The organism is Verminephrobacter aporrectodeae subsp. tuberculatae, from assembly GCF_026127385.1.
GTDB lineage: Bacteria > Pseudomonadota > Gammaproteobacteria > Burkholderiales > Burkholderiaceae_C > Acidovorax > Acidovorax aporrectodeae.
Genome location: NZ_QZCX01000001.1, coordinates 845063 through 1306435, shown reverse-complemented (window position 1 = coordinate 1306435; position 461373 = coordinate 845063). Strand labels below are relative to the sequence as shown.

At 65.2% G+C, this 461373-nt stretch carries 398 protein-coding genes, 4 tRNA genes, 1 other RNA gene, 14 pseudogenes and 2 riboswitches (2 of these 419 only partly in view); of the genes and pseudogenes, 218 read left to right on the top strand and 199 right to left on the bottom strand.

Annotated elements, in window-relative coordinates; all coding sequences use genetic code 11:
* The 7 genes from D5041_RS05655 to D5041_RS05625 all read right to left on the bottom strand — a co-directional run.
* On the bottom strand, window positions 1-5 hold the 5' portion of the coding sequence (locus D5041_RS05655; RefSeq protein ID WP_265284070.1) for a GMC family oxidoreductase. It extends 1609 nt beyond the left edge of the window; the window shows 5 of its 1614 coding nt (coding positions 1-5); the start codon lies at window positions 3-5; its stop codon lies off the left edge, out of view.
* Entirely contained in the window at window positions 2-1249 is a 1248-nt protein-coding gene (locus D5041_RS05650; protein ID WP_265284069.1) for a mandelate racemase/muconate lactonizing enzyme family protein, read from the bottom strand. The genes D5041_RS05655 and D5041_RS05650 overlap by 4 nt, the downstream gene beginning before the upstream one ends.
* The gene (locus D5041_RS05645) at window positions 1246-2472 is read right to left on the bottom strand and encodes an MFS transporter (RefSeq protein WP_265284068.1); all 1227 of its coding nucleotides are present in this window, start codon (window positions 2470-2472) and stop codon (window positions 1246-1248) included. Before D5041_RS05645 ends, D5041_RS05650 begins: the two co-directional genes overlap by 4 nt.
* Before the next feature lie 162 nt (window positions 2473-2634).
* The gene (locus D5041_RS05640) at window positions 2635-4059 is read right to left on the bottom strand and encodes an aldehyde dehydrogenase family protein (RefSeq protein ID WP_265284066.1); all 1425 of its coding nucleotides are present in this window, start codon (window positions 4057-4059) and stop codon (window positions 2635-2637) included.
* Between the two features lie 352 nt (window positions 4060-4411).
* Window positions 4412-7123 (bottom strand): Ig-like domain-containing protein, encoded by a 2712-nt coding sequence (locus tag D5041_RS05635; protein WP_265284065.1) that lies wholly within the window; start codon window positions 7121-7123, stop codon window positions 4412-4414.
* Window positions 7124-7593: 470 nt separating this feature from the next.
* The gene (locus tag D5041_RS05630; RefSeq protein ID WP_010104456.1) at window positions 7594-8052 is read right to left on the bottom strand and encodes an Lrp/AsnC family transcriptional regulator; all 459 of its coding nucleotides are present in this window, start codon (window positions 8050-8052) and stop codon (window positions 7594-7596) included.
* Between the two features lie 53 nt (window positions 8053-8105).
* Entirely contained in the window at window positions 8106-10439 is a 2334-nt protein-coding gene (locus D5041_RS05625) for a molybdopterin guanine dinucleotide-containing S/N-oxide reductase (RefSeq protein WP_265284064.1), read from the bottom strand.
* 271 nt (window positions 10440-10710) lie between these two features.
* On the opposite strand from D5041_RS05625, the gene metC reads away from it, so the two are divergent.
* Genes metC through D5041_RS05595 form a run of 6 tightly spaced genes read left to right on the top strand, consistent with a single transcriptional unit; the run spans window position 10711 to window position 16939 of the window.
* Window positions 10711-11916: a cystathionine beta-lyase gene (metC, locus tag D5041_RS05620; protein WP_201766131.1), complete on the top strand. Its 1206-nt coding sequence runs from the start codon at window positions 10711-10713 to the stop codon at window positions 11914-11916.
* 44 nt (window positions 11917-11960) lie between these two features.
* Window positions 11961-12896 (top strand): 4-hydroxy-tetrahydrodipicolinate synthase family protein, encoded by a 936-nt coding sequence (locus tag D5041_RS05615; RefSeq protein WP_265284063.1) that lies wholly within the window; start codon window positions 11961-11963, stop codon window positions 12894-12896.
* Window positions 12897-12913: 17 nt separating this feature from the next.
* Entirely contained in the window at window positions 12914-13693 is a 780-nt protein-coding gene (locus D5041_RS05610; RefSeq protein ID WP_265284062.1) for an SDR family oxidoreductase, read from the top strand.
* Between the two features lie 53 nt (window positions 13694-13746).
* A complete protein-coding gene (locus D5041_RS05605) occupies window positions 13747-14739 on the top strand; it encodes a Bug family tripartite tricarboxylate transporter substrate binding protein (protein ID WP_265258045.1) in 993 nt (330 codons plus the stop codon).
* A gap of 12 nt (window positions 14740-14751) precedes the next feature.
* Entirely contained in the window at window positions 14752-16011 is a 1260-nt protein-coding gene (locus tag D5041_RS05600; protein ID WP_265258046.1) for a D-amino acid dehydrogenase, read from the top strand.
* Window positions 16012-16060: 49 nt separating this feature from the next.
* A complete protein-coding gene (locus D5041_RS05595) occupies window positions 16061-16939 on the top strand; it encodes an MBL fold metallo-hydrolase (protein WP_265284061.1) in 879 nt (292 codons plus the stop codon).
* A gap of 97 nt (window positions 16940-17036) precedes the next feature.
* Here the strand turns inward: D5041_RS05595 and D5041_RS05590 are convergent, their stop codons facing one another.
* From D5041_RS05590 to D5041_RS05580, 3 genes are read right to left on the bottom strand one after another with little or no spacing between them, the layout of a single operon-like run.
* Window positions 17037-17960, bottom strand: coding sequence for a dimethyl sulfoxide reductase anchor subunit family protein (locus D5041_RS05590; protein WP_265284060.1), 924 nt, complete (start codon window positions 17958-17960; stop codon window positions 17037-17039).
* Window positions 17957-18757 (bottom strand): 4Fe-4S dicluster domain-containing protein, encoded by an 801-nt coding sequence (locus tag D5041_RS05585; RefSeq protein ID WP_265284059.1) that lies wholly within the window; start codon window positions 18755-18757, stop codon window positions 17957-17959. Before D5041_RS05585 ends, D5041_RS05590 begins: the two co-directional genes overlap by 4 nt.
* A complete protein-coding gene (locus tag D5041_RS05580) occupies window positions 18754-21702 on the bottom strand; it encodes a molybdopterin oxidoreductase family protein (RefSeq protein ID WP_321162196.1) in 2949 nt (982 codons plus the stop codon). Before D5041_RS05580 ends, D5041_RS05585 begins: the two co-directional genes overlap by 4 nt.
* An 83-nt stretch (window positions 21703-21785) precedes the next feature.
* Between D5041_RS05580 and D5041_RS05575 the strand changes: the two genes are divergently transcribed.
* Entirely contained in the window at window positions 21786-22709 is a 924-nt protein-coding gene (locus D5041_RS05575; protein ID WP_265284058.1) for a LysR family transcriptional regulator, read from the top strand.
* A gap of 26 nt (window positions 22710-22735) precedes the next feature.
* Here D5041_RS05575 and D5041_RS05570 read toward each other — a convergent pair whose 3' ends face one another.
* From D5041_RS05570 to xsc, 3 genes are read right to left on the bottom strand one after another with little or no spacing between them, the layout of a single operon-like run.
* Window positions 22736-23140 carry a phosphate acyltransferase gene (locus D5041_RS05570; protein WP_265284384.1) on the bottom strand — a complete coding sequence of 135 codons (405 nt, stop codon included), beginning with the start codon at window positions 23138-23140 and terminating at the stop codon, window positions 22736-22738.
* Between the two features lie 53 nt (window positions 23141-23193).
* Window positions 23194-23733: a phosphate acyltransferase gene (locus tag D5041_RS05565; protein WP_265284057.1), complete on the bottom strand. Its 540-nt coding sequence runs from the start codon at window positions 23731-23733 to the stop codon at window positions 23194-23196.
* A gap of 22 nt (window positions 23734-23755) precedes the next feature.
* Window positions 23756-25576, bottom strand: coding sequence for a sulfoacetaldehyde acetyltransferase (xsc, locus tag D5041_RS05560; RefSeq protein WP_265258052.1), 1821 nt, complete (start codon window positions 25574-25576; stop codon window positions 23756-23758).
* Window positions 25577-25746: 170 nt separating this feature from the next.
* Between xsc and D5041_RS05555 the strand changes: the two genes are divergently transcribed.
* The 12 genes from D5041_RS05555 (at window position 25747) to D5041_RS05500 (ending at window position 38504) form a co-directional block, all read left to right on the top strand.
* A complete protein-coding gene (locus tag D5041_RS05555; protein WP_265284056.1) occupies window positions 25747-26577 on the top strand; it encodes an IclR family transcriptional regulator in 831 nt (276 codons plus the stop codon).
* 28 nt (window positions 26578-26605) lie between these two features.
* Entirely contained in the window at window positions 26606-27580 is a 975-nt protein-coding gene (locus D5041_RS05550) for an AAA family ATPase (RefSeq protein WP_265284382.1), read from the top strand.
* 11 nt (window positions 27581-27591) lie between these two features.
* Window positions 27592-29310, top strand: a complete 1719-nt coding sequence (locus D5041_RS05545; protein ID WP_265284055.1) for a cobaltochelatase CobT-related protein — start codon at window positions 27592-27594, stop codon at window positions 29308-29310.
* A 119-nt stretch (window positions 29311-29429) separates the two neighbouring features.
* Window positions 29430-29864, top strand: a complete 435-nt coding sequence (locus D5041_RS05540; protein ID WP_321162199.1) for an IS66 family transposase — start codon at window positions 29430-29432, stop codon at window positions 29862-29864.
* Window positions 29865-30206: 342 nt separating this feature from the next.
* Window positions 30207-31745, top strand: a complete 1539-nt coding sequence (locus D5041_RS05535; protein ID WP_265284054.1) for an ABC transporter substrate-binding protein — start codon at window positions 30207-30209, stop codon at window positions 31743-31745.
* 111 nt (window positions 31746-31856) lie between these two features.
* Window positions 31857-32969: a porin gene (locus D5041_RS05530; RefSeq protein WP_265284053.1), complete on the top strand. Its 1113-nt coding sequence runs from the start codon at window positions 31857-31859 to the stop codon at window positions 32967-32969.
* A gap of 25 nt (window positions 32970-32994) precedes the next feature.
* Entirely contained in the window at window positions 32995-33936 is a 942-nt protein-coding gene (locus D5041_RS05525) for an ABC transporter permease (RefSeq protein ID WP_265258060.1), read from the top strand.
* Window positions 33936-34790, top strand: a complete 855-nt coding sequence (locus D5041_RS05520; protein WP_265258061.1) for an ABC transporter permease — start codon at window positions 33936-33938, stop codon at window positions 34788-34790. Before D5041_RS05525 ends, D5041_RS05520 begins: the two co-directional genes overlap by 1 nt.
* Window positions 34791-34823: 33 nt before the next feature.
* Window positions 34824-36014, top strand: coding sequence for an amidohydrolase/deacetylase family metallohydrolase (locus D5041_RS05515; protein ID WP_265284052.1), 1191 nt, complete (start codon window positions 34824-34826; stop codon window positions 36012-36014).
* Entirely contained in the window at window positions 36011-37033 is a 1023-nt protein-coding gene (locus D5041_RS05510; RefSeq protein ID WP_407702227.1) for an ABC transporter ATP-binding protein, read from the top strand. Before D5041_RS05515 ends, D5041_RS05510 begins: the two co-directional genes overlap by 4 nt.
* Window positions 37030-38010, top strand: a complete 981-nt coding sequence (locus tag D5041_RS05505) for an ABC transporter ATP-binding protein (RefSeq protein ID WP_010109713.1) — start codon at window positions 37030-37032, stop codon at window positions 38008-38010. The genes D5041_RS05510 and D5041_RS05505 overlap by 4 nt, the downstream gene beginning before the upstream one ends.
* A 23-nt stretch (window positions 38011-38033) precedes the next feature.
* Window positions 38034-38504, top strand: coding sequence for a RidA family protein (locus D5041_RS05500; RefSeq protein WP_029554677.1), 471 nt, complete (start codon window positions 38034-38036; stop codon window positions 38502-38504).
* Here D5041_RS05500 and D5041_RS05495 read toward each other — a convergent pair.
* On the bottom strand, window positions 38420-39346 hold the full coding sequence (locus tag D5041_RS05495; RefSeq protein ID WP_265284051.1) for an IclR family transcriptional regulator: 927 nt from the start codon (window positions 39344-39346) through the stop codon (window positions 38420-38422). The genes D5041_RS05500 and D5041_RS05495 overlap by 85 nt on opposite strands.
* Window positions 39347-39393: 47 nt before the next feature.
* Here D5041_RS05495 and D5041_RS05490 point away from each other — a divergent pair, with 47 nt between their 5' ends.
* The gene (locus D5041_RS05490) at window positions 39394-40593 is read left to right on the top strand and encodes an aminotransferase class V-fold PLP-dependent enzyme (RefSeq protein ID WP_265284050.1); all 1200 of its coding nucleotides are present in this window, start codon (window positions 39394-39396) and stop codon (window positions 40591-40593) included.
* 265 nt (window positions 40594-40858) lie between these two features.
* On the opposite strand, the gene D5041_RS05485 is transcribed toward D5041_RS05490, so the two are convergent.
* The 7 genes from D5041_RS05485 to pdxR all read right to left on the bottom strand — a co-directional run bounded on the left by D5041_RS05485 (window position 40859) and on the right by pdxR (window position 46328).
* Window positions 40859-41737 carry an ABC transporter permease subunit gene (locus tag D5041_RS05485; protein ID WP_265284049.1) on the bottom strand — a complete coding sequence of 293 codons (879 nt, stop codon included), beginning with the start codon at window positions 41735-41737 and terminating at the stop codon, window positions 40859-40861.
* Window positions 41730-42518 carry a taurine ABC transporter ATP-binding protein gene (locus D5041_RS05480; RefSeq protein ID WP_265284048.1) on the bottom strand — a complete coding sequence of 263 codons (789 nt, stop codon included), beginning with the start codon at window positions 42516-42518 and terminating at the stop codon, window positions 41730-41732. The genes D5041_RS05485 and D5041_RS05480 overlap by 8 nt, the downstream gene beginning before the upstream one ends.
* Window positions 42519-42537: 19 nt before the next feature.
* Window positions 42538-42867, bottom strand: a complete 330-nt coding sequence (locus D5041_RS05475; RefSeq protein WP_265284046.1) for a hypothetical protein — start codon at window positions 42865-42867, stop codon at window positions 42538-42540.
* A gap of 19 nt (window positions 42868-42886) precedes the next feature.
* Window positions 42887-43219, bottom strand: coding sequence for a hypothetical protein (locus D5041_RS05470; RefSeq protein WP_265284045.1), 333 nt, complete (start codon window positions 43217-43219; stop codon window positions 42887-42889).
* Window positions 43220-43238: 19 nt separating this feature from the next.
* Window positions 43239-43571 carry a hypothetical protein gene (locus tag D5041_RS05465; protein ID WP_265284044.1) on the bottom strand — a complete coding sequence of 111 codons (333 nt, stop codon included), beginning with the start codon at window positions 43569-43571 and terminating at the stop codon, window positions 43239-43241.
* 19 nt (window positions 43572-43590) lie between these two features.
* The gene (gene tauA / locus D5041_RS05460; protein ID WP_265284043.1) at window positions 43591-44598 is read right to left on the bottom strand and encodes a taurine ABC transporter substrate-binding protein; all 1008 of its coding nucleotides are present in this window, start codon (window positions 44596-44598) and stop codon (window positions 43591-43593) included.
* Window positions 44599-44792: 194 nt separating this feature from the next.
* Window positions 44793-46328: a MocR-like pyridoxine biosynthesis transcription factor PdxR gene (pdxR, locus tag D5041_RS05455; protein WP_265258068.1), complete on the bottom strand. Its 1536-nt coding sequence runs from the start codon at window positions 46326-46328 to the stop codon at window positions 44793-44795.
* 77 nt (window positions 46329-46405) lie between these two features.
* Between pdxR and D5041_RS05450 the strand changes: the two genes are divergently transcribed.
* From D5041_RS05450 to D5041_RS05325, 24 genes are all read left to right on the top strand, one after another.
* Window positions 46406-47175 (top strand): IS5 family transposase gene (locus tag D5041_RS05450; protein ID WP_407702210.1). Its coding sequence is split into 2 segments (ribosomal slippage): window positions 46406-46756 and window positions 46759-47175, totalling 768 coding nucleotides; the frame shifts between segments, so codons are not numbered across the junction.
* 435 nt (window positions 47176-47610) lie between these two features.
* On the top strand, window positions 47611-47865 hold the full coding sequence (locus D5041_RS05440; protein WP_010103522.1) for a FitA-like ribbon-helix-helix domain-containing protein: 255 nt from the start codon (window positions 47611-47613) through the stop codon (window positions 47863-47865).
* Window positions 47862-48278, top strand: coding sequence for a type II toxin-antitoxin system VapC family toxin (locus tag D5041_RS05435; protein ID WP_265258069.1), 417 nt, complete (start codon window positions 47862-47864; stop codon window positions 48276-48278). The genes D5041_RS05440 and D5041_RS05435 overlap by 4 nt, the downstream gene beginning before the upstream one ends.
* Window positions 48279-48452: 174 nt before the next feature.
* Window positions 48453-48731, top strand: a complete 279-nt coding sequence (locus D5041_RS21995; RefSeq protein ID WP_010103520.1) for a 2OG-Fe dioxygenase family protein — start codon at window positions 48453-48455, stop codon at window positions 48729-48731.
* On the top strand, window positions 48728-49621 hold the full coding sequence (locus D5041_RS05420) for a DMT family transporter (protein ID WP_010103519.1): 894 nt from the start codon (window positions 48728-48730) through the stop codon (window positions 49619-49621). The genes D5041_RS21995 and D5041_RS05420 overlap by 4 nt, the downstream gene beginning before the upstream one ends.
* A 171-nt stretch (window positions 49622-49792) precedes the next feature.
* The gene (locus tag D5041_RS05415; protein WP_265284042.1) at window positions 49793-50194 is read left to right on the top strand and encodes a nuclear transport factor 2 family protein; all 402 of its coding nucleotides are present in this window, start codon (window positions 49793-49795) and stop codon (window positions 50192-50194) included.
* Window positions 50195-50206: 12 nt separating this feature from the next.
* Window positions 50207-51649, top strand: a complete 1443-nt coding sequence (locus D5041_RS05410) for an NAD(P)/FAD-dependent oxidoreductase (protein ID WP_265284041.1) — start codon at window positions 50207-50209, stop codon at window positions 51647-51649.
* Window positions 51650-51821: 172 nt separating this feature from the next.
* Window positions 51822-53456 (top strand): ABC transporter substrate-binding protein, encoded by a 1635-nt coding sequence (locus D5041_RS05405; RefSeq protein ID WP_010103515.1) that lies wholly within the window; start codon window positions 51822-51824, stop codon window positions 53454-53456.
* The gene (locus D5041_RS05400) at window positions 53453-54052 is read left to right on the top strand and encodes an oligopeptide/dipeptide ABC transporter ATP-binding protein (RefSeq protein WP_265284040.1); all 600 of its coding nucleotides are present in this window, start codon (window positions 53453-53455) and stop codon (window positions 54050-54052) included. Before D5041_RS05405 ends, D5041_RS05400 begins: the two co-directional genes overlap by 4 nt.
* A gap of 41 nt (window positions 54053-54093) precedes the next feature.
* Window positions 54094-55764: an amidohydrolase gene (locus tag D5041_RS05395; protein ID WP_265284039.1), complete on the top strand. Its 1671-nt coding sequence runs from the start codon at window positions 54094-54096 to the stop codon at window positions 55762-55764.
* A gap of 7 nt (window positions 55765-55771) precedes the next feature.
* Window positions 55772-56782, top strand: coding sequence for a CobW family GTP-binding protein (locus D5041_RS05390; protein ID WP_265258079.1), 1011 nt, complete (start codon window positions 55772-55774; stop codon window positions 56780-56782).
* A 150-nt stretch (window positions 56783-56932) separates the two neighbouring features.
* The gene (locus tag D5041_RS05385; protein ID WP_265284380.1) at window positions 56933-58309 is read left to right on the top strand and encodes an ABC transporter substrate-binding protein; all 1377 of its coding nucleotides are present in this window, start codon (window positions 56933-56935) and stop codon (window positions 58307-58309) included.
* Between the two features lie 16 nt (window positions 58310-58325).
* The gene (locus D5041_RS05380; protein WP_265284038.1) at window positions 58326-59195 is read left to right on the top strand and encodes a carbohydrate ABC transporter permease; all 870 of its coding nucleotides are present in this window, start codon (window positions 58326-58328) and stop codon (window positions 59193-59195) included.
* Window positions 59192-60067, top strand: coding sequence for a carbohydrate ABC transporter permease (locus tag D5041_RS05375; protein ID WP_010103504.1), 876 nt, complete (start codon window positions 59192-59194; stop codon window positions 60065-60067). The genes D5041_RS05380 and D5041_RS05375 overlap by 4 nt, the downstream gene beginning before the upstream one ends.
* 54 nt (window positions 60068-60121) lie before the next feature.
* Complete coding sequence (locus D5041_RS05370; protein WP_010103503.1) at window positions 60122-60769, top strand: RraA family protein; 648 nt, start codon at window positions 60122-60124, stop codon at window positions 60767-60769.
* Between the two features lie 33 nt (window positions 60770-60802).
* Window positions 60803-61804: a phosphotransferase family protein gene (locus tag D5041_RS05365; RefSeq protein ID WP_265284037.1), complete on the top strand. Its 1002-nt coding sequence runs from the start codon at window positions 60803-60805 to the stop codon at window positions 61802-61804.
* A gap of 61 nt (window positions 61805-61865) precedes the next feature.
* Complete coding sequence (gene eno / locus D5041_RS05360; protein WP_029554239.1) at window positions 61866-63146, top strand: phosphopyruvate hydratase; 1281 nt, start codon at window positions 61866-61868, stop codon at window positions 63144-63146.
* 140 nt (window positions 63147-63286) lie between these two features.
* Complete coding sequence (pilB, locus tag D5041_RS05355; RefSeq protein ID WP_010103501.1) at window positions 63287-65023, top strand: type IV-A pilus assembly ATPase PilB; 1737 nt, start codon at window positions 63287-63289, stop codon at window positions 65021-65023.
* Window positions 65024-65050: 27 nt separating this feature from the next.
* Window positions 65051-66274, top strand: a complete 1224-nt coding sequence (locus D5041_RS05350) for a type II secretion system F family protein (protein WP_265258085.1) — start codon at window positions 65051-65053, stop codon at window positions 66272-66274.
* Entirely contained in the window at window positions 66274-67152 is an 879-nt protein-coding gene (locus D5041_RS05345; protein WP_265258086.1) for a prepilin peptidase, read from the top strand. Before D5041_RS05350 ends, D5041_RS05345 begins: the two co-directional genes overlap by 1 nt.
* A 6-nt stretch (window positions 67153-67158) precedes the next feature.
* Entirely contained in the window at window positions 67159-67776 is a 618-nt protein-coding gene (coaE, locus tag D5041_RS05340; RefSeq protein ID WP_010103495.1) for a dephospho-CoA kinase, read from the top strand.
* Between the two features lie 83 nt (window positions 67777-67859).
* Window positions 67860-68615, top strand: a complete 756-nt coding sequence (gene zapD / locus D5041_RS05335; protein WP_265282485.1) for a cell division protein ZapD — start codon at window positions 67860-67862, stop codon at window positions 68613-68615.
* A gap of 29 nt (window positions 68616-68644) precedes the next feature.
* Window positions 68645-68875, top strand: coding sequence for a DNA gyrase inhibitor YacG (locus tag D5041_RS05330; protein WP_010100293.1), 231 nt, complete (start codon window positions 68645-68647; stop codon window positions 68873-68875).
* Window positions 68876-69395: 520 nt separating this feature from the next.
* On the top strand, window positions 69396-69557 hold the full coding sequence (locus D5041_RS05325) for an NmrA family NAD(P)-binding protein (protein ID WP_265284036.1): 162 nt from the start codon (window positions 69396-69398) through the stop codon (window positions 69555-69557).
* Here the strand turns inward: D5041_RS05325 and D5041_RS05320 are convergent.
* Window positions 69539-70879 (bottom strand): IS4 family transposase, encoded by a 1341-nt coding sequence (locus D5041_RS05320; RefSeq protein ID WP_265258124.1) that lies wholly within the window; start codon window positions 70877-70879, stop codon window positions 69539-69541. The genes D5041_RS05325 and D5041_RS05320 overlap by 19 nt on opposite strands.
* Before the next feature lie 72 nt (window positions 70880-70951).
* Here D5041_RS05320 and D5041_RS05315 point away from each other — a divergent pair.
* Window positions 70952-71689: pseudogene (locus D5041_RS05315) on the top strand (NmrA family NAD(P)-binding protein); the annotation flags it as partial.
* A 42-nt stretch (window positions 71690-71731) separates the two neighbouring features.
* Here the strand turns inward: D5041_RS05315 and D5041_RS05310 are convergent.
* Window positions 71732-72661: a LysR family transcriptional regulator gene (locus tag D5041_RS05310; protein WP_265284035.1), complete on the bottom strand. Its 930-nt coding sequence runs from the start codon at window positions 72659-72661 to the stop codon at window positions 71732-71734.
* 242 nt (window positions 72662-72903) lie between these two features.
* Window positions 72904-74166 (bottom strand): MFS transporter, encoded by a 1263-nt coding sequence (locus tag D5041_RS05305; protein WP_265284034.1) that lies wholly within the window; start codon window positions 74164-74166, stop codon window positions 72904-72906.
* 38 nt (window positions 74167-74204) lie between these two features.
* On the opposite strand from D5041_RS05305, the gene D5041_RS05300 reads away from it, so the two are divergent.
* Window positions 74205-74957, top strand: coding sequence for a dienelactone hydrolase family protein (locus D5041_RS05300; protein WP_265284033.1), 753 nt, complete (start codon window positions 74205-74207; stop codon window positions 74955-74957).
* Window positions 74958-75045: 88 nt separating this feature from the next.
* Window positions 75046-76050, top strand: a complete 1005-nt coding sequence (locus D5041_RS05295; protein WP_236610614.1) for an aldo/keto reductase — start codon at window positions 75046-75048, stop codon at window positions 76048-76050.
* 20 nt (window positions 76051-76070) lie between these two features.
* Here the strand turns inward: D5041_RS05295 and D5041_RS05290 are convergent, their stop codons facing one another.
* From D5041_RS05290 to D5041_RS05270, 5 genes are all read right to left on the bottom strand, one after another.
* Window positions 76071-76991, bottom strand: a complete 921-nt coding sequence (locus D5041_RS05290) for a LysR family transcriptional regulator (RefSeq protein ID WP_265284032.1) — start codon at window positions 76989-76991, stop codon at window positions 76071-76073.
* A gap of 112 nt (window positions 76992-77103) precedes the next feature.
* Window positions 77104-78858 (bottom strand): phosphoenolpyruvate--protein phosphotransferase, encoded by a 1755-nt coding sequence (gene ptsP, locus D5041_RS05285; protein WP_265282481.1) that lies wholly within the window; start codon window positions 78856-78858, stop codon window positions 77104-77106.
* 48 nt (window positions 78859-78906) lie between these two features.
* Window positions 78907-79176 carry an HPr family phosphocarrier protein gene (locus D5041_RS05280; RefSeq protein ID WP_010100308.1) on the bottom strand — a complete coding sequence of 90 codons (270 nt, stop codon included), beginning with the start codon at window positions 79174-79176 and terminating at the stop codon, window positions 78907-78909.
* Window positions 79145-79600 (bottom strand): PTS sugar transporter subunit IIA, encoded by a 456-nt coding sequence (locus D5041_RS05275; protein WP_010100310.1) that lies wholly within the window; start codon window positions 79598-79600, stop codon window positions 79145-79147. The genes D5041_RS05280 and D5041_RS05275 overlap by 32 nt, the downstream gene beginning before the upstream one ends.
* Complete coding sequence (locus tag D5041_RS05270) at window positions 79597-80835, bottom strand: MFS transporter (protein WP_265284031.1); 1239 nt, start codon at window positions 80833-80835, stop codon at window positions 79597-79599. Before D5041_RS05270 ends, D5041_RS05275 begins: the two co-directional genes overlap by 4 nt.
* A gap of 232 nt (window positions 80836-81067) precedes the next feature.
* Between D5041_RS05270 and D5041_RS05265 the strand changes: the two genes are divergently transcribed.
* From D5041_RS05265 to D5041_RS05255, 3 genes are all read left to right on the top strand, one after another.
* Complete coding sequence (locus D5041_RS05265) at window positions 81068-81571, top strand: TlpA family protein disulfide reductase (protein WP_029554030.1); 504 nt, start codon at window positions 81068-81070, stop codon at window positions 81569-81571.
* 98 nt (window positions 81572-81669) lie between these two features.
* The gene (locus D5041_RS05260) at window positions 81670-82746 is read left to right on the top strand and encodes an XRE family transcriptional regulator (RefSeq protein ID WP_010100315.1); all 1077 of its coding nucleotides are present in this window, start codon (window positions 81670-81672) and stop codon (window positions 82744-82746) included.
* Window positions 82730-83245, top strand: coding sequence for a PIN domain-containing protein (locus tag D5041_RS05255; protein ID WP_010100317.1), 516 nt, complete (start codon window positions 82730-82732; stop codon window positions 83243-83245). The genes D5041_RS05260 and D5041_RS05255 overlap by 17 nt, the downstream gene beginning before the upstream one ends.
* 79 nt (window positions 83246-83324) lie before the next feature.
* Here the strand turns inward: D5041_RS05255 and D5041_RS05250 are convergent.
* The 10 genes and pseudogenes from D5041_RS05250 to D5041_RS05205 form a co-directional block, all read right to left on the bottom strand.
* Window positions 83325-83638 (bottom strand): annotated as a pseudogene (locus D5041_RS05250) (F0F1 ATP synthase subunit epsilon); the annotation flags it as partial.
* A 106-nt stretch (window positions 83639-83744) separates the two neighbouring features.
* Window positions 83745-84161 (bottom strand): F0F1 ATP synthase subunit epsilon, encoded by a 417-nt coding sequence (locus D5041_RS05245; protein WP_010100321.1) that lies wholly within the window; start codon window positions 84159-84161, stop codon window positions 83745-83747.
* A 45-nt stretch (window positions 84162-84206) separates the two neighbouring features.
* A complete protein-coding gene (atpD, locus tag D5041_RS05240) occupies window positions 84207-85619 on the bottom strand; it encodes a F0F1 ATP synthase subunit beta (protein ID WP_265258096.1) in 1413 nt (470 codons plus the stop codon).
* Window positions 85620-85652: 33 nt separating this feature from the next.
* On the bottom strand, window positions 85653-86519 hold the full coding sequence (gene atpG, locus D5041_RS05235; protein WP_265258097.1) for a F0F1 ATP synthase subunit gamma: 867 nt from the start codon (window positions 86517-86519) through the stop codon (window positions 85653-85655).
* 24 nt (window positions 86520-86543) lie between these two features.
* A complete protein-coding gene (gene atpA, locus D5041_RS05230; RefSeq protein WP_010099711.1) occupies window positions 86544-88097 on the bottom strand; it encodes a F0F1 ATP synthase subunit alpha in 1554 nt (517 codons plus the stop codon).
* A 44-nt stretch (window positions 88098-88141) separates the two neighbouring features.
* Entirely contained in the window at window positions 88142-88681 is a 540-nt protein-coding gene (locus D5041_RS05225) for a F0F1 ATP synthase subunit delta (protein WP_265284030.1), read from the bottom strand.
* A gap of 8 nt (window positions 88682-88689) precedes the next feature.
* Window positions 88690-89160, bottom strand: a complete 471-nt coding sequence (locus D5041_RS05220) for a F0F1 ATP synthase subunit B (RefSeq protein ID WP_010099713.1) — start codon at window positions 89158-89160, stop codon at window positions 88690-88692.
* A 35-nt stretch (window positions 89161-89195) separates the two neighbouring features.
* Window positions 89196-89450: a F0F1 ATP synthase subunit C gene (gene atpE / locus D5041_RS05215; protein WP_010099715.1), complete on the bottom strand. Its 255-nt coding sequence runs from the start codon at window positions 89448-89450 to the stop codon at window positions 89196-89198.
* Window positions 89451-89509: 59 nt separating this feature from the next.
* Complete coding sequence (gene atpB, locus D5041_RS05210; RefSeq protein ID WP_010099717.1) at window positions 89510-90388, bottom strand: F0F1 ATP synthase subunit A; 879 nt, start codon at window positions 90386-90388, stop codon at window positions 89510-89512.
* Window positions 90389-90407: 19 nt separating this feature from the next.
* Window positions 90408-90872, bottom strand: coding sequence for an ATP synthase subunit I (locus tag D5041_RS05205; RefSeq protein ID WP_265284029.1), 465 nt, complete (start codon window positions 90870-90872; stop codon window positions 90408-90410).
* Window positions 90873-91117: 245 nt separating this feature from the next.
* On the opposite strand from D5041_RS05205, the gene D5041_RS05200 reads away from it, so the two are divergent.
* Genes D5041_RS05200 through lipA form a run of 3 tightly spaced genes read left to right on the top strand, consistent with a single transcriptional unit; the run spans window position 91118 to window position 93140 of the window.
* Window positions 91118-91435: a YbeD family protein gene (locus D5041_RS05200; RefSeq protein WP_265284028.1), complete on the top strand. Its 318-nt coding sequence runs from the start codon at window positions 91118-91120 to the stop codon at window positions 91433-91435.
* 17 nt (window positions 91436-91452) lie between these two features.
* Window positions 91453-92127, top strand: a complete 675-nt coding sequence (lipB, locus tag D5041_RS05195) for a lipoyl(octanoyl) transferase LipB (protein ID WP_265258099.1) — start codon at window positions 91453-91455, stop codon at window positions 92125-92127.
* A 14-nt stretch (window positions 92128-92141) separates the two neighbouring features.
* Window positions 92142-93140 (top strand): lipoyl synthase, encoded by a 999-nt coding sequence (gene lipA, locus D5041_RS05190; RefSeq protein ID WP_265258100.1) that lies wholly within the window; start codon window positions 92142-92144, stop codon window positions 93138-93140.
* 153 nt (window positions 93141-93293) lie between these two features.
* Here the strand turns inward: lipA and D5041_RS05185 are convergent, their stop codons facing one another.
* A complete protein-coding gene (locus tag D5041_RS05185; protein ID WP_265258101.1) occupies window positions 93294-94145 on the bottom strand; it encodes an amidohydrolase family protein in 852 nt (283 codons plus the stop codon).
* An 80-nt stretch (window positions 94146-94225) separates the two neighbouring features.
* On the opposite strand from D5041_RS05185, the gene D5041_RS05180 reads away from it, so the two are divergent.
* Window positions 94226-94555, top strand: a complete 330-nt coding sequence (locus D5041_RS05180) for an L-rhamnose mutarotase (RefSeq protein ID WP_265258102.1) — start codon at window positions 94226-94228, stop codon at window positions 94553-94555.
* A 31-nt stretch (window positions 94556-94586) separates the two neighbouring features.
* Here the strand turns inward: D5041_RS05180 and D5041_RS05175 are convergent, their stop codons facing one another.
* The 4 genes from D5041_RS05175 to D5041_RS05160 form a co-directional block, all read right to left on the bottom strand.
* On the bottom strand, window positions 94587-95378 hold the full coding sequence (locus tag D5041_RS05175; RefSeq protein ID WP_010099733.1) for a ZIP family metal transporter: 792 nt from the start codon (window positions 95376-95378) through the stop codon (window positions 94587-94589).
* Window positions 95379-95382: 4 nt separating this feature from the next.
* On the bottom strand, window positions 95383-96234 hold the full coding sequence (locus D5041_RS05170) for an aspartate/glutamate racemase family protein (RefSeq protein WP_010099734.1): 852 nt from the start codon (window positions 96232-96234) through the stop codon (window positions 95383-95385).
* A gap of 12 nt (window positions 96235-96246) precedes the next feature.
* Window positions 96247-97137 carry an amino acid ABC transporter substrate-binding protein gene (locus D5041_RS05165; RefSeq protein WP_265284027.1) on the bottom strand — a complete coding sequence of 297 codons (891 nt, stop codon included), beginning with the start codon at window positions 97135-97137 and terminating at the stop codon, window positions 96247-96249.
* 61 nt (window positions 97138-97198) lie between these two features.
* Window positions 97199-97645 (bottom strand): hypothetical protein, encoded by a 447-nt coding sequence (locus D5041_RS05160; RefSeq protein WP_265284026.1) that lies wholly within the window; start codon window positions 97643-97645, stop codon window positions 97199-97201.
* Between the two features lie 236 nt (window positions 97646-97881).
* Between D5041_RS05160 and D5041_RS05155 the strand changes: the two genes are divergently transcribed.
* The gene (locus tag D5041_RS05155; RefSeq protein WP_010099738.1) at window positions 97882-98433 is read left to right on the top strand and encodes a c-type cytochrome; all 552 of its coding nucleotides are present in this window, start codon (window positions 97882-97884) and stop codon (window positions 98431-98433) included.
* An 8-nt stretch (window positions 98434-98441) separates the two neighbouring features.
* Here D5041_RS05155 and D5041_RS05150 read toward each other — a convergent pair whose 3' ends face one another.
* A complete protein-coding gene (locus D5041_RS05150; protein ID WP_265258105.1) occupies window positions 98442-99002 on the bottom strand; it encodes a DUF2946 family protein in 561 nt (186 codons plus the stop codon).
* Window positions 99003-99144: 142 nt separating this feature from the next.
* On the opposite strand from D5041_RS05150, the gene D5041_RS05145 reads away from it, so the two are divergent.
* Entirely contained in the window at window positions 99145-100803 is a 1659-nt protein-coding gene (locus D5041_RS05145; protein ID WP_265284025.1) for an NAD+ synthase, read from the top strand.
* A gap of 51 nt (window positions 100804-100854) precedes the next feature.
* Entirely contained in the window at window positions 100855-101193 is a 339-nt protein-coding gene (locus D5041_RS05140) for a P-II family nitrogen regulator (protein WP_010099741.1), read from the top strand.
* Between the two features lie 93 nt (window positions 101194-101286).
* Here the strand turns inward: D5041_RS05140 and D5041_RS05135 are convergent, their stop codons facing one another.
* On the bottom strand, window positions 101287-103614 hold the full coding sequence (locus D5041_RS05135) for a glycosyltransferase (protein ID WP_265284024.1): 2328 nt from the start codon (window positions 103612-103614) through the stop codon (window positions 101287-101289).
* Between the two features lie 169 nt (window positions 103615-103783).
* Here D5041_RS05135 and D5041_RS05130 point away from each other — a divergent pair, with 169 nt between their 5' ends.
* The gene (locus D5041_RS05130; RefSeq protein WP_138927735.1) at window positions 103784-104566 is read left to right on the top strand and encodes a glycosyltransferase; all 783 of its coding nucleotides are present in this window, start codon (window positions 103784-103786) and stop codon (window positions 104564-104566) included.
* Entirely contained in the window at window positions 104563-105663 is a 1101-nt protein-coding gene (locus D5041_RS05125) for a glycosyltransferase family 4 protein (protein WP_010099746.1), read from the top strand. The genes D5041_RS05130 and D5041_RS05125 overlap by 4 nt, the downstream gene beginning before the upstream one ends.
* Before the next feature lie 31 nt (window positions 105664-105694).
* Here the strand turns inward: D5041_RS05125 and D5041_RS05120 are convergent, their stop codons facing one another.
* From D5041_RS05120 to D5041_RS05095, 6 genes are all read right to left on the bottom strand, one after another.
* Complete coding sequence (locus tag D5041_RS05120) at window positions 105695-106288, bottom strand: LOG family protein (RefSeq protein ID WP_029553960.1); 594 nt, start codon at window positions 106286-106288, stop codon at window positions 105695-105697.
* Window positions 106281-106694, bottom strand: a complete 414-nt coding sequence (locus tag D5041_RS05115) for a diacylglycerol kinase (protein WP_010099750.1) — start codon at window positions 106692-106694, stop codon at window positions 106281-106283. The genes D5041_RS05120 and D5041_RS05115 overlap by 8 nt, the downstream gene beginning before the upstream one ends.
* 4 nt (window positions 106695-106698) lie before the next feature.
* On the bottom strand, window positions 106699-107217 hold the full coding sequence (locus tag D5041_RS05110) for an RDD family protein (protein ID WP_010099752.1): 519 nt from the start codon (window positions 107215-107217) through the stop codon (window positions 106699-106701).
* A 27-nt stretch (window positions 107218-107244) separates the two neighbouring features.
* Entirely contained in the window at window positions 107245-108048 is an 804-nt protein-coding gene (locus D5041_RS05105; protein WP_265284379.1) for a DUF3106 domain-containing protein, read from the bottom strand.
* 126 nt (window positions 108049-108174) lie between these two features.
* Window positions 108175-108621: a DUF3619 family protein gene (locus tag D5041_RS05100; RefSeq protein ID WP_010105223.1), complete on the bottom strand. Its 447-nt coding sequence runs from the start codon at window positions 108619-108621 to the stop codon at window positions 108175-108177.
* Window positions 108618-109187, bottom strand: a complete 570-nt coding sequence (locus D5041_RS05095; RefSeq protein WP_010105224.1) for an RNA polymerase sigma factor — start codon at window positions 109185-109187, stop codon at window positions 108618-108620. The genes D5041_RS05100 and D5041_RS05095 overlap by 4 nt, the downstream gene beginning before the upstream one ends.
* A 272-nt stretch (window positions 109188-109459) precedes the next feature.
* Here D5041_RS05095 and D5041_RS05090 point away from each other — a divergent pair, with 272 nt between their 5' ends.
* Window positions 109460-111490 (top strand): transglutaminase TgpA family protein, encoded by a 2031-nt coding sequence (locus D5041_RS05090; protein WP_265284377.1) that lies wholly within the window; start codon window positions 109460-109462, stop codon window positions 111488-111490.
* Window positions 111491-111533: 43 nt separating this feature from the next.
* On the opposite strand, the gene moeA is transcribed toward D5041_RS05090, so the two are convergent.
* From moeA to D5041_RS05070, 4 genes are read right to left on the bottom strand one after another with little or no spacing between them, the layout of a single operon-like run.
* Window positions 111534-112862: a molybdopterin molybdotransferase MoeA gene (gene moeA / locus D5041_RS05085; RefSeq protein WP_265284023.1), complete on the bottom strand. Its 1329-nt coding sequence runs from the start codon at window positions 112860-112862 to the stop codon at window positions 111534-111536.
* Window positions 112859-113533 carry a molybdenum cofactor guanylyltransferase MobA gene (mobA, locus tag D5041_RS05080; RefSeq protein WP_265284022.1) on the bottom strand — a complete coding sequence of 225 codons (675 nt, stop codon included), beginning with the start codon at window positions 113531-113533 and terminating at the stop codon, window positions 112859-112861. Before mobA ends, moeA begins: the two co-directional genes overlap by 4 nt.
* A 23-nt stretch (window positions 113534-113556) precedes the next feature.
* On the bottom strand, window positions 113557-114693 hold the full coding sequence (gene moaA, locus D5041_RS05075; protein WP_010101544.1) for a GTP 3',8-cyclase MoaA: 1137 nt from the start codon (window positions 114691-114693) through the stop codon (window positions 113557-113559).
* A 42-nt stretch (window positions 114694-114735) separates the two neighbouring features.
* A complete protein-coding gene (locus tag D5041_RS05070; RefSeq protein WP_086009995.1) occupies window positions 114736-115179 on the bottom strand; it encodes a MarR family winged helix-turn-helix transcriptional regulator in 444 nt (147 codons plus the stop codon).
* A gap of 164 nt (window positions 115180-115343) precedes the next feature.
* On the opposite strand from D5041_RS05070, the gene recA reads away from it, so the two are divergent.
* Window positions 115344-116438: a recombinase RecA gene (gene recA, locus D5041_RS05065; RefSeq protein WP_265284021.1), complete on the top strand. Its 1095-nt coding sequence runs from the start codon at window positions 115344-115346 to the stop codon at window positions 116436-116438.
* 42 nt (window positions 116439-116480) lie between these two features.
* Window positions 116481-116936 carry a recombination regulator RecX gene (recX, locus tag D5041_RS05060; RefSeq protein ID WP_010101547.1) on the top strand — a complete coding sequence of 152 codons (456 nt, stop codon included), beginning with the start codon at window positions 116481-116483 and terminating at the stop codon, window positions 116934-116936.
* Between the two features lie 23 nt (window positions 116937-116959).
* On the opposite strand, the gene argC is transcribed toward recX, so the two are convergent.
* On the bottom strand, window positions 116960-117916 hold the full coding sequence (gene argC, locus D5041_RS05055; RefSeq protein WP_321162194.1) for an N-acetyl-gamma-glutamyl-phosphate reductase: 957 nt from the start codon (window positions 117914-117916) through the stop codon (window positions 116960-116962).
* Between the two features lie 317 nt (window positions 117917-118233).
* Here argC and D5041_RS05050 point away from each other — a divergent pair, with 317 nt between their 5' ends.
* From D5041_RS05050 to sucD, 3 genes are all read left to right on the top strand, one after another.
* The gene (locus D5041_RS05050; RefSeq protein WP_265258114.1) at window positions 118234-119427 is read left to right on the top strand and encodes an AAA family ATPase; all 1194 of its coding nucleotides are present in this window, start codon (window positions 118234-118236) and stop codon (window positions 119425-119427) included.
* A 207-nt stretch (window positions 119428-119634) separates the two neighbouring features.
* Window positions 119635-120795: an ADP-forming succinate--CoA ligase subunit beta gene (gene sucC, locus D5041_RS05045; protein ID WP_010099867.1), complete on the top strand. Its 1161-nt coding sequence runs from the start codon at window positions 119635-119637 to the stop codon at window positions 120793-120795.
* 14 nt (window positions 120796-120809) lie between these two features.
* Window positions 120810-121706: a succinate--CoA ligase subunit alpha gene (gene sucD, locus D5041_RS05040; protein WP_265258115.1), complete on the top strand. Its 897-nt coding sequence runs from the start codon at window positions 120810-120812 to the stop codon at window positions 121704-121706.
* 23 nt (window positions 121707-121729) lie between these two features.
* On the opposite strand, the gene D5041_RS05035 is transcribed toward sucD, so the two are convergent.
* From D5041_RS05035 to D5041_RS05020, 4 genes are all read right to left on the bottom strand, one after another.
* Window positions 121730-122860: an acyl-CoA dehydrogenase family protein gene (locus D5041_RS05035; RefSeq protein WP_265258116.1), complete on the bottom strand. Its 1131-nt coding sequence runs from the start codon at window positions 122858-122860 to the stop codon at window positions 121730-121732.
* A gap of 2 nt (window positions 122861-122862) precedes the next feature.
* A complete protein-coding gene (locus D5041_RS05030; RefSeq protein ID WP_010099861.1) occupies window positions 122863-124056 on the bottom strand; it encodes an acetyl-CoA C-acyltransferase in 1194 nt (397 codons plus the stop codon).
* A gap of 61 nt (window positions 124057-124117) precedes the next feature.
* Window positions 124118-124774: a carbonate dehydratase gene (can, locus tag D5041_RS05025; protein WP_265284019.1), complete on the bottom strand. Its 657-nt coding sequence runs from the start codon at window positions 124772-124774 to the stop codon at window positions 124118-124120.
* A gap of 31 nt (window positions 124775-124805) precedes the next feature.
* Window positions 124806-125999 (bottom strand): isovaleryl-CoA dehydrogenase, encoded by a 1194-nt coding sequence (locus D5041_RS05020; RefSeq protein ID WP_265284018.1) that lies wholly within the window; start codon window positions 125997-125999, stop codon window positions 124806-124808.
* A gap of 164 nt (window positions 126000-126163) precedes the next feature.
* Between D5041_RS05020 and D5041_RS05015 the strand changes: the two genes are divergently transcribed.
* The 3 genes from D5041_RS05015 (at window position 126164) to rpoD (ending at window position 132018) form a co-directional block, all read left to right on the top strand.
* A complete protein-coding gene (locus D5041_RS05015; protein ID WP_265284017.1) occupies window positions 126164-127249 on the top strand; it encodes an MBL fold metallo-hydrolase in 1086 nt (361 codons plus the stop codon).
* Window positions 127250-127316: 67 nt separating this feature from the next.
* Window positions 127317-129296, top strand: a complete 1980-nt coding sequence (dnaG, locus tag D5041_RS05010; RefSeq protein ID WP_265284016.1) for a DNA primase — start codon at window positions 127317-127319, stop codon at window positions 129294-129296.
* Between the two features lie 277 nt (window positions 129297-129573).
* On the top strand, window positions 129574-132018 hold the full coding sequence (gene rpoD, locus D5041_RS05005) for an RNA polymerase sigma factor RpoD (protein ID WP_265284015.1): 2445 nt from the start codon (window positions 129574-129576) through the stop codon (window positions 132016-132018).
* A 67-nt stretch (window positions 132019-132085) separates the two neighbouring features.
* Here rpoD and D5041_RS05000 read toward each other — a convergent pair whose 3' ends face one another.
* On the bottom strand, window positions 132086-133150 hold the full coding sequence (locus tag D5041_RS05000) for an ABC transporter ATP-binding protein (RefSeq protein WP_265284014.1): 1065 nt from the start codon (window positions 133148-133150) through the stop codon (window positions 132086-132088).
* Between the two features lie 74 nt (window positions 133151-133224).
* On the opposite strand from D5041_RS05000, the gene D5041_RS04995 reads away from it, so the two are divergent.
* The 5 genes and pseudogenes from D5041_RS04995 to D5041_RS04975 all read left to right on the top strand — a co-directional run.
* A complete protein-coding gene (locus D5041_RS04995) occupies window positions 133225-134841 on the top strand; it encodes an ABC transporter permease (protein WP_265284013.1) in 1617 nt (538 codons plus the stop codon).
* Window positions 134842-135009: 168 nt separating this feature from the next.
* Window positions 135010-135555 (top strand): hypothetical protein, encoded by a 546-nt coding sequence (locus D5041_RS04990; RefSeq protein WP_265284012.1) that lies wholly within the window; start codon window positions 135010-135012, stop codon window positions 135553-135555.
* Between the two features lie 86 nt (window positions 135556-135641).
* Window positions 135642-136202 (top strand): annotated as a pseudogene (locus tag D5041_RS04985) (ABC transporter permease); the annotation flags it as partial.
* 252 nt (window positions 136203-136454) lie between these two features.
* Window positions 136455-136997, top strand: a complete 543-nt coding sequence (locus tag D5041_RS04980; RefSeq protein WP_265284011.1) for a hypothetical protein — start codon at window positions 136455-136457, stop codon at window positions 136995-136997.
* Window positions 136998-137068: 71 nt separating this feature from the next.
* Window positions 137069-137284, top strand: a pseudogene (locus D5041_RS04975) (iron ABC transporter permease); the annotation flags it as partial.
* A gap of 3 nt (window positions 137285-137287) precedes the next feature.
* Here the strand turns inward: D5041_RS04975 and D5041_RS04970 are convergent.
* The 25 genes and pseudogenes from D5041_RS04970 to D5041_RS04850 all read right to left on the bottom strand — a co-directional run bounded on the left by D5041_RS04970 (window position 137288) and on the right by D5041_RS04850 (window position 161048).
* Window positions 137288-138703 (bottom strand): IS701 family transposase, encoded by a 1416-nt coding sequence (locus tag D5041_RS04970; protein WP_265284010.1) that lies wholly within the window; start codon window positions 138701-138703, stop codon window positions 137288-137290.
* Between the two features lie 148 nt (window positions 138704-138851).
* Entirely contained in the window at window positions 138852-139769 is a 918-nt protein-coding gene (locus D5041_RS04965; protein ID WP_265284009.1) for a polysaccharide deacetylase family protein, read from the bottom strand.
* A gap of 11 nt (window positions 139770-139780) precedes the next feature.
* On the bottom strand, window positions 139781-140749 hold the full coding sequence (gene speB, locus D5041_RS04960) for an agmatinase (RefSeq protein WP_265258605.1): 969 nt from the start codon (window positions 140747-140749) through the stop codon (window positions 139781-139783).
* Between the two features lie 13 nt (window positions 140750-140762).
* Window positions 140763-141398, bottom strand: a complete 636-nt coding sequence (locus D5041_RS04955; protein ID WP_265284007.1) for a cupin domain-containing protein — start codon at window positions 141396-141398, stop codon at window positions 140763-140765.
* Between the two features lie 3 nt (window positions 141399-141401).
* A complete protein-coding gene (locus D5041_RS04950) occupies window positions 141402-142322 on the bottom strand; it encodes an ABC transporter permease (RefSeq protein WP_265258607.1) in 921 nt (306 codons plus the stop codon).
* Window positions 142319-143365, bottom strand: coding sequence for an ABC transporter permease (locus tag D5041_RS04945; RefSeq protein ID WP_265258608.1), 1047 nt, complete (start codon window positions 143363-143365; stop codon window positions 142319-142321). The genes D5041_RS04950 and D5041_RS04945 overlap by 4 nt, the downstream gene beginning before the upstream one ends.
* Window positions 143362-144906 (bottom strand): ABC transporter ATP-binding protein, encoded by a 1545-nt coding sequence (locus D5041_RS04940; RefSeq protein WP_265258609.1) that lies wholly within the window; start codon window positions 144904-144906, stop codon window positions 143362-143364. Before D5041_RS04940 ends, D5041_RS04945 begins: the two co-directional genes overlap by 4 nt.
* Window positions 144903-145856: a BMP family protein gene (locus D5041_RS04935; protein ID WP_265258610.1), complete on the bottom strand. Its 954-nt coding sequence runs from the start codon at window positions 145854-145856 to the stop codon at window positions 144903-144905. The genes D5041_RS04940 and D5041_RS04935 overlap by 4 nt, the downstream gene beginning before the upstream one ends.
* 65 nt (window positions 145857-145921) lie before the next feature.
* A complete protein-coding gene (locus tag D5041_RS04930; protein WP_265284006.1) occupies window positions 145922-146602 on the bottom strand; it encodes an IS630 family transposase in 681 nt (226 codons plus the stop codon).
* Window positions 146599-147024, bottom strand: a complete 426-nt coding sequence (locus tag D5041_RS04925; RefSeq protein ID WP_265256950.1) for a helix-turn-helix domain-containing protein — start codon at window positions 147022-147024, stop codon at window positions 146599-146601. Before D5041_RS04925 ends, D5041_RS04930 begins: the two co-directional genes overlap by 4 nt.
* A gap of 42 nt (window positions 147025-147066) precedes the next feature.
* Window positions 147067-147300 (bottom strand): ABC transporter permease family protein, encoded by a 234-nt coding sequence (locus tag D5041_RS04920; RefSeq protein ID WP_265284005.1) that lies wholly within the window; start codon window positions 147298-147300, stop codon window positions 147067-147069.
* A gap of 14 nt (window positions 147301-147314) precedes the next feature.
* A complete protein-coding gene (locus tag D5041_RS04915) occupies window positions 147315-148151 on the bottom strand; it encodes a transporter substrate-binding domain-containing protein (RefSeq protein ID WP_265284004.1) in 837 nt (278 codons plus the stop codon).
* Between the two features lie 199 nt (window positions 148152-148350).
* Window positions 148351-148884 carry an IS66 family transposase gene (locus tag D5041_RS04910; RefSeq protein ID WP_265284003.1) on the bottom strand — a complete coding sequence of 178 codons (534 nt, stop codon included), beginning with the start codon at window positions 148882-148884 and terminating at the stop codon, window positions 148351-148353.
* A gap of 163 nt (window positions 148885-149047) precedes the next feature.
* A complete protein-coding gene (locus tag D5041_RS04905; protein ID WP_265284376.1) occupies window positions 149048-150346 on the bottom strand; it encodes an IS256 family transposase in 1299 nt (432 codons plus the stop codon).
* 100 nt (window positions 150347-150446) lie between these two features.
* Window positions 150447-150851 carry an IS66 family transposase gene (locus D5041_RS04900; protein WP_407702225.1) on the bottom strand — a complete coding sequence of 135 codons (405 nt, stop codon included), beginning with the start codon at window positions 150849-150851 and terminating at the stop codon, window positions 150447-150449.
* A 29-nt stretch (window positions 150852-150880) separates the two neighbouring features.
* A complete protein-coding gene (locus tag D5041_RS04895; RefSeq protein WP_265284001.1) occupies window positions 150881-152032 on the bottom strand; it encodes a zeta toxin family protein in 1152 nt (383 codons plus the stop codon).
* Between the two features lie 61 nt (window positions 152033-152093).
* A complete protein-coding gene (locus tag D5041_RS04890) occupies window positions 152094-152369 on the bottom strand; it encodes a hypothetical protein (RefSeq protein ID WP_010099839.1) in 276 nt (91 codons plus the stop codon).
* A 55-nt stretch (window positions 152370-152424) separates the two neighbouring features.
* Entirely contained in the window at window positions 152425-153498 is a 1074-nt protein-coding gene (cobT, locus tag D5041_RS04885; RefSeq protein WP_265283999.1) for a nicotinate-nucleotide--dimethylbenzimidazole phosphoribosyltransferase, read from the bottom strand.
* Window positions 153499-153529: 31 nt separating this feature from the next.
* Window positions 153530-154996, bottom strand: coding sequence for a cobyric acid synthase (locus D5041_RS04880; protein ID WP_265283998.1), 1467 nt, complete (start codon window positions 154994-154996; stop codon window positions 153530-153532).
* A 54-nt stretch (window positions 154997-155050) separates the two neighbouring features.
* The gene (cobO, locus tag D5041_RS04875; protein ID WP_265282448.1) at window positions 155051-155671 is read right to left on the bottom strand and encodes a cob(I)yrinic acid a,c-diamide adenosyltransferase; all 621 of its coding nucleotides are present in this window, start codon (window positions 155669-155671) and stop codon (window positions 155051-155053) included.
* Complete coding sequence (locus D5041_RS04870; protein ID WP_265282447.1) at window positions 155668-156501, bottom strand: ABC transporter ATP-binding protein; 834 nt, start codon at window positions 156499-156501, stop codon at window positions 155668-155670. The genes cobO and D5041_RS04870 overlap by 4 nt, the downstream gene beginning before the upstream one ends.
* Entirely contained in the window at window positions 156498-157535 is a 1038-nt protein-coding gene (locus D5041_RS04865) for a FecCD family ABC transporter permease (protein WP_265283997.1), read from the bottom strand. Before D5041_RS04865 ends, D5041_RS04870 begins: the two co-directional genes overlap by 4 nt.
* Before the next feature lie 149 nt (window positions 157536-157684).
* A pseudogene (locus tag D5041_RS04860) lies at window positions 157685-158578 on the bottom strand (ABC transporter substrate-binding protein); the annotation flags it as partial.
* Window positions 158575-159183, bottom strand: coding sequence for a bifunctional adenosylcobinamide kinase/adenosylcobinamide-phosphate guanylyltransferase (locus D5041_RS04855; protein ID WP_265283996.1), 609 nt, complete (start codon window positions 159181-159183; stop codon window positions 158575-158577). The gene D5041_RS04855 and the pseudogene D5041_RS04860, both read right to left, overlap by 4 nt.
* Complete coding sequence (locus D5041_RS04850; RefSeq protein ID WP_407702224.1) at window positions 159180-161048, bottom strand: TonB-dependent receptor domain-containing protein; 1869 nt, start codon at window positions 161046-161048, stop codon at window positions 159180-159182. Before D5041_RS04850 ends, D5041_RS04855 begins: the two co-directional genes overlap by 4 nt.
* An 80-nt stretch (window positions 161049-161128) precedes the next feature.
* Window positions 161129-161366: riboswitch (cobalamin riboswitch) on the bottom strand.
* Window positions 161367-161510: 144 nt separating this feature from the next.
* On the opposite strand from D5041_RS04850, the gene D5041_RS04845 reads away from it, so the two are divergent.
* The 7 genes and pseudogenes from D5041_RS04845 to D5041_RS22090 all read left to right on the top strand — a co-directional run.
* A complete protein-coding gene (locus D5041_RS04845) occupies window positions 161511-161723 on the top strand; it encodes a cell division protein ZapB (RefSeq protein ID WP_010101119.1) in 213 nt (70 codons plus the stop codon).
* Window positions 161720-162040: a cell division protein ZapA gene (locus D5041_RS04840; protein ID WP_010101122.1), complete on the top strand. Its 321-nt coding sequence runs from the start codon at window positions 161720-161722 to the stop codon at window positions 162038-162040. The genes D5041_RS04845 and D5041_RS04840 overlap by 4 nt, the downstream gene beginning before the upstream one ends.
* 62 nt (window positions 162041-162102) lie before the next feature.
* A non-coding RNA gene (ssrS, locus tag D5041_RS22240) (6S RNA) lies at window positions 162103-162282 on the top strand.
* 62 nt (window positions 162283-162344) lie between these two features.
* The gene (locus tag D5041_RS04835) at window positions 162345-163163 is read left to right on the top strand and encodes a sulfite exporter TauE/SafE family protein (protein ID WP_265283995.1); all 819 of its coding nucleotides are present in this window, start codon (window positions 162345-162347) and stop codon (window positions 163161-163163) included.
* A 62-nt stretch (window positions 163164-163225) separates the two neighbouring features.
* Window positions 163226-164068, top strand: coding sequence for a pyrroline-5-carboxylate reductase (proC, locus tag D5041_RS04830; protein WP_265282444.1), 843 nt, complete (start codon window positions 163226-163228; stop codon window positions 164066-164068).
* Between the two features lie 122 nt (window positions 164069-164190).
* A pseudogene (locus D5041_RS04825) lies at window positions 164191-164459 on the top strand (pyrroline-5-carboxylate reductase family protein); the annotation flags it as partial.
* A gap of 238 nt (window positions 164460-164697) precedes the next feature.
* Window positions 164698-164742: pseudogene (locus D5041_RS22090) on the top strand (hypothetical protein); the annotation flags it as partial.
* 147 nt (window positions 164743-164889) lie between these two features.
* Here the strand turns inward: D5041_RS22090 and ubiA are convergent.
* The 3 genes from ubiA to D5041_RS04810 form a co-directional block, all read right to left on the bottom strand.
* On the bottom strand, window positions 164890-165774 hold the full coding sequence (gene ubiA, locus D5041_RS04820) for a 4-hydroxybenzoate octaprenyltransferase (RefSeq protein WP_265283994.1): 885 nt from the start codon (window positions 165772-165774) through the stop codon (window positions 164890-164892).
* A gap of 68 nt (window positions 165775-165842) precedes the next feature.
* Entirely contained in the window at window positions 165843-167372 is a 1530-nt protein-coding gene (locus D5041_RS04815) for a CYTH and CHAD domain-containing protein (protein WP_265283993.1), read from the bottom strand.
* A 61-nt stretch (window positions 167373-167433) separates the two neighbouring features.
* Window positions 167434-167940: a Dps family protein gene (locus D5041_RS04810; protein WP_029554573.1), complete on the bottom strand. Its 507-nt coding sequence runs from the start codon at window positions 167938-167940 to the stop codon at window positions 167434-167436.
* Between the two features lie 253 nt (window positions 167941-168193).
* Here D5041_RS04810 and D5041_RS04805 point away from each other — a divergent pair, with 253 nt between their 5' ends.
* Both D5041_RS04805 and D5041_RS04800 read left to right on the top strand, forming a co-directional pair.
* Entirely contained in the window at window positions 168194-169027 is an 834-nt protein-coding gene (locus tag D5041_RS04805) for a dienelactone hydrolase family protein (RefSeq protein ID WP_265283992.1), read from the top strand.
* A 133-nt stretch (window positions 169028-169160) separates the two neighbouring features.
* Entirely contained in the window at window positions 169161-170333 is a 1173-nt protein-coding gene (locus D5041_RS04800) for an MFS transporter (RefSeq protein WP_265283991.1), read from the top strand.
* Window positions 170334-170355: 22 nt separating this feature from the next.
* On the opposite strand, the gene D5041_RS04795 is transcribed toward D5041_RS04800, so the two are convergent.
* The 3 genes from D5041_RS04795 to D5041_RS04785 are packed head-to-tail and all read right to left on the bottom strand — an operon-like array spanning window position 170356 to window position 185527.
* Window positions 170356-176181, bottom strand: coding sequence for a non-ribosomal peptide synthetase (locus tag D5041_RS04795; protein ID WP_265283990.1), 5826 nt, complete (start codon window positions 176179-176181; stop codon window positions 170356-170358).
* Between the two features lie 11 nt (window positions 176182-176192).
* Complete coding sequence (locus D5041_RS04790) at window positions 176193-180419, bottom strand: non-ribosomal peptide synthetase (RefSeq protein WP_265283989.1); 4227 nt, start codon at window positions 180417-180419, stop codon at window positions 176193-176195.
* Entirely contained in the window at window positions 180416-185527 is a 5112-nt protein-coding gene (locus D5041_RS04785) for a type I polyketide synthase (RefSeq protein ID WP_265283988.1), read from the bottom strand. Before D5041_RS04785 ends, D5041_RS04790 begins: the two co-directional genes overlap by 4 nt.
* A gap of 556 nt (window positions 185528-186083) precedes the next feature.
* On the opposite strand from D5041_RS04785, the gene D5041_RS04780 reads away from it, so the two are divergent.
* The 10 genes from D5041_RS04780 to D5041_RS04735 all read left to right on the top strand — a co-directional run bounded on the left by D5041_RS04780 (window position 186084) and on the right by D5041_RS04735 (window position 197415).
* Window positions 186084-187955, top strand: a complete 1872-nt coding sequence (locus D5041_RS04780) for a dipeptide ABC transporter ATP-binding protein (protein ID WP_265283987.1) — start codon at window positions 186084-186086, stop codon at window positions 187953-187955.
* A gap of 31 nt (window positions 187956-187986) precedes the next feature.
* Window positions 187987-189546 (top strand): glutathione ABC transporter substrate-binding protein GsiB, encoded by a 1560-nt coding sequence (gsiB, locus tag D5041_RS04775; RefSeq protein ID WP_265283986.1) that lies wholly within the window; start codon window positions 187987-187989, stop codon window positions 189544-189546.
* Between the two features lie 45 nt (window positions 189547-189591).
* Complete coding sequence (gene gsiC, locus D5041_RS04770; protein WP_265283984.1) at window positions 189592-190512, top strand: glutathione ABC transporter permease GsiC; 921 nt, start codon at window positions 189592-189594, stop codon at window positions 190510-190512.
* A gap of 10 nt (window positions 190513-190522) precedes the next feature.
* Complete coding sequence (gene gsiD, locus D5041_RS04765; protein ID WP_265258145.1) at window positions 190523-191449, top strand: glutathione ABC transporter permease GsiD; 927 nt, start codon at window positions 190523-190525, stop codon at window positions 191447-191449.
* A gap of 7 nt (window positions 191450-191456) precedes the next feature.
* The gene (locus tag D5041_RS04760; RefSeq protein ID WP_265283983.1) at window positions 191457-192524 is read left to right on the top strand and encodes a P1 family peptidase; all 1068 of its coding nucleotides are present in this window, start codon (window positions 191457-191459) and stop codon (window positions 192522-192524) included.
* Window positions 192521-193342: a M55 family metallopeptidase gene (locus tag D5041_RS04755; RefSeq protein WP_265283982.1), complete on the top strand. Its 822-nt coding sequence runs from the start codon at window positions 192521-192523 to the stop codon at window positions 193340-193342. The genes D5041_RS04760 and D5041_RS04755 overlap by 4 nt, the downstream gene beginning before the upstream one ends.
* 42 nt (window positions 193343-193384) lie before the next feature.
* Window positions 193385-194233: a formyltetrahydrofolate deformylase gene (gene purU, locus D5041_RS04750; RefSeq protein WP_265283981.1), complete on the top strand. Its 849-nt coding sequence runs from the start codon at window positions 193385-193387 to the stop codon at window positions 194231-194233.
* Window positions 194234-194247: 14 nt separating this feature from the next.
* Window positions 194248-195747 carry an FAD-linked oxidase C-terminal domain-containing protein gene (locus tag D5041_RS04745; RefSeq protein ID WP_265258149.1) on the top strand — a complete coding sequence of 500 codons (1500 nt, stop codon included), beginning with the start codon at window positions 194248-194250 and terminating at the stop codon, window positions 195745-195747.
* Between the two features lie 183 nt (window positions 195748-195930).
* Window positions 195931-196566 carry an FMN-dependent NADH-azoreductase gene (locus D5041_RS04740; RefSeq protein ID WP_029554656.1) on the top strand — a complete coding sequence of 212 codons (636 nt, stop codon included), beginning with the start codon at window positions 195931-195933 and terminating at the stop codon, window positions 196564-196566.
* A gap of 66 nt (window positions 196567-196632) precedes the next feature.
* Entirely contained in the window at window positions 196633-197415 is a 783-nt protein-coding gene (locus D5041_RS04735; protein WP_010109545.1) for a TSUP family transporter, read from the top strand.
* A 39-nt stretch (window positions 197416-197454) separates the two neighbouring features.
* Here the strand turns inward: D5041_RS04735 and D5041_RS04730 are convergent, their stop codons facing one another.
* From D5041_RS04730 to D5041_RS04705, 6 genes are read right to left on the bottom strand one after another with little or no spacing between them, the layout of a single operon-like run.
* Entirely contained in the window at window positions 197455-198729 is a 1275-nt protein-coding gene (locus D5041_RS04730) for an enolase C-terminal domain-like protein (protein ID WP_265283980.1), read from the bottom strand.
* Window positions 198730-198774: 45 nt separating this feature from the next.
* On the bottom strand, window positions 198775-200070 hold the full coding sequence (locus D5041_RS04725) for a TRAP transporter large permease (RefSeq protein ID WP_265258152.1): 1296 nt from the start codon (window positions 200068-200070) through the stop codon (window positions 198775-198777).
* A 4-nt stretch (window positions 200071-200074) separates the two neighbouring features.
* Window positions 200075-200569 carry a TRAP transporter small permease gene (locus D5041_RS04720; RefSeq protein WP_010100912.1) on the bottom strand — a complete coding sequence of 165 codons (495 nt, stop codon included), beginning with the start codon at window positions 200567-200569 and terminating at the stop codon, window positions 200075-200077.
* A 13-nt stretch (window positions 200570-200582) separates the two neighbouring features.
* Window positions 200583-201566 (bottom strand): TRAP transporter substrate-binding protein, encoded by a 984-nt coding sequence (locus D5041_RS04715; RefSeq protein WP_029554074.1) that lies wholly within the window; start codon window positions 201564-201566, stop codon window positions 200583-200585.
* 51 nt (window positions 201567-201617) lie between these two features.
* A complete protein-coding gene (locus D5041_RS04710) occupies window positions 201618-202499 on the bottom strand; it encodes an SMP-30/gluconolactonase/LRE family protein (RefSeq protein ID WP_265283979.1) in 882 nt (293 codons plus the stop codon).
* Between the two features lie 4 nt (window positions 202500-202503).
* Window positions 202504-203322, bottom strand: a complete 819-nt coding sequence (locus D5041_RS04705; RefSeq protein ID WP_029554073.1) for an NAD-dependent epimerase/dehydratase family protein — start codon at window positions 203320-203322, stop codon at window positions 202504-202506.
* A gap of 123 nt (window positions 203323-203445) precedes the next feature.
* Between D5041_RS04705 and D5041_RS04700 the strand changes: the two genes are divergently transcribed.
* Window positions 203446-204174 carry a FadR/GntR family transcriptional regulator gene (locus D5041_RS04700; protein ID WP_010100905.1) on the top strand — a complete coding sequence of 243 codons (729 nt, stop codon included), beginning with the start codon at window positions 203446-203448 and terminating at the stop codon, window positions 204172-204174.
* A gap of 48 nt (window positions 204175-204222) precedes the next feature.
* Here the strand turns inward: D5041_RS04700 and D5041_RS04695 are convergent, their stop codons facing one another.
* Both D5041_RS04695 and D5041_RS04690 read right to left on the bottom strand, forming a co-directional pair.
* Window positions 204223-204996, bottom strand: coding sequence for a PaeR7I family type II restriction endonuclease (locus D5041_RS04695; RefSeq protein WP_265283978.1), 774 nt, complete (start codon window positions 204994-204996; stop codon window positions 204223-204225).
* A complete protein-coding gene (locus D5041_RS04690; RefSeq protein ID WP_265284374.1) occupies window positions 204986-206668 on the bottom strand; it encodes an Eco57I restriction-modification methylase domain-containing protein in 1683 nt (560 codons plus the stop codon). Before D5041_RS04690 ends, D5041_RS04695 begins: the two co-directional genes overlap by 11 nt.
* A 180-nt stretch (window positions 206669-206848) precedes the next feature.
* Between D5041_RS04690 and D5041_RS04685 the strand changes: the two genes are divergently transcribed.
* The 6 genes from D5041_RS04685 to D5041_RS04660 all read left to right on the top strand — a co-directional run bounded on the left by D5041_RS04685 (window position 206849) and on the right by D5041_RS04660 (window position 211740).
* A complete protein-coding gene (locus D5041_RS04685) occupies window positions 206849-207199 on the top strand; it encodes an FCD domain-containing protein (protein ID WP_169315366.1) in 351 nt (116 codons plus the stop codon).
* Between the two features lie 54 nt (window positions 207200-207253).
* Window positions 207254-208165: a 5-dehydro-4-deoxyglucarate dehydratase gene (gene kdgD, locus D5041_RS04680; protein ID WP_265283977.1), complete on the top strand. Its 912-nt coding sequence runs from the start codon at window positions 207254-207256 to the stop codon at window positions 208163-208165.
* Window positions 208166-208406: 241 nt separating this feature from the next.
* Window positions 208407-209543, top strand: a complete 1137-nt coding sequence (locus D5041_RS04675) for an AAA family ATPase (RefSeq protein WP_010100897.1) — start codon at window positions 208407-208409, stop codon at window positions 209541-209543.
* A 142-nt stretch (window positions 209544-209685) separates the two neighbouring features.
* Window positions 209686-210861: an AAA family ATPase gene (locus tag D5041_RS04670; RefSeq protein WP_265283976.1), complete on the top strand. Its 1176-nt coding sequence runs from the start codon at window positions 209686-209688 to the stop codon at window positions 210859-210861.
* The gene (locus tag D5041_RS04665) at window positions 210855-211472 is read left to right on the top strand and encodes a DUF4276 family protein (RefSeq protein WP_265283975.1); all 618 of its coding nucleotides are present in this window, start codon (window positions 210855-210857) and stop codon (window positions 211470-211472) included. Before D5041_RS04670 ends, D5041_RS04665 begins: the two co-directional genes overlap by 7 nt.
* Window positions 211473-211515: 43 nt before the next feature.
* On the top strand, window positions 211516-211740 hold the full coding sequence (locus D5041_RS04660; protein WP_265283974.1) for a hypothetical protein: 225 nt from the start codon (window positions 211516-211518) through the stop codon (window positions 211738-211740).
* Between the two features lie 65 nt (window positions 211741-211805).
* Here the strand turns inward: D5041_RS04660 and garL are convergent, their stop codons facing one another.
* The 10 genes and pseudogenes from garL to D5041_RS04610 all read right to left on the bottom strand — a co-directional run bounded on the left by garL (window position 211806) and on the right by D5041_RS04610 (window position 219322).
* Window positions 211806-212591, bottom strand: a complete 786-nt coding sequence (gene garL / locus D5041_RS04655; RefSeq protein WP_265283973.1) for a 2-dehydro-3-deoxyglucarate aldolase — start codon at window positions 212589-212591, stop codon at window positions 211806-211808.
* A 15-nt stretch (window positions 212592-212606) separates the two neighbouring features.
* Complete coding sequence (locus D5041_RS04650) at window positions 212607-213596, bottom strand: tripartite tricarboxylate transporter substrate binding protein (protein WP_265283972.1); 990 nt, start codon at window positions 213594-213596, stop codon at window positions 212607-212609.
* A 359-nt stretch (window positions 213597-213955) separates the two neighbouring features.
* A complete protein-coding gene (locus D5041_RS04645) occupies window positions 213956-214207 on the bottom strand; it encodes a hypothetical protein (protein ID WP_265283971.1) in 252 nt (83 codons plus the stop codon).
* A pseudogene (locus D5041_RS04640) lies at window positions 214173-214571 on the bottom strand (transposase); the annotation flags it as partial. The pseudogene D5041_RS04640 and the gene D5041_RS04645, both read right to left, overlap by 35 nt.
* Window positions 214572-214729: 158 nt before the next feature.
* Entirely contained in the window at window positions 214730-215941 is a 1212-nt protein-coding gene (locus tag D5041_RS04635; RefSeq protein ID WP_265283970.1) for an EamA family transporter, read from the bottom strand.
* An 82-nt stretch (window positions 215942-216023) separates the two neighbouring features.
* Window positions 216024-216413, bottom strand: a pseudogene (locus tag D5041_RS04630) (aminotransferase class III-fold pyridoxal phosphate-dependent enzyme); the annotation flags it as partial.
* A 594-nt stretch (window positions 216414-217007) separates the two neighbouring features.
* A complete protein-coding gene (locus tag D5041_RS04625; protein WP_265283968.1) occupies window positions 217008-217739 on the bottom strand; it encodes a TraX family protein in 732 nt (243 codons plus the stop codon).
* Window positions 217736-218269, bottom strand: coding sequence for a lysozyme family protein (locus D5041_RS04620; RefSeq protein ID WP_010101406.1), 534 nt, complete (start codon window positions 218267-218269; stop codon window positions 217736-217738). Before D5041_RS04620 ends, D5041_RS04625 begins: the two co-directional genes overlap by 4 nt.
* A gap of 4 nt (window positions 218270-218273) precedes the next feature.
* Complete coding sequence (locus tag D5041_RS04615; RefSeq protein WP_265283967.1) at window positions 218274-218441, bottom strand: hypothetical protein; 168 nt, start codon at window positions 218439-218441, stop codon at window positions 218274-218276.
* Between the two features lie 20 nt (window positions 218442-218461).
* A complete protein-coding gene (locus D5041_RS04610; protein WP_265284373.1) occupies window positions 218462-219322 on the bottom strand; it encodes a TrbI/VirB10 family protein in 861 nt (286 codons plus the stop codon).
* Between the two features lie 92 nt (window positions 219323-219414).
* Here D5041_RS04610 and D5041_RS04605 point away from each other — a divergent pair, with 92 nt between their 5' ends.
* Both D5041_RS04605 and D5041_RS04600 read left to right on the top strand, forming a co-directional pair.
* Window positions 219415-219882 (top strand): hypothetical protein, encoded by a 468-nt coding sequence (locus D5041_RS04605; RefSeq protein ID WP_265284412.1) that lies wholly within the window; start codon window positions 219415-219417, stop codon window positions 219880-219882.
* A gap of 635 nt (window positions 219883-220517) precedes the next feature.
* Window positions 220518-220691: a hypothetical protein gene (locus tag D5041_RS04600; RefSeq protein WP_265284411.1), complete on the top strand. Its 174-nt coding sequence runs from the start codon at window positions 220518-220520 to the stop codon at window positions 220689-220691.
* On the opposite strand, the pseudogene trbL reads toward D5041_RS04600, so the two are convergent.
* From trbL to D5041_RS04530, 14 genes and pseudogenes are all read right to left on the bottom strand, one after another.
* Window positions 220640-221476, bottom strand: a pseudogene (gene trbL, locus D5041_RS04595) (P-type conjugative transfer protein TrbL); the annotation flags it as partial. The gene D5041_RS04600 and the pseudogene trbL sit on opposite strands and share 52 nt — an antisense overlap.
* A gap of 123 nt (window positions 221477-221599) precedes the next feature.
* Entirely contained in the window at window positions 221600-222361 is a 762-nt protein-coding gene (gene trbJ / locus D5041_RS04590) for a P-type conjugative transfer protein TrbJ (RefSeq protein ID WP_265283966.1), read from the bottom strand.
* A 20-nt stretch (window positions 222362-222381) separates the two neighbouring features.
* Window positions 222382-223788 carry a TrbI/VirB10 family protein gene (locus tag D5041_RS04585; protein ID WP_010109824.1) on the bottom strand — a complete coding sequence of 469 codons (1407 nt, stop codon included), beginning with the start codon at window positions 223786-223788 and terminating at the stop codon, window positions 222382-222384.
* A 4-nt stretch (window positions 223789-223792) separates the two neighbouring features.
* On the bottom strand, window positions 223793-224251 hold the full coding sequence (locus D5041_RS04580) for a conjugal transfer lipoprotein TrbH (protein WP_029554686.1): 459 nt from the start codon (window positions 224249-224251) through the stop codon (window positions 223793-223795).
* 2 nt (window positions 224252-224253) lie between these two features.
* Window positions 224254-225150: a P-type conjugative transfer protein TrbG gene (trbG, locus tag D5041_RS04575; protein WP_265282364.1), complete on the bottom strand. Its 897-nt coding sequence runs from the start codon at window positions 225148-225150 to the stop codon at window positions 224254-224256.
* Between the two features lie 17 nt (window positions 225151-225167).
* The gene (locus D5041_RS04570) at window positions 225168-225890 is read right to left on the bottom strand and encodes a conjugal transfer protein TrbF (protein WP_265258171.1); all 723 of its coding nucleotides are present in this window, start codon (window positions 225888-225890) and stop codon (window positions 225168-225170) included.
* Window positions 225860-228454, bottom strand: a complete 2595-nt coding sequence (locus D5041_RS04565) for a VirB4 family type IV secretion/conjugal transfer ATPase (RefSeq protein ID WP_236610850.1) — start codon at window positions 228452-228454, stop codon at window positions 225860-225862. The genes D5041_RS04570 and D5041_RS04565 overlap by 31 nt, the downstream gene beginning before the upstream one ends.
* Window positions 228451-228762, bottom strand: coding sequence for a conjugal transfer protein TrbD (gene trbD, locus D5041_RS04560; protein ID WP_010109817.1), 312 nt, complete (start codon window positions 228760-228762; stop codon window positions 228451-228453). The genes D5041_RS04565 and trbD overlap by 4 nt, the downstream gene beginning before the upstream one ends.
* A gap of 2 nt (window positions 228763-228764) precedes the next feature.
* The gene (gene trbC, locus D5041_RS04555; RefSeq protein ID WP_010109816.1) at window positions 228765-229151 is read right to left on the bottom strand and encodes a conjugal transfer system pilin TrbC; all 387 of its coding nucleotides are present in this window, start codon (window positions 229149-229151) and stop codon (window positions 228765-228767) included.
* Window positions 229152-229164: 13 nt separating this feature from the next.
* Window positions 229165-230130: a P-type conjugative transfer ATPase TrbB gene (gene trbB, locus D5041_RS04550; protein ID WP_010109814.1), complete on the bottom strand. Its 966-nt coding sequence runs from the start codon at window positions 230128-230130 to the stop codon at window positions 229165-229167.
* A gap of 239 nt (window positions 230131-230369) precedes the next feature.
* Window positions 230370-231197 (bottom strand): HDOD domain-containing protein, encoded by an 828-nt coding sequence (locus D5041_RS04545; protein ID WP_010109812.1) that lies wholly within the window; start codon window positions 231195-231197, stop codon window positions 230370-230372.
* Window positions 231198-231268: 71 nt separating this feature from the next.
* The gene (locus tag D5041_RS04540; RefSeq protein WP_265283965.1) at window positions 231269-233626 is read right to left on the bottom strand and encodes a Tex family protein; all 2358 of its coding nucleotides are present in this window, start codon (window positions 233624-233626) and stop codon (window positions 231269-231271) included.
* Between the two features lie 103 nt (window positions 233627-233729).
* Window positions 233730-235361 carry an ABC-F family ATP-binding cassette domain-containing protein gene (locus tag D5041_RS04535; protein ID WP_010109808.1) on the bottom strand — a complete coding sequence of 544 codons (1632 nt, stop codon included), beginning with the start codon at window positions 235359-235361 and terminating at the stop codon, window positions 233730-233732.
* Between the two features lie 224 nt (window positions 235362-235585).
* On the bottom strand, window positions 235586-235933 hold the full coding sequence (locus D5041_RS04530) for a helix-turn-helix transcriptional regulator (protein WP_265284372.1): 348 nt from the start codon (window positions 235931-235933) through the stop codon (window positions 235586-235588).
* 1268 nt (window positions 235934-237201) lie between these two features.
* Here D5041_RS04530 and D5041_RS04525 point away from each other — a divergent pair.
* From D5041_RS04525 to D5041_RS04515, 3 genes are all read left to right on the top strand, one after another.
* Entirely contained in the window at window positions 237202-237495 is a 294-nt protein-coding gene (locus D5041_RS04525; protein WP_010109804.1) for an H-NS histone family protein, read from the top strand.
* A 376-nt stretch (window positions 237496-237871) separates the two neighbouring features.
* Window positions 237872-240670, top strand: a complete 2799-nt coding sequence (gene acnA, locus D5041_RS04520) for an aconitate hydratase AcnA (RefSeq protein ID WP_265283964.1) — start codon at window positions 237872-237874, stop codon at window positions 240668-240670.
* An 85-nt stretch (window positions 240671-240755) separates the two neighbouring features.
* The gene (locus tag D5041_RS04515; RefSeq protein ID WP_265258175.1) at window positions 240756-243281 is read left to right on the top strand and encodes an EAL domain-containing protein; all 2526 of its coding nucleotides are present in this window, start codon (window positions 240756-240758) and stop codon (window positions 243279-243281) included.
* A gap of 45 nt (window positions 243282-243326) precedes the next feature.
* On the opposite strand, the gene D5041_RS04510 is transcribed toward D5041_RS04515, so the two are convergent.
* A complete protein-coding gene (locus D5041_RS04510) occupies window positions 243327-244991 on the bottom strand; it encodes an MBL fold metallo-hydrolase (RefSeq protein ID WP_265258176.1) in 1665 nt (554 codons plus the stop codon).
* 134 nt (window positions 244992-245125) lie between these two features.
* Here D5041_RS04510 and relB point away from each other — a divergent pair, with 134 nt between their 5' ends.
* The 3 genes from relB (at window position 245126) to D5041_RS04495 (ending at window position 246264) form a co-directional block, all read left to right on the top strand.
* A complete protein-coding gene (gene relB, locus D5041_RS04505; protein ID WP_265258177.1) occupies window positions 245126-245314 on the top strand; it encodes a type II toxin-antitoxin system RelB family antitoxin in 189 nt (62 codons plus the stop codon).
* Window positions 245314-245466, top strand: a complete 153-nt coding sequence (locus D5041_RS04500) for a type II toxin-antitoxin system RelE/ParE family toxin (protein ID WP_265258178.1) — start codon at window positions 245314-245316, stop codon at window positions 245464-245466. Before relB ends, D5041_RS04500 begins: the two co-directional genes overlap by 1 nt.
* Before the next feature lie 264 nt (window positions 245467-245730).
* A complete protein-coding gene (locus D5041_RS04495) occupies window positions 245731-246264 on the top strand; it encodes a single-stranded DNA-binding protein (RefSeq protein WP_265258180.1) in 534 nt (177 codons plus the stop codon).
* Window positions 246265-246309: 45 nt separating this feature from the next.
* Here D5041_RS04495 and D5041_RS04490 read toward each other — a convergent pair whose 3' ends face one another.
* Entirely contained in the window at window positions 246310-247338 is a 1029-nt protein-coding gene (locus D5041_RS04490) for a sulfate ABC transporter substrate-binding protein (RefSeq protein WP_010108128.1), read from the bottom strand.
* Between the two features lie 158 nt (window positions 247339-247496).
* Between D5041_RS04490 and D5041_RS04485 the strand changes: the two genes are divergently transcribed.
* The 7 genes from D5041_RS04485 to cysN all read left to right on the top strand — a co-directional run bounded on the left by D5041_RS04485 (window position 247497) and on the right by cysN (window position 255289).
* A complete protein-coding gene (locus D5041_RS04485; RefSeq protein ID WP_010108127.1) occupies window positions 247497-247769 on the top strand; it encodes an oxidative damage protection protein in 273 nt (90 codons plus the stop codon).
* 35 nt (window positions 247770-247804) lie between these two features.
* The gene (mnmC, locus tag D5041_RS04480) at window positions 247805-249835 is read left to right on the top strand and encodes a bifunctional tRNA (5-methylaminomethyl-2-thiouridine)(34)-methyltransferase MnmC2/FAD-dependent 5-carboxymethylaminomethyl-2-thiouridine(34) oxidoreductase MnmC1 (RefSeq protein WP_265283963.1); all 2031 of its coding nucleotides are present in this window, start codon (window positions 247805-247807) and stop codon (window positions 249833-249835) included.
* A 164-nt stretch (window positions 249836-249999) separates the two neighbouring features.
* The gene (locus D5041_RS04475) at window positions 250000-251781 is read left to right on the top strand and encodes a nitrite/sulfite reductase (RefSeq protein ID WP_265258182.1); all 1782 of its coding nucleotides are present in this window, start codon (window positions 250000-250002) and stop codon (window positions 251779-251781) included.
* Window positions 251782-251821: 40 nt separating this feature from the next.
* Window positions 251822-252205 carry a DUF934 domain-containing protein gene (locus D5041_RS04470; protein ID WP_265283962.1) on the top strand — a complete coding sequence of 128 codons (384 nt, stop codon included), beginning with the start codon at window positions 251822-251824 and terminating at the stop codon, window positions 252203-252205.
* Window positions 252205-252975 carry a phosphoadenylyl-sulfate reductase gene (locus D5041_RS04465; protein ID WP_010110346.1) on the top strand — a complete coding sequence of 257 codons (771 nt, stop codon included), beginning with the start codon at window positions 252205-252207 and terminating at the stop codon, window positions 252973-252975. Before D5041_RS04470 ends, D5041_RS04465 begins: the two co-directional genes overlap by 1 nt.
* A gap of 20 nt (window positions 252976-252995) precedes the next feature.
* Entirely contained in the window at window positions 252996-253952 is a 957-nt protein-coding gene (gene cysD / locus D5041_RS04460; protein WP_265283961.1) for a sulfate adenylyltransferase subunit CysD, read from the top strand.
* Window positions 253952-255289 (top strand): sulfate adenylyltransferase subunit CysN, encoded by a 1338-nt coding sequence (gene cysN / locus D5041_RS04455; protein ID WP_265282354.1) that lies wholly within the window; start codon window positions 253952-253954, stop codon window positions 255287-255289. The genes cysD and cysN overlap by 1 nt, the downstream gene beginning before the upstream one ends.
* Window positions 255290-255422: 133 nt before the next feature.
* Here the strand turns inward: cysN and D5041_RS04450 are convergent.
* Window positions 255423-255567: pseudogene (locus D5041_RS04450) on the bottom strand (IS5/IS1182 family transposase); the annotation flags it as partial.
* 204 nt (window positions 255568-255771) lie between these two features.
* Window positions 255772-256153: pseudogene (locus D5041_RS04445) on the bottom strand (transposase); the annotation flags it as partial.
* 99 nt (window positions 256154-256252) lie between these two features.
* Between D5041_RS04445 and D5041_RS04440 the strand changes: the two are divergent.
* The 4 genes from D5041_RS04440 (at window position 256253) to D5041_RS04425 (ending at window position 262687) form a co-directional block, all read left to right on the top strand.
* A complete protein-coding gene (locus D5041_RS04440) occupies window positions 256253-258934 on the top strand; it encodes a hypothetical protein (protein WP_265283960.1) in 2682 nt (893 codons plus the stop codon).
* A gap of 419 nt (window positions 258935-259353) precedes the next feature.
* Window positions 259354-261270, top strand: a complete 1917-nt coding sequence (locus tag D5041_RS04435) for a carboxypeptidase-like regulatory domain-containing protein (protein ID WP_265283959.1) — start codon at window positions 259354-259356, stop codon at window positions 261268-261270.
* Window positions 261267-261596: a ferredoxin FdxA gene (gene fdxA / locus D5041_RS04430; protein WP_265283958.1), complete on the top strand. Its 330-nt coding sequence runs from the start codon at window positions 261267-261269 to the stop codon at window positions 261594-261596. The genes D5041_RS04435 and fdxA overlap by 4 nt, the downstream gene beginning before the upstream one ends.
* Window positions 261554-262687, top strand: a complete 1134-nt coding sequence (locus D5041_RS04425; RefSeq protein WP_407702223.1) for an NAD(P)/FAD-dependent oxidoreductase — start codon at window positions 261554-261556, stop codon at window positions 262685-262687. Before fdxA ends, D5041_RS04425 begins: the two co-directional genes overlap by 43 nt.
* A gap of 46 nt (window positions 262688-262733) precedes the next feature.
* On the opposite strand, the gene metH is transcribed toward D5041_RS04425, so the two are convergent.
* A complete protein-coding gene (gene metH / locus D5041_RS04420; RefSeq protein WP_265258189.1) occupies window positions 262734-265463 on the bottom strand; it encodes a methionine synthase in 2730 nt (909 codons plus the stop codon).
* Between the two features lie 29 nt (window positions 265464-265492).
* Window positions 265493-265604: riboswitch (S-adenosyl-L-homocysteine riboswitch) on the bottom strand.
* A gap of 103 nt (window positions 265605-265707) precedes the next feature.
* On the opposite strand from metH, the gene radC reads away from it, so the two are divergent.
* The 5 genes from radC to proB all read left to right on the top strand — a co-directional run bounded on the left by radC (window position 265708) and on the right by proB (window position 269647).
* Window positions 265708-266421: a RadC family protein gene (gene radC, locus D5041_RS04415; RefSeq protein ID WP_010103822.1), complete on the top strand. Its 714-nt coding sequence runs from the start codon at window positions 265708-265710 to the stop codon at window positions 266419-266421.
* Between the two features lie 194 nt (window positions 266422-266615).
* On the top strand, window positions 266616-266933 hold the full coding sequence (rplU, locus tag D5041_RS04410; protein ID WP_010103824.1) for a 50S ribosomal protein L21: 318 nt from the start codon (window positions 266616-266618) through the stop codon (window positions 266931-266933).
* Window positions 266934-266947: 14 nt separating this feature from the next.
* Window positions 266948-267205 (top strand): 50S ribosomal protein L27, encoded by a 258-nt coding sequence (rpmA, locus tag D5041_RS04405; RefSeq protein WP_010103826.1) that lies wholly within the window; start codon window positions 266948-266950, stop codon window positions 267203-267205.
* A 155-nt stretch (window positions 267206-267360) separates the two neighbouring features.
* On the top strand, window positions 267361-268431 hold the full coding sequence (cgtA, locus tag D5041_RS04400) for an Obg family GTPase CgtA (RefSeq protein ID WP_265283956.1): 1071 nt from the start codon (window positions 267361-267363) through the stop codon (window positions 268429-268431).
* A 67-nt stretch (window positions 268432-268498) separates the two neighbouring features.
* Window positions 268499-269647 (top strand): glutamate 5-kinase, encoded by a 1149-nt coding sequence (gene proB / locus D5041_RS04395; RefSeq protein ID WP_265282349.1) that lies wholly within the window; start codon window positions 268499-268501, stop codon window positions 269645-269647.
* 58 nt (window positions 269648-269705) lie between these two features.
* On the opposite strand, the gene D5041_RS04390 is transcribed toward proB, so the two are convergent.
* The 4 genes from D5041_RS04390 to D5041_RS04375 all read right to left on the bottom strand — a co-directional run bounded on the left by D5041_RS04390 (window position 269706) and on the right by D5041_RS04375 (window position 272986).
* Window positions 269706-270443, bottom strand: coding sequence for an amino acid ABC transporter ATP-binding protein (locus tag D5041_RS04390; RefSeq protein WP_010103830.1), 738 nt, complete (start codon window positions 270441-270443; stop codon window positions 269706-269708).
* A 33-nt stretch (window positions 270444-270476) separates the two neighbouring features.
* Window positions 270477-271142, bottom strand: a complete 666-nt coding sequence (locus D5041_RS04385; RefSeq protein ID WP_010103831.1) for an amino acid ABC transporter permease — start codon at window positions 271140-271142, stop codon at window positions 270477-270479.
* A 59-nt stretch (window positions 271143-271201) separates the two neighbouring features.
* Entirely contained in the window at window positions 271202-271960 is a 759-nt protein-coding gene (locus D5041_RS04380; protein WP_010103832.1) for an amino acid ABC transporter permease, read from the bottom strand.
* A 126-nt stretch (window positions 271961-272086) separates the two neighbouring features.
* Complete coding sequence (locus D5041_RS04375; RefSeq protein ID WP_010103834.1) at window positions 272087-272986, bottom strand: transporter substrate-binding domain-containing protein; 900 nt, start codon at window positions 272984-272986, stop codon at window positions 272087-272089.
* Window positions 272987-273420: 434 nt separating this feature from the next.
* On the opposite strand from D5041_RS04375, the gene D5041_RS04370 reads away from it, so the two are divergent.
* The 13 genes from D5041_RS04370 to rpoC all read left to right on the top strand — a co-directional run bounded on the left by D5041_RS04370 (window position 273421) and on the right by rpoC (window position 287239).
* Window positions 273421-273507 (top strand) — tRNA-Tyr (locus tag D5041_RS04370).
* Between the two features lie 18 nt (window positions 273508-273525).
* Window positions 273526-273599: transfer RNA gene (locus D5041_RS04365), tRNA-Gly, on the top strand.
* Between the two features lie 65 nt (window positions 273600-273664).
* Window positions 273665-273739 (top strand) — tRNA-Thr (locus D5041_RS04360).
* A gap of 71 nt (window positions 273740-273810) precedes the next feature.
* On the top strand, window positions 273811-275001 hold the full coding sequence (tuf, locus tag D5041_RS04355; RefSeq protein WP_265257091.1) for an elongation factor Tu: 1191 nt from the start codon (window positions 273811-273813) through the stop codon (window positions 274999-275001).
* A gap of 16 nt (window positions 275002-275017) precedes the next feature.
* Window positions 275018-275093, top strand: a tRNA-Trp gene (locus D5041_RS04350).
* 95 nt (window positions 275094-275188) lie between these two features.
* Window positions 275189-275575, top strand: a complete 387-nt coding sequence (gene secE, locus D5041_RS04345) for a preprotein translocase subunit SecE (protein WP_010103841.1) — start codon at window positions 275189-275191, stop codon at window positions 275573-275575.
* Window positions 275572-276162 carry a transcription termination/antitermination protein NusG gene (gene nusG / locus D5041_RS04340; RefSeq protein ID WP_010103843.1) on the top strand — a complete coding sequence of 197 codons (591 nt, stop codon included), beginning with the start codon at window positions 275572-275574 and terminating at the stop codon, window positions 276160-276162. Before secE ends, nusG begins: the two co-directional genes overlap by 4 nt.
* A 122-nt stretch (window positions 276163-276284) precedes the next feature.
* Window positions 276285-276716, top strand: a complete 432-nt coding sequence (gene rplK, locus D5041_RS04335; RefSeq protein ID WP_010103844.1) for a 50S ribosomal protein L11 — start codon at window positions 276285-276287, stop codon at window positions 276714-276716.
* Window positions 276716-277411 (top strand): 50S ribosomal protein L1, encoded by a 696-nt coding sequence (rplA, locus tag D5041_RS04330; protein ID WP_010103845.1) that lies wholly within the window; start codon window positions 276716-276718, stop codon window positions 277409-277411. The genes rplK and rplA overlap by 1 nt, the downstream gene beginning before the upstream one ends.
* 251 nt (window positions 277412-277662) lie before the next feature.
* The gene (rplJ, locus tag D5041_RS04325; RefSeq protein WP_010103846.1) at window positions 277663-278175 is read left to right on the top strand and encodes a 50S ribosomal protein L10; all 513 of its coding nucleotides are present in this window, start codon (window positions 277663-277665) and stop codon (window positions 278173-278175) included.
* 64 nt (window positions 278176-278239) lie between these two features.
* The gene (gene rplL, locus D5041_RS04320) at window positions 278240-278617 is read left to right on the top strand and encodes a 50S ribosomal protein L7/L12 (protein ID WP_265258194.1); all 378 of its coding nucleotides are present in this window, start codon (window positions 278240-278242) and stop codon (window positions 278615-278617) included.
* Between the two features lie 252 nt (window positions 278618-278869).
* Window positions 278870-282982, top strand: coding sequence for a DNA-directed RNA polymerase subunit beta (gene rpoB, locus D5041_RS04315; RefSeq protein WP_265282656.1), 4113 nt, complete (start codon window positions 278870-278872; stop codon window positions 282980-282982).
* Window positions 282983-283003: 21 nt separating this feature from the next.
* On the top strand, window positions 283004-287239 hold the full coding sequence (rpoC, locus tag D5041_RS04310) for a DNA-directed RNA polymerase subunit beta' (RefSeq protein ID WP_010103851.1): 4236 nt from the start codon (window positions 283004-283006) through the stop codon (window positions 287237-287239).
* 61 nt (window positions 287240-287300) lie between these two features.
* Here the strand turns inward: rpoC and cphA are convergent, their stop codons facing one another.
* The 4 genes from cphA to D5041_RS04290 all read right to left on the bottom strand — a co-directional run bounded on the left by cphA (window position 287301) and on the right by D5041_RS04290 (window position 293867).
* On the bottom strand, window positions 287301-289880 hold the full coding sequence (gene cphA, locus D5041_RS04305; protein WP_265282346.1) for a cyanophycin synthetase: 2580 nt from the start codon (window positions 289878-289880) through the stop codon (window positions 287301-287303).
* Between the two features lie 33 nt (window positions 289881-289913).
* Entirely contained in the window at window positions 289914-292121 is a 2208-nt protein-coding gene (locus D5041_RS04300; RefSeq protein WP_265258196.1) for a cyanophycin synthetase, read from the bottom strand.
* A 134-nt stretch (window positions 292122-292255) separates the two neighbouring features.
* Window positions 292256-293653 (bottom strand): hypothetical protein, encoded by a 1398-nt coding sequence (locus tag D5041_RS04295; protein ID WP_029554021.1) that lies wholly within the window; start codon window positions 293651-293653, stop codon window positions 292256-292258.
* Entirely contained in the window at window positions 293646-293867 is a 222-nt protein-coding gene (locus D5041_RS04290) for a hypothetical protein (RefSeq protein ID WP_010100241.1), read from the bottom strand. Before D5041_RS04290 ends, D5041_RS04295 begins: the two co-directional genes overlap by 8 nt.
* 215 nt (window positions 293868-294082) lie before the next feature.
* On the opposite strand from D5041_RS04290, the gene D5041_RS04285 reads away from it, so the two are divergent.
* The 3 genes from D5041_RS04285 to D5041_RS04275 all read left to right on the top strand — a co-directional run bounded on the left by D5041_RS04285 (window position 294083) and on the right by D5041_RS04275 (window position 297481).
* A complete protein-coding gene (locus tag D5041_RS04285; protein WP_265283955.1) occupies window positions 294083-296377 on the top strand; it encodes a cyanophycin metabolism-associated ABC transporter in 2295 nt (764 codons plus the stop codon).
* A 17-nt stretch (window positions 296378-296394) separates the two neighbouring features.
* Entirely contained in the window at window positions 296395-296889 is a 495-nt protein-coding gene (locus D5041_RS04280) for a cyanophycin metabolism-associated DUF1854 family protein (protein ID WP_010100244.1), read from the top strand.
* A gap of 169 nt (window positions 296890-297058) precedes the next feature.
* Window positions 297059-297481 carry a hypothetical protein gene (locus tag D5041_RS04275; protein WP_029554022.1) on the top strand — a complete coding sequence of 141 codons (423 nt, stop codon included), beginning with the start codon at window positions 297059-297061 and terminating at the stop codon, window positions 297479-297481.
* A gap of 15 nt (window positions 297482-297496) precedes the next feature.
* On the opposite strand, the gene D5041_RS04270 is transcribed toward D5041_RS04275, so the two are convergent.
* The 8 genes from D5041_RS04270 to pilM form a co-directional block, all read right to left on the bottom strand.
* On the bottom strand, window positions 297497-298114 hold the full coding sequence (locus tag D5041_RS04270; RefSeq protein WP_265283954.1) for a LysE/ArgO family amino acid transporter: 618 nt from the start codon (window positions 298112-298114) through the stop codon (window positions 297497-297499).
* A gap of 66 nt (window positions 298115-298180) precedes the next feature.
* Window positions 298181-299272: a 3-dehydroquinate synthase gene (aroB, locus tag D5041_RS04265; protein WP_265283953.1), complete on the bottom strand. Its 1092-nt coding sequence runs from the start codon at window positions 299270-299272 to the stop codon at window positions 298181-298183.
* A 190-nt stretch (window positions 299273-299462) separates the two neighbouring features.
* Window positions 299463-300647, bottom strand: a complete 1185-nt coding sequence (locus D5041_RS04260) for an Ig-like domain-containing protein (RefSeq protein WP_265283952.1) — start codon at window positions 300645-300647, stop codon at window positions 299463-299465.
* A gap of 22 nt (window positions 300648-300669) precedes the next feature.
* Entirely contained in the window at window positions 300670-302805 is a 2136-nt protein-coding gene (locus D5041_RS04255; RefSeq protein ID WP_265283951.1) for a type IV pilus secretin PilQ, read from the bottom strand.
* On the bottom strand, window positions 302802-303344 hold the full coding sequence (locus D5041_RS04250; RefSeq protein ID WP_265282340.1) for a pilus assembly protein PilP: 543 nt from the start codon (window positions 303342-303344) through the stop codon (window positions 302802-302804). Before D5041_RS04250 ends, D5041_RS04255 begins: the two co-directional genes overlap by 4 nt.
* Window positions 303344-304003: a type IV pilus inner membrane component PilO gene (gene pilO / locus D5041_RS04245; RefSeq protein WP_265282339.1), complete on the bottom strand. Its 660-nt coding sequence runs from the start codon at window positions 304001-304003 to the stop codon at window positions 303344-303346. Before pilO ends, D5041_RS04250 begins: the two co-directional genes overlap by 1 nt.
* A gap of 1 nt (window position 304004) precedes the next feature.
* A complete protein-coding gene (locus D5041_RS04240; protein WP_265282338.1) occupies window positions 304005-304622 on the bottom strand; it encodes a PilN domain-containing protein in 618 nt (205 codons plus the stop codon).
* Window positions 304619-305695 (bottom strand): pilus assembly protein PilM, encoded by a 1077-nt coding sequence (pilM, locus tag D5041_RS04235; protein ID WP_407702222.1) that lies wholly within the window; start codon window positions 305693-305695, stop codon window positions 304619-304621. The genes D5041_RS04240 and pilM overlap by 4 nt, the downstream gene beginning before the upstream one ends.
* A gap of 293 nt (window positions 305696-305988) precedes the next feature.
* Between pilM and D5041_RS04230 the strand changes: the two genes are divergently transcribed.
* The gene (locus D5041_RS04230) at window positions 305989-308367 is read left to right on the top strand and encodes a penicillin-binding protein 1A (RefSeq protein WP_265283950.1); all 2379 of its coding nucleotides are present in this window, start codon (window positions 305989-305991) and stop codon (window positions 308365-308367) included.
* A gap of 45 nt (window positions 308368-308412) precedes the next feature.
* Here the strand turns inward: D5041_RS04230 and cyaY are convergent, their stop codons facing one another.
* Together cyaY and D5041_RS04220 are read right to left on the bottom strand one after the other, a co-directional pair.
* Complete coding sequence (gene cyaY, locus D5041_RS04225; protein ID WP_265258202.1) at window positions 308413-308742, bottom strand: iron donor protein CyaY; 330 nt, start codon at window positions 308740-308742, stop codon at window positions 308413-308415.
* 284 nt (window positions 308743-309026) lie between these two features.
* Window positions 309027-309479: a DUF2726 domain-containing protein gene (locus D5041_RS04220; protein WP_265283949.1), complete on the bottom strand. Its 453-nt coding sequence runs from the start codon at window positions 309477-309479 to the stop codon at window positions 309027-309029.
* A 257-nt stretch (window positions 309480-309736) separates the two neighbouring features.
* Between D5041_RS04220 and D5041_RS04215 the strand changes: the two genes are divergently transcribed.
* The 8 genes from D5041_RS04215 to D5041_RS04180 all read left to right on the top strand — a co-directional run bounded on the left by D5041_RS04215 (window position 309737) and on the right by D5041_RS04180 (window position 315650).
* Entirely contained in the window at window positions 309737-310126 is a 390-nt protein-coding gene (locus D5041_RS04215) for a hypothetical protein (protein WP_265283948.1), read from the top strand.
* A 159-nt stretch (window positions 310127-310285) separates the two neighbouring features.
* Entirely contained in the window at window positions 310286-311365 is a 1080-nt protein-coding gene (locus tag D5041_RS04210) for a replication initiation factor domain-containing protein (RefSeq protein ID WP_265283947.1), read from the top strand.
* A gap of 30 nt (window positions 311366-311395) precedes the next feature.
* Complete coding sequence (locus D5041_RS04205; RefSeq protein WP_265283946.1) at window positions 311396-311704, top strand: hypothetical protein; 309 nt, start codon at window positions 311396-311398, stop codon at window positions 311702-311704.
* Between the two features lie 100 nt (window positions 311705-311804).
* On the top strand, window positions 311805-311963 hold the full coding sequence (locus tag D5041_RS04200) for a hypothetical protein (RefSeq protein ID WP_265283945.1): 159 nt from the start codon (window positions 311805-311807) through the stop codon (window positions 311961-311963).
* 226 nt (window positions 311964-312189) lie between these two features.
* Window positions 312190-312393: a major capsid protein gene (locus D5041_RS04195; RefSeq protein WP_265283944.1), complete on the top strand. Its 204-nt coding sequence runs from the start codon at window positions 312190-312192 to the stop codon at window positions 312391-312393.
* A gap of 827 nt (window positions 312394-313220) precedes the next feature.
* A complete protein-coding gene (locus D5041_RS04190; protein ID WP_265283943.1) occupies window positions 313221-314087 on the top strand; it encodes a hypothetical protein in 867 nt (288 codons plus the stop codon).
* Between the two features lie 130 nt (window positions 314088-314217).
* Window positions 314218-314517 carry a DUF2523 domain-containing protein gene (locus tag D5041_RS04185; protein ID WP_265283942.1) on the top strand — a complete coding sequence of 100 codons (300 nt, stop codon included), beginning with the start codon at window positions 314218-314220 and terminating at the stop codon, window positions 314515-314517.
* Between the two features lie 17 nt (window positions 314518-314534).
* Window positions 314535-315650, top strand: a complete 1116-nt coding sequence (locus D5041_RS04180; protein WP_265283941.1) for a zonular occludens toxin domain-containing protein — start codon at window positions 314535-314537, stop codon at window positions 315648-315650.
* 8 nt (window positions 315651-315658) lie between these two features.
* Here D5041_RS04180 and D5041_RS04175 read toward each other — a convergent pair whose 3' ends face one another.
* Window positions 315659-316279, bottom strand: a complete 621-nt coding sequence (locus D5041_RS04175) for a DNA-binding protein (RefSeq protein ID WP_265283940.1) — start codon at window positions 316277-316279, stop codon at window positions 315659-315661.
* 387 nt (window positions 316280-316666) lie between these two features.
* On the opposite strand from D5041_RS04175, the gene D5041_RS04170 reads away from it, so the two are divergent.
* The 5 genes from D5041_RS04170 (at window position 316667) to ilvC (ending at window position 322274) form a co-directional block, all read left to right on the top strand.
* Entirely contained in the window at window positions 316667-317410 is a 744-nt protein-coding gene (locus D5041_RS04170) for a recombinase family protein (protein WP_321162193.1), read from the top strand.
* Window positions 317411-317434: 24 nt separating this feature from the next.
* Entirely contained in the window at window positions 317435-317614 is a 180-nt protein-coding gene (lptM, locus tag D5041_RS22085; RefSeq protein WP_081479668.1) for an LPS translocon maturation chaperone LptM, read from the top strand.
* Window positions 317615-318804: 1190 nt separating this feature from the next.
* The gene (locus D5041_RS04165) at window positions 318805-320604 is read left to right on the top strand and encodes an acetolactate synthase 3 catalytic subunit (RefSeq protein ID WP_265283939.1); all 1800 of its coding nucleotides are present in this window, start codon (window positions 318805-318807) and stop codon (window positions 320602-320604) included.
* Window positions 320605-320710: 106 nt separating this feature from the next.
* A complete protein-coding gene (ilvN, locus tag D5041_RS04160) occupies window positions 320711-321202 on the top strand; it encodes an acetolactate synthase small subunit (protein ID WP_010099703.1) in 492 nt (163 codons plus the stop codon).
* A gap of 55 nt (window positions 321203-321257) precedes the next feature.
* A complete protein-coding gene (ilvC, locus tag D5041_RS04155; RefSeq protein ID WP_265282336.1) occupies window positions 321258-322274 on the top strand; it encodes a ketol-acid reductoisomerase in 1017 nt (338 codons plus the stop codon).
* A gap of 67 nt (window positions 322275-322341) precedes the next feature.
* On the opposite strand, the gene yidC is transcribed toward ilvC, so the two are convergent.
* From yidC to rpmH, 4 genes are all read right to left on the bottom strand, one after another.
* Window positions 322342-324039 carry a membrane protein insertase YidC gene (gene yidC, locus D5041_RS04150; protein WP_265283938.1) on the bottom strand — a complete coding sequence of 566 codons (1698 nt, stop codon included), beginning with the start codon at window positions 324037-324039 and terminating at the stop codon, window positions 322342-322344.
* On the bottom strand, window positions 324036-324332 hold the full coding sequence (gene yidD, locus D5041_RS04145) for a membrane protein insertion efficiency factor YidD (protein ID WP_029554623.1): 297 nt from the start codon (window positions 324330-324332) through the stop codon (window positions 324036-324038). Before yidD ends, yidC begins: the two co-directional genes overlap by 4 nt.
* Window positions 324329-324859: a ribonuclease P protein component gene (locus D5041_RS04140; RefSeq protein WP_265283937.1), complete on the bottom strand. Its 531-nt coding sequence runs from the start codon at window positions 324857-324859 to the stop codon at window positions 324329-324331. The genes yidD and D5041_RS04140 overlap by 4 nt, the downstream gene beginning before the upstream one ends.
* A 219-nt stretch (window positions 324860-325078) precedes the next feature.
* On the bottom strand, window positions 325079-325213 hold the full coding sequence (rpmH, locus tag D5041_RS04135; protein ID WP_005798102.1) for a 50S ribosomal protein L34: 135 nt from the start codon (window positions 325211-325213) through the stop codon (window positions 325079-325081).
* A gap of 371 nt (window positions 325214-325584) precedes the next feature.
* On the opposite strand from rpmH, the gene dnaA reads away from it, so the two are divergent.
* From dnaA to gyrB, 3 genes are all read left to right on the top strand, one after another.
* A complete protein-coding gene (dnaA, locus tag D5041_RS04130; protein ID WP_050809415.1) occupies window positions 325585-326991 on the top strand; it encodes a chromosomal replication initiator protein DnaA in 1407 nt (468 codons plus the stop codon).
* A 123-nt stretch (window positions 326992-327114) separates the two neighbouring features.
* Window positions 327115-328233, top strand: coding sequence for a DNA polymerase III subunit beta (dnaN, locus tag D5041_RS04125; RefSeq protein WP_010100059.1), 1119 nt, complete (start codon window positions 327115-327117; stop codon window positions 328231-328233).
* A gap of 126 nt (window positions 328234-328359) precedes the next feature.
* On the top strand, window positions 328360-330966 hold the full coding sequence (gyrB, locus tag D5041_RS04120; protein WP_265283936.1) for a DNA topoisomerase (ATP-hydrolyzing) subunit B: 2607 nt from the start codon (window positions 328360-328362) through the stop codon (window positions 330964-330966).
* Window positions 330967-331005: 39 nt separating this feature from the next.
* Here the strand turns inward: gyrB and D5041_RS04115 are convergent, their stop codons facing one another.
* From D5041_RS04115 to D5041_RS04100, 4 genes are all read right to left on the bottom strand, one after another.
* Window positions 331006-332850 (bottom strand): hypothetical protein, encoded by a 1845-nt coding sequence (locus tag D5041_RS04115; RefSeq protein WP_265283935.1) that lies wholly within the window; start codon window positions 332848-332850, stop codon window positions 331006-331008.
* A 25-nt stretch (window positions 332851-332875) separates the two neighbouring features.
* Window positions 332876-333289 (bottom strand): GtrA family protein, encoded by a 414-nt coding sequence (locus D5041_RS04110; RefSeq protein WP_010100062.1) that lies wholly within the window; start codon window positions 333287-333289, stop codon window positions 332876-332878.
* Window positions 333282-334238: a glycosyltransferase family 2 protein gene (locus D5041_RS04105; protein ID WP_010100063.1), complete on the bottom strand. Its 957-nt coding sequence runs from the start codon at window positions 334236-334238 to the stop codon at window positions 333282-333284. Before D5041_RS04105 ends, D5041_RS04110 begins: the two co-directional genes overlap by 8 nt.
* Before the next feature lie 110 nt (window positions 334239-334348).
* Window positions 334349-335266: a tripartite tricarboxylate transporter substrate binding protein gene (locus D5041_RS04100; protein WP_010100064.1), complete on the bottom strand. Its 918-nt coding sequence runs from the start codon at window positions 335264-335266 to the stop codon at window positions 334349-334351.
* Window positions 335267-335556: 290 nt separating this feature from the next.
* Here D5041_RS04100 and D5041_RS04095 point away from each other — a divergent pair, with 290 nt between their 5' ends.
* The 14 genes from D5041_RS04095 (at window position 335557) to D5041_RS04030 (ending at window position 350095) form a co-directional block, all read left to right on the top strand.
* On the top strand, window positions 335557-336690 hold the full coding sequence (locus D5041_RS04095; protein WP_010100065.1) for an acyl-CoA dehydrogenase family protein: 1134 nt from the start codon (window positions 335557-335559) through the stop codon (window positions 336688-336690).
* A gap of 4 nt (window positions 336691-336694) precedes the next feature.
* Window positions 336695-337462, top strand: a complete 768-nt coding sequence (locus D5041_RS04090) for a 3-ketoacyl-ACP reductase (RefSeq protein WP_010100066.1) — start codon at window positions 336695-336697, stop codon at window positions 337460-337462.
* A 45-nt stretch (window positions 337463-337507) separates the two neighbouring features.
* Window positions 337508-338317 carry a sugar phosphate isomerase/epimerase family protein gene (locus D5041_RS04085; protein WP_236610612.1) on the top strand — a complete coding sequence of 270 codons (810 nt, stop codon included), beginning with the start codon at window positions 337508-337510 and terminating at the stop codon, window positions 338315-338317.
* A 106-nt stretch (window positions 338318-338423) separates the two neighbouring features.
* The gene (locus tag D5041_RS04080) at window positions 338424-339179 is read left to right on the top strand and encodes an enoyl-CoA hydratase/isomerase family protein (RefSeq protein ID WP_265258207.1); all 756 of its coding nucleotides are present in this window, start codon (window positions 338424-338426) and stop codon (window positions 339177-339179) included.
* Between the two features lie 21 nt (window positions 339180-339200).
* Complete coding sequence (locus D5041_RS04075; RefSeq protein ID WP_265258208.1) at window positions 339201-340688, top strand: aldehyde dehydrogenase family protein; 1488 nt, start codon at window positions 339201-339203, stop codon at window positions 340686-340688.
* A gap of 17 nt (window positions 340689-340705) precedes the next feature.
* A complete protein-coding gene (locus tag D5041_RS04070) occupies window positions 340706-342346 on the top strand; it encodes a GMC family oxidoreductase (protein ID WP_265282327.1) in 1641 nt (546 codons plus the stop codon).
* Between the two features lie 125 nt (window positions 342347-342471).
* Entirely contained in the window at window positions 342472-343578 is a 1107-nt protein-coding gene (locus D5041_RS04065) for a sugar ABC transporter substrate-binding protein (protein WP_265283934.1), read from the top strand.
* Window positions 343578-344543 (top strand): ABC transporter permease, encoded by a 966-nt coding sequence (locus D5041_RS04060; RefSeq protein ID WP_265258211.1) that lies wholly within the window; start codon window positions 343578-343580, stop codon window positions 344541-344543. The genes D5041_RS04065 and D5041_RS04060 overlap by 1 nt, the downstream gene beginning before the upstream one ends.
* 6 nt (window positions 344544-344549) lie before the next feature.
* On the top strand, window positions 344550-346052 hold the full coding sequence (locus tag D5041_RS04055; RefSeq protein ID WP_265283933.1) for a sugar ABC transporter ATP-binding protein: 1503 nt from the start codon (window positions 344550-344552) through the stop codon (window positions 346050-346052).
* Window positions 346053-346066: 14 nt separating this feature from the next.
* Window positions 346067-347008 carry an ABC transporter permease gene (locus D5041_RS04050; protein WP_265283932.1) on the top strand — a complete coding sequence of 314 codons (942 nt, stop codon included), beginning with the start codon at window positions 346067-346069 and terminating at the stop codon, window positions 347006-347008.
* On the top strand, window positions 347005-347775 hold the full coding sequence (locus D5041_RS04045) for a TetR/AcrR family transcriptional regulator (RefSeq protein ID WP_265282324.1): 771 nt from the start codon (window positions 347005-347007) through the stop codon (window positions 347773-347775). Before D5041_RS04050 ends, D5041_RS04045 begins: the two co-directional genes overlap by 4 nt.
* On the top strand, window positions 347775-348308 hold the full coding sequence (locus D5041_RS04040; protein WP_265283931.1) for a GNAT family N-acetyltransferase: 534 nt from the start codon (window positions 347775-347777) through the stop codon (window positions 348306-348308). Before D5041_RS04045 ends, D5041_RS04040 begins: the two co-directional genes overlap by 1 nt.
* A 369-nt stretch (window positions 348309-348677) precedes the next feature.
* A complete protein-coding gene (locus tag D5041_RS04035) occupies window positions 348678-349364 on the top strand; it encodes an ABC transporter permease (protein ID WP_029554000.1) in 687 nt (228 codons plus the stop codon).
* Window positions 349364-350095: an ABC transporter permease gene (locus tag D5041_RS04030; RefSeq protein WP_407702246.1), complete on the top strand. Its 732-nt coding sequence runs from the start codon at window positions 349364-349366 to the stop codon at window positions 350093-350095. The genes D5041_RS04035 and D5041_RS04030 overlap by 1 nt, the downstream gene beginning before the upstream one ends.
* Window positions 350096-350262: 167 nt before the next feature.
* On the opposite strand, the gene D5041_RS04025 is transcribed toward D5041_RS04030, so the two are convergent.
* The gene (locus D5041_RS04025; protein ID WP_265283929.1) at window positions 350263-351600 is read right to left on the bottom strand and encodes an IS4 family transposase; all 1338 of its coding nucleotides are present in this window, start codon (window positions 351598-351600) and stop codon (window positions 350263-350265) included.
* A 61-nt stretch (window positions 351601-351661) separates the two neighbouring features.
* Between D5041_RS04025 and D5041_RS04020 the strand changes: the two genes are divergently transcribed.
* Genes D5041_RS04020 through D5041_RS04005 form a run of 4 tightly spaced genes read left to right on the top strand, consistent with a single transcriptional unit; the run spans window position 351662 to window position 356072 of the window.
* The gene (locus D5041_RS04020; protein ID WP_265283928.1) at window positions 351662-352363 is read left to right on the top strand and encodes a transporter substrate-binding domain-containing protein; all 702 of its coding nucleotides are present in this window, start codon (window positions 351662-351664) and stop codon (window positions 352361-352363) included.
* Window positions 352364-352399: 36 nt separating this feature from the next.
* On the top strand, window positions 352400-353767 hold the full coding sequence (locus D5041_RS04015; RefSeq protein WP_265283927.1) for an aspartate aminotransferase family protein: 1368 nt from the start codon (window positions 352400-352402) through the stop codon (window positions 353765-353767).
* Entirely contained in the window at window positions 353764-355287 is a 1524-nt protein-coding gene (locus D5041_RS04010; protein WP_265283926.1) for a M81 family metallopeptidase, read from the top strand. Before D5041_RS04015 ends, D5041_RS04010 begins: the two co-directional genes overlap by 4 nt.
* A gap of 20 nt (window positions 355288-355307) precedes the next feature.
* Window positions 355308-356072, top strand: coding sequence for an ABC transporter ATP-binding protein (locus tag D5041_RS04005; RefSeq protein WP_010104363.1), 765 nt, complete (start codon window positions 355308-355310; stop codon window positions 356070-356072).
* Between the two features lie 53 nt (window positions 356073-356125).
* Here D5041_RS04005 and D5041_RS04000 read toward each other — a convergent pair whose 3' ends face one another.
* Window positions 356126-356743 carry a LysE family translocator gene (locus D5041_RS04000; protein WP_265283925.1) on the bottom strand — a complete coding sequence of 206 codons (618 nt, stop codon included), beginning with the start codon at window positions 356741-356743 and terminating at the stop codon, window positions 356126-356128.
* 387 nt (window positions 356744-357130) lie between these two features.
* On the opposite strand from D5041_RS04000, the gene pncA reads away from it, so the two are divergent.
* Window positions 357131-357826: a bifunctional nicotinamidase/pyrazinamidase gene (gene pncA / locus D5041_RS03995; protein WP_265283923.1), complete on the top strand. Its 696-nt coding sequence runs from the start codon at window positions 357131-357133 to the stop codon at window positions 357824-357826.
* Between the two features lie 58 nt (window positions 357827-357884).
* Here pncA and D5041_RS03990 read toward each other — a convergent pair whose 3' ends face one another.
* From D5041_RS03990 to D5041_RS03940, 11 genes are all read right to left on the bottom strand, one after another.
* Entirely contained in the window at window positions 357885-358586 is a 702-nt protein-coding gene (locus D5041_RS03990; RefSeq protein ID WP_010104366.1) for an ABC transporter ATP-binding protein, read from the bottom strand.
* A complete protein-coding gene (livG, locus tag D5041_RS03985) occupies window positions 358586-359365 on the bottom strand; it encodes a high-affinity branched-chain amino acid ABC transporter ATP-binding protein LivG (RefSeq protein WP_010104367.1) in 780 nt (259 codons plus the stop codon). Before livG ends, D5041_RS03990 begins: the two co-directional genes overlap by 1 nt.
* Window positions 359362-360633, bottom strand: coding sequence for a high-affinity branched-chain amino acid ABC transporter permease LivM (locus D5041_RS03980; RefSeq protein ID WP_265283922.1), 1272 nt, complete (start codon window positions 360631-360633; stop codon window positions 359362-359364). The genes livG and D5041_RS03980 overlap by 4 nt, the downstream gene beginning before the upstream one ends.
* Window positions 360634-360640: 7 nt before the next feature.
* Window positions 360641-361567: a high-affinity branched-chain amino acid ABC transporter permease LivH gene (gene livH / locus D5041_RS03975; protein ID WP_010104370.1), complete on the bottom strand. Its 927-nt coding sequence runs from the start codon at window positions 361565-361567 to the stop codon at window positions 360641-360643.
* Between the two features lie 38 nt (window positions 361568-361605).
* On the bottom strand, window positions 361606-362724 hold the full coding sequence (locus D5041_RS03970; RefSeq protein ID WP_010104374.1) for a branched-chain amino acid ABC transporter substrate-binding protein: 1119 nt from the start codon (window positions 362722-362724) through the stop codon (window positions 361606-361608).
* Between the two features lie 175 nt (window positions 362725-362899).
* Window positions 362900-363367 (bottom strand): hypothetical protein, encoded by a 468-nt coding sequence (locus D5041_RS03965; RefSeq protein WP_265282317.1) that lies wholly within the window; start codon window positions 363365-363367, stop codon window positions 362900-362902.
* 146 nt (window positions 363368-363513) lie between these two features.
* A complete protein-coding gene (locus D5041_RS03960) occupies window positions 363514-363819 on the bottom strand; it encodes a hypothetical protein (protein ID WP_138927866.1) in 306 nt (101 codons plus the stop codon).
* A gap of 180 nt (window positions 363820-363999) precedes the next feature.
* On the bottom strand, window positions 364000-365682 hold the full coding sequence (locus tag D5041_RS03955; RefSeq protein WP_265283921.1) for a long-chain-fatty-acid--CoA ligase: 1683 nt from the start codon (window positions 365680-365682) through the stop codon (window positions 364000-364002).
* 126 nt (window positions 365683-365808) lie between these two features.
* On the bottom strand, window positions 365809-367233 hold the full coding sequence (locus D5041_RS03950) for an NAD(P)(+) transhydrogenase (Re/Si-specific) subunit beta (protein WP_010104380.1): 1425 nt from the start codon (window positions 367231-367233) through the stop codon (window positions 365809-365811).
* The gene (locus D5041_RS03945) at window positions 367230-367556 is read right to left on the bottom strand and encodes an NAD(P) transhydrogenase subunit alpha part 2 (RefSeq protein ID WP_010104381.1); all 327 of its coding nucleotides are present in this window, start codon (window positions 367554-367556) and stop codon (window positions 367230-367232) included. Before D5041_RS03945 ends, D5041_RS03950 begins: the two co-directional genes overlap by 4 nt.
* Window positions 367557-367625: 69 nt before the next feature.
* The gene (locus tag D5041_RS03940) at window positions 367626-368741 is read right to left on the bottom strand and encodes a Re/Si-specific NAD(P)(+) transhydrogenase subunit alpha (protein WP_010104383.1); all 1116 of its coding nucleotides are present in this window, start codon (window positions 368739-368741) and stop codon (window positions 367626-367628) included.
* A gap of 157 nt (window positions 368742-368898) precedes the next feature.
* On the opposite strand from D5041_RS03940, the gene D5041_RS03935 reads away from it, so the two are divergent.
* Complete coding sequence (locus tag D5041_RS03935) at window positions 368899-369159, top strand: type II toxin-antitoxin system Phd/YefM family antitoxin (protein WP_010104385.1); 261 nt, start codon at window positions 368899-368901, stop codon at window positions 369157-369159.
* A 6-nt stretch (window positions 369160-369165) separates the two neighbouring features.
* The gene (locus tag D5041_RS03930) at window positions 369166-369591 is read left to right on the top strand and encodes a type II toxin-antitoxin system VapC family toxin (RefSeq protein ID WP_010104387.1); all 426 of its coding nucleotides are present in this window, start codon (window positions 369166-369168) and stop codon (window positions 369589-369591) included.
* A 9-nt stretch (window positions 369592-369600) separates the two neighbouring features.
* Here the strand turns inward: D5041_RS03930 and fba are convergent, their stop codons facing one another.
* On the bottom strand, window positions 369601-370665 hold the full coding sequence (gene fba / locus D5041_RS03925; RefSeq protein ID WP_265258230.1) for a class II fructose-bisphosphate aldolase: 1065 nt from the start codon (window positions 370663-370665) through the stop codon (window positions 369601-369603).
* A 213-nt stretch (window positions 370666-370878) separates the two neighbouring features.
* On the opposite strand from fba, the gene D5041_RS03920 reads away from it, so the two are divergent.
* Together D5041_RS03920 and D5041_RS03915 are read left to right on the top strand one after the other, a co-directional pair.
* Complete coding sequence (locus tag D5041_RS03920) at window positions 370879-372060, top strand: acyl-CoA dehydrogenase family protein (RefSeq protein ID WP_010104388.1); 1182 nt, start codon at window positions 370879-370881, stop codon at window positions 372058-372060.
* A 40-nt stretch (window positions 372061-372100) separates the two neighbouring features.
* Window positions 372101-373216, top strand: coding sequence for an acyl-CoA dehydrogenase family protein (locus tag D5041_RS03915; RefSeq protein WP_265283920.1), 1116 nt, complete (start codon window positions 372101-372103; stop codon window positions 373214-373216).
* A 132-nt stretch (window positions 373217-373348) separates the two neighbouring features.
* Here the strand turns inward: D5041_RS03915 and D5041_RS03910 are convergent, their stop codons facing one another.
* The 5 genes from D5041_RS03910 to hemC form a co-directional block, all read right to left on the bottom strand.
* Window positions 373349-374776 (bottom strand): aldehyde dehydrogenase family protein, encoded by a 1428-nt coding sequence (locus D5041_RS03910; RefSeq protein WP_265283919.1) that lies wholly within the window; start codon window positions 374774-374776, stop codon window positions 373349-373351.
* A 73-nt stretch (window positions 374777-374849) separates the two neighbouring features.
* Window positions 374850-376127, bottom strand: a complete 1278-nt coding sequence (locus D5041_RS03905; protein WP_265258233.1) for a heme biosynthesis protein HemY — start codon at window positions 376125-376127, stop codon at window positions 374850-374852.
* Between the two features lie 13 nt (window positions 376128-376140).
* The gene (locus D5041_RS03900) at window positions 376141-377235 is read right to left on the bottom strand and encodes a uroporphyrinogen-III C-methyltransferase (protein WP_265283918.1); all 1095 of its coding nucleotides are present in this window, start codon (window positions 377233-377235) and stop codon (window positions 376141-376143) included.
* Window positions 377232-378059: a uroporphyrinogen-III synthase gene (locus tag D5041_RS03895; protein ID WP_265283917.1), complete on the bottom strand. Its 828-nt coding sequence runs from the start codon at window positions 378057-378059 to the stop codon at window positions 377232-377234. The genes D5041_RS03900 and D5041_RS03895 overlap by 4 nt, the downstream gene beginning before the upstream one ends.
* A complete protein-coding gene (gene hemC, locus D5041_RS03890; RefSeq protein ID WP_265283916.1) occupies window positions 378044-379009 on the bottom strand; it encodes a hydroxymethylbilane synthase in 966 nt (321 codons plus the stop codon). The genes D5041_RS03895 and hemC overlap by 16 nt, the downstream gene beginning before the upstream one ends.
* Before the next feature lie 187 nt (window positions 379010-379196).
* On the opposite strand from hemC, the gene ppc reads away from it, so the two are divergent.
* From ppc to D5041_RS03855, 7 genes are all read left to right on the top strand, one after another.
* The gene (gene ppc, locus D5041_RS03885; protein WP_265258237.1) at window positions 379197-381986 is read left to right on the top strand and encodes a phosphoenolpyruvate carboxylase; all 2790 of its coding nucleotides are present in this window, start codon (window positions 379197-379199) and stop codon (window positions 381984-381986) included.
* A 305-nt stretch (window positions 381987-382291) separates the two neighbouring features.
* Window positions 382292-382840, top strand: coding sequence for a phasin family protein (phaP, locus tag D5041_RS03880; protein ID WP_010105417.1), 549 nt, complete (start codon window positions 382292-382294; stop codon window positions 382838-382840).
* 238 nt (window positions 382841-383078) lie between these two features.
* Window positions 383079-383729, top strand: a complete 651-nt coding sequence (gene lptA, locus D5041_RS03875; protein ID WP_265258238.1) for a lipopolysaccharide transport periplasmic protein LptA — start codon at window positions 383079-383081, stop codon at window positions 383727-383729.
* A gap of 11 nt (window positions 383730-383740) precedes the next feature.
* Window positions 383741-384508 carry an LPS export ABC transporter ATP-binding protein gene (gene lptB / locus D5041_RS03870; RefSeq protein ID WP_029554422.1) on the top strand — a complete coding sequence of 256 codons (768 nt, stop codon included), beginning with the start codon at window positions 383741-383743 and terminating at the stop codon, window positions 384506-384508.
* On the top strand, window positions 384508-386085 hold the full coding sequence (locus D5041_RS03865) for an RNA polymerase factor sigma-54 (RefSeq protein WP_265283915.1): 1578 nt from the start codon (window positions 384508-384510) through the stop codon (window positions 386083-386085). The genes lptB and D5041_RS03865 overlap by 1 nt, the downstream gene beginning before the upstream one ends.
* Before the next feature lie 20 nt (window positions 386086-386105).
* The gene (locus D5041_RS03860) at window positions 386106-387404 is read left to right on the top strand and encodes a THUMP domain-containing class I SAM-dependent RNA methyltransferase (RefSeq protein WP_265283914.1); all 1299 of its coding nucleotides are present in this window, start codon (window positions 386106-386108) and stop codon (window positions 387402-387404) included.
* A 103-nt stretch (window positions 387405-387507) separates the two neighbouring features.
* Window positions 387508-388251, top strand: coding sequence for a DUF5131 family protein (locus D5041_RS03855; protein ID WP_265283913.1), 744 nt, complete (start codon window positions 387508-387510; stop codon window positions 388249-388251).
* Here D5041_RS03855 and D5041_RS03850 read toward each other — a convergent pair.
* The 5 genes from D5041_RS03850 to D5041_RS03830 form a co-directional block, all read right to left on the bottom strand.
* Window positions 388248-389072: a three-Cys-motif partner protein TcmP gene (locus tag D5041_RS03850; protein WP_265283912.1), complete on the bottom strand. Its 825-nt coding sequence runs from the start codon at window positions 389070-389072 to the stop codon at window positions 388248-388250. The genes D5041_RS03855 and D5041_RS03850 overlap by 4 nt on opposite strands.
* A gap of 27 nt (window positions 389073-389099) precedes the next feature.
* Window positions 389100-392384: a DUF499 family protein gene (locus tag D5041_RS03845; protein WP_265283911.1), complete on the bottom strand. Its 3285-nt coding sequence runs from the start codon at window positions 392382-392384 to the stop codon at window positions 389100-389102.
* Between the two features lie 24 nt (window positions 392385-392408).
* Entirely contained in the window at window positions 392409-395732 is a 3324-nt protein-coding gene (locus tag D5041_RS03840; RefSeq protein WP_265283910.1) for a DUF1156 domain-containing protein, read from the bottom strand.
* 20 nt (window positions 395733-395752) lie between these two features.
* Window positions 395753-396271: an NYN domain-containing protein gene (locus D5041_RS03835; RefSeq protein WP_265283909.1), complete on the bottom strand. Its 519-nt coding sequence runs from the start codon at window positions 396269-396271 to the stop codon at window positions 395753-395755.
* Between the two features lie 137 nt (window positions 396272-396408).
* Entirely contained in the window at window positions 396409-399990 is a 3582-nt protein-coding gene (locus D5041_RS03830) for a helicase-related protein (RefSeq protein ID WP_265283908.1), read from the bottom strand.
* On the opposite strand from D5041_RS03830, the gene D5041_RS03825 reads away from it, so the two are divergent.
* From D5041_RS03825 to D5041_RS03800, 6 genes are all read left to right on the top strand, one after another.
* Window positions 399989-400183 carry a hypothetical protein gene (locus D5041_RS03825; RefSeq protein ID WP_265283907.1) on the top strand — a complete coding sequence of 65 codons (195 nt, stop codon included), beginning with the start codon at window positions 399989-399991 and terminating at the stop codon, window positions 400181-400183. The genes D5041_RS03830 and D5041_RS03825 overlap by 2 nt on opposite strands.
* Before the next feature lie 513 nt (window positions 400184-400696).
* Window positions 400697-403387: a SwmB domain-containing protein gene (locus D5041_RS03820; RefSeq protein ID WP_265283906.1), complete on the top strand. Its 2691-nt coding sequence runs from the start codon at window positions 400697-400699 to the stop codon at window positions 403385-403387.
* A gap of 729 nt (window positions 403388-404116) precedes the next feature.
* Window positions 404117-405577: a hypothetical protein gene (locus tag D5041_RS03815; protein WP_265283905.1), complete on the top strand. Its 1461-nt coding sequence runs from the start codon at window positions 404117-404119 to the stop codon at window positions 405575-405577.
* Window positions 405578-405667: 90 nt separating this feature from the next.
* Window positions 405668-406273 (top strand): hypothetical protein, encoded by a 606-nt coding sequence (locus D5041_RS03810; protein ID WP_265283904.1) that lies wholly within the window; start codon window positions 405668-405670, stop codon window positions 406271-406273.
* A 122-nt stretch (window positions 406274-406395) separates the two neighbouring features.
* Window positions 406396-407448: a hypothetical protein gene (locus tag D5041_RS03805; protein ID WP_265283903.1), complete on the top strand. Its 1053-nt coding sequence runs from the start codon at window positions 406396-406398 to the stop codon at window positions 407446-407448.
* Between the two features lie 117 nt (window positions 407449-407565).
* A complete protein-coding gene (locus tag D5041_RS03800) occupies window positions 407566-408195 on the top strand; it encodes a hypothetical protein (protein WP_265283902.1) in 630 nt (209 codons plus the stop codon).
* A gap of 78 nt (window positions 408196-408273) precedes the next feature.
* Here the strand turns inward: D5041_RS03800 and D5041_RS03795 are convergent, their stop codons facing one another.
* Window positions 408274-409200, bottom strand: a complete 927-nt coding sequence (locus tag D5041_RS03795) for a LysR family transcriptional regulator (RefSeq protein ID WP_010104428.1) — start codon at window positions 409198-409200, stop codon at window positions 408274-408276.
* A gap of 250 nt (window positions 409201-409450) precedes the next feature.
* On the opposite strand from D5041_RS03795, the gene pxpA reads away from it, so the two are divergent.
* The 8 genes from pxpA (at window position 409451) to D5041_RS03755 (ending at window position 417534) form a co-directional block, all read left to right on the top strand.
* Window positions 409451-410230 (top strand): 5-oxoprolinase subunit PxpA, encoded by a 780-nt coding sequence (pxpA, locus tag D5041_RS03790; RefSeq protein WP_010104429.1) that lies wholly within the window; start codon window positions 409451-409453, stop codon window positions 410228-410230.
* 36 nt (window positions 410231-410266) lie between these two features.
* A complete protein-coding gene (locus tag D5041_RS03785) occupies window positions 410267-410515 on the top strand; it encodes an acetyl-CoA carboxylase (RefSeq protein ID WP_010104431.1) in 249 nt (82 codons plus the stop codon).
* Window positions 410516-410529: 14 nt separating this feature from the next.
* Window positions 410530-411924 (top strand): acetyl-CoA carboxylase biotin carboxylase subunit, encoded by a 1395-nt coding sequence (locus D5041_RS03780; RefSeq protein WP_265283901.1) that lies wholly within the window; start codon window positions 410530-410532, stop codon window positions 411922-411924.
* A complete protein-coding gene (locus D5041_RS03775) occupies window positions 411921-412814 on the top strand; it encodes a 5-oxoprolinase subunit B family protein (protein WP_407702218.1) in 894 nt (297 codons plus the stop codon). Before D5041_RS03780 ends, D5041_RS03775 begins: the two co-directional genes overlap by 4 nt.
* Entirely contained in the window at window positions 412804-413781 is a 978-nt protein-coding gene (locus tag D5041_RS03770; protein ID WP_265283900.1) for a 5-oxoprolinase subunit C family protein, read from the top strand. Before D5041_RS03775 ends, D5041_RS03770 begins: the two co-directional genes overlap by 11 nt.
* Window positions 413782-413890: 109 nt before the next feature.
* The gene (gene torT / locus D5041_RS03765) at window positions 413891-414973 is read left to right on the top strand and encodes a TMAO reductase system periplasmic protein TorT (RefSeq protein ID WP_010104437.1); all 1083 of its coding nucleotides are present in this window, start codon (window positions 413891-413893) and stop codon (window positions 414971-414973) included.
* Window positions 414974-414987: 14 nt separating this feature from the next.
* Window positions 414988-416478 carry a sugar ABC transporter ATP-binding protein gene (locus D5041_RS03760; protein WP_265283898.1) on the top strand — a complete coding sequence of 497 codons (1491 nt, stop codon included), beginning with the start codon at window positions 414988-414990 and terminating at the stop codon, window positions 416476-416478.
* A gap of 18 nt (window positions 416479-416496) precedes the next feature.
* Complete coding sequence (locus D5041_RS03755) at window positions 416497-417534, top strand: ABC transporter permease (protein ID WP_265283897.1); 1038 nt, start codon at window positions 416497-416499, stop codon at window positions 417532-417534.
* 30 nt (window positions 417535-417564) lie between these two features.
* Here D5041_RS03755 and D5041_RS03750 read toward each other — a convergent pair whose 3' ends face one another.
* The 8 genes and pseudogenes from D5041_RS03750 to D5041_RS03715 all read right to left on the bottom strand — a co-directional run bounded on the left by D5041_RS03750 (window position 417565) and on the right by D5041_RS03715 (window position 422738).
* On the bottom strand, window positions 417565-418320 hold the full coding sequence (locus D5041_RS03750; RefSeq protein ID WP_010104267.1) for an SDR family oxidoreductase: 756 nt from the start codon (window positions 418318-418320) through the stop codon (window positions 417565-417567).
* A gap of 163 nt (window positions 418321-418483) precedes the next feature.
* Window positions 418484-418759, bottom strand: a complete 276-nt coding sequence (locus D5041_RS03745; RefSeq protein ID WP_438873581.1) for a type II toxin-antitoxin system RelE/ParE family toxin — start codon at window positions 418757-418759, stop codon at window positions 418484-418486.
* A 5-nt stretch (window positions 418760-418764) separates the two neighbouring features.
* A complete protein-coding gene (locus tag D5041_RS03740; RefSeq protein ID WP_010104270.1) occupies window positions 418765-419037 on the bottom strand; it encodes a CopG family ribbon-helix-helix protein in 273 nt (90 codons plus the stop codon).
* A gap of 161 nt (window positions 419038-419198) precedes the next feature.
* Window positions 419199-419543 carry a type 1 glutamine amidotransferase domain-containing protein gene (locus tag D5041_RS03735; protein WP_265258255.1) on the bottom strand — a complete coding sequence of 115 codons (345 nt, stop codon included), beginning with the start codon at window positions 419541-419543 and terminating at the stop codon, window positions 419199-419201.
* Between the two features lie 54 nt (window positions 419544-419597).
* Window positions 419598-420755, bottom strand: a pseudogene (locus D5041_RS03730) (2-isopropylmalate synthase); the annotation flags it as partial.
* A gap of 64 nt (window positions 420756-420819) precedes the next feature.
* Window positions 420820-421155: an AzlD domain-containing protein gene (locus D5041_RS03725; protein ID WP_265258256.1), complete on the bottom strand. Its 336-nt coding sequence runs from the start codon at window positions 421153-421155 to the stop codon at window positions 420820-420822.
* Window positions 421156-421161: 6 nt separating this feature from the next.
* Window positions 421162-421893, bottom strand: a complete 732-nt coding sequence (locus tag D5041_RS03720) for an AzlC family ABC transporter permease (RefSeq protein WP_265258257.1) — start codon at window positions 421891-421893, stop codon at window positions 421162-421164.
* On the bottom strand, window positions 421890-422738 hold the full coding sequence (locus D5041_RS03715; RefSeq protein ID WP_265258258.1) for a sugar phosphate isomerase/epimerase family protein: 849 nt from the start codon (window positions 422736-422738) through the stop codon (window positions 421890-421892). The genes D5041_RS03720 and D5041_RS03715 overlap by 4 nt, the downstream gene beginning before the upstream one ends.
* A 53-nt stretch (window positions 422739-422791) precedes the next feature.
* On the opposite strand from D5041_RS03715, the pseudogene D5041_RS03710 reads away from it, so the two are divergent.
* Window positions 422792-423354 (top strand): annotated as a pseudogene (locus D5041_RS03710) (transposase); the annotation flags it as partial.
* Between the two features lie 679 nt (window positions 423355-424033).
* Here D5041_RS03710 and D5041_RS03705 read toward each other — a convergent pair.
* Together D5041_RS03705 and D5041_RS03700 are read right to left on the bottom strand one after the other, a co-directional pair.
* The gene (locus D5041_RS03705; RefSeq protein ID WP_265283896.1) at window positions 424034-427906 is read right to left on the bottom strand and encodes a DUF3683 domain-containing protein; all 3873 of its coding nucleotides are present in this window, start codon (window positions 427904-427906) and stop codon (window positions 424034-424036) included.
* Between the two features lie 196 nt (window positions 427907-428102).
* Entirely contained in the window at window positions 428103-431678 is a 3576-nt protein-coding gene (locus D5041_RS03700) for an indolepyruvate ferredoxin oxidoreductase family protein (protein ID WP_265283895.1), read from the bottom strand.
* Between the two features lie 353 nt (window positions 431679-432031).
* Here D5041_RS03700 and D5041_RS22275 point away from each other — a divergent pair, with 353 nt between their 5' ends.
* From D5041_RS22275 to D5041_RS03675, 6 genes are all read left to right on the top strand, one after another.
* The gene (locus D5041_RS22275) at window positions 432032-432343 is read left to right on the top strand and encodes a BrxR family helix-turn-helix transcriptional regulator (protein ID WP_498063231.1); all 312 of its coding nucleotides are present in this window, start codon (window positions 432032-432034) and stop codon (window positions 432341-432343) included.
* Between the two features lie 313 nt (window positions 432344-432656).
* The gene (locus D5041_RS03695; RefSeq protein ID WP_265283894.1) at window positions 432657-434552 is read left to right on the top strand and encodes a hypothetical protein; all 1896 of its coding nucleotides are present in this window, start codon (window positions 432657-432659) and stop codon (window positions 434550-434552) included.
* Window positions 434549-436072 carry a hypothetical protein gene (locus D5041_RS03690; protein ID WP_265258261.1) on the top strand — a complete coding sequence of 508 codons (1524 nt, stop codon included), beginning with the start codon at window positions 434549-434551 and terminating at the stop codon, window positions 436070-436072. The genes D5041_RS03695 and D5041_RS03690 overlap by 4 nt, the downstream gene beginning before the upstream one ends.
* Window positions 436066-441480: an FtsK/SpoIIIE domain-containing protein gene (locus tag D5041_RS03685; protein ID WP_265283893.1), complete on the top strand. Its 5415-nt coding sequence runs from the start codon at window positions 436066-436068 to the stop codon at window positions 441478-441480. The genes D5041_RS03690 and D5041_RS03685 overlap by 7 nt, the downstream gene beginning before the upstream one ends.
* Window positions 441477-442811 carry a DUF262 domain-containing protein gene (locus tag D5041_RS03680; RefSeq protein ID WP_265258263.1) on the top strand — a complete coding sequence of 445 codons (1335 nt, stop codon included), beginning with the start codon at window positions 441477-441479 and terminating at the stop codon, window positions 442809-442811. Before D5041_RS03685 ends, D5041_RS03680 begins: the two co-directional genes overlap by 4 nt.
* The gene (locus tag D5041_RS03675) at window positions 442811-443752 is read left to right on the top strand and encodes a protein kinase domain-containing protein (RefSeq protein ID WP_265258264.1); all 942 of its coding nucleotides are present in this window, start codon (window positions 442811-442813) and stop codon (window positions 443750-443752) included. Before D5041_RS03680 ends, D5041_RS03675 begins: the two co-directional genes overlap by 1 nt.
* A 132-nt stretch (window positions 443753-443884) precedes the next feature.
* Here the strand turns inward: D5041_RS03675 and D5041_RS03670 are convergent, their stop codons facing one another.
* The 6 genes from D5041_RS03670 to D5041_RS03650 form a co-directional block, all read right to left on the bottom strand.
* On the bottom strand, window positions 443885-444727 hold the full coding sequence (locus tag D5041_RS03670) for a phosphoadenosine phosphosulfate reductase family protein (RefSeq protein ID WP_265258265.1): 843 nt from the start codon (window positions 444725-444727) through the stop codon (window positions 443885-443887).
* Window positions 444720-448055 (bottom strand): ATP-binding protein, encoded by a 3336-nt coding sequence (locus D5041_RS03665; protein WP_265258266.1) that lies wholly within the window; start codon window positions 448053-448055, stop codon window positions 444720-444722. Before D5041_RS03665 ends, D5041_RS03670 begins: the two co-directional genes overlap by 8 nt.
* Window positions 448048-449100 (bottom strand): DUF4007 family protein, encoded by a 1053-nt coding sequence (locus tag D5041_RS03660; RefSeq protein ID WP_321161935.1) that lies wholly within the window; start codon window positions 449098-449100, stop codon window positions 448048-448050. The genes D5041_RS03665 and D5041_RS03660 overlap by 8 nt, the downstream gene beginning before the upstream one ends.
* A complete protein-coding gene (locus D5041_RS22080) occupies window positions 449016-449312 on the bottom strand; it encodes an IS66 family transposase (RefSeq protein WP_407702215.1) in 297 nt (98 codons plus the stop codon). The genes D5041_RS03660 and D5041_RS22080 overlap by 85 nt, the downstream gene beginning before the upstream one ends.
* A gap of 1 nt (window position 449313) precedes the next feature.
* Window positions 449314-449508 (bottom strand): type 2 periplasmic-binding domain-containing protein, encoded by a 195-nt coding sequence (locus D5041_RS03655; RefSeq protein WP_265258267.1) that lies wholly within the window; start codon window positions 449506-449508, stop codon window positions 449314-449316.
* A gap of 167 nt (window positions 449509-449675) precedes the next feature.
* Window positions 449676-450611 (bottom strand): LysR family transcriptional regulator, encoded by a 936-nt coding sequence (locus D5041_RS03650; RefSeq protein ID WP_265282293.1) that lies wholly within the window; start codon window positions 450609-450611, stop codon window positions 449676-449678.
* Between the two features lie 127 nt (window positions 450612-450738).
* Between D5041_RS03650 and D5041_RS03645 the strand changes: the two genes are divergently transcribed.
* From D5041_RS03645 to D5041_RS03630, 4 genes are read left to right on the top strand one after another with little or no spacing between them, the layout of a single operon-like run.
* Window positions 450739-452106, top strand: a complete 1368-nt coding sequence (locus tag D5041_RS03645; RefSeq protein ID WP_265283892.1) for an MFS transporter — start codon at window positions 450739-450741, stop codon at window positions 452104-452106.
* 10 nt (window positions 452107-452116) lie between these two features.
* On the top strand, window positions 452117-452617 hold the full coding sequence (locus D5041_RS03640; protein ID WP_265258269.1) for a GAF domain-containing protein: 501 nt from the start codon (window positions 452117-452119) through the stop codon (window positions 452615-452617).
* A gap of 32 nt (window positions 452618-452649) precedes the next feature.
* Complete coding sequence (locus tag D5041_RS03635; RefSeq protein ID WP_265258270.1) at window positions 452650-453894, top strand: metal-dependent hydrolase family protein; 1245 nt, start codon at window positions 452650-452652, stop codon at window positions 453892-453894.
* Window positions 453895-453951: 57 nt separating this feature from the next.
* A complete protein-coding gene (locus D5041_RS03630; RefSeq protein ID WP_265283891.1) occupies window positions 453952-454533 on the top strand; it encodes a TetR/AcrR family transcriptional regulator in 582 nt (193 codons plus the stop codon).
* Window positions 454534-454569: 36 nt separating this feature from the next.
* Here D5041_RS03630 and D5041_RS03625 read toward each other — a convergent pair whose 3' ends face one another.
* Complete coding sequence (locus tag D5041_RS03625; RefSeq protein ID WP_265283890.1) at window positions 454570-455694, bottom strand: mandelate racemase/muconate lactonizing enzyme family protein; 1125 nt, start codon at window positions 455692-455694, stop codon at window positions 454570-454572.
* Window positions 455695-455860: 166 nt separating this feature from the next.
* Here D5041_RS03625 and D5041_RS03620 point away from each other — a divergent pair, with 166 nt between their 5' ends.
* The 7 genes from D5041_RS03620 to D5041_RS03590 form a co-directional block, all read left to right on the top strand.
* On the top strand, window positions 455861-456619 hold the full coding sequence (locus tag D5041_RS03620; protein WP_265282288.1) for a FadR/GntR family transcriptional regulator: 759 nt from the start codon (window positions 455861-455863) through the stop codon (window positions 456617-456619).
* The gene (locus D5041_RS03615) at window positions 456616-457392 is read left to right on the top strand and encodes an SDR family oxidoreductase (RefSeq protein ID WP_265283889.1); all 777 of its coding nucleotides are present in this window, start codon (window positions 456616-456618) and stop codon (window positions 457390-457392) included. The genes D5041_RS03620 and D5041_RS03615 overlap by 4 nt, the downstream gene beginning before the upstream one ends.
* 29 nt (window positions 457393-457421) lie before the next feature.
* Window positions 457422-458375: a C-terminal binding protein gene (locus D5041_RS03610; RefSeq protein WP_265283888.1), complete on the top strand. Its 954-nt coding sequence runs from the start codon at window positions 457422-457424 to the stop codon at window positions 458373-458375.
* A 25-nt stretch (window positions 458376-458400) separates the two neighbouring features.
* A complete protein-coding gene (locus D5041_RS03605) occupies window positions 458401-459180 on the top strand; it encodes an acetoacetate decarboxylase family protein (RefSeq protein ID WP_265282285.1) in 780 nt (259 codons plus the stop codon).
* 71 nt (window positions 459181-459251) lie between these two features.
* Window positions 459252-460574 (top strand): MFS transporter, encoded by a 1323-nt coding sequence (locus tag D5041_RS03600; RefSeq protein WP_265258277.1) that lies wholly within the window; start codon window positions 459252-459254, stop codon window positions 460572-460574.
* Window positions 460575-460611: 37 nt separating this feature from the next.
* The gene (locus D5041_RS03595; protein WP_265283887.1) at window positions 460612-461298 is read left to right on the top strand and encodes a PhaM family polyhydroxyalkanoate granule multifunctional regulatory protein; all 687 of its coding nucleotides are present in this window, start codon (window positions 460612-460614) and stop codon (window positions 461296-461298) included.
* A 20-nt stretch (window positions 461299-461318) separates the two neighbouring features.
* Window positions 461319-461373, top strand: the start of a protein-coding gene (locus D5041_RS03590) for a thiamine phosphate synthase (protein WP_265283886.1). 857 nt of this gene lie beyond the right edge of the window; the window shows 55 of its 912 coding nt (coding positions 1-55); it begins with the start codon at window positions 461319-461321; its stop codon lies beyond the right edge, outside the window.

Genomic DNA, 461373 nt, shown 5'->3' with positions numbered 1-461373 from the left:
TTCACTGTGCTTTCTCATTGCGCCAGCGCTTCTTCCAATTGTCGTTGGACGGGCGCTTGACATCGAAGGGCTCGGGGTCCATCGAGATATGCAGCTTGGTGCCGGTATAGGGCGAATGGGCTTCCACCACGTCCATGTTCAGTTCGATGCCAAGGCCCGGCTCGCGTGACGGGATGATGAAACCATCTTCCCACTGGATGGGCTTTTTCAGAAGCTCGGCGTGGAAACCCTGCCAGGTCAGAATGCTTTCCTGGATCAGGAAATTGGGCGTCGCCGTCGCCAGCTGAATGCTGGCGGCAGCACCGACCGGGCCGTTGTACAGATGCGGTGCAATCTGGGCGTAGAAAGCCTCGGCCATGCCGGCGATTTTCTTGGCTTCCAGGATACCGCCCACGCGGCCCAGATTCATTTGCAAAATGGAGGCGGCCCCGCGGTTGAGCAGATCGAAAAACTCGTATTTGGTGCTCAGGCGCTCACCCGCCGCGACCGGGATGCTGGTCTTGCCGGCGACGATCGCCATGGCGTCGGCCTGTCCTGGCGGCACCGGTTCTTCGAACCACAGCGGGTCGTATTTTTCCAGACGATGCGCCAGCCGCACCGCCGACGCCGGTGTCATCTGGCCGTGCGTACCGAACAGCAAATCGCATTTGTTGCCGACGGCAGAACGGATTTTTTTGCAAAACTCTTCTGATTTATCGATCACTTCCAGCGACAGATGGTGGCCTGAGTACACGCTGTACGGACCGGCTGGATCGAATTTGACCGCGGTGAACCCCTGCTTCATCAGATCCATTGCACATTCCACCGCCAGATCGACGTCATCGTAGTCGTATTCGCCTTTGGCGTTTTTCGGATAAAGGTAGGTATAGGAACGCAGGCGCTCGTGCACGCGGCCGCCGATCAGTTCGTACACCGGCTTGCCCGCGGCCTTGCCGATGATGTCCCAGCATGCCATTTCCAGGCCGCTGGCGATTCCCATCATGGTGAGATCGGGCCGCTGGGTGAAACCGCTGGAATACGCTGCGCGGAAGAAGCGCTCGATGTGGTGCGGATCATGATTCAGCAGATACCGCTCAAAGACATCGTCGATGGCCGGCAAAATCACCTTGGGATGGAAAGTGGATGCGTAGACTTCGCCCACCCCCTCAATGCCGCAATCGGTCTTCAAGCGCACGAAGATCCAGTACATGCCACCAAAGTATGGTGGCGGCACGGCGACGGCGTAGGATTTCATCGAAACGACTTTCATGGCTGCACCTTGTCCCTCTTGGCTGAATACTTGAAATGGAACGCGACTGCCGTGCCAAGCAGGCCGCTCGCCGCGATATAGGCAAAATACAGTTTGTAGCCGGGTGCGCCGGGGTAGTGACGGGCAATCGCGCTGTTGATCATGGGCAGGAAGATGTCCGGCGAATAGGCGATCACCGAGACGATGCCGATGGCCAAACCGGTGATTTGCCTGGGCACTTGGCAGGTGTCCAAAATCGCCCAGTACAGACCCCGCACGGCGTAGGTCATGACGCCTATCAGCATCACGATCAACAGCATGAAATACATGCCGCCGCCGACCGGGAACAGCGCCAGCGCGATCAGCCCGATCGAGGCCAGCAGCATGCTCCAGAACAGCATTCCTTCATTGCCGTAGCGGTCGCCCAGAAAACCGGCGCCGATGCCGCCGATGGGACGCATCCACAGCTTGATGACCGTGATGACGCCGGCGGCAAGCGCGCTGATTCCGTAGCCCTCTTGCAGATAGGCGGAAAAAGAATACGTGGCCCAGAACAATTGGTAGCCGCAAAAAATGACCAACGCCACCCCCCACAGGCGCGGAATCGCGGCCAGGACTTTCAAGTCCTGCCATAGCTGGCTGCTGACTTTCCGCGCACCGGCAGCCGCTGCCACGGCAGGCTGCGCTTGTGTTTCCTGTTCGACGAAAATGAAGATCAGCAGCGCAATCCCCAGGCAGGTGAAGGAATACATGCAGATCACCGGCTGCAACGCTTCCTGCGGCGGTGCATCGTCGCCGCCCGCTGCGGCGAACAAGGCCACTGCCACCGTCGCCAGCATGGCCTCGATCAGGCCACGCCCACCATCCAGGATGCCAAAGAAACGCCCTTGTTCCGAGGCCTCTGCCAGCAGTTTCACGCCCTTGATCAGCGAGGCCCAGAACGTCAGCCCTGCCGCCAGTCCCCAGCCGATGAAAATCCATTGCAGCGCGACATGGCCCGGATACGTGGCGAACCAAAAACCCAAGACCCCTACCAGCACCAGCGAGAAGCTGGTCAGTATGCGTGGCGAAAATCGATCGGCGAGCCAGCCGCTGGGCAGATAGGTCACGGCATAAACGATGCCCAGCATGGTGTAACAGCGACCGAGATCCGCGGCAGTGATGCGAAAAGCGGCGAGCACGCTGGCTTCGAAATTCTGGCGCAGGTACAGCAGCGGATAAATCGCCCCCGCAGCCAGCAGCAACAAGAAAAACTGAAAATAGCGCGCCAGATTCCGCGGGGGCGTGGGCATTCCGCGCGCCTGTGGCAGGGTGTCATCAAGCATTGTCTCGTCCTTTTGTTATGCGTCGGCATCGTTGGTATTGCGGTTGCTGCCTTTGTTGCACCCTTGGCTTGGCACCTCCATTCAGTACTTCATGACCACCAGACGTGTCTGGGTAAATTCCAGCATGCCATGCTTGCCGTCGTCTCCACCCAGACCGGAGCGTTTCCAGCCCGCGTGGTAGCCCTGATACGGGTCCGCCGGCGTGCGGTTCACGTACAGTTCCCCGGCCTCGATCCGGTTGGCAAAGCGCATCGCTGTGCGGTAATTCTCCGTGTACAGCACCGAGGACAGACCGAACTGATGGTCGTTGGCCATCTCCAGCGCGTGCTCCATGCCGTCGCATGGCAGCATGCACAACACCGGCCCGAAGACTTCCTCCTGGACGATTTCAGCGTCCTGACGGCAGTTGCTCAGCAAGGTCGGCGGATAAAAATAACCCGGCCCCGGTGGCAGCACGCCGCCGAGTTCCAGCGTGGCACCAGCCGCGACTGCGCGCTCGACCATGCCGTGGACACGGTGGCGCGCTGCATCGCTGATCAGTGGCCCCATGCATTCGGGGTGCATGGCACGATTGCCTGGCTGGTACGCCGCCAACTCCTTTTTCAGCAAAGCCAGCAGCGGCGCGTGGACGCTGCGCTCGGCGTAGACCCGCTCGACGGCGGTACATAGCTGCCCGCAGTGGGTCGTTCCGGATGCGGCGATTTCCCGGGCAGCCTGCTCCAGATTGGCGTCGGACGCGACGATGGCCGGGGTCTTTCCGCCCAGTTCCAGCGAGATTTTGGCGATGTTCGCCTTGGCGTATTCGAGCACCTGGCGGCCGGCGTTGACGCTGCCTGTCAGGGTAATCATGCCGACTGGCGCCTGCGTGCACAGCATGGCTGCCGTGGCATGGCTCATCGCCAGAATGTTCACGACACCGGCCGGGAGACCGGCAATCCCTATCGCCTGCGCAATCTCGAACGCCGAGCACGGTGTGTGATTGCTGGGACGGACCACCACGGTATTTCCGGTAATGAGCGCCGGCGCGATTTTGCGCAGCAAGGTGTAGACCGGAAAATTGAACGGGATCAGGCACGCCACCACGCCGATCGGCGCGCGGTGCAGCAACAGGTTTTCTTCGGGGTTGTCGCCGGGGATGATTTCACCCTCGATGCGCCGGGCCCATTCGGCGTGGTAGCGCGTGATCTCCGCGGCGTACCGCGTTTCGTTGACGGCGTCCTGCAGGCTCTTGCCGGATTCCAGCGCCAATGCCGCGCCTATGCTCGGTGCCTGCGCGATCAGGGCGTCCGCCAGTTTCTGCAGATGAGCGCCTCTTTCGACCGCGCTCAGGTTGCGCCACGCTTGCTGTGCCTTGGCGGCCATGTTGACGGCATCCACCGCGACCTGCGGGCTGGCGCACGCGGCCTGCGCGACCGGCTCCCCGGTGGCCGGGTTGCGGACGATGATGACCTCGCCATCGGTGTTCCCAACAAAACGATTGCCGATGAAATTGCAATAGGTTTGCATGCGGTTCTCTGAAACTGCTCAAGGCCCGGTCAAGTTGGCAGCGGGGAGAATCTGCGTTCCACTGCCCGCGTGTCTTGGTTGACGCACGCTGCCGCAAGTTTTGGCAGAGCATATCCTTGGCGTGATCAGAGCTTGCGTCCAATACAAAAATCAGATGCGCCAATCTGATTTGGGCATGCATGCTCTGCGCGTATTTTTGCTTGGCTGGCCGGACGTGGCCACGCGCGGATATCTACGCGACGGCAAGCACGTGGATTGGCAACGCCGCCATGGCGCAAAAGGCATCGGCTTCGTGTGCCGATATTTTCGGGGCAGGACACCCCGTGTGCCGCCCCGCAAAGAGTTCCACGAGTCAGAACCAGAACCCGTCGTGCGCCACGTCCGACGCCTGCCCCACGATGGACAGCGGCATCTGCGCTGCGGCGCCGGGCGCGGTGATGCTGCCGTCGGCCTGGCCGTCGGCGTCGAACGGCCCGCCATCGGTGATCGAGAAGTCCAGCCGCAGCCGCCCGCCTTCCAGCGCCGTCTTGCCGCCGTAAGGGCTGCTCGCCAGGTTCACCCAGGTGCCGGTGCTGTCTTGCAGCCAGTAGCCGTTGGCGCCGATCTCCGGGTCCACGTACAGGCTGAAGGTCTCGCTGCTGCCAGCGGCGGTCTCCAGCGCGGCCTGGAAACTCGTCAGCGCGATCGGCGTCTCCAGCGCCTGGGGCGTCCGGGCGGGGGCCGCCTCTTGCTCCAGGCTGGTGATGCGGGTGTCGCTGCCAGGGTGGACCTTGCCGTCCTGGCTGTCGGCGACCAGGGTCACCGAGGTGCCGGAACGGCTGCTGGTCGTGGCGCCGAAGGAGCTGACTGCGGCCTGCGCGCTGTCCTGGATGTCGTCCGCGTTGCCGTCGCCGGGGGCCGCCCCCGCGGGGCCGATGGCCTGATTTTCCTGCGCGTCGGGCACACCGTCGCGGTCCGCATTCGGTTCTTCGGAGCTGGGCGCGCGCGTGCGTGCCGGCGTGTCGTTGAGCACCTCCGTGGCGCCAAAGCTGGCTGCGTCGTTGCCTGCGGCGTCCTGTATCGCCTTGGTGTCGTTGTCGGTCGTGGGATCCTTGTAGGCGACGCTCACCGACTGGTCGTGGTAGGTGAGCGCCGTGGTCAGCGTGAGCGTGACGGTCTTCGCCCGGGCATCGACGGCGACGTGGGTGACGGCATTGGCGACGTTATGCACAAGCACCGCAAAGGCCTCGGTGGCCGGCTTGCGCGCCGGGTCCGCGTCCAACGGGCCCATGTCGGTGTAGCTGAGCACCAGTTGATCGCCGTTGACCCTGGGGCGCGCGGCGTCGGTGGTGATCAGCTGCGGGGGCGTGCTGTCCACGATGAAGTTGTCGCTGCTGGCGGTGCCAGTACCGGCGTTGCCTATGGCGTTGGTCACGCCCGCGAGGTTCACGCTGATGGTGTTGCTCGCGTCGTTGGCGTTGGCCGCGGGCGTGAAGGGGGCTGTCCAGGTTTTTCCGTTGTCGCTGGTCGTGAGCGCGCCGAGCGTGCCGATGGCAGGGTCGGGGAGCGCAATGTCCTCGCGCGTGAAGCCGTTGACGGTCTCGCTGAAGGCGATGGTGACGGTCGTTGTTTCGCCCGCAGCGAGGGCCGTATCGGCCAGCATGATGGTGGCGGTGGGCCGCACGGTGTTGACCGTGTAGTTGTCGCTGGTGGCGCTGCCGGTACTGGAGCGGCCTGCCATGTTGGCCACGCCCGCGAGGTTCACGCGGATGGTGTTGCTCGCGTCGCTGACGTCGCCCTTGGGGGTGAGGGTGGCGGTCCAGGTTTTGTTGTTGACGGTCGTGAACGGGCCGAGCGCGCTGGTGTTGGGGTCAAGCACGATGTCATCGATCGTGAAGCCGAGGACCACCTGGTTGAAGGTAAAGGTGACGGTCGTTGTTTCGCCCGCTGTGAGCGCGGTATCGGCCAGCGTGATCGTGGCGGCAGGTGGCGCGGTGTTCACGATGAAGTTGTCGCTGGTGGCGCTGCCGGTACCGGCGGTGCTGGTGGTGCCGGTGACGTAGGTCACGCCCGCGAGGTTCACGCGGATGGTGTTGCTCTCGTCGATGACGTTGTCCGTGGGCGTGAAGGTGGCCGTCCAGGTTCTGCCGTCGGCGCTGAGTATGGGGTCGCTGAGCGTGCCGTTGGCCTGGGTCCGGTCCACGTCATCAATCGTGAAGCCGGTGACGGGTTTGTTGAAGGCAATGATGACGGTCGCCTTTTCTCCCGTCGTAAGGCGGTCAGCGGTCAGCGTGACGCGTGCGCTCAGGTCGGTTGTCTGGTCTGTGCTGCCGGGCCGGGTGTCAATGGTGTAGTTGCTGCTGACGGATTCGGCGCTCGGCTTGTTGCCCGCCAAGTCCGTCACGCCGCGCAAGTTGACGCGGATTTCGTTGACGGCAGCGTTGATATTCGCTGTGGGCGTGAAGGTGGCGGTCCAGGTCCTGCCATCTGCGAGGGCGGTCAGCGGACCCAGCGTGCCGTGGGCCTTTAACAGATTGATGTCGGATTCTTCAAAGTCGGTGACGGGCTCGACGAAGCTGAAGGTGACGGTGGTGGTTTCGCTCGCGGTGAGGGCGCTGTCGCCCAGCGTGATGCTGACGCCGGGCGCCCAGACGTCGATGTCGTAGGTGACCGTGGAGACGGCCTGGCCCACACCGGCTTTGCCTGCGAGGTTGGTCACGCCGGCGAGGTTGATGCTGATCTGGTTGCCCGTTGAGTTGAACCGGGAGGAGTCGCCGCGCAAATCATCCCACCCCGGAGCCGTCAGCGTGACCGTCCAGGTGATGCCGTCGTCGGTGCTTTGCAGCTTGGACAGCTTCGCGTAACCGCCCACGGCCAGATCTTCGATGCTGAAGCTGTTGGCAGCGATGGCTTCGGCGAAGCGGATGGTGACGGTGGTGCTCTCACCCATGCTCAGTTTGTCGTCGCCGATCGTGATCGGGTTGACGGTGGCCAGCATGGGGGGGCGCCGGGCGTCCCCGGTGTTCGTGGTCTCGTCCGCCCGGAGGCTGGAGTCGGCCAATCTGGTGCTCACATCGACGCGCATGGTGCCTGGATGGTGGGGTGGGTGGTGGCGGGGGTTTGGGCGCGTATCCCTGGGGACATGGCCGGTGATTGGCGTTACTTCATGGGGGCGGGGTGCCCGCACCCCCGTATGCCTGCCTCTGGCGCCAAGCGATGGCCTGTCTGCCGTGGTGCATTCGCCGACGCCGCTTTCAGGCGCCCATTGATGACCCTGCACCCCTGCGAGTCGCCTGCGGCCTGGCAAGGCCGGTTGCGCAGCGTCCGCTGGTTCGGGAACCGCGCCCGTTGGCATGGCGCAGGGGATGCCCGGCGCTCAAGCCGTGCCAAGCCCCTGCCACCACGCGGGTATGCGATGCATGCGAAGGAGGGACGACCCGACATGCGATGCATCGTATGGGGCGGATTTCAATTTCATAGCCGGTAAACGGTAAGACATGTGCCTATCCATCGGATCGTCCGGCAACCGCGGGCATGGGCGATTGCGGCATGCGCCTACGCCTTGTCCAGCGGAACGGCGGTGGTGCATTTCAGTTCTTCCATGGCAAAGCTCGAACTGACGTCGAACAACTCGGCGATACGGATGAGTTTTTTGTACACCAGGTCGTAGCCGGAGATATCGGACACAAGAACCTTGAGCAGGTAATCGATATCGCCGCTCATCCGGTAGAACTCGACGACCTCGGGGATCTCCTGCACGCCCTTGGAGAATTTTTGCAGCCATTGCGCGTCGTGGTGGCTGGTCTTGATCGAGACGAAGACGACGATGCCCAGGCCCAGCTTGCGGGGGTCGAGCAGGCAGACCTGTTTGCGGATCACGCCCTCGTCGGTCAGGCGCTGGATACGCTTCCAGCAGGCCGTCATCGACAGGTTCACGCGCTCGGCCACGGCGTTCACGGGCTGCGTCGCGTCTTCCTGAAGGATGGCCAGAATGTCTTTGTCTTTCTTGTCCATATGCGTGCGAGAGCCTGCGCGCCCTGTCCCGGCGCCGTGTTGTTCGGCCCGGTCTACGCTGGCCGGGTTGGCGGCGACGGCGGCGCGCCGGATATTTCCGGCACCTCGAAGGCGCGCACTGCCGGTGCTGCGCCCTGCCATTTTTCGATCTCCACGAGCGCCGACAGCGCGCTGGGTGCTTGCGCGAGGCGCGAGGTGCCGATGTCGATGGTGAGTACGTTCGGATTCCCGTGGCGCTCGAGCGCCGGGCCCGCCGGGTCGAACCAGGCGCCGGTGGACATGATCGCCACGCCCTGCATGGTGTCCGGATCGACCACGGCGGCCGCGATGCAGGCGCCGCGCCGGTTGAATACCTTGACGAGATCGCCGCTGGCGATCGCGCGGCGGGCCGCGTCGGCGGGCGCGATCAGGACCCGTTCACGGCCCTTGATTTTGGCGGCCCTCGACACCGTGCCCGCGTCCATCTGCGAATGCAGTTTGTCCGCCGGCTGCGAGCTCACCAGGTGCAATGGAAAGCGCTGCGCGGCCTCGGCGCCGAGCCATTCCACCGGCGCCATCCACGTCGGGTGGGGCGGGCAGTCCGCGTAACCGAACCCGGCAATCCGTTGGGAGCAGATTTCTATTTTTCCCGATGGAGTCTTCAGCGCAAACACGCGCGGGTCGCGGCGGAACGCTTCGAACAGCACGAAATCGCGATCCGGCCTGGGCAGTTCCCAGTGGCCGGCTTCCCAGAAGGCGTCGAAGCCGGGCGCGTCGATTCCCGCCTTGCGCCAGCTTTGCCGCATGCTGGCGTAGATGTGGCGCAGCCACTGGCCTTCGTCGCGCCCCTCGGTGAAGGCCAGCTCGTGCCCGGCGATCGCGGACAGCTCCCGATAGATGTCGAAATCGTTGCGGCTTTGCGCGTGCGGGGCCAGGGCCTGGTGCATGGCCAGCACGAAGCGGTCGCGCGACGAGCCGCCGATGTCGTTGCGCTCCAGGGTGGTGGTGGCGGGCAGCACGATGTCGGCACGGCGTGCGGTGGGCGTCCACCAGCTCTCGTGCACGACGATGGTTTGCGGCTTTTGCCAGGCCTGCACCAGGCGGTTCAGGTCTTGGTGGTGGTGGAAGGGGTTGCCGCCGGCCCAATAGACCATCCGGATGTCGGGATAGACCTCCGTGCGCCCGTTGAATTCAAACGGTTCGCCCGGGTGCAGCAGCATGTCGGCGAGCCGCGCAACCGGTATCGCGCGACCGGTGGGGTTGCGCCCCGCCGACATCTCCGGACCGGGAACGTCGGGGCGCGGATTGCCCACCCCGTTCATGGAACCGTGACCGAAGGCGAAGCCGCCGCCCGGAAGGCCGATCTGCCCCAGCGCCGCCGCCAGCGCGATGCTCGCCCAGTAGGGCTGCTCGCCGTGGTGCGCGCGTTGCAGCGACCATGCGCAGCTGAGCAGCGTGCGCTTGCCGGCGGCGCGCAGCGCGAGTGCGCGGATTTCGGCGGCGGGCACGCCGCAGATGCCCTGCGCCCATTGCGCGTCCTTGGCTACGCCGTCGGTTTCCCCGAGCAGGTACGCGGAAAATGGCCCGAACCCGACGCAATGGGTCTGGAGAAAATCGCGCGCGTGCAGTCCGCCGACGATCAGCGTGTGCACCATGGCGAGCATCAGGGCGGTGTCGGTATTCGGGCGTATCGGTATCCACCGGGCCCCGGTGCCGGCCGGGACATCGGAGCGCGTGGGGCTGACGACGACGAATTCCACGCCCACCGCCGCGGCGCGCGCCAACCAGTCCGCCGCCGAGTGCTCGCCTGCGCCGCCCGAGGTGATCTGGGTATTGCGCAGCGGCAGGCCGCCGAAGGCGATGAACAGGCCCGTGTGCGCCACCACGTTGTTCCAGTCGGTGACCCGCCCGGTCACGGGCGCATGGGTGCCGATCACGTGCGGCAGCAGGAATTGCGCCGCCCCCCAGCTGTAGTTGCCGGCCTGGTGGACGCAACCGCCGCCGGCATTCAGGAAGCGGTGCGTGAGCGTGCGCGCATGGTGCAGGCGGCCAGCGGAGGACCAGCCGTAGGAGCCGCCAAAGAGGGCCGTGTTGCCGTACTCGCCGCGCACCCGGGCGAGTTCCTCGGCCACCAGTTCGAGGGCCGTGTCCCATGCCACTTCGACAAAGGCCTCGCTGCCGCGCGCGCTGCGGTCGCTGGCCTGCCGCTGCTGCAGCCAGCCCTTGCGGACCGCCGGCCGGCAAATGCGCAGGCTGGAATGCACCATGCCGGGCATCGCTTGCAGAATCGGCGAGGGCGCCGAGTCGAAGGCAAAGGGCTCGCAGGCCAGCAGGCGGCCCGCGCGCACCACGGCGGTGAACGCGCCCCAGTGCGACAGGGAGGGAAAGCGCTGTACGTCCGTGCTCATGCGCTCCACCGCCCGGGTCGTGGTGGTTCAGGCGGCCCCGTCCGGTGTGCGGGGCAGGGCGACGGATGCGCTCCGCGTCGAAACCCGGTGAGAAAGATCATTTCTTGAACTCGTGTTGCCAGGAAACAGGAAACCATCATAGCCACTGGAACAGAAATATTTTTTCTTTTATCGGCGCGATCCGCAGCAAGAAAGAAAAAATATTTGCTCCCCTCCGCCCTACACTTTGCGTATCGAATTGTGCGATCAGAAGGAGCGGGCCATGATGCAGATGCAGGAAGAAAGCAGGCTGGTGCTGGCCGGACGGCACTCCGAACGCTTTGCCGGGCTGGTGAATACGCCGGTGTTCCGCGGCTCGACGGTCCTGCACGCCTCCCTCGCCGCGTGGGAGGACAAGAAAAAGCGCCGCGCCGCGGATGAGCATGGCGCCAGCACCTACGGCCGCTTCGGCACCCCCACGCACCACGCGCTCGAAGAGGCGGTCGCCGAAATCGAGGGCGGCTACCGCGCGCTGCTGTACCCCTCGGGCCTGAGCGCCTGCGCGACCGCCCTGACCTCCCTGCTCGCGGCCGGCGACCACGTGCTGCTGACCGACAGCGCCTACGCGCCCACGCGCGGCTTTCTGACCCGCGTGCTGGGGCGGTTCAACGTCGATGTGAGCGTCTACGACCCGACCATCGGCGCGGGCATCGAGGCCCTGATGCGCCCGAACACCCGCGTGGTGTACGTGGAGTCTCCGGGTTCCGAGACCTTCGAGGTCCAGGACGTTCCCGCCATCGCGGCGGTGGCGCGGCGCCATGGCGCGCGCGTGGTGATGGACAACACCTGGGGCACGCCGCTGTTCTTCAAGCCCTTCGCGCACGGCGTGGACGTGTCGGTGCAGGCGGCGACGAAATACATCGTCGGCCATTCCGACGCCATGCTGGGCGTGCTCACCTGCAACCAGGAGACCTGGCCGCTGATCAAGCGCACCAGCCAGGACATGGGAATGACCGCCGGGCCGGACGACGCCTATCTGGCGCTGCGCGGCCTGCGCACCATGGCGGTGCGTTTGCAGCAGCACTGGAAGGGCGGCGTCGAAGTCGCGCAGTGGCTGCAAGCGCGCCCGGAAGTCGAGGCGGTGCTGCACCCGGCCCTGCCCGGCGACCCCGGCCATGCGCTGTGGAAGCGCGACTTCCGGGGCGCCTGCGGGTTGTTCGCGGTGGTCCTGAACCCGGTGTCTGCGGGCGCGCTGGAGGCCTTCGTGGACAGCCTGCAACTGTTCGGCCTGGGCGTTTCCTGGGGCGGCTACGAGAGCCTGGTGATTCCGTTCAATCCGGTCGGCGAGCGCAGCGCCACCCAGTGGCCGTACCATGGGCAGGCATTGCGCTTGCATGTCGGTCTGGAAGCGCCAGCCGACCTGATCGCCGATCTGGAGCAGGGCTTTGCGGCACTGGCGCGGGCCGAATCCTCCAACCAGCAGCGCCGCAGCGCCTGAGGCGCGCGGCAGGCGAAACAATATCCACCCTTCAAGGAACTGCCATGGCAAAGATGAAAGTTCAGGGGTCCTTCGTGGCCTTGATCACCCCGTTCAACCAGGACGGCAGCGTCGATTTCGAGGGCTTTCGCAGCCTGCTGCGCTTCCAGGAGGAGAACGGCAGCTCGGCCGTCCTGATCATGGGATCGACCGGCGAGGTCTCCATGCTGTCGCAGCAGGAGCGCGAGCAAATCATCGTCGAAACCGCCAAGATGAAGTCCGGCAGGATGCAGCTGTTCTACGGCTGCACCGGCAACAGCACCGCAGCGACCATCGGCTACCTGCGCTTCGCCCGGGCGAACGGCGCCGACGGCGCGATCCTCGCCGCGCCCGCGTACATCTGCGCCGCCGAGTCCGACATCGAGGATTATTTTCTGGAGGTGGCCGACGCCACCGACCTGCCGCTGGGCCTGTACAACAACCCGCCGCGCGTGAAGACCGACCTGCACTGGGAGCACCTGCTGCGCATCTTCAAGCACCCGAACTACGTCGTGCTCAAGGAGTCCACCGCGCGGGTCGGCCAGGTCGCGCAGGTGCTGCGCGCCCGTCCGGATGCCGCCGTGATGTGCTGCGATTCGCCCAACCTCGGCCTGGTCGTGCCGACCATGAGCCTGGGCGGCCACGGCACCGCGAACATGACCGGCAACATCGCCCCGGCGGAGATCGCCGTCCTCTCCAGCCCGTGGACCACGCCCGAGGTGTCGATCAGCTTCCGCGAAACCTATCTGCGCATGCTGCCGATGCTGCATTACGCGTATTCGGCGATCAACCCGGTGGCCATCAAGTCCTTGCTGCGCGCCGTCGGCATGCCCGCGGGCGAGCCGCGCAGGCCGCTCAAGGGCTTGCAGGGCGAGCCGCTGCTCAAGGGTCTGCGCGTGGTGCGCGAACTGGAACTGGACAAGAAGTACGGCTGGAGTTCGGCCGAACTGAAGTCGGTTTAGCTTCGGGGCGGCGATTCATGGATCTCGCCATCGGGGGGCGGAGCGCGCTGGTGTTCGGCGGCAGCCGGGGCATGGGGCGGTCCTGCGCGCAGCAGCTGTCGATGGAAGGCGTGCACGTGACCATCGCCGCGCGCACCCGGGAGACGCTGGCGCAGGCGGCGGCGGAAATCAGCGCGCAGACGCGTGTGCCGGTCCGCTTCGTGGTCGCCGACATCAGCACCCCGGCCGGACGCGACGCCGCCCTGGCCGCCTGCCCGGCGCCGGACCTGCTGATCAACAACGCCGACGGCCCGCAACCCGGCGACTTCCGCGACTGGACGCGCGATGACTGGCAGCAGGCGCTCGACGCCCTGATGCTCGGGCCGATCGAGATGATCCGCCGCACGGTGGACGGCATGGTGGAGCGCCGCTTCGGGCGCATCGTGAACATCGTCTCGCGCAGCGTCAAGTCGCCGCAGGCGGAGCTGGGCCTGTCCAACGGCGCCCGCTCGGGCTTGGTCGGTTTCGTCGCGGGCCTGGCGCGCCAGACGGTGCGCCACAACGTCACCATCAACAACCTGCTGCCGGGCGTGTTCGCCACCGACGCGCAACGCCGCCATATCCGGGGCATGCTCGATCCCGCAGGCAAGTCCTTCGATCAGCTCTGGCAGGAACGCGGCAGCAACAACCCCGCAGGACGCTACGGCCAGCCCGAGGAACTGGGCGCGCTGTGCGCCTTCATCTGCTCGGCGCACGCCGGCTACATCACCGGGCAAAGCCTGATGATCGACGGCGGCGGCTACCCGGGCACTTTCTGATGAGCAGCAAAAAGAGACGAGCCCCCCACGCCCCAACCCATACGAAAGACACCATGAGCCCTTCCATCCGCCGCCGTTTTCTCGGCAACAGCATTGCTTTCATCGGTCTTGCGGGCGCGGCTTGCGCCGGCGCCTGGGCGCAGCCCGCTTATCCGGCGCGCTCCGTGACCATCGTCGTGCCGCACCCGGCGGGAGGGTCGGTGGATTCAGTGGCCCGCCTGTACGCGGACAAGCTCAGGGACACGCTGGGCGTGGCGGTGGTGATCGAGAACCGCGCGGGCGCGTCGGGCATGATCGGCGCGGAATACGTGGCCCGCGCGGCACCCGACGGCTACACCCTGTACCTCAACGCGTCGATCCATTCGATCAACCCGCTGCTGTACCGGAAGATGAAGTTCGACGCCGTCCGGGACTTCACCCCGGTGAGCCTGCTCGCCCAGGGCGCGCTGATTTTCAGCGTCAACCCCCAGGTGCCGGCGAATACCGTCCAGGAACTGGTCGCCAAGGTCCGGGCGGCGCCGGACAAGTACAACTTCGTCACCAGCGGGTACGGCTCCGCGGGCCACCTCGGCATCGCACAGTTTCTTCATGAGAACCAGCTGACGGGCATGCCGCTCGCGCTCTACAAGGGCTCGGCGCCGGCCCTGACGGACCTGGTCGGCGGGCAGGTCTCGGCGATGATGGACCCGTTCCTGTCTTCCCTGCCCTACGTCAAGGCGGGCAAGCTGCGCGCGCTGGCCGTGACGGGGCGCGAGCGCAGCCCCCTGCTGCCGGACGTGCCGACGCTGCGCGAGTCCGGCATGAAGGACTTCGAGCTGTACTCCTGGTACGGATTGTGGGCGCCGGCCAAGCTGCCCGCGCCGATCCTCGATCTGTTGCAGGAGTCCTCGGCCAAGATCATGGCGCTGCCGGAGATCCGGGCCCGCTTGGCGACCTTCGGTTTCGACCCCGCGTACAAGAACTCGGCGGATTTCGCGAAATTCATCGACGCCGAGACGCTGCGCTACAAGGGCGTGATCGAGGCCGCGCACATTGCGATCGAATAGGCCGGCGCGGCGATGAAAGTTCTCGTACTGGGCGCCGGGGTGGTTGGCGTCGCCACGGCCTACTACCTGTGGAAGAACGGCCATGAAGTCACCGTCGTCGATCGGCAGGCCGGGCCCGGCATGGAGACTTCGTTCGGCAACGCCGGCGGCATCTGCCCGAGTTTCGCCGGCCCCTGGGCGGCGCCGGGGATGATTTCCAGGGTGTTGAAACTGTCGCTGCAAAGCGATTCCCCGATCCGCTTCGCGCCGCGTCCGGACCCGCGCCAGATCGCCTGGGTGCTGCAATGGATGCGCAATTGCACTGCGCAGCGGTTTCGCGCGAACAAGCTGTGCATGCAGCGCGTTGCGCACTACAGCTATCGCTGCCTGCGCGAGGTGCTTGCCCAAGCGCCGATCCACGACTTCGATTTCCACGCCGGCGGTGTGTTGCAGCTTTTCCGCACCCGGGCCGAACTGCAACTGGGCCGCCTGTCGGCGCAGGCCGTGGGGGAATCGGGCGTGCCCTGGCGCCTGCTGGACGCGGACCAGCTGGCCGCCGTGGAACCGGCGCTGGTGCATGGCGTGGCGCAGGTCGCCGGCGCCCTGCACATGCCCGCCGACGCGTCCGGCGACAGCCACAAGTTTGCCGGCCAGTTGGCCGCCCATCTCGCGCAGCACGGCGTGTCGTTCCGGTACGCAACGCGCATCGACGCGCTGGAACAGGAGAAGGGGGCGATCAGCCGGGTGCACACTGCGTACGGGGCGATGCAGGCGGACGCCTACGTGGTGGCCCTTGGCAGCTACGCGCCCTTGCTGCTGGCGCCGCTGGGATTGAAGCTGCCGGTCTACCCGCTCAAAGGCTATTCGGTCACCCTTCCCGTGACCGACCCGGGCCAGGTGCCCACCCTGTCCGTGATGGACGAGCACAACAAGGTGATGATCTCGCGCCTGGGCAACCGGCTCCGCGCCGCCGGCATGGCCGAGTTGGCCGGCTACGGCCTCGCGCTCGACCCGGCGCGCAAGGACCTGTTGTTGCGCGTAGTGCGCAGTTGGTTTCCCGAAGGGCTGGACTGGGAGCACGTGTCCTTTTGGGCCGGACTGCGGCCGATGACCCCGGACGGTCCGCCGATCCTCGGCAAGGCCCGCTGGTCAAATCTGTTCCTCAACAGCGGCCACGGCTCGAACGGCTGGACGCAGGCGTGCGGGACGGCCAAGATCGTCTCCGACCTGGTCTGCGGGCGCACGCCGGAGATCGACATGCAGGGATTGACGGTGCAGCGTTTCGGCGGCTGAGCCGGCGCCGCAGTCCTGCGCTTTCACCGGGCATCTTGAAGAAGTCACCATGAGCCTGTCCGTGCATTCCTTTTTCGATGCGACCACGGCGACGTTTTCCCATGTGATCGACGACGGAGCCGGCGCCTGCGCGGTCATCGACCCGGTGCTGGGTTTCGACCCGCAGTCCGGTTGCACCGATGCGCGCCCGGTCGAGCTTGTCGCCGCGCACATTCAGGCACAAGGCCTGCGCGTGCAATGGCTGCTCGAGACGCACGTGCATGCGGACCACCTGTCCGGCGCGCCCTGGCTGCAAGGGCGCTTTGGCGGCACGCTGGCAATCGGCGCACGCGTCACCGAAGTGCAGCGCGCATTCCGCGATGTCTTCAACGCACAGGACATGGCCGTGGACGGATCGCAGTTCGACCGCTTGTTCGCCGACGGCGACGCCTTCGCCATCGGCCGGTTGCAGGCGCAGGCACTGCACGTGCCCGGCCACACGCCGGCTGACATGGCGTATCGCATCGCCGATCCCGCGGGGGGCCCGGATACGGTGTTCGTCGGCGATACCTTGTTCATGCCCGACCTGGGAACTGCGCGCTGCGATTTCCCGGGTGGCGATGCGCCCACCTTGTTTCGCTCGATTCGCCGCCTGCTCGCGCTGCCGCCGCGGACGCTGCTCCACGTCTGCCACGATTACCCGCCCGCAGGGCGCGAGGCCATGGGCAGCACCACGGTCGCGCAGCAGCGCGCGGGCAATATCCATGCGCGCGACGGCGTGTCCGAGGCCGATTTCGTCGCACTGCGCGAGACGCGCGACGCCACGCTGGCGCTGCCGGCGCTGATGCTGCCGTCGGTGCAGGTGAATATGCGCGCCGGCCGTCTGCCGCCGCCCGAGGCGAATGGCATTGCCTATCTGAAGATTCCCGTTGATCGGCCAAGGGATTGACGGAGAAGATCTGCTTTGCAGTGGTCAAGCTTGGCCGCAACGCATGATGGACATGTTGCTGGCAGCGCATCGAGGCTGCGAACGGCCCACTGCCCGCTCAGGAAACCACCTGGTAGTACAGGTTCTGCGGGTGCTTTGCCTGGGCGAAGAAGAACCAGCGGTCCGCCACCAGGCCCGGCACCTGCACCAGAAGCGCCAGCACGAAGGCCAGGCCCGAGGCCGCCATGACACCCCACAGCAGCAAGGCCGTGGGCAGCGCGAAGCCCAGCACGATCAGGGCGAGCTTCACGTTCTTCAGGGCCAGCAGGCCCGCGTGATGGAAGAACTCGCGCGTGTTGAACGAGCCCGCCGACATGCCCATCGACTGCTGCACAAGGTTCGGCGCGCGGATGCCGGTGGCCGTCTGCAGGGTGGATTTGTGTTTCAGCGAGGCGTTGCGGCGCAACGCCAGGGTGCGGGTGATCCATGCGATCACGGTCACGGCCAGCGCCGCCGGGCCAGTCACCCGCAGCAGCTGCGGCTGGCTCCACGGCACGGCCATCGCACTCGCCAGGATCAGCCCCGACGAGAGGCCGATCAGCGTGAAGTTGACCAGCGTCAGCGGCTGCGCCCATTCCTGGATGAAGCGCAGGCAGGCGTAGATCATGGCGGTGCAATACCAGAGCAGCAACGCCACGACGATGGCCGCCAGCGGCAGCAGCGCGCCGTCGATGCCATTGCGCAAGGCCAGCCACCACAGCGCGACGATGGCGATGAAGGTCGGCAGCACGATCACCTCGCGCGACAGCCAGGAGGTGCGCCACATCATCGCGGCGCGCCACGCGCGTTCCGGGCGGCCCAGGTGGCCGAAGGACGCACCCAGGCCAATGAGCAGCATCGCCTCGGCCACGATCAGCGCGATGCTGATGAACGACGGCCCGACGGCCATCCCCGCCAGGCGCGCAAGCGCGAGCACCACGACGAGGCCTTGCGCGGCCCCGGCGATGGTGGTGAAGATGACGACGGAAAACGCCGGGTTCATCGCGCGCCTTCCACGGTTGGCTGCACCTTCGAGCTGCCGCCGGCCACGTCGGTCACGCGGCGCGGCAGGTACTGGTTGGCCGGGCGGGTTTCCCACTCCGGCATCAGCGAATAGCCGCCGCGCTCGCGGATCGCGATGGACGCCTCGGAATTCGGGTCCTTCACGTCGCCGAAGATGCGCGCGCCGGTCGGGCAGGCTTTCACGCAGGCGGGCCTGCGGTCTTCCCGGGGCAGCTTCTCGTCGTAGATGCGGTCGACGCACAGCGTGCACTTGGTCATCACCTGCCGCTCTTCGTCCAGTTCCCGCGCGCCGTACGGGCAGGCCCATGCACAGTACTTGCAGCCGATGCACTTGTCGTAGTCGACCAGCACGATGCCGTCTTCCTTGCGCTTGTAGCTCGCGCCCGTCGGGCACACGGGCACGCAGGGCGGGTCTTCGCAATGCAGGCAGCTTTTGGGGAAGTGGATGGTTTCGGTGAGCGGGTACGCGCCAGCCTCGTAGGTCTGCACGCGATTGAAGAAGGTGCCGGTCGGGTCGGCGCCGTAGGGCTTCTCGTCGGCCAGCGGCCCCGCGCTGCCGGAGGTGTTCCATTGCTTGCACGAGGTGACGCAGGCATGGCAGCCCACGCACACGTTCAGGTCGATCACCAGCGCGAGCTGCTTGGCCAGCGTTTCGCCCGGATCGGTCCGCACGCTGACCTTGCCTTCGCGCGAGACCGACACCGGCCGCACGCCCTCTTCCACCAGCGACAGCTGCGGCGGCGCGCCCGTCAGCAGGTCATTGAGCCACTGCATCATTTGCGGCGTCCTCCGGCGAAGTAGGTCAGCACGCTCGCGGCCTTGCCGATCACGCCCGGCGGGCTGGGCATGCTCGCGATCTGCGGGAAGCTTTCCTTGGGCTCCTGCGGGCCGGCGGGCCGGATGCGCACGCGCACGTCGTACCAGCCGGCCTGGCCGGTGATGGGGTCGGAGTTGCTGATGGTCGTGCCGCCGTGCGCATTCGCGAAAGGCAGTTCCTCGGTGATCAGGTGGTTCAGCAGGAAGCCCTTGCGCGCTTCGTCGGACCCGGGCGCCAGTTGCCAGGCACCGTCGGCCTTGCCGATGGCGTTCCACGTCCAGACCGTGCCAGGCTCGACCGTTTCGCTGTAGCGCAGCATGCAGCGCACCCTGCCCCACTGGCTCTCGACCCAGCACCAACCGCCGTCCTCGATGCCCGCGCCCCGGGCGGTAATGGGGTTCACGTGCAGATAGTTGTGGCTGTGGATCTGGCGCAGCCATGCGTTCTGCGAATCCCACGAGTGGTACATCGCCATCGGCCGCTGCGTCAGCGCGTTGAGCGGATAGGCCTCGCGGTCGGTCACGCCGTCTTCGAGCGACGGATACCAGAAGGGCAGCGGATCAAAGTAGGTGTCGATGCGCTCGCGCAGTGCCTCGGGCGGCTGGCGCCCCTGCGTCTTGCCCTGCGCGGCCAGGCGAAAGCTCTGCAGCGTGTCCGAATACAGCGCCAGCTGCACCGGATCGTTGCGCTGACGCCAGCCCTTGTCCTTGGCGAAGTCCAGGTACTCCCGGTTCCAATTGCGCATGTAGTGCATGGTCTCGGGCATGTGGTGCTGGAACACGCAGTTGTTCTGCGCGTAGGCCTCCCACTGCTTCGGATTCGGCTCGCCCTTCAGATGCTCCGTGCCGTCCTTGCCGCGCCAGCCCATCAGAAAGCCGATGCCCGGCTGCGGCTGGAAGTTGACGACGAAATCCGGGTAGTCGCTGAATTTGCGCCCGCCCTCGGGCGTGGTGAAGGCCGGGAATTTGAGGCGCGACGCCAGCTCGATCAGCACTTCCTGGAAGGGCTTGCACTGGCCGGTGGGCTCGAGCACCGGAATGCGCACCGAATCCACCGGCCCGTCGAACTCGGAGATCGGCCGGTCGAGCATGCCCATCACGTCGTGGCGTTCGAGGTAGGTGGTGTCGGGCAGCACCAGGTCGGCAAAGGCCACCGTCTCGCTCTGGAAGGCGTCGCACACCACAAGAAAGGGAAGCATGTACTCCCCCTTCTCGTCCTTGCGGTTGAGCATCTCGCGCACGCCCATCGTGTTCATGCTCGAGTTCCACGCCATGTTGGCCATGAAGATCAGCAGCGTATCGATGCGGTACGGGTCGCCCCTGACCGCGTTGGTGATCACGTTGTGCATCAGCCCGTGCGCCGACAGCGGGTGCTCCCACGAATAGGCGTGGTCGATGCGGATCGGCGAGCCGTCGGGGTTGATCGCCAGCTCGTCCGGATTCGCCGGAAAGCCCAGCGGCGCGGCGTTGAGCGGCGTGTCCGGCCGGATCATCTCGGGCGAGTTGAAGGCCCGGTAGTTCGGCACGATGTGGCGCGGGTACGGCGCCTTGTGGCGAAAACCACCCGGCGCGTCGATGGTGCCCAGCACGCTCATCAGCACGGCCAACGCGCGGATGGTCTGAAAGCCGTTGGAATGCGCCGCCAGCCCGCGCATCGCGTGGAAGGCCACCGGTCGGCCCTGCGTGCTCGGGTGCACCTTGCCCCAGGCGTCGGTCCAGGGAATCGGCATCTCGAAGGCCTGGTGCAGCGCCGTCTCGCCCATCTCGCAGGCCAGCTTGCGGATGCGCCCGGCGTCGATGCCGGTGATGGCCGCCGCCCACTGCGGCGTGCAGTCGGCCACGCGCTCGCGCAGCAACTGAAAGGATGGCGCGACGCGCGTGCCGTCGGCCAGCGTGTAATGGCCCTCCAGCGCGGGGTCGCAGCCTTCGCCGATGCCTTCGGGGTACGCCGCCTTCACGGTGCCGTCGGCGCGGTCCCAGATCAGCTTGTTGTGCGGATGGCGGCCATCGCCCGGCGGGCCGCGTTCGGGGTCGGGATCGAAGGCGAACAGCCCCTCGCGCGCGCCCTCGTCCAGCACCACGAGTTGCGGCGCGTTGGTGAAGCGCTTGAGAAAGGCGTGGTCGATCAGGTCGCTGCCGATCAACGCGTGCAGCAGCGCCATGAAGAGCGCGCCGTCGGTGCCGGGCTTGATGGGAATCCACTCGTCGGCGATGGCCGAGTAGCCGGTGCGCACCGGGTTGATCGAGATGAAACGCCCGCCATCGCGCTTGAACTTGCTGATGGCGATCTTCATCGGGTTGCTGTGATGGTCCTCGGCCGTGCCGATCATCACGAACAGCTTGGCGCGCTCCAGGTCAGGCCCGCCGAATTCCCAGAAGCTGCCGCCGATGGTGTAGATCATGCCTGCGGCCATGTTCACCGAGCAGAAGCCGCCGTGCGCCGCATAGTTGGGCGTGCCGAACTGGCGCGCGAACAGGCCGGTGAGCGCCTGCATCTGGTCACGCCCCGTGAACAGCGCGAATTTCTTGGGGTCGGTCGAACGGATCCTGCCCAGGCGCTCCGTCAGGATCTCGAAGGTGCGCTCCCAGCTGATCGGCTCGAACCCACCGGCGCCGCGTTCGCTGCCCGGCTTGCGCAGCAGCGGCTGCGTGATGCGTGCCGGCGACACCTGCTTCATGATCCCCGACGAGCCCTTCGCGCAGATCACGCCCTTGTTCAGCGGGTGCTCGGGGTTGCCGTCGATGTAGCGCACCTGCGGGCCGTTCTCGCCCTCGCGCAGATGCACGCGGATGCCGCAGCGGCAGGCGCACATGTAGCAGGTGGTGGTCTTGACCGTTGTCTCGTCGGTCGGCGTCGGGGCCTCGAGTGGGTCGTGAATCGGCTCGCGCGAGAGGAACTTGAACACGGGCGGTCCTTCGGTTCTTTTTTATGGGGCGCGCCCATCCTAGGGATTTCTATCAAACAAAAAAGCGGAGAATATTTCTCATCATGACCCAAAAAATCGATCACCTGCCGGACGCGCGCCTGCGCCTGAATCTGCGCCAGCTCGAAGTCTTCGTAGCCACCGCCCGCGAGGGCTCCACCCGCGCGGCCGCGGCGCGGGTCGCACGGTCGCAGTCCGCCGCCAGCGCCGCGCTGGCCGAGCTGGAGGCCGTGCTGGGCGTAAACCTGTTCGACCGCGTCGGCCGGCGGCTGCTGCTCAACGAGAACGGCCACGCCTTGCGCGCCAAGGCCGGCGCGCTGCTGGAGCACGCCGCAGAGATCGAGTCGCTGTTTGCCAGCGAGCACCCGGCGCCGCTGCGCATGGCGGCCAGCTTCACCATCGGCGAATACCTGCTGCCTGACCTGGTGGCCGGCTGGAAGGACGCGAACCCCGACAGCCAAGTTCGGCTGCAGATCGGCAACACCACGCAGGCCATCGAGGCCGTGGCGGGCTTCGACGTCGACCTGGGTTTCATCGAAGGCTCGCAGACGCGCCCGGACCTGACGACGCAAGGCTGGCTCAGCGACGAGCTGGCGATCGTGTCGTCACCGACGCACCCGCTCGCGGGGCAGGTCGCAGGGCTGCGCCAGCTGCGCGAAGCCGACTGGGTGCTGCGCGAGCGCGGCTCGGGCACGCGCGAGGCCGCCGACCGCTGGCTGCTGGAGCACCTCGGCCGCCTGAACGTCGGCTTCGAGCTGGGCAGCACGGAGGCCATCAAGCAGTTCGTCGCGCGCGGCGTGGGCCTGGGATGCGTGTCACGCTATGTCGTGGCCGAGGCCATCGCGCAAGGCTGGCTGGTCGAGGTGCGCACCCGGCTGCCCAAGGCGCTGCGGCACCTGGCCATCGTCACGCATCGCGACAAGCACCTGGGGCGCAGCGCGCTGGCCTTCATCGACCACTGCATGCAAGCGGCGCGCCAAGCCCACTGAATGCGCTGTCGCGCGGATTCGAAGGGTCAGCGCGCGCGCGGCATCGCCAGCACGGCCAGGGCCACCGACGCGATCCGCGCCAGCAGCGAATCCGAGCGCGACGTCAGCACGATGGGCACGCGCGCGCCCAGCACCAGACCCGCGCACTCGCCGCCGCCGACGTAGTTGAAGCTCTTGTAGAGCATGTTGCCGGCATTCAGATCGGGCACGACCAGCAGGTCCGCATCGCCGCTGACTTGCGATTCCATCTTCTTGATGCGCGCGGCCTTGGCGCAGATGGCGTTGTCGAAACCGCAGGGGCCTTCGACGAGTGCGCCGGGCCATGCGCCCGCCTTCGCCGCATCCACCAGGGCCTGCGCATCCAGCGTTGCCGGAATCGCCGGGTTGACCCACTCCACCGCCGCCAGGATGCCGACCTTGGGCTGCGCGATGCCCAGCCGCTGAAGCAGGACGACCGCATTGCCGAGGATTTCGTGCTTGGTCTTCAGTCCGGCGCAATGTTGACCACGCAGTCCGCCAGGCCCAGCAGCTTGGGATAGCGCGGCAGGTCGAACAGGAAGACGTGGCTGATGCGGCGCGCGCCGCGCAGGCCGGTTTCGCGGTCAACCACGGCGGACATCAGTTCGTCGGTGTGCAGCGCGCCCTTCATGAGCGCGCTCACGCTGCCTTCGCGCGCCAGCGCGACGGCGCGGCGTGCGGCCTCGGCGGGCGCCGCGTCGGCGCGGGGCCCACCCGCAGAACCCGGCTCACCGGCGGTGTCGACGATCTCGAAGCGCGCGATATCGATGCCAGCCGCCAGCGCCGCCTGGGCGATGGCTGCGCGCGGGCCGACGAGCACCGGCAGCGCAAGTTGGGCGTCGATGATGCGCGCCGCCGCGCCGATGGCCGCGCTGTCGCACGGGTAGACCAGCGCGATGCGCTGGGGCGCGTCGGCCGCGCGCTCACGCGCCCGACGAACCAGGTCGTCGAGCCGTGGATGCGTGGCCGGGGCGCTTGTCGTTTCTGCGAGAAGCGCTGAAGTCATGGCAGTGACCGTCAGCGCGGGCTCAGACGTAGTCCTTGTACTTGTCCAGGAAGCGCACGGGCTTGGCCAGCGCGTCGCGGCGGAACGGGTCGCCCAGTTCCCGTGTGCACATGATTTCGATGACGCAGGTCTTGCCTTCGTTCATCTGCATGTCGATGGCTTTTTTGAGCGCCGGGCCCACGTCTTCCAGCTTGTCGACCACGATGCCTTCGGCGCCCATCGACTTGGCGATGCCGGCGAAGCTCTCGCTCTCCAGTTCGCCCGCGACAAAGCGGCGGTTGTAGAAGTCAACCTGGTTCTTCTTCTCGGCGCCCCACTGGCGGTTGTGGAAGACCACGGCCGTCACCGGAATGTCGTGCCGCACGGCCGTCATGATTTCGACCATGCTCATGCCCCAGGCACCGTCGCCGGCGTAGGCCACGGCGGGGCGGTCGGGCGCCGCGCACTTGGCGCCGATCATGGTGGGCAGCGAGTAGCCGCAGTTGCCGAAGCTCATCGGCGCGAAGAAACTGCGCGGCTCCTCGAAGCGCAGGTAGCTGTTGGCCACGGCGTTGATGTTGCCGATGTCGGTGGAGACCATCACGCGCGGCGGCATGGCCGTCTCCAGTTCGCGCAGCACTTGGCGCGGGTGCAGGTAGCTGCCGCCGGTCGGCGTCTTCTCGCCCTTGGCTTCTTCGATGGCGTCCAGGCTGAAGGGATCGCGCTCATGCGTCCACTCGTCCAGTTCCTTCTCCCAGGCGTCCTTCTCGGCCTGGATGGTCGCGGCGCGTTCGGCCTTGGTGGCGTCGCAGGCCAGCGTCCGGCCTTCGAGCCGCTTCAGCAGCGCCTTGGCCGTGGCCTTGGCGTCGCCGTGGATGCCGACGGTGATCTTCTTCACCAGACCCAGGTTGGTGTGATCGGCTTCCACCTGGATGATCTTCGCGTCCTGGGGCCAGTAGTCCATGCCGTGCTGCGGCAGCGTGCCGAAGGGGCCCATGCGCGAGCCCAGGGCGATGACCACGTCGGCCTGCGCGATGAGCTTCATCGCCGCCTTCGAGCCCTGGTAGCCCAGCGGGCCGGCCCACAGCGGATGGCTGGCGGGGAACGAGTCGTTGCGCAGATAGCCGTTGGCCACGGGCGCGCCCAGGCGCTCGGCCAGGGCCTTGCATTCCTCCACCGCGTCGCCCATCACCACGCCGCCGCCAGACAGGATGACCGGGAACTTGGCCGTGGCCAGCAGATCGGCCGCGGCCTGCAGGCTCTGCTCGCCGCCGGCGCTGCGTTCGATGCGCATCGGTTTCGGGATCTCGCACTGGATCTCGCCGTAGAAGTAGTCGCGCGGAATGTTCAGCTGCGTCGGCCCGTTCTCGGAGATGGCGCGGTCGAAGCTGCGCGCCGTGAACTCGGCCATGCGCTTGGGGTTGACGACGTGGCCCTGGTACTTGGTGAACTCCTGGAACATCGGCAGCTGGTTGGCCTCCTGGAAGCCGCCCAGGCCCATGCCCATGGTGCCGGTTTCGGGCGTGATCATCACGACCGGGCTGTGTGCCCAGTAGGCCGCCGCGATGGCCGTGACGCAGTTGCTGATGCCGGGGCCGTTCTGGCCGATCACCACGCCATGGCGGCCCGACACCCGCGCATAGCCGTCGGCCATGTGCGCCCCACCCTGCTCATGCACCACCGGAATCAGGCGGATGCCGGCCGGCGCGAAGATGTCCATCGCGTCCATGAAGGCCGAGCCCATGATGCCGAACATGTCGCTCACGCCCTGGGCCACCAGCGTCTCGACGAAGGCTTCGGAAGGCGTCATCTTCTGCACGCCGCTGACGACGCAACGTTCGATGGCCGTGGGTTGCCGGGTCATGAGAGTGTCTCCTTCGGTCTCTGGTGGCGGGATGGGGTGGAAAAAGGTGGAACTACAGGTTCCGATTTCTTGTTGATCGCGAATATAGGCCGCTCCGGCGTGCGCGTCAAACAAATCTAAAAAATCGGAACGCCATGTACTGTTTTCGCATCTGGCTATGATCGGCAGCCATGAAGATCGTCAAGAGTGCCAAGCCCGAAGCGCGCGCCGAGGGCGTCGAAACCGGCGCCGACACGCCGGCGATGCGGCTGTTCTCGCTGCTGGAAACCATCGCCGCCCGGGACCGGCTCTACGCGCTGCAGGGCCTGGTCGAAGAGACCGGCCTGCCCAAGCCCACGCTCCATCGCATGCTTCAGCAGCTGGAAGCCGGCGGCCTGCTGCAGCGCGAGGTCGATGGCCGGCACTACGGCATGGGCACGCGGCTGCGGCGACTGGCGGAAAACCTGCTGCTCAATGACAGCCTGCATGGCGCGCGGCATGCCGTGCTGCGGCGCCTGGTGGAGGAAGTGGGCGAAAGCTGCAACATCACGGCGCTTTCGGGCAGCGAAGTGGTCTACCTGGACCGCGTCGAGACCGTGGCGCCGCTGCGCTTCCATCTGCATCCGGGCTCGCGCGTGCCGGTGCATTGCTCGGCCAGCGGCAAGATATTTCTGGCGCAGATGGACGCCGCGCAGCGCCGCCGTCTGCTGGCCAACGGTACGCTGGAGGCCTGCACCCCGAAGACGCTGACGAACCTGGCGCAGATCGAGCACGAGATCGCCCGCGTTCGAAAGGACGCCTTCGCCATCGACAACGAGGAGTTCCTGCCCGGCCTGCTGTGCATCGCCATGCTGGTGCCCAGCGCCAGTGGGCCGTCGAACCTGTGCCTGGCCGTGCAGGCGCCGGTGATGCGGCTGAACCTGGCCAAGGCGAAGACGCTGATTCCGGCGCTGCAGCGCGCCGCCCAGGCGCTGAGCCGGATCGCCGTAGACGCCGATCCCGACAGCCGCGTGCAGGCCTGAGCCCGTGCAGACACCCAAAGACGACACCGTGACCGACACCGCCGACCTTCGACCCGACCGCCTGCTGAGCGTGCGCGACACCTTCGGCATCGACAGCGACCTGCAGGTGCCCGCTTTCAGCGAGCGCGATGCGCACGTGCCCGGGATCGACAGCGTCTACCGCTTCCAGCCCGACGTCACGCTGGCCATCCTGGCGGGCTTCATGCGCGACCGGCGCGTGATGGTGCAGGGGCTGCATGGCACCGGCAAGTCCACGCACATCGAGCAGGTCGCGGCGCGCTTGAACTGGCCGTGCGTGCGGCTCAACCTCGACGGCCACATCAGCCGCCCGGACCTGGTGGGCAAGGACGCCGTCGTGCTGCGCGGCGGCCAGCAGGTCACCGAGTTCCAGGAAGGCATCGTGCCCTGGGCGCTGCAACGCCCGGTGGCGCTGATCTTCGACGAGTACGACGCCGGCCGGCCGGACGTGATGTTCGTCATCCAACGCATCCTGGAACGCGACGGACAGTTCACACTGATGGACCAGAACCGCGTGCTGCGCCCGCACCCCTTCTTGCGCTTGTTCGCCACGGCCAACACGGTGGGCCTGGGCAACCTCAACGGCCTGTATCACGGTGCCCAGCGCCTGAACCATGCGCAGATCGACCGCTGGAACATCGTCGCCTCGCTCGACTACCTGCCGCCCGAAGAAGAGCTGGCGATCGTGCAGGCGCGCGTGCCTTCGTTGGCCAACGATGCGGGCACGGTGCTGATCCGCGCGATGGTCGCCGTGGCCGATCTGACCCGCAAGGGCTTTGCCGCGGGCGACCTTTCGACGCTGATGTCGCCGCGCACCGTGATCACCTGGGCCGAGAACGTGGAGATCTTCAAGGACCCGACCCAGGCCTTCCGGCTTTCCTTCGTCAACAAGTGCGACGAGGCGGAACGCCCGCTGGTCGCCGAGTATTTCCAGCGCTGCTTCGACCTTGAGTTGAAGGAATCGCACCAGCTCTGCCCCCCCTGACGCCACGGCCCATGAGCGACGGTCAGCAGCGCATCCGGCAACAACAGCGCGTGGCCGAACTCTGCGCGGGCGTGGTGCGCGCCGTCAGCGGTGAGCGCGACTTGCACTTTCGCGGGCCGCGCCTGCACCGGGGCCGCGAGCCGCTGCCCTGGTTCGCGCCGCACCTGCATCCGTCAGCCGACACCGACGACTTCGGGTCCTTTCGCGGCGTGGCCGACGGCCTGGCGCTGCGCATCGCGGGCTCCGATGCGGCGCTGCACGCGGCGCTCAAGCCCGAGCAAGCCATCGAGCGCTTCATCTTCGAGATGCTCGAGCAGTTCCGCGTCGAAGCGCTGGCACCCGAGGCGATGCCGGGCATGGTGCGCAACCTGCGGCATCGGCACGCGCAGTGGTCACTGGCCTTGCACCACTCGGGCATGACCGGCACGGCGCGCGGCCTGCTGATCTACACCGTCGCGCAGATCTGCCGGGCGCGCGTCACCGGGCAGCAGGTGGTCGAGCAGACCGAAGACATGCTGGAAGCCACCCGATTCTGCCTGTCGCCAGTCATCGGCCATGCGCTGGCGGGCCTGCGCCGCGACCGCGCCGACCAGGCCGCGTACGCGATGCACGCGCGCGACATCGCGCGCACCGTGGCCGGGCTGCTGGCCGACGCAGCCGACGACGGCGAAGACCGGCGCGATGGCGCCGACACCGACACGCGGCGCGGCCTGTTCAGCCTGGTGGCCGACATGGACGCGGAGATCGTCGAGCGCTTCACGGCCGCGCATGCCGGACGCAGCCGCGTGCTGGACGATGCCAGCGGCGTCTACCGCGTATTCACGACTGCCTACGACCGCGAGCAGGACGCCGGCACGCTGGCGCGCAAGGAGGTGCTGGCCGCCCACCGCGAGCGCATCGACCGCCGCATCGCCGCGCAGGGCGTGAACGTGGCGCGGCTGGCGCGACAGCTGCGCGCGCTGCTGACCGACCCCACGCGCGAGGGCTGGGATGGCGGCCAGGAAGAAGGCCACATCGACGGCCGCCGGCTGGCGCAACTGATCGCGTCGCCGACCGAGCGACGGCTGTTCCGCAGGGAGCGGCAAGAACCCGTGGCGGACTGCGCGCTGACCTTCCTCATCGATTGCTCCGGCTCGATGCAGGAGCACGCCGAATCGGTGGCCATGCTGGTCGACGTGCTGTCGCGCGCCCTCGAACAGGCAGGCGTGACGAGCGAGATTCTGGGTTACACCACCGGCGCGTGGAACGGCGGCCGCGCGCGGCGCGACTGGCAGCGCGCCGGCCGCCCGCCGCACCCCGGGCGCCTCAACGAGCGCTGCCACATGGTGTTCAAGGCCGCCGCGACGCCCTGGCGCCGCGCACGGCCGGCCATCGCTGCCCTGCTGAAGGCGGATCTGTTTCGCGAAGGGATCGACGCAGAAGCCGTCCACTGGGCATGCACCCGCCTGCTCGCACGCGGCGAAGAACGCAAGGTGCTGCTGGTCGTCTCAGACGGCTCGCCGATGGACAGCGCCACCGAACTGGCCAACGACGCCCACTACCTGGAGCACCACCTGCGCGATGTCGTCGCGCGCCACGAACAGGCCGGCCGCATCGGGATCGGCGGCCTGGGCGTGGGGCTGGACCTGAGCCCCTACTACCGCCACAGCCAGGTGATCGACGTCGCCGCATCGACCGGCAATGCGGTCTTCGCGGAGATCGTGGCGCTGATCGCGCAGCTGCGGCGCTGAAGACCGACGAAAGACGCGCGGACAGCAAGGCCAGCGCCGTCTGCGCGAGCTGACCTTCTTGGCCCAGAGCAGTGGCCAAGCTTGACCGCAACGCATGATGGACATGCTGCTGGCAGCGCATCGAGGCTGCGAACGGGCTCGCACACAGGGAATCACTGCGCCAACTGCTGCGTTGGATAAGACGCTATCGTGCCCTGTTGGATGAGGGGCAAGCGCTCAACCCGCAACGCGTCAAGGAGCCGGGCAAACGCGGACGGGCCAAGCAGTCGGATGCGTTCAATTTGCTGCGACACCTGCGCGATCATGAGCAAGAGGTGCTGCGCTTTGCGCGTGACCTGTCGGTGCCTTTCACGAACAACTTGGCCGAGCGGGTCATCCGGATGTCCAAGGTCAAGCAAAAAATCTCGGGTTGCTTTCGCACCTTTGCCGGAGCGCAAAGCTTCTGCACGATCCGCTCCTATCTGGACACTGCGCGCAAGCATGGGGTTGGCATGCTTGAGGCATTACGGGCGGCGTTCAATGGCGCTCCTATGGAGTTTGTCGGTAGCGGCTGAATAGTTACGACGATTCCAGGTTCCGACCACCACCACAACATCATGGGGCTGGAAGAGACCTGGCTGCGGCTGATCGATTTCGCGCCGAGTTCGGCGCTGCCGGAGCCGAAGGTGGCGTGAGCAGCGGCCCCGCGGAGACCAGATTGGCGCCGTCTCGCTGCTGACTGGTTGCCGCGGCAGCTCCTGAAATCATCCCTGCAGAGCGGGAATCTCCAACGGGCGGGCCTCGGACTCAGGCCTCGCAGCAATCGGGTATGCCCCTATACACAAGGCACGGCTGCTCGTTAACATACAACTCAATTAAGTATGTAAATACGCAATAACGGAATAAAAGGCTGTCACATGATCTCGAGGAAATCGCTCCTGGGCGTCGCCGCCTTCTGCGCGGCCTGGCTCATTTCACCCCAGGGGGTCGTTGCGCAGCAACGCGGTGGGGTGCTCAGCGTGGCCACGGTCGGCGAACCGCCGACGCTCGACCCGATGGCCTCCACGGCCGACCTGGTGGGCATCGTCACGCAACACATATTCGAGACGCTGTACACCTTCGACAAGACTTGGCATGTCACGCCACTTCTTGCCGAGAGCCTTCCTGAAGTCTCCGCGGACGGCAAGGCCTACAGCATCAAGCTGCGTCAGGGCGTCAAGTTCCACAGCGGGGAAACGATGACGTCGGCCGACGTCGTGGCCTCGCTCAAGCGCTGGAGCGACGTAGCCTCGCGCGGGAAGCAGGCGGCCGCCCGCATCGACAAGATCGAAGCCGCCGGCGCCAATACGGTCCGCATATCGCTGAAGGCCCCTTATGCACCGCTGCTTGCCCTGCTCGCATTCAACAACTCGGCCGCGGTGGTGATGCCTGCCGGCAAGCAGGCCGTCCCACTGGGAGACCCCATCGGTACCGGGCCCTATAGGCTCAAGGAGCGAAAGGCGGACCAATACATCCAACTGGTGCGCTTCGACGGCTATCAATCGCGCACCGGCGACGCGGACGGCTATGGCGGGGCACGCAAACAGTACCTCGACGAGATCCGCTTCGTGCCGGTGCCGGACCCGAACACCCGGATCGAGGCGGCCGTTGCCGGACAGCACGGCTTTGTCGACGCACTGCCCGTCGAAGCGTACGACCGGTTGAAGAATCAGAAGGCGAGCGAACCGGTATTGGTCAAGCCCTTCGGGTATCCGGTGTTCGTGCTGAACACCAGGCAGGGATCGACGAGCAGTGCGGACGTTCGGCGTGCCATTCGCACCGCATTGAACATGGAAGACCTGCTGGCGGCCGCCTTTGGCAGCAAGGAGTTCTACGCGCTCGACGGAGCGATCTATCCCAAGGGCCATGCCTGGCACACGATGGCCGGGGTCGAAGGCGCCTACAACATCGGCGATCCCGAGAAGGCCAAGGCGCTGCTGAAGAAAGCCGGCTACGACGGCAAGCCGATCCGCATCTTGACCAGTCGGCAGTATGAGTTCCACTACAAGATGGCGCAGGTGGCCTCCGAATACCTGAAGCTTGCCGGCTTCGCGATCGATCTGCAGGTGGTCGACTGGGCCACGCTGACACAGCGCCGCAGCAATCCGGCGTTGTGGGACATCTACATCACCCACAGCCCGTTCCTGCCGGAGCCGGCGCTGATCGGAGCGCTGTCGGAAAACGCGCCTGGCTGGTGGGCCACCCCAGCGCGCAAGAGCACGGTTGACGCGTTCGTCGGCGAGATCGACCACCAGAAGCGCGGCGCGCTGTGGGCAGAGGTGCAAAAGACCATCTACGCCGAAACGCCCTTCATCAAGATCGGCGACTTCAATTCTCTTGCGGCCCAGTCGCGAAAACTGGGCGGCGTAGCGGCTGCACCCTGGCCGTACTTCTGGAACGCCTACCTCAAGAACTGAGTTCCTGCGCAGGCAACCCCCAGGGAAGCCCGCATTCCACCGTTCGACCGGACCGACCCGCATGAGGCCGACTGGCGAAGCCTTGTCCAATTTCTCCAAGGAAGAGAGAGCATGAAAAAAGTTGTTGTGATGTTGGGGGCGTACGCCCTGATCGGACTGGCTTGTGCGCAGTCGAAATGGGATCTGTTTGGCGTCATCGACCTGAATTTACGGAAGGTGGAGAACGGCAATCTGAGTGCCGTCAGCATGGGGCAAGGCACCGTCAATGCCAGTCGCCTTGGCTTTCGCGGCGAGGAAGATCTTGGCGGCGGCCTCAAGACTGCCTTCTGGCTCGAGCACGGCTTCAATCCCGACACGGGCTCGGCGCTCAGCGCCACCCAGTTCTGGAACCGCCGCTCGACGCTCAGCCTGCTGAGCAATCTGGGCGAGGTGCGACTCGGCCACGACAACACGCCAGGCTACTGGAACCTGATCGTCTTCGACCCATTCGGCGGAGGCGGTGTCGGATCCGTCATCAACGCATTGAACGCCGGGGCCTTCTCCACGCCGCTGAACTCCGGCGCCACCACCATCTCGCGCTCCGACAACGGCGTCGGGTACTTCCTGCCGTCCGGCCTGGGCGGGGTGTACGGCCACCTGCAGTTGACTGCCGCCGAAGGCGTTGCAGGCGCCAAACACACCGGCGCGCGCCTGGGCTACGCAGCGGGGCCCATCAATATCGCAGCCAGCTACGGCAACACCAAGATCGCCAACAGCAAGGACTTCGACATCTACAGCATGGGAGCCACCTGGAGCTTCAACAGACTTAAGCTGAGCGCGCAGTACATCGACATGAAAACGGGCATGGTCAGCCGCTACCGTGCCGATGGCGGCCAGCACACTGCCCTGGTGGGCGCCACGGTGCAGGTCGGCGCCGGCCAGATCAAAGCCGCCTATACCGAGGGACGCGGCAACGGCTACTACGACACCCTGCGCACCAAGCAATTGGCCCTCGGCTACGTGCACAACCTGTCCAGGCGCACGGCGTTGTACACCTACGCAGCGCGTGTGCAGAATAAAGGTGGCTCCGGCTACATCGTCGGGCCCGTACCGAGGGTCACCGCGGCCAGCGTCGACCCTGCTGGCACAGTGACGACCAGCAGCATGGCCCCCCAGGACGCGTCCGGCCACTACGTTCCCAAGACCTCGCGCGGCATCGAGTTCGGCATCCGCCACAGCTTCTGAGCGCGCGCCTCGCCCTCGCACAAGCATGGTCCGCTACATCCTTCAGCGTTTTCTCGGCATGCTCGCCGTGATGTTCATCGTGGTGACGGTGGTGTTCGTCATCGTGCGCATCGCGCCGGGGGATCCGGCGGCCGTGATGCTGGGCCCCGACGCCACGCCGGAGGACGTCGCCACCCTGCGCGGCCAGCTCGGCCTGGACCGGCCGCTTGCCGTCCAGTACGCCGTGTTCCTGGGCCAGGTGGTGCGCGGCGACCTGGGGCGCTCCATCTTCCTGGGCATCCCGGCCATCACCGCCGTGGCGGAGCGCGCCGAACCGACCTTCCTGCTGACGGTACTTTCCATCCTGGTGGCCTGCGCCATCGCCTTGCCGGTCAGCATCCTTGCAGCCTGCCGGCGAGGGTCGCTGTTCGATCAGGTGGCCACCACCATGGCCATGCTCGCCGCCAGCATCCCGAGCTTCTGGCTGGGCCTGGTGTTGATGCAGATCTTCGCCGTCAAGTTCGGCGTGTTCCCGGTTTCGGGCTATGGCGGGCCGGATGCCTCCTTCCTCACGCGGCTGCAGCACCTCGTGCTGCCCGCGTTGTCGCTGGGCGTGGTCTCGTCCGCGATCATCCTGCGCTTCACGCGCGCCAGCATGCTCGATGTGCTCGGCGAGGACTACATCCGCACCGCCCGCTCCAAAGGCATGTCGGAGTTCCGCATCGTCATGCGGCATGCGTTGAAGAACGCGCTCATTCCCATCATCACGGTGGTCGGCCTGACCTTCGCGCTGCTGATTTCCGGCGCAGTGGTGACCGAGACCGTGTTCGGCCTGCCCGGCGTCGGCAGCCTGGTCGTCTCCGCCGTGCTGCGGCGCGACTATGCGGTCATCCAGGCCGCGCTGCTGGTCGTCGCGGGCCTGTATGTGTTGATCAACTTTGCAATCGACATGCTCTACCTCGCTGTCGATCCCCGAGTGAGGTACTGATGCGTTCGCCGAGCAACGGACAAACGTCCTTCGTCAAGCTGCTGCTGAAGCGCCGCACCATCGTGCTCGGCCTGGCGATCATCTTGGTGATCGCCGTTCTGGCCTTGCTGGCGCCGCTCATCGCGCCCTACGCGCCCAACAAGCTGTCCATCGTCAACCGGCTCAAGCCGATGGACGCGACCTTCTGGTTCGGCACCGACGAGTTCGGCCGCGACGTGTTCTCACGCACGATCTACGCTGGGCGCCTATCGCTGGTGGTGGGCGCCGCGGTGGTCTGCCTGGCCTCGGTCATCGGCGTCACGATGGGCACCCTGGCAGGCTTCTTCCGCCGCATCGATCCCCTGGTGGGCCGCATCATCGATGCGATGATGTCCTTTCCGGACATCCTGCTGGCCATCGCGCTGGTGGCTGCGCTCGGACCCTCGCTCAGCGCCGTCGTCATCGCGCTGGGGATCGTGTATGCGCCCCGCATGGCGCGCATCGTCCGCGCATCGACCCTGGTCATCAGCGAACTGCCCTATGTCGAGGCGGCACGGGCGCTCGGCGTGTCGACGCCGCGCATCATGACCCGCCACATCCTGCGTAACCTGATTTCGCCGATCCTGGTGCAGGCGACCTTCATCTTCGCGCACGCCATGCTGGCCGAGGCGGGCCTGTCCTTCCTGGGCCTGGGCGTCAGCCCCGAAGTGCCCACCTGGGGGACCATGCTCGCGTCCGGCCGGCAGTACGTGGGCCAGGCCGACTGGATGACGCTGTTCCCCGGCGCGGCCATCGTGCTGGCGGTGCTGTCCCTCCAACTGGTCGGCGACGGCATGCGGGACTTGCTCGATCCACGGCTCAGAAAGGACCTTTAAGCGATGACTCACACATCTTCATCCGCGCAGCCCTTGCTCCTGACGAATGTCCGGCCGGTGGCTTTCGCCGCCGCGCCGGCCGGCGGGCCATTGGACATCCTCGTCGGGACCGACGGGTGCATCGCCGCGGTAGGCAGCGGCCTGCCCGTACCCGCCGGCGTGCGGCAGATCAACGGCAAAGGCACGTGGATCTCCCCGGGCTGGATCGACCTGCATGCCCATGTCTGGCGCGGCGGCACCGATGTCTCGATCGACCCCTCGCAGTGCGGCCTCGCGTGCGGCGTCACCACGATCGTCGATGCGGGATCGGCCGGCGAGGCCAGCTTCGCCGGGTTTCGCGAGTTCATCATCGAGAAGTCGCGCGAGCGCGTGCTGGCCTTCCTGAACATCGGCTCGATCGGCCTCGTCGCCTGCTCCCGCGTGAGCGAGCTGATCGACGTGCGTTCCATCGACATCGACCGCACCATCGCCTGCGTCAATGCGCATCGCGACGTCATCGTCGGCATCAAGGTGCGCTCCAGCGGATCGATTTCGGGAACCTGGGGGCTGACGGCGCTCAAGATCGCCAAGAAGGTGGGCAAGCTGACGAACCTGCCGCTGATGGTGCACGTTGGCGAACCGCCGCCGCTGTACGACGAGGTGCTGGACGTGGTGGGCCCGGGCGACGTGATCACGCATTGCTTCAACGGCAAGGCGGGCGGCTCGCTGAACGACGACGAACTGATCGAACTGGCCAAGCGCTGCGCGAACGAAGGCGTGCGGCTCGACATCGGCCATGGCGCCGCTTCCTTCTCGTTCCGAACCGCCGAGCTGGCCATCCAGCGCGGCCTGCTGCCCTTCTCCATCTCCACCGACCTGCATGTGCGCTCGCTGGAGCGCGGGGTGTGGGACCTGGCCACGACCATGTCGAAGCTGCTCGAACTGGGCATGCCTTTCGAAGCGATGGTGAACGCCGTGACCAGCGGTCCGGCCTCGGTCGTCGGGCTGCCGACGCAGGTTCGGCTCGAAGCCGGCACGAAGGCGGAGTTCACCCTGTTCGATCTGGTGGATGGCCGGCTCGACGTGGTGGACGCGATGGGCGCCCGCGCCACCTTGCGCCGGATCGTCGAGCCACGCTGGGCCGTGCTCGGCGCCGAGGCCCTTGCGGCCAGCCGGCTGCAGCCGCCGCCGCACGAAGCGCCCAACTTCACCTGCATCCATTGCGGCGGAGCACAGAAGCCGTGAGCACGGACCTCGAACCAGGCGTCGCCCTGCGGGTCGACACCCTGCGCACGCACTTCGAACTGGGCGCCACGGTCGCCAAGTCGGTGGATGGCGTGAGCTTTTCCGTGCGGCAGGGCGAAACCGTGGCGGTGGTCGGCGAGTCGGGCTCCGGCAAGTCGGTGACCAGCCTGTCGGTGATGCGGCTGCTCGCCCATCCGGGGCGCATCGTGGGCGGCCACATCCTCTATCGCAAGCGCGACGGGGCGGTGGTTGACCTGGCGCAGCTCCAGCAAAAGGAGATGCGCGCCATCCGCGGCCGCGAGATCGCGATGATCTTTCAGGAACCGATGACCAGCCTGAATCCGCTGTTCACGGTGGGCGATCAGATCGGCGAGATGATCAAGGTGCACGAAAGCATCGGACGCAGCGCCTTGCAGGCGCGCGTCAGGCGCATGCTGGAGCTGGTGGAGATACCGTCGGCCGAACGGCGCATGGGCGAGTTCCCGCACCAGATGTCCGGTGGCATGCGCCAGCGCGTGATGATCGCGCTGGCGCTGTCGTGCAATCCGGCCTTGCTGATCGCGGACGAACCCACCACCGCGCTCGACGTCACGATCCAGGCCCAGATCCTCGACCTGATGCGCCGGCTGCAGGCCGAAATGGGCCTGTCGATCCTGTTCGTCACGCACAACCTCGGCGTGGTCGCCGAGATCGCGCACCAGGTGGTGGTGATGTATGCCGGGCGGGTTGTCGAGCAGGCGCCCGTCGACCCGCTCTTCGAGCACCAGCGGCACCCCTACACCCGGGGGCTGTTGTCCTGCATTCCGGATGCGCGGCGCGATCGCAACGCCCACGGCGAGCGCTGCCGGCTGAACCCCATTCCGGGGAGCGTGCCGAGCGTCACCGCGTTGCCGCCCGGTTGCAGCTTCGCATCCCGCTGTCCATTCAAGGTGGACCGCTGCATCAAGGAACCGGCACCCACACTGGTCGAGGCCGGCCCCGATCACCTGTCCCGCTGCTGGAGACACGAGGCACTATGACGGCCCACCAGAACGAACCCGGCCCGGATGCCCTGCTGACGGTCGAGGGATTGTCCAAGCACTTCCCGGTTGCCAACGGCGTGGTCAAGGCAGTCGATGGAGTCAGCTTCAAGGTCCAGCGCGGCAGCATTGTCGGTCTGGTCGGTGAATCAGGCTCCGGCAAGACGACGGTGGGCCGCTCGCTGCTGCGCCTCATCCAGCCCTCGGGCGGGCGCGCGTTGTTCGACGGCGCCGACCTGTTCGCCCTGTCCAACGCCGAAATGAGGGCCTATCGCCGACGCTTGCAGATCGTCTTCCAGGACCCCTACTCCAGCCTCAACCCGCGCCTTCGCGTCGAGGACATCCTGGGCGAGGCCATCGACACGCACGGACTCGCCAAAGGGGCGGCGCGCAAGGAGCGCATCAGCGAGTTGCTGGTGCAGGTCGGCCTCGCCGCCGAACACGGACGCCGCTTCCCGCACGAGTTCTCCGGCGGCCAGCGCCAGCGCATCGGCATTGCGCGCGCGCTGGCGGTGCAGCCGGAGTTCATCGTGGCGGACGAGCCGGTCTCCGCGCTCGATGTCTCAGTGCAGGCCCAGGTGCTCAACCTGCTGCAGGAACTGCAGGCCGCCTACGGGCTCACGATGCTCTTCATCACCCACGACTTGTCGGTGGTCGAGTACCTGTGCGACCAGGTCGTGGTGATGTACCTCGGGCGCGTGATGGAGCAGGGGCCGAGCCGCCAGCTGTTTGCCAACCCGCGCCATCCCTACACGCGGGCGCTGTTGTCGGCCTCGCCGGTGCCCGATCCGAAGGCGCGGCGGCAGCGCATCGTGCTGCAGGGCGACATTCCCAGCCCGTTCAACCCGCCGTCGGGTTGCGTCTTTCGAACACGCTGCCCGCACGCGATCGACGCCTGTGCCCAAGCGGTGCCTGCGGCCCAGACCTTGGGCGCGGACCACGTCGTGTCCTGCATCCGCCAGGCCGAACTGGCCTGATCGAGTCATCAACCCCTGTCTACATGTCCCTTCCAAATCCCTACGAGCGCTTGCAAGCCCTGGGTATCGTGCTGCCCGAGCCGCCATCGCGGATCGCCAATTTCGTCAGCCACGTCCAGATCGACAAGCTGCTATTCCTGTCAGGACAAGGTCCGCTGGAAGCCGATGGCAGCAAGCACACCGGCAAGGTCGGCACGGAAGTCAGCGTGCCCGACGCCTACCTGCATGCGCGGCTGACCGGCGTCAATCTCATTGCCGTGATGCACACCGCACTGGGTGACCTGCGCCGCGTGCGCCGCGTGGTGAAGCTGCTGGGCATGGTCAACGCGGCGCCCGATTTCGACTCGCACCACAAGGTCATCAACGGCTGCTCCGACCTCTTCGTCGAGGTGTTCGGCCTGAGCGGGCGTCACGCGCGGTCGGCAGTCGGCTTCAGTTCCTTGCCCGGGAACATCACCGTCGAGGTCGAAGCCATCGTTGCGGTGGATCCTTGAGCGCCGATCGTGTTTTCCTCGATGCGCTGCGCGGCCGCCCGCACCGCCGCCCCATAGCGCGCGCCGTCGCTGGTCGCCTTGTGCTCGGGCAGCACGATGGAAATCGTCGCCACGCAGACCCCCTCCCGGTCACGGATCGGCGAAGCAATGCAGGCCACCGAGAAATCCGATTCACCCACCTGGATCGACAGCCGTTGCCGATAGGCCTCCCCCGCGGCATGGGCCAGCGCAGCAGCGTCGATTGGCGCGCGTCCCGTCGGCGACGGCTTGGCGCAGCGCTGGAACAGCTTGACGCGTTCGTCGACCGGCAGATGGCCAATCAGCAGGCGCCCGGAGGCGGTCCAATTCAGGGGCATGCGCGTGCCCGCGCTCGAAGTCACACGAAAGTGCCCCGGCCCATCGGCGTTCGCCAGCACGACCATGTCGTCGCCATCGCGGCCGCACAACTGGACGGTCTCGCCGGCCTCGCGGCACAGGATGTGAACCTCGCGCATTGCCACATCCAGGAAGTCGAGCGTGTGGGTATAGGCCAGCCCGTAGAAGTACAAGCGCGACCCCAGCCACACCGTACCATCGGCGTGGCGGGTCAGCAGTTGCTTGTCGACAAGTTCGTCGACGATCGCGTAGGCAGTGGACAAGGGCACGCTGATCGCGCGTGCAATGGCGTAGGCACCGGCCGGCGCCCCGCTGTGCTGCAGATGGTCCAGCACCTGCACCGCGCGCTCGATGGCGCCCACACGCGTCCGACGGGTCGGGCCGCCCGCCGGTGCTTCTTCGTCCCCGAGTCCGGGCTTGGAGGAAGTGGTTCTCAAATGATCCGCATTCATACGCAATTCTGGCATGCAATCTTTTATTCAGTCTGCCATGAGGCCTTTCGTCCCACTTCATCATGAAGAATCTTGACATCCACCGTCAGTTCGGCCTGCGCCGGGTCATCAATGCCAACGGCACCATGACCTACCTGGGTGCCTCCTCGGTCGTGCCGGCAGCCATCGAGGCCATGTGCGCCATCCTTCCCGAGTTCGTGGAAATGGACGCACTGCAAGCCAAGGCCAGCCGGGCCATCGCCACTGCTTGCGGATCGGAGGCAGGCTTCGTCACCTCCTCGTGCGCTTCCGGCATCGTGCTGGCCGTGGCCGCGGCCATGACCGGCCCTGACCTGGCCGCCATCGAAAGGCTGCCGAACGCCGGCGGACTCAAGAACGAGGTGCTCATTCTGGCCGGCCACCAGGTCCATTACGGCGCGCCCATCGAGCAGGCCATTGCCCTGGCCGGCGCCAGGGCAGTGCCGGTCGGACAATCGACCTTCGCGCGGCGCCATCAACTGGAGGGCGCAATCGGCGCGCGCACGGCCTGCGCGCTGTACGTGGTCTCGCATCACGCCGCCCAGTACGGCATGCTGCCGCTGGATGAATTTGCCGCCGTCTGCCACGCGCGCGGCGTACCCGTGATCGTCGATGCAGCCTCGGAGTACGACCTGCGGGGCTTCCTGGCCCAAGGCGCCGACGTTGTCCTGTACTCCGCGCAGAAGTTCCTGGGCGGCCCGACAGCCGGGATCGTCGCCGGCCCCAAGGCCCTCATCCGCAGCGCCTACCTCCAGAACCTCGGCATCGGGCGCTGCATGAAGGTGGGCAAGGAAGGCATCGCCGGCACCATCGCGGCCCTGCAGGCCTGGGCAACGCGTGACCACGCGGCCGTACGCCAGCGCGAAACCGAGCACCTGGCCCTGTGGCAATCCGCCCTGGAGCAACGCCCCGGCGTCAGCACGGCGATCGAGCCAGATCCCACCGGCAATCCGCTGGATCGCCTCAAGCTGACGGTGGATCCCGCCAAGGCGCTCATCACGGCCTGGGATCTGGCCGACGCGCTGGAAAGGGGAGAGCCCGCTGTCAGCGTGCGCGATCACGAGGTGGAGCACGGCTACTTTTTCCTGGACCCCTGCAATCTGCGAGGGGACCAGGCACAGGTCGTGGCCAGGCGCATCAACGAAGAACTCGAACGCGCGCTGCTCGCCCCGGCCATCATTGCAACGTCGCTGGAGCAGCGCCGCCAGCGGCGCTTCGACGCGCTCTCACGCTGGCCCGACTGAGGGGATGCAGGCCCAATCGAAGATCCCCTGTGACTGTTCAGCAGGGCAATCGCGCTATCTCATCCCCCTGAGTCCCCCGCCCCGAAAAGGGCAAATTCGCGACAGGACGGCAGCATCAGCGCACGCCTCTTGCGCCGTCGCATGCTCATGCGCTCAGTGGTTTCGTCACTGGCCTGGCGCAGCAAGTTCAGGGCGCCTCCCGCAGCCGCGGGGGTTTTTTTGTGTGCGCGGCTCGGGCCGCCGCTGCTCGTCTGTCTTCCAAAGGCTACATGCGCCCCTTCCAGGGCACCAGCCGCCGCTCCATCCAGCGCATCAGCAGATCGAACAGGTAGGCCACCACGCCGATGACGATGATCCCCATGATCACGATATCGGTGCGCAGGAAGTTGGATGCGTTCAGCACCATCTGGCCCAGGCCCACGTTGGCGGCCACCATCTCGGCAGCGACCAGCGTGGTCCAGCCGAAGCCGATCGCGATGCGCATGCCCACCAGAATGTCTGGCAGCGCCGACGGCAGGATCACATGGCGGATCACCTGCATGTAGCTCGCGCCCATCGAGTACGCGGCGTTCATCTGTTCCTGCGACGCGCTGCGCATGCCCGAGCGCGCAGCCAGTGCCAGCGGCGCGAAGCAACTCAGAAAGATCAGCAGCACCTTGGGCAGTTCGTCAATGCCGAACCAGATGATGATGAGCGGCAGGTACGCCAGCGGCGGCAGCGGGCGGTAGAACTCGAGCGGCGGGTCGAAGATGCCGCGCGCCCAGCGGCTCATGCCCATGGCGATGCCGACCGGAATGGCCGCGGCGCAGGCCAGCAGGAACGCCGAGAACACGCGCAACATGCTGGCCAGAAAGTGCTGCCACAGTGGCTTGTCGTTGGCCTGGCCAGTCAGGTACTCGTAGAACTGCTGAAACACCGCCCGCGGCGAGGGCAGGAACAGTGGCTTGATCCAGCCGATGTTGGTGACCACGGCCCACAGCACCAGCAGCGCCAGCACCGTGACCACGCTGATGGTGCCGCTGGAGCCTTCGCCCGGCACCTTGAATGAACTGGTCCTGAGCTTGGCCCCCTTGGCAGGTGCGGCCGAAGCGTCGGGTTGCGTCGCGGGTTTCACGGCGACAGGGACGGTGATCGCGTCAGGCATGGGCGGCTTCCCGGTGATGAATGACGGACAGCACTTCTTCGCGCATGCGGATGAATTCGGGCTCGGACTTCACCTTGCGCGAATCGCCGTGCGCCAGAAATTGACGCGAGAACGGAACCTCGTCGCAGACGTGCGAGATGCGCCCGGGGCTGGGGCTCATCACGATCAGGCGCGTGGCCAGGAACAGCGCCTCTTCGACCGAGTGCGTGATGAAGAACACCATCTTGTTCGACTTGGACCAGGCCTTGAGCAGAATTTCCTGCACCTGCTCGCGCGTGAACGCGTCGAGCGCGCCCATGGGCTCGTCCATCAGCAGCACGGCGGGGTCGCTGGCCAGCGCCCGGGCGATGCCCACGCGCTGCTGCATGCCGCCGGACAGTTCGTACACCGCGCGGTCGGCGTACGGGGTCAGCCCGACGAGGCCGAGCTTCTCCTCGGCCACGCGGTCGCGCTCCGCGCGGCCCATCCCGCTGAGCCGCAGGCCCAGCGCCACGTTGTCGCGCACGTTCAGCCACGGCATCAGCGCGTGCTTCTGAAACACCACGCCGCGGTCGACGCCGGGGCCGACCACGGGCTTGCCGTCGAGCAGGATGTCTCCCGAAGACGGCGTCAGGAAGCCGGCGATGCTATTGAGCAGTGTGGTCTTGCCGCAGCCCGAGGCACCGAGCGCAACGACGAAGTCGCCGCCGTGCATCGTCAGATTGACGGGCGCCAGGGCCTGCAGCGTGCCCCCCTTCACCGCGTAGTTGACCGTCAGTTCCCGGATGTCGAGCGTTGGCATGGTCGTCCCGTTCGGCGGCTTACTTGCCCATCGCCTTGTCGACGCAGGTCGTGGTCACGAAGGCGCTGTCGTCGGGCCTGACTTCCTGCACGCGCCCCTGCTCCTTGAGGAAGGCCGCCGTGCCGGCCATCGCCTTGGCCGCGCCACCTCCCAGCCACGTCGGCGACACCTGCTCGGCCATCGTCGGGAAGCGGTACAGGCGCATCACGGGCAGCACATCCTTCGGATCGGCCTTGGTCCATTTCGCCATCGCCTTGAGTGCATCGTCAGATTGGGGCGCCAGGGCCTGCAGCGTGCCCCCCTTCACCGCGTAGTTGACCGTCAGTTCCCGGATGTCGAGCGTTGGCATGGTCGTCCCGTTCGGCGGCTTACTTGCCCATCGCCTTGTCGACGCAGGTCGTGGTCACGAAGGCGCTGTCGTCGGGCCTGACTTCCTGCACGCGCCCCTGCTCCTTGAGGAAGGCCGCCGTGCCGGCCATCGCCTTGGCCGCGCCACCTCCCAGCCACGTCGGCGACACCTGCTCGGCCATCGTCGGGAATCTGTACAGGCGCATCACGGCCAGCACATCCTTCGGATCGGCCTTGGTCCATTTCGCCATCGCCTTGAGTGCATCGTCAGATTGACGGGCGCCAGGGCCTGCAGCATGCCCCCCCTTCACCGCGTAGTTGACCGTCAGTTCCCGGATGTCGAGCGTTGGCATGGTCGTCCCGTTCGGCGGCTTACTTGCCCATCGCCTTGTCGACGCAGGTCGTGGTCACGAAGGCGCTGTCGTCGGACTTGACTTCCTGCACGCGCCCCTGCTCCTTGAGGAAGGCCGCCGTGCCGGCCATCGCCTTGGCCGCGCCACCTCCCAGCCACGTCGGCGACACCTGCTCGGCCATCGTCGGGAATCTGTACAGGCGCATCACGGGCAGCACATCCTTCGGATCGGCCTTGGTCCATTTCGCCATCGCCTTGAGTGCATCGTCAGATTGACGGGCGCCAGGGCCTGCAGCGTGCCCCCCCTGCACCGCGTAGTTGACCGTCAGTTCCCGGATGTCGAGCGTTGGCATGGTCGTCCCGTTCGGCGGCTTACTTGCCCATCGCCTTGTCGACGTAGGTCGTGGTCACGAAGGCCCTGTAGTCGGACTTGACTTCCTGCACGCGCCCCTGCTCCTTGAGGAAGGCCGCCGTGCCGGCCATCGCCTTGGCCGCGCCACCTCCCAGCCACGTCGGCGACACCTGCTCGGCCATCGTCGGGAATCTGTACAGGCTCATCACGGGCAGCACATCCTTCGGATCGGCCTTGGTCCATTTCGCCATCGCCTTGACCTGCGCGCTGTCGGCGGTCCAGTCCTTGGCCGATGCCTTGTACTCGTCGTTGGCGCGGTTGAGCGCCTTGACGAAGGCAATCATGAAGGGCTCGTTGGCCGCTGCCCATTTGGCGTTCACGACGATGCCATCGAAAGTGGGCGCGCCGCGCTTGCCGATGCTGCCGGACGTGGCGATGGGCTTGCCGTTGCCCTTGATCCTGGACAGCACCGGGTCCCAGATGAAGGTGGCGTCGATGTCGCCGCGCTCCCAGGCCGCCGCGATTTCGGGCGGCCGCATGTTCATCACATGGACCTTCCTGGCGTCCACGCCTTCCATCTTCATGACCGATATGAGCTGGTAGTGCGCGGTCGACACGAACGGCGTGGCGACTTTCTTGCCCGCGAGGTCCTTCACGCTGTTGATGTTGCTGCCATTGCGCGCGATGAGTGCCTCGGCGTCCGCGATGTCGGCGGAAATCCAGAAGAGCTGGATGTCCTGACCCTGGCTGGCCGCGGCGGTGAGCGGGCTGGAGCCGGTTTCGCCCATCTGCACGTCACCCGACGCCATGGCGCGGATCACGTCGCCGCCGCCCGAGAACATGCGCCAGTTGATCTTGTAGCCGGTGGCTTTTTCGACCTCGCCCGACTCCATGACCAGCCGCAGCGGCACCAACATGTCCTGGTGCGCGAAGGTCACTTCCCTGGATTCGGCCAGGGCACCGCCGCACAGCACGGCTGCGGCCAGGACGACGGCGCATTGCGGGGTCAAACGCTTGGGACCGTTCATCTGATTTCTCCTCGAAGGTGGGGAAGCAGCGCAAGAATCACGCCAATGCAAGCACGCACGGCTGCGTTGCGGCGCGATCCGACTTTGCCCCCATTACCCCGGGGGCGGAAGTGCCAGCGCCGCCGCGTGCATGGAGCCAGCGGCTACGGACTTACCCTTGTTTGGTGCGCGGCGCGCGAGCCCATCTTGCGCGCTCAGTGCGCGCACGTGCTCGGCATGCGGCGCTCACCGCGCGCCTTGGCCAATTCTTCCACCGCCAGGCCCAGTGCCCGGATGCCGGCCGGAATCTGCGCCGCCGCGATCGACGACAGGCGCAGGCGAAAGAACGTGCAGGGATACGGCGGCTTGACGAAGAAGACGTCGCCCGCTTCGATCAGCACGCCGTGGCTGCGCGCCATCAGTGCAAGCTCCGCCGCATCGACCCAGGCCGGCGCCTGCACCCAGATGGACGCGCCGCCTTGCGGCAGACGAAAGGCGAAGTCCGGCAGATGGCTGCGCAGCGCCTCGGCGGCCAGGGCCAGCCGCTCCTGCATGGCGGCATTCACCCGCCGCGCGTGCGATTCGTGATGGCCCAGCGAGAGGAACAGCGCGTACGCATGCTGCAGAAAGGCACTGGGGTGGCGCACCATGGCGTGGCGGATGGCGCGCAGTTCGGTGATGAGCCCGCGCGGCGCTACGACGTAGCCCAGGCGCAGGGCGGGCGACAGACTCTTGGACACCGCGCCCACGTAGATCACGCGCCCCGTCTTGTCCAGGCTCTTGAGCGCCGGCATCGGCGCGCCCGCGTACAGGTTCTCCGCCTCGTAGTCGTCTTCGATGATGACGAAGTCCTGCAGCTCGGCCTTGCGCAGCAGCCACTGGCGCCGCTCCAGGCTCAGCGTGGCGGTGGTCGGGCTCTGGTGCGAGGGGGTGATGAACAGATAGTCCACGACCGGCAGCGCATCGACCACCAGGCCGTCCCCGTCCACCGCCACCTCGACCCACTTCGGGTTGCGCAGCGAGAAGCTGTTGCGCGCATGGGGATGGCCGGGCTCTTCGAGCCCGACGTACTTGCGCTCGTCGAACAGTGCGTCGGCCAGCAGGTAGTAGGCATGCTGCGTGCCGACGGTGACCAGGATTTCTTCCTTCAGCGCGAACACGCCGCGCTTGGGCAAGAGCCGCGTGCGGATCTGTTCGATCAGATCGGGCACGTCGTCGGTTTCAAAGTCCGGCGTCCAGTGCAGCAGCTGCGAGCGCGCCAGGCTGCGCGCGCAGCACTCGCGGAAGTCCTCGGTGGGGAACAGCTGCGGGTCGTAGGTGCCGTAGACGAAGGGATAGGGATAGCCGCGCCACTGGTCGGGCTTGGCCAGCGTGGGCTGGTCGACGAGCGAGCGCAGCACGCGCACCGACCAGTCCGGCGGCTGGCCTGACTGCCCGTTGCGGTCCACCAGCGGCTCGGCGGCCACGGCCGCCACCGGCTGCGCGTTGTGGGCCACGAACACGCCGCTGCGCGGGCGCGCCTCCAGGAAGCCTTCGTCCATCAACTGCAGGTAGGCCGACGTCACGGTATTGCGGCTCAGGCCCAGCAAGTTGGCCAGTTCGCGCGACGACGGCAAGGGCGCGCCGGGGCTGAGCCGCCCGGCCAGGATGGCCTGCACCACGGCGGCGCGAAGTCGGCCCTGCAGGGGCAAGGCGGGTTGCTCGGGCAGCGAGAAGAGCTGCGCCCATTGGGTTGATCGCGGTGACGGCATGCGGCGCAGTCTAGGGCCTGTCATCAATTGAAGTCACTCCGGCGCTAAACTCGGAACACGATGACAAAGGAAGGCTGATGAACCACAGGTACGCGCTGAGGCAAGACCAATGGGAGCGCATCAAAGACATGCTGCCGGGGCGCGAGGGGCACGTTGGGGCGACGGCACGCGATAACCGCTTGTTCGTTGAGGCGGTGTTGTACCGATACCGTGCGGGCATCCCGTGGCGCGACCTGCCCGAGCGGTTCGGAGATTTTCGGGTAGTACATCTGCGCCATTCGCGATGGAGCAAAACGGATGTCTGGCAGCGCATCTTCAAGACTTTGTCGCAAGACCGGGACAACGAGTACGTGATGATCGATTCGACCATTGTTAGAGCCCATCAGCACAGCGCAGGGGCAAAAAAAAAAGAGGGAGGACGCCAGAAAACCAAGCCATAGGTCGCAGTCGTGGGGGAGCAAGTACCAAGATCCACGCCACGGTCGATGCGCTTGGCAATCCCACAGGCTTTCTCCTGACGCCTGGCCAGGCGCACGACCTCCAAGGAGCTGACGTTTTGCTCAAAGACATACAAGCAGATGCAATCTTGGCCGATAAGGCCTATGACGCCCAGGATCGGGTGATCGAGCCACTGCTCAAGGCAGGCAAGACCGTCGTGATCCCGCCACGCAGTAAGCGCAACGACCAACGTGACTACGACCGGCATTTGTACAAAGCACGCCATCTGATCGAGAACTTCTTTGCCAAGCTCAAGCAATACCGCTGCATCGCCACTCGCTATGACAAAACTGCACGCAATTTCCTCGGCGCTGTTCATCTCGCCGCTTCGGTCGTCTGGCTCAATTGATGACAGGCCCTAGTGTCCTGCCCCGCGAATAGCGGCACATGAAACTGCGCCTTGCGCGCCATGGCGGCGTTGCAAATCCTCGCGATACCTCCGGGTATCGCTGCGGTTTGCGCCTTGCCATGACGCGAAATGCATCCGTTTCATTTTGTGCCGCTATTCGCAGGGCAGAACGCCTGAGCTGGGCCTCGATGAAGGCCCGGTGCGGCTCGCAGAACGAGCCCGCGACCCCTGTAGCCGGGGTGGAGCAGTTTGCGTGGCCAGGTCGGCGACCGGGTCGGTGGCCACCCCGGGGCAGTTTGGTGCTTCCTCCCCGGCGGCAAAGCGCTGGGCCCAGGAACGGATGGTATGGCGGGAGATGCCGGTTGATGCCTCTTGCAGAAATGCATGCGCTTCTCTATGATGACTTCATCGAATGCAATTTGATGGGGTGATGTTATGGCAATGCTTACAGTACGGAACTTGCCCGACGATGTACACCGCGCGCTGCGGGTGCGGGCAGCTCAACACGGACACAGCACCGAGGCCGAAGTCCGTGAGATTCTGGCAATCGCCGTCAAGCCAGAGAACCGCGTTCGCCTGGGGGACGCCCTGGCGGCATTGGGTCGCAAGATCGGCCTGACGAACGAGGATTTCGAGGTCTTCAACCAAGTGCGCGACAGGACGCCAGCCGAGCCACTGAGGTTTGAATGATCGTCCTCGATACCAACGTCGTTTCCGAGGCGATGAAGCCCAAGCCGCACACGGCGGTGCGGACTTGGCTGAACAATCAAGCCGCCGAAACGCTGTACCTGTCCAGCGTGACGCTGGCCGAGCTGCTGTTCGGCATCGTGTCGCTCCCGGCCGGCAAGCGCAAGGACATGCTGACACAGACCCTTGACGCTCTGATGGGGCTGTTCCGGGATCGGGTGCTGCCCTTCGACGCCGATGCAGCACGGCGCTATGCCGAGCTGGCCATGACGGCAAAGACCCGCGGGCGAGGATTCCCGACACCTGACGGCTACATCGCCGCGATTGCGGCCTCGCGGGGTTTCATCGTGGCCTCACGCGACACTGCACCCTATGAGGCGGCCGGCGTATCCGTCATCAATCCGTGGGAAGTGTGAGGGATGCATGAAGCAGGCGCGAACTCGTCGAGTGGCCGGGAGGGCCGTTCGATCCCAAGGCGTTCGACATTCGGTAGGGGCAAGGATTCGTACGTATCAGTTCGTCCTTGTCGCGTCCACTCATCAGTCGCTACGCGGTCAAGTACGCCCGCCAAGCTCGGTTGCGGCGCCATCGTGCACACGGCCAACCAATCGCAGAACAGCCTGCGGCGGCTGAACGGTGCGATCGAGCAACTCGGGTTCGCCGGCTACTACGGCACGCCGTATGAATTCTCGGCCCTGACGGCGGCGGTGACCTTGAAGCAGCCGGGAGATTTCATTTTTCTGGACGACAAGTTGATGAAGCACAGCGTGCTGCCCGTCGTGCGGGCCCGCCCTGAAGAGGTGGGTTACCGCGACGTGCTGATCGCGATGTTCACACGGCGCGACCAGCCCGGCGAAGGCGGGGCATGAGCTCCGGCCAGGCGACCCTGGGATTCAAGACGCCGGCCTGGTGGGCCGAGGCCATGTTGCTGCTGGTGGCAGCGGTCTGGGGAGCCAGCTACGGGCTGGCCAAGACGGCGGTGTTCTTCTACCCGGTGCTTGGTTTCCTGGCCGTCCGCTTTTGCGTGACCGCGCTGCTGCTGCTGCCTACCTGGCGCAGGCTGTCGGCACAGCAGGTGCGCACCACGCTGACGGTCGGCCTGCCGCTGGGGCTGATCCTGCTGTCGATCTTCGTGGCCGAAACCTACGGGCTGTCGCTGACCTCGGCATCGAATGCTGCCTTCCTGATCAGCCTGTGTGTGACCTTCACCCCCTTTGTTGAATGGATCGTCCTGCGGGCCCATCCGGGGTGGGCCGTGTTTGTGGCTACGGGGGTGTCGCTGGTCGGCACTTGGTTGCTGACTTCGACGACGTCGCTGTCGCTCAACCTGGGCGACGGGCTGATGCTGATCGCCGCGCTGCTGCGTGCCGCGATGGTCACCTGCACCACCCGCCTGACCCGCGGCAAGGACATCCCTTCGTTGCCACTGACGGCGGTGCAGACCGGCACGGTCGGGCTCGGTTGCCTGATGCTGGGCTTTCTGGTGCTGCCGGACGGGCTGCCGCCCTTGCCCAACAGCCCGGTGTTCTGGTATGCGACCGGGTTCCTGGTCGTTTTTTGTACCTTGTTTGCCTTTTTTGCCCAGAACTACGCATTGCGCCGCATCTCCCCCACCCGTGTATCGCTATTGATGGGGGCCGAGCCGGTATTCGGCGCGCTGTTCGCCGTCTGGTGGCTCCATGAGTCGCTCGGCATGACGGGCTGGATCGGTGGGTTGTTGATCGTGGGCGCCTCATTGTGGGCAGCGCTGCGCCGCTAGTGTCCTGCCCTGCGAATAGCGGCACATGAAACTGCGCCTTGCGCGCCCCGATATGAACAGGCAGGCCCACGCGCGGCCGCGTTCTGGCTCGGTCGAATCCCCACATCTGGCCCTATCGCCCACGCAGCCGCCTGCCTACGCTTGCGCGCATACACAACCAGGAGTTATCGCGTGAGCGCCTCGTCTTCCCCCGTCACCACCGCCACCCTCGCCGCGTTCAGCGGGGCGTGGAACCAGCACGACATCGATGCGCTCATGCGTTTCATGACGCCCGATTGCATCTTCCAGACCGCCGCCGGCCCGCACGCCTGCGGCACGCGCCACGTCGGCACCGAAGCGGTGCGCAAGGCCTTCGCCGCCGCCTGGCAGGCCGTGCCGGACGCGCAGTGGGAAGTCGGCCGGCACTTCGTGCAGGGCGAATTCGGCACTTCGCAGTGGACCTTCACCGGCACCGCCGCCGATGGCAGCCGCATCGAGACCGACGGCATCGACGTCTTCACCTTCCGGGACGGAAAGATCCACCTCAAGAACGTGTTCCGCAAGGTGCGCCCCAACGTCCCCGCGGCCAAGTAGCCCGAACCCGCCATGACGATCACTGCTTGCGCGCCATTCACCGCTGGCGGCGCCATGCCCGCCAGCAAGCCGTACGACCCGCGCTACGACCCACTGGTCGCCCCCGACCCAGGTGCGGGGCACGCCTATGCGCCCACCTACTGGGTCGCCAGCGCCGGCGCGCCGCCGGACGACGACGGCCCGGTCAGCCAGGACATGGACGTCGACGTGGTGCTCATCGGCTCGGGTGCGACGGGCATGTCGACCGCGCTGTATCTGGCGCAGGAACACGGCATCCAGGCCACGGTGCTGGAAGCCAATCAGGCCGCCTGGGGCTGCTCCAGCCGCAGCGGCGGCCAGGGCCAGAACGCGAGCGGGCGCCTCAAGCGCTCGCAATGGATTCAGCGCTGGGGCGTGGACACGGCCAAGCGCCTCGATGCCGAGATCCGCAGCGGTTTCGAGAACTTCAAGGACCTCACGACGCAGATCGACTGCGATGCCTTCGCCGGCGGCCATCTCCATCTGGCACACCGGCCCGAGAAAGTACCGGTGCTGGCCGTCGAAGCCGAACTGATGCGCAAAACCTTCGGCTACGCCACGCGCATGATGAGCGCCGAGGAGGTGCGGCGCGACTACTGCGATGAGCGCGAAACCGTGGGCGCCCTGTTCGAGCCCGAAGGCGTGGGCATCCACCCGCTCAAGTTCACTTTCGGCCTGATGCGCAAGGCGCGGGCGCTGGGCGCGGTGGTGTACACGTCCAGCCCCGTGCAGGGCTGGGAAACCATCCACGGCGTGCATCAGCTGCGCACGCCGGGCGGCATCGTCCGCGCGAAACGGGTTGCGGTCTGCACCGGCGGCTACACGGGCCAGGCACTCAGCCCACTGCTGAAAAACCGGATCATGCCGATCCTGTCGAACTCGGTGGTCACGCGCGTGCTGACCGACGCCGAACTGGCCGCGACGAATTTCCAGTCGCTCACCTTCCTCACCGACACGCGCACGCTGCGCTTTTACTACCGCCTGCTCAAGGACAACCGTCTGCAGCTGGGCAGCCGCAGTTCGGTCAGCGGTGCCGACGCCGAGGACCCGGTGCACCTCAAGTTGCTCACCGATGCCATCGCGCGCAAGTTCCCGCCCCTGGCCGGCATCCCCATCGACTACTCGTGGTGGGGCTGGGTGGACGTGAGCCACGACATGATGCCGCGCATCACGCAGCCCGACGATCACAAGACCATCTGGTACGCGGTGGGCTACGGCGGCAACGGTGTGTCGTTCTCGACCTGGGCCGGCAAGCGCCTGGCCGAACGCGTGGCCGGCAAGGACAGCGGGCGCAACGTCCTCGAGCTGCCGATCTACGATTCGCCGCTGCCCTTCCCGAACATGCTGGGTCTGGTGGAATCGCCCCTCTTCGCGCCCTTTCGCCGCATGGGCCAGCGCGTTCTGTACCAGTGGTACTGGTTGCGCGACGAGAAGTAGGCACCAAAGAGGGATGCGTCCAGATTGGGGCGCGCGCGCTCTGCTGGTGCGAAAGGGGAAAAACCCTGTCTCTCTGGCCCTATGGATCGGGCCCCTGTGGCTCTTCGTGGGAAGCGGCTTTGCCTCTATCTTCGAGTCTCGTTCTTTCATCGACTCTTGAAGGATGTACCGCATGCCATTTCCACTCGCCCGCCGCACTGCCGTGGTTGCAGCCGCCCTGCTTGCCCCGTGCACGCTGCTCTCGGCCCCTGCGGCCGCACAGGAGATCAGGCGTGGCGGTACGCTGGTCATCGGCAGCACGCAGACGCCGCGCCACCTCAACGGCGCCGTGCAATCCGGCATTGCCACCGCCATGCCGGCCACACAGATCTTCGCGAGCCCGCTGCGCTTCGACGACAAGTGGAATCCGCAACCGTACCTGGCCGAGTCCTGGAAGCTGGCCGACGATGGCCAGTCGCTGACGCTGAACCTGCGCAAGAACGCGGTGTTTCACGACGGCAAACCCATCACCTCGGCGGACGTGGCCTTCTCGATCATGGCGATCAAGGCCAACCACCCGTTCCAGACCATGCTCGGCCCCGTCGAGAAGGTGGACACGCCGGACCCGTACACCGCGATCATCCGCATGAGCACGCCGCACCCGGCCATCGTGCTGGCGATGTCGCCCGCGCTCGCCCCCATCCTGCCCAAGCACATCTACGGCGACGGCCAGGACCTGAAGAACCACCCGCGCAACAGCACCGACGTGGTGGGCTCCGGGCCCTTCCGCATGACTGAATTCAAGCCCTCGCAGCGCATCGTGCTCGAGCGCTTCGACAAGTTCTTCCTCCAGGGCAAGCCTTACCTCGACAAGTTGATCGTCAACATCACGCCCGACGCCGCGTCGCTGATGCTCGGCTTCGAGCGCGGCGACGTGCAGATGGTGCCGTTTGCCAGACCTGAAGCGCGCCTGGCAGCCAACCCGCAGGTCACGCAGACGCCCAAGGGCTATGACGGCATCGGCGCGATCAACTGGCTGGCCTTCAACCTCACCAGGAAGCCGCTGTCCGACGGGGCGGTGCGCAAGGCCATCGCGACGTCCATCGACAAGAACTTCATCACCAAGGCACTGATGAGCGGCTTTGCGACGCCGACCGACGGCCCCATCGTGGCGGCCAGCCCCTTCGCGGTGACCGACCTGGTCCGCTACCCGGTGGACCTGAGGAAGGCCGCCGAGATGCTCGATGCCGCCGGCTACAAGGCGGGCGCCAACGGTGAGCGCTTCAGGATCGCCATCGACTACCTGCCGGGCAGCGACGACCAGCAGAAGAACGTGGCGGAATACATCCGCGGCCAGCTCAAGAAGGTAGGCATCACGGTCGAGGTGCGCGCATCGGCCGACTTCCCATCGTGGGCCAAGCGGCTGGCCACGCACGACTTCGACATGTCGATGGACATCGTCTTCAACTGGGGCGACCCGATCATCGGCGTGCACCGCACCTATCTGTCGACGAACATCAAGCCGATCATCTGGACGAACACGCAGTCGTACGCCAACCCGAAGGTGGACGAGTTGCTGAACGCAGCGGGCAGCATCGTCGACCCCACCAAGCGCAAGGCCTGCTACGCCACCTTCCAGAAGATCGTGACCGACGAACTGCCGCTGGTCTTCATCAACCAGGTGCCCTACCACACGCTCACGAACAAGAAAGTCGGCAATCCGCCGACCACGATCTGGGGCCCGATGTCACCCATGGACGAGGTGTACCTGAAGCAAGCACACGACCCCCATGAAAAACGAATCCGCGCAGGGGTCGATCCACGATGAAAACACTCCGTCCGCTGATCTCTCGCGTGATCCAGGGCCTGGCCCTGGTACTCACGGTGGTCGTCCTCAACTTCGTGCTGGTGCATACGGCGCCTGGCGACCCGGTCGAAACCATCGCCGGCGCCAGCGGCGGCATGAGCCCCGAAATGGTCGCGCAGTTGCGCACGCAATACGGGCTGGACGAACCGCTGTACGTGCAGTTGGGCGTGTACCTGTCCAAGGTCTTGAGCGGCGACCTTGGCTATTCGTACTTCTTCAATCTGCCGGTCACTTCGATGATCTTCGAGCGCGCCCCGCGCCGCGCCTTCTTCGCGCAGCCGCTTCACCCCTACAGCGTGGCGCTGATGTCGGCCGTGCCCACGGTGGGCGGCGGGCGCCGCCGTGCGGCGCAACGCATCAGGCTCAGCGGCGACCCACCGAGCCCGATCAACCCGCCTTCGGGCTGCCGCTTCGCCGGGCGCTGCCCGGTGACGGAGCCAGCCTGCGCCGCCGAGCTGCCGCCGTTGCGCGAAGCGGCGCCCGGCCACTGGGTGCGCTGCCGCCGCGTCGACGTCATCGACGGCCTGCCGCACCCGCCGCTGCAGATGCCGGCCTGATCTCGTCCATCCCCCTCCTTCCAGACAAGCACGACGCCTCCATGAGCACGATCACCGTCTACACCGCCCGCAAGTTCATCACGATGAACCCGATGCAGGAGAGCGCCACGCATGTGGCCGTGCGCGACGGCCGGGTGCTGTCGGTCGGCACGCTGGCCGACGTACAGGCCTGGGGTGCGTTCACGCTCGACGAGCGCTTCGCGGACAAGGTACTGATGCCGGGGCTGGTCGAAGGCCATTGCCACCTGAAGGAAGGCAGCATGTGGGACTGGACGTACCTCGGCTGGTTTGACCGGCGCGATCCGCAGGGCAAGGTGTGGGCCGGCCTGCGGTCGATGGACGCCGTGGTGGGGCGGCTCTCCGAAGTGGCGGCGCAGATGGCGGCCGATGGCGTGCCCGACGATGAGCCGCTCATCGCCTGGGGGTTCGACCCGATCTACTTCGGCGGCGAGCGCATGACGGTGGCCCACGTGGATTGCGCCAGCACGACCCGCCCGATCGTGATCGGCCACGCCAACGGCCATCTGATGAACGTCAACACGCCGATGCTGGCCATCGCCGAGGTCACGCGCGACAACGAGGTCGAGGGCGTGGTGAAGTTTGCCGAAGGCCCGATGGCCGGCGAGCCCACCGGCGAACTGCAGGAGCCGGCCGCCATGTATCTGGTGCTGCGCAAGATCGGCAACGCCGGCCTGCTGGCGCCCATGACGCAAGCCGGCGTGCGCGCGTTCGCGCGGCTGGCCTGCACGCAGGGCGTGACGACCGCGACCGACTTGGTCAACAAGCTGGGCGAAGCCGATTGCGCGGTGCTGGAGAACGTGACGGCCGACGACGATTTTGCGGTGCGCATCCTGCCTGCGTTCCAGGCGTTTCACGGCCCGTACGGTGCGCCCCAAGGCGCGGACCACGTAAAGGCACTGATGACGCGCAACAGCGACCGCCTGCGCTACGGCTTGGTGAAGATGATGCTGGACGGCTCCATCCAGGGTTTCTCTGCGCGCCTGCGTTGGCCCGGCCACTTCAACGGCGCGCCCAATGGCATCTGGGTGACCGCTCCGGCGCAGTACGAGACCGACTTCGAGACCTACCACCGCGCCGGACTGATCGTCCACACGCACACCAACGGCGATGAGGCCAGCGAGGTCGCCATCAACGCCATCGAGCGCGTGCTGACCCAGGCGCCGCGCCCGGATCACCGCCACACGCTGCAGCATGGCCAGATGATCGACGCGCCGCTATTCCAGCGCATGGCGGCGCTCGGGCTGTGTGCCAACCTGTTCGCCAACCACCTCTGGTACTGGGGCGACCAGCACTACGAGACGACGATGGGCCCCGACCGTGCCAACCGGCTCGACGCCTGTGGCAGCGCGTTGGCGGCTGGCGTGCCGCTGGCCATCCATTCCGACGCGCCCGTCACGCCGCTCGGCCCGCTCTTCACCGCCTGGTGCGCGGTCAACCGCATCACGCCCAAGGGCCGCGTGCTGGGCGAGAACGAGAAGATCACCGTGGCCCAGGCACTGAACGCCATCACGCTGGGCGCCGCGTGGACGCTCAAGCTCGACCACGAGATCGGCAGCATCGAATGCGGCAAGCGCGCGGACTTCTGCGTGCTCGAAGACGACCCATTCACCATGGACCCGGCGACGCTCAAGGATGCGCGCGTGTGGGGCACGGTGCTGTCCGGTCGGGTGTTTCCCGCGAACCCTGGCTGATGCGCGCATGACCCTTGGCTCGCGGCGCATCCCGCTCACCGTCATCGGCGGCTTCCTGGGCGCCGGCAAGACGACGCTGCTCAACCACTGGCTGCGCGCCGCGCGGGGCGAGCGCATCGCCGTGCTCGTGAACGATTTCGGCGCGCTGAACATCGACACCGATCTCATCGAATCCCGCAGCGGCGACACCATCGCGCTGAGCAACGGCTGCGTGTGCTGCCAGATCGGCGACGACCTGTCGCGTGCGTTCATCGATGTGCTGGCGTCTCACGCGCCCTTCGATGCCGTGGTGGTCGAGGCCAGCGGTGTATCAGACCCGTGGCGCATCGCGCAGATCGGCCTGGCCGACCCCGGCCTGAGCCTGGGTGGCGTGACCGTGCTGGTGGACGCGGCAGCGCTGCTGGGCCATCTGGCCGATCCGCTGCTCGCCGACACGATGCTGCGCCAGTTGAAATCCGCCGACCTGATCGTGTTGAACAAAGTCGACGCGGTGGATGCCGGCGCACTGGCGCGCGTGCGCGCACGTGTGTCCGCCCTTGCACCCGCCACGCCGCAGTTTGAAACAGTGCAGGCGCAGGTTCCGCCCGTGCTGCTGCGCGGCCCCGCGCTCACGGCCGGGCCGGGTCCCGTCGAGACGCTGGGGAGCGCGCATGCATGCGACCCTGATTGCGCGCATCCGGATCACGGTGATCCCGCGCACGGGTCGATCTTCCAGAACTGGTCGGCACGCCCCTCGCACCTCTTCGATGCGGCTGCCTTGCGCCAGTGGGCCGCTGCGCCGCCTGCCGGCCTGCTGCGGCTCAAGGCCTTGCTGCGCACCGGCGAGTCGGAGTGGTCGGAACTTCAGTTCGCCGGGCGGCATGCGTCGCTGCGCCGCTCGGCAGCGCCTGCGGGCGGGGCGGCGGCGGTGGTGGCGATCGGCTTGCACGGGCGACTGCCGCACGGCGCCTTGATCGCTCAGTTCGGCGAGCAGGCCCGCCGCAGAGCGTGCGCCGCGCCGCACGGCAACGCGGGTTAATCCGTAATCCCGCGCCGCATTGCGCTATTGCATTTCCCGGGAGCGCAAGCCACCATTCGGATCGCTGAAATGGTTTTCGCGCGCTTGGCCGGGCAGGCCGAACGCATCGGCGTCCGGGTGTTTCAAAGCACGTTCTGTGGAGGGAGACAAATGCAGTTCCAGAAGGCCGCAGCGGCCCTGCTTGCGGGTGTGGCATTCCTGTGCGGCGCAGGTGCCGCGCAGGCACAGCAAAAACTCACTGTCTGGTGGGAGCGGGGGTTCTACAAGTCCGAAGACGATGCGCTGTACGACGTGATCCGGAAGTTCGAGGCGAAGACTGGCGCCAAGGTCGAACTCTCGCAGTACCCGATCCAGGACATGATCCCCAAGACCGTTTCCGCGCTCGATTCGGGCAGCCCGCCGGACGTGGCCTACGCCAGCGTCTACGACTTCCAGGTCGCAGGCAAGTGGGCTTTCGAGGGCAAGCTCGAAGACATCAGCGACATCCTCACGCCGATCAAGGAGCGCTTTGCCAAGAACACCCTGGAGACCGCCTACCTCCAGAACGACAAGGCCAGGAAGCGCGCCTACTACGCCTTTCCGCTGAAGCAGCAGACCATGCACATTGAGGTCTGGTCCGACATGCTCGCCAAGGCCGGCTACAAGATCAGCGACCTGCCCACCCGGTGGAACGACTACTGGAGCTTCTGGTGCGAGAAAGTGCAGCCGGCGTACCGCCGGGCCACTGGCGAGCGCGTCTTTGCCATCGGCGTGCCGATGGGCGTCGATTCCAGCGACGCGTTCTACTCCTTCCTCACCTTCATGGACGCCTACAACGTCAAACTGGTCGACGACGACGGCAAGCTGCTGGTGGACGATCCGAAGGTCAGGGCCGGCCTGATCAAGGCGATGAGCGATTACGTCATGCCGTACCAGAAGGCTTGCACCCCGCCTTCCGCGACCAGCTGGAAGGACCCGGAGAACAACGTCTCGTTCCACAACAAGACCATCCTGATGACGCATAACGCGACCATTTCGATCGCTGCCAAGTGGCTCGACGACATGAACAACACGGCGCTCACGGACGCGCAGCGCAGCGTGGCGAGAAAGAACTACGAGGAAAACATCTACACCCTGGGCTTTCCGGACAAGCCGGACGGCTCGAAGATGGTCTACCGCACGGCGGTGAAACTGGGGGTGATCTTCAACGCTTCGAAAAACAAGGCGCTGGCGCGGGATTTCGTGGGCTTCATGCTGCTCGAACAAAACCTCACGCCCTACGTGGAAGGCGCGCTCGGGCGCTGGTTTCCGGTGACCCGGGAGGGGCAGGCCAGGGCGTTCTGGCAGGAGGACCGGCACCGCAAGTCGGTGTTCGAGCAGTTCGCCGCCGGAACGGTCCCGTTCGAATTCACCAAGAACTACCGGTTCACGGTGCTCAACAACGAGAACGTCTGGGCCAAGGCGATGAGCCGGATCGTCAACGACAAGCTGCCGGTGGACAAGGCGGTCGATGAAATGATCGCGCGCATCAAGGCCGTGGCGGGCTGAGGGGCGTATATCCGACATGTCCTCCATTGCCTTGCCTGAGTCGGTCCCCGGGCCGGCGACCCGGCGGCCCCTGAACTCCTGGCAGGTCTGGGGCCTGGTGCTGGTCACGCCTTATCTGCTGGTGTTCCTGGTCTTCGTGCTCTATCCGGTGTGCTACGGCCTGTGGTTGGCGCGCCATCCGGCGAGCTATGTGAAGCTGTTCAACGACCCGGTGTTTTTCGGCTCGCTCGTCAATACCCTGGCCTTTCTGGTGCTCGGCATCAATGCCAAGATGGCGGTCGCGCTGTTTCTCTCGGGCTTCTTCATGCAGGCGCGCGCCTGGATCAAGGGGCTGTCGCTGCTGTTCATCCTGCCCTGGGCGATGCCCTCGATTCCCACCATCCTCTCGCTGCGCTTCATGCTCAACCCGGAGTGGGGGCTGATCAATTCACTGATTTTCCGCCTCACCGCCGAGGACGGACCGAACTGGCTCAACCAACCCACGCTGGCGCTCACGCTGGCGATCCTCGTGCATATCTGGAAGACGCTGCCGTTCTGGACGCTGATCCTGCTTGCCGGGCGCCTGGCAATTCCCGGCGAACTCTATGAGGCGGCGGCCATGGACGGCGCGAGCCGCTGGCAAAAATTCCGTTTCATCACCTGGCCGTCGATGCAGACCCTGTACCTGACTTCGACCATTCTTTCGATGATCTGGACCCTGGGCGACTTCAACAGCGTCTACCTGCTCACCGGCGGCGCGCCCGCCGACCTGACGCACGTGGTGGCCACGCTGGGCATTCGCTACCTGCGCCTGGACGAGGTGGACATGGCCATGGCCTGCATCGTCGTCGTCCTGCCGCTGATGCTGCCCCTGGTGTATTTCATGATGAAGCGATTGTCCAAATGAGCGCCACCACCGCAATGCTTGCAAGGCGCCTGAGTTGGCGCAAGGTCGGCGCCGAGGCCCGGCTCTTGCTGATCGGCATCCCGGTGCTGTTTTGGACCCTGATCCCGATCTACCACCTGGTGCTGTTCACCATCTCGCCCAAGGAATCGGCCCTGTCGGGCAGGCTTTGGCCGGAGCATCCGACGCTGCACAATTTCAGCGTGGTGTTTCGCCAGCAGCATCACTATCTGAACCATTTCTGGTTGCAGATGGGCAATTCGCTGTTCATCGCCGTGGCCGCGGGCGCCATCACGCTGATCGTCGCCACCGGTGCCGCGTTCGCCATCAGCCGCCTGAAGGTCCGGGGCGGGCGCAGCATCATGAACTTGGCGCTGTTCACCTATTTCATCCCGGCCGCGTTTCTCGCCGTGCCGATGTACAAGACCATGGGCAACTATGGCCTGCTCAACAGCCAGTGGTCGCTGATTCTGGCGATGGTCACGATCGCCTCGCCCTACGCGATCTGGGTGCTCAAGCAGGCTTCCGACAAACTGCCTTACGAGCTCGACGAGGCGGCGATCATGGACGGTGCCACGCCGCTGCAGCTGCTGCGCCTGGTCTATCTCCCGCTGATGATGCCCTCGCTGGTGGCGGTGGGAACCTACGCGCTGCTGCTCGCGTGGAATGAGTACCTGTACGCTTTCCTGCTGCTCTCCAAGGACACCAGCGTGACCCTGGGCGTGGCCCTGGGCAACTTTCTCGCGGCGGACGATTCCCCCTGGGAACTGCTGATGACCACCGGCCTGCTCTACGCGCTGCCGCCGGCGGCGATCTACTACGTCTTCAAGCGCTATATGGTGTCCGGCCTCACCGAGGGCGCCGTCAAGAGTTGAGCCCGTCGATCCAGACCTTGCCCCGATGGGCGCTACACACATCCCCCTGCTGCCATGACCAACCTGACCCAGCGTTTATCCGCGTGCTATACCGGCGCGATCCACGACGTATTGCGCGCGATGGGCATGGACAACTGCGTGCTGCCCCCGGGAATCCGCCCGCTCGACCCGGGGATCAAGACCGCCGGCCCGGCGTGGACCGTGAGCGGCCACATCGATCGCACGCAGTCACGCCACGACACCCTGCTCGGCTGGACCCGGCTGCTGTCCAGGGCGCCCACGGGGCACGTCGTCGTCTGCCAGCCGAATAACCACGAAGTCGCGCTCATGGGCGAGCTCTCGAGCGAGACGCTGAAAAACAAGGGCGTTCTGGGCTACATCGTCGATGGCGGCTGCCGCGATACGGACTTCATCCTGGAGCAGAAATTCCCGGTGTTCCATGCCTTCTTCACCCCGTTGGACATCGTCTCGCGCTGGATTCCGGACCGCTACGCCGAGCCCGTGACCATTGGCACCGTGACCATCCGCACCGGCGACTACGTCCTCGGCGACCGCGACGGCGTGGTCGTGATCCCCCAGGAAGTGGCGCAGGAGGCGATCACCCGGACCGAGGAAGTGGCATGCACCGAGAACAAGGTGCGCGACGCGATCCGCGGCGGAATGGACCCTGTCGATGCGTATCTCGCGTATGGGAAATTCTGAGCCGCGTCCCCCCTTCGCGGCTGCGGCGCAGCGATGAGCGCCGAGCAGGAATGGCTCGCCGCTTTTCGCCGGGCGGGGCTGATTGCCGCGGACGAGACGCCGTCGATCGAGCCGCTGACCGGCGGGGTGTCTTCCGACATCGTTCTGGTGCACTGCGGGGAGCGGCGCTTTTGCGTCAAGCGCGCGCTGCCCAGGCTCAAGGTCACGGTCGAATGGCACGCGCCGGTGGAGCGCAACCGCAGCGAGGCGGACTGGTTCGCGGTCGTGGGCCAGTTGCTGCCGCGGGCGGTGCCGAGAATCATTGCCGATCATGCGCACGAAGGCTGGTTCGCCATGGAGTACCTGCCGCCGGCGCAATACCCGCTGTGGAAGACGCAGCTGCGCGACGGACAGGCAGACGCCGCGTTCGCGGCATCGGTCGGGCAGGCGCTGGCGTGCATCCATGCGGCGACCGCAGGGCGCGCCGACATGGCGCAACGCTTTGCCACCGAGCAGATTTTTTTCCCGATCCGCCTCGAAGCCTATTTGCTCGCCACCAGCGAGAAGCACCCCGAATGCGCGGCGCCATTGCGCGCGCTGGCGCAGCGCACGGGCGCCACCCGGTGCGCGCTGGTGCATGGCGACGTGAGCCCGAAAAACATCCTGCGCGGCCCGCAGGGCCCGGTGTTTCTCGACGCCGAATGCGCCTGGTACGGTGACCCGGCCTTCGACCTGGCGTTCTGCCTGAACCACATGCTGCTCAAGTGCCTGTGGCGCCCCGCGCACGCGGCCGCCTTTCTGGCGTGTTTCGACGCGCTCGCGGCAGCCTATCTGGACGGCGTGGACTGGGAGCCGCGCACGTGCATCGAGGAGCGCAGCGCGCGCCTGCTGCCGGGCCTGTTCCTGGCGCGGGTGGACGGCAAGTCGCCGGTGGAATACGTGACGCAGGCCACGCAAAAGCAGCAGGTGCGCGCGCTCGCCGTGCCGCTGCTGCAAGCGCCGCCGCAGCGGCTGGCGCAGGTGCGCGCCGCCTGGGCCAAGGAAATCGGCTTGTGATGGAGGCCCCTTTGGCAAAAGCGGCAACATGCGCAAGCAGAACGAACAAGGAGTGCACACCATGGGCAAGAGCATCATCCGGCAGGTCCGCGGGCGCCGCATCTGGGATTCGCGGGGCCGCCCGACGGTGGAGGCGACGGTCACCCTGGCGGACGGCAGCCTGGGGCGCGGTCTGGCGCCCGCCGGGGCCTCGCGCGGGTCGCGCGAGGCGGTGGACCTGCGCGATGGCGGCCAGAAGCTCGGCGGTTTCGACGTCAGCGCGGCGCTGGCGCATCTGAACGGCGAGATCGCGCAGGCCATGATCGGCATGGACGCGATGCAGCAGGCCGTGCTCGACGCCCGGCTCATCGCGCTCGACGGCACGCCGACCAAGGCGCGCCTGGGCGGCAACGCCACCATCGCCGTGAGCCTGGCCGCGATGCACGCGGCCGCGGCGTCGAACCGGCAGCCGCTGTGGGAATACGCGGCGCAAGGCAGGGCGCTGCGCATGCCCCTGCCGGAGATCCAGATTTTCGGCGGCGGCGCGCATGCGGGGCGGCGCGTGGACATCCAGGACTTCATGGTGATGCCCCTGGGCGCGCAGAGTTTTGACCAGGCGCTGGAGTGGTGCGCCGAGGTGTATCTGGCCGCCGGCAGCCTGATGAAGGCCGCCGGCAAACAGGCCGGGGTGGCGGACGAGGGCGGTTATTGGCCGCTGTTCGACGCCAACGAGCAAGCGCTGGAAATGCTCACCCGCGCCATCGGGGTGGCCGGCCTTGCGCATGCCCAGATGGCCATCTCGCTGGACATCGCGGCCAGCGAATTGCGCAGTGGCGGACGCTACCGGCTCGGCCTGGAAAACCGCGTGCTCGACACCACCGAAATGATCGACATGCTGGGCCAATGGATCGATGCCTACCCCATCGTCTCGATCGAAGACCCATTGGCCGAGGACGACGAGGCCGGCCTGATCGAATGCACCCGCCGCTTTGGCCAGCGGGTGCAGATCATCGGCGACGATTATCTGGTGACCAGCGCGCCGCGCGTGCGCCAGGCAGCCGCCCTGGGGGCGTGCAACTGCGCCCTGATCAAGCCCAACCAGGCCGGTACGGTGACGGAAACCCGCGCCGCGCTGGACGCCGCGCAGGCGGCGGGCTGGAGCACCGTCGTCTCGGCGCGCTCCGGGGAGACCGAGGACACCAGCATCGTCCATCTGGCGGTCGGCTGGAACGCCGGCCAACTCAAGGTGGGCTCTTTTGCGCGTTCCGAGCGCATGGCGAAATGGAACGAGGGCCTGCGCATCGAGGATGCGACCCGGGCGCCGTTTGCCGGGCGTTGTTTCGGTCCGAGCCCGACACCATAAGCCGGCCGCGCGTCCCGCATTGCCCCCCCGTTCTGTGGTGCAATTGCCAATAGTTTCCAATATCGACCCTGTACAGCCAGCGCCCGATCGGTGATGATAGTGGGCGCTTTCTCTTCCACACCTGACACATTATCGGTTGCATGGCTGCTGTTGATACTCCCTCCAAAGAAGCCTCTGCAGTGGCCCTTCCCGGCTTGGGCAGGGCCCTGATGTCCGTTGGCAAGCTGACGCAAAAGCAGGCCGAAGACATTTACAAAAAATCACAAACCAGCCGCACGAGTTTTATTGCCGAATTAACCGGCTCCGGAACGGTATCCTCCGCCGATTTGGCGCATACGGTTTCCAGCGTTTTTGGCGCCCCCCTGCTCGACCTGAACGCGATCGACCCACTGCGCCTGCCCAAGGACCTGCTCGACAGAAAGATCTGCCAGGCGTACCGTGTCATCGTCCTGCGCAAACGCAATAATCGCCTGATTATTGCCACCGCCGATCCGACGGATCAGGAGGCCGCAGAAAAAATCAATTTTGCGACCCAGACGGGCGTTGACTGGATCGTTGCAGAGTACGACAAGCTGTGTCGCCTGGTCGAAGAAACCAGCAAATCGGCCAGCGAATCCATGGAGGATATCGTCAGTTCAGGCGGTGACTTCGAATTCGACGATTTGAAGATCGAGGATGCGCCAGACGAGGCGGAGACGGGCCTCACCGAGGTCGAAGATGCGCCCATCGTCAAGTTTCTTCACAAAATGCTCCTCGACGCTTTCAACATGCGCGCGTCCGATTTGCATTTCGAGCCGTATGAACACCAATACCGCGTGCGCTTCCGCATCGATGGCGAGTTGCGTGAGATCGCCTCGCCACCCGTGGCGATCCGGGACAAGCTGGCGTCGCGCATCAAGGTCATTTCGCGCCTGGACATATCGGAGAAACGGATTCCGCAGGACGGGCGCATGAAGCTGAAAGTGGGCCCGAACCGCGTAATCGACTTCCGGGTCAGCACCCTGCCCACCCTGTTTGGCGAGAAGATCGTCATCCGTATCCTGGACCCGAGCAGTGCCAAACTCGGCATCGATGCGCTGGGCTATGATCCCGCAGAGAAGGGGAAACTCCTGCAGGCCATTGGCCGCCCCTACGGAATGATCTTGGTGACGGGCCCTACCGGTTCCGGGAAAACCGTGTCCCTGTACACCTGCCTGAATCTTCTGAACAAGCCGGGCGTGAACATTGCCACGGCAGAGGACCCGGCTGAAATCAACCTCCCCGGCGTGAACCAGGTGAACGTCAACGACAAGGCCGGTCTGACCTTTGCCGTCGCCCTGAAATCCTTTCTGCGCCAGGATCCCGACATCATCATGGTCGGTGAAATCCGGGATTTGGAGACTGCCGACATCTCGATCAAGGCGGCACAAACCGGGCATTTGGTACTCTCCACCCTGCATACGAATGACGCGCCAACGACCCTGACCCGGATGCGCAACATGGGAATTGCGCCCTTCAATATTGCGTCCAGCGTCATCTTGATCACGGCGCAGCGCTTGGCGCGAAGATTGTGCCCGGCCTGCAAGACCCCTGCGGACATCCCCTACGAAGCCTTGCTGAGTGCCGGCTATGCAGAGGAGGATGTCGATGGATCCTGGGTTACTTATAGCCCCGTCGGTTGTTCTGCCTGCAACAATGGCTACAAGGGCCGGGTCGGAATTTATCAGGTCATGCCCATATCGGAGGACATCCAACGCATCATTCTTCGGGACGGAAGTGCCTTGGAGATCGCAGCGCAGGCACGCGTCGAGGGCGTGCGCTCACTGCGGGAGTCAGGGCTGCACAAAGTCAAACTCGGCCTGACTTCTCTCGAGGAAGTCCTGGCGGTCACCAATTAACGCATAACATCGACTGGTGAGGGCAAAATGGCTACCGCAGTATCCTCCAAAAAAAACATCAAGGATTTTGTCTTCGAATGGGAGGGCAAGGACCGCAACGGGAAAATCGTCAAGGGCGAGTTGCGCGCCATTGGCGAAAATCAGATCCAGGCGAGTCTGCGCCGCCAGGGAATCATTCCCGCGAAGATCAAAAAACGCGCCATGCGCGCCGGCAAAAAGATCAAGAAAAAAGACATCGCACTCTTCACCCGGCAGCTGGCGACGATGATGAAGGCCGGGGTTCCACTGCTTCAGGCTTTCGACATCACGGGCAGAGGAAACGCCAACCCCAGCGTAACCAAGCTGCTCGACGACATCCGGTCCGACATCGAGACCGGTACGGCGCTCAGCGATGCCTTCAGAAAATATCCCCTGTATTTTGACACCCTCTACTGCAACCTGGTTGAAGCAGGGGAAGCAGCGGGTATTTTGGAAACTTTGCTGGATCGACTGGCCGTATACATGGAGAAAGTCGAGGGGATGAAGTCAAAAATCAAATCTGCGCTGATGTACCCCATTTCCGTCGTCATCGTGGCCTTCGCGGTGGTGGTGATCATCATGATTTTCGTGATTCCTGCGTTCAAACAGGTTTTCACCTCTTTCGGCGCCGACCTTCCGGCCCCGACCCTGATTGTGATGGGCATCAGTGATGCTTTCGTCAAATGGTGGTTTCTGGTCTTGGGTGCCCCGATCGGGGGATTTTTCTTTCTCAGGCAACTATGGCGACGCAGTGAGGAGTTTCAAAGATTCATGGATCGCTTCATGCTGCACGTCCCGATTTTCGGGAAGCTCATAGACAAATCGTGCATTGCGCGCTGGACGCGGACGCTGTCGACCATGTTTGCCGCAGGTGTCCCCCTGGTTGAAGCCCTGGACTCCGTGGGAGGGGCGGCAGGTAACTCCGTCTACTCCATCGCGACCGAAAAAATCCAGCAGGCAGTCTCCACCGGAACCAGCCTGACCGCGGCCATGGGGAGCGCGAACCTCTTTCCAAGCATGGTGCTCCAGATGTGCGCCATTGGCGAGGAATCCGGCTCCATCGACCATATGCTCGGAAAGGTGGCCGACTTCTACGAGGCCGAGGTGGACGACATGGTCGCGGGCCTGTCGAGCCTGATGGAGCCCATCATCATCGTTTTTCTCGGTGGACTCATCGGCGGCATCGTCATCTCGATGTACCTGCCGATCTTCAAACTGGGTCAGATCGTGTGATGGCGCTGGATGCCTGGTGGGGCCCGGTCCTCGGGGGGGTGCTCGGTTTGCTTTTTGGCAGTTTCTTGAACGTGGTGATCTACCGTCTGCCAAAGATGATGGAACGGCAATGGGCCGCGGAGCGCGCGGCGTTGGCATGGGACACCCCGAATCACGGGGAAGCCCCCCCCGCCGCTGCGCAGGAGGTTTTCAACCTGATGACCCCGCGCTCGCGCTGCCCTTCCTGTGGGCACGCGGTGCGCTGGTACGAGAACGTCCCGATACTGAGCTACCTGTTTTTGCGCGGCCGGTGCTCGGCCTGCAAGACGCGCATCAGCATTCGCTACCCGCTGGTCGAAGCGGTGACCGGCGCGGTTTTCTTCTTTTGCCTCCAGCGCTGGGGCATTTCGGCCGCAGGAGTGGCCTGGTGCGGCTTCTGCGCGGCGCTTATCGCCCTGACGTGTATTGACTGGGACACGACCCTTCTGCCCGACGACATCACCCTGCCCCTGCTCTGGGCCGGGCTGCTGGCGTCTGCCATGCAGTGGATCGCGGTGCCGTTGTACGCGTCGGTGGTCGGCGCGGCGGCGGGGTATTTGTCGCTGTGGCTCGTCTACTGGGGCTTCAAGTGCGCCACGGGCAAGGAAGGCATGGGGTACGGCGACTTCAAGCTGTTCGCCGCCCTGGGTGCCTGGTTCGGCTGGCAGGCGCTGGTGCCGATCATTTTGCTGTCTTCGGTCATCGGTGCGGTCATTGGCATTGTGCTGAAACTGCTCAGCGCGCTGCGCGAGGGCGGCTATATTCCTTTCGGGCCGTTTCTCGCGGGCGCCGGGTTCACTGCGCTGGTTTTCGGACCGCAGGCCATCCTGGACGCGGTGCTGCAGTTCGTGGGGCTTTGAGCGGCCATGGCGCTTCGTCCGCGACCCCTGCGCCTGGGTTTGACCGGCGGCATCGGCAGCGGCAAGAGCACGGTCGGGGGCATGCTCGCGGCGCTGGGCGCGGCGCTGATCGACGCGGACCAGCTTGCCCGGGAAGTCACCGGACCGCAGGGCGCCGCCATGCAGGCCATCCGCGCCACCTTTGGCGCCGAGTACGTGGACGCCAACGGCGCACTCGATCGCGCGCGCATGCGCCGCCTGGTGTTTTCCCTTCCGCAGGAGCGTGCCCGGCTCGAGGGCATCGTGCACCCGCTGGTCATGTCGCACAGCGATTTGCTGGCACGGCAGGCCGCAGACCAGGGCGCGGCATTGATCGTGTTCGACATTCCCCTGCTCGCGGAATCGGGCCGCTGGGCCCGCCGCCTGGACGCGGTGCTGGTGGTGGACTGCTGCGCCGAGACGCAGATCGCGCGGGTGCTGCGCCGCAGCGGTCTGGCACGGGACGTGGTGCAGGCCATCATCGCGGCGCAGGCCAGCCGCAGCGCGCGCAGGGCTGTGGCCGACGTCGTGATTGCCAACGACGCCGACGGCACGCAGGCGCTGCAGGCCCAGGTGCGCCAAATGGCCACATTGTTCGGGCTATGATGCGGGTGTAACCACTGCCCAAGCTTGGCAGGTAGCACCGCCAGCGCCAGAATACGCCCCGAGTTCCCAGGAAACCCGCCAGCGTGATCCTCTACGAATACCCCTTCAACGAACGCCTCAGAACCTATTTGCGGCTCGAGCAGTTGTTTCGCCGGTTGGGGGAACTGGTTCCCCGTGAGCATGCGCTCGACCACCATTTTGCAATCGCCACGATCTTCGAGATCATGGACGTGGCCGCGCGCGTCGACCTGAAGTCGGACGTTCTCAAGGACCTTGAAAAGCACCGGCACCAGTTCGACAGTTACCGCGGCAACCCGTCGATTTCGGAGGAGGCGCTGGACGCGGTGATTGCCCAACTCCAGCACTGCTTCGCGGCGCTCAATGCCCAGACCGGAAAAGCCGGCCATGCGCTCACGGAAAACGACTGGCTGATGAGCATTCGCAGCCGCATCGGCATCCCGGGTGGCACCTGCGAGTTTGATCTGCCGGCCTACTACGCGTGGCAGCACCAGGCGCCTGCCATGCGCCGGCAGGCGATCGAGGAATGGGCGTCCACGTTGGCGCCACTGGCCGAATCCATCTACGTGCTGCTCAAACTGCTGCGTGATTCCGGCATTCCCCAGAAAGTCGCCGCAGAAAACGGCCAGTTTCAGCAGAACCTGTTACAGGGCCGCGCGTTCCAACTGCTGCGCCTGCGCATCGACCCGACCCTGAACCTGATCCCGGAAATCAGCGGCAACCGCATGATCGTCTCGGTACGGCTCATGCGCCAGCAGGGCGACGGGCGCCTGCACGCCTGCAGCGAGGACGCGGCCTTTGAACTGACCCTGTGCGCCTGAGAACCACCAGCACAAACAGGACGACGAAGATGGCCCAGCGCACCCGCACCCCACATACCGCCACGCCGCCGGCACGCACCGTCACCTGCCCCGGTTGCGGCGCCGACAGCGTCTACAGCGCCGCCAACGCCTACCGCCCCTTTTGCAGCGCGCGCTGCAAGCAGGTCGATCTGGGGGCTTGGGCGAGCGAGGACTTTCGCGTTCCGGCCGAGGCGCCCCCCGCCGACGCGCCGCATGGCGATCCCCGCCTGCAGCACTGAACTGGCGCCCACACTTCGCCGACAGCCACGTTCGCTGCCGGCAGCACCGTTCGCCCGAAGTCGTCCGCGAGGGCAAGCACGCTGACCCAGATGGCGCCGGCGATCCCCGCACGGGATCGACATTTTTTGTCATACCCACGGTGTGTCACGGCCGTGGCGGCTGTCTTTGCAAATCAGCGGACCGGTCCACGGGCAATAGCTATTCGGAATTGCAGAAATTTCCACGTGCGCCAGCGGCGTCGCCAAAATCCGGAAAACAAGCACATGGCGAACTATGCCATGCGCGCATAGTCATTATTGCAAAATCAAGACTTCCTCAGAACCACGGAGCCTCCATACAATCGGCCATCAGCGATACATAACCGAACGAGTGATTCCATTATTCGTACTGAATTTCTTGGCAGAAAATGCTTTTGCTCGAATGGGAACCCGCTGACACTCGCCCTTTTCCCTCGCTCCCCATGGTTTGCGCTTGCATGGAGGGGCTGTTTTTTTATACAAGCGAAAAGGAAATCTGCACATGTCCCAATATCTGATCACCGGAGCGACCGGAAACGTTGGCTCCGAAGTGCTGAGGCAGTTGTGCGCCACCGGTCACAAGCCGCTGGCGATGACGCGCGACGCCAAGTCCGCCGGGGCGAAGCTACCGGCAGGCGCATTTCGTTATACACAAGTCTCCTGAACCTGAAGCTCGCGACAGAACCTGATGCCAGCGGCAAAGTCAAGAATGCGTTGCATTCCCAACCAGATGGTCTTGACTCCGGGCTCACCATCGCACTTTCGCGCAAGAAAGCCCCCCAGTCTGGCAATCAGCCGCACCACCTCGTTGAGCGTGGGCGGTTCCTTGGGCAACTCTTGCTTGTTCAGGATGTACGCCGCTTTCCATTCGTCGGGCTCGAACATCAGCTGCGCATCCAGTTGCGGGCAGCTACGCCCCAGCCGCATCAGCCGGGCAATGCGCCACGCCACCACCATGTACAGCACCACCGCGCGTTCTATCTTGCTGACACTGCCCAACTGCAAGGCTTCGATCCGGCAACCGTTCTTGAGCACATGGAAGAACATTTCGATCTCCCAGCGCGCCCGGTACCAGTCGATCATCCGGGCGGCCTGCTCCAGGGTCTCCACGGGCAAGTTCGTCAGCAATCTCCATTCGATGGGCTTTTCGCCATTCGCCAGCGCCTCTTCCCGGGCAACGATGCATGTGGCCTGCACAAACCCGCCGTGGCCATCGGGCAACTTCAGCGCTTGCGCCCACACTTGCTGTACCACTTCACGAGGGCGCGACCCCTGGCGCGAGGCAAGTGTGAAACGAATCTCTCCCTGCGACTCGCCCGCCGTCACCCGGTTCCACTGTTTGTCGTCTTCTTCTTCGAGAACCCGGTTGTGTTTGCTGCGCAGCAACCAGTCCACTGGATTGCCCAAGTCACGTGCTCGCACCATCAGGGCCATGATGTCAGCCTCGCGGTCGGCCACGTAGACCAGTCGTGTATTGGGCAACTGCGGGGCCATCTCGGCCAGTCGTTCGTAGCCCTCGATCCAGCGCAGGCTTTCGCTGACGCCAGGACGGCTACCATCGCTGTGGCGCGGCTGTCGTGCCCACATCCACGCATCGAGCACACCCAGCGGCTCGCGCGAGGTGGAGATGGCGTACGTGGGGTGCAGGTACATGCCGCGCTGGGCCTCGTAGCTCAGTGGCCCCAACCCCTTGGCCTCTTGCCCATTGAAGTTCAATTCGGTGGTGTCCTGGATGCACAAAACATGCTCGTGCGCCGCCATGCGGGCCACCGAGTTTTCGATGTGCGGCGCCAGGATGTCTTCCCACTGAACCGCCTCATTGCCAAAGAAGCGGTAGGCCCCGATGGTGTCGGCCCAATCGCCGCAGGCTTGGGGAATGCTGGCTGTGGGCTTGGCACTCAAGCTCTCGATCAGGCGGATCGCACGCTCTTTGCGCCTGGGGTCCCCCAGGTTCATGCTCTTGAATTCCGTGACTGTCCAGTTCATTGTATGCTTTCGCTATGAAATGAGTAGCATAGCTCATGCGAGGGGGCTTGTGTATAACGAGATGCGGCAGGCGTCACACCGGTCGAGGCCGACTACAACGACCCGACGAGCCTTGACGCGGCAATGCGCGCTGTGGACGCCGTGGTGCTGATCTCGCCCGCCCATCGCGACATGGTGCAGCACCAGAGGGCCGTCCTTGACGCCAGCAAACGCGCGGGAATCCGCGACGTCGTGAAACTCTCGGGCCTGGGCGCCGATCTCCAGGCCGCGATCCGTTTGCCGCAACACCACGCGCAAATCGAGGCCCATGCGAACACGCTCGGCATTCGGCTCACCCCCGTTCGCCCCAATCTGTTCATGCAGGTTCTGCTGGGCAACGCCGCATCCATCGTTGCGCAAGGCAAAATTTATGCGCCGGCGGCCGATGGAAAAATATCGTTTACCGATGTCGGTGACATCGCCGCGGTCATCGTTGCGATTCTGGCCGACGACACGCTCAAGGGCCGTGCCCACGATATTTCCGGACCACAGGCCCTGAGCTACGCCGACGCGGCCACAAAGATCGGCGATGCAGTCGGCTACCCCGTCATGCATGTCGATGTGCCGGAGGATACTGCGCGCCAGGCAATGCGCGACGCCGGGATGGATCACTGGCTGGTCGAGGCGTTCCTCGAACTCTTCCAGATTTATCGTGCGGGCTACGGCGCGGGCATCTTCAGCGCGAATATCGAAAACATCCTCAAGCGCCCGGCGACGAGCTTCGACGCGTTCGCGCAGACCTGCAAGCAGGCGTTCGTTCGCGCCGCCTGAGACCGCTGCGCCAAGGTTCGTCCCGGTTTGGCATCTTTCCAGCTATTCCCCGTCAGCCTGTGGATCGAGCAAGGATCCCAACAATGTCTCCTTGAACCACCGCTGAGCAGGGGTCAACCGGCGCCGTTTATGTGCAGCCAGATGAAAAGCGTGCTGCACGGACTCGAAGGGTAAGTCCCAATGCGTCAGTCCAAAATGAGAATCAGCATACTGGATGAATCGACGGGGAACCGTTGCAAGCAGACCGGTGCCGGGAAGATTTGCAATCATTGGAGAGAATGCATTGAAGACGGCCCTGACTTGGCGCACCCGATTTTGCCGCACCAACATGTCGTCCACCCATCCCCGAGCCATCCCCGAAAACGAACAAAGCGCATGCGGATGTTTGATATAAATATCGATTGGCATCGTCCCCCGCGGATGCCTTATGATCTCAGGGTCACCAATGACCACATAGGTTTCGAAAAAAAGAAAATCAGAAACCACCTCGGAATGCTCAATCAGCCCGGAGGTGATCGCAAACTCGACCTCCCCGGATTCAATGGCCCTGAATGCTTCCTCAAAACCAACCGGGCGAAAAATAACGGATACGTTTGCTGCCTTTTGGTGGATATGCGCAAAGAGTGGCGGGAAGATCGCATGGATTGCGTAATCAGTCAACCCGAGTGTGAAGGTTGCAGTCGAGCTTGACGAATCGAATGCATGCATGCGCTCCAATGCCTTTCTGGCGTGGGCAAGTGAAGAATCAACATCGCTGAACAGGGCATGTGCGACTGCCGTTGGCAGCATCGTATTATTGCGCCATTCAAACAGTCGATCGTTGAAAGACACCCTGAGCTTTTTCAACGATCTTGAGACGACAGGTTGAGAAATATCCAGAATTTCTGCTGTTTTTGTAGTGCTTTTCGTTTGATATAAAATCTGGAAGACTCTGAGAAGGTTCAGATCAAGAGATGCAAACAGGTCTGCCATATGCACTTTCTGGAGTTTGAAAATGGGCCATATTGTAGGGCACTTGCCCGTTACCGCCCTGCCCATTGGGTCGGAGCCAGTCGGCTTCGCAGTGGCTGCGGGCTGACGCCATCAGGGCATTGCGGTGCTGATCATCGATAAAGCCAGCGACTCCACAGGCGCATGCCTGCGTTGTCGCTGCGCGTAAACGTCAGTGCACCATGCGACCAGGATTCATGCAATAACACCGTGTATTTCATACCTCAGCGTATCGCTGCCTTTGGCGCCGTGCTGCGAATCCATGCCAGCCCAAGCCCCGCAGCACACATGGCCGCCCCAATCAGGGGAAGTTGCATATAGCTCGCCCCCTTGTCCAGCGCCATGGCCCCCAGCCAGGCACCCAGACCATTCCCGAGATTGAATGCCGCAATGTTGAAGGCCGAAGCCAGCACCGGCGCATCCCCGGCGTGCGACATCACCTGTATCTGCAAGGGCGGGATGGTCGAGAACAGCGCCATTCCGAAAAAGAAGACCGCGGCAATCATCCATACCGGATACTGCATGAGCAAAGACACTGACAGCAGCACCACGATCAGAAAGGCAAGGCTGTACTGGACCGCACGGTGGATGTTCCAATCCGCCAACCGCCCACCCAGCGGGTTTCCAAGGAACATGCCAAAGCCAAAGAGCAGCAAAAGCGGCGCCACCCACCCGGAGGAAAGGCCTGTGACGTCGGTCAGCATCGGAGCGATAAAGGTGAAGGTCGTGAAAGTACCGCCGAAACCAAGCGTCGTCGTCATGAGTGCGCGGATCATCTCGGGTCGCGCAAGAACGGAGAATTCAGTCTTCAGATTGGCGATCTTCTGCGAGCTTACGCGCGGCAGGAAGAGGATCAACATCAGGACTGCCACCCCCGCAACCCCGGCAAGAATCAGGAAACTCGTTCGCCAACCCAGTTCCTGCCCGATGGCAGTCCCCGCAGGCGAGCCGATCATATTGGCAATGGTCGAACCAAGGAAGACCGCAGCAATCGCGCGTGCGGCCTTGCCTGGCGCGACCAACTGCGTGGCAACCACCGCACCAAGCCCAAAGAAAGTAGCCTGCGCGAGTGCGGTAATGATCCGGGCCGTGATCATCCATTCATAGCTTGGAGCAAGAGCGCAAGCCAAGTTGCCCAGCGTAAAAACACCCATCAACGCAACCAGAACCGCCTTGCGCGGTGCCTGCACGAGAAACGGCGTCAGCAACGGCGCACCGAGCACGACGCCAAAGGCATACCCGCTGATCAGATATCCGGCGGCCGGAATCGACACCCCCAGATCGGCAGCCACCTCAGGGAGCAGGCCCATGATGACGAATTCACTCGTGTTGATGACGAAAATCCCCAATGCGAGGATGAGAATGGAAAAAGGCATCTGGCACTTCCTTTCAAAAACCAAATGCTCGCAGAAAACAGCCGCATCGGCATCAAAAATTCTTGCAAGTCGCGTTTCATTTTTGGGTGTTGAGTCGCAGCCCTGTGGCATGAGATGATGGGATCAGTCAATCAATTGGGGAAACGATCGTGGGCTCAGACATCATTCTTTTGTCTCCTGAAGCAATGCCCACGCCTCGTAAACTCCGCTTTTCCGACGATCAAGCGGAGTATGCGGGGTTATTTCTGAACTACGACAGAGCACACACGGTTCTGGTATTGCCCGACTGGCGTGGCCATCGAACCGACTATGCCATGCGCCGAGGTGTCGAATTGGGGCGGAAAATCGGCGCCAATGTGGTCGTGAGCGATTTGTTCACAACGAGCTACCGCCCCACCGATTACGCCGGGGATGCCGAACATTGGGTCGCGGCAGCCTTGGCCAATCCACGGGCATTGCGACAGTGCTTGACCGGCTATGTGCAGGCGCTGACGGCACATATCGGAATCGCGCCATCCTCGGTGATTGTCGTCGGTTACTGTCTGGGCGGCGCGCTTGCCTTCGAAATGGGGCGGTCCGACCTTGGACTTCGTGCGGTGGTCTGCATCCATGGCATCCCCGCTTCCACCGCCCCGATACAGACACTGCGCTACAAGACCCGCTTCTTGGCCATTCATGGTGCATCGGATCCAATTATCGAGTTAGAGCATCTGACACGCTTCCAGACCGAAATGACCCGGGCAAAAGTGGATTGGACCAGCCTCGCGCTCGGCCACGTACGCCACGGTTTTACTGACGAAGAAACTGACCCGCACGGTCACTCCCAGCGGTATGACCAGACGGCATCTCGGCGCACACTCGGCATGCTGGCGGCCTTTCTGAGCCTGGAGCTTTCGCCGTGATGTCCGATCCCCGCATTCTGCCGGTTGGACGCCGCTGATTTTTTGACAGCACGACGCAATCCGCGCTTGCCACCCTGGATGTATCCACATGGAATATATGAAACTGCGATCTATCGGAAAAAGCGGGCTTCACTCGTCGTGCATCGGTCTTGGCTGCATGGGCATGTCAGAATTCTATGGCAGTTTCGACGATGCAGAAAATCTTGCCACCCTTGAGCGGGCAATGGATTTGGGTGTGCGGATGCTCGACACCGCCGACCTCTATGGGAACGGGCACAACGAGGAGCTTTTGGGGCGCTTTCTTCAACAGACCCGGCACCGTCCGTTGATTGCGAGCAAATGTGGCATCGTGCGAACCGATGAAATCCTGTCGGACGGCAACTTCCGACGCGACCGCAATGGCCATCCGGATTATATTCGGGCCAGTTGCGACGCCAGCCTGAAACGCCTGAACATCGAGCAGATCGACCTTTATTACCTGCACCGCGTCGATCCCAAAATACCCATTGAGGACAGCATGGGTGCGCTGTCGGACTTGAAGGCCGCCGGGAAGATTCGCGCGATCGGCTTGTCGGAACCGACGCGCGAGGAACTTCAGCGTGCGGCGGCGGTCGTGCCGGTTGCGGCAGTGCAATCGGAATATTCGATCTGGACGCGCTCGATCGAGGCCGACGTGCTGCCCGAGATCCGCAAGATCGGCGCTGCGCTGATCTGCTATTCGCCGCTGGGTCGAGGGCTTCTGCGCCACCGGGGCCAGCTGCCCGTGCTGGAAAACGATGATTTTCGCCGCACGCTGCCGCGCTTTGCCACAGCCCACTTCGATGCGAATGGGTGGCTGTTCGACATACTCGAAACCGTTGCCACGGAGGCCAGCATGACCGTGCCGCAACTCATGCTGTGCTGGCTCTTGGCGCAAGGTGAGGACATCGTGCCCATTCCCGGTGCGCGCAAGATGGCACATCTTGAACAAAACGTGGCAGCCAGCACGCTGCGGCTTACCCGGCAGCAGTTGGATCATCTCTCCCATGCCTTCAGCGAAACGGCTGTTGCCGGGCAACGCTATAGCGAGGGCGTAGCCATCAAAGCCACCTGAGGTCCGCACCGGTTATCCGCTCAATCGCTGGCGTACTGGCTGAGTGCCTTGCTTTCCCTGTCCACGGCTTCCCGCACGAAATCACGAAACTCCAGCACATGGCGATAGCCTGCCAGCCGCTCTGCCATGACGAGCCATAGCGGCATGTCGCCAACCATGCCAGGTGCCATGACCGCCCTCACGCCCGGCAGGTGGCGTCCCACCATGTCGGGCAGGATTCCTGCACCGATGCCGTTGCGGATGCCCTCAACCAATCCTGAAAACTCGGTGATGGCAATCTCTGAACGGTGCGCGCCCAGTACCTCGCGCAGTTTCTGTTGCGGCATGCTGACGCCGGTTCCTGGCGACCAGTTAATCGCCCGCAGCCCTGTTGCCGATAGCGTAGACCAGTCTCTCGCCATCTGAAACCCGTCGGGGAACAAGGCCTCGGCGCCATAGACGTTGAAACTCGCCGTACCGATGCGCTGGCGAATCACCGTGCCACGTTCCGGCTCGACGAACCGCAAGGCCATGTCTGCCTGCCCTGCACCGATATCGAGCAGACGGATCGATGTGTTGATGTCCAGCATCACGCTCGGCCAGCGTGCGATATAGGCGTGGATATTGGGAAAAATCAGCGCCGTTGCCAGAGCGGGCGTCGTCGAGAATCGCAGTTCAATATTCTGTGTGTTGTACATGCGATCGACGAGCTTCGGGGCATTCATCAATAGCCGTTCAGCGTCCTGCCATATTTTGACGAGTTCCTGCGCGCTTTCCGTGAGTTCGAACCCATGCGAAAAACGATGAAGCAGTGGAAACCCCAGCGTTTTCTGCAAGGCATTGATTCGTCGGCTGACAGTCGGTGCGCTGATTCTGAGCGCATCCGCAGCATTTGCAATCGATCCGTTTCGGAGATAGGTCAGGAATATACGGATATCGTCCCAACAAGGGTCTTTGCTCATACGTCGTTCTTATAGGGACGCATTGCCCGCCCGCGGTCCGTGCGCATCGCATGAGGGGGTGTTTTCGGGGAGATTCATCTTCGCGGGTATTCAGGGCGGGGAAGACTTCCGTCTACGACGCCAGCGCCGCCGCAGGCGCATTGCCGTCGAGCATCTGCCCTACCCACGCGGCGAGCTTGCGCGTGTCGGTGCGCAGCACCTCTTGCTTGACGGCCAGGATCTGCGCGGGGTGCATGGAGAAGCTGCGCAGGCCCAGGCCCAGCAGCAGGCGCGTCATGCCCACGTCGCCCGCGGTTTCACCGCACATGCAGACGCTTTTTCCCAGCGCCTGGCCGGCGGCGATCACGTCCGCGACCAGGCGCAGCACCGCCGGGTGCAGGGGATCGTAGAGATGCGCCACGGCTTCGTCGGAGCGGTCGATGGCGAGCGTGTACTGGATCAGGTCGTTGGTGCCGATCGACAGGAAGTCGAAGTACTTGAGAAAGCTGCGCACCATGATGGCCGCTGCGGGCACCTCGATCATGGCGCCCAGTTGCACCGGGCCATGCGGCACGCTGCGCGCATCGAGTTCCGCGCGGGCCAAATCGACCTGCGCCAGCGTCTGCTCGATTTCGTGCGTGTGCGCCAGCATCGGGAACAGCAGGTTCACCTTGCCATGCGCCGCGGCGCGCAGCACGGCGCGCAGCTGGGTGCGAAACATGGCGGGGTCGGCCAGGCTCCAGCGGATCGCACGCAGGCCCAGCGCCGGGTTCAGGTGGCCGTCCTTGTGGCCCTTGTCCAGCGGCTTGTCGGCGCCCACGTCAACGGTGCGGATGGTCACGGGCAGGCCCTGCATGCCGGCGATGGCCTCGCAGTAGGCGCGGTACTGCTCGTCCTCGTCCGGCAGCTTGCCGCTGCGGCCCATGAACAGGAATTCGCTGCGAAACAGCCCCACGCCCACGGCGCCGGCGCGCACGGCGGCGGCGGAATCGCCGGGTTGTTCGATGTTCGCGAGCAGTTCGATGCGCTGGCCGTCGATGGTGATCGCCGGGGTGTGCAGCAGCCGCGCCAGGCGCTCGCGCTCGAGTTCGACTTGGCGCTGGCGAAAGCCGTACTCGGCGAAGATGATCGACGACGGGTCCACGCTGACCACGCCCGTGTCCCCGTCGATGATGACCCAGTCGTCCTGGCGCACCAGCTGGCTCGCGGCGCGCGCGCCCACCACGGCCGGGATTCCCATGCTGCGCGCGACGATGGCGGTGTGCGATGTCTTGCCGCCGACGTCGGTCACGAAGCCCGCGAAAACGCTTTGCTTGAAGTGCAGCATGTCGGCCGGTGAGAGGTCATGCGCGACCAGCACCAGCGGAACGTCCTGCGTATCGCCGAGCAGCAGCTCTTGCTGCGTCTTGCGGCGCGGGCTGCTCGCGGACGGCGTCACCGGGTCCGCGACCCCCTTCATGTGGCGCAGGATGCGCTCGACCACCTGCTCCAGGTCGGCCTTGCGCTCGCGCAGGTACTCGTCCTCCATTTCGTCGAACTGGCGCGCGACGACTTCCAACTGCGTGGTCAGCGCCCATTCGGCGTTGTACAGGCGCTCGGTGATCCAGTGCTTGACGCCGCCCGTGAGGGCCTCGTCCTGCAACAGCATCAGGTGCACGTCGAGCAGCGCGGTGAGTTCGTGCGGCGCGTCTGCGGGCATCTCGACCTGCAGGCGCTGGAGTTCCTCGACCACGGCGTTGCGGCCCTTGCGCACCCGCTCAATCTCGGCCTCGACCTGTTCGGGCTGAATGAAGTAATGCGCCACGTCCACGTGGCTGGACGCGACCAGCACGGCACGGCCGATGGCGATGCCGCCGGCGACTGCGAGGCCGTGGATGGAGAAGGTCATGGGCCACCCCCCGGGGCCGGGGACGAAGCGACCGTGCGGCTCCTCATGTCACTCCCCTTCGCCGAACTTGTCGGCGATCAAGGCCAGAAGCGCGTCCATGGCCTCCTGCTCGCGTTCGCCGTGGGTTTCGATCTGGACCTGGCTCCCCATGCCGGCGGCCAGCATCATCACGCCCATGATGCTTTTGGCGTTGATGCGGCGCTCGCCGCGGCTCATGAAGACCTCGCAGGGAAAGCTGCCGGCCAGCTTGGTGAGCTTGGCCGAAGCGCGGGCGTGCAGGCCCAGTCTATTGCTGATGGTCGTGCGTTTCTTGATCATGTCGGCGCCGGCGGCGGTTCTGGTTCTGTGGTGTGGCGCTGGCCACCTGCATGACCCCTTGCGTTCCGCCCACGACGGCGCGGGCGACGACCGAGTCAAGGGGCTCGCAGCGGTAGCTCACGGCGCGCAGCAGCATGGGCAGGTTGACCCCGGTGACGAGGCGCGAACGCACACCGCCTACCAAGCGCTGCGCGATGTTGCAGGGTGTGGCGCCAAACAGGTCGGACAGCACCAGGGTGCGGTCCACGCCCAGTTGGCCGAGCAGAATGCGCGCCTGCGCCAGCGACTCTTCGGGCGGCTGATTCGGCTGCACGTCCAGTGCGGCCACGCTGCTGCCGCAGTCCGGGAACACGTGCAGGACGCACTCGCGCAGCGCGTGGGCCAGCGGGGCGTGGGCAATGATGAGGATGCTGGTGGTGCTCATGGCGCGGGGCTTGGCAGCGCATTATCGCGTCGGCCCCGAAGCTGGAACCACGCATACGCCATGGCGCTGCACGACAGGTACAGCGCCATGGCCGCCTGAAACGAGGACACGGTCGACAAGCCGAGCGCGGCAAACGCGTCCACCGCGAGGCCGATGCCCCATTGCACGACGAACACGCCCGAAAAAATGACCAGGTTGTAGGCCGACAACGCGCGCCCCGCGAGCGCCGGCGGGAAGGCCATCGCCACGGCGGGCTGCGAGAGCGAGACGCAGGTGCACGAGATGCAAAACAGCGCCCACGCGCCGCTCCCGGCCTGCGGCCCGGCGCCGATGATTCCCAGCAGCACCAGCAGGCAAAGCGGCAGGCCGGCCGCCATCAGCTGGTCAACCCCCACCTTGCGCAGCAGCCAGGGGCTGAGCATGCCCCAGGCCCAGAACACGCCGAGCATGGAGACATTGATCCAGAACAGGCCAGCCGCGGACTCCAGGGGCGTGTAGCCCGCCACGCGCTGCATCCAGGGCCCGGCCCACAGCGTCTGCATGGCCAGCATGCCGCCGTAGAAAAAAAACCCCAGAGGCGCCAGGCGCCGGAAGTACGGGTGGCGCCACACCATGGCGTAGCCTCCGGGCACAGCGCCGTCGGCCCGGGGACCGCTGGCACCCGCCCAGCCCGGAACCCAGAGCGCAATCACCGCCATGGACAGCGCAATCAGCAGCGCCAACCCCCAGAACAGGGGACGCCATCCCGTCAGCGGCAAGATCCATTGCACGGGCAGCGTGGACGCCACCATGCCCAGCGAGCCCGTCATCAGCATCCAGGCATTCGCACGCATCTGCGCCGAGGCCTGGAACCAGCGGCGATAGCCGGTGAGCGGCGCCATCAGGCAGGCGCTGACGCCCACGCCGCACAGCACGCGCCCGGCGAGCAGGCCGGAAAACCCCGTGGCCACCGAGAACCAGAGGCTGCCCGCAACGGCCACGCCGAGCAGGCCCAGCGACACCTTTTTCGGGCCGTGGCGGTCGAGCCAACTGCCCAGCGGCAACTGCATCGCTGCAAAGCCCAGAAAGTACCCGCCCGCGAGCAGACCCAGGTCGCGGGCCTGCAGCGCAAACTCCTGCGCCAGGGAAGGCGCCAGGGTGGCGGTGACGGCGCGCACCAGGGCGGACAGGAAGTACGCGAGGGCAAACGCCAGAAAGACGACGACGGCGCCGCGCCGTGGCAGCGTGTGGGTCATGGCGGCGCCAGGTTGGCAGGGAACGGGACGGCGGCAGCGCAGCGCGCTCCGGGCAGCGGGCGCGCCGGGGGGGTCGGTATCCAGTTCATCGGTCGATTATCGGCAGTGCGGCAGGCAGGCGGGCACTTCCCCGGCACCCTGGCGACACCTGCGCCGGGGGGGGTGGCAAGCGGCGTCCGGCACAATGTCGACCCGGGTCTGGGTCCCCGGTTTCTGGATGGGCGGTGCAGTCATGGCAATCAGGCGTTGGATGGCAGGTGTGGTGGTCGCGGCGTTTGCCGCCGCGGGCGCGTGGGTGTATCTGGACGCGGGCCGCCGTGCAGCGCCCGCATCGACCTTTGTGCTGCTCGATGGCTCCAGCCAATCCAGCGCCGATCTGCGCGGCAAGGTGTTGCTGGTGAATTTCTGGGCCACGAGCTGCGCCACCTGCGTCGCCGAAATGCCCGAGATCGTGGCGCTGTACGAGAAATACCGGCACCAGGGTTTCGACACCCTGGCCGTGGCCATGCACTACGACCCGCCCAGCTACGTGGTGAACTTTGCCCAAACCCGCAAGCTGCCCTTCAAGGTGGCCATCGACAACACCGGCCAGCTCGCCCGGGACTGGGGCGATGTACGCATCACGCCCTCGACCTTTCTGGTGGACAAGCGCGGCGAGATCGTCAAGACCTTTGTCGGCGCCCCCGATTTCCCTGCGTTGCAGCAGCTTGTCGAAAAGCTGCTGGCACAGACCTGATCGGACGGGGGGATAGCGGACGGGGGGATAGTCCGGATGCGCTCGCCTGTGGTTTGAATTAAGATGCAGAACTTACTCAAACCAACCATGGAGGCGTCATGATCGGGACCCGCATTCGGCAAGCCCGTCTGGCCGCAGGACTGAGCTTGGACGCCTTGGTAGAGAAGGGCGGCGGCGCGTATACGGAGCTCCAAGAGTACGAGAAGGCGAGCATGATCCCGCATTCCTCGCAGCTCCTCAAGCTGGCGCGGGCCTGTGGAGTCCGCATCGAATACTTCATGCGGACCCACGCGGTGGAACTGCTGGAGCCGGAATTTCGGCGCCGGGCCGCATTCCGCAAGGATGCCCGGGAGGTGCTGAAGATGAAAGTGGTCGGGGCGGTCGAGCAGCGCGTCGAACTGCTTGGCTTCTTTCCCGAAGCACCCATCGCGCGCTTCAAGGCGCCGCAGGAACTGCCCCAGCAGATCGACGATCTGGACGAACTGGAGGCTTTCGCAGACCGGGTGCGGCAGACCTGGGAGCTGGGCCTCGGTCCGATCGACGACTTGGCGGACACTCTGGAGACCCTGGGCCTGCTGGTGATCGTCGTTGACGAAGCCGATCCCGGGTTCTCCGGTCTGACGGCGACCGCCTGCGTGGCCGATGGACGAACGTACCCCGTCGTCGCGGTTTCGTCCCGATGGCCAGGCGACTGGCAACGCTTCACGCTCGTGCACGGACTCGGTCAGCTGCTGCTTGCGCACATCGTCACCCCGGGTGCCCGCAAGGAGAAGGCATGCGATCGTTTTGCGGGGGCGTTCCTGGCGCCAAAGGCCGCCGTCGTGCGGAGTCTGGGCCCGGTTCGGCGTGGGGTTGAATGGCAAGAGCTCCTCGCCCTGAAGCATGCATTTGGCCTGAGCATGGCCGGCTGGCTGCAACGGGCCAGGCAATGTGGCGTCACCACCGAGGCCGTCCATTCTGCGTTGTCGCAGGACTTTTTCTCGAACGGATGGCGCCAGAGCGAGCCCGGCGAGCCGGTTCCCCGTGAGCATTCGCGGTTGTTTGGGCAGTTGGTCTATCGGGCCTTGGGCGAGGGCTACGTTTCCGAGTCCAAGGCCGCCGAACTGCTCGGCATCCCGAGGATGCTCTTGCACAAGAAACGTCAATTGGAGGCATTGGATGCTGCTCATCAGTGATGCCAACGTCCTGATCGACATGGAGGTCGGCGGACTCATGAAGTGGCTCTTCCGGCTCCCGATGCAGTTCGCGTTGCCCGACATTCTCTACTGGGAAGAGATCGTTCCGGGGACGCTGGAGCTGAAAGACCCGGGACTGCGCATCCTGGAGGTCACGGGCGAGTCCATTCAGTACGCGTCTGCGCTGCGGGGCAGGTACGCAAACGCACCCGGTCTGAACGACTGCCTTGCCTTGGCGCTTGCCAAGCAAGAGGGTTGCCCGCTGCTGACTGGCGATCCGGATTTGAAAGCCGTTGCCCAGGCCGAGCGTGTGCCGGTCAAGGGCAGCGACTGGCTGCTCCTGACAATGGTTGAAAACGAGCTGCTCAACGTGGACGAAGCCTTTGCCGCGCTCGCATCGATGAAGCAGGGCATGCGCCGGCTGCCTTGGGCTGACACCGAGCGCGTCCTGAGTGGTTTGCGCCAGAGTGCAGGGAAACCCCGCACGGCGGCGGACTGAGTCGCGGGCCCATCGATCCCATTGATCGTGCACGCGGCGGGAGCCAGTGGGCCGATGCGCCGCACAGCCCCCCGCCCGATCACTTCTTTTGCCGGAACTTGCGCAGCGCCGCAATCTGCGCGGCCATTACGGCCAACTCGGACTGCGCCTTGGCCAGATCGAGCTCGCTCTTGGCGTTCTTGAGCGCCTCCTCGGCGGCGGCCTTGGCTGCGTTCGCCTCTTCCTCTTTTTCTCGTCCAGATCCTTGCCGCGTATGGCGGTGTCGGAGAGCACCGTGAGGCAGTGCGGCTGGACCTCCAGGATGCCGCCGGCGACAAAGACAAACTCTTCGCCGCCGTCGGGCATTTCGATGCGCACCGAACCCGGCTTGATGCGCGTGATCAGCGGAGGATGGATACGGAAGAAGTAGCAGCCTTCATCCGCTGTTCAAACCTACGGCGTATTGCTATCGGTTACCTTGTACGTGAAAGCCATGTAATACAGCCCACGGCGCGCACCATCACTTCTTTTGCCGAAACTTGCGCAGCGCCGCAATCTGCGCGGCCATTACGGCCAACTCGGACTGCGCCTTGGCCAGATCGAGCTCGCTCTTGGCGTTCTTGAGCGCCTCCTCGGCGGCGGCCTTGGCCGCGTTGGCCTTTTCCTCGTCCAGATCCTTGCCGCGTATGGCGGTGTCGGAGAGCACCGTGACGCAGTGCGGCTGGACCTCCAGGATGCCGCCGGCGACAAAGACGAACTCTTCGCCGCCGTCGGGCATTTCGATGCGCACCGAACCCGGCTTGATGCGCGTGATCAGCGGGGTGTGGCGCGGATAGATGCCCAGTTCGCCGACTTCGCCGGGAAGCGCGACGAAGCGCGCCTCCCCGGTGAAGATGGACTCTTCGGCGCTGACCACGTCAACGTGGATGGTGTTCATCATGGCTCCTGGGATAAGCGGGGGCGCGGGGGCTGCCGGTCCCGGTCAGGACAGCTTCTTGGCCTTTTCAAAGACTTCGTCGATTCCGCCGACCATGTAGAACGCCTGCTCCGGCAGGTGGTCGCACTCGCCGTTGACGATCATCTTGAAGCCGCGGATGGTTTCGGCCAACGCAACGTATTTGCCGGGCGACCCGGTAAACACTTCGGCCACGTGGAAGGGCTGCGACAGGAAGCGCTGGATCTTGCGCGCGCGCGCCACGGCCAGCTTGTCTTCGGGGGCCAGTTCGTCCATTCCCAGAATGGCGATGATGTCGCGCAGTTCCTTGTAGCGTTGCAGCGTGCCCTGCACGGCGCGCGCCGTGGTGTAGTGGTCTTCGCCGACGACGTTCGGGTCGAGCTGGCGGCTGGTCGAGTCCAGCGGATCGACCGCGGGGTAGATGCCCAGCGAGGCGATGTCGCGCGAGAGCACCACGGTCGAGTCCAGATGGGCGAAGGTCGTTGCCGGCGAGGGGTCGGTCAAGTCGTCCGCGGGGACGTAGACGGCCTGTATGGAAGTGATCGACCCCACCTTGGTCGAGGTGATGCGCTCCTGCAGACGGCCCATTTCCTCGGCCAGCGTCGGCTGGTAGCCCACGGCGGAAGGCATGCGGCCGAGCAACGCGGACACCTCGGTGCCGGCCAGCGTGTAGCGGTAGATGTTGTCCACGAAGAACAGCACGTCGCGGCCTTCGTCGCGGAAGGACTCGGCGATCGTCAGACCGGTCAGCGCCACGCGCAGGCGGTTGCCCGGGGGCTCGTTCATCTGGCCGTAGACCATGGCCACTTTGGACTCTTCGAGGTTTTCCAGATTCACCACGCCGGAGTCGGCCATCTCATGGTAGAAGTCGTTGCCTTCGCGGGTGCGCTCGCCGACGCCGGCGAACACCGACAGGCCCGAGTGGGCCTTGGCGATGTTGTTGATGAGCTCCATCATGTTCACGGTCTTGCCCACGCCGGCGCCGCCGAACAGCCCCACCTTGCCGCCCTTGGCGAACGGGCAAACCAGGTCGATCACCTTGATTCCGGTTTCCAGCAGTTCCTGCGAGGGCGACAGCTCGTCGTATGCCGGGGCCTTGCGGTGGATGGCCGCCGTCAGGTCCTGGCTCACCGGGCCGCGTTCGTCGATGGGCGCGCCGAGCACGTCCATGATGCGGCCCAGCGTGGCCTTGCCCACGGGGACGGTGATGGGGCTGCCGGTGTTGCGCACCATGATGCCGCGGCGCAGGCCGTCGGACGAGCCCAGCGCAATCGTGCGCACCACGCCGTCGCCGAGCTGCTGCTGCACTTCCAGCGTCAGCGTCGATGCGTCGAGCTTCAGGGCGTCGTAGATCCTGGGCATCTGGTCGCGGGGGAACTCGACGTCGACCACGGCGCCGATACATTGAACAATCTTGCCTTGCACTTGCACTTGAGCCATTTTTTGCTCCAATAAAGATGTTTCTCGCGCCGCTTACACGGCGGCGGCGCCGGCGACGATTTCCGAAAGTTCCTTCGTGATCGCTGCCTGGCGTGTTTTGTTGTAGACCAGTTTCAACTCGGCGATGACGCTGCCGGCGTTGTCCGTGGCGGCCTTCATGGCCACCATGCGCGCCGACTGCTCGGACGCCATGTTTTCCGCGACCGCTTGGTAGATCAGCGATTCCACATAGCGCACCAGCAGTTCGTCGATCACGCTTTGCGCGTCGGGCTCGTAGAGGTAGTCCCAGTCAGGTCCGGTCCTTGCGCTCTGCATCTGCTCGGAGGACAGGGGGAGCAGCCGCTCGATCACCGACTCCTGCTTCATGGTGTTGATGAACCGGGTGTAGCCCAGGTAGAGCGCGCTGATCCGGCCTTGCGCGTAAGCGTCGAGCAGCGGCTTGACCGGGCCGATCAGCCGGTCCAGATGCGGCGTGTCGCCCAGCCCCGTGAGCTGCGCGACCACTCTTGCGCCCACCCGGTTGAGAAAACCCAGGCCCTTGTTGCCGATCGCCACGGTTTCGGTGGACAGGCCCGCGTTCTGGAATTCACGCAGCCGGGTCGTGACGGCGCGCAGCACGTTGGTGTTCATGCCGCCGCACAGGCCCTTGTCGGTGGTGATGACGATGACGCCGACGGTCTTGGCAGCGTTCAGCTTCATGAACGGATGCAGGTACTCCGGGTTGGCCTTGCCGAGGTTCGCGGCAATGTTGCGGATCTTCTCGCTGTAAGGGCGGGCGGCGCGCATCCGGTCCTGCGCTTTGCGCATTTTGGACGCGGCGACCATTTCCATGGCTTTGGTGATCTTCTTGGTGTTTTCCACCGATTTGATCTTGCCGCGTATTTCCTTGCCTGCTGCCATGAGGTCTCCCCGTGCAGTGGGTGTTCAAGCGAACGACTTCTTGAACGCGCCGATGGCGGCGCCCAAGTCGGCTTGCGCGTCCTTGTCCATGGCCTTGGTCTGCTCGAGCCTGTCGAGCAGCGCGGCGTGGCTGGTCTTGAGGAACTGGTGCAGGCCATGTTCGAAGTCGAGCACCTTCTTCACCTCGACGTCGTCCAGAAAGCCCTGGTTCACGGCGAACAGCGAGGCGGCCATGAGCGCGATCGGCAACGGGCTGTACTGCGCCTGCTTGAGCAGTTCGGTCACGCGCGCACCGCGGTCGAGCTGCCGGCGCGTGGCCGCGTCCAGGTCGGACGCGAACTGCGCGAACGCAGCCAGTTCGCGGTACTGCGCGAGGTCGGTGCGGATGCCGCCGGACAGGCCCTTCACGAGCTTCGTCTGCGCCGCACCGCCCACGCGCGAGACCGAGATGCCGGCGTTGATCGCGGGGCGGATGCCGGCGTTGAACAGGCTGGTTTCGAGGAAGATCTGGCCGTCGGTGATCGAGATCACGTTCGTCGGAACGAAGGCGGACACGTCACCGGCCTGCGTTTCGATGATGGGCAGCGCGGTCAGCGATCCGGTGCGGCCCTTGACCGCGCCCTTGGTAAAGGCTTCGACGTAGTCGGCGTTCACGCGCGCCGCGCGTTCGAGCAGGCGGCTGTGCAGATAGAACACGTCGCCGGGGTAGGCTTCGCGCCCGGGCGGGCGGCGCAGCAGCAGCGAGACCTGGCGGTAGGCCACGGCCTGTTTGGACAGGTCGTCGTAGACGATGAGCGCGTCCTCGCCGCGGTCGCGGAAATACTCGCCCATGGTGCAGCCCGAGTACGCGGACACGTACTGCATGGCGGCCGATTCGGAGGCCGACGCGGCGACCACGATGGTGTATTCCATGGCGCCGACCTGCTCGAGCGAGCGCACGACGTTCTTGATCGACGAAGCCTTCTGACCGATGGCCACGTAGATGCAGGTCACGCCCTGGCCTTTCTGCGCGATGATGGTGTCGATGGCCACTGCCGTCTTGCCCGTCTGGCGGTCGCCGATGATCAGCTCGCGCTGGCCGCGGCCAATGGGAACCATCGAGTCGATCGACTTCAGCCCGGTCTGCAGCGGCTGGTCCACCGACTTGCGCGCAATCACGCCCGGGGCGACCTTTTCGATCACGTCGCTGAGCCGGGCGTTGATCGGGCCCTTGCCGTCGATCGGCTGGCCCAGGGCATTCACCACGCGGCCGACGAGTTCGGGGCCCACGGGCACTTCCAGGATGCGGCCCGTGCATTTCACGGTGTCGCCTTCGCCGATGTGCTCGTACCCGCCCAGAATCACGGCGCCGACGGAGTCGCGTTCGAGGTTCAGCGCCAGGCCGTAGGAGGCCGTGCCGTCCTGGTCCGCGGGGAACTCGAGCATTTCGCCCTGCATCACGTCCGACAGGCCATGCACGCGCACGATGCCGTCGGACACGGACACCACCGTGCCCTGGTTGCGGATATCGCTGCTGGCTGCCAGCCCCTCGATGCGGCTCTTGATGAGTTCGGAAATTTCTGCGGGATTGAGTTGCATGGCTCTTTCCTTCTTTCTTGGGTTCGCTGCGACCGCGCCGCGCGTTAGGCGACGAGGACCGCTTTCATTTGTTCCAAACGGGCCTTGACCGAGGTGTCGAGCACCTCGTCGCCCACCACGACGCGAATTCCGCCGATCAGCGACATGTCCTGCCGAACGACGAGATGGAGCTTGCGGCCGAAGCGCTTTTCCAGCGCCGTGCCGACCCCGGACAATGCGGCGCCGTCCATGGGAAAGGCGCTGTACACCACGGCGTCCGAGAATCCACTGCGGCGGTTCACGAGGACGTGAAACTGCGCCGCCATTTCCGCGAGCGCGTCGGTGCGCCGGTTGGCGATGACCGTGCGCAGGAAATTCTTGGCCGCATCGGACAGCGCCGAGCGGACGACACCGCTGAACACGGCAAACACCTGGTCTGCCGTCACCTTGGGGTCGTTGGCCAACTGGCGCAGTTGGGGGTCGGCGGCAATTGCCGCCAGTTCGTCCAGCCAGGCCGCGGTGCGGCCCGGATCGGCGTCCGAAGCCGTAGTGGCTTGGAACAGGGCCTCGGCGTAAGGGCGGGCAATGGTGGCGAGTTCGGCCATATCTGCCCTTACAGCTCGGTCTTCAGGCGGTCGAGCAGGTCGGCATGGACGCCGGCGTCGACCTCCTTGCGCAGAATCTGCTCGGCGCCCCTGACGGCCAGCGCCGCCACCTGCGCACGCAGGGTTTCGCGGGCCTGCACCATCTGCTGCTCGGCCTCGGCGCGGGCGGCGGCAATGATCTTGTTGCCTTCGTCGGTAGCGCGGGCCTTGGCTTCTTCGACGATGGCCTGGGCACGGCGGTCGGCGTCCGCAAGGCGCGCGGTGGTCTCGGTGCGCGCCTGCGACAGTTCCCGCTCGACGCGCTGGTTGGCCGCGCTGAGCTCGGACTTGGCACGCTCGGCCGCGGCCAGGCCATCGGCGATTTTCTGGGCGCGTTCATCGAGCGCCTTCGCGATCGGGGGCCACACGAAACGCATCGTGAACCCCACGAGAATCAGGAAGACGATGGCCTGAACGAACAGGGTCGCATTGATGCTCACGGCAACACCTTTCTGTCAGTGGCGTGGAACGGGAATCAGGTGATTTGCAGCGTGAAGGGGTTGGCGAACGCGAACAACAGGGCGATGGCCACACCGATCAGAAACGCGGCGTCGATCAGGCCGGCGAGGATGAACATCTTGGTTTGCAGTTCGTTCATCAGCTCGGGCTGGCGCGCCGACGATTCGAGGAACTTGCCGCCCATCAATGCGATGCCGATGGACGCGCCGATGGCGCCGAGACCAACGATCAGACCACAGGCCAAAGCGACATAACCGAGAACGTTTTCCATGATGACTCCTGAGTTGAGAAAGAAAAGGGAAGAAAAAAGGAACGATGAAGGGAATCCACCTAGTGCGCGTTGTGCGCCTGGCCCAGGTAGATCAGCGCCAGCATCATGAAGATGAAGGCTTGCAGCGAGATCACCAGAATGTGGAACAGCGTCCAGATGGTCCCCGCGATGATATGGCCCACGGGCAGCAGCACCCCCGACAGCGACAGCGCCGCCGCGCCGCCCATGAGCGCGATCAGCATGAACACCAGCTCGCCGGCGTACATGTTGCCGAACAGGCGCATGCCGTGCGAGACGGTGTTCGCGACGTATTCGATGATCTGCATCAGCAGGTTGATCAGGCCCAGGATCAGCGCGGGCAACAGGTGCTTGCTGGTGCCAAAGGGGGCCGACACCAGCTCGTGCGCCCAGCCGCCGGCGCCCTTGATCTTCACGCTGTACCAAAAGCGCAGGAGCAGCACGGCAAGCGCGAGGCCGAGGGTGGTGGACAGGTCGGCCGTGGGAACGACACGCAGGTAGGCGTGGCCCGGGTCATGGCCGGCGGCGCCGTAGACCCCGGCCCAGATCGCGGGCAGCAGGTCCACGGGGAGCATGTCCATGAAGTTCATCAGGAAGATCCAGACGAACACCGTCAAGCCCAGGGGGGCGATGAACCTGCGGCTTTCGGCGTTGTGGATGATGGCCTTGGCCTGGTGATCGACCATTTCCACCAGAATTTCCACGGCCGCCTGAAAGCGCCCCGGAACGCCGGAGCTCGCCTTGCGCGCCGCGGACCAGAGGACGAACAGCGCGAGCAAACCCAGCAGCAGGCCCACGGCCACGGAGTCGTAATTGATGACGGAAAAGTCGATGATCCCGGTCTGCTTGGTGTTTTGCAGATGCTGCAGGTGGTGCGTGATGTATTCACTCGCCGTCAGTGCGTGCGTTTCTTCGGCCATCGAACGACTCTTGGTTCTATCAAACAGTTTTTCGGACACCAGGCCGCACCCAGAGTGCTACCCAGTACGTTTTCATTGCGACCAGCATGCCCACCAGCAGAGCCACCCAATGGAGGCCCGCCACCAGCCGGGGCGCCGCTGCGAGCAAGGCCACGGTGAACGCGATCTTGGCGATTTCCCCGCCAAAGAACCCCACCCAGGCAGCGCGCGGATGGACCGACGCCTTGTGGCGCACCATGGCGTGCGCCAACAAAGCGGCCGGAGCCACCACGGCAAATGCGCCGTAGGCCGCAGACCAGCCCAGCGCCGCGTTGCCCGTCAGAACCCAGGCCGCCAGCGCCACCAGCAGAGCGGCCACTGCCTGACCCGCGACGATCTGCCACACGGAGACGGGCGGATTGCGCTTGCGCCACTGCCCGGCTTCCTGGGCATTCAGGGCCTTGCATCCGGATTCTTCTTCCGTCTCAGGCGCGAATGTTTTCATCGTTGAATGGCGCCCGCGTTACCAGAGCTGCAACTTTCACAAAGCCTCGAATTATAGGTACAAAGCCCGTGGCTTCGACAAAGGCCCGGCCAAGCGCTCCGCGCGCATGTCCCGTTGTGGTGATGCGCCAACGGCCCGTGGCCGGTCTGGCGCCCGCCCGGGGATGCCGCGAGGCCGCGCAGCAAGGGCGCGCACAATGGGGGGCCACCATTGAAACCGACGCGCAAACCACAGCCCCCTGCCCCATGAGCGCCCCCACTTCTCCCCCCGCAAACGGCCGCGACGCACAGGCTGCCGATCCACGCAAGGACTCGCTGATCGAGTACCCCTGCCGGTTTCCGATCAAGGTCATGGGCACCAAGGCGGACGGCTTCGTGCATGCCGTCACCGAACTGGCCCGCCGGTTCGACCCGCGCTTCGACGCCGCCACGATGGAACTGCGCGCCAGCCGGGCCGGCAACTACCTCGGAGTGACCATCACCATCACGGCGACCAGCCGCGAGCAGCTCGACGCGTTGTACCGCGCGCTCTCCTCGCTCCCCATGGTGAAGATGGTGCTGTAAGCGCTGCAGGAAACGGCATGACGATCGCCATCCGCATGCTCGGTCGGGCGGACTACGCCGCCACCGTACACGCCATGCAGGAATACACGGCGACCCGCGGACCCGACACCCCCGATGCGCTGTGGTTGTGCGAGCACGCAGCGCTCTATACGCAAGGGCTCGCCGGCAAGGGCGAGCACATGCTCGACCCGGGGGGCATTCCGGTGCTTGCCAGCAACCGCGGCGGACAGATCACTTTTCATGGCCCCGGCCAGGTCGTGGCGTATCCGCTGATGGACCTGCGCCGGGCCGGCTATTTCGTCAAGGAGTACGTGCACCGCGTGGAAGAGGCCGTCATCCGCACGCTGGCGCACTTTGGCGTCACGGGCCACCGCGTGCGCGCAGCGCCGGGCGTCTACGTGCGGCTGGCCGATCCGCGCAGCCACGCCATGCTCCCCCAGGCCCCGGGCCCGGCGCCCGATTTCCATGGTCTGGGCAAGATTGCGGCCCTGGGAATCAAGGTCAGCCGGCACTGCACCTACCACGGCGTCGCGCTGAATGTCGCAATGGACCTGGAGCCCTATGCCCGCATCAATCCATGCGGGTACGCCGGATTGCAGACGGTGGACCTTTCTACAATCGGGGTCCGCACCACTTGGACTGAAGCCGCGCAGTTGCTGGGCCGACAACTCGGCACCTGGCTCGCGCCCTGAACCACCGAAACGCCATGAGCCTCCCCGAAGCCGTCCGCGAAGCGCCGCCCCCCCCAGCCTACGACCCGCTGACCAAGCAAAAGGCCGCGGCCAAGCTGGCGCGCATCCCGATCAAGGTGCAAGCGGGCGAGCGGCTGGAAAAGCCCGACTGGATCCGGGTGCGCGCCGGCAGTCCGACGACGCGCTTCTACGAGATCAAGGAAATCCTGCGCGCGCACAGGCTGCACACCGTGTGCGAGGAAGCGTCGTGCCCGAACATCGGGGAATGCTTCGGCAAGGGAACGGCCACCTTCATGATCATGGGCGACAAATGCACGCGCCGCTGCCCGTTTTGCGACGTGGGCCACGGCCGTCCCGACCCGCTCGACCAGGACGAGCCGCTGAACCTGGCCCGGACCATCGCCGCGCTCAAACTCAGCTATGTGGTCGTGACCAGCGTGGACCGCGACGACCTGCGCGACGGCGGCAGCGGCCACTTCGTGGCCTGCATCCGGAACATCCGCGCGCTCTCGCCGGAAACGCGGATCGAGATCCTGGTTCCCGACTTTCGCGGGCGCGACGACCGCGCGCTTGAAATCCTGCAAGCCGCGCCGCCCGACGTCATGAACCACAACCTCGAAACGGCGCCCCGCCTGTACCCGCAGGCACGCCCGGGCTCCGACTACCAATTCAGCCTGAACCTGCTCAAGAAATTCAAGGCCCTGCACCCCGGGGTGCCGACCAAGAGCGGAATCATGGTCGGCCTGGGCGAAACCGACGAAGAGATACTGCAAGTAATGCGCGACATGCGCGCGCACGGAATCGACATGCTGACCATCGGCCAGTACCTGGCCCCCAGCAGCAGCCACCTGCCCGTGCGCCGCTACGTGCACCCCGACACCTTCAGGATGTTCGGGGAAGAGGCCCGCAAGATGGGCTTTGGCCACGCGGCCGTAGGCGCCATGGTGCGCAGCAGCTACCACGCAGACCAGCAGGCACACGCAGCGGGTGTGCCTGTCGGCCAGGCAAAGTAATTCAGCCGACTGACGGGCACGGCGGGTTCAGCCCTTGACACCGCCAAGAGTCAGTCCCGAAATCAGGTGTTTTTGCACCAAGAACGTCAGCAGCAGCGCGGGAATGATTATCAGCACAGCCATGGCGCACACTGTTGGACATGATGAAACGTCCTAAGCCTGATCAGCGAGCCGGTAAATGCGGCGTGCATTGCCATGCGCGAGCGCATCGACCTGTGCGCCGCTGCATCCGGCGAGCAGCATGTCTGTGGCCGCTTTCCATGTGGCAAGGCCGCGGGTCAGATTGCATACGGGGAAATCACTTCCCCAAACCACTCTGTCCCAACCAAAGCAGTCCAGCACATGGTCAAAATACGGACGCAAATCGCGCGCCACGCTCGCCACATCCCCATCGGGCCAGCGATTTGCATCACCATACGCAATGAGACCTGAAATCTTGCATGCCATATTCGGATTCGATGCGAGCCGTGCAATATCCTCTTTCCAGGGAGTCAACACCTGACGCGCCACCGCGGGCACGCCGCAGTGATCCAGCACGAATTGTGATTCGGGACAGGCCCTTGCCAAGGCGTCAGCCAAGGGGAGTTGCCGCGCCAGAACGCATACGTCGAAAGGATGCCCCTTGCGCGTCAAGGCCCGCACATTGCGGCGAAATATGTCGCCCGTAGACACATGATCCGGAACAACGTGCAGTACGCGCCTGAAACCATGAATCAGCGGGTTGGACAGCGTCCGCTCCAGGAAGTCGCCGATCTCATCCTGTTCGGGTCGGCAGGATGAGATCGCTCCGGCAATCATGCTGCCTGGCTGACGAGCCAAATCGCCAATCAGCTCGGTTTCCGCCTCCATCTGCTGCACCCGAACATCCACCTCCATGTGCAAAGCCTGGCAAATGCCCAGCGGCTGTGCCGTGCAAGCATATTCTTCCAGGGGAAAGGCCCGATCCAGCACGGGCAATGACCTTGTCCAGTCATAGTCCAGGCGCTGCGGATAGAGCAGATGCAAATGGGTGTCAATCCATGGGCGCATGATACTCAGCTGTCACGCGAATTGCTCACCCCGGCCCCTGAAACAGGAGACAACGCATGCAACGCCATGGATCGGTCATCGGCATCAGAGCCGAAATGCTGGAGGAATACAAGGCACTGCACGCAGCCGTGTGGCCCGCAGTGCTGGCGCAGATCCAGCGCTCCCACATCCGCAACTACACCATTTATCTCCGCGAACCGGAGAACCTGTTGTTCAGTCACTTTGAATACCACGGGAGCAATTTTGCACAGGACATGGAGCGCATGGCAGAAGACCCTGAAACGCAGCGCTGGTGGGCCGTATGCAAACCATGTCAGATTCCATTGGGCACCCGGAAAAGTGGCGAGCACTGGGCCGGAATGGAGGAAGTGTTCCATTGCGACTGAGCAGGACTCCGTCAAAACCGCCGCTGTTAGTTCAGTGCGTGTGGTGCGCGGCACCGCTCACCAGCGTGGTCAGCACCATGCCGGCGATGAGCCAGGCAATCTGGATCAGCGTCTCGCGGGCCGGCAGGCGTTTCTGGAGTTGGGGAATCAGATCGGCCAGCGCCACGTACACGAAGCTGCTCGACGCCACCACGAGGAAATACGGCAGAAAATCCTGCAGCCGCTCCACCAGAAAATAGCCCGCCACTCCGCCGAGCACCGTGACTGCCCCGGCGAGCGATACCTTGACCAGCGCCACGCGCCGGCTGGGGCTGTTCTGGCGCAGCACCACCAGATCGCCCATGTGGTGCGGAATCTCGTGCGCCAGCACGGCAACGGCGGCAACCGCGCCCAGGCGGAGGTCCGCCATGAACGCCGACGCGATCAGGATGCCGTCGCCAAAGCAATGCACGCTATCGCCCATGAGCACGGCCCAACCGCCCGGGGGCAGGCCATGATCGTGCCCGCCGTGTGCGTGCGGCTCGGCATGGCCGTGCTCATGCCCGTGGTGCCACAGCTCGGCCTTGTCGAGCAGGAAGAAGAAGACCACGCCCACCAGCAGCGTGGCAAAAAGCGCATGCGCGTCCGCCTGGCTCTCGAAGGCCTCGGGCAGCAGGTGCATGAAGGCGGTGGCCAGCAGGGCCCCCGCGGCCAGGCTCAGCAGGTGCGGAGAGCCCACGCTGTCCGTGCGCCCGCCCAGGCCCAGCCGCATGAGCAGCGCAGCCAGCCACACGCTGCCAATGCCGGCGGCCAGCGTGGCCAGGATGATGGATGTCAGGGTCATGGCTTCATGGAGTTGGTTTCGAGGCGGAGACGGGCGGAACCGATGGAGGGCGCACCGCGGTCCTGGGCAGGGCCGGGGCAGCGTTGGCTGCACCGGGGCCGCAGGCATTGCAGTAGGCATGCCGCGCCAGCGCTGCGGCCAGCACCGCCGAGGGGTTGAGCAGTGCCAGGCCTTCGAGCCGGGGGTGTTCCGACAGCGCCAGGGGAATCTCGGTGCAACCCATGATGAGCGTGGACACTGCGCAGCGCTGCCGCAGCGCGAGCGCGACGGCTTCGAAGCGCTCGCGCGCCAGCGCATGGTTGCCAGCTTTCACCCCGTCGTAGATGCCTTGCATGAGTTGCTCGCGCTCGTGCGCTGCGGGAACGAAGCAGTCGATTCCGCAGCACTCCAGTGCGCGCTGATAGAGCCCTGCGTCGTAGGTCCCCTGGGTGGCGAGCAGGCCCACGCCGCGCACCTTGCGCGCCGCGAGTTCGGCCACGACCTCCTGCACGCCATGCAGGACCAGCAGTTGCGGAAAGCGCTGTTGCAGCAAGCCATGCCAGGCATGGGCGGTGTTGCAGGCGATGGCCAGCACACGCACGCCCAGGGCCACCAGCCGCCCGGTGACCTGGAGCATGGGTTCCGCCGGCTGGTGCGCGCCCGGGCGGCTGTCGCGCAGCGCCGCCGTGCGGTCAGGAATCGGGACCTGCGCCAGCCAGTGCTCGGGGTACGCCTGGTCGTGCACGGGAATTCCGAGCAGGCCCATGCGCTCGGTGCACGCCTGCACGAACAGGCGCACGAAGTCGGCCCCGGCTGCGGGCCCCATGCCGCCCAAAATTCCCACGGCCTGTGTGCCGTGCTGCTCACGCGCGGACATGCGTCCTCCGGCTCACAGGGCCGGCTTGTCGCTTTGGGCGACGAGGTTCTCACGCAGTTCCCGGCCCATGGGCAGGTTCAGATTCTGGTTGCGCGGCGGCACGGGCGACATGAACCACTTGGCGTAGAGCTTTTCGAATTCGCCTGACGCCATCATCCCGCCGATCACGCCGTTGACCAGCGACTGGAACTGCGCGTCGTCCTTGCGCAGCATGCAGGCGTAGGGCTCGACCTGCAGCGCGTCCCCGACCACGACCCAGTCCGCCGGGTTGCGGGCATTGCCGATCAGGCCGAAGAGCAAAATGTCGTCCATGGCAAAGGCCTCTGCACGACCGCTGTCGACCAGCAGCATGGCGTCGTCATGGTCCTTGCCGAGAACGATCTCCATGTCCAGGTTGTTGTCGCGGTTGTATTTGCGGATCACCTGCGCATTCGTGGTTCCCGAGGTGCTGGCCACCTTCTTCCTGGCCAAGTCCGCGTAGTTTCTGATGCCCGAGGTCTTTTTCGTCAGCAGGCGCGTCCCGGTGTAGAAGTGGTTGATGGCGAACTGCACGTCCTTGCCGCGCGCGCTGTTGTTGGTGGTCGATCCGCATTCCAGGTCGATGGTCCCGTTTTGCAGCAGCGGAATGCGGTTCTGCGACGTCACGGCCTGCAGATCGACCTTGATCGCGGGGTTGTTCAGATGCCGCTTCACGGCGTCGGCGACGGCGTTCGCAATGTCCACCGCAAACCCCACCGGCCTCTCCGGCCCGACCAGGTAGCTGAACGGCACCGACGCCTCCCGGTAGGCCAGCGTGATCTTGCCCGTCTCGGCAATCTTCCGGAGGGTGTCGGCGCTGGCCAGGGGGCTGATCAGCAAGCCGGTGGCGAGGAGAGCGGCGGATGCAGCGGCGCGGAACTTCATGGGGATCCCTTTGCAAAAAGCGGCTTGCAGGCTTGGAGGAATGCAGGTCGGGCACCGTAGGTTACGCGGGGTTGACAGCGGGAAGCGGCATGGCGGCGGGTGCGCCGATACGCGCCCACTGGATCGCCGCGGCGGTCACCCAGATACCGAGCAGGTGGTGACTGAAGTCCAGCGCATGGCGAATGCCGAAAGGCAGGTCGCCCGTCAGCAGGTGCTCGATCTCGTGCACGGCGAAGAACAGCGTGGCCATGATCGTCACGCCTGCAATCACGCATCGGAACCCCCGCGCACGCACGACCAAGGCCAGCAGCGGCATGAAGAAGTACAGCGTGAAGATCCCGGTCATCACAAGCAATTCTCCATAACCCATGTCACGGGCCCAATTGCTGAAGTTTTCACCAATGGCGCTGTGCGTCAGGTCTATGACGAACATCGCCATCATGACCATGCCCATTTGCACCCAGCCCAGGACCACCACTGCGCGGAGCGTCTTTTCCCTGTCGTTCATTTGCATTTCTTTCAGAGAGAGCGTTTCATCTATCGGCCCGTCTGCCTGCGCGCTGAAAACGCGCGGCCCCATCGAACAATTCATTTGCACGGATGGACCATGGCCATAATTTATGCCCGCCGTCGTCGCCGGCTACGGCAAGCCATTTGACCACAGAGCCCGGGCGCACCGGCCCCGCAGATATAATTTTCGGCTGCCCGATCACAGCACAGCCCCCCGACACCTCCGAGGACGCCATGAGCGACATCCCCTACGAAGAAGAAGACCATACCGGTCCGATCAAGACCCCCAAGCAGTTGCTGGTCGCGGTGCTTTTCTCGTTTGTGATTCCGATCTTTTCCATCATCGGCTTGGTCCTGTACGTCGCGTCGGCAGACAAACCCGCTGCGGGCGTCGTGAATCCCGAGAAGGCGATCGCAGAGCGCCTCCAGAAGGTCGGCATGGTGGAAGTGCGCGACGCCGATCGCCCGCTCCAGGGGGGCGCCGACGTGTTCAAGACCCAATGCTCCGCCTGCCACGCCACGGGGGTCGCGGGGGCGCCCAAGTTCGGCGACACGGCGGCCTGGTCCGCACGCATAGGGGTCGGGTTTGAAGCGCTGGTGCAGTCTTCCCTGAAGGGCAAGGGGGCGATGGCCCCGCAAGGCGGCGGTGATTTCAGTGACACCGAAATTGCCCGCGCCGTGGCGTACATGGCGAATGCGGGCGGCGCCAAGTTTGCCGAACCTGCAGCGCCAGCGCCTGCCGACGCCGCGTCGGCGGCTGCACCAGAGGCTTCCGCCGCCAAGTAATCCAGCGCTCATGCCCGCGGCCGGGCGGGCGCCTTGGCGCCGGCGTTGGCCGCGGCGCGCGGGCTCAGGACGTAGCCATGGCGCGCGGGCAGATCCTCGGCGCGCACGTCGCGGGGAGTCCAATGCCCGGCGTCCACGGCGTCCGCAGCAAGCGCCACGTCCAGCGTGTGCACCAGGCCGACGCCGATGTCTGAGTCCAGATAGACGCGGCCCTGCGCGTCCACCAGACAATCGTGCACCACGGCCCTGCGGCCGGTATGGCTCACGACGGAAAAGCCATCCGCCTGCAAGCGCCAGATCCAGGGCGTGATCTCGAGCTCCACGTAGACGCGCTGGGGCCCGTTCTGGAAAAACCATTGCCCCTGCGCGTCGGGTTCGTAATTGCGCGCAATGAATCCGATGAGCCCTTCATGCTGCAGCAGCGCGCCCTTGCTGTGCGGAAAAGCGCCGGCCGCCTGCGTTGCGTCGTCGCGCATGTACCAGCGGCCGCGTGCGTCCAGCCCGAGCCAACCGCAGCAGTCGGGCACATTCGGCCATTTGCCCAGGGCCTGTTTGACGATGTCATCCATGCGCCGATTGTGCTTGCAGGCTTGCGGCCTGTTCCAGGCAGTCTGCCCGCACGGTCCGCGCCCCGAGCGCCCAGGCCCGCGGGCGATAATGGCGCCTGCGGTCAGCGCGCGCCCCGTGTCGCGGGCCTGCATTTCCAGTTCCATGACCCTCTCCATTTGCACCGCGCAGCTCAACTTCGTCGTGGGCGACATGCCCGCAAACGCGCAAAAGATCGTTGCGGCGGCGCGCCAAGCGCATGCCCAGGGAGCCCGCTTGCTGCTCACGCCCGAACTGGCCATCTGCGGCTACGCCGCCGAAGACCTGTTCCTGCGTCCCGCGTTCATTGCGGCCTGCGACGCTGCCGTGCGCACCGTGGCCCGCGAGACGGCGGGGCTGGAGGGCCTGGTGATCGTGCTCGGGCATCCGCAGGCGGCCGCGCCCGGTGCGGCGGCTTTCAGCACCTGCTTGAACGCCGCCAGCGTGCTGCGCGCCGGGCGCATCGAGCAGACCTACGCCAAGCGCGAACTGCCCAACTACCAGGTGTTCGACGAGCGCCGCTATTTCACGGCCGGCACCAAGCCCTGCGTGTTCGACGTGCAAGGCCTGCGTGTGGGCGTGCTGATCTGCGAAGACGCCTGGTTCTCCGCGTCGGCGCGCGAGACGGCGGCTGCGGGCGCCGAGTTGCTCGCGGTCATCAATGCATCGCCCTTTCACCTGGGGAAAAGCGCCGAGCGCGAGCAGACCATGCGCGAGCGCGTCGCCGAGACCGGGCTGCCGCTGGTCTATGCCCACCTGGTCGGCGGGCAGGACGAGGTGGTTTTCGAGGGCCGCTCGTTTGCGCTCGGCGCCGATGGCGCGGTGGCCGGGCGGGCACCGGGTTTCCAGGAACAGCTGGTGTCCATGCAAGCCCGCAGAACACCGGAGGCCCTCCGGATCGAAGCGGATATCGCCCCCGAGCGCAGCCTGGATGCGGACCTGTGGGACGCGCTGGTGCTGGGCGTGCGCGACTATGTGGGCAAGAACGGCTTTCCGGGCGTGCTCGTCGGGCTGTCGGGCGGAATCGACTCCGCGCTGGTGCTGGCGCTTGCCGTGGACGCGCTGGGCGCCGGCAAGGTGCGAACGCTGATGATGCCCTCGCCCTACACCGCCGACATCAGCTGGATCGACGCGCGCGACATGGCCTGCCGGCTGGGCGTGCGCCACGAGGAGATCTCGATCAAGGCGCCATTCGAGGCGTTCAAGGCCGCACTGGCCACGGAATTTGCCGGCCTGCCCGAGGACACGACCGAAGAGAACCTGCAGGCACGCATCCGGGGCACGCTGCTGATGGCGCTGTCCAACAAGTTCGGCTCCATTGTGCTGACCACGGGAAACAAGAGCGAGATGTCCACGGGCTACTGCACGCTCTACGGCGACATGGCGGGCGGCTTTGCCGTGATCAAGGACGTGAGCAAGACGCGCGTGTTCGAACTGGCCCGTTGGCGCAACGCGCATGACCCCTACAGCACCGGCGCCAGCCCGATTCCCGAGCGCATCATCACCCGCCCCCCGAGCGCCGAACTGCGCCCCGACCAGAGGGACCAGGACAGCCTGCCGCCGTATGCGGTGCTCGACGCCATCGTGTCGCGCTACATGGAAAACGACGAACCCATCGAATCCATCATCGCCAGCGGCCTGGACCGCGCCGACGTGGAGCGCGTGACGCGCCTCATCAAACTCAATGAATACAAGCGCCGCCAGGCCCCACCAGGGATTCGCGTCACGCGCCGCAGCTTCGGCAAGGACTGGCGCTACCCCATCACGAGCCAGTTCAGGGCCTGACGTTCAGCGCTTCGGCTTCCCGCCCCCTTCACCCCTTCCAGGAAACCCGCCATGAGAATGATCACCGCCGTCATCAAGCCATTCAAGCTCGAAGAAGTCCGCGCAGCCCTGGCCGAATGCGGCGTGACCGGTCTTACCGTGACCGAGGTCAAGGGCTTTGGCCGCCAGAAGGGCCACACCGAGCTGTACCGCGGCGCCGAGTACGTGGTGGACTTTCTGCCCAAGCTGAAGATCGAGGTCGCCGTGAGGGCCGAGGACGTGGAGCGTTGCGTGGACGCCATCGTGCATGTGGCGCGCACGGGCAGGATCGGCGACGGCAAGATTTTCGTGACCCCGGTGGAGCGTGTGCTGCGGATCCGTACCGGTGATCTGGACGAGGCGGCGATCTGAAGTCAACGGCCTGCGGTGAACAGGGGCTGCCGTTTCAGCACCGGACGCAGCGCCTGTCCCTTGGCCGGTACGAGGCCACGGGAGCGCGCGCCATCAGGCCCTGAGCCAGTTTTTCACCCGCGTTTGCCAGTGCTGCGGAATCCGCTGTGCCAGGCCGCGCAGCAGCGGGTGCGAGCGCAGGCGCAGCAATCCCACGAGCAGCAGCGAGCGCAGCGCGCCGGCCCGGGGCCGGTGCGATTGCAGAAAGTCTTGCAGCAGCGGACCGGGCGGCGTCACGTCGGGCAGGCCTTGCAGGTAATCGTGGCGGTAATGCCAGTCCGCGGCGGGCGGCGGCGCTGCCTGCACGATGGGCGCAGGGGCCTGTGCGCAGACGAAGTGGCGCACGCGCAGATCCAGGAAGCACTCCAGCCACTGCGTGGCGGACCTGTCCCAGGGCAGCACCCAGCTCCAGGGCCGGCCGGCGAGCCGTTCGGCGAACGCGCCCAGGTCGGGGGCGACCACGGGCAGGCCGGCGCGTAGCGCGGCGCTCAGCGTGTAGCTATAGGTTTCGGGCCAGAGGGCGGGGAACCACACCAGGTCGGGCCGCAGCCGTTGCAGCAGGTCGGGCAGGTCCTTGTCTTCGTAGGCGCCGTGTACGGTCAGGCACGCGTGCGGCCGGGTTTGCAGGTGGCGATAGCCGTAGCCGAGCAGATGGAACTCGATGGGCGCCTGGCGCTTGGCGGCTTGCTGCGCCACGGCTTCGAGCAGGTCTGCGCCCTTGATGGCGCTCAGGGAGCCGAGGACGGCGATCTTCAGCGGCGCATCGGCCGGGCGGGGAGGAGGCGCGATGACGGTGCTGTTCACCACCGGGTCCGTGACGTCGGTGTGCGGCACCACGCGCAGGCGGGCGCCCGGTGCGAACGCGGCCATGCGCCGGGCGGCGTCATGGCTGGGGACCAGCAGGTAGCGCGCGGCGACCAGGAAACGCCGGTTGCGCTGGCGCCAGTCGGCCACGCTGCCGGGGCCGCTGGGGGCCTGGGCATGCGGGGAGCAGCACGCGCATTCGCCGGGGGAGGGGCCGTCTGCATAGCGGTTCCCGTCGCCGGTCAACGAGATGCGCGTGCAGTAGCTGTAGAAGTCATGCGCCGTGAAGTCGTAGGCCAGTCCCAAGGCCTGGGGCAGGTCGGCAATCAACGGGTCGTGGCCCAGCAGGTGGTGGTAGTGGATATGGCGCACACCGAGTTGGCGCAGCACCTGCACCAGGCTCTGGTACTGGTCGGCGAGCCGGAAGACGAGTTCAAAGCCTTCGTCGGCACTCGCCAGTTGCAGGCACACGCGGCGCCCGGGCGCAGGGGCCAGGGTCAGGAACAGCGCCTGCGCGCTCAGGTGCTGCGCCAGTTCGCGCACGTGGCGCAGCGTGCCTCCGGCGCGATCGTGCAGCACGGCCAACACCACCGGCAGTTTCGACCGGGTGATGCGGGCAACGTCCAGCGCCAGGCGGTAGAGCCGGGCCGGATCGGCCTGCACAAAGGCCATGACGGCGCTTTCATAGTGCGGGTGCAAACGGCGCAGGACGTGCATCGCGGCCTGCTCGCGCGCGTTCTTGCTCTCGCCGAAGCTGACGCCGCCGGTGTGCAGCACAAAGGTGTCGAGCAGGTGCAGGTTGCGCCAGCCGGCCTTCGCTGCACGCTGGCAGAAGTCATTCTCCTCGCCATAGCCCTTGCCGAAGTTGTCGCTGTCGAACAGGCCCAGCTGGCGCAGGCAGTCGCGGCGGATATACATGCAAAAGCCGACCCCGGTGGGCACGTCGACCACGGCGCCGGGGTTGGTCTGCGCGCACAGCGCGTCGAGCGTGGCGCTGTCGTAGCCGGCGGGCAGTTCGTTGGCTGCGCAAAAGCGCGGGTAGCTGCAGATGGTGGCGTTGTTCGACAGCGGCGTGACCGAGGCGATCCGGCGGTCGCCATAGGCGGCGCGGCGCAGGCGGTCGAGCCAGTCCGCGTTGACCTCGGTGTCGTTGTTGAGCAGCAGCACGTCGTGGCTGTCCGACAGGGCCATGCCGCGGTTCACGCTGGCCACAAAGCCCAGGTTCTCAGGGTTTTCCAGCAGCGTGATGCGGCTGTCCTGCGCGGCCCGGGCGCGCAGCCAGGCAGCGAGCTCGGGCTCGGGGCTCGCGTCGTTGATGACGATCAGGCGGTACGCGCTCTGGCAGCGGTTGGAGAGCACCGAATCGACGCAGCGGCGGGTGTCCGCGAGCCCCCGGTACACCGGAACGATGATGTCCACCGGGTGCCCGGACACGGCAATGGGCGCAGGCACTGCCTGGGCGCTGCGCTGGCGTGGTGCCCGGGCCAGCAACCGGTCGATGCGCATCTTGGCATGGACCAGGGGACGGGTGGCGCGGAACACGGCGGAGTTCTCCATGGTCTTCAGAGGTTGCTGCAAACGCGGGGTTTCACATTGCCAGTTGGCTCATTGCTGCACGCGCTGCCTGCTTGCAAGGAACTGGCCCGGAGCGCCGTTGATGCAAGTCAGCCAGGGAATGCGGCATGCCGAAATTATGCGGGCGGGGGCAGCGCATGACGCGCTGAAGACAGGGACAATCGCGGCCCTGATGACTTCTCTTTCTCTCTGCGGTTTGGCCGTCTCGGTGGTCAGCCATGGCCATGGCGCGCTGGTGCAGCGTCTGCTGGACGACTTGGCACAGCTGAGCAGCGCCACGGTGCGGCGCGTCGTGCTCACGCTGAACCGGCCCGAGGCCCCGCCCTTGCCGCCCGCCGGTGGCTGGCCCTTTGCGTTGCAGCTGCGCTGCAATACCCGGCCGCTGGGCTTTGGCACCAACCACAACCGGGCCCTGGCGGGCGCGGCCGAGCCCTTTGTCTGTGTGCTGAACCCGGATATCGCGCTCACCGCTGGCGACCCTTTCGCCGCGCTGGTGCAGGCTGCCGGGGCGCCGGGAATTGGCTGCGCCTACCCGGTGCAAGTCGATGCCCGGGGCCGCGCGCAAGACAGCGAGCGCGCGTTGCCCACGCCCCGGGCCCTGTGCCGCCGCCACATGGGCGGGCGCAAGGAAACCACGGTGGATTGGGTCAACGCCGCCTGCCTGGTGCTGCCGCAGCCGGTGTGGCAGTCGCTCGGCGGGTTTGACGAGGCTTTCTTCATGTACTGCGAAGACGTCGACCTGTGCCTGCGTCTGCGCCTGGCCGGCTTCAGTCTGGCGCGCGCGCCGGCGCAGCTGATGCATGCAGGCCAGCGGGCCAGCGCGCGGCGGCTGAACCATCTGCGCTGGCATCTGCAAAGCCTCTGGCGGCTGTGGCAATCGCCCGTGTACCAGCAGGCACAGCAGTTACCCGCAGCGCAGCGCAGCGCCATCGGCGGTAGTATCGACGCTCCATGATTTGGTTGTCTGTGGTGGGTTTCTTGGTTGCGGCGCTGGCGGCAGCGCTTATCGTGCGCTGGGGTCGCGAGCATGCGATGGCCTATGGCAATGCCATGCCGCAGCGCTTTCACTTGGGCGATATTCCCCGCCTCGGCGGGGCCGCGCTGCTGGCCGGTATGGCCGTGGGTTGGGGGCTGGGGGTCTGGCAGTCCTGCCAGGGTGACCCGGGGTCGCTGCGCCTGGGCCCCTGGGTAGGCAACTGGCTGCTGGTCTTGCTGCCCGCTGCGCTGGGCGGCATTGCCGAGGACATGACGCAGCGCCTGCCGGTGCGCTATCGGCTGGCGCTGACCGGCGCGTCCGGCGCGCTGGCGGTGCTGCTGCTCGACCTCGCCCTGCCCCGCCTGGGTTGGCCCTGGCTCGACACCATGCTGCGCGCAGCCCCCTGGCTCGGCGCTGCCATCGCGATGCTGGCGGTCACCGGCCTGCCGCATGCGTTCAACATCATCGACGGCTACAACGGCCTGGCGGGCATGGTCGCGCTGATCCTCTGTCTGGCCCTGGCCCACGTGGCGTTGCAGGTCGGCGACCGCGCGCTGGCCGCGCTGCTCGTGTCCACCGCCGCAGCCACCGCGGGTTTTCTGATCTGGAACTACCCGCGCGGCATGCTGTTTGCCGGCGACGGCGGGGCCTACGTCTGGGGCGTGGTGATTGCGCTGGCCAGCATTTCGCTGGTGCAGCGCAATCCCGCCGTATCGCCATGGTTCCCGATGCTGCTGTTGATCTATCCGGTCTGGGAGACGGTTTTCTCGATCTATCGCAAGGCCGTGCGCGGCGTCTCGCCCGGCGTGGCCGACGCGCTGCATTTTCACCAGCTCATCTACCGGCGCATCGTGCGCGGCGTGTTTCACGACGACGAATCACGCCGGGTGCTGATGCGCAACAACCGCACCTCGCCTTATCTGTGGGGCTTTACGCTGCTCACCGTCGTGCCCGCCATCCTGTTTTGGAACAACACCCCCCGGCTGATGGGGTTTTGTGGCCTGTTCGTGGTCAGCTATGTGCTCGCCTACCTGGCCATCGTGCGGTTCAAGGTGCCGCAGTGGTTGCGCCGCTGAGCCCTACGGAGCGCGGAGTCCGGCACCGGCGTCAAATCACGCTGCGCAGCGCCACCGGGGCCTGGCCGGGGCCGGCCGACTGCACCAGGCTGCGCAGCAGGGCCTCGGCGTCGGTCGCTGCGTGCAGCAAATCCATCTGCCACTCGCTCATGAAGCCGCTGGCCACGCTGGTGCGCAGAAAGCCCATCAGGCCGTCGTAGTAGCCCGCCACGTTGAGCAGGCCCAGCGGTTTGTCGTGGTAGGCGAGTTGGCGCCAGGTCCAGACCTCGAACAGTTCCTCGAAGGTGCCGATGCCGCCGGGCAGGGCGACGAAGGCGTCGCTGCGCTCGGCCATCATGGCCTTGCGCTCGTGCATGGTCTGCACGATGTGCAATTCGTCGCAGCGGCGGTTGGCGAGTTCCTTGTCCACCAGCGTTTGCGGGATCACGCCCACGACGCGGCCTCCCGCCAGGCGTGCGGCCTCGGCGACCACGCCCATGAGGCCGCTGCTGCCCCCGCCGTACACCAGTTGGCCGCCATGGGCCCCGATCCAGCGCCCCACCGCTTGCGCGGCCTGGGCAAAGGCCGGGTCTGCGCCGGGGCGCGAGCCGCAGTACACACAGAGGGAGAAAGCCGGATCAGCCATGGAAAAACCTCTGGAAAACCGCCGCCCCCCAGATGCTCGTGCACAGGAGCAGCGCCAGCAGCACCGCCGCGCTGCCCATGTCCTTGGCGCGCTTGGACAGGTCGTGCCATTCGGGCCCGATGCGATCGATGGCGGTCTCGATTCCCGTGTTGAGCAGTTCCACGATCATCACGATCACGACCGAACCCGCGAGCAGCGCCGCTTCGACCCAGTTGCGTCCGACCCAGATCGACAAGGGCAGCAGGACCACCGCGGCAATGGCCTCCTGGCGAAAGGCTTTCTCGCCCCAGCCGGCGCGCAGTCCCTCCAGGGAATAACCCGCAGCGTGCCAGATGCGGTTCAGGCCCGAGCGGGCCTTTTGCGGGTTGACCGGGACTGTCGGGGAAGGCGGGGGAGATGCGGACATGCGGCTATTTTTTCGGAATTTCGCAGCGCACCAGCCGGGTGCCGGCGAGCGCGTCGTGCCAGAACTGCCGCTGCGGGTGGAAGCGGCTCAGCACGGCCCACAGCGCCACCCAGCCGAGCACGGCGACCGCGGCCTCTTCCCCCGAGAGCGAGAACGGGGCCGCAACCGCCAGCGGCGGCAGAAACCAGAGCCAGCTGAGCACATAGCGCAGCAGGGCGCGGACCTGAGTGGGGGGGTTGCCGGCCCGGTCGAGCACGCGGATGCGCCAGGTCTTTTGCGCGAGGGTCTGGCCCCGGGCCCAGAACCAGGTGAAATAAATGCCGAACACGACGAACAGGAAAGCCTGCAATGCATGGCGGTTGTCCAGGGCGTTGCGCGTCTGGCTCAGGGCGCCGAACAGGTAGCCCGCAATGAAGACCACCCCGCACAGCAGCAGTCCCTCGTACAACCAGCAGGCCATGCGGCGCCAGAGGCCGGGGGCGGAATCGGCGCGCGGCGTGCGGGCGCAAGGGGAAGCGGGCATGGGGGCGGGACGGGGCAGCTTGCAGAGTTACTGAGGATGCAGGACCGCGTTGTCGGGGAGGGCGGCAGCGGGGGCGCTTTCACCGGCGCCAGCCCCGGCACCCAGTGGCGGCAGGGCGGTCGGAACGGCCACGGACGCGGCCACGGGTGCGGCCTCCACGCCGGTGAACGCGGCCGGCGGGCTTTGCGGGGCGTTGCCCGCTGGCGGCGGGGGCGCCGCCAGAGCCGCCGGAACGACCGGAGCCGCCGCACGGGGGGACTGGGCGACGACCGGCGCGATCTTGGGCGCGTTCGGCCGGCCGGGGTTGGCCTGCGTCGCGGCCGGCACCTGGGCCAGCTTCTTGGGCGACACGGGGTGCAGGGCCGTTGCAGCGCCCACGGGCCTGGGCGCCGCCCGCGCTGCGAGTGCGCGCCGTTCTTCATCGGACAGGGCCTGGTAGGCCTCCCACTGCGCGCGTTTGTCGTCGCGCGCCAGGCGGGTGGTGACGGCGTAATTCAGCCGGGCCTGGTTGCGCTGCTGCGCGCTCAGGTTGGCCCAGTCCGTGATGCGCTCGCGAAACTTCTCCCGCTCCTGCTCCGACAGGGCCGGGTAGCTCGCCGCGAGCGTCAACCAGCGGCGTTTCTGGGCCTCGCTGATGCGTGCCCAACGCTCGGCGAGCGGGTCCAGCGCCAGCTTCTGCTGCGTGCTCAGGGTTTCCCAGCCCGGGCCCGCTTCGGTCTGCGGCTGGGCGTCCGCAGCCGGCACCGCCGGAGCCGGGACGCCATGGCGATCCGGATTCGCCGCTGCGGCTTCGGCCCGCGTCTGCAAGAGGGTGCTCGGCGCCATGCGCATCCGTACCCACACGGGTCCGGCCACGGCGGCAAGCACGCCCAGGAGCGCCAAAGCCAGCACGAAGGCTGGCTGGATGCGGGGGGGGGCGGGGGGGGATCGAGCGCATGCAGTCCCGGGTCAGGCGGCTCAGTCCAACTGCGCAGATGTCTTGAGAAATTGCACGAAGCCCTGGTCGGCGTAAGCGGCCGGAGGCAGGTCGTCGGTCAGCAAAGCGGCGTCCACCTCGGCCACGTCGTGCGCGCTGCACTCGTCCTGCGCCATGTTGATGAACACCAGACCCACCACCAAAGCCAGCAGCGGAACGGCCGAGACCAGCGCACCCCACCAGCCGCCGCGGCCCAGCGTGGCGTAGCCGCCGGCATGGACGATCGTGTCAGCGGGGGCCGTGCGCCAGGCCGGGGCCACCGGCAGGCGCCTGGCCAGCGCCTGCACGCGCGCTGCGCGCAGGCGCTCGGAGATCTCATACGGCAATTCATCGATGCCGCCGGACAGGCGTGCCGTGACGCGCAGCGCAAAGCGCTCCGCCGCCGCAGCCGATGCGGGTACCGAGGGGGTTTGTACCGTGTTCTTCATGGTGCGATTCCTTTTGCCTTCAGTGCCTTGCCAAGGGTTTGGACGGCGCGAAAGCAATGCGTTTTCACACTGCCCTCGGAGCAACCCATGGCGGCCGCCGTTTCTGCAATATCCATTTCTTCCCAGTAACGCAATAGAAATGCCTCCCGTTGACGGGGAGGCAGCTGAGCGATCTCCGCTTCGATCCCGCGCAGGATCTGCGCCCGCCGGGTGGTATCTTCCGCGCTTTCCGTCTTGTTGTCGCCATCTGGTCCGCAATAGGCTTCGAGCAGATCAAAATCTGTTCCATCTTCGCCCGTTCCGACAAAATCGCCCATGCTCGAAAACAGTGCATTGCGGCTTTTCTGGCGGCGAAACCAGTCCAGGGTGCAGTTCGACAGGATGCGCTGATACAGCATGGGCAGTTCGGCTGCCGGCTTGTCTGCGTAATGCTGCACCAGCTTGAGCATGCTGTCTTGCACGATGTCGAGCGCCGCTTCCTCATTGCGTACATGGTAGATCGAGCGCTTGAAGGCGCGCCTTTCCACGCTTTTGAGGAAGTCGGAGAGTTCTTGTTCGGTTGCCAAGACGGGTTAGCCCGGGACGGTGCCAGGAGCCCCCAGAAAATGCGACCATCCGGCACGGTAAATGCCGCCGATTATCGCACCCGGCGGCGTCTCTCGCGGTTCCAAAAAGTCCGCCTGACGTGCGCTCGTGGCGTTTGCGCTGCACATTCCACCGGATCCCCCGGCGGGGTCTGACGGGCGCCTTCCGGGAGGCAGAGAAGCGCGCAAAAGGCGGGAAAATCCGACGACACCCCGCCCCCCATTCGCCGCTGCGCGGCATGAACCGCCTTCCCATGAACCTGCGCCAGACCCTCGACTGCCTGCCCCGCGACGCCCGGGACACGCTCTGGCTGCTGTTCGTCATCGCCTGGGTCATCGCCCCGCAGGCCGGCATCCTGCCGCTGTGGGCCGGCCTGCTCGCCGCGGGCCTGCTGCTGTGGCGCGGCTGGCTGGCCTGGACGGGCCGCCCGCTGCCCGGGCGCTGGACGGTGGGGGCGCTGCTGGTGCTGGCCGCGGTGGGCGCCCTGTTTACCTACCGCACCATCCTCGGTCGCGACGCCGGGGTGACGCTCATCGTGGTGCTGCTGGCGCTGAAGATGCTGGAACTGCGCGCGCGGCGCGATGCCCTGGTGGTGTTTTTCCTGGGCTTTTTCACGATGCTCAGCAATTTCTTCTTCTCGCAATCGCTGAGCACGGCGGCCGCCATGCTCGTGGCCCTGCTCGGATTGTTGACGGCCCTGGTCAACGCGCACATGCCGGTGGGCCGCCCGCCGCTCATGCAGGCGTTTCGCATCGCGGGTGCAATGGCCCTGCTGGGCGCCCCCATCATGGCCGCGCTGTTCATGCTGTTTCCGCGCATGGCGCCGCTGTGGGGCGTTCCCGGCGACACCATGGCGGGGCGCAGCGGCTTGTCCGGGGTGCTGAAGGTGGGCAACATTGCCGAATTGGCGCTCGACGACAGCGTGGCGCTGCGCGTGCGCTTCGACGACCTGGCCGCCCCACCGCAGAGCGAGCTGTACTTTCGCGGCCCCGTGTTCGGCAGCTTTGACGGGGTCGAGTGGCATGCGCTGACGTACCGCGGCGCCCCGCCCTCCGGCGCCGCAGCCAACCTGCGGGTGCACGGCGCGCCCGTGCGCTACGAGGTGACCCTGGAGCCGCATCAGCAGCCGTGGTTGCTGCTGCTCGATGCAGCCGTCGACAAGCCCGTGCTCGCAGGAATGGAGAGCTCCATGACGCAGGACCTGCAGTGGCTCGCGAACCGGCCCATCACCGACATGCTGCGCTACCGGGCCCAGAGCTACACCGGGTTCACGTACGGCCCCGATACGCTGACCGCCAGCCTGCGCGCCTACACCGAACTGCCCGCGGGCTTCAACCCCCGCACGTGGGCGCTCGCCCGGCAGATGCGCAGCGAGTTGCAGACCGCCCCCGGCTCCACGCGGGACAGCGCCTGGGCGCTGGTGCAGACCGCGCTGACCCGCCTGCGCACAGGCGGATACGTCTACACGCTGGAGCCCGGCGTGTACGGACTGCACGGCGCCGACGAGTTCTGGTTCGACCGCAGGCAGGGCTTTTGCGAGCACATTGCCGCGGCCTTCGTGGTGCTCATGCGCGCACTGGAGATTCCGGCGCGCATCGTCACCGGCTACCAGGGCGGCGACCGCAACCCCGTGGACGGCTTCTGGACGGTGCGCCAGAGCGACGCCCACGCCTGGGCCGAGGTCTGGATCGCCGGGCGCGGCTGGGTGCGGGTGGACCCCACCAGCGCGGTATCACCCGGGCGCACCGGCGCCTTCGAGCGCCTGCGCACGCCGCGGGGCGCCTTTGCCACGGCCGTGGACACGGTCATCAGCCCGGGCCTGGTGCACAGCCTGCGCGCCGTCTGGGAGGCAGCGAACAACCGCTGGAACCAGTGGGTGCTCAACTACACGCAGAGCCGCCAGCTCGACCTGCTCAAAGCGCTGGGTTTCGCGTCGCCCGACTGGCAGGATCTGACCATGGTGCTGGGCATTCTGATCGCCGCTGCGGCCCTGGGGGCCATGGCCTGGAGCCTGTGCGAGCGCAACCGGCAGGACCCGTGGCTGCGGCTGCTGGCGCGCACGCGCCAGCGCCTGGCGCACGCCGGCCTGGCGCTGCCCGAGACGCTGCCGCCGCGCGCCATCGCGCAGCAGGTGCGGGACCGATTCGGAGCGCGCAGCGCAGCACTTGCCGATTGGCTGCTGCGCCTGGAGCGCCTGCGCTACGCGCCGCGCGCCGAGACCGGGTTGCACCAACTGCGGCGCGAGTTCCGCAGGCTGCCCTGGCCCGCGGCGCCGAAATCCTGAAAGCCCCCAAGCCCCGCAGCGCGCTCCTCCCGGCAGCCGTCTCTCAGAGCACGCCGTCCAAGAGCATCACATCCACGGGATCGCCCACGGCCACAGGGCCCTGGTCGTGGTGCAGCACGATCAGCCCGTTGGCCTGGACCATGGAACGCAGAACGCCCGAGCCCTGGTTGCCCGTGGTGCGCACGTGCAGCGTTCCGTCCGGTGCCGTGCTGACGCTGCCGCGCTGGTACTCGGTGCGGCCGGCTTTCTTGCGCAGGGCCTCGGTGCTGATGGCGCGCAGCAGGGGCGGGGCGGGGCGTGTGCAAGCCATCATGCGCAGCAGGGCCGGGCGCACGAACGCGAGAAAGGTCACCATCACCGCGACCGGGTTGCCGGGCAGGCCAAACAGCAGCGCGGCGCCGGGATCCGGGGCGGCAGCATCCTCCTGCTGGCCTGCGGGGCGTGATGCCCGCGCGCGCGCGATGCGCCCCACGGCCATGGGGCGGCCGGGCCGCATGGCAATGCGCCAGAAGGCCATGTCGCCGAGCTGCTGCATCATGGCGCGCATGTGGTCGGCCTCTCCCACGCTCACACCGCCGCTGGTGATGATGGCGTCTGCCCGTTGCGCGGCAGCGCGCAATGCGGCTTCGAGCAGGGCGGGATCGTCGCGCACCACGCCCATGTCGATCACCTCCACGCCGAGCCGGCTGAGCATGCCGAACACGGTGTAGCGGTTGCTGTCGTACACCGCCGCCTCGCGCGGGGGATCGCCCGGGCTCAGGATTTCGTCGCCGGTCGAAAAATACGCCACGCGCAGGCGCCGGAACACGGGCACCGTTTCCAGTCCCAGGCTCGCGAGCAGGCCCAGCGCGGCGGGGCCGAGCCATTCGCCCGGCGCCAGCGCGACGCGGCCCTGCATCAGGTCCTCGCCCTTGAAGCGGCGGTTGTCGCCCGGTTTCAGCGTGTCGGCGGCGATGCGGATGCAGCCGTTCCCGGCGTCCGTGGTGAACTCCTGCGGCACGACGGTGTCCAGCCCCGCGGGCAGGACCGCGCCGGTCATGATCCGCACGCACGCACCGCGCGCCACCGCGCCCGCCCAGGGCTTGCCGGCGAACGCGCTGCCCGCCACGCGCAGCGTCAGGGGCTGGCCGGCGACGAGCTCCGCGCCGGCCAACGCGTAGCCGTCCATGGCCGAGTTGTCATGCGACGGCACGCTGATGGGCGAGATCACGTCGCGCGCGAGCACGCGGCCCAGGGCTTGGAAGAGGCCGACTTCCTGCGTCGCGACGACGGGCTCCACCAGGCGCTGCAAGAACGCGTGCACGTCGGCAACGCTCAGGGCCTGCGGGTCGTAGCCTTGCAGTTCGGCGGCAATCTGGGCAATGGTCTTCATGGGGAATCGGCGCGTGGCGGGTGCCCCGCGGGTTCGGACCCGGGGTCGGCGCTGCGCTCGAGCCTATGCAGTTCGGCCAGGGTGTTGGCGTTGAAAAAGGCCTGGGGGTCGTCGCCCGGTTCGTCGAATGGCACGATGGCGCAGGCGTGCCGGCCCGTCCAGGCGTCGATCTTGCGGCCGCCGGCCTGGGTGAAGGCCGCCAGGCTCTCGAGCAGGTCCGCACGCAGCAGGCAGAAGACGGGCTGGGGGCGCACGCTGACGCCGCCCGCGCCATCGTCCTGCGGCGCGGCGGCCATGGCGATGTCCGCGCCCTGCTGCTCGGCGGCCGCCGCCAGGCGCGTCGCCAGGGTCAGCGGGAAGAACGGGGTGTCGCACGGCACCGTCAGCAGCCAGGGCGTTGCGCAATGCTCCAGCCCGGTCAGAAAACCCGCCAGCGGACCCGCGTAGTCGGCCAGCACGTCCGGCCATACCGCGGCGCCAAAGGCCTCGTAAGCCGCCAGATTGCGGTTCGCGTTGATCAGCACGCTACCCGTCTGCAACTGCAGGCGCAACAACGTGTGCAGCGCCAGCGGCAGGCCGCGAAAGGCCTGCAGGCCCTTGTCCACGCCGCCCATGCGCGCGCCCTTGCCGCCCGCGAGGACGAGGCCGGTGATGTCCTGGATATGAATCATTTCCGGGTTCGCTCTGCCGGGGGCTACCCGCCGATGTAACTCATCTCCACCCGCCGGGCACCCTGCGAGGCGTCCGCCGGCAGGCTGCTGCGCAGTTCCGAATAGCGGTCCGTGCGCCCTTGCCAGATCGGTGCGATGGCCGAGGCAATCGCTGCGTCGCTGGCGCCGCCGCGCAGCAGCGCGCGCAGATCGTAGCCCTGGGTGGCGAACAGGCACAGGTACAGCCGGCCCTCGGTGGACAGGCGTGCGCGGTTGCAGGCGTGGCAAAAGGGCCGGGTCACGCTGCTGATCACGCCCACTTCGCCGAGTGCCGGGTCGTGCCGGCCTGCGGCGTCGGCGTAGCCCCAGCGCGCGGCGGTCTCTGCGGGGGCGCCGGGCTCGAGCGCGACCAGCGGCAGTTCGGCGCGCAGGCGCTCGATGAGCTCCGCGGACGGCAGCACCTCGTCCATGCGCCAGCCGTTGGTCGCGCCCACGTCCATGTATTCGATGAAGCGCAGCGTGCTGCCCGTGCCGCGAAAGTGGCGCGCCATGGGCAGAACCTCCTGGTCGTTGCTGCCCCGCTTGACCACCATGTTCACCTTCACCTGCGACAGGCCCGCCGCATGGGCGGCCTCGATTCCGTGCAGCACCTGCGCCACCGGAAAGTCCACGTCGTTCATGCGGCGGAACACCGCGTCGTCGAGCGCGTCCAGGCTCACGGTCACGCGCCCGAGCCCCGCGTCTTTCAGCGCCCGGGCCTTGCGCGCGAGCAGCGCGCCGTTCGTGGTGAGCGTCAGCTCGGGCGCCAGACCATCGACCGTGCGCAGCTGGGCCAACTGGGCCACCAGCTCTTCCAGATTCCGGCGCAGCAGGGGCTCGCCCCCCGTCAGGCGGATCTTGCGCACCCCGTGCGCCAGAAAAAGGCGCGCCAGCCGCGTGATCTCTTCAAAGCGCAGCAGCGCGCCGTGGGGCAGGTAGGGGTAGTCCCGGTGGAACACCTCCTTGGGCATGCAGTAGTTGCAACGGAAGTTGCAGCGGTCCGTGACGCTGATGCGCAGGTCGCGCAGCGGGCGGCCCCGGGCGTCTGCCAGCCGGCCCGTCGGCGCCACGGCGTGCGCGGGCACCCGCGCCGCCAAAGCGGCGCTGCGCTGGTCCACCAGAGGGATGACATGCCCGGTCATGGTGTGATTCTGCCGCATGGCCCCGGATGCAGGGGGCCAGGCTCAACCCGGGACGCTGCCCGCATCCCCTGCGGCGTAGACCTCCAGCCCCAGCGCCACCACGGTCGCCACTTCGGCGCCCACCTCGGCGCGGAATTCGGCCTGCGCCTGCGCCACTGCGTCGTGAAAGGCCTGCAACCAGGCATGCCCCGTGGCAGTGAAGCGCACCTGGCGCGCCCGGGAATCGAGCGGATCGGCCGTGCGCACGACCAGCCCCCAGGCCTCGCACTGGTCCACGAGATTCGCCATGGCCTGCTTGGTCATTCCCGCGCGCCGGGCGAGATCCGTGAGCCGGTCGCCCTGGAATGCGAGGTGGCGGGTGATGTGCACATGGGCCGCGCCCACCTGGTCGCGCGCCGCAAGATTGGACAGCGCGAGCGGCAGTTCCACGTTGCGCGCCATCAGTTGCAGCACCCGGGCGTCGAAGCGGCGCAGGGCATGCCCCATGAGGCGGCCCAGGTGGGTCTGGCGCCAGCGGTCGTCGGGCAGGGCGGAATCGGGCACGGCGTATTGTCATCCAAACTGACTAAAAAATGGCTTAGCCAGAAGCAATCTCCCGCATAAACTGCTGCCCAGCCTATCCCGTTTGTTGTTTTTCAAGGAGTTTTCCCATGGACGTTGCAGTCAAAAGCACCCTTCCCGCGCTGCCCGTGAACACCGAAAAGGCCAAGGCGCTCGCGGCTGCGCTGGCCCAGATCGAGAAGCAGTTCGGCAAGGGAACGATCATGCGCCTGGGCGAGGGCGAGGTGATCGAGGACATACAGGTCGTCTCCACCGGCTCGCTGGGCCTGGACATCGCCCTGGGCGTCGGCGGCCTGCCCCGCGGCCGGGTGATCGAAATCTACGGCCCGGAATCCTCGGGCAAGACCACGCTCACGCTGCAGGTGATTGCCGAAATGCAAAAGCAGGGCGGCACCTGCGCGTTCGTCGACGCAGAGCACGCCCTGGACGTGCAGTACGCCCAGAAGCTGGGCGTACAACTGTCCGACCTGCTGATCAGCCAGCCGGACACCGGCGAGCAGGCGCTGGAGATCGTCGACAGCCTGGTGCGCTCCGGCGCCGTGGACCTGATCGTGGTGGACTCGGTGGCAGCGCTCACGCCCAAGGCCGAAATCGAAGGCGAAATGGGCGAGTCCCTGCCCGGCCTGCAGGCCCGCCTGATGAGCCAGGCGCTGCGCAAGCTCACCGCCACGATCAAGAAGGCGAATTGCATGGTCGTTTTCATCAACCAGATCCGCATGAAGATCGGCGTGATGTACGGCAGCCCCGAAACCACCACCGGCGGCAACGCGCTCAAGTTCTACGCCTCGGTGCGCCTCGACATCCGCCGCACCGGCACGATCAAGCGGGGCGACGAAGCCATCGGCAACGAGACCAAGGTCAAGGTGGTCAAGAACAAGGTGAGCCCCCCGTTCAAAACCGCCGAGTTCGACATTCTGTTCGGCGAAGGCATCAGCCGCGAGGGCGAGATCATCGACATGGGCGTGACCGCCAAGATCGTGGAAAAGTCCGGCGCCTGGTACGCCTACAACGGCGAGAAGATCGGCCAGGGCCGCGACAACGTGCGCGAATTCCTGCGCGAGAACACGGGGCTCGCCCGCGAGATCGAGAACAAGGTGCGCGAGAGCCTGGGCATCGTGCTGCAAGCCGCACCGGCCAGCGCCGCCGCACCGGCCGCCACCGCCCCGGCCCCGGCAAAGAAGTGAGCGCCCGCGCAACCCATTCGTAGCCATTCCGCAGCCAGTTCCATGGGACCGGGACCGCTCTCGCTCAGGGGCCGTGCGCTGCGGCTGCTGAGCCAGCGGGAGCACGCGCGCGCCGAGTTGCAGCGCAAGCTCGCGCCCCATGCGCGCGCGGACGAAGACCTGAACGCCGTGCTCGATGCGCTCGAAGCCCAGGGCTTCATCAGCCAGGAACGGAGCGTCGAATCGGTGCTGCAACGCCGCGCAGGCCGCATGGGGGCTGCACGCATCCGGCAGGAACTCCAGGCCAAGGGGCTGCCCCCCGAAGCCGTGCAGCAGGCCGTGGCCCAGTTGCAGGGCAGCGAACTCGAACGCGCCGGCGCGGTGTGGCGCCGCAAGTTTGGCGCGCCCGCCACCGACGCGCAGTCCCGCGCCAAGCAGATGCGCTTTCTCATGGCGCGGGGATTCTCAGGCGACGTGGCGCGGCGCGTGCTGCGGGACGCGGGCACGCAGGAGGAATGATCCGCCGCGCCCGGGGCGGCGCGTCACGCGGACGAAGGATTGCTGCCCTCCAGACCCAGCATCAGCCGCAGGTTCTGCACGGCAGCGCCGCTCGCGCCCTTGCCCAGATTGTCCAGGCGCGCGAGCAACACGGCGTGGCGCTGTTCCTCGTTGGCGAACACGCGCAACTCCATCTGGTTGCTGTCGTTCAGCGCCGTGGCGTCGAGCTTTCCGTCCGCGCTCGGCGCCAGCACGCGGACCCACTGCGCGGGCGTGTTGCTCCTGGCGTAGTGCGCCGTCAGCGCGTCGTGCAGATCGGCGGCCCGGGGTGCGCCGGGCAGCAGATCGAGGTGCAGCGGCAACTGCACCAGCATGCCCTGGCAGAAGTTGCCCACGCAGGGCACGAAGATGGGACGGCGCGTGAGACCGCTGTAGCGCATGATCTCCGGCAGATGCTTGTGCTGCAGCGTGAGCGCGTAGGCCTCGAACGGCGGCGCTGCGCCCTGCTCGTAGGCTTCGATCATGCTGCGCCCGCCCCCTGAATACCCGCTGACCGAGGACAGCGCGAGCGGGAAGTCCCGGGGCAGCAGCCCGGCGTCGATCAGCGGGCGCAGCAGCGCAATGGCCCCGGTGGCGTGGCAACCGGGGTTGGCCACCCGCCGGGCGGCGGCCACGGCCTCGCGCTGGCCGGCGGCAAGCTCGGGAAAACCAAACACCCAGCCGGGTGCCGTGCGGTGCGCGGTGCTCGCATCGATCACCCGCAGCGTGCGGCCATCGCTGCGCTCGATCGCATCGACCAGGGCCACCGTCTCGCGCGCCGCGTCGTCGTGCAGGCAGAGCACCACCAGATCCACCCCGGCGATCAGGTCGCGCTTGGCGGCGGGGTCCTTGCGCAGTTGCGGTGCAACGCTGACCAGTTCAATCTGCGCCATGGCCTGCAAGCGCTCGCGGATCTGCAGGCCCGTGGTGCCGGCTTCGCCATCGATAAAGACTCTGGGCATCGGATGCTCCTGCAAGAAAAGCCGCAGTGCCCGCCCGAAAGGGGGATGGGCCGGGGCCGGGGCACCAGGACGGCGCGGCGGCGCGTCGATGATGCGTTGCACGCATGATACAGATATCCCATGGCCCCCAAGGCAGAGCCTGGTGACGGCACTTAATTTCGTAACCTCAGAGCAACTTTTTTGACTTATGTCACATTCAATTTGCTTCGCAATTACGGTATGCTCCACATCTTCGTCGATTCCTTTTCTGCACTCTTCCATCTGTTTCGCGCTTGCGCCAGTCTGGGTCGTAGTTGTGCCGAGCCTCCGAGGGCGCCATGAAATCACCGATTTTTCTGAACCGCGTACTTCTGCGCAACTACAAGAGCATCGCCGATTGCGATGTGCGCTTGGGCCCCCTGACCTATTTGGTGGGGGCCAATGGGGCCGGGAAAAGCAACTTTCTGGACGCATTGCAGCTGGTGCGCGACGCATTGTCCATCTCCTTGGACAACGCGCTCAATACGCGGGGCGGGCTGACCGAGGTGCGCAGGCGCTCCAGCGGCCATGGCCGAGGGCGTCCAACGAATGTGGGCATTCGACTCGACTTCACGCTCGATGGCGCAATACCCGGCCACTACGCCTTCGACGTGGCTGCGCTCGCCGGCTATGGCTATGCGGTGCAGACGGAGGAATGCGCGGTCGATGCCGCGTACTTTCGCGTCGAGCGCGGCGTGCTTCGCTCCAGCACGGAGCCCGCATTCCCTGCGGTCACGCCGGACCGGCTGGCCTTGGTGGGCGCTTCCGGCATGGCGGCTTTTCGACCCGTTTTCGATGCGCTGACATCCATGGGTTTTTACAACCTGAATCCCAAATCGATGCGGGAACCGCAAAACCCGCAGGACGGCCGGCTGCTCAAGCCGGGAGGGGAGAACATCGCGAGCGTGTTGGGGCAACTTCAGCGGGAAGCACCAGAGCGCATGGCGGAAATCCGGAATCACCTGAAAACCGTGGCGCCCATGGTGCATGGTGTCGAGCGAAAACAGATCGGTCCGTTTGAAACGCTGGAGTTTCGTCAGGAGATGGCTGGCACCAAGCATCTCTTTCCGGCGCAGAACATGTCTGACGGAACGCTGCGTGCCCTGGGCGTTTTGACGGCCTTGTTCCAGGGCAGCCGGAATGAAACCCCGCTGCTGATCGGCATCGAGGAGCCGGAGACCGCGCTCCACCCCGCGACCAGTGCTGCACTGCGCGAAGCCTTGGCCAAGGCTTCCGAGCAAAGGCAAATCATTGTGACAAGCCATAGCCCCGATTTGCTCGACTCCCCGGACATCACGGCGGATCAATTGCTGACCGTCGTGTCGCAAGACGGAAAGACGCGGATGGCGCCGTTGGACCAGGCATCGCGATCGGCCATGCGCGATCAATTGTTCTCCGCCGGAGAACTGCTGCGCCTGAACCAATTGGATCCCGACATCACGCTCCTGGACACCCAGCGCCATTCCCCCCTGTTCGAAGGTGCGCTGCCATGATCCCGTCATCGGTGGACTGCGGCACGCCGGGCGCCGCAGCACCGCCGGACCCGTCTGCACGGTAAAGCACTCCATTGACCCTTGCGCAACGCCAATGCTGCGTTGCAGCATGGTACAGTCGCCGGCTACCCCTGTTCCAGGCCTGCGGCCCAACCACTGCCGTACATGCCCAACGGGTGGACACCCCCCTTTCCTGCGAGAGACCCCATGAAGATTCACGAATACCAAGGCAAGGAAATCTTGCGTAATTTTGGTGTGCCCGTTCCGCGCGGTATCCCCGCGTTCACGGTGCAGGAAGCCGTGGAAGCGGCCCAGAAGCTCGGCGGCCCGGTGTGGGTCGTGAAAGCGCAGATCCACGCCGGCGGCCGGGGCAAGGGCGGCGGCGTGAAACTGGCAAAGAGCATCGACGAGGTCAGGCGCCTGGCCGGCGAAATCCTGGGCATGCAGCTCAAAACGCACCAGACCGGCCCCGAAGGCCAGAAGGTGCGCCGCCTGTATATCGAGGACGGCGCCGACATCGGCAAGGAATACTACGTTTCGATCGTGACCGACCGCGCCACGCAAGCGCTGGCCTTCATCGCGTCGAGCGAAGGCGGCATGGACATTGAAGAAGTGGCCCACAGCAGCCCCGAAAAGATCATCACGGAATTTGTCGACCCGCTGACGGGCCTCGGTGCCGAGCAGGCGCGCAAAATCGCCGCCGGCATCGGCCTGCCCGCCGAATCCCAGGCCCAGGCCGTGGACATTTTCCAGAAGCTCTACCGGTGCTACATGGACACCGACGCGTCGCTGCTGGAAATCAACCCGCTCAACCGCGACAGCCAGAACCAGTTGACCGCGCTCGACGCGAAGTTCAACTTTGACGCGAACGCGCTGTTTCGCCACCCCGAGATCGTGGCCTACCGCGACCTGGACGAGGAAGACCCGGCCGAGGTGGAAGCCTCGAAGTTCGACCTGGCCTACATCAGCCTGGACGGCAACATCGGCTGCCTGGTCAACGGCGCGGGCCTGGCCATGGCGACCATGGACACCATCAAGCTGTTTGGCGGCGCGCCCGCGAATTTCCTGGACGTGGGCGGCGGCGCAACGGCCGAGAAGGTGACCGAGGCCTTCAAGATCATGCTGCGCAACCCCAAGGTCAAGGGCATTTTGGTGAACATCTTCGGCGGCATCATGAAATGCGACACCATCGCCAGCGGCGTGATCACCGCCTGCCGGGCCGTGAATCTGTCCGTTCCGCTGGTCGTGCGCATGAAGGGCACGAACGAAGCGCTGGGCAAGCAGCTGCTGGCCGAATCGGGCCTGCCCATCATCGCCGCGGACACCATGGCCGAAGCCGCGACCCGCATCGTTGCCGCCGTCAAGTAAGCCCGGAGAACAATATGTCGATCTACATCAACCAGAACACCCGGGTCATCACCCAGGGAATCACGGGCAAGACGGGCCAGTTCCACACCGAAAAATGCCAGGAATACGCGAACGGCCGCAAGGCCTTCGTCGCCGGCGTGCACCCCAGAAAGGCCGGCGAGTCGATCTTCGGCATCCCGATTTACGCCAGCGTCCAGGATGCCGTGGCGCAGACCGGCGCCACCGTGTCGGTGATCTACGTGCCGCCGGCAGGCGCTGCCGCAGCCATCTGGGAGGCCGTCGAGGCGAATCTGGACCTGGTCGTCTGCATCACCGAAGGCATTCCCGTGCGCGACATGCTCGAAGTGCGCAACCGGATGCGGGCCAAGGAAGCCGCAGGCGGCAAGAAGACCCTGTTGCTGGGCCCCAACTGCCCCGGCCTGATCACGCCCGACGAGATCAAGATCGGCATCATGCCCGGCCACATCCACCGCAAGGGCCGCATCGGCGTGGTCAGCCGATCGGGGACGCTGACCTACGAGGCCGTGGCCATGCTGACCGAGGCGGGTCTGGGCCAGTCAAGCGCCGTGGGCATTGGCGGCGATCCGATCAACGGCCTCAAGCACATCGACGTCATGCAGGCCTTCAACGCCGACCCGGACACCGACGCCGTGATCATGATCGGCGAAATCGGCGGCCCGGACGAGGCCGACGCCGCCCGCTGGTGCAAGGCGCACATGCAAAAGCCCGTGGTCGGCTTTATCGCCGGCGTCACGGCCCCGCCCGGCAAGCGCATGGGCCACGCCGGCGCGCTGATCTCCGGCGGCGCCGACACGGCCGACGCCAAGCTCGCGATCATGGAAGAGTCGGGCTTCATCATCACGCGCAACCCCTCGGAACTGGGGCAGTTGCTCAAGGCGCAGCTGAAGTAAGAGCGCTTTGCGGGGACGGTGCGTCAGGCGAGCGCGCGCTGGATGATGATTTTCTGCACGTCGCTCGTGCCTTCGTAGATCTGGCACACGCGCACGTCGCGGTAGATGCGCTCGAGCGGAAAGTCGTTCAGCACGCCGTAGCCGCCCAGCGTCTGTATGGCGGCGCTGCACACGCGCTCGGCCATTTCGCTGGCAAAGAGCTTGGCCATGGCGGCTTCTTTGAGGCAGGGGCGGCCCGCGTCGCGCAGCGCGGCGGCGTGCCAGACGAGTTGGCGCGCCGCTTCGATCTGCGTGGCGCAGTCGGCCAGGCGAAAGCCCACGGCCTGGTGCCTGAGGATGGCGCTGCCGAAGCTCTCGCGCTCCCCGGCGTAGGCCAGCGCCGCGTCGAACGCGCTGCGCGCCATGCCCACACTTTGGGCGGCGATGCCGATGCGCCCGCCCTCGAGCGCGCCCAGGGCGATGCCGTAGCCCTCGCCCTCTGCGCCGATGCGGTTCTCGGCCGGGACGCGGCAGTTGTCGAAATGGATCTGCGCGGTGTCGCTGCTGCGCTGGCCGAGCTTGTCTTCGAGCCGCGCGACCCCGTAGCCGGGGCTGCGGGTGGGCACCAGGAAGGCGCTCATGCCCTTCTTGCCCGCGCCCTTGTCGGTAACGGCAATGACGATGGCCAAGTCGCCGTTCTTGCCGCTGGTGACGAATTGCTTGACGCCGTTGATCACGTAGTCCCCGCCCTGGCGCACGGCCGTGGTGCGCAGGGCCGACGCGTCGGAGCCCGCCTGTGGCTCGGTCAGGCAGAAGGCGCCGAGCATCGCGCCGCACGCCAGCGGGGTGAGCCAGTCGCGCTTTTGCCGGGCGCTGCCGTGGCGCAGCAAGATGGCGTTCACGGGGCAGTTGGTCACGCTGATGGCGGTGCTGGTGCCCCCGTCGCCGGCGGCTATTTCTTCGAGCACCAGCGCCAGCGTGAGGTGGTCCAGTTGGGCGCCGCCGAACTCCTCGGGAACGCAGACGCCGTAGGCGCCCAGTGCGGCCAGGCCCTGGTGCGCTTGCCGGGGGAAATGGTGTTCCCTGTCCCAGCGCGCGGCGTGGGGCCAGAGCTGTTCCCGGGCGAAGTCGCGCACCGCGGCGCGGATCATTTCCTGGTCCTGGCTCAGCAGCATGCTCAGAGCATTTCCAGCGCCACGGCCGTGGCCTCGCCGCCGCCGATGCACAGCGTGGCCAGGCCCCGGCTGAGGCCGCGTGCCGCGAGGGCATGGATCAGCGTGACCAGGATGCGCGCGCCGCTCGCGCCGATGGGGTGACCCAGTGCGCAGGCGCCGCCGTTCACGTTGACCCGGTCGTGCGGCAGATCGAGTTCCTTCATCAGCGCCATGGGAACCACGGCGAAGGCCTCGTTGATTTCCCACAGCTGCACCGCGTGCGCGCTCCAGCCGGCCTTGGCCAGCGCCTTGCGCGTGGCGCCCAGCGGGGCGGTGGTAAACCATTCGGGCGCTTGCGCGTGCGTGGCGTGGCCCGCGATGCGCGCCAGCGGCTTGCAGCCGAACTTTTGCGCGCCGGATGCGCGCATCAGCACCAGCGCCGCAGCGCCGTCGTTGATGCTCGAGCTCGACGCGGCGGTGATGCTGCCGTCCTTTTTGAACGCGGGCTTGAGCGTGGTGATTTTTTCGATCCGGACCTTGCCCGGGCCTTCGTCGATCGATACCAGCGTCTCGCCCGAGCGGCCCTCGACCGCCACGGGGACGATCTCGGCCGCGAACGCACCCGACTCGGTGGCGGCCCTGGCGCGCTGCACGCTGGCCGTGGCAAAGGCGTCCTGCTGCGCGCGGCTGAACTGGTATTTGGCAGCGCAGTCTTCGCCAAAGCTGCCCATGGAGCGGCCCGCCTGGTAAGCGTCTTCCAGGCCGTCGAGCATCAAGTGGTCGAAGACGCGGTCGTGGCCCAGGCGGTAGCCGCCACGGCCCTTTTGCAGCAGGTAGGGCGCGCGGCTCATGCTCTCCATTCCGCCGGCGACCATGACCTCGTGCGTTCCGGCGAGCAGCATGTCGTGCGCGAGCATCGCGGCCTTCATTCCCGAGCCGCACATCTTGCTCAGCGTGACCGCGCCCGTTGCCTGGGGCAGGCCGCCCTTGAACGCCGCCTGGCGCGCGGGCGCCTGGCCCTGGCCCGCCATCAGGCAGTTGCCCAGCAGCACCTCGCCGACAGCGTCGGGCGCAACGCCGGCGCGCGCAACCGCGGCCCGGATGGCCGCGCCCCCGAGGTCATGCGCGGCCAGGCTGGAGAAATCGCCCTGCAACGCCCCCATGGGGGTGCGCGCAGCGCCGACGATGACGATGGGATCGCTATGGGTTGCAGACATGGGTCCCCCTGTGGATGTTCCGATTCTTGCAAGGAGTATGCGCCCGGGGCCGCGCCCGCACTCATCTCTTGGCGGCAGCGACGCCGGCGATGGCCGCCCTGTGGAGCGCGTCCAGCCCTTCGGCGCCGTCCACGGTCATGCGCAGATCGTTGATGAGGCCATCCTTCAAGCCATAGCACCAGCCGTGCAGCCAGACCTTCTGGCCGCGCTCCCAGGCGTCGCGCACCACGGTGGTCTGCGCCAGGTTGAGCACCTGCTCGATGGCGTTGAGTTCGCACAGCACGTCGTAGCGCCACTCGGGGGCGATGGACGCAATCAACCCGCGGTGCCGGTCGCGCACGTCCTGCACGTGGCGGATCCAGTTGTCGGCCAGGCCGACCCGGGCGCCGTCCAGCGCGGCCCGCACGCCGCCGCACCCGTAGTGGCCGACCACCATGATGTGTTCGACGTGCAGTTGGTCGACCGCGTACTGGATGGTCGACAGACAGTTCAGGTCGCTCGGAACCACGACGTTGGCCACGTTGCGGTGCACGAAGACCTCGCCCGGCTCCAGGCCCGTGATCTGGTTCGCCGGAACGCGGCTGTCCGAGCAGCCGATCCACATGTAGCCGGGCTTTTGCTGCGCCAGCAGGCTGGTGAAGAAACCCGGCCGCTCGCGCTCCATCCGGGCCGCCCACGCGCGGTTGTGCACGAACAAGTCTTCGATCGATGCGGGCATGGCGCTGGGGGTATGGGGGCGAGCAAGGAACTCAGCAGGTTTCGGAAAACAGCTCGCGGCCGATCAGCATGCGGCGGATTTCGCTGGTTCCGGCGCCGATCTCGTACAGCTTGGCGTCACGCCACAGACGGCCCAGCGGGTAATCGTTGGTATAGCCATTGCCGCCATGGATCTGCAGGCCCTCGCCGGCCATCCAGGTCGCTCTTTCGGCGCACCACAGGATCACGCTGGCGCAGTCCTTGCGTAGTCGGCGCGCATGCTGCGCGCTGCCGGGCAGGTCCAGATTCTTGGCGACGGTGTAGGCAAACGAGCGCCCCGCCTGCAGCGCGGTATACATGTCTGCGACCTTGCCCTGGATGAGCTGGAATTCGCCGATGCTCTGGCCGAACTGCTTGCGCTCGTGGATGTAGGGAAGCACGTTGTCCATGACGGACTGCATGATTCCCAGCGGGCCGCCCGTGAGCACCGCGCGCTCGTAGTCCAGGCCGCTCATGAGCACCTTGGTGCCCTGGTTCAGGCCGCCGAGCACATTCGCTGCGGGCACTTCGACGGCGTCGAACACCAGTTCGCCCGTGGGGCTGCCGCGCATTCCCAGCTTGTCGAGCCTTTGCGCGACGCGAAAGCCGGGCATTCCCTTTTCGATCAGAAACGCCGTGACGCCGTGGGCGCCCATTCCGGGATCGGTCCTGGCGTACACCACCAGCGTGTCGGCATCCGGGCCGTTGGTGATCCACATCTTGCTGCCATTGAGCAGGTAGTAGCCACCCTTGTCCTCGGCCCTGAGCTGCATGCCGATCACGTCGGAGCCGGCACCGGACTCGCTCATCGCCAACGCCCCCACCTGCTCCCCGCTGATCAGCCCGGGCAGGTACTTGCGCTTTTGCTCCACGCTGCCATTGCGCTGGATCTGGTTCACGCACAGGTTGCTGTGCGCGCCGTAGGACAGGCCCACGGCGGCGCTGGCACGCGAGATTTCCTCCATTGCCACCATGTGCGCCAGATAGCCCATGGCGGCGCCGCCGTATTCCTCGGGCACCGTGATTCCCAGCAGGCCCAGCGCGCCCATCTTGCGCCAGAGGTCCATCGGGAACTGGTCGCTGCGGTCGATGTCCGCCGCACGCGCGGCGATTTCGGCCTGCGCGAAATCGCGCACGGCGTCGCGCAACGCGTCGATGTCTGCGCCCAGTTGGAAGTCCAGGCCGACAAGGCCCGCGGGAATGCCCATGAATATCTCCCAAAAATAAAGCAAGGCGGTGTGTTCCGCCCTGGACATCAGTGTGACAATTTCGTGACCGGGGGACCCCATACAATGCATCAAGCAGCCTGCCGCCCGACTGACTCCTCTCTGTCAACGCCGATGCTAATCCATTGCCCCATCACCCCATTGCCATGAATCCACCCGAACACCCGATCCACTATCCCCTCGGCGACACCCTGCCTGCACAGGGCGCGACCCTGGAGGTCGCATCCGGAATCCGGTGGATCCGCATGGGGATGCCCTTTTTGTTCGACCATATCAACCTGTGGTTGCTGCGCGACCGGCAGCCGGACACCGCGGGCAACATGCGCGACGGCTGGACCGTGATCGACTGCTGCATCGACAACACGGCAAGCCGTGCACAGTGGGAGCAAGTCTTTGCCAACAGCCTGGAGGGGCTGCCCATTCTCCGGGTGATCGTGACCCACATGCATCCGGACCACATCGGTCTGGCGCATTGGCTGTGCACGCGTTGGCAGGCAGACCTCTGGATCAGCACCACCGACTACTGTGCAGCAAAGATTGGCATCCATGAGCGCGACGGATTCGATGGCCCGGCGAGCGCGAATTTCTATGCCCTGCACGGCGCGCAGGACGAGGAATTCCTGGACCATGTACGGGGACACGGTTCCTTCTACCGGAGCCTGGTTCCGGCGCTGCCTGCGCACTTTCACCGGCTCATGGACGCAGACCGTATCGAGATCGGGGGACGGATTTGGCGCTGCATCAGCGGCTACGGGCATGCGCCCGAGCACATCTCGCTGTACAGCGCCGATTTGTCGATTCTCGTCAGCGGGGACATGGTCCTGCCACGCATTTCGACCAACGTCAGCGTGCATGCCCTGGAGCCGCAAGCCGACGCGCTGCGGATCTTCCTGGCATCGCTGCAGCGGTACCTGGAACTGCCCCCCGAGACCCTGGTGCTGCCCGCGCACGGCAAACCCTTTACCGGCCTGCACGCGCGCATCGGGCAGCTCCAAGAGCTCCATCGCGACCGCTTGCGCGAAATCATCGACGCGTCCTCCGCAGGACGCCCACTGTCCGCCGCCGACGTCATGCCCATTTTGTTCAAGCGCAAGCTCGACACGCACCAGATGAGTTTTGCCATGGGCGAGGCTTTGGCGCATCTGCACTTGCTGTGGTACGACGGCCAGTTGCAGAGGTCTCTGGACACGCAGGGCGTGCACCGATTCCACCAGCGCAGGGCGCCGGCTTGACCACCGGTCTTGCCGGCGCGTGACGGCGGCTGCCGGCCCAAAACGGTTTGCGCAGACAATAGGCGGCGTGACGATCCCCCAGTCTTTCATTCAGGAACTGCTCACCCGCGTGGACTTGGTCGACATCGTGGGCCGCCACGTAGTCCTGAAGAAGGGCGGGGCCAATTTCATGGGGCTGTGCCCCTTCCACGGGGAAAAATCGCCTTCGTTCAGCGTCAGCCCCGCGAAGCAGTTCTACCACTGCTTTGGCTGCGGCAAGAACGGCAATGCCATCGGCTTTCTGATGGAGCATGCGGGAATGGGTTTCGTCGATGCGGTGCAGGACCTGGCCCGGCAAGTGGGCCTGCAGGTGCCCGACGACGGACTCCTCTCGCCGCAGGACAGGGAACGCGCCGACACCATCCGCCGCAGGCAGGCCACGCTCAGCGAGGTGCTGGAGAAGGCCGCCGAGGCCTACCGCAGCCAACTGCACACGTCCCCGCGCGCCATGGCGTATTTCAAGGGCCGGGGCGTCTCCGACGCCGTGGCCGAGCGCTACGGCCTGGGCTACGCGCCCGAAGGCTGGCGCAGCCTGGCCAGCGTGTTTGCGCAGTACGACGACCCGCTGCTCGAAGAAAGCGGGCTGGTCATCGTGCAAGACGAAGGCGGCAAGCGCTACGACCGGTTTCGCGACCGCGTGATGTTCCCCATCCGCAACGTCAAGGGCGAATGCATGGGCTTTGGCGGCCGCGTGCTCGGCGAGGACAAGCCCAAGTACCTGAACTCGCCGGAAACCCCGGTGTTCCACAAGGGGCGCGAGCTGTACGGCCTGTTCGAGGCCCGCACCGCCATCCGCGAGCAGGGCTACGCCCTCGTGGCCGAGGGCTATATGGACGTGGTGGCGCTGGCGCAGCTGGGTTTTCCGAACGCGGTGGCCACGCTGGGCACGGCCTGCACGCCCGAGCATGTGCAAAAACTGCTGCGCTTTACCGAGTCCGTGGTGTTCAGCTTCGACGGCGACGCCGCGGGCCGGCGCGCGGCGCGCAAGGCGCTCGACGCCGCGCTGCCCCACGCCGGCGACACGCGCAGCATCAAATTCCTGTTCCTGCCCGCCGAGCACGACCCGGACAGCTTCATCCGCGCCCACGGCACGCAGGCCTTCGCCCGGCACGTGGACGAGGCCGTGCCGCTGAGCCGGTTCCTGGTCGATGCGGCGAGCGCGGGCTGCGACCTGGGCAGCGCCGAGGGCCGCGCGCACATGGCGAGCAACGCCCGCCCGCTGTGGAGCGCGCTGCCCGACGGGGTGCTCCGGCGCCAGTTGCTCAGCGAGCTGGCCCAGCTGGCCCAGCTGAACGCGCGGGATCTGGCGGACATCTGGACCCCGGCGGGAGCGCACCCTGCGCAGGCGGGCGGCCCGCCACGCATGCATCTCCCGCAGGAAGACGCGCCTCCGTGGGCCAACCTGCCGACGCCGGAAAACTGGCAGCACGGGGCCGCCGACAGCGGCCATGGCCGGTACGCGGCGCAGACGGGGTCCGGCCTGCGCAAGGGCGCAAACTGGCCAGGCGGCAGTTGGAAGAAACGGGACGCCGTGCGCTGGCCCCCCCAGCCCCGGTTGCCGCGCACCCCGCCGGCAAGCCGCGTGGACCACGCGGCGCGTCTGCTGCTCTCGCACATGGATTTTCTGGAAGACCTGACGCACGACGACCACGCCATCCTGTGCGCCCAGCCTGCGCCGCACGGGCCGCTGTTCGCCTGGCTGGAGGAGCAGTTCCATGAGCTCGGCCCCCTGGCCTGGGCGGTGTTGCGCGAGAGCCTGCGCGAGCACGAATGCGAGGCGCTGGCGCACAAGGTAATGACCGGCGCGCACGCGCAGACCGAGGGCGACCTGCAGGAACTCAGGCTGGAGCTGCGCGACCTGCTCAACCGCATGCAGATCGAAGACATCAAGGAACAGCAAAAGCTGCTGGTGCTGCAAGCGCAGCAGGACCCGAGTGTCCTGGAGCGCTACCGCGCCCTGGAACAAAGGCGCAACGCCTTGCTGAGCGCAGCGGCCAAGACCGCTTGATGAAACGGATGAAACGCGCATTCAAGGCACACAAGATATAATGCGGGGTTTTCCGTCGGCAAGAGCGACAGCAGCACCTCCGAGCCGGGCCACCGCCGCGCACAAGCACCGCCCACCCATCGCAAGGACTGCACACCAAATGATCGCCCGGACATCTTGCCGGCCCGCCCCCGTGGCGCGAAGACCGTGCAGCTTCGCGCTGCCACCCGCGCCCGACCCCGTGGCGCCGGTTTCCGTTCTCGTCCGTCCCCATCCGTTTTGATTCTGAGGTTTCTTCATGCCCGCTCAAAAGTCTGCGAAGTCCCCCAAGTCTGCGCCAGACGGCGCCGCAAAGGCCGCTCCCGCCCCGGCCGCAGAAACAAAGCCCGCGCCCGCAGCCGGGAAGGCCAAGACCCCGCCTGCGAAAACGAAAAGCCCTGCCGACCCGGCAAAGGCTGCGAAGAAGACTGCCGATAAAGCGGCAGCAAAAAAGCCGCCTGCCCCCGCCAAGGTCAAGGTCAAGGTGCAGGCCAAGGCAGCCGCCCGTCCTGCCGAGCCGGCAAAGGAGCCGGCAAAGCCTGCTGCAAAGGCCGTCGCCGAATTGCCCAAGAAGCCCGCTGCGAGCAGCGCCAAGGCCAAGGCCAAGACCACCAAGACCAAGGCACCCGCCAGCAAGGCGCCGGCCAAAACTCCGGCCAAAACCTCTGCCAAGAACGCCCCCCCGCCAAAGGCTGCCGACGACACGGACCTGTCCGACGTCGAGGCCGACCTGGAAGGCGAGGTCGAGGAAACCCCCGGGGTGGCGGCCGCGGTCGAGAAGGCCAAGCCGCTGCGCATGAAGATCAGCAAGGCCAAGGAGCGCGCCCTGATGAAGGAATTCGGCCTGGACGAAACCGTCCTGTCCGAGGAAGACCTGGCCCGGCGCCGTTCGCGCCTGAAGACCCTGATCAAGCTGGGCAAGACGCGCGGCTACCTCACGCACGTCGAAATCTCCGACCACCTGCCCGACAAGCTGGTCGATGCCGAAACGCTCGAAGCCGTCATCACCACGCTCAATGACCTGGGCGTGGCCGTGTACGAGCAAACGCCCGACGCCGAGACGCTGATCATCACCGAAAACGCCCCCACCGGCGCCAGCGAGGAGGAGGCCGAGGAGGCCGCCGAAGCGGCGCTGTCCACCGTGGACAGCGAATTTGGCCGCACCACCGACCCGGTGCGCATGTACATGCGCGAAATGGGCACCGTGGAACTGCTGACGCGCGAAGGCGAAATCGAGATCGCCAAGCGCATCGAAGGCGGCCTCATGGCGATGATGGAGGCGATCAGCGCGTCTCCCGCGACCATCGCCGACATCCTGAACATGGGCGAGGAAATCCGCGCCGGCAAGGTCGTCATCTCGACCATCGTTGACGGCTTCTCCAACCCCAACGAGGCCGACGACTACGTGGCCGAAGAAGACTTCGACGAGTTCGACGAAGCCGACGACGACGACGGCAAGGGCGGCTCCAAGGCGCTGACGAAAAAGCTCGAAGAACTCAAGAAACAGGCGCTCGAGCGCTTCGACAAACTGCGCCAACTGTTTGAGAAAGTGCACAAGGTCTACGACAAGGAAGGCTACGGCACGTCGGCCTACGTCAGAGCCCAGCAAGCCCTGTCGGCCGAGCTGATGACCATCCGCTTTACCGCCAAAACCATCGAAAAGCTGTGCGACATGGTGCGCGGCCAAGTTGACGACGTGCGCAAGAAGGAGCGCGAGCTGCGCCGCATCATCGTGGACAAATGCGGCATGCCCCAGGAGACCTTCGTCAAGGAGTTCCCGCCCAACCTGCTGAACCTCCAGTGGATAGAAAAGCAGGCCGGCGCCGGCAAGCCCTGGAGCACCGTGATGGCGCGCAACGTCCCGCCCGTGCAGGAACTCCAGCAAAAGCTGATGGACCTGCAGTCGCGCGTGGTGGTGCCGCTGACCGAGCTCAAGGACATCAACAAGCGCATGAACGAGGGCGAGGCGACCTCGCGCGATGCGAAGAAGGAGATGATCGAGGCCAACCTGCGCCTGGTGATCTCGATCGCCAAAAAGTACACCAACCGCGGCCTGCAATTCCTCGACCTGATCCAGGAAGGCAACATCGGACTGATGAAGGCCGTGGACAAGTTCGAATACCGCCGCGGCTACAAATTCTCGACCTACGCCACGTGGTGGATCCGCCAAGCCATCACGCGCTCGATCGCCGACCAGGCGCGCACCATCCGCATCCCGGTGCACATGATCGAGACCATCAACAAGATGAACCGCATCAGCCGCCAGCATTTGCAGGAGTTCGGCTTCGAGCCCGACGCGTCGCTGCTCGCGGCCAAGATGGAGATCCCCGAGGACAAGATCCGCAAGATCATGAAGATCGCCAAGGAGCCGATCTCCATGGAAACACCGATCGGCGACGACGACGACAGCCACCTGGGCGATTTCATCGAAGACGGCGCGAACACCGCCCCGATAGAGGCCGCGATGCAGGCCGGCCTGCGCGACGTGGTCAAGGACATCCTCGACGGCCTGACGCCGCGCGAAGCCAAGGTACTGCGCATGCGCTTCGGCATCGAGATGACCAGCGACCACACGCTGGAAGAAGTGGGCAAGCAGTTTGACGTGACGCGCGAACGCATCCGCCAGATCGAGGCCAAGGCCCTGCGCAAGCTCAAGCACCCCAGCCGCTCGGACAAGCTGCGCAGCTTCATCGACTCGCTGTAGCCCGCTCCTTCGATCCGTTCCGAATGGCCGCAGCGCCCGGGCGACGGGATCGGGATCGATCCCGCTCTCAGGCCCGCGCAAAGGTCAGCACATGGTCCGGCTGCGCGCGGATGCCGATCCACTCGCCCACCGCGTGCCCGTGGTGGCTGGGCACGTGCGCCAGCAGGGTGTGGCCGCTGGCCAGGCGCAAGGTGTACAAAAACGCCGCGCCGCGGAACGCCTTGCGCACGATCTGCGCCTGCACCGGCGCATGCGCGTCGTGCACGACGTCGTCCGCGCGCAGCAGCACGTCGCATTCACCGCCGGGGTAGCCGCAGGGCGGCGGGCACGCGTGCAGGGTGCCCAGTTCGCCCAGCGGCGTTTGCGCCACCACGCGGCCGCCGCGCTGCACCAGCGTCGCGGGGGAGAACACGCCGTGCCCGATGAAGTCGGCGACAAAGCGCGTGGCCGGACGGTGGTACAGCGTGCAGGCATCGTCCCACTGGTGCAGACGGCCCTCGTGCAGCACGCCGATCCTGTCGCCCATGGCAAACGCCTCGAACTGGTCGTGCGTCACGAACAGCGCCGTCGCCCCGGCCGCCTTGAGAATCGCGCGTAGCTCGTGCGCCAGGCGCTCGCGCAGGTCCGCGTCGAGGCTGGAAAACGGCTCATCCAGCAGCATGAGCCGTGGGCCCGGTGCGAGCGCGCGCGCCAGCGCCACGCGCTGCTGCTGCCCGCCCGAGAGCTCATGCGCAAAGCGGTTCTCGCTGCCGGCCAGCCCCACCAGTTGCAGCATTTCGGCGACGCGCGCGGCCTGCCTGGCGCGCGGCAGCCGATGAATGCCGAAAGCGACGTTGCGCCCCACGCTCAGGTGGGGGAACAGCGCATGCTCCTGAAACACCATGCCGACGCGCCGGTGCTCGGGCGCAACGCTCAGCGCGGCGCTGCCGACCACGCTGCCGCCGAGCCGGATCTCGCCGCGGAACACGGGATCGAGCCCCGCCACGGCACGCAGCAAGGTGGTCTTGCCGCAGCCCGAGGGACCGATCAGCACCCCGACCTCGCCCGCCCGCAGGCCCAGCGTGACCGCCTGCAGCGCAGCCCGCGTGCGGCCCGCATGGCGCACTTCGAGGTCGGATATCTCCAGAAACATGCCCCGATTCTAGGCAGGCGCGAATCCATAGAATTCGCATTTGCATTCCCGCCGCCCCCGCCGAGATCCCCGCCTTGCGCCGCACGCCCTTTGCCCTTCGCAACGTCCCCCTGATCCTGTGCGCGGGTTTTCTGGCCCTGCCCGTGCTCGCGCTGCTGGCCTCCTGGCTGCCCGTGGGGCCGGGCAGCGCGCAGGCCGGCGCCATCTTGCGCGAGATGGCCGCCACCGTGCTGCCCGGCTACCTGTGGACCACCCTGTGGCTGGGCCTGCTGGTCGCGCTGGGCACGGCGCTGGTGGGCAGCGCCACGGCCGTGGCCGTGAGCATGTTCGACTTTCCTGGGCGCCGCAGCTTTGAATGGCTGTTGCTGCTGCCGCTGGCCATGCCCGCCTACGTCACGGCGTATGTGTACACCGACTTCCTGCAATTCAGCGGCCCGCTGCAAACCGGGCTGCGCGACGCCCTGGGCCTGCAGGGCCGGCTGCTGCCCGAGGTGCGCAGCCTGGGCGGCGCGGTGTGGGTATTCGTTTCTACGCTCTACCCGTACGTGTACCTGCTCGCGCGCACGGCGCTGGGCGCGCACGCGACGCAACCCATGGAGGCTGCGCGCCTGCTCGGCGCAGCGCTGCCGCGCCGCATCCGCACCGTCGCCCTGCCGCTGGCGCGCCCTGCGGTGGCCGCGGGCGTCGCCCTGGTGCTGATGGAAACCCTGGCCGACTTTGGCGTGGCCAGCTACTTTGGCATGCAGACCGTCAGCACGGGGATCTACAAGGCCTGGCTGTCCATGGACAACCGCCTGGCGGCGGCGCAGCTGGCCACCCTGCTGCTCGCCGTGGTGCTGGCGCTGCTGCACGTGGAGCGCCGCGCGCAAGAGCGCATGCGCTTTGCCAGCGGCAGCCACCGCGCGGCGCAGGCCCAGCCGCTGGCGCTGCACGGAGCGCAGCGCTGGGCGGCCTGGGCGGTCTGCGCGCTGCCGGTGGTCATGGGCTTCGTTGCGCCCGTGGCCTGCATGCTGCGGCCGCTGGCTGCGGACTGGTCCGTGCTGCCCTGGGAGCGCTTCATGCACTGGGCTTGGAACAGCCTACGCCTGAGCGGCATCACGGCACTGCTGGCCGTGGCCATCGCGCTCGCGCTCGCGCTGGCCCTGCGCCGCCGGCCGGACGCCGTAACGCGCGGCGTGCTGCAACTGGCAAGCATGGGCTACGCCGTGCCGGGCACCGTCATCGTGGTCGGGCTGCTGCTGCCCGTGGGCTGGTTGCAGGCCGCGCTGCCGCAGTGGGGACTCGGCGCGCTGGTCACGACCACGGCCCTGGGCATCGTCTGGGCCTATCTGGTGCGCTTTAGCGCGGTCGCCCTGCAGTCCATACAAAGCGGTTATGCCCGCATTCCGCTCAGCCTGGACGATTCCGCCCGCCTGCTGGGCAGCAGCGGCTACGGACTCATGGCCCGCGTGCACTGGCCGCTGCTCAAACGCTCCAGCGCCGCAGCCGCCTTGCTGGTATTTGTGGACGCCATGAAGGAACTGCCCGCGACCATGGTGCTGCGCCCCTTCGACAGCGACACCCTGGCCGTCGTCGCCTACCAGTTGGCACGCGATGAACGCCTGGGCGAAGCCGCGCTGCCGTCGCTGGCGCTGGTGGCCGTGGGGCTGGCTCCGGTGCTGCTATTGAGCCGCGCGTTGCGTGGTCGGTGAGGTGGTGACGCACTGCTTGCCTGCTCTGCCGCCTGTTTCGGGACCTGTCATGACGGGGACAAAAGTCAGCATTGGCGTCGGCTGGCACCGTCAGAATGGCGCAGGTGCGGCGAAATCGCCGCACCCTCGTACCCGGAATGGTTAGCAAAAAACATACGAAACGACCGCATGATTCCCACAGCATTCTCGCTTTTTGCCCTGCGTGAACTCCCTTTCACGCGCGCTGATTTCCCCCGCTGGCAATCGGTACTGGCGATCTCCCTTATCGGCGTGCTGGCGGGCCTGGACCCGAGCCTTCGCGCCGTGGTCCAGCCGCTGTGGCTGGCCGTGTTCGTGGGGCAGGCCCTCGCTTGGCCGTGGTTCCTGGTCATCGTGGCCATGCTGCGCTGGTGGATGAAGCGCGGTGGCCGTTGGGACGGAAATGGCGATCTGTTCAACCTGGTGGCCGCCTCCTGGTTGGTGGCCGACACCCTGAGCACGGGCTTGGCGGCGCTGGGTGTGTCGCCACTCCTGATCCTGCCCTTATGGCTGTATTCGATATGGGTCACGGGCAATGCCTTGGCGGGCGCCATCCCGAAAGCCAGCCTGGGCTACAGCATCGCGGGCATTGTCATTGGGCTGGCGCTTGCCTTTGTGGCTTCAGTCTTGGTGGTCTCTGTCGTGAGTGTGGTCATGGCCATGATGGGCTTGGTCCCCGGTGAGGCAGGCACATGAGCATGGCGCCCAAGTCTGTGTGGACTTGTGGGCTGGTGTGTTCTGCTGTTTGCTGCGCTGGCTCGGGCTGACTGCACCTGGACGGCATCGCGGCGCTGCTGGCCCTTGCCCTGCGCCGCCGGCCGGATGCCGTGACGCGCGCGGCGTGCTGCAATTGGTGAGCATGGGCTACGCCCCGTGCCGAGCGCCGTGATCGTGGTCGGGCTGCTGCTGCCCGTGGGCTGGTTGCAGGCGGCGCTTCCGCAGTGGGGGCTGCGGCACGCGTTGATCACGACCACGGCCCTGGGCATCGTCTGGGCCTATCTGGTGCACTTTTGCGCGTCGCCCTGCAGTCCATACAAAGCGGTTATGCCCGCATCTCGCCCGCCTGCCGGGCAGCGGCGGCTGCGGACTCATGGCCCGCGTGCACTGGCCGCTGCTCAAACGCTCCAGCGCCGCAGCCGCCTTGCTGGTGTTTATGGACGCAATGAAGGAACTGCCCGCGACCATGGTGCTGCGCCCCTTCGACAGCGACACCCTGACCGTCGTCGCCTACCAGTTGGCGCGCGATGAACGCCTGGACGAAGCGGCGCTGCCGTCGCTGGCGCTGGTGGCCGTGGGGCTGGCTCCGGTGCTGCTATTGCAGTCGCGCGCTACGTAGTCGGTGAGCTGTGGCGGGGTGCGCGCCCCTTGCGCCCCTTGCGCCCCGGGTCTGGGCAGCAAGCAAGGCAATACCCAGCCTGCGTTGATATGGGTAGCGCACTGCTTGCCTGCTCTGCCGCCTGTTTCGGGACCTGTCACATGACTGGGAAAAAAGTCACCATTGTCGTCGGCTGGCACCGTCAGAATGGCGCAGGTGCAGCGAGATCGTCGCACCCTCGTACCCGGAATGGCTAGCAAAAAACATACGAAACGACCGCATGATTCCCACAGCATTCTCGCTTTTTGCCCTGCGTGAACTCCCTTTCTCGCGCTCTGATTTCCCCCGCTGGCAATCGGTACTGGGAATCTCCTTCGTCGGCGTGCTGACGGGCCTGGACCCGAGCCTTCGCGCCCAGTCGCTGTGGCTGGCCGTGTTCATGGGGCTGACCATCCTCTGGGGGTGGTTCCTGATCACCGTGGCCATGCTGCGCTGGTGGATGAAGCGCGGCGGCCGTTGGGACGGGCATGGCGATCTGTTCAACCTGGTGGCCGCATCCTGGTTGGTAGTCGACACCCTGAGCTCGAGCTTGACGGCGCTGGGTGTGTCGCCACTCCTGTCCCTGCCGCCCTTATGTCTGTATTCGATATGGGTCACGGGCAATGCCTTGGCGGGCGCCATCCCGAAAGCCAGTCTGGGCTACAGCATCGCGGGCGTTGTCATTGGGCTGGTGCCTGCCTTTGTGGCTTCAGGCTTGCTGGTCTTCGTAGCGGGTGTGGTCATGGCCGTGATGGGCTTGGTCCCCGGTGGGGCAGGCGCATGAGCATGGCGCCCAAGTCTGGGTGGACTTGTGGGTTGGTGTGTTCTGCTGTTTGCTGCGCTGGCTCGGGCTGACTGCACCTGGACGGCATCGCGGCGCTGCTGGCCGTGGCCATCGCGCTGGCCCTGCGCCGCCGGCCGGACGCCGTGACGCGCAGCGTGCTGCAATTGACGAGCATGGGCTACGCCCCCGTGCCGGGCACCGTGATCGTGGTCGGGCTGCTGCCCGTGGGCTGGTTGCAGGCGGCGTTGCCGCAGTGGGGGCTGGTCAAGACTACAGCCCTGGGCCTATTCTTACTGTGTCACAAACGAATTCTTGCGTTTACGCGCAGGCAGCATGGGCAGCGCGGCAGCGTCCTGAGCAAGGCTGCGGCGATACGCAGCCGCAAAGTTGTGATCGACGATCGGACGTGGCGCTGCGTGCGCGGGGCTGCCGCGAGGCTTGTAATGCGTGGGTAGGGCAGGTTCTTCGCTTCGTGCAGAGTTTTTTTTACCCCCACCTTCCGGCTGGCGCAGCTGCTGCGCCATCAAAAAACCGTAGGCAGCGATGGCCAAGCTGGCGTGGTGGTGAAAGCCCCTCCAATTGCGCCCTTCGTAGTGGCCCAGACCCAGGTCTTGCTTGAGGTCCTGGTAGTCGCGCTCAATGCGCCAGCGCATCTTGGCCTCAAACACCATGCGCTCCAGTGTGATGTTCTCTGCCAGCGTGGACAGCCAGTATTTCATTGGCTCTTCATGGCCTTCGGGCCATTCGATGAGCAGCCACTCTTGCGCTCGCTGCTCTGTGCGCAGGTGCTCGCGGTGGGCCGCATGCACGCGCACTCGCGCAAAACGCGAACGCAATGTGAAGTTCGTCCCCTCACGCCACTCGATGCTTTGCCATTGGGTCGGCTCCAACCCCAACGCCACTTCCTTCACGGACAGCGGTCGCTCGTGCCTGGCATCGCCCAAACGCTGGCGGGTGGCCACCACGCCGCGGCCACTGCGCGGCCGCGGCGCCAGCGGGGCATGCCCCGGCGGCCACACCGTCACCTGCCCCGTCACGCCCACCACGTAAGTCAGGCCCATCGCCGTCAGGCCCTCACGAAATGCGGTGACCACCCCGTAGCCTGCATCGGCCAGCACGGTGTGCTTTGGCGCGCCTTGCTCCACCAAGTGCTCGATCTGCGCCTGCGCGATCTGCCACTTGGTGGCGAACGACACATTTTCGGGCACACCGGCCTTCTCGCGCCGCGCCATGTCATCGGCCCATTGCTGGGGCAGGTACAACTGCCAGGCCGTGGGCAGGCTGCCCGCCAAGCAAGCCAGACTGACGCTGACGGCCACTTGGCAGTTGTCCTGCTTACCCAGCATGCCGCAGTACTGTCGGGCCACTCCCACCGAGTGCTCGCCCTGTTTGGGAAAGCCGGTGTCGTCCACGATCCACCAGCCTCCATCTCCAAAGTCCATCGCTGGCACGACCCATTGCGCAACGCGCCGCAGCATCTCTTCGTCCGACCATGACGACTGGGCCACGAAGTGGTGCAGCGACTGGTGACGCGAGCGAGTGGCCTGCGGCGCCAAGTGTGCGGCCATCGGCTCCACGCTCTTGCGCGCAAGCGGCGCCATCAGGCCGATGCAATACCCGCGCAACCCGGCTTGCCGGTCCGCATGGCCCAGTCCGCCTCCCAAATGCTCAAGGTAGCGTTCAAACTCTTGCAGTTCGTCTTTCAAGGCTCATCTCCTGTGTGAAGATTCTCTCATAATTCCTTGATTTTACTAACACAGTAAAACTAGTGACGCCCAGCGTCAATCAAACACCACCGTAGTCATTGCGCGCGGCAATCAATGCCGGCATCATCCCCTTGCCGCGACACTGTTCTCATCCAGATCGTCGCGCCACACCCCTGCCTGATATGGCCGGCAATCCCTCCGTCTCACCATAGCGCTCGGTGCGCGGCGTCCAGCGCCCTTCGTCGATGCACTGGCGGACATGGCGGGCAATGTCGCACAGGGGCGCGAACCACACGCCGCCCTTGTCGATCATCTGCTCGATCATGCGGTGCGTCTGGCGCCAGCGCGCGAGCCGCCCGGACAGGAAGGGGTGCCACACCGGGATCCACATGCCGCCGTATTCCCAGGCCGCCTCGAACTCCTGCCACCAGTTCTGCCACGCGAAGGCCGGCGCCTGGATCGGCATCTGGAAGCCAAACTCCGTGCTGTGCATAAAAGGAGGCCAATCGTCCATGCCCCAGTGGGTGGGCAGTTCGAGCAACTCGCCCCGCTGGGCGCGCAGCAGGTAGGGCACGTCGTCGCCCATCAACGAGGCGTCGTATGCGATACCGGCTTCGAGCAGCAGATCGGTCGAGCGGTGCGAGTAGTTGTACAGCGGCGCACGCCAGCCCACGGGCTTGATGCCGGTGATTTTCTCGACCGAGGCCAGGCTGTGGTGCAGCCAGAAGCGCTCGTGTTCGTCGGACAGCTCATTGGGGTGCTCGTGCAGCCAGCCATGCCCCGCCACCTCGTGGCCGTCCTTCACCATCGCCTCGACCGCATGCGGATAGCGCTCGGCGCACCAGCCGGGCACGAAGAAGGTCTGCTTGATGCCGAAGTGGCGGTAGCTTTCCAGGATGCGGGGCACACCCACCTGCGGGCCATAGCGCAACTGCGACGCCGTGGACACCATGGTGTGCGCCTTGTCCGGGTAGGAGAGGTGCAGGAGGCTTTCGGCGTCCATGTCGAACGTGAAGGCCACGGCGCAGCGGGCACCGTTGGGCCAGGGTACGGGGTTGCTGATCATGGGTGCCCCCTTCAGGCCATGCGCCGGTGGTGAAAGATGTATCCCAGGCTGTTGAGCAGCAACTGGGCGGCCAGGATCGAGGTGATGCCGGAGGGGTCGTAGGCAGGCGCGACCTCGACGAGGTCCATGCCGACGATGTTGCCGCGGCTGCGCAGCGAGAGCGCCTGGATGATTTCGAGCACCTCGTAGTACAAAAAGCCGCCATGGCTGGGCGTGCCCGTGCCGGGCGCGATCGAGGGGTCGAAACCGTCGATGTCGACCGTGATGTAGTAGGCGACATCTTGCGGGATGAGTGCCAGCACCTGTTCCGTGCCCAAGCGCCGCACGTCACGCACCGACAGGATGCGCGAGCCGGCGGCGATGGCGTCCTGGTAGTCCGCGCGGTTGGACGAGGACACGTTGCGGATGCCGATCTGCGTCATCCCCACGATGTGGTCCAGCTCGGAGGCGCGGCGCAGCGGGCTGCCGTGGCCGTAGCGCACGCCGTGGCGCTCGTCGACGAAATCGAGGTGGGCGTCGATGTGCAGGATGTGGATCGGCCCACGGCCTTCGAAGGCCTTGATCACGGGGGCGTGGATCGAGTGGTCACCGCCCAGCACCAGCGGAAAAGCGCCCCTCTCCAGCAGCTTGCGTACCGCCATCTCGACGTTGGCGTGGCTTTGCTGCATGTCGGTGTGGACGATGTCGGCATCGCCCACATCAACGATGCGTAGGTCCTCGCGGGTCAGGTAGAGGATGTCGTCCTCGAAGTCGTAGGCACCGGCGTGCCCGAAGGAGAACAGCGTCGAGGCCTCGCGGATGGCCCGGGGACCAAAGCGCGCGCCCGAGCGCCACTGCGTGCCCATGTCGTTGGGCGCGCCCAGGACGGCGACGTCCGCATCGATGGCATCCCAGTCGACGCAGACGGGGGACTTGGCAAAGGTGCTGTGCCCCACAAAAGGCAAATTCAATCGTCCGGTCTCGTAAGTGTTCGTTGTCATGCATGTACTCCGTTCAGAAAGTGGGGGGCGTGTTGACCCAGATGACGCGGGCCTCGGTCTGCCCCAGATTGCGATAAGAATGCGGCAGCTCGCTGCGGAAATGGAAGCTGTCGTTCGGGCCGAGCACGTAGACCTCATCGCCCACGCACAGCTCGACGCTGCCAGACAGCACGTAGCCGAGTTCTTCGCCCGCATGCGAGATCTGCTCTTCGCTGCTCTCCTTGGGGCCGATGATGTAGACATCGGCCTGCAGCAGCAGACCCGGTTGCGGCAGCACCAGGCGCTCCAGGCTGATGCCTGTGTGCCCACGGCGCGCGCCGAAGGTGATGCGCGGGCGGCTGCCCGCCACCATCACGGGCGACTCGACCACTGGCTGCGGCGACGTCAGCTCGCCCACGTTGGTGCCCAGCACGCTGGCGAGCTTGTGCAGGGCGCTCAACGAGGGCGCGGCCAGGCCCCGCTCCACCTTGGAGAGCATGGACTCGGACCAGCCCGCCTCATCGGCCAGCGCCTTGAGCGTCAGCGCGCGCAGCATGCGGGCATGCTTGATGCGCATGCCGACCGCGCGCAGGATGCTGTCCTGCTCGTTTACCAGAGGCGCCGTCTTGGGCAGAACGGGGACTTTCTTTTTCTCGGGGGTACGGCTCATTGGCTATCGGGTGGAACGTTGATAAGGTTGACCAACGGCGTGGGGAGGCGACGAACGCCCCATCAGGCCGACCAGGGCGAGCAGCGCCGCCATATAGGGCAAGGCCACGAACAGCTGGTAAGGCAGGCCGGGCTGAGAAAACTGCAGCTTGAGCTGCAAGGCATCGAACCCGCCAAAGAATACCGCCGCCAGCAGCGCGCCCCACAGGCTCCAGCGGCCCAGGATCACCGCCGCCAGCGCAATGAAGCCCTTGCCGGCGGTCATGTGTTCGGAGAACAGAAACACCTGGCTCAGCACAATGAAGCAGCCGCCCAGCGAGGCACAGACTGAGGCCACCACGACCGCCATCCAGCGGGTGCGCTGCACATCGATGCCGTTGGCGTCGGCACACCGGGGCGCTTCGCCCACCGCGCGCAAGGCGAGGCCCGCGTGGGTGCGGTGCAGCCACCACCAGAGGGCCACGGCCAGCACAGGCAGCGCCGTCATCAAGGGCGGCTGGGCGAAGAAGGCTGGCCCCAGCAGGGGCACGCCCGCCAGCGCGGGAAACCACGGATCAACCAAGCCCGGCAAGTGCAAGGTATTGGCTTGGCCGGAAAATGCGATGCGCGAGAGATAGGCCGTGAGGCCAATCACCAGCAGGTTGACCGAGATGCCGCAGACGATCTGCGGCAAGCGCAGGCTGACCGTCATCGCGGCCAGCAGAGCGCCCACGAGCACCCCAGCCAGCATGCCCGCCAACAGCCCCACCATCGCGCCGCCATGGAAGGCGCCGAGCGCGGCCCCAAAACAGCCCGCGAGCATCGCGCCTTCCAGCGCCACGTGGTAGACGCCCGCGCGCTCGGCCACGGCCCCGCCCAGCGCGGCGTAGGCCACCGGCACCGACAGGCGCAGGGCCGTCGCCGTGAATTCATCGAGCGCCATCATGCGAGTCCCTTTTTCGTCTGTCGGGCACCCATGCGGGCCCAGGTGAAGCGGATCGTTGGCAGCGCCGCGGACACCGTGATGCACAGGATGATGAGCCCTTGCAAGGCCTCGACCAGGCTCACCGGCAGACCGGTGGCGCGCTGCATGGCATTGGCTCCTACCTTCAGCCCCGCGAGAAAGATGCCGGCCAAGGCAGCGGCGGCCGGTTGCGCCGCGCCGAGCATCGCGGCGATCACGCCGTCATAGCCGAAGCTACCCATGAAACCTTGAAAAAGCTGGTACTTCACGCCCAGCACCTCGAAGGCCCCGGTCAAGCCGGCACAGGCCCCGGCCACGCCGAAGGTGGCGAGGGTCTGGCGCGCGGGCGACAGGCCCGCGTACCGCGCGGCCTGCGGGCTGAGCGACACGATGCGCGCCGACATGCCGATGCTGCCCTGGCTGTAGACCCACTGGAACACCACGGCCAGCCCGATGGCCAGCCAGATGCCGGCGTGGGCACTCCAGCCTGGCAGGGCGCTAGGCAGCCAGGTGCCGTCGGGCAGCTCGGCAGAGTAGGGATAAGGTGCGCCGGGCGCCATCAGCGGGCCCGACACCGCCCAACTCAGCAGGGTGGCCGCCACGTAGTTCAGCAGCAAGGTGCTGATGACTTCGTTGACGCCACGGGCCACCTTCATGGCCGCCGCGATGCTCGCCCAGCAGGCCCCGCCGAGCGCCCCGGCCAGCGTGCAGGCGCCGATGGCCAGCACGGGATGCACACCCTCCATTTGCAGGCCCGCCAGCGTGGCGAACAGGCCGCCCATGGCCATCTGCCCTTCGCCGCCCAGGTTGAACAGGCCCAGGCGCAGCGGCAGCGCCACGGCCAGCGCAGTCAGAATGATCGGACACGCCTTGATCAGCACGGCATCCCAGCCTTCCTGGTTACCGAAGGCGCCCCACAGCAAGGCCTGGTAGACGGTGGCGACCTCGCCCCCGCCCAGGACGATCAGGCCCGAGCCCAGCACCAGGGCCAGCAGCAGCCCCGCCACGATGCGCAGCGTGCTCATGCGGCCCCCGCCATCAGCTCGCCGATGCGCGCCTGCGCCTCGGCCTTGGGCAACTGGCCGCAGCCCACCTCGCCGGTGATCCGGCCACGGGACAGCACCACGATGCGGTCACAGTGGTCGAGCAGGTGTTCGAGTTCGGTGGAGATATACAAAATGGCGGCCCCCTGGAGTTGTTGCGCGCGCAGGGCCTCGTGCACGGCGCGCGTGCTCAGCAGGTCAAGGCCTTTGCAAGGTTGAGACACCACGATGGCCCGGGGCGATCCGGACAGCTCGCGCGCCAGCACGATCTTCTGCTGGTTGCCGCCGGACAGCCAGCGCGTGCGCTGCGAGGCATCGCGGGCTTTGATGTCGTATTGGTCCATCGCCACGCGGCCCGCCTGCAGCATGGGCTGACGGCGCAGGCGCCCGATGCGGGACACCCAGGGCCGGCGCTGAAAGTCGTGCAAGCGCAGGTTCTCCGCCACTGACAGATCCAGCACCAGCCCGGTGTGGTGGCGGTCTTCAGGGATGTAGGCCAGGCCCAGGTTGCGCCGGGCGCGCGCGCTGAGCGGGTGCACGTCCGTGCCGCACAAACGGATGTGGCCAGCGCTCGGCGCCACCAGGCCCGCCAGCGCATCAGCCAGCGCCTGTTGGCCGTTGCCATCCACACCGGCCACACCGACGATCTCGCCTTGGTGCACGGACAAGGTCACGCCCTGCAGCGGCGCGCGCCCCTCGCCGGGCGGCACCATGACCGCGTCGTAGGCGATGACCACATCACCACGAGTGAGGGCCGGTGTGCGCGCGGGCGAGGGCTGCGCCACATCCATGGCCTCGCTGCCCACCATGCACCGCGCCAGTTCGCTGGCCTGCGCGCCCCGCATCGGACGGCACACCACCACCCGGCCGCCGCGCAGCACGGTGATCCGGTCGGCCACCTCCGCCACCTCGTCGAGCTTGTGGGTGATGAGCACGATCGCCCGGCCCGCGTCCGCCAGGCGGCGCAGCGTGAGCAACAGCGGTTTGACTTCCTGCGGCGCCAGCACGCTGGTGGGTTCGTCCAGGATCAGCACTTCGGCCTGGCGGTGCAGCAGCTTGAGGATTTCGACCCGCTGGCGCTCCCCGGGCGAGAGATTTTCGACGGCGGCCCAGGGATCGACCGTGAACCCGGATTCGGCGGCCAGCGCCTGGAGTTGTGACGCCAGTTCGGCCAGCGGCACACGGCCCAACCCGCGTTGCAGGCCCAGTGCGATGTTCTCGACCACCGATACCCGTTCCACCAGCATGCTGTGCTGGTGGACCATGCCGATGCGCGCCTCGGCGGCATCCTGCGGCCCCATGAAGCGCACAGGCAGGCCATCGCGTTCCAGCTGACCGCCAGAGGGCTGCTGCAGGCCGATCAGCACGTTCATCAGCGTGCTCTTGCCCGCGCCGTTCTCGCCCAGCACGGCGTGGACCTCGCCCGCGCACAGGGCCAGATCCACGCGGTCATTCGCCACGAAATCGCCGTAGCGCACCGTGAGCTGCTTGGCCTCAAGCCGGATCGCGGGCGTGCTGGTCATGGCTTGGGCCAGGCGGCGACCAGTTCATCGACCTGCTTGCGCACGTCGGCCGGCACGGCGGGGCCGTAGGTGCCCAGGCGCGCGACACGGGGGTCGGGGCGGCCGATGCCAAAGGTGTGAACCACCGACTTGAGCGTGCCGCCCGCGTACTCGCGCGCGATGTCGAGCATGCCGGCACGGATGTCGACGATGGCCGACTGGATCACGGTGTCGGGCCAGTCCTTGATAGCGTCGTAATAGATGCCAAAGGCCGAGACCTTTTTCTCACGCGTGGCCTGCAGGCTGCCGATCACGGCGTTGTCCATGGTCGGGAAGATCACGTCGGCACCCTGCGCGATCTGCGCGAAGGCAGCTTCCTTGCCCTTGGCGACGTCGTCCCAGTCGTTGGTGTAGATCGCCAGCACCTGCCCCTGCGGCTGCACCTTGAGGAAGGCCTCTTTGAACCCCGCCTCGATCTCGGTGGTCATGCGGATGCGTTGCGCACCGATGACGCCGGCCTTGCCCGTCTTCGTCATACGGGCCGCGAGATGGCCCAGCACGGCGCCGAACTGGCGGTAGTCGAACGTGATGGAGGCGAAGTTCGGGCCGCTGACGTAGCCGTTGTTCACGATGAACTGCGTATTCGGGAATCGCTTGGCAATGCGGCTGGTGGACTCCTGGAACTCGCCACCATGGCCGAACACCAAGTTGAAGCCGCGCCGGGCGTAGTCGGCCAGGGCTTCGGCCTGGTCGGGCTGGGCCACCTTCTCGCTGAAAGCCACGGTCACGCCCAGTTCTTTCTCGATGAGCTTGATGCCTTCGTAACCAGCCTGGTTCCAAGACTTGTCCGTGATGTTGCCCGGCATGACGATGGCGATCTTGGGCTTGGCGCCCTGCGCCCGCACTGACCAAGGGAGCGCCAGGCATGAGCCCATGGCACCCAGAAGAATTCCGCGTCGGCTTCTATTCACTTTCATTCCTTTCAAGTTACTTCAACAACAAAGACTGATGACCAACTAGTACAGACGCCTAGGAGTTATGAAACATAATGGCGTCCCAATTTTTCATCCGCATCCTGCCGCGTGAACTTCCACTCAATGGTTCGCCGCTGAGCGTTTCTAGCCTGCTGCCACGCATCGACTTCGTCTCGCAGAAATTCTCGACTGCCCATCCGTCGGTCCAAGCACTGACGACTCAGGACGCTGATTTCAACCTCGGCCATGTTCAGCCAACTGGCGTGTTTGGGGGTGTAGTGAAAGTCCACTCGGCGCAAGAGCTTGTCTGCCGCTGTCTTGCCCAGCACGTCCTCGAAGGACTTTCTGAAGTGTGTGTTCAGATTGTCCAAAACCAGATGAACCCGGCGCGCATTGGCGTAGTTGTTCGTCAGCAACTCTTGGACGAACGCTACGAAATCCACCTTGCACCGGCGTTCAGTCACCGTGACTACGCGCCTGCCTGCCTTGGGTTCGACAGCCACAAACAGATTGCTCGTGCCCTTACGCACATATTCGTAGTCCACCTTGGCAGGACTGCCCCGATCCATCGGCAGCGGTGCACGGCTGTGCTCGACGAGTTGAAGACTCTTCTCGTCGATGCAGATCACTGGCTCAGTTGCCCGCAGCGGCTTGGCGTACAGCCTAAGCACGTTGTACATGCGCCGCCGGTACTCTTGCGTCAGCAGGCCGATGCACCACATCACCCTGCGCCAGGGTTTCAAGTAGTTTTTTTTAGTATGCGTCGCACGGTATCCCGACCCATGCAACTGAGGCCAGGCTCTTGGCGTATAGCGTGTTCGAGCTCCATCAGCGTCCAGCGGTTGCGCCCCGAAGGAGGTGCCGAACAAGCCAGCGCCACCACCCGCGCTTCGTCGTCCGTGTCGTACTTGCAAGGCCCACCTGAGCGCTTCAAATCGAACAGCGCCAACGTTAGTCCACCTTCCAGATACGCCAAGCGTGTGCGCCACACAGTGGTCCTCCCTATCCCCAGCACGGCCATGATCTGGGACTCCGGAACGTTCTGATCTAAGCACCACAGCACATGCGCACGGTTGACCTCTCGCGAATGATGCAGTCCCTTGCTGCGCATCTTGCCCACCGTTTTGCGGTCTTTGTTGGTCAAGTGCAGTTCGGTCTGGCGCATAGCAACACCCCTGGTCATCAATTGGTGATCGCATGATTTTACTCATGTTCCATGAATCCTAGGCGTCGGTACTAGCAGCGGCGTGCCGCGCATGAAGCTCACATAGACCACCACGGCCCAGGCCAGCGGGCCGCGCCCCTGCCGCAGCTGCGCCAGCCCCAGCAACACGGCCCCGCCCGCCAGCCCCAGCACAATGGCCAGGGCCGACACGAGCAGCATGGTGCCCGCGCCCTGCAGCATCAGCGGCAGGTAGGCGGCCAGTCCTTCGGCGTTCACTCGACCTTCCCCGCTTACATCGTGGGTTCGGGCAGCTTGTCGGTAGGCGTCTGCATGGTGAAGCCGAACCACTTCTGCTGCAACTCGGTCATCTTGCCGCTGCGCTGGGCCTCGGCGATGCCCTTGTTGAAGTAGGCGACCAGCGGGGCACTGTCGGCGTCCTTGCGGCCCACCCAGGCGAAGTAGCTCTTGGGGCCGATGGGGCCGGGCACCAGGGCGTAGGTATCGCCGCGCGTCTTGACCAGCGTAGCCAGGTTGGCCAGCGACTGGGCCACGGCGTCGAGGCGGCCTGCGGCCAAGTCGGCATAGGCCTCGTCGAAGCTCACGTATTCGCGGATGTTGATGGCTGGCTTGCCCTCGGCCTTGAGCTGGGCCGCGTAGGCCTGCAGCGCCTTGAGCTGGGCCGAGCCCACCGTCTTGCCCGCAACGGCGGCCGGCACGGCCAGGGCCGCGTCGGTCTTGCGGCGCACCAGCGCGGTGGTGGCATCGGCGATCGGAATAGTGAAGGCGAACTTGTCGGCGCGCTCCTTGATCACGCTGACGGAGGTGATGATGAAGTCGAACCGCCGCGTGGCCAGGCCGGGCAGGATGCCCTGGAACGGCACGTCCAGCTGTTTGACCTTCACGCCAGGCAGACCGGCCAGCACATGGTGCATCAGGTCGGGGCCGTAGCCCACGATCTTGCCGTCCTGCACGAACTCGAACGGCGCGAACTGGGCTTCGGTGCCCACGACAATTTCCTTCTTGGCCTGGACGCCCTCCAGCAGGTTTTGCGCCTGGGCGCTGGCGGCCATCAGCAGGCCAGCGGCAACAAGGCTCAGCTGGGTCAACACGATACGGCAGTTGGTCATCACGGGTCTTTCTGGATCAAGGGGGAAGTCAGTCGCTTCCCGGGCAATGCGCGCCTCTCGGCATCGTCGTGATCGCGTCATGCAAGTCACTTGCATAAACTGAAAGCATATTGCATGCCAACCAGAAAGCCCCGGAATGCGCGTGTGTGGGGCAGGTTGTGTCGGGTAGAACGTGTTTACGTGCTTAGATCGTGACTATTCAGCCGCTACCGACAAACTCCATAGGAGCGTCATTGAACGCCGCCCGTAATGCATCAAGCCTGCCCACCCCATGCTTGCGCGCAGTGTCCGGATAGGAGCGGATCGTGCAGAAGCTTTGTGCCCCGGCAAAGGTGCGAAAGCAACCGGAGATTTTTTGCTTGACCTTGGGCATCCGGATGGCCCGCTCGGCCAAGTTGTTCGTGAAAGGCACCGACTCATGATCGCGCAGGCGTCGCAGCAAATTGAACGCATCCGACTGCTTGGCCCGTCCGCGTTTGCCCTGCTCCTTGACGCGCTGCGGGTTGAGCGCTTGCCCCTCATCCAACAGGGCACGGTAGCGCCCTATCCAACGCAGTACTTGGCGTGACGGCACCGCTGTGATTCCCTGTGTGCGGGCCCGTTCGCAGCCTCGATGCGCTGCCAGCAGCATGTCCATCATGCGTTGCGGCCAAGCTTGACCACTGCTCTGGGCCAAGAAGGTCAGCTCGCGCAGCAGGTGCGCATTGCACAACGCATGCACGCATGCACGCATTGGATCAACCAGTATGGCGCCCAGCAGTCATGCACCAGCACACCAACGTAGTCCTTCAGAACACCGAACGCATTGACTGCCTCGATGCCCCGCTTGGGATGTACGCCATACCAAGTGGCGATGTCCCCCAGATAGTTGCAACCTGTGACGGCGGGGCGTGAGATTATGCGGCCTCCCTTGGCTCGGCAAGGTCAGAGTCGGAGTTGCGGCGGCCCAATGCAGTCTCCAGTATCCAGAGGTCCCTGACCCCCTGGATCTTGCGAAACGACTTCTGTGCCTCGATGAACCCTGCAGCCGTCCAGCGCAGCGCCATGTCGGCATCGCGATAGCGCGTGACGCGCCGGCTCGTGCGCCGCACGATGCCGTTGGGATTCTCGATAATGTTGGTCGTGCACAGGCACCGCGTGAGCGAAGGCGGCAGGCCCAGGGCATTGACGGTGAAGGTTTCCTCCAAGCCCTCCAGCAACAACGCAGCCGCGCCGGCATGCTCGCGCTGCAGCCACTGCGCCTGCTTTTGCAGCTTGGCCATGCCCTCTTTGGCGCCCAGCTTGTAGGCGGCCGTCATCACCGCCTTGGTCTGCGCGGCCTCGGTCTTGGGCAACCGCTCCAGGACATTGCGCAGCTTGTGCGTGCGGCAACGCTGAACACGTGCTTGCTTGCCGAACATTTCGTCGATGGCGCTACGCAGCGCCTTGGAGCCGTCGATCACGAACAGGTACGACAGCGTGGCGTCGAGTCCGCGCTCGATCAGTCGGCGCAGCAGGTCCTTGACCACCTGCGCGTTCTCGCTGGCCCCCAGGCTCAGGCCCAGCAGATGCTTGTCGCCGGCATCGTCCACGCCCAGCGCGGCGATGATATGGTGGCCGTTCACGATGATGCCATCGATGTAGATCACCAGCACCTTCAGATCGATCAGGCTGCGCTCGTTGAACTGGGCCAGTTGCGCGGCGCTGGCCTCCACGAAGTGCCCAGAGACGGCGCTCTTGGATACCCCCACCGTGCCCGCTGCCTCGGGCAGCACCTGCGCGTAGCGACGCGTGGAGACGCCTGCAATGAGAATATCGCGCACGCGCGTCGCAGCATCCGCATGGTTGCGCAGCCGCTCATAGGCCGGCACTCGCACCTCGCGCCCGTTCTTGTCGCGCAGCCGTGGACGCTGCACGCGCAACTGCCGCTCGGCCAAGCCAATCACGCCGCGCTGGGCGCCGTGCCACAGCACCGGCCCCGCCTCGCGACCACGTTGCTTGGCACCAGCGAGGTCCTGCGCTGAAAGCACCAGCAGTTGCTCGACCAGACCAACGGCCGCTTCATGCATCAGCTCCTCGATGCTCGCTCGCGCTCCTTCGATCAACTCCAGCATCGGCAACAGCGCTTGGCCGCTGTCGGCCAGCACCCGCTTGACCTGTGCCCTGTCGTTGCGATGCACGACCTTCAGATTGCTCTTTGACTTACGATCCTTCATGGCGGTTTCTTTCGGTTCTTCAGTTGAAGTTGGCAAATCCGATTCTGTCGAATTCGCCGGAAACCGCCGCCTCAAGTTCCAACTACGACTGGGACATCGCCTACCAAGTGTGCGTCGGGGTGACGCTGGTGTGCAGCCACTGCAATTTGGCCTGTACGCGCAGACCCGATTCATCGACATGAACCACGGGCGATTGGCTCACCTGCTGCGCTATGGCTTGGACCGAGGGGCTGAGCAACGCGTCGGCCTCGCGCGTCCATCCATACAGCGTGCCCGGTGAGATGTCCAACTGGTACAGGTCAGCCATCAACTCGCTGGTGCGCGCATAGGGCAGCAGCTGACCTTGTGTGAAGTGCACCGCTACGGCACGTATGTTGGGGCCGTACTGCACATGCTCGGTCACCTTCTCGGGAAAGCGGCTCTCGTGCAATTTGCCGCACTGACAGACCAAGCTCAGCGTTCGGTACTCCGTGACCTCATGGCGGGGAACGGGGATATCGAGCACCTGACGGCGCTCCTGTACTTGCGCTTGGCCTACAGGCAATGCTGCATGACAGGCATCGCAGTGCTCAGGCAGTTTTGCTCGACGACGTGATCTACAACGGCCGCTTGGCGCAGCGTTTTGCCGGCATGACCGACTTGCCCGCCTGGGCGTTTGCCAGACTTGCGACGCAATGACTGCGTCTTCTTCAGACCATCAGAAGATGGGGGTTTGCTTGAGTTGCGGCTGTTCTTGGACAGACGCGATTCCAACTCAAGTTGGTTCATGGCGTGACCATGAATCCGATCCTTCTGCATGTCATGGAGGCGCTGCATGTGAGCACTAACCATATCCAGGTAGCCACTTGCTGCATCGCGCTGCCTGGCTTGGGATTCAACAGTGCCCCATAGTTCCGTGACCTTGGCCAGCTTGGTATCGGTGAGCTGGCGGCCAGCTGCCAGAGCCTCCAAAGCATTTGACTGCTCGTTCGTTTGAATGGCGCTGTCGTACAGCAACTCGCCGCTTCTGTTGGAAACGCACACACGGTCAAGTTGTGCGGCTATCTTGGCTACCGTACTTTCAAAACCTTGCATGGCCTCGTCGTGGTACTTCTCGCTGACAAAACGCGGATTGTCCATCCCGTTTTGATGTTGCAGTTCGTGGCGTTGATAGATACCAAGCAGACTTTCCTCACGCGACGCCGCCACAGCGAACAACTCGACCGTGTAACCGCGCGCCTGGAGCTTCTGCACAAATTTTCCCATGCCGTCCGGGTTGCGAAAAGTACCTTCTTCCACGATATTGCGTCGTCCCTGCATCGCTTGGTCACGCAGCACAGCCACCAGTCGTCCCGCATCGGCCTGCGTTTGCTCAGAGCTTGGGTTATTTTCACCCACACGGATGCGCTCGCGCATCCGGTCAGCATCAATGTGGAGGTAACCGCCCTGCCCGATCAGTTCGGCTTTCACTACGTCTGCTACTGCACTCTTTCCTGCACCTGGCTGACCACCTACCAAAACGATGATTGGGTATTTCCGGTATGATGACTTGGATTGCCGTTCTGCGAAGTACTTGGTTGCCGTTTCCCGGATTTCGTCTTCGGTCATCGGCTGGTATTCCGCCATAGCGCTCATAGGAATTACGCAAACCAAAATAAACAATCGAGAAAGTAGTTTTTTGTAATTTTTTGTGATGCATGCTTGCATGGTTTTAACTCCACACGTCCGAGTTGCACGCCAGCTGAACCTGGTCTGCGCAAGTCCTGACTCAATCAACCTTGAACAGGGGATTTCCTTTTGTAAGGATGCGCTCAATGGTGTCCAAATCATTGAGCCGCAAATCGTCTTGCAATTCATCGATCGCGGTCAAACGGGTCTCGCAGTAGCGAATGAACACCTGCGATGGTTCTGATTTTTGCTTCTCTTCGTGGATAGCCCGCATAAAGGGCTGGCGACTCTCGCCAAGAATATCCAATGCCACTTCGTACCGGATGCTTTTACTATCTGGACCCAAATCCAACATGGTGTTTCCTTTCATCGTCATACCGTTTTCCTCTTGATTTGCAGGCACTTGCCCCCGCACGCCGCAAGCGCAGAGCCTACCGCGTCCGCTGCGCCACCCCCGCGGCGGCAAAGCTTGCCATCTCACGCAGTAGCGCGCAGGCCGATTGCAGCAGCGGCCAGGCCAGCGCCGCGCCGCTGCCTTCGCCCAGGCGCAGGCCCAGATCCAGCAAGGGCTCTGCCTGCATCTGCGCGAGCATCAGGCGGTGGCCGTGCTCGCCCGAGCGGTGCGCGAACACGCAGCGCTGCAGCACCGCCGGTGCGATGCGGCTGGCCACCAGAACGGCGGCGCCGGTGATGAAGCCATCGACCACGATCACGCGGCGCTCGGCGGCGGCCTGCAGCACGGCGCCGACCAGCGTGGCGACCTCGTAGCCGCCGAGTGCGGCGAGCGCGCTCAGCGGCGCTGCGGCCTGGGGGTTCGCGTCCAGGGCGCGTTGCAGCACGGCGCGTTTGCGCTCCACGCCCGCGGCGTCCAGCCCCGTTCCCGCGCCCGTGCATTCGGCCAGCGGCAGGTCCGCGAGCCGCGCCAGCAGCAGCGACGCGGCGGATGTGTTGCCAATGCCCATCTCGCCCAGCAGCAGGGCATTGCCCGGCAGCTCGCACACGATGTCCCGGCCGTTGGCGAGGGCCTGCGCGCATTCGGCCGCGGTCATCGCCGGGCCCGCGCAAGCGTCCCGCGTGCCCGCTGCCAGCTTGCGCACCAACAGGCGCGGCGCGCCGGGCGGGGCGCTGCTGCTGTCGGCAAAGTCACGCGCCACGCCGCAATCGACCACGGTGAGTTGCAGCCCATGCTGGCGCGCGAGCACGCTCACGGCGGCGCCGCCGGCGAGAAAGTTCTCCACCATCTGCGCGGTCACCTCGCGGGGGAAGGCCGATACGCCGTGCGCCGCCAGGCCGTGGTCGGCGGCGCAGACCAGCAGCTGCGGCCGCACGAGCACGGGAGCCGACGTGCCAAGCACCTGGCCGATGCGCAGGGCCAGCGCCTCGATCCGGCCGAGCGCGCCCGAGGGCTTGGTTTTGTTGTCCAGCAGCTGTTGCAGGTGGGCCGTGAATACGGCGTTGCCGATGTCGGCAATGCCCGGGGACGTGAAATCGGTCAGGGCGTGCATGTTTTGCGCAGGCAAGGAGTGGCTCGGAGCATCAGGCAGCGGGTGCGATCAGCGCCTGCAGAACGCCCGGCGCAAAGCAGCTGTCTGCGACGCGGGCCAGGCCGTCGAACACGGATTCGAGCGTGGGCACTTGGATCGCACAGCGAAACAGTGCCTGCAGCACTGCGGGGTCTTCGAGCAGGCCGTGCAGGTACAGGCCGAGCACGTTGCCCGCGGCGTTTTGCCAGGCCAGGCCGGGAATCAGCTCGCGCGCCGCGTCGCCGCCGGCGACCATGGCCGGGTGCCAGACGGTCTGCCCGTGGTGGATCTCGTAGCCGCTGGCCTGCACGCCCGATAGCGCGGCCCAGGCGCCCTGCAGCGTGGGGAAGCGGACGCGGGTGCGCCGCAGGGTCTTGGTGGGTGCGAAGCGGGTGACCAGCGGCAGCAGGCCCAGGCCGGGTGCATTGCCGTCGATTCCCGCGCTGTCGATGAGCGCCTCGCCAAGCATTTGCAGGCCGCCGCACAGGCCCAGCAGCATGCCGCCGCGCGCGGCATGGGCGGCGATGGCCTGGTCCAGCCCCTGCGCGCGCAGCCAGGCCAGGTCGGCGGCGGTGGCCTTGGAGCCGGGCAGGATGACCCAGTCGCTGGCGCCGAGTCCTGCCAGATCGGCGGGGCTGCGCGCCCACAGCAGGCGCAGGCCGGGCAGGTTTCTGAGCGCCTGGAATTCGTCGAGGTTGCTGATGTGCGGGCAGGTCATCACGGCCACGCTGGTGTGCACGGCACCGGCTGCGCGGCTGCGCTCGTCGAACAGTCCGTCTTCCTCGGGCAGGCCATGGCGCCACTGCATGGGAATGGTGGCCACGGTGGGCACGCCGGTCAGGTCTTGCAGCTTTTGCGGCGCTGGCGCGAGCAGGGCGGCGTCGCCGCGGAACTTGTTCAGCACGAAGCCGTGAATCAGCGCGCGCTGCGCTTCGGGAAGCAGCGCCCAGGTGCCGTAGAGGTGCGCAAAAGCGCCGCCCCGGTCGATGTCGGTCACCAGCAGGCAGCGCGCCTGCGCATGCTGTGCCACGCGCAGGTTCACGATGTCGCTGGCCTGCAGGTTGATCTCGGCGGGCGACCCCGCACCCTCGATCACCAGCAGGTCGTTCTCGGCGCGCAGGGCGTCGAGCGCAGCGGCAATCTGCGGCCACACCCTGGCGCTGCGCGCGTGCCAGGGCATGGCGCCAAGTTCCGCGCTCACCTGCCCCATGCAGACCACCTGGCTGCGCGTGTCGGCCTCAGGCTTGAGCAGCAGCGGGTTCATGCGCACCTCGGGCTCGGCGCGCGCGGCCAGGGCCTGGAAATACTGCGCAGACCCGATCTCGCCCATGGCGCCGCCCGGGCCGGGAACGACCCGGGCGTTGTTGCTCATGTTCTGCGCCTTGAAGGGCGCGACCCGGAGCCCCCGGTCGCTGTACCAGCGGCACAGCGCCGTCGCAAGCCAGCTCTTGCCCGCGCCGCTGCTGGTTCCGAGCAGCATCACGCAACGCGCCGGGGGACGGGGACTGGAATGGTGCGCGGGCATGGCGCGGCGTCAGTCCTCGATGCCGCGCTGCGCGGGAATTCCCGCGTCGAACGCGTGCTTGACCTGGCGCATTTCGGTCACGGTGTCCGCGAGTTCGACGATCTCGGGCGGGCAGCGGCGGCCCGTGAGGCAGACGTGCACGTCGCGCGGGCGTTCGCGCAGCGTTTGCACAACGCCATCGAGCGGCAGCCAGCCGTAGATCAGCGGGTAGGTGATTTCGTCGAGCACGAGCAGGAAGTAGGCGTTCGACAGGATCGCTGCGCGCGCCTTTTCCCAGCCGTCGCGCGCGAGTTGCGCGGAATGTTCCAGGTCCCGGCTCTTCCAGGTGAAGCCGTCGCCCAGGCCCTCGACGGGCAGGCCAATCTGCTCGAACAGGCGGTGCTCGCCAAAGCGCGCCGTGGGCACCTTCATGAATTGGTAGATCTTTACGGCCTTGCCCCGGCCGTGCGCGCGCAGCGCCAGGCCAAAGGCCGCCGTGCTCTTGCCCTTGCCGTCGCCGGTGTTGACGATGACCAGGCCGCGGCGTTCGCCCTCGGCCCTTGCGTGCTGCCCCTCGGTGGGTGCGGGTTCGATCTGCATGGTGTGCTTGTGCTTTCTCGGGAGGAAAACCGTTTCGATGTCGATGTTCATTCCGGGACGGCCGGGGTCGCAGGCCCACTGGGCCCACTCTCCGGGCCGCCCCGCTGCAGCGCCGGCAGCGCCATCCACATGCCGTCCAGCCACCGCACCCGGATGCGCTGCCCGAACACCTGCTCGAGCGCGGCGTGCGTGGCCGGCGCGGCGCAGGCGCCGTGGTGCAGCACGCGGCCGCCGGCGAGCACCAGCATGTCGTCGGCCTGCAGCGCGAACGATATCTCGTGCAGCACGCTCAGCACGGTGCCGCCGGCGTGCGCCAGCGTGCGCATGGTGTGCAGCCAGTCGGTCTGGTGCGGCGGGTCGAGGTTGGCCAGCGGCTCGTCCATCAGCAGCACCGGGGCCTGCACGGCGAGCGCGCGCGCCAGCAGCACGCGCTGGCGCTCGCCGCCCGAGAGCTGCGCCAGCGGCCGCTGGCGCCAGTCCCAGGCCTGCGTGCTGTGCAACGCCTGCGCCACGGCGGCATGGTCCGCCGGGCCCGGCGGCGCGAGCCAGGACTGGTGCGGCAGGCGGCCGAGCATGACGACGTCGTAGCCCGTGAGCTCGTCGGCACCGCCCTCGTTCTGCCCCAGCCAGGCGCGCAAGCGGGCGCGCTCGGGCGCGGGAATCTGCGCCAGCGGGCGCCCGAGCCAGCGCAGCTCGCCCTGCACCGCAGCGCGCGGCAGCAGGCCCGCGAGCGCCTTGAGCAGCGTGGACTTGCCCGCGCCGTTCGGTCCGACGACGCTGGTCCAGCACCCGGCACGCAGTTCCAGGTCGATGCCGTGCAGGACGCGCTGCTTGCCGATGGCCGCGCAGACGCCGCGCGCGCTGATGGCGATCGGCTTCATGCTCCACCCGCCTGCACCGTGCGCCGGTGCATGAGCCACAGCAGGTAGCTGCCGCCGAGCGCCGCCGTGAGAACGCCCACGGGAAGCTCCTGCGGTGCGAGCAGCCAGCGCGCCAGGATGTCCGCGGCCAGCAGCAGCAGCGCGCCCATGAAGCTGGACAGCAGGATGTGGCGCGCGTGCGTCACGCGCACGATGGAGCGCAGCAGGTGCGGCGCGGCCAACCCGACGAAGGCGATCAGCCCGGTCTGCGCCACCGCCACGGCCGTGGCCAGCGCCATCGCGGCCACCAGGCCGGCGCGCATGGGAGTCAGCGGCAGGCCCAGGCTGGCGGCCGTGGCCTCGCCCAGCGTCAGCGCGTCGAGCGCGCGCGCCAGCGTCCAGGCGAGCACGCTGCACAGGCCCCAGGCCGCGGCCATGAGCGCGCAGGCCGCCCAGCCGACAAAGGCCGTGCTGCCCAGCGCAAAGGCGTGCACGGCCCGCAATATGTCGGGCGAGGCCAATTGCACCAGGTCGCGCAGCGCGCCCAGCACCACGCCCACGACCACGCCCGCGAGCAGCAGGCGCAGCGTGTGCTGCACGCCGCGCGCGAGCAGCAGCGTGAGCAGCACGGCGAGCACCGCGCCCGCAAAGGCCATTCCCGCGGTGCCGATGCGCGCCAGCCACGGCGTCGCCAGCGCGGACACGCCGAACCACGCCATGGCCACGGTCACGCCCAGCGCCGCGCCCGAGGCGCTGCCCAGCAGGTACGGGTCGGCCAGCGGGTTGCGAAACAGCCCCTGCGCCACGGCGCCGGCCAGGCCCAGCAGCGCCCCCGCGAGCCAGGCGCCCAGCGTGCGCGGCAGGCGGATGTCGCACACGATCTGCCAAGCCACGGGGTCGGTGCGCATGCGCAGCAGGCTGTCGAACCCCGTGCTGCCCACGCTGGCGCCGCACAGCGCGAGCAGCGCGGCGGCGAGCAGCAGCCAAGTGCCGCACCAGGCTGCGCGGCGCCCCGGTGCATCCCCGGTGGGGGAGGCTGCGCACGCGGGGGTCATGCGGCCTGCCCAAGCCCCACGCGCCCCGCTGCGTGGGGTCGCTGTCGCTGCCCCCCGAGGGGGCTGAATCTTGCTTGGGAGCGGCCCGGCGCGGCAGCGGGCGGCGGAGCCTCGCCGCCGCCCGAAGGCGCGTGCCCAGGCCGCGCGGCCGCTTTCTCCGTCAGGCAGCGCGCCATGATGCGCGCGGCATCGGCCAGGCGCGGACCGGGGCGCACCAAGATGTCGGCGTCCTTTGCGCCGAACACGCAGACGCGCCCCGTGCGCACGGCGCGCAGGCGGTCCCAGCCCGGGTAGGCCAGCATGGCCTGCATGCTGCGGTTGCCGATCATGATGACGTCGGGGTCGGCGCGCAGCACGAACTCGGGGCTCAGCCGGGGAAACGGCCCCAGCGACGCGGGAACCACATTGCGTGCGCCCAGGCGCGCGAGCGATTCGCCGATGAACGAGGCCGCACCCGCGGCATACGGCCCCCGGCTGACCTCGAAGTAGACGCGCGCGTTCCTCGCCCCGGGCGGCAGCGCCTGGGCCGCAGCCCGCACGCCGGCGTCGATCGCGCGCCACAAACGGTCGGCCCCTTGCGCGCGCGGCACGCCGAGCAGATCGCCGATCACGGCGAGCACGCGGTGCACGTCGGCGTGCGTTTTGGGTTCCAGCACGACCACGTTCAGCCCCAGCGCTTCGAGCCGCTCGCTGGCGGCGCCCGAGCTGCGCGCGAGCAGCACCACGTCGGGCCTGAGCGCCACGATGGCCTCGATGCTCGGGTCGAGCCCGCCGCCCAGCTTGGGCAGCCTGCCGGTTTCGGCCTCGGGCCAGTTGGAATCGCGGTCCACGCCCACGAGGCGCTGGCACTGCCCCAGCGCGCACACGCTCTCGGTCAGCGAGGGCAGCAGGCTCACGACGCGCTGCGGCGCGCGCGGCAAGCGCAGCACGCGGCCCCGGTCGTCCCCGACGTGCACCGGCTGCGCCAGCCCGGCCATGGGCAGGCCCGGCAGCACCAGGATCGCCAGCGCCCAAAGGACGCGGCGCGCGGGGGACGGATTCATCGGCAAGGGTCTTTCAGGGTCAGGGGCAGCCCGGCCACCATCAGGGTGACGCGCGGGCAGATCTGCGCCAGTTGCTGGTTCAGTGTACCCAGCGCGTCAACGAAGGCACGCACCGCGCGGCCCAGCGGTATCACGCCCAGGCCGATCTCGTTGCCCACCAGAACGACGGGGCCGGGGGCTTTGCGGATGGCTTCCAGAAACAGGACGCGTTGCTTTTCCCAATCCAGCGCGAGCGCCTGCCTTTGCGGCGAATCCATCGCGTCCAGCCCGATCGGCATGCTCCAGTGGCTGAGCCAGAGCGTGAGGCAGTCCACCACGAGCAGGGTTTGCGCGCCGCCGTGCCGCAGCAGCGCGGCGGCAAGGTCATGCGGCTCCTGCACGGTCCCGAGGCCCGGGACGCGTTCGGCGCGCTCGCGCTGGTGGCGCGCGATGCGCTCGCGCATCTCGTCGTCGCCGGGCTCGGCGGTGGCTATCAGCAGCGCGCGGTGCGCACCGCTGAGAGCCAACCAATCGCATGCCAGTTGCTCGGCGCGACGCGACTTGCCGCTCTTTTGCCCGCCCACGATGAGCTCGGTGGTAGCGGAAAGCGCAGAGGCCGGATTCATCGAGGCGCCCATTTCAGGCCCACATACAGACTGCGGCCGGGCGTGGCGTAGCCGCGCGCCAGTTCGTAGTTCTTGTTGGCCAGGTTGTCGATGCGCGCCAGCAGCTGGTAGTCGCGCGCCACGCGGGTCTGCGCGTACAGGTTGAGCAGCGCGTAGCCCCCGAGCCGGTTGGCGTTCGCCGCGTCATCGAAGCGCTGGCCCGAGGCCTGCGCCTCGGCGCCCACGGTCCAGTCGGCGACGCGCGTGTCGGCGCCCACCGTGGCGTGGTGTCTGGCCCGGCGCGGGGCCTGCTTGCCCGTGTCCAGGTTGCGCGGATTTTGCAGGTCCAGCGAAGCGTGCAGTTGCACCCCCGACAGCGCGTGCGCGCCGGCAAGGGTCAGCCCCGTGGATTGCGCGCGCGCGATGTTCGCGTAGCAGCCGTAGCTCGACGCGCAGGCGCCCGCCGCGCCGAACGCAATCAGGTCGCTGAACCGGTTGCGATAGGCCAGCACCGAGAAGCTGCTGCGGCCCCGGGCGTAGCGCAGACCCAGTTCGGCGTTGCGGCTGCTCTCGGGTTGCAGCGTGGCGACACCGTATTTGCTGAAACGCTGGTACAGGGTCGGCGCCCGGAAAGCCGTCCCCACCGAGGCGCTGGCGCGCCAGTCCGCGGTGAACGCGTAGCCATACGCCGCACTGCCCGTGTCCTTGGCGCCGAATTCGCTGTCGGCGTCGTGGCGCAGATTCAGCTGCACGGTGTGGCGCCCGGAGATCAGGCCATAGCCCAGCGCCAGCGCGTCCTGCGCGCGGCTGCGGTCGATGGGGGCGTTTTGCAGCGCGTCTTCGCGGCGCTCGAGCGCGGCGCTGAAGCGGTGCGCGCCCAGGCGGTAGTCGTTCTGCCAGAGGTAGCCGCGCAGCCCGGTCTCGGTGCGGTAGGGCGAGGGCGTGGTCGCGTAGCGGCTGAGCGCGTCGGTGACCGACAGGCGCGTTGCGTAGGCCTGCGACCATTGCGCCGCCCAGGTCAGCCCCGCCGTGCGCAGGCGTTGCAGGCTGCGGTCATCGACCGGGCGGGCGGCGTCGTGGCCGTAATCGTCGTAGCCCGCATTCAGGTAGCTGGCGAGCCAGCTGGTGTCGATGCGGTGGCGCTCGTCGATGCGCCAACCGAGCCGCGCATGGCCCGAGGCCAGGCGATGCGCGTCCCGGTCCGGGTTGTGCGTGCCGCGGGTCTGGACGTCGAAACCCGCGCTGCTCTCGCGCGCCAGCCCGAGCGAATAGTCCAGCGCGCCGCCCTGCCCGGCGCTGCCGCTGACGCCGGCCTCGACCTTGCGCGTGGCCTGGCTGCCCAGGCCGATTCCCGCGTACGGCCTGGCGGGGCCTTCCCCCTTGCGGGTGAAAAGCTGGATCACCCCGCCGATGGCGTCCGATCCATAGACCGCCGCGGCCGGGCCGCGCAGCACCTCGATGCGCTCGATCTGCGCCAGCGGGATCTGCTCCCATTGCGCCCCGCCCGTGGACTGCGAATCGACCCGCACCCCGTCGATGTAGACCGCCGCATGGCGCGATTCGGCGCCGCGCAGGAAGACGCTGGCGCTATTGCCGACCCCGCCGTTGCGCGCCATCTCCACGCCCGGCAGGCGCGCGAGCAGATCGACCAGACCCGCGGCGCCGCTGTGTTCCATGGTTTCGCGGTCCACGACGGACAGGTCGGCCACCAGGTCGGACAGGGGCTGCTCGGCGCGCGTGGCGGTGACCACGGTCTCTTGCAGCGCGGGTGTCGCGGACTCCTGCGCATGCGCCATATGGCCGCAGACAAGGGAAAGAACGGCCAGCGCACCCGGGCGCAGGCACAGCGGCGCGGCACGGCACGCATGAGGGGTATGGAGATGCATGGGGATCGAAGGACAAGCGAACAACCCGCGCCGGCACCCCGCCAGCGTTGTGGGCGATACGGCTGCGCATGGACGCCCATGCACGAACCACCTCGTTGGCCGGTATCCGGGCTGGCGGAACACCCCCCAATGCCTTCCCATGCACTTGTTCAAGGCGCGCAGTGGCGTATGGATGGAGAGAGAATCGGCTGATTCGTCCGCTGACCGTTGCGGGGGCAGCGCAGGCCCGGCGCGCCATGGTTGACGGCACCCCTCCCTGCTTCCCGTTGAACTGCGGCATGTGAACCACGCCGCGGGCACCAACGGGCGGCATTCTAAGCCAGCGTCGTAACTTGCCCGAAGCGGTTCTTGCACGGAGCTCCGTTTGCGCAAATAGTGCGCGCGGCGCCGGCCATGGCCCGCAGCGATGGGGCTGATTAGTTACGCTCATTCATATACCGCAATCCTAAAATTGCGCGCTGTATGGCACCCGCATCCCCCATTGACCAGATTGCCGAACGCGTCGAGCGCCTGCTGCTGCGCCACGCGCAATTGCAACGCGCGAACGCGCTGCTGACCGAGCAGGTGACCGCGCTGACGCAGGAACGGGACTCGCTGAGAGCGCGCCTGAGCGCGGCGCGCGCGCGCATCGACGCGCTGCTCGAGCGCCTGCCCGCAACGAGAGAAACCCCATGAAGCAAGTCGAGGTGCAGATCCTGCAGCAAAGCTATCTGCTGAGCTGCACCGAGGGCCGGGAAACCCGCCTGCGCGACGCCGCCGCGCGCGTCGATGCCGCCATGACGCGCATCCGCGACGCAGGCAAGGTCCGGACCCGCGAACGCATCGCCGTGCTCGCCGCAGTGAACCTGGCGTTCGACCTCGCGGACCGCGAGGCCGCCGCGCCGGCCGCAGGCGCGCGCGCGGCCGATCTGCCCGAAGGCGCCGACCCGCGTCTGCACACGCTGGTGCGGCGCCTGGACCAGGCCCTGGGCGACGACGCCCAGTTGTTTTGATCCAAGACAAGACAAGCGGGGCGTGATCCCCGTTTCAGGCGCTGCGCCAGCGCCTACAATGGCAGCGTCTGCGAGGCTGTCGGGTCCTATATTTCCTTGAACCAATGCTCAATGAGCACGGGCTTGGTATATTGCCCGGTGGGCGTGATCATCTCGCGTCAGATGAACCCAACACCGGGCTGCCCTCGCCCACCTGGACCCCCGGTTCAGGATGAGGGTCCGGCGGCATTCGCAGACACCTTCCCCTCCCCCCTTCCCGTCACCGCGTCCCGCCACGGCCGGGTGCACCGCCCTCATCTGCCCCATGCCGGACCTCCTCCTGATCGTTGAACTCGGCGTCCTGGGCCTTGCCACGGGCTTTCTCGCGGGCCTGCTGGGAATCGGCGGCGGCATGCTGCTCGTGCCGTTCATGACGTACATCCTGGGCGCGCAAAAAGTGGCCCCCGACCTGGCGGTGAAGATGGCGATTGCGACCTCGATGGCGACCATCGTGTTCACGTCGATCTCCAGCGTGCGGGCGCACCAGCGGCGCGGCGCGGTGCGCTGGGACATCGTCCGGCGCCTCGCCCCGGGCATCGTTGCCGGGGGCTTTCTCGCCAGCCTGGGCGTTTTCGCGCTGCTCAAGGGCGCGTTCCTGGCGATCTTTTTCGCGCTCTTCGTGGGCTTCTCGGCCACGCAGATGTTCCTGGACAGGAAGCCCGCGCCCACGCGGCAGATGCCGGGCAACGCCGGGCAGTTGGGCGCAGGCGGGGCGATCGGGTTTCTCTCGGGGCTGGTCGGAGCCGGCGGCGGCTTCGTGAGCGTGCCCTTCATGACCTGGTGCAACGTTCCCATGCACAACGCCGTAGCCACCAGCGCCGCGCTCGGATTTCCGATTGCACTGGCGAATGGCCTGGGCTATGCGATCAGCGGACAGGGCGTGCACGGATTGCCCGCGGCGTCTCTGGGCTATATCTGGCTGCCCGCCCTGGCGGTCATCGCCACCTGCAGCGTGCTCACCGCCCCCCTGGGCGCGAAGGCCGCGCACGGCCTGCCCGTGAAACGGCTCAAGCGGGTGTTCGCGTCCCTGCTGTTCACCCTGGCGGCGTACATGCTCTTCAAGGGGGTCGCTGCGGCCGGATAAATCCCCTCCGGGGGGACGCGCGCTACCATCGCGCTTCCGATTCGTCCCTCCGCCCAGCTGCCATGCGCCAGAACACCGCCACCCCTGCCCACGCCCTGCCCGTGATCGCCTTTATCGGCGGCGGCAATATGGCCAGCGCCATCATTGGCGGCTTGATCGACCAAGGCCAGCAGGCCAGCCAGATCGAGGTGCTCGAACCCGGAGCCGAAGCGCGCGAGGCCCTGCGCAGCACGCATGGCGTCGAGCCCCTGCCCGAGGCCGGCGCGGCGCTGGAGCGCGCGCAGGTCGTGGTTTGGGCGGTCAAACCGCAGGTCTTCAGGGACGCCGCTGCGCAGGCCGGGGCGCATGTCCGGCAGGCCCTGCATCTGAGCGTGGCGGCCGGCATCCGCTGCGACAGCATCGTCCGGTGGCTGGGCTGCGAGCGGGTGGCGCGCGCCATGCCGAACACGCCGGCGTTGGTGCGCAAGGGCATGAGCGCGCTGTACGCCCGCCCCGCCGTAAGTGCCGCCGAGCGCCAGAGCGTCGAAGCCATCATGGCCTGCACCGGCGAGTTCCTGTGGGTGGAAAACGAAAAGCAGCTCGACGCCGTCACCGCGCTCTCGGGTTCGGGCCCGGCCTACGTGTTCTACTTTCTCGAAGCCATGGTCCGCGCCGGTGTCGGCATGGGGCTGTCGGAGCCGCAGGCGTACCGATTGGCCGTGGCCACCTTCGCTGGCGCCGCAGAGCTGGCCCGCCGCTCGGACGAGCCCCCCGCCGTGCTGCGCCAGCGCGTGACCTCCAAGGGCGGGACCACCCATGCAGCGCTGCAAGCCCTGGAAGACGCGGGCGTGGGCGCCAGCTTCGAGGCCGCGATGCACGCCGCCGAGCGCCGCGCGCATGCATTGGGCGATGCGTTCGGCGCCTGAGCGTCTGCTTGCATCTACCCGAGCGGAAGCCATTTGCTGAGCGCAGCGCGCAGCAGATGGCTGCCGGCGATTCCCGCAAACACCGTGCACCCCAGCCAGTGGTTCACGCGGAAGGCTGTCCCGAAGCCATGGTCCGTGCCGGTGTCGGCATGAGCTTGTCGGAGCCGCAGGCGTACCGCTTGGCCGTGGCCACCTCGCTGGCGCCGCAGAGCTGGCCCGCCGCTCGGACGAGCCCCCCGCCGTGCTGCGCCAGCGCGTGACCTCCAAGGGCGGGACCACCCATGCAACGCAGCACGCCCTGGAAGACGCGGGCGTGGGCGCCAGCTTCGAGGCCGCGATGCACGCCGCCGAGCGCCGCGCGCATGCATTGGGCGATGCGTTCGGCGCCTGAGCGTCTGCTTGCATCTACCCGAGCGGAAGCCATTTGCTGAGCGCAGCGCGCAGCAGATGGCTGCCGGCGATTCCCGCAAACACCGTGCACCCCAGCCAGTGGTTCACGCGGAAGGCTGTCCCGAAGCCATGGTCCGTGCCGGTGTCGGCATGAGCTTGTCGGAGCCGCAGGCGTACCGCTTGGCCGTGGCCACCTCGCTGGCGCCGCAGAGCTGGCCCGCCGCTCGGACGCCCCCGCCATGCTGCGCCAGCGCGTGACCTCCAAGGGCGGGACCACCCATGCAACGCAGCACGCCCTGGAAGACGCGGGCGTGGGCGCCAGCTTCGAGGCCGCAATTGCACGCCGCCGAGCGCCGCGCGCATGCATTGGGCAATACATTTGGCGCCTGGGCGTTTGCTTGCCTCTACCCCCCGTAGGGGGAGAGCGGAAGCTATTTGCTGAGCGCAGCGCGCAGCAGATGGCTGCCGGCGATTCCCGCAAACACCGTGCACCCCAGCCAGTGGTTCACGCGAAAGGCCGCAAAGCAGCCCGCGCGCGTGCGCTCGCGGATCAGGCGCCAGTGCCACGGAACCTGCGCCAACGCAGCCACAATTGCCATATGAAACGGAGCTCCCAGGGCATAAGGCTCGAGCGCCACGAGCCAGATGGAGAGAAAAAGCAGGTAGAACACCACGATCGCCGCGACGTCCATGCGGCCCAGCGTGATGGCCGAGGTCCGGATGCCGATCCGCAGGTCGTCGTCCCGGTCAACCATGGCGTATTCGGTGTCGTAGGCCAGCACCCAGAACAGGGTGCCGAGCCACATCCACCAGGCCACGGCGGGCACCGTGCCCTGCACCGCGGCGAACGCGATCACGATGCCGAAGTTGTAGGCGATCCCCAGGACGGCCTGCGGCATGGCGATCAGGCGCTTGGCAAACGGGTAGGCAATGGCCACCAGCAGGGCCGGCACCGACCAGGCAATCGCCGCCGCGCGGGTGCTGAGCACCAGACCGAAAGCCAGCAGCGCCAGCACGGCGCCCACGGCCAGCGCCTCCTGCACGCCCACGGCGCCGGTGGTCACCGGGCGGTGCGCGGTGCGCTTGACGTGCTTGTCGAATTCGCGGTCGGCGACGTCGTTCACGCAGCAGCCCGCGCTGCGCATGAGGAAGGTTCCGAGCACGAACACCGCCAGCAGGTGCCAGCCCGGAAAACCGTCCGCCGCGATCCACAGCGCGCTCAGCGTGGGCCACAGGCACACCAGCCAGCCAGCAGGGCGGTCCCAGCGGATGAGGTCGAGGTACAGGGACGTGCGGCTGCGCGGTGCGTGGGACATGGGGGTGGACGGCGGGCAGCCGTGTTTATAAGCGATGCCTGTTGCACGCGATCGCCAGCCGCGCCGGCTCAGCGGTGCTTGCGTCCCGCTGCCACGCCGCGCAGAAATGCCACGAGTTCCGGCGCGGCGCCGTGCTGCCCGGCAAGCAGCGCGGCCTGCACGGTGTCGCGCGTGGCGCCCAGGCGGTTCTGCCAGGCGAGGGCCTGCGCATGGCGGCGCCGCTCGCGCCCGGGCAGCAGGGGCGCGAGCGCCTCGCTGGCATAGCGCAAGCGCTTGGCCAGGATGCGCGCGCGGTGCTGCGCGTCCAGGCCGCCGTGCGCCGCCTCGGCCAAGGCCCCGTCAAGGCGCTTGGCAAGGTCGCGCGTGCGGCGGCGCAGCCAGCGCCGGGCCGGCTTGGGCTCCGGCAGCGGCGGCGCAGCGGCCGCATCGACCAAGGGGCCGTCGAGCGTTTCAAGCCATTCCACCCAGGCCAGCAGCACCTGCCCCACGGCCGGCGCCTGCAAGGCCTGGTGCACCGCTTCCAGCGCCTGCTGCGCGGCCTGTTCGAGCGCCGCCTGCAAATCCTGCCACGCGCGCCGCCGCTGCGCCGCGTCGGCGACGAAGTCCTGCGCCAGCGGGGGCAGGGTGTCCAGGCGCGCCACGTCGAGGTCGCGCAGCGCCCCCAGGGCGGCGAGCAAGGGCCCGAGGGGCGCCCAGGGCGGCAGCGCCGGCAGACCCGGCCGCAGCAGACGGTGCAGGCTGCGAAAGCGCCGCCAGCCCACCCGCGCCTGGTGCAGCAGTTCGGGCGCATCGGGCGCCCAGGCCTGCTGCAGCGCGTGCAGATTGGTGCTGAATTGCAGGAACGCCTCGCCCAGGACCTGGCGCGCAATGGCACGCAGGCTCAGTCCGGACGGCAGCGCCACGGGCCGCGCGCTCATGGCCTCGGGGCCGCTGCCTGCCTGGCGCCGCAGCGCAAAGCCGCGCTCGGCCTTGCTCGCCGCCAGGGGCAGCAGCGGCGTGCTGCGGGCAATGCGGCGGGCCAGCGCGAACAGCGCCGCGGGCGGGCCTTCGAGGAGTTCCAATTCCAGTTCGGCAATCGGCGCCTGGCATTCCTGCGCGACGATGCGGCCAATATCCAGCGCCACCTCCACCCGGCCACCTCCGGGAACGCGCAGCGTCCAGCGGGTGCGCTCGAAGTCGGTGGCAAAGCAGGGCTCGAGCGCTGCGGCCAGAACGCCTTCGGGGTCCAGCGCCGGCCAGGGGGTGTCGGCGAACTGCCCCAACTCCAGCGCGGGGCCGGCCACTGGCAGCTCCCACTCGCCGCGCTGGCTCAGGGCCGAGTCGCAGCGCCCGGCGGTCTTGAGCGTTTGCAGCCATTGCGCCCCGCGGTCCGCACCCACGCGGCGCAGGCGCAGCGTGGCCCGCTGCTGCCGCAGCGCCTGCGTGGGGGTGTCGTAGTAGACGCTGTGCACCGCCTGCTGCGTCGCCTTGCGGCGCGCCAGCGCGGGCACGGCGGCGATCCGGGCCACCAGGGCCGCTGGGTCGGCCGCCCAGCGCGCGGGCAGCGCGAGCTTGATTTCGACCTCGCCGGCACGCTCAGCGAAAGCGGGTTTGGCCATGGTCAGCGCTCCGTTTGCTGCGCGCGGCCCCGGATGCGCTGCATGGGGGCCCGGGCGCGGATCATTCCTCGAGCAGCGAGCGCAGCATCCACGCCGTTTGCTCGTGCACCGCGAGGCGCTGGGTCAGCAGGTCGGCCGTGGGTTCGTCGCCCGCCTTGTCGGCCAGCGGGAACAGGCCGCGCGCAGTGCGGGCCACGGCCTCGTGGCCCTGGACCAGCACGCGCACCATGTCCAGCGCCCTGGGCGGCTTGGCCGGTGCATCGGGCACGCTGGCGAGCTGGCCGAATTCGGCATACGAACCCGGCGCCACGTGGCCCAGCGAGCGGATGCGCTCGGCCACCGGATCCACCGCGTTCCACAGCTCGGTGTACTGCGCCATGAACATGCTGTGCAGCGTGTTGAACATCGGGCCGGTCACGTTCCAATGGAAGTTGTGCGTGGTCAGATACAGGGTGTAGGTGTCGGCCAGCAGGCGCGAGAGCCCCTGCGCAATGGCGGCGCGGTCCTGCGTGCTGATGCCGATGTCGATGTCGATGCCGGGGACGGTGGTCTTGGGGTTTTTTGCCATGCTGCTTCCTTGGTTGAAAAACAACCGCCGGCGTCTGCCGCGCGGGTCTGGAGAGGCCGCAGACAATGCTGCTGCGGTCAGCAATGACTGTAGGGCAAGGGGGCAAAAGTATCCACTGGTAGCCGGCTGTGATTCGCGTTGCAGCGCTTTTCTCCTTGCGCGCGCCGCGCGGATGGGCTTGACGCGCCTGCCGACGCCAATGCAGACTGCGCGCAGGTCAGATTCTGGCTGTGCGACCCCGAGGAATTTCACCATGCAAACCGGCATTGCCCTATTTCTTGCCACGCTGCTGTCCATCCATCCAATATGGGCCGGGGCGCAGGCCGCTGAAGTCACGGGCAGCGCCACGCTGCATACCGAGGCCTCTGCACGCGGCGTGCTTGCCGGGGCGCAGCTGGTCCTTCCCGCCCAGGCCACGGGGGGCGTGCTCTACGCAGGGCCTTTGAAGGACGCTCCGGCGGTGGCGCAGGCCAGAAAAGTACCGGTGGTGCTGTTCCTGCATGGCTCGTCCGGTCTGGGGCCCAAGGCGATTGCCGAATGGCAGCAATGGCTGGGCAGCCTGGGAATTGCCAGCCTGGCGCCGGATTCCTTTGCACTGGCCGACCGCGTGACCTACAAATCACCCGTGAGCAAGGCGGTCTACGAAAGGATTCACGCGCTGCGCAGTTCCGAAATCGGCCTGGGGCTTGCGGCCCTGCAAAACCTGCCGTGGGCAGATACCCGCCGTCTGGTTCTCGCGGGGACGAGCGAGGGCGCCGTCGCGGTGGCCCGCCATGGAGGAAGCGAGTTCATCGGGCGGATGATTTTCTCCTGGAGCTGCGAAGACAACTACTTCGTCGAGAGTCCGCAGACCGCCGTCCTGCCAGGGCAGCCGGTGCTGAACGTCATCAGCGCAGCGGATCCCTTCTTTTCCTCCGCAAACACTTGGCTGGAAAACCCCTTGGCGCAAGGGCATTGCGCGAGAGCCTTCAAGGACCATCCCGACGCCGGCGTGCTGCTCCTGCCCGGCGCACCGCACACGGTGCTGAATGCGCGCGCAGCGCGGCAGGCGGTGCGGGGATTTTTGCTGGATCTGTTTGGGCCCTGAGCCGATGGGGGTATTCCCCCTGCGGCAGAATGCCTGGTCGCTCCCATGGAGCCAGGAACCGGGGCGCCCGCCCAAGCGCTGGCCAAGGCGTTCGGGTGGCCCTTCCGGCTGCCCACACCCAAGGAGGAAACAGATGACCCCCGTTCAGCGCAACGAGCCGCTCCCCATCCCGGTCTACCTCCTTGGTTTCGGCATCTTCGCCTTGGTGACGAGTGAGTTCCAAGTCTCCGGGATGATGCCGGTCATGGCCGACGACCTCGGAGTCAGCATCCCGCAAGTCGGCTACCTCGTATCCCTGTACGCCTTCGCCATGGCCGTTGGCGGCCCCCTGCTCGCCATCGGGCTGCTGAAAACCCCGCCCAAAACAGCGCTCCTCACCCTGTATCTGATTTTCATTGCGGGCGAGGCGATGGGGGCACTCGCCGGGTCCTATCGCATGCTCGTGGTGGCGAGACTGATTACCGGGTCGGCATCGGGAGCCTTCTTTGGCGTTGCGTTGGCGATATGCATCGATCTGGTTGCAGAGCACCGACGGGGATGGGCCACTTCCGTCGTTTTGGCAGGAATCATGGTGGGAACCGTCCTGGGACTGCCGATCGCCAACCTGATCGGCACGCATTTTGGCTGGCGCGAAAGTTTCTGGCTCGTCACGGGCTTGGCCACCCTGGCCTGTCTGGCGAGTATCGGCTGGGTGCCGTCCGTCCCCCGGAACGCAGCCATCAGTTTGAAGGGGGAACTCGCAGCCCTGAAGAACCCGAAGCTGTGGGCCGTCTTCTCCACCAGCCTGCTGATCATCGGCGCTACCTTTGCCGCCTTCAGCTACTTCACGCCCATTCTCAGGAACGTGACGGGGTACGGTGACGGAGCTGTCGCGCTGCTGTTGTTCATTTATGGCTTGGCGACCGTTATCGGCAATACCGTGGTCGGAAAGCTGGCTGATCGCCATACGATTCCAACCCTGTCCATCGGGCTGGTTTTTCTCGCCATGTTCCTGGCGCTGTTTGGTGCATTCACCCACAGCAAGGCGGTTTCCGCACTGGCCCTGGTCGGCATTGGCTTGGTCGGCGTGACGATGAATCCCGCCATGGTGTCCCGTGTGATGCGAACCGCCAATGGGCGCCCCCTGGTGAATACCCTGCATACGTCGGTCATCACGTTGGGAATCGTTCTCGGCACGTTCCTCGGTGGCCTGTGCATCAGCGCCGGTCTGGGTCTGCGCGCGCCGCCGTGGGTTGGATTCTTCATGGCCGTGGCGGGCCTTCTGACGCTCGTCCCCGACGTGCGGTCCCTGCGCTGTCCGCAATGAGGCGCCCCACGCAAGCCGACCGTTACGCGGGTTTGATCGCGGAAAGCGCCATGGCGGCGGGGGCACCGACATCGGCCCGTTGGCCTGCGCACTGCCGACCATAGTGCAGCCAGTAGTCCGGTCCGGACCCTTTCTTCGCGGGCGCACCGCTGCCACTGCCTGCTTCCACGTCAACCCGGTCCGGACCGAACATCGCCTGGAGCAACACACCGGCATCCGTGGGCGCAAGCAAGCGGGACAGGATCACGGCGCCAGGATCGTACCGGTCTCGCACCGTCTGCCACGTCGTCGCCAACCACCGATCCAATTCCACGCGCGCTGCGGTCGTCGCCAGCGCGCCTTGACGCACCCGTTGGATCACTTCGGGCAAGCTCTGCACCTCGTCGGCACGCAGGTGCCGGACCGTGCTGGTCGGCCGGGCAGCCAAGACCGCGAGACCCAGGGCCCGGGCCACTCTATCGACCGGCAGGGCGTCCACGTGGGAGTCCGCCCAGATCGGATCGACGGAAATGGTCAATGCGACCTGTAGCACGCTGCCCAGAATCGTGTTGGTCTTCCAGCAAGGGCTGCCCACCGCCGGAACGATGTGCGGGATACGGATCAGCTCGACGGGCACCTTCAGTTCACGCGCGCGCCACAGCAACTGCTCCGCGACCCATTTGCTCTGTGCGTAGCCCATGACGAGACCGGACGATGAGCCGTCGAGGTCCCGCCCGGGTCGAACCGCGAATCCATGGACGCCACGCCGGATGCAAACGCCCAGGGTCGAGGAGAAGACGATGGGCTTGAGACGCCCCGTCGAGGCCAATCGGACGAGATCCAGGCAAGGAACGGCGTTGACGTCCCGCATGCCGGCGTAGTCGCCTTTGATGTCGACGCTTGCTGCGACGTGAACGATGCGTTCGATTTCCTGACACCATGCGGACCAGCACGCGTCCGACACCCCGAACTGCGGTCTGCTGAGGTCCGCGGCGACGGCCCGGATGCGGTCCACCTGATCCAGTGCCCGATGCAAGCCGTACCGCCCGAGGTTGTGCACGACACGCTGATGCGCATCCGCGTCGGACCGCGCCCGAACCGGGCAGACGACCGTCACTGCGGCATTCTCCAGCAGGTCTGCCAACACATAGGCCCCCACCCATCCGCTGCTTCCCGTCAGGAGCACCTGAGAGACCGCGTGCACGATGTCCGATCGGCTCAGCGCCGACGCCGAAGGGAGCTGCGCCATCAGCTGCGGCAGGTCGGCATCGGCCGTCCCGTCGGCCAGCGCAGGGAAAACGTCCACCGCGGGCACGGTCTGCAAGGAGTCCCCCGTGGAGCCGGCATTGCGTTTGGCTTCCAGGAGAGTTGCCAGGGCCTCGATCGACGCATTCAGCAGAAACTCGTGGATTTCGAGATCGACTCCGAACGTCTCGCGGATCTCGCGCACCATCTGCGTGGCGATCAGTGAATCGCCGCCGAGCTCGAAGAAGTTGTCGGTGATCCCGAGCGCGGAAGTCCGCAGCACACGCTGCCAGATCGCGTGCAGTTGAACCTCGAGTTCGGAGCGCGGCGCCACCCGCTCCGTGTGCTCGGTCATCGCCGCAGGCACGGGTGGCAGCATCTTGTAGTCGATCTTGCCATTCTGGGTCACGGGCAGGCGCTGCAGATGAACGACGTGCTGCGCAACCATGTAGTCGGGCAGCCGGGAAGCCAGGTACTCCTTCACCGCAGAGCGGTCCAGGACAAGCGCCTGCTCGGGCGCCGTGGCGACGATGACGCCAAATCCGAGGAACTCGATGGCCGCGCCGGGTGCCTGTACCGCCATGACGTCCACGAAGCCCGCGGCGCGCATCGCCTGCTCCCATTGCGTTCGGCTCAGCAGGCAGTGCTTGTGCCGCAGGCCGGTGTCGGTAAATCCGTCAAAGCCCTGCTGCAGGCCCATGTGCAGATCGAACGATCGGAAGAACCGGGTCTCTTCCAAAATGACGAGTTGTCCGCCCGGTTTCAGCAGGGCGATCAGATGCTCCAGAGCCAGCGCAACGTCCTTGACGTCGTGCAGCATGCTCGACGCCAGCACCAAGTCGAACGAATTCCGCTGGATGCCCTGGAACTCGGGGAGCACGTCAACGTCGTAGCGCGCGAACGCCAACCCCCGATGCTGCTCACCGAAGCGCTCAGCGGCCCGGCGGAGGAAGAACTCCGAGATGTCCGTGAATACGTAGCGTGTATCGGCCGGGACCCCGTTCAGCACGTGCCGGGTCGCCGATCCGAAGCCGGCACCCACCTCCAGGATGGCCGCCCCGGTCCTGCGCCGGCATCCGAGCAGGACTTCGCACACCCGGGCGAGCTGCTGGTGGTTGTCCAGAAAAAGTTTCTGGTAGACGCGGGCCGTTGCGTCTGCCGTGTAGATCTCCGCTGAATGCAGATGCTCGGTCAGGATGTCGGACAGTCGCTCCACCGCATCGGTGAACCACGCACTGTCTTGCGCACTGAAGTCGAACACCGATTGGAGCAGTTCACGCACTTCCTTCGACAAGGATCCCAGGTCTGGCGCGTCCCAGGCATCGGTGGCTTCGTAGACGCGGGTGCCGACCTCGCGCAGAAGTCCGGCTTCATGGAGCGCATCGAAGGCCCGCTGCAGCCACCGCTCGTAACGGTCCACGACACCCCGTCGAAGCATGTCGGACGGGGTCACGCGCCCCGAGGACCGGCCGAGAAACCCGAGGCGCCCAAAGGCCAGCACAACCGCTGCGAGGTAGTAGTCGTCCAGCCGGTCCCAGGCGATCCTGAGCGTGGCGTCGGCCGGTCGCAGGGTGCACGTGTCAAGCCCCTCGCTCAGCTGCTGCGCAAGCGATGGCATCGGGTCCGAGCGAAGCACCGTTCCCAATGACGAGAGGTGGCCCTTGTCGGGCTGTATATAGGCCACGAGCTCGCGATGGGCACGATCGCCCGTCACCAGCACCGCAGCCGCCAGCACTCCGGGATGCTGGCGAAGCACGGCCGCGATCTCCCCGGGCTCGACCCGGTGGCCCCGGATCTTCACCTGCTCGTCCGAGCGCCCCAGGAACTCGATCGCCCCGTCCGGCAAGTAGCGCCCGAGGTCGCCGGTCTCGTAGCAGCGCTGACCCGATGGCGACGTCACGAACCGCTCTGCCGTGCGTTCGGGGTTCTCCCAGTAGCCCAGGGCGAGCCCATCGCCGCTGATCACGATGCGTCCGCGGACGTAACGGGGACATCGCTCGAAGCGGTCGTTGACGACCTCGACGCACTGTCCCGGCATCGAACGACCATAAGGAATACTGGTCCAGTGCGGGGACAGCGCCCCAATCGGGTACCAGATCGACCAGATCGCCGCCTCCGTGGCACCGCCGAGACCCGTCACCATCGCCTGCGGATAGCAGGCCAGAATACGCGCCGGAAGATCGACCGGAATCCAGTCGCCACTCAGCAGGACCGCGCGCAAGGTTCCTTCGGCGACCCATGCCCTGCCCTCGCGGACGTCCACCAGCATGCACATGAGTTGGGGTGCGGAGTTCCAGATCGTCACCCCATGCTCCCCGATGAGATCGGCCCAGTGGGTCGCATCGAGCCGACGCGCCGGATCCGGCAGGACCACGGCCGCACCGGCCGCCAGCGCCCCGAAGATGTCATAGACCGAGAGGTCGAAACTCAACGACGACACGCTGAGAATCCGGTCCTTCGGCTCCAATCGAAGCAACTGATTCACGGCATCAATGGTTCTGCTGGCGGCCGCGTGCGTGATCATGACGCCCTTGGGCTGACCCGTGGAACCGGAGGTGAACATCACGTAGGCCAGGTTCCGGGGTGCGCCGAGGAGTCGCACCGTCCCGGGGTCGATCGCAGCGGGCAGCGCCGCAGCGACGATCTCCAGCACGGCCAGTTCCTCGGCCACGCCGAGATTACGTGGTACCGGGTTGCTGTCCACCTGGGTCAGCAGACATGTCACGCGACCCGTTTCGATCAGCTCGCGCTGCCGCTCGATTGGCAGGTTCGCGTCCACCGGCATGTAGGCCGCACCGGCAAGCAGCGTGCCAAGCACCGCGACGACCTGCTCCCAGCCCTTGCGCGTGACCACGCCCACCAGCGCCCCGGCTTGAACGCCATGAGACTGCAGCCAGTGAGCCACCGCCAGACTCTCCGACAGCAGTTCCTGGTAACGCATCGTGCGGTCGTGGGCGATGACCGCGATGGCCTCGGGCCTGCGTGCCGCATGCTCGACCAAGCCGGCGTGCAGCAGGCGGCCGGGACTGCTCGTCCCGGCGCATTGCGGGTCTTCGGGGATGCCCTCCTCCTTTGGCCCCGGAGCCATCAGCGAACGAGCCGTCCACGCCTCGTCGCTGTCGGCAAGTCTGTTCAGCACGTCACCGTAGGCGGCGAACATGTCGTCGAGCACGCACGGCTCGAAGAGCGCATCCACTGCGTCCCAGTTGAGGACCAGGTCCCCGGAGATTTCCATCACCTGGTTGTCCAGCCAGACCTGCGGCGTCTGGCTCACGCCGTACACCATCGGACCGAATCGCTCAACCAGCGCCGCATCCTGTCCCGCTTCATTTCCGCTGAGCACCAGGGCACTGGTGAAGACAACGGGCATCGCCGCCGTCAGACCCATCTTGTGCCGCTGGGTCCACTCGCGCAGCACCTGCACACCGGAGAACTCGCGATGCTCGAGGTCCTGCATCAGCTGGCGCTGCATCGCCTGCGCGCGCTCGATGAACGCCGTCGACAAGTCTCGGTGATCCACCTCGAGCATGCTCAGTGAGGTGAAGTCTCCGACCATGCGCAACACGTCCTCGTGCAGCGGCAGGCGATTGAACAGGGTCAGGTTCAGCGTGTAGTGCGCTGCGGCGCTCCATCGCGTCAGGACTTCCGCGTAGGCTGCGAGCAGCAGGCCGGAGGGCGTCAGTCCGAAGTGGCGCACCCGCTCCCTGACCCGGGACCAGCGTGTCGCATCCATCCGGAACCGCCGGCGCGAGAACATCGGCGCCTGGCTGCCGACGCGCTCGCTGACGACGGGCAGATCCGGCGCAGCCGGCAACTGGTCCATGCGATTCAGCCAGTAGTCCCGCGCACGCTGATGGCGTGGACCGCCCAGCAGCTTGCGCTCGGCGAGCAGGTAGTCCCGGTACGTGACGCGGATGGATGGGAGTTCGACGTCGGGCACCGTGTACAGCGCGTGCCATTCCTTGAACAGCACGAACATACTCCAGGCGTCCATGGTCAGCATGTCCAGGCTGACGTGCAGCCGGAGTGCGCCATCGGACATGCGGGTAGCGTGCACGCCGAACAGCGGCCATTGACTGGCCGGCCTGACTTCGTGCGACATCCGCTCGCGTGTCGCCATGACGGCCGCCTGCGCTTCCTGCGGTGTCCGCCCGGTGCAATCGACGACGTCGATGCAATACGGGGGCACCCAATCCAGGACGCGCTGCAGTCCCGTGGCGTCCACCACCGCGCGCAGCATGCCGTGGCGCTCGATGAGCCGCTGCAGGGCGCGCTCGATCCGTCCACAGTCCACCTGGCCGGCGTCCAGCTCGCAGTAGAAATGGGTCGCCACTTGGCCGCTCTCCACCGCATAGTGCCGACCCACCCAATACGCATGCTGGACATCGCTCAACGGGAATGGCTCGGCGGCATGGGCCGGATCGGCCACGAGTTCCGGCAACGCATCGGGCGCCGATGGTTCGGCCAGACTCCGCAGGTTTTCGATGAGGGCGGCCTTGTTCGCTTGAAGGGCTGCACGAAGTTCCGGTGTCAGGGCATGGGCGGGACCGAAGACGCGCAACTCGTCGCCTTGAAGCTCCAGCCGGATACCGGCACGCACCGTTTGTGTCAACAGTTCGTGCATGCTGATCCCTTTCAACGCCTGGATGCAACGGCATCGGCCGCGGATGATCTGCAGGCGTCCAGCCAGGATTCGATGAGTCGTGCCGTGGGTCCGACTTGCTCGTCGGTCAGCAGCGTGTGGTGGCTGCCCCCGATCCACGAGGATTGCGTGCCACGCGAGCTGAATGCGGCCCAGCCCCAGTCCGTGCGGTCGGCGCAGGGGTGGGAGGCGAACTCGCTGACGGTCCCGGTGTTCGCGCGCAGCACCAGCAGGCGGACCGGCAGCATGGAGGGTCGATAGCAGCGGGTGCCGCGGACCACCGCCGCGAATACCCGGAAGATCGGCAGCAGGGCCTCCCAGTCGGGTTCGCTCGTCAACCCGTCCGCCCGAAGCTGCGCCCCGAGCCGCGCGAACATCTGCGCATCGTCGCGCACACCGCTGAGCAATCGATCGACGGGAAGCAGATAGCCCTGGGGCAGATCCAACGCAAGGTCTTCGAGAAACCAGGCCAGCAGTTCTGCCCTGCTCACCTCCTGCTCCCAGCGATGGGGCACGGGACAGTCGAGCAGCACGACGCCATCGACGGGGTGGCCGCGGACCAGCAGTTGGTGCGCCGCCTCGAACGCGAGGATCGCACCGGACGACCATCCCGCCAGGAGCCGGGGAACCGGTCCCGCGTCGCGCAGCAGTTCGTTCACGTACTGGCCCACCAGGGCAGGGATGGTGCTTGGCACGTCTTCGCCCCCTCTGAGTCCCACCGCCTCGAAGGCCGTGACCCGGCGATCGAGCCGCTCGGCCAGACCCCGATAGGCCATGACCTGTCCGCCGGCGGGGTGCAGGAGCAACAGGTCTGGCCGACCTCCCGACTCCCGGAGCACGACCCGGCGACGCACCGGCTCAGCGCCGCAGTGATCCAGGAGGGAGGCGATGGCTTCGATGCTCCGTTGTTCCCAGATCGTGCCCAGCGTCAGGGTGCGCCCCAGTTCCTGCTGGACCAGTCCGGTGATGCGCACCGCCTCGAACGACTGTCCGCCCATCTCGAAGAAGTCACCCGCCAGGTCGATCTCTTCGGCGGCCAGCACACGCCGCCAGATCGCCAGGAGCGCGGACTCGGTGTCCGTACGGGGCAACTGTCTGCGTTCAGCGCGCGGCGAAGAAGCCTCTTCCAGGCGCGGCAGAGCCGCACGGTCGAGCTTGCCGTTGAGCGTGATGGGGAGCGTTGGTATCGCGGCAATCGAGGTCGGCACCATGTAGCGCGGCAGGACCTGCGACAGGCTCGTTTGGATGGCAGCGCCGTCGAATGAGGCGCCGTCCTTCAACACGACGTGCGCCACGAGCCGCGCCGCATCGCGTGTCGATTCACGTTGAGCGGATGCAATGGCGGCCTGCACTCCAGGGCATTGGAGGAGTTCGCTCTCCACTTCCGCGAGCTCGATTCGATGGCCCTGGACCTTGACCTGGGTGTCGCGGCGTCCCATGAACTCGATGGCACCGTCCTCGCGATAACGCCCCATGTCGCCGGTGCGGTACGAGCGTTGGCGGCACAGGGGGCCGGACGTCGCGTGCGCGCCGAAGGCATGGTCCGTCTTCCGCGGGTCGCCCCAGTACCCTTTCGCGAGGCCCAGTCCGCCGATGACCAGTTCCCCGACGGTCCATTCTGGCGCGGGACGACCCCAGGCATCCAGGACGTCCCAGGGCTGGTTGCGCATCGGGAATCCGTAGGGGATGCTGGTCCACGTCGGATCGACCGCTTCGATCGGATAGCAGATGGACCAGATCGAAGCCTCCGTGGCCCCCCCGAGGCTGACGATCCGCGCGCCGGGGGCCACCGCGCGCAGCCGATCGGGGAGATCCACGGGAATCCAGTCGCCACTGAGCAGGACCAGCCGGAGGGCGGACAGCGGCATCGACCGGTCCTCTGCCGCCTCGACCAACAGCGTCGCCAGCGGCGGCGCCGAATTCCAGACCGTGACGCCTTCGCGCGCCATGACCTCGATCCAGTGCGCCGGATTGAGTGCGCGCCCCGGTTCGGGATACACCAGCCGGGCACCCGCAGCGACCGACCCGAACAGGTCATAGACGGACAGGTCGAAACTGAACGACGAGACACCGAATAAGCAATCCCCGGCGGTTATTTCGAATCGGGCATTCACGTCCTCGATCGTGTTGATCGCGCCCCGATGATCGATCATCACGCCCTTGGGCTTTCCGGTGGAGCCTGAGGTGTAGATGACGTAGGCCAAGTCGGTGGTGCTCGCCGATGGAGCCGCACCCGCTCCCGGGGCGTCGTCCGACGGCATCGCTTCGTCGATGCCCAGCACCGTTACCGACGATGGCCAAGTCAGGCCCGCAATCTGGCCCAAGTCCACGAGTGCCAGTCTCGCCCCGCTGTCCTCCAGAAGGTAGCGTTGCCGTTCCAGGGGCAGCGCCGGATCCATGGGCACGTAGGCACACCCGGCGCGCAGCACCCCGTAGACCGCCTGGACGAGCGATCCGCACCGAGGGGCCATCACGGGCACCAGATCCCCGGGACGGGCACCGGCCCGCCGCAAGCGCTGGGCGATCGCCGCGCTGGATCGATCCAGATCGGCGAAGGTCAGCGGCGGGCCGACCCGACTGCCCACCAAGGCCGTCGGCGCCGTCCGGACCGCCCGCGCCAGATAGTCCTCCAGGCGCAAGACGCCTGCTCCCTCAGGATCGACCACCGCCCGCGGCCGCCGGGCCGCCTGCTCTTCGGGCAGCAGCGCCAGCGTGTTCGTCGTCCACAGCTCGTCACGCACACCGAGCTGCTCGATCAGCCGTGCATACGCGTCCCACATCGCATCGACCACGCCGGGCAAGAAGAATGCCTCGAGCAAATCCCACACACAGAACAGTCGCCCGTCCGAGGTCTCCCAGAACTGGTGATCCAGCATCACCTGGGATGTCTCCAGGCAGCTGAAATCAGCGCGCTCGAACCCTTCCATGAACAGGCCGCTACTGACCACGAACGGGATCGGGGTCTCACCGAAACCGCCACGCTGGCGATTCAGGGTTTGCATGACCTGCATGCCGCCCCATTCCAGATGGCACGCGTCACGCAGCGCCTGCTCCTGAAGCCGGCGGGCCCGATCCACGAACCGGTCGTCGGGCCGGAAGTCCACCTCCAGCGGGTACACCGAAGCGAAGTTGCCGACGATCGACCGGATCTCGGGATGAACGGCCAAGCGCCGAATCATCATGTTGGACAGCACGAAGTGGCGCGTATTGCCCCAGGCGGACAAAATTTCCGCGTACGCCGTGAGGATCGCGTTCGACGGTGTCAGGCCGAACTGGCGCGCCTTTTCCCTGAAGCCCGCCCAGGTCGTGGCCTCCATGAAGCGCTCCCGCCGGTTCAATTCTGATCGGACGCGCCGGTCCAGATGGGCGAGCGGCAACGGCGGCACGTTCGGCAGCGACGGCAGACGGGCCTCCCAATAGGCGCGGGCCCGCTGACCGGCCGGTGACTTGGCCAGATCGTCCAGGCACAGGGCTGCGTCCCTGAGGCTCAGTGCGAGCGGCGGCAATTCGATCTCGGGATCGCGTTCGTAGCGATCGATTTCCTGGAGCAGCTTCGCCGTGCCAAAGCCGTCCGAAAAGAAGTTGTTGTGGTTGTAGTGGATGCGATGTTGCAGGCGTCCCCGATCCAACCAAGTGGACACCCGAAGGTCTACCCACGGCCAACGATCCAGCGGCAGTTGCGCCCGCATCATCTGCGCACGGATGGCCTCGAGATGCCGGTGGGCGACTTCGGGCGTGTGCTCGCGCAGGTCGATGCGCTGGATGCGCAGCGTCGGCAGCTCCTCCACCACTCTGAGTTGACCCTCCGGCGTCACCACGACGATCTCTCCCCAATGCCGTTCGAGGGCCTTGTTCCAGGCGCGTTCGTACCGGTCAACGTCCAGGGTCTCCCGGTTCTTTTCCATGTAGTAGTGCGGACGGACGTGGAACTCCATGTAGGGGTCGTCCGCCATGTAGAACCCCAGCTGCATGTCCAACAGCGGGAACGGCAGCTGTCGGTGCGCGGGATCGGGCGCGCAGTTCGGCAGTCCGGCGTCCTCGACAGCCGCGGGCCGGCCCTTGCTCAGCCAGTCCAACAAGGCCGGCTTATGCTGCGCAAGCCGGACGCGCAGCCCGGGAGTGACGGCCCCGGACGGGGCTTGAACGACCAGGCCATCGCCCTGACGGGACAGGGTCACACCCAGTCTGTGCAACTCGCTCAGCAAGGCAGCAAGCGTCATAGCACGAACACCTCTTGCGTATCCGATGTATCCGACGCCGTGGGCTCGTGCTGAACGGCGCGCAGCAGGACCTGTTCGTAGATAAGCCGGGAGACGTCGCCCAGGCTGCTGCCGCTGATCAGCAGATGCGCCGGCAAATCCACACCGATCCACTGGCGCACCCGGTGTCTCAAGTCCATCGCCATCAGGGAATCCAGACCGAGCAAGGACAGCTTCGTTGCTGCGAGCCCCTCCCCCTGACCCGGAATCGGCTGGCGCAGCACCTCGGCGGCCAGGCGCCCGAGTTCGCGGATCAGCGCGGCCAGGGCATCATCGGGGTCGAGTTTCGCCAAGGACGATGGATCCGGTGGGGGGCAGGTGCTGCTGACCCCCGCGTCCGCAACCGCCGGCCCCTGCGCCCACAGGGCTCCACGGTCGGCCCTTGCGTGGGGTTCCAGCCAGAATCGTTGGGGGTCCATCGGATAGAGCGGCAACATATCCTGGCCGCCGGGAAGCGCAGAAGCTCCGGCCATCCGGACCCGGGCACCGAGCGCGAAGAGCACGGCACGGGCCTCGCCGAAGGCGAGGGCATCGTCCGTGCCCTGCTTCAGCGTCGTGACCCCGTCCGCACCGACCGCTGTGCAGCGCGTCAGATCGACCAAAGTCGTCGATGGACCAAGCTCCAGGAAGGTCGTGGCGCCTTCGGCGACGAGCCGCTCGACGCCCTGTTGGAAGCGCACCGGTGCCCGAAGCTGATCGACCCAGTACGTCGCAGCAGTTGGATCACCGCGTCCGTCGCCCGACGGCACGAAGCCACACCGCGGCTGTGCCAGCCGCACCGCGCTCATGGCGGTCCGGAACGTCGGTACGATGGGCTCCATGAGCCTCGAATGGAAGGCATGACTGACCGTGAGCTGGCGACAGCTGATGCCCCCTTGATGGAGACACGCGTGCGCGCTCCGGATCGACTCCTCCTCGCCGGACAGCACGACCTGCTCGACGGCGTTGAAGCTGGCAATGTCCAGCCGCCCCCCCTGCGCGCCGAGGACGCGCAGGACCGCTTCCGATGACGCTGCCACCGACAGCATCGCCCCCTGGCCCGGAGCCGAAGCCATGAGGCGCCCCCGTGTCGCCACGAGCGTCAAGGCATCGTGCAACTCCATGACCCCTGCCGCTACCGCGGCCGCAAATTCGCCGACGCTATGGCCCAGGACCCAGGTCGGCACGATTCCGCGATCGGCCCACAGGCGCACGAGCCCCGTCTCCATAGCGACCAGAGCGGGCTGCGCATACCGGGTGTCCGAGAGGTAGTTCCCACCGCGGTCTTCGAGGATTTCGAGCAATGGCGCGTTCAGGAAGGGTCGCAGTACGGCATCGCACGCGTCGATGTGTGCCCGAAAGAGCGGATCGGAGCGGACCAGCCCGCAGCCCATGCCGGGGTACTGTGAACCCTGTCCCGTGAACAGAAAGGCAATACCCCGATGCGTGCCGCTGGCGCGCCCCCTGAGAATGCGCGCATGCCGGGCAGGTCGGCCCGCGACCCAGTCCTGCAAGGCCTGCGTCAGCGCAGCAGCGTCACACGCCGCGATTGCCAATCGCTCGGGCAACTGGGCGCGGTGCCGGGCCATCGCCACACACAAGCGCCGCGCGCCACCGGGATCGAGATGCTGCAAGCGGCGGGCCATCTCGGTGGCCAGGCGCATGAGGCTCTCCTCGCTGGCGGCGCTCAATCCGAGCGTCCACGCCCCATCGGATGGAGCCTCCCCGGATGCCGTGGGCAGCAACACCGGGGGCCCCTCCTCGAGGATCACATGGGCATTCGTTCCACCGAAACCAAATGCACTCACGCCGGCGCAACGCCGCTCGTGCTCAGGAACCGTCCAATCCTGCGCGCGCGTGGGGATGCTCAGACGGCTACCTTCCAAGTCAATGTGCGGATTGAGCCGACTGAACCCATGGTTCGGTGGAATGACGCGATGGGTGAGCGCCATCGTCGCCTTGATGAGGCCGATGATTCCAGCGGCGGATTCCAGATGGCCGATGTTCGTCTTCACCGCCCCGAGAAAGCACGGCCGCTCGTTCGGCGCGTCGTCGAGGACCTCCCGCAAGGCCGCCACCTCGATCGGATCCCCGAGCGGTGTCCCGGTGCCATGGGTCTCGACCAGCCCGATGGAACCCGGGCCGATCCCCGCCCGCTTCAGGGCAGTCCGGATGAGCTGTCGCTGCGCTGTGCCGTTGGGCGCCGTCAGCCCGTTGCTGCGACCGTCCTGGTTGACGGCACTGCCACGGATGACGGCAAGCACACGATCGCCGTCACGCTGTGCAGCGTGTAGCCGCTTGAGTACGACGAAGCCACAGCCCTCTCCCCGGACGTAGCCATTCGCCGACTGGTCGAAAGTATGGCAGTGCCCGTCAGCCGACAGCATGCGCGCTTGCGCAAGGATGTCCCCATGGTCGGCCGAGAGCACCAGATTGACCCCCCCGGCGATGGCCAACGAGCAGTCGTCCGAGGCCAATGCCTGACAGGCCTGATGCACCGCAACGAGTGAGGAGGAACAGGCCGTGTCGATGGCCATGCTCGGTCCCTGCAAGCCAAGGCAATAGGAAATGCGGTTCGCAGCGATGCTCAGCGCGCTCCCCGTTCCGGCATATTCGTCATGGCCCGTGGACTGCTGCAGCCGGAAATAGTCATTCGAACTGATCCCGACGTAGACCCCGGTGGCACTGCCGGCCAAGCGATCCGCAGCGACGCCGGCATTTTCCAGGGCGTGCCAAGCGACTTCCAGCGCCAACCGCTGCTGCGGGTCCATGCTCGACACCTCGCGCGCGGCCAGCCCGAACAAACGGGCGTCGAAGACATCGACACCGGATAGCTCACCGAGATAGGCCTGCGGCGATCCGGCAACCGCTGCGAACCGCGTCAGGTGGCGCCGTGCGTTCGACACGGCCCCCACCGCCGTCCGTCCGCTGGAGACCAGCTGCCAAAACTCGTGCACGTCCCGCGCACCGGGTACCCGACAGGCCAGCCCGATGATGGCCACGGGATCTGCCCGCGACACATCGGAGACCGACTCCGACAGCCGCGCGACACCGCTCAAATGATTCGCCAAGGCGGTGATGCTCGGGTGGTCGAAGAGCACCGAGGGTGGCAGGCGGACGCCGAGCGCGGGCCCCACGCGCGCTGACAGCTGGACCAGTTTGACCGAATCCAGTCCCAGGGCATGGAAGCTCATCGCGACGTCGATGTGGCTCGCGGGAAGACCGGTGAGTGCCGCGACCTCGCCGATCAACCAGTTTTCGATCCCCCCGATCCCCCCGAACGCCGCGATCGACTCGGCAGGCTCCGGGCGAGTGGTCGGCCGGGACCGCGCGCGGGTCCACACGGCAATCTGAGGCAGCCGACCTTCGAGCAACAGGGCGCGGCACACCTTGCGCTGGACCTTGCCGCTGGACGTATTCGGCACACCGCCCGGATCGACCAGCACGAGTTGGTCGAGCTCGATCCCATGCTGACTCGCGATCAGCCTGGCCACCATCGGTCCGATCTCGTCGACATCAACCTTCCTGCGCTGCGTGCGCCGGACCTCCTGGACGACGACGAGGGCCGTCGATCCCCGGTCATCCAGCGTGAACGCTGCGCTGAATCTGCCGGTACGGAATGACGGATGTGCCTTCTCGACGTCGCGCTCGATGTCCTGCGGATAGTGATTCGCGCCGCGAACGATGATCAGATCCTTCAGGCGCCCTGTGACGTACAGGTGCCCTTGGTGCGTGAAACCCAGATCACCGGTGCGCAAGAAGGATTCACCGGGGTCCGAAGCCAGGACATGACCGAAAGACTCGGCCGTGGCCGGCTCGTTGTGCCAGTACCCCGGGCACACGGTCGATCCGCTGACCCAGATCTCTCCGACCTGGCAGTCTTCGAGAGCCCGTCCGATGCCGGTGTCCACGATGCGAACCAGGGGATCCGTACTCATCAGACCGCTGGAGACCAGCGCCACGACGGACTCTGATTCCGGCGTGCGAATCCTGATTTGATTCGTGGACAGGGCGTGCCGATCCAGATGCAGGACCGGCGCGCCTCCCGGCCCCGCGCCGGTAGTCACACGGAGCGTGGCCTCCGCCATGCCGAACGCGCCCACCAAGGCATCTCGTGACAGCCCGTATGGCCCGAAGGTTCGATGGAACTGCTGCACGGTTTCGCAGGAGATCGGTTCGGCCGCATTGGGTGCCATGCGCCAGGAACGGAGGTCCAAGGCCAAGTCGGTATCCGCCGGGACCGCGTCGACACACGACTGGTAGCCAAAGTTCGGTGCTCCACTGAACACCGCCTTGAACCGATCAACGGCGCGCAGCCACCGCAGGGGATCCTGCACGAAGGCAGTCGGCGGCATGAACACCGCGGTACCCCCCCGCACCAAGGGCAGCGCGATCCCTTGCACCAAACCCATGTCATGGAAGAGGGGGAGCCAGGACACGGCGACTTCCTGCGCGTCCAAGTCGATCGCCTTGCTCTGCACGTTCCAGGCGATGTCCGATTGGCGCACCATGACCCCCTTGGGGGAGCCGGTGGACCCCGAGGTGTATTGGAGATAGGCGAGGGCGAAGGGATTGATGGGCGGCAGTTGCACCGCAAGCGCGCCCCCATCCCCCTCGAACGCACCCCGATCGACCGTGACGAGGGTGTCCATGCTGCGGGCCCCTGCGGCGCGCAGTCGCTCCATCAACTGGCCTGCAAATGCCGTCAGGGTCAGTGCCGCGCAGGCTTGTGCATCGTTGCTGATGTCCGCGAGCCGTTTGTCATGCCAGTTGTTTCTTGGCGGGTAGAGCGGAACGGCGACCGTGCCGGCCAACAGACAAGCGACGAACGCGACGACGTACTCCAGGCACGAAGGCATCAACAGCAACACCCGTTGATCCCGATAGCCATTCGCCACCAAGTACCTGGCCAATCCCTGGACACGGTGCCATAGCTCAGCGTACGTCAGCGATACGGCGTCCCCCTCGCCGTCGGCGAGGAACCGCAGCGCGACGCAGTCGGCCTGAGTCCGAGCCCAGCATTCGAGCGCTTCGGGCACCGAATCGAAGCGCATCGCACTGTTTTCAACTCGACGAGAAACCAGATTCAAGAAATCATCTTTCGCCATAACTCCCACACACCCCTTTTGCCGAACTCGATTTGCCATCCGTTACTGCTACCGGCCAAGGGCTTGCAGGCACGCGGGATGGGTTCGCCAAGCACCGAGCTCGTCATCCACTCGGATGTGCGCAAGCACATGGCATCCCGTGATCGCCCGCAATCCCTGTGCGTCACCTGAAGAAAGAAGAAACGTCGTGGATTTTGGAACATATTTTGTCTAGAAAAAGTAACTCATGTCTCTAAAGTTTCATCTGCTTGCGCGCTGGTGGCGCCGGCCATGGCCGCTGCTGCCTACTATTTCGCCGCGCCCCGCTACGGTGCGCGCGTGTCTGGCGCCGGCATTTTCATCATGACGCTCCCGGGGCTCCCCGGGCGCCCGGCGTGTCCGGACAAACCCTGGGGCCTGGCCCGATCTTTGCGTTCTTGATCGAAAATGACAGAAAATTTTCTTTCCTGACCTGCATCTGCAAATTGATTTACATCCGCCGCACCCTCCCATGCCTACATCCTCCCGCCGGCGGGCCACCAAGGTTGGCTGCGCAACCATGTCCTACCCCGCCAGCACGCTTGCTGACGGCCGTGTTTGCGCCGTCGAGAATCTCAGCGTTCGCTTCTCGACGTCCGAGCGCAGCGTTGACGCCGTCCGGAACCTTTCCTTCCACGTCGACCATGGCGAAACGCTTGCGGTGGTCGGTGAGTCGGGTTCGGGCAAGTCGGTCACGTCGCTCGCGCTGATGCGGCTGGTGGAGCATGGTGGCGGGCGCATCCTGGGCGGGCGCATGCTGCTGCGGCGGCGCAGCGGCGCGGTGCTCGACCTGGCGCAAGCGCGCGACGCCGCGATGCGCAGCGTCCGCGGTGCGGACGTTGCGATGATTTTTCAGGAGCCGATGACCTCGCTGAATCCGGTGTTTACCGCGGGCGAGCAGATCGCCGAAGCCATCCGCATCCACCAGGGCAAGGGCCGCGCGGCCGCGCGCGCCGAGGCGCTGCGCATGCTGGAGCTGGTGCGCATTCCCGACGCGCGCAACACGCTCGACCGCTTTGCGCACCAACTCTCGGGCGGCATGCGCCAGCGCGTGATGATCGCCATGGCGCTGTCTTGCAGGCCGCAGTTGCTGATTGCCGACGAGCCCACCACGGCGCTGGACGTGACGATACAGGCGCAGATCCTGCAACTCATCCGCGAGTTGCAAGAGGAGATGCGCATGGGCGTGCTCTTCATCACGCACGACATGGGCGTGGTCGCCGAGATCGCCGACCGGGTGCTCGTGATGTACTGCGGCAACAAGGTGGAGGAGGGCGTCTGCCACACCGTGTTCGCCGCGCCGCAGCACGCTTACACGCGCGCGCTGCTATCGGCCGTGCCCCGGCTTGGCGCGATGCGGGGCACCGACCTGCCGGCGAAGTTCGAGCTGCTGCGCGCCGACGGCGCCGCTGCCGCCGTGCCGAACACCGCGCCGCAGAGCACCGTGCGCGCAGACGCCGGCCCCATCCTGCGGGTGCGCGACCTGGTCACGCGCTTCGACGTGCGCAGCGGCGTGTTCGGCCGCGTGAAGCGCCGCGTGCATGCGGTGGAGAAAATCAGCTTCGACCTGTACCCCGGCGAAACGCTGGCGCTGGTCGGCGAATCGGGCTGCGGCAAATCGACCACCGGTCGCTCGCTGCTGCGCCTGGTCGAGAGCCAGAGTGGCGTGATCGAATTTGGCGGGAAGAACGTCCGCGCGCTGCCCGCGCGCGAGTTGCAGGCCTTGCGCCGCAATATCCAGTTCATCTTCCAGGACCCGTTCGCTTCGCTCGATCCGCGCGTGACGGTCGGCTTCTCGATCATGGAGCCGCTGCTCATCCACGGCATCGCCAAGGGCGTTGCAGCCCGGCAGCGCGTTGACTGGCTGCTGCAAAGGGTCGGCCTGCCGCCCGAGTTCGCGCAGCGCTATCCGCACGAGTTCTCGGGCGGTCAGCGCCAACGCATCGCCATCGCCCGTGCGCTCGCGCTCAATCCCGGGGTCGTGGTGGCGGACGAATCGGTGTCGGCGCTCGACGTGTCCATTCAGGCGCAGATCGTGAACCTGATGCTCGACCTGCAGCGCGAGCTGGGCGTCGCCTTCCTGTTCATCTCGCACGACATGGCCGTGGTCGAACGCATCAGCCACCGCGTGGCCGTGATGTACCTGGGCCAGATCGTCGAGATCGGCCCGCGCCGCGCCGTGTTCGAGGCGCCGCAGCACGCCTACACCCGCCGGCTCATGGCGGCCGTTCCCGTGGCCGACCCGGCGCGCCGCCACAGGCCGCGTGCCTTGCCCGAGGGCGAAATTCCCGGCCCGATCCGCGCGCTCGGCGATGAGCCCGACGTGCCGCCCCTGGTGCAGGTGGCGCCGGGCCACTTCGTTGCGCGGCACGCCATCGGCGGTGCTTTCTGATTTCCTTCCATGAACCGACCGGAGTCTTTCCATGCAGCAATCCTCTTTCTCTTCCTCTTCCCGCTGGCTGTCCGCACTGCTGGGCCTGGCCGCGCTGGCCGCGTCGGGCACGGCACTGGCTGCGCGCGACGTGGTCCTGGCGATCGGCTACCAGCCGGAAACGCTGGACCCGTACAACACCAACTCGACCATCACCACGGCCGTGACCAAGTCCTTCTATGAAGGTCTGTTCCAGTTCGACAAGGACCTGAAAATACGGAACGTGCTCGCCGAGAGCCACGACATGTCGAAGGACGGACTGGTCTACACCTTCCGGCTGCGCAGCGGCGTGAAGTTCCACGACGGCACCGACTTCGACGCGCACGCCGTAAAGGTCACGCTGGACCGCGTGCTGAATCGGGAGAACAAGCTGCTGCGCCACAACCAGTTCAACCGCATGGCCCGGGTCGAGGTGCTCAACGCCGACACCGTGCGCATCACGCTCAAGGAGCCTTTCGGCCCCTTCATCAACTCGCTGGCCCACGCCTCGGCGGCGATGATTTCACCCGCCGCGCTGAAGAAATGGGGCAACAAGGACATTGCCTTCCACCCCGTTGGCACCGGCCCCTTCGAGTTCGTCGAGTGGAAGCAGACCGACGCCGTCAAGGCCAAGAAGTTCGACGGCTACTGGAAGAAGGGCTACCCGAAGATCGACACCCTCGCATGGAAGCCGGTGCCCGAGAACAACACGCGCGCCGCGATGCTGCAGACCGGCGAGGCCGACTTCGCCTTCCCGATTCCCTATGAACAGGCGCAGCTGCTGAAGGCGAGCAACAAGCTCGAAGTGGTCGCGTCGCCCTCGATCATGATGCGCTTCCTGGCGTTCAACATGCTGCACAAGCCATACGACAACCCGAAGGTGCGCGAGGCCATCGGCTACGCCATCAACAAGGAGGCGCTGGCCAAGGTTGCGTTCGGCGGCTACGCCTTTCCTGCGCAAGGCGTGCTGCCGCAGGGCGTGCAGTTCGCCGAAAAGATGGCGCCGATTCCGTACGACGTGAAGAAAGCCAGGGAACTGCTCAAGGAAGGCGGCTACCCGGACGGGTTCGAGTCGGTGCTGTGGAGTTCCTCGAACAACACGAGCAGCCAGAAGGTCCTCCAGTTCGTGCAGCAGCAGCTCGCGCAGGTGGGCATCCGGCTGCAGGTGCAGGCGCTCGAAGTGGGCCAGCGCGCCGAGATGGTCGATGCCTGGCCCGACCCCAAAACGGCCAAGGTCCGCATGTATTACTCCGGTTGGTCGTCGTCCACGGGGGAGGCCGACTGGGGCCTGCGTCCGCTGTTCGCCTCCGAATCCTGGGCGCCGAAGCTCAACAATATGTCGTTCTACAAGAGCGAGGTGGTGGACCAGGCGCTCGCCAAGGCGCTGACCACGGTGGACGCAAAGGAAAAGGCCGCGCTCTACAAGATTGCGCAGGACGAGATCCGCAAGGACCTGCCGCGCGTTCCGCTGCTGACGGACCAGAATCTGTCGGCGCACTCCAAGCGCCTGTCGGGTGTCCACGTCATGCCCGACGCCAACATCAACATCGACGCCATCGCCGTTGCGCACTGACGGGGTGCACAGCGCACACGCACGCATGCGAGGCCTCCGTCGCCCATGCTGAGTTACTTTCTCAAACGCCTGTCGGGCCTGATTCCCACGCTGCTCATCGTGGCCGCTCTGGTGTTCCTGTTCGTCCACATGCTCCCCGGCGACCCGGCGCGCCTGACCGCCGGACAGGACGCGGACGCGCAGACCGTGGCCATGGTGCGCCAGGAACTCGGGCTCGACAAGCCGCTGCCGCAGCAGTTCGTGGGCTTCTTTCTGCACACGCTGCAAGGCGACTTCGGCACCTCGATGCGCACGCGGCGGCCGGTGTCCGCGGAGATCGCCGAGCGCTTCTTCCCGACGCTGCTGTTGACCCTGACCAGCATGCTGTGGGCGGTGCTTTTCGGCATGGGGATCGGCATCGTCTCTGCCGTGTTCCGCAACCAATGGCCCGACCGGCTGGGCATGGCGCTGGCCGTATCGGGCATCTCCTTTCCTGCCTTCGCCCTGGGCATGCTGCTGATGCAGATCTTCTCGGTCCAGCTCGGCTGGCTGCCCACGGTGGGCGCGAGCAGCTGGAAGCACTACGTCCTGCCCTCGATCACGCTGGGCGCCGCCGTCGCGGCCGTGATGGCGCGCTTTACGCGCGCGTCGTTCGTCGAGGTGATGCAGGAGGACTTCGTGCGCACCGCGCGCGCCAAGGGCGTGCGCGAGCGCAGCGTCATCGTCCGGCATTGCCTGCGCAACGCGCTGATTCCGGTCGTCACGATGATGGGCCTGCAGTTCGGTTTCTTGCTCGGCGGCTCGATCCTCGTCGAGGCGGTGTTCAACTGGCCCGGCCTCGGCCGCCTGCTGGTCGATTCCGTGCAGATGCGCGACTACCCGTTGATACAGACGCTGGTGCTGCTGTTCTCGCTCGAATTCATTCTGATCAATCTGGTCGTGGACGTGCTGTACGGCTTCATCAACCCCACCATCCGCTACCAATGAGCTCGCAGGCATGACGCAAACTTCCGACCGGTCCGCCGGCTTCATCGCTGCGCCCTCCCCGGTTGCCGCGGGGCACACCGCGGGCCGGGTGCGCACGCCCTGGAGCGAATGCTGGCGCCGCTTCAGGCAGCAGCCCGTGGGCATCGCCGCGGCGATCTTCGTGCTGCTGCTGGTGTTCGTCGCGCTGTGCGCGCCGTGGATCGTGCCCTTCGATGCCGAGCACTTCTTCGACTACGACATGCTGGGCAAAGGGCCCTCGGGCAGACACTGGTTCGGTGTCGATCCGCTGGGACGCGACATCTTCAGCCGCATCCTCATGGGCACGCGCATCTCGCTGGCAGCGGGCTTTTTTTCCGTGCTGGTGGGCGGCTTCTTCGGCACGGCCCTCGGCCTGCTGGCCGGCTACTACGGGGGCTGGTGGGACCGCATCGTGATGCGCATCTCCGACGTGCTGTTTGCCTTCCCCGGCATCTTGCTCGCGCTCGGCGTGGTGGCCATTCTCGGCAGCAGCATGGGCAACGTGGTGGTCGCCGTGTCAGTGTTCAGCGTGCCGGCTTTTGCGCGCCTCGTGCGCGGCAACACCCTGGCGCTCAAGCAGCAGACCTACATCGAGGCCGAGCGCAGCATTGGCGCGTCGGACTGGACCATCGTCGTGCGGCACATCCTGCCGGGAACGGTCTCGGCGATCATCGTGTACTTCTCGATGCGCGTGGGCAATTCGATCATCACGGCCGCCAGCCTGTCGTTCCTGGGCATGGGCGCGCAGCCGCCGACGCCGGAATGGGGCGCGATGCTCAACGAGGCCCGCGCCGACATGGTCACCTCGCCGCACGTGGCGCTGTTCCCCAGCCTGGCGATCTTCCTCACCGTGCTCGCCTTCAACCTGCTCGGCGATGCGCTGCGCGACGCGCTCGATCCAAGAATCGACCGCCAGTAATCAATCCATGCCCTCCCCCCCCGTGCCCCGCATCGGCGCCCTGCTCCAGGGCGCGCGCAATGCCATCACCGACGTCGCGGGCGTGCTGGTCGGCCACCGCACGCTGGACGCGGGCGCCATACAGACCGGCGTGACGGTGATCCGCGCGCACGCAGGCGACCCGTTCCGCGACAAGGTGCCCGCGGCCGCCGTGGTGCTCAACGGCTTTGGCAAGAGCCTGGGCCTGGTGCAGCTGGCCGAGCTGGGCGTGCTCGAGACGCCGATTGCGCTGACCAATACCTTCTGCGTCGGCACGGTTGCCACGGCGCAGATCCGGCATTGCGTGGCCGCCAACCCCGAATGCGGCCGCTCGCTGCCCACGGTGAATCCCTTGGTCTTCGAGTGCAACGACGGTTTCCTCAACGATATCCAGCGGCTGGCCGTGACCGAGGCCGACTACCTGCATGCGCTGGAGAGCGCGGGCAGCGATTTCGCCCAGGGTTCGGTGGGCGCGGGCCGCGGCATGTCGAGTTTCCAGCTCAAGGGCGGCATCGGCAGCGCCTCGCGGTGCGTGCCCGCGCCCGATCGCCGGAGGCACACCGTCGGCACGCTGGTGCTCGCGAACTACGGGCGCCAGGCGCAGCTGGTCCTGGCCGGCGATCCGGTCGGCGCGCGGCTCGCGGCGCAGGCTGCGGCCGCGGCGCAGGAGCCGGAGAAGGGCTCGATCATCATCGTCGTCGCCACCGACGCGCCCCTCGACGCGCGGCAACTGCGGCGGCTGGCGCTGCGCGCGGGCGCGGGGCTGGCGCGCACCGGCTCGGTCCTCGGCCATGGCAGCGGCGACATCGTGCTCGCCTTCTCCACGGCCTGCACCGTGCCGGACCGCGTCGAGCGGCCGATGCCTGCCATCGCGCTGCTGCACGAGGAATTGCTCGACGGGCTCTTCCAGGCCACGGCCGACAGCACCGAGCAGGCGATTCTCCACGCGCTCTGGCACGCCACGGCCGTGACGGGCCGCGACGGCAATCACCGGGCCCCCCTCGCCGAGGTGCTGGCGCGCTTGCCTTCCTTCGCTCCAGCGCGCACCCCCGCATGAAAGTCCTGATCTCCACCGACATCGAAGGCGTGGCCGGCGTCTACCACGCGGAACAGGCGCGCCCCGGCAACCCGGAGTTCGAACGCGCGCGCCTGCTGATGGCGCAGGAGGCGAACGCCGCGATTGCCGGCGCCATCGACGCGGGCGCCACGCGGGTGCTGGTGAACGACTCGCACGGCGGCTTTCGCAACATGCCGCCCGACGTGCTCGACGCGCGCGCCCGCGTCGTGCAGGGCAAGCCGCGCTACCTGGGCATGGTGGCGGGCGTCGAAGAGGGCGTGGACGCGCTGTGCATGGTGGGCTACCACGCGCGTGCGCAGGGACGCGGAATCCTCGCGCACACGATCAACGGTTCTGCCTTTGCCGGCGTCTGGCTGGGCGCGCAGGAACTGGGCGAAGCCGGACTCTACGGGGCACTGGCCGGCGAATATGGCGTACCGGTGGTGATGGGCAGCGGGGACGACGTGTTCATCGCCGAGAACCGGCCGCTCTTTCCGCATGCGACCTTCGTGCAGACCAAGCGGGCCACGGGCTGCCACAGCGGCGTGTCCTTGTCCCCGGAGGAATCGCGCCAGGCGATCCGGGCCGGCACGGCGCAGGCCCTGGCTGCGCGCTCCGGCGCAGTCCCGCTGGTCTTCAAAGGGCCGCAGGCGGTCACGCTGCGCACCCAATCGCCGTCCCAGGCGGATCTTTTCTGCCAATGGCCGGCCTTTGAACGCGTCGATGGCGTGACCCTGCGCTTCACCACCGACACGGTGGAAACGGCCGTGCGCATGCTCAACTGCTGCTCGGCGATGTCGGCGATGCTGCTGCGCTGAGGGGCGGTGCAGCCTCTGCCCTGCTGCGACAATCGCGCCGCCATGAGCCATTCCTATATCCTGACCCTGTCCTGCCCCGACCGCCTGGGGCTGGTGCACGCCGTCTCGGGCTTTTTGCTCGAGCATGGCGGCAACGTCGAAGAAGCCGCGCAGTACAACGACCACGCCACGGGCCTGTTCTTCATGCGCGTGCAGTTTGCTTGCGCACCGCATGACCGCGCCAGCCTCCAGGACCAGCTAGCGCGCTTTGCCGAACCCCACCAGATGCGCTGGAGCCTGCACGCCACGGACCAGCCGATCAAGACGGTGCTGCTCGTGAGCAAGGAAGGCCATTGCCTGAACGACCTGCTGTTCCGCTGGAAGTCCGGCCTGCTGTCGGTGGACATCCGCGCGATCATCAGCAACCACCGCGACTTCTACCAGCTGGCGGCAAGCTACAACGTGCCGTTCCACCACCTGCCGGTCACGCCCGCCACGAAGGCGCAGGCCGAGGCCAGGCAGTTGGAGATCATCGAGGCCGAAGGCGCCGAGCTGGTGGTGCTCGCGCGCTACATGCAGGTGCTCTCGGACGCACTGTGCCAGCGGCTGACCGGCCGCGCGATCAACATCCACCACAGCTTCCTGCCCAGCTTCAAGGGCGCCAAGCCCTACGCCCAGGCGCACGACCGTGGCGTGAAGCTGATCGGCGCCACCGCGCACTACGTCACGCCGGACCTCGACGAGGGCCCGATCATCGAACAAGACGTCACCCGCGCCGAGCACACCGACACCGTCGAAGCCCTGACCGCCCGCGGGCGCGATACCGAGAGCCAGGTCCTGGCCCGCGCGGTCAAGTGGCACAGCGAGCACCGCGTGCTGCTCAACGGGCACAAGACCGTCATCTTCCGCTGACGCCGGGCTGCAAAATGAACGCCGCCACCGCCCCCACCATCACCGCCGCTGAACGCGCCGCACGCCAGGCCGAGCTGGTCCAGGCCCTGGGCCGCGTCCTGCCCGAGCAGGCCCTGCTCTGGCAGGACGAAGACACGACGCCCTACGAATGCGACGGCCTGACCGCGTACCGCCAGCGCCCGCTGCTGGTATGCCTGCCCGAAACCCGCGACCAGGTGCAGGCCCTGCTCAGGCTCTGCCACCGCTTGCAGGTGCCGGTGGTCGCGCGCGGCGCGGGCACGGGGCTGTCCGGGGGGGCGATGCCCCACGCCATGGGGGTGACGCTGTCGCTGGCCCGGCTGAACCGCATCCTCGCGCTGAACCCCGAGCAGCGCACGGCGCTGGTGCAATGCGGCGTGCGCAATCTGGCGATCAGCGAGGCGGCGGCGCCCTACGGCCTGTACTACGCGCCCGATCCGAGCAGCCAGATCGCCTGCACCATTGGCGGCAACGTGGCCGAGAACTCGGGCGGCGTGCACTGCCTGAAGTACGGTCTGACGCTGCACAACGTGCTGAAAGTCAGCGGCTTCATGGCTGACGGCGAGCCGGTGGAGTTCGGCAGCGAGGCCCTCGACACCCCGGGCTACGACCTGCTGGCCGCCGTGATCGGCAGCGAGGGCATGCTCGCCGTGACCACCGAGGTCACCGTGAAACTGATCCCCAAGCCGCCGCTGGCGCGCTGCATCATGGCCAGCTTTGACGACGTGCGCAAAGCCGGCGCGGCCGTGGCCGCAGTGATCGCCGCCGGAATCATCCCCGCCGGCCTGGAGATGATGGACCGGCCGATGACCGCAGCGGTCGAGGACTTCGTGCACGCCGGCTACGACCTGACCGCCGAAGCCATTTTGCTGTGCGAGAGCGACGGAACGCCCGAAGAGGTGCAAGAAGAAATCGCGCGCATGGGCGCCGTGCTGCGCGCCGCCGGCGCGACCGCGCTGTCGGTCAGCCGCGACGAAGCCGAGCGCCTGCGCTTTTGGAGCGGGCGCAAGAACGCCTTCCCCGCGAGCGGCCGCATCAGCCCCGACTACATGTGCATGGACTCGACCATTCCGCGCCGGCGGCTGGCCGACATCCTGCTGGCGATCCAGCAAATGGAAAAGAAATACCAGCTGCGCTGCGCCAACGTATTCCACGCCGGCGACGGCAACCTGCACCCGCTGATCCTGTTCGACGCCAACGACGCCGACCAACTGCGCCGCTGCGAACTGTTTGGCGCCGACATCCTGGAGACCAGCGTGGCCATGGGCGGCACGGTCACCGGCGAGCATGGCGTGGGCGTGGAGAAACTCAACAGCATGTGCGTGCAATTCAGCGCCGAAGAACGCGCGCAAATGCTCGCGCTCAAACAGGCCTTCGACCCCGCCGGGCTGCTCAACCCCGGCAAGGTGATCCCGACGCTGAACCGCTGCGCCGAATACGGAAAAATGCTGGTGCGCGGCGGGCAGATCAGCCACCCCGAATTGCCGCGCTTTTAAAGGGCTTTTACCTTGAATGGTCTTTCCCGCACGCCCAGCGCGTTGCGCGCGAATGCCGTAGGATCGATGACTGCATCGCCATCATCTGCCCCGGACCTTCCGGAAAATCTGGCTGACGGTTGGCGAGCACACCCGTGAGTTTCTCGCGGGTGTTTTTTTGTTGGTCCAAAAGAAAGTTCCCCCATGAAAGTTCTCCATCTCAACGCCTCCCCCCGCGGGAGTGCAAGCACGTCACTCGATATTGCACAAGCATTTCTTTCCGATCTGAAAAAGCAGCATGCGATCGATATTCATCGCATGAACCTGTTTGCCGGGGAGATGCCCGAGTTTGGTGAAGTCGCTGCCGCTGCCAAAATGGCCCTTTTCAGCGGAAGCGCGATGACGCCGGAGCAGGAGAGCGTCTGGTCTGACGTACGGACCGTCTTCGACAGGCTCGCAGCGGCCGAGTTTCTGGTCATCAACACGCCCCTCTGGAACAATGGCACCCCCTACGCGCTCAAGCAGTTCATCGATATCGTGACCCAGCCTGGCTGGGCCTTCGGGTTCGATCCCGCAAAGGGCTACAGTGGTTTATTGACGGGCAGGAAGGCGGTGGTCATTCAGGCCAGCGGCGTCTACCACGAAGGCATTCAGCCAGGCTTCGGATCGGATTTCAACATGCCATACCTCATTGACTGGTTGGAATTCGTCGGCATCGAGCTGATCGATCGGATCGATTTCTCGCCAACCGTCCTGAACATGAACGTGCAGGCAACCAAGGAAGCGGCTCTGGCAAGGGCCGCGGAAGTGGCATCCAGGGCCCTGGTTTTTGCAAAATAAATAACCCGGAGACCGGGATTCAATCCTCTGGCAGAACACTGCCGTCTTCATGCGCATGGAATGAATATGACTTGGGATGCCATCGGCATGTTGACGGCAGTGGCCTTTTTGGCGGGATTCTTTGATGCCATCGCGGGTGGCGGAGGATTGATCACGTTACCCGCCCTGTTTCTGGCGGGGCTGGAACCTGTGAGTGCAATAGCAACGAACAAATTCCAGGCGGCCTCCGCCACGGTATCCGCAACCGTGGCCTTTGCCCGCAAAGGTCTGATCGAATGGCGAGAAAGCCGGTGGCTTGTTTTCTGCGGATTTTTTGGCGGGGCCTGCGGCGCCCTGCTCGTGAGTGCAGTCAACAAGCGTTGGCTGGAGGCCTGCGTGCCGGTCATGCTGATCTTCGTCGCCCTCTATTTCATATTTTCACCGCGACTTGGAAATGAAGAACGGCGCAGAAGAATCAGCATCTTCGTTTTTTCCATCACCGTCGCACCGCTCCTTGGTATGTACGATGGCATATTTGGCCCCGGTGTCGGCTCGTTCTTCATGGTCGGTTTTGTGCTTCTCTGTGGCCTGGGCATGATGCGCGCCATGAGTTTTACCAAGATTGCCAACGCATCGTGCAACCTGGGTTCGCTGTCCATTTTCATTGCCAAAGGCGTGATAGTCTGGCCACTCGCAGTGGCGATGGCGCTCGCCGCGTTTGCTGGCGCACAACTTGGCGCCCGCGCAGCCGTGCGCGTTGGCCCGCGTTTGGTCAAACCCCTGTTGGTCCTTGTGTGCTGCGCCCTGGCGATCAAACTCCTGAGCATGGAGAGCAACCCTTTGCGCATGGCATTTCTGAATTCCTGGTAGAGGGGCCATGCTCCGTTTGACGACGGTGCGTGGTTCTGTTCAGAACCGGGGTTTGATCTGGCGCCAATCGGGGCGGTAGCGCTGCATCTGCGCCACGTCATTGCGGGTGCGGATGCGGCAGGACTTGAAGGCATCGTGCAACTCGGCGAGCTTGCGCGGGTCCAGTTCCACGCCCAGGCCGGGCTTGTCCGTCAGGTGCACGCAGCCCCCCACGATGGGCAGCTTGCCGCCCACCAGAACCTCGTCGCTCTGCCAGGGGTAATGCGTGTCGCAGGCGTAGCTCAGGTGCTGCACGGACGCTGCCAGGTGCGTCATGGCCATCAGGCTGATACCCAGGTGCGAGTTGGAGTGCATGGACAGCCCCAGGCCAAAGGCCTCGCAGGTCTTGGCCAGCGCCTGCGTGGCGCGCAGGCCGCCCCAGTAATGGTGGTCGGAGAGCAGGATTTGCACTGCGTCGAGTGGCAGCGCGCGGCGCAGCTCGCTCCAGTTGGTCACCACCATGTTCGTGGCCAGCGGCATGCCGCTGGCGCGATGCACCTGGGCCATGCCTTCCAGCGTGGGCGTGGGGTCTTCGTAGTATTCCAGGCTGCCCTGCAACCTGTCGGCCACCTTGAGGCTGGTCGCCAGGCTCCAGTTGCCGTTCGGGTCGATGCGCAAGGGCCGGCCGGGAAACGCGGCCTTGAGCGCCAGGATGGCATCGGCTTCCTGCATCGGGTCCATGACGCCGGCCTTGAGCTTGATGCTTTCAAAGCCGTACTGCGCAATCATGCTCTGCGCCTGGGCCACGATCTGCGCCGGGTTCAGCGCCTCGCCGTACGGGTCGGGCGCGTACTCGGGGTCTACCGCGGCATTCCATTTGTAGAACAGGTAGGCGCTGTAGGCCACCTTGTCGCGGACCTTGCCGCCGAGCAAGTCCACCAGCGGAATGCCCAGCGTGCGCGCCTGCAAGTCCAGAAACGCGACTTCAAACGCGGAGTAGGCGCTGCTGGCCAGATGGCTGCTCAGCGAGCCGGGCGCGAGTTCCATCTCCCCGTGCGCGGTGGTTTGCGCCATGGCCTGGGCGGCATGGCGCTGCACCTGTTGCCAGAGGCGGTGCAGGTCAAAGGCGCTGCCGCCCGCCAGGCCGTGCTGGCAGCGCGTGAGCAGGGACAGCAGCGCCGCGTCGCCATAGGTCTCACCCAGGCCCACCAGTCCGTTGGCCCCCTCGACCTCGATGATGGAGCGCAGGCCAAAAGGCTCGTGCACGCCTGCCGCGTTGAGCAGGGCGGGGTCCCGGATGGCAATCGGGGTGACCCGGATGGCGCTGATTTTCATGTTCGCTTGGCCTGCATCGTGGCAGTGGGTTAGCGGGTTAGCGGGTTAGCGGGCTGCCAGAACCAGGTTGGGCAACCACATCGAGAAAGCCGGCACGTAGGTCACGAGCAGCAGCGCGGCGATCATGGCGCCGTAGAAGGGCCAGATGGTCCGCATGACGTGCCCCACGGAGACGCCGCCGATGGTGCAGCCGATGAACTGCACCGTCCCCACCGGGGGCGTGTTCAGGCCCAGGGCGCAGTTGACGAGCATGACGATGCCGAACTGCACCGGGCCCATGCCGAATTGCTGGCAGATGGGCAGGAAGATGGGGGTGCACAACAGAATCGTCGCGGCCATGTCCAGAAAGGTGCCGAGCACGAACAGCAGGCCGTTGACCATCAGGAAGATGAGCCAGGGCTCGTGGGTCAGCGTGGTCAGCATTTGCCCGGTGAGCTCGGCCACGCCGTACAGGCTGATGAGGTAGCCGAAGGTGGAGGAGATGCCGATCAGCAGCAAGATGGTTCCCGTGGTCTTGACGGCCTTGGTCGCGGCTTTCAGGAAATGTTCCCGGCGCAGGGTCTTGTAGATGAAGACGGTGAGCACCAGCGTGTACAGCACCGCGATCGCCGCAGACTCGGTGGCGGTGAAGACCCCGCTCAGGATGCCCACCAGAATCACCGCGACCACCAGCAGGCCCGGTACCGAGGCCGCAAAGGAGCGCCCCACGATGGCCCAGCCCGGGAAGCTGCCCGCGGGGTAGCCGCGGCGCACCGCGACCAGGTACGTCGCGGCCAGGTTGCTCAAGGTCAGAATCAGCGCCGGCAGGAGACCGGCCAGGATCAGCGCGGCAATCGATACCTTGCCCCCGGTTGCCAGCGTGTAGATGATCATGTTGTGGCTGGTGGGCATCAGGGCGCCGACCAGCGCCGCGTGGGTGGTCACGTTGACGGCGTAGTCCGCGTGGTAGCCCTCTTTTTTCATCATCGGGATCATGACCGCGCCCATCGCGGACACGTCTGCGCCGGGCGATCCCGACACCCCGCCGAACAGGGTGCAGGCGAGCACGTTGCTCATCCCCAGGCCGCCGCGCACATGGCCGATCAGGCTGCGCGCGAAGTCGACGATCTTGTCCGCAACGCCGCCATGGAGCATGAGTTCGCCGGCAAAGATGAAGAAGGGAATGGCCAGGAAGGAAAAAATGCCCATCCCGGAAATCATTTGCTGAAAGCCGACTGCCAGCGGCAGCCCTTCGTAGAGCAGCGTGGCCAGGGCCGCGAGACCCATGGAAAAAGCCACGGGCACGCCCAGCAGCAGCAATGCCGTAAAGCCCAGTGCGAGGATGAGGAGTGCGGTGGTCATGGAATCATTTCCAGGCAGGCTCGACTTCGACCCCTTGGGCCAGGGCCATGATGTGTTCCAGCGAGAACATCGCGATGAGGGCGCCGGACAGGACGGCGGGCAGGTATTTCCAGCCCTCGGAAATGCGCAGCGTGGGCAGGCGGTAGGCCCAGACGGATTCGGCCATCGCCGCGCAATTCCAGGCCATGGCAAGGCCGAACAGCAGGACCAGCGCGTGGATCAGGTACTCCATGCGCCGGCGCAGCGGCGCGGACGCCAGCACCAGCATGGACTCCAGGCCGATGTGGCCGGCGTCGCGCACGGCGACCGCCGTGCCGAGCATGGTGACCCACAGCACCATGAGCAGGGCCAGGCTCTCCGCCCAGGTCGGGGTGTTGTTCAGCACGTAGCGGCCAAAGACCTGCCAGCTCACGGCCGAGACCAGCGCAACCATGCCCGCGACGCCCAGCCACATGCAGGCGTAGGCCAGGCGTTTGCAAAGGCTGGTGTAGAGCGTCATGGCGCGTTCCTGGCTACTTGGTGTCCTGCGCGCGCCGGACCAGATCCTTGAGCTTGGGATCGGTGATGAACTTGTCGTAGACGGGTTGCATGGCGCGGCGAAAGGAGGCCTTGTCCACTTCCACGATCTGCGCACCGCCGGCCTTCACGGCGGCCAGGGATTTCTCCTCGCGTTCGTCCCAGAGCTTGCGCATGTAGGGGACGGACTCCTTGGCCGCCTGGCGGATCGCCTGCTGGTCCTGTGCGCTCAGCCGGTCCCAAACGCGCTTGGAAAACAGCAGGATTTCCGGGGCCATGGAGTGCTCGGTCTTGGCGTAGTAGCGCGCCACCTCGTAGTGGCGCGAACTTTCGTACGACGGGTAGTTGTTTTCTGCTGCATCGACCAGGCCGGTTTTGAGCGCGGTGTACACCTCGCCGTAGGGCATGGGCGTTGCGTTCGCGCCCATGGCCTCGATCAGCGATACCCACAGGTCGGACTGCTGGACGCGGATTTTCATGCCCTTGACGTCGGCCAGCGATTGCAAGGGCTTCTTCACCGAGTAGATGGAACGCGAGCCGCTGTCATAAAAAGCCAGCGCAATGAAACCCTGCGCTTCGCAGTCTTTGAGGATTTCCTCGCCGATGGCGCCATCGAGCACGCGGCGCATGTGTTCGATGCTGCGAAACAGGAAGGGCATGGTGGGAACCATGGTCGCGGCGCAGATGTTGTTCATGGGCGCGACGTTCACGCGCGTCATGGCGATGGCACCGATCTTGGTCTGCTCGATGGCGTCCTTCTCGGTGCCCAGCTTGCCGCCGGAGAACACCTGGATGCCGTGTTTGCCATTGCTCAGCCGCTTGAGCGTTGCGCCCATTTGCCGGACCGCCAGGGTCGTGGGGTAGTCGTCCGGATGGGCTTCTGCCGAGCGGAATTCGGTGGCCTGGGCGGCCAGGCCGACGCCGGCCAGCGCGATGCCGGCGGCCAGCAGCGCGCGGCCAGGCAGAGGGGGGATTTTCATGCGGGTCTCCTGGGTTGAAATCATGGGCAACGCCGGTTCTCCGTGCTCTGTCTAGGCGCATCGGTAAGGGGTTTCGGGCAGGCCCGAGACCCCGGGGCGGGCCACGAAGACCGCGCCGCCGAGCGCCACGTCGTCGCCCTGCGGCCGGTCCGGGCGGATCGAGGTGATGAACAGCAGGTCCAGCCCCGGGCCGCCAAAGCTGCACATGGACGGCTTGCTGGTGGGCACGGCAAGGGAGCGATCGAGGCGCCCCTGCGGCGTGAAGCGGTGCAGCACGGCGGCGTCGTTGCCGCAGATCCAGTAGCAGCCCTCGGCGTCGATGGCCGCGCCATCCGGGCGCCCCGGCAGGGCGCGCATGTCGGCAAACACCGTGCGCGGCCCCGGCGTGCCGTCGTCGTGCAGCGGCATGGACCAGATGCGCTGCACGCCGGGGTGGCTGTCGCTGAGGTACATGGTGGCGCCATCGGGGCTGAAGGCCAGCCCGTTGGGCGTGACCAGGCCCGACACCAGCGGCGCCGACAGGCCGTGCGGGTCCATGCGATACAGGCTGCCCGCGGGCTGCGCCAGCGCCGTGTCGCGCAGCATCGTCCCCGCCCAGAATCGGCCCTGGCGGTCGCAGCGGCCGTCGTTGAAGCGCATTGCGGGTCGGGGGTGCCCGATGCGCGCGAGCCGCTGCGCGCCCAAGCTGCCGTCGGCGCCGGGTTGCAGCTGGAACACCCCGGTTTCCATGCCGGCAACCAGGCCGCCATCCGCGTGCAGACCCAGACAGGCCAAGCGTTCGCCCGCCTCCCAGCTGCACAGCCGGCGGTCCGGAAACGACCAGCGGCGCAGCGCACGGCCTTCGATGTCCACCCAGTAGAGCGCCTGCTCGGCGACGCTCCATACCGGGCTTTCGCCCACCTGGTCCCGGTGGTCCGACAGCAGCAGATCCATGGGCTCATTCGGGCGGGCCGGTGCGCACGAAGGCACCCCCCTGGTAGATCACGGCCGGATCGCTGATGTCCGGGTGCGGGTCGGCGGCCTCGATCCGGGCGCGAAACGGCTCCGAGCTGTCCTGCGGGCGGTAGCCGATATGGCGCGCCAGGCGGTTGTCCCACCAGGTGGCGGCGTTGTCGCTTATGCCGTAGAGGGTGCTATGCCCCACCAGCGGCGCGGTCAGGCTGGCCACGACCAGGCGCTCCAGATCGTCGTGGCTCATCCAGGTGGCCAGCATGCGGCGATCGCGCGGCTCGGCAAGGGACGAGCCGATGCGCAGGCACACGCTCTCGATGCCGTAGCGGTCGAAGTAAAGCCGCGCGAGGTTTTCGCCAAACGCCTTGGACAGGCCGTACAGGCCATCGGGGCGGACCGGGTCGTCCGGGCCCACCACCTGGTCCTGCCGGTAGAAGCCGGTCACATGGTTGGAACTGGCAAACACCACGCGCCCGACCCCCTGCTTGCGCGCGGCCTCGTACAGGTTGTACACGCCGACGATGTTCGCCTGCAAAATCGGCTCCCAGGGCTGCTCGGTGGACACGCCGCCCAGATGCACCACGGCCTGCACCCCTTCGAGCAGGCGCAGCATGGCGCCCGCGTCCTCCAGTTGCGCCGGGCACAACTCCTCGCCCGGCTCCGCGCAGCCAAGCGCCTCCCTGTCCGAGACGCGCAACACGCTGCAATAAGCTTTCAGCCGCGTGCGCAGCACGCGCCCAAGCCCGCCGGCGGCTCCGGTGAGCAATACACGGTGGAATCGGATCGGGGTCGGGTGGCAGGGCATGGCAATCCCAAAACTTCTTGCTACAGTGGCGCTGGCATTGCTGAAATGTCATCAGTCATCGTACAACTCCGCCGCAATGTACCCCGTCTCCTCCCCGCTGCTGCCTAGGGATAACACCAGGAAATGAGCACCGACACCGCGCCGCGCCGCAGGCCCCGCACCCTGGCCCTGGAACTGGTCGATGCCCTGGGCGAGCGCATTCGCGACGGCCGCCTGGTACTGGGCGACAAACTGCCCACCGAGGCCGCGATCATGGCCGAATTCAGCGTCAGCCGGACGGTGGTGCGCGAGGCCCTCTCCAAACTGCAAGCCTCCGGGTTGGTGGAGACGCGGCACGGCATCGGCACCTTTGTGCTCGGCCTGGAACAGGCGCCGGGCTTCCGGATCACGCCCGAGCGGTTCAGCACCCTGCGCGACGTGATCGCCGTGCTGGAACTGCGCATCGGCGTGGAAACCGAAGCCGCCGCGCTCGCCGCGCAGCGCCGCACGCCCGCGAACATCCAGACCCTGCGCGCGGCGCTCGACGCCCTCACGACCGCGGTGGACGCGGGGCACGACGCCGTGGCCGCAGACTTCCAGTTCCACCTGGAGATCGCACGCGCCACGCAAAACAGCCACTTTGCAGAACTCATGGGAACGCTCGGCAGCATGATCATTCCGCGCGCGCGCCTCGATTCCACCGACGCCCCGGACGACGAACGCAAGCAGTACCTGCGCCGGGTCAACGGCGAGCACGAGAGCATCTACGACGCCATCGTCGCCCAGGACCCGGACGCCGCGCGCGCCGCCATGCGCACCCACTTGGCAAACAGCCGCGAGCGCCGCCGGCGCGCGCAGGCTGGTGCGCATTGAGAGCCGGCTGAGCTCCGGGCAAGGCATGCGCACAGAGTTTTTTTCAATTCAGGTATGAGTCTGAACGAGGGGTGTGACCTCCGGTGGCGGCGGCCGCGAGGCCTCTGCCGCAATGTGCGCGGCGAAAGTGGTCACAAAGTATTCCAGGCCCGAGAGGGGAGAGAACTCCGCGTATGCGCCGATTTCGGCCGAGTTCAGCGGCGTGGCCAACAGCGCGGCGGCGGCGTAAAGCCCTTCCTTCACAAGCCTCCGGCAAAGCTGGTCGTAGCGCTGGATGTACGAGGCATCGCGCCACTCTGGAAAGACGTTGAAGTGCGGCTGGGCGGTCCGAATGGGGCAGCGCGATTCGTCCTCATCGCCAACCACCATGAGCCAGCCAAGAAATGGCCGGGGCTGGTCGCCAAGCGCGCCTTCGCGCCATGCGGTCCACAGGCAATGCGCGACTCCGATGGCCTCTTCGGTGCGGTTGTTGTAGTTGTTCCCGTAGCTGCCGACTTGCGACTTGAACTCGAGCGCCGCGACCAGGCGGTTGCCGCGCATGACGACCACATCCCATTGCTTCGTGGGACGGAAGTAGCCTGGCAAAACCACGAGACCCTTGTCGATGTGTATCTGCGCATCATGCAGTCCATTGGCCCTGACAAGACTCTGCATCAACGCCAGAAAGCCGTTGAGGTTGTTGCCGGCGGTCACGGCGCCGCGCGCTCCCCTGTCGATGTTGCCAGTCTCTTCCTGCTTTCGCGCCGCAGCCTCCCGGTTGCCCCAAAACGCCTTGATCGCGTCGCGCGCCTGCTCGCGGTAGTTCGCCAAATCAAGAGCCATTCGCCTTCTCTTTTGCTATTTGCTGTTCTTCTGCCGTGAGGCCATAGAGCTCAAACGTCGCCGCGTCGCATGCGGACACGTCGAGCGCCTGAGCCGCTTTCACAAGCCGCTCGCGCAGGGCGCGGGGCACGTCTTCCCAGAGGGGAAGTCTGATCCGACGCAGATACTGGGCCTGGAACCGCAGGAACCCTCCCCGCATCTTCGTCGAGTACGTGGAGATGAAGAGCCTCGTCAAGCTGGAGAGCAAGACGGCTTGCAGCACGCGCAAGTCCCAAGCGTCCGACACCACGTAGTAGAGGTTGTGGTGCGGGTAGAGCAGCCCTGGCTCGTAGACGACCTGGGCGTCGCCCTTGATGTCTGGAATGAGAAGTTTCGGCCGATTCGCCAGCGACGGCGTGATGCGGTCAATCGTCCGATACCAACGCTTCGCATCATTCCTCGCGACGTGCCGGCCCGCAATCGCCGCCCGATGGGTCTCGAGGTAGACGGCCAGCTTCGGGTAGTCACGAAGATCGACGAGCGGCCCCTCGTCCGTGAAGGGGTTGACCACGCCATAGCCGCGCCACTCGACATGGCCGGTCACGATGTCGCGGGTCATGGCCAGCGGCAGCTTGCGGCTCGGCTCAATGTCGAGCTCGTCGAACTTGGCGACGTAGACCTTGTCGGCTCCGGTGGCGACGCCGATTCCGACCTTGCATCCAGCCTCTTCCAGAGCAGGGAAGGCCTGCTCGATGCGGCGCACCAGGCTTGTCGCGTCGGAAAATTGCAGCACCCAAGGCGCATCGCCCTTGGCCACGTCGTCAAGGCTGTGCACCGACGGTGGCAGTTCCTTTGTTTGGCCTCGCAGGGTCTCTGCCAGGTCGCGCAGGTAGGTGGTTTCGATTTTCGGGCGCGCCGCGACCAGCGTGGGGCCGGGGCTGGCCCGCTCGATCATCGTGATCGCTGGATAGGCCACGACTTCGGAGCGGAAGGCGGGTGTGTCGAACATGTCGACATAGGCTTGCAGGTGGAACTCGCTGGCGACCATCGCACGCAGCGGGCCTCCGTATCGGTTCTTCATCCACCTGTCGGCGCAAATGAAGGAGAGCTTCCCCGCTGGCTTCAAGAGCCGCAAGCTGCGCTCGATGAACGGGATGTATAGGTCGGCGCGGTCGTAGAGGGTCACGTAGCGGCGGCGGTATTCCCGCAGCAGCGCGGCGGGGATCAGTTCCTGCCTCACGTAGGGCGGGTTGCCAATGACGAAGTCGAACGACTCGGGCAGCGGCGCCAAGAGGAAATCGCCATGCCTGAGCCACTTGTCGGCAAGCCTGGCCGCTTCGGCAGCCTCGATTCCGTTCGATGCGAGGAGCTGCAGCGCCTGCGCGCGAGTCTGCGCGAACGAGCTCGCGTGAAGCTCCACGGCCCGAATGCATCCATCCAGCGGGGGAACCTCCACGCCGCGCTCTCGCGCAGAGGCGGTGGCGGACAGGAGCCGCGAGATGGCCGCCAAGAGGAATTCCCCGCTGCCGAACGACGGCTCGAGGAGGGACTTGGTGTACAGGGCGCTCGAAGGCGAGTAGCCCACAAGGTCCAAAATGAACTCGACTACTTCGGGGCGCGTGAAGATCGCGCCGCGCTCCTCGCCCCCTGCTCCGTGCGCAAGCTCCCGCACAGCGTCCGTCACCGGGCACATGCCTGGGAGGCCCGGTTGGTCGAGCAGCAGTTCGAATTGATCCATGGATTTCTTCACAAGAAGAGATGCCATTATCCGGGTTCCCCCGGCAGTCCCTAAGCTCGAAAGAACTCCGAACAACTCGCTGATAAGGCCAACGCAGCAAGCGATGGCGTTACAAGCGTTGGCAATCTGCGCGACGTGATCGCCGTGCTGGAACTGCGCATCGGCGTGGAAACCGAAGCCGCCGCGGTGGACGCGGGGCACGACGCCGTGGCCGCAGACTTCCAGTTCCACCTGGAGATCGCACGCGCCACGCAGAACAGCCACTTTGCGGAACGCATGGGAACGCTCGGCAGCATGATCATTCCGCGCGCGCCTCGACTCCACCGACGCCCCGGACGACGAACGCAAGCAGTACCTGCGCCGGGTCAACGGCGAGCACGAGAGCATCTACGACGCCATCGTCGCCCAGGATCCGGACGCCGCGCGCGCAGACCGGCGCGCAGCCAACCCATCCCGTCAGTAATTTCCCGTAGAGCCGTCGAATGACTCTGGTTGTACGATGACTGGCAAGACAACCCACCAGCCCCGCCCATCCCGCCCATGACCCCCGAAGAACTCAAAAGCGTGCTGCAAGCCGGCCTGCTGTCGTTTCCGCTGACCGACTTCGACAGCGCACTGCGCTTCGCCCCCGGGCCCTACGCTGCGCGCCTGGAATGGCTCCAGCCCTACGGCGCCTCGGCGCTGTTTGCCGCCGGAGGCACCGGGGAGTTCTTCTCGCTCGCGCCCCGCGAATTCAGCGCCGTGGTGCAGGTGGCGCTCGATACCTGCCGCGCGCGCACCCCGATCATTGCCGGCGCCGGCGGCGGCACCACGCTGGCCATCGAATACGCGCAGGAGGCCGAGCGCCTGGGCGCGCAGGGCATTCTGCTGCTGCCCCACTACCTCACCGAAGCCAGCCAGCAGGGTCTGGTGGCGCACGTGCAAGCGGTGTGCCAGAGCGTGCGCATCGGCGTCATCGTCTACAACCGGGGCGCCTGCCGGCTCACGCCCGCGAGCCTGCTCACCCTGGCCGGGCGCTGCCCCAACCTCGTGGGCTTCAAGGACGGCGTGGGCGACATCGAGGCCTTTGTCTCCATCCGCCAGACCCTGGGCGAGCGCTTTGCCTACCTCGGCGGCCTGCCCACCGCCGAAGTCTTCGCCGGCGCCTACCAGGCCATGGGCTGCCCCGTGTACTCGTCGGCCGTTTTCAACTTCATCCCCCGGACGGCGATGGCGTTCTACGCCGCCCACGCCGCCGGCGACGGCGCCACCTGCGAGCGCCTGCTGCGCGAGTTCTTCCTGCCCTACATCGCCCTGCGCAACCAGGGCCCGGGCTACGCCGTGTCCATCGTCAAGGCCGGCGCCGCGCTGGCGGGCCATGGCGCCGGCCCGGTGCGGCCGCCGCTGACCGACCTCAGCCCCCCCGAAGTCGAACACCTGCGCGCGCTGATGACGCCGCTGGGCGCGCAATGAGCCCGGGGGGACGCGAACCGCATGCTCCGTCCCCCAGGCGCCGGGAGGCGTTTGCGCTCTTCTCCGGCCGCGTCCCCGGGTGTAGATAGAATTTGCGCACCACCCGCGACCCGGCCCCCTTGCCGGGTTTTCCAGAATTGGACGGGAAAATCCGCCGTGAGAGCCTGCCGCTTTCCCGGCGCCATCCATCCGGGCGCTCCCGTCGCCTGCCCCAACGATGGCAAATCCTGAAGGGACATTCATGGCAATCGAGACCACAGCACCCAAGGCAAGGCTTCAGGGCCGCATCCAACGCGTCAGCATCAACGGGTTTCGCAGCCTGGCCGACGTGCGCGACCTGGAACTTCCCCAGTTGACCGTACTGATCGGGGCGAATGGTTCGGGCAAGTCAAACCTCATCCGCTTCTTTGAAATGCTCGCCTGGATGCTCCGCGGGCAGAACCTGCAGGAGTTCGTCACGCGCAATGGCGGCGGCGACGACCAGTTGTACATGGGCGCGCGCCGCACCCCGCGCATGAACGGCGAGATCAGCATCATCACGGACCGGGGGGTCAACGACTACCGCTTTGGTCTGGCGCACGTGAGCGGCAACGACACGCTGATGTTCGTCGACGAGGCGTACCGCTACTCGGGCCGCCAGTTCGAGACCAAGGCCAAATGGATGCTGTTGCAAGCCGGAGGTCGGGAAGCCAGCTTGGTTGCGGCCAACCACCAGACCGCGCGCGTGGTGGTGAGCCTGCTCAAACGCTGCACCACGTACCAGTTCCACGACACCTCGGCGCACGCCAACATCAAGCTGCCGTGGGACATGACGGACTTCACCTGGCTGCGTTCGGACGGGGCCAACTTGGCGCCGATCCTGCTGCGCATGCAAGAGACGCAGATCAGCCGCTACAAGACCATCGTGCAGCAAATCGCGCGCGTTCTGCCCGGCTTCGCCGAATTTGAATTGCAGCCGGCCTACGGCAAGCTGGCCTTGCGCTGGCGCAGCGTCCACAGCGAGAAGACCTTCGGTGCGCACCTGACTTCGGACGGGTCCTTGCGGCTCTTCTGTCTGCTGACCCTCTTGAACCTGCCGGAAGAGATGCTCCCGGACGTCATGTTCTTCGACGAACCCGAACTCGGGCTGCACCCGCACGCCATCGAATTGGTTGCCGAAATGATCAAGACGCTCGCCAAAGCGCGGCAGATATTCATCGCCACGCAATCGCCCCATATGGTCGATTGTTTTGCACTCGACGACGTGATCGTGGCAAACAACCACGACGGCGCAACCCAGCTGCGAACGCTGCCGCATGAGCATTATCAGCGCTGGCTGGACGAGGAGTATTTTGTTTCCGACGTCGGGCTCAGCGAGCCAGCGGCGCAGGGGATGTGAAGCGGCTGCCTGTTGGGGGTTTGTGGTGTTTCAGGGGGTGGCTGGCCATCCTTGATTTCTGCTTCAAGCACAGTGAGCGGTGTTTTCCGGTGGCTGGTGCCAAGCAGGGCTCCTGTCGCCCATAATCGAAAAAGTTCACACCATGCTGATAAAACACATCAAACTCACCAATTTCCTGAGTTATGGAAATCATTCCGAGTCCATCCCGCTGGGGCCCTTGAATGTGATCATTGGCCCCAATGGCTCAGGCAAATCAAACTTGTTGGAGGCCATTGAACTGATCAAGTCCACGCCCAAAGATCTGATTGCACCCATCAGGGATGGCGGTGGTGTGCGGGACTGGCTATGGAAAGGCCGCACTCCACCCATGCCTGCCTCATTGGATGTAGTCATTGATCATCCGGGAGAAATAAACAACCTTCGCTATTCACTGAGTTTTACTGAAGTATCCCAAAGATTCGAGCTCATTGAAGAGCGTATTGAAAGAGCCGAACCGGATCCTGGTCATACGAAGCCTTATTTCTATTACAGATTCGAGGACGGACACGGCATACTGAATGTCAAGAACGAAGACCGCAGGCTCCGACGAGAGGACATTGAACCCAATCAGTCCATTCTTTCGCAGCGGAAAGACCCCGATCAATACCCGGAGCTTACATTTCTGGGCACCACGTTAACGAAGATTCACCTCTATCGTGAATGGTGCTTTGGTCGTTTCACGGCGGCAAGAATATCGCAGAAAGCGGACCTGCCCAACGATTTTCTGGAACCTGACTGCAGCAATCTGGGTCTGGTTCTGAACCGTCTGCAAGAAAACCATGATCTTAAAAAGCGACTCATCGAGGAATTGCGTGCTTTATACGAAGGAATTCAGGACTACTACGTAAAAATTGACGGAGGCACTGTCCAAGTCTTTTTTCAGGAGCAGGTAAATACCCGCATCGTTCCGATTTCGGCCACCAGGCTATCGGACGGCACGTTGCGCTACCTGTGCCTGCTCGCCATTCTCTGTCATCCCGATCCGCCACCGTTGGTATGCATTGAGGAGCCCGAGTTGGGGCTGCACCCCGATGTATTGCCAAAGCTGGCCCAGCTTCTCAAGGACGCGTCCGAGCGTACACAGTTGATCGTCACCACCCATTCCGATGTATTGGTTGATGCGTTCACCGATCAGCCCGATGCCGTCTTGGTAGCAGATAGGGGGGAGGAGGGAACCACCCTGACCCGACTCGACAAGGAAAAACTCAAACCATGGCTGGAGAAATATCGCCTGGGGCAGCTCTGGACTCGCGGCGATATTGGGGGCACGAGATGGTGAAGCTTTTTGTCGAGGGCGGTGGAGGTGGACTTGAAAAGGAATGCCGTGAAGGATTCAGGAAATTCATCAAGAAGGCAAAAATAGAAAAACGCCCCCGCATTGTTGCCTCTGGTAGCCGTAGCAAGGCTTTTGATGATTATCGCATTGCCATAGACAACGGGGAAGAAGCGCTTCTCCTGATAGACAGCGAGGCACCGGTTGCGAACCAACATGATGCGGATGCCGATCAATGGAAGCCGTGGGCGCATCTGAGGAATCATCAGAACGATGCGTGGGAGCAGCCAGCGGGAGCTTCAGACACTGACTGTCATCTGATGGTCCAATGCATGGAAAACTGGTTTCTTGCAGACAGCACAACACTCAGAAAATTCTTCGGGCAAGGTTTCAAAGAAAACAAATTACCAGCCCACCGTCCGATCGAACAGGTGGCAAAGAATGAAGTCCACAGCGCACTGGCCAATGCGACCCGGGATTGCAAAACCAAGGGTTCATACAGAAAAGGCGCGCATTCATTCAAACTGCTGGCAGAAGTAGATCCGGACCGCATCACCGCTGCTTCGCCATGGGCAAAGCGCTTTGTCGATGCATTGAAAAAGAAAATGCATTCATAATATATCTGCTGCTTATAGCGCGATTACCGGCTGGGCCACCGCCATGCAAATTCTTTCCCCGGAAAAAGACCTTGGCAAAGTTGTGGCAGTCGATACCCTGATGACCAGCGGACTGCATCCATTCGTCTATCTCGGTGCAGGTCTCTTCGGTGCAGCCATGGGTTATTCAGAGGCACTGGTACTTGCCGCCATCGTCAGTGCCGTGGGGACTGCTGCCATCGGACTTGCCGCCATCCGGCGAATCCCCTTGCGGCAGCCAAGGCAATAACCGCTGTTCGCACTATCCGCCTGCGGCGCACGCAATCGCTTGCGTCGCCGGGTTTTTTCCCCCGCTCATGCCATGGGGCCGTCGGATGGAAAGCGCTCGCGCAGACCTTGCGTGGCGGAACGAAACAGCGCCTGGTCGGTACCGACCGCAACGAATTCAAAGCCCTGTTCGATGTAGCGGCGCGCGTCGGCTTCGACAACGGTCAGAATGCCGACGGCCTTGCCGGCGGCACGGCTGCGCGCATGGATGTCGGCGATCGCCGCCTGTACCTCGCGGTGCCCGGGATCGCCAAAATGCCCCAGCGCTGCGGACAGGTCGGCCGGGCCGATGAAGATGCCATCGACCCCCGGCACTTGCAGGATCTCATCGAGCGCGTCGATGCCCGCACGGCTTTCGATTTGCAGCAGCACGCACAGGTGCTCATGGATCTGCTGCGCGTACTCGGCGTGCGCACCGTAGCGGTTGCAACGCTGCGCGTTCGAGACGCCGCGGATGCCCAGCGGCGGGTAGCGGGTGGCGGCCACTGCCCGTTGCGCCGCTGCGGCCGATTCGATGAAGGGCAGCAGCAGGTTGACGAAACCGATGTCCAGCAAACGCTTGATGAGCACCGGGTCGTTGGCCGGCGGGCGCACGACCGGGGCGCTGCGGCTGTCCTTGAGCGCCATCAGCTGCGGGATCAGCGTCGTCAGGTCATTCGGGGCATGTTCGCAGTCGAGCAAAATCCAGTCGAAACCGGCCTGCCCCAGGATTTCAGTGGTGATGTGGCTGGTCAGAGAGGACCAGCAGCCGATCAGGCGCCGGCGGGCGAGGATGTCGCGCCGGAAGGAATTGGGCAGAGCGGTATAGGCCATGGCTTGTCTTCCGGATCAATCTGCCGTGATGCCGGCGCGCTGGATCACGGCCTGCCATTTGGCGATTTCGGCGCTGACGAAATCGCTGAACTGCCCGGGTGTGCCGCTGGCAACGACAAAGCCCGTGCCCTCCAGATACTGGCGCAGCTTGGGGGCTTGCAGGGCCTGCGCGGTGGCGTCGGCCAGGCGGCTGATCACCGCGTCCGGGGTGCCGGCCGGGACGGACAGGCCAAACCAGGAAACGACGTCAAAGCCCGGAATCCCCGACTCGGCCATCGTGGGGACCTGCGGGAACGCCGGGTTGCGCGCCAGGCTGGTGACCGCCAGCGCGCGCAACCTGCCGGCCCTTACGTAGGCCAGCGCGGTGTCGTTGTTCAACGCCATGATCGGCACTTGGCCGGCCATCACGTCCGTGATCGCCTGGGCATTGCCTTTGTAGGGCACGTGGGTGATTTGCAGGCCATGGGTCTGCTTGAACAGTTCCAGCGCCAGATGCCCCGAAGACCCATTGCCCGCGCTGGCATGCGCGTAGGCACCGGGCCTTTCCCTGGCCATGCGCACCAGGTCGGCCACCGTCCGGGCGGCAAACTGCGGGTTCACGACCAGCACGCTCGGCCCCGTGGCCAGCAATGCCACGTGCCTGAACGCGGCGTCCTTGTACGGCGTATTGCGCTGGAGGCTGTAGTTGGTGGCGTTCGAGCCAATCCCCGAGAGCAGCAGGCTGTAGCCGTCAGCGGGCGACTTGGCGACCTGGTCGGTCCCGATGCCGCCATTCGCCCCGGCCTTGTTCTCGACGACCACGGATTGCCCCAGGCTCTGGCCCAGTTCGCTCGCCAGCAGCCGCCCTATCGTGTCGGTGCTGCCACCCGGCGGGAACGGCACCATCAGTTTGATGGGCCTGGCAGGCCAGACCGGCGACTGGCCCTGCGCCGCAGGCAGGGCCAGGGCCAGCCCGGCAAGCAGACCCCACAAGGTTCGGGCAGGCCCCGGGAAGGAAATCGGCATGGATGTCTCCTGATGGCGCGGTGCGCGAGCGCCCGGGGGATAGTACCGCCGCGATCGATCAGCCGACTGGGTATGCCAGTGCCACGGTCAATCGGCCTCGATGCCGGCACGCAGGGCGGCCAGCGTGATGCCTTCGCGGGCGACGAGCTCGCTGCTCACGGCCAGGACGTTGCTGCCAATGTAGGCGGCGGTGCTGGCCACGCGCAGGCGCCATGCTGGTCAAGACAAAGCGATCCTGACCGCTCAGCATGCGCTGTGCATGAGCACCCGCACGCTCAAGTCGGCACGCTGGTCTGGCGCCATGCGCAACGGGTCATATATCGAGGCCGTGAGCCTCAATTCCGAACGCGATGCAGGAATCAATCAGGTGCCGGCCGGGCGTTTCGTACCCCGGCATCGAGTGCCGCCCTTGCGGCTTGCCCCAGCATTTCGTCGCTGGCGGGTTGCTCGACGATAAACTTTCGGTAGTCGGGGAAACTGCTTGACATTGAGAAAAAACCAAACGACTTTTCCCGGCTGCTATTGGAGAAGGAATACATGTCCTTGGTGCGACGGCTGCTGGAATGGCGGGCGTCCTCATAGAGTTCCTTCAGGTTTTTGCAACCCGTCATTTCCAGCGCCTTGCGTTGGGCGAGCCAGAGAGGCCATGCGATTGAGCACGCCCGCACGGATGGCGACCTCGGTAGCCTGCGAGCCAATCGTGCGTACCCACAGGAAATGGCTGGTCAGCGTCTTCAGACGGTACATCAGGTTCTCCACCAGCGAGCGCTTGTGGTAGCCGCTGGCTTTTTTCCATTCGCGTCGGCCGCTCTCTGCGATCTTGTCAATGGCCGCATTGCGCCAAGTTGCGCCCGGCGTGGCCTGCGGCCAGGGCATGGCCCCCTCGCGCGGGGGAATCGAGGGGGTCGCATTGCGCGCGGCAATCTGCGCGTGGCACGCCTTGGTGTCGTAGGACCCATCGCCGCCGACGATGTCAAAGCAATTTCTCCCGTCTTCGATGGCAAGCGTTTTGACAATTCAGGATAGTACCCCTCTGCCTAACATGGATTACCGAACTCTAAAAGCCTTCTTTCAAGGTTTGACGCGGAAGCTCGGCGATGCCATGAGATGGACAATGCGAATCTGCCAGCTACTCATGCCTTACTGCGAAAAGCGTCGTCGTGCTCGCCCCGACGCACGATGTTGGTCGATAGCAGCGTAACCGGGCCAGCGCGCAATAGGTTCATGGCCGACACAATCATCTCCGCCGCGCGCGCGTCGTTGATGGAGTCTCCGGGGATATCAAGCAGGAAGTCCTCGCCATAGACGTGGCCGCCATTGGTGAAATCCACGCGGAAGGTGAGCTTGACCCGGTGGCTGGAGTCCGGTATTGCCCGGTAGGGCACTGCGTGCGGGTCGGGGTGGAAAACCGCGCATGGCGCCGCTGGGCTGTTCACGGGGTACTCACTGGTACGGGTTCGTCGGCTCTTGAACAGTGCGCCGATTCTAGGGCCGAACACGTTCATGCACAGACCGCTGATGACCAACAGGGCCGCAAGCAGCTTCCAGTCCTGCAACTTTTCTCCGAGGACGATCGCGGAGGAGGTCATGCCCACGATCGGGACTAGCAGGGTCAGCGGCGCCACCGAGGCCGCGGGATAGCGGCTCATCAGCCAACTCCAGACGGCGTAGCCCAGAAGCGTGGTGGGATAGACGAGATAGGCAATGGCGCCGACCGACAGCAGGCTCATGTGCTGCAGGCTGGCAGCAATGCGGTCCGGTCCCTCCAGCACCAGCGACAGCAGCAGCAGCGGGGGCGCCGCGACCATGCTGCCCCAGATCACTAACGCCAGCACGTTGATTTCCTTGAAGCCTTTCGCGATGATGTTGCCCACGCCCCAAGAGACCGCGGCCAGCAGCACGAACAGCAGGCCCATGGCGGTCAGGTCACCGCCCACATTGAAGGCGATGATAGCGATGCCCAGGAAAGCGACGATGGCACCCAGCAGCTGGAAGGCGGCAGGCCGCTCGCCGAGGAAGGCAGTGGCCAGGGCAATGGTCACGAAAACATGGACCTGCAGAGCCACCGAAGCCAGCCCGGCCGAGACGCCAAAGTGCATGCCGCTGAACAGAAACGCGAATTGCATGGCGAAGATGACCAGGCCGTACTGGAATATCTTGTGCCACGGAAGGTCGGGGCGCTTGAAGAAGAAGATCGCGGGCAAGGCGGAGAGGGTGAAACGCAGGAAGCAGAGAAAGATCGGCGGGATTTCCTTGAGCCCCAGCTTGATCACAACGAAGTTGAAACCCCAGATGAGGATGATGCCCAGGGCAGCCAGAAGATGGCTGAATTTGAGGTTAGTCATGCGTTTTTCCTTTGTACTGTTCGACCGCGACCTTGATGCCCTGAAGCAGCTTTTTCACGACCGCTAGCAAATCGTCGTGCGTGATGATGAGCAGTGGTAGCAGACGCAGCACCGCGCCGTGGCGGCCGCCGGTTTCGATGATGAGCCCCAGGCGCAGGCATTCCCGCTTAATCATCTTGGCCAGCGCGCCGTTGGCCGGCCGACTGCTCAGGGCATCGGGGGCGCCATCGGGGTTGACGATCTCCAGTCCCCACATGAGGCCGCGCCCGCGGATGTCGCCAATCTGCGGAAAATCGCTGGCGATGGCGCGCAGGCATTTCTCCAGGAGGAGTCCTTTCGAGCGGCTTTGCTCCGCGAGGTTTTTCTGCTGAATGAATTCCATGGTCGCGGTACCGGCGGCCATTGCGATCTGGTTGCCGCGGAAGGTGCCCGCGTGCGCGCCGGGCTGCCATACGTCGTAACGTTTGTGGTAGAGCAGTACCCTGTTGGACAAGGGCTGCGGTTGGTTCGTCGTCGTTTCGCGTGAAAACTACACACGCATAGATGGAAACCGGCATGCACAATAGCTGCTGGTGGATGCTGGCAATGCCTTGGACCTATCCACAGGTCCACCGGGTGGGTGTTGAGCATGGGAGTGCCTGATGTCGAGAGCAGCGTGAATGTATGAAATTTGCGCAAGATATAACCCAATTTACTGTGGGCTGCAAACCTCCGCCTTGTTCACCATGCTGCGGTTCTGAAGGGACGGTTTCAGGCCCCCCAGCGAGGGTGGATTGATCGTCAGGAAATGGGGCTCACCCCGGATGGGGCGCGGCGCACGGCGATCGCGCACATCGAGCCATACATTGCGCAATTTTTTGCCACGCGCGCGGTGGCATCAGCCGTGTGCTCAAACGCTCTGACTATCCGTGGCTACAACCAACCGCCAACAGATTCACGCAGCTGGTTTCCCGCTGGCAGGTCAACCGTCTGGCAGTTGCCCCGCTGCGCCAAGCGTTGCATGGCTCCAGGCGCCCCGTTTGCGCGCAAGGACGCTCGCGCGGATAGGGCGTCGCTGTTCAGAGGTTCAGAGGAACAGGTAGCCGGCCCGGCCCATGGGGATGCGGATCATCCAGAGAACGGCCAAGTGCAGCGGGTAGTAGGCGTAGAAGGCCCAGCGCAGGCGCGGCAGGCGCAGATCCACGCGTGTGGCCAGGGCGAGCAGCGGCAGGGCCGCCATGGCCCAGAGGTTGCCGTTGAAGACCCGCAGCGCCGCGCAGGCCAACAGCGCGAGCGCTGCGGCCGTCCAGGTCGGCCGCTTTGCGTACGACCAGACGGCCAGGCCAAGGGCGACGGCCGGCCAGCAGTATTCGACCAGGCTGCCGCCCAGGACGAACACCGCGCCGGCACCGACCCACGGCAGCGCGCCGGTGCGCTCGAGCAGGCAGGCCGTGGCCGTGAGTACCAGGAGCATGAACATCACGTTCAGCGGCCAGAACCCGGCGTACAGGCCGCCCAGGGCCATGAAGGGCAGCGTGGCCAGCGCGCCGAAAACGCCCAGACGCAACATGCTGCGGCGGTACCGGCCGGGCACGTCCCCCGGCCGGGCCAGGTTGCAGGCCAGGACGAAGACGAAGATGGGGAGCGCGAGGCGGCCCGCCTCGAACAGCACCGGCAGCGTGGCGTTGAACAGGTACTTGTTCACGTGGTCGCCGGTCATCAGCGCGAGCGCGAGCCACTTCAGTCCTTCGCACGTTCCGTCGGCGACGACCAGGCGCGGCGGCGCAGCAGCCATGGCACGCATGGCTTGCCAGTTCATCGGGCCTTCCCTTGGTCGTCCATGGAAGGCGCCGTGCTGCGCGCTTCCTCGGTCTGCCGGGGCTGCGGTGCGGGCCGGGTCTGCGTGACGTCGCGCGTGACGAAACGCGCTTCGAGCCAGTCGGCCCACTTCGCCGCCTTGCGCATCAGGTCGGCGCGGTACCGCGCGTTGTGCTGCGGCGTGCGCGAGTGGTAGTTCGCGGCCCGGGTCCACAGGTCGCCCCGGTCGTCGCGGATATGCCCGCGCAGCCGCCAGGCGGCCAGATCAAATGCGTAGCAGCCGGCGGCGGCCACGTCGTTCGCCGTGATTGCGTACCGGCTCAGGTCGGCCAGGTACGCGGTGTTGAACTGCATGCTGCCCACGTCGTGCGTGCCGTTCGCGTTGCGCACCCACAGGCCGGGCCGGCCGCCTTCCTTTTCTGCAACGGCCAATACGATGTTCACCGGAACGCCGTATTTCACGGCGGCAGAGATCGCGCACGAGACGCGCTCCTGGAGTTGCGGCGGCAGGTCGGCAACGAAGGGCAGCATGGCGTCACGCAGTCTTTTCGCCGTGGATCCACCCACCAGTGTCCTGCCCCGAGTTGGCCCGGTATCGGCTCTGGCTGCGGGACGGCTCGATCTGCTGGGCCGTGTGGATCACCGATCGCATGGCCGGGGCGCGGGCCTCGGCGCGGGCCGTGGCCGCAAGCTTGTGCTGCATGTGCTCTTGCTCCTTGGGCGTCAGCCGTCGAACGCCCGGTAGGGTTGGGGAAACGCCAGGTCCTTCGTGACCACGACCTTGATGCGGTAGCTGGGCCGGATTTCCCGCGTCGGCGAGATGCCCAGGTTCTTCTCAATGCGTTGCGCCGTGACCAGGCCAAGCTGCTCGTCCAGGGCGTCGCTCAGCGCACCGTAGACACTGCTCACCGGGTCGCGGTGCTGGCTGTAGGAGACGCCGACGATCACGCCAGACATCAGGGAGGCCGATGCGAAGTGCCGCCGACGCTGCGTGTTCTCCGGGTCGTCGGGGTCCGTATGGTCGGCGCCGTCGGCGTCCGGTGTGGCGCCGACGTCGAGCGCCTTGCCGTCGGGAAACACGATGCGCTGCCACGCGACCAGCATGCACGTCTGGCCGTCGGCGACCGCGCACGAATACGCGCCGGCCAGGCGCGCGCCCTGCGGAATGAGCAGGTGCCTGCCGGTCGATGTGTCGTACACGTCCTGCGCGACCTGCGCGAGGATTTCGCCCGGCAGATCGGCGTTGATTTCCGCAATCAGCGTCGCCGGCACGACGAAGCCGGCGCGCAGCTCGAACGCTGTGCGCTGCGCTTGCGAGCGCTGCTCCTGCTTGCCTTGGTCGATCTGCGCCGTGCCGTTTCTGCCGCTGCCTGCGGTTTCTTGCGGGGGCTGCGCTGCCGCGCCCGCGCTGACCGCAGCCGCCTCCTGTTGGTCTGCGGCGCCGGGGCCGCTGCTGCGCTGGGGGGTGATTTGCTGCGGCTGCGCGGCAGTGCGGTCGGGCGTTGCGCCGCGCTGGACGAACGCGGCGACTTCGGGCGCGGTACCGGCGCCGGGGAAAGCGTCCGCGCGCGCGTTCTCGCCCATGGTCGGCAGGCCCTGCGCACCGGACTTGGCGCTGCCTGCCGCGCTGCCGCCGGGCGCATTGGGCGCAGGTCCGGGTCCGGGCGCAGGTCCGGATGCAGGTACGGGTCCGGGTGCAGGTCCGGATGCAGGCCCGGGTCCGGGTGCAGGTCCGGATGCAGGTCCGGGTCCGGGTGCAGGTCCGGATGCAGGCCCGGGTCCGGGTGCAGGTCCGGATGCAGGCCCGGGTCCGGGTGCAGGTCCGGGTGCAGGCCCGGGTCCGGGTGCAGGTCCGGGTGCAGGCCCGGGTCCGGGTGCAGGTCCGGGTGCAGGTCCGGGTCCGGGCGCAGGTCCGGATGCAGGTCCGGGTCCGGGTGCAGGTCCGGATGCAGGCCCGGGTCCGGGTGCAGGTCCGGATGCAGGCCCGGGTCCGGGTGCAGGTCCGGATGCAGGCCCGGGTCCGGGTGCAGGCCCGGGTCCGGGTGCAGGTCCGGGTGCAGGTCCGGATGCAGGTCCGGGTCCGGGTGCAGGTCCGGGTCCGGGTGCAGGCCCGGGTCCGGGTGCAGGTCCGGGTCCGGCTCTAGGTCCGGGTCCGGCTCTAGGTCCGGGTCCGGCTCTAGGTCCAGGTCCGGCTCTAGGTCCAGGTCCGGCTCTAGGTCCAGGTCCGGCTCTAGGTCCGGGCCCAGGTCCAGGTCCAGGTCCAGGTCCGGGTCCAGGTCCGGGTCCAGGTCCAGGTCCAGGTCCGGGTCCGGGTCCGGGTCCGGGTCCGGGTCCGGGTCCGGGTCCGGGTCCGGGTCCAGGTCCGGGTCCGGGTCCGGGTCCGGGTCCGGGTCCAGGTCCGGGCCCAGGCCCAGGTCCGGGTCCGGGTCCGGGTCCGGGTCCGGGTCCGGGTCCGGGTCCGGGTCCGGGTCCGGGTCCGGGTCCGGGTCCGGGTCCGGGTTCGGGTTCGGGTTCGGGTCCAGGTCCAGGTCCGGCTCCGGTAGCGGTCCCGGTCTTTGCGCCGCCTGCCCCGGTGCCGTGCCCGGCAGCCGCTTCGGGCTGAGCCGAAGCCTGCTTGCGGGCGGCTTCGGTGTCTGCCTGCGCCGGGTTCGTGGCGCCAGTGGTCGCGCGTCCCTGTCCTGCCCCGCCGCCAAAGCCCGCAGCCTGCGCGAATGGCGTTGCGCCGACGCCGGCGCCATCTCCCGACGCGGCGCCGCCGCCCGCGCCGGAGAATGCCTCCATGGCGTGCGTTGTGGCGGACAGGTTGGCATTCGCCTTCGAGACCGCCGCCATGAGCTCGTACGCGCCGCCGGCGGCCGACGCCGCCCCGGTGGCCAGGGCTTGGCTGGCGATGGAGACCGCGACTGCTGTCGTTCCCATGGCACCCGGCCCGGCGCCGGCGCCGATCTGGTAGGCGCCGATGCTGCCCACGCTCGCGCCGGTGATGATTCCGGAGATGCGAGGCGGAATCTTGTTCACCAAGGCCAGGAAGATGATCGCGACGACCAGCATCACGCCCATTTCATTCAGGTTGATTCCGACGTCCATGCGCCGGTAGTAGTCGTCGAGGAAGGTCTTGCCGATGCCCACCAGGAGCACCGTGGCAAAGAGCTGCGCGGCCAGGCCCAGAACGACCTTGTAGTAGTTCACCGCCATGTCCGAGGTCCAGCGCGAACCGCCAAAGCCCAGAAAGAACGCGCCGCCGTAGGCGAGCACCCAGCCCGAGGTGAGCAGCAGGAGCATGTGCACGCTGACCAGGGCCAGGATGATCAGGATCGCCAAGGCCATGGCAATGCCGCACAGGCTCTCCGTCGGACCCCATATCAGGGACTTGTCCAGCACCCTGTCGAAAATTTCAAAGCCTATGTCAACGACTCCCGAGGGCACGAGCGCATTGCCCGAGCCCGTCCCCCTCAGGTCCGTCGCTTTGCCGGCGATCTGCCGCAGCGACGCATAGATGGACAGGGCGAATTTCGGCCCGTTGGTCAGCGCCCACCAGAAGAAGCCGGTAAAGACCGTGAAGCGCAGGAATTCCGCGAAGAACTCGCCAATGTCGGCCTTGCGCAGGGCCAGCATGCCGAAGGTCCAGACCATCGAGATCACGACCAGCGTCCAGAAAAGCCAGGACGCAGCCTCGATGACGGCGCTGGCCCAGCCGCTGGCAGCGGCCGAGTAGAGCACCAAAATGCCATCGAACATGTCGACGTTGTCGATGGCCGCATGCGCATCGGGCGCGAAAAACGCCAGCCAGACGCACAGCAGCAGGGCCAGGGCTCTGGTGGTCATTCCCATCGTCGGCTACCTCTCCATCCGCCGCTCCCCTTACCAGGCGCGCTTCGAGCTGGCCCGGTATCGGTTCTCGCGCAGGTGCAGCGCTGCGGCGGTTTCCTGCGCCAACTTGTCGGCTTCGGCCTGCATCTTGGTCGCGAGTGCGTTGTTCTGCGCGATCATCAGCGCGCGCATCTGCAGGAGCTGATTCGACTGCTGGCTGGCGAGCTGGCTGGCGTAGCCGAGGGCCTGCATCTGGCCGGTCGCGCCCTGCGCGGCGGACTGCAGACGCTGCAGCGTGGCGGCGTCGTTCTGCAGGTTGTCCAACTGCCGGTCGAGGCCCTTGAACAGGGCATCGGTGGCGTTCTTCTGCGTTTCGCTGGCGAACTGTTGCAGGTTCTTGATGGCCGCCCACTCGGCTGCGGTGCAGCCGCTGGCCGCAAAGCAGGGCAGGTTCTTGTAGTAGTTCACGTCCTGGAACCTGCCGAGATAGTTGTCCAGGCTGCCGAGCTGGTTCTTGTAGTGCTCCAGCGTGTTGCCGGACTTTATGAGCTCGCCGATCGTGGTCCGCGCCTGATCCCAGATGTGCTCGGCCGGGGCGAGCGTGTTCTGAATCTGGTTCTTATATTGCTCCAGCTGGATGCGGTACTGCTCAGCCTGCTTGATCCTCTGGGTCACCGATTCGATGGCCGCGGTGGTGTTTTGTATCAGATTCATACTGTCGACGACGACCATGCCGGCCTGCACCGGCGGGCAAAACCCCGCGCCCAGGGCGAGGACGACGGTGAGAGCGAGGGCGAGAAACTTCTGCTGCATGGGGTCTTCCTCCTTGGGACTCAGTAGTCGAACGCCCGGTAGGGCCGGGCAAACGCCAGGTCCTTCGTGACCACGACGTTGAAGCGGTAGCCGGGCCGGATTTCCAGCGTCGGCGCGATTCCCAGGTTCTTCGCAATGAGTTGCGCCGTGACCTTGCCGAGCTGCTGGCCCAGGGCCTCGCTCAGCACGCTGCTGGCGTTTGGCGCACCGTAGACACTGCCCGCCTGGTTCTGGCGCTGGCTGTAGGTGATTCCGGCGGTCACGCCGGACATCAGGAAGGCCGACGCGAAGAGCCGCACATAGTGGTTGTTCACTTGGTCGTTGAAGCCCGTATAGCCGGCGCTGTCGGCACCCGGCATGGCGCCGATGTCCAGCGCCTTGCCGTCGGGAAACACGATGCGCTGCCACGCGACCAGCACGCGCGCCTGGCCGTAAGCCACGTCGCTCGAATACGCGCCGACCAGGCGCGCGCCCTGCGGAATGAGCAGGTGCTTGCCGGTCGGCGTGTCGTACACGTCCTGCGCGACCTGCGCGAGGATTTGCCCCGGCAGATCGGAGTTGATTCCCGAAATCAGCGTCGCCGGCACGACGAAGCCGGCGCGCAGTTCGAACGCCGTGCGCGGCGCTTGCGGCCGGGAGTCGAGCTTCCAGCGGTCGTCCTGGCTCCCGTGATCGAACTGCTCCATGCGGTTCCTGCCGCTGCTTGCGGTTTGCAGGGGCTGCGCTGCTGCGTCCGCGCCAAGCTCGGCTGCCGGCGTCTGGGCACCCAGGCCCGTGGCGGCGCGAATCTGCGCCAGGCGCGCCTGGTACGCGGTATTCGGGTCGCCGCTGCGCTGGGCGGCGATTTGCTGCTGCAGCGCGGCCATGCGCTGGACCATTTCATCGCGCGTGCGCGGGGCGCTGGCGTCGTCCGGCGCGGGGCCTTGGCTGCTGGCAGTGGTCACACGCACCGTGGTCCGGGCTCTGACCGCTTCGTCAAACCGCTGCATCTTGGCCTTTTGGATGCGCTGCGCCTCTTCGTCGGGCACCGGCTGGCCGGGGTTGTTCGCGGGGTGCTGCGCTTCCGGCGGCTGCGGTGGCGCGTCCAGGTTCTGCGGGCGGACGATCTCCAGCGGGGCCTGGTCGGTGGGCATTTTGGGCGGGTCGGGCGGGCTTGCCCCCGTGATCAGGCCGCCGGTTTTGTCGCCGGCAATTTCATGGGCAAACGCCGCGGTGCTGCCAGCGCCGCCGCTGCCATTCTCCTTCGGGCCGGGCGTCGGCGTGTGCTGCTGTTCGGCGCGATCTTCCGCGACCAGCGCCATGACCAGCATGAAGGCCAGCACGACGCCGCCGAAGATGAACATGGGCATGTTGTTCACGCGGCGCACACCCGACTTCCTGGACGGCGCGCCCGGCGCGGCATTGGGCAGCAACGGATCGGCGGTCATGGCGTCATTCCTGGCGCGTCCAGTACCCGGCCGGGACGAGCCCGCCGTTTTTCTCCAGGTACGGGCGGGTGATGGATTGCGTGCCGACCACCAGGGTCAGGCGGTACAGGTTCGAGTCACGGGCCTGGTCGAGCAGGTAGCGCAGCGGCAGGCCGCCGGGCGTGGTCGGCGCGGGCGGCGGCGTGGTCGCAGCCGACGGTGCAAACTCCACGAGGGCATAGCCCTTGTCGCGCAGCAGCCTGACCAGGGTCTGGCCGAAGGGGTCGGGCGTGGGCTGTTGCAGTTCCAGGCGCATCTGCGCCGGCGCGTACAGCGCGGCGAGCTGCTGCACCGCGTCTGCGGCGAGCTTTTGCTGATCGAGCGCGTCCGATTGCACGAAGTTGCCGTAGCCCCCATTCACCGGGGCTGCGGCGCAACCGCCCAGGGCCAGGGCGAGCAGCGCGGGAAAGAGGGTCTTGCGCATGCTCACTTCCTGCGGCTGATGGTCACGCGGTCCTGGCCGCTGCCCACGCCGGCAATCAGGATCGCGCGGTCGAACACCATGTCCACGATGTAGCGATTGCCCTGCACGCGGTAGTTCACCAGCACCGTTTCGTCGTCGCTGAACAGGCTGCCGTCCTGGCGCACGACGAGCAGCGTCGGCGCCTCGGTCTGCCGCATCGTGCCGGGCATTTCGATGATGGTCTTGCGGCCGTCGTTGTAGACGCGCACCGGCTTCCAGGTCGCCGAGCCGTGCAGATCGTAGTCAAACGACAGATCGCCCAGGTACTCGCCGGTGGCCGGCAGCGTGTTCTCGTGGCGCTTTTGCGTCTCGCGGTGCTGGATCGCTTGCCACCGCGCCTGCGCTTCCTCGGGGTAGACGAAGCCGACCTGCGGCATGTACTTGCTGCGGTGCGAACGCAGGCGCAGGTGGTAGCTGCGGCGGTTCGTGGTCACGACCAGGCTGGTTTCCAGGCCCACGTCCATCGGCTTGATGACCAGGTGTTGCACCTCGGTGGCGCCACTGCCGGAGAGCGCCGGCTCGACCGTCCAGCGCGCCGTGTCGCCCAGGTTGATCGAGTTGACCTGTTCGCCAGCCTGCAAGGCCACGTCGCATACCTGGAGCACTGCGCACACGATGCTCGGCTGCTGCATGCCGTACAGAAAGCGGATGCGCCCGCCCGCGCCGGCGACCGGCGTGACGCCGCCGCTCGCCGACCCCGCCGCTTCCCACTGTCTGGCGATGGCCAGCGCCGCGCGCTCCTGCGGCGTCAGCGCCGGGTTTGCCGGGTTGAAATATTTGTCGGCAATGTCGTCATCGTCCACCGCCAGCGAGGGCAGCGTCACGCCCAGGAGCAGCACGGCGCAAAGGGTCTTCTTCATGCGGTATGGCCTCGGAATCATTGGACACGCGACCAGGAGTAGTCGCTCACGTAGATGCCCAACGGGTTGTTGCGCAATTGGACGTCCGTGGTGCTCGCCGTGACCTCGGCGATGTACGTGGTCACGAGCGCGCGCCAGGCGACGGGCGGGCCCGTGAGCATTCCCTGGCGGCTGCGCGTGGTCTCCATCCATTCGATCTCCCAGGTGTTCGGCGTCTGCGGGATCACGGTCTTTATTTCGATGCTCGCCATTTCCTTTTCGGCGCGCTTGAACGGGCTCGCGTCTGCGCTGCCGTTGAGCCACTCGTTCATCTTCGGCGTCGCCGGATCGTTCGGGGCGAGCATCGAGTACACCTTGAACACGCATTTGCGCTGCAGGGCCATGTCCGGCGTGACCATGCGCGCGCAACCCATCCAGTCGGCGACTGCGGCGTGGACGACGCGCGGGTCGGCCCTGTCGGTGGCCTGCACCGGACCGGCGGCCATGGTCTGGCCAAGCTTGTCCACCTGCACCACGTAGGGAATGAACTTGGACTGGCGGCCGATGTGGATCACGCCGCCGACGCTGGCCAGAGCGACCAGCAGCGCCAGGATGCCGATCATCTGCCAAGTCTGGCGCTGCGCGACGACCGCGCCCACATGGTCGTTCCAGGTGCGGCACGCTGCCAGGTAGGGGTTCTCGGCCTCGCTGCGCGCGGGCTTCTTGAAGATCAAGCCTTTGAGGATATCGGCAGTGCCCATGCGGCCTCCAGGTAGTCGTTGAGGTTCAGTCCCCGGCTTGCGAGCCAGGTGTGTATCCAGTCGTGGCCAAACCGGGCTTCGAGGTTCTTCATGGCGCCGACCGATTCCTTGTCGGTCGCGCCGACGAAGGACAGCGCCAGCGGCCCCAGGGCCAGGTCGTAGAGCCGGCGGCCGCTCTCCGAGACGTAGTAGTACTGGCGCTTGGGGATGGCGCCCGCGAGGATTTCGATCTGGCGCGCGTTCAGGCCCATGCGGCGATAGAGCGCCGCCGTGTCCTCGTCGCGCGCGTAGACGTTGGGCAGGAAGATCTTCGTCGCAGTCGATTCCAGGATCACGTCCAGGATTCCCGAGTTGGCCGCGTCGGACAGGCTTTGCGTCGCCATGAGAACCAGGCAGTTGGCCTTGCGCAGCACCTTGAGCCATTCCCTGATCTTGGCGCGAAAAACCGGGTGGCCGAGCATCAGCCAGGCTTCGTCCAGGATGATGGCCGCGGGTTGCCCCTGGAGTGCACGCTCGATGCGGCGGAACAGGTAGAGCAGCACCGGGAGCGCGAACTTCTCGCCCAGGTTCATCAGCTCTTCGATCTCGAACACCGTGAAGTCGGACAGCGCCAGCCCATCCTCTTCGGCGTCGAGCAGGTGGCCCATGGAGCCGTCCACCGTGTACTGTTTGATCGCCTCGCGGATCGCCTCGTCCTGTATCGTCACCGAGAACTCGGAGAGCGTGCGCGCGCCGCTGGCGTGCATGCTCATGATCGCGGTGCCGATCTCGTTGCGCTGCGCCGGCGTGGTGGTCACGCCGTTCAACGCCAGGATGGTGTCGATCCACTCCATCGCCCAGGCCCGGTCGCCCTTGGTTTCGAGGAACTGCATTGGGCAGAAGGCCAGGTGCTCGTCGTCGGCCGCGACCGTGAAATGCAGGCCGCTCTTGCCCTTGGACACGGCGCGGATTCCGGCGGCGAGGGGGTACATCGACAGGCCCTTGTCGAAGGCGTAGATCGACATTCCCGCGTAGCGGCGCAGCTGCGCGGCGAGGATTCCCAGGTGCGTGGACTTGCCCGCGCCGGTCGGGCCGAACATGAAGCTGTGGCCCAGGTCGCGCACGTGCAGGTTCAGGCGGAACGGCGTCGCACCCACCGTCACGCAGTGCATGAGCGCCGGCGACAGCGGCGGGTACATCGGGCAGGGCGCGCTCGCGCTGCCCGTCCAGATCGCGCTCGTCGGCAGCAGGTCGGCCAGGTTCAGCGTGTTCATGAGCGGCCGACGCACGTTCTCGACGCCGTGGCCCGGCAGGCTGCCCAGGTAGGCGTCGAGCGTGTTGATCGTCTCGATGCGCGCCGCAAAGGCCAGGCGGTTGATCGCCTTCTCGACGTGCAACGCGCTGCTCGCCAGGCGCACCCGGTCCTCGTCCATGAGCACCACGACGCTGGTGTAGTAGCCCGCGGCCACCAGGCCGCTGTTGACTTCGGCGATCGCCGCCTCGGCGTCGCCGACCATCGCCGCAGCGTCCTGGTTGATCGATCCGGTATGCGTGTTGAACACCTGGTCGAAGAAGCCGCGCACCTTCTGGCGCCACTTCTTGCGGAACTTGTCCAGGTGCTGCACGGACGCGTGCTGGTCCATGAAGATGAAGCGGCTCGACCAGCGGTACGCGCAGGGCAGTTCGGCCAGCGCCGAGAGAATCCCCGGGCTGGACTCCAGGGGGAAGCCCTCGATGGCGACGATCTGAATGAAGTGGCGCCCGATCTTCGGCACCACGCCACTCCACATTTCTTGCCCGCCGATCAAGGCGTCCAGGTACATCGGGTTGCCGGGCAGTTGCACCGGGTGGTGCTGCCCGGTGACGCAGAACTGCAACCAGCCCAGGAAGTCATCGTGCGTGACTTCCCGGCCCTCTTCCATGAGCAGCTTCTGGCCGCGCAGGCGCGCCAGCTTCAGCGCCGAGGACAGGCGCGACTCCAGGGTCGCGGCCTCGCGCCGGAACTGCTCGATGAGGCCCAGCGTGCGGGCCGTGTGGTCGGGTGTCTGCGCGTCGTCGTCGAACATCAGTTCGACGAACTTGCGCTGCGCCAGCACCGGCGGGAACCAGGTCACGGTCAGGACGAAGTAGCCCTCGAACATCGCGCCCAGGCCCTCGAACAGGCGCCGGCGCTCCTCGTCGATGGCGCGCGAGAGCACGTCGGGGAACGCCGAAACGCCGCGCTGCGCGTAGTTCGGTGCCGGCCGACGCACCGCGTCGACATGCAGCATCCAGCCGTTGCCCAGCCCCGCGAGGGCCTGGTTGATGCGAAACGACACCATCTCCCGCTGTTCATCGGTGCTGCTGGCGTTGTCGTCGCCCTTGTACAGCCAGGCGGCCATGAAGGATCCGTTCTTGCCCACGATGACACCGTCGCCTACCACGGCGGCGTAATTGAGCAGGTCCGCCAGGCCCTCGTCCTGCGCGCGATGCATCTTGCGCTTGCGCTGGAGCACGGCTTCCACGGCGCGGATGCGGGAAAACAGCAGGAGCCACAGGACCATCCCGGGAACGGCAATGGCCAAGGCGATGGCTTCGATCATCATCGGTATTGCCTCCCCTGGCCCGGCGTGTTGTTCCGAAAGGGCGTGCTGCGCGCCGGGTAGTACGGCCTGTAGCGGCGGTGCCGCAGGTACACGGGGCGCAGCTTGGGGTCGGCCTTGGCCATGAGGCGCAGCGCGAAGAGCGCGCCGAACCACAGGACGATGCCGAACACCGTGGCCCGCGTGTCCTGCGCGCTGAAAACCAGCGCGCCGGCGAGCAGGCCCGAGAACATCACCAACTCGCGATCCCCGCCCATGAACAGGTTGTCCCGGTTGCCGGCCCTGCGGATGGGGATCGCGCGCAACGCCATGATCAGCTGCTCTCGTTCGACGCGGCGCTCAGCGCAGCGATTTCCGCGCCCCGGCCGAAGAAGGTGCCCATCATGTTCTGCGCGCCGACCAGCAGGGCCATGACCAGGACGATGAAGATCAGGCTGCGAAAGAAGCCATTGAGTTCGCCGCCGAAGATCAGCACGCCGCCGGCGACCACGATGCCGATGATCGACAGCGTGAACGCCACCGGCCCGGTGGCCGAGTTGCGCAGATTCGTCAACCAACTTTCATACGGCAGCGCACCGCCGGTGCCTTCAGCGGCAAAGGCGGGATGCGGGGCCAGCACGAGGAACGCGAGCAGGGCCAGCAGGGCCAGGCCGGACAGGGTGCTGCGCTTCAGGGGGAACACGGGAACGATGGCTTGCATGGTTTTTCACTCCTCAAAGGGACTGGGTGACGTACTGGCCGTCGCGAAACCCGGAAACCTCAATGATTTCCTGGACGCGGCGGCCCTGCGCGGTGCGGACGATGTGCACGACCACGTGCACCGCCGCGCTGATGAGCGGTTCGATGGGTTTCGGGGAGTCGGGGTGCATGCTGATGAGCATGGCGAGCCGATCCAGCCCGGCCTTGGCGTTGTTTGCGTGCAGGGTTGCAGAACCGCCTTCGTGGCCGGTGTTCCAGGCCATCAACAAATCGAGTGCCTCGGGGCCGCGCACCTCGCCGACCAGGATGCGGTCGGGCCGCATGCGCAGCGTGGTTTTCAGCAGTTCCGTCATGCTCACGTCGATGCTCGTGTGGTACTGGACGTAGTTCTCGGCAGCGCACTGGATTTCGCCCGTGTCCTCGATGATGAAAACGCGCTCGCTCGGGTCATGGATCACCATCTGATTGATGATCGCGTTCACCAGCGTGGTCTTTCCCGAGCCGGTTCCGCCGACCACGAGAATGTTCCGATGCGCCGCGACGGCGGCAGCCAGGGCGTCGTGCTGCGCACGCGTCATGACCCCGTGCTCGACGTACTCATCCAGGGTGAAGATGGCGACGGCCTTCTTGCGGATCGCAAAGGTCGGCGCAGGAACCACCGGGGGAAGCTGGCCGGCGAAGCGGGAACCGTCGATCGGCAGTTCGCCTTCGAGGATCGGCTTGTGCCGCGTGACCTCCTTGCCGTGGTAGCCGGCAACGGTTTCGATGATCGCCTGCGCCTGCGCCGCACGCAGCGAGCCGATGCTCACCATCGGCTCGCCAAGGCGTTCCTGCCACAGCCGGCCGTCTGCGTTGAGCATCACCTCGACAGTCCTGGGATCGTGCAAGGCCGCAAGCAGAACCGGCCCCATGTCGCGTTCAAGCTTCTTTTTCGCCCGCTCCTTGATGCTGTTGATGTTGAACTCTTGTTGTTCCGTCATCGTGTCATTCACAGTGCACTGGGATGCCAGCATCGCACAGGGATCCACGAGAACAATGCGTTGTTTCGCCATGCGATGCAAAAGGTGAGATTTGTATGCTTGTTGCATGCATTGGCTGCGCGGCGGCGCCAGAGGAACCTGCATGGATGCGCTCATGCGAAGGGCTCTGCGCCGCCAGATGGCGCAGCGATGCGGCGGGCGCAGTCGCTTGGACCGCGCCCTTGGCGGCGCATCTTCAATCAGATGACGTAGTCAACGGGGTCTGGCACAGCGGTCCAGTCGATCGGGTCCTGCTGCAACACCATGTCGATGTCCAACCCCAGGGCCAAGCCGACCTCTGCGGGGAACAGCACGGCGAGTTCCTTTTCGCCCAACTCGGCTTCGTGCGCGCGCGCGCGCCAGGAGGCCAGATGGATCACGCCCGCCAGGGGTTCGCAGACGTTGTCGTCAAAGGGTGCGCTTTGGTGCTGCAAGGCGTCGATCACGATCTCGGGCAGTTGCCAACGGCGCACCAATTCCGCTGCCACATGGCCGTAGCTATAGCCACAGATGCGCTCCTCGACCCGCCCGCGGCGCAGGTCGAAGGGCGCCACCAGCGCGTTCACCGCCTGGGCCCTTTCCGGGTCCGCCAAGTGCAGCACCAATTCGCCCAGCGCGTGCAGCAGACCCGCGGTATAGGCGGCAATCTGGTTCTGGCGCGCGATTCCCGCGAGCGAGCGGGCGAGCTTGGCGGTGTTCAGGCTGTAGCGCCAGAACTGCTGCATGTTCACTCCCGGAACCGAGCGCGAGGTAGTGCCCAGCGGCGCCGAAGCGACCAGTGCGCGCAGCTGCGCCATGCCGAGCAAGGCCAGCGCCTCGGGAATACCGGCGATTTGCTGCGGCAGCTCGAAGGTGGGGGAGTTGGCCCGTTCCAGCAACCGGGCGGTCAGCGCCGGGTCGGTGCCAAAGGCTTGGTTCAGGCGCCGCAAGTTGGGCTCGTCGCGGGCCAGTTCGTTCATCAACAGGGCCACGGCGCGCGGCAGGCTGGGCAAGGCCACGGCCTGAGTCAACAATGCGTTCAACTCCATGGGGTAGCGCCAGAAGTTCGGGTGTTCTGGCGATTATGGAGCGGTGGACCGCGATCTGCGGACCGGCTCGCTTATCGGTTCTTGCTCTGTTGCAACTTGGCAAATGCCGAAGCCATTGCCGACTGCTGCACGGGCTCGGGTGCGCGGCGCGCGGATGGCTGGTGGCCGCGCGCAGCCCCTTCGAAGCGGTTCTCGCGCGCGCCCCCCTGGCGCGGCGGCGCGGCGTCGAGCTTCATCGACAGGCCGATGCGCTTGCGCGCCACGTCCACTTCCATGACCTTCACCTGGACGATGTCGCCGGTCTTGACCACCTCGCGCGCGTCGTGCACGAACCGGTGCGCCAACTGGCTCACGTGCACCAGGCCGTCCTGGTGCACGCCCAGGTCAACAAAGGCGCCGAACTGGGCCACGTTGCTCACGGTGCCTTCCAGAACCATGCCTTCCCTGAGGTCGCCGATGTCTTGCACGCCGTCGTTCAGGCGCGCCACCTTGAAGCCGGGGCGCGGGTCGCGGCCGGGTTTTTCCAGCTCGGCCAGGATGTCTTTCACGGTGAGCACGCCGAACTTTTCGTTTGCGAACAATTCGGGTTGGAGCGTCTGGAGCATGTCGGCGCGGCCCATGATCTCGGCCACGGGTCGGCCCGTCTTGGCCATGATCTGCTCGACCACCGGATAGGTCTCGGGGTGCACGGCGGTCATGTCCAGCGGGTTCTCGCCCCCGCGGATGCGCAGAAAGCCCGCGCTCTGCTCAAAGGTTTTTGCGCCCAGGCCGGCCACGTCCATGAGCTGCCTGCGGTTCTTGAACGCGCCATGGGCCTCGCGCCAGCGCACCAGTTCCCGGGCCACACTGGCCGACAGGCCCGAGACGCGGCTGAGCAGCGGCACGCTGGCCGTGTTCAGGTCCACCCCCACGGAGTTCACGCAGTCTTCCACCACCATGCCCAGCGTGCGCGCCAGTTCGCTCTGGTTCACGTCGTGCTGGTACTGGCCCACGCCGATGCTCTTGGGGTCGATCTTCACCAGTTCGGCCAGCGGGTCCTGCAAGCGGCGCGCAATGCTCGCGGCGCCGCGCAGGCTCACGTCCACGCCGGGCATTTCCTCGGACGCGTATTCGCTCGCGGAGTACACCGATGCGCCGGCCTCGCTCACCACCACCTTCTCGATCGCGCGGCCCGCCCGGGCAGCGATCTGGATCAGCTCGGCCGCGAGCTTGTCCGTCTCGCGGCTGGCCGTGCCGTTGCCGATGGCCACCAGGTTCACGCCGTGCTTTTCCGCCAGCTTGGCCAACTGGTGCAGCGCGCCTTCCCAATCGCGGCGCGGCTCGTGCGGGTACACGGTGGCGGTCTCCAGCAGCTTGCCCGTGGCATCGACCACGGCCACCTTCACCCCCGTGCGGATTCCGGGGTCCAGCCCCAACACCACGCGGGGGCCGGCCGGCGCGGCGAGCAGCAGGTCGCGCAGGTTGTCGGCAAACACCTTGATGGCCACCTTCTCGGCCTCCTCGCGCAGGCGCGCGAACAGGTCGCGCTCGGTCGAGAGGCTGAGCTTTACGCGCCAGGTCCAGGACACGCATTTGCGGATCAGATCGTCCGCCGGGCGCCCCGCATGGCTCCAGCCCAGGTGCTGGGCAATCCGGCCCTCGGCGATCCCGGGCTTGCCGGGTTCGGGCTCCACCGGCAGCGCCAGTTTGGCGTCCAGAATCTCCAGAGCGCGGCCACGGAACACGGCCAGGGCACGGTGCGAGGGCACGCGGCCCAGGGGCTCGGCGTATTCAAAGTAGTCGCGAAACCGCGATACCTCGGGGTCGTTCTCGTTCTTGCCGTCGATCCTTCTGCTGCGCAGCGAGCCCTCGGCCCAGAGCCACTCGCGCAGGCTCTGCACGAGCACGGCGTCTTCCGCCCAGCGCTCCGACAAAATGTCGCGCACGCCGTCGAGCACGGCGGGGACGGTGGAGAAATCCACGCCCGGCTTGCCGTCGTCCAGCACCTCGGGGGGCCGGGTGAAGGCCACGGCCTCCTGGGCCGGGTCCAGGCCGGGGTCGGCAAACAGCTTGTCGGCCAAGGGTTCGATGCCGAATTCGCGCGCCATCTGGCCCTTGGTGCGGCGCTTTTGCTTGAAGGGCAGGTAGATGTCTTCCAGTTCCTGCTTGGTCGGCGCGGCGGCGATCGCGGCGCGCAGCGCGTCGCTGAGTTTGCCCTGCGCGTCGATGCTCCGAAGGACGGTGGCGCGGCGCTCCTGCAACTCGCGCAGGTACGACAGACGCGCTTGCAACTCGCGCAGCTGAACGTCGTCCAGCCCGCCGGTCGCTTCCTTGCGGTAGCGCGCGATGAACGGCACCGTGGCGCCCCCGTCGAGCAGATCCACCGCCGCGCACACCTGTTGTTCGCGCACCCTGATTTCTGCGGCCAACTGCCGAACGATCTGCTGCATATGGGGACGGACTCTCTGGATGCTTGGACAAGAAAACGAAGCCCGCAAGTCTGCCACAGCCGCGACCCGCCGCGGCATGGTGCGGCATGGTGCGCGCGGCGGCTCAGGCGCTTTTGCCCGCCTTGCGCGGTGGAGAAGCGGGTGCTGCGAGCTCCCGGCTGCGCCCGGACTGCAACAGCCAGTCCTGCACGCCGCCTTCGTATTCCCGCCACAGGCCGTTGCCCTCGAACGCAATGCTGCTGGTGACCACGTTGTCGAGGAAAGCGCGGTCGTGGCTGACCAGGAACACGGTGCCCTCGTAGTTTGCGAGCAGATCTTCGAGCAGGTCCAGGGTGTCGATGTCCAGGTCGTTCGTCGGCTCGTCAAGCACCAGGACATTCGCGGGGCGGGCGAACAGCCGGGCCAGCAGCAAGCGGTTGCGCTCCCCGCCGGACAAGGACCGGACCGGCGCCTGCGCACGCGCCGGGGAAAAGAGGAAGTCGCTCAGATAGCTCTTGACGTGCTTGCGCTGGCTGCCGATTTCGATCCATTCGCTGCCGGGGCTGATGAAGTCCTCCAGCGTTGCGTCCAGATCCACGGCCTGGCGCATCTGGTCGAAGTACGCGACCTGCAAATTCGCGCCCTGCCGAATCTGGCCCCGGTCGGGCTGCAATTCGCCAAGAATCATCATGAGCAAGGTGGTCTTGCCGGCGCCATTGGGGCCGATCAACCCGACCTTGTCTCCGCGCAAAATGGTCCCGGTGAAGTTGCGCACGATGTTCCGGTCCCCAAAGGATTTGCTCACACCGGCGAGTTCGGCGACGATTTTTCCCTGGTATCCGCTGGCGTCACCGGTGGCCACCCCCATGCGCACGCTGCCCACCACCTCACGGCGCGCCAGCCGGCGCACACGCAATTGCTCAAGGCGGTGAATGCGGCTCTGGCTGCGGGTGCGACGGGCTTCGACGCCTTTGCGGATCCAGACCTCCTCCTGCGCAAGGAGCTTGTCCGCCTTGGCCGAAATGACGGCTTCCTGGGCCAACTGTTCTTCTTTTTGCAACTGATACTGCGCAAAATTTCCGGGGTAGGAGCGCAGCTGGCCACGGTCCAATTCAACGATCCGGGTGGCGACGCGGTCCAGGAACGCGCGGTCATGGGTAATCGTGACCACGCTGCCCGGAAAATCGAGCAAGAGGTCTTCGAGCCACTCGATCGAATCAAGATCCAGATGGTTGGTCGGCTCGTCGAGCAACAGAACGTCGGGGCGAACTACCAGCGCCTGCGCCAGGGCCAGGCGCTTCTTGGTCCCGCCAGACAAGGTGCCGACCACCCCATTCGGGTCGAGGTGCAGGCGCTGCAGAATTTCTTCGACACGCTGCTCCCAGTTCCAGGCATCGTAGGTTTCGATTTCCGACTGCATGGCATCCAGGTCGAGCCCCTCGGCGCCCGACAGATACTGATCACGCAGCGCGATGACCCGTTGCAGACCTTGCGCAGCGGACTGGAAGACGGTGGCGGCCGGGTCGAGCGCCGGCTCCTGTGCAACGCAGGCAATGCGCAGCCCTTGCTGTATCAGCAGCGATCCATCGTCGGGTTTCTCCATGCCGCCCAGAATTCTGAGAAGCGATGATTTGCCTGCGCCATTGCGGCCAATCAGGCCGACGCGCTCAGCGCTCTCCAGGGAAAAGCCGGCGTGGTCCAGCAGTGCAACGTGCCCATACGCGAGTTGGGCGTCCAGTAGAGTGATCAGTGCCATACGACTGGATTATCGGTGGCAAGCGGCCGGATCCCCGCAGCAATTCCCGGCGTGCGCGGCCACAGCCTGCCCACCTGGAAGCGCAAGGCGCGCAAACATTGCCCCCGGCGGCGTTGCTTGCCTCGGGCGAAACGCCCGAAAACGTTGGCTCTCCTCGCGCAGCGAAAACCCCGCAGCCCCGGCCCGGTCTGCAAATGTTCACCGGCATTACCGAAGCGACCCGATCAGGGCTGGCCGAGTGTCTCCAACACCGTGCGCTTTCCCATCCTGAGCACTTGCACGATGCGCTCCAGTTGCGCGGCCCTGGGCTGCACGTGGCCCGACTCCCACTTGTACACGGACAGCACCGAGGCGCCCAGCAGCTTGGCCATGTCCTTTTGTGTAATGCCAAGCGCAGCGCGTTTCTCCGCGAGTGCTTGCGCTTTGAAGCGGACCTGGCGTGGTTTCCCGGGGGGCGCTGCCTCCTCTGCCTGGCTCGGTGCGACGGCCCGCTGAGCAGCCCTGGATTGGGACACCAAGGCTTTGATTTCGCGCTTGAGCGCAGCAATTTCCAACCGGTGCCCGGAAAGCATCTTGCGCATCGCCTGAAGCTCTGGTTTGAGCTCTCTGCGCGCGATACGGACGATTTCAGACTGGAATGCGTTTGAGAAGGTATTCATGCGCGCATGGTAAGCGAAACCCACGACAGTAGCGACACCCGGGATCGCAGGGGGTATCGATGGATTGCTGCGCGCACCCGACGACAGACTTTCGCGGGACTGCGCAACCCGGTGACCTGCCCAGTCCGCCCGCGCTTCGATGCCGGGTGCACATGCCCGTTTCGACCTCCGGTTCGATTCTCTTTTACCCACTGCCCTCTCAAAACCTGCACCGGCTTGCGCGCCGCAGCACACACGCAACGCCCTGTGCAACAGGGGCTTGGCGCGTGCCGCGGATCGAGCGCCTGTCCACCCCGGTTGCGCAGGAAAAACACGCGGCCGAATTTGACCCGGGACCATTGCCAGTGAAGCGCCATTCGGAAGCCGCCACCAACGCCCGCTCACCAAGCCCGGGACACGGCGGGACGTTCATGGCTTGCCCGCAAAAGCCTGCCCGGGCGCGAGGCCGCTGTAACAACGGCACCCCGGCGGGTCTTTCGCCAAGCGAAACAGAAAAATCCCCCATCGGTGGTAGCTGTGTCGTGTGCAGGGGCTGGATATTCGCAGCCGACGTGCTGCACAAGGCCAGCGGATCGACGAGGTATTGACCCGATCCGGAGATCCCCATTCAACGCAGGGCTGATTGCCAGAGTCAGGTGCTTGGGGCTTGGCTGCGGCGCCGCCGCGTGCGCTGCCCGCATGCAAACGCAAGGCTTGCACACGCGCGCGTTACAGGGGCGAAGCAGTGGCCATAACCGAGCCTCAGCGCGCAGATACTGGCCCTTCGGCCATGGTCCGCGCATGCGTTTGGCACCGCGGCGTCGCAACGCCATGAACTTCGCAATGCGTGAAACCCGGGAAGCCGACGATCCCCGGTTTACCCCCTTCCCGGCGGTGTCGCTTGTCCCGGGAAAAACCCCCGCGTTCGATCCACCGCGTCTTGTCAGAGTGCCGTTTCAGCCCGCATCGGTTCAGCCGCGCTCCACCGCCCGCGCACCGCGTTCTGCGTCCTCGCGCCACGGGAACCCGGCAAGCCGATCGTCGGCGCGTCGGACCCCATTTGGGCAACGACACCATCGACGAATGCGCGGCGCAACACGCAGTCCGTCGTCTTTTGAGAAATTTTTGTTCTTGCGCGCACACGCGTCCGATTATTCTCATATAATCGCGACTCCATCCACTCCCAACCTGATGCAGACACCATGACCAGCTACAAAGAACTCTTGAAGCAGCGCGAAACCCTCGAGCAGCAAATCAGCGAAGCCCGCCGCCGCGAACTGTCGGACGCCGTGAGCCAGGTCCGGACACTGGTGACCGAGTATGACCTGAGCTCCCGGGACATATTCCCCGCAAGCAGGACCGGCCGCCGCTCCACTGCGGGCTCCAAAGTCTCCCCCAAATACCGGGACCCCGCGACGGGCCGGACCTGGACGGGCCGCGGCAAGGCACCCAAGTGGATTCAATCCGACGCAGATCGCCAGAAGTTCGCCATTTAAGCCGCGCACCCTGAGCCGCGCACCCGGCCAATAAAAAGCCCTGCTCCGTGGGCTTATTATTGGCCGGACACCCATTCAGTTTCCCATCCACGCGGACCCAGCGGTCCGCGTGGAACCGGTTTTCCCGCGCAGTCGGCGGCTCCTCAGGGGGTATTTCGGTGGCTGCGTTTGGCGCATCCTTTCCATGGCCGGCCCGGAGCGGAGCCGGGTGACCACCGAAAGAGCGTTGGGCCGTTCCTGTTTTTGCCGAAAAGAAAGACTCCAGGATCCGCCCCGTAGGTAGTAACACCATGCTCACCGGATCGAATTGCCGTGGTGCTGGCGCGGATGCGCGGTAACCTGCGAAAATAGCCTGCCCCTTTCACAGGAGTTCGCCATGGCATCATCGTCCGCCCCCCACGCGTTTGCCCACACGCTCAGGAACTTCCAGACCGCGTCCGGCAAAAAGGGCAGCTTCTACTCCCTGCCCGCGTTGGCGCAGCAGTTTCCACACATCGGCCGGTTGCCGGTGTCGATCCGCATCCTGCTCGAATCGGTGCTGCGCAACTGCGATGGCCGCAAACTCACGGCCGCGCACGTCCGGCAACTGGCCGAGTGGGCGCCGAACGCCGAGCGCAAGGACGAGATTCCCTTCGTGGTCGCGCGCGTGCTGTTGCAAGACTTTACCGGCGTGCCGCTGCTCGCCGATTTGGCCGCAATGCGCAGCGTGGCCGTGAAACTGGGCAAGGACCCGCGCAAGATCGAGCCGCTGGTTCCCGTGGACCTGGTCGTGGACCACTCCATCATGGTCGACTACTACGGCAAGAAGAATTCGCTCGACCTCAACATGAAGCTCGAATTCCAGCGCAACCGCGAGCGCTACGCGTTCATGAAATGGGGCATGCAGGCGTTCAACACCTTTGGCGTGGTGCCCCCGGGCTTTGGCATCGTGCACCAGGTGAATCTGGAATATCTGGCGCGCGGCGTGCACCGGCGCAAGGACGGCGTCCATTACCCCGACACGCTCGTCGGCACCGACAGCCACACGACCATGATCAACGGCCTCGGCGTGGTGGGTTGGGGGGTCGGCGGGATCGAGGCCGAGGCCGCCATGCTCGGCCAGCCCGTGTATCTGCTCACGCCCGACGTGGTGGGCCTGGAGTTGACGGGCCAGCTGCGCGAGGGGGTCACCGCCACCGACTTGGTACTGCGCGTCACCGAACTGCTGCGCCAGCACAAGGTGGTCGGCAAGTTCGTGGAATTCTTTGGCGCGGGCACGCGCACGCTGGCGCTGCCCGACCGCGCAACGATAGGCAATATGGCGCCCGAGTACGGCGCCACCATGGGTTTTTTCCCGGTTGACGAAAAGACCATCGACTACTTCAAGGGAACGGGCCGCAGCCGGTCAGAGATCGATGTCTTCGAAGCCTACTTCAGGGCCCAGGGGTTGTTCGGCGTTCCGCTGGCCGGCGAAATCGATTACTCGCAGCGCATCGGGCTCGATCTGGGCAGCGTCACGCCCAGCCTGGCGGGACCCAAGCGCCCGCAGGACCGCATCGAACTGGGCCAAGTCGGCAGCCAGTTTGCCGAGCTGTTCAGCGCGCCCCCCGCGCAAAATGGTTTCAACCAACCGGCGCAGCTGCTGCACCAGCGCTTTCCGGTCCAGCGCCATCAGCACCATGGCGTGCCCGTGGCGGGCCGGCCCGGCGCTGAACTGACGCTGGGCCATGGCGACGTGCTGATCGCCGCCATCACAAGTTGCACCAATACCTCCAACCCCGGCGTGCTGCTGGCCGCCGGCCTGCTCGCCCAAAAAGCGGTGCAGGCGGGGCTCAGGGTGCGGCCGCACGTCAAGACCTCGCTCGCGCCGGGTTCGCGCGTCGTCACCGAATACCTCGCACAAACGGGTCTGCTGCCGTATCTGGAGACGCTCGGCTTTGCGCTCGTGGGCTACGGCTGCACCACCTGCATCGGCAACTCGGGCGACCTCGCGCCCGAGATCGACGAGGCCATCACCCGCAACGACCTGGTGTGCGCTGCGGTGCTCTCGGGAAACCGCAACTTCGAGGCACGCATCCACCCCCGGCTCAAGGCGAACTTTCTGGCCAGCCCGCCGCTGGTGGTGGCCTACGCGATCGCCGGCAGCGTGCTCCGGGATCTGATGACCGAGCCCGTGGGCCAGGGTCGGGGTGGCAAGGACGTCTACCTGGGCGACATCTGGCCAAGCAGCGAGGAGATCCACGGGCTCATGAAGTTCGCGCTCAACGGCCGGGCCTTTCGCACGAACTACGCCCGCGTGAGCACCGACCCGGGCAAGCTGTGGGAGCGGATCGAGGGCGTGCGCGGCAGCGTCTACACCTGGCCCGCGAGCACCTACATTGCACAGCCCCCGTTCTTTTCCCGGTTCACCCTGGAGCAGGCAGCCGCGCACCCCGATGGGGCGGCAGCGGCGTCGCCGTGCGTGCGCGGCGCGCGCATCATGGCGCTGTTCGGCGACTCCATCACCACCGACCACATCTCGCCCGCGGGCTCCATCGAGGAAAGCTCGCCCGCCGGCCAGTGGCTGCTGCGCAACGGGGTGCTGAAGGCCGATTTCAACAGCTACGGCGCGCGCCGCGGCAACCATGAGGTGATGCTGCGCGGCAGCTTCGCGAATGTGCGCATCAAGAACCTCATGCTCGCGCCCAGGCCCGATGGCGCGCGCGAAGAAGGCGGAATGACCCTGTTCCAGAACCAGGGGCCGTTGCAGGGCCAGAAGATGTCCATCTTCGACGCCGCCATGCAGTACCAGACCCAGGGAACGCCCACGGTCGTTTTTGCTGGCGAGGAGTACGGCACCGGATCGAGCCGCGACTGGGCGGCCAAAGGGACGCAGCTTTTGGGAATCCGCGCCGTGGTGGCGCGCAGCTTCGAGCGCATCCACCGCTCCAACCTCGTGGGCATGGGCGTGCTGCCGCTGGAGTTTCAGGCAGGCGATTCGTGGGAATCGCTGGGCCTGACGGGCAATGAAGTCATCGACCTGGAGCCCGACCCGGCGCTCACGCCGCAAAGCGACGCACGGCTCATCATCCGGCGCGCGGACGGCTCCCTGCAGGAAGCGCGCGTGACGCTGCGCATCGACACGCCCATCGAGGTCGACTACTACCGGGCGGGTGGCATCCTGCCGTTCGTGCTGCGCCAGTTGCTCGAAGGCTGAAGCGCATGTCCGGCCGGGCCATTCGCGTGTTTGCCCGCGCGCACCTGCCCGGCCTGCCGCGGCGGGTGCGCGCGGAGTGCGGGCCATGACGCACACCGGCATCCTGTGGGTGGACAGCGACGCGCCGCACGCGGACGCCGCGCGGGGGCTGATGGGCGCACGCCACCCCGGCTGGCGCGTGGTGCACAGCCCCAGCCCCGAAACCGCGCGGGCGCCGCTCGCCTCGCATGCCTGGGACGCCGTGGTGCTGTGCCTGCGATCCTCGGACCAGGAGCCGCCCGGCCTGCTCGAGCTGTGCGCCAGCCACCCGGTGCTGCTGTGCATCGATTCCGCGCAGGAGGCCCTGGCCGCGCGCGCTTTCCGCTGCGGGCTGGGCGACTATGTGCTGCGCGACGCGGATGGCACGGCGCATCTGAATGAGCTGCTGCACCGCCTGGCGGCCCTGATGCAAAACGCCCGGGGGAGTGGCCAGGAGCCCGGCCAGCCGGCACGCATGGTCGACGCCCGCATCTGGCAGGAGGCGCTGTCCATGCTGCAGGAGCAGCGCTCGGCGCTACAGGCCACGCTGGCGAGCATGAGCCAGGGAATCCTCAAGACCGGGCCCGACGGGCGCATCACCGTCTACAACCAGCGCGTGCTGGAACTGCTCAACCTGCCGGAAGCGCTGCTCGCCACGCGCCCCATGCTCGCGGACCTGACCCGCATGCAGGCCGAGCGCGGCGACTTTGGCGAGGACTACAACCTGGTGGACCCCTGCGGGCACGACTACTTGGCCCAGGTCGGCGTGGTCCCGTCCCCGGCGCTTTACTGGCGCACCACGCGCGACGGCCGCACGTTCGAGGTGCGCACCACCTCGCTGCCCGACGGCAGCCTGGTGCGCACCTTTACCGACGTGAGCGACTACGTGCGCGTGGAGAATGAATTGCGCGAGAGCGAAGCGCGCTTTCGCTCGCTCAGCGATCTTTCTTCCGACTGGTACTGGGAGCTCGATGCGCAGGGCCGCTTCGTCCAGTTGGTGGGGGACTTGGTCGGCAGTGGCATGGCGCTGCCGGACGTGCTGGGCCGCACGCGCTGGGAGATCGGCGCGCTGAACATGACCGAGTCCGACTGGGCCGCGCACCGCGCCGTGCTCGCCGCGCAGCAGCCGTTTCGTGACCTGGAGCTTGCGCGCCGGCACCCCGACGGCAGCGTGTACTGGCTCTCCGTCAGCGGTGTGCCCCTGCTCGACGCCAGTGGCGCGCTGCGCGGCTACCGTGGCGTGGGCCGCAACATCACCGGACGCAAACAGGCGGAAAGCCAAATCGAACGCCTGGCGTTCTACGACGCGCTGACCGGCCTGCCGAACCGCCGCCTGCTGCTCGACCGCCTGCAGCGCGCCACGGTGGCGGCGACGCACTCCAGCACCCAGGGCGCATTGCTGTTCATCGACCTGGACAACTTCAAGGACCTGAACGACACCCTGGGCCACGACATCGGAGACCAGCTGTTGCTGCAGGTCGCGCAGCGCCTGAAAGCCTGCGTGCGCGAAACCGACACCGTGGCGCGCTTCGGCGGGGACGAATTCGTCGTGCTGCTCGAAGGACTGAGCGCGAACAGCGCCCACGCCAGCGCCGAAACCGCGCACGTGGCCAGCCACATCGCCACCACGCTGGGTCAGCCGTACCCGCTGGGCGAGACCAGCCACCACAGCACGCCGAGCATCGGCATTGCCCTGTTTGGCCGGCAGCCGTGCAGCGTGGACGAACTGCTCAAGCACGCCGACCTGGCCATGTACCAGGCCAAGGCCGCAGGCCGCAACACCCAGCGCTTCTTCGACCCCGAGATGCAGGCCGCCGTCAGCTCCCGCTCGGCCCTGGAGGCCGACCTGCGCCGCGGACTGGAACAAAAGGAACAGCTGCTGTACTACCAGCCCGTGGTCGACGGCAAGGGCCACCTGCAGGGCGCCGAGGCCCTGCTGCGCTGGAACCACCCGCGCCGGGGGATCGTCTCGCCCGCCGAATTCATTCCCCTTGCCGAGCAGACCGGGCTGATCCTGCCGCTGGGCCACTGGGTGCTGGAGACCGCCTGCGCCCAATTGGTGACCTGGTCGCGCAGCGCGCTCACGCGGCCGTTCTTCCTTTCGGTGAACGTGAGCGTGCGGCAATTTCGCCAGCCCGACTTTGTCCAGCAGGTGCTGGGCACGCTGGACGCGAGCGGCGCCAACCCCGAGCGCCTGAAGCTCGAACTCACGGAAAGCCTGCTGCTGGCCGACGTGGAGGACAGCATCGCGCGCATGGAGCAGTTGCGCAGCCATGGCGTGGGCTTCTCGCTCGACGACTTTGGCACCGGCTATTCGTCGCTGAGCTACCTCAAGCGCCTGCCCCTGGAGCAGCTCAAGATCGACCAGAGCTTTGTGCGCGACCTGCAAACCAACCCCAACGACGCAGCCATCGTGCGCACCATCCTGGCTCTGGCCGACAGCCTGGACCTGTCCGTGGTGGCCGAGGGGGTGGAGACCACGGGCCAGTTCGAATTCCTGCACCGCCATGGCTGCAAGGCCTTCCAGGGCTACCTGTTCGGTCGCCCCATGCCGTGCGAATTGCTCGAGCGCACATTGCGGCCCGCGCCGTGAGGGGGCAGGAAGGACCGCCGGTTCCTGTCCTGGCTGCCGGCCGGCTCAGTCGTTGCCGGGCTGCAACGCGCGGATGCGCTCCACATGCGCCAGCAGCGAGCGCTGAGCCACGGGCCACATGCGCTGCGGCACGTCGTCGTAGGCGTGGCGCACCCAGTCCTCCAGGCTGCCCCGGGGCAGCGCCTGCATGGCGGCCAGCACCCTGGCCTCGCGCGCCAGGCGGTGCGCCCTGAGGCGGGCCAGCGCGCCGCGCGCATCGCCCAGCACGTAGCCGTGCGCGGGCAAGATGAATTCCACACCGTGCTGCACGCAGCAGGCGTCGAGCCGCTCAAGCGAGTCCAGGTAGTCGGCCATATTCCCATCGGGCGGATCGACCACCGTGGTGCTGCCATTGAGCACATGGTCGCCGCTGAACAGCAGGCCGTCTTCGAGCAGCAGCAGACACAGGTGGTTCGCGGCATGGCCGGGGGTGTGAACGACCTGCAGGGTATGGATTCCGCGCTCGGGCGCTTTGGCTTGCAGCACCAGCGACTCCCTGTCCTGCAGCGCCCGGTCGGGCGTGAACCGGCTCGCGGCGCGTGCCGTGGGCGCCGACGGCAGCCCCAGAATCGGCGGCGGCGCATTCCCGGCCCGCACGCACAGGGCCTGCAAGGGAGCGGCGCCGGGCGCATGGTCGGCGTGCGAGTGGGTGCACACGATCGCGCGGATGTCGCCGCCTGCGGCGCGCCAGAGCTTGTCCAGGTGCTCGGCGTCGGCCGGGCCGGGGTCAATGGCGATAAAGCCCGTCGCCGGCTCGCCCACCAAGTAGCTGTTGGTGCCGGGGCCGGTCATCACGCCCGGGTTCGGAGCCGTCAGGCGCTGCAGGTTCCGAAGCAGCGCAACGGGGCGCTCGCTCTGCCAGTCGAGCGGGTGCGCAATCTGCCCGTCGGGGCAGACCAGCGCCAGTTCGCCAAACGGCGCCTCGTCTTCCATATAGCGCGCCTGCCGGCCCGCCAGGAGGCCGGTGCGCGGGCAACTCACCCACAGGGGCCTCTCATGCGCCACCGCGTCGAGCACCGCCTGCGCGTGGGCGAACCCGGACAGGCGCTGCAAGGTGCGGATGGTGGGAAAGATCATGAAGAACTGCCCGGCCTCGTGGCGCGCCAGCGCGTCGGCGGGGCGCACCCACAGGGGCTCGAACTGCTCGGCCTCGTCGGCCACGGGCACCTGCCCTTCGGGCATGCGGGCCACGAGAAACGGCACCGCGAAGCGGCGTGCCAGGTCGCGGTCCGCCGTCCAGTGCGCCAGCAGGTACACGCTGTCGGCCGCCAGGCGCAGGCCGCGTGCGGCGCATTGCGCGGCAAACGGCTGGCTGCGGTCGATGGCCGCGATGTCCTGCGCGTCGGCCATGCGGCCATCGGCATGGCGTGCGAGCAGCACGCCCAGTTCCTCGAAACTTTCGCGGATCGCGGCAATGGCCTGGGTCAGATGCAGCGCGCTCTGCGCGGGGCGGCGGTCGGCAACGCTGTGCGACTGCGCATCGAGCGCGTCGATCCCGCCTCCGGGAAAGACATGGGCGCCGGGCGCAAAGCTGGCCTGCGCCGAACGCCGGGTCATGAGGACTTCGAGCCCACCGTTGCCGGGTGCATCGCGCAGCAGCAGCACCGTGGCCGCAGGGCGGGTGGCAACGGGTTCGCGGTGGGGGTGCAGTTGTTGGCCGGGGCGGGGCATCAGCGCATTATCGGCATCGCCACCGGGCCTGACAGCCCTCGGTGACTCGCCCTACGATGAAAAGCCGGATCTCCCTCTCCCTCTTTTTCGGGTTATTCTTCCGCTTCCCTTGCCCGATTTTCCAAGGATTCCCCATGAACGCCGCTCTATTCCCCCTGGTCTCGGAGTTTGAAACCCCGAAGCAGGAGGCCAGCTACACGGCTTGGTTGCGCGCCAAGGTCGAATCCAGCTTGACCGACAATCGACCACCCATCCCCCACGATGAGGTAGAGCGCCGCATGACCGAGCGCTTGGCGCGATTGCGCGAGCGCAACATTTCCTGATGCTGCCCATCTTTTGGCTGGAGTCGGCTGACGCCGACTTGGCGACCATTACGGACTACATAGGGCAATTCGATCTCGATGCGGCAGAGCACATGTGGCATCGATTGCGCAGCAGCGTTCTCCCGCTCTCGGAACACCCGTATCTCTATTGAATGAGCGAACGTGTGCCGGGTCTGCGTGAGATCGTCGCGCACCCGAATTACATCGTCCTGTACCGGGTTGCAGCCGATCGCATCGAAATCATCAACAGAGTGCACGCACGCCGCGAGTTCCCCGGCTCTGGACGATAACGCGCCCACGCGGGGCCCCGCTTTTTTCCGTAGCGGCCCGTTGCCCGGCGTGGTCCGGCATGCGTGGCCACCACGCACATAGAATGCGCAAATCAAACCCGTCCCCAGACATTGAGGCACAGCACCATGGCATCCGTGAACAAAGTCATCATCGTCGGCAACTTGGGCCGCGACCCTGAAACACGCACCTTCCCCAGTGGCGACCAAGTGGCCAACGTGTCGATTGCCACCACCGACCGGTGGAAGGACAAGCAGACCGGCGAGATGAAGGAAGCCACCGAGTGGCACCGCGTGAACTTCTACGGCCGTCTGGCCGAAATCGCCGGGCAGTACCTGCGCAAGGGCTCGCAGGTGTACGTCGAAGGCAGCCTGCGCACCCGCAAATGGACCGATCAAAGCGGTGTGGAAAAGTACAGCACCGAGGTCCATGCCCTCGCCATGCAGTTGCTCGGCAGCCGCCAGGGCATGGGGGGCGGGGGGCCGCCCGGCGGCGGCCATGACGATGGGGGTGGCTATGGCGGCGCTGACGCCGGCGGCGGCTACGAGCAGGCGCCGCGCCGCGCACCCCCCACCGCACCGGCTCAACGCCCTGAGCCCGCAGCCCAGGCGCCCCGCGCTGCGTCGGGCTTTGACGATATGGACGACGACATTCCGTTTTAAGCAGCCTGGGCTGGCCGGGCCAGCGCGCAACCGGCTCAGGAGAGCCTATTTCCGCGTGTAGATCTGGTCAAAGGCCGCACCGTCGGCGAAATGCTCCCGGGCCGCTTTCTCCCACCCGCCAAAAGCGGCGTCCACCGTAAACAGGTTCAGTTTGGGAAACTGCCCGGCGTACTTGGCCTGGGCCTTTTCGGACACTGCGGGGCGGTAGAAATGCCTGCCCACGATGTCCTGCCCTTCCTCGGAATAAAGGTACTTCAGGTATTCCTCGGCCACGGCGCGCGTGCCCTTGCGGTCCACGTTCCTGTCGACGACGGTGACTGCGGGCTCGGCCAGGATGGAGAGCGATGGCGCAATCACGTCGAACCTGCCGCCAAATTCCTTTTGCAGCAATTGGGCCTCGTTCTCCCAGGCAATCAGCACATCGCCCTGGCCGCGCTGGGCAAAGGTGGTGGTTGCGCCGCGCGCACCCGTGTCCAGCACCGGCACATTGCCATACAGCCGGGCCATGAATTCCCTGGCCTTGGCGTCGCCACCCAGCTTGCGCCTGGCGAACTCCCAGGCGGCCAAGTAGTTCCAGCGCGCTCCGCCCGAGGTCTTGGGGTTGGGCGTGATCACGCTGATGCCGGGCCGGGCGAGGTCGTCCCAGTCCTTGATGCCCTTGGGGTTGCCTCGGCGCACCACGAAAACAATGGTCGAGGTGTAGGGCGAGCTGTTGTGCGGCAGGCGCTTTTGCCAATCCTTGGGAATCCAGCCACCTTGCTTGTGCAGCGCGTCGGTGTCGCCGGCCAGCGCCAGGGTGGCCACGTCCGCGCCCAGCCCGTCGATGATGGACCGCGCCTGCTTGCCGGAGCCGCCGTGCGACTGCTCGATGTTCAGGTCCTGCCCGGTCTTGGCCTTCCAGTGCCTGGAAAACGCCCGGTTGAACTCGGCGTACAGCTCGCGCGTCGGGTCATACGAGACATTCAGCAAGGACAGGGACTGGGACTGGGCAAACGACGGCCAGGCCATCAGGGCCAGACCGCCTGCCAGGGCGGCGGCGCAGGAAAACTTGATAAAGTCGCGGCGAGCGTTCATTGGGTGGCCTTTTTGAGATGCATGCAGAGCGGGGGAAGCACCGCCGCAAGGCATTCTGGGTGGCATCATCCAAAACTCGAACGAATAAAATTTCAGTTTTTCATAGCAAAACAATCTGAAGTTCCCGGCTTCTGCCCGCTCCCCACACAGGAATCCCCATGGCACGCACCGTTCAATGCATCAAGCTTGGCAAGGAGGCCGAGGGCCTCGACCTTCCACCCTACCCCGGCGAACTCGGCAAGCGCATTTGGGCAAACGTGAGCAAGGAAGCCTGGGCGGGCTGGCTCCGGCACCAGACCATGCTGGTCAACGAGAACCGCCTGAACTTGGCCGACGCCCGCGCCCGCCAATACCTGGCCCGCCAGATGGAGAACCACTTTTTTGGCGGCGGCGCAGACGCCGCTGCGGGGTATGTCCCGCCCAGCACGTAACGCCGTGAAGTGCTGGAAAGCGCTCCGCCCCGCCGATGCCCGAACCCGTTGACTGGCTGGCGGACGGCACCCCCTGCAGCCCGCGCTTTGGCGACCGCTATCGCAGCGAAAACGGCGGGCTGGATCAGGCCCGCCTGGTTTTCCTGCAGGGCTGCGGCCTTCCCGCAGCCTGGGCCGGGCAGGCGCAATGGCGCATTCTGGAAACCGGCTTTGGCCTCGGCCTGAATTTTCTGGTGACCTGGGCCGCCTGGCGCGCCGACCCGCAGCGCCCCACGCTGCTGCACTTCGTATCCGCCGAGGCCTGGCCCGTGGACGCCGCCGACCTGCTGCGGGCCGCGAGCGCCCATCCCGGCCTCGTACCGCTGGCGCAGGAACTGCACCGGCAGTGGTGGGGCCTGCTGCCGGGCGTGCACCGGCTGTGCTTCGACGCAGGCCGGGTGCTCCTCACGCTGTGCGTGGGCGACGCGCGGACCCGGCTGCGCGAGCAAGACCTGCGCGTGGACTGCGTCTATCTGGACGGCTTCGACCCCCGGTGCAACCCCGAAATCTGGGATCTGCACACCCTCGGGGCGGTGGCGCGTTGCTGCCGGCGCGGAACACGGCTGGCCACCTGGACCGTCGCCCGCGCCGTGCGGGATGCGCTCGCGCAGTGCGGTTTCGAGGTCACGCGCGTTCCCGGCGTGCCCCCGAAGCGCGCCAACCTGCAGGCCGTCTACGCCCCGCGTTGGGAGCCACGCGCCTGGCGCCAACCCGCGCCAGAACCCGCAGCGCCCGGCGAATGCCTGGTGATCGGCGGCGGCATCGCGGGCGCGGCCACGGCGGCGAGCCTGGCACGGCGGGGCTGGCAGGTGCGCGTGCTGGACCAGGCCAGCGCGCCTGCCGCGGGCGCATCGGGCATTCCGGCGGGCGTCTTCGCGCCGCATGTGTCGCCGGACGACTGCCTGCTCTCGCGCCTGTCGCGCAGCGGCGTGCGCGCCACGCTGCAACAGGCCGACTGGCTGCTGCGCGCGGGGCTGGACTGGTCCTGCTGCGGCGTGCTGGAGCAGCGCAGCGGCGGCCTGCCCGCCCACTGGGGCGACGGGCCCGGCGCCGACTGGAGCCGGCCGGCGCCGCCCGCGGCACTCGCCGAGGCCCGGCTGCCGCCCCACGCTGCCGCGTGCTGGCACAGGCAGGCGGGCTGGCTGCGCCCGGCGCGCATGGTGGCGGCGCTGCTCGCGCGGCCCGGAATCCGCTGGCAAGGCGATTGCCGGGTGGCGCTGCTGCAGCGCGTCGAACACTCCGCCGCCGCAGAGGGCGGCGCAGCCCGCACGGCCTGGCAGGCGCTCGACGACCAGGGCCGGGTGCTGGCCGAGGCACGCACCGTGGTCATCGCTGCGGGCGCCGGCACCCCGCAGCTGCTGGAGCAGTTGGCGCAGCGCTGGCCCTTGCAGGCGGTGCGCGGCCAATTGTCCTGGGGCCTGCACGCCGAGCGCGCCGCGCCGCTGCTGCCGTTTGCGGCCAACGGCCAGGGCCATCTGATCCCCCGCTTTCCCTGGGGGGACGACCCGGACGGCCCCCACGCCTGGCTGCTGGGCTCCACCTTCGAACGCGGCGTGGACGGGCTGCCGCCCGCGCGCGCCGAGGTCCGGGAGGCGCACGCCGCGAACTGGGCCCGCCTGCAGGCCCTGCTGCCCCAAATCGCACCGCAGTTGGCGCCCGCGTTTGCGCCCCACCTGGGGGCGTCGGACGGCGGGCGAACCGGACCCGCCGACCAAGAGGGCGCCCCATCGGCGGAGCCTGCCGCCGAGTCCTGGGCCGCCGTGCGCTGCACCGCACCGGACCGTTTGCCCATCGTCGGCCCGGTCGATGCCGCTGCCCTGCCCGGGCTGTGGGTCTGTAGCGCCATGGGCGCGCGCGGGCTGACCCTGGCGCCCCTGTGCGGCGAACTGCTGGCGGCGCGCCTGCAGGGCGAGCCCCTGCCGCTGGAGCAAAAGCTGGCCCGGGCGCTCGGGACGGAGCGCATGCAGCGCCTGCGCCACGCGCAGTCCCCGGAGCAGCCGGAAGCCCGCATCCATCCTTGCTTATAACCAAACATGAATACATGCAGCATGAAACAATAGTTTGCTTCCATAAGAAGTCCCTCTACATTCGCATCCATGCATGACGCAGCGCGTCGTCGTTCCCCGCTCGTTCCTGCCGGGGCAAACAGCCAAGCTGATGTTCATCTGATACCGATCCGGATAGCCCCGCCATGTACCAATACACCGCATTCGACAAACAGTTCGTGCAACGGCGTGCAAGGCAGTTTCGCGACCAACTCGAACGCTGGCAGAGCGGCAAGCTGAGCGAGGACGGCTTTCGCCCCCTGCGCCTGCAAAACGGCTGGTACGTGCAACGCTATGCGCCCATGCTGCGCGTGGCCGTGCCCTACGGCGAGATCGCCAGCCGCCAGCTGCGCGTGCTCGCGCGCATCGCCCGGGAATACGACGAACCCGAAGCCGCCGTGTTCCAGACCGCCATGGAGGGCCAGGGCAAGCTGGGAACGACTTTTCTGCCCAAGAACTGCGCCCACTTCACCACCCGCACGAATGTGCAGTTCAACTGGATCGCCCTGTCCCGCAGCGCCGACGTGATGGACCTGCTCGCCAGCGTGGACATGCACGGCATCCAGACCAGCGGCAACTGCATCCGCAACACCACCACCGACGCGCTCGCGGGCGTGGCGGTCGATGAAATCGTCGACCCCCGCCCCTACGCCGAAATCCTGCGCCAATGGAGCACGCTGCACCCCGAGTTCGCCTTTTTGCCGCGCAAGTTCAAGATCGCGGTCAGCGGCGCCCGGGAGGACCGTGCGGCCACGGGCTGGCACGACGTGGGCCTGCAACTCGCCAAGAACGCTGCGGGCGAGGTCGGCTTTCGGGTCACGGTGGGCGGCGGCATGGGCCGCACGCCGCTGATCGGCGCGGTGATCCGCGAATTCCTGCCGTGGCAGCAGATCATGAATTACATCGAGGCCGTGGTGCGCGTGTACAACGCGCATGGCCGCCGCGACAACAAGTACAAGGCGCGCATCAAGGTCCTGGTGAAGTCCGAGGGCCAACGCTACATCGACGCCGTGGAGGAGGAATACCGCCAGATCATGGAGATCGACGGCGGCCCGCACACCATCTCCCAGGCCGAATTCGACCGCGTGGCGGCCTGCTTCGTGGCACCCGCTCTGACCGATCTCCCGGACCTGGACCCCCAGGCGCTCGAAGCCGCGCTCCAGGCCCGGGCCGCCGGGCATGTGGCCTTTGGCCGCTGGCTGCAACGCAACGTGCACGCGCACCGCAACCCGCAGCTGCGCGCCGTGACGCTGTCGTTCAAGCGCCCCGGCCAGTCGCCCGGCGACGCCAGCGGCGATCAGCTCAATGCCTTGGCCGATCTCGTGGACGAATACTCCGCCGGCGAGGCGCGCGTGACGCACGATCAGAACATGCTCCTGCCCTGGGTGCACGCCAGCCGCCTGTTCGAACTCTGGCAGGAGGCCCGGGCCCTGGGCCTGGCGAGCGCCAACGTGCAGCTGCTCACCGACATGATCGCCTGCCCCGGCGGCGACTTCTGCGCGCTCGCCAACGCCCGCTCGCTGCCGATCGCCGAGGCCATCGCGCAGCGCTACCAGGACTTGGACGAGCTCGACGACCTCGGCGCAATCGACCTGCACATCAGCGGCTGCATCAATAGCTGCGGCCACCACCACAGCGGTCACATCGGAATCCTGGGCGTCGACAAGGACGGCAAGGAGTGGTACCAGGTCACGCTCGGCGGTTCGGACGGCAGCGACCTCTCCGGCCCCGCGGCAGCCGGCAAGGTGATCGGCCCGTCGTTCTCGGCCGCCGAACTGCCCGACGTGATCGAGGCCGTCCTCGACACCTACCGCGACCTGCGCGAACGCGGCGAGAGCCTGCAATCCACCGTGCGCCGCACCGGCCTGGAGCCCTTCAAGGAGGCCGCAAAAACGGCGCGCCACAGGGACGAACCGGTCGCGGCCTGAACCTCCTCGGCGTGCAGAGAGCCCCCACAAGGACCCCGCCATGAAAATACTTGCCCCCCCGGACCACCACCCCCCCGCTGCCAGCGACCCGCGCGCCGTGGCGCTGGCCAACGACGCCGACGCCCTGGCGCTGCCTCTGGACGGCGTGGAGCGGGTGGACCTGCATTTCCCCGACTTCACCGATGGCCGGGCGTTCAGCCAGGCCTTTCTGCTGCGCCGCCGCCGCGGCTTTCAGGGGGAAATCCGCGCCACGGGCCAGGTGCTGATCGACCAACTGCTGCAAATGCGGCGCACCGGCTTCTCGTGCGCCGTGCTGAGCGCGGGCGTGGACGCGGCCGACGCGCAGCGCCAGCTCGACCGGTTCCCGGGCTTCTACCAGGGCGACGCAGTCCAGCCCCGGCCGCACTTTGCCCAGGCCACATGATGTCCGGCAACGCCAGCACCGCCATCCCCGCGCGCGGAAAACCCGCCAAGGCCAGCGCGCTGCACGCCCGCGCGAGCGCCAGCTTCGACGCCAAACTGGCCGAAACGCAGGCGCTGCTGCGCCAAGCCGCAGCGCTGGGCGCGGACGCGGTCACGCAGGCGTCGAGCCTGGGCGCCGAGGACGTGCTCATCACGCACCTGACGAATTCGCTGCAACTGGACATCCCGGTCTTCGTGCTCGACACCGGCGCGCTGCACACCGAAACCCTGGCGCTGCTGGAGCGCACCCAGGCGCACGCGCGCGCGCCGGTCACGGTGTACCGGCCGCGGACCGAAGCAGTCATCCACTTCGTGCGCAGCCACGGGCAGGACGCGATGTACCAGAGCGTCGATTTGCGCAAGGCCTGCTGCGGCATCCGCAAGATGGAACCGCTGGCGCGCGCGCTCGCCGGCAAGAGCGCCTGGATCACCGGCCTGCGCCGCGAGCAGTCCGACGCGCGCGCCGAGGTGCCGCTGATCGACCGCGCCGAGGCCGCGGCCCGGGGCCTGACCAAGTTCAACCCCCTGGCCCGCTGGACCTGGGGCGACGTGTGGCACTACATCGCCACCCACGGCGTGGACTACAACCCGCTGCACGACCGCTTCTACCCGAGCATCGGCTGCGCACCCTGCACCCGGGCCATCAGCCTGGGCGAGGATGCGCGCGCCGGCCGCTGGTGGTGGGAGGACGAAGGCGCCAAGGAATGCGGACTGCACACCCAAAACGACTGATACCACCGGAGAGCCCCGCCATGAACGCCCGCACCGACACCGCACTGCTCCAGACGCCCGCCAACGGCAGGAGCCAACACCTGAGCACCGCGCAGCTCGACGCGTTGGAGGAGGAAAGCATCTTCATCCTGCGCGAGGTGGTCGCCGCCTTCGAACGCCCCGCGCTGCTGTTTTCGGGCGGCAAGGACTCCCTGGTCATGCTCTGGTGCGCCGCAAAAGCCTTCGGCGCCGGGCGCATCCCCTTCCCGCTGCTCATGATCGACACCGGACACAACTTCCCCGAAGTGACCGCGTTCCGCGACCAGCGCGCACGCGAGCTGGGCGCCGAACTCATCGTGCGCAGCGTCGAGGATTCGATGGCCCGCGGCAGCGTGCGCCTGGCGCACCCGGACGAGTCGCGCAACGTGCACCAGTCGGTGACGCTGCTCGAAGCCATCGAGGAATTGCGCTTCGACGCGCTCATCGGCGGCGCGCGCCGCGACGAGGAAAAGGCGCGCGCCAAGGAGCGCATCTTCTCGCACCGCGACGGCTTCGGCCAATGGCAGCCCAAGGCCCAGCGCCCCGAGCTGTGGACGCTGTTCAACACCCGCCTGCAACCCGGCGAGCATTTCCGCGTATTCCCGATCAGCAACTGGACGGAACTGGACGTGTGGCAGTACATCGCCCGCGAGAACATCGCGCTGCCCTCGCTGTACTACACGCACCCGCGCCAGGTAGTGCAGCGCCGGGGCCTCCTGGTTCCCGTGACCGCGCTGACCCCGGCGCGGGACGGCGAATGCATAGAGACGCGCCAGGTGCGCTTTCGCACCGTGGGCGACATCCCCTGCACCTGCCCGGTGGAAAGCCCGGCGGCCACGGCGCACGAGATCGTGCACGAAACCCTGGCCGCCGACATGAGCGAACGCGGCGCCACGCGCATGGACGACCAGACCAGCGAAGCCTCGATGGAAAAACGCAAGAAAGACGGGTACTTCTGATGAGCAGCATCCCCCATCCGATCGCTGCCGAGGCCTCCGGCGCATACGGACACAACGGACGCAACGGGCACCACTGCGCGCTGAAATTCATCACCTGCGGCAGCGTAGACGACGGCAAGAGCACGCTCATCGGCCGCCTGCTGATCGACAGCCGCGCGGTGCTGCAGGACCAGCTGGCAGGCGTGCAGCGCGGCGGCACCACCGACCTCGCGCTGCTCACCGACGGCCTGAGCGCCGAACGCGAGCAGGGCATCACCATCGACGTGGCCTACCGCTACTTTGCCACGCCAGCGCGCAAATTCATCATCGGCGACGCGCCCGGCCACGAGCAGTACACGCGCAACATGGTCACCGCAGCGAGCAGCGCGGACGCGGCCGTGGTGCTGATCGACGCGAGCAAGCTCGACTGGCGCAACCCGGGGCTGGCCCTGCTGCCGCAAACACGCCGCCACGCGCTGCTGGCGCATCTGCTGCGCGTGCATTCGCTGGTGTTCGCCGTGAACAAGCTCGACGCAGTGGCCGACCCCGTGCTCGCCTACCGGCATATCCAGGGCGCACTCGCCGCCTTCGCCCAGGCCGCAGGCATTGCCGTGCACGCCACGGTGCCGATCTCCGCGCTCGAGGGCTGGAACGTGGTGGACGCGCACCCGGACTGGTGCGGCTACGCCGGCCCGACGCTGCTGCAAGTGCTCGAAGCGCTGCCCAACACCCCGGCCGACACCGCGTTGCCGCTGGCGTTCCCGGTGCAATGGGTGGAGAAATTCTCCTCGTCCGCAGAGACCTCCCAAGGCCGGCGCGTTCTCTGGGGCCGCGTGGCCGCAGGCACCATCGCGCCGGGCGCCGCGGTGCAGGTCTTCCCGGGCGGCCAGCCGGCCACCGTGGTCCAGGTGCTGGACCACGCGCGCCGCCCGGCCGACGTGCCTGCGGGCAGCAGCGCCGGGATCGTCCTCGACCGCGAACTGGACGTGTCGCGCGGCGACTGGCTCCTGGCCACCCCCGACGGCTTCGACGCCCCCGCCTGGCCCGCGCGCCACGAACTGCGCGCCACCGTGGCCTGGATGGACGACGCACCCCTGGTCGCCGGCCGCGTGTACTGGGCGCTGCACGGCCACCGCTGGGTCAAGGCCCGGGTCCGGGCCGTGCTGCACAGGCTAGACATCAGCACCCTGGCCGAAGAAGCCGCCACGCAACTCGGCCCGAACGCCATCGGCCACGTGGACCTGCTGCTCCAAGAGCCCCTGCCCGCAGCGCCCTTTGCCCAGGCGCGCGTGCTCGGCGCGCTGATCCTGGTGGACACCGCAAGCCACAAGACCGCCGGCGCCGTGCTGGTGAACTAAGCCAGGATTCCTGCGCAGCAAACCGGGGCGGCATGGCGCTGCCCGGTGTGCAGGGCGGCGCAGGTCATTGCGGGGTCACTGCGCAGCGGGGGCAGCACGCCGTGCTCCTCCCGACTCTGCCGATCAGGTTCTCCGCCAGCGAGCGCTCGTGGTAGCCGCTGGCTTGTTTCCATTCGCGTCTGCCGCTCTCTGCGATCCTGCCCGTGGCCGCATTGCGTCAAGTTGCGCCCGGCGTGGCCTGCGGCCAGGGCATGCGCCGCCTCCGGGGCTGGGTGATCCGGGGAGCCGGGATGGCGCGATGCCCTGCCCACGGAACAACCGATACCCACACTCCCGGATCGACCATTTTTCCTGCCCTCGACTAAAAAATGGAATGCGAGTAATAATCGTTCCGAGCAGCTGACTGCGACTACTTTCATCCGCCCCCCAGGAGGTTTGACATGGTCCGCACCCTCTCCGATGCACGCACTGCCAAGCAGCGGCCAAGGCATGGCACCTTCGCGCGCGGCGATCCACGCGGGACACGCTTTGGTGTCGTAGGCGCCATCGCTGCCGACGATGTCAACCGGTGTCCCGGGCGCAATCTGCTCGAGCCAATCGCTCAGGGCCTCACCGCAAACGCAGAGCTTGGGGCCGGTGCTGTCAACCGCCAGATGCAGTGGCTCACCCGTGCGCAGCGCGGGCAAGACGACGACTCGCAGGCCTTGCGCGCGGCGGCTCAGGGTCGTGCAGCGGGGCGCCGGCCAAGTCGGAGAAGCGAGCCGGCGCAGGCTCTGAGCAAATCCCCGCAGCGGGTGCGGGCGTCAGAAGGCTCTCGTCGATCCCCATCGCGACATCTCCTCTGGCGATCAACCCCGCGGTGTAGCTGCACGGCAGAAATGCCCGTGCGCCATGTAACCCAGGATTTATACAACAACGCATCCAAAGGGAGCTTCATTCATTTGTCAACAAGGAGTTAGCATCATGAGAATTCTGATAGCCATCATGTTTTTTGTCAGCGCCGTGCTGAGCGCCTGCGGAGACGGCGCGCAGACGCAGTCCGGCCCATCACCCACGCTTGCGGGAAAAGCCGAGCTTCAAGACGTCAAGCCGGCGCAAATGGTCTCTCTCTCGCTCAAAGAACTTGGCCTTCCTGCGGGCGCCGACAAGGTCACGCCATCGGGCGCCGTATCAAATGCCTTGCTCAAGGACGGACAACTGCGTTTTTCCACTCCTGGCGATACCGGCAAGGATCAGGAAGCGAGTTTTGAAATCAAGAGCGGTCCTACAACATCTCAGTTCCATGTGGTGATCCGGTCACAGCGACCGACTTCCGCAGGGGTTTACGGCGAATTCACCGACGATCCTCCACCTCCCAACGTGGTCGTTGACGGCCTGGGAGCAAACAATGTAATGACCGGCGCCCCACTGACCTTCAGGTTGCAAGGAGTACCCCCGCTGGATCTGAAGGAAAAAAGCATCGGAGAGATTACTGTTGGGGGAGATTCTGCCATCTCGGTTCATCTGGAGAAATTCTGGTCTTTTAATCCGGCAGATTCCAGCTTTTCGATCTCGGGCCCGGCCATGCAGCGAATACTGGACGCGCTGCCAAATGGCAGTTTTTGGATGCATCTGTACTTTTCTGCCAATGACGGCGAGTTTGCGGTTGGCTATGAAATGCTGGTGAGCAAGACAGAGACAAGACTGTCCGGCAATTTGCTGTCGGAGCGGGGCGATCCGGTCACCTCGCTGGCGGGCCGCAAGGTCTTGCTGAACGGGGTCAATACGCAGATGCGGGCCGTCGCCGTACTGGACGCCAACGGTGCCTTTGCGTTCGAGCACGTATTGCCCGACGTCTATTTTCTGACATTGAGCGACTTGCATTATCCGAACGTCGTGAGCACCAGTTTTCCGATCTATGAAGGCAGCACGCAAGCCAAGGTCACCATGGTGGTGCCGCCGGGCCTGGGAATCGACACCGGCGCCAAGGCCGCCGCGCAGCGAGCAGCAGCAGCCCCCGGTTCGTCGGCTGTGCGCAGCAGCGTGACGCAAGACGGCAAGGAGCCGCCCTCGCGCGACATCCCCGCTTCCAAGCGCTCGTCCCCTGCCGCGCCTCTCCCCGCAGATGGGGACGATAGCGCGGTCTTTAGCGTCACTGCGGCCGAGCAAGACCGGCCCATCAATAAGAACTTCGACTTCGAGGTGCCGGCCGGCACCGAGAGCGTCAGCGTCAGAATTACCGTGCTGACCGAGGAGTCTCGGGCTTCCGCGAAAAATCGGGGCAAACACGCTGATTCTTGGTCGTATTCGGTCGTGGGCCTTCCAGACACCAATCTCTCGGCCAGCGGTTTGGTAGACCAAATGTATGGCACAGGCGGAACGGGCACGGGCGCATGTGTAGACGTGTCCAAGCAGACCAAGAACTCCGCATTGAAAATCAGCGGCAGCGTGAGCGCCACCAATATCGGCGACGACCTTCTGCCAACTACCACGACGGTGGAGCTGACTCTGGAATGCATGAGGTCCAAAAGTTCGTCAACCAATCTCGAAGTCGTTTCGGCAAAATTCTTGTCGCCAAACAAGAATTCCAATCCGATAATTTCTCCGCTCAAGGTCAGTGAGCGTAGCAACTTGGCCGGCTCCTACCTGTCGATCCCGCAAAGCCGCAGCGACAACACCAACACGATCCCGTTTGAGATCAGATATTCTCCAGCCGACGCGACTATTACCGAAGTGAACCTGGGGATCGCCGAAGTGGCCGCTACCACCACGGTAGTTCCTGGTACCTCGCCAGGCGTCAGTGCCTTGACTTTTTCCAACGTCAATCTCTTGACGCAAAATCATACCCGCGAGCCTGGCCTGATCAAGTTTCCTGGTCTTTCTCTGCCCACGTTTGCTGGCGAAATGGCCATAGGAAATATAACCGTCACGGTTCGTCTCAAAGGCAGCGTGGGGGGTGTCGCAGTGAGCTCCGATCCTGCCGCAAAGGGTGGGCAGATCGAATTTAACGAAAAGAAAGAATTTACGCCACTCTATCTTGCAGGAGATGTTACAGGTCTTTCCGACCGACGCTTTGGCATACGTGATACAAATAAAGGCGGTGACTCATGGAGCACCATGCAAACCATCGCCTGGCTTCTCGGCTGCTATGCCTGCCGCTTCAACGACATCAGCAGCCAGCATGTCGCCCAAGTAGGGGCTGAACATGATTCGATTCTCGTCCATAAAGGTCACAGCGATGGTCAACAGATTGACATGCGCTACGCCGACGGCGCGGGCGGTTATAGCGACGCGCTGGGTGGGCAAAATGGGGGAGCGCACATCCGGCAATTGATCAACGCCGCCAAAACCGAGATAGTCGAAAACGCCGGGCTCACGGCAAAAATTGGAACATGGGTGGCTGGACCCAAGCAGCGAGAATTGGAGAGATGGATTGACGAAAACCGCGCCATCCTTGAAACCGAGGGGAAGAAACCCTACACCCGCGTGATCTTTATCGGGGGCTCGTTCATCGAGCAGGCGCTCGTTAACGGGAAATTTCCGGACGATTCGGACATTCCCCTCGTGGGTGCATGGACCACCAAGCCAAGGACGGTCGAAACCACCCCCGGCCAGCATATGGACCATTGGCACATAAGCTTGAAGGGGGCGTTGTTGTATAAATAGACCCTCGAAGATGCACCTCCCCAAGAACACCCATTCAGGTGATACGCACGGACTGCGGACGAAACACTTCCTCCGATCCGTCCGTGCGGGATTCCCGCATACGGCTCCTGCCTTGGGTCGTAATGACCAAACACTGGATCAAGCAAGGGTATTGTCTTATACACAACGCCCCTGAACCTGAAGTTCCCGACAGAACCTGATGCCAGCGGCAAAGTCAAGAATGCGCTGCATTCCCAAAGCGGTAGACCCTGTTTGAGCCTGAGGTCCCCCAGGCCCATTCTCTTGAATCCCGTAACTGCCCGGTTCATTGTGTGCTTTCACCATGAAATAACTAGCATAACGCATGCGCGGAGGGACTTGTGTATAGCCAGATACATCCAAAGGTAGTTTCACCCATTTGTCAACAAGGAGTTAGCATCATGAGAATTCTGATAGCCATCATGTTTTTGGTCGGCGCCGTGCTGAGCGCCTGCGGAGACGGCGCGCAGACGCAGTCCGGCCCATCACCCACGCTTGCGGGAAAAGCCGAGCTTCAAGACGTCAAGCCGGCGCAAATGGTCTCTCTCTCGCTCAAAGAACTTGGCCTTCCTGCGGGCGCCGACAAGGTCACGCCATCGGGCGCCGTATCGAATGCCTTGCTCAAGGACGGACAACTGCGTTTTTCCACTCCCGGTGATACCGGCAAGGATCAGGAAGCGAATTTCGAAATCAAGAGTGGTCCCACAACATCTCAGTTCCATGTGTTGATCAGGTCACAGCGACCGACTTCCGCAGGGGTTTACGGCGAATTTACCGACGATCCTCCACCTCCCAACGTGGTCGTTGACGGCCTGGGAGCAAACAATGTAATGACCGGCGCCCCACTGACCTTCAGGTTGCAAGGAGTACCCACGCTGGATCTGAAGGAAAAAAGCATCGGAGAGATTCCTGTTGGGGGAGATTCTGCCATCTCGGTTCATCTGGAGAAATTCTGGTCTTTTAATCCGGCAGATTCCAGCTTTTCGATCTCGGGCCCGGCCATGCAGCGAATACTGGACGCGCTGCCAAATGGCAGTTTTTGGATGCATCTGTACTTTTCTGCCAATGACGGCGAGTTTGCGGCTGGCTATGAAATGCTGGTGAACAAGGCAGAGACAAGACTGTCCGGCAATTTGCTGTCGGAGCGGGGCGATCCGGTCACCTCGCTGGCGGGCCGCGAGGTCTTGCTGAACGGGGTCAATACGCAGACGCGGGCCGTCGCCATACTGGATGCCAACGGTGCCTTTGCGTTCGAGCACGTATTGCCCGACGTCTATTTTCTGACGTTGAGCGACTTGCATTATCCGAACGTCGTGAGCACCAGTTTTCCGATTTATGAAGGCAGCACGCAAGCCAAGGTCACCATGGTGGTGCCGCCGGGCCTGGGAATCGACACCGGCGCCAAGGCCGCCGCGCAGCGAGTAGCCGCCCCCGGTTCGTCGGCTGTGCGCAGCAGCGTGACGCAAGACGGCAAGGAGCCGCCCCCGCGCGACATCCCCGCTTCCAAGCGCTCGTCCCCTGCCGCACCGCTCCCCGCAGATGGAGACGATCGCGCGGTCTTTAGCGTCACTGCGGCCGAGCAAGACCGGCCCGTCACCAAGAACATCGACTTCGAGGTGCCGGCCGGCACCGAGAGCGTCAGCGTCAGAATGACCGTGCTGACCGAGGAGTCTCGGGCCTCCGCGAAAAATCGGGGCACGCACGCCGATTCTTGGTCGTATTCGGTCGTGGGGCTTCCAGACAGCGGTCTCTCGGCCAGCGGTTTGGTGGACCAAATGTATGGCACAGGCAGAATAGCCGAGCGCGCGTGTGTAAACGTGTCCGAGCAGACCCGAGCAGACCAAGAACTCCGCATTGAAAATCAGTGGCAGCGTGAGCGCCACCAATATAGGCGACGACCTCCTGCCGACTACCACGACGGTGGAACTGACTCTGGAATGCATGAGGCCCAAAAGTTCGTCAAGCAAGCTCGAAGTCGTTTTGGCCCAATTCTTGTCGCCGAACAAGAGTTCGCGGCACGGCCCATGAACCGCCTCCGGCATGCGGCCATGCCGGAGGCACTGCCGCAGGAGCCGTTCGCTGTGCGGCCCTTGGCCCTGCCGATGGAGCCAAACGGATCGGCTGCTACATTAGCCCTGATGGTCGCGTTCTCATCGCCGGGCGGCCCGCCTGCCCGCATCGGCGGGGCCCAGACCAACCCGGAGCGACGCCCGGCCCCAAAGCCCCCTTCCGGTCAAGATGCCACGCAGCCTTGGCGAGTGAACGCTTCTAAAATCAAGGGTTTTCATCGCCCGATACCGCCTGAACGCCTGACATGACCCACGTCGTCTCCGAAAACTGCATCAAGTGCAAGTACACCGATTGTGTGGACGTATGCCCCGTGGACTGCTTCCGCGAAGGTCCGAACATGCTTGTCATCGACCCCGACGAGTGCATCGACTGCGCCGTCTGCATCCCCGAATGCCCGGCGAACGCCATCTATGCCGAGGAGGACCTCCCGGCCGATCAGCTCGCCTTCATCAAGCTCAACACCGAGCTGGCCTTTGCCGACGGCTGGAAAAGCATCACCAAGCGCAAGGGCGCCCTGCCCGACGCCGACGAATGGAATGGCAAGCCGGGCAAGATCGACGAGCTGCAGCGCTGAGAGGCCCAGGCCCCAAGGTGACCCAGGCCGTGCACGCCGCAGTCGAAACCGATGCCGTGGTCATCGGCGCGGGGCCGGTGGGCCTGTTCCAGGTGTTCCAGCTCGGGCTGCAGGGAATCACCGCGCACCTGATCGACGCCCTGCCGCACGCGGGCGGTCAGTGCGCCGAACTGTATGGCGACAAGCCCATCTACGACATTCCGGGTGTCCCGGTCTGCACCGGGCGCGAACTGGTGGATCTGCTGCTGCGGCAGGTGGCGCCCTTCAAACCGCACTGGCATCTGAACACCCTGGTCTCTGCCCTCACGCCCCGCTCTGACGGCCGCGTGCTGCTGGAAACCAGCACCGGGGTGCGGCTGCTCGCACGCTGCGTGTTCCTCGCCGCGGGCGTGGGCGCGTTCGTTCCCCGCACCCTCAAGACCGCGGGAATCGAGCGCTTTACCGGCACCCAGCTCCACTACCAGAGCCTGCCGCCGGACCTGGACTTGGCCGGGCGCCACGTCGTCGTGCACGGCGGCGACGAAGCCGCCGTGGCGCACGCCGTGGAACTGGCCGAGCAGGGCCGGGCGGCGCGCGTCAGCCTGCTGCACCGGCGCGACCTGTTCCAGGCGCCCGACGCATTGCTGCAGCGCCTGCGGCAACTGCGCGAGGCCGGACGCATTGCCGTCGAGGCCGCGCAGATCACCGGCATCATCACCAGCACCGCGGGCAAGCGCCTCACCGCGCTGCAAGTGGTCGGTGCACAGGAGAGCCCCCGGACCCTGCCCGTGGACGTGCTTTTGACCGTCCTCGGCCTTTCCCCCCGGCTCGGGCCGATTGCCGACTGGGGCCTGGCCATGGAACGCAAGCAGCTCGTGGTCGACACCGGGACGTTTCGCACCAACGTTGCGGGAATCTACGCCGTGGGCGACGTCAACACCTACCCCGGCAAGCGCAAGCTGATCCTGTGCGGCTTCCACGAGGCCACGCTCGCCGCCTTTGCCGCAGCCGAGGCGCTCAAGGGCGGCAAGGTGGCGCTGCAATACACCACCACCAGCGCACGCCTGCACCAGCTGCTGGGCGTGGCAGCCGCGCCGGCCACCCAGGTTTGACGGCCTGGCAAAGGAGCCGGGCAGCGCGGAGAACCCGGGACCGGTTTCAAAGATTTGGCGCCAGCATGCGCGCCAGCGCGGCCTCGTCCATCCCCCGGCGCCCGGCCATGTCGTGCACTTGGTCAGCGCCGATCTTGCCGACGCTGAAGTACCGGCTCTCGGGGTGGCCCATGTAGAAGCCGCTCACGCTGGCCGCGGGTGTCATGGCCAGGTTCTCGGTCAGGCCCATGCCGATTTCTGCGCAGCGCAGAACCTGGAACAGATCGGTCTTGGCGCTGTGGTCCGGGCAGGCGGGGTAGCCGGGGGCGGGGCGAATTCCGCGGTACTTTTCGGCGATCAGCTCGCAGGCGCTCAGCCGCTCGTCGGGCGCATAGCCCCACAGGTCGGTGCGCACGCGCTGGTGCAGGCATTCGGCAAGGGCTTCGGCCAGGCGGTCGGCCAGGCTCTTGAACAGGATCGCGGAATAGTCGTCGAGCGCGTCGGCAAAGTCCTTTTCCTTCTTTTCGACTCCAAGGCCCGCGGTCACGGCAAACAGGCCCGCGTAGTCGGCGATGCCCCTGGGCGCGACGAAGTCGGACAGGCAGCGGCTGGGGCGCAGCACACCGTCGATGGACTGCTTTTGCGTCTGCTGGCGCAGGCCGTACCAGGTCATGGCCACCTGGCTGCGGCTGTCGTCGGTATAGAACACGACGTCGTCGCCCACGCTGTTCGCGGGCAGCAACGCGAGCACGCCGCTGGCCGTGAGCCAGCGGCCGTCGATGATCTTTCTGAGCATGGCCCGGGCGTCGTCATGCACGCGCCTGGCCTGCACGCCCACCACCTCGTCGTCCAGGATCGCCGGGTAGGGACCGGCCAGGTCCCAGGTCTGAAAGAACGGACCCCAGTCGATGTATTTTTCCAGTTCGGCCAGGTCAAAGTTTTTGAACATGCGCCGGCCCGGCGCGCGCGGTACGACGGGCCGGCAGGCGGACCAGTCCATGGGCGTCCGGTTCGCGCGCGCCTGGGCCAGGGGCCATAGCAGCGCCGGCTTTTTCTTGGCGTGCAGGCTGCGCAGCTTGTCGTAGTCGGCGTTGAGCTCTTGCAAGTAGCTGCCCGCCACCTGGCCCAGCAGGCTCTGCGCCACGCCCACGCTGCGCGAGGCGTCGGGAACGTAGACCACGGGGCCTTCGTAGTGCGGGGCGATCTTGACGGCGGTGTGCACGCGGCTGGTGGTCGCGCCGCCTATCAGTAGCGGGATCTTGCGCATGCGGAAATGCGCGTCCTTTTGCATCTCGCCAGCTACATGCTGCATTTCTTCGAGGCTCGGGGTGATCAGGCCCGACAGGCCCACGATGTCCGCCCCTTCGACCTTGGCGCGCGCCAGGATCTCGTGGCAGGGCACCATCACGCCCATGTTCACGACCTCGAAGTTGTTGCACTGAAGGACCACGGTGACGATGTTCTTGCCGATGTCGTGCACGTCGCCCTTGACGGTGGCGATGACGATCTTGCCCTTGCTGCGCACGTCGCGCCCGGCCTGTTCGTCACGGCGCTTTTCCTCCTCGATATAGGGGATCAGGTGCGCCACGGCGAGCTTCATCACGCGGGCGCTCTTGACCACCTGCGGCAGGAACATCTTGCCCGCACCGAACAGGTCGCCGACGACGTTCATGCCGTCCATCAACGGGCCTTCGATCACGTGCAGCGGGCGGCCCCCCTGGGCCAGGATCTGCTGATAGGCTTCTTCGGTGTCCTCGGTGATGAAGTCGGTGATGCCGTGCACCAGCGCATGGCTCAGGCGCTCGCCGACGGTTTTTGGCGCCTCGGGCGTGCCGCGCCATTCGAGCTTGCGGCTTGCGTCGCGGGCACCGCTCTTGGCGCTTTCGGCGATTTCGACCAAGCGCTCGCCGGCGTCAGGGCGGCGGTTCAGGACCACGTCCTCGACGCGCTCGCGCAGCGTCGGCTCCAGGTCGTCGTATACGCCCACCATGCCTGCGTTGACGATTCCCATGTCCATTCCCGCGGCGATCGCGTGGTACAGGAACACGGTGTGGATGGCCTCGCGCACGGGGTCGTTGCCGCGAAAGCTGAACGACACGTTGGACACGCCGCCCGAGACCTTGGCGCCCGGCAGGTTCTGCTTGATCCAGCGCGTGGCCTCGATGAAATCGACCGCATAGTTGTTGTGCTCTTCAATGCCGGTGGCGACCGCGAAGATGTTCGGGTCGAAGATGATGTCCTCGGGCGGAAAATCGACCTCGTCAACCAGGATGCGGTAGGCGCGCGCGCAGATCCCGATCTTGCGTGCGCAACTGTCGGCCTGGCCCTTTTCGTCAAAGGCCATCACCACGGCCGCGGCGCCGTAGCGGCGCAGCAACCGGGCCTGGTGCTTGAAGGCCTCGACGCCCTCCTTCATGCTGATGGAGTTGACGATTCCCTTGCCCTGGATGCAGCGCAGGCCGGCTTCGATCACCTCCCACTTGGAGCTGTCGAGCATGATCGGCACGCGCGCGATGTCGGGCTCGGACGCGATCAGTTGCACAAAGCGCACCATCGCAGCCCGGCTGTCGAGCATGGCCTCGTCCATATTGATGTCGATGATCTGCGCACCGTTATCCACCTGCTGGCGCGCCACGGCCAGCGCCTGTTCGTACGCGCCGTCGAGGATCATGCGCGCGAACGCCCTGGAGCCCGTGACGTTGGTGCGCTCGCCAATGTTCACGAACAGCGAGCCCGCGCCAATGCTCACCGGCTCCAGGCCGGACAGTTTCATCGGGGGCAGCGAAATGGCAGACATGGACTCACCTGTGCAGGAACGACGGAGAAAGCAGGTGAGCGTCGTTGCAGTGGGCCCCGGGTCCGGCCCCTGGGTCGCCCAAGCCTGACGACGGGCCCTCGTGGTGGGGCCGGGCCTGCCGCTGCAACGCTCCTTGGGCGGGGGTGGATTCTAAGGGGGGCGCCGGCGCACACGCCATGAAAGTCCCGATAAACTGGCGCCGGACCCAGCCACCTGTTGGCCTTCGACGGTCGGCCCCTGCGCCATGCCTCTCAAAGACCTGCCCCTTGACGCCCAGCCACGCGAAAAACTGCTCGCGCGCGGCCCCGCTGCGTTGGCCGACGCCGAGTTGCTCGCGATCCTGCTGCGCACCGGCATCGTGGGCAAAGGGGTGCTGCAACTGGCGCAGGAATTGCTGGACCCGCCCGGCGCAGACGCCGCCACCGGGCAGCCGAGCGGTGGCTTTGGCGGCATTGCCGGGCTGCTGCACGCCAGCGCCGCCGATCTGCAACGCATCAAGGGCCTGGGTCCGGCCAAGCGCGCCGAACTGGTGGCGGTGCTGGAGCTGGCCCGCCGCGCGCTGGCCCAGCAGCTGTGCGAACGCGCAATCTTCGACGCCCCGGACACCGTCAAGCAGTACCTTCAGTTGCAGTTGGCCGCCAAGGGCCATGAGGTGTTTGCCGTGCTTTTCCTGGACAACCAGAACCACCTGCTGGCGCTGGAAGAACTGTTTCGCGGCACGCTCACGCAGACCAGCGTATACCCCCGCGAAGTGGTGCTGCGCGCGCTGCACCACCGGGCCGCCGCCGTGGTGCTGGCGCACAACCACCCCAGCGGCAGCGTGCAGCCCAGCCGCGCCGACGAGGCGCTCACGCAGACCCTCAAGACCGCGCTGGCGCTGGTTGACGTGCGCGTGCTCGACCATGTGATCGTGGCGCCGGGCCAGGCACTGTCGATGGCAGAAAAAGGACTGCTGTAATACCCCGGCGCCCGCTGCAAGGGCTGGTGCGGGGCGCGCAACCGGGCGAACGACAAAGCGCGCCGGGCCACGGGCGTGATCTTGCCTTGCCGGTGGACGCGTGGACAGCCGCAATGGCGGGCGATGCGCCCTGTGATATATTCGCGGGCTCCGCGGAAATCCGTCTGCAGAGCCCATATCAAGAGGTCCCCCCCATGTACGCGGTCATAAAAACCGGTGGCAAGCAGTATCGCGTTGCTTCCGGCGAAAAAATCAAAGTAGAACAGATTGCTGCGGACGTAGGCCAGGAGATCGTGATCGACCAGGTTCTGGCCGTCGGCAACGGCGCTGAGCTCATGGTGGGCACGCCCCTGGTGTCCGGCGCGACCGTGAAGGCCACTGTCGTGGCCCACGGCAAGCACGACAAGGTGCACATCTTCAAGATGCGCCGCCGCAAGCACTATCAAAAACACCAAGGCCATCGCCAGCAGTTCACCGAACTGCAAATTGGCGCGATTGCTGCTGCCCAGTAAAAGGAGCTGATGTCATGGCACAGAAAAAAGGCGGCGGCTCTACGCGAAACGGGCGCGATTCCAAGCCGAAAATGCTGGGCGTCAAGGTCTTCGGGGGCGCACTGGTCGGCGCCGGATCGATCATCGTGCGCCAACGCGGCACGCGCTTTCACCCCGGCAACAATGTCGGCGTGGGCAAGGACCATACCTTGTTCGCACTGGTCAACGGCCACGTGTCGTTCGGCACCAAGGGGGCATTGTCCAAGCAGACGGTGAACGTGACACCGGCCTGAGGCTTTTCCCCAGGCATTCCTTCCGGGGCCCCGCTTTGCCGGGGCCTTGTCGTTTGCCCTGCACGCTGGCGTGTTCGCGCCGTCCGGGGCAGGGGCGTCAGGAGGGCCGCCGTTGCGCCAGAATCAGCGGCTTGGCCGCCCACCACGGGATCTCCATGAAGTTCGTCGATGAAGCCTTGATTGACATTGCCGCAGGTGACGGGGGCAATGGCTGCGTGTCCTTTCGGCACGAAAAACACAAGGAGTTCGGCGGGCCCAACGGAGGCGATGGCGGGCGCGGAGGGCATGTGCAGGCGCTGGCCGACCCCAGCCTGAACACCCTGATCGATTTTCGCTACGCGCGCCGGCATGAGGCCAAGCGGGGCGGGCACGGCATGGGCTCGGACATGTTTGGCGCCGCAGGAAGCGACATCACCCTGAAGATGCCCGTGGGCACCATCATCACCGACGCAGAGACGGGCGCGCTGCTGCATGAGTTGCTCACCCCGGGTGAACTCGTCACCCTCGCCAAGGGCGGCGACGGCGGGTTTGGCAATTTGCGCTTCAAGAGCGCCATCAACCGCGCGCCACGGCAGAAAACGCCCGGCTGGCCAGGCGAGAAGAAAAGTCTGAAGCTGGAATTGAAGGTGCTCGCCGACGTGGGGCTTCTGGGCATGCCGAATGCAGGCAAGTCGACCTTCATCGCCGCGGTTTCCAACGCCCGCCCGAAGATTGCCGACTATCCGTTCACTACGCTGCACCCCAACCTGGGCGTGGTGCGGGTCGGCCCCGAACAGAGTTTCGTGCTCGCCGACATTCCGGGCCTGATCGAAGGGGCGTCCGAAGGCGCAGGGCTTGGGCACCAGTTTCTGCGCCACCTGCAACGCACGCGCCTGCTGTTGCACGTCGTTGATCTGGCGCCGTTCGATGCCGCGCAGGATCCCGTCACCCAGGCCAAGGCCATCGTCTACGAACTGAAAAAGTACGATGACCGGCTCTACGGCAAGCCGCGCTGGCTCGTGTTGAACAAGCTGGACATGGTGCCGCTGGATGAACGGGAGGCGCGCGTCGGGGATTTCGTCCGGCGCTTCCAGTGGAAGGGGCCGGTGTTTCAGATCTCCGCGCTCACGCGCGAAGGCTGCGAGCCGCTGATCCATGCCATCTTCCGCCATGTGCAGGGCGAGCAGCGCGCGGAAAACGAACCGGCGCAGCCGGACCCCCGGTTTGCCGGGGACGCACCCGCCTGAGCCCAAGCGCCCATGGCCGGTCCAGGGTGCGGAAAAAACGCCAGCAACCAAAAGGCTCGAAGAGAAAATGCCTGCCGACGTATTGCGCAATGCCCGCCGCATCGTGGTCAAGGTGGGCTCCAGCCTGGTGACCAACGAGGGCCGCGGCCTGGATGAAACCGCCATTGCCCAATGGTGCTACCAGCTCGCGGCGCTGGTGCGGGGTGACGCGGGCGCACCCCGCGAGGTCGTGATGGTCTCCAGCGGCGCCGTCGCCGAGGGCATGAAGCGCCTGGGCTGGAACACCCGGCCGCAAGAAATTCATGCCCTGCAAGCCGCCGCCGCCGTGGGGCAGATGGGGCTGGCGCAGATGTATGAAACCAAGCTGCGCGAGCAAGGCCTGGGCAGTGCCCAGGTGCTGCTCACCCACGCCGACCTCGCAGACCGCGAGCGCTATCTGAACGCGCGCTCGACCTTGCTGACCCTGCTGCGCCTGGGTGTGGTGCCGGTGATCAACGAAAACGACACGGTCGTGAATGACGAGATCAAGTTCGGCGACAACGACACCCTGGGGGCCCTGGTGGCGAATCTGCTCGAAGCCGATGCGCTCATCATCCTCACGGACCAGAAGGGGCTGTACACCGCCGACCCGCGCCGTGACCCGTGCGCGCAACTCGTCCACGAGGCCCGGGCGGGGGATTGGACCCTGGAGGCCATGGCGGGGGGCGCGGGCTCCGGCATTGGCAAGGGCGGAATGATCACCAAGATTCTTGCGGCCAAGCGCGCGGCCGGATCGGGGGCCTCCACCGCCATCGCCTGGGGACGCGAGCCGGATGTGCTGCTGCGCCTGGCGCGCGGGCAGGCGCTGGGCACCCTGCTCGTGGCGCAGACCCAGAAAAAGCAGGCCCGCAAGCAGTGGATGGCGGACCATTTGCAGCTGCGCGGTTCCGTGATTGTGGACGCAGGGGCCGCGGCCAAGCTGCGCGACGAAGGCAAGAGCCTGCTGCCCATTGGCATGACGGCCGTAGAGGGTGATTTCTCGCGCGGCGACGTGATTGCCGTGCGCGACGCTTCGGGCGCGGAGATCGCCCGCGGTCTCGCGAACTACGCCGCCGCCGAGGCGCGCATGCTGTGCCGCAAGCCCTCCAGCGCGTTCGAGAAACTGCTCGGTTATGCGGCGGAGCCCGAGATGGTGCACCGCGACAATCTGGTGCTTGCTGCGGGTTCCGGTTCCTGAAGGCCCGCACGACGGCCCGCCGTGCACAGGCGGGCCGTGCGGGGGCATCTGCGCGCAGTCAGTGCTGCAAGATCTTGTTGAGAAAATCCCGGGTGCGCGGCTGGCGTGCACCGAGGTCGTTGAAGAACTCTTCCTTCGGGCAGTCTTCCAGGATCTTGCCGCCCACGTCCATGAAGATCACACGGTGGCTGACCTTGCGGGCAAAGCCCATTTCATGCGTCACGCACATCATGGTCATGCCCTCATTCGCCAAGCCCACCATCACGTCGAGCACTTCGCCGACCATTTCGGGGTCGAGCGCCGAGGTGGGCTCGTCGAACAGCATCACGATGGGGTTCATGGACAGCGCGCGCGCAATCGCCACACGCTGCTGCTGGCCGCCGGAGAGCTGGCCCGGGAACTTGTCCTTGTGCGCCATCAGCCCCACACGGTCGAGCATTTTGAAGCCGCGCTGCCTGGCGTCGTCCGCGCTGCGGCCGAGCACCTTGATTTGCGCGATGGTCAGGTTGTCCGTCACCGACAGGTGCGGAAACAGCTCGAAATGCTGGAACACCATGCCCACGCGGCTGCGCAGCTTGGGCAGATTGGTTCCGGGGTCGTGCAGTGCCACACCATCGACCGTGATCTCGCCCTTCTGAAAGGGTTCGAGCGCGTTGATGGTCTTGATCAGCGTGGACTTGCCCGATCCCGAGGGGCCGCACACCACCACCACCTCGCCCTTCTTGATGGTGGCAGAGCATTCGCTGAGCACCTGCACCGGGCCGTACCACTTGGAGACGTTCTTGAGTTCGATCATTTCCTGTTCCCTTTATCCAATCTCTTGCACGCATCAGCGAATGATCGCGATCCTGTGGTGCAGGCGCTTGACCGTCCAGGACAGCGCGTAGCACATCACGAAGTACAGCACCGCCGCGGCCAGGTAGGCCTCGATGGGACGACCGAAGTTCTTCCCCGCCACCTCAAAGCCCTTGAGCATGTCGTAGGCGCCGATCGCGTAGACCAGCGACGTGTCCTGAAACAGGATGATGGTCTGCGTGAGCAGCACCGGCAGCATGTTGCGCAACGCCTGCGGCAGCACCACCAGCTGCATGTTCTGGCCATAGGTCATCCCCAGCGCCTGGCCGGCGTACACCTGACCGCGCGCGATGGACTGGATTCCGGCACGCATGATCTCACTGAAGTAAGTCGCCTCGAAAGCGATGAAGGTGACGATGGCCGAGACTTCGGCGCCTACGGGCCGACCGATGATCGCCGGAACCAGCAGGAAGAACCACAGGATCACCATGACCAGCGGAATGCTGCGCATGCCGTTGACGTAGATCGCCGCGGGCAGCTCCAGCCATTTCCTGCCCGACAGGCGCATGAGCGCCAGCACGGTGCCAAAGAGCACGCCACCCAGGGTGGCGATGAAGGTCAGTTCCAGGCTGAAGTACAGGCCCTTGAGAACGAAGTTGGTGATCAGGTCCCAGTTGTAGAAGGAAAGGTCGAGATGCATGTCATGCCTCCCTTGGGGACAGCGAATACACGCGGCGGCGGACGTGGGGATGCAGCACGTCAATGCCCTCCCCGCGCGCCACCCGCAGCGATCATTCCCGGGATGCGCACGCAGCGTTCAATGAACACCATGATCCGGTTGATGGTGAATGCCGAAACGATGTAGAGCCCGGTCACGGCCAGATAGACCTCGATGCCGCGCGCGGTTTCCTCCTGCGCCTGCATGGCAAACATCGTGAGTTCCGCCACCGACACGGCAAAGGCCACGGAGGAGTTCTTGAAGATGCCCATGGTCTCGCTGGTCAGCGGCGGGATGATGATGCGAAACGCCATGGGCAGCAACACGTAGCGGTAGGTCTGGAACATGGTCAGGCCTACGGCCAGACCGGCGTAGCGCTGCCCCCGGGGCAGCGTCTGTATCCCCGAGCGCACCTGCTCGGCGATGCGCGCCGAGGTGAAGAAACCCAGCGCCAGCACCGCCAGCGCAAAGCCGGAGACGCCCTTGAGGACCGGAAACAGGCTGGGCAGGACGTGGTACCACAGAAAAATCTGCACCAGCAGCGGAATATTGCGAAACAGCTCGACCCAGGCGTTGCCCAGGCGCACGACCATGGGTCTGTGCTCCAAGGTGCGCAGCGTGCCAATCACCGAGCCCATGACCAGCGCCAGCACCAGCGCCAGCAGCGAAACGGACACCGTCCAGCCCCAGGCCGACAGCATCCAGTCCAGGTAGGTGACGGTGCCCCCCCTGCCGAAGCAGCCCGGCACCACGTCCCGGTCCATGGTGTCCTGGCAAAACACCTGCCAATCCCAGCTCATAGCGTCCCCCTTCGATCTCTGATTTCTGCTATCGCGTTCGCCGCAAGCCCGCGTCCAATGAGAAAACCCCCACAACCGGTCTGGCCGAAGGGGCGTCAAGCGTTCGGAAACGCGGTCTTCCAGAAATCACTTCTTCACGTAGTCTTCCATGGGCTTGTCGTTCGGGTTGGCCCAGGCGGCCTTGGTCGCGTCGGACAGGGGCAGGCCGATCGTGGTGTTGGTCGGAGGAATCGGCTGCATGAACCATTTGTCGTACAGCTTGGCCAGCGAGCCGTCGGCGATCTGGCGCTTGATGCTGTCGTCCACGGCCTTCTTGAAGCCGGGGTCGTCCTTGCGCAGCATGCAGGCGATGGGCTCCACGGACAGCACCTCGCCGACGATCTTGTAGTCAGCCGGCGCCTTGGACTTGGAGATGTTCCCCGCGAGGATCGATGCGTCCATGACGAACACGTCGGCGCGGCCGGTTTCCAGCATCAGGAAGCTGTCGGCGTGGTCCTTGCCGAAGACCTCCTTGAATTCGATGCCCCCGGCGCGCTCGTGCTTGCGCAGGTGCTGCACCGAGGTGGTTCCCGTGGTGACGGCCACGGTCTTGCCGTTCAGGTCCTTGATCGAGGTGATTCCCGAATTGGCCTTGGTTGCGATGCGCACCTCTTCCACATAGGTGGTCACGGCAAAGGCCGCGTCCTTTTGGCGCCCGGCGTTGTTCGTGGTGGAGCCACATTCCAGATCGACGGTGCCATTGCTCACCAGCGGAATGCGGTTCTGCGAGGTCACGGGCTGGTACTTGGTTTCCAGCTTGGCCAGACCCAGTTGCTTCTGGACGTCGAGCAGGATGCGCTCGCCCATCTCGGTGTGAAAGCCCACGTACTTGCCATTGCCCAGCGTGTAGGAAAGCCCCGAGGACTCGCGCACGCCCAGCGTCACGCTGCCCGATGCCTTTATCTTGGCCAGGGTGTCGTTGGCTTGGGCGAAGGCGCTGCTTGCGACCAGGGCGGTCACGGCAAGCGCGATCCATTGTTTTTTCATAGCGATCTCCTTGTGTTGAAAAATTGGTCAGAACGGGACTGGTCGGTGGGGCGTCGGCACCGCAGGGCCTGCCAAGGCAGGGGCAACCGCAACCCACCCGGCCGCGCCGCAGGCTGTGTTTGTCGCCGCCGTGAAACTCCCATGCCGTTTATGCGCGCAATCATACAAAGTGCCTGCCCCGTGTTTACCCTTGGCGTGTGCGGCCTGCGTCCGCCGCAACCGGGCAAACCCTTTGCGCCATGGGGCTTGCGACGCAGCATTATCCACGCCAGCGACCGACGCCCGGGGCCCAGGCCCCGTTCGCTGCGCCTTGAAGACCCGCTCTGACCGTGGGCGTGCTGGTGCGCTGCGGTAGCCATTCAAAGGAAACGGGAAGCCGGCAAGGAGCCGCTTTCCGAATGGGCAAAGACTGGTGCTAGAATCCAGGATTCTTCGGAGGGGTGCCCGAGTGGCTAAAGGGGGCAGACTGTAAATCTGTTGGCTTCACGCCTACACTGGTTCGAATCCAGTCCCCTCCACCAGCGCGCGCGGGGACCGATGCGGGAGTAGTTCAATGGTAGAACCCTAGCCTTCCAAGCTAATGACGCGGGTTCGATCCCCGTCTCCCGCTCCATTTTGCACGCCGTGCTGGTTTGTCGAGTTGAAATTTTTGCCGCCGCGCAAGCGGCGAGCCAAGTCGCCCATGTGGCTCAGTGGCAGAGCACTCCCTTGGTAAGGGAGAGGTCGCGGGTCCGATTCCCGCCATGGGCACCAGTTTCAGGTGCGTCCGGTTCGGGTTGCGCCGGTTTTTTTGTATCGGTATAGGTTTTTTCGGAGTCGGAAGAATGGCAAAAGGAAAATTCGAACGCACCAAGCCCCACGTCAACGTGGGGACGATCGGTCACGTGGACCATGGCAAGACGACGCTCACGGCAGCCATCGCCACCGTGCTGTCTACCAAGTTCGGCGGCGAGGCCAAGGCCTACGACCAGATCGACGCAGCCCCCGAGGAAAAAGCCCGCGGCATCACGATCAACACCGCGCACGTGGAATACGAGACGGCCAACCGCCACTACGCGCACGTGGACTGCCCCGGCCACGCGGACTACGTGAAGAACATGATCACCGGCGCCGCGCAGATGGACGGCGCCATCCTGGTGTGCTCGGCCGCCGACGGCCCGATGCCGCAGACGCGCGAGCACATCCTGCTCGCACGCCAGGTCGGCGTTCCCTACATCATCGTGTTCCTGAACAAGTGCGACATGGTCGACGACGAGGAACTGCTCGAACTCGTCGAGATGGAAGTGCGCGAACTGCTCGACAAGTACGACTTCCCCGGCGACTCCACCCCGATCATCCGCGGCTCGGCCAAGCTCGCGCTCGAGGGCGACAAGGGGCCGCAGGGTGAAGAGGCGATCATGAAGCTCGCCGAGGCCCTGGACAGCTACATCCCCACGCCCGAGCGCGCCATCGACGGCAGCTTCCTGATGCCCGTGGAAGACGTGTTCTCGATCTCCGGCCGCGGCACCGTGGTCACCGGGCGCATCGAGCGCGGCGTCATCAAGGTCGGCGAGGAAATCGAAATCGTCGGCATCCGCGACACGCAGAAAACCACCTGTACGGGCGTGGAAATGTTCCGCAAGCTGCTCGACCAGGGCCAGGCCGGGGACAACGTCGGCCTGCTGCTGCGCGGCACCAAGCGCGAGGACGTGGAACGCGGCCAGGTGCTGTGCAAGCCCGGATCGATCAAGCCGCACACCCATTTCACCGCCGAGGTCTACGTTCTGAGCAAGGACGAGGGCGGACGCCACACGCCGTTCTTCAACAACTACCGCCCGCAGTTCTACTTTCGCACGACCGACGTGACCGGCGCCATCGAGTTGCCGGCGGACAAGGAAATGGTCATGCCGGGCGACAACGTCTCGATCACCGTGAAGCTGATCAACCCCATCGCCATGGAAGAAGGCCTGCGCTTCGCAATCCGCGAAGGCGGGCGCACCGTGGGCGCGGGCGTCGTGGCCAAGATCATCGCCTGACAGAGAGAGGGCATACAGGGGCATAGCTCAATTGGCAGAGCGTCGGTCTCCAAAACCGAAGGTTGTAGGTTCAATTCCTACTGCCCCTGCCACCTGAATGTGGCACAGAACGAGAGCCCGCCAGATATTGGCGGGCTTCGGTGTCTTGATCGGCGCCATGAAATCGCAAGCAGGAAATAACGCAAAGATGGCCACTTCACCGGTTGAAACTGTCAATACAGGCGCAGACAAGGCCAAGCTCGCTGCAGTGTTCGCCTTGGTCCTTGCGTCGGTTGCGGGGTTTTACCTGCTCGGCCGGCAGGGCGCGCTCGTGCAGTGGGCCGCGCTGGGCGGCGGGCTGATCGCGGCTGCGGGCGTTTTTCTGGTCTCGGAACCCGGCCGTCAGTTCGTGGCCTTTGCACGCGACGCGTGGCGCGAAGTCAGAAAGGTCGTCTGGCCGACGCGCAAGGAGGCCCTGCAGATCACGGCCTACGTGTTTGCCTTCGCGGTGGTCATGGCGCTGTTCCTGTGGCTCACCGACAAGACGCTGGAATGGATCCTGTACGACCTGATTTTGGGATGGAAAAAGTCATGACGACCGCGGCCGAATTCACGGGGGCCCAAGCCTCTGCAGGCGCTTTGGCAAATCCCGACCTGCGCTGGTACATCGTCCACGCCTACTCGGGAATGGAGAAGGCCGTGGAGCGCAATATCCAGGAGCGCATCAGCCGTTCGGGAATGCAGGACAAGTTCGGCCGCATCCTGGTGCCGACCGAGGAAGTCATCGAAGTCAAGAGCGGCCAGCGCAAGACGACGGAGCGGCGCCTGTTCCCCGGCTACGTGTTCGTGGAAATGGTCATGGACGACGACACCTGGCATTTGGTCAAGCAAACCAACAAGGTGACCGGTTTCGTCGGCGGTGCGAAGAACCGCCCCGCGCCCATCTCCGAAGACGAGGTGCAAAAGATCGTCAGCCAGATGCAGGAAGGCACCGACAAGCCGCGCCACAAGATCGAATTCATGGTGGGTGAGCTGGTGCGCGTCAAGGAAGGTCCGTTCACGGACTTCAACGGCTCGGTCGAAGAGGTGAATTACGAAAAGAGCCGCGTGCGCGTCTCCGTGATGATCTTCGGTCGCTCCACGCCGGTGGAACTGGAATTCGGTCAGGTCGAGAAAACCTGACCCCCAAGTTGGATGCCGCACTTTTCGACTCGGTGCGGACATCGTGGCAGTTGAGTCGTCAACCCCGGGGAGCCGGTCGCCGCATTGCGGCGCAGGCGTCATGACCCGCAAGGAGCAAACATATGGCGAAGAAAATCGTCGGCTTCATCAAGCTGCAAGTGCCAGCTGGTAAGGCCAACCCATCCCCACCGATTGGTCCCGTACTGGGCCAGCGCGGTCTCAACATCATGGAGTTCTGCAAGGCGTTCAACGCGCAGACCCAGGGTGTCGAGCCGGGCCTGCCGCTGCCCGTGGTGATCACGGCGTTCGCGGACAAGAGCTTTACCTTCATCATCAAGACGCCACCGGCGACGACGCTGATCAAGAAGGCCATCAAGCTCGAAAAGGGCTCTGCGAGCGCGCTGAGCAACAAGGTCGGCAAGATCACGCGCGCCCAGCTCGAAGAAATCGCCCAGACCAAGCTCAAGGACATGAATGCTTCGGGCATCGACGCCGCGGTGCGTACCTTGGCGGGCTCCGCACGCTCCATGGGCGTGACGGTGGAGGGCGTGTGATGAGCAAACTGACCAAAAAACAAAAGGCCCTGGAGGGCAAGGTCGATAGCACCAAGCTGTACAGCTTTGCCGACGCCCTGGTCCTGGTCAAGGAAGCCGCGACCGCCAAATTCGACGAATCCATCGACGTGGCCGTGCAGCTTGGCATCGACGTCAAGAAGTCGGACCAAGTGGTGCGCGGCGCCGTGGTGCTGCCCAACGGCACCGGCAAGACCACCCGCGTGGCCGTGTTCGCGCAGGGCGCAAGGGCCGAGGAAGCCCAGGCCGCGGGCGCAGACATCGTCGGCATGGACGATCTGGCGGCCCGGGTGAAGGCCGGCGACATGCCTTTCGACGTCGTGATCGCCGCTCCGGACGCGATGCGCGTCGTGGGTTCCCTGGGTCAGATCCTGGGCCCGCGCGGCCTGATGCCCAACCCCAAAGTGGGGACCGTCACCCCCGACGTGGCCACGGCCGTGAAGAACGCCAAGGCGGGTCAGGTGCAGTTTCGTGCCAACAAGACCGGCATCGTGCACAGCACGATCGGTCGCCGCTCGTTCGACAGCGAAAAGCTGCAAGGCAACCTGGCGGCGCTGATCGACGCGCTGAACAAGGCCAAGCCGGCATCAAGCAAGGGGCTGTACCTGCGCAAGGTGGCGGTGTCGTCGACGATGGGCGTTGGCGTGCGCATCGATACGCAATCCATTGCCGTGTGATTGCGCGCAATGGCGCAGGAGGAATCTTCGGGTCCGGCATGAGAGCGGGCCCGATGCGGTGGGCCGCAGCGGGTGAGGAATCCGCTGCGGGCCATCCAAGACCGTTGGTGTGCAAGGGCACTTAATCTTTTCCAAGGCCAGCGCAGATGGCGATCCCGCTGCACATGGAACCCGTTTCCAAAACAGTTGGTCGCTGCAACCAGAGCGTGCACGAGGGCGCAGGCCCGAAGGCACAATTTAAGGAGTAGACCTTGAGTCTCAATCGCAGTGAGAAAGAAGCGGTCGTCGGCGAAGTGACCCGCCTCGCCGCAAAAGCTCAAACGCTGGTGATCGCGGAATACCGTGGCATCACGGTCGCCGACATGACCAAACTGCGCGTGCAGGCGCGCGGCAAGGGCGTGAGCCTGAGTGTTCTGAAGAACACCCTGGCGCGCCGTGCCGTGGCAGGCAGCGCGTTCGACGTGGTCGCCGACCAGATGACCGGCCCGCTGATCTATGGCTTCTCCGAAGACGCCGTGGCCGCCGCGAAGGTGGTGGCCGACTTTGCGAAAACCAACGACAAGCTGGTGATTCGTGCTGGCGCTTTCGGCGGCAAGGCCCTGGACATCAACGGCGTGAAGCGGCTGGCGGACATTCCTCCCAAGGAAGTTCTGCTGGCTCAGCTGTGTGGCTTGCTGATGTCGCCCATCTCCCGCACCGCCGTGGTGCTCAGCGCGCTGGCGGCGAAAAAAGGCGAGGGCGAGGCCGTGGCCGTGGCCGCATGAGCGACCGGACAAGCCTGAACCCCCATCCATGAAACATCTGTGAACCAATTGTTAGGAAATCAAAATGGCATTCGATAAAGACGCATTTCTGACCGCGCTCGACGGCATGACGGTCCTGGAACTCAATGACCTGGTCAAGGCCATTGAAGAGAAGTTTGGCGTGAGCGCTGCGGCCATGGCGGCTCCCGCGGCCGCTGGCGGTGGCGCGGGCGCTCCCGTTGCCGAAGAGCAGACGGAATTCAACGTGGTGCTCAACGAGGCTGGCGCGAACAAGGTGTCCGTCATCAAGGCCGTGCGCGAAATCACCGGCCTGGGCCTCAAGGAGGCCAAGGACCTGGTCGATGGCGCGCCCAAGAACGTCAAGGAAGCCATTCCCAAGGCCGACGCCGAAGCCGCAGTCAAGAAACTGCTGGACGCCGGCGCCAAGGCGGAAATCAAGTAATCCGGTCTTGGCAGGCCGGGGTTGCGCCGCGACTCCGGCCCGCCGCTTTCAGAACGCAGCCGAAAACTCCCGCAGGGGTTTTCGAGTGTCTTCTGATCCCCCCGACAGCAGAAGGCGCCTTGGTTCGGGTGATGTGCAACGCATCACCGTCCGCCATGGTTGGTAGTGGCCAACCGCCAAGCCCGCAGGGACGTCAGGCCTTGCGGGTCATTCGTCGAAGACCCTGAACGCATGTCTTTGCCCGGAGATTTCATGGCCTATTCCTACACCGAACGCAAACGCATTCGCAAAAGCTTCGGCACCCGCGACAGTGTGCTCGAAGTGCCTTATCTGCTGCAGATGCAAAAGGACGCGTACACCGCTTTCCTGCAGGCGGACACGGCCCCCCTGAAGAGAAGCGTCGAGGGCCTTCAGGCGGCATTCGACGCGGCCTTTCCCATCGTCTCGCACAACGGTTTCGTGGAGATGCGTTTCACCGAGTACAACCTGGCCAAGCCCGCATTCGACGTGCGTGAGTGCCAGACGCGGGGGCTGACCTATGCGTCGGCGGTGCGCGCCAAGGTACAGCTGATCATCTACGACCGCGAGTCCTCGACGACGCAGTCCAAGGTGGTCAAGGAGGTCAAGGAGCAGGAGGTCTACATGGGCGAGGTGCCGCTCATGACCGACAAGGGCTCGTTCATCATCAACGGCACGGAGCGCGTGATCGTCTCGCAGCTGCACCGCTCGCCCGGCGTGTTCTTCGAACACGACAAGGGCAAGGGCCACAGTTCGGGCAAGCTGCTGTTCTCGGCGCGCATCATTCCCTACCGCGGTTCCTGGCTCGACTTCGAGTTCGACCCCAAGGACCTGCTGTACTTTCGCGTCGATCGCCGCCGCAAGATGCCGGTCACGATCCTGCTCAAGGCCATCGGTCTGAACCCGGAATCGATCCTGGCGAACTTCTTCGTGAACGACAGCTTCCGCCTGATGGACAGCGGCGCGCAAATGGAATTCGTTGCCGAGCGCCTGCGCGGCGAAGTGGCCCGTTTCGACATCACCGACAAGTCCGGCAAGGTCATCGTGGCCAAGGACAAGCGCGTCACCGTGCGCCACATCCGCGAACTCGAGCAGTCGGGCACCACGCACGTCAGCGTTCCCGAGGACTTCCTCGTCGGCCGCATCGTGGCGCGCGGCATCGTCGATGCGGACACCGGCGAAATCCTCGCCAAGGCGAACGACGAGCTGACCGAGGCTCTGCTCAAGAAACTGCGCGGCGCGGGGGTGCCGGACGTGCAGTGCATCTACACCAACGAACTCGATCAGGGGCCGTACATCTCGCAGACCCTGCGCACCGACGACACGCAGGACGAATTCGCCGCGCGCGTGGCCATCTACCGCATGATGCGCCCCGGCGAGCCGCCGACCGAGGACGCAGTGCAGGCCCTGTTCCAGCGCCTGTTCTACAACCCCGATACCTACGACCTGTCGCGCGTGGGGCGCATGAAGTTCAACGCCAAGATCGGCCGCGCAGAATCCACCGGCGCGATGGTGCTCTCCAACGAGGACATCCTGGCCGTGGTGAAGATCCTCGTCGATCTGCGCAACGGCCATGGCGAGGTGGACGACATCGATCACCTGGGCAACCGCCGCGTGCGCTGCGTGGGTGAACTCGCCGAGAACCAGTACCGCACCGGTCTGGCGCGCATCGAAAAGGCGGTCAAGGAACGTCTGGGTCAGGCCGAGCAAGAGCCGCTGATGCCGCACGACCTGATCAACTCGAAGCCGATTTCCGCGGCGCTCAAGGAGTTCTTCGGCGCCTCGCAGCTGTCGCAGTTCATGGACCAGACCAACCCGCTGGCCGAGATCACGCACAAGCGCCGGGTTTCCGCGCTCGGCCCGGGGGGGTTGACGCGCGAGCGCGCCGGCTTCGAGGTGCGCGACGTGCACGTGACGCACTACGGGCGTGTGTGCCCGATCGAAACGCCCGAAGGCCCGAACATCGGCCTGATCAACTCGCTGGCGCTGTACGCGCGCCTGAACGAGTACGGCTTCATCGAGACGCCTTACCGCCGCGTGGTCGGCGCGAAGGTGAGCAACGACATCGACTACCTCTCGGCGATCGAAGAAGGCAAGTACGTGATCGCCCAGGCGAACGCGGTGCTCGACAAGGACGGCCACCTGACCGGGGAGCTGGTCTCGGCGCGCGAAAAGGGCGAATCGATCCTCTGTGCTGCGGACCGCGTGCAGTACATGGACGTCTCTCCCGCGCAGATCGTTTCGGTCGCGGCCTCGCTGGTTCCGTTCCTGGAGCACGATGACGCGAACCGCGCGCTGATGGGCGCGAACATGTCGCGCCAGGCCGTTCCCGTGCTGCGCCCCGAAAAACCGCTGGTGGGAACGGGGATCGAGCGCGTGGCCGCGGTGGACTCGGGAACCGTGGTCACGGCGACGCGCGGCGGCATCGTCGACTACGTTGACGCCACGCGCATCGTGGTGCGCGTCAACGACGCCGAGGCCGCTGCCGGCGAAGTGGGGGTGGACATCTACAGCCTCATCAAATACCAGCGCTCGAACCAGAACACCAACATCCACCAGCGCCCCATCGTCAAGAAGGGCGACCGGCTGGTCAAGGGCGACGTGATCGCCGACGGCGCGTCAACGGACCTCGGCGAGATCGCCATCGGCCAGAACATGCTGATCGCCTTCATGCCCTGGAACGGCTACAACTACGAGGACTCGATCCTGATCTCCGAGCGCGTGGTGGCGCAGGACCGCTACACCTCGATCCACATCGAGGAACTCGTCGTGATGGCGCGCGACACCAAGCTGGGCGCCGAAGAAATCACGCGTGACATCCCGAACCTCTCGGAGCAGCAGCTCAACCGCCTGGACGAATCGGGAATCATCTACGTGGGCGCCGAAGTCCAGCCCGGCGATACGCTGGTGGGCAAGGTCACGCCCAAGGGCGAGACCACGCTCACGCCCGAAGAGAAGCTGCTGCGCGCGATCTTTGGCGAGAAAGCGTCCGACGTGAAGGACACCTCGTTGCGCGTGGACCAGGGCTCGCAGGGAATCGTGATCGACGTGCAGGTGTTCACGCGCGAGGGCATACCGCGCGACAAGCGCGCCCAGCAAATCATCGACGACGAGCTCAAGCGCTTTCGCCTGGACCTGAACGACCAGTTGCGCATCGTCGAGGCCGACGCCTTCGACCGCATCGAGAAGCTGCTCACCGGCCGCGTGGCCAACGGTGGCCCGCACAAGCTGGCCAAGGGCGCGCAGATCGACAGGGCCTACCTGGCGACGGTGGAGAAGTTCCACTGGTTCGACATCCGCCCGGCGGAAGACGAGGTCGCGGCGCAGCTCGAATCGATCAAGAACGCCCTGGAGCAGACGCGCCACGGCTTCGACCTGGGCTTCGAGGAAAAGCGCAAGAAGCTCACGCAGGGCGACGAACTGCCCGCCGGCGTGCTCAAGATGGTCAAGGTCTACCTGGCGGTCAAGCGCCGCCTGCAACCGGGCGACAAGATGGCCGGCCGCCACGGCAACAAGGGCGTGGTCTCGAAGATCGTTCCGGTCGAGGACATGCCCTACATGGCCGACGGCACCCCGGCCGACATCGTCCTGAACCCGCTGGGCGTGCCTTCGCGCATGAACATCGGCCAGGTGCTCGAGGTCCACCTGGGCTGGGCCGGAAAAGGCATTGGCCAGCGCATCGGCGACCTGCTGCAGCAGCAGGCCAAGGTGTCCGAGTTGCGCAGCTTCCTGGAGGAGGTCTACAACTCCCGGGGGCGCAAGGAGGACCTCACGCAACTGAGCGATGCAGACCTGCTGTCCATGGCCGCCAACCTCCAGCAAGGCGTGCCCTACGCGACCCCCGTTTTCGACGGCGCTTCGGAAGCGGAGATCAAGGACATGCTCGCGCTCGCGTACCCGGACGAGATTGCCCGGCGCAAGGGCCTGACGCCCAGCCGCACGCAGGCGTATCTGTACGACGGCCGCAGCGGCGACCGCTTCGAACGCCCCACGACCATCGGCTACATGCATTACCTGAAACTGCACCACCTGGTCGACGACAAGATGCACGCGCGCTCCACCGGCCCCTACTCGCTGGTCACGCAGCAACCGCTGGGCGGCAAGGCGCAGTTCGGCGGCCAGCGCTTCGGGGAGATGGAGGTCTGGGCGCTGGAGGCCTACGGCGCCTCCTACGTATTGCAGGAAATGCTCACCGTCAAGTCCGACGACGTGGCCGGCCGCACCAAGGTGTACGAGTCCATCGTCAAGGGCGAACACGCCATTGAAGCCGGGATGCCGGAATCGTTCAACGTGCTGGTCAAGGAAATCCGCTCCCTGGGCCTGGACATCGAGTTGGAACGCGCTTGAGCGCAAAAGGAAAGAGTCACCATGAAATCGCTGCTCGACCTGTTCAAACAATTCACCCCGGATGAGCATTTCGACGCCATCCGCATCGGCTTGGCCTCTCCCGAGAAAATCCACTCCTGGTCTTTCGGCGAGGTGAAAAAGCCCGAAACCATCAACTACCGCACCTTCAAACCCGAGCGCGACGGCCTGTTCTGCGCCAAGATTTTTGGTCCCATCAAGGACTACGAATGCCTGTGCGGCAAGTACAAGCGCCTCAAGCACCGCGGCGTAATCTGCGAGAAATGCGGCGTCGAGGTCACGCAGACCAAGGTGCGCCGCGAACGCATGGGCCACATCGACCTGGCCGCTCCCTGCGCGCACATCTGGTTCCTGAAGTCGCTGCCCTCGCGCCTGGGCATGGTGCTCGACATGACGCTGCGCGACATCGAGCGCGTGCTGTACTTTGAAGCCTACGTGGTGACCGACCCCGGAATGACCACGCTGAAGAAGTTCAGCATCATGTCCGAGGACGACTACGACGCCAAACGCAAGGAATTCGGCGACGAATTCATCGCCAAGATGGGCGCCGAAGGCATCAAGGACCTGCTCGAATCGATAGACATCGAGCTGTCGATCGAGCGCCTGCGCGGCGACCTGACCGGCTCCGAGGTCAAGGTCAAGAAAAACACCAAGCGCCTGAAAGTTCTCGAAGCGTTCAAGAAGTCCGGGATCAAGCCCGAGTGGATGGTGCTGGAGGTGCTTCCCGTGCTGCCGCCGGACCTGCGTCCGCTGGTGCCGCTCGACGGCGGGCGCTTTGCGACCTCCGACCTGAACGATCTGTACCGCCGCGTCATCAACCGCAACAGCCGCCTGCGCCGCCTGCTGGAACTCAAGGCCCCGGAGATCATCGCGCGCAACGAAAAGCGCATGCTGCAGGAGGCCGTCGATTCGCTGCTGGACAACGGCCGCCGCGGCAAGGCCATGACGGGCGCGAACAAGCGCGCGCTCAAGTCGCTGGCCGACATGATCAAGGGCAAGAGCGGCCGTTTCCGCCAGAACCTGCTGGGCAAGCGCGTGGACTACTCGGGCCGTTCCGTGATCACCGTGGGCCCGACGCTCAAGCTGCACCAATGCGGTCTGCCCAAGCTGATGGCGCTGGAGCTGTTCAAGCCCTTCATCTTCTCGCGCCTGGAGGCCATGGGAATCGCCACGACGATCAAGGCGGCGAAGAAGGAGGTCGAATCCGGAACGCCCGTGGTCTGGGACATCCTGGAAGAGGTCATCAAGGAACACCCGGTGATGCTCAACCGCGCGCCCACGCTGCACCGCATGGGAATCCAGGCTTTCGAGCCGATCCTCATCGAGGGCAAGGCGATCCAGCTGCACCCGCTGGTCTGCTCGGCGTTCAACGCCGACTTCGACGGCGACCAGATGGCCGTCCACGTCCCGCTGTCGGTGGAGGCGCAGATGGAAGCGCGCACGCTGATGCTGGCCTCGAACAACGTGCTGCTGCCGGCCTCGGGCGAGCCCTCCATCGTGCCCTCGCAGGACGTGGTGCTCGGCCTGTACTACGCCACCCGCGAGCGCATCAACGGCAAGGGCGAGGGACTGGTGTTTGCCGACACGGGCGAGGTACAGCGCGCGTTCGACGCAAACGAGCTGGAACTCGCCGCGCGCATCACCGTGCGCCTGACCGAGTGGATCAGGAACAAGGAAAGCGGCGAACTCGTCGCCTCGACCGCGCTCGTGGAAACCACGGCGGGCCGGGCCCTGTTGTCCGAAATCCTGCCCCGGGGCCTGCCGTTTTCGCACATCAACAAGGCGCTCAAGAAGAAGGAAATCTCGCGCCTGATCAACGTCTCGTTCCGCAAATGCGGGCTCAAGGAAACCGTGGTGTTTGCCGACAGGCTGCTGCAAAACGGCTTCCACCTGGCCACGCGCGCGGGAATCTCGATCGCCATCGACGACATGCTGGTGCCGCCGCAAAAGGCCGCGATCATCGAGCGCTCGGAGAAGGAGGTCAAGGAGATCGAGCAGCAGTACATCTCCGGTCTGGTCACCTCGGGCGAGCGCTACAACAAGGTGGTGGACATCTGGGGCAAGGCCGGCGACGAAGTCTCCAAGGCGATGATGGCCCGGCTCTCCAAGGAACAGGTCATCGACCGCCATGGCAACGAGGTCTCGCAGGAGTCCTTCAACTCGATCTACATGATGTCCGACTCGGGCGCCCGCGGCTCTCCCGCGCAGATCCGCCAGGTCGCCGGAATGCGGGGCCTGATGGCGAAGCCGGACGGATCGATCATCGAGACGCCGATCACCGCGAACTTCCGCGAAGGTCTGAACGTGCTGGAGTACTTCATCTCCACGCACGGCGCGCGCAAGGGCCTGGCCGACACGGCGCTCAAGACCGCGAACTCGGGCTACCTGACGCGCCGCCTGGTGGACGTGACGCAGGACTTGGTCGTGACCGAGGAAGACTGCGAGACCACGAATGGTTCGCTGATGCGCGCCATCGTCGAAGGCGGCGAGGTGATCGAATCGCTGCGCGACCGCATCCTGGGCCGCACTGCGGCCGAAGACGTGCTGCACCCCGAGAACCGCTCGGTGCTGCTCCCGGCGGGCGCGATGTTCGACGAAGACCTCATCGAAGAGCTCCAGGCCGCCGGCGTCGATGAAGTGAAGGTGCGCACCGCGCTGACCTGCGAGACCCGCTACGGCCTGTGCGCCAAATGCTATGGCCGCGACCTGGGCCGTGGCGGCCTGATCAACCTCGGCGAAGCCGTGGGCGTGATCGCCGCCCAGTCCATCGGCGAGCCCGGAACGCAGCTGACCATGCGCACCTTCCACATCGGCGGCGCGGCCTCGCGCGCGGCGATTGCGTCCAGCGTGGAAGCCCGGTCCAACGGCGTGATCGGCTTCAACGCGACGATGCGCTACGTGAGCAACACCAAGGGCGAGCTGGTGGTGATCGCCCGTTCGGGGGAAATCATCATCCACGACGAGCATGGCCGCGAGCGCGAGCGCCACAAGCTGCCGTATGGCGCAACGCTCACCGCCAAGGCCGACCAGAGCGTCAAGGCGGGAACCGTTCTTGCCACCTGGGATCCGCTGACGCGCCCGATCATCACCGAGTTCGCCGGCCGCACGAAGTTTGAAAACGTCGAAGAAGGACTCACGGTGGCGCGCCAGCTCGACGACGTGACGGGTCTGTCAACGCTGGTCGTGATCGATCCCAAGCGCCGCGGCGCCGCCAAGGTCGTGCGCCCGCAGGTCAAGCTCATCGACGCGCAGGGCAACGAGGTGAAGATCCCGGGCACCGACCACTCGGTGACCATAGGCTTTCCGGTCGGCTCGCTGATCCAGGTGCGCGACGGCCAGGACGTGGGCCCGGGCGAGGTACTCGCGCGCATCCCGGTCGAAGGGCAGAAGACGCGCGACATCACCGGCGGTCTGCCCCGCGTGGCCGAGCTGTTCGAAGCCCGCACGCCCAAGGACAAGGGCACGCTCGCGGAGATGACCGGCACCGTGTCGTTCGGCAAGGAAACCAAGGGCAAGGTCCGGTTGCAGATCACCGACCCCGAGGGCCATGTGTTCGAAGAGCTGGTTCCCAAGGAAAAGAACATCCTGGTGCACGAAGGCCAGGTGGTGAACAAGGGCGAATCCATCGTTGACGGCCCCGCCGATCCGCAGGACATCCTGCGCCTGCTGGGAATCGAAGAGCTCTCGCGCTACATCGTCGACGAGGTGCAGGACGTGTACCGCCTGCAGGGCGTAAAGATCAACGACAAGCACATCGAGGTGATCGTGCGCCAGATGCTGCGCCGCGTCGTCGTCGAGAACGCCGGCGAGTCGCAGTACATCAACGGTGAACAGGTCGAGCGCTCGGAGATCCTGAACACCAACGAGGCGCTGCTCGCCGCGGGCAAGATCCCCGCGACCTACAGCAACCTGCTGCTCGGCATCACCAAGGCCTCGCTGTCCACCGACTCGTTCATCTCCGCCGCGTCGTTCCAGGAAACCACGCGCGTGCTCACCGAGGCAGCGATCATGGGCAAGCGCGACGAGCTGCGCGGACTCAAGGAGAACGTCATCGTGGGGCGCCTGATCCCCGCCGGAACGGGCCTGGCCTACCACCAGGCGCGCAAGGCCAAGGACGCCATGGACGACGCCGAACGCCGCGCCATCGCCGACGCCGAGGCCGCCGAAATGGCCGCCCAGGCGCAAGCCCCCGAGCCGGACGGCAGCAGCATGACGGTCACCGACGCGGCGGCCGACTAAGGCGGCCGGACAAACGCCGCCGGCCGCCTGGCGTTCGGGACCGGCGGCGGATGTCAGGCCGTCAGGCCGTCACGCCGGCCTCGGCGCAGCGCCGGGTCAGGTGCTCGAGCGCCTGCGCCACCTGGTCGATCAGCACCAGGCACAGGTCGCCCGGCTGCAAGCGCGCGAGCGCGGCGTCGATGGCGCTGAACTCGCCGTGGATTTCCTCGACGTGGCGCACGCGCGCGGCGTCCGCCAGGCCTTGGCGCAGCAGCACCATCACCTCGCCGTCGGCGCGCCCGCGCTGCGCTGCGTCCTGGTAGAGGATGACCGTGTCGAACGCGGCACCCAAAATTTCGGTCTGCACACGCAGGTCTTCGTCGCGGCGATCGCCCGCGCCGCTGATCACCACGCTGCGCTGCCTTGCGGGCAGCGCGTCCACGGCGCAGACGAGCGCGCGCATGGCGTCGGGGTTGTGGCCGTAGTCGGCGATCACGGTCGCGCCCCGGTAGTCCATGACGTTGAAGCGCCCGGGCGCGTTGTCGCTGTCGTTCACAAAGCCTGACAGGCCCCGGCGCAGGGTCTGCCACGGCAGACCCACGCCCCAGGCGGCGGCCACGGCGGCCATGACGTTCTCGACCTGGAAGGCAATCCGGCCGTTGCGCGTGATCGGCATGTCGCGCAGTTGCATGGTTTCGCGCCACGACCCTTCGGACGCGACGATGGCGTCGCCATCGACGTACACGCTGCGCTGCCCCTGCGTGCGGTGCGTGACCATGACCGGGTGGTGCCGGTCGCTGGCAAAGTAGATCACCTTGCCGGGGCAGGCCGGGGCCATCGCGGCGACGATGGGGTCGGCGGCGTTGAGCACGGCGTAGCCGGTTGCGGCCACGTTCTGCACGATCACGCGCTTGAGGACGGCCAGGTCTTCCACCGTGGTGATGTAGTTCAGCCCCAGGTGGTCGCCGGCGCCGACGTTGGTCACCACGGCGACCTGGCAGCGGTCGAAGCCCAGTCCCTCGCGCAGGATTCCGCCGCGCGCGGTCTCGAACACTGCCGCATCGACCTCGGGGTGCAGCAGCACGTTGCGCGCGCTCTTCGGGCCGCTGCAGTCGCCGTCGTCGATCTGCCGGCCGTTCACGTACACGCCGTCGGTGTTCGTCATTCCCACGCGCAGGCCATGCGCCGTGAACAGGTGCGCGATGAGGCGCGCCGTGGTGGTCTTGCCGTTGGTTCCGGTGACCGCCACCACGGGAATGCGGCCGTCGTCGCCCGGCGCGTAGAGGCGATCGACCATGGCCTGCCCGACGTTGCGCGGCTTGCCGTAGGAGGGGGCCAGGTGCATGCGCAGTCCGGGGGCGGCGTTCACCTCGACGAAGCCGCCGCCCTGCTCTTCGAGCGGGCGCAGAACGGTCTCGGCGACCATGTCCACGCCGCAGATGTGCAGGCCCACCATCTGCGCCGCGGCCACGGCGCGCGCGGCGACTTCGGGGTGCACGTCGTCGGTGACGTCGGTGGCGCTGCCGCCCGTGGACAGGTTCGCGTTGTTGCGCAGGATGACGCGCTGGCCCTTGGCCGCAACGCAGTCCGGGGTCAGGCCCTGCAGGGCCAGGCGGGCCAGGGCGATGTCGTCGAGGCGGACCTTCGTCAGCGCGGTGGCGTGGCCCGTGCCGCGGCGCGGGTCCTGGTTCAGCGTGTCAACCAGTTCGCGCACCGTGTGCCGGCCGTCGCCGAGCACCTGCGGCGGGTCGCGGCGCGCCGCGGCCACCAGCTGTCCGCCGACCACCAGCAGGCGGTAATCGTGACCGGGCAGGAAGCGCTCGACCATCACCGCGCCGTATTCGGCGGCGGTGCCGTAAGCGGCCTCGAGCTGGGCGCGGTCGCCGACGTTCACCGTCACGCCCTTGCCCTGGTTGCCGTCCTGCGGTTTGAGCACCACGGGCAGGCCCACCTTGCACGCCACCTCCCAAGCCTGCTCCACGCTCGCCACCGGCTCGCCCAGCGGAACGGGAACACCGGCGGCGTGCAGCAGGCACTTGGTCAGGTGCTTGTCCTGGCCGATGGATTCGGCGACGGCGCTGGTGGCGTCGATTTCGGCGGCCTGGATGCGGCGCTGCCGGGAGCCCCAGCCAAACTGCACCAGACTGCCATGGGTCAGGCGGCGGTAGGGGATGCCACGGGCCACGGCGGCCTGCACGATGGCGCCGGTGCTCGGGCCCAGGCGCTCGTCCTCGTCGCGTTCGCGCAGTTCCGCGACCGCCCGGGCGGCGTCGAACAGGCCGTCGCCAAGCGCTGCGCGGATGAGCCGCTGCGCGTCGTCGAACGCCTGGCGGCCGACGGTCTCCTCGCTGTACTCGACGACGACCTGGAACACGCCCGCGTCGGTGGTCTGCGTGGTGCGCGCAAAGCTCACCGGGCAGCCCGCCTGCGCCTGCAACGCGAGCGCGGCGGCCTGCAGCACGTGCGCCAGCGAGATGTCACCGTCGCCGCCCTCGGGGTGGAGCACGCCGATCGCGGGGAACAGGGCGCGCAGCCGGGCTTCGAAGCCGCTCATCCGGCCCACGGCGCACTCGGTCTGCGCGCAGCGCACCAGGGCTTCGATGGCCATGTGGCGGCTCCAGAGGTTCGGGCCGCGCAGGGCCCGGGTGCGGGATACTTCCATGGCAGTCGGTCTCTTTCAGTGCGTGGGGGGACGTCAGGAGCGCAGGCCGGCGCGCGCCGCGAACTCGGGCTCGAAGGTCTTGATTCCTGCGCCAATCAGGTCGGGGGCGATGTCCAGCGCCCACGCGGCGCCGATCGCGGCGAGCAGCGCGTCGGTGTCGGGGCGCACGGCATGGCGCCCGAAACAGAGCTCCGACAACGGTCCGAGCCGCTGCCCGGCGCTTCCCGTGGCGAGCAGCACGCAGCCGTTTTCCACGACCACGGCGCGGCCGTTGTCGCGCGCGCGGTGCGCGGCGATCGCGGGCAGGGCGGCGTCCTGCGCGTACAGCAGCACGCCGCCGTCGCACAGCGGCGCCAGGTCCGCGACCTGGGCAATCGCGGCGTTCAGGACGGCGGCGCCCCCGGTGAGCACTACGTCGATCTGGGTGCGCAGTACCCGGGTCATCTGCGCCTGCTCGTGCAGGTCGAACTCGGCCAGCGTTTCCACGCCGTCCATGTCGGTCACCACGCCCACCTGGCAGCGGTCGTAGGCCAGGCCATCACGCAGGATGCTGCGCGCGTCGCTTTCGATCACCGCGGCCTGCACCATCTTGTTCATGAGCAGGCAGCGCGCCGCTTCCCAGTGCGCGCAGTCGCCGGCCTGCACGCAGCGGCGGTTCAGGAACAGCCCTTCGCGGCAGGCCAGTCCGGTGTGGCGCCCGCTGAGTTGCAGCAGCCAGGCCACGAGGCGCGCGATGGTCGCCGTGCCGCGCGTTCCCGCGACGCCGACCACGGGAATCCGCCCGGCCTGGTTGTCCGCAGCGTCCTCCGCGGGGAACAGGTGCTCCACGATCGCCTGGCCCACCGGGCGCGGCGCGCCCACGGCGGGCTTGAGGTGCATGAGCAGTCCGGGGCCGGCGTTGACCTCGACGATCGCGCCGCCCTGCTCCTGCAGCGGCCTGGAGATGTCGCGCGCCACCAGGTCGATTCCGGCGATGTCCAGGCCCACCACCTTGGCCGCCAGCGCCGCGGTGTAGGCCACCTCGGGGTGCACCTCGTCCGTGCAGTCCACGGCCACGTTGCCGTTGCGCTGCACCACGATCTGCCGGCCGGCAGCGGGAACCGAAGCGGCGTCCAGCCCCTGGCGCCTGAGTTCCAACTGCACTGCGGCGCTGCGTTCGACGTTGATGATTGCCAGCGGGTACTCCTCTTCGTAGCCCCGGCGCGGGTCGGCGTTGAGCTGGCTGTCGATCAGTTCGGCCACCGTGGAGCGGCCATTGCCCGTGATGCCCACGACCTCGCCGCGCGCCGCGGCGACCATCTTTCCGCCGACCACCAGCAGGCGGTGCTCGTCGCCCGGAATGAAGCGCTCGACGAGCACGCCGCTGCCCTCGGGGCGGGCGGCATGGTAGGCGGCTTCGATGTCCTGCTGCGCGCGCAGGTCCAGCGTCACGCCGCGGCCGTGGTTGCCGTCCGACGGCTTGAGCACCACGGGCAGGCCGATGTCCTGCGCGGCCTGCCAGGCTTCTTCGGGGCTATCGACCAATTGGCCTTCGGGGATCGGCACACCGCAGGAGCGCAGCAGGCCCTTGGTCAGGTCCTTGTCGCCGGCGATGCCTTCGGCGATGGCGCTGGTGAACTCGGTCTCGGCGGTCCAGATGCGGCGCTGGCTGGCGCCGTAGCCCAGTTGCACCAGGTTGCCGCTGTTCAGGCGGATATGCGGGATTGCGCGCTCGGTCGCGGCGGTGACGATGCAGGCCGTGCTCGGGCCCAGGTACTGGTCGTCAACCTCGGTGCGCACGCGCGCCACGGCCGCCGGCACGTCAAAGGCCAGGCCGTTGATCGCCGCCATGATCAGGCAGTGGCCCTGCGCCAGCGCCACCCGGCCGACCTGCTCGTCGCGCGCGCGAAACACCATGCGGTACACGCCGCGCTGCGAAGTGCCGCGCGTCTGACCAAAGCCCGTGGGCATTCCCGCAAGATTGAGCAGTTCGATGACGATGTGCTCGAGCACATGGCCGCACCAAGTGCCTTCCTGCAGGCGCTGCAGGAAGCCGCCGCGCTCGCCCACGCCGCAGTGGTGCTCGATCAGCGCCGGCAGCCAGCTGGTCAGGCGCTCGGTAAAACCGGGCAGCGTGTTCGAGGCACGCTCCTCCAGCCCGCCCAGATCGAGCCACACCTCGAGCACGGGCCGGTAGGTCCAGATATTCGGGCCGCGCAGGTAGTTGATGCGCAGCAGTTGGATGTCGTCGAATTGCGCCATGGGTTGCAGCGGGTGGGGTTTGCGGTGTTTCTTTCGGGCGCTGATTGTGCGCCGGTCGGGGGGGTCGTTTGCCGTGCCAGGAGTCGTCGGACGCCGTCAGCCAGACAATGACCGCAGACCCTGCGCGCGCAGGCTCACGGCGCTCGATTCCTCGGCCTGACGCCGCCCCTGCGCCCCAGGCCAAAGCCGATGCGGTAGAGGTCCGGCATGTCGATGCGACCGTCCTCCCTGGTTTTGATCAGGCCCAGCCGCTGCAAGTCCTCGCGCAGGCCGTCCCAGCCGCGCTCGGCGTGCTGCGCCGGCAGCCGCAGCGAGGCAATGCTTTGCGGCCCGTCAGGAAACCGTGCCTGCCAGCGCGCTTGCACCTCGGCGTAGTCGCACGGCACGCTCATTCCCCTGAGCTCCGAGAGCAGGTCCGATACCCAGGGGTAGTCCTCGGCCATTTCCTGCACGCGGATCTCCGACGCCTTCTGAATGCCGCGCTTCATGCTCTCGTAATGCAGGGCAAGCGCGTGCTCCGGGTACCGGTTGCCGGAGTCCTCGGCGACCTGGCGGATCGCCGCGAGAAAGGAGCGCGGCGAGGTCTGGCCGCGCCCGTCCGCCAAGTGGCTGACGCACCAGCTATAGGGCACACCGCGCCGCCGGTCGCTGCCCATCCAGGGGCCGGCAAGCCGCTCGAACAGTGCACGCTGCGTGCTGGATTCCCGCTTCATGGCATCGGGCAACCACCAGACGCCGTCGTACTTCGTCGCGTAGGCCATCGCGCACAAACATTCGCCGTGCGGATCCGGCGCGTTCACCAGCCGCTGCCACAGCAAGCCGTGCAGATCGTGTCTGGCCCAAACCAGCTCGGCCCGGGTGGCCGCGAGCTTGGACGCGTCCGGAAAGTTGAAAACGGTGCGCTGCGCCTGGTCTTCGCGCAAAAAAACCTTCGCGTGCAGGCCCGGAAAAGACTGGATCCAAAGCATGGCCCGCAAAAGGCCGCGCACGATGTCATCCATTCGCTGCCAGTCGTTGCTCGTGCGGTCCAGGGCATCGAACAGGATCAGGCCACGCCAGTCGCCGCGGCGTTGCATCAGGCGCGCCGCGGCTTCGGGTTTGGACTTCAGCCAAGCGACGGTGTCCGGCCAACTGGCCATGGGCACGCTCTGCTGCGCGCGCTCAGCGATCCAGCGCAACACGGTGGCGCGCCAGAGATCGCAAGGATCCCCCCCGCCATCGATGAAGGCAGCGAACACGTCGGCGTTCGGATAGTGGCCAATGTCCTGCCGGCCGGCAAAACCCACCCGAACCTCGACGCCATCGAGTTCGGGTGAACCGATCAGCCCACGCAGCGTGCTGGACTGCAACACGGCCGTCCAAAAAGACTTCCCCACACCCCGCCCCCCCACGACCACGCTGGTGTCCATGCGCAGCGCCCTCAGGTGCGACAAGGGGATGTACAGCGCACCCGGCTGCAACTCACCGCCAGGACTGCCGGTTTCCTCAAGCGCTGACAAGATGGCGGCGCGCAATGTGCGTGCATCAGACATCGGCATCCTCCGATCCGGGGGTCCCACTTCCACTGACCCCGCCCATCAAGGGGCCGAAAAGGGCGTGCACTGCTTGCGCATCGGTGAGGTACTCATGGAAGAAACCCGGCTGCGTGCGCGCGGAGTGCTCCTCGCGCACGGGCCGGCAGGTCCGGATAGTCGGGCCGCGCAGGGGGTGGCTGCGCAGCAGTTGAATGTCGTCGAATTGCGCCATGGATTGCAGCGGGTGGGTGGGCGGTGCGGGCTTGGGAATCTGGTGTTTTTCAGGCGCCGATTGTGCGCCAGTCCGGTGGGCTCCAGCGCCCTGGCCGGGTCAGCCAAATCGTCGCATCGGACGTTGAACCCGTCTGGGCTTGCGCATCGGTGAGAATGCGCGCTCGCGCGCGGTCGGCCGCTGCAGGCTGCCGGTGGCAGAAATACCAAACAAAAATGCAACATCACCATGTCGTGGACGCCTCGGGTGTCTCTTGCGGCTCGGCCGACCTGCGGGCCATGCTCGCTCCCGGGGAGAACGTGCTGGCAACGCTGCAGGTTGACCTGAGCGCGGCGCTGCGCTTTGCCGCAGGCTCGGTGGTGCTCACGTCCGAACGCCTGCTGGCCTGCGACCCGGGCAACACGGTCTGGCGCAGCTGGCCCGTGGACGGCACCCTGGCGCTGCGCCTGCACGACCATGGTGGCCTGGGCACGCTGGAACTGCACGACGCCCAGTCCCGCCTGGCGCTGTGGCGCTTTACCCTGTCGCGCCACACCCAGGCGCTGCGTCTGGTGCACGGCTTCGAACGGCAGAGCGCCCGGGGCGAGGACCAGGCAGCAGATACAGCCGACGCCCCTGCCTGCCCCACCTGCCATGAACCGCTGCCCCCCGACAGCACCGAATGCCCGGCCTGCGCCCGCGCGCAGCCCGCACAAACCTCCACCTGGGTGCTGCTGCGCCTGTGGCGTTTTGCGCGGCCTTACCGCGGGCAGCTGGCCGCCGGCTTTGCCCTGACGCTGGCGTCCATGGCCGCCACGCTGGTCGCGCCGTACCTCACGATCCCGCTGGTGGACGAGATCCTGATCCCGTTCCAGAACGGCCAGCAGATCGCACCCGACCTGGTGCTGCTCTACCTGGGCGGGCTGCTTTTGTCCGCGCTCGCCGCCTGGGGCCTGGGCTGGGCGCGCACCTACATCCTGGCGCTGGTGTCCGAACGCATCGGCGCCGACCTGCGCACCACGACCTACGAGCACCTGATGCGCCTGTCGCTGGACTACTTTGGCGGCAAGCGCACGGGCGACCTGATGGCGCGCATCGGCTCGGAGACCGACCGCATCAACGTCTTTCTGTCGATGCACGCGCTCGATTTCGCCACCGACCTGCTCATGATCGCCATGACGGCGGCGATCCTGTTCTCCATCAACCCCTGGCTGGCGCTGGTCACGCTGCTGCCGCTGCCGTTCATCGGCTGGATGATCCACACCGTGCGCGACCGCCTGCGCACCGGCTTCGAGAAGATCGACCGGGTCTGGTCCGAGGTGACAAACGTGCTCGCCGACACCATTCCCGGAATCCGCGTGGTCAAGGCCTTTGCCCAGGAACAGCGCGAATCCCGGCGCTTTCACGCGGCCAACCAGCACAACCTGGAGGTCAACGACAAGCTCAACCGGACCTGGAGCCTGTTCACGCCCACGGTCTCGCTGCTCACCGAAATCGGCCTGCTGGTGGTCTGGGCGTTCGGCATCTGGCTGGTCGCGCACAGCCGGATCACGGTCGGCGTTCTCTCGGCCTTCGTCGCCTACATCGGGCGCTTCTACGGGCGGCTCGACTCGATGAGCCGCATCGTCTCGGTCACGCAAAAGGCCGCAGCGGGCGCGAAACGCATCTTCGACATCCTCGACCACGTGAGCAGCGTTCCCGACCCCGCCCAGCCCGTGCAACTCGACCAGGTCCGGGGCGCCATCGGCCTGCGGGCAGTGGGCTTTCGCTACGGCAGCCGCGCCGTCATCGCGGGGCTGAGTCTGGACATCCGCCCCGGCGAGATGATCGGCCTGGTGGGGCACAGCGGATCGGGCAAGAGCACGCTGGTGAACCTGATCAGCCGCTTCTACGACGTGAGCGAGGGCTCCATCCAGGTTGACGGCGTGGACATCCGCCGCTTTGCCGTGGCCGACTACCGCCGCCACATCGGCCTGGTGCTGCAAGAGCCCTTTCTGTTCTTCGGAACGATCGCCGAGAACATCGCCTACGGCAAGCCCGGGGCCACACGCGACGAGATCGTCGCCGCAGCGCGCGCCGCGCATGCGCATGAATTCATCCTGCGCCTGCCGCACGGCTACGACGCGCTCGTGGGCGAGCGCGGCCAGGGCCTGTCGGGCGGCGAACGCCAGCGCGTTTCGATCGCGCGCGCGCTGCTCATCGACCCGCGCATCCTGATCCTGGACGAGGCGACCTCGGCCGTGGACACGGAAACCGAAAAGGAAATCCAGAAGGCGCTGGACAACCTGGTGCGGGGCCGCACGACGATTGCCATCGCGCACCGCCTCTCGACGCTGCGCAAGGCCGACCGGCTGGTCGTCATGGACCGCGGGGCCGTGGTCGAGGTCGGCGCGCACGACGAACTCATGCACAAGCAGGGCGCGTACTGGCGGCTCCACGAGGCGCAGGCGCGCCGCGCCGCCTACGACGCCGCCGCCCCGTCCGATGGCGCACGCAGCGCCGGCCGCGAACTGCACGCCGACAAACCCTGACCCCGCCGGAGCCGGCCATGAACGCAACCCCCTGCCCGTCGCCGTCTCCCGCGTTCGCGCTCACGCGCAACGCGCATGGCCGCCTGGTACTGACATTGCCCGACGGCACGGCGCACGAGGGCGTGACGCCGGTGCGCGCCTTCCCGATCGCCGCGCCCGCAGAGGGCCTGGCGCTGCTCGGCCCCGACGGCCACGAACTGCTGTGGATTGCCCGGCTCGATCGGCTCGCCGACGCCGTCCGGCAGCGCATAGAGGAAGAGCTGGCAGTGCGCGAATTTGCGCCCGGCATCGAAAAAATCCTTGCCGTCTCCAGCTTCTCCACGCCCAGCACCTGGGACGTGGAAACCGACCGGGGCCCGGCCCGGCTCGTCCTCAGGGCCGAAGAAGACATCCGCCGCCTCGATGGACGCACGCACCTGCTGATCGCCAGCGGCGACGGCGTGCTGTTCCGGATCCGGGACAGCACGGCGCTGGAGCGGCATTCGCGGCGCCTGCTCGAACGCTTTCTCTGACCGGCCTCCGGGGGCGGCGTGCGCCAAAACAACGGGCGGCCATGGGGGAAACACCGGATTTCGGGCCACCCGTGAGAAAGACCTCAATTTCCCCTTCTTTTTGCCGTAAGGAATGTACGAAGAGGCCGAAAGACCCACAGCACTGCTTCTCCAAACTTGGGCCATTGCCATGCAACTGCCACCTGTCGACCGATCGCCAAATTGGCGCCCCCCCGGCGCTGATTTGTATTCCACGGGCGCTTCGGGGGCGCCACCGGTGCGCCCCGTCAACGCACCGACCCCCGTCGAATCACTCGACCGGCTGGGAGAAGGCGCCACCGCGCGCACGCCGGACAGGTCTCCCACCGCCGAAGCGCCCCCCCGTGACTGGACCGTGGACAGGAAGCGGGAAGCCGTCGAACAGCCGCCGCCCAGGGAACCACCCATGTACAAGCAGCTTCTGGAATTCATTCAGTCCATGTGGCGCGCCAGCGGCAGCGCCATCGAGATCGCCCAGGAGTTGAACCGGACGACGCAGCAGGAGCGCCTTGCCCAGCAAGCCAAGTCGCCAACCTACCCCGACCCGAAGGTCAAGCGCACCGACGGAGCATGAGCGCGCACGCCGGAATCACCCCGCCGACCGCAGCAGACCCACCGCCAGCAGCCCCATCGTGAGCGCAATCAGCGCGTCCAGAACCCGCCATGCCTGCGGCGCAGCAAACACCGGCGCGAGCCAGCGGGCACCATAGCCCAGCGCCGCGAACCACACGCAGCTGGCCAGGGTCGCCCCCACGGCAAAGCCCGCGCGGGGCGCGTCGCCGTAGGGGCTGGCGATAGCGCCGAGCAGCAGCACGGTGTCCAGATACACATGGGGATTGAGCCAGGTGAGCGCGGCCGCGGTGAGCACGGCGCCCCGGGCGCTCGGCAACGGCACCGAAGCCCCCGGATCCAGGCCCCCGGGGCGCCATGCGCGCGCCGCCGTCCGGAGGGCGTAGAGCAACAGGAACGCCGCGCCCAGCCACCGGAGCGCCGACGCCAGCGCAGGCCACGCCAACGCCGTGGCGCCCAGGCCCCAGACACCAACCTGAATCAGGATGGCGTCGGACAGCGCGCACACCAGCACCACCCCGAACACATGCTCGCGCCGCAGCCCCTGGCGCAGCACGAAAACGTTCTGCGCCCCGATGGCAATGATGAGCATGGCGCCCGACGAGAAGCCATGGACGCAGGCGTGAAGAATCGTCATGCGCCCGATTATTCACGCGGCCCGATGTCCCGCATGGGCGCAACCCCGCGTCACAAAAGACCGCACTCACCCGCAGCAAGCGCCAATGACCTCGCGCACCAGCGCGTCGGAGGCGGTACGCAGCGCGGCCTTGCCTGGTCCATCGATCACCACGAAGCGAATCTCTCCTGCTTCGGACTTCTTGTCGACGCGCATCAGATCGAGGTACCGCCCTGCGTTATCCGCCGCATTGATGACCGGCCCCCGGACAGGCAGGCCGGCGCGCTGAATCAGGGTCGTCAGACGCTGAACAAAGAAACCATCGACCAGTCCCAGTCTGCGCGAAAGCTCTGCGGCCATCACCATGCCCGCGGCAACGGCTTCGCCGTGAAGCCAGACACCGTAGCCCATGCCCGCTTCGATCGCATGGGCAAAGGTGTGGCCGAAATTCAGGATGGCGCGCAATCCGGTTTCCTTTTCGTCCTGTCCGACGACCCAGGCCTTGATCTCGCAGCTGCGCCGTACAACATGCGCCAACGCCCCACGGTCCTTGGCCAGCACGGCGTCCAGGGAAGCCTCCAGCCAGTCCATCAAGGCCATGTCGGCGATCGGACCGTATTTGATGACCTCGGCCAAACCGGCGCTCAACTCCCTTTGAGGCAAGGTAGCCAGCATGTCCAGATCACAAATGACGAGCCGGGGCTGGTAGAAGGCCCCGATCATGTTTTTCCCGAGTCGATGGTTGATCGCGGTTTTCCCCCCCACCGAAGAATCGACCTGGGCCAGCAAGGTGGTAGGAATTTGGACGAAGGCAATGCCGCGCATATAGGTTGCGGCGGCAAAACCGGTCACGTCCCCGATGACCCCGCCACCCAGGGCAAACAACACCGTCTTGCGATCACAGCCCCATTCCAGCAAGGCCGTAAATATGCGGTCCAAAGAGTTCCCATTCTTGAACTCCTCACCATCCGGCAGTTCAAGCACCCGAACCTGCGGATAAACCGTCGCCAAGAATGCCGTCCACCCAGCCAAGTGCAGGCGCGCCACCGTGGTGTTGCTTACCACCACGGCGGTGGTGGACCGGATATCAGCCAATAGCGGCAGCCCATCCGGGAAGATGCGTGAACCAATCACTATAGGGTAGCTGCGATCGCCCAAGGATATTTCAACTGAGTGCATGGAAAACCAAAAATATCATGACAACGTCCATTCGTGTCGCAGTGAAAAATCCATCGAACAAGAAGTCTTATTCTCAAGCAAAAGGATCCATCCGGATGGATTGGTCCTTTTGCATGTCATGCCAGTGTCGTTGGTGTTTCCGCTGAAGGATCTGTGCATCTCCGTGAGGCATCATTCTTGATGCTCAACATCACGGTGGTGGTGGTCGGATACGGTCGACGCATTGTGCAGTACCATTCTTGATGGTCAACGTCACCGTCTGTCTTATCAATTTGGTGTCATATATGTCGATTGGAATAACTCTGTCCGCATCTACACACCGCTCCACGGTGACAATCATATTGGGATTAGGATTAGCATTATTCATTGTTATCCTGATGAACGGTTGATCGTCCAAGCTGAACAGTGGTGCATAAGGTTTTGTACCACCATCGATCAGGAATAAAATGTCCCCCCTGAAATTCTCGTTGACATCATATTTGATAGGTGCAACCTTGATCAGGTCCGGGTTGATCGTTACCGAAATAGTAATTGACTGGCCAACACTGTCCGTGACAACAACTCTGGCCAATCCCGCAGCAACCAGTGTAATGGTGACCACCGAGCCTGAAATGGACGCCGTGGCCAGGTTCGTGTTGCTGTCCCTTGTATTGTCAAATGTCACAGCAGATTTCACGGTATAGGGAGCGGTACCGCCAGAGATGATCACCTCATGGATTGTATTTGCAGGAGCAGTGATCGATTCCGGGTCGGCCTTCAGCGCAGGAGACGTAGAAGACGCAGAAACCTGTACCGTCACTTTGACCTTCAGAGTCGTCACTCCAGTGGCATCAGTTACCACGATGTCGGAGTCACCCGCTATGGACTGGGCCGTGACTGTGACAACGGCCGAACGAGAAATGCTGGCAACTGCCACAGCGGGATTGGAACTGATGACCGTGTATCCAGGGATACCCCCCCTGACATTGAACTGCCGGGATTGACCTGCGGTCAAACTAAACGATTCACCGGCGTTGCTGCTCATCGGAACGGCCTGTGTAGCGCCCTTGATTTTCACCTGTTGGGAAGGCAAACTCTCGTCGTAAACAACGATTTCACCCTCCTCTCCTGTTCCATAAGCACGAACCCATAGAACGTCATCCTCCACCTTCGCTTCCAAGCCCCCCACATTGTCAAATGTATCGTAAGGCTTTGTCCCTCCGCGTATCTGGGTCGCCTCCCACCAACCGCCCCCTACAGGAACGATAACGCCACTAATCTGAGGCTGCATTCTCAAGGTGGCAGAAGGTCCGTTTGGCGTGCCACTATTTCCACCACCACAGGCCGCCGCCACAATGGCAACAAGCACGAACAAAAATTTAAGGGTATTTTTCATGATCGTCTATCTGGTTAGCAAATTACCTCTTCGGTCCATTGTCCGAAATGACTTTCGGAGTAATGAAGACCAACATCTCGCGCTTCGTTGATTCTTTGGTTCTCTTTTTGAACAGATTTCCCACTACAGGAATATCACCGATGAATGGAATCCTGCTTTCCTGATTCGTTTCTTCCATCTCGAAAATTCCGCCAATTACTACTGTCCCGCCATTTTCAATCAAGATTTGGGTTTTGATGTGCTTTGTATCGATGGCAACGCCCTGATCTGTGGATTCCCCTCGACTATCCTTGTTCACGTCCAAGTCAAGAATTATGCTTCCTTCCGGGGTGATTTGTGGCGTCACCTCCAGTTTCAGCACTGCTTTCTTGAACGCCAGCGTAGTTGCACCATTGGGCGCCGTCACGGAATAAGGGTATTCCGTACCCTGCTCGATCAGCGCCTTGGTTTGGTCCGCCGTGATGATTCGTGGGCTTGAAACGATACGACCTTTTCCATCGGCCTCCATCGCGGATAGTTCCAGGTTCAGGAACCTGTTGGCGGCAGCGTTGAAGATGGAAAGCGCGAAACTTCCGACACTGCTCTCAGTCGAAATGCTGGCGGGAAGATTTACAAAGTTCCCATTGGTGCTCGTGTTTCCTCCCGCACCGCTGGAGGCAATTGCATTATTGTACGAAGTGCCAAAAGCCACCCGGTTATTCCCACCAATTCCGTAGCCACCGTCTCCTCCGCGATTCGCGCGCAAGTCGGTTGCCCCCAGGCGCACACCCAGCGAACGGCCAAACGAATCACGGGCCTCCACAATACGTGCCTCAATCAAAACCTGGCGGACGGGGATATCCAGATTGGCCAAGAGCAGACGAACCTCCTCCAGTTTACCGGGAGTATCCGTGACAAACAGCTGATTCGTCCTGGGCTCAGAAATCGCACTTCCACGTTCTGAAAGAAAACGCGAGGCCTGCGCGCCACCGCCACCGCCACCAGCCGAGAGCTGCGTAATGAGATCGGCTGCTTTCGCATAATTGAGTTGAAATGCCTGCGTCCTCAGGGGTTCCAGCCGCTGTATTGCCTGCGCTGCCTCGAATTCCTTCTTGATTCGGGCATCAATTTCATCCTTCGGCGCAATCCATATTACGGACCCGGATTTGCGCATACCCAGACCTCTGGCATCCATGATGATCTGGAGCGCCTGGTCCCAGGGCACGTCCTTGAGTCGCAGCGTAAGAGTGCCCCCAACCGTGTCCGAAGTCACGATATTGAAATTCGTGAAGTCAGCAATCACTTGCAGCAGCGATCTCACTTCAATATTCTGAAAATTCAGCGAAAGCTTCTCACCAGAGTATCCTGGGCCTTGTGTCAGTTTGCTCAGGTCCACCTTCTTTTGACGGATTTCCACAACGAACTGATTGTCACTCTGATATGCACTGTGCTCCCAATCTCCGGTAGATTCGATCAGCATGCGGACACGCTCGCCTGATTGTGTCGTAGTCACTGTTTGCACGGGCGTTCCAAAATCGCTCACGTCGAGGCGCCGACGCAATCCTTCAGGTAGGGAGGAATGCAAGAATTCGATCATGATCCCCTTTGGCTGCTGTTGAAGATCCACTCCAACCTGTGTGCTGGCCAGATTGACGATCACACGACCAGAGCCATCGGTGCCACGGCGAAAATCAATATCCTTCAAGGATGATATTTCGCCACTTTCATTTTCAGAAACGTTGGCCGCAGGAGTCGCCGCGGCAGAAGACGCAGCAGCTGCTGACCCCAAAGACAAAACAAGCGATTTCCCTTGAATATCGGTATGGTAAGATGATGGTGATTTCAAATTCAAAATCACCCGCGTGCGCCCGCTGGTTTGAACGATATTCACGGATTTCAAATTTCCAAGATTCATCTCGTGCACGGATTTTCCCGTGGAATTGGAAACCCCTTGAAAATCAAGTGCGATGCGTGCCGGCGACTGCGTTGCAAACCCCGTTGGAGGTTTCGCCAGAGCATCAGAAAAGTCGATCTTCAAGATCTCCACTCCGCTTTGTACGCTGGATGCAAGCGCGTTGATTTCCACCTGTGCAGCCGCAGCAAAAGAAAGGATTGCAATAAAGACTCCCATAGCAGCGTTACGGAAGAAATTCATAAACAAGCCATTATTGTGTTTCATTTTTTACCCTCTTGCAGATCAAGCGACGCTGAGCGCTCCACCCAATCCCCGGTTGTGTCCTGCACTATTTCACGCAATTGAATCGAAGACTCGGTTATTTTGACGATTTTCCCATAATTTTTTCCCAGGTAGTTTCCAATTTTAACCTGATAGATCAAATTATCAATTCGCAACAATGCAGTGGGCGTATCCTCTTTGTTCAAACTGCCAACCATGGCTATCGACTCCAACGCAAATGCTTCCAAAGGCTCTTTGCGTCGGGCCATCTCGGGAGCAACCAACGCCGAGTTGGATGCAGTCTGTACGGAATCACGTTGCAAGATCTGGGTCAATCTGAGCGCGTTGAAGGGCTCCGTCGCATCGCCCTGTGTATATGATTCAGGGACGAATTTCTTGGGCTCTTCCAAAGGTTTGACACCAGGCTTTGCATTGGCTCGCTGATCCGCCATCCACTGGTGCAACTCCTCCTGCCCTGCGGGACCGCAACCCGACAAGATGAATGCCAGCAAGACTGAAAGTAACGCTCGACGGGCTTTCATCACTTGGCACCCCCCGCTTTTTTCTGAGCTTGAACTTCTCCGGGGTCCAGATATCTGTAAGTGCGGGCTGTAGCCTCCATCGCCAGCGCATCGTTCACCGGTGTAATGGATATGTTGTTGAGCGTCACGATGCGCGAAAGATGAGCCACATCCGATGCGAAAGCGCCAATATCGTGGTACTTCCCCGTCACACGAATTGCTATGGGAAGTTCAGCGTAATAATCTTTGACAGCAACCTGACCGGGTTTGAAAAGATCAAACTTCAGATTTCGACTCGCACCGGACTTGGTTATATCCGAAACCAGGTCTGCCATTTCAGCTTTGTTGGGCAGCTGTTTTTCCAACTGCACGACGTAATGTTGAATCTGCTCCCTCTGTTTTTTCAAGCTCTCCAAGTTGACTGCCTTGACCAAATTTTTCTGAAATTCATCCCGTGCGGCGGCTTCCTTGCCGCGCTCACCGTCCAATTCGGTCTCATAGTCCTTCAAGAAAACAAACCATGCGACAAATGCAACAGCCACGACTGTCAACAAAAAGAGGGCCATCCTGGGGACCGTTGGCCAGTTGGAAGGATCTTTCGGATCCAGATTTTTGAATTGTCGCTGAACTATATCCATCCGTTCAGCAAAGCTGATGGAGTTCTCTTTCTTTTTCGCCATGTCACTTTCCTCCCGGCGAAGCAGCATTCGCGGCAGCGGCTGTTTTTTTGGCGTCACTCTCCCGAACCATTTGAAACTTGAGGTTGAAGGCAGGAATCTGCCGATTACCTTTATTTTGACCCAGGGAAATCGTTCCGTTAACGATTTCTGTCAAATCGGGCTTGGCCATCCATGCTGAATTTTCAGCAAGATTGTGCAGCAACTCGGACACCCGATCATTCGACTGGGCCATTCCCTGCATGGCAACCGTTTTCTCTGCTTGTTTGATCCCTGTAACATATACCCCGTCCGGCAATTGCTTGACCAATTCATTCAGCAGGTGGACAGGCAGGTTTCTGTCTGACTGGAGATCTTCTACGGCTTTTTGCCGAGCACGCAACGCAGCAATGTCGTCTTCTATGGTCGCGATTTCCTTGATCTGCCCTTCCAGATTCTTGATTTCCTGCTGAAGAAAGCCGTTCCTGACCTGCTGATCCGCAATCAACATCTGAAACCACCAATAAATGGCGCCAGAAATCGCCAATCCGCAGAGAAACGACGCAAACAACATGGCCTTGAATGCCTCCTTGCGGCGTTTCCGGGCTTCCTCCCGGTGGGGTAGCAAGTTAATCAGTATCACTGCAAGAATCTCCGCATGGCAAGACCGCAAGATGTCAAGTAGGACGGCGCTTCACGCACCAATTTTTTCAATCGAACGGAATTTCCCATTTCCATGCCATCGAAGGGATTGGCCACGCTGCACGCAATTCCGGTTTGTTGGGTGACTGCCTCGGTGAGCCCCGTCAAAGGAGCCGAGCCTCCTGCGAGCAGGATGTGGTCCGCACGGCTATGTGCCGTGCTGGTAAAGAAGAACTGCAAAGCCCTGCCAATTTCTTGCGCCAAGCTGTCAGCAAACGGACGCAGCACGACAAATTGATAATCGTCGGGAAGATCGCCACTGCGCTTCTTGTTTTCTGCCTCTTCCACCGAGAAGCCATATTGGCGCATGATCAACTGCGTCAATTGAGCGCCACCGAACGCTTGATCCCGACCGTAAAGAACTTCTTCGTTCCGGATGACTTGCATGCTGGTAGTCATGGCCCCCACTTCGTAGAGAGCCACCAGAGCATCGACACCCCCATTGGGCAGCGCCTCGATCAACCTTCCGACAGCCAGGCGCGAAGCATGGGACTCGATATCCATCACGACGGGCTTGAGGCCCGCTGCCTCAGCCAAACCCTGCCTGTCCTGCACTTTTTCACGCCTCGAGGCTGCAATGAGTACGTCGACATCATTCGGGACACTTTTGCTCGGCCCGATGACGCAAAAATCCAGACTTACCTCATCGAGCGAAAACGGGATGTACTGATTGGCTTCTGATTCGACTTGGACTTCAAGCTCTTGCTCGCTCATTCCCCCGGGCAGGGTGATTTTTTTGGTGATGACGGCTGATGACGGCAATGCCAGCGCAGCGTTTTTCGTCCTCGTCCCGCTTTTCTTGACCAGCCGGCGCACGGCGTCCGCGACCTCGTCAAATTTTTCGACGTTGCCGTCGGTGATCCAGCCACGCTCCAACGGCTCGATTGCGCAACGCTCCAAAATCAGGCTGCCGGCCTTGTCACGCCCCAGTTCCACCAGCTTGACGCTGGAGGTGCTGATGTCGATTCCCAGCAACGGCGCAGACTGGCGGCTGAAAGACCCCAATGCGTTCAAGATTGCTCCCCTGTGGTGTGCCAAGATAAGGCAACAAAACTTAACAATTCACTTGAATACTATCAGTAAGCCTGCTCTCCGGCAAAGACTTTTCCCGCAACAACGTCCGCTGGGCGTTGCCAAAAGCAGACGAAATCCCGGCACTTTGCAACGGCCCTTCGGCCAGGTCGGGAACCTCTTGGGAAGCCTCCTGGAAGCCTTCTTGGGAGCCGCGATGCGCAGGGTCAAGGCCTCCCGCGCCCCTTTATGCAGACATTTTTTTATAATGGGCGGCCTCATCCACCCGGAGCGTTATGCCGCCGCCCTCCCCCTCGGAGTCATCCGACAAGTCGAACACCTCCCCCGCTCGTGCTCAGCCCATCTGGCTTCGCTGGTTTCTTCGCCTCACCCTGTGGCTCACCGGACTGCTCGCCGCAGCGACCCTGGGACTCGCACTGACGATCGCCGTCGCGTTGTCCGTAGCGTACCCCAACCTGCCGAACATTGTGGACCTGACGGACTACCGACCCAAGTTGCCCCTGCGGGTGTACTCCTCTGAAGGCGCGTTGCTCGGCGAGTTCGGCGAAGAGCGCCGCAACCTGACGCCCATCGATGAGATCCCGAAGGTCATGAAAGACGCGGTCCTCGCCATCGAGGATGCGCGCTTCTTCCAGCACAGCGGGGTTGACTACAAGGGCATGCTGCGCGCGGGTCTTGCCAATTTGGGGCGCGTGAGGAGCCAGGGGGCATCGACCATCACGATGCAGGTTGCACGCAATGTCTACCTCTCTTCAGAGAAAACTTTTACGCGGAAGATTTACGAAATCTTGCTGGCATTCAAACTGGAACACCTGCTCACAAAAGATCAGATTCTTGAGATATATATGAATCAAATTTACCTGGGAAACCGTGCATATGGGTTTTCCGCTGCTTCCGAAACCTATTTCGGCAAGCCGCTGAAGTCCGTTTCAATTGCGCAAGCAGCCATGCTTGCGGGTTTGCCCAAGGCTCCGTCGGCCTACAACCCCATCAGCAACCCCAAGCGCGCCCACATGCGCCAGCAGTACATCATCGAGCGCATGCAAGAAAACGGCTTCATCACTGCGCAGCAGGCCGCAGAAGCGAAGGCAGAAGATCTCAATATCCGAACCAGACCGGACAACACCCGAGTGCACGCAGAGTACGTGGCAGAGATGGTGCGCCAGCTGATCTTCACGCAGTACGGCAACGACGCCTACACGCGCGGGCTCAATGTCTACACCACCCTGAATGCGGCCGAGCAGGATGCGGCTTATGGTGCCTTGCGCCAGGGAATCATGGATTACGAACGGCGCCAGACTTACCGCGGACCCGAGATGTTTGTGCCCCTGCCTGCGGCGCCGCAGGGTGTGGAGGATGCCATCGACGACGCCTTGGCGAACCACCCGGACAATGGCGACCTGCTCTCCGCCGTGGTGCTGGAGGCATCCGCACGCAAGATCGTTGCCACGCGGGCGAATGGCGATACGCTTGAAATCACGGGCGACGGCCTGAAGCCGGCGCAATCGGGTCTGAGCGAGAAAGCACCGCCCAACATCAGGATCCGCCGCGGTGCAGTGATTCGTGTGCTGAAGACGCCCAAGAACGTGTGGGAAATCACGCAGCTGCCCGAGGTTGAAGGCGCCTTTGTGGCGCTCGATCCGCGCAATGGGTCGATTCGTGCCCTGGTCGGGGGGTTTGATTTTGAAAAAAACAAGTTCAACCACGCCGCACAGGCATGGCGCCAACCAGGATCGAGCTTCAAGCCGTTCATCTACTCGGCAGCGCTGGAGAAAGGCTTCACACCCGCCACCGTCATCAGCGACGAGCCGCTGTTCTTCGACGCAGGCGTCACCGGCGGCCAGCCCTGGGCTCCCAAAAACTTCGATGGCAAGTACGACGGGCCGATGAGCATGCGCACCGGACTGGCAAGGTCCAGGAACATGGTCTCGATCCGTATCCTGCAGGCCATAGGCCCCAAGACCGGACAGGACTGGGCGGCGCGCTTTGGCTTCGATCCGGAAAAACATCCGGCTTACCTCACGATGGCGCTGGGCGCGGGTTTGGTGACCCCGCTGCAGATGGCGTCTGCCTACTCGGTATTTGCCAACGGAGGCTATCGCGTGAATCCGTGGTTGATCGCCAAGGTCACAGACCACAAAGGCCGGGTGATTTCTGAAGTCACGCCCTCAGGGGAGCAGCCTCGGGCGATCGATGCCCGCAACGCCTTCATCATGCGCAGCCTCCTGCAGGAGGTGACGCGCTCCGGAACGGCTGCCAGAGCCCAGGCCACCCTCAAGCGCCCAGACCTGTACGGAAAAACCGGCACCACGAATGACTCGATGGACGCCTGGTTTGCGGGCTTTCAGCCGACCATCACGGCCGTCACGTGGATTGGCTACGACACCCCACGCAATCTGGGCAGCCGCGAGACGGGCGGGGGCCTCAGCCTGCCGGTATGGATTCGCTTCATGGAACGCGCGCTCAAGGGCGTTCCCGTGGCGGAATTGCCCGTACCCGCCGGGGTCGTGAACGTGGGGGGCGAGTGGTTCTATGAGGAATATGCGCGCAATGCAGGGGTCACCCGTGTCGGCCCCGAGGGGCAATCGGCGTCGCCCGCCGCCGCGCCACCATCCGAAGAACGAAACCGGATCCTCGAATTGTTCCGCAACTGAGCGGTCTGCCGCCCACGCCCAGTCTCGGCCCGCGCGGCGATTCGCTCAGGCAGCAAACTCCAATGGCAGTCCGGATTGTCGGGATGCATCACGGCTCAGGCATGCGAAAAACTCCCCTGCCCCCTTGCTGTCCTGCCACGCATCGCCGTCGAAGCGGTAGTGATAGCCTCCCGAGCGGGCGGCCATCCAGACTTCGTGCAGCGGTTTTTGCAGATTCACCACGATCTGGCTGCGATCCGGAAAGGTCAGGGTCAGCATGCCGCCCGAGCGCTGGCTGTCCACATCGGCGTCCGAGGTTTCGTTGATGCGATCGCAACAGCGCTCGACGGCAAGAAGCAGTTTTTCGGCGCGGTCCATGAATTCGAGGTCGGTCATTACAGTTTGAGAACTCCAGCTAGGGTTTTCAGTCTTTTCAACATTCGCGTTTTGCAGGCGCTGTCCCGTTCGCTTTCTAGCGCTGCCACTACAATCCATTGATCAGGGTCTTGTCCGAGTTCCTCAGCCAATGCTCCTGCTATCGCAGGACTGATGTGTCCTCTCAGCCTTGCGTTGTGTAGGGCGTTTCTGTTCAGATTCAACTTGTCGTGCCAATACTGGGCGGGCTGTATTGACAGAGCCTGCTCTAGTAGTTTCATGGTGGTTCGCATAGGTCATTCCTGTTATGTAAAATCGTTTTTTACTTGATCAATGTCGGGGATATTCTTGTACCGAATTATGCGATAACCACATTTTTCTAATAAAGCATCACGTGCTTTGTCTTGGTTTTCTTTGTGCTGATGTGATGAATCATCCAATTCGATGATACTGAGTACCTGCATTGATTTATTGCAAATCACAAAATCGGCAATTTTTCTATCAAACGTGTTTCTTACAGCCCTTGACTTAGCCGTTATCAGAGCGCCAAAAGACACTTGTGCAAAGATCACTGCATCAGGAAGTGCTTTGCATAGTCTGTTGTACATGGCTTCTTCTCGGTTAGTCAGGATGCGCTTTTTCTTTGGCGTTTCTCTGAAAGTAGTTTTTCTGCGGCTGTTTACTGCAATCGATCCAATTGCGATGAGTGCAGCTATCGAAATTGCGATAACGATAGTGACTATGTAAGCTGTTTTCATTCGCTGGCGTTGCGTTTGTGCAACCAACAAGATTGCACGCTTGTCATCAAGGTGGTTGCAAGTGTATGCTCTGTCATGCAATCAATGTGGTTGCATTTTGGATCCGCCATGCCCCCCCTCTTGCTCATCGTTGCCCTAGAACAGTTCTTTGGCCAAGCCACCGTTTGCACGCCCCCTGCCCAAGGCCCAGGCGATAGCTTGGCGGTTCCAGTCTCGGTCGGGCGGGGGGTGGGCACCCTGCATGGGGAGGCCCAAGCATGAAGCTGGATAGTGCGGGGACCGAAGCCAATGTGGCTTCACGCGAAGCTGCATTCCGTGCGGAGCAGCTTGATCTTTTTCCGGGTGCAGCAAGCGTTCCCGGGAACGAAACTCGAAAGGGTCGTCCGGCTAAGCATGCCAGCGGGGCGGCGCGAAAGGCTGCCTACAGGGCTGAAAAGGCCCGCATCGACTACGTGGACGATCCCAAGATCGTGGCGAAGCTGCGCGAGACTGCGACGCAACTTGATTGCAGCGTGAACGAGCTGATGCAATCGATCGTGCGCTTTGCGCAGACAAACCGCAACTGGAAGCAGGTTGGTTTGTACAGCCTTCATCATCGCCGCGCCGGATTTCCCGATGGAGCAGAGGATATGGGAGCGCTGCAATGACCGCTACCCACATCTGCTCTCAGGTCCTGGGTCGCGTCCCCGCGATGACCGCTGCGCCGCCCCGCCCCGCACATGGGAGCCTGCGAGCAGGGCGGGGCGGGGCGGCGCAGCGGGCTACCCCCCCGAGTAACACGGGGGTAAACAAAATCAGGGGTGGCCATGATGACAACTGATGAAAAACTGGTTCAGGAGGGTGGCCGGTTGAAATTTCTTTGCGAAAAGCGGCAGCTGGGAGCGGAGTCACAGGGCGGAATCGTTCTCGATTATTTGCGTTTTACGATAAAGCGTCATAATATACCAAAAACAGGGTTTATTACTGGCAATACAAGCGACCAAGATTTGGCCCGTTGGTTTGCGCACCTTTTCTCGCAAATGCTCGGTTTTTTCGTTGGCGTAGATCGGGCGGGAAGAGATTATTACGAATATACAACCACGATTAATAACGAATGGGGCCATGAGGTTGCGAGCGTCAGCGCGGGCGGGGAGAGCCAGCGGGGCAGTATCTGCTTTTCGATCAAGGGGGAGGGCTGCACCCACGCACGTCAGGGTTGGGAAACTCGGGTGCATGATTACTTTGCGGAGTTTTTGCCGACCATTACCCGAATCGATCTCGCAAAAGACTTCTTCGACGGCGAAGTTAGTATTGCCGAAATTGTCGGTATGTATCAGAACCACGGATTCAGCTATCGCCGTCGCATGCCCAAGCATACGTGCCACGGCTCCTGGATGGACGTTGGCAATGTCAAGGCTCACGCACGCACCTTTCAGGTCGGCAAGCGCGAATCCGGCAAGCTTTTTCGCGGCTACGAAAAAGGTCACCAGTTTGCGATGATGGAAAGCCGCTGGTTGCGCTGCGAGGTTGAACTACGCAACATCAACCGCGTCATCCCCTGGGATTCGATAATTTCTCCGGCTGAATACTTCGCAGGCGCTTACTCTGCAACCCATTTAATCAGTCAACGCGAGATTGCAACCCCGATCAAAACAGCAACGATGGTCGGTGATGCGAGTGCACAGCGCTGCATTGACTGGTTGAAACGGGTAGTGTCCCCAACGCTTTTGCAAATTATGAAGGTCATGCCCGAGTTTGATTGGTTGGAGGGTCTTGCTGTCGATCAGGCCCATCGTCCAGTTCCCCGTTCGCTTCGCGGTCTGAGCGCACGTGCCATTCAGCATGGCATTCAAGCCGCATTGCTCCCGTTCACGAATCCCTGCGAACCGGCCGCAGCGGGTCCTTGATCAAGCCGGAAAACCTTTTGAAAGCCAATCATGAAATTCACGCAAAAAATCCACGTCGTCGGAATGAAGTCGAGCAAAGGCACGCTTGAAAACGGTATGGCCTATGACAGTACCAAAGTCTACGCACTGGTGGACCTGGACGCGAGCAAGGGTACGGCCAAAGGCATGGCTTCCAGCGAGTTCACGCTCGGAACCAGTGAGGAATTTTCCAAGTACAAGAACTTGTCTTTTCCTTTCGAGGCGGACGCGGAAATGGAGATTGTAACGAACGGCAAGACTCAAAAGACTGTCATGCATTCATGCGTCCCAGCAACTCGTGTGCCAGCGAAACAGGTTTGACCCAAGCCTAGGTACCGACCACGAAAAACTCCATTTCGTTCCCGGTCACAAGCATATGAACGTCGAACCCTGCTACTACGTACAGAGCACGGAGGATCACATGTTTCTCCGCGCTGATGGTGATGGCGGAATTGACTATGTGCCATTGATCATGAGCGCCATGCCGTTCACCAATGCTCAAGCTGCCGAAGAGGCAGTAGCGGACCATTGTGGCGGCGAGGGCGTGGTGTTTCGGTGTTATCAATTGGTGCGTGAGTGATTAGGTACTTGTATGGTTTCTGAACCAACATACATTCATTGCGAAGTTTCTTGTACCATTAAGGTGGTGCATGAATTAAGTCTCCCTCCTTTGCAAATAGATGCAGAGGATGGAGCAGCTATTGCAATCGCCGTCATTGCAATATGGGCGGTTGGGTGGGGCGTTCGCGTTCTGATTCAAACGCTCAGACATACCGACGGAAGTTCAAACTCGGAGGAAAATTGAAATGACTCAAGCAATCAAACGCGGTCTTATCGCCGCTGGTGTTCTGACCGTTGTGGGTTCGGCTAATGCAGCTGCCGTGGACGTGACCGCAGTGGTCACCGACATTGGTGCGCAAGCAGTTCCCATCGCTTCGATTGGTGCTGCTGTGCTGTTGATCTACGTGGGCGTGAAAGCCTTCCAGTGGGTACGCAAGGCTCTGGCCTGAAGTATCCAGCATGTGCTCCCTGTCCGGCCGGCAGGGGCCTTGCAAAAGCCCACATGGCGGGCTTCTTCAAGGTGTGAACCATGGGCCTATTCGTCATCATCGCAATGTTAGGTGCCGCATGGCTAATTTTTTCGGCGTAGTCTTGACCTGGTTTTTTTTGGGCGCGATGGGCATGAGTTCTGCAAATGCTTTTCCCATGCAGCGTACTTACTCGAGTACTATGTGTGATGGGTATGGAAAAAATTGTGTGACTCATGTTGGCAAGACTAAGGATGGAGTCTGCGCGGCGTTTTCAGGTCTTCAGATGGCTATGATCTACGGTCCAGAGACTATCATGTCGACTTCCGTAGTCGATGGTATTTGCTATGCCAGTTATGGTCCCGGCAAAGGTGGGACTACTATTTCGATAAGAGATAATGGAGCTTCTTGTCCTGAAAACTCAACTTCTTCGAGCGATGGTCAATGTGCATGTGCGGCCAACTTTGAAGAAAAGGATGGCGCATGCATTCAAAAGGATTGCAAGGCAAATGAAGTTCGTGTCAATGGTATATGTGTTCCCAATCCGCCCTGCCCGCCTGGTCAGAAACGTGTTAATGGCCAGTGCAAAAACAACGGTTGCCAAAAAGGCGAAAATCCAGTGGATCCAACATTTGGAAAAATTACCACTTTGGGCACCGATGGAGATTCCGTTACCTATAGTTGTCAGATAAATAATGGAAACTTTTGTACCGTAGTTACTAATCCATCCATTTGCACATCGACCGGTGGAGTGTTTAGGGGTTGTGCAGGTACTCCACGCATGACGGGCGAATCATGCACACCCAGTGATGATAGTTCAGGCTCAGGCTCAGGCTCAGGCACAGGCTCAGGCACAGGCACAGGCACAGGCACAGGCACAGGCACAGGCACAGGCACAGGCACAGGCACAGGCACAGGCACAGGCACAGGCACTGGCACTGGCACTGGCACAGGCACAGGCACAGGCACTGGCACTGGCACTGGCACTGGCACTGGCACTGGCACTGGCACTGGCACTGGCACTGGCACTGGCACTGGCACTGGCACTGGCACTGGCACTGGCACTGGCACTGGCACTGGCACTGGCACTGGCACACCTGGCACACCTGGCGCAGCAGGCACACCTGGCGCAGCGGGCACACCTGGCGCAGCGGGCACACCTGGCGCAGCGGGCACACCTGGCGCAGCGGGCACACCTGGCGCAGCGGGCACACCTGGCGCAGCAGGCACACCTGGCGCAGCAGGCACACCTGGCGCAGCAGGCACACCTGGCGCAGCGGGCACACCTGGCGCAGCGGGCACACCTGGCGCAGCAGGCACACCTGGCGCAGCAGGCACACCTGGCGCAGCGGGCACACCTGGCGCAGCGGGCAATGGCAACGGCGGCAATGGTGACGGCGAAGGTGATGATAAAAACTCGAGTTTTGGCGGCGCGTGTGCCGCTGGTTTTTCCTGCGAAGGCGACGCCATTCAGTGCGCCATTGCTCAAGAACAGCACCGCCGTGCATGCAAATTATTTGATGACAGTTCGCCAGAATCTGTGCTCTATCAAACAAACAAAGGCAAGGATGGAAACCAAACAGGCAACCTTCCTGGAAACGAAACTATTGATCTTTCGAGCCGCATCAATTCGACGGATGCGCTTGGCGCCGGTTCTGCGGGTGTCTCTGATTTAACCGTTACTGTTTGGGGCCACCAGATCACGCTACCGTTTTCAATGATTAATCCCTATTTGGCCATCCTTGGAAATGTTTTGCTTGCCGTATCGTTTCTTTTGGCCGTTCGCATTGTCGCAAGGGGTTAATCATGCCGGTTTTCATCGCAGCAATAGGCGGAATGTTAATCAATTTGGCGGGCGTTCTTGCTGGCCGCGTTTTGATAGCGCTTGGAATTTCTGTTATTACCTATACTGGTATCACCGTTACTCTGGATGCGCTCAAAAGCCAAGCCATCAGTGCCTTTAGCAACTTGCCCCTTGAGGTGTTTTCCATTCTTGGCGTTCTTCGGGTTGGCCAGTGCATCAGCATCGTTACTAGCGCCATTGCTGCCAAATTGGTAATCGATGGGCTGACCGGGGACACATTCAAAAAATGGATTTACAAGTAACTTTATAAGTAACGCACATGCTTTATTTAGTTACAGGCGCGAATGGCGCAGGCAAGACTCTCAATACCTTGAAGTGGGTAAGGGAACGCTCGGTCAAGGAAAATCGTCCGGTGTGTCATAACGGACGCTTTGAACCCATCGAGGGTGGCGAGTTGGAGAGTTGGAAAAGCATTGATATAAAGGCTTGGCAGGATGAACCGGATGGCACGATATTCTTGGTCGATGAATGCCATAACGATTTTCCAGTGAGGCCACCCAGCAGCGCGCCGCCAGAACATGTTCGCATGCTTGCCGAACATCGCAAGCGCGGGTTTGATTTTTACTTGGTTAGCCAGCATCCACAAAATATTGATTCATTCGTGCGACGTTTGATCGGTGCTCCGGGTTGGCATCGTCATTTGAAACGTGCTTTCGGCGCAGATTTGGTTAGCGTGCTGGAATGGAACGCGGTCAACCCCAACTGTGAGAAGGACGGCAGCGGAAAAACCGGCACAGTGACGATGCAGGCTTTTCCCAAGGAAGTCTACGGGTGGTACCGATCAGCCAGCCTTCATACTGGAAAAAAGCGTATTCCCAAGGCTATTTGGATGCTTGGAATCTGCGCATTATTGGTTCCGACGCTCGGTTATTTTGCTTTCACGAAGGTTCGTGGTAACGCAACAAAGCCATCTGAGACAAGCCAACCAAGCCAATCAGGTCAAGCAGTGCAGGCTTCGCAGCAAAAGCGTGCGCTGACGGCCGACGAATACGTAGCCGATCGGGTCGCCCGCTTGAAAGACTTCCCGCACACCGCGCCCATTTACGATGACGTGACCAAACCAGTGGAGGCTCCGTACCCAGCGGCTTGCGTCCTGATGGGCAAAACCTGTAAGTGCTACAGCCAGCAGGCCACCTTATTGCAGGTCAGTGAATCTGTTTGCTCGCAGATAGTGCATCAGGGCTTCTTCATGGATTGGAAACAGGCCAAGGGTGAGTACAACGTAAGGGACCGCGCAGCGCCACAGGACCAGCCTGGGCAAATGAGCGCAGTCCCTGTCCCAACACCTGTCGCACGCCGCGATTCGCCGACGTCCACGTACTTGCAGGGTCTTGCTGCTCGGAATGCGCAGGTTCGTTCTGATTTGATCCCTTGATCGTGATATCACGGCTTCTTTGCTTTTTGGGCTTTGACTTGGTTGACGGTCATAGCGTTCTCCAGTGCATCGAGGCGACCATGCAGTGCAGCAGCACCTTTGCGGGCGTCTTGGTGCGCACGATCGAGTTCCTTACGCAGTTCGTCCGCGCGGGCTTGTGCGGTGGCAGCCCGCTCACTCATGGTGGCCAACTTGGCGTGCAGCTGCTCGGTCTCGCTTTTGGCGGTCGTTTCTGCGGCTTGCAGGGCTGCGATCTGGACCCTTGCTTCTTCCAGTTCGCTAGTGAGTTGGTCGGCCAATTCTGCGGTCTCCTGGCGCGCCGCTTCCGTCTCTTGGCGGGCGGTTTCCAGTGCTTCGCGCTCAGCGGCAAGACGGCCGTTCGCCATTTCCAGCGCCGCAGCCCAAAGGTCGGCGCCCAACTCGGTCAACCGAGCGTTGACGGTCTGCGGCACAGGCTCACGGGGCTGCGCGGCGGAGGTCTTGCGTGTGCGCCATTCGTTCATGAATTCGGAAATCGTGCTGAAGCTGCCACCGCCGATGGCTTTGCGCACGGCCGCAAGCGTCGGGTTCTGGCCGACGGCATCCAGGTCGTCGGCTGCTGCAAAAATTTGTTCCTTCGAGATTGCCATGTCAGTATCACTCCAAAAGATTGTATGTTGTATCATACTACAACATACAACATCATACAGCAATGCAAGGCAGTGCGCAACTGAAAATTGTAAATTGTATGTAGCATGCTACAACATACAACAAATCGGGGGGTATGGGGGTACTCCCCCATGTAAGGCCGTAGTAGCGGCTCGTGCCCGTCGGCATCGTGACCGGCCCGGGCGCATCGATCGTGACCGTCAGCCGCGACCTGGCGGTGCATCCTGGCCGTAGCACTGAGCAGGAGTTGTTCGCGGGTACCGGTGCTTGATCCCCGGCAGGAGCGTCCTGCGCGCTTGTTAAACGGTATTTTTCGGTCTCTTTTACGGGATTTATCTACCGTTTGGATCGCTAGGTGAACCAGCACGATGCGGAGCGAGATAGGCGCAGCGAAGCGAGCAGCGATAGGGATGCGCAGTAGTGCCGAAGGCAGTCCGAAGGACCGAGCGATAGCGAGCTACGGAGCAGCCCGGGCCGAAGGCATCGCCCGATGTACGTTTTATTTGAGGTTAACTATGACAATGATTGGATATGCGCGGGTCTCGACGCAAGATCAAGACACTGCTTTGCAGCAAGATGCGTTGGCGGTTCATGGTGTCCGTCGTGTGTACGTAGAGTCTGGATCGGGAGTTGGCCCGCGTCCGCAGCTACAAGTAGCACTTGCCGCACTGGGTCAAGGGGATACGCTGGTCGTATGGAAACTGGATCGGGTGGCGCGAAGTCTGGCGGACCTGTTGGCGATCCAGTCGAGGCTGAAGAACGTAGGCGCGAGCATTCGCAGTCTGACGGAACCGCTGGACACAAGCAGTCCGCTGGGAGAGTTTACGTTCCAAATATTAGGGGCGGTAGCACAACTTGAACGCTCGATGATTCGAGAGCGAGTGATGGCCGGACAGGCTGCGGCAAGGGCACGTGGGCAGCGATGGGGGCGACGCCGTGCACTGTCGCTTGAGGATGAGGCGCAGGTTGTTTCAATGTACGCTGCGGGTTCGTACACGATGGTGGAACTGGCGGATGTTTGGGGAGTCGGGCTTGGCACTATAAAGTGCGCTGTTTATAGAGTGCTGAGGCCGGATGCTCCGTATCTGACCAGAGTTAGGACTTCGACGTAGACGGTCGAAAAGTACAATTTACGCATGCTGAGAGTTTCCCCGATTCTAGTCAGGACGCTTGCCCTTGCTGCCAGTGCGGCGATCCTTCCCGGTTGCGGTCAACGCGGTCCGTTGTATCTCCCTGCCACGCCGGCGCAAACGCTTGCCTCCGGCAGCGACGCCGATGCGGCAAAAGCACCCACATCGGCGGCACCCGGTCGGTGATAGCAAGCCGGGTGGCCGGCTGCAAGGTGGTGCTGCTGGTCGCCGATTGGCATTGGCCGAATCCCCCCGCTTGAGTCGCTGACGAGCCCGGCGGGCAAGTCGGTGATCCCATCGGGCCCGGACACGGGCCGGCCCCGCAGGGGCGTGCCATGCACGGCACAGCGACTGCATGGCTCATGTCATGCGGCCCTTGCATCCGCAAGGGCGCACCCATCCCGGGCGCATATGGGAAGGCCCCGACCATTCGGTACGGGGCCTCTGGCATGCGAACAGGCCGGTGTCGTAACCGGCCCCGAGCCTGTAGCGCGGCTTTACTTGGCTGCGGAAGATCCGGTCGCCGCAGCGTCTGCGGGGGCTTCGGAGGCCGCAGGAGCGGCAGGCTCCGCAGGGGCAGGTTCTGCTGCAGGAGCCGGAGCGGCGGGCTCCGCTGCGGGAGCAGCAGGCTCTGCTGCGGGAGCCGGAGCTTCCACGGGAGCAGGAGCCGGCTCTTCCTTTTTGTCACAAGCAGCGGTCAGTGCAGCAGCAACCAGAGCGGCCAGAACGAGAGAGGTTTTCATTTCGATTTCCTATTGGGACAGACAGAATCTTGGAAAGCCACGGCAACAAGCTTCTGCAAGCCGGATGCGCGTTGACCAGTGCACCTTGGATCGGAGCAACCGCCCGCTATTATATTGCCAAGTGTATCGAGTGGCCGATTTTCAAAAAACCAGGTCCGGGGCGGGGACTTTCAGGCTTTGCCCCGGTTGACCGGGCCGCTCGAGCCTGAGCCCGGGGGGACGGTCGGTTGGGCGGCCCTGCGGCTGTCCACGCGATCGATGCAAGCCGTGCCCAACCCGTGCCAAGCGGCGGTGGGCACCGGGCAGACACGGCGATTTTGGCAATGCGTTCAAGCGCACCGCGGCGTGATGATCGCTCCGCCCTTCTTTGTCGTCATCACCTGGGCGCACGCCGCGATCGGCCAACCGCTCGACGGCGATGGCGCAAATTTTGAAATCCGCTTCATCCGAGGAGCGCTTGCGCAACGGCTGCAGTGCATAATCGCCGCTGCAATTCAAAAGGCAAAACAGGTCACGGTCCGGCGCGACAACACCCCGCCCATGTCCCTGGCCTCGAGTTCCAAGCCGGCTCCACAAGGGCGCGTGCGAGGAGCACCCAAGGTTTTTCGTCAGAGAAATTCACAAAGGTTGATCATGGAAATCTCCAAGGCAGAACTCGACTCGGCAGTTGCTGCCGCACAAGGCAAGCGCTCCCCCGCTGACGGCGACCTCCCTGAGGACCTGATGGGCGCTGAAATCCTCGTCAAGGCGCTGCAGGCCGAGGGCGTCCGGTACATCTGGGGCTACCCCGGTGGCGCGGTCCTCTACATCTACGACGCGCTCTACAAGCAAGACAGCATCAAGCATGTGCTGGTGCGCCATGAGCAGGCCGCGGTGCATGCCGCCGACGGCTATTCCCGCGCCACGGGCGAAGTCGGCGTCGCGCTTGTCACGTCGGGCCCCGGGCTGACGAATGCGGTCACCGGCATTGCCACGGCGTACATGGACAGCATTCCCATGGTGATCATCTCCGGCCAGGTGCCCACGCCCGCCATTGGGCTCGACGCCTTCCAGGAATGCGACACCGTCGGCATCACGCGCCCCATCGTCAAGCACAACTTCCTCGTCAAGGACCCGCGCGATCTGGCCCTGGTGATGAAGAAGGCTTTTCACATTGCCCGCACCGGCCGCCCCGGCCCCGTGGTGGTGGACGTTCCGAAGGATGTCTCTTTCAAGAAAGCGGTCTACAAAGGCTATCCGCAAACCGTGGAAATGCGCTCGTACAACCCGGTGCGCAAAGGCCATGCTGGCCAGATCCGCAAGGCGCTGCACCTGCTGCTCGCGGCCCGGCGCCCCTATATCTACACCGGCGGCGGCGTGCTGCTGGGCAACGCTGCGCACGAGCTGCGCACGCTGGTCGACCTGCTTGGCTACCCGGTCACCAACACGCTGATGGGCCTGGGCGCCTACCCCGCGTCGGAGCGCAAGTTCCTGGGCATGCTGGGCATGCACGGAACAATCGAGGCGAACAATGCCATGCAGCACTGCGACGTGCTGCTCGCCGTGGGCGCCCGATTCGACGACCGCGTGATCGGCAACCCCAAGCATTTCGCGCAGAACGACCGCAAGATCATTCATGTGGATATCGATCCGTCGAGCATTTCCAAGCGCGTGAAGGTCGACATCCCGATCGTCGGCGACGTGAAGGACGTTCTCACCGAACTCATCGCCATGGTCCGCGAAAGCAGCACCCGCCCCGACGCCGGCGCGCTGGCGGCATGGTGGGAGACCATCGAGGGCTGGCGCAGGCGCGACTGCCTCAAGTACGACATGGGCAGCCCCGAGGTCATCAAGCCCCAGTACGTGGTCGAAACGCTGTGGAAGATGACCCGGGACGCGGACGTCTACGTCACGTCCGACGTGGGCCAGCACCAAATGTGGGCCGCGCAGTACTACCGCTTCGACGCACCGCGCCGCTGGATCAACTCCGGCGGCCTGGGCACCATGGGCGTGGGCATTCCCTACGCCATGGGCGTCAAGCTGGCCCGGCCCGCGTCCGAAGTGTTCTGCATCACCGGCGAAGGTTCGGTGCAGATGAACATCCAGGAACTCTCGACCTGCCTGCAGTACAACACGCCGATCAAAATCTGCTCGCTGAACAACCGCTACCTGGGCATGGTGCGCCAATGGCAAGAGATCGAGTACTCCGGCCGCTACAGCCACAGCTACATGGACGCGCTCCCCGACTTCGTGAAACTGGCCGAGGCCTACGGCCATGTGGGCCTGCTCATCGAGCGCCCCGAGGACGTGGAGCCCGCATTGCGCGAGGCCCGCAAGCTCAAGGAACGCACGGTGTTCATGGACTTTCGCACCGACCCTACAGAGAACGTGTTCCCGATGGTGCAGGCCGGCAAGGGCATTACCGAAATGCTGCTCGGGTCGGAAGACCTCTGAGCCGAAGCCGGCCCGAGCGGCCAGCAAATTTTGACGAATCTATTGCCTGCCAAGCCCGTGCATTACCGTGCACGGGGGAGGGCAGCGAAAAGAGGAATCCGAGACCATGAAACACATCATTGCCGTCCTGCTCGAAAACGAACCCGGCGCGCTGTCGCGCGTCGTGGGTCTATTCTCTGCCCGCGGCTACAACATCGAATCGCTCACCGTGGCGCCCACCGAGGACGCATCGCTGTCGCGCATGACCATACAGACCACGGGCTCCGACGATGTCATCGAGCAGATCACCAAGCACCTGAACCGCCTCATCGAAGTGGTCAAGGTGGTGGACCTCACCGAAGGCGCCTACACCGAGCGCGAGCTCATGTTGGTGAAGGTGCGCGCGGTGGGCAAGGAGCGCGAGGAGATGAAGCGCATGGCCGACATCTTCCGCGGCCGCATCATCGACGTGACCGAAAAAAGCTACACGATCGAGCTCACGGGCGACCAGGCCAAGAACGACGCCTTCCTGCAGGCCATGGACCGTAGCGCCATCCTGGAGACCATCCGCACCGGCGCCAGCGGCATCGGCCGCGGCGAGCGCATTCTGCGCGTGTAACACAATCCCCCGTTCCTCATCCAACCCCGACAACGCATTTCAACCGGAGCAACCCATGAGAGTTTTCTACGACAAAGACTGTGACCTGAGCCTGATCAAGGGCAAGACCGTCGCCATCATCGGCTACGGCTCGCAGGGCCACGCGCATGCACAAAACCTGAACGACAGCGGCGTCAAAGTCGTGGTCGGCCTGCGCAAGGGGGGCGCCTCGTGGGACAAGGTGGGCAAGGCCGGCCTGACCGTGATGGAGGTCAACGACGCGGTGCGGGCCGCCGACGTGGCCATGATCCTGTTGCCCGACGAGCAAATCGCCGAGGTCTACCGCAACAACGTGGCGCCGCACATCCGGCAGGGCGCCTCCCTGGCCTTCGCCCATGGTTTCAACGTGCACTACAACCAGGTCGTTCCCCGCGCCGATCTGGACGTGTGGATGGTCGCACCCAAGGCCCCTGGCCACACCGTGCGCAGCACCTACACCCAGGGCGGCGGCGTGCCGCATCTGGTGGCGGTGCACCAGGACCAATCCGGCAAGGCACGCGAGCTGGCCCTGAGCTACGCCATGGCCAACGGCGGCGGCAAGGCCGGGATCATCGAGACCAACTTCAAGGAGGAAACCGAGACGGACCTGTTCGGCGAGCAGACCGTGCTGTGCGGTGGCGCCGTCGAGCTGATCAAAATGGGCTACGAAACCCTGGTCGAGGCGGGCTACGCTCCCGAGATGGCCTACTTCGAATGCCTGCACGAGCTCAAGCTCATCGTCGATCTGATCTACGAAGGCGGCATTGCCAACATGAACTACTCGATCTCGAACAACGCCGAGTACGGCGAGTACGTGACCGGCCCCGAAGTCATCAACGAGCAGTCGCGCGCCGCCATGCGCAATGCCCTCAAGCGCATCCAGAACGGCGACTACGCCAAGATGTTCATCGAGGAAGGCCGCCTGAACTACCCGAGCATGACGGCACGCCGGCGCAACACCGCCGAGCACAGCATCGAAGTGGTGGGCGCCCAGCTGCGCGCCATGATGCCCTGGATCGCCAAGAACAAGCTGGTCGACCAGAGCCGCAACTGATCTTTCCATGCGCGCCCGGGGCATGTGGGCGCAGCCCCTGCCCCGCCCGATCTCCGGCCGTTTCGCGTCACCTGAACTTGGGCAGATTGAACTGCGGCGGCACCCCCATGCGGGTGTTGATGATCCACTGCTGCGCAATCGACAGGATGTTGTTCGTCAACCAGTACAGCACCAGACCGGCCGGGAAGAAGAAGAACATCACGCTGAAGATCAGCGGCATGAACCACATCATCTTGGCCTGCATCGGGTCGGGCGGCGCGGGGTTGAGGGCGGTCTGCAGCAGCGAGCTGGCCGTCATCAGCAGCGGCAGGATGAAGAACGGGTCGGGGGTGGACAGGTCGCTGATCCAGCCGATCCAGGGCGCGTTGCGCATCTCCACGCTGGACAACAGCACCCAGTAGAGCGCAATGAACACGGGGATCTGGAGCACGATGGGCAAGCACCCGCCCATGGGGTTGGCCTTTTCCTCGCGGTAGATGCGCATCATCTCCTGCTGCATCTGCTGCGGCTTGTCCTTCAGGCGCTCCCGCATTTCCGTGATCCTGGGATTGAGCGCCTTCATCTTCGCCATGCTGGCGTAGGCCTTGGCGTTGAGCCAGTAGAACGCGACCTTGAGCAGCAGCACCAGGCCAACGATGGACCAGCCCCAGTTGTTCAGCATCTTGTGCAGTTGGTCCAGCAGCCAGTACAGCGGCTTGGCCAGGATGGTGAGCCAGCCGTAGTCCTTGACCAATTCCAGGCCGGGAGACAGCTTTTCGAGCATGGTTTCGACCTGCGGGCCGGCAAACAGGCGCGCGTCCACCGCCCGGCTCGCACCGGGCGCGATGCTGCCCAGCGGCGTGAGCATGCCCACGGAGTACAGGTTGCTGTCAACCTTGCGCGTGAACGGCTCGCGCTGCACGCCGTCGGCCAGCAACCATGCCGTGGCAAAGTAATGCTGCGCGATGGCGACGTAGCCGTCGGACGCGCTCTTGGGAATATCGACCTTGCCGTTTTCTATGTCCTTGAACTCGATCTTCTGGTACTTCTTGGCTTCGGTGTAGACCGCCGGGCCGGTGAAGGTGGAATAGAACGACGACTCTCCAGGCGGTTTGTTGCCGTCGCGCACCAATTGCAGGTAGAGCTGCGGCGACACGGCGACGCTGGCGGTGTTGAGCACCTCGTGCCGGACGGCGATGTCGTAAGCGCCGCGCCGCAGGGTCCAGGTTTTCACCAGCTTGACGCCGTTGTGGATCGGCGACTCGAAGCGGACGCTGATTTCATCCTCCCCCTCCTCGAGCACACGCGGGCCGGGAACGACCGTCATCACCGTCTTGTGCGTGGGGAAGGAGCCGCCAACGAGCCCCGTCTGCGCGACGTAGACACGCTGCGGGCTTGCGTCGAGCAACCGGAAGTTGCGCGTCTTGTCGGCCATGTCAACGTGCTTGAGCAGTTCGGCCTGGACGAGCGAGCCGCCTTCGCTGTCAAAGACCAGGCGGTACAGGTCGGTCCTGACCTCCACGCGTTCGCGCACGGCGGGCGCGGCGGGCTGGTCCGGCACCGCGCCCGGCACCGCAGTGGCAACGGCCGCGCTGGGCACCGGAACGCTGGCCGCCCCCGTGGCGCCGGCGGACGCGGCGCCCGTGGCGGGTGGGGGCGCGGTCACCGCAGAGGGAACGGGGAAGAAAGTGGCCTTGTGGCCGTTGTGCAACTGCCATCTGTCCCACAGCAGAACCATGGAAAAGCCAAAAATCACCCACAGGATGGTGTGGCGAATGTCGTTCATGAAGACTTCTTTGCTGAGGATGGTTGAATTCGGGAGGAACCAAGCCGCGAGAAAAGCCGCTTGCCGCGCGGCAATGGCTGCGGCGGGACCGGATCATGGCCCCCGTCGCACCAGGGGTGGCAGCGTAGCAGCCTGCGCAGCGCCAGATGGCTGCCGGCAGCCGCGCCGTGCTGCGCGAGCGCCTGCTGCGCGTAGGCCGAACAGGTCGGCTCGAACCGGCAGGCCGAGCCCAGCCAGGGGCTGAGAAAGCACCGATAGCCCTTGACCAGACCGATGAGCAGGCGCTGCATCATGGCGCGCCAGCCCCGGCAGGCGCGGTCGGGACGGGAACGGCGCCGGCGACAGCACGGGAACGCCGCGCCGCATGGCCGAACAGTTGCAGCAACTCCGTGCGCAGCGCCTGCTGGAGCGGCTCGGACGTGGCGCTGGGAAACTGCTTGCGATCCACGGCGCTGCGCAGCCGGACTACATGGACGACCCCATGCGCTACGGGCTGACTTCCATGCGCCGCCAACGCGAGCCGCGTTTCAAACAGCGCAGCCACGGTGTAGATCTGCCGTTTGATTGCATTGCGTGTCACGGCGCGACGCGCCCAGCGCTTGGGCAGCACGGCCCCGAGCCAGACGCCCTGCGCGGCAAACAGGGCGGCCCCCGGCGCCGACGGGCGGGGGCCTGACCCTGTGGACACCGCAGCGGCTTGGCGGGCAGCGGCGACGTCGTCGAGCAGCAGACGGTGCAGCGCGAAATGCGCCGTGCGGGAGACGATGCTCCCGCCCGCCATGGCAGCCTGGAACTGCGCGCGGGTTTTCAGCCGTTGCATGCAAGCGCCCCGTTGGGAGCCTAATGTTCTGCCCCGCGAATAGCGGCACAAAATGAAACGGATGCATTTCGCGTCAGGGCAAGGCGCAAATCCTCGCGATACCCGTAGGTATCGCGGGGATTTGCAACGCCGCCATGGCGCGAAAGGCGCAGTTTCATGTGCCGCTATTCGCGGGGCAGGACACTCGCGGTGCAAACCGGGCCGCAGGCCGTTGCGGCCTCAGACGGCCAGACGCTTGCGGCCCTTGGCGCGGCGTGCGTTGATGACGGCACGGCCGCCGCGGGTCTTCATGCGCACGAGAAAACCGTGGGTGCGCGCGCGGCGCGTCTTGGAGGGCTGGTAAGTACGTTTCATGCTGCCATTCCTTGCGGTCTTGGGGTTCGGTCCCGGACACTGTTGCTCCTGCCCCTTGCCTCCGGTAGCCGGCGCACACGGCGCCATGCGAACAGCGCTCGGGTGGCAGACCTGTGGAGCAAAAGACAAAAGAGAAAACGGCGCGCCGGATCAAATCACCCTGAACGCATTCAGGGCAAACCAGGGATTGTGGCAGGCTTGCCGGCTGCTGGCAATGCCTTTCGCAGACCGAACCTCCCGCGCAGCGTGCCCACGAAGCGCCTTGCAAGCGGTGCATCCTGCGGCGACCGCCTTCTGTGGATAACTTCCTGGCAAGCTACAATCCAGCGCCCAGCACCGTTCCTCCCATTCCACAACAAGAATCCCCCGAGATGACCGAGGAACCCTCCCGTCCACCACCCGGCACAAATGCCGATCAGGACCTGTGGCAATCCTGCGTAGAGCAGTTGGCGCAGGACCTGCCGGAGCAGCAATTCAACACCTGGATCAAGCCCCTGACCGCCCAGGTGGCCGTGGATTTCTCCAAGGTCACGCTGCTCGTGGGCAACCGCTTCAAGCTCGACTGGATCCGTGCCCAGTACGCGGGCCGCATCGCCGCACTGCTCGAAGGGCTGTACGGCCAGCCCATCCCCCTGGAACTCGTGCTCACGCAGCGTGAATCCCCTGTCCGTGCAGTGGGCTACGTTCGGACCGCAGCCGCCGAAGCTTCGAACAGCTCCGGCCCACCCGCCGGTGAGCCCCCCCTGGCAGACGCGTTCCGCAACCGGCTGAATGCGGCGCTCACGTTCGAGACCCTGGTGGAAGGCTCGGCCAACCGCATGGCGCGCTCGGCGGCGATACACGTCGCCGGCATGCCGGGGCAGATGTACAACCCGCTGTTCATCTACGGCGGCGTGGGCCTGGGCAAGACCCATTTGGTCCACGCGGTCGGCAACCGCCAGCTGGTCGACCGGCCCGACGCCAAGGTCCTCTACATCCACGCCGAGCAGTTTGTCTCGGACGTGGTCAAGGCGTACCAGCGGCGGACCTTTGACGAATTCAAGGAACGCTACCACTCGCTCGACCTGCTGCTCATCGACGACGTGCAGTTCTTTGCCAACAAGGACCGCACACAGGAAGAATTCTTCAACGCATTCGAGGCCCTGCTGGCGAAAAAATCGCACATCGTGATGACCAGCGACACCTACCCCAAGGGCCTGGCGAACATCCACGAGCGGCTGGTTTCGCGCTTCGATTCGGGTCTGACGGTGGCCATCGAGCCGCCCGAGCTGGAGATGCGCGTGGCCATCCTGATCAACAAGGCGCGCGCCGAAGGCACGGAAATGCCCGAGGAAGTGGCCTTCTTCGTGGCCAAGAACGTGCGCTCCAACGTGCGCGAGCTCGAGGGCGCGCTGCGCAAGATCCTCGCGTACTCGCGCTTCAACAACAAGGAAATCTCCATCCAGCTGGCCCGCGAGGCGCTGCGCGACCTGCTGTCCATCCAGAACCGGCAGATCTCCGTGGAAAACATCCAGAAAACGGTGGCCGACTACTACAAGATGAAGGTCGCCGACATGTACAGCAAGAAGCGCCCGGCCAGCATTGCGCGGCCGCGCCAAATTGCGATGTACCTGGCCAAGGAGCTGACGCAAAAGAGTCTGCCCGAGATCGGCGAGCTATTCGGCGGGCGCGACCACACCACCGTTCTGCACGCCGTGCGCAAGATTTCGGGTGAGCGCCAGCAGCTCACGGAACTGAACCAGCAGCTGCATGTGCTCGAGCAAACGCTCAAGGGCTGACTTGGAGCGCCCCCGAATCGCCTTCGGCGCCGACCGCGAAAAGGCAAAATACCGGGTCGCACAGCGGGATGCAGGGTCTGAGCCACCGTCCGCGATCCCGAATAAACACAAGAGGTTGAAGACATGATCGTCCTGAAGACAACACAAGACAAGGTTCTCTCGGTTTTGCAATCGGTGGCAGGAGTCGTCGAACGCAGGCACACCCTGCCCATCCTGGCCAACGTGTTGATCCGCAAGACGGGCAATGCGCTGCAACTGACGGCCAGCGACCTGGAAATCCAGATCCGCACCACGGCGGATCTGGGCGGCGACACGGGCGACTTCGCCACCACGGTGGGCGCGCGCAAGCTCATCGAGATCCTGCGCACCATGCCGGGCGAGCAGACGGTGAGCCTGGAATCGGCCCAGTCCAAGCTCCTCCTCAAGGGTGGCAAGAGCCGCTTCACGCTGCAAAGCCTGCCGTCCGAGGACTTCCCGCTGGTGCAGGAATCCGCGACCTTCGGCCCGGTCTTCAGCGTTGCGCAAAAGACGCTCAAGGACCTGCTCGGCCAGGTGTCGTTTGCCATGGCGGTGCAGGACATCCGCTACTACCTGAACGGCATCCTGTTCGTCGCCGAGGGCCAGACGCTGTCCCTGGTCGCCACCGACGGCCACCGTCTGGCATTTACCAGCGCCACGCTGGACGTGGAAGTGCCCCGGCAGGAAGTCATCCTGCCGCGCAAAACCGTGATCGAACTACAACGCCTGCTGAGCGACGTGGGCGGTGAGAACCAGCCCCGCATCGAGATGCGCTTCGCCAACAACCAGGCCAAGTTCGCCTTTGGCGCGATGGAGTTCGTCACCAAGCTGGTCGAGGGCAAGTTCCCCGACTACAACCGCGTGATCCCCCAGAACCAGAAGAACAGCGTGACCCTGGGCCGCGTGCCGCTGCTGGCCAGCCTGCAGCGCACCGCGATCATGACCAGCGACAAGTTCAAGGGCGTGCGCCTGAACCTGGAGCCCGGCAGCTTGCGCGTGGCGTCGAACAACGCCGAGCAGGAAGAGGCCGAGGACGAGATCGACATCGACTACGCCGGCGACACCATCGAGACCGGCTTCAACGTAACCTACCTCATCGACGCGCTGGCCAACATGGACCAGGACATGGTGAAGCTGGAACTCTCCGACGGCGGCGGCTCTGCGCTCATGACCATCCCCGGGAACGAGCACTTCAAATACGTGGTGATGCCGATGCGCATCTGACGCCCGGCACGCCCGCACGTGCCATTTTCTTCATGGCTGCTTGCGCACGAGGAATGCGTGCACGCAGCGCCGTCCCATTGAACAGACTGGAAACCAGCACGGTTTCCACGCATCCCAAGGCCCCCCATGACCGCTGAGAACGCCCTGCCCGAGCCCGAATCCACCGGCCCTGGCGAGCCCGCCGTGCAAAAGATCGACACCCAACAAGCCGGCGCCAGCGAAAACTACGGCGCAGGCGCGATCACCATCCTCGAGGGACTCGAGGCCGTGCGCAAGCGCCCCGGCATGTACATCGGCGACCCCAGCGACGGCACCGGCCTGCACCATCTGGTGTTCGAAGTCGTGGACAACTCCATCGACGAAGCCCTGGCCGGCCACTGCGACGACATCGTCGTGACCATCCACACCGACAACTCGATCAGCGTGACCGACAACGGCCGCGGCATCCCCACCGGCGTGAAGATGGACGACAAGCACGAGCCCAAGCGCTCGGCCGCGGAAATCGCGCTGACCGAACTGCACGCGGGCGGCAAATTCAACCAGAACAGCTACAAGGTATCGGGCGGCCTGCACGGCGTGGGCGTGAGCTGCGTGAACGCGCTGAGCAAATGGCTGCGCCTGACGGTGCGCCGCGAGGGCCGGGTGCACCAGCTCGAGTTTGCGCGCGGCTTTGTCCAGGAGCGCCTGCTCGGCACCGTGGACGGCGTCGAAATCTCGCCCATGAAGGTGATCGGCGAGACCGACAAGCGCGGCACCGAGGTGCACTTTCTGCCCGACGCGGAGATCTTCAAGGAGAACCGCGACTTCCACTACGAAATTCTGGCCAAGCGCCTGCGCGAGCTCTCGTTTCTGAACAACGGCGTGCGCATCCGCATCCGGGACGAGCGCAGCAGCAAGGAAGACGACTTCTCGGGCACCGGTGGCGTGCGCGGCTTCGTGGAATTCATCAACAAGGGCAAGACCGTCCTGCACCCCACCCCGTTCCACGCCGCAGGCGAACGCCCGGCCGAGACCTACGGCGGAATCCCCGGCACGCACATCGGCGTGGAAGTCGCCATGCAGTGGAACAGCGCCTACACCGAGCAGGTGCTCTGCTTTACCAACAACATCCCCCAGCGCGACGGCGGCACCCACCTGACCGGCCTGCGCGCCGCAATGACCCGCGTCATCAACAAGTACATCGAAGAAACCGAGCTGGCCAAAAAGGCCAAGGTCGAAGTCACCGGCGACGACATGCGCGAAGGGCTGTGCTGCGTCCTGAGCGTGAAGCTGCCGGAGCCCAAATTCAGCAGCCAGACCAAGGACAAGCTGGTGTCCAGCGAGGTGCGCGCGCCCGTGGAGGACATCGTGGGCAAGCTGCTCACCGACTACCTGCAAGAGCGCCCGATCGACGCCAAGATCATCTGCGCCAAGATCATCGAAGCCGCGCGCGCCCGCGAGGCCGCGCGCAAGGCGCGCGAAATGACGCGCCGCAAGGGCGTGCTCGACGGCATGGGCCTGCCCGGCAAGCTCGCCGACTGCCAGGAGAAAGACCCCGCCCTGTGCGAGATCTACATCGTCGAGGGCGACTCCGCGGGCGGCTCCGCCAAGCAGGGGCGCGATCGCAAGTTCCAGGCCATCCTGCCGCTGCGCGGCAAGATCCTGAACGTGGAGAAATCGCGCTACGAAAAGCTGCTCACGAGCAACGAAATCCTCACGCTGATCACCGCCCTGGGCACCGGCATCGGCAAGGCCGGCGGCAGCACGGGGGGGGACGACTTCGACGTCGCCAAGCTGCGCTACCACCGCATCATCATCATGACCGACGCCGACGTCGACGGCGCGCATATCCGCACCCTGCTGCTCACCTTCTTCTACCGCCAGATGCCCGAGCTCGTGGAGCGTGGCCACATCTACATCGCCCAGCCGCCGCTGTACAAGGTCAAGGCCGGCAAGGAAGAGCTGTACCTCAAGGACGCTCCCGCGCTCGACGGCTTCCTGCTGCGCATCGCGCTGAACCACGCCAGCGTTTTCACCGGCAACACCGGCGGCCAGACCCTCGCGGACGAGACCCTGGCCGAACTGGCGCGCAAACACCAGATTGCCGAAAACGTCATCGCCCGCCTGGGCAGCTTCATGGACGCGGAAGCCCTGCGCGCCATTGCCGACGGCGTGTCCGTGAAGCTCGACAGCATGGTCGAAGCCCAGGCCAGCGCCGTCGCCCTGCAGGCCAAGCTGCGCGAACTGAGCAGCACCGGCGCCCCCGCCGAAGTGGCCGGCGAATTCGACGCGCGCACCGACAAACCCCTGCTGCGCATCAGCCGGCGCCACCACGGCAACACCAAGAGCAGCGTGATCACGCAGGACTTCGTGCACGGCGCCGACTACGCCGCCCTGGCCGAGGCCGCAGCCACCTTCCGCGGCCTGCTCGGCGAAGGCGCCAAGGTCATGCGCGGCGAAGGCGAAAAGCAAAAGGAAGAAAAGGTCGGCGACTTCCGCCAGGCCATGAAATGGCTCATCGGCGAAGCCGAGCACGCCACCAGCCGCCAGCGCTACAAGGGCCTGGGCGAAATGAACCCCGAGCAACTGTGGGAAACCACCATGGACCCCGACGTGCGCCGCCTGCTGCGCGTACAGATCGACGACGCCATCGAAGCCGACCATGTGTTCACCATGCTCATGGGCGACGAGGTCGAGCCACGCCGCAACTTCATCGAGGCGAACGCGCTGCGGGCGGGGAACATCGACGTCTGAGCGCGCTGCGGCTGCCCGCGGGGCAGCGCTGCTACCCGGCTACGGAGGTCCGTGCGGGCTTCTTGCGGCGGAGCAAAACTGGAAGACGTGCTCCTTGCTGCCGATATGCGCCGAGCGCACCGTGCAGGTCTCCAGCAGCAGCGACAGGCCCCGGTGGCGGATGGATTCGGAAACCGTCTTGGCGATTTGCCGGTTTTCGGCGCCGACGTCCCGGCGATGCGCCGGGGGCAGCTCGAACGCGCAAGGCGACTCGCCCAGCGCACCGTCCGGCTGGACCGGAACTGCCAGTTGCAAGCGTGGCATGCGCCGCATGGCAAACGCCACGGCGCTGCAAGCGCGGTCGCCGTTTTGAACGCCATGACCGTCCAGCCAGTCACTGAGCCTTTGAATCGATTGCGCGCGCGCATCGCGAACCGCCGGAACGATGGCGTAGAGGCCGGCAGTTCTGCCATCGATGATCGCCTGCGCGCGCTGCCAATAGCCTGGCGACTCGGGGAACGATCCCAGCGAAACGAAAGCCAGCGCGGGCGGGAAGTGCGGAAGAATCCACGCCATCGGCGAAGCCAGGACCAGGACCACGGAGTTTTCCGGTTGCGCGACGGGAGGCACGTCAACGGAGAAGCTTTCCTGGGCAAACCCGGCATTCCCCCAGGTGTCGAAGCGAAGCAGCGACAGCGCCACCGCGCAGCCTATCAACCATGCCGCCACCCGGCGGGCCCGGCTGACGCTGGTGAGTCGATGCAGGATGACCCAGGCCGTCACCGGCAGCAGCATTTCCATCACGATCGCGTACCGCCCGATGCTGAAAACGGCCATCCAGACCCCATAGCTCGCGACCAGGAAGATGAGCATGAATCGCGTGATGTCTGCGACGGGAACCTCGATCGGCGTGCACATTGCACCCGAAGGCATGCGCCGCCGGTACGCACTGCGGACCAGCCAAGCGCCAAACAGGGTGTAGACGCCGGGCCAGAGCAGCTGGATCATCGCGACCTCACCGAATCGGTGCGGCCACAGGGTGAAAACGAAGGGAAAGAAGATGGTTTCCCACATGTTCCTGGGCAGCCACCTGGTGTCGGCCAGGGTGATCTCCTGCGCGAACTCCGACTTGAAAATCGCGTTGAACTGCGGGAACAGAGGGTTTCCGAAGTGCTCCCACATCAGGGCGAACCAGTAGCCGGCCGTGATCGCCATGCCGGCCAGAACCCCGCTGCCAAACGCCAGACAGACGGCCAGCCGCCTGGCCGATGGCCGTCCGATGAGGGCAAGTGCCATGAACATTCCGACCGCATAGGGCGCGTTCGTGAGTTTGAGCCCCACACCAAGTCCGACGGCAAGGCCTGCTGCGACACAAATCAGGCCCGCACGGACGCCGCCCCGCCCGATCCTGCTCCAGTGGCGGGCGATGAGCAGCAGGCCACCGAGCACGAGGAGCGCCGTCGAGTTGTCGCCCATCGTGTTGCCCAGCTCGGAAATGAAGCTGGCTCCAAGGCAACCGCTCAGGGCCAACAGGAGCACCGCAAGCTTGCCCGTATCGGCAGGGACGACCCTGCGAACCAGGCCATGGAGCAGGAGGAAGTTCAGGCCGTGGAAAGTTCCCATGATGGCCGCTACCAGCATCGGCGGCAGGTTCATGGCCATCCAGTAGTACGGCACGTCGAGCAAGGGATTGAAATAGCTCTGCATCCCCGCCGGAGCCAGGTCCGTACCGATGCGGCCCGTGAGCAGCGCGTAGGGGTTGTAGAGGTGGTAGTTCTGCAGATCCCAATTCGCATCCTGGCCCACGATCAGGGACAGGAACCCGAACGCAAGGGGCAGGAGGAACCAGAGGGCCGGCGATAGGCGCCGGGTTTCGTTCAAGGGAGTGGCCAGCAGACGCAGCATGACGAGGCGATGGGGCGGATACAGGCTATCGGCTTCGGAACACGATCCATCTTGACCCGGTGAAATTGAAGACCATTGCAGCGAGCGATCCCAGGGCCAGAGGGAGCAATGCGGGGATCGCAGGGAGAGCCTTCCATGCGAGGTAGAAGACCGAAAAATTGATCCCGACCCCAAGGCCCTGAACAAGCAGGTACTTCGCGTACTCCCTCGCCGGGTCCCCATGGTGGCCGCGCGGACTTTGGAAGACGGCAGCCCGGTTGATTGCCCAGGTCGCCATGGTCGCCGGAATGAACGCGAGTACCCGCGCCGGCACGATCGCCAGTGCGCACCAGGTGGTCAGGGCCAGGAAAAGGCCCGCATCGATGGCGAACCCGATGGCGCCAACCCCGGCGAATCCCGCCGCCTGGCGGGCAAGCAGCGCCCGGCCGCGGCTAGCCATCGCCGGGCTCCGAGGTCTGCGACAGGAGGTGCAGTTCGTAGCGGATCTGCTGTTGATGCGCGATGCCGTCGAGCAGCAGGCCAATGCTCAGCATCCCGACGGACACGGTCCCCAGCGAGGCCGCCAGGATCGCCAAGGGCACGTGGTAGATGTAGCGGTGGGTGAGCCAATCGTGAATCACCGGCACCCCGGCGAGCAAACCCAGCAGCATGGCGATCAAGGCGATGCTTCCGAAGAACGCGAATGGCCGGTAGTAGCGCAGGATCTGGGCGATCGTGAAGAGCACCCTGGCACCGTCCGAAATGGTGTTCAGCTTCGAGAAGCTTCCCGCCGGGCGATCGACGTACTCGATGGGCACCTCAACGATGCGAAACCGTTTGTCGAGGGCGTGGAGCGTCATGTCGGTTTCGACCTGGAACCCCTCGACCAGGATGGCGTAGTTTTTCACGAACGTGCGGCTGAAGACCCGGTATCCGCTCATGACGTCCCTCAGATTCGACTTGAAGAACAGATTGATCAAGTTGCGCACCATGTCATTGCCAAAGCCATGCAGCCTGCGCTTGTTCTGCTCGGAGTAATGGCCCCCGGAATGCCGATCGCCGACCACCATGTCGGCGTCGCCATCGAGCACGGGTCTCATCAGGTCCCGTGCGCGGTTCGCGGGGTACGTCAGGTCAGCATCTGCCAAAACGTATACGTCGGCGTGCACCTCCTGAAACGCTCGGCGCAGGGCGTTGCCCTTGCCCTGGCGCGGTTCCGAAATGACCCGCCCGGGAATGCCGGCCTCCATCAATGCGCCGGCGGCGAGCGCGCCGGTGCGATCCTTCGAGTTGTTGTCGATGACGTAGATCGAGGCCTCGGGGATGGACGCGTGGAACGCAAGGATCACCTCGCGGATGGTGACTTCCTCGTTGCATGCAGGGAGGATGACGGCAATTCTCTTATTCATGGCGGGCTCGACCTGGCGAACTTTTGCGCAATCGGTGGAACGCCGCCGATTGTCTCAGACACCTTGCCGAGGCCACGGCCTCAGCGTGCAGCGCGTGCGACCAGGGCCGGCTACTTGCCGAGTCCCAGCTTTCTGACGGTATCCGCGTAGAACGCATGTTCGCGTTCGAGGGTCAACCGGAACCGGTCTCCATCCTCGTTCATGCGCCCGAGATACTGACGCGCGAAAAAGTCGCGGTAGCCGCTATCCTGGTTGACCTTGTCGGTCAGGCGCTTCAAGCTGGCCACGATCTCGGCAGGCGTGGCCTTCGGAACCGCCAAAGCGCGCCATGTGCCCAGCTGCAAATCGATGCCGCGCTCGCGAAAGGTAGGGACCTGATCGAAGTCCCTGGGGCGTTGCTCCGCCATGACCGCGAGCATGCGCAGCTTGCCGCCCTTGACGTGCGCCCCGACCTCGCCGGTCGTCGCAAGGGTCGCGTCAACCTGTCCAGCCAGCAATCCGACGACCGCCGGGCCGGCTCCGATGTAGGGGACGTTGTTGAAGGACAGGCCGGTCCGGTTTTCAACCGCGATGGCTGCGAGATGGTAGGCCGCGCCAATGCCGGAGTTCGAGATCGCCACCTCTCCAGGATGGACTCGGGCATGGTCCAGGAACTGTTCGAGTGTGCTCCATGGCGATTCAGCCTTCACGATCAGCGCGATGGGGTCGGCGTTGATGCGCGCCACGTAGTTGAAATCTTGCCACCGGGTTTTTCCGATGCCCTGAAGAGAGGCCAGCGAAACTTCCGGGGTCACCAGCGTGAGCTTGTAGCCGTCGGGTCGCGCTGAGGCACCTTCCCTGTGCCCGATGGAGCCTGAGGCACCGGGTCGATTCACGATGACGAATGACTGGCCCGTGTGCCGCGTGGCCGCGTCGGCAAAGGCGCGCGCCACTGCGTCGCTGCTGCCGCCCACAGCCCAGGGAACCACGATCTCCACCGGACGACTCGGGTAGTCCGCGGCCAAGCTGGCCTGGACTGTGAGGAGCATGGCGACACCGGGTAATGCGCGACCAAGGACCATGAGGATAGGGGCTGCTGCGCAAGCGAAAGTGTGCATTGGAATTCCGCGTTCATCTGTAGTAACTGAATGGTAGACACACCGCTATCGAAAGATGTAGGTGCTTATCCCTTGGCTGCGCTGCGTGCACGGGCATGTTTTGACGGGTCCACAGGTCGGGATCGTCTTGGGGGCTTGACCATTTTTCTCCGCTGCATCATGATTCCAATAACCGGTTAGATACTTGAATGGGGAAATCCCCAGCACCCGGAGGAGACACGGTGGAACTTTCGACAGAGCACCAGCAGGTGGCCGACATGGCGCGCCGCTTCGCCAACGAGCAAATCCGCCCCGACGCCGAACGCCTGGACCGGGAAGAGGTCTTCGCCGGGGACATCTACAAGGCGATGGGCGAGAACGGCCTCTTCGGCATCACGGTGCCGCAAACCGACGGCGGAGCCGGTCTCGATGCGCTGGCCTACAGCATCGTGATGGAGGAGCTCAGCCGCGGCTACGCGTCCATTGCCGATCAATGCGGGCTGGTCGAACTCGTGACCACGCTCCTGTGCACGCACGGCAGCGCGGCCCAGAAGGCGCAGTGGATCGGACCGATCATCCGCGCCGAGCAACGCGCGGCCTATTGCATTACCGAGGCCGGCGCAGGCTCCGACATGTCCGGCGTCAAGACCGTGGCCGTCCGGCGTGGCGCCGGCTGGGCGCTGAGCGGCTCCAAGCTCTGGATTCACAACGCGCCGGTTGCGGACGTTGCCTTTGTGCTCGCGCGCACGGATCCGCAGGCCGGCAAGCGCGGCATGGGAATCTTCATCGTCGACTGCACCCGGCCCGGCGTAGCGCGCGGCCCCGCGGAGCACAAGCTGGGACAGCGCTCTTCGCAGGTGGGAGAGCTGCACTTCGAGAACGTGGAACTCCCCGCCGATGCGCTGCTGGGCACGGCGGGCCGGGGCTTTCACATGATGATGAGCGTGCTCGAAAAGGGGCGGGTCGGCATCGCTTCGCTGGCCGTCGGAATCCTTCAGGCGGCGCTCGAGGCCTCGGTGGAGCAGGCGAAGCTGCGCCAGCAGTTCGGCCAGGCGATCGCGCAATTCCAGGGCATCCAGTTCATGCTCGCGGACATGGCGAAGGATACCCAGGCCGCGCGCCTGCTCGCCCGGTCGGCAGCCGGCTTGCTCGACGCCGGGGCGGACGCCACGGCGGCCGCCTCCATGGCGAAGTGCTTCGCCGCCGACGCGGCCGTGGCCCATGCGTCGAACGCGGTCCAGATCTTCGGCGGCAGCGGCTACATCCGCGGCTACGAGGTCGAGCGCCTGTACCGCGACGCGAAGATCACCCAGATCTACGAGGGAACGAATCAGGTCCAGCGCATCATCATCGCGCGCAAACTTCTGCACGGGTGAAGCCATGCGCCGCACTGCCATCGTGACGGGGGCCTCCCGCGGCATTGGCCGTGCCAGTGCCCTCGCCCTGGCCGAAGAGGGCTTCGACGTCGCGGCCGTGGCCTGGCGCGACGCGCAGCATTTCGACGCGCTGATCGCGGACGTCGAGGCCCTGGGCCGACGCTGCAAGGCCTTCGACCTGGACATTCGCGACAGGAGCGCCCATGCGCCCTTCCTCGATTCGGTTCAGCGCCAGTTCGGCGACGTGCATTGCCTGGTGAACAACGCCGGCGTGTCCGTGCTGGAGCGCGGGGACCTGCTCGAGGTCGGCGAGGAAAGCTACGACCGCTGCTTTGGCGTGAACACGCGGGGCACCTTCTTCCTCACGCAGGCGGTCGCGCGCCGCATGCTGGCTTGCGGCGCGCCTGCGGGAGCGCCCCGGAGCGTGATCTTCGTGACCTCGTCGAACGCCGTCGCGGCGAGCGTGGAGCGCGGCGAGTACTGCATGTCCAAGAGCGCGCTGCACATGGCGGCGCGGCTCTACGCGCTGCGTCTGGCGCCGGAGGGCATCGGCGTCTACGAGGTACAGCCCGGTCTCATCCTGACCGGGATGACGGCGCCGTCGAAGGCCCGGTACGACGGCTTGATCGCCCAGGGAATGACCGCGCAGGCACGCTGGGGCCTGCCCGAGGACGTGGCCCGCGTCATCCGGACCATGGCCGCCGGCCTGCTGCCGTATACGGTGGCGCAGGAGGTGCGTGTCGATGGTGGTCTGCTGATCCAGCGTTTTTAGGGCAAAGCCATGCGTGTTCTCTCCGGCCGGCCGGATCTGCGCTGCATGAACACCGCGACCCTGGGTTTCCGCGAACCCATCGAGCGCACGGCCCGGCGCGTTGCGGCGGCAGGTTTCGGCCGCATCACCCCCTGGCGCCAGGAGATCGACGAAGCGCATCCGGAACGCGCCGCGCAGGCCATCCGCGCTGCGGGACTGAAGCTGGGGGGCTATTGCCGGACCGACTATTTCGCAGCCGACGATGCGGCGGGCGCGCGCGCGGCGATCGCGTCGAACCGGCGCGCGGTCGAAGTCGCGGCCGTGCTCGGCGCGCCCTTCGTGGTGGCAGTGGTCGGCGGTCTGGCGCCGAATTCGAAGAACCTTTCCGCTTGCCGCGAGCAGATCCTCGAAGGCCTCGCGGCGCTGGTTCCGACGCTGCGCGCCACCGGCGTGGCGATTGCGCTGGAGCCGCTGCATCCGGTCTACACGGCGAACCGCAGTCTGCTCAACACAGTCGAACAGGCGCGGCGCTGGTGCGAGCGCCTGGACCCGGCCCACGAGGGCCTCTTCGGCATCGCCGTGGACGCCTACCACGTGTGGTGGGACCCGGAACTCGAAGCGGCGCTCGGCCGGGCCGCCGGCCGCGTGCTGGCGCTGCACGTCTGCGATTGGATGCGCGAGACGAAGGATCCGCTGCTGGACCGGGGAATGATGGGCGACGGCGTGATCGAGCTTGGCCGCATACGGCGCCTGGTCGAGCAAGGCGGCTTCGGCGGCCCGGTGGAAGTCGAGATCTTCTCCAGGGACGTCTGGTGGAAGCGCGACCCCGACGAAGTCCTGCGCACCTGCAGTGCGCGCATGGACACGCTTGTCTGATCCCCGCCGAGGAGGAGAAATGCCCCGACTACCGCCTCCTGACACCCGCGGCGCACGCGCGCCGCATGTCCTGCACGGCGCGGACGCTTGAGCGCAGGAGGAATCCATGGGCCAGATCATCGTTCAGCGCAGCACGCACGTGCTCACGCTGGAACTCTCGAACCCCGGCAAGGCAAATGCGCTCGACCGGGACATGCTGGCGCAGCTCGACGCCCAGCTCGCGCACGCGCACGGCGACGAGCGTGTGCGCGCCCTCGTCCTGCGCGGGCAGCGTGGCGGCGCTTTCTCGTCCGGCGCCGACATCCGGGAATGGGCGCCCATGCGGCCGGAGGAATTCGCGCGCGACTGGATCGGCTACGGCAACGCCCTCTTCGATCGCTTCGAGTCGCTGCGCTGTCCAACGGTCGCGGCCATCGAGGGCCTGTGCTTTGGTGGCGGGCTGGAACTGGCGCTGTGCGCCGACCTGCGCGTCGCGAGCCGCGCGGCGCGCTTTCGCTTCCCGGAACTGACGCTCGGCGCCATCCCCGGCTGGCACGGCGGACCGCGCCTGGCGCGGCTGGTCGGAAGGGGCCGCGCGCTGGAAGCGGTGCTCACGGCCGGCGAGATCGACGCTGGCACGGCGCAGGCCTGGGGGCTGGTCAACAGCGCATGCGCCACCGAGTCCTTCGAGCGCGACCTGCAGGCGCTGGTCGATCGCTTAACCCGCGTCTCGCCCCGCGCCGCAGCGCTGGCCAAAGCGGCCATCGTCGGCGCGCAGGACCCCGCAGCCTTCTACCCGGCCGCCACGTTGGCCCTCAGGGGCAGCCCCGACGCCGAGATCGGCATTCGGGCCTTCTACAACAAGACGGCAGCGGTCTTTTGACAACGACAGGAGCCAAGCAGCATGAACCCGTTTTCCCTGCCCGCAGCACCCCGCAGATTTCAGATGTACATCGGCGGCCAGTTCACGGACGGCGCGTCGGGCCAGATGATGACGCGCCACAGCCCGGGCCACGGCGCGGCCGTCGCGCAGTGGCCGTCCGGCGTCGGTGAGGACGCGCAAGCGGCCATCGCCGCAGCGCGCGAGGCTTTCGACAACGGACCCTGGCCGAGCCTGAGCGCGGGCGCGCGCGCTGCCCGGCTCTTCAAGGTCGCGGACCTCATCGAGCGCCACGCGCAGGAGCTGGGCCTGATCGAATGCCTGGAAACCGGCAAGCCGATCACCCAGGCCATCGGCGAGATTCGCGGCGCGGTGGACGTCTGGCGCTTTGCCGCCGGCGCGGCGCGGGTGATGCGGGGCGAGGCGTACAACAACCTCGGCGATCGCGTATTGGCCATCGTGCTGCGCGAGCCGATCGGCGTCGTGGGCGTCATCACGCCGTGGAACTTCCCCTTCTTCATCCTCGCGGAGCGCTTGCCCTTCATCCTGGCTGCGGGGTGCACGGCGGTCGTGAAACCCTCGGAGGCCACCAGCGGCTCCACGCTGAAACTCTGCGCGCTCCTGCACGCGGCGGGTATCCCGCCCGGCGTGGTGAATGTCGTGACCGGCAGAGGGCCCGTGGTCGGGCAGCCCTTGCTCGACAGCGACCGGATCGACATGCTGTCCGTCACCGGATCGACCACGACCGGTCGCAAGGCGATCGAGGCCTCGGCCGGCAACATCAAGAAGCTCGGCCTCGAACTCGGTGGGAAAAATCCGCACATCGTTTTTGCCGACGCCGACCTGGACGATGCAGCCGACGGCGTGGCCTTCGGCATGGCGTTCAACGCGGGGCAATGCTGTGTCGGCGGCAGCCGCCTGGTGGTGCAGCGCTCGATCGCCGAGGCCTTCACCGCAAAGCTCGCGCAGAAGATGCGCCGCATCCGCGTGGGCGACCCGCTGGACGCGCAGACCCAGGTGGGCGCGTTGTTCGACGAGGCCCACATGCACAAGGTGCTGGGCTACGTGCAGGAGGGCGTGAGAATGGGTGCGCACGTCGTATGCGGCGGCGCGCGCACCGGCGACCACGCCGGCTACTTCGTGCAACCCACGCTGCTGACGAACGTGCGGCCCGCAACGCCGCTGCTGCGCGAGGAGATCTTCGGGCCCGTGCTCGCCGTCGTCCCCTTCGACGGCTACGAGGAGGCCATCGCGATCGCAAACGACAGCGCGTTCGGCCTGGCGGCGTCGATCTGGACGAAGGACCTCTCGCAGGCGCTGCGCGCCACGCGCCAGGTCAGAGCCGGCCGCGTCTGGGTGAACACCACGCTGGACAACGGTCCGGAGACGCCGCTGGGCGGGATGAAGCAATCGGGGCTGGGGCGCGAGGCAGGACTTTCGGGAATCGAGGAATACACCGAGGTCAAAACGGCGCACATCCACCTGCAAGCGCGCACGCACTGGATCGCTTGAGCCCGAGGAGCCTGCCCATGGCATACGACTACATCGTGGTGGGCGCAGGGTCCGCCGGTTGCGCGCTCGCTGCGCGGTTGTCGGAGGACGCCGCGCTCCAGGTCCTGCTGCTGGAGGCCGGGCCTGCGGACAGCAATCCGTACATCCATCTGCCCGTGGGCTTCTACAGGATGACGGCCGGCCCCCTGACCTGGGGCCTGAAGACCGCGCCGCAACGGCACGCGCTGGGCCGCGAGATCGCCTACGCGCAGGCGAAGGTGCTGGGCGGCGGGGGCTCGATCAATGCGCAGGTCTTCACCCGGGGCTGCCCGCAGGATTACGACGCGTGGGAGCGTGCGTTCGGCTGCGCAGGCTGGTCCTTCAAGGACGTGCTGCCGCATTTCATCCGCGCGGAAGACAACGACATGCTCGCCGGCGCATGGCACGGCGTGGGCGGGCCACTGGGTGTTTCCACGCCCTGCGCGGATGCGCTGACCCGGGTCTTCGTGCAGTCCTGCCAGCAGATGGGAATGCCCTACAACGCGGACTTCAACGGCCCGTCGCAGGCCGGCGCCGGCGCCTACCAGACGACGGTTCGCGGCGCGCGCCGCTGCTCGGCTGCGACGGGCTACCTGCGACCGGCCCGCGGCCGCGCCAACCTGCGCGTGCGCACCGGTGTCCAGATCCAGCGCATCGTGATCGAGAAGGGCCGCGCGATCGGCGTGGAAATGATCGTGGCCGGACGCCCCGTGGTGCTGCGCGCCGAGCGGGAAGTGCTGCTCACGTCCGGCGCGATCGGCTCCCCCCGGCTCATGCTGCTGTCCGGGCTGGGCCCCGCAGACGAACTGCGTGCAGCCGGCGTGGCGGTGGTCGCGGACCTGCCCGAGGTCGGGCGCAACCTGCACGACCACTTCGGCATCGACGTCGTCTACGAACTCAGCGGTTCGCACGGCTTCGACAAATACGCCAAAGCGCACTGGAAGGCCTGGGCAGGGATCGAGTACGCCATGTTCAAAAAGGGGCCGGTGGCCTCGAACATCGTCGAAGGCGGTGCGTTCTGGTACGCGGACAGGGCGGCCGCAACGCCCGACCTGCAATTCCACTTCCTCGTCGGCGTGGGCGTGGAGGAGGGCGTTCCGAAGATCGGGTCGGGCTCGGGCGTGACCCTGAATTCGTACGCGCTGCGCCCGCGTTCCCGGGGCCGCGTGACGCTGCGCAGCGCCGACCCGCGCGATCTGCCCATCGTGGACCCGAACTTTCTGGCCGACCCCTACGACCTCGGAACCTCGGTCGAAGGGGTCCGGCAAAGCCGCGAGATCATGGCCCAGTCGGCGTTCGCGAAGTACCTGCGGCAGGAACATTTTCCCGGCGGCGGAGTGCGCACGCGGGCGGACCTGGAACAGTACGCGCGCCAGTACGGCCGCACCTCGTACCACCCGGTCGGAACCTGCCGCATGGGAGGGGACGCGCAATCGGTGGTCGATCCGCAGTTGCGCGTGCGCGGCATCTGCGGCCTGCGCATCTGCGACAGCTCGATCATGCCCCGCCTCGTGAGCTCGAACACCAATGCGCCGTCCATCATGATCGGCGAGAAGGCCGCCGAGCTCGTGCGCGGCCGCGCTGCGCCCAGGTCCCTTGCCGCCGCAGCCATGCAGGGCCAATCGGCGTTAACCCTGTAGTAACCATTTGGTTCTTGAAATACAGTAAATAACTGACTGGTTCACAACGCGGTCCGGGCACGGGCCGCAACGCCGCAACGCAGACCCATGCGCAGTTGGGGACCTGGCGAATCTGGAGGATGTCCATGCCTTTCATCAAGCGCTTCGTCGCGCAAGAGACCGCCCGGCGCCGGGAGCTCATTCTTGCCGGTGCCCACGGCCTCGTCGGAGCCGCTGCGGGAACGGGCCTCGTGTCCGCGTTCGCCCGGAGCGAACCCACGCTGGCCTGGAGCTACCGCGACCGCAGCAACCCCTATTGGCACGCCGTCGTGTCGGGCGCGGAGTCCTTCCTGGAGGACAACGGCCACAAGAAGTCCGCGTTGCTGCACCTTCTGAACAATGGCAGCTCGGAGAAGTCGCTTGCGGACATCAAGGCCCTGCTGTCCAAGACTGGCGGAAAAGTGGCGATCGCCTGCGACGCAAACGATGCGCCGAACTGCCGCCCGGTGGTCGAGGCGGTACAGCGGGCGGGCGGCCATGTGGCGACCGTCTGGAACAAGCCCGACGATCTGCACCCCTGGGACTTCGGCGACAACTGGGTCTCGCACATGACCTGGTCGGACGAAGGCCCCGCAGAGCAGACCGCGCGCATCTTGTTCCAGGCAATGGGCGGCAAGGGGGCCATCGTCGGCGTTGGCGGCATCGCGGCGAATAATCCCGCAATCGAACGCCACCGGGGCGTGATGAGGGCCCTCCAGGACTTCCCCGGAATCCGACTGCTGGACTACCAGCCGGCGGATTGGGCCACGCAGAAGGCGCACCAGGTGATGCAGGGCTTCTTCACGCGCTTCGGCAGCAAGATCACCGGCGTCTTCTGTGCCAACGACTCCATGGCCTACGGCGTGCTGGAGGCGCTCAGGGCCGAGGGGCGCAAGCTGCCGGTCGTCGCCTACGACGGCACCCCCGAAGCGACCGAGCTCATGCTCAGGGGCGAGCTGCTCGCCACCTGCTTCACGAACCCGCATTGGGGCGGCGGAATCACCGCTGCGCTGGCCTACCACGCCGCCATCGGTAGCTTCAAACCGTCCGCGGAACCCCGGGCGCACCGCGAGTTCTACGGCCCGACCATCCTGGTGACGCAAAGGGATGCTGCCGGGTTCAAGAAGAAATACATCTCGGGAACGCCCAAGTACGACTGGAAGGACTTCTGGGCCCCCGGCCGTGGCCAGATCATGTACGCCGCAAAGCCGTGATGTCCGCGGCGCATCGAACGGAGCTGCTGCTGCGCTGGGCGCCCGCGCTCGTGCTCCTCACGTTGCTGGCGGCCTTTTCTGCGGCGCATCCGGACTTCCTCTCGCGCAGCAACCTGGGACGCATCGCGATCGCGTCCACTCCCGCACTGATGGTGGCGCTCGGCGTGGGCTTCGTCATCATCATGGGCTCGATCGACCTGTCCATGGAGGGCACGCTATCGACGACGGCCGTGCTGTTCGCCATCGCCTTCAACGCCTGGGGCGGGGAACTCCTTGGCGGGGGGCTGCTCGCGATTCCGGTGGCGCTGCTCGCCGGTGCCGCGATCGGACTGGTGAATGGCCTGGTGCACGTGAAGCTCAGGATTCCTTCCTTCATGGCCAGCCTGGCCATCGGCTTCGTGGGCATGGGGCTGTCGGTGTTGCTCACGGGCGGCGCCATCGTCAGAGTCAATGACGGGGTGTTCCGCGCACTGCTGTTCCAACGCATCTGCGGTTTTCCACTGATGGTGTACGCCGCCATCGGGCTGGTGCTGATCGCCTGGTTCATTCAGCGCAACACGACCCTGGGGCGCAACTTTTACGCGCTCGGAGGCGGCGAGGAAATCGCGCATTCCTGCGGGCTCGACGTGCGCCGCGTGCGCGTGCTGGGATTCGCGCTGGCCGGCGTGTTCTACGCGCTCGGCGCCATTTTCGCCGTGGCCCGGGGCGGCATGGCCGAATCGCTGACGGGGTCGAACTACATGTTCCTGGGCATCACGTCCGTGGCAGTCGGCGGCACCTCGCTGATGGGCGGCAACGGCGGCGTGTGGAACACCGTCGCCGGCGTGCTGATCGTGAACGTGATCGTCAACGGCATGGTGGTGCTGGGTCTGCCCCATTTCATTCAGGACGGTGTGCTCGGCGTGCTGATCATCGCCGCGGTCGTGCTCTCGACGAATCGCAAGTCCTCTGCGCTGGTGAAGTGAACCGCCATGCTTGAGTTGCGCAAACTTGAAAAAACGTTCCCCGGCGTGCACGCGCTCAAGGGCATCGACTTCAGCGTCCGGACGGGCGAGGTGGTCGGCCTGATCGGCGAGAACGGCGCAGGCAAATCGACGCTGATGAAGGTGATCTACGGCGCCTGCCCACACGACGGCGGCGCCGTGCTGGTCAACGGCGAGCCCGCGCGCTTCAACACCCCCCGCGAGGCGATGCACAAGGGCATCGGCATGGTGTTTCAGGAGCAGTCGCTGATCCCGAATCTGTCGGTGATGGAGAACATCTACCTGGGCTTTGAGCAGCCTTTCGTGCGCTTTGGCGTGATCCACTGGAAGCGCATGGCGGCCGCCGCAAGGCAGCAGCTCGCGAAGGTGCATCTGGCCGTTGACCCGCGCACGACGACCTCCAGGCTGTCCTTCGCGCAGCGCCAGATGGTCGAACTGGCCAAGGTCCTGGCGCTCGGGGATCGGGTCGCGGGAGACCTCGTCATCCTGCTCGACGAGCCGACCTCCGTGCTGTCCAAGGACGAGGTGCAGTTGCTCTTCCAGCGGGTGCGCGAACTGCGCTCGCGCGCCGCCTTCATCTTCGTTTCGCACCGGATCGACGAGGTGATCGACATCTCCGATCGAATCTATGTCCTCAAGGACGGCGCGGTGGTCGACGTCGTTGCGCGCGAGGACGCAGAGCCCGAGCGCATTCAGCGCAAGATGGTCGGCCGCGAGATCAGCAAGGAATACTACCGGGAAGAAAAGCAGCGCCCCTGCGGCACCGACGTGCTGCTCGAAGCGAAGGGCCTCGGCTGCAAAGGCAAATACGAAAACATCTCCTTCCAGCTGCGGCGCGGCGAGGTACTGAGCCTGGTGGGGGCCCCGGGCGCCGGCGGCGAACAGATCATGCGCACCGTCTTCGGGCTCGAGCGGCCCGATCGCGGCAGCCTGGAGATCAAGGGCAGGACCGTGCGCCGATTCACGCCGGCGAACGGCGTGGCCCGCGGCGTCGGCTACGTCCCGCGCGAACGCAAGATCGAGGGCATCGTCGCGGGCATGTCGGTGTGCGAGAACATGACGCTCCCGCACATGGCCCGGTACAGCGTGGGCGGCGTCATGAAGCGCGCGCTGGAACGGGCCGTCGCGCGGGACTGGGTCCGGCGCCTGGAGATCAAGACGCCGTCGGTCGATGCCTGCGCCGGCAAGCTCTCCGGCGGCAATCAGCAGAAGGTCGTGATCGCCAAGTGGCGCAGCGCGGGCTCCGACATCATCTTGCTCGACCATCCGACGCGCGGCGTTGACGTGGGCGCGAAGGAGAGCATCTACGAAGTCATCCGGGAGCTGTGCGCCGACGGCTGCGGCGTGCTGCTCGTGGCGGACACGCTCGAGGAGGCCATCGGCCTGTCGCACACGATCGCCGTGCTCAAGGACGGACAGATCCGCCAATGCTTCGACTGCAGGCCGGGCCGCAAGCCCAGCCTCTTCGACCTCGTCCATTGCATGACCTGAGGGGGGTGGCAGCCATGCACTTCGACCGGCTTCGGCCGCACTTTCCCTGGATCACGCTGGTGCTGCTGACGCTGGCGGTCGGCGTGATCGAGCCGGGATTCCTCGCGCCGACGAGCCTCATCGGAATGGTGGCCGACATCTCGACGCTGTTCGTCCTGGCCCTCGGAATCACGCCGGTCATCTACATCGGCGGAATCGACCTGTCGGCCCAGTCCATCGCCAACATGACGACCGTGCTGTTCACGCTCTCGCTGCCCGTGCTCGGTGTCTGGTCGGCGCCGGGCGTGCTCCTTGCGGGCGCGGCGCTGGGATTCGCCTCGGGCCATGCGACGACCCGGCTGAAACTGCCCTCGTTCATCGCCACGCTGGCGCTCGGCGGCGTGGCGATCTCGGTGGGCCAGTACGCGTCCGGCCAACAGGCGGTCTACATGGACGCGAAGCTGCGCGACGCCACGTTCGGCTGGGTCATCGGCAACACCGCAGGCGTACCGAACGAGATCTTCATCGCGGCTGCGCTGCTGCTCGTGCTGCTGTTCGTCGAGCGGCGCACGCGGCTGGGACGGGCGCTGAAGGCCATCGGCGCCGGCGAGCCCGCCGCGCGCGCGTCCGGGCTGCGGGTGGACCACTACAAGACCATCGTCTACGCGCTCGCCGGCCTGATCTCCGCCCTTGCCGGGCTGCTCTTCGCAGTGAAGCTCGCGGGGGGCGCGCCGAACATCGCCGAAGGCTTCCTGCTGCCGGCGATCGTGGCCGTCCTCCTGGGCGGCACGCCGCTCACGGGCGGGGTCGGTGGCGTGCTCAATACCTTCATCGGTGCGCTCATCGTGGCCGTGATCAGGACTGCAATGGTGTACCTGGAGGTGCCGGCCACGGCGCAGCAGATCGTTTTCGGCAGCGTGCTCATCGTGGCCATCGCGCTGACGATCGACCGCACGAAGCTCGCCGTCGTGAAGTGAGCCATGCCGCCGGAATCTGCACCGCGCCACGGCGAAACCATCCGGATAGTTATCTTCGACTGCGGGGGCGAAAGACGCTACCATCTCCCCCCGTTCGCAACAACCCGGTGACCGCAATGGGCGACAAGTTTCCGTTCCGCGCCAGAAACCCTGAGCACACGAAGCAACTGATCCTCGACGCCGCCCGGGTTGAATTCTCACGGGCCGGACTGGCTGGCGCGCGCGTTGACAGGATCGCGGAAACATCCGGCGCCAACAAGCGCATGATCTACCACTACTTCGGCAGCAAGGAGCAGTTGTTCACCGCCGTGATCGAGGACGCTTACAGCCGCATCCGCGGCCAGGAGATGCAACTCAACCTGGACGCACTGGCACCGCAGGAGGCCATCCGGCAGTTGGTCGAGTTCACCTGGGAGTACTACCTTGCCAACCCCGAATTCATTACCCTGGTGAACAGCGAGAACCTGCACCAGGCCCGGCACATCACCGGGAACCGCGAATTGCGCAAGCTGCAGAAGGCCTACGTCGAAACGGTCGAGAAGATTCTGCAGCGCGGTGAGGCGGCCGGCGTGTTCCGCTCCGGGATCGACGCCCTGCAGCTGTGCATCACGATCGCCGCGATCGGCTTTTACTATCTGACCAACCGCCACACCGGCAGCGTTATCTTTGGCTTCAACTTCACCAGCCGCAAGGCACTGGCGGCGCGCATCGAATTCAACGTCGAAACCATCATGCGGATGGTTCTTGCGTGTCCCGACGAGGCCTGATGCGCTGCCCCGCAAATATCAGAGAAGCCACTCCAGGGGATGCGGTGGGCATCGCTGCATTGCACGCAAGGAGTTGGCGTCAAACATACCGCGGCGTCCTCACGGATGAGTACCTTGACGAAAAGCTCACGTTGGATCGTTTGCACGACTGGCAACTCCGTTTGAGTGCACCGGCAACGGGTCAGTACGTGCTCCTGCTGGAAGCTGATGGTGATCTCGTTGGCTTTGCCTGTGCCTATGGTGCTTACGATGCTGATGCCGGTACTTTGCTGGAAAACCTTCATACGCATCCGGAAAAAAAGCGGCAGGGGGCCGGGCGCCGGCTTCTTCAGGAAATTGCCCGCTGGTCGCTGGCGCATTATCCGGAAGGTCCTCTGCACCTGTGGGTCGTCGCGTCCAACCCATCAGCCATTGGCTTCTATCGCCACATGCGCGCCGTCGAAGACGCTCAGGCTGTCTGGAATGCTCCGGACGGGTCCCGCGTTCCTGAGCTGCGCTATATATGGCGCAATCCGTCCCTGCTTCTGGCTTAACTGGAATGCCATGTGCTTCTGATTTTTCTGCAATAACCTGTCGCGCAGGAGGAATTTCATTGTGCAAAACCCCAGTACATGGCGATGCGGAAGCTAAGTAGTTACCCGTATTCGGTGCTCAAGCCATTGACATGCATTGCCCAGGCATTCAGCATGTGGAGCCTCCTTATGCTGCAATTTCATGGCTCCGAGCACTCTCCGTAAACAACAGACCGCCGTGCAGGGCGACTGGCGGGGGCCCCTCGGCACCGGCGGTGCAAGAGCCCGCTTTCCGACCCGCGGCGCAATGGGGTGTCCTGTCGCATCCAACGAAACGGGAAGGGAAAACCTTGCGCACATTGCATGGCCCACGGCGCCAAGGCCGGGTCCATGTTGATTGATTACGTTCCCCATATCGCCGCGGGTGCTGCGGTGACCATGGCGGTCGCTCTGGGATCGCTGGTCGTGGCGGTGGTTTTGGGCCTCGTGGGTGCGGCTTGCAAATTATCGGGATCCCGGCCACTGACTTTTCTGGCTGCAAGCTATTCAACACTGGTACGGGGTGTGCCGGAGCTGGTGTGGCTGTTATTCTTGTTCTACGGTGCCCAAATCCTGATCAACCAGACCAGCGCTGCGAAGGGATGGCAAGCGGTGGAGATTGATCCCATGATGGCCGGAATTACCACCATCGGCTTCATCTTCGGTGCGTACATGACGGAGACTTTTCGTGGGGCCATCCTGGCCGTGCCACGCGGGCAGATAGAGGCCGGTCTTTCACTCGGAATGTCACCGCTGCGCGTATTCGGGCGCATCACACTGCCACAAATGGTCCGGTTTGCGTTGCCCGGCTTTTCCAACAACTGGATGGTGCTCATCAAGAGCACGGCACTGGTTTCGGTCATTGGTCTGAACGATTTGATGCACCGGGCGGCGATGGCCAAGTCTGCAACCCGTGACGCCTTCGGCGCGTACCTTGTGGTCTGTGTCGTCTATTTGCTCATCACCAGCGTGTCCATTGGCTTGTTCCGGCTGCTGGAACTGCGCTATTCGCGTGGGGTGCGAGGGATCGCCCCATGATGGAACTCAAAAATCTCGCGGAACAACTCCCCATGTTCCTGGGTGGTGGTCCTGCTGCTGCAGTGTTCAGCACGGGCCAGGGGTTGTTGTTGACACTGGAACTGCTGACCGCCTCCGCGCTCATCGGCCTTGCCTTGGCCGTGCCATTGGCGTTGGCGCGTAACTCATCCCATTGGATGCTGTCGCGCAGCGTCTGGTTCTACACCTATCTGTTTCGTGGCACGCCCTTGCTGGTCCAGTTGTTCATGCTGTACTACGGGCTGGCACAGTGGCCGTGGATTCGGGAGAGCTGGGCTTGGCCCTACCTGCGTGGAGCCCATGGTTGTGCAATTCTGGCGTTCACCCTGAATACCGCCGCCTATACCGCGGAGATACTGGCCGGGCAAATCCGCAACATGCCTTATGGCGAGGTGGAAGCCGCGCAGAGTCTGGGCATGAGCCACTGGTTATTGCTGCGCCGCATCGTGATCCCTTCGGCCCTGCGGCGTGCCCTGCCAGCCTATGGTAACGAAGTCATCATGCTGATGCACGCCACCTCGCTGGCCAGTCTGGTGACCCTGGTCGACCTGACCGGCATTGCACGACAGATATACGCCGAGACTTACAACCCCTTTGAGCCCTTTCTGATTGTCGGTATCTTCTATCTGGTGTTGACCTACGCATTGACTTGGCTCTTCCGCCATATGGAGAAACACTGGCTCGCCTCCATGCGTCCGCGCGATGTGCATTGAACAGAGGCGATGCTTTTATGGATTTCAACGAGGAATACCCGTGCTCCACTCCTGTTTTCAATCCCGATCCACTATGAAAAAACACATGAAATCCATTGCAAGCATGTTGCTGGGCCTGGCCCTGGGGCTGGGCGCCAGCGTGGCAAACGCGCAGCAGACCCATTTCGTTATACATAAGTCCCCTGAGCCTGAAGCTCGCGACAGAACCTGATGCCAGCGGCAAAGTCAAGAATGCGCTGCATTCCCAGCCAGATGGTCTTGACTCCGGGCTCACCATCGCGCTTTCGCGCAAGAAAGCCCCCCAGTCTGGCAATCAGCCGCACTACCTCGTTGAGCGTGGGCGGCTCCTTGGGCAACTCTTGCTTGTTCAGGATGTATGCCGCTTTCCATTCGTCGGGCTCGAACATCAGTTGCGCATCCAGTTGCGGGCAGCTACGCCCCAGTCGCATCAGCCGGGCAATGCGCCAGGCCACCACCATGTACAGCACCACCGCGCGTTCTATCTTGCTGACACTGCCCAACTGCAAGGCTTCAATCCGGCAACCGTTCTTGAGCACATGAAAGAACATTTCGATCTCCCAGCGCGCCCGGTACCAGTCGATCATCCGCGCGGCTTGCTCCAGGGTCTCCACGGGCAAGTTCGTCAGCAATCTCCACTCGATGGGCTTTTCGCCATTCGCCAGCGGCTCCTCCCGGGCAACGATGCATGTGGCCTGCACAAACCCGCCGTGGCCATCGGGCAACTCCAGCGCTTGCGCCCACACTTGCTGTACCACTTCACGAGGGCGCGACCCCTGGCGCGAGGCAAGGGTGAAACGAATCTCCCCTTGCGAATCACCCGCCGTCACCCGGCTCCACAGTTTGTCGTCTTCTCCGAGAACTCGGTTGTGTTTGCTGCGCAGCAACCAGTCCACTGGCTCGCCCAAGTCACGTGCTCGCACCATCAGGGCCATGATGTCAGCCTCGCGGTCGGCCACGTAGACCAGTCGTGTATTGGGCAACTGCGGGGCCATCTCGGCCAGTCGTTCGTAGCCCTCTATCCAGCGCAGGCTTTCGCTGACGCCAGGACGGCTACCATCGCTCTGGCGCGGCTGTCGTGCCCACATCCACGCATCGAGCACACCCAGCGGCTCGCGCGAGGTGGAGATGGCGTACGTGGGGTGCAGGTACATGCCGCGCTGGGCCTCGTAGCTCAGTGGCCCCAACCCCTTGGCCTCTTGCCCATTGAAGTTCAGTTCGGTGGTGTCCTGGATGCACAAAACATGCTCGTGCGCCGCCATGCGGGCCACCGAGTTTTCGATGTGCGGCGCCAGGATGTCTTCCCACTGGACCTCCTCATTGCCAAAGAAGCGGTAGGCTCCGATGGTGTCGGCCCAATCGCCGCAGGCTTGGGGGATACTGGCCGTGGGCTTGGCGCTCAAGCTCTCGATCAGGTGGATCGCACGCTGTTTGCGTCTGGGGTCCCCCAGGTTCATGCTCTTGAATTCCTTGACTGCCCAGATCATTGTGTACTTTCGCTATGAAATAGGTAGCATAGCTCATGCGAGGGGGCTTGTGTATAACGAGATGCAGCAGACCCTCCGGATTGGCGTGGAAGGTGAATACGCTCCGTTCAACGAAGTGGACAAGAATGGCAAGCTCAAGGGCTTTGACGTAGATATTGCAAACGCCTTGTGCGACGAGATGCAGGTCAAATGCAGCTTCGTCATTCAGACATGGGACGGGATCATTCCCGCGCTGATCTCCAACAAGTACGAGATGATCGTTTCCAGCGTGTCCATGACTGAGAAGCGCAAGGCAGTCGTCGCGTTCAGCAAACCCTACTATAAAGAACACGCCGTGTTCGTCGGCCCCAAAGGCAAGGAGATGGCGATCGACGGCGATGGACTCAAGGGCAAGACCATAGGTGTCCAGACCGCTTCCGCCTACGAAAAAATGCTGAAAGAAAAATTCCCGGCTGCGACCGCCAAATCCTACCCCGCCGTGCCGGACCACAACCTGGATCTGAACAATGGCCGTCTGGACGCCGTGTTGGCCGCCCGCTTGCCGATGCTCGATTGGCTGAAGACCCGCGACGGCAAGAACTTCGAGGTCAAAGGCCAAGCCTTCAAAGATGCCAAATACATGGGCGAGGGCGCTGGTATTGCGTTGCGCAAGGGGGATACCGCGTTAATGAACAAGGTCAATGCCGCGCTCGACAACATCCTCAAAAATGGCAAGTACGACGCCATCAACAACCAGTATTTTCCCGTCAGTATCCGCCCGTAATCAGATGCTACGCCGCCCCTTTCCGGCTCCCACACCATGCAAACGTCCCATTCCCGAACCGCCAACTGGCAATCTCTCGACGTGCACCACCATATGCATCCCTTTACCGACCATGTGGAACTGGCCAACGAAAAGCCGATGGTCATCGAACGCGCTGAGGGCGTCTACATTTATGACAGCGAAGGGAGGCAACTGCTCGATGGCATGGCCGGTCTGTGGTGTGTGAACGTGGGCTATGGCCGCGAAGAAATCGTCGATGCCGTGGCCCGACAAATGCGCCAATTGCCCTTCTACAACACTTTTTTCAAGACCACAACGCCTGCCGCACTGGAGCTCGCGCACAAACTTTCCACGCTCACCCCCGAGGGCATTGATTACTTCTTTTTCTCCAACTCCGGGTCCGAGGCGAACGACACCAACATTCGCCTGGCACAGTCCTACTGGCAGTTGCTGGGCAGGCCCGAGCGCAAAGTGATCATCAGCCGAAACAATGCGTATCACGGCAGCACCATTGCCGCAGCCAGCCTTACGGGTATGGCCAGCATGCACGACATCCCCGCGTGCCCGATCGATGGCATCGTCCACATCGCCAACCCGGATTGGTACGCCTGCGCACAGGACATGACGGAGGATGAATATGGGCTGCAAACCGCCCAGGCACTGGAAGCCAAGGTTCTGGAACTCGGTGCGGAGAACATCGCTGCCTTTTTCGCTGAGCCCATCCAGGGTGCGGGCGGTGTCATCGTTGCGCCCAAGACCTATTGGCCAGAAATACAGCGTATCTGCCGCAAGTACGACATTCTGCTGGTAGCCGACGAGGTAATCACCGGCTTCGGCCGCACCGGCGCGTGGTTCGGCGCGCAGACTTTCGGCATCCAGCCCGACCTGATGACGCTGGCCAAGGGTCTGTCTTCTGGCTACCTGCCGATTTCCGCGAGCGGCGTCAGCGAGCGCGTAGCCAAGGTGCTGCGCAGCAAACCCGGTCGATTTCCCCATGGCTACACCTACAGCGGTCACCCCGCTGCGGCCGCTGCCGCGCTGAAGAACATTGAGATCATGGAGCGCGAGCGCCTGGTCCAGCAGGTAGGCGAGCGCACGGGGCCCTGCTTCCAGAACGCCCTGGCCCGTCTGCTCGACCACCCGATGGTCGGCCATGTGCGCGGCCATGGCCTGATGGCCTGCGTCGTGTTCAGCCCGGACAAGACCCGGCGCGCCGCGTTCAATCCCCTGGGCGGCTTTGCCACCAAGGTGCGCAACCACTGCTTCGCCAATGGGCTGGTCACCCGCGCTGTGGGCGATGGTCTGGTGTTCGCCCCGCCGCTGGTGATTACCGAGGCGCAGATTGGCGAACTGGTGCACAAGCTGCGCAAGAGCCTGGACGAAGTGCTCGCCCAAGGCGTATGAAAAAGCGCCATATCACGGTGGCGCGGCTCTGGTTTGAAGGCAATTCCTTTTGCCCACGCCACACCACGCTGAAGGACTTCCAGGCCCGCGAATGGCATGACGCGGCGAGCATGGTCGCTTGTTACAAAAATACCCGCATCGAAATGGGCGCGGTCGTGGACTGGATGCATGCGCATGCAGCCGACTACCAGGTGCATGTGCTGCGCTGCGCCGCAGCCCCACCGGGGGGGCCGTTGGATACCGGTGTCTACGACGCCATCGCGAATGACATCGTGCATGGATTGCAGCAGTTGCAGGCACTGCATCCCCTGGATGGGGTCTACCTGTCTCTGCATGGCGCAATGCTTGCGCTGGACAACGATAACGCCGATTACGCTCTGGTCAAAAGGGTACGCGAGTGCCTTGGCGGGAAAATCCCGCTGGCGCTGAGCTTTGATTTGCATGCCAACCACGACCCGCAGCTTGGCGATCTGGCTGACATCGTGGTGGGCTACAAAACCTATCCGCACGTGGATATGTACGAGACGGCAGAGCGCGCGCTGAATCTGCTGCACCGCTCTTTGCTTGGAGAAATTCGCCCGCTCAGCCATGTGGCGAGTACGGGGGTGGTCCTGCCCAGCCACGCAATGGCCACGGCGGCGGGCCCGATGCACGCGCTCGAAACCATGGCGCACACCATGGTGGCACGACGGCAGGCACTGGATGTCACGCCTTTTGGCGGTTTCGGCTACGCCGATACTGTCCGGACCTCATCCAGCATCACCGTCTGCGTCGATGCACTGCAGCATTCCGGCTTTGATGCGGCAAAACAGCATGCCGCGATGTTGGCGCAGAAGATGGTGGATGCACTGCACGCCCGGCGAGCCGATTTCGTGCCCACGTTGCCCAATTCATCCGAGGGCTTGCGCGCGGCGTTTGATTATCTGGAGCGGCACGCGGGATGTGTTGCCCTTGCAGATCCCGCGGACAACCCGCTGTCCGGAGGGAGCGGAGACACCACCGGCTTGTTTGCCGCATTGATGGCGCACCCGCTTCGACAGGAAACGGTCTTCGCCTTCTTTCATGACCCGGTGCTCGTCGGTCGATGCCATGCTCTGGGTGTCGGTGCGCGTTTGCAGGCCCGGCTTGGGGGGCGTGTCGTGCCGGAGTACGGCGCCCCGGTCGCCTTTGACGCTGCGGTGGAGCGTCTCACGAACGGCGATTTCGTCAACGACGGTCCCATGGAGCAAGGTTTGGCGTGCCATATCGGACGCACCGCGGTACTGCGTGGGATCGAACAACCATTGCTGCGGGTCGTGTTGACGGAGACTTGCCAATCCCCCAACGACATGGCCTGGTGCCGCCTGCATGGCATCGACTTGCAGCAAGTTCGCCTGCTGTGCATCAAGGCGAAGAACCATTTCCGGGCCGCCTTTGCCAGCCACTTGGCCTGCATCATCAACGTTGACGCTCCAGGCCCGGCCATGCTGGACTTCCGCCAACTGCCCTACCGGTTTCTCCCGCGCAACCGGCTTTCCTGAAATCACCTGGCGGCGAATCCATGGCTGAGTTGCTCGTCGAGAATTTGCATAAATCCTACGGTCCCCACGCGGTGCTCCAGGGCGTTGACCTGTCTGCCGAAAAGGGCGACGTGATCAGCGTGATCGGATCCTCCGGATCTGGCAAGAGCACTTTGCTGCGCTGCATCAACCTTCTGGAAAAACCCAGCGAAGGCCGCATTTCCATCCGTGGTGAAGCGCTGACACTGCAGCGCCGTGCCCATGGATATCTGGATTGCAGCTGCGCCAAGCAGTTGCAGCGCATGCGCACCCGCCTTGCCATGGTGTTCCAGAATTTCAATCTGTGGTCGCACATGACGGTATTGGAGAACGTGATCGAAGCACCCATGCATGTCCTCGGCTTGTCCCGCGGGCAAGCCGTCGAGCGTGCCCGCCATTATCTGGACCAAGTGGGTGTCGGCCAACGTGATCGAGACTATCCCGCCCATCTGTCGGGTGGCCAGCAGCAGCGTGTGGCCATTGCACGCGTGCTGGCGATGGAGCCCGACGTGATGTTGTTCGACGAACCCACCAGCGCACTGGACCCCGAACTGGTATCCGAAGTGCTTGCGGTCATGCAGGCCTTGGCCCGCGAAGGGCGCACGATGATCGTGGTGACGCATGAAATGGGGTTTGCGCGCAATGTATCCAGCCAGGTGATCTTCCTGCACCAAGGAAGAATCGAAGAACAAGGACTGCCTGCCACCGTATTGACCAGCCCGCAAAGCGTTCGCCTGCAACAGTTCCTGTCTGGTGCACTCAAATAGGAGCTGCCGCCATGGCAGCCCGACCTCAGCCCGGACTGCGTTCGAGTGCCCGCTCACCAGCGGATCATGAGCAGGGTCTCCACGGCGAACAGCAGCAGAAAGACGGCCATGCAGGCATCGATCTGGCGACCGTACCGAAGATACAGGCTTTGCACCAGGCTTTGGCCAAAAATCAATGCGACGCTCGAATACCACAGGATTTCAAAGCTGCTGCAAATGGCGATCACGGCAGCCTTCTCCAGCAGACTGCGCTCTACCGCCAGAAAACCGGCAAATATGCTCACCATGAATGCAATGGTCTTCATATTGGTCAAATTGATCAATACTCCCGTCCGCCATGCGCGCCAAAAACCCATAGGGAGCATGGCCTGTGGTTTGCCTGCTGCAGGATCGGCAGACTTCATCGCGCTGCGCGCCAGCAGGAAGGCGATATAGATCAGATAAATGGCTCCGGCCAGGGTGGCGATCGGACTGAACCACGGATAGTTGCCGATCAGCACCGCCAATCCGGTCACCGACGATATGGAAAACATCAGACCGACCATGACGATGCCCATCGATGCCCCAACCCCCGCACGAATCGAGTTGGCGGCCGCAAATCGGCTGACCAAGAGGAAATTGGGTCCCGGGCTGATGACGGCGAATATGTAGATCAAAGCGGCTGCAAGCATGGGGAAGACTCCGTGTGCCGGCCCGGAGGCCGGGGTTTGAAGTCGAGCGAACACGGACCCGTGGTGGCGCCACGGCACATGGGTTGCGGTGCCCAGTATGAAGCAGGAAGAATAGTTGATATGGAAGCATGGTTATTGGCTGTTTCGTGCACAGGGCGAATCACACCAGCGCGCGGGCGCTGCTGCCGATCGCAGGCCGGCGGCGGACGAACCCGGGAACATCCTGCGCAGATGCTGAGAGCATTCTGCTGTCCGAGCAGAATAGGCTCTTTGCCGAACTCGCCGCCACCGGGCCGGTGCGCCGCGCCTGGCTGGGCGGAAATCCCTTGGCCCCCGTGACCGATATGTGCCTGCGTTTCCAACCGGAGTGTTCGAATGATGTCCAACATGGGATCTGCCCCACAGCGTCGCATCAGTGCCGCAATCCCCGCGTCCGGCGCGGCGACTGGAATCCGGCCCGACGGGCGTGCGGTGCTCATCGTGGTCGACGTGCAAAACGGCTTTATCCCCGGCGGAGCGCTGCCCGTGGCCCGGGGCGACGAGGTGGTTCCGGTCGTGAACCGCATCGCCACGGCCTTTGAAAACGTGGTCATCACGCAGGACTGGCATCCCCCGGGCCATGCGTCCTTCGCGAGCGCCCATGCGGGCAAGAAGCCCTTTGACAGCACCCGGCTCGCTTACGGCCAGCAGGTGCTGTGGCCCGACCACTGCGTGCAGGGCAGCGAGGACGCGGCGCTGCACAGGGACCTGCAGCTGCCCCGGGCGCAGCTGATCCTGCGCAAGGGCTTTCATCCGCACGTGGACAGCTACTCCGCGTTCACGGAGGCCGACCGCAAAACCACCACCGGCCTGGCCGGCTACCTCCGGCAGCGCGGAATCAGGCGCGTGTTCGTCGCCGGCCTGGCGACCGACTTCTGCGTCGCCTGGACGGCGCTCGACGCGCGGCGCCTGGGCTTCGAGGCCCATGTCATCGAGGACGCCTGCCGCGCCATCGACCTCGACGGCTCGCTCTCGGCCGCCTGGAAGCAGATGCTGGCCCGGGGTGTGCGGCGCATACAGTCCGGCGACCTGCGCATCGCCTGACAGCAGGCCGTCGTCGGCGCGCAAGCCGCGCAAAGCGGTGGTGGCCGGTGCCTGATCTTCAAACCCCGAGGTAGGCCATTTTTACCCGGTCATTGGCCAGCAGATTCTTGCCGGTGTCGGCCAGCACCACGCGCCCGGTTTCCAGCACGTAGCCGCGATCGGCGACCTGCAGCGCCTTGTTGGCGTTCTGCTCGACCAGGAAAACGGTGACGCCGTCGTCGCGGATCGTGCGGATGATGTCGAAGATCTGCGCGATGACCAAGGGCGCCAGGCCGAGCGTGGGCTCGTCGAGCAGCAGCAGCCGGGGTCGGCTCATCAGGGCGCGGCCGATCGCGAGCATCTGCTGCTCGCCGCCCGACATGGTGCCGGCGCGCTGTCCCGCGCGCTGGTTCAGCCTCGGAAACAGCTTGAACATGCGCTCGAGGTCCTCCTCGAGCACATGGCGGTCGGCAAAGAAGCCGCCCATCTGCAGGTTCTCGAGAACGGTCAGGCCGGGAAAGATGCGCCGGCCCTCGGGCGCGATCGCCAGCCCCAAGCGCATGATTTCGTGGGTACTGCGGTGCGTGATGTCCTGGCCGTCGAACAGCACACGCCCGCTGGAGGCGCGCGGAGCGCCGCAGACGGTCATCATCAGCGTCGTCTTGCCCGCGCCGTTGCTGCCGATCAGGGTGACGATCTCGCCCTTTCTGACCTCCATGGATACGCCGCACAGCGCCTGCACGGCGCCGTAGTGGGTGTGGACCTGCTCCAGTTCCAGCATCAGTCCTCTCCCAGGTAGGCCTTGATCACGCGCGGGTCATTGCGCACCGCTTCCGGCTTGCCGGTGACGATCGGGCGGCCGTGTTCCATCACCAGGATGCGGTCGGAGACGCCCATCACCAGGCTCATGTCGTGCTCGATCAGCAGCACCGCGATGCCGAACTCGCAGCGCAGGCTGTCGATGAGTTGCTGCAGTTCGATCTTCTCTTGCGGATTCAGGCCTGCGGCAGGCTCGTCGAGCATGAGCAGACAGGGCTTGGTGATCATGCAGCGCGCAATCTCCAGGCGGCGCTGGTGGCCGTAGGAGAGCGTTGCGGCCTCCCGGTTGGCGAACTGCGTCAGGCCCATGCGGTCCAGCCAGTGGGCGCAGCGCTCGAGCGCCTCGCGCTCGGCCCGGCGGTACGCCGGCGTGGCGAACAGGCCATGCAGGAGTCCGCTCTTGACCTGGCGATGCTGCGCCACCATCAGGTTCTCGACCACGGTCAATTGCTTGAAGAGGCGGACGTTCTGGAAGGTGCGCACCAATCCCTTTTGCGCCACCAGATGGCTCGGCAGGCCCGTAATGCACTGTCCGTCGAGCAGCACCTGGCCGCTGCTGGGCTTGTAGAAGCCGCCGACGCAATTGAACACCGTGGTCTTGCCCGCCCCGTTGGGGCCGATGATGGCGAAGACCTCGTTGCGGCGGACGCCGAAATCCACGCCGTCAACGGCGAGCAGGCCCCCGAAGCGCATTTGCAGACCGGAGACACCGAGCAGTTCCGGTCGCTGGACGTCGGTCATTGCGGCAATTCCACGTGGGGACGGCTCGCGGGCAGCAGGCCCTGCGGGCGCCACATCATCATCAGGACCATCACCAGACCGAAGATCAGCATGCGGTACTCCGCGAAGCCGCGCGCCAGTTCCGGCAGCACGGTGAGCAAGATGGCGGCGAGGATCACGCCAAGCTGCGAGCCCATGCCCCCGAGGATCACCACCGCAAGGATCAGCGCCGATTCGATGAAGGTGAAGGACTCGGGAGTCACCAGTCCCTGGCGTGCCGCGAAGAAGGCCCCGCCGAGGCCCGCGAAGGCCGCCCCCAGCGTGAACGCCGAGAGCTTGACGCGCGTCGGATTCAGGCCCAGCGAGCGGCACGCGATCTCGTCCTCGCGCAGCGCCTCCCAGGCCCGGCCCATCGGCATGCGGACCAGCCGGCTGGTGACGAAGAGCGTGCAGCCCACAAGCAGCAGCGCCAGCAGGTACAGGTACAGCACCATGTGCTCGCCGCTGTAGGTCCAGCCGAGCAGTTCGTGGAAGGTCCGGGCGCCTTCGACCTTGGCGTTGCGCACCATTTCGACGCCGAACACGGTGGGCTTCTGGATCCCGGAGATGCCGTCCGGACCGCCCGTCAGGCTGCTGAGGTTGTTCAGCATCAGGCGGATGATCTCGCCGAAGCCCAGGGTGACGATGGCCAGGTAGTCGCCGCGCAGGCGCAGCACCGGAAAGCCGAGCAGGAAGCCGAACGTCGCGGACATCAGGGCCGCGATCGGCAGGCATTCCCAGAAGCCGAATCCGAAGTACTGGTTGAGCAGCGCGTAGGTGTATCCGCCGACGGCGTAAAAGCCCGCGTAGCCCAGATCGAGCAGCCCCGCAAAACCCACGACGATGTTCAGACCCAGGCCCAGGATGACGTAGATGAGCGCCAGCGTGGCAACGTCGATCGCACCGCGCGAGCCGAAGAATGGCCAGATCAGGCCGGCCGCGAGCAGGACCCAGATGGCCGCACTTTGCTGGCGTGGCGCCAGTGCCGCAATCTTCGGCAGCCGCACGGCGCCGCACCTGCGGGCAAGAAAGGGCCGGAGCGACTGGAACAGGAACACCGCGATCATGGCAATCCAGACCGCACGCCAGTGCGGCTCCAGAACCACCTTGTAGCCGTCGAGCTTGATGCGCAGGCCGAGCACGGGAATGGTCAGCAGCGCCGTCAGCAGCGCGGCGAGCGTGGCGTTCTTCAGCGTCGCGTGCAGCGGCACCGACGGGGCCCGGGATGGAACGGAAATGCTTTGCGTCAAAGGGCCCTCACACCTTTTCCACATCCGGCTTGCCCAGCAGGCCGGTGGGGCGAAACAGCAATACGAGGACGAGCAGGCCGAAGGCCACCACGTCCTTGTACTCGGTGGGCATGTACCCGGAAGCAAAGGTCTCGGCCAGTCCCAGCAGCACGCCCCCGAGCATCGCGCCGGGGACGCTGCCGATACCGCCGAGCACCGCGGCCGTGAAAGCCTTGATGCCGGCGATGAAGCCGATGAAGGGGTTGAGTTTTCCGATGCTCAGCCCGATCAGCACGCCACCGACGGCGGCCAGCATGGCGCCGAGCACGAAGGTCAGGGAGATCACCTTGTTGGTGTCGATTCCCAGCAGGTTCGCCATGCGCATGTCCTCGGAGCACGCGCGGCAGGCGCGGCCCATGCGCGATCGGCTGATGAACAGGGTCAGCGCGATCATCAGCACCAGCGTCACGCCCACGATCAGCAGGCGCGCGTAGGGCAGCGTGACCGTGAAGTCGCCGCCCATATTGAACTCCAGGGCACCGGAGACGACGACGGGAACGGAGACGTCGCGCGCGCCCTGACCGATCAGCATGTAGTTCTGCAAGAAGATCGACATCCCGATCGCCGAGATCAGCGGAACCAGCCGGGGCCCGCCGCGCAGGGGACGGTAGGCCACGCGCTCGATGACGAAGCCGTACGCCCCCGTGACCACGACCGACACCAGCAGCGCCGCGCCGAGCACCAGCGGCAAGGGGTAGCCCGCCTGCGTGCCGATGGCGGTCAGCGCAACCAGGCCGACGTAGCCGCCGATCATGTAGATCTCGCCATGCGCGAAGTTGATCATGCCGATGATCCCGTAGACCATCGTGTAGCCGATGGCGATCAGGGCATAGATCGCACCCAGCGTCAGACCATTGATCAGCTGCTGGGTGAACTGGGGAAGGAATGCGTCCATTTTTTGGGATGCACCGAGCCGTAGCCCGGGTTCCGGGTTCAGTCGGCGGCGGTCTTGGTGGCGTCCTTGTGCCAGGTGAAGACGACGAACTTGAACGACTTCAGGTCGCCCTGGGCGTCGTAGCCGACCGTGCCGATCGGGGTCTGGAAGGGGTTCTTGTGCATGAAGTCTGCGACCTTGGCCGGGTCAGCGCTCTTGGTGCCGGCCATGGCGTCGGCAATGATCTTCACACCCGCGTAGGCGGTCAGCTGAAACGGGCCATTCACGTCGCGCTGCTTGTCGGCAAAGGCCCGGACGACTGCCGCGTTCGCCGGGTCCGTCGAGAAGTCGGCGGGGAGCGTCAGCAGCATGCCCTCGGAGGCCGCTCCGGCGATCGCCGTCACGTCCTTGTTGCCCACGCCCTCGGGGCCCATGAAGGTCACCTTCACGCCCTGTTCGTTTGCCTGGCGCAGCAGCAGGGCCATTTCCGGGTGGTAGCCGCCAAAGTAGACGAAGTCCACGCCCAGCGATTTGAGCTTGGTGATGACGGCCGAGTAGTCGGAGTCGCCCGCGTTGATCCCCTCGAAGAGCACGACGGGAACCTTGGCCGTATCCAGGGCCTTCTTCACGATGGAAGCGATGCCCTGGCCGTAGGACTGCTTGTCGTGCAGCACGGCGACCTTCTTGGGCTTGACCTTGGCGATGATGTACTGCGCTGCTGCCGGGCCCTGCTGGTCGTCGCGGCCAATGGTGCGGAAGATGAACTTGCGCTTCTTGCCCTCGGTCAGTTGCGGCGCCGTGGCCGACGGCGTGACCATCACCACGCCCTCGTTCTCGTAGATTTCCGCACTCGGGATGGTCGATCCGGAGCAGACATGGCCGATGACGAACTTGATCCCCTGGCTGACGATCTTGTTGGCCACCGCCACGGCCTGCTTGGGCTCGCAGGCGTCGTCCAGCAGGACCGGCTCCAGCGTGTTCCCGCCGGCACCGCCTGCGGCATTGATCTGCTCGATCGCGGTCAGGGCGCCGGCCTTGACCATGTCTCCATATTGGGCAAGCGCGCCGCTGGACGGGCCGGCGATGGCGATCTTCACCGTATCCGCGTGCGCGGACAGGCCAAGAATGGCAAGCGCGGCAGCGGCCGCGATCGAATGGGGACGAATCCTGGATTGCATGGCAGTCTCCTCTGGGTTGAAGTGAATGGGCGCGGGCCGAAGTCTACAGTCCGAAGCGCCACGCAAGCGATGGGCGCATCGTCCGAAAAGGATATCAATTGTCGTGCCAGATCTTCCTTTGGCCGGGAAATCCCTTAGCGTCGGTGCCGCCCGACAGAGCGGCGGGCTGCGGTCGTCAGTGAGAGGCGGGCTTTGCCGGTGGTGGTGTCGGCTGCTGCGCCTGGACCTTGGCATCCATGATGGCCAGTGCCGTGTTTCTGCCCGCGTCGAAACTGGCGACCATATTGGACAGGACGGTCGCATTGAACGCAGCGATACCGAAAACCACCGTGATGCCCGTCGCAATGATGATGTTCCTTGTCATCTTGGCATCTGCCTTGCCCTCTTTGCGTACCTCGGTAAACTGTTCTTGCATGCTCTCCATCTTCGAGAACATGATATTGAACTTGCCCTCAATTGACGCGATGCGCGCATCCATCCGGACTTCGATGGCTTCGAGTTTTGCATCCAGGAGATCTTTGGTTACTTCGGTCATAACTGCAGTGGTAGTGGCGGAATCATCAGCCAATGGCGCCTGATTCGGGTCATTAAAATCTCCGGGCTCCACATGCTGTGCAGTTTCTGTGAGCCCGTTGGCTTTCATATTTTCAGGATCAGTAAGTACTCCTCTGCTACTGTACACCAATCGGATATTATTGGAAATGGTAGACGCTTCGCTCCTGGAATAGGAGCTTTCGGAGATTGACGACTGGCCCGTTTCTTGGCCAACTGATTGCAATTTCACTGTCATTATTTGGCCGATGAACCGCTGAGCAGTCCTCCGAGCGTTTCATGCAGTCTCCGGGCGTCGGCCTCCGTCATTTCCAGAGTTGCCAATGCACAATTCACTGGATGGCTCACTGGCTGGTCCTGCATGTTATCGGTAGTGATATGAAACTGTACCCGTAGCGCATGGATCAACACGACTGGGTCGCCGGATGGTTCTCCGCGCATAACACTTACTGCAAACGCTCCGCCCTTAACGTCCACATATTTGTAGTCATTCGCGAATTTCCAACCTTCGACCTTGATATTGGTTGTCGTTTGTATAACCATCGGATTTCCCTTTTGAGTTCATCCGGACTCTACCAGATCATGGCCCCGAACAATCATCCTGTGATATCAAGTTCAGCATGGGCACATGCGTGGCGCATAGCCATACAGCGGCAGTCGAACCCTGACCCCGTCCATTTTCGCGCACGGCCCACCCCCCTGTGAACCCATGGGTGCTGCCCGTCATTTCTTGTCGCGCAGCTCGCGGCGCAGGATCTTGCCCACCGGGGTCTTGGGCAGCTCGGTGCGGAACTCGATCAGCTTGGGCTGCTTGTAGCCCGTGAGTTCCTTGTGGCAGAACTCGCGCAGTTGGGCCTCGGTCAGGTCTGCGGACTTTTTCACGACGACGAGTTTCACGGCTTCGCCGGTCTTTTCATCGGGCACGCCGACCACGGCGCATTCGAGCACGCCGGGGCAGTTGGCAACGACCTGCTCGACCTCGTTGGGGTAGACGTTGAAGCCGCTGACCAGCACCATGTCCTTTTTGCGGTCGATGATCTTGAAGAAGCCGCGCCCGTCGATCACGCCGATGTCGCCGGACTTGAAGTAGCCGTCCGCGGTCATGGCCTGCGCGGTTTCTTCGGGGCGCTGCCAGTAGCCGGCCATCACCTGCGGGCCTTTGATGGCGATCTCTCCGGGCTGGCCGGATTGCGTCACCTCCTTGCCTTCGTCGTCGAGCAGTTTCATCCAGGTGCCCGGAATCGGCACGCCGATGGTGCCGGTGAATTCGGTCACCGTCACCAAGTTGCAGCTGACCGAGGGGCTGGTTTCCGAAAGGCCGTAGCCCTCGCAGACGGGGCAGCCGGTCTTCTCCAGCCAGAGCTTGGCCACTGCGTCCTGCACCGCCATGCCGCCGCCGAGCGAGACCCTGAGGTTCGTCCAGTCAACGCTGCCAAAGTCCGGGTGGTTCGCCAAGCCATTAAACAGGGTGCTGACGGCCGGGAAGCTGTGGAAGCGGTGCTTGGACAGTTCCTTGAGCACGGCGGGCAGGTCGCGCGGATTGGGGATCAGGATGGTTTTGCCGCCCAAGCGCATGGAAAGCATCATGTTCACGGTGAACGCGAAGATGTGGTAGAGCGGCAGCGCGCAGACGGCGGTGGGCTGTTCGCCAGCGGGGATCTTCTCCATCGCGGGGGCGTTCCAGGCCTCGGTCTGCAGCACGTTCGCGATCACGTTGCGGTGCAGCAGCACCGCGCCCTTGCTCACGCCCGTGGTGCCGCCGGTGTACTGCAGCAGTGCGATGTCGTCGGGCGCGATGCCGGGTTTGCGCAGCGTGCCCTGCGTGCCCTGCGCCAGGGCGTCGTTGAAGCGCACGGCGCGCGGCAGCGCATAGGCCGGAACCATTTTCTTGACCTTGCGCACCACGTAATTCACCAGCGCGCCCTTGAGCAGGCCGAGCTGGTCGCCCATGGCGCACAGCACCACGTGCTCGACGGGCGTGCGGGCCAGGCATTGCTCCAGCGTGGTGGCAAAGTTCTCGATGAGCACGATGGCCTTGGCGCCCGAGTCCTTGAGCTGGTGCTCGAGCTCGCGCGGTGTGTACAACGGGTTCACGTTGACCACCACCAGACCCGCGCGCAGGATCGCCGCGACCACCACGGGGTACTGCGGCACGTTGGGCAGCATGATCGCCACGCGCTCGCCCGGGGCCAGGCCCAGGCCCTGCAGGTAGGCCGCGAACGCCCTGCTCAGCGCGTCGGTCTGCGCGTAGCTCACGTCCTTGCCCATGAAGCTGTAGGCGACGCGGTCGGCGTATTTCGCGAAGGCCTCGTCCATGAGCGCGACGAGAGATGCGTAGCGCGTGGCGTCGATGTCGGCGGGCACGCCTTGCGGGTAGGCGGCCAGCCAGGGGCGGTCAGTTGTCATATGGGTCTCCTCCAAACTGCTCTCTACCAGGGGAATCCTGGGATTGTCTTCGCCGGGGATGGGTCTGCGGGGATGTGCTTTCCCCTATCCGAATCCCCGGAAAAGACCGTGCGAACGGGGTTCTTCTTACTCGATGGCCTTGGCGATGTCCTCGACGATCTTTTTCGCGTCGCCGAAGACCATCATGGTTTTGTCCAGGTAGAACAGCTCGTTGTCCAGGCCCGCGTAGCCCGCCGCCATCGAGCGCTTGTTCACGATCACGGTCTTGGCCTTGTAGGCCTCGAGGATCGGCATGCCGTAGATCGGGCTGCCCTTGGTGTGCGCCGCAGGGTTGACCACGTCGTTCGCGCCAAGGATGATGGCCACGTCGATTTGGCCGAATTCGCCGTTGATGTCTTCCATCTCGAAGACTTGGTCGTAGGGCACCTCGGCCTCGGCCAGCAGCACGTTCATGTGGCCGGGCATGCGGCCGGCGACGGGATGGATCGCGTATTTCACGCTCACGCCCTTTTCCCCGAGCTTGGCGGCCAGTTCCTTGACGGCGTGCTGGGCGCGCGCCACGGCCAGCCCGTAGCCCGGAACGATGACCACGGTTTCGGCGTTGCCGAGCACGAAGGCCGCGTCGTCGGCGCTGCCGCTCTTCACGCTGCGCTGCGCCTGGCCACCCGCTGCGGCGGCCGTGGCGTCGCCGCCAAAGCCGCCCAGGATCACGTTGAAGAACGAGCGGTTCATGGCCTTGCACATGATGTAGCTCAGGATCGCGCCGGAACTGCCGACCAGCGACCCCGCAATGATCAGCATGGCGTTGTTCAGCGAGAAGCCGATTCCGGCCGCCGCCCAGCCCGAGTAGCTGTTGAGCATGGACACCACCACCGGCATGTCCGCGCCGCCAATCGGAATGATGATCAGCACGCCGAGCACGAAGGACAGCGCCAGCATGGCAAAAAACGCCGCCCAGTTCCCGCTGAACATGAACAGCAGACCCAGCCCCACGGTCGCCAGCCCCAGCACCAGGTTCAGCAGATGCTGGCCGGCAAACTGCACCGGCGCGCCCTGGAACAGGCGCAACCGGTACTTGCCCGAGAGCTTGCCGAACGCGATCACCGAGCCGCTGAACGTGATGGCGCCGATGGCCGCGCCCAGAAAGAGTTCGAGCCGGTTGCCCGCCGGGATCGGCTGCCCTTTGGCCACGATCTGGAAGGCCCAGGGCTCGGCCACCGCCGCGACGGCGATGAACACCGCCGCCAGGCCGATCATGCTGTGCATGAAGGCCACGAGCTCGGGCATCCTGGTCATCTCCACCCGATGCGCCATGAAAGCGCCAGCGCCCCCCCCGAGCAGCAGCGCGGCGAGCACGTACACCATGCCCTCGGCCCGGCCCCCGGACAGCGTCACGACGAGCGCCGCCGTGGTCAGGACGGCGATCGCCATGCCGAGCATGCCAAAGACGTTGCCACGGATCGACGTGGTGGGATGCGACAGGCCCTTGAGGGCCTGGATGAAGCAGACGCTGGCGACCAGGTACAGCAGCGTGACGAGATTCATGCTCATGCCGGGCCTCCCTGCGCGCCGGGGGCGGCTTTTCTTTCCTTTTTCTTGAACATTTCGAGCATGCGCCGCGTGACGAGAAAGCCGCCGAAGACGTTCACCGCGGCCAGCGCCACGGCGAGCACGCCCATGCTCTTGCCCAGCGCAGTCTCCGTGAGGGCCGCGGCGAGCATGGCGCCCACGATCACGATCGCCGAGACGGCATTCGTCACCGCCATGAGCGGCGTGTGCAAGGCTGGCGTGACGGTCCACACAACGTGGTAGCCCACGTAGATCGCGAGCACGAAGATGATGAGATTGATCAGGGTGGGGGAGACGGCGTCCATGGGAGTCCTTCGTTGGGCATTGCATTCAGCGGGTGGGGGGAGGCCTGTCCCGCAGATCCTGCAGTCGGCTCATGCGCGTTTCACCGTGCCCGCGTGCGCCACGAGGCAGGCCGCGACGATGTCGTCCTGCAAGTCCATGTGCAGCGCACCGTCCGGGTTGACGATGAGTTTGAGAAAGTCCAGCACGTTGCGCGCGTACAGCGCCGACGCGTCGGCCGCCACGAGCGCGGGCAGATTGGTCTCGCCCACCAGCGTGACGCCATGCTTGACGACGGTCTTGCCGGCTTCGGTGAGCGGGCAGTTGCCGCCTTGCGGGGCGGCGATGTCGACGATCACCGACCCGGCCTTCATCGATCGGACCATGTCCTCGGTGACCAGCACCGGCGCGGGTCGGCCCGGGATCAGCGCGGTGCTGATGAGCACGTCGGCCTGCGCCACGCGCTTGGCCACCTCCACCTTCTGGCGCTCGAGCCAGCTTTGCGGCATGGGCCGGGCGTAGCCCCCCACGCCCTCGGCGGCGTCCCTTTCCTCCTGCGTCGTGCAGGGCACGTCGATGAACCGCGCGCCCAGCGATTCCACCTGCTCCTTGACGCCGGGACGCACGTCGGAGGCCTCGATCACGGCCCCGAGCCGCTTCGCCGTGGCGATGGCCTGCAGCCCCGCGACCCCCACGCCCAGGATCACCACGCGCGCGGCCTTCACGGTGCCCGCAGCGGTCATGAGCATGGGGAAGAAGCGCTGGTAGCGGTCCGCGGCAATCAGCACGGCCTTGTAGCCGGCGATATTCGCCTGCGAGGACAGCACGTCCATGCTCTGCGCCCGCGTGGTGCGCGGAGCCGCTTCCAGCGCGTAGGCCGTCACCCCCGCAGTGGCCAGCCGTTGCAGGCCCGCGGCATCGAAGGGATTGAGCATGCCCACCAGCGTGGCGCCAGCGCGCAGCCGCGGCGTTTCGGCCTCCACGGGGCAGCGGACCTTGAGCACCAGGTCCGCGCTCCAGGCCGCCGCGGCGTCGGAAATCTCCGCCCCGGCGGCCACGTAGGCCGCATCGGGAACGCTCGCCGCGATGCCCGCACCGGCTTCGATGCGCAGCACGTGCCCCTGGGCCTTGAGCTTTTTGACCGTCTCGGGCGTTGCGGCGACCCGGGTCTCGCCTGCCATGGATTCCGCAGGCACTCCAATTTGCATGTCATCTCCTCGATGGGGTCTGTTGAGACTGCTTGCCGGGCGCGAGCTTACATGAAGAAATCTCCCTTACTGCCGCGTCCCCGCCCCGGTCGCCTGGTCTGATTTCTCCGCCGTTCTGTCATAACATGCATGCATCGCCAGACAGAGGATGCCGCAAATGACCATCACCACCGTTTCATCACGCGACTTCGCACGCGACTTGGCCACGGCGAAGAAGGCCACCAGCGCGGGCCCGGTGTTCATCACGGACAGGGGAAGGCCCGCGTTGGCACTGCTCAGGATCGAGGACTACTACCGGTTGGCGGGCGAGAAACCCCGCACCCTCCTGGACGCCATGGACGCCATTGCTTGCCCGCCAGGAATCGATTTTCCGGCGGAGCGCGTTCGCGACTGGCCCCGCGAGACCGAGCTCGGCTGATTCGGCGTGTTCATTCTCGACACCTGCGTCCTGGCCGAGCTGCGCGCCAACAAGCCGCGGGCTGCGCAGGCGGTGAGGGCATGGGCAAGCCAGCAGCCCATGGCCGGGCTCTACCTCTCGGCCGTAACGCTCATGGAACTGGAGATCGGGGTGCAGCGCATGCAGCGCAAGGACCCCGTGCAAGGCGCGCACCTGCGGGCCTGGGCGGAACGAACCACCGAGCGCTTCGAGGACCGCATCCTGCCCATCACGGCGCGCACGGCGTGGGTGTGCGCAAGTCTGCACGTGCCGAATCCACGCCCCCTGGGAGACTCCCTGATCGCTGCGACCGCCCTGGAGCACGGCTTTACCGTGGTGACGCGAAACCTCGCCGACTTCGCCGGAACGGGCGTCAAAATCCACGACCCCTGGACGCAAACCGCTGTCGATTGACAGCGTCCGTCAGTGCACCTCCTGCGCGAGCGCGCCCGAGGCGTACCGGGAGGCCATCGCCGACAGGCCGTGCCCCTCGATCCTGGCGCCCTGGCCCTCGCAACCGAACGCGATGTAACGCTGCCGGCAAACCGCCTTGGCGGCCTCGCGCGCCGGTTTGAGCCACTCGCGGGCGTCGAACTTCTCGGGGTTTTCAAACAGGAACTTGCGCACCGCGGCCGTCATGGCCAGGCGGACGTCCGTGTCGATGTTGATCTTGCGCACGCCATGCCGGATGGCTTCCTGGATTTCCTCGACGGGAACGCCGTAGGTTTCCTTGATCTTGCCGCCGTACTGGTTGATTTCGGCGAGCAATTCGGCGGGCACCGACGAGGAGCCGTGCATCACCAGATGCGTGTTCGGAAGGCGCTGGTGGATTTCCTTCACGCGGTCGATCGCCAGAATGTCGCCCGTGGGCCGGCGGCTGAACTTGTAGGCGCCATGGCTGGTGCCGATGGCGATCGCCAGCGCGTCGAGCTGCGTGGCTTGCACGAACACGGCGGCCTCCTCGGGGTCGGTGAGCATCTGGCTGTGGTCGAGCCGGCCAGCGGCGCCGATGCCGTCTTCCTCGCCGGCGTCGCCGGTCTCCAGGTTGCCCAGGCAGCCGAGTTCGCCCTCGACGGTGACGCCCACCTTGTGCGCCATCGCGACCACCCTGCGCGTCACGTCCACGTTGTAGTCGAACGAGGCCGGGGTCTTGCCGTCTTCCATCAGCGAGCCGTCCATCATCACCGAGCCAAAGCCCAGGTCGATCGCGCCCTGGCAGACCTTGGGCGATGTGCCGTGGTCCTGGTGCATCACCAGCGGAATATGCGGAAAGGCCTCGGCGGCCGCCTGGATCAGGTGCTTGATGAAGGGCTCGCCCGCGTACTTGCGCGCGCCCGCGCTGGCCTGCAGGATCACGGGCGCGCCGGTCTCGTGCGCGGCCGCCATCACGGCCTGGACCTGTTCCAGATTGTTCACGTTGAAGGCCGGAATGCCATAGCCATTGCTGGCCGCATGGTCGAGCAGTTCGCGCATCGAAACGAGGGGCATGGTCGTAGGGTCCGTTCGGACGTTCAGGGTTGGGGGCCGGGCATTGCGGTGTGGTCGCCGCTTCGGAGTCGGTCATTTTACCGAGGGTCAGCATCACCGGCGGAACGGATGAATCCATGCGAACCCGGCGGGCCCCGATCCCATGTCGCCATCTGGACAGAGTAAAAACGAACGACCGTGCTACAACTGCGCCGCACCCAGGAGACGCAGCGCATGGATCTCGCATTCACCCCCGAAGAACAGGCCTTCCGCGAGGAGGTTCGCGCCTGGGTCCGCGCCCATCTGCCCCAGGACATTTCCCGCAAGGTGCGCAACGCGCTGCGGCTGACCCGTGCCGACTACCAAGACTGGGCCAGGATTCTGGGCAAGAAGGGCTGGCTCTGCTTTGGCTGGCCCCGGGAGTTTGGCGGTCCCGGCTGGACCGTGGTGCAAAAGCACCTGTTCGAAGAGGAATGCGCGCTGGCCGGCACGCCCCGCATCATCCCGTTCGGTCCGGTGATGGTCGCGCCGGTGCTCATGGCCTTCGGCAGCGCCGCGCAGCAAAGGCGCTTCCTGCCCGGGATCGCCAGCGGCGAGGTGTGGTGGAGCCAGGGCTACAGCGAACCGGGATCGGGCTCGGACCTGGCCTCGATCAAGACCCGCGCCGAGCGCGTGGGCGACAAGTACATCGTGAACGGCCAAAAAACCTGGACCACCTTGGGCCAGTACGGCGACTGGATGTTCAACCTGGTGCGCACCAGCACCGAGGGCAAGCCCCAGGCCGGCATCTCGTTCCTGCTGCTGGACATGAAGTCGCCCGGCGTCACCGTGCGCCCGATCAAGTTGCTCGACGGCGAGTGCGAGGTCAACGAGGTGTTCTTCGACAAGGTCGAGGTGCCCGCCGAGAACCTGGTCGGAGAAGAGAACAAGGGCTGGACCTACGCCAAGCACCTGCTCGCGCACGAGCGCACGAATATCGCCGACGTGAACCGCAGCAAGCGTGAGCTCGAGCGCCTGAAGCGCATCGCCAAGGCAGAAGGCGTGTGGGACGACGCACGCCTGCGCGACCAGATCGCGCTGCTCGAGGTGGACGTCGTGGCGCTCGAAATGCTGGTGCTGCGCGTGCTCTCGGCGGAGAAGTCGGGCAAGAACCCGCTGGACATCGCCGGCCTGCTCAAGATCCGCGGCAGCGAGATCCAGCAGCGCCTTGCCGAGCTGATGATGCTCGCCGCCGGCCCGTTCTCGCTGCCCTTCATCGAAGAGGCCATGGAGGCCGGCTGGCAGGGCGACTTTCCCGGCGGCGTCGCGGCCAACGCCGCGCTTGCGCCAAGCTATTTCAACCTGCGCAAGACCACCATCTACGGCGGCTCAAACGAGGTGCAGCGCAACATCGTCGCGCAGACCCTGCTCGGTTGAGCGTGGCGCGCGCGCAGTTCCATCCCGGGGAGGCAAGAACATGGATTTCGATTTTTCCGACGACCAAGCGCAGCTGCGCGACGCCGTGCGCAAATGGGTGGACAGGGGCTACGGCTTCGAGCGCCGCCGGGCCATCGTGGCCGCGGGGGGCTTTGCGCGCGCGGCATGGAACGAGCTCGCCGCTCTGGGCCTCATGGCCCTGACGCTGCCCGAGGCCCACGGCGGCATGGGCCAGGGCGCGATCGACGCCATGGTGGTGGCCGAGGAACTGGGCCGCGGAATCGTCCTGGAGCCGATTGCGCAGGCCTTCATCGCGGGCAGCGTGCTGTCGAAGCACGCGCCGGCCGCCGTGCAGTCGGCCTGGCTGCCCCGCGTCGCCAGCGGCGAAGCGCTGCTGGTGCTGGCCCAGCAGGAGCGCAGGGCGCGCTACCGCCTCGACGTGTGCGACGCCCAGGCCAGCGCGTCGGGCGCTGGCCATGCGCTCAGCGGCGCGAAGAACCTGGTCGCAGCCGGGGACCTGGCCGACGCCTTCATCGTCGCGGCCCGGCTCGACGGCAGGATCGCGCTGTTCCTGGTGCAGCGCGCCGCCGCCGGCGTGAGCGCGCAGGGCTACGCCACGCAGGACGGCAGCCGCGCCGCCGAAGTGCGCTTCAGCGACGCCCCCGCCACGCTCCTCACCCGCGACGGCCTGGCCGCGCTGGAACAGGCCGTGGACACCGGCATTGCCGCGGCCTGCGCCGAGGCCGTGGGGGTCATGGACAGGACGCTGGCCCTCACCATCGAATACCTGCGCCAGCGCCAGCAGTTCGGCGTTCCCATCGCGAGCTTTCAGGCGCTGCGCCACCGCGTGGCCGACATGAAGATGCAACTGGAATTGGCGCGCTCGATGAGCTACTACGCCAGCCTCAAACTGGACGCGCCGGCTGCGCAACGCCGCGCCGCCATGGCCCGCGCCAAGGTACAGCTGGGCCAGTCGATGCGCTTCGTGGGCCAGCAGGCGGTGCAGTTGCACGGCGGAATCGGCGTGGCCGACGAATACATCGTGAGCCACTATTTCAAAAAGCTCACGCAGCTGGAAATGGTTTTTGGCGACACGCAGCACCACCTGGGAGAACTGTCGGGCTGCATGCAGGAGACGGCGGGCGTCTTCGCCTGACTTGGTGCCCGGCCCCGCAAATGGCAGCGCATGAAATTGCGCTTTTCGTTCGATGGCGCGATGGCGCGAAAGTCTATCTCCTGCCACTCCCCGCAGTTCCGCAATCGGTATTGTTTGTACCGGATTCGGAACTCAGCCGTGCCGGATGGCCACGGTCTTGAGCGTGGTAAAGCCGTATAGCGCCTCGAAGCCCTTTTCGCGACCGTAGCCGCTGGACTTGACGCCGCCAAACGGCAGTTCCACGCCGCCTGCGGCGCCGTAGTTGTTGATGAACACCTGGCCGCTGCGCACACGCCTGGCCATGCGCAGCTGGCGCGCGCCGTCGCGCGTCCAGATGCCTGCCACCAGGCCGAAGCGCGTGGCGTTGGCCAATTCCACGGCGTGCTCCTCGTCCTGAAAAGCCATGGCCGAGAGCACGGGGCCAAAGACCTCCTCTTGCGCCAGGCGGTGCTGCACCGGCACGTCGCGCAGCAGGATGGGGGCCTGGTAGAAGCCGGTCTCGGGCGCTTCGTCGACCACGATGCCCTGCGCCACCGTGGGGATTCCGGCGCGCTGCGCGTCCGACAGGAAGTCCCGCACGCGCTGCTGCTGCGCGCGGCGGATCAGCGGGCCGGCGTCCAGGTCCATGGCGGCGGGGCCGACGCGCAGCTCTCCAAAGGCCCGGCCCAGGCGCTCCAGCAGGGGTTCGTAGATCGGCGCGTGGATCAGCACGCGGGACCCCGCCGAGCAGGTCTGCCCGGCGTTCTGCACGATGGCCTGCACGACGGCGGGGACGGCGGCGTCCAGGTCGGCGTCGGCAAAGATGATTTGCGGGCTTTTCCCGCCCAGCTCCAGCGTCACGGGGCAGTGGCGCTCGGCGGCCAGCTGCTGGATCAGCGTGCCGATTGCGGGGCTGCCGGTGAAGCTGATGTGGTCGATTCCCGGGTGCCGCGCGAGCGCGTCGCCCACCTCATGGCCGTAGCCGGTGACGATGTTCAGCGCGCCCGGCGCAAGGCCCGCCTCGACCGCCAACTGCGCCACGCGGATGAGCGACAGGCAGGCGTCTTCGGCCGGCTTGACCACGCAGGCATTGCCCGCCGCGAGCGCGCCCCCCACGCTGCGGCCAAATATCTGCATGGGGTAGTTCCAGGGGATTACATGGCCCGTCACGCCGTGGGGCTCACGCCAGGTGAACGCGCTCGAGCCGTCGGCGCAGGGAATGGTCGCGCCATGGAGCTTGTCGCAGGCGCCGGCGTAGAACTCGAAGTAGCGCGCGAGCGCGAGCGCGTCGCTGCGCGCCTGCCGCGTGGGCTTGCCGCAGTCGCGCTGCTCCAGCGCGGTCAGCTCGTCGGCATGCTCCAGTATCTTGGCGGACAGCCGCTGCAGCAGGCGGCCCCGCTCGGCGGGAGCCATCTTCCAGGTGTCGTGGCACGCGCGCGCCGCGCGCACCGCGGCGTCGATGTCTTCGGCGCCGCTGCGCTGGATCGCGTCGAAGGGTTGGCCGTCGGACGGGTCGATGACCGGGATCGTGCGGCCCGTTGCGCACGCGACCGGGGCATTCGCGATGTGGTTCAGTTGCATGGGCGCCGATTCTGCGCGCAAAGGACTGCGTCGCCCCGTGGAGCCCGCTTCCTCCCGGCCGAGGGTGGCGCAATCACCGATCCAGCGCCGACTTTTTCCAGGCGCTGGCCGCAGCGCCGTCGTCCCCGCGCTGCTCGGCGAGCTCGGCCAGATGGCGCCAGGCGCTGGCGCGCAGGCCGGCGTCGCCCAACTGCTCGGCGGCCTGGGTGAGCAACTGCCGGGCCTTGCCCCAGAGCTGGCGCTTCAGGCAGGCCATCCCCGCCAGGTACTGCAAGCGGGCGTCGCGCGGATTTGCCTGCTGGGCCGCTTCGATGCGCGCCAGCCAGGGGACGTCGAGCGCATCCAGCCCGGCTTCGAGGGCGCGCACGAGTTTCAGCGCGTGCTGTTCGGCAAGCGCGTCGGGCAGTTCCAGCACGAGCTCCCACACGGGCAGCAGCCAGGCGCGCACCTCGGTGGTTGTGCCGCCCAGCGCCACCAGCCGCTGCGCGGCGTGGATCGCGAGCTCGGGCATATTGCGCTCCGGGCCTTCCAGCGCGCGCCAGATCTGCTCCAGTTGCGCGCCGTCGCGCGCGCTGTCGATGAGCTCCATGGCCAGGCCGCGCACGATGCTTTGTGCTGCGCTGGGCGAGAACGCGCGGTGCTTGCCCAGCAGGCGCGCGGTGTCGAGCGCCTCCTGGGTCTGCTGCGCCAGGCGTGCGGCCTTGAGTTTGATGCGCAGCGCCAGGGTGCGCCGCGCCGCGCCTTGGGGCAGCGTGGCCAGGCGTTCAAATGCGGCGCCCGCGTCCCGGTCGTCCAGCGCCCACTGGGCGGCGCGCAGTTGCGCACCTTCGCGCATTTCCTGCTCGCTCACGCTGCCGCGTGCGGGGGCCTCGCGCAGCGCCTCCTGCAAGTGGCTTGCGCGCCCGGCGTGGTCCCGCAGGGCGTGCGCGGATTCGGCCGCAAGCACGTGCGCCAGGACGCGCAATTGCTGACCGTGCGGCACGGCCTGGCCCCCCGCGGCCAAGGCCTGTTCCTGCGCCAGGGCGGCCACGGCCGCCTTGCGCGCGCGGATGAAGCGGCCGCCGAACATCTGGATAAGTGCGTCGAGCAGGGCGCCGTGCATGGCGCGTTCCTTTTGCTGCGCGCGCCAGCGGCGCGCCTTGTGCGGCAGTTCCAGCAACGCAGCGAGCGCGCGCAGTGCGGCGTACAGCGTGACGAAGCCGCCGCCCGAGACGAGCAGCACCAAGTTCAGCGACAGGTCGATGCGGTAAGGCGGCCAGAACAGGGTCACGCTGCCTTGGTTGTTGCCCGCAAACAGCGCGACAGCCACGGCCACGCCGAACAGCGCCAGGATCCACAGGGCCGCGCGCATACGGACCGCCGCCTCAACGCCCCGCAGCGGCCGTGGCCAGCGCGGAGAGGGTTTCGTCGAGCCGCGGCAATGGCGCTGCCCTCATTGCGGCCTGCGCCTGCTGCAAGTCGGTGGCGGCGTTTTGCGTGCGGCGCGACGCAGGGTCGAAGTATTTGTTCAACGCGGTCGTGGCGGCGGCGAGGTCCGCCCGCGCCGCTTCGAACTGGCGCGCGAGCAGCCCCAGGCGCGCGTTGAGCAGCTTGAGCTTGAGGTTTTCGCGCAGGAAGAAACTCTGTTCGGGCGCGAGCAAGATGGCCTCGGGCCGATCGATGCGGCTGACGCGCACGAGGCTGCGGGCCTCGTCGCGCAGCACCTCCCAGCCGCGCTGCAGCGCGACCTGCCAGCCAGCCAGGCCGCGCCGGTCGGCGGGCGCGCTCGCCTGCGCCGCGCCGCGCCGGGTGGCGCCCGCCTGGAGCACGGCGTTTTGCACGGGCAGCTCGTCCACTTGGCGCACCAGTTCGTCGAGCCGGGCCAGCAGGCCGGCGGTGTCGGTCACGCTGGCCCGCGACAGGCGGTCGAGGTCGAGGCCGATGGCGCGCTGCACGGGGGTCAGGCGCGGTTGCGCCGCGCGTTCGATGCGCTGCTGCGCGCTCTTGAGCGCCGCCACCAGGGGTTCCAGGCTGCCGCTGAGCTGCGCCTGCTGCTGCGCCAGCCGGATCGCGGATTCGATGTCCACCAACAGGTTCTCGTCGCGCGAGCGCGACAGGCTCTGCATGAGCTCTTCGAGCTGGCTGCGCTGCAGCGCCACTTCGCCGAGCCGGGTTTCGGCGACGGACAGGCGCGCCGCCGTGTCGCGCACCAGTTCTTCGGCCTGCCGGGCCATGCTGCGGGCCTCGATGGCGAGCGCGGCCGAGTCCGCGGACTGCCGCGCCAGCTGTTCCTGGATGGTGCCGAGCTTTTGCCACAGCATGCCGTTGCCCAGCAGCGCCGCCGCGGCCAGGGCGCCGAGCAGCACCATGCCCACCAGAGTGCCGCGTGCGGCGGCAGGGGCAGCCGGAACGACCGGGGCCGCGGGGGCAGTTGGGGCTGAGGACGCGTCGGGCAGGTCCTTGGTGGGCGCGGGGCTCATGCGGCCGATTCTATCGAGGCCAGCACGTCCGCCAGCGCCGGGCGGCATTCGTGCACGCGGCCAAAACCCAGCGCCCGGGCCGCTTGCGCGATGCGCGGGTGCGTGCTCAGGGCCTGCGCCGCAGCCCAGCGTTGGGCCGGCAGGGCCGCGGCCAGGTGGGCCACGGCTTCGGAACTGCTCAGCAGCCAGAGGGATCCGTCCTGCGCCGCCTGCTGCGCCAGCGCCCGCTGCGCGGCGCCGAGCCGGGGTGCGCTGCGTTCATACGCCACCACGCATTCCACCTGCCCGCCGGCCGCCTCGATCTGGCACGCAAACCAGTCCCGGCCCGTGCCCTGCACGGCGTCTTCGGCGCCCCGGGAGCGCCCGCGCACGATCAGCACGCGGTCGCCCGGCCGGATTTGCGGGGCCACCTGCTGCCACAGCGCTTCGGAGTCGAATTGCGCCGCGTCGGGCGCGGGGCCGTCGATGCAGGCGCGCGGGACGCCCGCCAGAACGAGCGCGTGGAGCGTTCCGGGGCCGGGCGCGAAGGCCCGCGTTTTTGCCGCAACCAGGGAATGAACATCCGGCGCCATCGACGGCCCGTTCGGAGCATTCGATGCAAAAAAATGGGCCACGGCGTGGCCGCTGACGAACATCAGCGCCCGGTAGTGGTGCTGCGCCAGCCGCGCGCGGGCCTGGCTCAGCGCCTGCTGCGCAGCGGGGTCGGTGCAGGGGCCGATGCCGATCAGCGGCAGCGCGGCGGCGGTGATTCCACGTGCGCCCAGTTGCCGCACCCAGTGCGCGGCGGCGTCGGCGGGCCGCGTGACGATCACCCGGGGGGGCATGGCGTCGGTGCCCCGTCCGGGGCCGGGCCGCTGCCCCGGGCGCCACCGGCGTGCAGGCGCCGGGCGACGGCGCTGCCCAGCGCCTCGGCCTGCGCCAGGGTGGCGACGGGCGCGCTCGATTGCGCGCGCACCAGAGGCGCGCGTCCTTCCGGCTCGCCCCACACGGCGTCCAGCCGCAGCACGGCGCCGGTCAGCACGCCGTGGGCGGCCAGCGGCGTCGAGCAACTGCCGCCCATGGCCCGGCTCACGGCGCGCTCGGCGGCGACCGTGAGCCAAGTGGGCTGGTGCGCCAGCGGGGCCAGCGCGGCGATCAGGTCCGCGCGATCGCTGCGCACCTCGATTCCCAGGGCGCCCTGGCCGGCTGCGGGCAGCATGGCCGCGGGCTCGAACAGGGCGCAGATGCGCGCTTCCAGGCCCAGGCGCTTCAAGCCCGCGGCCGCGAGCACGATGGCGTCGTAGCGGCCTTCGTCGAGCTTGCGCAGGCGCGTATCGAGGTTGCCGCGCAGCACCTCGATCCGCAGGTCGGGCCGCAGCGCCTGCAACAGCACCTGGCGGCGCAGGCTGGAGGTGCCCACGCGCGCGCCCCGGGGCAGGGCGTCGAGCCCCGCGTAGCGCGCCGAGACCAGGGCGTCGCGCGGGTCTTCGCGCTCCAGCACGCAGGCCAGGGAGAGGCCTGCGGGCAGGTCCATGGGCAGGTCCTTGAGCGAGTGCACGGCGATCTGCGCACGGCCCTGCACGAGCGCCGCTTCGAGCTCTTTGATGAACAGGCCCTTGCCACCCACCTTGGCCAGCGAGCGGTCCAGAATCTGGTCGCCCCGGGTCGTCATGCCCAGCAGCTGCACGCCGTGGCCACGCGCCTGGAGCAGGGCCTGCACATGCCGGGCCTGCCAGAGCGCCAAGCGGCTCTCGCGCGTGGCGATGACGAGGGGGATGGGATGCGTGCCGCTCAAAATTCGTAGCCTGCCGGGAGATATGCGAGATATGCGCGAGATATGCGCTTGGACGGGCGGGCGATGCTAGCATGCGCCCGCGCCACGCCGTAGCGGCGCGGCCCGTGGCCCGTCAGCCCGCCTTGGCCGCGGATTTCCCCGCCGCCGGTCGCGCCGGACACCCCCCATCCACTCCGGAGATACCCGCATGCAAGCATCCGACAAGGACCAACCCCTGATCGACGACATCCGTCTGCTGGGGCGCATTCTGGGCGACGTGATCCGCGAGCAGGAGGGGGTCGCCGCGTACGAGTTGGTGGAGCAGGTGCGCAGGCTCTCCGTCGCCTTCCGCCGCGACGCCGACCCGCAGGCCGAGCGCGCGCTCAAGAAGCGGCTCAAGTCGCTCTCGGGCGAGCAGACGGTGAGCGTGATCCGCGCCTTCACCTATTTCAGCCATCTGGCGAACCTGGCCGAAGACCGCCACCACATCCGCCGCCGCGCCGTGCACGAGCGTGCGGGCGACACGCAGGATGGCAGCATCGAGCTGGCCCTGTCGCGCCTGCGCCGCGCGGGCATCACGCCGCAGACCATCGCGCAGACGCTGGCGGGCAGCCACGTCGCCCCCGTGCTCACGGCGCACCCCACCGAGGTGCAGCGCAAGAGCATTCTGGACGCCGAACGCGGCATCGCCCAACTGCTCGCCGCGCGCGACGACGTCCAGGCGCACGCCCGGCTGCACGGCGGCGCCCCGGACGCGCTGACCCCGCGCGCGCTGGCCGCCAACGAGGCCCGGCTGCGCGCGCGCGTGGCCCAGCTGTGGCAGACGCGCCTGCTGCGCTACAGCCGGCTCACCGTCGCCGACGAGATCGAGAACGCGCTCTCCTATTACGAGGCCACCTTCCTGCGCGAGATCCCCAAGATCTACGCCGCGCTGGAAAACGAACTTGGTCCGCACCCCGTGCACAGCTTTCTGCGCATGGGCCAGTGGATCGGCGGCGACCGCGACGGCAACCCCAACGTCACGGCGCAGACCCTGGAGCATGCGCTCGGCCGCCAGTCCGAGGTGGCGCTGCGCCACTACCTGACCGAGGTGCATTACCTGGGCGGCGAGCTCTCGCTGTCCGCGCGCCTGGTGCAGGTCTCGGACGCGATGCAGGCGCTGGCGCTGCGCTCGCCCGACACCAGCGAACACCGCCGGGACGAGCCCTACCGCCGCGCGCTCACGGGAATCTACGCCCGCCTGGCCGCGACGCTGCGCGAGCTGACCGGCGGCGAGGCCGCGCGCCATGCGGTCGCGCCGCAGAACGCCTACGCCGACGCGCAGGAGTTTCTCGCCGACCTGCACGTGATCGAGGCCTCGCTCGCATCGCACCACGGCCAGGCCCTGGCCGCGGAGCGCCTGCACCCGCTGATCCGCGCCGTGCAGGTGTTCGGTTTTCACCTGGCGACGGTGGACCTGCGCCAAAGCTCGGACAAGCACGAGGAGGTGCTCGCCGAGCTGCTCGCCACGGCCCGCGTCGAGCCCCATTACGCCGGATTGCCGGAGGCCGCCAAGTGCGCGCTGCTGATCGGGCTGCTCAACGACGCGCGCCCGCTGCGCGTCGTCGGCGCCCGGTACGGCGCGCACACGCAGGGCGAACTCGCGATCTTCGAGGCGGCGCGCGCGCTGCGCGCACGCTTTGGCCACGAGGCCATACGCCACTACATCATCAGCCACACCGAAGCGGTGAGCGACCTGCTCGAAGTGCTGCTGCTGCAAAAAGAAGTCGGCCTGATGGACGGCACGCTCGACTCCCCGGCGCGCAGCCACCTGATCGTGGTGCCGCTGTTCGAGACCATCAAAGACCTGGCGCAGTCCGCGGACATCATGCGCGCGTTCTACGCGCTGCCCGGCGTGGCCGCGCTGGTGCAGCGCAGCGGCGGCGAGCAGGACATCATGCTCGGCTACTCCGACAGCAACAAGGACGGCGGCATCTTCACCAGCAACTGGGAGCTGTACCGCGCCGAAATCGCGCTGGTGCAGCTGTTCGACGAACTCGCCGCGAGCCACGGCATACAGCTGCGCATGTTCCACGGCCGCGGCGGCACCGTGGGGCGCGGCGGCGGCCCGAGCTACCAGGCCATCCTGGCGCAGCCGCCGGGAACGGTGCGCGGGCAGATCCGCCTGACGGAGCAGGGCGAAGTCATCGCATCGAAATACGCCAACCCCGAGATCGGCCGCCGCAACCTCGAGACCCTGGTGGCGGCCACGCTCGAGGCCACGCTGCTGCAACCCACCAAGCCCGCCCCCCGGGCGTTTCTGGAGGCCGCCGCAGCGCTCTCGCGCACCAGCATGGACAGCTACCGCGCGCTGGTGTACGAGACCCCGGGCTTCACCGAATACTTCTTCCACGCCACACCGATCCGCGAGATCGCCGAGCTCAACATCGGCTCGCGCCCCGCGTCGCGCAAGGCCAGCCAGAAGATCGAAGACCTGCGCGCCATCCCCTGGGGCTTCAGCTGGGGCCAGTGCCGCCTCACGCTGCCCGGCTGGTACGGGTTTGGCTCCGCGGTCGCGGCCTTCGTGAACCAGGAGGGCAAGGACCCCGGGGCGCAGCTGGCACTGCTGCAGAGGATGTACCGCCAGTGGCCGTTCCTGCGCACGCTGCTGTCGAACATGGACATGGTGCTGGCCAAGAGCGATCTCGCGCTGGCCTCGCGCTACAGCGAACTCGTCCCCGACACCCGCCTGCGCAAAAAGATCTTCCACGCCATCGAGGCCGAATGGCAGCGCACGGCCGACGCGCTCACCCGCATCACCGGCGACGCGCAGCGCCTGGCGCACAACACGGCGCTGGCCCGGTCCATCGCGCACCGCTTTCCGTACATCGACCCGCTGCACCATCTGCAGGTGGAACTGGTGCGCCGCTGGCGCGCCGGGCAGGGCGACGAGCGCGTGCAGACCGGGATCCACATCTCGATCAACGGGATTGCGGCCGGCTTGCGCAATACCGGGTGAGGGCGCGATCGCATGCGCCGGCCATTCGCAAGGGCGCTGCGCGGCTCGGCGACCGCGCATTCCGCCCGCGCCGGCGGCCCCGGACACGGCGCAACCGGCGCGGCGCGATGCAGAACGTTCAGGCAGTTACCTTGATTTGCTGCGCTGCAACAAAATTTCCCTTGCAATCGCGCGGCAAGTCCCTAAGATGCGTTTCCATGCTGCACTGCAACATGACTCTCCGGATTGGAAGCAGCGCAGATACTTCGGCAAGTACTTTGCAAGCCAACCTTGGCCCCCGGGGCCGCATTTTTCGGGAACATGACATGACGCTGACCGCTGAACAAATCCTGGCCTCGCACAAGGCCAACATCGAGACCCTGTTCGGTCTGACCACCAAAGCCTTCGAGGGCGTGGAAAAACTGGTCGAACTGAACGTGAGCGCTTCGCGCGCCGCGCTAACGGAGGCCGCCGAGCACACCCAGGCCGTGCTCGGCGTGAAGGACGCGCAGGAACTGCTGGCGCTGCAAGCGAGCCTGTTCCAGCCGCTGGCCGAAAAGACCGCCGCATACAGCCGCCACCTGTACGACATCGCCTCGGGCACCGGCACCGAGTTCGGCAGGGCCTTTGAAGCGCAGGCCGCCGACGCCCAGAAGACCTTCTCCAACCTGGTCGACAGCGCGTCCAAGAACGCCCCCGCCGGTTCCGAAACCGCCGTGGCCGTGATGAAGAGCGCCGTCTCTGCGGCCAACAATGCGTTTGAATCGGTGCAAAAAGCCGTCAAGCAAGCGTCTGACGTGGCCGAAGCCAACTTCAACGCCGTAACCAACACCGCAGCGAACGCGGCCAAGGCCGCCGTTCCGCGCAAGCGCTAAGCAATCTGCGCCCTGGAGCGCGCAGGCCCTTGGCGCACCAGTTGTCTCCTTGGATCCTCGCGAAACCTCCGTTTCCGGGATCCTTTCAGGCCCGGGTTCATAGCCGGGCCTTTTTTTCGGGCGCTTTCCGGGTGCACTTGGCGCATGAAAAACCGGGGCGCACCCCTGCGGAGCCGCTTGGGCCGCGCAAGCCGGTGGATACAATGAGTTAAATGAATTCCCGCAAGAATCATGCCCCATGAATCACCGCATCCCCCCCGTCCTCCTGCTCGCGGCCCTCGCCTGTCCCCTGGGAACGGCGCATGCCGAAAGGGCGGACCGCGGCAAGCCCATGAACATCGAGGCGGACACTTTGCGCCACGATGAGCTCAAGCAGACGAGCGCGTTTTCGGGCCACGTGGTCATGTCCAAGGGCTCGATCCTGCTGCGCGGCGCGCGGCTCGAACTGCGCCAGGATACCGACGGCTACCAGCACGGCGTACTCACCGCCGAGGCCGGAAAACGCGCCTTCTTTCGCCAAAAGCGCGATACCGCGGCGGGTGTGCCGGACGAATTCGTCGAGGGCGAGAGCGAAGTCATCGAATACGACGGCAAGGCCGACAGGATGCGCTTCGTCAGCCGCGCTGAGTTGCGCCGCTACCGCGGTGCGCAGCTCAGCGACGAGATCACGGGCGCCGTGATCGTCTACAACAACCTGACCGACGTGCTCACGGTGGACGGCGAGCGCGCATCTTCGAGCGGCGCCGGCGGCGCACCCACCGGCCGCGCACGCGCGGTGCTGGCCCCCAAGGCCCCGCCCAAGGACGATGCAGCGCCCCCTGCTGCAGCCGCACCCACGCTGCCAGCCCCCGTGCTGCGCCCGAGCAACCGTCTTGGTGGCGACAAGTGAGCGCGCAACCCGTGCATGCCGGCCCTGGCACCCAGGCGGGCAGCCGCCTGGAGGTGCAGCACCTGGCCAAGTCGTATGGCAGCCGCAAGGTCGTCAAGGACGTCTCGCTGGCCGTGCAAAAGGGCGAGGTCGTTGGACTGCTCGGCCCCAACGGCGCCGGCAAGACGACCTCGTTTTACATGATCGTGGGGCTGGTGCGCAGCGACGCGGGCGACATCCGCATCGACGACCGCTCGGTCGCGCACATGCCGATCCACCGGCGCTCGCGCCTGGGCCTGTCGTATCTGCCGCAGGAGGCATCCATCTTCCGCAAGCTGTCGGTCGAGGAAAACGTGCGCGCCGTGCTGGAACTGCAACGCGGGGACGACCACCTGCCGCTCTCCCGGGACGCCCTGGAAGAGCGCCTGACGGCCCTGCTGCAGGAACTGCGCGTTGACCACCTGCGGGCCTCCCCCGCGCTCGCCTTGTCGGGCGGCGAGCGCCGCCGCGTCGAGATCGCCCGGGCGCTGGCCACGCGGCCGCGCTTCATCCTGCTGGACGAGCCGTTTGCCGGAATCGACCCCATTGCCGTGATCGAGATCCAGCGCATCATCGGCTTCCTCAAGGCACGCGGAATCGGCGTGCTGATTACCGACCACAACGTGCGCGAGACGCTGGGCATCTGCGACCACGCCTTCATCATCAGCGACGGGCGCGTGCTCGCGCAGGGCACGCCGGCCGAAATCGTCGCCAACGCCGAGGTGCGCCGCGTCTACCTCGGCGAGCATTTCAGAATGTGATGAAACCCGGTCTGTCGCTGCGCGTCTCGCAGCATCTGGCACTGACCCCTCAGCTGCAGCAGTCCATCCGGTTGCTGCAACTGTCCACGCTCGAGCTCTCGCAGGAGATCGAGCAGATGCTCGACGAAAACCCGTTCCTCGAGCGCGCGGCGGACACGGCGCCGGGCGAGGAGTTTGGCCTCGACGCCGCGGACACGCCCGTGCAAATCGACGACTACGGCGCCGACGAGGCGCTCTTTGCCGGCGCCTCGGGCAGCAGCGCCGAGACGCCGGGGGGGGACGCCGACGCCTGGGACACCGCGGCGCAGGAGCCCGACTGGGGCGGCGACGGCAGCGTGGAGATCGCGCCCAACGACGCGGAGTGGGGCGGCGACGCGCCCTCGCGCAACCGCAACGACGCCGAAGGCGACGAGATCGACGCCACCGAGCTGGCGCGCACGCAGGAATCGCTGACCGCGTTCCTGCAACGCCAGGCCCTGGTGCTGCGCCTGTCGGAGACCGACCGCGCCGCGCTGCACTTCCTCATCCAATCGCTCAACGACGACGGCTACCTGGAGGACCCGCCCGAAGCGCTGGCGATCAGCCTGGCCGGTCCGGACGACCCGCAGCAGATCGAAGAACTGCTGCACCGGTTCACGGTGGCCCTGCACCTGCTGCAAAGCCTGGAGCCCGTGGGCGTGGGCGCGCGCAATCTCGCCGAGTGCCTGACGCTGCAACTCGACGCCCTGGCCCAGGACAAGGAGGCCGACCCCGACACCGTGCAAACCGCTCTGTGCATCTGCCAGCAACCGCTGGAAATGCTCGCCCGGCGCGACGTGCGCCGGCTCACCCAGGCCTGCGGCGGCGACGAGGAACGCACCCGCGCGGCCATGGCGCTGATCACCCGCCTGGAGCCCCGCCCGGGCCGCTGCTTTGCGGACGTGGAGCGCAACATCGTCGTGCCCGACGTCATCGTGCGCAAGGCCGGGCGCATGAATGGGCGGGACGGCCAGCACCACCTCATCGTCCAGCTCAACCCCGACGTACTGCCCCGCCTGCGCGTGCACGACATCTACGCCGGCGCGCTGCGCGGCTACAAGGGCGGCGCAGGCCACCAGGGCATGCAGCAGCGCCTGCAAGAGGCACGCTGGTTCATCAAGAACATCCAGCAGCGCTTTGACACCATCCTGCGCGTCTCGCGCGCCATCGTCGAGCGGCAAAAGAAATTCTTCACGCACGGCGAACTGGCCATGCGGCCGCTGGTGCTGCGCGACATTGCGGACGAACTGGGCCTGCACGAATCGACCATCAGCCGCGTGACCACCGCCAAGTACATGGCGACGCCCATCGGCACCTACGAACTCAAGTACTTCTTCGGCTCGGGCCTGGGCACCGAAACGGGCGGCAGCGCATCGAGCACCGCCGTGCGCGCGCTCATGAAACGCTTCGTCGCCGCGGAAAACCCCGCCAAGCCCCTGTCAGACAGCCAGATCGCCGCGCTGCTCAAGGAGCAGGGAATCGAATGCGCGCGCCGCACCGTGGCCAAATACCGCGAGGCGCTGAAGATCGCGCCGGCGAATCTGCGCAAGGCGCTTTAATAACCGCCATGCACGGCCCCATGCACCCACTCCCGCTCTTCCTTCCCTGCGCAGCAGGCGTGGAGCCGTACCTGGCCGACGAAGTGCACCGCATCACCGGCCTGACGGGGCAAGACCTGCTCACGGGCCGCGGCGGCGTGCTGCTGCGTGCCGCGTGGCGCGACGCACTGCGGCTGAACCTGCACAGCCGCCTGGCCCAGCGCGTGCTGGTGCGGCTGGCGCAGCGCCCGTACCGCTCGGAAAACGACCTGTACGCCGCGGCCAGCGAAGTGGCCTGGGAATCCTGGTTCACCCCGCGCCAAAGCTTCAAGGTCGAAGCCACGGCCCGGAACAGCCCGCTGCAAAGCCTGAACTTCGCCGCGCTCAAGGTCAAGGACGCCGTGGCCGACCGCTTCCGCACCCAGAGCGGCGTGCGACCCGACGTGAACACGCAGTGGCCCGACGTGCGCATCCACCTGCACCTGAGCGCCGACGAGGCCACGATCTACATCGACACCTCGGGCGAGCCGCTATTCAAACGCGGCTGGCGCGAGGAAACGGGCGCCGCGCCGCTCAAGGAAACGCTCGCCGCAGCCATGCTCGCCGCAAGCGGCTGGGACCCGCTGGGCGCGCAACCCGTGCCGCTGTACGACCCCTGCTGTGGCAGCGGAACCATCGCCATCGAGGCCGCACAAATCGCCTGCCGCATTCCCGCCGGAATGCGGCGGCGCTTTGCCTTTGAAAAACTGCTGCCCTTTCAGGCGCAGCCGTGGACCGCCATGAAAGACGAGGCCGCAGGCGCCATCCAACCCAGCCCCGTACCCATTTTTGGCAGCGACGTGGCCTTCCGCATGGTTGACTTCGCCGCGCGCAACGCCCAGCGCGCGGGCGTCGCCGACGCCGTGCAACTGCGCGGCGGCGACGCGCTGCAACGCCAGCCCCCCTGCGCGCAGGCCGGCGTGATGCTGCTCAACCCCCCGTATGGCGAGCGCATCGCCGCAGCCGGTGTCGCGGGCGGCAACGCCGCCGCACGCGCCGCGGACCGGGCCCGCGGCCTGGCCGTGGGCCGCGAGGCAGCGCACACCGACGAGGGCGGCGAATTCCTGCGCCAGCTCGCCACGCACTGGAAAAGGAACTACGCCGGCTGGACAGCCTGGATACTGACCCCGGACCCGAAACTTCCCGGCAAGCTGCACCTGCAAGCCGCACGCCGCGTCCCGCTATACAACGGCCCCATCGAGTGCCGCCTGCTGCGCTTTGACCTGACGGCAGGATCAATGCGCACGCCGCGTACCGCGCCAGCCGCTGCGGCCGATGGCGTTCAAGACCCGGCGCAATAAGGGCCTGCGCTAGCGGCACTGGCTACAGCACCAATCCTAGTGTGCGAGGATACTACGCAGACCCGGACCGCAAATTCAACGACTTACTGAACAGGAAACTGGTATGGCAACACAGTCGACCATCGAATGGACTGAGCAGACTTGGAATCCGACGACCGGATGCACCAAGGTGTCACCAGGTTGCAAGAACTGCTACGCGGAGGTAATGGCCCGCCGTCTCCACGCGATGGGGGCTGCAGGCTATGAAAACGAGTTCAAACTCACACTACATGACAGCCGACTAAGACAACCGCTTGAGAGAAAAAAGCCAACCGTCTATTTCGTGAATAGCATGAGTGACCTGTTTCACGAAGAAGTACCTGATGCGTTCTTGAATCGCGTCTTCTCGATCATCGAGTCCACACCTCACCACACGTACCAAATACTGACCAAGCGGGCCGAGCGCTTGCCTACGTACTTTGCGACCCGGCCTTGCCCGGAAAACCTGTGGCTCGGGGTGTCGGTGGAAGACAAAAAGTACGGCGTCCCGCGCATCGACTATCTGCGCAACATTAATGTACCAATTCGCTTCCTGTCGGTGGAGCCGCTGTTGGAAGACATCGGCCCCGTCAACCTGGGTGGCATTCACTGGGTGATCGTTGGAGGTGAATCGGGCCACAAGGCCCGACCCATGCGCGAAGAATGGGTCGCAAACCTCCAAATCCAGGCCGAAGCCGTAGGTGCAGCGTTCTTCTTCAAACAATGGGGCGGATGGGGAGCAGACGGCGTGAAACGCCACAAGAAAGCAAACGGGCGCGTTTTTCGTGGCCGTACCTGGGATGCTTACCCCACCGCGCCTCACCCCTAAAACAGCTCCCCCTGGCCTTCGACATTGGACGCAGTTGCCCAGAATTTGTGCGCCAACTCGTGCTTTGCAGCCAGTAGCAACCAGTACAGCGGATTATTCTTGCTGCCGGTGATCAATTTCATCTCGGTTGAGGGCCACACACCGAGACTGGCGATCTGATCCCGCCAATACTGGAACAGATCCCGCCGAATTCCTGATTGATGTTGAGCGAGATCGACGCTTCCCCGCCATCCAGGTGCAAACTGGTCGAACACGGACTTGTCGCCCCTGGTGTTGCTCAGGAGATTTCTCTGAAGGTCCATCTGACTAATGTGAACCAGTATGTCGATCCGCTTGAGTTTGGACAGTGACTTGATCATGCCAAAGTCCAGTGCTCCAAGGTTGAACGGATCGAGGAATGCGAAGTGCAAGCCATAGGGATCGAGGCTCGCGACAATCTGCTGTACCGAATGCGCTGCGGCACCATCCATCTCCTCGACCGACGCACCCAGCTGGCGCAGACGGGCAGCCGCAGCTTGTCGGCGCTGCGTATCAAGATCGCCGATGAAGACCCGGGTAAACGGAGCCCCGCCAGCGCAGCTTTTTTTCCAGGCTGCAACCGCTCCCCCATCGATCCATTCGCCCGTCTCGCGCACCTTGCATCTTCCAGTTCCACAAAACGGATCAATATAGGTCGCACCGGCCTTGTCAGGACCGATCCATCGGGCACGGACTGCCCGCGAAATGTCGACGTAGCGGCAAAGGTACTCGTGCTTTTCCTTCGTCCAAGCCCCAACATTTTCTGCAAGCAGGCCATCGTCTCCATCAATCAACTTTCCCATTGCGCAACTCCCGGTTCTCGTGAACTTCTACCCGACCCTCCACCCCGCCTTGACTTGCTCCAACACGGCATTGACCTTATCGACCACGGCCTGATCGACTTGGCTATCTTCACCAATCTCCAAAGTCACACAAATACGCATTGGATATCCGGCAGTCGCTTCACGCAGCGCGTCGATGTTTTCAGCCAGGTCCTGGACCTCATGGGTTTGCAATTCGGTCGCCGCACGCTTTGACCCGTAGTGCTTGGCTGGCGGTGGTTCCTGGGCTTCGCTCTTGCGTGCGCGAACCTTGACGGCGGACGCCCCCCCCGGATCGCAAGGCCATGCTCCGGAGTCCAAGCTGCGCTCGATGAGACCGATCCGGAAAGCTTCGTCCAACGCATGCGCGACCCGTGACCAGGGCAATGGCTTTCCGGCTCTTGAGGACAACGCAGCGTGGATCAGATGCGCGTTGCTTTCATCCCCCTGCCATGCGGTGGCGAGTTGGGCGGGCAAAACATCAACGCCGGCAACGGGCGGCGGTGGGGAAAACAGATGCGCGGACTCGTTGATGAATCCTGGCGGCACCTCTTCAGACAGCACACTGATCATCCCATTGACCAGCCACACCCGACCGCTCTTCACCGCGCCGGCCGTGGCGTCTGCAATCGCCAACGGTGTCGCAGCCGGGATCGGCAGGTTTTCGGTATAGCCCCCCTTGTCGATTTCGACAAAGTGCGTGCCCGAGAAATACCGGCCAAGATCGGCGAGCGTGATCGGCTCTTGGTCCCACAGCCCGGGCAACTTGCCGGGCGCCAGCAGCTGCGGGTCCAACTCGGAGAGCGTGGCAGCGTCAGAGAGGACGACTTCCAGGCTCGTGTCCTGAATCGCGTGCTCATCCGGGCGGCACATCCAGAAGGTCCGGCTCGACTTGTCGGCCCGCGTGACGCGCAGCGCGAAGTTCCCGCGCTCACAGCCCTGAAGCAACGTTTCCAGAATGGCCGTCCGATTGAGCATTTTCGGCAGCCTGGCCGTCGCGGCGAACGCGCCGACAAGGTCCTTGACGAAGCGCGCCTTGTCGCCGGCACTCCACAGGTCAAAGGGGCCGCCGGGGAGCAAGGCCTCCGCGTTCACGGCCGTGCGCTCGATCCGCAGGCGCTTGTCCGCCAGCATCTTGGAGAACAAGGGTTCGTTGTCAACGTTGATGCGGTACGCGGCGATGTCGTTTCCGTCGTTGACCGTCACCGCGATGCAGTACGCCATGACGATCTGCGACACCATCTCGCCACGTGCGACCCGAACATTGCCTTCCAGGCGGGTCGTCGCAGCCGTGTCGATGTCGCTGCGCGCCTTGAGCATCTCGCGGACCCTCTCCCAACCGAGCAAATCGCGGACCTTCTCCCGGGCCACGTCGATGCCATCCCTGGAAGGCACCGCAAGTACCACGGCGTTGCGGTTTTGCGCGCGCGGCCTCTCGGGTCCGGTTGTCTCGTCGATAAAGCGCTTGGCCTCGGCGCTGGGCTTGCCGTTGCCCGCGGCCCTCGGACCCAGCACGGCGTAGTGGAACTCGCCATCGTCCTCGATGTCCGCAGGCCGTGCCGGCAGCATGTGCACCCTGGCGCCGGCGCCGCGCGCGTTTTCGGTCAGCTTGCCCGCGCCGCGGATTTCTTTTTCGAGCACCTCGTCAACCAGGGTCGCGCTGACGTTCTGCCGGGCATCGTGGTGCATCTGCTTCAGGTTCGGCCTGGACCCAAGGCGCCACATTTTTGGCAGACCACCCTCCCGGTCACCCGTGAGCATGTCGTCGAGGTACCAGGACGCGCCGGACCAGCGTGACAGGCCCTTGTCCAACTCGATCCGGTCGGGCGCCCCCACGCCGATCAGCACCTTGATTTCGCGCGTCGTCGCGCGCTGGCCAATGGGCTGCGAGTGCAGAAAGGTCGATATCACCGCTTGCTCGATCTCGCGCTGCCGCACGCCGAGCAAGTCGTCCTGCGCCTTGCGGGCATGGACCAGTTCGGCTTCCAGGATCGCCGGCCAGTCCTGCCGGCGGCCTTCGTACTGCTCCAGCTGCGCCACGTTTGCCAGTTCGCGTGCCGCGTCACTCAACCCATGGGTCGTGGGGTTCGCCAGAAAGATCTGCGCGCCAATGAGCGGTTGTTGGTCCCACTGGACGGCGTCCCGCAGCGCAGAGGCCAAGGTTTTGAGAATGCCGCGCGTCTGCTGGAAGCCTTCGAGCTGCGTCCATTTTTGGTAGAGGGTCTCGATCAACGCAGGATGGAAGGGGTAGGCGTCCGTGTAGCGCTTTTCCTCGGCTGCGCGGTTTTTCTCCGTGGAATCGTCTATCCCCTGCACGCCGTTGAGCGCACCAAAGACCTGGCTGGGCCACTGCGAGCGGTCGGTATGGCTTTCCAGCTTGATCAGACGGCGCCGCAAGATTTCCGGCACATCCTGGCTTTCGACCGGCTGTATGCCCTCGTCGGCCACCCGCTTGAACTCGTCGTATAGCTCCTTGCTGATCTGCTTGCCCAGTTCGTCCATCTTTCCCGGGTCGGATGCCAGCAGCGACGCGACCAGGCAGCATTGCGGCACCTTGGCAACGGCCTGGGTCAGGCTGTGCATGAACTCGCGCATGCGCCCGATCCACGCGGGATCGGTGCTCGCCATCACGCGCACAAACCACAGCACTTCATCGAACAGGATCAGCACCCCCGACCCGTCCTTGCGGGCGAGCTTGAGCAGGTCCTCCATCACGCCGGTCGCGGGGGGGGTACTGCGCTCCGTGCCATCGTCCTTGAGCAGCTTCATGCCGGCCGGCCCGGCAAGCTGCCACGCAATCGCGCTCCAGGGCATCTTGATCGTCAGCACACTGCCGTCCGGCGCGCTGACTTCCATGCCCTTTTCCGCGTCCAGCCGGTCAAACACCACCGAAGCCACGCGGGCCTTGGGCAGGCTCCCTCCAAGCGCGCAGTGCGCATGGAACTGCTGCACCGTCGGAATGTCGGGCAATGTCGCGGGATCGCGCACCAAATGCACCAGCGTGATCAGCGCATGCGTCTTGCCGCCGCCGAAGGTCATATGCAGCTGGCGCACCGCCTTTTCGGACCGGCCAGATAAACGCTGCGTGACATCCCGCGCCAGGTCGCGCAGCTTGACCGTGGGGTAAGTGAGCGCGAAGAACTCCTTGGCGTCATGGTAGACGCCAGGGTTGCGGCCCATCACCACGTCGTACAGGTCGGCGGCAAACTGCTTTTGCGACAGTTCCTGATTCAGGATGTCATCGCGCAACTGCACGACTTGGTGCCAGGGCTTGGTGGTAGTGGTCTTGGTCATCGATGGTTCTCCTTGTCCTTATCCTTATTCCAGCCCCAGCGAGGCCTGTGCCGCGCTGCCCACCGAGCGCAGGTAGTTTTGTACCCGCTCCAGGATCGCGCATTCTTCGGCGCATCCCTCTGCACGGCTTTTTTCGATCAAGGTCTGGATCAACTGCACGAACACCTGGCTGCGGCGCAGCGCACGGCTGTCCAGAAACTCGTTGACCTTGACGACATCGCCCGCCACCCACAGCTGCATTAGCTTGTGCACCTGGTCGATCAGCGGAATCGCGCGGCCGACGGTCCATGTGCCGTCGAGCTTTCGGGGCTTGTTGTCGGTCAGCCGAACCACGGGGGCCCGGGGCGTCTCCATTCCCAGCGAACGGTGCTTGCGCGTGTGCCAATCCTTGAGCTTGTACTTGCCGCCACCGCCAGACGATGCGGCTTCGTCGTCATCGTCGTCCGGAACTTCCGCGTCTTCGGCATTTGCCGCAGCGCCGCTACGGGCCAGCAGTTCGTAATGGTCGACAAGCTCGCGTTCCGAGAGGCCGCAGGACACGGCGTAGAGGATGCAGGGACCGGCCGACGCTTCTTTCAGACCAAAGTCGTTGCGGTGCAAAAGGTAGTAGGTCGTCACGCCGTCCAGCGGACGCTCACCCGATGCCGAATCGGACTGCCCGTGCGAGAGCACTCGGCCAACGACAAAGTCCACCACCATGCGCCGCACATGACTCAGGAAGTCCGCGACCGACATCAGCGCCCCGGGCTCGGATGCCCTCTTTACCACCGGATAGCGGCTGTACGCCTCCAGCGCCGGGCCGGTGGCAGCCCAGATAAAGTCGGGCCCGCGGATGCCGGCGTCCCAGAAATCGCGCAGCTTGGTGGTGATGCTGGACGCCATCTCCTTGAGCACCTGGGTGTCCCACCCGGCGTGGGCAAGCGGGTCGCGCTTTTTGCAGACCATCCACACCGACGACGCGAGTGCTGCCGACCCCTGTGCACGCATGCGCGCCGCTTGTTCGGTCTGTATGGGCCACGACCCATCGACGACAAAGCCCGCCCTGATGATGGCCGACACCAGTGTTTCCCAGGCGTCGGGATGCTTGTGTGCAAACACGATGACCAGGCGTCCTTCGGGGCGCAATGAGGTATGGCATGCCTTGAACGCCCTGGCCATGCCTTCTTCGTAGTTGCGCTTCGAAGCCCCCCGGTTGCCGCCAAAGCGCGACGCGTCGTCGATCAACTCACCGTCGTTGGCGTCGTTGCGCCACTTCGGCCCCAATGGGGCAGCAAACGCCTGCCGGTAGGCATCAGATACATCGGTCAGTTGTCGCCGATCCCAGACGTAGAAAAAGTCCATCAAGTCGGAGTACGGGATGGCGTCGTAGTACGGAGGGTCTGTCACGATGACGTCGAACGCACCCGCATCAGGGCATTCGATGGCGCTTTGATTGAGCACCGTCGGCACGGGCGCGACCGGGTTCGCGGCGCGCAAGAGGGTCTCGATGGACTCGGCAACAGCGTCCAGGCACATCCACCATCCACCACGAACATCGTTGATAGGCACCGCCTCGCTAAAGTCCCAGTTCATCGGAAGCGCAAAACGCACAAAGGTATGTCCGATCGCTTCAACGCTGGTGATCCACGCCAGGATGCTGGAGTTGAAGTCAAGCATTCGGTCAAACCCGCACTGCAAATACGCCGACAACGCCTCGATCTCGGCAGTTCCATATCCCTCCCCGGCAAGTTCCTCGCGCGCTTGCCCAATGGCACGCGCAAAGCTGCCCAGCGCAACCAATTGCCGGGGCGTGAAGAGTTTGTTCCACTGGTCGAGGCCGTAGAGAGGAACGCGGAAACCGGGTGCATCTGAGCCCGCCAACGGCTCAGTTGGAACACCGAATGGCACCTCGGAAAATACACGGTCAAGCTCTTGGTTGGCTGCACTAGCGATTTCGACCTCCAGGGTGGTTGGCAACCGGTATTCCTTTCCGTCCAACCCATCAACAACGACGGCTGTGATGACGCTACCCAAGCGACCTGCCCGTCCCTCAAGACGCAAGTCCTCCATCGTCATGATCGTTCCGCAACAGGGGCAAGTAACGCCCGAGCGGCTCATCGTTCCAGCGCTGAGCTTCTTATCGTGCTCGCGCCGCTGCGCCGCGTTGCTGCCCTGGACTTTGGCATCCATGTCGATTCCGAATTCCACCCCACTCCGGTCAGCGCGAGGCCGCATGGTCAGCACCACACGCTTGTTGTCCTTCTTTGCGAGCCATCGCGTCTTCAGCAGGGGAAGCTCGGCGCGGCACGCCTTGCAGCTGACCGTGCGTGCCCACAGGTAGGCGACCGTGGGTTTCGCAACCCAGCGCGGATTCGCGGGATTGTCCAGATGCGCGGCGTCGAATCCTGCATTCAGCAGTTCGACCTGGTGCCGACCAGCGTCGTCGATCGGCACCCGTTTCAGCGGCTCCTCCACATCAAGATGGACGCGCCGATACGGCTTGAGGGAGCAGTACTCGGCGTAGGTCGGGTAGAGCTTTGCGAGGTCCTTGCGCGCCCTGTCGAGAACCCGGCGACCCCATGCCCGGACATGCCAGACCAGGCCGGCCTGCATGAGATTGGCATCGACCTCTGCATGCTCCAGCAAGCTCAGGCTCTCGCCACGTTCCACCGTTTCCATCACGCTGGTCGGCGGCAGGACTGCATGCCGGGTCTTCGCGTCCCGGAGATGGCGCTTGATCTGCACCGGCGTCATCTCCTTTGCCTTGAGATAGTCGGTCATGAACGTCTCGTCCGCACCGACAAATGCGGGCAATGTCCGACGCATGTTCGCATGCCGCTGCGGATACTCCAAGGTGCACCGGAGCACCAACCACGCGACCGGATTAATGTCCACCGCCGTGACGTCGCAGCCCAGACGCATGGCCTCCAACGGAATGGCACCGCCGCCAGAGAACGGGTCCAGCACCTTGGGTTGACGGCCGTCGTAGACGCGCCGGATCTCGTCCCGGAACCAATCCATGTCCGGGCCAAGCTCGCGCCCCCAGTGCAAGACGCCTCCCTGGGTCTCCCACGCCTCAATTTCTTCGACGCGTCCGCTGGGCATCTTCTTTTTCTTCAGCGTCTTGTTCAGCGTGCCACCCAAGCGTTTGAGAATCTCGTCGCGCTTCTCCTTGTCTCCGGGATCCGGCAGCAGCGTGGCGATCAATGCCGCGCGGCTGGCCGCCAGGGGGCGACGTGCCGGCCAGATATGCAGTGTCGAGATATGCCCATGGCGCACGTTCTTCTCGTGTACCGATTCGATGGATGTCTGCTTGAGCGGAAAGGCGACTTCGATCAGGCGCTGCTTGTCTTTATCTTTATCGTTCATCTTGGGGCCTTGGGTTATCGTTATCGCCAGTGCGCCGGCCGCAGCAGCACAAAACCGTCCGCGCGCTGCACTGGGTCTGGAAACTGCGACGCCCTGAGTTTGGCCTCACCGATGGTGAAGTAGCCGGACGCGTTGTTGCACAACGCCGTCGAGTGACGGCGAGGTGGCTCTGCGATAACGACGCGCTTGGTCGGAAAGCGCTGGAGTACCTTGGACACGGGCGTCGTAAGATCGCTGTCCGCCGAGATGATCAGCGCGGTATCAAAACGATCGTCGAAGGCATCGGCCAACATTTGCACGGCGATGTTCACGTCGGTCATCTTTTCCTCGTAGTCCATCCACTGGGCGTGACACTGGCGGCACTGGCGCGGCTTGTCCAGATAGTGGCCGAAGTGCAGCGTCGTATCCGGCAGGGTTTGCAGCGCCTCGATGTAGAGGGATTGCCTGCGCATGGCCAGCCAGTAGTACCGACGCCACCCCTTGCTCCGAAGCCCGAAGTACAGGTTGAAGCCGTCGATGTAGGTGATGACGCGGTTCATGCCAGACCCATCCCCCGGAAGTCGGGTGTCGTTGACAACAGCCCCGGCACCTGTGATACATTGCGCGCTCAACCCCGCCGAAGATCGCATCTCCGGCCCGACGCCTCCCCCGTGGAGGCGTTTCTTTTTTCTGCTGTTCATTCGACAGCCTCCGATGCATTGGCAATCTCGCTGTACGCGATGGCGACGCTGCCGCGTGCCCTGGCAATCAGCTTCGCGAAGGGGTCCTGCACCCTGAGCAGGCGTGGCTGAACGCTCCCGCAGTCGAATACGGCGTAGAGCCAGTAGCGTTCGCGCAGGATGCAGGCGCGCGCCCATTCGTTCTCGGTCAATTCGATCGCGCCGACACCAACACGCCCCTTTACCTCGATGCCGCGCTCTTCCCGCGCGCGCCTGGACAGCAGGTCAAAGCCCGGGTAGTCGTTCAAGCCGGCCAGACGGGCCCTCGCAGGCGTGGAGACATCGCGCACATCAGCACCCTGGGCCGCTTCGAATGCAGTGGCCACTTCCACCGCAATGCGCTCGACTTCGGCATCCCGCGCCTTGATGTCCTCGGAGTCGGTGGAGGGCTGCACCAGCGCGCAGGCCAGCATCTCGACGTGACCCGGCTGAATCAGTTCGACCTCCCGCCGGGCCTGGAGCAGGGCCTGCTCACGGCGGTGGGCCAGACTCTTCTGCTGCGCCTTGATGCGATCGAGTTCCGCATGGGCGCTTCGGTGACCGTCGCGCGCCTTCCCGGTGAAGCGTTTGCGCGCTGCGGCCAGTTCCGACTCCTGGTAGTCGAACGCCCGCTGAAGGTACTCCCCGGTTTCCACGAGACGCGCGGTGGCGCTCATGCGTTGCAGTTCCGCCAGCTTGGCGAGCATGTCGCGCTGAATGTGTTCCTGCGCAGCCAGGCGCCACGTGTCGCTATGGGACAGGAAGACGACGCTTGCAGGGCTGGGCTTGGCCGTCGGCTTCAAAAGCAGCAGGTGTTCCACCGGTGTCTCGATCAGCCGCCCATCGGCGTATTGCCGAAGCCCGAGCAAGCGCTGCTCGATGGCGTCCGGACTATGGAAGGCCGGTAGCCCGGGATCGACGCCGCGCTCGACGCTGATGCGCGCCACATGGAACAGGTACGGGGCGCTGGCGCTGACGTCGGTGAAGATCGCCCCGCGCAGCGCCTGCTTGCGGGCGCTCTCGATGGCCATTGCCGAGAGGCGCTCGAACACGGGTTCGCCGGGATGCAGGAAGATGGCGTCGCGCCCATCGTCAGGGCGGTACACCGTAAAGCGGTTGCGCGCGGACTCGGGGTAGGTTTCGAGCAAAGGAAGAATGCTGTCCAGCACCCCGGACTTGCGCGGCCGCATGAAGAAGTGCCCATCGAGATCTCCGACGAAATCGACGCCAATGACCGGGGCCGCATGTTCGAGGTAACGGCGAACATAGCCCGGCAGCAGGCGCCGCATTTCCTCGATGGCCATTGCCTCGCGAAGCCGGGGCAGGTCACCCAGCACGTCGCCGCCTGCGCCGTAGAGGGACGCCTCGCGCGCCTCGATGGCCCGGATCTGCTCCGGCGTCAGTTGACCGGCGAGTTCCAGGGCCTTCTTGTCCGCCGCGTCGTCGGACTCGACCGCGCGCTGGATGTAGTCGGTGATGGCCATGCCTTCGAAGATGCGGCCCACCACGTCGAACACCTTGTCGGAGCCCAGCTGCTTGCGGATCTCCTCCAGCTTGTCCAGCAGGGTCTTGATGACCCGGCCCTCGCGGGTCTTGCCCGCGACGAGGTTCACGATGGCGACGCGGTCGCGTTTTTGGCCATAGCGGTGAATCCGCCCCATGCGCTGCTCCAGCCGCGCGGGGTTCCAGGGCACATCGTAGTTGACCAGGATCCAGCAAAACTGCAGGTTGATGCCCTCGGCCGCTGCGTCGGTGCCGACGAAAAAGCGGGCGCCCTTGCCTTCGGCGTCGTGCGGTCTGCGAAAGCGTTCGACCTGGGCGTCGCGCTCCTCAAAACCCAGGCCGCCGTGAATGCTGGCCACCTGATCGGCATAGCCCATGCCCTCAAGGCGCCGGGTGAGGAATTCCAGCGTGTCCCGGTGTTCGGTGTAGATGATGACCTTCTGGTCGCGGTACTGAGGCGCTCGCAGCAGCTGTGCCATGCGCTCGAACTTCGACTCCTGGCCGCCCGCATGGACGGTTTCGGCGAGCACGATCAGTTCCTTCACTTGGCCACGTTCGTCCACAAGCTCGGCCAGGCTGGTGGCGATGAAGGCTCCGAGCGCTTCGGCCTCGCTCTCTTCATGCTCTTCTGCGCCAGCCGCCGACGTTTCCTCGTCCGCCGTCTTGGCGCTCAGAACGTCCAGCAAGCGCCCCTCGCGGACATTGCGATTCAGGCGCTCCTGCTGGCTGCGCAGCTCCTCTTCCGGCACCCGCCCGGACTGGATATCGTCGATCAGCGCATCGAGCTTCGCGAGGCGGTTCCGGAAGGAGCAGAGCAAGGCCCATGTGCTGCTGGCCATGCGCCGCTGGAACACGGTCATGGCAAACCGTGCGGCCTGCCGGTTCAGCAGGCGGGCCTGGTTGTAGTAGTGGCGGATGTAGGCCGTGGTGCGGTCGTACAGGGCCTGCTCGCTGAACTGGCCTTGCGCAAGCTCGTAGCTCACCGTGTCGCACAGTCGCTCGGGGTAGAGGGGCTTTCCGCGGAGGTCGAGCATTTCCTCCTTCACGCGGCGCACGAAATAGCGCTCGCGCGACGCGCGCGGGAAATTGGCAAACGCGGTTTCGGTGCTGAAGAGTTCGGGCTCCAGCAGTCGCCACAGGCAGTAGTAGGGGAACTCCTTGCCCATGTGCGGCGTTGCAGTGAGCAGCAACAGGTGGTGCGCGGCCCAGGGCATGCGCCACTGCGCAGGCAACTCACGCACGCCGGCAATCGCCTCGGCCAAGCGGTAGCGATCCGTCGGGCGAAACGATCCGTCCAGGTCGCGATGGGCCGAAAGCTTGTGCGCCTCGTCGAACACGACAAGGTCGTAGGGCGCGACCTGCGCGTCGCGCAGGGCGTCAAACAAGCGCGAAGCGCGCAGGCTATCGATGCTCACCACGATGAAATCGCTGCCGGGGCCAACAAAGGGATTGCCTTCCTTGGCGTCAGCGCCCGCCACGATCTTGAACCGCAGTTGGAACAGCTTGTGGAACTCGCGGTACCAGTTGCCCACCAGGCCAGCCGGGGCTACCACCATGGCGCGGCGGATCGTCCTGCGGGACAGGCTCTCCCGAACGTAGAGCCCCGTCATGATCGTCTTGCCGGCGCCGGCATCGTCAGCGAGCAAGAAACGCAGGCGGGGCTGAGGAAGCATCCGCTGGTAGACAGCGATGCGCTGATGCGGGAGCGGATCGATCTCGCTGATTTCCGTTGCGAACGCAGGATTGAACAGATGCCCGTAAGACAAGCGCTCCCCCTCAACCAGCACGCGCAGGGCGTTGGCATCGCCCTGGAAATCGAGCCGCTCAGGCTCCCGGTGCGTGGTCCGCGTGTCCCCGACCACCATCTCCCGGTCGGCCGCCTGCCCAAGCTCTTTTTCCGAAAACTGCTGCAGTTTCGCCAACCCCATCGCGGAGGGCCTGGATTGCCCGTTTTCCCAACGATTGAGCGTGACGAACGAGACGCCCAGCAGGTCTGCGAACTGCTGTTGGGTCAAGTCCATGGTCTTGCGCAGGTGGCGGATTTGGTCCGGTTTCATGCTGCATCGCGTGATCAATTTCCGTGTTTATATCACACGATATAAAGCGGGCGCAAATGGTCACCCGATGCGTGTTGCTGCCTTTGCGCCGAGTGATGCCCAATCCACCACCGGCACCGCCGCCGGCCAGCCGGCCGGAAAGCTGTGTACAGAGGTAAACCCCGCGCTCAGAAGTCAGATTCTGCTGACGTGAAATACATCCGTTTCATTTTGTGCTGCTATTTTGCGGGGCAGAACACGGGCGCCCAAAGAGTCGTGAAAAATACCCCCCGATCGCGGTGCCCGGCTTGCCCTGTTCCCTTGCGCCCAGGGTGTTGCGATGGACAGCCACGCCGGATGCGCGCGGTCCGGATGCGCCGGCCCAACTGGGCCAGTTGCTCGGCGGTTTGCATTGGAATCGGGGATTTGCCCATGGAATCAGGCGTTTATCCGCATATCACCTGTCATATCGGGAAAACTTTGTGGTGTCTGCGGGAAGCAATTCATTGCAGATTGATGCAGTCTGTCCTGGACGGCGCACCCATGATGGCGCGCCCATGTTGAACCACCAACGTCCTCTTGCATGCACCGCCCCACCGGGCGTTGGCAGGCGCTTGGGCCGCACGCCACTGCATCACCCGCATGCAGCAACGCACGCCACGGGCCCTGTTCACAGGGATAGAAGCCCAAACCCCAACCAACGCACGCCCCCCACGGGAGGAAAACCATGCCTGACAACACCACAATACCCACGATAGACGTTTCTGGCTGCAGCATCGAACCGGCCACTGTCGGAATCGGCCAAACCGCCACTGTCACCATCAAATTCACCACACCGGTGAAGGAACTCACCCCCGCCAAGATCATTCATTTCCCCGTGATCAACGTGAGCGCTATCCACCCCACCGACGGATACAGCGACACCTGGCAATTCACCATACCAGGACAGACCGACAACTCACTGAAAATAGACCAATCCGCCATCAAAGTGAACCTCCGTGACATGGTCGATCAATCCAACAACCACGGAGAGTCCTCCGAGGCGCTCACCGGCTTGACCTACACCATGGACCTCCTCCGGCCCACGATAAGCAGTGCCACGGTGAACGGTAACAAACTGGAGCTTACCTGGAGCGAAACGCTGAAGCTGCCGGACGATAAGAACCCTCTGACCAAAACGCCCTTCACTGTGTTCGTCGATGGCAAAGAACAGGGCATCGCCGATGGTGTGGTCGTGGATCCCACAAAAAATACCGTCACGCTGACACTGAACACCCCGGTACTCCAGCAACAGGTGGTGAAAGTCAACTACACCGACCCCAAGGCCAGTGACGACAAAACCGGCGTCATACAGGACCTCGCTGGCAACGACGCCGACACCGCCCTGGAAAAGTCCGTGACCAACAACACACCGGACATCAAGGCCCCGGTACTCATCACCTCCCCCAAGCCCACAGTCAACGGAAACACGCTGGTGCTTCACTACTCCGACGAAGATAGTGTCCGCCTGCACGAGGACACGCCGACAGGCAGTGGGGGCTTTACCGTGAGCAGCGACACCAAGAAGGAGTCCATCCCCGTCAACAGCGTCACCGTGAACGCAGCGGACAAGACCGTCACGCTGACGCTCAGCCGTCCGGCGGACTACCTTGAGACGGTGACCGTCAGCTACACCGCTCCCGGCGACCATATGGTGCGGGACGCGGCAGACCACGGCGCGGCGAACTTTACCAGCCAGTCCGTGGACAACATCACGAAAGACACCACCCCCCCGACGCTCATCACCGGGGACGGCCACGGCCCCACGGCCACCGGCGACCAGCTGACACTCAGCTACGAGGACCAGAGCCATCTCAACGGGATCGACCTGCGTGACGGCGCAGGCTTTACGGTCGCCACCAAGGACCCGACGGCCATCACCGTCTCGAAAGCCGTCGTCAATCCGGCGGACAAGACCGTCACGCTGACGCTGAGCCGCACCGTGGCCGACACGGAGACGCTGACCGTCAGCTACACCAAGCCCACGGGCAACGACGCGGCCGTGGTGCAGGATGTGGCAACGAACCCTGCGGCGAACTTCACCGACAAGCCCGTGACCGTCGAGAAAGACACCAGCCCCCCGTCGCTTATCACCGAGGGCGTCTATGCCCCCACGGTCAATGGCAAACAGCTGGTGCTTACCTATACCGATGCCAATCTCCTGGACGGCCAGCACATCGCACCCGCCTCGGCCTTTGCGGTGGACAGCAGCGCAAATGACGCCATCACCGTCAGCAAAGTCACCGTCACGGGAAGGACCGTCACCCTGGAACTCGACCGCGAAGTGGCTGGTGGCGAGGTGCTCGGGCTGAGTTACAACCAGCCTGCGACCGACGACCGGATACAGGACACGGGAAGCCACGACGCACCGGGCTTCGCAAACCAGGCCGTGACCAACAAGATCACGGACACCACGCCCCCGGTGTTCGAAAGCGCCACGGTCAACGGCAGCACCTTGACGCTGAGCTACACCGATGCGGGCTACCTGAACGCGGAGCGCCCCGCACCCGCCTCGGCCTTTGGGGTGAGCAGCAACGACCCTGCGGACGTCCACGTCAGCAAAGTCAGCATCATGGACAGGACCGTCACCCTGACGCTCGACCGCGAAGTGGCCAGCGGCGAGGTGGTCAAGCTGACCTACACCGCCCCGGCCGACACCGACCCCCTGGCCATACAGGATGCATCGAGCAACCACGCGATCAGCTTGGCGTCCACGGATGTGAAGAACTTCACACCCGCACCGCACCCCAATGTGCCGGGCACGGACAGCGACGGAGCTCCTGTCTCCCAGGAAGACCAGGCCGTCGGCCCCACGGGGGCAGTCACCGGCGACGGCAATGGGGACGGCATAGCAGACAGCCTCCAGGCGGCAGTCGGCTCGATCAGCGTCACGACGACCAACGCCGAGACGAGCAGCGATTCCAGCACCTCGCTCACCCTGGTGGCCGACAGCCAGGATGGGGATGTCAGCGCCAACAGCAAGGCCAGCATCACCAGCCTGGAGCAAAAGGCGACTCCCCCCGACCTGCCCCAGGCGCTGGAGACGCCGATCGAGCTGACGAGTTTCCAGGCCACGCTGGAGACTACCGGCAGCAGCGAGAGCTTCAGCCTGTTCGTGGACCCGACGACGCAGAGCAACGGCTACTGGATGCAGGACAGCACCGGCACCTGGGTGAACCTGACCAGCGAGCCTTACGGCGGCAAGATGGTGGCCGAAGGCGAGCGGCTGCGGCTGGACTTCTCGATTACCGATGGCGGGCAGTTCGACGCCGATGGCAAGGCCGATGGCGTCATCACCGCCCCGGGCGCCGCAGGGCATATGCCGCTGTCCATCGTGGGGCAGGCGCCGGATCTCGCGCAGGACGGGTTCTGGTTCTGAAGGCGGCCCCCTCCACGGGGGCTGCTCGGGCCGCTCCCGTTGCGCCCGGACCGCAGGCCGCCCATGGCGGCGCGGTGGCGGGACGGGCCCGGGCGCCGGGGAACTGTATATGGACGTAAACTTCTGGCGCAGAAGCCAGAATCCGCGCGCGCCTTCCCGGGCCTGCCGACCCGCACAGGGCGGTGCGAGGCTTCGCGCACCTTGCCGCCCATGCCGGGGGCGGCAACGGCGTCCAGCGGCGGGGCCAGGCCCAGCGCCCAAGGAACCGTAAAACACCCCGACTGCGGTGCCCGGTTTGCCCGGTTTCAGCGCGCGCGCAGGGTGCTGCGGTTGATCCCGGCCCTGTCCGCGAGCGCGGCCCCCGACCAGCCACGCCGGATGCACCTGACCCACCCGGACCTGCTGCTCGGCAGTCTGCGTCGGCATCGGGAATTTGCTTATGGAATCAGGCGTTGACCAGCACGACGCCTTCCCGATCCGGCAAATTTCATGTTACCCGTGGGAAGCAATTCATTGCGTACTGATGCACTCCATCCCGGACGCTGCATCCATGATGGCGTGCCCATGTTGACACCAGCATGGAACAACGCAAACCACGGGCCCTGTCCAAAAGGGTAGGCGCCCAAGCCTTGCAGGACTGCATACCGCCGTCCCCCGCACGGGCCCTGTGCACGAGAGGCAGGCGCCCAAACCCCAACCAACGCACGCCCACCCCGGGAGGAAAAAACCATGCCCAACAACATCAAACCCACGAACGAACCACTGGACGACAAGTCCCCAGCAGCCACGACGGCCTTCAAGACACTCGTCTATGACAAACACTGGGACTTTGCCGATCCGCTGGCCGGGGATGCCACCGCCGGCAACGTGGCGGACTCCATCCCGGCGTCCGCCGGCTTGAACTACGCCGGGGACCCCACCCGGTCCGCGGTGAACGGCGACAAGCCGGCTCTTTCCTGGAGCAGCATCTGGAAATTCATCACGCCGGCACCGACCCCCGACAGCCCATGGAATGACTCCGGCCCTGAGGCGAACCCCAACGGCGTGCTCGACGAGCACGAACCGCTGGCCGACAGGACCCCTGCGGCCACGACGGCCCTCAAGACACTCGCCTATGACCGACACGCGGACTTTGCCGATCCGGTGGTCGTGGATGCCACGGCCCAGGCCGTCAAGCAATTCACCTGGGCCATGTTCCTTTGCTTTGTTGGCCAAGTGGATACCACGGCCCACCAGACACCCACCACGTGGGCATGCCCGTGGGATGACCCCAACGGCAGGATCGACGAGGACGATCCGCTGTACAAGTTCCTTTGCTTTGTTCGCCAAATGGATGCCGCAGCCCAGCAGACACCCACCCCATGGGATGACTCCAACCCCAACGGCGGGATCGACGAGGACGAACCGCTGCACAAGTTCCTTTGCTTTGTTCGCCGGATGGATGTCGCAGCCCCCCAGACACCCAGCCCATGGGATGACTCCAACCCCAACAACGGGATCGGCAAGGACGAACCGCTGGACGACAAGACCCCCACGGCCAAAACGGACTTCAAGGTGCTCATCTACGACATCGACTGGAACTCTGTCAGTGATGTGTCCAACCGCATCGCACGGTATAACTTCGCCTCGGCGAACCCCATCAGCAGGATCTTCGAGAACGAACCGCTGGAAGACGGGATCCCTCCGCGCCCAACATCCTTCGCAGTGCTCATCAGTGATAGCAACCAGGCCGTTTCCGGTCTGGTGACCGTGGATGTCGCAGCCCGGATCCTCATCCCGTCGATACCGAACCCCAACGGCAGGATCGACAAGAACGCACCGCTGGACAATAAAACCTCTGCGACCAAGCCGGCCTTCAAGGTGCTCGTCTATGACAACAACGGGGACTTTGTCGATAAGGTGGCCGTGGATGCCATAGCCCAAACCATCACACTGGATGTGAACCCGGTGATGGCCAGCAACGTCTACTGGATGCAGGACAGCACCGGCGCTTGGATAAACCTGCGCAACCAGCTTTCCTGCTGCGAGATGGTGACGGAAAGCGAGCGACAGTGGCTGGACTTGCAGATCGCCAATGACTGGCCGCTCGACGTCGATGACGTCATCACCACCCCTGGCGCCGCAGGACATATTCCGCTGTCCCTCGTGGGGCAGGCGCCGGATCTGGCATCCGACGGGCTCTGGTTCTGAAAGCAAGCCTGGGGGCTGCCTGGGCCGCCCCCATTGCACCCGGACCGCAGACCGCCTCCAACCAACACATACATCACGGGAGGAAAAACCATGCCTGGCGAGATAAAACCCACGATAGACACTGCTGCTGACCCCATCGACCCCGCCGTTGTCGGAACTGGCCAATCCACCACGGCCCCTGCGGCCACGGCGGCCTTCAAGGTGCTTATCCACGACATCAACTGGGACTGCGTCGATCAGGTGCGCATAGACACCACCGCCCATACCGTCACGCAATCCATCGCGCCGGCAGCGAACCCCACCGGCGGGATCGACCAGGACGCACCGCTGGACGCCAGGAGCCCTGCAACCAAAACGGCCTTCAAGGTGCTCGTCTATGACAGCAACTGGGACTTTGTCGATCATGTGGCCGTGGACGCCATAGCCCAGACCGTCGTACTGAATGTGGGCTCGGCAACGAACAGCAACGACTACTGGGTGCAGGACAGCGCCGGCACTTGGGTGAACCTGGGCAAGGTGCCGCGCGCAGACGTGGTGGGGATGGCAAGCGAGCAGCTGTGGCGGGACTTCCAGATCGCCCATGGCGAGCCATGCGGCGCCGACGACGCCATCACCGCCCCTGGCCCCGCAGGGCAGGTGCCGCTGTCCCTCGTGGGGCAGGCGCCGGATCTGGCGCATGGCGGGCTCTGGCTCTGAAGGCCAGCCCGGGGGCTGCCTGGGCCGCCCCCGTTGCCCCCGGACCGCAAACCACGGGCCCTGTCCGCAGGGGACAGGCGCCCCAACCCCAACCAACACACACCCACCACGGGAGGAAAACCATGCCTGACAAGATAAAACCCACGATGGACACTTCTGCTCACCCCATCGATCCCACCGTTGCCGGAATCGGCGAATCCACCACGGTGCTCACCCTCAGATTCAGCGAGCCGGTGCAGAACGTCCGCTCCGACACGCTCGCCATCGGCCTGCAAGGTTTCGCTGGCACGGGGTCCCCCAGGACCAGCGCAAGCGCCAACACCCCCGACGCCAACGGCTACGGCGACATCTGGAAATTCACCATGTCGGCACCGAACTCCGACAGCCCATGGAATGGCTCCGCCCTGAAGGCGAACCTCGATGGCATGCTCGACAAGGACGAACCGCTGGGCGCCAAGACCCCTGCGGCCAAAACGGCCTTCCGGGTGCTCATCTATGACATCAACTGGGACTTTGTCGATCAGGTGGCCATGGGCACCACGGCCCGGACCCCCACGCAATCCACCCTGTCGGCAGCGAAGCCCGACGGCGTGATCGACCAGGACAAACCGCTGGGCGCCAGAACCCCTGCGGCCCAAACGGCCTTCAACACGCCCGTCCAAGTCAGAAACCACTGGGACTACTTTGTCGATCAGGTGGTCGGAGATGCCCCAGCGGCCCGGCCCGCCACGCAATCCACCCTCCTGTCGGTACTGAACCCCGACGGCCCATGGAATGACTCCGGCATCGAGGCGAACCCGGGCGGCGTGATCGACCAGGGCGCGCCGCTGGACGATGAGACCCCTGCGGCCAAAGCGGTCTTCAAGGTGCTCGTCTACGACACCGACTGGAGCCTTGCCGACAAGCTGGTCGTGGACGCCACGGCCCAGGCCGTCACACTGAACGTGGACCCGGCGACGAGCAACGACTACTGGGTGCAGAACAACGTCGGCACCTGGCTGAACCTGACCAGCACGCTGTACGGCGGCAAGATGGTGATCGAAGGCGGGCGGCTGCGGCTGGACTTCCCGACCCCCGATGGCGGGCCACTCGACGCTGACGGCGCCGCAGGGCATGCGCCGCTGTCCCTCATGGGGCAGGTGCTGGATTCGGCGCATGGCGGGTTCTGGCTCTGAAGACGAGCCCTCCTCAGGGGGCTGCCAGGGCCGCCCCCGTTGCACCCGGACCGTATGCCCCCCACGGGGGGCAGGCGCCCAAACCCCAACCAACACACCCACCACGAGGGGAAAACCATGCCTGACGAAATAAAGCCCACGATGGGCACTTCTGCTGGCCACATCGACCCCGCCGTTGCCGAGGCGAACCCCACCGGCGTGACCGACCAGGACGAACCGCTGGACGGCAAGGCCCCCGCGGCCACGGCGACCTTCTTCAAGGTGCTCATCCATGACATCAATTGGGACTTTGTCGATAAGGTGGTCGTGGGGGGCAGCACGGCCCGGGCCGTCCCGCAATCGACCCCGTCGGCACGGAACCCCGACAGCCCATGGAATGCCTTCGGCCTTGAGGCGATCCCCAACGGCGTGATCGCGAAGAACAAACCGCTGGACGACGAATCCCCTGCGGCCACAACGGCCTTCATGGTGCTCGTCTACGACAAGGACTGGGACTTTGTCGCCAAGGTGGTCGTGGCTGCGACCGCCCGGATCGTCACACTGCATGCGAACCCGGCGACGAGCAACGACTACTGGGCGCAGGACGGCGCCGGCACCTGGGTGAACCTGAGCAGCGCGCGCTACGACAGCAAGATGATGATCGAAGGTGGGCAGCTGCGTCTGGACATCCCGACGATCCATGGCGGGCCATTCGACGCCGGCCGCGCCGCTGTCCCTCGTGGGGCAGGCGCCGGACCTGCCGCATGACGACGGGTTCTGGTTCTGAGGGCCACCCACGGGGGCCGGGCGGCGGGATGGGCTTGCGCACCCGGCGCCCATCCCTGTCTATGGCCGCCCCCGGCCCGAGCGCGTCGAGCCGGGGTCCAGGAAATGCTGTTTGAAATAGTTCCGGAACGCCGTCATCGCGGGGGAAAAATCGATGCCCTGTTTCCAGCCCAGGCCGACGTTCATGGGCGGGATTTCGTCGCGCAGATTGATGGTCTCGATGCGCCGGCCCTCAAGCGACCAAGGCCGATACACCATGTCGGAGAGGATGCTCACGCCCATGCCGTTGGCCACCATGCTGCGCGCGGCCTCGACCGAGCTGGTGCGCAAGCGGATATCCGGTTGCAGGGGGGTCTGGCTCCAGTACTTGAGCGCCGCCGCGGCGGCCTCGTCAACGGTGAGCATGACGTAAGGCTCCTTGGCCACGTCGGCGAGCGTGACCTCGGGATTCTTCAGCAGGTGGTGCTTGCTGCAAACCCACAGCCGGCGGTGCGAGCCAAAGAAAGTCTCGATCGAGAGTTCCGTCAAAGCGACGTTCGAGGTCAGCATCAGGCCCATGTCGTAGCGCCGGGTGACCAAGCCCTCCTCAATGTCTTGGCGCACCGCTTCGTGCACCTTGACGTGGATGTGCGGGTGCAGTTGGGCAAAGCGCTGCAAGTGGTGCGGGAGGAAGTAACCCAGAACCGTGTAGCTCGCCGCAATCGTCAACCGGCCTTCGACGGCGGTTTCCTCGTTGGGCATGCGTTCCGCCGCGTCGATGGCGGCCAGAACCGCGTAAGCGTGGCTCAGAAAGCGCCGGCCCGCGTGGGTCAACTCAACCCCGTGCGCATGGCGCTCGAACAGGGATTGATTGAGCATCTCCTCGATTTCGCGCACCGAGGTCGTGACCGCCGACTGCGAGATGTTCAGCTGCACCGCCGCCTGCGAGATGCGGCCCACCTCGGCGACCGCGGTGAAGTATTTGAGTTGCCGAATTGTCAGCGCCATTGCGAAGCGGGTCCGAAGCCGGGGGGAATCTGATTTTCTGAAAAGCCTGTGAGTATTCGAACAAAAAGCGGACAGAAACCCTGGGGTAAACCACTAAATTTCCCGCTGGGCACATTGCTTTTTCAGATAGGACAGCATCTGAATTAAATACTTTTCAGCGGCTTGCGGGGAGCCTATTCTTTGCCATCGTTGCATTGATCGAGTCAACCCGGCCGATCGCACAGCGGTATTCAACACGCAGGCCGAACCCGTGAAGAAAACGCAAATCGATCTGAACTCCGACATGGGCGAGGGCTTTGGCCCCTGGACCATTGGTGACGGCGTGGACGAGCAGCTGATGCCGCTCATCAGCTCGGCGAATATCGCCACGGGCTTTCACGCGGGCGACCCGAACATCATGCGCAAGACGGTCGGCATGGCGCGCCAGCACGGGGTCGGTATCGGCGCCCATCCGGGCCTGCGCGATCGGCAGGGTTTTGGCCGGCGCCACATCGACGCGCCGGCGCACGAGTTGCTCCACGACATGCTCTACCAGCTGGGAGCGCTGCGCGAATTCGCGCGCCTGGAGGGGCTCGCGCTGCAACACATCAAGCCCCATGGTGCGCTGTACATGCACGTGGCGCGCGACGAGGCGCTGGCGCTGGCGCTGGTCGAGGCGCTGCAGCGGATCGACCCCGGGCTGTACCTCTACTGCATGGACGGCTCCACCGTGCACCGCGTCGCGCAGGCGCTGGGGCAGCCGGTGGTGCGGGAGTTCTACGCCGACCGCGACTACGACCAGAGCGGCTCCATGGTCTTCACGCGCCGCGTCGCGGCCCTCGACCCCGAGCGCGTGGCCCGGAAGGTGGCGCGCGCCTGCACCGAGGGCCTGGTGCACACGGTCGAGGGACGCGACATCTCCGTCGCGTTCGATTCGGTATGCATTCACAGCGACACGCCCGGCGCGCTCGATCTGCTGCGTGCGACGCGGCGCGCCCTGGACGAGAAACAGATTCGCGTCGTCGGCGCCAACATGCTGGCGCTCGCCTGAGCCCTGCGCGTCACCCCCCATTCCCAGGAGACACCGATGGCCACTGCGCATGAGATTCTGAGCCCCCTGCCGGGCACCTTCTACCGCCGCCCCTCGCCCGACGCGCCGCCCTACAAATCGGAGGGCGACGCGGTCGCCGTGGACGAGGTGCTGGGCCTGGTCGAGGTGATGAAGCAGTTCAGCGAAATCCGGGCCGAGGTCGCGGGCCGCATGGGCCCGTTCCTGGTCGAGGACGGCGACCCCGTCGAACCGGGGCAGTTGCTCGCGACCATCGCAGTCGCATGAGGCAGGGCCGCACCATGCCCGCGCGCTTCGACAAGCTGCTCATCGCCAACCGGGGCGAGATCGCGGTGCGCATCGTCCGCGCTGCGCAGGAACTGGGCCTGCGCACGGTCGCCGTCTACAGCGACGCAGACGCGCAGGGCCTGGCCGTGCAGATGGCCGACGAGGCCGTGCGCATTGGCCCCGCGCCTGCGGGCAAAAGCTATTTGAACGCCGAGGCGATCGTGCAGGCCGCGCTGCAAAGCGGCGCCGGCGCGGTGCATCCGGGCTATGGGTTTCTCTCCGAGAACGCCGACTTCGCGCAACGTGTCGAGGCCGCCGGCCTGGTCTTCGTCGGGCCGGCGCCGCATTCCATCCGCAGCATGGGCGACAAGGCTGCGGCGCGCGCTGCGGCGCTGCGTGCCGGGGTCGTGACCGTTGCGGGCAGCGAGGGGGTCGTCGCCGACGCGGAGCATGCCGTGGCGGTGGCCGCGGGCATCGGTTATCCGATCATGCTCAAGGCCTCGGCCGGCGGGGGCGGGCGGGGAATCCGCGTGGCGCACGACGCGTCCGCGCTGCGCCAGCAGTTCGCCACGGCGAGCGCCGAGGCCCAGGCGGCCTTTGGCAATGGCGCGGTTTACCTGGAGCGCTTCGTGCGCCATGCGCGCCACGTCGAGGTGCAGATCCTCGGCGACGGCGAGCGCGTGGTGCATTGCTTCGAGCGCGAATGCTCGTTGCAGCGCCGGCGCCAGAAGGTCTGGGAAGAGGCGCCGTCGGTTGCGCTCGACGCGCCGGCGCGCGCAGCGCTGTGCGCGTCGGCGCTGCGCCTGGCGCAGGCCGTCGCCTACCGCGGCGCGGCCACTCTGGAGTACCTCTACGACAGCGACGCGCAGGAGTTTTTCTTTATCGAGATGAACACGCGCATCCAGGTCGAGCACCCGGTCACGGAGATGCTCACCGGCGTGGACCTCGTCAAGGAAATGATCTGCATCGCCCTGGGCGAGCCCCTGCGCCTGCGGCAGGAGGACATCCGCCCCGCCGGTGCGGCGATCGAGGTGCGCATCAACGCGGAAAACGCCGCCAAGGGCTTTATGCCAAGCCCGGGCGTGGTGTCGAAGCTGGTCGTCCCCGGAGGCCCCGGCGTGCGCTTCGACTCCATGCTGTTTCCGGGCTGCACGGTGCCCGCGTACTACGACTCGCTGCTCGGCAAATTGATCGTGCACGACCGCGACCGTCCGAGCGCCCTGGCGCGCATGCGCCGCGCGCTGAATGAGCTGCGCATCGACGGCGTCCAGACCACGATCGCGCTGCACCAGGCGCTGTGCGAGGACGCGCAGGTGGCTGCGGCCGACTTCCATACCGGCTTTCTGGAAAGCTGGCTCGAAACGCATCCGCTGGCCACCAGCACTGCACGCCTGGAGAAAGCCGCATGACTGCCATGACCCTGCCCCCCGCGCGCTATAGCTTTGGCGGTGACGAGCATCTGTTCGTCGAAATCAGCGAAGAGATGTCGCTGCCGGCGTTTTTCAAAAGCATGGCGATCTGCAACGCCCTGCGCCAGCGGGCGCTGCCGGGGGTGAGCGAGATCTGCCCGGCGAACGCCGCCTATTTGCTGCGTTTCGATCCCGACCTGATGGCACCCCGGGAACTGCTGGCCACGCTGCAACAGATCGAGGCCGGCCTGGGCGCGGCGGACCTGCATCTGCGCACGCGCATCGTCGAGATCCCCGTGTTCTACGGCGACCCGTGGACGCACGAGACGCTGATGCGTTTTCGTGAACGGCACCAGGACCCGAACAGCACGGATATCGAATACGCGGCGCGCATCAACCACCTCGCGTCGGTCGAGGCCTTCATCGACGCGCATTCCAGCGCGCCCTGGTTCGTCTCCATGGTGGGCTTCGTCGCGGGTCTGCCGTTTCTCTACCAGATGGTCGAGCGCCAGCGGCAGCTGCAAGTGCCCAAGTACCTGCGCCCACGCACCGACACACCGCGGCTGACGCTGGGCCACGGCGGCTGCTTTGGCTGCATTTATTCGGTGCGCGGCGCAGGCGGCTACCAGATGCTGGGCGTGACCCCGGCGCCGATCTTCGACCCCGCGCAGAGCCTGTCGTACTTCAAGGACCTGATGGTGTTCTTCCAACCCGGCGACATCGTCAAATTCAAACCCATAGACGCCGCCGAGTACGCGCGCCAGGTGCAGCAGGTCGAGTCCCGCGACTACCAGCTGCGCATTCGGCCGGTGGCGTTCTCGCTACCGGACTTCATGGCCGACCCGGACGGCTACAACCAACAACTGCTGAAGGTGCTCCATGGCGATTGAAGTCATCAAGCCCGGGCTTGCAAGCAGCGTGCAGGACGCAGGGCGCCCCGGTTTCTACCACCTGGGGATTCCCCTTTCGGGCGCCCTGGACCAGCAAAGCTATCTGCTGGCGAACCTGCTGGTGGGCAATGCGGCCGACGCGGCGGTCATCGAATGCACCCTGCTCGGGCCGGAACTGCGCTTTCATGCGCCCGCCATCGTCGCGGTCACGGGGGCCGAAGCCGCGGTGCTCGTCGATGGCCAGGACATGCCGCGCAACGAGTCGTTTGCCGTCCCGGCGGGCACCCGGTTGGGCTTTGGCTTCATGAAGCTGGGCGCGCGCTGCTTTATCGCCGTCGCAGGCGGTATCGACGTTCCCCGGGTGCTCGGCAGCCGCTCCACCTATGGCCTGGGCGCGTTTGGCGGATTCCAGGGGCGCAGGCTGCTCGCCGGCGACCGGCTGCCGTTGGGCGAGCGCTCCCCGCACGCACGCGCGGGGCGGCGCGCGCAGGCGCAATGGCTGCCGGCGCTGGCCAAGGAGGTGCCGCTGCGCGTGCTGCCGGGCCTGTACTTTCATCGCCTGCAAGAAGCCTCGGCGGCGGGCTTTTTTGCCGACACCTGGACCGTGGCTTCCGAGGCCGACCGCATCGGCTACCGCTGCAAGGGCGGCCGGCCCTTGCAGTTCCATGCGCGCACGCCCCCTTTCGGCGCGGGCGCCGACCCGTCGAACATCGTCGATGCGGGCTACCCCTATGGGTCCATCCAGGTTCCCGGCGGGAGCGAGCCGATCATCCTGCACCGCGACGCCGTCTCCGGCGGCGGCTACGCAATGATCGGCACCGTGATCAGCGCAGACATGGATCGCATCGCGCAGATGCAGCCGAACAACCAGGCGCGCTTCGTCGCGGTCGATATGGCGCAGGCGCTCGAGGCCCGCGCCGAGCGCAGCCGACGCCTCCAGCAAATGCGCGACGCGCTGACGCACTGAGCGGCGCAAACCCTTTGTTCCGGTGGCCAATCACCCCGCATGCCCGGGGTCGCGTGCAGCGGGCATTCCGGATATCTCTCTTTTCTGTTGCCAACCCAAGGAGCCCACCGTGACCCTGTCTTCCACGCGCATTGCATTCCTCACCGGATCGCTCGCTGCGGCCCTGCTCGGGCACGGCGCGGCCTTCGCCGACGACTGGTTTCCGTACCAGGCCGAAGCGACCGAGCCGGCGTTCTCGGCGACCGGGAAGAAAACCCCCATCGACTACATGCCGCTGGCCAAGGCGGCAAAGAAATGGGACATCTGCGTGTCGTTCCCGCACATGAAGGACGCCTATTGGCTGGGCGTCGATTACGGCATCGCAGAGGAGTCCAGGCGCCTGGGCGTGAAGATGCAACTGGCCGACGCGGGCGGCTACACCAACCTGGCCAAGCAGATTTCCCAGATCGAAGACTGCGTCGCGCGCGGCGCGCAGGCCGTGGTGATTGGCGCGATCTCGGGCGACGGCCTGGGCAATGTGCTCAAGACCGTGGCCGCGAAGAAGCTGCCGATCATCGATCTGGTGAACGGCATGAACGCGCCCGAGGTCTCGGCCAAGTCCCTGGTCTCGTTCTACACCATGGGCCAGTCCACGGGCGAATACCTGGCGAAAAAGCACCCCGCGGGTTCGCCCGCCGTCAAAGTGGGCTGGTTCCCCGGCCCCGCCGGGGCCGCCTGGGTCGAGGCCGCGCACAAGGGCTTCATGGACGCGGTCAAGGGGAGCGCCGTCGTGGTGCTCGATCCGAAATACGGCGACACCGGCAAGGAGGTGCAGGCGAAACTCGTCGAAGACGTTCTGCAGGGCAACCCCGACCTGGCCTACGTGGCCGGCACGGCCGTGACCGCCGAAGCGGCGAGCGGAATCCTGCGCGCGCGCAAGCTCGACACGAAGGTGCAGCTGCTGTCGTTCTACATGACCCCGGGCGTCTACGAGGGCATACAAAAGGGGCGCATCGTTGCCGCGCCCGCCGACTCCATGGTCATCCAGGGCCGCATCGCCATCGACCAAGCCGTGCGCCTGCTCGAGGGCCGGGCAGTGCACAAACACGTGGGGCCGAAAATCTTCGTCGTCGACAGCGCCAACCTCAAGAGCGTGAAGCTCACGGACATCCTGCCGCCCGTCGGTTTCAAACCGGTTTTTGAAGTCCAGTGAGCACGGGGCCGGCCATGCACGCCGATCCGGTCTTGCTGGAAACCGTCGCGCTGAGCAAGCAATACCCCGGCGTGCTCGCGCTCGACGCGGTGGACTTTGACCTCCGGGCCGGCGAGGTGCATGTTCTGTTCGGCGAAAACGGCGCCGGAAAATCGACCCTGATCGCGCTGCTCGCCGGGGCCGCAACGCCCAGCAGTGGCGCGATCCGCATGCACGGCGTGCGCGTGCAATTCGCCAGCGTGCACGACGCGCGCCGGCACGGCATCAGCGCCGTGTTTCAGGAGTTCTCGCTGGTTCCGACCCTCTCGGTGGCGCAGAACCTGGGCCTGGGCGACGAGCCGTCGCGCCGCGGTCTGCTCGACTGCGCGGCGCTGAACGCGCGCGCCCGCACGGTGCTCGCCGAGCTCGACTTCGACATCGACTGCGCGGAGCCGGTCTCGGGCCTGACGCGGGCCCAGCAGCAGATGCTCGAGATCGCCAAGGGCCTGCACAGGAACGCCTCGGTGCTGATCTTCGACGAGCCCACGGCGTCGCTGACGGACAAGGAGACGCAGCGCCTGTTCGCGCTCATCGCGCAGCTCAAGGCGCAGCGCGCGGGAATCGTCTACATCTCGCACCGCATGCAGGAGATCGCGCAGATTGCCGACCGGGTCACGGTGCTGCGCGACGGAAAGAAAATCACCACCGTCGATGCGCGCGCCGTGCGCACCGATGAACTCATCGAGTTGATGAGCGGGCGCGCCATCGCGCAGATCTACCCCGACATCGCGCACAGGCCCGGCGATACGGTGCTCGAAGTCACGGGACTGGCTTCGCCCAACGGGGTTCGCAACGCCAGCCTCAGCGTGCGGCGCGGCGAGGTCGTCGGCGTCGCGGGCCTCGTGGGCTGCGGGAAATCCGGACTGTTTCGTGCGATCTACGGCCTGGATCGGGTCAGCGCGGGGCAGGTGCGCTTCCAGGGGCGGCTTTGCACCGGCGCATCGGTGCGCGAGATGCTGCGCGCGGGGCTCTTCTACCTGCCCGCGGACCGCAAGAGCGAGGGCCTGGTGCCGGGTTTCAGCGCCCACGCGAACATCATCCTGCCCCTGCTGAGCGGCCCCCTGCGCGGCTGCGGCGGCTGGCTGCGGCAGCGACTCGGCCGGCATTTGTCGGTGCAGGCGGCGCAGCAGGTGGCCCTGGCGCCCCGCAACCTCGACAAGTCCGTGGCCCTGCTCTCGGGCGGAAACCAGCAGAAGGTGCTGTTCGCCAAGGGCCTGACGCGCGCTGCCGCGCTGTACGTGTTCGACGAACCCACCGTGGGCGTGGACGCGGGCACGCGCAGCGCGCTCTACCGGGTGATTCAAACGCTGTGCGAGGGCGGCGCGGCGGTCGTCGTCGTCTCGTCCGACCTGCCCGAAGTGCTGCACCTGAGCCACCGCGTCTACGTGATGCGGCAGGGCGAGATCGCCGGCGAACTCTGCGGCGACGCGATCGACGAATCCGCCGTGCTTGGTCTGTTTTTTTGAATCCAGCGAAAGCCCTTCATGCGCCCCGCCCCCCCGCTGAATCCGTCCGCCGCGCCGCCAAGCCGTGCCGCGCGCCTGCTGAACCCATGCCGCGTCCTTTTCCTGCGCCTGGGTGTGCTGCCCTTCATGCTGCTCATCGCCTGCGTGGTTTTCAGCACGCTGTCGGAGCAGTTTCTCAGCGGGCACAACCTGACGAACCTGCTGCGGCAATCGGTCTATCTGATCCTGGTTGCGCTCGGCCAGATGCTGGCCCTGGTCACCGGCGGCTTCGACCTCTCGGTGGGAACCGTGATGGCCATCACCTCGGTGGTCTCGGCGCTGGTGATGCAAAGCCTTGGCGTCGCCCTGCCCGACGCCGCCTGGCTGGTCATCGCAGCCGGCTGCGCCTGCGGGCTGCTCGCCGGACTCGCGCTCGGCCTGGTGAACGGAATGGGCGTGGCGCTGGTCGGCGTGTCGCCCTTCATCATGACCTTGGGCGTGCAATCCATCGGCTTCGGCGTTGCCTTGTTCCTCACGGGCGGGGTGCCCGTTTCCGGCCTGCCCGGCGAATTCAGCGAACTGTTCGGCTTCGGCTCCTGGCTCGGGGTGCCCGTGCCGGTTCTCGTGACCGCCGTGTGCGTCGTCGGCATGGGGGTTCTGATGCGCCGGCTGCCGATCGGAACGCATCTGCTCGCGGTGGGCGGCAACGCCAAGGCGGCCGCGCTTTCCGGGATCGACACCCGCCGGGTGCTGCTCGTGGCCTATTTGCTGTGCTCCGCACTCGCGGCGATCAGCGGCCTGCTGCTGACGGCGCGCGTCGAGACGGGCGAGGCGAATCTGGGCGGCAGTGTCGCCCTGGAATCCATCGCCGCCTGCGTGATCGCCGGCGTGAGCCTGCGCGGCGGAGTCGGCCGTGTGTCCAACGTGGTGCTCGGCGCCATCTTCATCGGGCTGGTGCAAAACGGCATGAACCTCGCGAACGTCGGCTCGTACCTGCAAATGGTCGTTCTCGGCGCGCTGCTGATCGTCGCCGTGGTGGCAGACCAGATCCGCCACCGCATGGTCCTGCCGGGATAGGCGCGGGCGTTTGCAGACTGGCTGCCCCGCTCAGATCGTCATTCCCCCGTCGCACGCATAGGCATTGCCGGTGCAAAACGCCGATTCGTCGGACGCAAGGAACACCGCCAGCGGCGCGATCTCCTGCGCCGTGGCCAGCCGGCCCATGGGCTGGCGCGCGATGAAGTCCTTGCGCGCCTGCACCGGATCGGCAAAGGCATTGATGCGCTCGGCCAGCGAGGGCGTGTCCACCGTCCCCGGGCACAGCGCATTGCAGCGGATGCCCCGGGTGACGAAGTCGGCGGCGATCGCCTTGGTCATGCCGATCACCGCCGCCTTCGACGCGCCGTAGACAAAGCGCATCGGCAGGCCGCGGATCGACGAAGCGATCGAAGCGATGTTGATGATCGAACCGGACGCGCCGGTCCTGGCGTGGTTCTCCAGCATGGCGGGCAGAAAGGCCTGGGCCATTTTCCATTGCGCGCGCACATTCAGCCGGAAGGCCAGGTCCCATTCCTCGTCGCTCGCGTCCAGCGCCGTCCCGTGGTGGACAAAGCCGGTGCAGTTGAGCAGCACCTGGATGGTCCCCACTTCCTTGGCGCGGGCGCTGATGGCCGCGTCGTCGAGCGCGTCGAGCCTGCGCGTGCTGACGTTGGGAACGCCGGCGTAGCCCTCGAGCAGCTTTTCATCGACGTCGGTGGCCCAGACCTGGGCACCTTCGGCGGCAAAGGCCAGCGCGCAGGCGCGGCCAATGCCTTGGCCAGCGGCGGTGACGAATGCGGTTTTGCCGGCGAGTCTTTGGGTCAATTTTGTCTCCTCAATGTTTTTGGCAAGCCGCCCTGGGGGCGGCCGGAGGGAGTATCCACGATTGCCGCGCGGAGGTCGATTGCCCGATGCGCGGCTGATTCCGGAGCGCCGCCAACGCTGAAAGCCAGGATGACTTGCCGTCCATGCTGGATCGCTTCCCCGATCAGTAGCCCGCCTCTTTTTGGTGTCGGAAGGCCAGAACGTACACCGCATCATCGACTGGATCATGGCGGTACAAGGCCACATAGCCGGAATCCCCGAAGGCAATCACCAACTCGCGCAGTTCTGGTGCCTGCGGGAACGGTCGGCCCACGTCAGGGGCCGATTCCAGCAGCAGGAACTGCTTGTCAATGGTCAGGCCGGCCCGCCTGGCAGCTTGCGGGGCCTTGACGGCCAGAAACCGCCGGCATCGCTCCAGGCCCTGCGCGGCACCTTCCACGGCGATTACTTGTGGCACTCGGGCACCACCCTTTCGCCATCCGTGCCCCAGGTGTTCAGCCAAGTGCGGACTTCATGCCCGGTCAGGTGCTGGCCGGTTTCCTGATAGGCCGTCCAGGACGCCAAGGCTTCTTGTTTGAAGCGCTCGCGCGCTTCCTCACGATCGACGTACTGTTCGATCGCTTCAAGCATGATCCAGTGGGGCGAGCGGCGACGTTGGCTGGCGAGGTGCTGAACGCGACCTTTGAGTGTGTCGTCAATCTTGAGGGACGTTGCCATAGTGAGCCTTTATCACACAGTAATACCTGGTGATAATGTAGCTCATTTCCGCACCCGATTCCACCCTTTCCGGGTTGTTGCGCAGCATGGCAGTGGTTCGATGCATCGAACCTTTTTCCCTGCTGGCGCTGGCCGTATGGGGCTTGGCGCCTTGGCTGCGGTCACTCCGGGTGCTCAAGCGCTTGCAGAACCAACCGGGCCACCTGCGCAGAAGATGCGGGGTTTTGCCCTGTGACCAAGGCGCCGTCCCGAACGGCGAAACTGGCCCAGTTGGGGGCCTTCTCGAAGCGTCCACCCAGTTCGCGCAGACGCGATTCGAGCCGAAACGGAACCACGTTGCTCAGACCGGCCGCCTCCTCTTCGTCGTCAGTAAAGGAGTTGACACGCTTGCCGGAGACCATCGGGCGACCATCGGCTACGCGCGCGCTCACCAGCGCGGCCACGCCGTGGCAGACGGCGCCAATGACCTTGCATTGAGGAAAGACTGTATGTGCAGTTGTTTGCACGCTCCACCAGACAAGTTAAGTTGAAGATGAGGGGGATGCTGAGTCGTTACCGCCCACGCTCTTGTCGCCTATCAACGCAAGAATGTCCTCGTCGAAAATCTCGCTCTTGTGATCCGCCAGTTCCTTGAAGCGCGTGAACGCCGCATTCACCTCCGTCTCGCTGCCCAGACCCACGCCCAATTCCAGCAGGCGCTGCTTGAATGCGCTGCGACCGCTGAGTTTGCCCAGAACGATCTTGTTGGTGCTCCAGCCCACATCTTCCGCACGCATGATCTCGTAGGTATCGCGCGCCTTGAGCACACCGTCTTGGTGAATCCCGCTCGCATGGGCAAACGCATTCGCGCCCACCACGGCTTTGTTCGGCTGCACCACAAGGCCCGTGGTTTGGCTGACCATGCGGCTGGTAGCGACGATGTGTCGAATGTCGATTCTCAGGTCCAGGTCAAAATAGTCGCGGCGCGTCTTCACGGCCATCACCACTTCTTCGAGCGAACAATTACCCGCGCGCTCGCCCAAGCCGTTGATCGTGCATTCCACTTGGCGCGCACCGCCAATCTGCACGCCTGCCAGTGAGTTCGCCACCGCCATTCCCAGGTCGTTGTGACAATGCACGGACCAGATCGCCTTGTCGCTGTTGGGAATGCGCTCACGCAGTGTCTTAATGAGATTTCCGTACAACTCGGGAACGGCGTAGCCGACTGTGTCGGGCACATTGATCGTCGTGGCACCCTCGGCGATCACCGCTTCGAGCACGCGGCACAGAAAGTCCGGGTCGCTACGGTAACCGTCCTCGGAGCAGAATTCAATGTCGCCCACGAGGTTACGCGCGAAGCGCACGGACTGTCGGGACTGCTCGAGCACCTGCTCCGGCGTCATACGCAGTTTCTTTTCCATGTGCAGCGCGGAGGTAGCAATGAAGATATGGATGCGTGCCTGGGCCGCACCCGCGAGGGCTTGCGCGGCGCGCGAAATGTCGCGGTCATTGGCACGCGCGAGCGAGCAGATGGTCGATTCGCGGATCGCATTCGCGATCGCTTGGACGGCCTCGAAATCCCCGTTCGAACTGACGGCAAAACCAGCCTCGATTACATCCACCTTCAGGCGTTCGAGTTGGCGTGCGATGCGCAGTTTTTCATCCTTGGTCATCAAAACGCCGGGGGATTGCTCACCATCGCGTAAGGTGGTGTCGAAAATGATCAGTTTGTCCGCCATGTCGTTCTCCTAGTACAAGTGCCTGCCCGTTTTGACCTTGCTGTGCTTGGTTCCTGCGGACCGCCTATCGAAACAGCGATGAAATCAGCAGGTAACTTGGTAAACATATCAAAAGGGCCAAGTTGGGCTTTCGACTCCAAAGGGTAATGATAAAAGACAGAAAGACCACGATAACCTTCAACAGGTCTTCAAAAATGATATGCCCGGAGAATAGATCGTCGCGCGTTCCATAGAGCGATCCATATATGATTCCACCCATCACGATGGCAGATGCGTAGTTGAAGAAGCGCACCGCCGGTCCGCTGATGTCCAACTCGATCCGACGCAGCAACAAAAAGGGCGAAACCCGCAGCAGCCAAGATAAACCGCCACTGACTAAAATCGCAATCCATATATCCATTGTTTGTCAGCGTCGCCGCCCCTGTTTCTCAAAGCCGGTTTCGCAGGCCACAAAGATGGCCGCCAAGCCGAGTGGAAGAACGATGGCTTGCCAAGAACCAAACCAATGCATGGCAATCGGCGTCAGCAAGAAACCCAAGGCCGTCATCAGAATCGGTTTCAGCGCCGGCCATTGTAGCGCAGTTAGCGCCGTAAAATGCAAAGGCATAATTATTCCAGCGAGCACCTTGAGCCACTGGCTGTCCACGAGAGATAATAATAAACTACCAATCAGGGTACCTGCAAATGCTGACCCCAATCCCATACTGCCCACACCGAGATAATAGTACAGGGCATCTTCCTCGGAGTCTGACGTTTGCCCCTTGGACACTGCGAAAGTGGAAGCTGACAGCACAATCGACGACAGGAATATCTTCCATAGTGAAATCCGGCCGAACCGGACATGCAGGGCCGACGCCATGATAAAGAAACGAAAATTGGTGATCACAGCGGCGACGGCGATGGCAACAGCGGATACATGAAGATTTTGCACCATGAACAATTGCAGTGGAGCCGCAAAAACCAATAAAGTCATTGCTGTCGCATGCCAAGTGCTTACCCCCTTCTCCAGCGCAAGTGCTCCGAAGGAGGAAAACATCAGCAGGAACGACACTACAACGGGTGCCGAACTGGCGCATCCCCGCACGAAGGCCGCGCGGCGATGATCAGATGCTACAGCCATACGAGAGCGGAATGTCATGTAGCTGCCAAACGGCGGCGGTAGTCAGCTGCAGCCTTGATATAATCAATTTCAGAATACTTTGAGCCCCGCTCTTCAACAATGATGTTGCCAGTATAGCCATTGGCAAAGACGAACTCAATTGCCCTATCATATTGATAGGTTCCTGCCCCAAGAGGAAGGTGAATGTGCTTTGGCACATTCATATCAGCGATATGAATATTATCAACGTACTCCAATATTGGAAGCAGTCGCTCTAGATAATTATCTTCGAGTCCGTAGAATGATGCGAAATGTACGAGATCCATTGTCAGGCGAACTCCAAACTCTTTGCACAGTTCATCGTGCCGCATATCATCAAGCTTGATATAACGCGGCCGCTCATTGCCAGTATTTTCTATGCAAAGAGTTAATCCAAGACGCACCGCATTCTCCGCCATCACAACCAAGGATTTTCGCAATTGCGCAAACAGCGACTCGAAATCATCAGGGTCACGCGTCAAAAGACCTGGATGGAAAGTGAATCGAGTCGCACCAATGTGAGCAGCTAATGCCATACTACGCAACATCAAATCCACAGCACAGCAACGATCTTTTTCATTCAAGTTTGCGATATCTGCACGAACACCCAAGTATGGGCCATGAACACTGAAATAAAGCCCTTTTTTCTCTTTCACTGCGAGGCAACGATCTACCTCCGTGGCGACATCGAACCCTGAAGCACTGATCCAAAACCGAGCATCATTCTCAATTTCAATCTCAATGACAGAGAAATCATCAGCCAAACGCTCAATCGACGCCGCAAGACTCTTCCGATCATCAAGCAAGTTGGTAGAAACACCAATGTGTTCAAATGTCTTCATCATGATGGCAGTTCTCCTTATTCCAAATATCCAGGGTGTGGCGGAATCGTATAAACATGTGCACAGATAGCACCCAGCGGGCCGAGCCCAAGGCAATTTACCGCGTCAGGAATTGTGGGCACCGTACAACGCAGGGCTGATTGCCAAAGAAAATGTCCCACTGTGGATCGACTAGAGCCTGCTCGCACCCGCTGTGGAAGCCTCCAAGCGCAGCCGCTCGCTCGTCTACACGGATACCATCATCCAAGGGTTTCTCAATCTCAAGCAGATGTTTGCTCTGTCGCTGCGTCCGCTGAGGGGATTTGCTCAAAGCCTGCGCCAACTCACCTTCCCGGCCTTGCCGGTGCCCAACTGCACAACCTTGCGCCGCCGCGCGCGAAGCCTGCAAATCGTCTTGCCCGCGCTGCGCACGGGTGAGCCACTGCACCTGATCGTCGACAGCACCTGGCGAAAAGTACACCTGGGGATGGACACAAAGACCGACCAGATTTGTGCAGCACTGAGGACCCACCAAGACGTGGGCAGTGGCGAGACTCTGCCCGATTTGTTCGAGCAGATTCCGTTCGGAACACCGATGATTGACGTCGTCGGCGATGGCGCTTGCAACACCAAAGCATGCGTCGGGGAGAGTGCGGACCATGCCAAACCTCCTTAAGGGTGGATGAGAAGTCATCAGCTTCGCGCAACCATTGTCACATGAGTTACGCCGCCCAGTATGAAGCAAAAAAATAGTCGGTGCACAAGTGGGGGGATTGGCTGTTTCGTGGACAGGGCAATCGTGCTGTCCCGACTCCCCTGGTCACCCAGCCCCGAAGGTGGCTAATCGCACCAGCCATAGTTGGGCTTGAACCGCCCGCAAATCACGGCGGCTGTTAGCAACATCATCGCGCGCATGGTCCAACCACGCAGCGAGCGCACAACGCACGCTTGGTTAAAGGAGGCACACGGGGCACCACATGCCGGCGTACGCGCGAGTTGGGGCTGAGCGTCCCGCAAGCGCTGTACATCGTCTCGGCTTCGGCGACAGTCCGATGAGTCCGTGGATCAGCCCCCGGACTGACTACCGTGCGCGTTCCCTATGCGCAGTACGACCAAGCCATCGCCGCGTGCATTCCCGCCAAGCAGACCCCGCAGCGAAGCGATACTGCCCCACGAATTGGATCGTACGCGCCCGCATCGGGCGCGTACTGGCTGTTGCCCGGGTTGGCGCTGCGGTATCCGTTTTCTTCCGCCGTGAAGAAGGTTCCCCGGGCCTCTTGCCCACACCACAGTTGTTCAGCGTTCCGCAGCCACCGACATCAGACCAGCACCCGCTCAATGCCCCCGGCGTTGGCGCGCTGCACGTAGTCGGGCAGCCAGTTTTCGCCAAGGATCTGGCGCGCCATCTCGACCACGATGTAGTCGGCTTCGAGCAGGCCGTTTTGCAGGTCGTCCTGGTAGCGGTTCAGGCCCTGCAGGCAGCTGGGGCAGCTGGTGAGGATTTTCACGTTGTCCTGCGCGCCCAAGGCGCCGCTGGCGCGCAGCTGGGACTCGCCCTTGCGGATTTCCTCTTCCTTGCGAAAACGCACCTGGGTCGCCACGTCGGGCCGCGTCACGCCCAGCGTGCCGGATTCGCCGCAGCAGCGCTCGCTCCGGAGCACCTGCCCGCCCACCAGCGCCTGCACCGTCTTCAGCGAATCCTGCAACTGCATGGGGTTGTGGCAGGGCTCGTGGTACAGGTAGGCGCCCTCCTGGCCCGGCAAGCGGATGCCCTTTTCCAGCAGGTATTCGTGGATGTCGATGGTGCGGCTGCCCGGGAATATCTTGTCGAATTCGTAGCCCTGGAGCTGGTCGTAGCAGGTGCCGCAGCTCACCAGCACGGTCTTGATGTCCAGGTAGTTGAGCGTGTTCGCCACACGGTGGAAGAGCACCCGGTTGTCGGTGATCATCTTCTCGGCCCGGTCGAACTGACCGCTGCCGCGCTGCGGGTAGCCGCAGCACAGATAACCGGGCGGCAGCACGGTTTGCACGCCGGCGTGCCAGAGCATGGCCTGCGTGGCCAGGCCCACCTGGCTGAACAGGCGCTCCGAGCCGCAGCCGGGGAAATAGAACACCGCTTCGGTCTCGGCCGTGGTGGCCCGCGGGTCGCGGATGATCGGGACGTGGCTCTTGTCCTCGATGTCCAGCAGCGCGCGCGCGGTCTTCTTGGGCAGGCCGCCGGGGAGCTTTTTGTTCACGAAGTGGATCACCTGCTCCTTGAGCGGCGCCGTGCCCACCGTGGCGGGTGGCCTGGCGGTCTGCCTGCGGCCGAACTTGCGCAGCAGGTCCACGGCCATGCGCTGGGCCTTGAAGCCCAGGTTCACCAGCGCCGAGCGCATGAAGCGGATGCTCTCCGGGCGCGTGGTGTTGAGCAGTGCCATGGCCAGCGCGTTGCCCGGCCGGAAGCTTTTTTTGCCCATCTTGCGCAGCAGGTTGCGCATGTTCATGGTGACCTCGCCAAAGTCGATCTTCACCGGGCAGGGGCTTTCGCATTTGTGGCATACCGTGCAGTGGTCGGCCACGTCCTCGAATTCCTGCCAGTGCTGGATGCTCACGCCGCGGCGCGTCTGCTCTTCGTAGAGGAAGGCCTCGATCAGCAGCGAGGTGGCCAGGATCTTGTCGCGCGGGCTGTACAGCAGGTTGGCGCGCGGCACGTGCGTGGCGCATACCGGCTTGCACTTGCCGCAGCGCAGGCAGTCCTTGATCGATTCGGCAATCGCGCCGATATCGCTTTGCTGCATGATCAGCGACTCATGGCCCATGAGGCCAAAGCTCGGCGTGTAGGCGTTGCGCAGGTCGGCGTGCAGCACGGGCTGGGCGTGCGGCTGCGGATTGCGCAGCAGCTTGCCCTGGTTGAAGCGGCCCTGCGGGTCCACCTTCTGCTTGTACTGCGCAAACGGGCGCAGTTCTTCGTCGCTCAGGAATTGGAGCTTGGTGATGCCGATGCCATGCTCGCCCGAGATCACGCCGCCGAGGCTGCGCGCCAGCGCCATGATGCGTTCCACCGCGCGGTGCGCGGTTTGCAGCATTTCGTAATCGTCGCTGTTCACCGGCAGGTTGGTGTGCACGTTCCCGTCCCCGGCGTGCATGTGCAGCGCCGCCCACACGCGGCCCTTGAGCACGCGCCGGTGGATGGCCGCAGCCTCTTGCAGGATGGGCTGGAGCGCGGCGCCGGAGAAAATGTCTTGCAGCGGCGCGAGCAGCTGGGTCTTCCAGCTCGCGCGCAGGCGGTGGTCCTGCAACTGCGGGAACAGCGCTTCGACGTCCTGCAACCACCCCGCCCACAGCGCGCGCACCCCGCAGACGAGCGCCTGCGCCTGCGCCACGCGGTCTTCGAGCAGTTCCGCCGAAGGGATCTCGCTGGCGTCGTCCTGCCGGCCCAGCGGCAGCTGGCCGCGCGCGAGGAAGTCGGCGAGCGCGTCGCACAGCGCGATCTTGTTGCGCAGGCTCAGTTCGATGTTGATGCGCTCGATGCCGTCGGTGTACTCGGCCATGCGCGGCAGCGGGATCACCACGTCCTCGTTGATCTTGAAGGCGTTGGTGTGGCGGCTGATGGCCGCCGTGCGCTTGCGGTCGAGCCAGAATTTCTTGCGCGCCTCGGGGCTGATGGCGACGAAGCCCTCGCCACTGCGCGAGTTGGCGATGCGCACGACCTCGCTGGCCACGCGCGCCACGGCGTTCGCGTCGTCGCCCGCGATGTCGCCGAACAGCACCATCTTGGGCAGGCCGCCGCCGTGCTTGCGGCTCTTGGTGGCGTAGCCCACGGCCTTCAGATAGCGCTCGTCCAGGTGCTCCAGCCCGGCGAGCAGCACGCCCGAGCGCTTTTGCTCGGCGAACATGAAGTCCTTGATCTCGACGATGCTCGGCACCGCGTCCCGCGCCTGGCCAAAGAACTCCAGGCACACGGTGCGCGTATGCCCGGGCATGCGGTGCACCACCCAGCGCGCGCTGGTGATGATGCCGTCGCAGCCCTCCTTCTGGATTCCGGGCAGGCCGCAGAGGAACTTGTCCGTCACGTCCTTGCCCAGGCCCTCCTTGCGAAAGGCCTTGCCCGGAATCTCCAGGTGCTCGGTGCGCACCGGCGTGCGGCCGTCGGCCTCGAAATATTGCAGTTCAAAGCGGGCCAGATCGGCGTCGTGGATCTTGCCCAGGTTGTGCTCCAGGCGCGTGACCTCGAGCCACTGCGCGTCGGGCGTCACCATGCGCCAGCTCACCAGGTTGTCGAGCGCCGTGCCCCACAGCACGGCCTTCTTGCCGCCCGCGTTCATGGCGATGTTGCCGCCGATGCACGAGGCTTCGGCGCTCGTCGGGTCCACGGCAAAGACGAAGCCCGCGCGCTCGGCCGCGTCGGCCACGCGCTGGGTGACCACGCCGGCCTCGGTCCAGACGGTGCCGACCTCGTGCTCCAGGCCCGGCAGGCGGCGCATTTCCACCTCGGTCATGGCCTCGAGCTTTTCGGTGTTGATGACCGCGCTCCTGCTGCTCAGCGGAATGGCGCCGCCGGTGTAGCCCGTGCCGCCGCCGCGCGCGATGATGGTCAGCTCCAGCTCCGTGCAGCCCCTGACCAGGCCCGCCATCTCGGCCTCGGTGTCGGGGGTGAGCACCACGAAGGGGTATTCCACGCGCCAGTCGGTCGCGTCGGTCACGTGGCTCACGCGCGAGAGGCCGTCGAACTTGATGTTCTCCCGGGCCGTCAGGCGCCCCAGGGTTTTCCGGATCTGGCGGCGCAGCTGGGCCGCCTGCCCGAAGCTGGCGTCGAACTCGGCCACGGCGCGGCGCGCCACGACGACCAGCTCGCCCACCAGCCGGTCGCGCTCCACGTCGGCGTCGGGGGTGCGGCGCTTGTCGATTTCACCCAGGCGGTGCGCGAGCGCATCGACCAGCAGCCTGCGGCGCGCGGGGTTGTCCAGCAGGTCGTCCTGCAGATACGGGTTGCGTTGCACCACCCAGATATCGCCCAGCACCTCGTACAGCATGCGCGCCGAGCGCCCCGTGCGGCGCTCGGCGCGCAGTTGGTCGAGCAGTTCCCAGGCCGCGGCCCCGAGCAGGCGGATGACGATCTCCCGGTCGGAAAACGAGGTGTAGTTATAGGGAATTTCGCGCAGCCGCACAGGCTCGGCGGGTTGCGCCGGCAAGGCAATCGGAAGATTCATGGGGGCTACTCGGAATGGACGCCGCGCGCCGGGTCTGGGGGGGTTCAGGGGCGCGATTCTATGTCAGTTGTCCCCCGCGCCGCGCGCGCCCCGCAGCGCATGCACCGGACCTTCCTCGGGCCACCAGCCCGCGCGCGAGTGCCTTTGCCGGGGCGGCGTCTACCGGGTGTCCAGGCAGCACGGGCCCGGGGGATTTTCATGCCGCCTGGCGCTCGGGCGCGGCCGCCTGTTGCGCACGCCAGCGGACCATCAGGCCGTCCCCGTGGGCGCGCGCCGCCTGCATGTTGCGCGCCTTCACATGGCCATAGCCGCGAATCGCTTCGGGAACGCGGGCAATCTCCACGGCCAGCGCCAGGTTGTCCGCGTTCAGCCGGGCCAGCAGTTCCTCGACGCAGGCGCGGTATTCCCCGATCAGCGCGCGCTCCCGGCGACGCTCCTCGGTGTGGCCGAAAACATCGAACGCCGTTGCGCGCAGCCCCTTGAACTTGGCGAGCAGGCCCAGGGCGCCGTGCATCCAGGGGCCGAACGGGCGTTTGATGAGTTCCCCACGCGCGTTCTTCCTGGCGATCAGGGGCGGCGCCAGATGGTGCACCACTTGGTAGTTGCCATCGAACAGGCTGGCAATCCGCTGCGCAAACGCCCGGTCGGTGTGCAGCCGGGCCACCTCGTACTCGTCCTTGTACGCCATGAGCTTGAACAGGTAGCGCGCAACGGCCTCGGCCAGCCGGGTGCCGCAGCCGAGCGGGGCCTCGACGGCCTGGACCTTTTCGACGAAGGCCCGGTACTCGGCCGCGTAGGTCGCATTCTGGTAGCCGCAGAGGAACTCCACGCGCCGGCCCAGCACCTCGGAGAGCGCGGGCTTCTTGACGATCTCGATGCGCTGCTGCGCGCTCTGCCACAGGGCCTGCACTGCGGCCAGATCGTGCGCGCAGCGGCGGCCCCACTCGAACGCGGCCTGGTTGTTCTGCACCTGCACGCCGTTGATCTCCATGGCGCGCATCAGCGCCGCCAGCGTCAGCGGAACGCGGCCCTTTTGCCAGGCGTAGCCGAGCAGTAGCGGGTTGGTGTAGATGCTGTCGCCCAGCAGCTGCGTGGCCACCTGCTCGGCGTCGAAGCCGCCCACGCTGTCCGCGCCCGCGGCGGCCGCCAGGGCACTGCCGCAGGCGGCGGCCGGGAACTGCCAGTCGGGGTCGGCCAGAACCGCCGCCGTGGGCGTGGCGTGCGTGTTCAGCGCGACGAAGCTGCGGCCCGGCTGCAGCACGCTCAAGGTATGCGGGTGCGCGGCGACGATGGCGTCGCAGCCGAGAACCAGGTCGGCCTTCGCGGTATCGACCTTGGTGCTGTAGATGGCGTCGGGCCGCCCGGCGATCTGTATGTGGCTCCAGGTGGCGCCGCCCTTTTGCGCCAGGCCGCCCGCGTCCTGCGTGACCACCCCCTTGCCGTCGAGGTGCGCCGCCATGCCGAGCAGCGCGCCGATGGTGATCACGCCCGTTCCGCCCACGCCGCCGACGACGATTCCCCAAACGCTTTCGACCCCGGGAAGAACGGGCTCGGGCAGCGGGGGCAGCGCCGACAGGTCGCCCCTTGCTTCCCGCCGGGGCTTCTTCAGCTGGCCGCCTTCCACCGTCACAAAGCTCGGGCAAAAGCCGTTGATGCAGGCGTAGTCCTTGTTGCAGCTGCTCTGGTTGATGCGCCGCTTGCGGCCGAATTCGGTCTCCACGGGCTCGACCGACAGGCAGTTGGACGCGACCGCGCAGTCGCCGCAGCCCTCGCACACCAGCTCGTTGATGAGCACCGTCCGCTGCGGCGTGGCCAGCGTTGCGCGCTTGCGGCGGCGGCGTTTTTCGGTGGCGCAGGTCTGGTCGTAGATGATGACGCTACAGCCCGCGATCTCGCGCAGCTGGCGCTGGATGGCGTCGAGCGCGTCGCGGTGCTGCACGCTCACGCCCTTGGCCAGCGCCGCGCCGGCGTACTTGTGCGGATCGTCGGTGACGATGACCAGCCGGACCACGCCCTCGGACTGGAGGGTGTTCATGATCTGCAGCACCGAATGGCCTTCGGGGCGCTCGCCCACCGGCTGGCCGCCGGTCATCGCCACGGCATCGTTGTAGAGCAGCTTGTAGGTGATGTTCACGCCCGCGGCAATGCTCTGGCGGATGGCCAGCAGGCCGCTGTGAAAGTAGGTGCCGTCGCCCAGGTTGGCGAAGATGTGCCGCTCGCTGCTGAAGGGCTGCTGGCCGACCCAGGTCACGCCCTCGCCGCCCATCTGCGTGAAGGTCGAGGTGTTGCGCCCCGGCATCCAGCTGGCCATGTAGTGGCAGCCGATTCCGGCCACGGCGCGCGAGCCTTCGGGAACGCGGGTGCTGGTGTTGTGCGGGCAGCCGCTGCAAAACCAGGGCATGCGCTCGCCACCGGCCTCCAGCCCGGCGAGCGCGCGCTCGCTGGCCTCGATGGTGGCCAGGCGCGCGTCCATGCGCGCGTTGGCGTCGCCGTCCACGCCGAGCTTTTTCAGGCGCCGGGCGATCGCCCGGGCGATGATCGCGGGCGTGAGGTCGGCCTTGGCGCGCAGCAGCCAGTTGCGGCTCGGGTTGGGCATGCTCCATTCGCCGCCCGTGGCGTCGCCTTCGGGCTCGTCGAACTTGCCCAGCACGTTGGGGCGCACGTCGGCGCGCCAGTTGTAGAGCTCCTCCTTGAGCTGGTATTCGATGACCTGGCGCTTCTCCTCGACGACCAGGATCTCCTGCAGACCCTGCGCAAAGGCGCGCGTGATGCTCGCTTCCAGCGGCCAGACCACGTTCACCTTGTGCACGCGGATTCCGAGCCGGCGGCAGCTTGCGTCGTCCAGGCCCAGGTCCGCCAGCGCCTGGCGCGTGTCGTTGTACGCCTTGCCGCTGGCGATGATTCCGAACCGGTCGTTCGGGCCCTCGATCACGGTGTGGTTCAAGCGGTTCGCGCGCACGTACGCCAGGGCCGCGTACCACTTGTAGTCCATGAGGCGCGCCTCCTGCTCCAGCGGCGCGTCGGGCCAGCGGATATGCAGGCCCCCCGGGGGCATCGCAAAGTCTTCGGGCAGGACGATGCGCACGCGGTCCGGGTCCACGCAGACGCTGGCCGACGACTCGACCACCTCCTGGATGGTCTTCATTCCCGACCACAGGCCCGCAAAGCGGCTCATGGCAAAAGCGTGCAAGCCCATGTCCAGAATGTCCTGCACGCTGCTCGGAAAGAACAGCGGCGTTCCGCAGGCCTTGAAGATATGGTCGCTCTGGTGCGCGGCCGTGCTGCTCTTGCTGATGTGGTCGTCGCCCGCAATCGCGACCACACCGCCGTGGCGCGCGGTTCCCGCCATGTTGGCGTGCTTGAAGACGTCGGCGCAGCGGTCCACGCCGGGGCCCTTGCCGTACCAGATGCCGAATACGCCGTCGTACTTTTTCGTCTGCGGGTACAGGTCCAGCTGCTGCGTTCCCCAGACGGCGGTGGCGCCGAGTTCCTCGTTCACGCCGGGCTGAAAAACGATGGCCTGCGCCGCCAGATGCTTTTTCGCGGCCCACAGCGCCTGGTCATACGTGCCCAGCGGGCTGCCGCGGTAGCCGCTGATGAAGCCCGCGGTGTTCAAGCCCGCCAGGGTGTCGCGCCGGCGCTGCAGCAGGGGCAGCCGCACCAGCGCCTGCACCCCGCTCATGAAGGCCCGGCCCGCGTCCAGGGTGTATTTGTCTTCCAGGCTCACCGATTCGATGGCCTTGCGAAGCTGTTCGGGCAACGGCGCGTTCATGGCAGTGTCTCCAATGGTTCTTCGTGGGGCCGCGCCTCGTGGGCACGGCGCTGCGGCGCAGCCCGTTTGGGGCCGCACCTGCGCGGGCCGAGTGTATGCCGCTGCCATGGAGATGTCTTGGTCCCAAGCCCACGATCTTCCCGCCGGCGGACCAAGACACGAACGCGCACCGCGCACGGGGTCCAAGTCAGGGCGGATCTTGATAGTGCAAATAGGACAGATCGTGGATCTGCCGAGCATCAACCAAGCTGGCCTGACGGCGAGGGGGCTGGAAGGGGCTGAGTAGTTACGCCGTATCAAAATGATGCGCATGGTATTCTTTGGTGTTCTGGCGCGGTATTTGCTGTCGCGCGATGAAATCCTTGAAGAGAGGGTCCATGGCGAATGTGCTGGATGTATCTCAGACACAGCAAGAGAGGCTCGTCTGGGAACTGCGCGCATTTTTTGCCGGAGAGCTCCAACGTGGCGATATTGAAGCGCAGTTCGGCATCAGGCCTGCCGCAGCGTCGCGAGATTTAAGCCTCTATCGGGATATCGCCCCAGGAAATTTGGACTACCGACGCGGTCCGGCGCTGCTACCGTCCTACGATCGACTTTCAAGCCGTTATGCGAATTCCACATCCCGAACGCGTCCTTGCGTGGCTCTTGCAAGGCTTTGGCGATGAGTTGGAGCTTGGGCTCAAGCCCGCTGCACCATGTGAGGGACCAGAGCAACTGGTCAAGCCGGACATGGAAGTGTTGGGCGCCATCACCCGCTGCTACGTTTTGCGGTGTTGGTCCATCGACGCGAGTCCCGACCATCGACTCGACCCGTCGCCCCACCACCTTTGGCTCCGCAACACGCCAACTCTCTACGGGGTGGAGAGCGCGGCGCTCGCGCCAGGCGCAGAGCCATCGAGGAGCCTTGCGTGACGCGACAGCGTCCATGACCAGACAACCACAACGAGACAGATAAACATTCGAAACGGGAGCGAGCAATTGACAGAACAAAACACGATTGCCAATGAACAAGGCGCTCCGCCGTCGAAGGCATGGGTGCGATTTCTCCGCGCATACGGTCCGACGCCGAACAACCTGACGATGTTCGATGAACACGTGCCCGGGGCAGTAGGCCGGGCCAAGGTGCAGCCCATCGCGTTGAGCACGCCGATGCTCGAATCGATGCAGGATCATGTTGCCTCGGGCAAGCCGGGCTCAATGCTGATCGCGGGCACGGCCGGCGATGGCAAGACATATCACTGCCGGGCGCTGTGGACATCCATGGGCGGCGACCTTCCCGCGTGGGCCGCCAAGGGCAACATCAAAGAGCACCGTCTGGCAGACGGCCGCCTGGCGGTCTTCATCAAAGACCTCAGCGAGTTCAACGGCGAGGAGAGCGACGCCCCCTTGGCCCGGCTTGAAAAATCGGTGCTCGGCGGCGACGACACCGAGATCGTCATCTTGGCCGCCAATCACGGCCAGGTGCTCGACCGTCTTCGCGACCTTGGGCGCAGGCAAGGGCGCAAGCACCCATTGCGCAAGCCGCTGCAGGAGTTCTTCTTGCAGGCGGGTCAAGAGCCGGAGAGGCTCGCTGTCTTCGACCTCAGCCGCAGCGTGGATCGGATCGCATTGGAAGAAGTGGTGGCGGCTGTTGCCAAACATGCGGAATGGAACAACTGCGCCAAGTGCTCATTGAAGTCGGACGGCAAGGTCTGTCCGATTTATGAAAACCGGCAGCGTCTGCTCGGGGCTGGCGATGGTGCGCAACTCAGGCGCCGCCTTGGCGACCTCGTGGAGATCGCAAGGCTCAACGGACAACATTTGCCCGTCCGAGACCTGCTCGCGCTGTGCGCCAACATGATCTTGGGGCATCGTGACGCCAAGGACGGTTTGATGTCCTGCGCCGAAGTCGCTCGGATTCAAGAGCAAGGAGCCGTGGATCGCGGCAGCGTATATGGCAACGCGTTCGGCGCGAACCTGCCCAAGCGGCGGCTTGCCGATCGTCCGGTCTTCAAGGTGATGGCGGCCTTTGGCGTGGGTGATGAGACCACCAATGACGCCGATGGCTTGTTGGTCTATGGCAAGGATGACGCGGAGCTCGCGCCGACGTTCAACCGTTTGATTGGCAGCGACCCCATCTATGGGGCTACGCCTAGGCTGCTGAGCGCCCAGGATAAATATCTTGAAGGAGAGGAGGCCGCCCGCGTCGACAGCGGTGCCGCTGGCTTCATGGACCTGTTGCAGGAACAACGGCGCAGGCTGTTCTTCACCTTGCCGCCAGCCGAGGAAGGCTACCCCTTCTGGTCAATGACGGTGTACCGCTTCGCGGGCGAATATTTGGAGATGCGGGCAGCCTTGCTCGACAAGAGGGCGGTCGCCGAGACCGTGCGCGGCCGACTCGTGCGCGGGCTCAACCGCGTGATGACGGGCTTGTTGATCGACAACGTGGACCGAATCTTCGTCGCCAGTTCGGGCGGCTTCACCCACTCGCGTGTCAGCGTTCTGTGCGACACCGAGGCGCCATCGCGGCGCTCCAATGGCGTGGGCATGACCGTCAAACTCGATGCGAAGACGGGGCGTCCTTCTCTGGACGTGTCGTTGGCCCAGGGCGCCGGAAATTCCGTGGTCTTCGACCTCACGCCCGTGCGCTTCGAGTTTCTCTCCCGCGTCGCAGAAGGAGCGCTGCCTGGCAGCTTTTCCAACGAATGCTTGGAGGACATGCTGGCTTTCAAGGCCAAGCTGCTGCGCAAAGCCGAGCTCATCCGAGGCCAGAGCCAGCACGATGGCGATGAGGAAGCGGCGGCGGACATCGGCTCGCTGACGCTCAACTTCATCGACATAGAACAGGGCGGCCACGGGTTCTCTCGACCCATCACCGTGAGGATTTCGGAATGAGGCAGCGCATTGACATTGACCGGGTCGATTTCGCCGTCGATGAGCACATTTGGGGGCACCGCCTCTATGACGAGCAGTTGCCACATTTGACGGTGCTGGAATTCTTGGGTGTGCTTGGGTCGAACCTTGACAGTCCATTGGTCGCCACGCCAAGCGACAAGGTTCGATACCGCCCCCAGCATCAAATCCGCCTGCGCGGCCTGCTTTTCAACAACCCCTTTGTCGAGGCGATCCGCGAGCGGTCCATCACCGACGACGAAAAGTGGCGCGAGTGGAACGCCTTGTTTGCCCAAGATGCGCCCAAGTTGGGCGACGAGGACATGGGCTACCTGCGCAAGGCGTTTTCCAGCTTTGACGACTTCGCCAAGGCCATTGAGCTGCTGCGCTCGTCGGCCTTCGAGGCCCGGAGCAACAAGCGTTGGAGCTCCAAGTTCGTCTTCCCCTTTGGCCCCGACGCGCTTTTCGAGGATTTGCGGATCGAATCGGGCGGGGCGAGCAATGACCGCCGGTTCTTCGCCCGCACGGGCGAGTTGCTCTACTTGATGCTCAGCCGCGCAGCTCGCGGGCCGGAGCTTGGGGCGCAGCTTTCGCAGCGCCTCTTCAACCGCGCCGCCCCGATGAACCGGCTGGTGCGGGCATTGCAGGGCGAGCCCCAATTGGCCTCGCATCCACGAGACGTGGGCTACCTGCCCCATGCGTCCCATCCGCGCTTTGACCAGCTCTGCGAGGACTGGCTGACCATCCTTATCAAGGACATTCCGACCTATGACGCGTTGGAGCACCTGATCACATCGGCGGGTCTCAACCTCCTGCTCTATTTCCTTGAGCAAGCCAAGGCTCAGGCCGGCGACGCCGAGCCTGTGGAGTTCGTCTGCGAGATCGTCTCCAAGGAGCGAACCAAGGTTCGGGCTCTCTCCGGCGACAGCTACCAGCTCAACCAAGGCCTCTCGATCAAGGCAATCAGGGCTTCCATTGAGCAAGCTCGCCTTCTACCCGAATGGGAGGCTGCGTCCAAGTCGGACTACCCCGACGCGGAACGGGCCAGCATCATGCACAAGCTGTTCCAGTGGCCGGCAGCCGATTCCGACGACAAGGGCATGTCCGGCGACAAGCTCATTGCGGAGCTTGTGGAACTGGCCATCTCGCGCCACGAACAGCACGTCGGGAAGATTCACGCGTCGTGGTCGCGGGCCATCGGGCTCAGCTCGCGGAGACTCGCGCGGCGCACGCGATACGCCCCTAACGACCGACTCATCAAAACGCTGGTAATGGCCATCGTCAATGACAGGATGCAATTCGACGAGTTCCTGGTCGAGGCCAAAAGGCGCTACGGCATCGTCATTGGCGACGCGGAAGGCTCGCGCCTTGTCGCCGACAAGAAGGTAGACCAGGAAGTGCTCAGCGAGAACCGCGCCCATCTCGAAGCGCGGCTAGTTGGGCTTGGGCTGGTGCGTCGGCTGTCCGACTCCTGCTCGTTCGTGGAAAACCCGTTTGGGTTCAAGGGAGAAGAAAATTGCTGACCGATCGGATCATTGGGCGCGTCGGCGCCGACATACTGGCCAAGCGCATCAACGACGCTCGCCAGGCCGACGGCTCGGCGCAGGACTCGGCGGCGTTGTTCCGCCTCGACAAGCTGTCTTCTTCCCAAGTCGCCTCGGTCGCCCGCGCGGTGCTTGCCAATCACGACTTGGCCGCGCGCGTCGATCTCATGATCCCCGAGGCGCTGGTCGAGGGCCAGGGCTTGCCGCCCGAGGCTCTGATCCAACACAACGCCGGCTTCGTGCGCAACAACGCCCAGACGAGCAAAGAGGCGATCCTCACGGCCAACGGCAACGAGCACAACCTTGCCGACACCCTTGGGCACGTCACGGCGTTGGGCGCCAAGGAGCTGCGCGCGAATGAGGAGGCCTGGGTCGATGCCACATGCCATGTCGCTGGCATGGCTCCGGTGCCTGACGACCGCCAGGTGTTCCGCTCGGCCCTCAAAGGCCTGATCTCCGCCAATGACCTGTCCTTGGTGCAGCTTGGCGACTTCTGCGCCCACGTCACGGAGGCCATGTCGGCGACGCGTGGCCTGCCCATTCGCGACGCCATTGGCTGGTCGTTGCCGAAGGTGGGCTTGCCCCGTGACACCTCATTCTTCGCCAGCGCGAGGACCTATGGCACGTCTTACAAGCCGTGGCGCAAGGCATTCGAAAAACTCTTTGCCCACCGCGCTCCGTTGCTGCTACGGTTGCGTCCCAACGGGCAGCCGCTGGACTCTGATGAAATGCGGCAGCGGTTGGCGGACAACGCAGCCGACATCACCGATGCCGCTCGTGTCGCGCTGGATGCGTTTATCAATGCTCCCATGGGTGACAACCAACCTGCAGCCGATGTGGCTGAGTTGGAATGGGAGACAGATGGTGTTTGCCACATCTTCGACAAGCCCAAGGAGAAGCTCCAAGGACTGGCGGAGCACACGCTGAAATTCTTCGAGCACGACTGCGACGATGCGGAGGCTCTCGACGAGAAGTGGAAGCGCCACCTTGAAGATCTCAAAGCCCGCGAAAAGCGCTCCGAATGGAACGACGACGACAAGGTCTTCTTTGAATTGCACAGGCGCCATATTGAGCAGTCAAGGCAGCTCCATGCTCGCTGGGAGAAGGCGATTTTCGGTAAAGCCATCGAGTGCAATGACTTTCTCGATGGCTTCGCGGGCGTAGCTCACCACCTATTGGCTGGCGCGGGTGATTTGGCTGGCGAACGATTTCTTCGGTTCACAGTCAACAAGGGTCGCAAAGAGTGGCGTGAGAGATTTAACTATGACGTGGGGTCCTACTTCTCGTCAATGTATCGAGGCCTTCGAGAGCTGATGGGCGCGCGGGTGGAGTGGAGGGTCGAACGCATGGGCGCCGGCAATCTGCCCGATCCACTCTTCGATTACGAGAAGTTTTTCGCCAAGGAGAAGGAGCTTCGCGGCGCGACGCTTAGGCCCGTGTCATCGCTGGCTCGAAACGCGGTCCAAATCAAATTCGACGTGGCACTTGTGCAGCGCGATGGCGGCCGGGAAACGATACTCGACAAGACCCAGCTCGTGTGGAGCTACCGCCCCGAGTCAATCGGGCTGGCGATGGTGTCTGATATGCGGCGCCTGCTAGAAAAGGGCGCGGTGGGTTGCACGGAAGTTCCGCGCCGATTGGTCAGCAAGAAGGGTGGCGTGCAAAACGTCTCGCTGCTCGACACCGGCACACTGGAGGCCACGTTCTCGCGCGATGCCGGATCGCTGGTCCCTCCGGCCAACAAGCTGCGTAGTTTGCGAGCCGAAATCAAGGATCGGATCAAAGAGCTTGCGAATGAGGGCCGACTGACCAAGGAGCAGCGCGACGAGCTCCGGGCTGCATGGGATGTGTTCGAGGCGGACTACCTCTTGGCGATGAAGGGCTTTGTCGATACGGGTCTGCAAGGCGAAGCTGTCATGCGCCAAGCGGAATCGTTCGCGGGGCTGCTCAATGCCCTGATGGTCCATGCTCGAGGCGACGTGTGCCGCGCCCGCTTGGTGGCCGAAGTGCTCTCGATTGGCACGGCTCGCATCTCTGGCGAGCAGCCTTCGCTCATCATTCCGCCATGGCATCCTGAGCGCATGAAGGCTTTGGCGGTGAAGACCCGCCGTGTCGCGGGCTTGGCGACCCACTTGCTCACCAGCGACAGCGTGCTCTTTGGGCACCGCGACATCTTCTTCCGCGAGTTCTCGGAGGAACTGGCCCATCCGTTCTATCCCGAGATCGCCGTCTTGCAGCGCGGCAGCGAGCCGCTGCTTGTCGCCGAGAGCAGCACCGTCAATGGATACAGCCTGTTTGAGCGGCCGGTCCGGGGCGAAGAGGACTCGATGACCGATGTCGATCCGACTGCCGCCGCCAAGCAGGCGCGCGAGCTGTTGGAGCGCTACATCGGCCTGCAACCGCACGAAGCGGCCAATCTCAGCGTCTTGCTCTACAACGCCGATGCGGCCGAGCTACCGCTGGCCACTGTGCGCGAGCTCGCGGGCCTGCAAGCCGAGGACGACTTCCAATGCAGCGTCTCGGTCAGGCACAGCGACCCGGCCAAGCTGCGCCGGGTCTACGCCGAGCTGGTCAACAAAGCCGGTGACGATCCTGACCTGCCGGTGGTCAGCGAAACCTCGGACAACTTCATCTCCAAGCTGCGTATCGCCGTGACTCCGGCGTCCGCCACCCCTGGCCAGGGGGAGGGCGGCTTCAAGCCGTTCGACGTGGCGTTCCTGCATGACGTGGTGTCGCGCACGGCAGTTGAGGAGTGGCTCCCCGTGGACTGGACCAACGACCGGCCCAGCCTCGAGCACGCTCCATCCCGCTGGTCCTATCGCAGCGTCTCCGGCGAGAACGAGCTCAAATCCACCACCTTTCTGACTTGCCCGTGGCAGACGGCTTCGGGATGGGCCTATGTCGGCGCGGTGGCCGCGGTGCATCGCCAGACCGATGCGCCTGTTGGAGCACGCTACCTGCCCGCCCGCCGCATTTCATTGCAGCATGAGGCACTGGCTTCGACTATGAACGACGCGCATGCGTTGGCCGAATGGGTCGCCACCTATGACGGGCTGCTCGACAAGCGGCAGTTGCAGCACAACGGCATCACGGTCGTCCGATATCGGCGCGCATCGACCAATGGCCGCAACATGATCGTGAGCTCGACATCCGAACTGCGCCTGTTGGGCGTGTTGCTTCGACGGCGCCTCGGCGAACTGAGCTTGTCGCTCAGTGGTGACGAACTGGATGCGGTCGCAGCGCGGATGAAGAAGGACGCTCTGTCAGTCTCGGGCGACATCGTCCTGCGAGCCGCCAAGCGCGGCGTGTCCGCTGGCGAAATGCTCGGCCTTGTCCTTAGCCGGTATTTGGTCTCAGAGGAGTTCACCTCGCAAGCCGCAGTCGGCCGGTCGTTCGGCGTGTTTTTCTTGCTCGACGACTACGCAGATTGGCTGGCGCAGCGCGAAAGTCGGATCGCAGACATCTTGGCTCTTTGTGTTGAAGAGGTCGATGACCGGATTCGGCTGCGCATCTCTGTGGTTGAGTCCAAATACGTTGCTGCCGATGGCTTAGCCGAGGCAAAGCGCTCATCGAAGGCGCAGCTCATGGCGACGTTGACGACCTTCCGGGCGGCCTTGTTTGGCGACCCTGGCCGCCTTGACCGCGACGTGTGGCTCTCGCGCTTGGCTGACTTGCTGATCGACGCTGAGATTCCTCCTGGCCTCTCCGGCCTGTTGGAGCGGGCGCGCTCGAAGCTGCGCGAAGGCGACGTGGACATCGGCTTGCGGGGCTATTCCCATGTCTTCGTCCATTCGGCCGAAGCCGGCCAGGCTCAATCGGCGTCCGAGCAGCTCGAGATCGACAACACCGATGGCGTGCAAGCTTGGCAGGAAGTGTTTGACCGGCCAGAGCTGCGCAAACTGGTGGAAGCCTATGCGGTGGGAACAGGCGCAACAGGCGCTCGCGCGCTGCTGGGCGGTTCTGAGCCTTGGAAGTCGGTCGCATTCAATCGTCCGGCGGCGCGTGTGGCTTGGCACGCCATGATGGAGCAACTTGGGCAGCAGCCGGAGCAGGCTCAGGAAGCAGCCGGCGCGCCCGACCCCATCGAGCAGCCCCAGGCTGTCCAGCCAGTGGCCGCTCCAGCGCAGGCCTCCACCGCCACGCCTACTGCTGAAAACGGGGTTGCGGTCACGCCATCGCCAGTCGCGGCAGCGATGGGGGACCATTTGTCGGCTTTGATCACCGCCAAGCAAGCGGGCTTGGCCGTCGCGGACGACGAGCGCGAAGCGTGGGCGCAGGAGACCACCAAAAAGCTCAAGACGGCATTGAACAGCTATGGCTTGCAGGCTGCTGTTCTTGGCACGCGGATGACCCCCAACGGCTGCTTGGTGCGCCTGGCCGGCTCGGATCGGCTCAGGGTGGAGGACATCGAGGCCAAGCGCACTCAACTGCTGACCACCCACGCCATCAACCTGGTGACGGTGCAGCCCAAGCCGGGGGAAATCGTGGTGACGATTGCCGGCATCAAGAGGCAGGCGGTGTCGTTGTGGGACTTGTGGGCCAAGCGGCAGCTCAATCGCAATGTGGCCGGCATCAACACCTCATTCGTCCTGGGCCTTCAAGAGATCAACGGCTCGCTGCTTTACCTAAACCTCGGAGGCGAATTTGGCGGTCTTTCTTCGCATGAGCCACATTCACTGATAGCTGGCGCCACAGGCAGCGGCAAATCGGTGCTGATCCAAGCGGTCCTCTTGGACATCGCGGCGACCAACCCTAGGGAGCTAGCCCAGATCATCCTCATCGATCCAAAAATGGGAGTGGACTACTCCGCGTTGGAGGATTTGCCTCACATGCGCGAGGCCATCATCACGACCAAGGAGCGCTCGACCGAAGTGTTGGAGGCTCTTGTCCAAGAGATGGAGAACCGCTACCGGGCATTTGCCCAAGCGCGCGCGCGCGACCTGGCCACGTTCAACGCAAAGGCAGCCCCTGACGCCCGTTTGCCCATGGTGTTCCTGATCCATGACGAGTTTGCCGACTGGATGCTGGATGACGCATACAAGGGCGCGGTGGGTGCCGCAGTGCAGCGGCTCGGTGTGAAGGCGCGAGCCGCGGGCATTCACCTGATCTTCGCCGCCCAGCGACCGGACAAGGATGTGATGCCGATGCAGTTGCGCGAGAACTTGGGCAACCGCCTGATTCTGAAAGTCGCCAGCGAGGCCACATCCAAGATTGCGCTTGATCGGCCGGGAGCCGAGTTGCTGCTTGGTCGCGGGCATATGGCCGCCAAGCTCAATGGCGAGCAGGGCCTTGTATTCGCGCAAGCACCATTTTTGTCAGATGACGACATTGCGTTGGCGGTGCAGGCAATAGCATCCGACAACAAAGAAAGTCTGGGTGCTGCATGAATAAGAAGTGGCGCGCCTCCACGCATGCGATTTCAGATATTCGCGATTGGAATCGACAATCGATTTTGATTCTTCAGCCTGACTATCAGCGCAAAGAAGTTTGGGGCGATGCCGCGAAGATGATGTTGATTGACAGCATTCTCAACGGCATTCCGATGCCAAAGATATTCGTGTCGTCAACGATAAAAGATGGGAAGACGGTGAGGACGGTTATCGATGGGCAGCAGCGAATAACAACCATTCTTGCTTTCCTTGCGGACGGCTTCCCACTTGCGGCTCCATATACTGGTGAGTTTGTTGGCAAGCGTTTTTCCGAGCTTCACCAGGATGTTCAAGAGGAGGTCTTGTCTTATGACATCGACTTCAATGAGGCTAAGGGTTTGTCGGATGAAGAGCTTCGAGAGGTCTACTCTCGAATCAACAAATACTTCGTGGCTCTCAATAAGCAGGAGCTGCGCAGAGCGGACTATCCAGGAGATTTTTTGGATGTCGCTGACGACTTGGCCAATCTTGAATTTTTCGACGATTGCGGAATTTTTACTGCAACGGCCCGGCGCCGGTCCCTGGATGTCGAATATGTATCGGAGCTATTGGCCGGTCTTCTGATGGGAATCACAGACCGCAAAGATGCGATCGATGTTTGCTGCAAGGAATATCGGCAATGGGAACACGAGGCCAAGCGATCTGTGTTTGTGGAATTCACAAACGTGCTGTCTGACATTGAAAAACTGTTCAGTGCCGGAGTGCCGATAAAAAAGACTCGCTGGAAGCAAAAGGCTGACTTCTACTCCCTGTTCTTCGCGATTCGGTCCCTGCATGGGGAAGGGCTCGTGTTGCCTGACAGTTTGACGCAACTGCGTGGCGACCTGTCCATTTTGAATGATGGGATTGCGCCAACGTCGGATGTGCCAATTTTCAGCAAATATGCCGTCTATTGTGTATCCCAGGCGAACTCGGCATCGAGTAGAAATTGGAGAACTTATTTCTTGACGGCGATCTTGCGAGGAACCTACGCAGGAACAATTGCAAATCTCGATCAGAGGCAAATCGTTATGGAGATTGCATCCGACATCAGGTTTGCAATTGACAGCAACGGGGACGGTGATGGTTGCCCGCCAGTGAATGAGTTTGTTTGCCCCGCTTGCGGTGTGCGAGAGGGCTCCGCGGACTTGGCGGCGTCGGTCTTGTTTTGGGAGCTGGGGACTCGCGCTTTTCAGATATCGAATGCCAAATGGGCGCATGCTGCGTGCCTTGAAAAATTGGGCGCAGTGGAAATGATCAAAGGCGTTGATTTCGTCGATTCGGATGGCGAAGACAGTCTGGAGGAGTGATGGCTGGCCTTGCAAATGCCCATGGAAAGGCAGTCATTCTTGCTCGTGGGCAGACTTATTACTCCATTCCCGACGCTTTGGCTGGTGATGATGGGCGAACATATATCGTCGGCGAACACATCAATTCTGGTGGAAATGCGGTGGTTCACGCTTGCTACGAAAGATTAACGGGCGACAGCTATGCCGTTAAGTTTCAAGTTGAATTGAGAAATCGCCGCCGGGAGCGTTTCGAGAGGGAAATTCAGTTGCTTAGGGAGCTGGACGATCCCCACATCATTTCATTTGTTGCGAGTGGAACAGTTCGCGGGACGAGAATGGCGAAGCAGCACCACAGACCCGGACGGCCGCTGCAAGCAGGGACTCATGTGGACGATGTTCCTTTTGTAGTGCTGTCGCTGGCTGCTGCAAGTTTGGCTGAGCATGCCCGCAGTCCCAACCAAATTCCAAACGCGACCTATCTGGGTCAGTTTATTGGGCTGGCTCGTGCGTTGACGAAGATCAACTGCAAAGCGCTGCACCGAGATATCAAGCCAGAGAACATTCTCGTGGTCGGCGAGACGTGGGCCATCAGTGACTTCGGGCTGTGCGATTTGACCGTAGGCGGAGTTGATTTGTCTGCGGACAATGAACGTATTGGGCCGGCATTCTGGATGTCGCCGGAGGCATTGAACAAACAGCTCGGCTGCGGAGATTTGATGGGCGAAGGCTCGGATGTCTTCCAGTTGGCCAGTGTGTTTTGGTATGTGGCGTGCGGCCGCCATCCGACAGGCATTGTTCGACGAGATGATTGGAAAGGCCCCGAACACCTATATCCAGTCATAGAGAGGGCTCTGTTCCACACGAAGGAAGACCGCTTCACAAGCAGCGAGGCGTTCAAAGATGCATTGATCGAGGCGGTCGGGCGGTCAACCGGAAGTGAGCATGCAGCCAATTCGTCTTGACTCTCGGTGGTGCTAGGCGGTGTCGATCTATGCGATGTCAACTCGCGAATCGAACCGCTCGCAGTGCTAGTCGGTTTTCAATCGGTCTCATGACCGGGAGCAAGTTGAAGCTCCCTCGGCGTGCCCACTAAGTTACTTGTGGCAAATCACGCAGGAGCCATTGCCTTCATCTTCGCCATAGACATCGTCGATGTCTTCTGGGCATGAACGGACAGGGCGCAAAGGGTTGATCGGAATCACCGCGCGGGCGCGCTCCCGACGTTTCTCAAAGTCGGCCACGATCTGGGCCACACGCTCGGGTTGCTCCAACTCGGCGAGAGACTCGCCAGAAGACCAGGTGAACGGCGAACCGTGCTCCAAGGCATCTTTTTCTAGGGCCTTTGCCTCTTCAAACTTGTCGGGGTGGCGCTCCCTGAGGCGCACCCATTCGATCTTCTGCTGGAAGAAGCAGAAAGTGCAGCCGCTGCGCGAGCGCCATTCGTAATACTTGGGATAGCCCACCCCGGACGATTCGAGGATGTCCATCACGCCGGCCTTGTCGATTCCAGCGGTGCGGAAAGGCAAAGACACGCTAAGGCCATCCTGCTTTGACGAATAGCCCTCGCGATAGTCCTCATCGGCTCGGATGGCCACATAGGACGTGACAGTGTCGCCCGAGGCGATCATGGGTCTGACCCATTGTTCGAACGGCGTCAGCTTGAGTTTGCGGGTGCACCAGCGCGTTTGGGGCGACGGCAAGAAGTGGTTGTATTCGCGCAGCCAGAAGTCAAAGTCGCGACGGGGGTTCAGCCGCTCAATGGACTTGCCCAAGTAGCCTTCAAGGCGCCCCAGGAACTCATAGACCTCGGGCAGCTCTTCGCCGGTGTCGGTGAAGAAATACTCAATGTTCAGCTCGGGGTGCGCCTGCCGCATGTGCACGGCCAGCGCCGCACTGTCCTTACCGCCTGAGATTCCGAGAACGTGGCGATCAGCCATGGTTTCCCTCCTCGTCGGCCGTCAGCCGCATGCCCGCCTTGGCCAGAATGGCGAGCAACACATCAGTTCCCAGTCCTTGTTTTCTCAGTTGGGCCGCGATCTCGTCGGCCTTGGTCTCCACAGCCTGGCGGTGCCGGTCGGTGATGTCGAAGGAGCGCGAAATCATCTTGGCGCCGTTGCCTGCGCCGATCACAACGGCAAAGGCTTCGCTGTTGGGTTTGCGGCCCTTGACCGAGACAAACGCCTCGGCCTGCCTGAACCGCAGGGCTACCTTGGAGATCTCGAGCGTCGCCGCGTCGATGTCTCGGTCCGTCCAGTCGCGTGGCGGCTTGTTGGCCGCCAGGCTCAGGATGCCCTCGATGCTGACCGTGCTGCCGTCATGCTTGGCCAGGCGGGTGGCGAACGAGTCTTGCCTGAGGTCGCCAGTGATGCCCGCGACCGCCTCGGCGCGAGCCCTCAGGCGGTCGAGCTGTGCCGGCGGAGCGTCCATGGCTTCGAGCATGGCTGAATCCACGCTTCTGAGCATGGCCTCGTAGGCGCCTGCCAATTCGGCGATGGGTCCGCGCAGGGCTTCCACATAGGCATCGCCATCACTGGTGTCGAGCAAGGCCACCAGATCGACGAATAAGACCTTGTGGGGGTCGCTCGCTTTGAGCAGGGTGTCTCGGATGGCTCGGGCGCTGTCGCTGAGCTGGTGCGTGCGCTGGGTCCACACCGGGAGGTTGAACACCAAGGCGACCAGCCCGCGGGCGGCCTCCAGCGGATCGCGCGCCTCGGCGGCGTGTCCCACTTCGGCCAGGATGTTGGCGATCCCGCCCAGGATGCGGGCCTTCTCCTCATCGATGACCACCCAACGCAGCGAGAAGCGGCCAGCGTCTTGAAGGTATTCGTCGATGTCGGCATCCGTAAGGCGCGGGATGAACATCGCGTCCTTGTAGACGGCCACATTGGATTGATGCGCCAGCAAAAACGCGGCGAGAAGCACCGGCTTAATGCCTGCCTTCACCCCAAAGGGCGCGGCGGACCATCGTTCAAGAATGTCGGAAGCCTTCACGCGCGCAGACGAGTCCACGAACATGTCGCGCGTCGCCTGCCAGATGGCGGCGAAGCGGGTTTCGCCGTCGGCGTCGGGCTGCACAAAGCGCCATTGCCCCTCGCTGACTTCGCGATGCAAGCCGGTGCTGCGCAGCAATGTCTCGTAGAGTCCGCGCTCGGCGGGGAAGCCTTCGATGCCAAGGTGCTCGACCCCTTCGTGGGACAGCATGCGGTGCAGCAGATCGCGGCGCGCCTTGACGCTGTTGCTCGACACGCTGTCTCGATTGACCAGCTCGCTCCACACCAGAGGAGCGCTCGAATAGAGCTCGTCGGCAAGATCGGATGCGACGGAGGACAGGCGGGCACCGGTTTCGATGGACTCTTCGCTGCCATAGAACCATTGAGCGTTGGTCACAGCAGCTTGCAGTTGCTCTTCCAAGTTGGCTTTGACGGCTGCCAGGCGCGCGTGGACTTCGCGTCGGGCCACGGCGTCGCCTTGAAGCTCGTGGCGGTCCTTGACGGCTTCGAGAGCCACCAGCTCGGCGCCAAGCTCCTCAATGCGGGCATGGCTGCGCGGGATGCCGACCAGCACCGGCCATGGGCTCTGCCGCGAGCTTTCTTGCGCCCTACGCTGCGCCACTTTGGCTCCGACGCCTCGGCCGGGAAGGGCGAGGGCGAACAGGCCGAACTCGCCCTTGGTCGGGACGTATTTTTCTGCCAGGCGCTCGGCTTCGTCGAGCTTGCTCAACGAGAGGTTCATCCATCGCATGGTGCCGGTCTTGTGATAGTGGCGCTTGGCCACGACCGGATGCAGGCCCATCAAGTGGGCAAGGTGGTTGTAATCGACGCCGGGCGATGCGGCCAGTGTCTTGGCAATGGCTGCATCGATGTCGAAGTCGCTGCCCTCGAAGACCGACCAAGCTCCGATGTGCTTCTTGAAGAGGGCTACGCGCATGCGCACGAGTTCTTCGAGCCCCTTTTCGATTTCGGCGATGGGCTGCTTGTAGAAGATCGCGCCAAGCACTGCGGTGTCGGCGGCAAGCCCCGATCCATTGCGGAACAGATCGATGACGGCGATGTTCTTGATCAGCTCGACCAAGAATGGGTTGCTGGTCTTGGCCTCGGTGCGCTCGATGGCTTCGACCGTTTGCGACCAGCGGTGGCCGTCGGGCGAGGCGAGGATCGCGGGCTCAAGGTTCGAACGCAGGTAGTCCCAATAGTTGTCCGGGCGATACCAAGTGGCCGATTTGATCGGGGTCGCTTGCAGGTAGGAGCGGAAGCCATGCGGTTCCACCGAAGCCAGAAAGCCGAACGTGCTGCGCTCGTTCTGCCCGAATTGGCGCTTGGAAATAGGACCAAGCAGCGCGGCCATGGCCGGATGCAAGGGCCAGCAAGTCGCCAGCGCATCGGCGAACCTGCCGCCAACGGCAGGTCGGCGCGATCGGATGGAATCGGCTATGGCGTTGGACGCCTCTTTCATCTCTTTCATCCATGATGGCGAGCGGCGCTCGGCTTCGATGGCTCGACCGATCAGTTCCACCACTTCGTCGCTTGCAGCAACGAAAGGCAAATCGACATAGCGGCCCTGGACCTTGGCCCATTCGTCGCGAGTGTCGGTGCCTAGTCGGGCGCCATATTGGGCGAAGGATTGATGCAGCACGCCCACGACCACTAGCTTGCCATTGACGCGTGCGGCGGCTTCCGCGAGCTCTTGGAAGAAATAGACATCGTCGCCGTACCCCAAGGCCGAGGCTTCGAGGAACTTGCCCATTTCGTCGAGGATGACCAGCACGCCGTCTTGCGAGCAATCCTCGGTGGTTTGGCATAACTCATTGATCAAGTTGGCCGGCGAAACCTTGCGATGGTCCGTGCCCTTGGCTTTGCGCAGGGCCGCATTGAGCTCGGCGACCACGCTGCTGCGCTTGCCCACCACGGGAACGGTGAGCCAACCCTTGCGGGTCGGGAACGCTTTGTCGAAGGCGGGCATCGCTCCGAGCCTGAGGACGTTGCGCGCATGGGTTCGCAGGGTTTTGTCGGGATGCAGCGCGCTCGCGAGAGCCACGGCGAGCGAGGACTTTCCGCCACCAAAGGGGCCGGTCCAAGTGAATGAGCGTTGATTGGTTTCAGTCAACTGCCGAGCCATGTTTTCCAAGATGGCAGTGGCGGTGGAGTGGCAGATGTAGCCCGCCAAGGCGTCGCGCCGACCCAAGTCAGCATCCACGCGGATTGAGCGTTGGTAGTGGCGCGATATATGGACGAAGTCCGAGAGCAATTGGCCTTTATCGTCAGTCATAGGCTCTTCGAATCATTTCTCGGCGCATCTCGTTGGAGTCGCCGGTTTTTTTATGGACTTGGCGAAGGCCGGCTGTGTCGGTCCATGCCAAAAAGCCGTCGGTGAAATCACTTAGGCCCATGAGACGCTCAGCCACTGAGTCTTCGTCGAGTTTGAACACGCGGCCCGGCGAGCCCTCGCCATAGGCGATGATCTCAAACGCCATCGAACTCAGGCCCACGGCCGAGCTGTCCCAATAGTCGAGAAGCGCGTATGCGAACAGACCATCGTGCAGCGTGGCCTTGGGGCCTCTACGGAACGCGTATTGGCCTTTGTGGACTTCTTGAAGCAAGCCGAGTTCGCCAAGCAGTGGCTCGGCGAAGTCTTCGGGTGATCCCCCGGCAAAGCGCGGGGCATAGCTGCGAAGGCATGTCTCCAAGTCGCGCGAAAGCGTGGATGCCGAGAGCCTGCGTTTGGGATCGAGCTTGCGCGCGAAATCTTCAAGCGGCGCCTCGAGTTCTTGGCGCGTGAAGGTGGGCGCGGTCACATGGTTGAAGAGCCACCGCCATGTCGTGGCTCGGTTGCCTCTGCCGGCGAGCCACCAATGCGCGTGCCATGCGGTCGAGGGGTTCTCGGCGTAGGGGTCCAAGCCGCCATCGCGCAGAATTTCGCTGGCGATGGGGGAAATTTCAAACGATTGCGGATCATCGCCGGAGTCGCGAAGGACATCGCATGCCATCGCCCAATGGCGGATGGATGCGACCATGTTTTTGCCCACGCCGAACGAGGCGATGGCGTTCTCATCTGCAAACGCGGCCTTGGGCACGCGTCCGCCTTCAACCGCTTGGTCAAAGGCCTTCTTGAGCCACATTTGGCGGAGCGGAAATGTCTCGTGCCCCGAAAAATGGACAGAGATCCCCGATCTCGCTGTTGTTTTCATCGGGAAGATTGTAGCGCCGGAGTGGTCCGAACTGGCGAAGTTCACCAGTTCGACGACCTCGGGGTCTTCGCCAAGCGGTCCTTCTTGCTTGTGCAAACGTCTGCACTCGTCGACGACAGGGTGCATGGCTCAAAATACTGTGCAAAACGCTTGGCCTTTGGCATGCGCACAACCTGCTCGGCCAAGTTGTTCGTGAAAGGCACATTCGGGTCAGTCATGAAACGCCAAACGTTATCGCTGTAATCACGCAGCCGACCGATCAGGTTGGCGGCCTTGCTCCGCTTAATGCGACCGCCTTGGCCATTGGGCTTGGCGCACGCGCACCGCGCCCGGTCCATGTCAGGGCGGATGCTTGCTGCCCGGGAAGTGGAACAGATCAAGCAACAGGGTTTTCATCCATTCGTGGAACGCGGACGTTTCGTGGCGCTGGTGCCAGAACAGTTCGACCACGCGCGGCGGTGCCTGTAGCGGGACGGGCACCCGCAGCAGGCCGGCCGTGCGGGGTGCGTCCAGGTCCTTTGACCATGGCAGCACTGGCCATCAGATCGGATTGGCGAATGGCATCGTAGGCGGCCGCGTAGTGGTTCACGGTGACGACCAGATTGCGCTGCAGGCCCCGGCTGCGCAGGAACAGGTCGCGTAGCCCGGCAGGGTCTTGCCGACCAAGCACGAACAAGCACGCGCACCGCGCCCGGTCCATGTCAGGGCGGGTGCTTGCTGCCCGGGAAGTGGAACAGATCCAGCAACAGGGTTTTCATCCACTCATGGAACGCGGACGTTTCGTGGCGCTGGTGCCAGAACAGTTCGACCACGCGCGGCGGTGCCTGTAGCGGGACGGGCACCCGCAGCAGGCCGGCCGTGCGGGGTGCGTCCAGGCCCTTTGACCATGGCAGCACGGCGATCAGGTCGGATTGGCGAATGGCATCGTAGGCGGCCGCGTAGTGGTTCACGGTGACGACCAGATTGCGCTGCAGGCCCCGGCTGCGCAGGAACAGGTCGTAGCTTGGCAGGGTCTTGCCGACCAGGCTGACGTCGATGTGGCATGCGCTCAGAAACTTCTTCAGCGAAAGTTTCTTCAGCGCACCGAGCGGATGGCTGGCGCGCATCACGCAGACAAAGTCCGGCGACCACAGCGCCCGGGATTTGAGAAACGCCGGCCGCTGCACCTCGTCGGTGTACGCGCCGATCGTGAAATCCGCATGGTTGTCCGCGAGCACCCGGCCGAAATCGACCAGCGTGTTCGGAATCGCGTGCACGCGCATCGACGGCGCGCACGCGCTCAGCCGGCGGGTCAGCCGCGGCACCACGATGCTGGCCACGTAGTCGGACATGGCGATGCTCACGCTGGCGCTGCTGTGCAGCGCGTCAAAGCGGCCCTCCTCCAGGGTGCCGCGGATCGTCTGCAAGGACTGCGCCAGCGGCCCCCACAGGTCGATCGCGCGCCGCGTGGGCTTGACGCCCGCGCCACTGCGCACGAACAAGGGGTCGTCGTAGGTCGCGCGCAAACGGCGCAGCGCGTTGCTCACGGTCGGCTGGGTGAGCGACAGCTTGCGCGCCGCGCGCGTGACGTTGCCCTCCGCCATCAGCGCCTCGAACACCTTGAGCAAATTCAGATCGGTGCTGCGATAGCTCGTCATCGCGTAGAACCATTCAAGCGATCGATATTCACCATGGTCACTATAAATTTGTTGCCATATCGCTTCGACCTTAGCATGCACGTTGAATGCCATCGGCCAACCCCCTGCGAAATTTCGGGAGACACGCATGACCGTCCTTTCGGCGCGCATTGAGCGCCTGCCGTTTTCCGGCTTTCACCGGCGCCTGCTGCTGATCGGCGGGCTGGGCTATACCTTCGACGCCATGGACGCTGCGGTCATCGCCTTTGTGCTGCCGGTGCTGCGCACGGCGTGGAACCTGGACAGCGGTCAGGTGGGCGTGCTGGCCAGCGCGAATTTCATCGGATTCTTTTTTGGCGCCCTGCTGGCGGGCTCCCTGGGCGACTTGATCGGGCGGCGCATGGTCATGATGTCGGCGCTCGCGGTGTACTGCGTGGCGTCGTTCTTCAGCGCCATGGTGAACGACTGGAACAGCTTCCTGGTCCTGCGCGTGCTCGCCGGCCTGGGCACCGGCGCCGAGAGCGTCATCATTGCGCCCTACCTGTCGGAGTTCGTCGCACGCCGCTACCGCGGCCGCTTTACCGGCGCGCTCGCCGGGTTCTTCTCGTTCGGCTTCGTCGCGGCCGCGCTGCTCGGCTACCTGATCGTTCCGGCGTCGGAGGACGGCTGGCGCATCGTCATCCTCATCACCGCCGCGCCGGTGCTCATGCTGCTGTGGTGGCGCCGCGTGCTGCCCGAATCGCCGCGCTGGCTCGAAAGCCAGGGGCGCAACGCCGAGGCCGACGCCGTCGTTGACGCCATGGAGCACGCCATCGTGCGTGGCGGCCAACCGCTGCCCGCCCTGGACCCGCACGACGTGGCCGCCGCGCCGCCAAGCAGGGAGCGCGGCGGCCTGTTGAAGAACTACGCGACCCTGCTGTCGCGCAGGCTCCTTCCCACCACCAGCATGACGTGGCTGATGTGGCTTTCGATCACCTTCAGCTACTACACGTTCTTTACCTGGATTCCCAGCCTGCTGGTGCAAAACGGCATGACCATGACCAAGAGCTTCGGTTATTCGCTGGTGATGTATCTGGCCCAGGTTCCGGGCTACTTTTCCGCCGCCTGGCTGAACGACCGGATCGGCCGCCAGGCGACCATCGTCAGCTACATGCTCATGGGCATGCTGGCCGCGCTGGGCATGGCGTTCGCCCGGGGCGACGCGCAGATCATGGCGGCAGGCGTGCTGCTGTCGTTCTTCCTGAACGGCACCTACGCGGGGGTCTACGCGTACACGCCGGAAGTGTTCCCCACGCAGGTGCGGGCAACCGGCGCCGGTCTGGCGTCGGCCATCGGGCGCATCGGCGGCATCACGGCGCCGATTCTGGTGGGCTACGTCTATCCGAAGCTGGGTTTCGCGGGGGTCTTCGGCACCACGACCGCTGCGTTGCTCATGGGCTCGGCAGCGGTGTGGATCATGGGCGTGCCAACGCGGGGGCGCTCCCTGGAAGACATCGCGACAGAAAAAATTTCCTGAGGAGCACCCGATGGCAGACCCCGAGAACCCCATGCTCCGGCAGTTGGCCGACGTGGCCCGCGCGCACGACGACGCCTGCCAGCCGCGCGCGAGCTTTGAGGCCATCGACCGGGCGGCGGCGGCGCTCATCGGTCACCGGCTGTTCACGATCCTGGTCCACCACCGCGCGGAGCAGGCATCGCAGCGGATCTACAGCAACATGCCCGAGGCCTACCCGGTCAAAGGCCGCAAGCCGATCACCGACACGCCGTGGATGCGCCGCGTCATGGTCCAGGGCCTGCCCTATATCGGCCGCAATGCCGACGACATCCGCGAGGTGTTCTTCGACCACGCGCTGATCCTGTCGCTGGGCTGCCAGAGCGTGCTGAACATGCCGCTGCGCTGGCAAGGCCAGACGCTCGGCACACTGAATCTGCTGCACCAGCAAGACTGGTACGCACCGCACCACGTCGAAATGGCCAGCGTGCTCGCGCAGCTGGCCGTCGTGGCCATTTTGGCAAACCCGCTCTGACGACCGACTTTTCTCTGCCCAAGGACCTTCCCATGACCACCACCGTGCTGTTCAAGAACGCCCAACTGCTCGACCCCCTGCTGGGCGAACTGCAGGAGGGCCGCGACATTCTGGTCGAGAACGGGGTATTCAAAGAGGTTTCGGAGCGCCCGATCCGCACGCATGCGGCGCAGCGCACCATCGACGTCAAGGGCAGGACCGTGATGCCCGGCATGATCGACCTGCACGCGCACGTGGTCGCGGTCGAGCTCGATCTGGCGCGCCAGATGTCCCTGCCGAATGTGCTGGTCACGCTGCGCAGCGTGCCGATTCTGCGCAGCATGCTGCGCCGCGGCTTTACCACCGTGCGCGACGCCGGCGGCGCGGGTTTCGCGCACCGGCAGGCGGTGCAATCGGGCCTGGCGCAGGGCCCGCGGTTGTTCGTCAGCGGCCGCGCGCTGAGCCAGACCGGCGGACATGGCGACATGCGCGCGCGCACCGATTACCTTGGCGACCCGCATTGCTCCTGTTGTGTGCGCGTCGGCGCGCTGGCGCGCGTCGCCGACGGCGTGGACGCGGTGCGCAAGGCCACCCGGCAAGAGCTGCAGATGGGCGCGGACCAGATCAAGATCATGGCCTCCGGCGGCGTGGCGTCACCGACCGACCCGGTGGGCGCGCTGGGCTACTGCGAGGACGAAATCCGCGCCGTCGTGGACGAGGCCCGGGCGCGCGGTACCTACGTGCTGGCGCACGCCTACACCGCCTGCGCGATCGCCCGCGCCGTGCGCTGCGGCGTGCGCAGCATCGAGCACGGGAATCTGGTCGATGCCCCGACCGCGGCGCTGATGGCGCAGGCCGGCGCCTACGCGGTGCCCACTCTGGTGACCTACGACGCGCTCGCGACCGAGGGTGCGCGCTACGGTCTGCCCAAGGAGAGCGTGGCCAAGGTGGCCGAGGTGCGCGAGGCGGGCCTGCGCTCGCTGGAAATCTTCAAGCAGGCCGGCGTGAAAATGGGCTTCGGCTCCGACTTGCTCGGCGACTCCCAGCGGCTGCAAAGCGACGAGCTGCGCCTGCGTGCGCAGGTACTGTCCGCCGCAGAGGCCATCGCCAGCGCCACCGTGGTCGGTGCCGAAGTCCTGGGAATGGAAGGACGCCTGGGCCGCATCGCCGAAGGGGCGCTGGCCGACCTGCTCGTGGTCGATGGCAACCCGCTCAAGGACATCGGCTGCCTGCTCGGGCAGGGCGAGCGCATCCCCCTGGTCATGAAGGAGGGCGTGATCGAGTTCGACGCGTTGTGAGCGCGGGTCGCGTCCGAGGTCATGTGATGATATTTTCGGGGCAGGACACCAGCTGCCATGCACACACCCCATTTCCACCCCGACGATGCAGCCGACACCGCCATGCGCGTGTTCTGGCAAAAGGGCTACGCCGCCACTTCCATCCAGGATCTGGTCGATGCCACCGGCCTGTCGCGCAGCAGCCTCTACAACACGTTTGAAAGCAAATACGGCCTGTTTCAACATGCCCTGCGGCGCTACCGCGGCCAGACCCTGCGCAACGCCGTGCTATTGGCCGAGGACGGCAGCGCGCAGGCGCGCGTGCGGGTTCTGCTGCAAGGCATCGCCGAAGAGGAACTGCGCGATGGCAACACCTGTGGCTGCCTGGTCGCGAACACCGCGCTCGAAATGGGCGGCCGCGACCCCACCGTCACCGCGATGCTCGGAGAACACTTCGCCACGCTGGAAACGGCCCTGACCGCCCTGATGCAGCGCGGTCAGCAGCGCGGCGAGATCGCCCGGGAAAAATCCCCGGTTGCGCTCGCACGTTTCCTTGTCGCCACGGTCCAGGGCCTGCGCGTCATGGGTCGCGGCCACGTCGATGCCGATCGAGCCGCGCGTCTGGGTGACATCATCGACACCGCTGTCAATGCGCTGTGAGGCGTTGGCGGCGCGTGGACCGCCGCATTGCGGTGTTCAGACTGTGTAGCGCAAGCGCCGTACCACCGCCTCGTCAACCTCTACCCCCAGACCCGGACCATTCAGAGGACTTGTGAAACCGTCCATCTGCCGGACCGGTTCGGCGACAAGCTCCTGCTGCACGGCTACCGGGAAGGGCTTGAGTTCGAGCAGCCGAGCGTTTGCCGATGCCAGTGAGAGATGCAAGCTGGCCGCTGTGGTGATCGCCGTGCTCCAGGCGTGTGCATTCACCGTCAGCCCCGCCGCACCGACGCGCCGATCGATCTCCCGAAAGCCCGTAATACCCTCGGCGCGCGCCGGATCCACGCCGACCACGTCCACGGTGGAACTATCGATCAGCCGCTGATACCCCGATACCGTCCACTCGCGCTCGCCGCTGGCGATGGGCACGCTCAGCGCCCGCTTGAGCGCGCGGTAGTCCTGCAAATGCGTAGGGTAGAACGGCTCCTCGATCCAGCCGATGCGGTGCTCGGCCATGCGTCGCACCGTATCGATTGCGGTCAGGGCATCCCAGCGCAGGCCGTTGCCGACGTCCACGAGGATCTCCGCGTCCCCTCCCGCCTCGCGACGCAGACCTGCCACGAGTGCAATGCTGCTTTCCGGGTCGTGGCCGACGGTGGAAAGAGACTTCTTGCCCAGCCCCAGCTTCACGCTGCGAAAACCTGCCGAGAAAAAGCCCAAGGCCTCATCAATGCAGGCGGACAGGCTGGCCTTGTTCACGTGGCAGCTGGCGTTGGCCGGCAGGCGCTCATGGACCCGGCCCCAGAGCGCCGAAAGGGGTCGGCCCTCCATTTTTCCCTGAATGTCCCACAGCGCCATATCGACCGCACTCAACGCGAAGCAGGCGATACCTCCCTCGCCGTACCACCAGCTATGTTCGCGCATCTTCCGCCAGCATTGCTCTGGCGTCACGTCGCCGGCTTGCAGCAGCAACGGGGCGAAACCCTCCTCGATCAGCAGGACGGTCGCACGGCAGGCTTCGGGCCACATCGCGATGGCCTCGCCCCAGCCAACCGTTCCATCCCCGGTTTCCAGCCGCGCGAGAACCGTCATGCGCTCGCGATGGAGGTCGTTCGGATCGAGGTAGCGAAGGATGTGGGTCTGAATACGCGCGAGTTTCATGGGGATCCCTTGCTCCTTGAGATTCCGTGGAATCGGGTCTTGACGCGAGGATGCGCGAGCATATACTCCGCGTGCCAAGTCATCAAGTGGCAATGTGGCCTGTCCACTTTGAGCCCCTTGGCTTGCCGAGCGACCCTCACACATCCCACTTTCTTCTCCAATCTGCATGCCGTCAGCGCACTCTCTTCAGGTCACCCGCCTTGAGCGGGAACCCATTTCCGAGCAGATGGTCGCCCAGTTGTTGGGCATGGTCCGCGCGGGCAACTTGAGGGCCGGCGACCGCCTGCCCTCCGAACGCGAACTGGCCGAGTCTTTCGGCGTGAGCCGGCCCTCGATTCGTGAGGCGGTTCGCGCACTGGCCGTGCTTGGCGTATTGAAGACGCACCATGGCGGGGGTATCTATGTGTCGAGCTTGCGTGCCGAAGAACTTCTGGGTCCGCTGCAGTTTTTTCTCTCGCTGGAGGAAACGGCGGTCGATGCCTTGTACGACGCACGCGAATTGATCGAGGGCGGCATTGCGGCACGCGCCGCCGGCGCGGCCACCGAGGAGAGCATCGCGCATTTGCGTGATCTGATTGAGCGGCAAAGAGCAGCCATAGGGGAACCGCAGGCGTATCGCAAGCTCGACATTGAATTTCACGAGCATATTCACGCGCTGGCAGCCAACCCATTCCTTTCGCGTGCTGCCACCAGCCTGAACACACTGGGCCTGGAGTTTCGCACCATGGCATCCGAGTCGCGCCAGGTCATTGCGCAAAGCTTGCTGGACCACGCCGCAATCGTTACGGCACTGGCCGCGAACGACCACTCCGCCGCCGAGCACGCCATGCGCTTGCATATGCGCAATGTCCTGCAATCCACCCGCGAGTCGCTGTCGACTCGCCACGCAGCACACAAACCACCCTTTCAGGACCCGCCATCGTGAACCCACTTCCCGATCTCGAAAACACCACCGTGGTGGTGACAGGAGCGGGCCGCGGCATCGGTGCAGCCACCGTGCACCGTCTGCTGCAGGCCCGGGCCTCGGTGCTGGCGCTGGTTCAGCCAGACACCGGGATCGATTGCGAAATAAGCGCTCTGGCAACGGCGCATGCCGAACGGTTGCGGGTGCTGGCCGTTGACGTGCGCAGTTCGGCGGACGTGGCGCACGCCGTGACCGTTGCCACCCGGCAATTCGGCGGCGTTGCCGCACTGGTAAACAACGCCGGCATGATCCAGCCCATCGGGCGACTGGACACGGTAGACCCTGACGCCTGGGAAGGCGTGCTGGCCGTCAACGCTGGCGGAGCCATGCGTTGCACCCGGGCTTTCCTGCCCTTGCTGCTGGAGCGTCGTGGCACCATCGTCAACATGAGTTCGGGGGCGGCCTACCGGCCTTTGGAAGGCTGGAGTGCCTACTGTGCGAGCAAGGCCGCGTTGGTAATGCTTTCGCGCGCCACCGAACTCGAATACCGTGCCCTGGGGCTGCGGGTGTTTTCGCTCGGCATACCGCCCACGGACACGGCAATGCAGGGCCTCATCCGCAATTCTGGAATCAACGACGTCAGCAAGATCCCGCAGCGTGACCTGACGGCGCCGACTGTAACGGCCGCGGTCGTTGCCTGGTTATGCGGACCTGATGCGCGCGACCGGATTGAAAAAATCGAAATCGACGTGCGCGACCCTGAATTCGCTGCCTTCACCCAGGAAGCCTTGTGAGCATCTCCTGCAGGCAGCGCCGTGTCGTCGTGACCGACTACAACTTCCCCGACGTGGCCGTCGAGCGCGCCGCAGCCGAGCAACACGGAGCGCAATTCATCGCCTGTCAATGCAAAAGCGCCGAAGACGTCACCCAGGCCGTCAAAGACGCCGATGTTGCCGTCGTGCAGTTTGCACCGCTGACCGCACCCGCCATCGCCGGTATGGCTCAGGGCGCTACCGTCATCCGGTATGGCATTGGCTACGACAATATCGATTTGCACGCCGCGTTTGACTGCGGCCTTGCCGTGGGCTACATACCCGATTACTGCACTGCCGAGGTGGCAGACCATACGGTGTCCATGGTGTTGGCTGCGTTGCGCAAGTTGCCGCAACTCGACGCATCGGTTCGCGCTGGTGACTGGAAGGCCGTGGCGGTAGCGAAACCCATCAAGCCTTTCGATCAAACGACCGTGGGCTTCCTGGGTTTGGGCCGAATCGGGAACCTGGTACTCACGCGTCTACAACCTTTTGGTTTCCGGTTCTTGGTGGCGGACCCCCAGATCGATAAGGCGCGTGCAGCGCAATTGGGCGCGACCAGCGTAGAGCGCGACGCGCTATTCAGGCACGCCGATGTGATCTCACTGCATGCACCGGCAACCGCCGAGACTACCCATGTGGTGAATGCGCAGACCCTGCGCACCATGAAGCCTGACGCAATCATCGTCAACACCGCGCGTGGCCGACTCGTGGACGAAGCAGCGCTGGCCCAGGCACTCGCCGCAGGCAACATCAGCGGCGCTGCGCTGGACGTGTTCGAAACCGAAGCGCTCCCGGCAGACTCCCCACTGCGCGGTGCGCCCAATCTCATCCTCACCCCGCACGCTGCTTGGTATTCCGAGCACGCCATCATGCGGCTGCAAGAACTCGCCGCAGCCGATATCGCGCGCATCCTGACGGGACAGGGGCCGCGCTGTCCGGTACCCGGCTCACCCGGGCCCTGAAGCACAAGCATGGAGAGAGACTCAAATGTCCCAGTACACCGCGGCCAAACGCCGAATCACCGTCGATGAAATTTGCGCAGGCGGCTTCTCGACACCCCTGGACGCACCCACTGTGCCGCCCTTTCCATTTGAATTCCGCAACGTCGAGGTGCTGACACTCGCCTACCGCTCCGACCCTGCTGCCATGGCCTGCCTGTTGCCTCCCCCACTGGAACTCACCGGTGACGTCGTGCTGATCCACATCTACAAGATGAACGACACCGATTGGCTTGGACCCTACAGCGAAGCCAACGTGATGTTCGGCGCCAAGCTCCCGGAGGCTGGCCTGGCTGGCGCATATTCGCCCTACCTGTATCTGAGTTCAGAGGTGGGGGTGGTGCATGGGCGCGAGATCCACGGCCAGCCGAAAAAGCTGGGCATTCCGCGCTTGGAAGCGCGCGGCGATATCTGGGCAGGTACGCTGTCACGCAACGGGATCGATATCGTTACTGGTACGCTTGCCTACAAGCAAAACCGCGCTGCACTCTCCGCCCTGTCGGCCATACTCGACTTCAGCAACAACTTCAACCTGAAGGCGATCGACCATATCGACGGTACACCCGCGATCCGCCAACTCACTGCGCGCCGACTGGCCAACATCCACGTCCACGAATGTTGGCAGGGAGCATGCACCGTCGAACTGCGCCCGAATGTGCAAGCGCCGGTGTACCGACTGCCCGTTGCCGAAATGCTCGACGGTTTTTACTGGCGTGGCGATTTCACGCTGGTGCCAGGCACTGTGCTGCACGACTACCTGAAGCCGTAGCCCCTACCCACGTAAAAAAATCATCCGGATTCACAACAGCTTGCCGGTTCGTCCGGCGCATGGAGACAAGCATGCCTTTGAATCATTCCGAAATCACCCCTCGACAGATCCGGCGCGTCCTGTGGGCATCGATTGTGGGGACGGTGATCGAATGGTACGATTTCGTTCTTTTTGCCGTGGCGTCGGGCCTCATCTTCAACAAGTTATTTTTTCCGTCCCTGTCCCCGACGGCTGGTACTTTGGCCTCTTTCCTGACCTTGGCCGTCGGCTTTTTGGCGCGTCCGATCGGCGGTCTCATCATTTCTCATTTTGGCGATAAAAAGGGCCGAAAACCTGCGCTGATCTTTACAATCGCGCTGATGGGCGTATCGACGGTTGCCATCGGTGTCCTTCCGACCCATGCGCAAATTGGCATCATGGCGCCCATCATGCTCGTCATACTGCGCCTGCTCCAAGGCTTGGGGGCCGGTGCCGAGTATGCAGGTGCCCTGGTCCTCGTCGCAGAATATGTTCCAACCAGGAAAAAGGGCTACTACACGGCATTTGTCTTGTCCGCTACAGTCGCCGGGCTGCTGCTTGCGTCGGTCATCTTTCGCCTGCTCTCGCAATTGCCAGAAGAAGATCTCTTGTCCTGGGCTTGGCGTATCCCTTTCTTGTTCTCCGCCGTGCTCGTGGTCGTCGCGTTATATATCCGCAAGCACCTGGAAGAGACTCCAGAATATGTTTTGGCAGTCGGCCAAGCCGATGTGCAAAAGCGTGCTGCCGCCATCCCGCTCGGCGAGGTGCTGCGTGAGCAACCCAAGGCCCTGCTCTGCGGCTTTCTGGCCATGGCTGGCGCGAATGCTGCTACCTACACGCTGAATACCTTCGCCTTGAGTTATATGGTGAACAACTTGGCCTTTCCCCAGTCCGACGCCCTGAACGTTCTCATCCTCGCATCCATAGCCGGCATCGTCTGCACTCCCATCATGGGGGCGATATCCGACCGCTTCGGCCATGCCAAGGTTTATGCTCTGGGCACCTTGTTCATCCTGCTTTACGCGGCGCCCATGTTCTGGTTGATGGATTCAAAGAACATTGCACTGGCGGCTCTGGCGATGACCATCGGCTACGGTCTGGGGTTCAGCACGGTGGCAGGATCACAGGGCGCTTTCTTGACGGGACTGTTCCCGACGCGCTATCGCTTTACCGGCATCGCCTTCGTGCGCGAAATGAATGGGGCAACGATAGCCGGAATGACACCTTTTATTGCAACTTGGCTTACCCAACAGGCGGGCGGACGGTCCACCTACCTCGTGGCTTATCTGATCGCTCTTTGCATCATTTCCATCCTTGCGATCCTGGCATTGCGAAACCCCTGGTGCGGCCCCCACGGCCGCAATGCATTCGGGTAAGCTGTGACCCACTCCTTCCACTTCCTGCGCAGCGGCCATGAGCGACACATCCAACTTCGATTTCGGCAAATTCGTCCCGGGTTTCGACTTTCTGCAAAGCTTGGTCAAGGGGGCGTCCAGCAGCTTCGCGCAACTGCCCAAGCTCTCGAACTGGGTGGCGCCCACGCTCAGCGTGGAAGAGCTGGACAAGCGCATCGAGGAACTCAAGGTGGTGCAGTTCTGGCTGGAGCAAAATTCCCGCGCGCTGGCCGCCACCGTCCAGGCGCTGGAGGTGCAGAAGATGACCCTGGCCACCCTGAAGGGAATGAACTTCAGCATGGGTGACGTGGCGCATGCCTTCAACAAGCCCAGGACCGCAGACAGCGTGGGCGCCACCGCACAGGCCACGCAGGCCGAGCCCGCCGCCGTGCAAGCGCCCGCCAAGCCCGGGGCAGCGGACGCGGACAAACCGGCCGTGGTCGATCCGATGCAATGGTGGGGCGCGCTCACCAGCCAGTTCCAGCAGATCGCTGCGAATGCCCTGAAGGACGCCACCCGGCACACGTCCGCCAGCAGCGCCGAGAACCACCCCACGGGCCCCGCCAAGCAGGCGCGCAAGACGGCAAGCAGCGCCCCGGCCGGCGCCAGCGCGGCCAAAAGGCCCGCCGCAGCCACCAAGAAGGTTGCGGACAGGAAACCCGCGGCCAAACCGACTCCCCGTAGCAACGCTGCGCGCAAGCCCTGACGGGGTACGCTGGGCAACCCATGCTTGGCATCGACGCCATGGCGCAGGCGATTCTTGCGCAGCACGCCGCGCCGT

Bases quoted from the DNA above. Each gene is read 5' to 3' on its own strand.
- D5041_RS05650 (WP_265284069.1), bottom strand. From the start codon at position 1,249: ATGAAAGTCGTTTCGATGAAATCCTACGCCGTCGCCGTGCCGCCACCA.
- D5041_RS05640 (WP_265284066.1), bottom strand. From the start codon at position 4,059: ATGCAAACCTATTGCAATTTCATCGGCAATCGTTTTGTTGGGAACACC.
- D5041_RS05635 (WP_265284065.1), bottom strand. From the start codon at position 7,123: ATGCGCGTCGATGTGAGCACCAGATTGGCCGACTCCAGCCTCCGGGCG.
- D5041_RS05630 (WP_010104456.1), bottom strand. From the start codon at position 8,052: ATGGACAAGAAAGACAAAGACATTCTGGCCATCCTTCAGGAAGACGCG.
- D5041_RS05625 (WP_265284064.1), bottom strand. From the start codon at position 10,439: ATGAGCACGGACGTACAGCGCTTTCCCTCCCTGTCGCACTGGGGCGCG.
- metC (WP_201766131.1), top strand. From the start codon at position 10,711: ATGCAGGAAGAAAGCAGGCTGGTGCTGGCCGGACGGCACTCCGAACGC.
- D5041_RS05615 (WP_265284063.1), top strand. From the start codon at position 11,961: ATGGCAAAGATGAAAGTTCAGGGGTCCTTCGTGGCCTTGATCACCCCG.
- D5041_RS05610 (WP_265284062.1), top strand. From the start codon at position 12,914: ATGGATCTCGCCATCGGGGGGCGGAGCGCGCTGGTGTTCGGCGGCAGC.
- D5041_RS05605 (WP_265258045.1), top strand. From the start codon at position 13,747: ATGAGCCCTTCCATCCGCCGCCGTTTTCTCGGCAACAGCATTGCTTTC.
- D5041_RS05600 (WP_265258046.1), top strand. From the start codon at position 14,752: ATGAAAGTTCTCGTACTGGGCGCCGGGGTGGTTGGCGTCGCCACGGCC.
- D5041_RS05595 (WP_265284061.1), top strand. From the start codon at position 16,061: ATGAGCCTGTCCGTGCATTCCTTTTTCGATGCGACCACGGCGACGTTT.
- D5041_RS05590 (WP_265284060.1), bottom strand. From the start codon at position 17,960: ATGAACCCGGCGTTTTCCGTCGTCATCTTCACCACCATCGCCGGGGCC.
- D5041_RS05585 (WP_265284059.1), bottom strand. From the start codon at position 18,757: ATGATGCAGTGGCTCAATGACCTGCTGACGGGCGCGCCGCCGCAGCTG.
- D5041_RS05575 (WP_265284058.1), top strand. From the start codon at position 21,786: ATGACCCAAAAAATCGATCACCTGCCGGACGCGCGCCTGCGCCTGAAT.
- D5041_RS05565 (WP_265284057.1), bottom strand. From the start codon at position 23,733: ATGACTTCAGCGCTTCTCGCAGAAACGACAAGCGCCCCGGCCACGCAT.
- xsc (WP_265258052.1), bottom strand. From the start codon at position 25,576: ATGACCCGGCAACCCACGGCCATCGAACGTTGCGTCGTCAGCGGCGTG.
- D5041_RS05555 (WP_265284056.1), top strand. From the start codon at position 25,747: ATGAAGATCGTCAAGAGTGCCAAGCCCGAAGCGCGCGCCGAGGGCGTC.
- D5041_RS05545 (WP_265284055.1), top strand. From the start codon at position 27,592: ATGAGCGACGGTCAGCAGCGCATCCGGCAACAACAGCGCGTGGCCGAA.
- D5041_RS05535 (WP_265284054.1), top strand. From the start codon at position 30,207: ATGATCTCGAGGAAATCGCTCCTGGGCGTCGCCGCCTTCTGCGCGGCC.
- D5041_RS05530 (WP_265284053.1), top strand. From the start codon at position 31,857: ATGAAAAAAGTTGTTGTGATGTTGGGGGCGTACGCCCTGATCGGACTG.
- D5041_RS05525 (WP_265258060.1), top strand. From the start codon at position 32,995: ATGGTCCGCTACATCCTTCAGCGTTTTCTCGGCATGCTCGCCGTGATG.
- D5041_RS05520 (WP_265258061.1), top strand. From the start codon at position 33,936: ATGCGTTCGCCGAGCAACGGACAAACGTCCTTCGTCAAGCTGCTGCTG.
- D5041_RS05505 (WP_010109713.1), top strand. From the start codon at position 37,030: ATGACGGCCCACCAGAACGAACCCGGCCCGGATGCCCTGCTGACGGTC.
- D5041_RS05500 (WP_029554677.1), top strand. From the start codon at position 38,034: ATGTCCCTTCCAAATCCCTACGAGCGCTTGCAAGCCCTGGGTATCGTG.
- D5041_RS05495 (WP_265284051.1), bottom strand. From the start codon at position 39,346: ATGCCAGAATTGCGTATGAATGCGGATCATTTGAGAACCACTTCCTCC.
- D5041_RS05490 (WP_265284050.1), top strand. From the start codon at position 39,394: ATGAAGAATCTTGACATCCACCGTCAGTTCGGCCTGCGCCGGGTCATC.
- D5041_RS05485 (WP_265284049.1), bottom strand. From the start codon at position 41,737: ATGCCTGACGCGATCACCGTCCCTGTCGCCGTGAAACCCGCGACGCAA.
- D5041_RS05480 (WP_265284048.1), bottom strand. From the start codon at position 42,518: ATGCCAACGCTCGACATCCGGGAACTGACGGTCAACTACGCGGTGAAG.
- D5041_RS05475 (WP_265284046.1), bottom strand. From the start codon at position 42,867: ATGCCAACGCTCGACATCCGGGAACTGACGGTCAACTACGCGGTGAAG.
- D5041_RS05470 (WP_265284045.1), bottom strand. From the start codon at position 43,219: ATGCCAACGCTCGACATCCGGGAACTGACGGTCAACTACGCGGTGAAG.
- D5041_RS05465 (WP_265284044.1), bottom strand. From the start codon at position 43,571: ATGCCAACGCTCGACATCCGGGAACTGACGGTCAACTACGCGGTGCAG.
- tauA (WP_265284043.1), bottom strand. From the start codon at position 44,598: ATGAACGGTCCCAAGCGTTTGACCCCGCAATGCGCCGTCGTCCTGGCC.
- pdxR (WP_265258068.1), bottom strand. From the start codon at position 46,328: ATGCCGTCACCGCGATCAACCCAATGGGCGCAGCTCTTCTCGCTGCCC.
- D5041_RS05440 (WP_010103522.1), top strand. From the start codon at position 47,611: ATGGCAATGCTTACAGTACGGAACTTGCCCGACGATGTACACCGCGCG.
- D5041_RS05435 (WP_265258069.1), top strand. From the start codon at position 47,862: ATGATCGTCCTCGATACCAACGTCGTTTCCGAGGCGATGAAGCCCAAG.
- D5041_RS05420 (WP_010103519.1), top strand. From the start codon at position 48,728: ATGAGCTCCGGCCAGGCGACCCTGGGATTCAAGACGCCGGCCTGGTGG.
- D5041_RS05410 (WP_265284041.1), top strand. From the start codon at position 50,207: ATGACGATCACTGCTTGCGCGCCATTCACCGCTGGCGGCGCCATGCCC.
- D5041_RS05405 (WP_010103515.1), top strand. From the start codon at position 51,822: ATGCCATTTCCACTCGCCCGCCGCACTGCCGTGGTTGCAGCCGCCCTG.
- D5041_RS05400 (WP_265284040.1), top strand. From the start codon at position 53,453: ATGAAAACACTCCGTCCGCTGATCTCTCGCGTGATCCAGGGCCTGGCC.
- D5041_RS05395 (WP_265284039.1), top strand. From the start codon at position 54,094: ATGAGCACGATCACCGTCTACACCGCCCGCAAGTTCATCACGATGAAC.
- D5041_RS05390 (WP_265258079.1), top strand. From the start codon at position 55,772: ATGACCCTTGGCTCGCGGCGCATCCCGCTCACCGTCATCGGCGGCTTC.
- D5041_RS05385 (WP_265284380.1), top strand. From the start codon at position 56,933: ATGCAGTTCCAGAAGGCCGCAGCGGCCCTGCTTGCGGGTGTGGCATTC.
- D5041_RS05380 (WP_265284038.1), top strand. From the start codon at position 58,326: ATGTCCTCCATTGCCTTGCCTGAGTCGGTCCCCGGGCCGGCGACCCGG.
- D5041_RS05375 (WP_010103504.1), top strand. From the start codon at position 59,192: ATGAGCGCCACCACCGCAATGCTTGCAAGGCGCCTGAGTTGGCGCAAG.
- D5041_RS05370 (WP_010103503.1), top strand. From the start codon at position 60,122: ATGACCAACCTGACCCAGCGTTTATCCGCGTGCTATACCGGCGCGATC.
- D5041_RS05365 (WP_265284037.1), top strand. From the start codon at position 60,803: ATGAGCGCCGAGCAGGAATGGCTCGCCGCTTTTCGCCGGGCGGGGCTG.
- eno (WP_029554239.1), top strand. From the start codon at position 61,866: ATGGGCAAGAGCATCATCCGGCAGGTCCGCGGGCGCCGCATCTGGGAT.
- pilB (WP_010103501.1), top strand. From the start codon at position 63,287: ATGGCTGCTGTTGATACTCCCTCCAAAGAAGCCTCTGCAGTGGCCCTT.
- D5041_RS05350 (WP_265258085.1), top strand. From the start codon at position 65,051: ATGGCTACCGCAGTATCCTCCAAAAAAAACATCAAGGATTTTGTCTTC.
- D5041_RS05345 (WP_265258086.1), top strand. From the start codon at position 66,274: ATGGCGCTGGATGCCTGGTGGGGCCCGGTCCTCGGGGGGGTGCTCGGT.
- coaE (WP_010103495.1), top strand. From the start codon at position 67,159: ATGGCGCTTCGTCCGCGACCCCTGCGCCTGGGTTTGACCGGCGGCATC.
- D5041_RS05330 (WP_010100293.1), top strand. From the start codon at position 68,645: ATGGCCCAGCGCACCCGCACCCCACATACCGCCACGCCGCCGGCACGC.
- D5041_RS05325 (WP_265284036.1), top strand. From the start codon at position 69,396: ATGTCCCAATATCTGATCACCGGAGCGACCGGAAACGTTGGCTCCGAA.
- D5041_RS05320 (WP_265258124.1), bottom strand. From the start codon at position 70,879: ATGAACTGGACAGTCACGGAATTCAAGAGCATGAACCTGGGGGACCCC.
- D5041_RS05310 (WP_265284035.1), bottom strand. From the start codon at position 72,661: ATGGCAGACCTGTTTGCATCTCTTGATCTGAACCTTCTCAGAGTCTTC.
- D5041_RS05305 (WP_265284034.1), bottom strand. From the start codon at position 74,166: ATGCCACAGGGCTGCGACTCAACACCCAAAAATGAAACGCGACTTGCA.
- D5041_RS05295 (WP_236610614.1), top strand. From the start codon at position 75,046: ATGGAATATATGAAACTGCGATCTATCGGAAAAAGCGGGCTTCACTCG.
- D5041_RS05290 (WP_265284032.1), bottom strand. From the start codon at position 76,991: ATGAGCAAAGACCCTTGTTGGGACGATATCCGTATATTCCTGACCTAT.
- ptsP (WP_265282481.1), bottom strand. From the start codon at position 78,858: ATGACCTTCTCCATCCACGGCCTCGCAGTCGCCGGCGGCATCGCCATC.
- D5041_RS05280 (WP_010100308.1), bottom strand. From the start codon at position 79,176: ATGATCAAGAAACGCACGACCATCAGCAATAGACTGGGCCTGCACGCC.
- D5041_RS05275 (WP_010100310.1), bottom strand. From the start codon at position 79,600: ATGAGCACCACCAGCATCCTCATCATTGCCCACGCCCCGCTGGCCCAC.
- D5041_RS05270 (WP_265284031.1), bottom strand. From the start codon at position 80,835: ATGACCCACACGCTGCCACGGCGCGGCGCCGTCGTCGTCTTTCTGGCG.
- D5041_RS05265 (WP_029554030.1), top strand. From the start codon at position 81,068: ATGGCAATCAGGCGTTGGATGGCAGGTGTGGTGGTCGCGGCGTTTGCC.
- D5041_RS05260 (WP_010100315.1), top strand. From the start codon at position 81,670: ATGATCGGGACCCGCATTCGGCAAGCCCGTCTGGCCGCAGGACTGAGC.
- D5041_RS05255 (WP_010100317.1), top strand. From the start codon at position 82,730: ATGCTGCTCATCAGTGATGCCAACGTCCTGATCGACATGGAGGTCGGC.
- D5041_RS05245 (WP_010100321.1), bottom strand. From the start codon at position 84,161: ATGAACACCATCCACGTTGACGTGGTCAGCGCCGAAGAGTCCATCTTC.
- atpD (WP_265258096.1), bottom strand. From the start codon at position 85,619: ATGGCTCAAGTGCAAGTGCAAGGCAAGATTGTTCAATGTATCGGCGCC.
- atpG (WP_265258097.1), bottom strand. From the start codon at position 86,519: ATGGCAGCAGGCAAGGAAATACGCGGCAAGATCAAATCGGTGGAAAAC.
- atpA (WP_010099711.1), bottom strand. From the start codon at position 88,097: ATGCAACTCAATCCCGCAGAAATTTCCGAACTCATCAAGAGCCGCATC.
- D5041_RS05225 (WP_265284030.1), bottom strand. From the start codon at position 88,681: ATGGCCGAACTCGCCACCATTGCCCGCCCTTACGCCGAGGCCCTGTTC.
- atpE (WP_010099715.1), bottom strand. From the start codon at position 89,450: ATGGAAAACGTTCTCGGTTATGTCGCTTTGGCCTGTGGTCTGATCGTT.
- atpB (WP_010099717.1), bottom strand. From the start codon at position 90,388: ATGGCCGAAGAAACGCACGCACTGACGGCGAGTGAATACATCACGCAC.
- D5041_RS05205 (WP_265284029.1), bottom strand. From the start codon at position 90,872: ATGAAAACATTCGCGCCTGAGACGGAAGAAGAATCCGGATGCAAGGCC.
- D5041_RS05200 (WP_265284028.1), top strand. From the start codon at position 91,118: ATGAGCGCCCCCACTTCTCCCCCCGCAAACGGCCGCGACGCACAGGCT.
- lipB (WP_265258099.1), top strand. From the start codon at position 91,453: ATGACGATCGCCATCCGCATGCTCGGTCGGGCGGACTACGCCGCCACC.
- lipA (WP_265258100.1), top strand. From the start codon at position 92,142: ATGAGCCTCCCCGAAGCCGTCCGCGAAGCGCCGCCCCCCCCAGCCTAC.
- D5041_RS05180 (WP_265258102.1), top strand. From the start codon at position 94,226: ATGCAACGCCATGGATCGGTCATCGGCATCAGAGCCGAAATGCTGGAG.
- D5041_RS05175 (WP_010099733.1), bottom strand. From the start codon at position 95,378: ATGACCCTGACATCCATCATCCTGGCCACGCTGGCCGCCGGCATTGGC.
- D5041_RS05170 (WP_010099734.1), bottom strand. From the start codon at position 96,234: ATGTCCGCGCGTGAGCAGCACGGCACACAGGCCGTGGGAATTTTGGGC.
- D5041_RS05165 (WP_265284027.1), bottom strand. From the start codon at position 97,137: ATGAAGTTCCGCGCCGCTGCATCCGCCGCTCTCCTCGCCACCGGCTTG.
- D5041_RS05160 (WP_265284026.1), bottom strand. From the start codon at position 97,645: ATGAACGACAGGGAAAAGACGCTCCGCGCAGTGGTGGTCCTGGGCTGG.
- D5041_RS05155 (WP_010099738.1), top strand. From the start codon at position 97,882: ATGAGCGACATCCCCTACGAAGAAGAAGACCATACCGGTCCGATCAAG.
- D5041_RS05150 (WP_265258105.1), bottom strand. From the start codon at position 99,002: ATGGATGACATCGTCAAACAGGCCCTGGGCAAATGGCCGAATGTGCCC.
- D5041_RS05145 (WP_265284025.1), top strand. From the start codon at position 99,145: ATGACCCTCTCCATTTGCACCGCGCAGCTCAACTTCGTCGTGGGCGAC.
- D5041_RS05140 (WP_010099741.1), top strand. From the start codon at position 100,855: ATGAGAATGATCACCGCCGTCATCAAGCCATTCAAGCTCGAAGAAGTC.
- D5041_RS05130 (WP_138927735.1), top strand. From the start codon at position 103,784: ATGACTTCTCTTTCTCTCTGCGGTTTGGCCGTCTCGGTGGTCAGCCAT.
- D5041_RS05125 (WP_010099746.1), top strand. From the start codon at position 104,563: ATGATTTGGTTGTCTGTGGTGGGTTTCTTGGTTGCGGCGCTGGCGGCA.
- D5041_RS05120 (WP_029553960.1), bottom strand. From the start codon at position 106,288: ATGGCTGATCCGGCTTTCTCCCTCTGTGTGTACTGCGGCTCGCGCCCC.
- D5041_RS05115 (WP_010099750.1), bottom strand. From the start codon at position 106,694: ATGTCCGCATCTCCCCCGCCTTCCCCGACAGTCCCGGTCAACCCGCAA.
- D5041_RS05110 (WP_010099752.1), bottom strand. From the start codon at position 107,217: ATGCCCGCTTCCCCTTGCGCCCGCACGCCGCGCGCCGATTCCGCCCCC.
- D5041_RS05105 (WP_265284379.1), bottom strand. From the start codon at position 108,048: ATGCGCATGGCGCCGAGCACCCTCTTGCAGACGCGGGCCGAAGCCGCA.
- D5041_RS05100 (WP_010105223.1), bottom strand. From the start codon at position 108,621: ATGAAGAACACGGTACAAACCCCCTCGGTACCCGCATCGGCTGCGGCG.
- D5041_RS05090 (WP_265284377.1), top strand. From the start codon at position 109,460: ATGAACCTGCGCCAGACCCTCGACTGCCTGCCCCGCGACGCCCGGGAC.
- moeA (WP_265284023.1), bottom strand. From the start codon at position 112,862: ATGAAGACCATTGCCCAGATTGCCGCCGAACTGCAAGGCTACGACCCG.
- mobA (WP_265284022.1), bottom strand. From the start codon at position 113,533: ATGATTCATATCCAGGACATCACCGGCCTCGTCCTCGCGGGCGGCAAG.
- moaA (WP_010101544.1), bottom strand. From the start codon at position 114,693: ATGACCGGGCATGTCATCCCTCTGGTGGACCAGCGCAGCGCCGCTTTG.
- D5041_RS05070 (WP_086009995.1), bottom strand. From the start codon at position 115,179: ATGGGGCATGCCCTGCGCCGCTTCGACGCCCGGGTGCTGCAACTGATG.
- recA (WP_265284021.1), top strand. From the start codon at position 115,344: ATGGACGTTGCAGTCAAAAGCACCCTTCCCGCGCTGCCCGTGAACACC.
- recX (WP_010101547.1), top strand. From the start codon at position 116,481: ATGGGACCGGGACCGCTCTCGCTCAGGGGCCGTGCGCTGCGGCTGCTG.
- argC (WP_321162194.1), bottom strand. From the start codon at position 117,916: ATGCCCAGAGTCTTTATCGATGGCGAAGCCGGCACCACGGGCCTGCAG.
- D5041_RS05050 (WP_265258114.1), top strand. From the start codon at position 118,234: ATGAAATCACCGATTTTTCTGAACCGCGTACTTCTGCGCAACTACAAG.
- sucC (WP_010099867.1), top strand. From the start codon at position 119,635: ATGAAGATTCACGAATACCAAGGCAAGGAAATCTTGCGTAATTTTGGT.
- sucD (WP_265258115.1), top strand. From the start codon at position 120,810: ATGTCGATCTACATCAACCAGAACACCCGGGTCATCACCCAGGGAATC.
- D5041_RS05035 (WP_265258116.1), bottom strand. From the start codon at position 122,860: ATGCTGCTGAGCCAGGACCAGGAAATGATCCGCGCCGCGGTGCGCGAC.
- D5041_RS05030 (WP_010099861.1), bottom strand. From the start codon at position 124,056: ATGTCTGCAACCCATAGCGATCCCATCGTCATCGTCGGCGCTGCGCGC.
- can (WP_265284019.1), bottom strand. From the start codon at position 124,774: ATGCCCGCATCGATCGAAGACTTGTTCGTGCACAACCGCGCGTGGGCG.
- D5041_RS05020 (WP_265284018.1), bottom strand. From the start codon at position 125,999: ATGGGCATTCCCGCGGGCCTTGTCGGCCTGGACTTCCAACTGGGCGCA.
- D5041_RS05015 (WP_265284017.1), top strand. From the start codon at position 126,164: ATGAATCCACCCGAACACCCGATCCACTATCCCCTCGGCGACACCCTG.
- rpoD (WP_265284015.1), top strand. From the start codon at position 129,574: ATGCCCGCTCAAAAGTCTGCGAAGTCCCCCAAGTCTGCGCCAGACGGC.
- D5041_RS05000 (WP_265284014.1), bottom strand. From the start codon at position 133,150: ATGTTTCTGGAGATATCCGACCTCGAAGTGCGCCATGCGGGCCGCACG.
- D5041_RS04990 (WP_265284012.1), top strand. From the start codon at position 135,010: ATGATTCCCACAGCATTCTCGCTTTTTGCCCTGCGTGAACTCCCTTTC.
- D5041_RS04980 (WP_265284011.1), top strand. From the start codon at position 136,455: ATGATTCCCACAGCATTCTCGCTTTTTGCCCTGCGTGAACTCCCTTTC.
- D5041_RS04965 (WP_265284009.1), bottom strand. From the start codon at position 139,769: ATGATCAGCAACCCCGTACCCTGGCCCAACGGTGCCCGCTGCGCCGTG.
- speB (WP_265258605.1), bottom strand. From the start codon at position 140,749: ATGACAACGAACACTTACGAGACCGGACGATTGAATTTGCCTTTTGTG.
- D5041_RS04955 (WP_265284007.1), bottom strand. From the start codon at position 141,398: ATGAGCCGTACCCCCGAGAAAAAGAAAGTCCCCGTTCTGCCCAAGACG.
- D5041_RS04950 (WP_265258607.1), bottom strand. From the start codon at position 142,322: ATGATGGCGCTCGATGAATTCACGGCGACGGCCCTGCGCCTGTCGGTG.
- D5041_RS04945 (WP_265258608.1), bottom strand. From the start codon at position 143,365: ATGAGCACGCTGCGCATCGTGGCGGGGCTGCTGCTGGCCCTGGTGCTG.
- D5041_RS04940 (WP_265258609.1), bottom strand. From the start codon at position 144,906: ATGACCAGCACGCCCGCGATCCGGCTTGAGGCCAAGCAGCTCACGGTG.
- D5041_RS04925 (WP_265256950.1), bottom strand. From the start codon at position 147,024: ATGCGCCAGACCGAACTGCACTTGACCAACAAAGACCGCAAAACGGTG.
- D5041_RS04915 (WP_265284004.1), bottom strand. From the start codon at position 148,151: ATGACCAACTGCCGTATCGTGTTGACCCAGCTGAGCCTTGTTGCCGCT.
- D5041_RS04910 (WP_265284003.1), bottom strand. From the start codon at position 148,884: ATGCGTGCATGCGTGCATGCGTTGTGCAATGCGCACCTGCTGCGCGAG.
- D5041_RS04905 (WP_265284376.1), bottom strand. From the start codon at position 150,346: ATGAAGGATCGTAAGTCAAAGAGCAATCTGAAGGTCGTGCATCGCAAC.
- D5041_RS04895 (WP_265284001.1), bottom strand. From the start codon at position 152,032: ATGCAAGCATGCATCACAAAAAATTACAAAAAACTACTTTCTCGATTG.
- D5041_RS04890 (WP_010099839.1), bottom strand. From the start codon at position 152,369: ATGACGATGAAAGGAAACACCATGTTGGATTTGGGTCCAGATAGTAAA.
- cobT (WP_265283999.1), bottom strand. From the start codon at position 153,498: ATGCACGCCCTGACCGATTTCACGTCCCCGGGCATTGCCGACATCGGC.
- D5041_RS04880 (WP_265283998.1), bottom strand. From the start codon at position 154,996: ATGCTGCTCGGAACCAGCAGCGGCGCGGGCAAGAGCTGGCTTGCGACG.
- cobO (WP_265282448.1), bottom strand. From the start codon at position 155,671: ATGAACATCGACATCGAAACGGTTTTCCTCCCGAGAAAGCACAAGCAC.
- D5041_RS04870 (WP_265282447.1), bottom strand. From the start codon at position 156,501: ATGAAGCCGATCGCCATCAGCGCGCGCGGCGTCTGCGCGGCCATCGGC.
- D5041_RS04865 (WP_265283997.1), bottom strand. From the start codon at position 157,535: ATGACCCCCGCGTGCGCAGCCTCCCCCACCGGGGATGCACCGGGGCGC.
- D5041_RS04855 (WP_265283996.1), bottom strand. From the start codon at position 159,183: ATGAATCCGGCCTCTGCGCTTTCCGCTACCACCGAGCTCATCGTGGGC.
- D5041_RS04850 (WP_407702224.1), bottom strand. From the start codon at position 161,048: ATGCATCTCCATACCCCTCATGCGTGCCGTGCCGCGCCGCTGTGCCTG.
- D5041_RS04845 (WP_010101119.1), top strand. From the start codon at position 161,511: ATGGCACCCGCATCCCCCATTGACCAGATTGCCGAACGCGTCGAGCGC.
- D5041_RS04840 (WP_010101122.1), top strand. From the start codon at position 161,720: ATGAAGCAAGTCGAGGTGCAGATCCTGCAGCAAAGCTATCTGCTGAGC.
- D5041_RS04835 (WP_265283995.1), top strand. From the start codon at position 162,345: ATGCCGGACCTCCTCCTGATCGTTGAACTCGGCGTCCTGGGCCTTGCC.
- proC (WP_265282444.1), top strand. From the start codon at position 163,226: ATGCGCCAGAACACCGCCACCCCTGCCCACGCCCTGCCCGTGATCGCC.
- ubiA (WP_265283994.1), bottom strand. From the start codon at position 165,774: ATGTCCCACGCACCGCGCAGCCGCACGTCCCTGTACCTCGACCTCATC.
- D5041_RS04815 (WP_265283993.1), bottom strand. From the start codon at position 167,372: ATGGCCAAACCCGCTTTCGCTGAGCGTGCCGGCGAGGTCGAAATCAAG.
- D5041_RS04810 (WP_029554573.1), bottom strand. From the start codon at position 167,940: ATGGCAAAAAACCCCAAGACCACCGTCCCCGGCATCGACATCGACATC.
- D5041_RS04805 (WP_265283992.1), top strand. From the start codon at position 168,194: ATGCAAACCGGCATTGCCCTATTTCTTGCCACGCTGCTGTCCATCCAT.
- D5041_RS04800 (WP_265283991.1), top strand. From the start codon at position 169,161: ATGACCCCCGTTCAGCGCAACGAGCCGCTCCCCATCCCGGTCTACCTC.
- D5041_RS04795 (WP_265283990.1), bottom strand. From the start codon at position 176,181: ATGCACGAACTGTTGACACAAACGGTGCGTGCCGGTATCCGGCTGGAG.
- D5041_RS04790 (WP_265283989.1), bottom strand. From the start codon at position 180,419: ATGACGCTTGCTGCCTTGCTGAGCGAGTTGCACAGACTGGGTGTGACC.
- D5041_RS04780 (WP_265283987.1), top strand. From the start codon at position 186,084: ATGTCCTACCCCGCCAGCACGCTTGCTGACGGCCGTGTTTGCGCCGTC.
- gsiB (WP_265283986.1), top strand. From the start codon at position 187,987: ATGCAGCAATCCTCTTTCTCTTCCTCTTCCCGCTGGCTGTCCGCACTG.
- gsiC (WP_265283984.1), top strand. From the start codon at position 189,592: ATGCTGAGTTACTTTCTCAAACGCCTGTCGGGCCTGATTCCCACGCTG.
- gsiD (WP_265258145.1), top strand. From the start codon at position 190,523: ATGACGCAAACTTCCGACCGGTCCGCCGGCTTCATCGCTGCGCCCTCC.
- D5041_RS04760 (WP_265283983.1), top strand. From the start codon at position 191,457: ATGCCCTCCCCCCCCGTGCCCCGCATCGGCGCCCTGCTCCAGGGCGCG.
- D5041_RS04755 (WP_265283982.1), top strand. From the start codon at position 192,521: ATGAAAGTCCTGATCTCCACCGACATCGAAGGCGTGGCCGGCGTCTAC.
- purU (WP_265283981.1), top strand. From the start codon at position 193,385: ATGAGCCATTCCTATATCCTGACCCTGTCCTGCCCCGACCGCCTGGGG.
- D5041_RS04745 (WP_265258149.1), top strand. From the start codon at position 194,248: ATGAACGCCGCCACCGCCCCCACCATCACCGCCGCTGAACGCGCCGCA.
- D5041_RS04740 (WP_029554656.1), top strand. From the start codon at position 195,931: ATGAAAGTTCTCCATCTCAACGCCTCCCCCCGCGGGAGTGCAAGCACG.
- D5041_RS04735 (WP_010109545.1), top strand. From the start codon at position 196,633: ATGACTTGGGATGCCATCGGCATGTTGACGGCAGTGGCCTTTTTGGCG.
- D5041_RS04730 (WP_265283980.1), bottom strand. From the start codon at position 198,729: ATGAAAATCAGCGCCATCCGGGTCACCCCGATTGCCATCCGGGACCCC.
- D5041_RS04725 (WP_265258152.1), bottom strand. From the start codon at position 200,070: ATGACCACCGCACTCCTCATCCTCGCACTGGGCTTTACGGCATTGCTG.
- D5041_RS04720 (WP_010100912.1), bottom strand. From the start codon at position 200,569: ATGACGCTCTACACCAGCCTTTGCAAACGCCTGGCCTACGCCTGCATG.
- D5041_RS04715 (WP_029554074.1), bottom strand. From the start codon at position 201,566: ATGAAAATCCCCCCTCTGCCTGGCCGCGCGCTGCTGGCCGCCGGCATC.
- D5041_RS04710 (WP_265283979.1), bottom strand. From the start codon at position 202,499: ATGGATCTGCTGCTGTCGGACCACCGGGACCAGGTGGGCGAAAGCCCG.
- D5041_RS04705 (WP_029554073.1), bottom strand. From the start codon at position 203,322: ATGCCCTGCCACCCGACCCCGATCCGATTCCACCGTGTATTGCTCACC.
- D5041_RS04700 (WP_010100905.1), top strand. From the start codon at position 203,446: ATGAGCACCGACACCGCGCCGCGCCGCAGGCCCCGCACCCTGGCCCTG.
- D5041_RS04695 (WP_265283978.1), bottom strand. From the start codon at position 204,996: ATGGCTCTTGATTTGGCGAACTACCGCGAGCAGGCGCGCGACGCGATC.
- D5041_RS04690 (WP_265284374.1), bottom strand. From the start codon at position 206,668: ATGTGCCCGGTGACGGACGCTGTGCGGGAGCTTGCGCACGGAGCAGGG.
- kdgD (WP_265283977.1), top strand. From the start codon at position 207,254: ATGACCCCCGAAGAACTCAAAAGCGTGCTGCAAGCCGGCCTGCTGTCG.
- D5041_RS04675 (WP_010100897.1), top strand. From the start codon at position 208,407: ATGGCAATCGAGACCACAGCACCCAAGGCAAGGCTTCAGGGCCGCATC.
- D5041_RS04670 (WP_265283976.1), top strand. From the start codon at position 209,686: ATGCTGATAAAACACATCAAACTCACCAATTTCCTGAGTTATGGAAAT.
- D5041_RS04665 (WP_265283975.1), top strand. From the start codon at position 210,855: ATGGTGAAGCTTTTTGTCGAGGGCGGTGGAGGTGGACTTGAAAAGGAA.
- D5041_RS04660 (WP_265283974.1), top strand. From the start codon at position 211,516: ATGCAAATTCTTTCCCCGGAAAAAGACCTTGGCAAAGTTGTGGCAGTC.
- garL (WP_265283973.1), bottom strand. From the start codon at position 212,591: ATGGCCTATACCGCTCTGCCCAATTCCTTCCGGCGCGACATCCTCGCC.
- D5041_RS04650 (WP_265283972.1), bottom strand. From the start codon at position 213,596: ATGCCGATTTCCTTCCCGGGGCCTGCCCGAACCTTGTGGGGTCTGCTT.
- D5041_RS04645 (WP_265283971.1), bottom strand. From the start codon at position 214,207: ATGACGGGTTGCAAAAACCTGAAGGAACTCTATGAGGACGCCCGCCAT.
- D5041_RS04635 (WP_265283970.1), bottom strand. From the start codon at position 215,941: ATGACTAACCTCAAATTCAGCCATCTTCTGGCTGCCCTGGGCATCATC.
- D5041_RS04625 (WP_265283968.1), bottom strand. From the start codon at position 217,739: ATGAACTGGCAAGCCATGCGTGCCATGGCTGCTGCGCCGCCGCGCCTG.
- D5041_RS04620 (WP_010101406.1), bottom strand. From the start codon at position 218,269: ATGCTGCCCTTCGTTGCCGACCTGCCGCCGCAACTCCAGGAGCGCGTC.
- D5041_RS04615 (WP_265283967.1), bottom strand. From the start codon at position 218,441: ATGCAGCACAAGCTTGCGGCCACGGCCCGCGCCGAGGCCCGCGCCCCG.
- D5041_RS04610 (WP_265284373.1), bottom strand. From the start codon at position 219,322: ATGGGCGAGAACGCGCGCGCGGACGCTTTCCCCGGCGCCGGTACCGCG.
- D5041_RS04605 (WP_265284412.1), top strand. From the start codon at position 219,415: ATGCAGGTACGGGTCCGGGTGCAGGTCCGGATGCAGGCCCGGGTCCGG.
- D5041_RS04600 (WP_265284411.1), top strand. From the start codon at position 220,518: ATGGCGTGCGTTGTGGCGGACAGGTTGGCATTCGCCTTCGAGACCGCC.
- trbJ (WP_265283966.1), bottom strand. From the start codon at position 222,361: ATGCAGCAGAAGTTTCTCGCCCTCGCTCTCACCGTCGTCCTCGCCCTG.
- D5041_RS04585 (WP_010109824.1), bottom strand. From the start codon at position 223,788: ATGACCGCCGATCCGTTGCTGCCCAATGCCGCGCCGGGCGCGCCGTCC.
- D5041_RS04580 (WP_029554686.1), bottom strand. From the start codon at position 224,251: ATGCGCAAGACCCTCTTTCCCGCGCTGCTCGCCCTGGCCCTGGGCGGT.
- trbG (WP_265282364.1), bottom strand. From the start codon at position 225,150: ATGAAGAAGACCCTTTGCGCCGTGCTGCTCCTGGGCGTGACGCTGCCC.
- D5041_RS04570 (WP_265258171.1), bottom strand. From the start codon at position 225,890: ATGGGCACTGCCGATATCCTCAAAGGCTTGATCTTCAAGAAGCCCGCG.
- D5041_RS04565 (WP_236610850.1), bottom strand. From the start codon at position 228,454: ATGATGATCGAAGCCATCGCCTTGGCCATTGCCGTTCCCGGGATGGTC.
- trbD (WP_010109817.1), bottom strand. From the start codon at position 228,762: ATGGCGTTGCGCGCGATCCCCATCCGCAGGGCCGGCAACCGGGACAAC.
- trbC (WP_010109816.1), bottom strand. From the start codon at position 229,151: ATGCAAGCCATCGTTCCCGTGTTCCCCCTGAAGCGCAGCACCCTGTCC.
- trbB (WP_010109814.1), bottom strand. From the start codon at position 230,130: ATGACGGAACAACAAGAGTTCAACATCAACAGCATCAAGGAGCGGGCG.
- D5041_RS04545 (WP_010109812.1), bottom strand. From the start codon at position 231,197: ATGGAGTTGAACGCATTGTTGACTCAGGCCGTGGCCTTGCCCAGCCTG.
- D5041_RS04540 (WP_265283965.1), bottom strand. From the start codon at position 233,626: ATGCAGCAGATCGTTCGGCAGTTGGCCGCAGAAATCAGGGTGCGCGAA.
- D5041_RS04535 (WP_010109808.1), bottom strand. From the start codon at position 235,361: ATGGCACTGATCACTCTACTGGACGCCCAACTCGCGTATGGGCACGTT.
- D5041_RS04530 (WP_265284372.1), bottom strand. From the start codon at position 235,933: ATGCTTTCCGGGCACCGGTTGGAAATTGCTGCGCTCAAGCGCGAAATC.
- D5041_RS04525 (WP_010109804.1), top strand. From the start codon at position 237,202: ATGACCAGCTACAAAGAACTCTTGAAGCAGCGCGAAACCCTCGAGCAG.
- acnA (WP_265283964.1), top strand. From the start codon at position 237,872: ATGGCATCATCGTCCGCCCCCCACGCGTTTGCCCACACGCTCAGGAAC.
- D5041_RS04515 (WP_265258175.1), top strand. From the start codon at position 240,756: ATGACGCACACCGGCATCCTGTGGGTGGACAGCGACGCGCCGCACGCG.
- D5041_RS04510 (WP_265258176.1), bottom strand. From the start codon at position 244,991: ATGCCCCGCCCCGGCCAACAACTGCACCCCCACCGCGAACCCGTTGCC.
- relB (WP_265258177.1), top strand. From the start codon at position 245,126: ATGAACGCCGCTCTATTCCCCCTGGTCTCGGAGTTTGAAACCCCGAAG.
- D5041_RS04500 (WP_265258178.1), top strand. From the start codon at position 245,314: ATGCTGCCCATCTTTTGGCTGGAGTCGGCTGACGCCGACTTGGCGACC.
- D5041_RS04495 (WP_265258180.1), top strand. From the start codon at position 245,731: ATGGCATCCGTGAACAAAGTCATCATCGTCGGCAACTTGGGCCGCGAC.
- D5041_RS04490 (WP_010108128.1), bottom strand. From the start codon at position 247,338: ATGAACGCTCGCCGCGACTTTATCAAGTTTTCCTGCGCCGCCGCCCTG.
- D5041_RS04485 (WP_010108127.1), top strand. From the start codon at position 247,497: ATGGCACGCACCGTTCAATGCATCAAGCTTGGCAAGGAGGCCGAGGGC.
- mnmC (WP_265283963.1), top strand. From the start codon at position 247,805: ATGCCCGAACCCGTTGACTGGCTGGCGGACGGCACCCCCTGCAGCCCG.
- D5041_RS04475 (WP_265258182.1), top strand. From the start codon at position 250,000: ATGTACCAATACACCGCATTCGACAAACAGTTCGTGCAACGGCGTGCA.
- D5041_RS04470 (WP_265283962.1), top strand. From the start codon at position 251,822: ATGAAAATACTTGCCCCCCCGGACCACCACCCCCCCGCTGCCAGCGAC.
- D5041_RS04465 (WP_010110346.1), top strand. From the start codon at position 252,205: ATGTCCGGCAACGCCAGCACCGCCATCCCCGCGCGCGGAAAACCCGCC.
- cysD (WP_265283961.1), top strand. From the start codon at position 252,996: ATGAACGCCCGCACCGACACCGCACTGCTCCAGACGCCCGCCAACGGC.
- cysN (WP_265282354.1), top strand. From the start codon at position 253,952: ATGAGCAGCATCCCCCATCCGATCGCTGCCGAGGCCTCCGGCGCATAC.
- D5041_RS04440 (WP_265283960.1), top strand. From the start codon at position 256,253: ATGAGAATTCTGATAGCCATCATGTTTTTTGTCAGCGCCGTGCTGAGC.
- D5041_RS04435 (WP_265283959.1), top strand. From the start codon at position 259,354: ATGAGAATTCTGATAGCCATCATGTTTTTGGTCGGCGCCGTGCTGAGC.
- fdxA (WP_265283958.1), top strand. From the start codon at position 261,267: ATGACCCACGTCGTCTCCGAAAACTGCATCAAGTGCAAGTACACCGAT.
- D5041_RS04425 (WP_407702223.1), top strand. From the start codon at position 261,554: ATGGAATGGCAAGCCGGGCAAGATCGACGAGCTGCAGCGCTGAGAGGC.
- metH (WP_265258189.1), bottom strand. From the start codon at position 265,463: ATGTCTGCCATTTCGCTGCCCCCGATGAAACTGTCCGGCCTGGAGCCG.
- radC (WP_010103822.1), top strand. From the start codon at position 265,708: ATGCCTCTCAAAGACCTGCCCCTTGACGCCCAGCCACGCGAAAAACTG.
- rplU (WP_010103824.1), top strand. From the start codon at position 266,616: ATGTACGCGGTCATAAAAACCGGTGGCAAGCAGTATCGCGTTGCTTCC.
- rpmA (WP_010103826.1), top strand. From the start codon at position 266,948: ATGGCACAGAAAAAAGGCGGCGGCTCTACGCGAAACGGGCGCGATTCC.
- cgtA (WP_265283956.1), top strand. From the start codon at position 267,361: ATGAAGTTCGTCGATGAAGCCTTGATTGACATTGCCGCAGGTGACGGG.
- proB (WP_265282349.1), top strand. From the start codon at position 268,499: ATGCCTGCCGACGTATTGCGCAATGCCCGCCGCATCGTGGTCAAGGTG.
- D5041_RS04390 (WP_010103830.1), bottom strand. From the start codon at position 270,443: ATGATCGAACTCAAGAACGTCTCCAAGTGGTACGGCCCGGTGCAGGTG.
- D5041_RS04385 (WP_010103831.1), bottom strand. From the start codon at position 271,142: ATGCATCTCGACCTTTCCTTCTACAACTGGGACCTGATCACCAACTTC.
- D5041_RS04380 (WP_010103832.1), bottom strand. From the start codon at position 271,960: ATGAGCTGGGATTGGCAGGTGTTTTGCCAGGACACCATGGACCGGGAC.
- D5041_RS04375 (WP_010103834.1), bottom strand. From the start codon at position 272,986: ATGAAAAAACAATGGATCGCGCTTGCCGTGACCGCCCTGGTCGCAAGC.
- tuf (WP_265257091.1), top strand. From the start codon at position 273,811: ATGGCAAAAGGAAAATTCGAACGCACCAAGCCCCACGTCAACGTGGGG.
- secE (WP_010103841.1), top strand. From the start codon at position 275,189: ATGGCCACTTCACCGGTTGAAACTGTCAATACAGGCGCAGACAAGGCC.
- nusG (WP_010103843.1), top strand. From the start codon at position 275,572: ATGACGACCGCGGCCGAATTCACGGGGGCCCAAGCCTCTGCAGGCGCT.
- rplK (WP_010103844.1), top strand. From the start codon at position 276,285: ATGGCGAAGAAAATCGTCGGCTTCATCAAGCTGCAAGTGCCAGCTGGT.
- rplA (WP_010103845.1), top strand. From the start codon at position 276,716: ATGAGCAAACTGACCAAAAAACAAAAGGCCCTGGAGGGCAAGGTCGAT.
- rplL (WP_265258194.1), top strand. From the start codon at position 278,240: ATGGCATTCGATAAAGACGCATTTCTGACCGCGCTCGACGGCATGACG.
- rpoB (WP_265282656.1), top strand. From the start codon at position 278,870: ATGGCCTATTCCTACACCGAACGCAAACGCATTCGCAAAAGCTTCGGC.
- rpoC (WP_010103851.1), top strand. From the start codon at position 283,004: ATGAAATCGCTGCTCGACCTGTTCAAACAATTCACCCCGGATGAGCAT.
- cphA (WP_265282346.1), bottom strand. From the start codon at position 289,880: ATGGAAGTATCCCGCACCCGGGCCCTGCGCGGCCCGAACCTCTGGAGC.
- D5041_RS04300 (WP_265258196.1), bottom strand. From the start codon at position 292,121: ATGGCGCAATTCGACGACATCCAACTGCTGCGCATCAACTACCTGCGC.
- D5041_RS04295 (WP_029554021.1), bottom strand. From the start codon at position 293,653: ATGTCTGATGCACGCACATTGCGCGCCGCCATCTTGTCAGCGCTTGAG.
- D5041_RS04290 (WP_010100241.1), bottom strand. From the start codon at position 293,867: ATGGCGCAATTCGACGACATTCAACTGCTGCGCAGCCACCCCCTGCGC.
- D5041_RS04285 (WP_265283955.1), top strand. From the start codon at position 294,083: ATGCAACATCACCATGTCGTGGACGCCTCGGGTGTCTCTTGCGGCTCG.
- D5041_RS04280 (WP_010100244.1), top strand. From the start codon at position 296,395: ATGAACGCAACCCCCTGCCCGTCGCCGTCTCCCGCGTTCGCGCTCACG.
- D5041_RS04275 (WP_029554022.1), top strand. From the start codon at position 297,059: ATGCAACTGCCACCTGTCGACCGATCGCCAAATTGGCGCCCCCCCGGC.
- D5041_RS04270 (WP_265283954.1), bottom strand. From the start codon at position 298,114: ATGACGATTCTTCACGCCTGCGTCCATGGCTTCTCGTCGGGCGCCATG.
- aroB (WP_265283953.1), bottom strand. From the start codon at position 299,272: ATGCACTCAGTTGAAATATCCTTGGGCGATCGCAGCTACCCTATAGTG.
- D5041_RS04260 (WP_265283952.1), bottom strand. From the start codon at position 300,647: ATGAAAAATACCCTTAAATTTTTGTTCGTGCTTGTTGCCATTGTGGCG.
- D5041_RS04255 (WP_265283951.1), bottom strand. From the start codon at position 302,805: ATGAAACACAATAATGGCTTGTTTATGAATTTCTTCCGTAACGCTGCT.
- D5041_RS04250 (WP_265282340.1), bottom strand. From the start codon at position 303,344: ATGAAAGCCCGTCGAGCGTTACTTTCAGTCTTGCTGGCATTCATCTTG.
- pilO (WP_265282339.1), bottom strand. From the start codon at position 304,003: ATGGCGAAAAAGAAAGAGAACTCCATCAGCTTTGCTGAACGGATGGAT.
- D5041_RS04230 (WP_265283950.1), top strand. From the start codon at position 305,989: ATGCCGCCGCCCTCCCCCTCGGAGTCATCCGACAAGTCGAACACCTCC.
- cyaY (WP_265258202.1), bottom strand. From the start codon at position 308,742: ATGACCGACCTCGAATTCATGGACCGCGCCGAAAAACTGCTTCTTGCC.
- D5041_RS04220 (WP_265283949.1), bottom strand. From the start codon at position 309,479: ATGAAAACAGCTTACATAGTCACTATCGTTATCGCAATTTCGATAGCT.
- D5041_RS04215 (WP_265283948.1), top strand. From the start codon at position 309,737: ATGAAGCTGGATAGTGCGGGGACCGAAGCCAATGTGGCTTCACGCGAA.
- D5041_RS04210 (WP_265283947.1), top strand. From the start codon at position 310,286: ATGATGACAACTGATGAAAAACTGGTTCAGGAGGGTGGCCGGTTGAAA.
- D5041_RS04205 (WP_265283946.1), top strand. From the start codon at position 311,396: ATGAAATTCACGCAAAAAATCCACGTCGTCGGAATGAAGTCGAGCAAA.
- D5041_RS04200 (WP_265283945.1), top strand. From the start codon at position 311,805: ATGTTTCTCCGCGCTGATGGTGATGGCGGAATTGACTATGTGCCATTG.
- D5041_RS04195 (WP_265283944.1), top strand. From the start codon at position 312,190: ATGACTCAAGCAATCAAACGCGGTCTTATCGCCGCTGGTGTTCTGACC.
- D5041_RS04190 (WP_265283943.1), top strand. From the start codon at position 313,221: ATGATAGTTCAGGCTCAGGCTCAGGCTCAGGCACAGGCTCAGGCACAG.
- D5041_RS04185 (WP_265283942.1), top strand. From the start codon at position 314,218: ATGCCGGTTTTCATCGCAGCAATAGGCGGAATGTTAATCAATTTGGCG.
- D5041_RS04180 (WP_265283941.1), top strand. From the start codon at position 314,535: ATGCTTTATTTAGTTACAGGCGCGAATGGCGCAGGCAAGACTCTCAAT.
- D5041_RS04175 (WP_265283940.1), bottom strand. From the start codon at position 316,279: ATGGCAATCTCGAAGGAACAAATTTTTGCAGCAGCCGACGACCTGGAT.
- D5041_RS04170 (WP_321162193.1), top strand. From the start codon at position 316,667: ATGCGGAGCGAGATAGGCGCAGCGAAGCGAGCAGCGATAGGGATGCGC.
- lptM (WP_081479668.1), top strand. From the start codon at position 317,435: ATGCTGAGAGTTTCCCCGATTCTAGTCAGGACGCTTGCCCTTGCTGCC.
- D5041_RS04165 (WP_265283939.1), top strand. From the start codon at position 318,805: ATGGAAATCTCCAAGGCAGAACTCGACTCGGCAGTTGCTGCCGCACAA.
- ilvN (WP_010099703.1), top strand. From the start codon at position 320,711: ATGAAACACATCATTGCCGTCCTGCTCGAAAACGAACCCGGCGCGCTG.
- ilvC (WP_265282336.1), top strand. From the start codon at position 321,258: ATGAGAGTTTTCTACGACAAAGACTGTGACCTGAGCCTGATCAAGGGC.
- yidC (WP_265283938.1), bottom strand. From the start codon at position 324,039: ATGAACGACATTCGCCACACCATCCTGTGGGTGATTTTTGGCTTTTCC.
- yidD (WP_029554623.1), bottom strand. From the start codon at position 324,332: ATGATGCAGCGCCTGCTCATCGGTCTGGTCAAGGGCTATCGGTGCTTT.
- D5041_RS04140 (WP_265283937.1), bottom strand. From the start codon at position 324,859: ATGCAACGGCTGAAAACCCGCGCGCAGTTCCAGGCTGCCATGGCGGGC.
- rpmH (WP_005798102.1), bottom strand. From the start codon at position 325,213: ATGAAACGTACTTACCAGCCCTCCAAGACGCGCCGCGCGCGCACCCAC.
- dnaA (WP_050809415.1), top strand. From the start codon at position 325,585: ATGACCGAGGAACCCTCCCGTCCACCACCCGGCACAAATGCCGATCAG.
- dnaN (WP_010100059.1), top strand. From the start codon at position 327,115: ATGATCGTCCTGAAGACAACACAAGACAAGGTTCTCTCGGTTTTGCAA.
- gyrB (WP_265283936.1), top strand. From the start codon at position 328,360: ATGACCGCTGAGAACGCCCTGCCCGAGCCCGAATCCACCGGCCCTGGC.
- D5041_RS04115 (WP_265283935.1), bottom strand. From the start codon at position 332,850: ATGCTGCGTCTGCTGGCCACTCCCTTGAACGAAACCCGGCGCCTATCG.
- D5041_RS04110 (WP_010100062.1), bottom strand. From the start codon at position 333,289: ATGGCTAGCCGCGGCCGGGCGCTGCTTGCCCGCCAGGCGGCGGGATTC.
- D5041_RS04105 (WP_010100063.1), bottom strand. From the start codon at position 334,238: ATGAATAAGAGAATTGCCGTCATCCTCCCTGCATGCAACGAGGAAGTC.
- D5041_RS04100 (WP_010100064.1), bottom strand. From the start codon at position 335,266: ATGCTCCTCACAGTCCAGGCCAGCTTGGCCGCGGACTACCCGAGTCGT.
- D5041_RS04090 (WP_010100066.1), top strand. From the start codon at position 336,695: ATGCGCCGCACTGCCATCGTGACGGGGGCCTCCCGCGGCATTGGCCGT.
- D5041_RS04085 (WP_236610612.1), top strand. From the start codon at position 337,508: ATGAACACCGCGACCCTGGGTTTCCGCGAACCCATCGAGCGCACGGCC.
- D5041_RS04080 (WP_265258207.1), top strand. From the start codon at position 338,424: ATGGGCCAGATCATCGTTCAGCGCAGCACGCACGTGCTCACGCTGGAA.
- D5041_RS04075 (WP_265258208.1), top strand. From the start codon at position 339,201: ATGAACCCGTTTTCCCTGCCCGCAGCACCCCGCAGATTTCAGATGTAC.
- D5041_RS04070 (WP_265282327.1), top strand. From the start codon at position 340,706: ATGGCATACGACTACATCGTGGTGGGCGCAGGGTCCGCCGGTTGCGCG.
- D5041_RS04065 (WP_265283934.1), top strand. From the start codon at position 342,472: ATGCCTTTCATCAAGCGCTTCGTCGCGCAAGAGACCGCCCGGCGCCGG.
- D5041_RS04060 (WP_265258211.1), top strand. From the start codon at position 343,578: ATGTCCGCGGCGCATCGAACGGAGCTGCTGCTGCGCTGGGCGCCCGCG.
- D5041_RS04055 (WP_265283933.1), top strand. From the start codon at position 344,550: ATGCTTGAGTTGCGCAAACTTGAAAAAACGTTCCCCGGCGTGCACGCG.
- D5041_RS04050 (WP_265283932.1), top strand. From the start codon at position 346,067: ATGCACTTCGACCGGCTTCGGCCGCACTTTCCCTGGATCACGCTGGTG.
- D5041_RS04040 (WP_265283931.1), top strand. From the start codon at position 347,775: ATGCGCTGCCCCGCAAATATCAGAGAAGCCACTCCAGGGGATGCGGTG.
- D5041_RS04035 (WP_029554000.1), top strand. From the start codon at position 348,678: ATGTTGATTGATTACGTTCCCCATATCGCCGCGGGTGCTGCGGTGACC.
- D5041_RS04030 (WP_407702246.1), top strand. From the start codon at position 349,364: ATGGAACTCAAAAATCTCGCGGAACAACTCCCCATGTTCCTGGGTGGT.
- D5041_RS04025 (WP_265283929.1), bottom strand. From the start codon at position 351,600: ATGATCTGGGCAGTCAAGGAATTCAAGAGCATGAACCTGGGGGACCCC.
- D5041_RS04020 (WP_265283928.1), top strand. From the start codon at position 351,662: ATGCAGCAGACCCTCCGGATTGGCGTGGAAGGTGAATACGCTCCGTTC.
- D5041_RS04015 (WP_265283927.1), top strand. From the start codon at position 352,400: ATGCAAACGTCCCATTCCCGAACCGCCAACTGGCAATCTCTCGACGTG.
- D5041_RS04010 (WP_265283926.1), top strand. From the start codon at position 353,764: ATGAAAAAGCGCCATATCACGGTGGCGCGGCTCTGGTTTGAAGGCAAT.
- D5041_RS04005 (WP_010104363.1), top strand. From the start codon at position 355,308: ATGGCTGAGTTGCTCGTCGAGAATTTGCATAAATCCTACGGTCCCCAC.
- D5041_RS04000 (WP_265283925.1), bottom strand. From the start codon at position 356,743: ATGCTTGCAGCCGCTTTGATCTACATATTCGCCGTCATCAGCCCGGGA.
- pncA (WP_265283923.1), top strand. From the start codon at position 357,131: ATGGGATCTGCCCCACAGCGTCGCATCAGTGCCGCAATCCCCGCGTCC.
- D5041_RS03990 (WP_010104366.1), bottom strand. From the start codon at position 358,586: ATGCTGGAACTGGAGCAGGTCCACACCCACTACGGCGCCGTGCAGGCG.
- livG (WP_010104367.1), bottom strand. From the start codon at position 359,365: ATGACCGACGTCCAGCGACCGGAACTGCTCGGTGTCTCCGGTCTGCAA.
- livH (WP_010104370.1), bottom strand. From the start codon at position 361,567: ATGGACGCATTCCTTCCCCAGTTCACCCAGCAGCTGATCAATGGTCTG.
- D5041_RS03970 (WP_010104374.1), bottom strand. From the start codon at position 362,724: ATGCAATCCAGGATTCGTCCCCATTCGATCGCGGCCGCTGCCGCGCTT.
- D5041_RS03965 (WP_265282317.1), bottom strand. From the start codon at position 363,367: ATGAAAGCCAACGGGCTCACAGAAACTGCACAGCATGTGGAGCCCGGA.
- D5041_RS03960 (WP_138927866.1), bottom strand. From the start codon at position 363,819: ATGGTTATACAAACGACAACCAATATCAAGGTCGAAGGTTGGAAATTC.
- D5041_RS03955 (WP_265283921.1), bottom strand. From the start codon at position 365,682: ATGACAACTGACCGCCCCTGGCTGGCCGCCTACCCGCAAGGCGTGCCC.
- D5041_RS03950 (WP_010104380.1), bottom strand. From the start codon at position 367,233: ATGAGCATGAATCTCGTCACGCTGCTGTACCTGGTCGCCAGCGTCTGC.
- D5041_RS03945 (WP_010104381.1), bottom strand. From the start codon at position 367,556: ATGGACGCCGTCTCCCCCACCCTGATCAATCTCATCATCTTCGTGCTC.
- D5041_RS03940 (WP_010104383.1), bottom strand. From the start codon at position 368,741: ATGCAAATTGGAGTGCCTGCGGAATCCATGGCAGGCGAGACCCGGGTC.
- D5041_RS03935 (WP_010104385.1), top strand. From the start codon at position 368,899: ATGACCATCACCACCGTTTCATCACGCGACTTCGCACGCGACTTGGCC.
- fba (WP_265258230.1), bottom strand. From the start codon at position 370,665: ATGCCCCTCGTTTCGATGCGCGAACTGCTCGACCATGCGGCCAGCAAT.
- D5041_RS03920 (WP_010104388.1), top strand. From the start codon at position 370,879: ATGGATCTCGCATTCACCCCCGAAGAACAGGCCTTCCGCGAGGAGGTT.
- D5041_RS03915 (WP_265283920.1), top strand. From the start codon at position 372,101: ATGGATTTCGATTTTTCCGACGACCAAGCGCAGCTGCGCGACGCCGTG.
- D5041_RS03910 (WP_265283919.1), bottom strand. From the start codon at position 374,776: ATGCAACTGAACCACATCGCGAATGCCCCGGTCGCGTGCGCAACGGGC.
- D5041_RS03905 (WP_265258233.1), bottom strand. From the start codon at position 376,127: ATGCGCGCGGCCCTGTGGATCCTGGCGCTGTTCGGCGTGGCCGTGGCT.
- D5041_RS03900 (WP_265283918.1), bottom strand. From the start codon at position 377,235: ATGAGCCCCGCGCCCACCAAGGACCTGCCCGACGCGTCCTCAGCCCCA.
- D5041_RS03895 (WP_265283917.1), bottom strand. From the start codon at position 378,059: ATGCCCCCCCGGGTGATCGTCACGCGGCCCGCCGACGCCGCCGCGCAC.
- ppc (WP_265258237.1), top strand. From the start codon at position 379,197: ATGCAAGCATCCGACAAGGACCAACCCCTGATCGACGACATCCGTCTG.
- phaP (WP_010105417.1), top strand. From the start codon at position 382,292: ATGACGCTGACCGCTGAACAAATCCTGGCCTCGCACAAGGCCAACATC.
- lptA (WP_265258238.1), top strand. From the start codon at position 383,079: ATGAATCACCGCATCCCCCCCGTCCTCCTGCTCGCGGCCCTCGCCTGT.
- D5041_RS03865 (WP_265283915.1), top strand. From the start codon at position 384,508: ATGAAACCCGGTCTGTCGCTGCGCGTCTCGCAGCATCTGGCACTGACC.
- D5041_RS03860 (WP_265283914.1), top strand. From the start codon at position 386,106: ATGCACCCACTCCCGCTCTTCCTTCCCTGCGCAGCAGGCGTGGAGCCG.
- D5041_RS03855 (WP_265283913.1), top strand. From the start codon at position 387,508: ATGGCAACACAGTCGACCATCGAATGGACTGAGCAGACTTGGAATCCG.
- D5041_RS03850 (WP_265283912.1), bottom strand. From the start codon at position 389,072: ATGGGAAAGTTGATTGATGGAGACGATGGCCTGCTTGCAGAAAATGTT.
- D5041_RS03845 (WP_265283911.1), bottom strand. From the start codon at position 392,384: ATGACCAAGACCACTACCACCAAGCCCTGGCACCAAGTCGTGCAGTTG.
- D5041_RS03840 (WP_265283910.1), bottom strand. From the start codon at position 395,732: ATGAACGATAAAGATAAAGACAAGCAGCGCCTGATCGAAGTCGCCTTT.
- D5041_RS03835 (WP_265283909.1), bottom strand. From the start codon at position 396,271: ATGAACCGCGTCATCACCTACATCGACGGCTTCAACCTGTACTTCGGG.
- D5041_RS03825 (WP_265283907.1), top strand. From the start codon at position 399,989: ATGCTGCATCGCGTGATCAATTTCCGTGTTTATATCACACGATATAAA.
- D5041_RS03830 (WP_265283908.1), bottom strand. From the start codon at position 399,990: ATGAAACCGGACCAAATCCGCCACCTGCGCAAGACCATGGACTTGACC.
- D5041_RS03820 (WP_265283906.1), top strand. From the start codon at position 400,697: ATGCCTGACAACACCACAATACCCACGATAGACGTTTCTGGCTGCAGC.
- D5041_RS03815 (WP_265283905.1), top strand. From the start codon at position 404,117: ATGCCCAACAACATCAAACCCACGAACGAACCACTGGACGACAAGTCC.
- D5041_RS03810 (WP_265283904.1), top strand. From the start codon at position 405,668: ATGCCTGGCGAGATAAAACCCACGATAGACACTGCTGCTGACCCCATC.
- D5041_RS03805 (WP_265283903.1), top strand. From the start codon at position 406,396: ATGCCTGACAAGATAAAACCCACGATGGACACTTCTGCTCACCCCATC.
- D5041_RS03800 (WP_265283902.1), top strand. From the start codon at position 407,566: ATGCCTGACGAAATAAAGCCCACGATGGGCACTTCTGCTGGCCACATC.
- D5041_RS03795 (WP_010104428.1), bottom strand. From the start codon at position 409,200: ATGGCGCTGACAATTCGGCAACTCAAATACTTCACCGCGGTCGCCGAG.
- D5041_RS03785 (WP_010104431.1), top strand. From the start codon at position 410,267: ATGGCCACTGCGCATGAGATTCTGAGCCCCCTGCCGGGCACCTTCTAC.
- D5041_RS03780 (WP_265283901.1), top strand. From the start codon at position 410,530: ATGCCCGCGCGCTTCGACAAGCTGCTCATCGCCAACCGGGGCGAGATC.
- D5041_RS03775 (WP_407702218.1), top strand. From the start codon at position 411,921: ATGACTGCCATGACCCTGCCCCCCGCGCGCTATAGCTTTGGCGGTGAC.
- D5041_RS03770 (WP_265283900.1), top strand. From the start codon at position 412,804: ATGGCGATTGAAGTCATCAAGCCCGGGCTTGCAAGCAGCGTGCAGGAC.
- D5041_RS03760 (WP_265283898.1), top strand. From the start codon at position 414,988: ATGCACGCCGATCCGGTCTTGCTGGAAACCGTCGCGCTGAGCAAGCAA.
- D5041_RS03755 (WP_265283897.1), top strand. From the start codon at position 416,497: ATGCGCCCCGCCCCCCCGCTGAATCCGTCCGCCGCGCCGCCAAGCCGT.
- D5041_RS03740 (WP_010104270.1), bottom strand. From the start codon at position 419,037: ATGGCAACGTCCCTCAAGATTGACGACACACTCAAAGGTCGCGTTCAG.
- D5041_RS03725 (WP_265258256.1), bottom strand. From the start codon at position 421,155: ATGGATATATGGATTGCGATTTTAGTCAGTGGCGGTTTATCTTGGCTG.
- D5041_RS03720 (WP_265258257.1), bottom strand. From the start codon at position 421,893: ATGACATTCCGCTCTCGTATGGCTGTAGCATCTGATCATCGCCGCGCG.
- D5041_RS03715 (WP_265258258.1), bottom strand. From the start codon at position 422,738: ATGATGAAGACATTTGAACACATTGGTGTTTCTACCAACTTGCTTGAT.
- D5041_RS03705 (WP_265283896.1), bottom strand. From the start codon at position 427,906: ATGAATCTTCCGATTGCCTTGCCGGCGCAACCCGCCGAGCCTGTGCGG.
- D5041_RS03700 (WP_265283895.1), bottom strand. From the start codon at position 431,678: ATGAACGCGCCGTTGCCCGAACAGCTTCGCAAGGCCATCGAATCGGTG.
- D5041_RS22275 (WP_498063231.1), top strand. From the start codon at position 432,032: ATGAAATCCTTGAAGAGAGGGTCCATGGCGAATGTGCTGGATGTATCT.
- D5041_RS03690 (WP_265258261.1), top strand. From the start codon at position 434,549: ATGAGGCAGCGCATTGACATTGACCGGGTCGATTTCGCCGTCGATGAG.
- D5041_RS03680 (WP_265258263.1), top strand. From the start codon at position 441,477: ATGAATAAGAAGTGGCGCGCCTCCACGCATGCGATTTCAGATATTCGC.
- D5041_RS03675 (WP_265258264.1), top strand. From the start codon at position 442,811: ATGGCTGGCCTTGCAAATGCCCATGGAAAGGCAGTCATTCTTGCTCGT.
- D5041_RS03670 (WP_265258265.1), bottom strand. From the start codon at position 444,727: ATGGCTGATCGCCACGTTCTCGGAATCTCAGGCGGTAAGGACAGTGCG.
- D5041_RS03665 (WP_265258266.1), bottom strand. From the start codon at position 448,055: ATGACTGACGATAAAGGCCAATTGCTCTCGGACTTCGTCCATATATCG.
- D5041_RS03660 (WP_321161935.1), bottom strand. From the start codon at position 449,100: ATGCACCCTGTCGTCGACGAGTGCAGACGTTTGCACAAGCAAGAAGGA.
- D5041_RS22080 (WP_407702215.1), bottom strand. From the start codon at position 449,312: ATGGACCGGGCGCGGTGCGCGTGCGCCAAGCCCAATGGCCAAGGCGGT.
- D5041_RS03650 (WP_265282293.1), bottom strand. From the start codon at position 450,611: ATGACGAGCTATCGCAGCACCGATCTGAATTTGCTCAAGGTGTTCGAG.
- D5041_RS03645 (WP_265283892.1), top strand. From the start codon at position 450,739: ATGACCGTCCTTTCGGCGCGCATTGAGCGCCTGCCGTTTTCCGGCTTT.
- D5041_RS03640 (WP_265258269.1), top strand. From the start codon at position 452,117: ATGGCAGACCCCGAGAACCCCATGCTCCGGCAGTTGGCCGACGTGGCC.
- D5041_RS03635 (WP_265258270.1), top strand. From the start codon at position 452,650: ATGACCACCACCGTGCTGTTCAAGAACGCCCAACTGCTCGACCCCCTG.
- D5041_RS03630 (WP_265283891.1), top strand. From the start codon at position 453,952: ATGCACACACCCCATTTCCACCCCGACGATGCAGCCGACACCGCCATG.
- D5041_RS03625 (WP_265283890.1), bottom strand. From the start codon at position 455,694: ATGAAACTCGCGCGTATTCAGACCCACATCCTTCGCTACCTCGATCCG.
- D5041_RS03620 (WP_265282288.1), top strand. From the start codon at position 455,861: ATGCCGTCAGCGCACTCTCTTCAGGTCACCCGCCTTGAGCGGGAACCC.
- D5041_RS03605 (WP_265282285.1), top strand. From the start codon at position 458,401: ATGTCCCAGTACACCGCGGCCAAACGCCGAATCACCGTCGATGAAATT.
- D5041_RS03600 (WP_265258277.1), top strand. From the start codon at position 459,252: ATGCCTTTGAATCATTCCGAAATCACCCCTCGACAGATCCGGCGCGTC.
- D5041_RS03595 (WP_265283887.1), top strand. From the start codon at position 460,612: ATGAGCGACACATCCAACTTCGATTTCGGCAAATTCGTCCCGGGTTTC.